The following is a 369,004-nucleotide window of genomic DNA, read 5'->3' on the forward strand; positions in this document are numbered from 1 at the left end:
ACCGCACGTCGCGGAGCCTGCCATGCCTTCCGCGACTTTGCGGCACCCTGCAAGGCTTCCGCGCCCCCGCGCCTTCCGCGCCTTCCGCGCCTGTCAACGCGTCCGCCTCTACGCCGCGCCTACCGCACGTCGCGGAGCCTGCCATGCCTTCCGCGACTTTGCGGCACCCTGCAAGGCTTCCGCGCCCCCGCGCCTTCCGCGCCTTCCGCGCCTGTCTACGCGTCCGGCTCTGCGCCGCGCCTTTCGAGCCTCCGGGCCTACCGCACTTCGCCGGGCCTTCCATGCTTCCGCGCCTCCGCCGCGCCCTGCGGCCCTCCGCGCCTTCCAACGTTTCCGGAACTGCGCCGCGCCTGCCATGCTTTCCGCGCCTTGGCTGCGCCTCGCAAGCGTTGCCGCCTTCCGTGCCGGCCCCGCGTCCCCGCGCCTTCCGACGCTTCCGCCGTTGCGCCGCGGCTTCCAGGCATTCCGCGTCTTCGCCGGGCGTTCGGCCCGACGTTCAGCTCGGTTTCAGGCCTCATCCTCAGCCCGTTCAGGCACGACCTGGGCCCGGTTCAGGACCCGCCTTCACCCCGGCACGCCCGCGCCGCCCGCGCCGCGTTCACGCCCTCGCGTCGCCGAGGGATTCCAGCAGCGCCCGCAGGCCGTCCGCGACGGCGGAGCGTTGTTTGGGGGTGAGCGCGGCGAGTAGGCGTTGTTCGGTTTCGATGTGTGCCGGCAGCACCTCGTCGATCAGTTCCCGGCCCGCGTCCGTGAGGGCGACCAATACGCCGCGGCCGTCCGACTCGTCGGCGCTGCGGGACACCAGGCCGCGCGCCTCGAGGCGGTCCAGCCGCTGGGTGATCGCACCCGAGGTGACCATGGAGGAGCGCATCAGCTCGGTGGGGCTCAGTCGATGCGGCGGCGGGTTGCGGCGCAGGGTCGCCAGCACGTCGAACGACGAGGCGTCGAGCCCGTGTTCGGCGAAGGTCCGGGTCAGCTCGGTGCCGACCAGGCGCGCGGCGCGGGACAGTCGGGCGAGCACCGCCATCGGTGACGCGTCCAGATCGGGGCGCTGCGTACCCCATTGCTCCAGCACAAGGTCGACGTGATCTGCCACGGCGTCAGGCTAGCCGACTCCGCCCGCCGAAGCGGGTCGCGGCACCTCTCGCATTTACCTTAGCACTGAGGTACATTTCCCTTAGCATTAAGGAATCGACCGCACCCCGGAAAGGGACACCCCACCATGCGCATCACCGTATTCGGAGCGGCCGGCAGCGTAGGCAGCCGCGTCGTCTCCGAAGCCCTGTTCCGGGGCCACGAGGTCACCGCCGTCGTCCGCGACCGGGCCCGCTTCCCCGACCTCGATCCCCGCGCCGAAGCCCGGATCGGGGACGCCGCCCGCACCGACGACGTCGCCGCCCTCGGCGCCGACCAGGACCTGGTGATCAGCGCCACCCGCCCGCCCCACGGCCGCGAACGGGAACTGGCCGCCACCGCCGAGGCGCTGCTGTCCGGCCTGTCCGGCACCGACGTACGGCTGTTGACCGTCGGCGGCGCGGGCAGCCTGCGCGTCCCGGGCGCGGGCGACACGATGGCGGTCGACGATCCGAGGTTCGTCCCCACCGCGTGGCGCGGCATCGCCCTGGCCTGCAACGCCCAGTTCGACGTCTTCCGCGCCGACTCCGCGGTGAACTGGACCTACCTCAGCCCGCCGGCCCACCTGCATCCGGGCACCCGTACCGGAACCTTCCGCGTCGGCGGCGACGAACTCCTGGTCGACGACGATGGCGTCTCCGCGATCTCGATGGAGGACCTGGCCGTGGCCCTGGTCGACGAGGCGGAGAACCCGCGCCACCACCGTGCGCGCTTCACGGTGGCGTACTGACATGGGCGGCGGAACGATACGCCGGCGCCGGCGCAGCGACACGAGGATCGCCCCCGCCCCGGCCGGGAGGATCGCCACGGCGCGACCCTCCCGACCGCGGATCGGGTCGACGGCGGGCTCAGCCGGCCCGCAGCAGGACGCGCAACTCGGCGCTGTCGATGACGTGGGCCCGGGTCGGGAACACGTGGTCGAGCAGAGCGCGATGGACCTCGGAATCCGGGTCGGCGACGCCGTCGGAGAGCACGTACAGCCGATAGTCGCGGTCGGCCGCGTCGACGACGGTGGACAACACGGCGCCGCCGGTACTGACACCGGCCACGACCAGGGTGTCGATACCGCGCTCGCGTAGGCGCCGGTCCAGGTCGGTGGTGGACATCGCACCGTAGCGCACCTTGCGGACCTCGATGTCGCCGTCGCGCGGAGCCAACCGGTGGTGGATGGCGACGGCGGGGTCCTCGTGATGCATGAGCCGGTGTCGGGCCACCGGCGCGAAGGACTTGTTCGCGGCGGGAATCGTGTCCCAGTCCGCTGCGGTGAAGCCGACCCGGACATGGGCGACGGTACCGCCGGCGGCCCGCACGTCGGAGACGATCGCTTCCACACGAGCCAGGAGCGCGGCGCGATGCCCGTACCCCTCCCCGTCGGGCAACGCGGCGAGGATGGCGGGCTGGTAATCCAGCACGAGCAGGGCGGTCTGTACGGGGTTGAGCATGGTCACGCGGGGGTCTTCCCTTCCGACGATGCGTGGTCGCTGTGTGCCCGATCGGGCGCCGAGTCTGTCGGCGCCCGATCGGTGGCTTCGTGGGATACCGGAGCAGATGCCGGATCAATCGCCTTGTGAGCTGCCTGATCCACGGCTGCGCAGGGCGCCTGGTCGACGGCTTCGTGCAATGCCCGATCGGCGGCTTCGTGGCGCGCCGGTTCGATCGCTGCGCCGCCCGGCGGCTCCCCGCGCCCCGGGAGCAGCAGCGGGGTCGCCAAGAGCAGCATCCCGGCAACCGCGATCGCGGTGCGGGTGCCCGCGGCGGCGGCCAGTACGCCCGCCAACGCAGTCAGTACGGCGATGGAAGCGGTACTGCTGACCGACCACGCGGTCAGCGTGCGGGCGACCCGGTCGGGGTCGGTGTGGTCCAGCCGATAGGTGGCCTGTACGGGATTGAACACACCGCAACAAGCCACCAGACCGAACTGCAGAACGATGACGAGCACCATCCCGGAAACCCCGGGCCGGACGAACGCCAGCCCCACCGGCCAGCACGCGCGCAGCACCCCCGACACGAGCAACACCTCACGCCGCCCGAACCGCGCCACGAGTCGCCGCGCCAGCCGCGCACCGACCAGCCCACCCACACACGGAGCGGCGAACATCAGCCCGTACTGCCACGGTTCGAACCCGAGCGGACCCAACAGGAGTACGGCGAGCAGCGGCTCACCGGCCATGATCAACCCGTTGACCACGACCGTGTTGAAGAACAGCGGCCGCAGGACGGGATGACCGAGAATGTAGCGCCACCCCTCGAGCAGATCACCGGCCCGCAACCGGGGCGCACCGGTCCGCTCGGGAGGCGTCTCCGTACCGCCGATGGCACGAATCCCCAGCGCCGACAACAGATAGCTGACCGCGTCGGCCAGCACGGTCGTCACCGGACCGAAGTACCCGATCGCGGCCCCACCGAGCGGCGGCCCGACCGTGATCGCGGTCCAACTCGTGGACTCGAACCGGCTGTTCGCAGCGAGCAGGTCGGCCGGCGGCAGCAGCGACTTCAGATACGCCCCGCTCGCCGCCTTGAACGCGATGTCGGCGGCGGCCACGACGACCGAAACCACGAGAAGTTGTACAAAACTCAGCCGGCCGAACGCGAACGCAACCGGAATGCTCGTCAGCGCAGCGAACCGAACCAGGTCCATCGCCACCATGACCGACCGCTTGCGACGAAACTCCACCCAGGGCCCGAGCGGCACCGCGATCACCGCCCCCACCACCCGCCCGGCAGCCGCCAACACCGCCACCTGAGCCGGTCCCGAGTGCAACACGAGCACCGCAATCAGCGGAAACGCCCCGAATCCGAACGCCGTCCCATACGCACTTACGGCATAGGCCCCCCAGAGCCATCCGAACCCGCGCCCCAAATCCCGCCCACCGGCCACCCGCGCACACCCCTCACCACCCGAACTCCCAGGCACCAACTCCAGACATCAAAGCGACCGGCAATCCCCGACTTCAAACAACAACCCAGCACCCACCGCACAACCAAAGGTTGTGCACCAAGCTCCACCCACCACGCCCACCACGCCCACCACGCCGACCACCGACCGGCCCACACGCGGAGCAAAGTCCGGCATCCGACCGGGGCCGCGTCGGAAGACCACGGTGACCTTGCCTTCCAGGCCGCCCCGGAGGAACCGCTCATGGGCGGCCCGGACTTCTTGGAGTCCGAAGCAGGAGGCGTGGACACGCACACGCAACGATCCGCTGTCGACGAGTTTGGCCGGCTCGTTCAGTCCTTCGCCGTCCTCGCGCACCTGGTTGACCGTGGTCCGGACACCGCGCGCGGACAGGTCCGGGACCGGGCCCGCTTGGGTGGCGATCGACGCATACCGGCCGCCGAGACTCGGGTTCCGGGTGCGACCGAGCCCGTCCGACGCGGCCTCACCACGACCCGCCGGACAGGCCATAGCATGCGCCGGGTGGATCTCGATGCTGTTCGGACCTTCGTCGTCGTTGTGGATGCGGGGAGGTTTCGGGACGCCGCCGCCGAGTTGTCGGTCAGTCAGCAGGCCGTGTCGAAGCGGGTCGCCGCGCTGGAGAAGTCCCTGGGCGTACGGCTGTTCACCCGCACCGCGCGAGGCGCGAAGCTCACCGTCGACGGGCAGGCGTTTTTGGCGCACGCCCGCGATGTCGTTCGGGCCGAGGCCCGGGCGGTGGCCTCCGTATCCCCCGGTCGCCGCCCGCTGCGCATCGACGTGATCGGTCGGCGGCTCGCCCCGGCCGGGCGGCTGGGCGAATTCCATCGGGCGCACCCCGGGCTCGAACTCGACGTGGTGACGCTCTTCGACGCCGACGCGGCCATCGCCGGCATTCGGGCCGGGACGATCGACGCGTCCTTCCGCGCCGTCACCATGCCGGGCCGGCGACTCCCCGACGACATCCGCGCCACCCGGGCCTTCGCCGAACCCATCGAACTGCTCACGGGACCGGACCACGAACTCGCCGGCGCCCGCGCGGTCACCCCCGCCGAACTCGCCGGACACCGGATCTGGATGCCGGGCATCGTGGCCGGAACCGAGTGGGCCGCCTACTACGACGCGCTCGCCGCGACCTTCGGCCTCACCATCGAGGTCACCGGGCCCGACTTCGGCACCGAGCCCCTGCTCGACACGATCGCCGACTCCCGAACGCTAGCGACCTTCGTCGGCGAGCAAACCCGCCTGGTCTGGCCCGCCGACCAGGGTCTACGCCGCATCCCCGTACGGGCGCCGACCCCGATCTACCCCCACTCTCTGCTCTCCCACCGCGACACCCCACACCCGACGCTCACGAAGCTCCGCACCCACCTCCACACCCGCCGCCCCACCGACCCCGACACCGAAACCTGGACCCCGAAGTGGGCAAGGTGGCCACGCCGACCCCGAACCTCGGCCCCGACGCGAGAGTGAACGCCGACCGCCCCGCCGCCACCACGACCGCCCCCACCCAAGGAGCGCGCCCCGTGCCCCACCCCCCGCCAACACCCCGCCCCATCGCCGTCTTCGACCTCGACGGCACCCTCGTCCGAGGCGACTCCTTCACCCACTTCACCCGCGCCCTGCTGCGCCGCTCCCCCTGGCGCGCCGTCGCCGCGACCCTGTGCGTACCGATACTCGCCCCCCTGTACGCCCTCCACCCCACCCGCCGCCGCGCCTTCGCCCTGCTCCTGCGAATCGCCACCATCGGCCTGCCCCCGTACCGATTCGCCGCCCTCGCAACGGAGTTCGCCACCGAACGCACATCCGACGGCAACCGAATCCCGCACACCCTCGACCGCGCCCGAGCCCACCTCGCCGCCGGCGACCGCGTCGTGATCGCGACGTCCTGCGCCGAGCCCCTCGCCGCCGCCATCTGCCACGAACTCGGCCTGGCCCCCGTGGACGTGATCGCGTCCCGACTCACCGCGAGCCGAACCGGCATGCGGCCGCTGCCGGCGTGCCGGGGCGTGCGCAAGGTCGAGCGGATCCGCGCGGCCGGTATCACCGGCCCGATCACCCACGCCTATACGGACAGTTCCGTCGACCTCCCCCTGCTGAACGCCGCCGCCCACCGCTATCTGATCGACCCCTCCCCCGCCCACCTCACCCGGATCCACACCCACCTCGGCCCCACCTACGTGGTACTGCGCTCCACCGAACCGACCACGCCGTCGGCGCCGTCCGAAGCGTCCTCGCCGTAGCGCAAAGCGCAACGACCCCAACCGCCCGGCGCCATCGCACACACCCTCGAACCCGGCGTGCACTTCCAGACCACCGGACGCGCGGCCGGCAACGGCTCGCTGATGCGCGCCACCACCCCCGCCGTCTGGTTCGCGGCCGACGGCCGTACCGCCACCATGGCCGCCGCCCGCCGCATCGCCGCGCTGACCCACGGCGACCGCGCGGCGTGGGAGGGCACCGCGATCTTCCACGAGTTGGTGCGGGTGGCCCTGAACGGCGACGACCCGCCGGCCGCGCTTCCCGCGACCCTGGACGAGGTACACCCCGACCATCGCGACCGCTACGCCGTCGTGTTGTCCCCGACGTGGCATCCCACCGACGCCACCGAGTTCAACGGCGCGGTCTGGCCCTGCCTCGGCTCGGCGGTCTGGGCGCTGCGGACGACGACGTCGTACGAGTCCGCCCTGCGCGCCGCCCTCGACCTCGGCGGCGACACCGACACGGTCGCCGCGGTCACCGGCGCGCTCGCCGGAGCCGTATACGGCCCCGCGGCCATCCCGACCCGCTGGACCGACCGGCTGCACGTACCGATCCCCGGCTCGGCCGGCGAAGTCCTGCGCCACGCGGACCTGTTGGGCCTGGCCCACGACCTGCTGAACCGTACGCCGCGCGCGGCTCGCTGACGCGGCCCACGCCCCGCCGGCCCACCCCGAGCCCCGCCGTCAGTCCGCCTTCCCCTGGGTCCGCCGCGCATAGGCCCGCGCCGCCCGGACCCGATCGCCGCATCGTGTCGAGCACCACTGCCGGGACGCGTGCGTACGGACCAGGAAGCGGCGGCACGGGGTGGCGCCGCACGGGGTGAGCCGTGCCGCGTCGGGCGCGGTCAGCAGGTCGGCGGCGTCGGCGGCCAGCACCGCGATCGCGTGGTTGACGATCTGGTCGATCGGGTGCGCCTGGGCGCGGTACGGGCCGCGTTCGCCGTCCCAGTGCAGCAGCGCGGCCGACGGCGCGCTGGTGAGCGCGGCGTTGACCGCGCGTACCGCTTCGGCCGGTGCCACCACCTCCTCGACCCGAGCCGACAGCAGCGCTCGCACCGCGTCGCGCAGCGCCCGCAGGCGTCCCGCGCACACGTCGTAGAGCACGGCCTGCGCCGGTGCCAGCTCGCGCGTGACCAGCCACTCCCTCGCCGACTCGGGCGTGCCCAGCAGATCCTCGTCCCGGCCGCCGGGGAAGGCGAGATCGCTGTTCGCCAGGTCCAGGGACAGGTACCGCTCGGCACCCGGCGCGAGTGGGGGACCCGAGGGCACGGGGCGGGCAGCGGGCTCGGCGGACGCGGCCGGCGAGGTCTCCTTCATGAGTCTCATGTTAAGCCTTGCCGTTCCCCGTGAGAATCGGCTAGCTTTTCTCACGGCAAACACAACCATTATCCGTGAGGTGTGCAGTGACCGGTTTCGACGCGACCAACGAGCAGATCGCCATTCGGGTCTTCGGCGGCCCCTCCGCCCTGATCGAGTACGGCGGCCTCACGTTCCTCACCGACCCCGCCTTCGACGCCCCCGGCGAGTACGCCGTCGGCGACGGCCGCGTCCTCACCAAGACCGCCCCGGCCTCGGTGGACCCGGCGGACCTGGGCCCGATCGACGTGGTCCTGCTCTCCCACGACCAACACCCGGACAACCTCGACCACTCCGGCCGCGCGCTTCTCGCCGACGTGCCGCTCGTACTGACCACCCCCGGCGGCGCGGACCGCCTCGGCGGCACCGCCCGCCCGCTGGCCCCCTGGGCGACGATCGAGGTCCCGCGCCCCGACGGCGGCACCGTGACCGTCACGGCCACGCCCGCCCAGCACGGCCCGGACGGCTGCGAGCCGATCACCGGCGAGGTCGTCGGCTTCGTCCTGACCTCCGCCGACCTCCCGACCATCTACGTCAGCGGCGACAACGCGTCCCTGCCCGTGGTCGAGAAGATCGCGGCCCGGGTCGGCCCGGTCGACACGGCCGTACTCTTCGCCGGCGCCGCCCGCACCCCGCTGTTCGACGGCGCCCTGCTCACCCTGGACAGCGCCCAGGCCGCCGAGGCCGCCGCGATCCTCGGCGCGCGCCGCGTCGTCCCGGTCCACTTCGACAGCTGGGGCCACTTCACGGAGGGCCGCACCGCCCTCGTCGAGGCGTTCACCGCGGCCGGCCTGATCGACCGCCTGCAACTCGCCTGAGCACCGGGCGAACCGGCCGGCGCGGCGGCGTCGCGTCCGGGTCCAGTGCGCCAAGTGGTCGGCCCCGAGGCCCGGTTCGCCTTCCGGGTCTCGGGGCGATCCGGCCCAGCCCAGGCGGCCCGAGCACCCCAAGCAACTTTCCGGCGCCCCGAACCCCCACCGGCGCTCCCTACCTCACCCCACCGCCCAAACGCCCGGCCCGCCCCGCGTTCCCCACCGCCGCCCGGGCAACGGCGTGCCCGATCCGCTCGGCCAACGTGCCCCACGGCCGGCATTCGACGACGGGCAGCCCGTACCGCGCCGCCTCCTCGGCCAGCCACCGCGAATATCGAACGCCGACCTCCGCCCGCTGCGCCTGAACCCCGCCCTCCGGCTCCCGTTCGGCGTAGTTGGCGACGATCCGGGCGCCGTCGTCCTCGTGCAGGAACACCCCCCGCACGCTGCGCCCGGCCTCGACGCCCTCCCGCATGGCCTGGGCCACGGCGGCCGGCGTGAGGTAGTCGCCCTCGACCACCGCCGGGACATCGACGGTGAGCCGATTGCGCACCACGCCGACGACGGCGGGCTCCAGCGCTCGGGCGGTGGCGACCTGGAGCTCCAGTACCCGATCGACCCCGAGCCCGTCGACATCGGCGATCCCGTCGAAGAGATGCAGCCCAGGATGCCCCTCGGCCGTCGTGATGTGCTGCACCGCACTCACCACGTCATCGAACTCGACCACGAACGCCCCGGCCGACAAGGCCAGTTCCGCAGCCGCCCGACTCTTGCCCACCCCGGAGGCCCCACCGACGAGCAACACATCCCACCACGTCCCGATCACCCCCCGACCGTACCCCCAACCACCCATGTGGTTACGCTCGCCCCACCCCCGATGCGCGGCACCGTGCGGTGTGGGTGCCGGTTGTTGTCGCCACGCCCGTCACCTCGCGTATTCGCGGGTCTTCCGATCGTGACATGGGAAGGTACTCACGGCATGATGCCCGTTACGCGGCGCGGTCGGCGCGCTCGGCCGTGATGCCGTCGCCCGCCGGCTCGTCCGGTCGGTGTCGAGGATCGTCGACGGGGGGTTCGAACTCGTGTTGTGCTCAGCGTGCGGTGGCCGGTCGACGTTGCCGGATCGTTGTACCAACTGTGGCCATCGCGAGTACGCCCCGCCCGACGCCCCCTCCGACGCCGCCCTGGACGCGCGTTTCGCCCACTTCGGGCCCGCCGGAACGCCGATGCGGGATCCGCGGTTTCGGCCCGGTCCGATCTTCCGGTCGCTGCGCGGGCCGGCCATCGCGCTCTACGTCCTGTTGGGCGTCACGGCCGTCGCCTGTCTGCTCGCCGCCGTCGCGTTCTTCCACCGCGCGAACCTGGTCGACCAGGTGTTGCGCAGCAGGTGGTCCGCGCCCGATTCGGACGGGGCGAACCACTCCATCGCCGTGTGGTGGGGACTCGCGACCCTGGCCATGATCGCGAGCGCGGTGCTCTTCGTGGTCTGGTTCCATCGCGCGCGGCGCAATGTCGACCTGTTCCCGCCGTCCGTGCAGCGCCTGTCCGGCGGTTGGGCGATCGGCGGCTGGTTCTGCCCGGTGGTCAACCTGTGGTTCCCGCCGCTGATCGCACACGACATCTGGAAGGCCAGCGATCCCCGCGCGCCGATGCGCGGCGGCGCCACTCCCGGGCGGCATCCGCTGCTCTGGGCCTGGTGGTTGACCTATCTCGCCGCGAACGTCCTCCTCGCCATCGGCCTGACCGGCCGCGAGAGTGACGGCGGCGACGCGATGACCGGCAGCGATGCCTGGGTCGCCTACCACGAGTCCTACCGCACCGCGGACACCGCGACGGGCTGGGCCTTCCTCCTGATGATCATCGCCGCCGGCACGGCCATCGCGGTCGTGGCCCGGATCACCGGGTTCCAGATCGAGCGCGAATACGCCTTCCTCGTGCCGCCGACGATGCACCCGGCGCACCCCATGCATCCGATGCACCCTCTGTACGCGGTCCAGCCGACCCACCCCGAAGTCGCCGCATCCGGCCCGGTGCCCGGTTCGACGCAGCCCGTGGCGCCGCCGATTCCGCGCCAGCCGCCGCCCCCGCCCCGTCCGAAGGACCCACCGGCTCCGTTCTGAACGGGCGGGCACATGCCGCCTTCCGAGCGGCGCTTCGCCTTGCGGGCAGCGCCCATCCGCCGTTTTTGTGAGCGGTGTTCGCTTGGTCAGGCCCCGCGCCGCCGCCCCGCGGTCCGAGGAGCCTCGGTGGCCGCGGCGATCTCGCGCAGCGCGAGCGTCGCCGCCTCGATCGCCGCCGCCGGGGCGCCCCGCCAGACCTCGGCGTGCGCGGCGGCGTTCGCCCGGACCGCCTCCTCGGCGACCCGTATCCCTCGCGGCGTCAGGCAGATCAGCGTGCCCCGACCGTCGCCCTGATCCGGGAGGCGCTCGGCCAACCCCTCCGCGACCAGGTGATTCGTCACGTTGCTGGTGCCGCCCGAGGACAGCAGGAGCGCACGACTCAGCTCGGTCGGCTTGAGCCGATACGGCGCACCCGCGCGCCGCAGCGCGACCAGTACGCCGAACTGGGCCGGAGTCAGGCCGAATTCGGGCAGCTCACGGCGGGTGGCCTCGTCCAGGTCGGCCGCGAGCAGCATGATCCGCTTGCTCAACTCCGTCGTCGCATCCAGCACGTCGGGCAGTTCGGCCTGCCATGCGCTGATCAGCGCGCTCGCGCGGTCCTCGGATGCGGTCATCTTGACAGCGTATTACACACAGCTGATAGCTTTCTAAAAAGCTTTCTAGTGAACATGACTCGATGCGAGGCTCCCATGTCCGGCGCTCCCACCTCCCCCTCCCCCGCCCGACTCCTCCTCCGCGGCGGCACCGTCGTCGACACCGACCCGCACGTCACCGCCCGCCCCGACACCGACGTCCTGATCGAGCACGGAGTGATCGCCGCCGTCGGCCACGGCCTGTCCGCCGAGGGGGCCGAAGTCCTCGACGCGCGTGAGCGGATCGTGCTGCCGGGCTTCGTCGACACCCATCGCCACGTCTGGCAGTCCGTGCTGCGCGCGGTGGCCGTCGACAGCGACCTCGGCGACTACCTCGGCCTGGTCCTCGGCCGGCTCTCCCCCGCGATGCGCCCCGAGGACGTGTACGCCGGCAATCTGGTCGGCGCGCTCGAATGCCTCGACGGCGGCATCACCACCGTCCAGGACTTCTCCCACGTCCAGCACCGGGCCGAACACGGCGACGCGGCGGTGCGCGGGCTGCGCGCGGCGGGCATCCGGGCGGTGTTCGGGTACGGCTACCCGCCGTTCGACCCGGCCGCCCGCGACCCGCGACACGTCCGCGACCTGCGCGAACGCCTGTTCGCCGGGGACGGCCCCGACGACCTGGTCACGCTCGCGCTCGCCCCCGGCGGGCCCTCGTACACCCCGATCGAACTCGTCGAGGAAGATTGGCAACTGGCCGCCGACCTCGACATCCCGCTGGCCGTACACGTCGGCAGCGGCCCCGTCGCCCGCCGGCCCATCGAGGCGCTGCGCGAGCGCGGCCTGCTCAACGCGCGCACGCTGTACGTCCACGGCAACTCGCTGCCCGACGACGAACTCGCGATGATCGCCGACTCCGGCGGCGCGCTCTCGATCGCGCCGGCCATCGAGGCGCAGATGGGACACGGCGCGCCGATGATCAACCGGGCCCGTGCCCTGGGCCTGGTCACCGGGCTCGGCGTGGACGTGGTCACCAGCACCCCGGGCGACATGTTCTCACTGCTGCGGGCGGCCCTGCTCACCAGCCAACTCGCCGACGGGGAACGGCTGTTCGCGGCCGACGTACTGCGTATGGCGACCATCGGCGGCGCCGCCGCGCTGGGTCTGGCCGACCGGATCGGATCGCTGGCCGTCGGCAAGCAGGCGGACCTGGTCCTGCTGCGCACGGACACGGTCAACATGGTCGGCGCCGCACACGACCCGGCGGGCGCGGTTGTGGCGTCGGCGCATCCGGGCAACGTCGACACGGTCCTGGTCGCGGGCCGCACGGTCAAGCAGGCGGGCCGCCTCACCCACCCCGCGCGCATCGAGGCCGTCACCGCCGCACGGTCGGCCGCCGAACACGTGGCGGCCGCGATCTGACGACGCGGCGCAGCCTCGGCCCGCGGGCCCGGCGCGCCAGGGAGCCACGCCGCCAGGCCCCATCCGAGTCCGCAAGGACCGGATGGGGCCTGGTCGTGCTGCCCCGGGCAGGGCGCGGCGGGCAATTCACCCAGCACCGAGCAATCGCCCAGGCGAGCAGTCACTCAGCCGAACAGTCACTCAGCCGAGCCATCACCCAGCCGGGCCCCACCTTCGCCGCCCTTACCTCAAACACCCACAAACCGCTGAGATTTGCCGAGATCCGGGCACGCTGTCCGAGCGCCCCGGTAGTGTCGCCCTTCCTGGAATCGAACAGATATTCGATCACCGCGCGACCATCCTCCTCGTCGAGCTCTCGGAAAGGGCCCGTTGTGAAGGTTCGAATAACACGCGACCGCCTCGTCGAGGGCATCGCCTGGGCCGTTCGCGCCCTGCCCGCCCGGCCGGTCGTCCCCGCCCTCGCCGCGTTCCGACTCGAGGCGGACGGCGGCACGCTCACGATCTCCGCGTACAACTACGAGGTCTCGACCGGGATCGAGGTCCCGGCCGAGGTCACCCGTCCCGGGAGGATCCTGGTCCCGGGGCGACTGCTCGCCGAGATCGCCCGATCCCTGCCCCGCGAGCACCCGGTGGACCTCACCGTCGACGCGAGAAGGGTGACCAGGTCGTCGTCGCCGTCCCCGGCGAGTCGGGCCCGACTGGCCTGCGCCGGCGCCTACTTCGCCCTGCCCCTGACGTCCCCGACCGACTATCCGGCCACCCCGCTGCTCCCGGAGACCGTCGGGATGGTGGACGCGTCCGCCTTCGCCGAGGCCGTCGCGCAGGTGACGATCGCCGCGTCCCGGGACGAGAGCGTGCCCGTACTCACCGCCGTCCGACTCCACCTGACCCACGACTCGCTCGTCCTGGCCGCCACCGATCGATATCGCCTCGCGGTCCGCCGCATGCCCTGGCAGCCCATCACCGAGGACCCCGCCCGCACCGCCCTGATCCCGGCCCGAGTCCTCGCCGAACTCGCCCGCAACCCGGATGCCGGCGCGGACCTACGCCTGGCCCTGGGCCCGGAGGCCGGCCGCCGCGGCCTGCTCGGGCTGATCACCCCCGGACGACAGGCCACCACGCGGCTGCTCGACTACGAGTTCCCGCGCTACGACTGGCTGTTCGACAACGAGACCACCGCCGTGGCGACCATCGACACGGCGGCGCTGATCGAGGCCGTACGGCGGGTATCCCTCGTGGTCACCCGCAACGCACCCATCCGCCTGACGTTCGAACACGACGCCCTGCGGGTGGAGGCCGGCACCACCGACGAAGCCGAGGCAGGCGCAACGGTCCCGGTACACCTGACGGGCGACCCCACCAGGTCCGCCTTCAACCCGTCCCACCTCCTGGACGGCCTGACCGCCCTCCGCACCCCAACCGCCCAACTGCTCTTCAGCACACCAACCAAGCCGACCGTACTCACAGAGGCCCAACCAGCAACAAACACCCAAGACCCCAAGGCAACATCGCCTCAAACAACTACAAACCAAGACATCAAGGACTACCGCTACCTACTCATGCCAATGCGCAGCACCTAACCACCAGCCCCACCACACCCACTCCCCTATATAGGGACGCCCTGCGCCCATCCCAAACCGGGCCACACCGGGCAATCAGCCCACCACCTCGGCCCCCACCGCAAGCCCGGCCCACCACCACCGGGACGGCGGTGCGCCTTCCGCGTCGGCGATGGCGGCCAACGAGGCCCGCGGCGCGCATCAGCCGCGCTACGCGGCAGCGCCCGACCCGCACACCGCCGCAAACGAGCACCGCGTGCACGCGCGGGGCTCCGCAACTCCCGCGCGAGGCCCGGTGGGCGTCGAGGATCCGCCCGGTCGATTGCGCGTCCCGAACGGCGCGCGGACAGGGAGCCGCACGGCGGTGACGAAAGGCGGCACGCGAGACCGTCAACCCTTCGGCCGGGCAGGCCCGCGTGCCCCCTCACCGCCCCACCCGCCGTCACCCACCCGAGCCGCGGCCCGGGCCCTCGCCCAGCAGTGCGCTCAGCACCTCCTCCGTGTCGGCGAGGTTGGTGAGGACGACATCGGCGCCCGCCGCCGTCAGCGCGGCCGCGCTCGTCCGGCCGGTTGCCACCGCCACAGACCGCGCGCCCACCGCGCGGGCCGTGGCCACGTCGCGCAGGGTGTCGCCGACGATCACGGTGTCGGCTCCCACGTGTCGCCGACCCAGGTGCTCCTCGGTCCGCGCGAACGCCTGGGCCGGCAGGTCGATTCGCTCATAGGCGTCCTCGCCGTACGCACCGACCCGGAAGTCCACGTGATCGGCCAGCCCGAAGACGTTCATCTTCAATACGGCGAGCGCGTACAGGTTCCCGGTCAACACCGACTGCCGCACATCAGGCATCGTGCCCAGCGCCGTCAGAGCCTCCAGCGCCCCCGCCAACACCCGCCCCTCCGCCGCCAACTCGGCTTCACGCTGCCGTAGTTCGACGACGATCAGGTCCAGGAAAGCAGCCAACAGGCCATCCTCGGGCGACAACCCGTGCAGCCGCAGGACCTCGCTCGCCGCAGCCATCTCGGTACGACCGTCGAATTGCCACGGTTGTTCCAGAGCCCGCCCGGCCACCTGCCGAAACGCGGCCGCGTACGCCCGCCGCGACACCTTCCCACCGTCGATCAGCGTGTGATCGATGTCCCACAACACCAGCCGGGGGCCGGATCCACCAGTCGCCATCAGCACTCCGATCCTCCCGACCACCCCACGCGGCCACTGCCCAGAGCATCGCATCCGCCCACCGGACACAGGACCCCTCGGCCCGATCGCAGTCGGAGAACGCCCCGCGACGGGGCTACCGAACACAACGCAGGAGGGCATCCGAACGCAACCAACCGGCTCTTCGGCAGCGGCACCACAACCTGCGGCACCGGAATCGCCACACAACCACCCACCGGCACGTCGCGAAAACCACACCCATCACTCATCTCCCAGCCACCCCCGTAGGCCGCACCTCCTCCCAACCGCACAACCGCCCACCCCACCCCCAAGTCCCACACACAGCGCCACACCACCTCACCGCACGTCACCCAACCATCCCGTGGATCCGACGCGCCCCACGCCTCCCTTCCACCACATCCTCCCCAAGATGACCCTCCCCCCTTCCCCCAATGACTACAAAAGCCGGCTTCCCCGCCATTTAGAGTGATTTTCACTTCCGTCATAATCCCGCTCCCGGGCGCTTGAAAGCCCCTTCGCCGAGCCCGCACACCACCTCATCGAGCCATTCCCACAACACCCTCAAATGGCTCTTGACCTGCAACTTGCATGGCAAGCTGTCCGGCAATCCGCAGCGGGATCTGTGCGGGCTGCTGTGCGGCGAGATGTCCTTTGATATGTCCGGCACATTGCAGCCCAACTTGTTTGTCAATCCGCATCGCTGTCCGGGCGGGTGTGCGGGCGGGTGTACGGCACGAACGACGGACGCGCGGTGTCGTGGGCGGCCGGCCGGAGCAGTGGGCGGAGCTGCGGCTCGCACGGTCGAGCTGCCGATGGCTCCGGCGGCGGCTCTCACGGCGGCGCTCACAACGGCTCGCACGACGGGCCCCGCAGTGGGCGTCGCGGCGGATCGCACGATCGGTCGCTCGCTCGCTCTCGCGATGGTCCAAACGGCGGAACCCACGCTCGATCGAGCACTGGATCACGCGACAGAACACACACTCGACGCCTGGGTATTCATGCGTGACAGGAGATGGATGGGCGGGCGGATCTTCCAACATGCAGATCGAACACAACGGCAATGCCTGATTTTCTGGGCTTTTGTGCCGTTGTCGTGCCGGCTTCACTGCAACGAGCGACACGCCGACTCTCCTGACAGGAAGTTATTTGCCGGAGATCGCGATAGGCTTCGGTCGTTGACACGAAAGGACGGTCATGGCCACTTCCCGGGAGCGTTGGACCGTGGCAAGGCTCGCGGCCATCGCGGGTCTGCCCAGCAAGGTGGGCTACGAGGCACGGGACCGAAACGTGCTGCACCCGACGGTGCTCTCGCCCAGCGATGTATTGCCCCTGCTCACCTTCGAGGCCCTGCGAAGGATCAGCTGGCCGGGTGAGAACTATGCGCGCAACACACCGCAACGCCTGCGCCTCTGGGAGCACCTGGCCATCGAACACTCACGCGTCGGCGACCTCGCCGACGTCGACCCGATGACCGGCCTCTACGTCCACCCCTCGGGTGCCGACCTGGCCGTTCGACCGAGTGAACACGCCGCCCTCGCACTGCGGTTCGTCGAGGAGAACACGCCGTACCAGTACCTCACCCTCGGCGCGTGGGCCCAGCAGGCCCTGCGCGCCCTGGCGGCCGAACAGGAACAGGTCGGACGACGGCATGGTGCGGCCTGAGCGCCGGGCAACGCCGTCGGAAGTCCACAAAAGCAGAGCGAGTGGCCTAGGAGTCCAGCCCTAGTCCACTCGCTCGCAGCTCAGCGCCCCTAGGGGCGCCGTCGGAGAAAGGAGGCCTGCCGGCCGCTTACACAACCGAACAGTGAGACCCAGCCGTTCCGGTACTTCCACGCGCCGAACGGTCGGGTCGCCCATACCTCTTTCTCTTCACCAGCTTCAGGAGCAGATCATACCTGCGATCCCCGAGGCAGGCCCAGTGCTGTCTTCAGCCAGGTCCTTGCCCTCTTCAAGTGTGCCCGAATCCTCTGGATTCACGATGCAGGCTCGGGTGCGTGCCGCCTTGCGTGCGGCCCGAGTTCGGGTCAGCGGCGCTCGCGGCATCGACCCGACCATGCCGGACTCGGTCCGCCGCGCCTCGGTCAAGGTCCCGCTGCGTGTGGTGACCGGCGAGGCGTACAGCGACCTGGCCTTCGTCTTCGCCGCCAAGGTCGGCCACCTGGCAGCCGGCCCGAACCAGCCCGGCTGCATCGCCGACCTGACCACGATCGCCCGCTACCTGGGCCTGACCGTCCGCTCCGTCACCCAGCCCGACGGCCGCGTCGCGCTCAAGGCCCCGTCGTCCCTGTACGCCGCGCAGAAGCAGCTCACCGCCGGCGAGGAACTGACCGTGGTCCGCCGCACCAAGCCCTCCGGCACCGGGACCTCGGCCGTACGCCGCCTGCGCGCCCCCGAGAAGGGCGAGCCGTGGGTGATGGTGCCCGTCGCGCTCCTGGGCGCCGTGCCGCACCGGCATGCCCGGGCGTACGCCGTCATCAGCTACGCCCGCGCCCGCGGCCACCACCTGACCTATGCCGAACTCGCCGACGTGCTGCGCCACCAGTCGGGCCGCCGGATCGGCGAGCCGGTGAGCGTACGCGCCGCCCGCGGCGTGGTGTCCGACCTGGAGCGCTGGGGCTGGGTCGAGGTGGGCCGCCGGGAGGGGTGGCAGGGGCGGAACATGATGGTCCCGCTCCGGCCGTTCGAACCCGGGAGCGACGACGAGTCGATTGCCGAGGACGCCGAGACCGCCGAGACCGCTGAAACCGCCGAGGCCGGTATCGCGACCGAGGCGGACGAGGGGACGGACCAAACCGACTCGGCGGGAGCGGCGGGGGAGACCTCGGCGGACTCGCGGTCCGACCGTCCGGTCGCCCTCGGAGCCGCCCTTCACGTGGGCGCCGGAACAACGCCCTTCCCGACCCTCGGATCGACCGTCGACAAGGTTGTCGAAACACCTGCCGGGACACCGTCCGAGGCCGCCTCGCGAACCGTCGTCCGGACCTCGTCCGAGCCGCCGCAGAACGGCATTTCGGCAGCTCGAAACCCAGGTGCGGAGGGTCAATGGACGTCGGGTCCGCAGGGGGTTCGGACCTCCGTCACGTATAAGGAAGACACTCCGATTGACCTACAGATGAACGCGGCGTCCCGAGGGGGTTCCGCCCGCAGGGCGCTCTCGTTGGTAGACGTGCCCGGTCCCGCGAACAGCGCCCGAACCGGCTCCGCAACGCTCCCGGCGAACGAGGCGCCTGCGGCGGAACCCCGTCGATCGCGACACGTGACGGTCTCGAACCACCGGACCACCATCTCCCCGACCGCGGCGAAGGCGTTCGCCCGCATCGGGCCGCTGGTGGACCGGATGAGCACCGGCCAGCGAGTCGTGGCGGCGGCTCTGGTGGACCGCGCCGTGGCCGAAGTAGGCGACGCGGACCGGGTCTTTGCCCGGCTGGCGAACCGCTGGCGGACGCAGGAAGGGCCCGTACGCAGCCCCATGGGCTGGCTGGGCGCCCGCGGGCTGGCCCGGCGTGGGTGCGCCGACCCGAACTGCGAGGACGGCCGCCTGTGGCTGCCCACGGCCGGTCCCGGGGCGGGCGTGGCGGGCGACCCGTTCGCCTGCCGCAACTGCGCCCGGCAGGACCAGGATCGGCGGGCCGCGGCGGACGAGCGGTTCGGCGCGGACCGGCGGGCGGCGAACCGGGCCCGGACGGGGCAGGAGCCGAGCGCGGCGATGGGGCCGGCGGCCGGTACGGCGGCCCACCGGGTGGCCGCGCCGGCGCCGATCGGGACCTGCGACGACTGCGACCGGGCGGTCCGGGGCTTGCGGGCCGACGGGGTGTGTGCCGACTGCCGCGAGGAGCGGGAGGCCGCCGCCGAGGCCGCCGAACGGGCCTCCGGAGCGCTCCAGGGGGCGTTCTGAGCGGCCGTGGAGCCGCCGGCGGGTCGATCGACGGCCGGCGGGCCACGAGGCCGCAGGAAGGCCGCTCAGCGACTCGGCGGCTGGTGGGCCTACCCGGAATCCCGACGAACAGAACGAATCGGACGGGGTGTTCGGGGCCGGCGCGGCGGCAAGGTGCCGGCGGCAACGCGTGGGCACCGCGCCGGCCACGGGGACTCGGGTACGGGTACGGCCGTAACCGGAAGCGAAGCTCGGCCGTAACCGCAAGCGGGCTCGGTCCACGGTGTCCCTCGACTCCGCCCCGACCCCGGCCCCGCATGCAAAAACGCCGTCGGCGGGCGCGGGGGACCGGAAGTCCTCCACGCCCGCCGACGGCGGATTACTGCTGGGGCGAGAAAATCTCGGGGCGGCCGAGGGCGCCCTCGGCGTCGAGGCGTTCGAGGAACAGTTCGACGGCGGCCGAGAACAGGTACACGACCAGACCGCGCTTCTCCGTCGCCGTGAGCTCGGTGTCGAGATCGCGGGCGAGTTCGTACACGGCGGGGCTGACGCGGTAGCTGGAGGACTGACTGGGGTCGGTGATACCGCCCCTGGCACGAAGGAACGAGCGGATCATCTCGATCTGCTCGTCGTTGTCCTCGGGAAGCTCCAGCAACGCGGCGTTGAGGTAGTGCCCCAGCGCCAGACGTCGATTCTGCGACGAACGTTTGTCGGCGGTGAGCCGCTTGCCCAGACGCGCCTTCACGTCGGGCAGGAGCCGGAATCCCCAGGTCTCCCAACCCTTGGAGTTTATCCGCGCGTCGAGAAAGCTCTCCAGGAGCGCGGCATGCGCCGACTGCTCATCGGCGGAGCCGGCGGCGACCGGAGCCGGCGCGGCAGGCGCGGCAGCGCTGCGCCGCGAGGCACGCGGAGCCGAGGCGGCCTTCGCGGGCGCGGACGCCTTCGCCGGCTGGGCGGATGAGGTGGCCCGAGCCGGAGCGGCCGCTCGGGGCGCGGGCTCGGCGGCCCGATCCGGTGTCCGCTCCGACGCCGCGGCCGGAGCCGGGGTCGAGGCCGGCTCCGGCCGCGGCGTCGGGGCCTGCGCCTGGGCCGACTCCTCGCGGGCCACTTCGAGCCGTGCCAACTGCACGAGCGGGGGTTCCTCGTCGGGTTCGGCTTCCCGCCGGGGCCGGGGAGTCGACGCTTCGGCAGGTACGGACGAGACCGAAACCGAGGCCGCAGCCGTGGGCGCCGCCGCGCGCGCGAATTCCGGTTCCGGAGTCGACGCCCGCACCGATTCCGAAGCCGCCACCGGCTTCGAGTCCGACACGTGCTCCACCGCGGAAGGCGGCTCCGCACTCGCCGGGGCGGCCCCGACGGCAGGCGCGGCCGCGGCGTGTACCGGCTCGGGCTCGGGCGCCGTCGCGGGCTCGGGCGCCGTCGCGGGCTCGGGCGCCACGTCGGCCGCTCCCGAAGCCGGGGCAGGGGCCGCCGTCTCCTCGGGGGTCGGCTCCGGTTCGGGCTCGGCCGCCGGTGCCGGTACAGCGGCGGCGGCGGTCTTGAACGGCGGCCCCGAGGACGTGGCCCCGGAACCACCGCCACTGCCGCCGCCCATTTGGGCCAGCAGCGCCGCCGTCGAGTCGGTGCCCGAGTTCAGGAAGCTGCCGTTCATGGCGTCCTGCAGCGCCGCCGCCAGGACGGACGACTGAACGGCGGGTGCCTTCCTCGCTTTTGCCTTGGACTTGGGCACGGGCTTCTCGTCGGTCATCAGGCGGCCTGCTTCACACGGTCGAACAGTTCGATGGCCAGCTCGGTGTAGGCAACGCTCGCGGCGATGTTCGGTTGCTCTATGCAGACGGGGCGCCCGATCTCGTACGCCTGCGAGATCCGGCTGTCCCGGCGGATCTGCGTCTGGAAGGGGTCGAGGCCGTAGTCGGCCAGCCGCTGCTCGACCTGGTCGTCCTCGCTGGTGCGCCGGGACGGGGCGTTGGCCTTGTTGATCACGGTCCCGAGGAAGCGCGGCTCACACTCGCCGAGGGTGCGCTCGGAGGTGGCGGCGGTCAGCCCCTTGATCACGGCGGCGCCCTGGACGGTCGCGTACAGCGGCTCGCACACCGCGACCACGAAGTCGGCGGCGGCGAGCGCGACGGCGGACAGGGCGCTCACGCTGGGCGGCGTGTCGATCAGGATGATCGTCGGAGTCCGGCGAATCGGCTCCAGGATGCGGCGGAGGATTCCGGTGGTGGAGAAGTCCATCCCGGCGATCTTGCGCTCGGCGTCGACCATCGTGCTCTGCACCGAGCCGAAGAGGCTGAGGCTGCCGGTGGTCTCGAACGACTTGAGCAGTTCGCTGCGGTCGAAGATCATCTCCGGCACGTCGGGCGTCATGCCGTTGAGCTGGGCGTAGAGCGCGAAACCGACCGAGCGCTGAGGCTGTGGCACCACACCGAGGGCGACCCCGGCCTGCGCCTGCGGCTCGAGGTCGACCACCAGGGCGTGAAAGCCGTTGATGGCCAGAGCACTCGCGAGGTTCACCGTCGTCGTCGTCTTCCCGGGACCCCCCTTCTGGCTGGCCACCGCCACAACTGCACCCATCGCGCGTCCTCTCGGAGTAGAGCGGCCGAACGCCTGCGTGAGCCGGGGTCCCGCCCGGTGGCCTGTCAGAGCCGTCCACTGAACCTGACAGGGAAGACGACGTACCTCCGGGATAGCTGCTCGATACTTCCGCGGGAAGCCCGAAAGCGCAACGAACCAGGATCTAGCGGGCAGAACCTCCAAGGTGTCCTTGAGGGGTCCGACCTAAGTTTTGTCTGTCAGGTTAGCAGCGGAATCCCAAAATTCACTGTGACACTCGGAAAACCCACCCGTATGTCCCGGTTAACCCGTTTGGTCGGCCCGATCTACGCCCCCAACAGACTCTTTTGGCGCACCAATTCCCTCTGGCCTCTCGTTCTCCGAACCACCTGTACGACATATCGAGACACCCCAACTCCACCCCGGCCCCCGAGGTCTCACCACCCCGAGCCCCGGCGCCCCGAGCCCCGGCGCCCCGAGCCCCGGCCCCCCGAGCCCCGGCCCCCCGAGCCCCAGCACCACAAGCCCCGACCCCGAACCCCCGACCCCACCGCCCGGGCCGGCCCACCCCACCAAGCCAACGAAGCCCCCAGGCAGTAGGGCCCTAGGCCACGAACACCCGCTACGAACACGCCGCCTCGCCTCACCGCCCTGCCTCGCCTCACCGCGCTGGGCGCCGCCCTGGCGAGCCTTGCCGCGCCCGCCTTGCCGCGCCCGCCTTGCCGCGCCCGCCTTGGTGAGCCCGCCTTGGTGAGCCCCGCCGCGTCCGTCCCGCCGCGTCGTGTCCTGGCGCGTCCGCCGAGCCGCTGTCCAACCCGCCGCTCCGCACCTGCGTGTCCCCGACCTGCGTGTCCCCGGCCTGCGTGTCCCCGGCCTGTGTGTCCCCGGCCTGTGTGTCCTTGGGCTGCGTTCCCGCCTCCCGCGGCTGGCCCGGCCCGCCCGGCGCCCTGCCCTGCCCGACCCGCGCCCCCGACCCATGGATCGCCTGCCTGCCCGCTTTTGAGCGAGCCGCCAGCCTTTGCCCGCTGGCTGCTCGCCATGACACAGGCCAACCTTGTCCCCCGCTTGCCCTGACGGGGTCACTCCCGCTTCGCGCTCGTGTCAGCACCAACTCCCTCCTGTCAGCTGCCTCTTGACCCCTCGCATCGGGCGTACGGATGGGGCATCGCTGTCCCAGGTGAGCGACGGATCACACCGCTGCCTACCGTTCGCCGAGTGCCACCCACTACGTCGAGGACCCGCTGACCCTCCCGTGCCGCGTCGCGCCGTGCCGTCCCGTGCCGCGTCGCGCCGTGCCGTGCCGTCCCGTGCCGTGCCGTCCCGTGCCGCGCCGTGCCGCGTCGCGCCGTGCCATCCCAGGCCACGCCCCGCCAGCAGCATTCGGCCGACCGCACCCGCTCGTCGGGTCCATCCCGGCCCGGCTGAGCAGACGGACTCGCATGCCGTGCCGCCGGGTCGTCCGCGTCGGCACCGGCCCAGTTGTCCCGACGTGGCCCGACCCGGTCGTCCGGCACACCCGTCTCAACACGGCCTGATCCGGTGCTTTGGCCAGTCCGTCCTGACGCAACCTCGCTCGGCCGCCCCGTCCCGGTCTGCCCGCTCTACGTCAGGCGACCGTTGGGGAGTCCCAGTGGTCAGGGGCCTCGGCCGTTCAGGTGATCGGTCTCCGGTCCGCCCGCTCTGTGGCGGAGCGGTGTGTGCGCCGGGCGGTACGGGTGGATGCGCATCCGGCGATTGGGGAGCGGGAACTCGGGCGGCAATTCGCGTGCCAGGTGGCGTGTTCTGCCCAGCCGGCGGTGTCCGTGTGGGGGTCGGCGGGGTGGGGGAGGCGAGGAGCGGCGTGTAAGGCGACGTTCGGACCGCACGTCGTATGTGCCGTCGTGCCGCCTGATGTTCGCCGGATCGCGCTGTCGGCGCTGAGAGCCGCCGTACGTGCGCTCGCGCGTTGGTGGGTGCCTACCGCCCGGACATCCCGGCACAGAGCCGCTGAGAGACTGTCCCGGCCGCGGATCCACCCGCCCTTGCGTCGCCTGTTGCGCCCGCATGCCGAGTCGTTGTCGGATCCGCACGCCCGCGTGTTCGTCCACGGAGCCTTCGTGCGTGCCGTGGTCTGAGCGTTCCGCAGCTTTGCCCGCCCGGTGAACCGTCGCCGGATCGTGTGTGGGAGTGTCGGAGCGCACCGCAGGCAGACCGGCTCGAAGGCAGGCCCGCCCGCAGATTCGGCCGCCCACCGCGCGGTTCGTGGACAGACCGATCGGCCCACCCGCCGACACAGCCGATCAGCCACCCACCCGCCGCTGCACCGAGACACCCATTGCTCCGGCCGCCGATCCGTCGCTGCGAACGCAGAACGGTCCGCCCGCAGGACCATCAGTCCGTCCGGCCGTCGAGCCATAGCTCCGTCCGACCGAACGCCCGCCCATCGTTCCGCACACAGGAACACCCAGGGTTGCGCACGCCAACCGGCCCGCCGTTCGTTCGCTCCGGCCGCCTACCCGCCCACCCCTCCATACGCCCACCCCTCCACACGTACGTACAACCGGCCGCCCGTACACCCGTAGTTCAACCCAGCCACAGACCCATCCATCCATCCATAGTTCCGCCCACAGTTCCGGCCGTAGATCCACCCGCAGATCCAGCCGGCCATCCATCGATCCGTCCAGAGCAACGCCCGTCTGCACGCCCGTCGACAGATCTGTCCACCCACTCACACACCGTTCCGTCCATCCGCAGATAGATCCGTACACCCAGCGCTAGATCCATCCGCACGCCCGGTGTTCGTTCTGCACAGTCGTCGTTTCGTTCGCCTATCCAGTGATCCGCCCGCCCATCTCAACACCCGCCCAGTCGACCGCCTACAGCAACACCCATACCAACGCCCATTGCCACAGCCATCCATTGATCCATCCGTACACCCATAGGTCCGTACGCACACCCGCACAATCACCGATCCATACGGCCAAACACAGATCCGTAGAGCCGTTCGCAGACAGAGCTACCCATCCGTCGATCTGACCGTTGACCCGCCCAAACAGAGATACGCCCACCCATGCGCCCGAACACCCGCAGTAACAGACAGCCACACACCCGCCCGCACAGCCGCCGTTTTAGTGTTGCAATCCCCCGAACTTTTCTCGTTGCAGTAGAACACACATGTTCTGTTGTATCTCCCGAAACCAACTGCCATGCAGCTGGAGCAACAGTTCACCGCACATGCCAAGGAATATTTGCCCGTGCAAGCCGAAGTGCAGCAGGTGCCACATAATGCTGAACATGTTCCGTTGTATGAGTTGTGAACTTGTGAAATATGCAGGTCACAGGTCAGTACTTGGTACATGAGGAAGGCTCGCTGCACCCGAGGCACTAGCCGGAAAGTTGACTTCCAGCTTGCGAAGTCCGTGGTCTTCGTTCGCCTTGGCGGCGACCGGAGAGCCAATACAGCGGAGGTTGGATCATGTTGTCGACGGTGATGATCTTCGGGTCAGGCTGGATGGTCAGCTCGGCTACCACGGTCCGCCGGCGGGAACGTTACCTGATGCTCGCAGCCGGGCGGATTGTACGGAGCATGCCTTCATGGAGTGCCATGATTTCTTGCCGGGTTCATGCGGTACGGGTGGGACATGACGACGGCACGGACGAAGAGACGGCGCTTGAGTGGAGCTGCGGGAGGGCGATTGTGGCTCCCCAGGCTCGGTTCTTGGGGCCTGGGTGAGGCGATCTTCGGCCTAACGTGTGCTGGCATCATGTGGAGTGGCGTTGAGTTTTGGATCCCGTGACGCGGCAGGGGCTCAATCAATCGTCGTCTGGTGTTGTCCGCGCGGGGATCGGGCGGCCGAAGAGGTGGCTTCGGCGGGCGTCGTGGGCGGGTGCGGTGAAGCACGTTTGCGTGCGCCGTGGGCGACGAATTGGGCTTTGGTGGCCACGCCTCTGGGCGGTGGTGTTCCGAGAGTGGTTCGTTCGGAGGGTTCGGGATCGCTCTGGCGGTAGGTGAGCTTGGTGCCGCCGGCCTTGGGTTGCTGTGCCATCCGGGCTGTTGTGACGATGCCGGGCGGTTCCATTCGCGTTCTAGCCCCGCTCCCCGACTGGAACCTGTTCGCTTGAGCGTTCTTTGATCGGTTCAAATGAGCGGCTACTGGGGTTGAACCAGCTGGTGTGGCTTTGGGAGAAGCCCATCGGGATCAGGCATCGGTCGGGAACGTGTCTGCGGTGCGGATGTCCGACTTGGCGAGTCGTTGGGCGTGTTGATGCGTTCTTCCCCGTGCGGCGGCCCGGTCGGTTACGTCCCTGTACTGGCCTGCCAGGGTGAGGACTCCGGCCGGCCAGGGATGACCGGAGCCTTCTCGTGGCGGCGTTGGTTGCTTCGTTGGGGACTTGGTGCGGGTGGTTGTCTCGCTGGTGCGTGTTGTTCGTGGCGTGGTGGGGCGTTTGCGCTTGTTGCGTGCGGCATGGACGTCGTGTGTGTCCGATGCAGGTTCCTCGATATCTCGATGCTCCCAGGTCGGGCGCCGTAGCGGGGTGAATCGTTGTTGGCTACGGGGCGCTGGGCGGGGATTTGGCGATCGTTGCCGCGGGTACCCTGTCTGACCTGCGCATTTACAGAAATTCTCTTGTCAGCCGCGAACTCTCACTGCCTGGCATGATCCGATGCGCATGATCTTGTTCGGCCCTTAGAACGCCGTCTGTGGCATCGTTGCAGGTCAGCGGCTTGTTCCGGCGGGGAAACAGTGTGCCTGGTCAGCATGGCTATGCGTCTTGGTGTGCCGGTTGGCGAGGGTATGGGCCGGGTGAGCGCTGAGTGCTTGTTGCGTGTTTTTGCTCGGCTGATTGGTGATATGAGCTGATGAGCGGGATTAAGTAGTTCGCCGATGGCGGCTGTCCCCTGCCGACTGGCTTTCACCGGGCGGCCGGATGATTTTGAACGGGCACCTCTGATGAGGAGAACCCATCGTGAGCAGCGCCCTGCCCCGACCTGATCTCGAGGGGGGTGGAACGCGGCTGCGTCTGGCGCATGCCGGTTTCTACGACCAGGGCGCGGCCGAGCGGCATGACGAGGCTTGGGCTCACCATGTTCTGCCCCACCTTGATGACGTTTTGGCAGGCCGGCAGGGGTAGTTGCGCCTGGCTGTCGGCTTCCGTCTTCTGCGGGCATTGGCTCTGCGGTTGGTGATGGTGGATGTGATGTGAGGGCCGGATTGCGATGCTGAGGCCGACCGATCCGGGCCGTGGGGTGGGGTGGCTTCCCAGTCTTGGGTCAGCAGTCCGAGTAGGGTCTGGTTGAGGAATTCGCCTAGGACCCGCGCCCAGGAGCGCAGTACGCCCTCGCGGCCAAGCCGTTGCTGGGCGGAGTGCAGGATCGCGGTGTTGTGCGCCGGCGTCTCGAGCTGCTGCCGGTGCCCCACGGCGTTGCCATGCCGACCAGCGTGTCGCCGTCGAGTTGCACCGCGGAGAACGGCGAACGGGACGAGTTCGGGCCCGTTGTCGTTGGCCCCGAGTCGCGAATCTTGCGCACCGGGCGTGATCGGCCGCCATGGGCACCCTCGGCCCGCGAGCCGCTGACTACGTCGTTGTAGAGCGCGGTTCGCAGGATTGGGATGTCGTCCTACGGGACTGGGGTTCGGGCGGGCGTGGTGGCGACCAGGATGCTGCCGGCGGGTATGCAGGTGGTGGCGGGGGCCACGGGGTGATATGGACGGTAATGTTCTGGTTCATTACGCCTGTTGGGACATCCGGATCAGGCCCGTCGGGCGGGCCGTCACCGGGGATTGGTTCAGCGTGACGCGGTCGGTCGGACCGGCGGGGTTGGCGGGGGGTGAGCCGGTCAGGTCAAGGCAGATGGGGCCGGCGGCTTTGGGTGTCCCGGGCGTCGGGTGACTCGATGGCGTCCTGTTGCGAGCGGGGCACGGTGTACCGCTGGTCAGGGGCCGGCGCTTGCCGACGATCGTGCTTGACCGGGTGTCGGAGCGGGTGGGGTCCGGTCTTGAGTGGGTGGGGGCGTGGTTTCGGAGGCTCGTTGGGATGGCGCTGCTCTTGCCGGCGTGCCGAACTGTTGGGCTGCGTTCGTCGCCTGACATCTGGGCGGCTTGTTTTGTCGTATTGGTTGGAACGTCGCATCATCCGCGAAGTCCGAAAGGGCCATGGAGGAGAACGATGAGGGACCTCGACCAAAAGCTTGAGAGCATCGCCGATCGGATCGAAATCGCCGCGCTGTGGGGCGAGTTCGCCGATGCCGTGATGATGCGCGACTACGACCGCCTGGCGTTGCTGTTCGCGGACGACGGTGTGTGGCGGATTCCCGAGGCCCACGTGGAGTTCAGCGGTCGGCGGGAGATCCGTGCCGGGAGCGAGCGGTTGCAGGGGGCTTGGGAGTTCTTCGTGCAGACCGTGCATCCCGGCGTGATCGAGCTGGACGGCGATACGGCGTCCGGCCGTGCGTATGTGCAGGAGCTTGGGCGTATGCGTGATGGCAGGTCCGGGTTGAACTACTCCCTCTATCGCGACCGCTACCGGCGCACCTCGGATGGGTGGAAATTCGCGAAGCGGGTCTATGAGGTGCGGTATCTCGACACCACGCCCTTGGCGGGCTCGGGCTGGTCGCCGGGTTCGGGCTCGGAGAGGGATGTGGTGGCTTCGCACGAGGTGGAGGTGGAGGTCGAGGGCACGGGGGCAGCGTCCTGATTGTGGTTCAGCGCCCCGGCGCTGATGGCGCAGGGCTGGTGGTCTCGGTACACGGGCATCCCGGGCCTGGGCGAGGGTCGTTGCCGTGTCCGGCGGGCGGTGGGGTGCGGTGCCGTAGGGCGGCAGCGGGCGCGTTGCTGGGGTGGGTGCTCGTCTGGGTTCTGGGCTCGGGCCTTTGCGTGCCGCCGTCTCCCGGGCGTCGGTGTGGGGAGTTCGGAAACGCTGCGAGATACCGGTGTCTGTAGCTCAGTGGGTCGGCCCGCCCTGGGTCCGACTCGGGGCGGGCCGAGCTGTGGGTTGCCTACGGCTGTCGGTCTGTGGGCTGCTCAGATGGTGGCCGGGCCGAACCACTTGGGCAGGTGGCGGAGTAGGTCGCGCTGGTTGTCGCCGACCCACGCCACGTGGCCGTCGGGGCGCAGCAGCGCTGCCGGTACGTCGGGGTCCTTGCCTGGGTCGAGGACGTGGTCGACCCGATTCGTCCAGCCCGTTACGGACAATCGGCCGGTATGGTCGAGGAGCAGGCCGCGGCCTCGGTGCATGCGTTCGTAGAGACGGCCTTGTTCGAGTTGAACGTCCCGCAGTCGGCGGCCGAGTAGTGCGTGGCCCTCGCCGACGTCGTAGCGGATGTCGATGGCAGTGGTGATTCCGGTCAGGTAGCGGTTTGCCTCCTCGTGGTCCAACAGCCTCGAGAGCAGGTTTCGCAGTGCGGCGGCGCCCGGTTCGGTGCCGAGGAGGGTCATCTGTGCGCGGGCGTTGTCCAGGACGCTCGCGCCGACCGGGTGGCGTTCGGCGTGGTAGGTGTCCAGCAGCCCCTGCGGTGCGTGGCCGCGGACCTCGGCGGCCAGCTTCCATCCGAGGTTGAACGCGTCCTGGATGCCGAGGTTGAGCCCCTGTCCGCCGGTCGGCGGGTGGACGTGCGCCGCGTCGCCGGCGAGCAGCACCCGGCCGACCCGGTAGTGCTCGGCCTGCCGTGTCGCGTCGCCGATCCTGGACAGGTGGCGGGGCGAGTGCACGCCGAAGTCGGTGCCCGCGACGTCGCGCAGCCGCTGCTTGAACTCCGCGAACGTCGGTGCGCTGCGGTTTTCGGTCACCCCCTCGGCGGGCACCACGAAGCGATATACGCCCTTTTGGCCTTCCGTGTCGGGGATGGCACCGAACCGCAACTGGGTCTTGCGGACTTCCGTGACGACGGCGGCGATCGTTGTCGGGTCGTCGGTTGCCTCCATGTCCCCCAGCAACGTTTCGATTTTGGAGGGTTCGCCGGGGAAGGCTATCCCGAGTCGCTTGCGTACTGTGCTGCGCCCGCCATCGCATCCGACGACATAGCGTGCGTGCAGAAACGTTCCGTCGGCTGTCTCAACGGTTACTCGGTCAGTGTCCTGGCGTACGTCGATCACTTCGTGGCCGCGCCGGATTTCCGCGCCGAGTGCGAGGGCGTGTTCGGTGAGCAGTCGTTCGGTGACGGGTTGCGGGATGGTGAGGCCGTACGGGTGTGCCGTGTCGAGCCGTTCCGGCCACTTCTTGTGGATGCCGCCGAAGAAGGCGCCGATCGAGAACGTGTCACCGGCCGCGAGAAATCGGTCCAGCAGGCCGCGCTGGTCCATGATTTCGACGCTCCGGGTGTGCAGTCCGCGTCCTCGGGAGTGGTCGGACGGCTGGGCCGACTGCTCCAGGACGACCGTGTACACATCATGCAGCCGCAGTTCGGCGGCCAGCATCAGACCGGTGGGTCCGCCGCCGACCACGATCACGTCAATCATCACAACGCCCATTTCACGAGATTGGATTCCGGTCGGGTGGGTCATTCTGCGGTGTGGCCGGGGCCTTGCCGCAAGGCCCCGGGAGCGCTATATGTTGAAGAGGGCAGGGAGAGGGATGGGATCTCTCCTCGCCCTTTTTTGTGCCTGGACCGAACGCGCCGTGGCCCGAGCCGGCAAGGTGTCGGGCCGCGGCGCGTGTGGTGATGAGTGAGTCCAATTGGACTCGGGTCGGTTTGTCGGGGTTACGGGCGGGCCGCTACCGCGTCCACCTCGAAGAGCATGTCGGGGAGGGCGAGCGCGGCCACTCCGAGGAGGGTTTGGGCCGGCGGCTTGTCGCCCCAGATGCGGGTGATCACCGCGAGCAGGGCTTCGAGCTTGGCGTGGTCGTGATCGACGATGTACGTGCCGAGTCGGACCACGTCGCGGAAGCCCAGGCCGGCCGCGGCCAGGGCGGCGCCCAGGTTGGCGAAGGACAGTTCGACCTGCGCCGCGAAGTCCGATGAGGCGACTGCGCCGGTGGGGTCGGAGCCGTACTGGCCGGCGATGAAGACCAGGCCGGGGGCCGGGACATCGACCACGTGGCTGTAGCCGTAGGACACCGGGTTGTGCAGGTCGGACGGGTTGGTGATGGTGAACGGGGTGTTGCTCATGCTCGAGGGCTCCTTGGTGCGGTGATGGCTTCGGCCGCGATCGTGGTTGTGGTCTTGGTGTGGGTGCGGGGCAGGCACGGTTGCGGTTGTTGGTCTGCGCGTTGGTCAGTTGCCGGTTGGGTGGCGGAGCGTGCCAGCGGTCAGGGCGGCCAGGAGGGTGAGTGCGGCGGCGAGCCACAGGGCCGCCGTGGTGGTGCTGCCGTCGACGGCGAGTGCGCCGAGCAGCGCGCCGAGGGCGATGGACAGGTTGAACACGGCGACGAACAGGGATGTCGCCGCCTCGGCCGCCTGGGGCGCGGCGGTGAGCATCCAGGTCTGGAGGCTTACCGGTACGGCGCCGTACGCGAGGCCCCACACGATCAGCAGCACGATGCCCGTTGCGGCGACGCCTTGGATGATGGCCGGCAGGGTGAGTGCGACGGTCAGGACGGTGGCGATGGTGAGCAGGGTGCGGCGGGCGTCGCGGGAGGCTCGGTTGCCGGCCGCGAAGTTGCCGACCACGCCCGCCAGTCCGTAGCCGAGGAGCAGGAGGCCGATCAGGCCGTCGTCGACGCCGGATACGTCGCGCAGGATGGGCCGGACGAAGGTGTACGCGACGAAGTGGCCGGTGATCAGCAGGAACGTGAGTGCCAGACCGGCGCGTACGCCCCCGTTGTCGCGGCCGAGCCGGGCCAGGTCGCGGAACGTTATCGCCCGGGCGGACGGTGCCCTCGGCAGCGGGGGCAGCGGAGGCAGCAGGACCACCAGAACCACAAGGGCCACCGTGCCGAGCGCGCCGATGGCGGCGAAGGCGGTTCGCCAGCCGGTGAGTTCGCCGATGAGGGTGCCGGCGGGGACGCCCAGGACGGAGGCGGTCGAGACGCCGCCGAAGACGATGGTGGTGGCTCGGGCGACCTGCTCGGGCGGGACCAGGCGCAGGGCCAGGCCGCCCGCGATGGCCCAGAAGCCGCCCACGCCGACGCCGACCAGGACCCGGGCGATCAGCACCACGGCGAAGTTCGGCGCCGCGGCGCTGACCAGGTTGGCGGCGCCGACCAGGGCGATCAGCGCGGCGAGCAGGACCCGACGGTCGAACCGACCGGCCGTCACGGCGATCACCGGTGCGGTGAACGCGGCCACGATGCCCGGTGCGGTGACCATCAGTCCGGCGGTGCCTTCGGAGACGTCCAGCGTGGTGCCGACGGGGGTCAGCAGTCCGACAGGCAACAGCTCGGACGTCATGAGCGAGAAGATCCCGAGCGCGACCGCGCCCACGGCGAGCCAGGCACGGAACATCGATCGAGAAGGTGCTGGCGGAGCGGGCGGCGTTTCGTGGGGTCGTTGGCGGGGCGCGAAGTGAGTGACGGGGCGAGTGTGCGGCCGGGAGTCGGGGCGGGGATGGGGCTGCATATTCACGATGTTCCATATCCAGAATCTGGCTCGCGGTTTGCCCCCGAAGGCGGGGTGGTGGATGGCGGCTCTCCTCCGAACCGGGTGGCACGGTTGAGGTGGCGGCGTGGGCCGTGATCTGATTCTGGATGTCATCTATCCAGAATGCAAGCTCCGGGCGCCCCTCCCCCGTCCCCACCGCAACCGCCTTGCCCGCAGCCCGGTTTCGCCGGGTCGGTCAGCCTTCCTCCACCGCCTGTCCCAACCGGGCCAGGCCCCGGCGCAGTTCGCGCCTTGCGCCCACCGGCACGATGGCGGCGCGGCCGGGGACGCGTACGCCGCCGGTGAGGGCCACCCGGGTTCTCCCGTGCTCGGGGACGGCCGCCATGCCGATGATCACGAACCTGCTCTGTAGCCAGCACCACCCCGGGCGCAGCACGCCGTCGAAGCGGGCCCGCATCCCGTATCGGCTGCGTGCGTGCGCCTCTATGCGATCGCCGTCGCGTCGCAGTACCCGAACGTGGCGCATGTCCGGCTGGAATCGGCCGAAGCCGTGTTCCAGGTCCCCCATCACCGCCCAGACGTCGGCGAAGGGCGCGTCGACGACCCCCTCGACGATGCGCGCGCCGGGGATCCCGGCGATCAGCACCCGGAGTCGGCCCACCGCGTCGATCGGCTCGGCGTCGACGTCGATGTCGGTGTGAGATCCGGTGGTGGCGTCGGTGTTGGTGTCAGGGGGTTCGATGTTGTCGGGTTCGGATGGCTTGCTCATGCCGTCCACATCCTTCGAAATCCTGCCCGGGCGCGGTGCAGCCGGGACTTGACGGTGCCTTCGGGGACGCCGAGCAGATCGGCGGCGGTCTGTTCGTCCAAGCCCTCGACGTCGCGCAGGACCAGTACGGCGCGGTGTTCGGGGGAGAGTCGGGCCAGTACGTCGTCGATGTCGGCGGCGAGTTGCGGGTCGCCGGGGGCGGGTGGGTCGGCCCACTCGGTGGGGACGTCGCGGATCGCCCGCCGCGCGATCCGCACCGCTTCGCGCACCGCGATTGCCCGGACCCAGCCGTACAGCGCCTCGGGTTCGTGGAGCGAGCGCAGGGCGCGGAAGACCACGACGAGGGTTTCCTGGACCGCGTCCTGCCGGGCGTCGAGGGCGATCGGGCCGCAGATGGTGGTGACGTAGGGGATCAGGTGGTCGAGCAGATCGCTCATTGCGACCGTGTCGCCGTGGCGGGCGGCGCGGGCAAGGGCGACGCCGCGCGCACGGCGCTCGGCGGCTCGATCCTCGGTTCCACGCTTGGGCACGGTGGTGATCATCTCCCGGCGGCCCGCGTTCGGAGCAGCCGACTCGGCCGCCGGACGATGCCGTCCAGTGCGACGCGCGCGGCGGCGTATCCGAAGCCCACGCACACCGGGGTGTAGACGGCGAGGTTGAGCCGGTAGAAGGTGCTGCCCTGATCGGCCCCGACGCCGAAGGCCCAGACCACGCCCGCTCCGGCCCGCACGGTGAGCCCGGTGGCCACGGCCGCGCTGACGAGTGCGGTGAGCCTGCCGCCGCGGCCTCGGCTGTGTGCATGTATGCCGACGGCGGCGGTGGTGAGCAGTGTGCACAGCGGGAGCAGGACGCGTGGGGTGAACGGGACGTCGGCGTTGAGCAGTCCCTGCGACAGGGCCTCGGTGCTGCCGGCCGGCCACGTCGCGCCGGTCGCCCAGAACGCGTGGACGAGCGCGTCACCGGCCAACAGCGCGGCGACGGCGGTGCCTTTGCGCCGGCGCGCGGAGGCGGCCGAGCCGGTGGTGGCCACATCCATGGCTGCGGCTGCGGCCACATTGGCGGCGGTTCTCGTGCTGCCTGCGGCTTCGATGGCGTTGTGCATGGCGCGATCCCCTTCCCGGGCCGACGAGTTGTCGGCCGATCGCCAGGAAGAGGACGCCCATCCGGGAAAGGTTCCATGTGACGGCGGACACACCCGCCTCCGTGACCCGGGCCCGAAACGCGACGACCGATTGCCGCCGGCACCGCCCCGCGCCAAACTTCACGATGGATCCGTGACCACCGAGAACACACACCCCGCACCCCGGCCCACCGACGACGCCGACACCCTCGCCGTCCTCCAGCGGTTCTTCGCCGCGGAGGCCGCGTACGTCGCCGCCGGCGGCCGGGGCAAGGCGAGCTTCGCCGACCTCGCCGCGTGCCTCGACCCGGACGTCGTCATGTACCAGTCGCCCGGCCTCCCCTACGGCGGCCCTCGCTACGGCCCGGAGGGCATCGAGGACTTCATGGCCGCGATGGGCGAGGCCTGGCGGGACATGGAATTCCTCGAACAACGTTTCGCCATCGACGGCGAGCGGGCCGCCATCCTCAACCACGGCCTGCTCACCGCCCGGGCCACCGGCCGCGTCCTCGACACGTGGGTGATGCAGATGATCACCATCCGGGACGGCCTGATCACCGAGATCCGGCCGTTCTACTGGGACACCAAGGCGGTCGACGCCGCCCTGATCCCGTAGATTTCCCGCGCACCGGCGCGAGGGGGTCCGGTAGCTTGCCGCATGTGGGGACGGCAGGTGGTGGATGGCGGCGCGGCCCGGGGCGGGATCGGGGCACCGGCGCGCATGGGTTCCGTTAGGTACGCCAGGTAGAGGACCTGGCGGTGCGTCGACGGAGTTCCCATGTCCCGTACCGCACATCACCCGATTCCGCGTCGCCTCGAAGAGGCGGGCGAATCGGCTTTTTCCGGAGGGCCGTGGCGATCCGTCCGGTGCTTCGACCTGCGCTACAGCGCCCGAGTCCTGGCGGAGGCGGCTCGCGAGGGACGTCGTCCGCGTCCGCAGCGGATCGTCCGGCGGGTCGATGTGTACGCCTGGGGGCGGTACCTCGCGTCCGATGGGGAAATCGGACGGCGGCCGCTCTGGCCGAGGGGCGGGAGCGGATGCGACTGCGGGCGGGGGTCGTTCTCGTGCGGGCGGTGGTCGATGGCTCGGCTGCCGGTGGCCTCGACGTGACGGCGGCGGAATCGGTGGACATTCCGCCTGCGCGGCATCGGCGGGACGGGCTCCATCACGTTTGATGCGGGATCGTGCGCCCCGGGTCGCCTTGGCGTTCGCGCGGGACGAACCGCCCTGGAGTCTGCGTGAGTCGTGTGCGGGGAGGCGGCCCGTGACCCTGGTGATGGCGCGCGCTTCGAGGGGCACGCTCGACACGGGGGGTTGCGGCGGCGCCGAGGGCCGCCGCAACCCCGTGGTGGCCGCGTGCGTGGTCAGGCGACCTCCGCCGCCTGCTCGTCGGTGTCCGTCTCCGGTGCGGGGAAGCGGTTGCGGAAGGTGAAGGCGTACGGGGTGGGGCCGTGTTCGCGCAGGTGGTCCAGGCGTGCTTTGCCCTCGGCGACGGTCGGGATGGTCCCCGCCGGGATCCACCACACGACCTGGGTGATCTCGGCGAGGTGGTGGAACCAGTCCTGGCGCCGGCGCAGGTATTCCAGGTGACCGCTGCGGTAGACGAACTCCCAGAGCAGCTCCGGGGTTTCCCACACCGACATGGTCACGATGGAGTCGGGGTCGTAGGGGCGGATGTCGGTGGAGGAGGGTACTCCCTCGTCCTCGCCCGTCAGGCGCCAGACGAAGCCGGGCGCGCCGTCGGCGAGTTCGTTGACCGGGTCGAGACCGGCGACGAAGTCGACCATGGTGGGCGTGTCCAGGGGAGCGAGCATTCGCGCGACGTTGAACTGGGCGATGTGGTGTGTCGTCGGCATGGCATCACCTCACCAGGTCGCGGAGAATATGTCAACGAGAATTGTTTTTAGAGATCGAGGGCGGCGAGGAGGTATGTCCCGCGCGGTGTCCGCCCCTACGGGGCGCGTTCGACCACCACGCAGCAGCGGCCCGGTACCGAGTCCAAACGGGCCCGATGGCCGGGTGCGTCGACGCCGTCGAGCAGGCCTTCGAGCAGGGCCAGGTTCATTCCGCACACCAGTGGCGGGAAGTCCTCGGCCAGTTGGTGGAACGGGCAGTTCCGCAGCAGGATCCGGGGCGCCTCCGGGACCGGCTCGTAGCCGCGTGCCGTCAGGGCCGCCAGCACCCGGACATGCTCGTCGGCCTCCCCCGTTGCGGGCGCCCCGCCCCCGAGGGCCCGGCCGGCCACGCGCCCGGCGTCGTACGCGGCCGCGTGTACCGCCCGGTCGGCGCCTGCCCGCTCGATCGCGTCCGCCAGGATCTGGCCGGCCGTGTCGTAGGCGCGCGGGGGCAGTGTCACGCTCGTCTCGACCGGGTTGCGGCGGTACAGCTTCGCCGGCCGCCCCGCGCCGGGGCCGCCCTTGCCGGCGGGTCGGGCGTACTCCGTGGTGAGCAGGTTCGCCTCGACCAGTTTGTCGAGGTGGAAGGCCGCGAGCGTGCGCTGGATGCCGACCGCGTCCGCCGCGGCCGCCCGGCCCACGGGGCCCTCGGCCGCGACGACGTGGCGATACAACGCCCGGCGGACCGGATCGACGAGCACCCCGACCGCGTCGAGCGCGTCGTCACCGGGCGGGGGAGAGGAGAGGTCGGACACAACCGGAGTGTAGGCGAGCGCATCCGAACCCGCCCCGTCCCGGGTGGTCCGGGCCCGATATTCGGGACGGTTCGAGGCCCGACCGCGCACGGCGGCCGTCCGGCACGGTCCCGGGCGGCGGCGAGTCCGGACGCGTCACGGGAACCGCCGAGCGACTCGGCCCGAAACGGCCGGCGGGGCCGGGACGGACACATCGGCACGGCGAACACGGACGCCACGCCGCGGCTCCCGCCCGGGCGCCTCGCAGCCCGGCACCCGTCGCGGCCCGCGGCCGAGGAGCACCACGCGCCCGGCGCCAGTCAGGCTTCCGCCGCCGCCAACGTGTCCTCGGCCGCCCGGAAGAAGGCCCGGGCGAGCGGGGAGAGGGCGGCGGTGCGGTGGATCAGGGCCCAGGACAACATGGGCGAGTCGTGGATGGGGATGTACGCGATGTCGCCGCGAGGGAAGTACTTGACCGCGTGCAGCGGCACCGGCGAGATGGCCAGGCCCGCCGCGATCGTGGTCAGCGTCTCGTGCGCGGTCGAGCTGACCGGGCCGCGCGGGATCGGCTTGCCGCTCGGTGTCTGCGCCGGGTTGATCGCCTCGGCCCAGTAGGCCGGTACCGAGTCGTCGAAGCCGAACACCGGCCCCACCGCCAGGTCTTCGAGCGACACCGACTCGCGCCCCGCGAACTCGTGCCGGGCGGACACCGCGAGCACCAGCGGCTCGGTCAGCACGATCGGACCCACCGTCAGATCGGGCTCCTCCACCGGCAGCCACACCAGTTGCAGGTCGACCTCGCCGGCCCGCAACAGCCCGAACGGATTCCCGATGTGCGCCTCGCGGATCCGCAGCTCGCAGTCGGGGTGCCGGGTCCGGAACGCCTCCAGGATCTCCGGGATCTCCGCCAGCGTGGCATCCATCGTGCCCAGGCGCAGCGTCCCGGTCAGGCCGCGTGCCGAGGCGGCGGCGCGTTCGATCCCGTCCTGGATGCGCTGATAGCCCGCCGCCAGGTCCTCGCGCAGCTGGTCCCCGATCGGGGTCAGTGCCACACGTCTGCTGGTCCGCTCGAACAGCGGTGCGCCGATCCGGCGTTCCTGCTGCTTGATCGCCTGGCTGACCCGCGCCGAGGAGATCAGCAGACGATCCGCTGTGCGGCCGAAGTGCAACTCCTCGGCCAGTACGAGGAAGATCTCGATGTCCCGCAGCTCCATACGCCCCCGCCGTTCGTTGCCATATCGTCGTGCCGTATCGCCGTGCCGCGCTCGCGGCCGTGCCGCCCTGCCGCTTTGCCGCCCTGCCCCGTCGTCGAGCCGAGTCGAGCCGACCGATCCGCCGCAATGCCCCGCATCGTTAACCCGAGGGTTAACGCTCATTGCCGGCATCGCCGTTGTTCCGACCCTCGCCTCGGCACGATCGTAGACACACGCCGGTCCGCCCGGTCGACTCCACCCGACTCGGCCGGCGGCGACCCGCGCCACGTACGACGGCTCGACGGAATCGGGGAGTGCCATGTCCAAAACCGCCATCGTCACAGGGGGGACCGGGCGACTGGGCCTGGCCGTGCTGCGCGGGTTGTACCGCCGCCTCGCCGCCGACGACGTCGTCTACCTCACCGCCCGCGACCCCGAACGCGGACAAGCCGCCGTCGACCGCCTGCGCCGCGAGGGGTTCGCGCCGCGCCTGGCCGCGCTCGACCTGCGCGATCCGGCCGGCGCCGAGGCGTTGGCCGACACCATCGCCGCGCGGCACGGCGGCGTGGACATCCTGATCGGCGGCGCCGGCGCCCGGATCGACCTCGCCGCCCGCAATCAGGACCAGGTCGGGGCGTACGTCGACACCAACAACCACGGCACCCGCCGGCTGATCGAGGCGTTCGCGCCGCGACTGCGCGACGGGGCCCGGTTCGTGTGCGTGGTGGGCGATCTCGGCGGTCTGCGGCACCTGCCCCATCGGCTGCGCGCGCGCTTCGACGTGGACCGGGTGAGCCTGGCCGAACTGTCGCGGGTGATGGACGACTACGTACGGGCGGTCCAGGACGGGCGGTCGGCGGCGGAGGGGTGGCCGGCGTGGATCGGTGTCCCGTCCGCGATCGGCACGGTGGCCGCGGTGAAGGTGCTGGCCCGGGAGCTGGCCGAGGACCCGGCGCGGCGCGACATCGTGGTCAACGTCGCGTGCGTGGGCCGCCCGGATCCGGCCGCGCCGGGTGACGCGGCCGCGCGGAAGGAGGCGCTCGACCGGGCCGCCGCCGACGTGGTGTGGCTGGCCACGCTCCCGGCCGGCACCCGTACGCCGCACGCCGAACTGGTCCGGGAACGCTCGGCGTTGCCCTTCCGGGCCTGAGCGCGCGGCGTACCGAGGGCCGGGTGTCGGGGTGGCGGGCGCCACCGGATCCGACGGAGCTATCACCCACTGGCATCATCCGCGCTCGTCGTCACCGGGGACACACTCGCCCTGACCGGAATTCCCCCGGCGAGTCCCCGGCGTCCCACCGGCGACCGCCGATTCCCGGCATGAATGGAGTCCCCCAGATGAATCGACCGAATCGATCGAGTCTCCCGAGCGACCCGAGTCACCCGAGCAACCCGAGCCGTCCGGAGCGCTCGCGCCACGCCGGCCGCCGCAGGACGGTGTTCTCGGCCGCGCTCGGTCTCGGCCTGGCCGCCGTACTGACCGCGGTGCCGACGTCCGCCTCCGCCTCCCCGTCCGCGTCCCACCACCCCGTGCCGAGCCATCACACCGCCTCGGCCTACGCCGGCTCGGCCGCCGAACAGGCCGGCAACAAGGCGTTCTTCGACGCGGTGATGAGGTCGGTCAGGGCCAAGCAGGCCGCCAACCCGGGTCTGCTGAGCGTCACCATCACCTACGACGCGAGCCAGGCGCCGTCGTTCGCGTCCGAGATAGCGCAGAGCGCGCAGATCTGGAACAACGCGGTCAGTAACGTGCAGTTGAGCGAGGGCGGGGGCGGCGGTGCCGACTTCGCCTACTACGAGGGCAGCGACCCGCAGGGCTCCTACGCCGACACCGACGGCCACGGGCACGGGTACATCTTCCTCGACTACCAGCAGAACCAGGAGTACTACTCGGTGCGCGTCGCCGCGCACGAGACCGGACACGTGCTCGGCCTGCCGGACAACTACTCCGGTCCGTGCAGCGAACTGATGTCCGGCGGCGGACCCGGCCCGTCCTGCACGAACACGCAGCCGGACGCGCAGGAGCGCAGCGACGTCGAATACCTGTGGGAGAACGGCCTGGCGGCGAACTCCTCCGTGTTCAAGAGGGTCCACTGACCGTTCGCGGGATCGTCCGACCGATAGCCGCGCTGATTCAGCCCGTCACCCCGTAACCCCGTAACCCCGGCTCCGACCCCCGAGCTTCGCTCCCGACCTCGGCCTCGACGACCCACCGATGGGTCGTGGCGACCGAGGTCGGCTCGCGTTCGGCCCCGCGCCCGCACCCCCTCGCACGTCCCGGCGCGGGGAAGTGCGCCGGGACGTACGGGGTCGTGCGGGCGCGCCGCGGACCCGGCATGGCCGGTGGGCCGCCCGGAGACGCCGCGCCGGCCTCCGGGCGACCCACGTCGCGAGTCGAGTCGGCCGCGGGTCAGCCGCTGACGCTCTCCCGACCGTTCTCGATGTGACCGGCCAGACGTCGGACGAAGCCGTCGGCGCCCTCGATGGTCACCGTGACGTCGTACCAGCCGTCGGCCGAGCCCGTCGACCAGTGCACCGTGCGGTCGCGGCCGGGCTTGAGGGTGATCGTACGCTCGCGGTCGGAGCAGCCCTGCCCGTAGGCGTTGGGGGTGAGCTTGAAGGTCACCGACTGCTTGCCGTGGTTGACCAGTTCGAGGTCGAGCATGCGCCCGGTGGACCGCACCCGCGAGGTGACCTCGGCGCCCGCCCCGGGCGCGGTCGGCGCGATCGCCCCGGCGAACTCGCGGCGGAAGCCGTTCGGGCCGATCAGCGTCAGGTCGTAGCGCTCGCCCTTGAGCGCGATCGTGTCCGAGCGCCGGCCGCGCACGTCGTAGTGCTTCGGCTTGGCCAGGTCCCCGGAGTACGGGAACAGTTGCAGGTGCACGCTGGACTGCCCGCCGTTGGCGAGGTCGAGCGTCAGCGTGCGCTTGGAGGCGTCCAGCCGCGCGGAGGCGTCGGGCTGGTACGGCAGCGGCCTGGCCGGGCGGCGACCGCGCTCCGGCTCGGGCAGCTTCTGGTTCGCCGGCGGCGTTGGCCGCCAGCGCGAGGTGAACGCGGGGGCCGGCGCCGGGCGCGGCGGCACCTGCGAGCGGCGGGCCCGGTCGAAGTCGAACGCGCCGGTCAGGTCGCCGGACACGGTCCGCCGCCAGGCGCTGATGTCGGGGGCGCGTACGCCGGTCCAGGTCTCCAGGAACCGGGTCACCGAGGTGTGGTCGAAGATCTCCGACGAGACGTAGCCGCCGACCGTCCACGGCGACACGATCATCATCGGCACGCGCGCGCCGAAGCCGATCGGCAGCCCGTTGTAGTACTCGTCGGTGACCTCCGCCGGCGGGCAGGGCGCCGGCACGTGGTCGAAGAAGCCGTCGTTCTCGTCGAACGTGAGCAGCACGACGGTCGAGTCCCAGATCTCCCGGTTGGACGCGATCGCGTCGAGCACCTGGTAGGTGATCGTCGCGCTGGCGGCGGGCGAGGAGGCGCTCGGGTGCTCGGAGTCGGCCGCGGAGGGCACCAGGTAGGACACCTCGGGCAGGGTGCCGGCCGCGATGTCGGCGCGCAGCGCGTCGGCGAGCGAGTGCGGCCGGCCGCGGCGCAGGCCGCGCTCGTACAGGACCCGCTCGGCGGGCGACAGCGTGGCGACGCCCTGTTCCAGCTTGGCCAGCATGGCGTCCTGCTCGGCGGCGGGTACGCCGGCGAGCTTGCCGTAGAACGAGTCCAGGCTCTTGAAGCCGCCGGCGGCGGCGAGCGCCTTGCGGGCGACCTGCTTGAACGAGACGTAGAACTCCAGGTTGTTGTCCTGGTAGTTGTCCCACTCCTGGTAGACCTTCCAGGACCGGCCCGCGCGCTGAAGCTCCTCGGCGTAGGTGGTCCAGGAGTAGCCCGCGTGGGTGTCCTCGGAGTACGCGGCGTTGTCGATCGCCCGCCGGGTGGTGCTGCCCGGCTCATAGCCGGTGTAGCCGCTGACCAGGTAGTTGCGGTTGGGCGAGGTCGACGACGGCAGCGCGCAGTGGTACGCGTCGCAGATCGTGAAGGTGTCCGCCAGCTCGTAGTGGAACGGCAGGTCGGTGCGGTCGTAGAAGGCCATCGTGGCGGGTGACTTGGCGCCGATCCAGCCGTCGTTCCAGCCGTCGTTCCAGGCCTTGTGGCCGCCGTCCCAGCTGTGGTCGAGCGCGCCGATGTACTGGAGGTCCTTCGACGCGTCCTGGGCGGCCTTGCGCACCGGGAAGGGCAGGACGTGGCCGGCGGTGCCCCCGGGCTGCTCGAACACGCTGCCGCCGTCGCGCAGGCGGATCGCGTTGCGGTCGCCGAAGCCCCGCACGCCGCGCAGCGTGCCGTAGTAGTGGTCGAAGGAGCGGTTCTCCTGGACCAGCACGACCACGTGCTTGATCGCCTTCAACCCGCCGCGCGGGGGCGGGGAGGCCAGGGCCTGCTGGACGGACGGCGGCAGGAGGGAGCCGGCGACGGCGAGACCCGCGCCGCCCGCGCCGAGCTGGAACAGGCGGCGGCGGGATACGCCGGAGGGAGGCTGGGGGGAGGCCGACACGAAATGCCCTTTCGAGGACGCGGAGAGCCGGACGCTCGCGCCTGTCGACGGGGGTCGGCGGTGCGGGCCCGGCGGGAGGGGCGGACGTACGCAGTTCATCGCTCCGCGCCCTACCGGGGAGCGGATCGCGGGTGACGGGCAGGCGAACATCGGCCGGCGTGAAGGCCGGTGACGTGCTTGACGGCGGCCGACCGCAGCGTTCGCAGGGCCGGTCCTGGCGCGATTCGGCAGCGCATGCGGCGTACACCGGCCGGCTCGGGCGCGACGGGGAGGGGCGCGGCGGTGCGCGAGCGGTCGGGGGTGCCTGGGGGCATCGGCCGGGGGCTCGGCAGTGCTTGTGGCGTGGCCGCCTGGGCGCCGGTCTGGGACGTGGTGGTGCGGACGGCGGCGCGGGCCCTGTCGGGCGCGGTGGTCGACGGGCTCACCGTCGTCCGGGCCCGGGTGGCGGTGTGCGAGTGGTCGGGGATGCCTGGGCCGGTGGCTTGGTAGTGCCCGTGGCGTGGCTGTCGGGGTGCCGGTCCGGGACGTGTCGACCCGGGACGTGGTGGTGCGGACGGCGGCGCGGGCCGTGTCGGGCGCCGTGGTCGACGGGCTCACCGACATCCGGGCCGGGTGATTCCGGTGGCAACGGGTTGTGCCTGTACCGGCTCACCCGGACGCGGACGTGGAACGGGCGGTGGTCGCGTGTGTGACGCGGGTCGGCGTGCTCAGGTCGTCGGGTCGGCCGGGGGAGTGGGCACTTCCTGCGGCGCGGACTCCGCCTCCGCCGCTGCGGCGGCTGCCGCCTTGGCCGCCGCCTGGAGGGTCTGTACCGGGGTGTTCGTGCGCAGGGCCTCGACGAAGATCAGCTGATCCGGGCCGAGTTGGGCATGCAGCGTGCCCTCCTCGACGTGGGCCTCGGTCAGCCAGCCCTCGGCCACCAGCACCTCGGCCGCCGCCACCGCCTCCTCCGGGGTACTCGCGGTGAGGCCGGCGAGGAAGCCGAGGTCGGCCCGGGCCGCACCGTGCGCGTCGCAGTGCGAGGTGACGCCGAGGGCGGCCAGCCGTACCCGCGCCGGTTGTTTGCGGAGTTTCTTGTGCGCGATCAGCCGGGCCACCCAGCCCGACGACCGGGTCCGGGGCAGCTTGCCCAGGGTGAAGCCCTCCGCGCCGGGGACGCCGCAGCCGACCGGGTCCTCCTCGGTGGCCAGTAGGTCCTCGACGTCGACGCTGAGCCAGCCGGACGCGGTCAACTCGCCGACCGCCGACTCCGCCTCCTTGCCGCACACGCCGCGCAGGTCGGGGCCGGTCAGGTTGGCGACGCCGGTGCCCACCCCGCGCAACAGGCAGACCAGTGCGAGCAGGCGGGCCACGGGCGAGGTGCCGGGGGCGGTGCGGCCGATGTACGTCAGCGCGCCGCGCACCGGCTCGCCCAGTCCGCTCACCGCCCAGTGCCCACCGGGCTCCGCGTCGGGGCGGGCGCTCTCCCACGGGATGCCCCGCTGCTGGGCCAACTGCTGCAACGTCGTCTCGTGCGCCCGGCGGGCCCGCTCCGCCTCGGCCCGGACCAGCCCCGTACCCAGCGGATACGGCACCTCGGCCCACACCGCGAGCGCGGCGGCCTTGCGCTTGGTCAACTCGGCGACCACCGTCAGGTCGGCCACCCCGGAGGCCTGATGCGCCCGGAAACCCTCGACGATCGAGGTCAGTTCGGCCAGCAGCGCGTCCGGCAGCCCCGGCGGCACGGTCAGCACGCCGAAGCGCCGCAGCCCGGTCTGTTCGCCGTCCCTGGCGCCCTTCGGCTCACGCGGCCGGCGGGCCTCCTTCGACAGCCGAGGCTCCGGCACGGGCCGCGCGCCGCGGGCCTGTTCCGGCACGGCCCCGGGCCCGACCGGCTCGCGCAGCTCCGGCATGGTCGGCGACATCGGGCGCGGCAGCACCGGTTTGGCGGCGCCCTCCGTCGTGCTCCGGCCGGCCACGGACACCTCGATCGGCCCGTCGAGCCCGACCGAGGCCAACGGCGGGGACAGGGCGAGCAGACCGCTGTCGACCAGGTCGCCGGCGATGCTCATCGCACTGCGCGAGCCGATCGTGCGCCCGTTGGGCCCGGCCAGCCCGGCCACCTCGCGGATGGTGACGGTCTGGCCGGCCGCGGCTGCCGCGGCGAACAGGGCGAACACCCGCAACTCCACCGGGGCCATACGATTCACATCCATCGAGCCGACCCTGGCGGCACGCGTCTTCAGAGGCATGCCCCCTTGTCTACCGCACCGAGCCCGGGCCCGAAGCCCCATTCGAGCCCAACACCCGAAAGGACTAACCGAACACCCCGCAAACAATCCGAGAACTCCACGACCGCCTCCACCCCGATTGCCGCCCCGGGCAGCCAGGACACCCAATTTCCGTCCCACAGCCACCCGTTGCCCCACCGACGCCACCACCACCACCGGCGCCGGCGCCGGCGCCTCGTCAGCGCCGCGCAGTCCTCGGCGAGCTTGCGGGCGGTTCGGGGGTTCGGTGGTGGTGCGAGGGCGGCGGCGGGTTGTCTTCGGTCGTGCGTTCGGTGATGTGTTCGACCAGTCGGCGGCGTTGTACCTGGCCGGTGGCCGCGGTGCGGGGCAGTTCGGGGACGTGTACCACCCGGCGGGGGTGTTTGTGGCCGGCCAGGTGACCGGCGCAGAAGGTGCGGAGCGTGGTCGGGTCGGGTGGGTTCGTCGGGTCGACGGGGACCACGACCGCGCAGATCAGCTCGCCCCAGACGGGATCCGGCAGGCCGACCACGGCGACCTCGCGGACCCCTTCGGCCCGCGCGAGGACCGCCTCGACCTCGCCGGGGTCGACCGCCTCGCCGCCGGTGCGGATCAGTTCGCCGACCCGGCCGGTGATGGTCAGGTAGCCGTCGGCGTCCACCGTGGCCAGGTCGCCGGTGTGGTACCGGCCCTCGCGCAGCACCGCGCGGGTGGCCGCCGGGTCGTCGAAGTAGCCGTCGAACAGCAGCGGTCCGCTCACGTACACCTCGCCGTCGGCGGTGAGTCCGACGTCCTGGTAGGGGCTCGGCACGCCGCAACTCCCGGGCTTGCGGGCGATGTCGGGGCCGTCGAGCGCGGCCACGTTGCCCGCCTCGGTCGAGCCGTAGAAGACCCGCAGTACCGCGTTGGGCGCGGCCTCGGCGATCGCCGCGAGCAGTTCCGGCGGGGTGCGGGAGGTGCCGGTGTCGGCGAACCGCACCGTGTCCAGCACGCCGGCGCCGGGCCCCGCCTCCGCCGCGAGCGTGTCCAGGACCCGCCGCCAGACGGCCGGTACGCAGTTCAGCCGCGTCGCCCGGTGTCGGCGCACCGCCGCGACGATCTCCGCGCCGTCGGCCCGGGCGACCAGCACGAGCGTGTCCCGGGCCTGCCACTGCTGCAACGCGATGGTCCAGGCGCCCATGTGGAACAGGGGATACGGGCACACCATCGCGCCGCGCGGTTCGAGCTGCGCGCCGGGATGGGTGCGGAGCACGTTGGTGCGGTGGGAGAGGATCACGCCCTTGGGGCGGCCGGTGCTGCCGGAGGTGAAGAACAGGACGTGCGGGTCGGTTTCGTCGGGGCCGGGCGTGGTGTCCTCCGGTGCCGGTGCCGGTGCCGGTGCCGGTGCGGATGCTGCTCCCGGTCCCGGTCCCGGTCCCGGTGCGGGTCCGGGTGCGGGTGCGTTTTCGGGCGCCCGTGCCGATGCCGGTGCCGTGCCGGCCGCGGCCCGCAGGGTGTCCAGGCCGAGCACCGGCACGCCGCTCGCCGCGCCGACGGCCGGCCCCGGCACCGTGTGGTCGGCGATCAGCAGCACCGGGCGGGCCGTGGCCACCGTCGCCCGCGCCTCGTCGGCGGTCAGGTCCGGGTTCAGCGGGACGTACACCGCGCCGATTCGGGCCAGCGCGGCGAAGACGGGCAGGACGTCCAGGGTGGTCCGGTTCCAGCACACGACCCGGTCGCCGCGCGCGACCCCGGCCGCGCGCAAAGCGCGGGCCGTACGCCCCGCCGCCGCGTGCAGCGCGCCGAACGTCAGCACCTCGTCGCCGAACACCGCCGCCGCCCGATCGGGCACCGCCCGCGCCGCGCCGGCGAACACCGCGCCGATCACCAGGCCGCCCGTCATCGCCCCGCCCTCCCGGACCGCCGCGCCGACCCCATCGCGGACGACCTACCGGTCCTTCAGCTCGACGATGATCTCGTGATAGCGCTGCTCGCCGACGTTGACCGCCGTCTCCACCCCGCCGCGCCGCATCGGTACGACCACGCCGGGCACCACGTCGGCGGCGAAGTACTCGCGATACTCGCCCGCGCTGTCCGGCTCGGGCTCGACCGCGATGCGATCGCCCGCGATCTGGACCAGGTAGTAGTCGAGTTCGTGGCGGTGTACATCGCTGCGGGCGCCGGGGGCCAGTTCCAGCTCCCAGATCCGGACCCGGTCGTCCTCGAACAGGACCCGGGTGCCGATGCCGCCGAGTGTGCGTTCGGTGGCCGGCTCGTCCGTGTCGGGCACGGTTTCCTCGCTCATCTGATCCGTCCTCGGGTCGATGGGGTTTCCCGCGTGGGCGCGGGTTTCCGGTGTCTGCGCGTGCCGCGTGCCGTGAGCCGCGTGTTCAGCAGCCCGCGTCCGGGTCGATCGTGTTGCGCAGTTCCTCGCCCGCCAGGTAGCGGCCGAGGTTGTCCCGGAACAGGCGGAACACCTCGGTGAAGTGTTCGAGGGCCGCGCTGGAGCAGTGCGCGGACAGGTACAGGTTCGGCGCCGTCCACAACGGATCGTCGGCCGGCAGCGGCTCGTGGGCGACCACGTCCAGCGCCGCGCCGCCGAGCCGGCCGCCGCGCAATGCCGCGATCAGGTCCGCTTCGACCACGAACGAACCCCGCCCGACGTTGCAGTAGAACGCGCCCTCGCGCATCGCGGCGAACGCGGCGGCGTTCATCGTGCCCACCGTGTCCGCCGTCTCCGGCGCCGCCGACACCACCGCGTCGCAACCCGCCAACATCTCGTGCAGATCGTCCGGGTGGTAGAGCCGATCCACATGGTCGGCCGGCAACTCCACCCGACGCCGCGTCGCGTGCACCCGCATCCCGAACGCCTGTGCCCGGCGGGCGATTTGGGTACCGATCCCGCCCACGCCGATCAGGCCGAGGGTGCGACCGTGGACGAGCCCGCCGAACGCCGGTCGCCATCGCCGGGCCCGCTGCGCCGCGTCCAGGTCGCGGTGGCGTTTGGCGAAGGCGAGCAGCCGGGACAGGACGAACTCCGCGATCGGCGCACCGTTGACCCCGGCCGCGCTGGTCAGCCGGATGCGTTCGGTGGGCAGGCCCGCCGAGAGCAGTTGGCCGTTGCCCGCCGCGCAGCTCTGTACCCAGCGCAGGTTCGGCGACACCGCCGCCACGTCGAACGGCAGATCGGCGACCAGGGCGATCTCGACCCGGGCCAGGAGGGCGCGTTGTTCGGGAGTCAACTCGGGGGCGAGCGAGCGCAGTTCGGGACGGCCTGCGGCGCCCGGTCGGCCGCGGGCGGTGCGCAGGTCCTCGGGTTCGAGATAGCGGCAGTCCACGATCTCGATGCGCGGATCGAGCGCGCGCACCGCGTCCAGGTCGGCGGCGAGCGCGTGTGCGGGGCGGATGTCCCAGGCCGGGGGATACATGATGCCGACCACGATGGGTGCCGGGGGGTTCAGGTCGGCCATGCGGTGGTCCCTTCCGGGGCGGCGTGCGAGCCCGACGTGTGTGTCGTGTCCTTCAGTACGCCGAGGGTGTGCGTCGCGGCGTGCGTGCTCGCGAGGTAGGCGGGTGCGTCGGCGGTGTCCACGAACCAACCGGTGGGGCACATGGTCAGGATCTCCACGAAGGAGAAGCCGCCGCCGCGCAGTTGGGTGCGGAAGGCGTTGCGGATCATCCGGGTGGTGCGGGTGATGTTCACGATGTCGTGGACCGCGCCGCGCGCCACGTACGTGGCGCCGTCCAACTCGGCGATCAGGTTGGCCAGTCGGATCGGATGACCGTGGCGGGCCGCGTCGCGTCCGTCCAGGGTGTTCTTGGTGCGCTGGCCGAGCACGGTGGCGGCGGTCATGTGTCCGCCGGTCTCGCCGAACACCCCGTTGTTGAGCATCAGGCAGGTGACGTTCTCGCCGCGCGCCGCGGTGTGCAGCACCTCCTGGAGGCCCTCGTTGACCATGTCGCCGTCGCCCTGCACGGTGAACACGAGCGTGTCCGGCCGGCAGCGCTTGACCCCGGTGGCCAGGGACGGGGCGCGCCCGTGCAGGGCTTGGAGCACCTCGATGTCCAGGTTGTTGGAGTAGGCGGTGTAGCAGCCGATGCCGAACACCGCGATCGCCTTGGTCACCTGGCCGAGTTCGGCGACCTGTTCGACCATCGAGCGCATCGCGATCGGCTCGCCGCAGCCGGGGCACAGGTGGTGCGCGCCGACGTCGATCAGGTCGGGGGTGAAGTCGTGGACGAGGCGGGCGGCGCAGGTGGGGGGTTGGTGGGTGGTGGTCAGTATGGGCAGTTCGCGGCGGCCGGCGGGGGTGGGGGCGTCGGGGGTGCGGCGGGCTTCCGGGTCCGGTTCCGTTTCCGCTACTGCTTTTGCTTCCGCGGCGCTCATCGGGGGCCGTTCGGGTGGGTGGGGTGTGAGGTCGCGGTCGATGAGGGTGGGGGTTCGGATGGGGACTCGGGTGGGGGTTCGAACAGTGCTTCGATGCGGCGTCGCATCGCGCCCACGTCGAGGTCGGGGGCGATGCCGAACCCCGAGGGGTCCAGGCTCAGTCGGCCGATGAACCGCACCGGCGCCGCGCCGAGCACGGCCAGGCGCACGTCGTCCACCATCTGACCTCCGCTGTTCTCGTACACCGCGACCACCCGCGCGTCGGCCGCCGCCGCGCGCACGATGTCGCTCGGGAAGGGCACGAGTGTGATCGGGCGTACATAGCCCACCCGCCGACCGAGGGCGCGCAGGTCGGACACGGCCTGGCGGACGTACAGGGCGGATGTCCCGTATGCGATCACCACCACCTCGGCGTCGGCCAGGAAGCCGGTCTCCGCGCGGGGTTCGGTCTCGGCGAGCATTCGTTCCAGGGCGGCGCCGCGCCGGACGTAGAACTCGGCCAGGTCGTAGCCGGCGTCCGCGCGATCGCCCGCGTGGCGTTGTTTGCGGTCGGACAGCGGTGAGATGAGCTTGGCCGCGCCCGTTCCGCCGCTCGACCCGTCCAGGGCCCAGTCGCGGGGCGGCAACGGGTCGAAGTCGGTGGGGCGTACGTGCACCGAGACGTGGGTGTGCGCGAGGTAGTAGTCGCCCATCACCAGCACCGGGCTGCGCCAGTACTCGGCGAGGTGGAAGGCGTACCCGGTCAGTTCGACGGCCTCGCGCACATCGCAGGGCGCGAGTACCAGGTGCCGGTAGTCGCCGTGTCCGCCGCCGCGCGTGGCCTGGTGGTAGTCGCCCTGCGCGCGGGCCATGTTGAGCACCACCAGCGGGAGTCGGGCGTGCACGATCTCGGCCAGCGACTCCTGCATCAGGGACAGCCCCTGGCCGGTGGATCCGGTGGCGGCGGGGGTGCCGGTGGCGGCGGCGCCCCACGCCATGCCGATGGCCTCCAACTCGCTCTCCGCGTTGACACATACCCCGCCCACATCGGGCAGCCGGGCCGCCATGTGTTCGAGCACTTCGGTGAACGGCGTCATCGGGTAGCCCGCGAAGAACCGGCAACCGGCGGCGATCATCGCCTCGCCGATGGCGGCGGAGCCGGCGAGGACCGTGGGGCGGGGGCCGGGTCGGGCGGCGGGTCGGGTGGTGGGCCCCGAAGTGGGTGCGCTCATCGGCCGGTTCCTCCGGTCTCGTCGCGGGGTTCGTCGTAGCGGTAGACCTGGAACACGAAGTCCGGACAGATCGCCGAGCACGCCTTGCAGGCGATACAGCCGGGGAGCAGGCGGGGGTAGCGGTAGCCGCGGTCGTTGACCTCGGAGACGGTCATCCGCAGGACGTCCGCGGGACATGCGTCGATGCAGAGATCGCAGCCCTTGCAGGCGTCGATGTCGATGACGAGGGTGCCTCTGCTGAGCGGGGGCGGGTCGGGCGTGGGCGTCGTGGGCGTGGGCGTGGGTTCGGGGCCGGTCACGTGTACACCGGCCAGGCTCGCAGTGCCGGTCCGGCGTGTGCGTGTCCCATCCGCAGCGCGGCGCGGATGCCCTCGGCGTGGTGTCGCCGGTACGGCGGCAGGACGTCGGGGGCCGTCGCCAGGAGGGTGTCGAGGCCGACGATGGCGGTGGCGGCGACGTATGCGCCGAGCGCGATCATCGTCACCGCCGCCGGGTTGCCGGTGCTCGCGGCCGACTCCGACGCGGGCACGGGCACCAGGCGGCCCACGGTGGGCGTCGCGCCCGGATCGCACAGGCTGGTGTTGAGCACGAGCAGGCCGTCGTCGCGCAGCCGCACGTACACGCCGGCCGCGTGCGCGGGGTGCAGCACCAGGGCCGACCAGGCCGAGCCGATCGTCGGCGGACTCTGTACGGGGGCGTCGCCCAGGACGAGCGTGGTGTCGGAGTTGCCGCCGCGCATCATGCCGCCGTACGCCCCGAAGTACATCGCGTGCCGACCCTCCGCCACCGCCGCCGCGGCCAGCAGCGCGGTGGCGAGTTGGATGCCCTGGCCGCCGATCCCGGTCAGTAGAACCTCGCGTTGCATGCGGTGCCCCTTCGGGTCGGGATGGCTGGTGGAACAGTGACCGCACGTGTGAGAACGTTGTTCCGGATAGTAGGATGCGTCGTTCCGACAGACAAGAGCGTCGGGAATGTCGAGGATCTCGGGGCTCTTCGGGGCCTCGGGGACTTCTGGGACTTCTGGGACCTCGGGAATCGAAGGTGGGTGCCGCCGATGGACGGGATCGAACCGGCGGTGGATTCCGGCGGGTTGGTGGGCAACGCGGTCCGCCGTCCGCTGGAGGCGCGGTGGGCGGTGTACGCACAGGAGGTGCGTCGGCTGGTCGACGCGACGTATCGGGTGGTCGAGCGCACCGGCAGCCTCGATCCCACGATGCGCGACATCCTGCGCGAGTCGGGATTGTCGAACCAGGCGTTCTATCGGCACTTCCGGTCCAAGGACGAGCTGCTCGTCGCGCTGCTCGACGACGGGCGGCGGCGGATGGCCGCGTACCTGGACCACCGGATGTCGGCGGCCGACGACGTCGCGGGCAAGGTGGTGGCCTGGATCGAGGGCGTGCTGGCACAGGCCGGCGATCCGGTGGCGGCGGCGCGTACCCGTCCGTTCATGGCCCACCAGGACCGGTTGGCCGAGTTGTTCCCGGCCGAGCAGCGGGACTCGGTGGAGGCGATGATCCGGCCCCTGCGCGAGGCGCTGGCGGGAGCCGAGGGGGCGAGGACCGCGGGCGACGTGGAGGCCGACGCACTCGCGGTGTACCGGCTGACGCTGGCCACCCTGCACGACCACCTGCGCGCGGGCACCCCGGTCGCACCGCAACACACCGCACACACGGTGCGGTTCGCGCTGGCGGGGCTGGGACTTCGGGCGCGATCGGGGCCGGGGTCGCAGTGACCGTTCGGCCGAAGAGGCCCGCTTCGTCGACCTTTCGGCGGCACGCCCCCGGATCGTGACCCGGCACAACACTGGAACGCACGTACGGCGGGACCCACCGGCAGGTGCCCCGGGCGGTGAACTCCACCCCGGGGTGTGGCCTCCGCGCTCGCATCAGGACCGCATACCGACGGCCTCGGACAGGGTTTCTCCAGGCGTCCGCGCGTCCGCGTTGCCGGTCCCATCGCGCAGGCACAACCGCGCGTCGTCATCAACGCAGCGAGCGGCGGACCCGAATGGCCCATCACGGCCGAGGGCCCGATTCGCTTGGCGATGGCCGCGGCAAAATACGGCAGCCGCCTGGCCCACGTATCCAGCGACGCGGTGTTCCCCGGCGCCCGCGTGCACTACGACGAGTCCCGTCTCCCCGACCTGCTCACCCCCACCCGCGTGGGGACTTCACAGACCTCGGCGGCCTCCCGGGCCGGCCTGCCCGGCGGTTCGACTCCACCCGTGCGGGGCCGGTGCCGGTCGACTCGAACCTCTACGCGTGAGTGGCAGGACCGTTCGGTTGTATCCCGCCGCCACCCACACCCCACGCTTACGTTCGGCAGGGCCGACATCGTCCGCACCGGAGTTGAGGCACGGGCCACAGGAACATCCCCACCTGCGTCGGGACTTCTTGTTGACCTGCGGGTTCTTGGCTGTGGCGGCGCGTGGATAGGTAGGGGCGGTGTCGAGTTCGGGGTGGGAGGGATCCGGGCCGGCGGGCCTGCGGGTTTGTTCAGCCGGTGTGAAGGATTCGGAAGTGGTTGGGTTCGGTTGGGTTTCGATCGACGATCTGGGTTGGTGGCCATGCCCATTGCCAGACACTGATGCCGGGAGGGCGGGAGAACCGGATTCGGCCACGGGTGCCCTCGACCGCTACGCGCGGCCAGGACCCGGCGATGTGCGGCCGGTCCGTGCCGTGGGAGCGCAGTATGTCGGCGAGTACGACGATTGTGTCGTAGCCCTCGAAGGCGACGAAGGACGGCGCCCTGTCCAGCTGTCGGCGGAGATCCGCCTCGACCCTCGCGCCGAGTGGGCTCAGGCGTTCGGGCAGGTAGCGCAGGAACGCGATCGATGTGCCGTCGCCGCCCAGTAGCGAGGCCCATTCGGTGAACTCCGGTTGCCCGGCCGGAGCGCCGATCACGACCTCGGCGAGGCGCTGGTCGCGGCGGACGGACTTGACGATCGACACTGCCGGTTCCGGGTGGCCGACCAGAAGAAGGAGGGCTGTCGCGCGATGGTCGGCGAGTGCGTCGCACACGTCCGTGGGGGTGAGCGCGCGCATGTCGAGTTCCATGACGGTGCCGCCGCGGGCGGTGAGGTGGTCCCGCAGGATGGCCGTCCCGGATGCCCAGTAGACACTCGGTTGGGTTGCCAGGGCGATGCGACTGTGGCCTGCCGCGAGGAGGAAGTCCGCGTAGACGCGCCAGCCGTGGGACTGCGCCGGGGCGAGCCGCGCGACCCATTCGGTCGGTTGTTCGGTGAGCGCGTCGAGGACCGCCGACGAGCAGAGGAACGGCAGTTCGAGGGCATCGGCCCTGGCGGCGGCGGCGCGGGCGACGACGCTGTGATACTCCCCGGCCACGGCGGCCACGCCCAAGGCGGCCAATTCGTCCATGGCCGCCACGGCCGCTTGCGGATCGGCGGCGGTGTCTCGGATCGCGAGTTCGAGGGGTCTTCCGTTGATCCCGCCGTCGTCGTTGATGTCGCGAACGGCCAGTTCGAGCCCGGTGAGCAAGTGCTGCCCGGCCTCGACCCAACCTGGCGGGCTCAGCGGGACGAGAGCGCCGATCCGGATGGGTGATCCGCCGGTCGGGCGACCGTTGTTGGCTGTGTCGGCCTGTTGCCGGGTGGGCTCAAGATCGTCGTCGGTCGCGTTCATGGATACGGGAGTGTAGGGGAGCTGTGGATTGGGGTTTTGTCGGCCGTACGTAGCGTGCGTGGGGGCTGCGTGGATCAGGTCGAGCTGTGCAGTGTGGTCCGAGGAGGGTTGTCTGCCGTAGGAGGACCAGCCGCTTTTTTGGGTGTCCGGAGGGCGCCCTTGCCGATGGATGTGGCCGATGGGTGGGCGGCCGACGGTGCTCGGGTGGACTCCCCAGTCACCCGAGCATCCGTCGGCGCCGGCGGGGTCGCGGGGCCGTTGCCCGCTGACCCGGCCGATTGTGGGGCCGGCGGTGTGGCTGTTACCGCCACCGCCAGGGTTGTGGTCACCGCCCCATGGCTTGCGTTGTCGCCTCCCGGCGGATCGGACGGGCTGGGCCGGGTCGGATCAGGCCGTACGGAACTGGCTTCATCACCCGAGCCGGCCGATCGAGCCAACCCCGCTTCAGCCCGGCCCGCTCCCCGGCGGCGGTCACCTCGGCGATCTGCCGGAGCGTGGCGTCGACGTCGGCGGTGGAGGTGGTGGTCATCGTCCGCACGCTGATCGGCGCGCCATCGCCCACCGGGACGCGGCCGACGTCGATGCGCCGGGAGGGGCGCCGGGAGGGGCGCCGAACCGGTACGTGCGCGGGAACCTCGGGCAGGTCGATGGCGGTCATGCGGGTGCCTCCTGTGTGAATGGGTGCGCCCCTCGCGGTCGCGTGCCACCGCTGCGCGCGATGGGTCGGCCGAGGCGGGATTCGAAGTATCGGTGGGCCGGTTGGGTCTGGTGCGGCTCGAATCCGATCCGGCCTGGTCCCATTCGGTCCGGCCCGGCTCATCCCGCCTCGCCCCGCCCCATCCCGCCCCGGCAATGGGGTACTTGTCGAAGTTTTCCCGACCATCACACGATCCATAAGGCGTGAACCCAGCCCCGGTGACGCACCGATGATCACGCCCGCACGCCGGGTGGTGCGGATATCGGCCACGGCGCGAACGCATGCGCCCCGGCGGATACCCCGGGTGCCGGTGGCGCCGATCCCGCGCTTCGCCGACGCAGCGCACCTTCGCGACCAAGCACGCGATCCCGACCGCACTGCTCGACGTGCCGGTGGCCGGCGCCACCGAGCCTGGGTGGCCCGAGCCGCCGTTACCGGATCTGCGTGGGCGGAGGTGAATTGCTGAAGGCGCGAAACGGGTGCCTCGGCGCGGCCGAAGTGTCCGTGCGAGTGGGGGTGAAGCGGATGGTGGCAAGGTTTGGAGAGGATTGCGGCCGAGCCTCCGCGTAGTTGGGGATCGTTGGCTGGGTGGTGGAAGTGGCCGGCAGGGTTGGGGTTATGGGTGATGGGGATTTTGGTGGGTTGGCTGATGGTGAGCTTGCCGCCTATGTGGATGCGGAGCGGCTTGGTTGTGGGCCCTCGGTTCGGGAATTGGGTGTTGTCGAGGTTCGGCGGCGGCAGGCGGTGCGGGTTGCCGGGCGGGTGGCTGGGCCAGGGCTTGCCGAGGTTCGGGATGTCGAGGTTGGCCGCCGGAGTGTGAGTGGGGTGGCGCTGGGTGGGTTGCCCGGCGTTGATGTGGTGGCGGGTGATGCGTCGTTGGGTGCTTCCGCGGGGGGCGGGGCTTCGGGCGATGTGGTTGCGGGTGGGGTGGTTTCCGTTCGGGGTCGGCTTTACCGGCCGACCCTCGATGCGGTTCCGCTGGTGGTTTATGTGCATGGGGGGATGTGGAGCATCGGTGGTTTGGAGTCGCATGATCGGCTGTGTCGGCGGCTGGCTGTTGCCGCGCGGGTTGCTGTGTTGGCTGTCGACTATCGGTTGGCGCCCGAACATCCCTGGCCTGCCGGGATCGATGACGCTGTTGCGGCGTTTCGGTGGGCCGCGGAGCATGCGGGTGAGTTGTGTGGTGCGGTCGGGGTGCCGGCGATTGCGGGGGACAGTTCCGGTGGGCACTTGGCTGCGCTTGTGTGTTTGCGGATGCGTGATGAGGGTGGGCCGATGCCGGCTGCGCAGTTTCTTGCGTTTCCCAATACCGACTTGACGTTGTCTCGGCCGAGTACGCGGGAGAAGGCGACCGGCTGGGGGCTGACGACGGATGCCGTGGCGTGGGGTGTCGAGAACCTTGTGCCCGATCCTGTTCGGCGTGCCGATCCGGGGGTCAGTCCGCTTTTCGCCGCTGATCTGGCCGGGTTGCCGCCGGCGGTGGTTGTGACCGCCGAGCATGATCCGCTGCGGGATGAAGGGGATGAGTACGCGGATCGCCTGCGTGGCGCTGGGGTGCGGGTTCGGCATCGGTGTGAACTCGGGATGGTTCATGGGTTTTTGACCATGGAGCTTGTTTCGCCGGCGGCGGATGCGGCCGGTGGTCGGTTCTTTGCGGACGTGGCTGATTTCTTGTTCGGCTGAGGAGGATGTGAGGGATTCAAGGGCGGGTGGGGGTATGGCTGGTTTGTTCGGGCTTGCGGAGTGTCGTTCGTCCCGAATGGGGGTTGCTCCGTGGGGGTCTGGCATGCTGGGTGGTGTCCGAGTACCCGTTATGGGGAAGCCAACGGAGGTCCCAGATGAGCCCTGCCCGCCGGTCGACGGCGCCGCCGTCGAAAGCCAGAGTCGTGGTCGTCATCAACCGCAAGGGTGGTGTCGGCAAGAGCACGATCGCGGTGAATCTGGCCGCTGTTCAGGGTCAGAACTTCACCCCCACCGGACCGATCGATCCGGATGCCGACGCGCCTGTGGTCGCCTGCGGGATCGACCCCCAGGGGTCGATGGAGGACTGGGCGGACCGCGTTCCCGAGGAACTGCTGCCGTTCGACTACATGTCCACCAAGGGCAAGCCCGGCATGCTGGCCGAGTTGAAGGCCGACCCGAGTGTTGCCCGGATCGTGGTCGACAGCCCCGGCTTCATGGACACCGACCCCGAGGCCGAACTCGCCACCGACCCGCTGGGCCACGGCGCGGCGGCGGACGCGCTGCGCGACATGCTCGAGGTGGCGGACCTGGCGGTGGTACCGATCACGCCGGAGTTCATGAGCTGGTCGCCCAGCGAGTACACGATCGAACGGGTGCTCAAGCCGCGCGGGATCCCGTACATCGCGGTGGTCAACCTGTGGGACCCGCGCGACGGTGAGACCGACCGGGCGCGGGTCGAGGCGTGGATAGACGAACGCGGATATCCGCGGGCGCGGGAACCGATTCGCAAGTACAAGATCCACGCTCATGCGGCGGAGGGCGGGCTCGTGGTCACCCAATACAAGGAGAGCGGTACCGCGTTGCGTGCCCGAGAGGACTTCTACAAGCTCGCCCTCGCGATCGAGCAGGCGCTCTGATGGGCCGGCAGCGTACCCCCCGGACGGCCGCCGAGCCGCGTCGACTGCGTACCGCCGCCGACATGGCCAAGGAACTGCCCACGCCGTTCCGGCCGTTGTCGGACAGCCCGGTTCTGATCGACGACGAGCAGCGGCAACTGGCCGCGTGCGAGGCGGCGATCGAGACGTTGCGGGTCGCGTTCTGGGCGGCGGGCAAGGCGCTTCAGATCGTTCGCGACGCGCGGTTGTACCGCACGCGTTACGAGAGCTTCGAGGAGTACTGCCTCGATCGCTGGGACATGCAGCGTAGGTATGCGGACCGGCTGATCCAGGCGTGGCCGATCGCCGAGGCCTTGAGTCCAATTGGACTCAAGGCGGTGAACGAGGCCCAGGTGCGCGAACTGGTCCCGCTGGCGGGGCGGTACGGGAACGAGGCCGCGGTGACGGTGTATCGCACGGTTGCGGAGGCCGAGTTCGTGCCGCTGACCGCGTCGGTGCTGCGGGGTGCGGTCGCCGCCATCGGGGATGCGTTCTCGCCTGCCGCCGCGGTGGAGCAGGTGCGGCGCTACCTCGATTCGCTCGGCATCGAACCGGCGGAGCCCGAGGGCGAGCGGGTGGTCGACTACACGGCCAAGGCCGCGGACACCATCCCGCGCCGCTGGCTGAGTACGCTCGCGCGGCAGGATCGCGCGGCGGCGGTGGCGTATCTCGACGAATTGGAGCGGCAGGTTGCCCAGGCTCGACGGGAGCTTGCGGAGGCGGATGGGGACGTCGGTGACGGGTCGCGGGGCGGGCGGGGCGCGGATGAGGATGCCTTGAGCGCGTAGGGGCGAGCGGTTGGCGGTTTGGCGGGTGGCGGGTGGTGGTTGGCCGTTGGCCGTTGGTTGCTGATGGCTGACGGGTGACGCTTGGCTGTCGCGTGGTTGCCGGGCAGTGGCAGTGGGCTGCCTGGTGATGGTTGTTGGGCGATGGTGGCCGGCCGGCGGCGGTGCCTTGGTGAGTCCAATTGGACTCGGTTGGATTCGCTTGGACTCGCCGGGACTTGGCCGGCCGTCGTTGGGCTTGCTTCGTTGCGGTTGGACTCGTTTGGGCTCGCCGGGATTCGGTCGGCTGCGGGTGGGCTGCTGTCAGGGCGGCTTTGGGTGGCCTGGGCGGTACGTACTCCTGCGTGGCCGGAGTTCCTGTGTCCGAAGCGTTGCGGCGGGCGGGATGTCTGCGGCGTCTGATCGGATCGCCCCGGGGGGCGGGCTCGGTTCGGTAGCCGAATCGCACGTTGCGCCGACCTTCGATCGGATCACACGCCGGTGATTCGGGCCCTTTCCTGCGGTCGTATCACCCACGGACACGAGCACTTCCCGAATCGGACCCGCGCCTCGCGCGGGACGAAGGAGTTGTCGTACAGATGCTGGACCTCGCGCGCTGGGACTGGTCCCGGGACTGGCCCTACCTGGCCGGAGCCCTCGTCGTGCTCGCGTCGGCCGTCCTGATCGAACGGGCACGCCGCCGGGCCGTCGCCGAGCGGGCCAGGGTCGCCGCGTTGCCCGAAGAGGCCCGGAAGGCGCTGGAGAGCGACCGGGCCGCGACCCGGGATCGGCGCGGCCGGCGGGTCGAGGACCTGCTGACGGCGGGCGTCGCGGCCGCTGCGGCGGGCCTGTCGGCGGCGCAGTTGGGCAAGTTCGGTCGGGACGTCATGGGCCTGACCGGGCCGTGGGCGTATCTGCCCTTCGTCGCGCTGGACTTCGCCGCGGTGGTTTGCGCGTTGCGGGCCCGGCGGCGGGCCTCGCGGGGCGCGGCGGCGGGGTTGTCCGGGGCGTTGGTGTGGGTTCTGGCGCTGTTGTCGGCGTCGATGTCGGCCAGCGAGGGGGCCGGCATCGGCGAGATGTTCGCGTTGGGCATCTGGGCGCCGATCGCGGCGGTGTTGTGGGAGTTGGGCCTGGCCGAGGAGCGCCACGCCCGGACCGCGCGGGCCGACCGTCGGGTGGGCTGGATCCGCTGGTTGCACCCGATCGAGCGGGTCCTGGTCCTGGCGGAACTGGCGAGCGACGAACACCTCGGCGCGGCCGATGCGACCGAGCGGGTCCGGGAGCGGCGTGCCGCGCGAGCGCTGTACCGGCTGCGCCAGGCCACGGAGGCCAGGGACGCGCGTGCCGGGACGGGTGGGGCGTCGGCGCGGTCGGTACGCGGGATCGACCGCCGGTATCGCCGCGCCGAGGCATTTGCCCAACGCACCGCGTCCCGGGTGCGGTTGGCCGACGCGGAGGTGGAGGCCGCGGTGCTTCCGCAGCTCCGAGTCCTGGTCGACGTCGGCCGGTTGGCCACGATGACGTGGCCTGCGCCGGGGGCCGCGGACCCGCGAGTGGCTGAAGCCGCGCCGACGCCGAGGATGCCACGGCCGCGTGTGGGCGACGCGGATGCGGGCGCGGACACGGTGCCGCCGAACGGTGATGGCCGACACGACGATCTCGGCCACGGATCGGCGGTGGTGTCCGCAGGCGGGCCCTTTCGTCACGAGGTAGGCGACGATCGAGGGCGATTCGGGGCGGTGGCGGGGCCGGGTCGACCGCGTCCGGACGATGGGATGTACGCCTCGTCGGACACCGGGCACCCGGACGCCGGCGCATCGACGGGCGTCCTTGTGTCCGGTGTCGCGGGTGGCTCGGACGCTCGTGGCGTGGCGTCGCGAGGCGTTGCGCATGCACCTCGCGAAGTGCCTGCGGGCCGGTCGGCCGCCTCGGACATCCACGGGCGGTTGGCGGGTCGGCCGAGAGAGATGGATGGCCGGATGCCGGTGTCCGGTGTCGCGGTGTCCGGTGGTGTGTCCGACGAGGTGTCCGCCGGTCGGGTCGCCGCTTCGGACATGCGCCGGTGGCCGACGGACGTCGCCGATGCCGTGGTGGTGGGTGCCGGGGGCGGGACCGTCGGCCGTGACGCGCCCGCCGGCCGAGCGACCGCGTCGGACATTTACCGGGAGCCGGTCGGCGACGACTCGGCGGTACGCGACGTCCTGGTGACCGGGTGGCCGGTGGCGGATGTCGCCGTGGCTGGTGGTGCGGTGTCGGGTGGCGTCGTGTCCGGTGGCCCCGTGTCCCGTGCAGCTGATACGCGTCGCGACGTGGTGACCGGATGGCCGACGGAGGCGGACGGCCGCCATGGGGCGTCCGGTACGCCGCATGGCGCGTCGGACACTCGCCGGCGGTCGGCTGGTGTCGTGTCGCCCGGAACGGCGCATGGCGCGTCGGACATTCACCGGCAGTCGGCCGATGGCGTGGCCGGGGCCGCGTGGCCGGAGGAGACGGGTGGGCAGGTGCCGGTGTCCGGTGCGGCCGATGCCGATGCCGATGCCGATGCCGATGCCGTGTCGTCCGGCGGTGTCGGGACACGGCGCCGGGTGGTGGCGGATTGGCCGGAGGGTACGGAGGTTCGCCGAGACGGCTCGGGCTCCGGCGGGCGGTGGGACGTGACGGTAGCGTGGCCGGACTCGGCGGACGGTGGCCGGGACGGGGGTGTCGTGTCGCCGGATCCGGGGTCGGTCGGCGTCACCAAGGGCGCCGGGTCGCGGGGGGCTTCGCGGGCGCCCTCCGAGGGCGATGTGCATCACCATACGTCGGCCGCCATCGCGGCCGACGTCACGGATTTGCGTCACCGGGCTGCGGCCGGGTCACCGGGTGAGGCGCATGCTCCCCACGACGACGATGCGGGCGCGGATCGGGGACGGCGCGCCGACGGCCCGGCGCCGCGTTCCGATGCGCGCAGTGGGTCGACTCGCGCCGGGGCCGCCCGGGCCGACACGGCGCGCCGCCGGGCCGCGACGCGGCCGACGGTGTCGGATGTACCCCCGGCCGACGCGCCGTCGCCGAACACGATCCCCGAACCACGAGCGACCGAGGGTACGGGGGCCAACCGCCGGAGCGCCCTCGCCGATGCCGATGCCGACACAGCGCCCTCGGACACCGCGTCCCCCGCCGTCGAGACGACGCCCAGCTACGACTTCCCGCGCCAGGGCCACGCCGTCGACGGCACCCCGCTCACCAGCGCCGCACGTCGCGACCCCCGGATCCTAGGACTGGTCGCCCTCCTCGCCGCCGAAGCCGACGTGACCGGCGCCGAGGTCGGCCGCCGCCTCGGCGTCAGCAGCCGAACCGGCCAACGCCTCCTCGGCCTGGCCCAGGACGAACTCGACGCCCGGCGCAACCACGCCGACGACCCCGAACTCAGCGACGCCGGCATCTGACACGAGTCCGACGCCGAGGCGATGGCGACCCGTTGTCGGCCGTTCGCCGAGGCCCTACCTCGACGCGCGGCGCGGTGCGGCGTGCGTTTGCGCGGTGGTCGGCGCGGGCTGATTCGCAGCGGAGCGGAGTGGCTTGCCAGGGTCGCGCGTTGCGGGGAGGGGTTTGGGTGGCGGTGAAGCGGATGGTTTGCCAGGTGCGCGGTGATGCCCGAGTCGTCAGGGACGGGCGGCTCGCCGGGGTCGTGCGTTGTGGGGCGGGTTTGAGTCGCGGTGAGGCGGGTGGCTTGCTGGGGCGGGGTTTCGGTGGGGGCCTGAGCTATGGCGGAGCGGAGTGGCCTGCCGGGGTCGTCGGGGGCGGGGCTCGCCAGGGTGGCGGGTTGTGGTGTGGGGGCTGAGTCGCGGCCGGAGCGGAGTGGCTTGCTGGGGTTGGGCGTTGCTGTGGGGCAGGGCCTGGGTCGCGGCGGTTGCGCGTTGTGGGGTGGGTCCGGGTCGGTTGCGGAGCAGGGCGGTTTGCCAGGGTCGCGGGTGGTTGCGGGATGGGCCCGAGGCGCGTGGGGAGTGGGCGGCTTGCCGGAGTCGGGTGCCGTGGTCGCAGGAGTCTGGGGGGTGAATAGGGCGGCTCGGGGTGCCCGGAGTCGTGTTCGCGGCGTTGCTTCTTGTTGGGCGCTTCGCGCCGGCTCGCGAGGCACTACTTTTTCTTTCCTCCGCTTCGCTCCTCCAAGAAAAAGCGGCCCCTCGCTCGGGGCTGGGTGCCCCTCCGCTTCGCTCCGGGTCACCCAGCCCAAGTTCTGCGGCTCCGCCGCTCTCCGCGCTGCGCGCGTCGATCCCGGGGGCCGCCCGAGCCGTGGGCGCTGACGCGCCTGGGGGTCGGTGGCTCGTAGACGTCCGAGTCGGGGACGACGGCCTGGAGGCTTTGCTCCGTCGCGCCGGCTGCGGTCGACCCACAGCCAGTTTTGCTCCGGTCCTGCGACCCACACTTGGCGGCTTCGCCACACTCCGTGCTCCGCACGGCGATCACCACGGTTGGCCATGGTCGTTGGCACTGACGCGCCGCGCATGGGCGGCTTGGCAACCGTCCGAGTTGCGGGGGCGGGCCTGGGCGCTTTGCCGCGTCGTGCACGCCCCGGGCGGCTTTCGGACGGAGTGCGCGGGCCGAGGTGGTGCGGTGCTGATCGTCGGCGGCCCGACGCGTGGGTGCCGACGTGGCCGGGGGCCGCCAGTTCGTGCGGGTCGGGTCCGCCGGTGATGAGCCGGGTGGCCCGCACGAACTACGCACCGGGTTGGATGTATCGGCCGTGGTCTCGATGTCAGACTCGGGTGTCGGTTCGGTGCCGAGATCGGGGGATGAGCGCATGGACGAGGTCGGATGACGCACACGGCGCGAAGGGTCGTTGTGGGGATCACGGCGGCGGCCGGAATGCTGATCGGCGCGTGCGGCCTCGGAGACGGTGACGACAAGGACGAAAAGGCGGCGCACCGCTGTGAACCGACGAGTTCCGTCGCAGCCGATCTGTTGGCGGTGTTCCCGCAGTTGGGCTCCGTGACCTCCGCCAAGTGGTGTGTCCGGGCCATGGGTACGCCCGACACGGGGCGTGTGACGGTGCCGGGGCCGCACGACTGGGGCTACTACGGCGTCGTTCATCTCGCCGATACCGTCGCCGCGGAAGGGTGGGGGCAGTGGCAGGCGATCGCCGGTCCGCCGACGGAGGAGATGCCGAGCGCCTTGCGTTCGCTCGTACCCGAACACGGCCGGTGGTCGTACAACGGGGCGGGTGCCTACTTGGATCGTTCCTCCGCGACGATCGTCCTGAGCGGGGCATCCGGATGACGGCTCGGCTTCAGTAGTCCCGAGTCCTGACGAAGACGAAGGCGTTTCGCTTGTCGGTGGGTGACGGGACAGGCGGCGAAGCCGAGGCAGGCGTCGTGGGTGTTCGCGCTGGGCGGTCACGGGCTTGCCGCCCCGTGCCCGCACGAGGTGCTGTCCCACCCGGTCGCGGACGTGGGGACCCGGCGAGCGAGCAGCGGTGGAGTTCGGTCCCGAGGGGCGGGCCTGGGCTCGATCGGGTGACCACCGCTTCGGTGGGGAGCGCACTCGGCCGATGGACGTTCGCATCCACCGTTGCTGCTCTTCGTGCGGCGGCACACCTGCTCCTCCACCGCCGGTCGGTTGGCGGTGACGGGTGGGGAAGTGGGTCTGGTTTCCCCAACTTGGCTGTGGCACGATCCGTCACCTCTGGTCGTGGGTGCGTTGTCGTGCCCTTTCGATCCGTCTTCCGAATCCTCGTCCGATGGAGTGAACGCATGTCGATAGCCCATGTGTCCGGCCGGTTCGACGGTAAGACCGCGGTGGTCACCGGAGCCGGGTCGGGGGTCGGGCGGGCCACCACGTTGCGGTTGGCGGCGGAGGGGGCCAACGTGTTCGCGCTGGACATCGCGGCGGCGTCGTTGGCCGAGACCGCCGAGGCGGCGGTCGGGCTTGCGGGCAAGGTGGCCACTCGGGTCACCGACGTGGCGGTACGGGACGAGTGTTTCGCCGCTGTGGCGGCGGCCGTGGCGGAGTTCGGTGGGATCGACGTGCTGGGCAACGTGGCGGGCATCGCGCGGGCCGAGCACGTGCTGGAGGTCACCGAGGCGGACTACCGGCGGATGATGGGCGTCAACATCGACGGCTACTTCTTCATGTGCCAGGCGGCCATCCCGCACCTGCTCGAACGGTCCGGCAACGTGGTCAACATCGCGTCCAACGCCGGTGTGATGGGCCTGGCGTACGGCGTCGTCTACACCATGAGCAAGGGCGCCGTGGTCCAGCTGACCCGGTCGCTGGCCTGGGAGTTCGCCAAGCAGCCACTGCGGGTGAACGCGATCGCGCCGGGCGGTATCGACACCAACCTGGTGGCCAACTACCAGATGCCCGCGGACGTGGACTGGGACCTGGTCGGCCGCGCCATGACGCCGCGCCCGATGGCGCAGCCGGAGGACATCGCGGCGATGTTCTCGTACGTCGCCTCCGAGGAGGCCCGGAACGTACACGGCGCGATCCTGCACAACGACAGCGGTCTGACCGCCGGCTGAGCCGACGAGACGACGCGGGACGACGCGGGAGGGCTCGACTCGGCATCGAGCGACTCGATACGACGCGACTTGATACGACGCGATACGACTCGATACCGGACGGCACCGTTCGCCGCCCCGAGACTCCGCGCCCCCGCTCCACCGGCGCGATCCGGCCTCAGGCGCGTGGCCGAACAGCTCCGGCGTGCGCAGTACGGCGGCCGTCGCCGCGTCCGAGGCAGGGCCGGTACCACCGCAACGCCCAGGCACGGGCGGCCGGTTCGGCAAGCGGCAGCGGAGTGGCGGCCTCGAAGGTGATCCGTGGCCGGGATCCCGCCTCCGTGCACGCGCGTTCCAACACCCCGCGCAACCCGCTTCCGCGCGGCCGGCTGATCAGCGGCCGAGCAGCCTTCACCGTATGACCGACCGCCGCGCCCGCGCCGACACGGCCGCGCTGTCCACCGACGAGCCGGTCGCGGCGTTGCGGGACAACGCCGAGTCCCACCGTGGCCCTGGGGCACGACGTGCTCCACGGCCTCGCCATCGCCATCGCGATCGCCATCGCCCTGAGCCCCGACCGGCCGGTCCCGCAGGAGCGGCTGCACCCGCTGCCGGATGCGATCGATCCCCGGGGTCTCCGGTTCTCGAGGCACCCTGGCCGCTGTCCGGCTGCGTGCCGACGAACGACCTCGGCCGGGCCTGCAAGAGCGCCGCCGACGCCCCGCCGACCGGCGCCACGCAGGACCTCCGCCGCGTCGCCCTCGGCCGCAGACTTCCGCCGGCCCGCCGGCGCACCGGCACGGCGAGCACCGGGACCGCTTCACCACCACCTGAGACCCACCGCCTACACACCGTTCGCGCCCACCACCCCCGCACACCCCCGGCATCCGCCCGGCGGCGTGGGTCAAAGTTGCGACGGGCGAGGGACGGGCGAAGAGTTGTTCTTGTCGATCCATGTGCACTTGTTCGACACATGTGCACCGTCACGCGTGCACCGTTCGATACACGTGCGCCGTCACATGCGCACCGTCGAGGCTTGAGGTCTCCGGTGCCTGCGGGCAGCCGCCTCGGTGATCGAGCCGACAGCGGCCGAGACGACAACGGCACAGCAGCAACGTCCCCACTCGACTGGATTCGTCATGTCCAAAACTGCCCGGCGACAGATATCCCGCATCGTAGGCACGTCCTGTCTGGCTGCCGCATTGGCGCTGCCGACCGCCGCCGCCGCGGCCGGCGCGCCCCAGGTCGCCTCGCCCGGCCAGGCCACGAGCGGCATACCCGCCGACACCCCCGAACCGCCGAACACTCCGCAGGCGCCGGCGTACACACCGCCCCCGCCCAACACCCCGAACGCGCCGAAGACCCCGAACTCCCCCAACGCGCCGAACACGCCGGGGACGGGGACGGGGACGCACAGCGCCCCGGGCAACCCCTCGTCGGGGACGCCGAGCACACCCGGTCCGGGCGGATCGTCGCATCCGCCCAATCAACTGCAACAGGTCGCGCCGCCGCCGGATCCCAAGACGGACCCGGACGGCGCGAAGCGGGAGGTGGAGGCCGAGATCGACAAACTGAACGTCCCGCCGGATGTGAAGCAGAAGCTGAAGGAGGGGCTGAACACGGCGGTGAACGCGATCAAGAATCCGTCCACGTCCACCGAGGACCGGGACAGGTATGCCGAGGCCGTCTCGGCGATCAATCAAACGCTGAAGGCCATCCAGGACCCGACGACGTCGGCGCCGGACCGGGCGCTGTACACGAAGGTCGTGCAGGGCGTGAACGAGGCGCTGCGGCGGAGCCAGGACCCGAAGTTGGCCGTGGGGGAGCGAGCCGATTATCTGAAGACCGCGCAGGGCGTGGCCCAGATCATGGTACGGCTCCAGAGTCCGACCTTCCCGGCGGCCGACCGAGGGTTCGCCATCCAGGTCGTGACGCTGATCAGTGACGCGTTGCTCGCCTCCAAGGACCCGAAGACGGCGCCGAAGAAGCCGGCAGACCAGCAGCAGATCCAGAAGGTCATCCAAACGACCGCGGCGGCGGCCACGCAGGCGACCGCGACGCTGCAGGACCCGAATGCGTCGCCGCAGGCCAAGGACGCGGCCCGGCAGACCCTGGTCACGCAGGCCAACGTGCTCCAGAACCCCAAGTATCTGGAGTTCATCAACGAGGTGAAACGCTACAACCCGAGCGCGGAATGCCTCACGACGATCGAAACGCGCACTCGTCAGGCCGGTTGGCCGGACGGATCCCTCTGGGGTCTTTCCGACGACACGTGCAGCGACGCGCTGACCACGGCCGTCGCCGACAGCAGCAGCAAGTGGAACGCACTGTTCACCTGCGTGCAGCAGAACGCGTTCTCGACCTGTCCGACGTACATTCCCAAGGACTGACCGACTCCCGAGAATCGACCGAAGCGGCCCTCCACGGCCCCGCCGGCTCCAGGCCGGCGGGGCCGTGGAGGCGTTGCGGCGGTGACCCGGCGCCGGGACCGGTACCCACGAGGCCCGCGCCCCGCCGCCCCACCACCCGCCGCCCCCACAGCCGCAGCCCTGGCCCGGCGCTAGGCTCGACGAAATGACCCGAGACTTCCTGCCGCCCGAGCAGTGGTACGAGCAACTGCCCTCCCTCTACGCCGCCGCCTCCGCGCTGATCACCGACGCCGAGGACCGGGTCCTGGTGGTCAAACCCAACTACCGGGACTACTGGAACCTGCCCGGTGGCTTCGTCGACCGCAACGAATCACCCCACGACGCCTGCGCGCGCGAACTCCGCGAGGAGCTCGGGCTCGACGTCGCCGTCGGAGAGTTGCTGGTGATCGACTGGGTACCCGAACTCGAGCCCCGGCCCCGCCCGTTGACCGGTTGGATGTTCGACGGCGGTACGTTCTCCCCCGACCGGATCGCGGCCATCCGGATCCAGGAGGACGAACTCGACGACCACGCGTTCGTCACGGTCGAGCGGGCCGCGGAACTGCTGCCGAGTACGGTCGCCCCGCGCGTCCCGGCCGCGCTGCGTGCCCGCGCTCAGGGCCGGACGGTATACCTGCCCAGGGACTGAGCGGACCGCCCCCGATCCCCGCCCCAACGACCTCCACTTCAGCGCCTCTACATCAACTCCCGCCCCCATGAGGCGATTTCGCCGTTAAGGCCGCATCACCGCCCGCCGACCCGGTACGTTTCGGGCGATGCACCGACGAATCGCGATCCGTGATTCGCGGCCGTCCGGCACCACGGCTCGGCACCGTTGCCGGGCGTGGCGCCGGATTCGGGTGGGGGCCCGAGTGCTGCACTGCGGGGTGGGGATCGGTGTGCCCCGATGGAGCCGGCCGGGTGCGCTCCATCGTCAGGGAGGGGATTCCGATGTCACACGATCTCGCAGAGCCCGCCGACCGGTTACGGCACCCGCGCCGCCCGGCCCGACCCCACCGTCCGATCCGACCCCACCGTCCGCGGACCCGCCCCACGTTGCCCGGCCGGCTGATCGCCCTCGTCGCCGCCGCGGCCCTCGTGCTCGCCGGCCTGATCGCCCAGGCCGTGCCCGCCGCCGCGGCCCACCCGGGCGTGGCCCTCTACGTGGCCAACTCCGGCTCGGACACGGTCTCGGTCATCGACGCCGCGAACAACACCACCACGGCCACCGTCCCGGTGGGCCGGGGCCCGTACGGGCTCGCCGCGAACCACGCCGGCACCCGGGTGTACGTCGCGAACTTCGACTCCGGCGGCATCTCGGTGATCGACACCGCCACCGATGCGGTCGTCGCCACGATCGCCACCGGCGGCGCACCGTTCGCGATGGCGATCGACCCGACGGACACCCGGCTGTACGTGGCCCAGGGCAACTCCGTCCTCGCCGTCGACACGGCGACCGACACCGTCGCCGCCACGATCGCGGTGGGCACCGGCCCGATCGCGGTACTGGTCGCGCCGGACGGGGCACACGTGTACGCGGTCAACAACGCCGGACGCAGCGTCTCGGTGATCACCGCCGCGACCGGCGTCGTCGGCACGACCATCACGCTGCCCGGTACGCCCGACGGGGCCGCGCTCAGCCCCGACGGGCGTCGGCTGTACGCGGTCGACAACCAGTCCGGACTGTGGACGCTCGACCTGACCGCCGGCGGCCTGCTGGTCGCGACCGTGCCGGTCACCGACGCCAGCAACGTCGCGGTGGATCCGACCGGAAGCCGGGCGTACGTCTCCGCGTTCCCGGCCGAGGTCAAGGTGGTCGACCTGGCCACGAACACGGTGGTCGACAGCGTGGCGGTGGGCGCGTACCCGGCCAACCTGACCCTGCACGTCGCGGGCCGATATGTGTACACCGCCAACACCCAGTCCGGCGACGTGTCCGTGATCGACGGCACGACCGACACCGTGGTGGCCACGGTCCCGGTCGGCTCCACCCCCTATGGCATCGTCGTCGTCGGCGTCCCGCAACCGCGCACCGTCACGTCGGTGCGCCCCAACTCCGGCCCCACGGCCGGTGGTACTTCCGTGACCGTCACCGGCACCCACCTGACCGGCACCACCGCCGTCGTGTTCGGTACGACCCCGGCCGCCGCGTTCACCGTCGTCGACGACACCACCCTCACCGCGACCGCGCCCCCCGGCGCACCCGGCACCGTCGACATCACCGTGTCCGGCCTCGGCGGCACCAGCGCGACCTCGGCCGCCGACCGCTACACCTACCTGCCCGCCCCCACGGTCACCGCGGTGAGCCCGAACTCCGGCCCCGACACCGGAGGCACGGCGGTCACCGTCACCGGCACCGACCTCGCGGGCGCGACCGGCATCACCTTCGGCCCGGGCCGCCCCGCCACCGCCGTGACCTGCACCGCCACCACCTGCACCGTGACCGCCCCGCCCGGTCCGGCCGGCCAGGTCGATGTCCGGGTGACCACGGCCGGCGGCACCAGCGCGACCGTACCGGCCGACCGCTACACCTACATCGCGAGCGCGGCCGACGTGTCGGTGGTCCTCCAGGCCAACGGCGTCGGCGGCCTGTTCGGCGCACACATCGACTACACCGTCACCGTCACCAACCGCGGCCCGAACACACTCGCCTCGGCGACCGTCACCGCGCCGCTGCCGTCCCCGATGACCGCGACCTCACCGGACTGCGCGGTGGCCAACCGCACGGTCACCTGCACGGTCGGCCCGCTGGCCAAGGGCGCGGCAACCACCCGCCACTTCACCGCCCCGGTCGCCCTGCTCAACCTGGGCCTCGGCTACGAGGTCACCGCGACCCGCACGGCGAGCACTCCCAACGACCCCAACCCGGGCAACAACTCCTCGTCGACATCGTGCACGGTGGTCACCTCGCTACTCATCCTGTGCTCGTAGGCCCAAGTACCAAGGCGCCCAAGCACCAAGGCACCAAGGCACCCAAGCGCGCGTACTCGCCTACTCGCGCACGTACATCGCACACATGCACATACGCACATACGCACGCACGCACACGCAGCTACACACGTACGCGTGAGCCCCCACCCCTGCGGCGGACCGGAAAGAAATCCGGTCCGCCGCAGCACATCCCGGCCCATCTCCGCGCGTCCGGGATACGCCCACCGCGAACGTGATGACTTCCGCTGTCCCCGAACGCGCGGCGCGGTGATGATGGGCCCTCGCACGTACGACCCGAACTCGACCACCCGCGCAGGTTCGGGCGGCCCGACCGGCTCGCGGCCGGTGGCCGCGACGCGTGTCGGGATCGAAGGAAGCATGCTCGCAAGACACCTGGAAGTGACCGCATGAACCCCTCCCCGTCCCTACCGGACCGCGACCCGCACGACCACCCGCCAACCACCACCGGCGACGCACCCACGACGACCGCCGCCGACCCGGCCACGGCCCCCGCCGAACCTCCCCTCTCCATCCCCATGGACCTCCCGCACGACCCGATCGAGCCCCCCGACGAACTGGAGCAGTTCACCGGCGTCACGCCGATCGAGCTGTTCTTCGACCTCGTCTTCGTCTTCGTACTCACCCAGGCCACCCACCAGGTGGAGTCCCACCCGGGCTGGTCCGGCCTGTTCCAGGGGATGTTGCCGCTGGCCGCGCTGTGGTGGATGTTCGGCGCGTTCAGCTGGCTGACCAACGCGGTGCGGCCCGACGCGGTGGTGCATCGGCTGCTGCTCGCGCTGACCATGACCGCGTTCTTCGTGATGGGCCTGGACCTGCCGTACGCGTTCGACCCCGACGGCTGGGCGTTCGGACTCGCGTTCCTCGTCGCGGTCGGGATGCACGTCGCGCTGTTCCTGACCGCCGCCGAGCCGTCGGCCCGCGCCGGGATCCTGCGACTGGCTCCGTTCAACGCGGTCGGCGGCGTACTGATCCTGATCGCGCCGCACCTGTCCGACGTCGGGACCTGGGTGTGCTGGGCCGGTGCGGTGACGGTGTTGTACCTGTCGATGGTGATCGGCCGGATCCGCGGATTCGTGGTCGAGCCGCACCACTTCGTGGAGCGCCACGGCCTGATCATCCTGATCGTGCTCGGCGAGTCGGTCGTGGCGGTCGGCATCGGCGCGGGCGGGCGACCGGTCGACTGGAAGCTCGCGGGGGGCATCCTGCTCGGCATCGCGGTCGCCACCGGCATCTGGTGGACCTACTTCGGCGGTGACGACGAACGCACCGTACGGGCCATGTCCGAGGCGTCGGTGGAGCGCCGGCAGATGCTCGGGTACGTGGCGTTCGGCCTGGCCCACGCGGTGATGATCGCCGGCATCGTGCTGGTCGCGGCCGGCATCTCCGACGGCATCCACCACCTGGGCACCGACACCAACCGCTGGTGGCTGGGTACGGGTGTGGCCGTCTTCCTGCTCGGCCACGCCTGGCATCGCTACGTACTCGGCACCGGCTCGATCGCGGCACGGATCGGCGCGGCCGTGGTGGTCGTACCGCTGACCGCCCCCCTGGCCGGCACCGGTTGGGCCACGCTCGCCACCGCCACGGTCGTACTCGCCGCCATGACCGTGGCGGACCATCTCCTCCAACTCCGCATGATGATGCCCAGGGAGCCCAGGGAGCCCAAGGAGTTCAGGGAGCCCAAGGAGCAGCAGCCGGTGGCGACCTGATCCCACCGACCGCGGATCCCACCGACCGCGCGCCACCCACCACGCCCACGCGACAGCGGGGTGTGCCCGAGCCGAAGCCCGGGCACACCCCGCTGTCGCGTTGTCCGGTCGGATCAGACCTCGATCGGCCGGATCACACCTTCGCCGTGTCCAGATCCAGATCCCGGTCCGACCGCCGCGACCCGTCCTCGGAGTCCGGCGCCGTGTTCGCCTCGTCGTCCCCGAGGTACTTCCGCAGCCCCTCGCCCTCGACGTCGACGTTGGGGATCAGCCGGTTGAGCCAACCCGGCAGCCACCACGCGGACTTGCCGAGCAGGGCCAGGACGGCGGGCACGATCGTCATCCGGACCACGAAGGCGTCGAAGAGCACCGCCGAGGCGAGGCCGAAGCCGATCATCTTGACCATCGACTCGGGTGCCCCGATGAAGCCGGCGAACACCCCGATCATGATCAGTGCCGCGGCGGTGACCACCCGGGCCCCGTGGCGGAATCCGCTGACCACGGCCTGCCGGGGGCTTTCGCCGTGGACGTACGCCTCGCGCATCCCGGTGACCAGGAACACCTCGTAGTCCATCGCCAGGCCGAACACGATGCCCACCAGGAAGATCGGCATCATGCTCATGATCGGCCCGGTCTGGTCGACGCCGATCAGGCCGCCGAGCCAGCCCCACTGGAAGACCGCGACGACCGCGCCGAGCGAGGCCACCACCGAGAGGAGGAAGCCGCCGGCCGCCTTGATCGGCACCAGGACCGACCGGAACACCGCCATCAGCAGCAGGATCGCGAGGCCGACCACCAGGGCCAGGTAGGGCAGGAGCGCGTCGTTCAGGCGCTGGGAGAAGTCGATGTTCAGCGCCGGTACGCCGCCGACCAGCGTCTCGGCACCGGTGCGGGCCTTGGTCTGGTCCGCGGTGTCGCGGATCGCGTGCACCAGGTCCTTGGTGGCGTTGCTGCTCGGCTTGGAGTTCGGCGTGACCTCGATGATGGCGGTGTTGCCCGCCTTGTTGAAGCTGGGCTCGCCGACCGAGGCGATGCCCTTGACCTGGCCGAGTGCCCGGGTGACCTCGGCGGCGGCCTCCTTGCCGTTGTTGCTCTTCGCGGCGTCCACCACGACCAGCAGCGGTCCGTTGAAGCCGGGGCCGAAGCTCTCGGTCAGCAGGTCGTAGCCGCGTCGTTGGGTGGTGTCGGTCGACTTGATGCCGTCGTCCGGGAGGCCGAGTTGCATGCTGCCGACGGGGATCGCGAGGGTGCCCAGGCCGAGTACGGCGATCACGAGCACCCGGATCGGGTGGCGCAGGACGAACCGGGCCCAGCGGGTACCCATGTTCGGCTTCTCCGCGGCCCGTCGGTGCACGCTGCCGCCCTCGGCGGCCTCGGCGGCGAGCAGTTCGGCCTTCCTGCGGGCCTTGCGGCCGAAGATGCGCTTGCCCGCGAAGCCCAGGATGGCGGGGACGAAGGTCAGCGCGACCAGTACGGCCACCGCCACCGTCCCGGCCGCGGCCAGGCCCATCTCGGTCAGCATCGGGATGTTGACCACCGCGAGGCCGGCGAGCGCGACGATCACGGTGAGGCCGGCGAAGACCACCGCGGAGCCGGCGGTGCCGACCGCCCGGCCGGCGGCGTCCTCCGGGTCGTGGCCCTTGGTGAGTTCGCTGCGGTAGCGCGAGACCACGAACAGCGCGTAGTCGATGCCCACCGCCAGGCCGAGCATCATGGCCAGGGTCGAGGTGGTGGGGGAGAGGTCGAACACGCCGGCCAGGGCGGTGATGGAGCCGACGCCGACCGCGACGCCCAGCAGCGCGGTGAGGATCGGCAGACCCGCGGCGACCAGGCCGCCGAAGGTGATCACGAGTACGACGGCCGCGATCGCGATGCCGACGATCTCGCCGTTGCCCGGACCGGAGTCGTCCTGCAGCGCGTCGCCGCCGATCTCGACGGTCAGGCCCGCGTCGCGGCCCTTCTGCACGGCGTGTTCGAGGTTGTCGCGGGTGGCGTCCTTGAGCGTGTCGCCGGAGACCTGGTAGGACACCGCGGCATAGGCGGTGGTGTGGTCCTTGCTGACCGTGCCCGCCGTGTACGGGTCGTCGGCGGCGGCCACCTGGTCGCTGCCCTTGAGCGCGCCGACGACCTGCTCGACGACCGCCTTGTTCTTGGCGGAGTCGATCTGCTGGCCGGCGGGGGCGCGGAAGACGATCCGCGCGCTCGCGCCGTCGGCCGCCGCCTCGGGCATGCGCTCGCCGAGCAGGTCGACGGCCTTTTGCGCCTCGATGCCGGGCACGGTGAAGGGCTTGGCGGCGGGTGCGGACGCGTTGGCGGCGCCGAACCCGACGAGGGCGATGATCGCCACCCAGAGCAGGACGACCAGACGCCTGCGCCGGAAGGCGCCGCGGCCGAGTCGATACAGGAAAGTGGCCATGAAAAGGGGTCTCCAGGCTCATGCGAGTCGGGACTGAACGGGGCGGGACGTGTGGCATCGACCCGGACGACACGTGTCGAAACCGCCGGGTTGGATGTGCGTGATGCAAAGGAGAAACAGAGACAGGGCAGGTGAGAGCATGTGCGAGCAGGTCGCGGCCCGTCCGGCCGAGCATTTTTACTAGCCGGACAGTAGAAAGTATTCACCGCGATCAACCCCGCGGACGTCCTTCGGAGGTTCTGGCCGCGCGTACTACGTGGGGCGTAGTTTCTACTGGCCGTACAGTAGAAATAGTCTTCGAAGCAGGTCTTGGAACCAGATCTCGGTAGTAGGTCTCGGAAGCGGGATCTGCAACCAGGACTCGGAAGCAGGTGCCGTGCGGGGGACGCGAAGGTGTTCACCGCCACCGGGGAAGGATGCGCGCGTGACCGGTCAACGAGGCGACACCCGGCGCCGCGTCCGAGATGCCGCACTGACGCTGTTCGCCGAGCGGACCTACGGCGCGACCCGGCTCCAGGACATCGCCGACGCGATGGGCGTGACCAAGGCCGCCCTCTACTACTACTTCCACACCAAGGAAGAGATCCTCGCCGACCTGGTCGAGCCGGCCGTCGAGGAGTTGGAGGCGATCCTCGACCGGGCCGAGGGGCACGGCTTCTCGCCCGCCGCGACCCGTGATCTGCTCGTCGCCATGGGCGAGTTGTACGCGCGGGATCGGCGCCTGCTCACCGTGCTGATGTTCGACCGTACGTTCCGGGCCCAGCCCGTGCTGGGGGCGCGGGTGTTGGCTTGCCGGCGGCGTACCCAGGCGGCGTTGAACCGGAGCGACGCCGAGGACACGATGGTCGGCGAGGTACGGGCGCTGGCCGCGCTGGCGGCCCTCACCGTTCCGCTGGCGGCGCTGGAGGGGTACGACGACCTGCGGCCGCTGGTCGGGCCGTCGGTCGCGGCCGCGTGCGCCGTGCTCGGGATCCGGCCGCCGCGCGCCCGGGCGGGGGCGGCGGCCGTCGGCTCGACGGTTTCGGAGTAGTCGGGCGCCGGATCGACGCGGGGGCGGCTGCGATCGGGCGGGCCGTGTCCGCTCCGGTCCGTGCGGTTCCGTCGCGTTCCGCCCGGTCCCGCTTTGTCCCACAGGCCCTTGGCCTCGGCGTAATACCGGTGGCCGATTCCGGTTGGCGCAATAAAGTTCGGCGTCATGGACGTGACGCCGCTTTCCGTGTCGGCCTTCGTGGTCGCCGCCGTCGCGGTCATGCGGCTCGCGGCGTTGGCCGACGCGAACCTGAAGGCACGGGAGACGCCGGAGGCGCGGCACTCGTGGGCCCTGCGCGGGTACGACCACCGGGCCGCCGGTTGGGACCCGTGCCTCGCGTACTGGGATCCGCTGCCGATGGCCCACCGGGCGCTCGACGCGGCCGACGCGCTCGACGCCGTCGCCGACCGCCTCGGCAACGGCCGCCCGCTGGTCGACGGCCGCTGGGCCGACCGGAGTTGGCTGAGTGTCCCGGGCCCGTTCTTCATCGGCGCGGACGGTGTGGGCCCGGACGCCCCGATGGCCGCCGCCCATCTCCTGGCCGACGACGGGCGGCGGGCCTTCGTCCACCGCCAACCCCGAACGCCGCGCGAGGTGTGCGACTTCCTCGCCGCGGCCGCAACCCTGCCCGCCGGCGGCTGCGGGTGGGACGGGGACGAGTACTGGACCCCGGCGGCGGTGCGCGCCTGGTGGGCCGACCGGGATCGGGTCCGCGCCTGGATCGACGCGCGGCTGGCCGATCCCGATCCGGCGTACCACGACCCTGCGACGCTGCGGGCATTCGCGGCCCATCTCGACCACGGCCTCGAGGACTATCTGCGCGGGTACCTGTTCTGGCTGATCACGGGGCGGCAGCCGACCCGGCACGATCCGCTGCCGCCCCTGTGAGGCGCGGGCTCACGCTGCCCGGGCGGGCGGCCCAACCCTGAGGCGGGTCGGCGGGCGCCCGTCACGGTCGCGGTACCTCTCGTTTGCCATGCCCACACCCATGCGTATCGACTTCGACGACTCCCCGCCGTACTGGGGCCTTTGGGCCGAACCGACGGTTCCGCCGCTGCCGGCCGAGGCCGTCGAGGCGGCGTTGGCGCCCGTGCGGGACTTCGTGGCGTACGGCAGCGAGACGGGGCGTCCGTGTGACAACGTCTTCTGCTGCGGATGAGGTCCGGACGTCCGCCGTTCCGCCGCTCCGGTGGCCCGGCAGGCGCGTCGGCACAGGAGTTCAGACCACCCGTACGTCCACGCCCAGGTCGCGTAGCCGCTCGACCGCCTCGCTCGGGGCGTCCGCGTCGGTGATCACCATGTCGAGGTCGGTCACCGGACAGACGTGACCGAGGCCGGTACGGCCGAACTTGGCCCCGGCGCAGACCGCGACGATCCGCTGCGCCGAGGCGATCATCGCCTGTTTGACCGGGATTTCGTCCAGATCGTGGGCGGTCAGCCCGTGCTCGACGGAGATGCCGCAGACGCCGAGGACGGCGGTGTCCACCCGTAGTGTGCGCAGCGAGCTCTCGGTGAGGGGGCCGCTCAGGCTGAGCGCGCCGGGTGTGCTCCGGCCGCCCGGGACGAGCAGTTGTACGTCGGGCGCGTCGCCGAGGACCCGGGCCGCGTGCAGGTCGAGCGGGACGACGGTGACCCGGCGGCGGGCCAGGACGCGAGCGATGGCCAGGCCCGTGGTGCCGCTGTCCAGGATCAGCGATTCGCCGTCGGTGACGAGCGAGTCCAGCTCGGCGGCGATGCGGCGCTTGCTCTCGGTCGCCTCGTGCTCCCGGACACCGAACGGCGGTACCTCGCCACGCAACATCAGGCTCACCGCGCCACCGCGCACCCGCCGCAGCACACCGCGCTCGGCGAGTTGGTCGAGGTCGCGGCGGATGGTCATCTCGGAGCAGCCGGTCTCCTCGGCCAACCCCGCGACCGTGACGCGCTCCGTTGTCCGCATCCGTTCAATGAGCGTTTGTTGACGTTCCGCACTTTCCATGCGTTCAATCAAACGTATCGGATGTTCGAAAGTCAACGGAGGGAGCGCCCATGGGTACCCGATGGATCGTTTTCGACTTCGGCGGGGTCATCTGTGTCCCGCCCTCCGACGCGGCGAGCGAGGCCCTGGCCGGTGTCGTCGGGGTCACGGCGGCGCAGTTGTGGCCGGCGTACTGGCCGGATCGCATCGACTACGACGCGGGCACGCTGGATGCCGCCGGGTTCTGGCACGGGGTGTGCGCCCGGTTGGGCCGTCCGACGCCGGACGCGGCCGGGCTCGGCCGGCTGGTGGCCGCCGACCTCGCGGTCTGGATGGACATGAACCAGGACACCCTCGACCTGTTGGCCGAGTTGGCCGAGTCGGCGGGCGAAGCCCATCCCGGTCTCGCGCTGCTCTCGAACGCCCCGAGCGAAATGGCCCGGCACATCGAGGCGCAGGACTGGTCAGGGCTGTTCCGGCACCGGGTGTTCAGCGCGGACCTGGGTCTGGCCAAGCCCGACGCGCGTATCTATCTCCACCTGTGCGAACGGCTCGACGCGCGCCCCGACCAACTGTTGTTCATCGACGACCGCCCGGAGAACCTGACGGCGGCCCGAGCCCTGGGCATCGAGTCCCTCCACTACACGGACACTCCGACGCTGCGCGCCGACCTCGCCCGGTTCGGGATCACCGCTGCCGCTTCGTCGCACCTGTAGGTAGTCCGCCGGGGCTGGGTCGCCGGGCCCGGTGCGCTTCGGAGAGTGGGCGCACCGGGGCCCGGCGTTGGCGGGGTCGACTACAGGCGGGGGTCACGCCTGCTTGGCTTCGATTTCCAGGACGATGGTGATCTTGTCGCCGACCGCCGCGCCCGCCGCACCGCCGGTGACGCCGAAGTCGCTGCGGCTGATCTCGGTGGTGGCGGTGAAGCCGGCGACCGGGCTACCGTCGAAACCGGTGCCGAAGCCGTTCAGTTCGAGCTCGAGGGTGACCGGCTTGGTCACGCCGCGCAGGGTCAGGTCGCCGTCGATCCGGTAGACGAGCGCGGACTCGGCACGCACACCGGTGGAGGTGAAGGTCAGCGTCGGGAACCCGTCCGTGTCGAGGAAGTCCTCGTTGCGGATGTGGTCGTCGCGCATCTTGTTGTTGCTGTTGACCGACGCGGTCTCGATGGAGGCGGTGACCGAGGACTCCAGCGGGTTCTCGGCGGTGACGATCGAGCCCTCGAAGGTGTCGAAGCGCCCGCGGACCTTGGCGACACCGAGGTGACGTACCGAGAACGAGACGTCCGAGTGGACCGGGTCGATGGTCCAGTTGCCCGCGATGTAGCCGGGGATGGTCTCGACGGAGGTGGCCATGGGAACTCCTTGGAAGCGTTGCGGTGGGGTGGACCGGCCCGCCGCGATGTTCCGCGCCGGGTTTGTTGAACGCTCAGCAACATAGCACCCACAAGTTGAGGATTCAACAAGTCTTATGCTGTTCCCATGAACGACGACGATCGGCTGACCACGTCCGAGCGCGAGATCTGGCGCTCGTACTTCACCGGCACCAGGGAACTCGCCGCCCACCTGGATCGGCGGATGCGCCGCGAGGCGGGCATGCCGATGACGTACTTCGAGATCCTGGGCCTGCTCGCCGAATCGCCGGATCATCGGATGCGGATGAGCGAACTGGCCGCCGCGTCGTTGTCGTCCAGTAGTCGGCTGTCACACGCCGTGACCGCCATGGAGAAGTCCGGATGGGTCTCCCGGGGCCCAGCCGAGGGGGATCGGCGGGGGTGGGTCGCACATCTGACCGACGCCGGCCTGGCCGCGCTGGCGGAGGCCGAGCCGACCCACGCGGCCACCGTGCGGGAACACGTGTTCGACACGTTGACGCCGCGCCAGGTGGCCTCGATGGCCGAGATCGGCCGGACCATCCGGGACGGCCTGAGCGGGATCTGCGCGAGCGCCCGGGCGGAGGCGGCGGGGGAGGACGGATCCGAAGCCGAAGCCGAGGCCGAGGCCGGAGCGGGTGCCGGGATCGGCGTCGGCGCCGGTGTCGGTGTCGGTGTCGAGGTGGAGGAGATCGACACCGGGATGGACTGTCCGCTGGACGGCTCGGAGTAGGCCGGGCCGGGCGCGGGAGGCTGGACGTCCCGGCCTGCCGACCCCTATCCGTGCGCCCGCGTGCCGATCACGACCGTGGCGTACAACTCCTCGGACTCGACCACCCGCGTACGCAGGCCGGCGGCGCGGAACACCTCGACCGTCAGCGCCGTCTGCCGCTCGCTGGTCTCGACCAGCAGCCCGCCGCCGGGGGCGAGCCAATCCGGCGCCGCCGCGGCGACCCGACGTTGCACGTCCAGGCCGTCCGAGCCGCCGTCCAGCGCCACCCTGGGCTCGTGGATCCGGGCCTCCGAGGGCAGCAGTTGGATGTCCTCGGTGGGCACGTAGGGGGTGTTGGCGATCAGGACGTCGATCCGGCCGCGCAGCGACGCGGGCAACGGTTCGTACAGGTCGCCCTCGTATACCCGATCCGCCGCGATGTTGCGCCGTGCGCACCGCACTGCGGCCGGGTCGATGTCGGCGGCGTACACCTCGACGCCGGCCACCTCGGCCGACACGGCCGCGCCCAACGCGCCCGAGCCGCAGCACAGGTCGACCACGACCGCGCCCGGACGGGCCAGCGCGACGGCCTGTTCGACCAGGAACCCGGTACGCCGGCGCGGGACGAAGACGCCCGGGTCGACGGCGATCCGCAGGTCGCGGAACTCGGCCCAGCCGAGCACGTGTTCCAGCGGGAGGCCGGCCACCCGGCGATCCACCATGGCGGCGAGTTCGGCGGGATCGCCGGCGGTGGAGACGAGCAACCGCGCCTCGTCCTCGGCGAATACACAACCGGCGGCACGAAGCGTGGCAACGATGGGCGCCACCGACGAAGTCGAGGACGGTGCGGCGGAGGAATCCGACATGAGAGCCTTGGAGCCTTTCGGGATGCCGAAGGGTGCTCTCGCGGGCTCACCTATGCCAGGAGGCCGCACGGTCGTGGAAGGAGAGCACCCGACCTGAAACAGCGGTAATGGGTCCCACCTCCTCGACGTCGAGTGCGATCCGCGCCCCGAACCGGGCGCGGCGGCAACACTACCCGACGGGGCTCGGCGCGTACGCCGGGGTTCCGTCGCGTACGCCGCCGCCCGTGCCACGTACGCCGCTGGCCGTTCCCGTACGCCCCGCCCGTGCCGCTACACCGGAGGCAGGGACGCCGATGGTCCGTCGACGGCTTCGCCGCGCCGATCGACACAGACCAGGACCAGGCCGCCCAGAACGAGCGCGCCGGTGCCCAGGAAGCCCGCCGGGTAGCCGCCGGCGCCGATCACCACGCCGACGCCGACCGCGCCGATGCCCATGCCCGCGTCGAAGGCGAGGTTCCACAACGCGCTCACCCGACCGAAGTCGTGCGGGCCGACCCGCTCGAACATCAACGACTGGGTGACGTTCTGGGCCACCCCGAAACCGGTGCCGAACACGGCGGCGCCGACGAGTACGGTGACCGGATCGGCCGGGCGGGCCAGCAGCGCGACGCCGATCGCGACGGCCGCGATCGAGGGCCCGAACAGCCGGGCGTGGCCGCGCCGATCGCCGAAACGCCCGGCCCACCAGCGGGCCGCCGGCGCGGTCGCGGACTGGACCAGCATGGCGATGGTCACCAGGGTCAACTCACTCGACGACACCGCGAGCGGCAGGAACGTCACGACCACCCCCGCCGCCAACGTGCAGCCCGCGAACGTCACGGCGGGCCGGGCCAGCGCACCCGTTCGCAGTCCGCCCAACACGCCGCCGCGCGCACTCGAGGGCGCGGGCCGGTTCGTGGGCAGCGCGATCGCGGCGCCGAGCGCGCCCAGGCAGCACCCGGTTGCGATCGCGAACACGGCGGTGTAGCCGAGGTGTTCGCTCATCCACAGGCCGAGGGGCAGGCCCAGGATGCCCGGTACGCCGACCGCCGCGCCGTACAACCCGAGCCCTTCGCCGCGCCGTTCGGCCGGAACCAACTCGGCGGCCACGGCGGTGCCGACCACCATCACGATGCCGAGCCCGGCCCCGCGCAGCAGACACACCCCGACCACCAGCGGCACCGCGGCCGACCACGCGAGCGCCATCGTGGGCGCGCCGAGCAGCACCAACCCGAGCACGAACACGGCCCGATAGCCGAACCGGGCCGTCAACGCCGGCACCGCCACCTCGGCCGCCACGGTCGACACCATCAACGCCCCGGTGACCACCCCGGCCGCCCCGGCACCGGAGCCCGAGCCCGAACCGTCGGCCACATACAGCGGAACGACCGACAGCAGCAGATAGAAGCCGACCATCGCACCGCAGGCCGCGATGATCGTGGCCACCATGGCCCGGGTCAGGATCGGCCCGGGCGACCCCCCGTCGAGCGAACACTGCACAGGCGCGGTCATGGAAACCCCTTCGAACTTCGACCCGATCCGACCCCACCCACACTGCCGCCCGCACCCCCGACCCCACATCGGGCAAACTCCCCGACCGGCCCCCGAGATTGCCCTGGATCGGCTCGCCGGCAGCATCAATCCCCCGAGCCCATCCGGCGTTTGAGGACGGCAAGCCGCCTCGGGGCTCACCACACGACGCGGCCGGCTCGCCCCGCCCGCACCGCAGCCGATTCCGCAACGTCAGCAAATCCAGCCTGTCCGGCGCTTGAGGACGCCAAGCCGTACCGGGCTCACGACGCGCGCGCAGTGGGCCCCACGCCGACCCCTACGGCCACCGATGCCCCGCCGCGCCGCCGTCCCAACCTCGCGGCCGGCCCCGGACATCCAACAGGTCCTCCACGAACTCCGGCACCCGCAGGCCACCGTCCGCGTCCCGCGCGCTCCGCGCATCACCCGCATCGCCCGCCCCCCGCCGACGGTCGATCGACCTGACGTTCTCCCACGCCCAGGCCTCCGTCCCCGCCATGCGATGGTGCATCGCCGAGATGCAGCGCCGCAGCACCAGATCGGCAGCCGGATCCGCCAACGCCGCCGCGCTCCCGCCCCCCTGCAACGCCCGGCGCGCGCTCAGGAAGTCGGCCACCCGATCCTGGATCCGCGCGGCCACCGCCGACTCCGCGTGCGCACGACCCACATGCTCCGTGTACGCCAGCACACCGACCAGGTCGGTGGCCACATCCGCCCCGCCACCCGCCCCGGAACCCGCACTGTCCCGCGACGCGTAGTAGTCGCTGGTCCAAGAGACCACGTCCGCCTGGGCGTTCCGCACATCGTCATACGCCGCCCCGTCCCGAATCACCACCGGCAGTTCCCCGCCTGCCATGTACTCGTCCAGCAGCAGACACGGGAACTGCCCACAGGCGAACCGCCGATGCCGTACATACGCCTCGACCCCACCCGCGTGATCGCGCCCCGCCGTGCGCGCCCCGCCCGGCGGACGCGGCAACACGTGTCGCAGCGTCTCCAGACCCTCGACCACGAACCGCTCGTGCCAATCAGCGCTCATGGCCGGATACACCTGCCCCAGGATGTCCGCGAGCGCCCGCGCCATCGGCCCGGCGGGGGGATCGGCGCGGCCCGTGCGGTATACCGGCTCGACCTGGGTCGTCAGGTGCTCCCGGCCGGCTACGGTGCGTTCGTCCGGTTCGGCGTAGCGGTCGTGCGTGAGGAACTGCCAGGCGATGAACTGCGCGTACAGCACCAGCCGGTCGGGCTCGGCGTCGGGGTGCGTATAGGCCGCGAGGTCCCCGAGCCGCGCGCCGACCAGCCGTTTCTCGGCGTCGGCGTGGTCGAGCAGGTCGTGGCGTCGGGCCCAGTCGAGCAGCCGGCATTCCGCCTCGGGCGCGTGCGGATTGCGGTCGAGGGCGAACGGCAGCGGTATTCGCGGGGGGTGTGCCTCGACCATGGGGGACTCCATTCGTCGTCGAAGGGTGGTGCGGCTCCGGCGGTTCCGCGCGCTGCGAACCTTCCCGGCCACCACCGGCTCCCGAACGCGACGATGCCGGCGTCCGAGGCTTCGCACACCGATATCGTCCTATTCACCTCACGGTCTTCGTCGATATGCTAGGGATCGCCCGAATCACCGCCGCCGGAGCGGGAGCCGGAGCGGGTATCGACGCGAATGCCGGCACCCCGTCAGTCAGGACGGAAGCAACGCCCCCACCAGTTCCGCGAATTCCTCCGGCGTCAGGATCCGCACGCCCAGTTGCTCCGCCTTGGCCCGCTTGGATCCGGCCTTGTCCCCGGCGACCACGAGCGCCGTCTTCTTGGACACCCCGGACGAGGCGGTACCCCCGGCACGTTCGATCAACTCGTTCATCTCGTTGCGCGACAGCGCCGCGAGCGCACCCGACATCGCCCCGGTCACCACGACGGCCATACCCGCAAGCGGCCCGGCTCCACCCGCGTCACCCGATTCCGAGCCCGCCTCGCCACCTACCCCCGAAGCCACACCCGCACCCGGCACCACCCCGGGCTCGCTCATGTTCACCCCGGCAGCCACCAACTTGTCGATCACATCCCCGAGTTCGGCCAGTTCCGCGACGATCACCGCCGCCTTCCCGGGCCCGATCCCCTCGACCTGCGCCATCGCCTCCACGTCGGCCGCACGGATCGCGTCCATCGTGCCGAAGTGGCGGGCGATCCGCCGAGACAACGAGCGCCCGGTCAACCGCACCCCCAGCGCGCACAACACCCGATTCAGCGGCTTAGTCCGGGCCTCCTCGATGCCCGCCATCAGCCGGTCGGCGATCTTGTCGATCCGGTCAAGGGCGAGGAACTGTTCGCGGGTGAGGGTGAACAGGTCGGCCACGTCCGCGACCGCGCCGGATTCGATCAGTTGCGTGACGATCCGGCCGCCGATGCCCTCGATGTCGAGTTGGTCGCGGCCCACCGCGTACAGGATCCCGGCGTGCAGCCCGCACGCGCGGCCCTGGGCGCACCGCCACCGCTGCTGCGAAGTGTCCACCTCACCACCGCACTTGGGACACGCGGTGGGGAACTCGATCGGCGTCTCGGCGCCGGTGCGCGCGTGCACCAGCGGGGCCTCCACGCGCGGGATGATGTCGCCCGCCTTGTACACGCTGACCGTGTCGCCGATCATCAGCCCGCGCCGCTCGATGTCGGCCGGGTTGTGCAGGGTCGCGAAGCCGACGATGCTGCCGTCGATCTCGATCGGGTCCAGGATCGCGCGCGGCGCGATCACCCCGGTGCGGCCGACCGCCCAGTCGACCCCGAGGAGCCGGGTGATCTTGTGTACGGCGGCCAGCTTGTACGCGATCGCCCAGCGCGGCGCACGGGTGCCGCTGCCGGCCTCGGCCTGGTCGGCTGCGGCGTCGGCCTTGATCACCACGCCGTCGATCCCGAACGGCAACTCGGCGCGCAGCGCCGCGATTTCGTCCACCACCGCCTGGACCTCGGCGATCGTGGCGCACACCCGAAGCCGCGCCGCGGTACGCCCGGTGGTGAGCACGCCCAGCGCCTCCACCCGGGCCATCACCGCCGAGTGGTCGGCGGTGCGCAACTCGGCCGCGAACGTGCTCTCGTCGTCGGGCAGCGGCAGCGCCACGTAGCCGAAGAAGGTCATCGGGATCACGTACGGCCGGTCCTTGGCCCGCAGCGTCCCGGCCGCACCGCCGCGCGGATTGGCGAACACACTCGCACCGTACTCCCGGCGGATCTCGTTGGCCGCCTCGAACTGCTCCGCGGTGAGCAGGACTTCGCCGCGCACCTCGATCGAGACCGGCTCGGCCAACCGCTCGGGCAGACCGACGATGGTACCGATCGCGTGCGAGACGTCCTCCCCGGCGATGCCGTCGCCGCGGGTGATCAGCCGGTCGAGCCGGCCCTCGCGGTAGCGCACCGCGACCGCCAGGCCGTCCATCTTCGGCTCGACCGTCAGCGCCGCCGGCGCCCGCCCCAGCCGGCGCTCCAACGACGCGGCCCACGCGGTCAGCCCCTCCGGGTCGAACACGTTGTCCAGGCTCAGCATCGGCACCGTGTGCGGCACCTCCCCGCCGGGCAGCGCGCCCGCGGCGACCTTGCCCACCGGCGACTCGGCGACCGCGTGCTCGGGGTGCGCCCGTTCGTACGCCTCGATTCCGCGCAGCAGCCGGTCGTAGGTGTCGTCGTCGACGGTGGACTCGGCGCCTCCGTAGTAGGCCCGCGCGGCGTCGGCGACGGCCGCGACGGCCCGGGTGTACGCGTCGAAGTCGGCGAGAACGGCGGCCGGCGCCGGGGAGTCGATCATGCGTACATGCTCTCGAACAGGACCGACATCACCCCGCACCGATATCACCCCACGGGCACCTCCGCCGCCCCCGGGCCCGCCCGCAGACCCGCCGTCAGGCTCAGCGTCACCGTGATCGACATCCCCGCCATCACCACCATCGCGGTGCTCGGCGACGTCACCTGCGCGATCCCGCCCGCGAGCGACGCACAGACGCCCTGCATCGCCACCATCCCGGACGCGTGCAGCCCCAGCGCCTGGCCGCTCAGCTCGTCCGGCGTCATGGCCATCAGCCGCTCCTGGAACAGCAGGCTCGCCGAGTAGCCGACCGACGCGATCGCGACCACGACCAGCGCGAGCGGCAGCGCCGGATCCATCACGAACAGCAGATACGGCGCGGCCAGCAGCAACAACATCGGCGGCCCGAGCCGGTGCCGCCACGGCCCCGGCACGAACCGGCCGCCGACCACGTCCCCGGCCAGCATGCCCAGCGCCGCCGCCGCGAACAGCAATCCCGCGTGGTCGGGTTCGAGCGGGATGAACAACGACTCGCAGCCGACGACCAGCCCGTTGGGCACCCACAGCGCGAGGTAGACGTAGCGGCGCGGCTTGACCGACCACAACAGCGCGTTGTTGCGCCACGTCTCGGCCACCGACGGCCGACCGGCCGCGCGCGGTGCCCGAGCCGCCAGCCCGCACCGCGACACCACCGCCCCGAGTAGGTACAACCCGGCCCCCACGAGGAGCGTGCCGCGCGCGGACAGCGCGGTGACCAGCACGGCACCGAGCGAGTAGCCCAGGATCTGTACCGTCCCGTTGCTCATGTTGAGCACCGACCGGCCGAGCAGGTAGCCGTCCCGGGGCAGGATCTCGTTCAGCAGCCCGAAACGCACCCCACCGCCCACCGCGGCCACCGCGCCCTGGCCCAACACGATGGCGAACAGCGCCCACAGCGGCATCCCGGGCAGGGCCAACGCGGCCGTGCCCAGGGCGAACATCAGCCCCGTCGAGGTCAACGCGGCCCGGGGCGGCAACCGATCCGCCGCCGACATCAGCGCGGTCGCCCCCACCACCTGCGCGAGCGAGCCGCCGAACATGCCGAGCGCGGCCAGCAGCGGCGAGCCCGTCCGATCGAAGACCAGGGTGCCCAGGGCCAGTCCGCTCACCGTCATCGCCGCCAGATGCGCGGATGTGGCGGCGAACAACGGGGTGTACTCCGGTGTGCGGAACAGCTCTCGGTAGGTGCGCATGGCGAGAGCTTCGGGGTATCCAAGCCCGGGGCGTTACTGTTTCGCCGGGAGGCGAAAGCATGGGGTGGTGGCAGGTCGACGCGGATACCCTCGCGGGCAGCCGCTTCACCGTTTCACCACTGGCCGAGGTCACCGCGACCCTGAAGACCCTGGAGCGCGGTACGGCCGGCCACCCCGGCGAAGGCGCCTGGCTGGCCGCGCACCTGCCCGCCTACCGGGCCCGGCTCGCCGCCGACCCGATCACCGCGCTGCTGCTGCGCATCGGCTACGGCGGCAGTTGGAACGCCGACTTCCTCACGCCCCCGCCGACCCGCGACCCGGAGCCGAGCTTCGACAGGGAACTGGAACGGGTCCGGGCGGTCTCCTCCGCCGACGCCCGGGCGGACCTGGAGGTGTCGATGGGCGGTCCACTGCCGCCCGCTCTGCGGCGCGACGACCTCGCCGCCCGCGCCGCCGACATCCTGGACTGGGTCTGGAGCGGGGTGGTCCGCCCCCACTGGCCGCGCCGCCGCCGGATCATCGAGGCCGACATCATCGCCCGCACCGATCGACTCGGCCGCGGCGGCTGGGCGGCGGCGCTGGACGACCTGCGCCCGGGCATGCGCTGGCTGGGCGCGAGCCGACTGCGGATCAACGCGTACGACTACCCGCCGCGCGATCTCGGCCGGGCGCGGCTGTCGTTCGTCCCGGTCACCCCCGGGCGCGGCTGGGTGGCCTGGGACGAGGCCCGGCACTACGCGGTGGTCTACCCCTGTTCCGGCGTGCTGGCCGACGGCCCCCGACCGGCCGCGGCCGATGCGCTGGCGCGCCTCCTCGGCGCCGGCCGGGCCGGCGTACTGATCCGCCTCGACACGCCCAAGAGCACCAGCCAACTGGTCGCGCTCACCGGACAGGGCCTGGGCTCGGTCGGCCGGCACCTGCGGATCCTGCTGGACGCCCACCTGGTGCTGCGCCGCCGCGCCGGCCGCTCCGTCCTGTACTACCGCTCCCCGACGGGCGAGGCCCTGATCGCCGCCCAGACACCGCGATGACCGGGCGCCGGCCCCGAAGCGGCGATGCGGCGACACCCGCCCCCGCCGATGCGCCACCATGGCCCGATGAGGATCGAACCCGTCACCCCGTTGGCGCCGCGCGGGATCCGGCACGTGGTGCTCACCCAGCGCTGGAGCGAACTCACCTTCCTGCACTGGCCCGTGCCGCCCGCCGAGGTCGCCCCGCTGCTGCCTGAGGGCACCCGGCCCGACGTGCTCGACGGGGTGACCTACGTCGGCCTGGTCCCGTTCCGGATGGTCGACGTCGGCCTGCTGCGGCTGCCGCGCGTCCCGTGGCTGGGCACCTTCCCGGAGACCAACGTGCGGTTGTACTCCGTGGACGGCGCCGGCCGTCGCGGCGTCGTCTTCCGCTCCCTGGAGGCCGCCCGCCTGCTGCCCGTGCTGACCGCCCGGGCCACGCTGCGCCTGCCCTACCGCTGGGCCCGGATGCGGATCGAGCGCGCCGGCGACCGGGTACGCTACACCACCCGCCGGCACCGCCTCGAGGGCGCGCCGCACGCGGCGACGGTCGAGGTCCGCGTGGGCGCGCCGGTGACCGAACCCGGCCCGCTGGAACACTTCCTGACGGCGCGTTGGGGCCTGCACACCTCGGTCGCCGGCCGCACCCTCTACCTGCCCAACGCGCATCCGCAGTGGTCGCTGCACCACGCCGAGGTGCTGCACCTCGACGAAAACCTGATCGCCGCCGCCGGCCTCCCGAACATCACCGGCGCCCCGACCAGCGCGCTCTACTCACCGGGCGTACCCGTACGCTTCGGCCCACCCGGCACGGTCACCCCCGACACCTGACCGACACCCGCAACCGGCTCGGGTCCGAAGGCGCTCGCGGCCACGAACGCCGCCTCGCGCAACGCCCGGCCCAGGTTCTCCAGGACGGCGTCCCCGAGCCCGAACACCGGCCCGACCACCGACTCGGAACCGGCCGGGAACAGCCGCCGGCGGAGCGACGGTCGAGTCAACCGAGCAACGCGGGCGCCACCACGACGTTCCCATGCCGCACCGCACCGCCCCCCACCAACCGACCCGAAGGGCCGACCACCGTCGATCCACCGATCGAACCGGCGGTGACCGCTCCGGAGAGCGCGGCCACCCCGAGCCCTCCGGAGCCACGGCCGACCATCGACCGGCCGTGCCACGCCCACACCCATACGAACACCGACGCGCACCGCGCAACCCCACGCGGATACCACCCGCGCATCCCGCGGCCCGGCGACTCGAACCGCTGTCGACGCGCGCACCACGACGCGGCGCCCCGAAAGCGCGCGAGTGCGCGAGTGCATGTGCGCACGCCGAATCGCCCGGCCGCGGTCGACCGGTGACCGCATACGGATCACGGATTGTCGATGTCGGTTTCAGTCCGCTCGACCGACGACGCGGTCGACGCCCCGATTCGAATCCCCCTTCGAGGCCCGATCCGGATCACGGCCGAATCGGTGTCGCTCCCCGGGCGAAGCCCGGCAGCGCATCCCCATCATCCCCACCCTCCCCACACTCCCGGGTCACGCGGTCCCCACCGCGAACCCCACCACCTACCGGGCCAATCCCTCCCGCAGGCGTTCGATGTCCTCGGCGTCCTTGGCCCGGCGCGGTCGGTGCGGTCGCCAGACCGGGGTCATCAACTTGATCTCGATCTGGGCCTCGGGCGAGATGATCGGACACGACACCCCGGCCAACTTCCCGGGGGGAGCGTCGAGCATCCCGTCCGGCCAGCGGGCGCCCGCCCACGGCCCGCCGGCCACGATCACGTGGCCCTCCGGGTCGCGGGCCAGGAAGGCAAAACCCAATTCCACGTCTCCCGTCGTGTAATCGAGCTGCTGTTCGGCCGGTGCCCGGGCCAACCGCACGAAGCCGCGCGCGGCGAACGCGACCGTGAGCGCCGGGGCGTCCTCGGCCCACGCGAACCAGTCGACGTCCACATGCTCCCGGGTGATCCGGCCGAGGTAGAAATCCATCGCCCAACCGCCGCGCAACCAGACCTCGATACCCAATTCCCGGGCCAGGTCCTGGACTTCGACGATCAGTGCGAGCTGTTTGTCGGCATCCGACGACACAGTCATGGGTTTACCGTAGAGCGCCCGAATCCCGCCTCGGCACCGTCTCGGCCGTCCGTCATCTACCCGTGACCGAAACGGACGTCGATCGTGGTTCCGGCCACGTGCCGGACTCACTCCCACCCACCGGAGACCACCGGAATCGGCCATCGCCCCGACCGCCCCGCCGAAGTACCGACACGGAACAACCACGAGGTCCCTGCCCCGGCATCACCCCACGCGCCGACGACACCCACCCTCGACCGAGTATCCGAATATCGCCGCCCAGCGCCCCTGTCTCTGGGTCGCCAAGAAGTCACACACAGTCATCACTTCATTCCGAGACGTCCGTCCCGCCGGTACGCCTGCACCTCCGCCGCCGTCGGCGGATCCGCGCCCGGCCGGGAGCAGGTGAGCGCCGCGATCGACGAGGCGTCGACGAGCAGTTCGGCCAGGGTCGACGGGTCGAGGTCGCGAACCCCGTTCGGGCTCAGCAGATCCCGCCGACGGAGCGCGTCCAGCAGCCCGGCCGTGTACGCGTCGCCCGCGCCGACCGTGTCCACCACCCGCACCGGCACGGCCGGGATCGTCGCCCGGCCCGCCCGGCAGACCCCGTACGCACCCTCGGCCCCCCGGGTCACCACGACCAGACCCGGCCCCCGGCGCAGCCACTCGTCCGCCACGTCGCGGAACGACCGCGCCGGATACAGCCAGTCCAGGTCCTGATCGCTGACCTTGACCAGATCGCACAGATCCACCAGCGCCTCGATCCGCGCCCGAGCCGCCTCCGGTTCGCCCATCAGGGACGGCCGGCAGTTCGGGTCGTACGACACGAGCGCGCGGCGCCCGGCGTGCGCGGCGGCCAGCAACTCCCGCACCGTCTCGGCCCCCGGCGCCAGCGTCGCCGCGATCGATCCGGTGTGCACGCACCGCGAGTCGGCCGGTACCCGCACCGTCGCGGGCAGATCCCACACGATGTCGAAGGAGTAGTCGGCCACCCCCGCCGCGTCCACTCGCGCGTGCGCCACGCTCGTCGACCCCGAGTGCACGCCCTCCGGCGCCGGCACCACCCCGCTCGCGGCCAGGTGCGCGGCCAGCAACTCGCCGTACTCGTCCTTCCCATAACGGGTGATCAGCCGCACCGGCACGCCGAGCCGACCCAGGCCGACCGCCACATTGGCCGGACTGCCGCCCGGATGGGCGACGGGCGCGCCGCCCTCGGTCCGGACCAGATCGATCAACGCCTCGCCGATCACCGTGATCACGGCCGAACCTCCCTCGTCGTACGCCGACCTCGCGTCTCGCCCGGTCACGGCCCCACCTCGCCCGATCCCCGGGGGATGAGCCGGGTGCGCATGTGTACGTGCTGGACCGGGGTCGGATCCCCCGCCAGCCGCCGGAACAACAACTGCGCGGCGGCCTGTCCGAGGCCGGACGGATCCTGGGCGACCACGGTCACCGCCGGCGTGAGCATGTCGGCGAGTTCGAAGTCGTCGAAGCCGACCAGGGCCGGCTGTACCGGGGAGCGGCGGATCTCGCGCACCGTCTCGACCGTGAACCGGCTGTTCCCGCAGAACACCGCCGTCGCCGGATCGGCGCCGCCGAGCATCGCCCGCAACCACGCGCGCAGTTCCTCGCCGTAGGGCGGCCCGTTGTACACCAGGCGCGGATCGATGTCGATGCCTGCCTCGGTCAACGCCTCGCGGTATCCGCGCACCCGCTCGCGCGCGGTGAAGATCTCCAGCCGGTCGCCGATGAAGGCGATCCGCCGATGCCCGTGGCGGACCAGATGCCCGACCCCGGTCCGGGCCCCGCCCACGTTGTCGACCAGGACCGTGTCCGCCTCTATGTCGCCCGGCGGCCGGTCGACGAACACGCACACCATGCCCGCCTCGATCTCCGGCAGCAGATAGGTATGGCTGCCGCTGGCCGGCACCACGATCAGCCCGTCCACCCGCCGGGCGCACAGCGCCAGCACGAGGTCGCGCTCCTTGTCCGGATCCTCCGCCGACGACGCGCTGAACAACACCGTGCCGTGCTGGTGCGCGATGTCCTGGATGGAGCGGGTGAGCGCGGACGAGAAGGGATCCGCGGCGTCCTCCAGCACCAGGCCGATGCTGGAGGTGTGCCCGGAACGCAGCTGTGCGGCGCTGTCGTTGCGGCGGAACCCGGTCTCGGCGACCGCCGCCCACACCGCCTGTCGCTTGACCGCGCTCACGTTCGGCTCGCCGTTGATCACCCGCGAGACGGTCTTGATCCCCACGCCGGCGAGGGCGGCCACGTCCTTCATCGTGGAGCGCCCGCGCCCGCGCGGTCGCTCCGGTGTCGTCGGGCCGGCCATCGCATTCCTTTCGGGCGACCGGGCTCACACCCGGCACTCACGGTGCGTGTTGCGTGTTGCGCGTGGGAAGGGGGATGGGACCGCGCTCACCCCACGGCCCGACGACGCAGCGCCTCCGCGATGGTCGGTGCGGACCGGAGCCGAGGCAGCAGGGTCGCCTGGACCGCGTGGTACGCGTCGGGCTTGCCCCGCCAGACGTCGGCCGAGGGCCGCGCGTCGGCGTCGAGTTCGTGATGCCAGCCGCCGTGCTCCCGGTCCAGGAATACGGCGTCGGCATGCTCCCACCACACTCGGTACCAGTCATCGTAGTCGGCGTCCCCCAAGGCCCGACGCAGCGCCGCCGCGGCCGCGATCGCCTCGGCCGCGACCCAGTGCATCCGGGTCCGGACCAGCGGTTTCCCCGACCAGTCGACGGTGTACACGAACCCCGGCCGACCGTCGGCGTGCCACCCCTCCCGCACCGCCGCGTCGAACAGCGCCACCGCGTCCGCGCGCAGCCACCCGGGTGGTTCCGGCAGCGCCTCGGCCAGCGTGAGCAGCAGCCGGGACCACTCGAACCAGTGGCCCACGGTGGCGCCGTAGGGACGGAACGGGTCGGCGGGGCGCTCGCGGTTGTACTCGGGCAGGGGGGTCCAGTCCGCGGCGAAGTGTTCGATCAGCCGCCAGTGGTTGGCGCGGGCGTGCTCGTGCACCACCCGCTCGGCGATTCGCAGGGCGCGTTCGCGCCAGCGGGCCTCGCCGGTGGCGTCGGCGGCGGCCAGGAACGCCTCGACGGCGTGCATGTTGCTGTTGGCACCCCGATACGGCTCGCCGACAGCCCAGGTCCGGTCCCAGGATTCGGCGCACGCGCCGCGGTCCTCCTCCCAGAAGCGGCGCTCCACCACGTCGAGGGCCTCGGCGAGCAGCGCGGGTGCCTCGGGATGACCGGCGGCGCACGCGCTCGCGGCGGCCAGCACGACGAACGCGTGGTCGTACATCCGCTTGCCGTCCGGCCGTTCGGGGTCGGCGTCGCCCGGCGCGGGTCGCCCGGCGCGATCCACGACCGGATGCCAACCGTCGTACTCGTGGTCGCGCAGCGGCCCGGTCAGCGCGGCGATCCCGTGCGCCACGAGCGCGCCCGCCTCGGCGGCGTCGAACGCCGACCCGCGCGCCTCCGCACGCAGTCGGGCCAGGGCGAACACGTGGGTCATCCGCGCGGTCACCCACGTGTGCACCACCCCGTCCGGCAGCGGCCGGCCGACGTCGTCGAGCCAACCGAAGCCGCCACCGGTCAACTTGGCGCCGGTCGCGAAGCGGATCAGCCGGTCGCATTCCGCGTCGAGCCGGGCCGTGTGCTCGGGGGAGTTTGGCCAGGGTTCCGACCGGGGTTCAGCTGCCATGTGCCGCACGCTCCCTCTGACATCGTTGTCATGCGGACCGTACCCGTCGCACCCCGCGCTGTCGACATCCCGACCCGATCGTCCTCGGCGGCCATGCGTTCGGCGGTACCTGTCGGGGCAATCGTCGTAATACACACCCGATTTCCGCCTCATTCGAGGCGGCGCAACCCCTGGACACCCGCCGGTATGGCCGGCACTGTACTGACACCGTTGTCAGCGGCAGGCGGCGCGGATCCCCTCGTCCCCGTCCCGACACATGTGCGAACGCGTGGCGCCCGCCTGGTCCGGCCGAGCCGGCTCGCGGGGAACGACCCGACAATCCGAAGGAGTTGGGCACGTGCAACCCCTGATCGAAGGTCGCGGCCTGGTCAAGCGATACGGCCAGGTGCAGGCCCTGCGCGGCGCCGACTTCTCGGTCTTCCCGGCCGAGGTGGTCGCGTTGATCGGCGACAACGGCGCGGGCAAGAGCACCCTGACCAAGACCCTGGCCGGCACCGAACGCCCCGACGCGGGCCGGATCCTCTTCGAGGGCCGCGAGGTGCACATGGAACGCCCCACCGACGCCCAGGGGTTGGGCATCGAGACGGTGTACCAGGACCTGGCCCTGGCCCCGGACCTGGACGGCCCGGCCAACCTCTTCCTCGGCCGCGAACTGCTGCGTCGCGGCCTGGCCGGCCGCCTCGGCGTGCTGGACAAGGCGACGATGCGGGCGCGGGCGATCGAGGCGTTCGCCCGACTCGGCGTCGAACTCCAGGACGTGGACGCGCCGATCGGGACGTTGTCCGGCGGCCAGCGGCAGAGCGTGGCCATCGCCCGCGCGGTCGCCTGGGCGGACAAGGTGATCTTCATGGACGAGCCCACCGCGGCGCTCGGCGTACTCCAGCGCGGCCGGGTGCTCGATGTGATCCGCCGGGTCCGGGACAACGGCATCGCGGTCGTGCTGATCAGCCACAACATGCCCGAGGTGTTGTCGGTCGCGGACCGCGTCGAGGTGTTGCGCCTCGGCCGCCGGGTGGCGAGTCTGTCTGCGGCGGACACGACGGTGGAGGAACTGGTCGGCGCGATGACCGGCGCGCTCGACACACTCGACACGGAAGGCGCGCCGGCATGAACCGCGACGACACGGCCACCACACCGAACTCCCAAGAGCACCCCGACCACCCGCCGCGAGACGAGACGCCCGACAACCCGCACGCCCGACCCGACGCCAAGCCCGACGGCCGACCCGACGGCAAACACGAGGGCAACCCGGATGCCAAGCCGGGCGCCAACCCCGATGCCCGGCCCGCGAATCCATCCGACGGCCGTCGCGCCGATCACCCCGAACCGCCGGACGTGGACCCCGCCTCGACGCCCCGTTCACACGCCGCGGTCGCCTTCGCCCGCACCGTCCTGTGGCCCCGCCTCGCCCGTACCAACACCTGGTGGACCTTCCTGGTCCTGATGGTCCTGGTGACAGCCTTCTCGATCATGCGCCCGTCGCAGTTCCCGACCACGTTCAACCTGCGCAACGTGGCCACGGACGCCGCCGTGTTGCTGATCATCGGCGTCGGCATGACCTTCGTGATCATCATGGCCGGCATCGACCTCTCGGTCGGCTCGGTCCTGGTGTTCGCGGGCGTCGCGGCGGCCAAGACGATGACCGCCGTCTCCGGCCCGGACGCGGGCTGGGGCGCGATCCTGCTCGGCGTACTCGCCGGCCTCGCCGCCGGTGCCGCGTGGGGCGCGTTCAACGGATTCCTCATCGCCAAGGCCCGGGTACCGGCGCTGATCGTCACCCTCGGCAGCCTCGGCATGGCGCTCGGCCTGGCCCAGGTGATGACGGAGGGTCAGGATGTCCGGGGCGTGCCCACCCGGTTCACCGACACCATCGGCAACGGCCGCATCCTGGGCGTTCCCTGGTTGGTGGTGATCGCCCTCCTCGTCACCGCGGTCGGCGCGCTCGTGCTCGGCACCACCCGATTCGGCCGCCGCACCTACGCGGTCGGCTCCAACGCCGAGGCGGCGCGCCGGGCCGGCATCCCCGTCGACCGGCACATGATCGCGGTGTACGCCCTGTCGGGCACTCTGGCCGGCCTCGCCGGCGTGTTGTCCCTCGCCCGCTTCACCACCACCACGATCGGCGGCCACGCCAACGACTCGCTGGGCGCGATCGCGGCCGTGGTGCTGGGCGGCACCAGCCTGTTCGGCGGTATCGGCACCGTCGTCGGCACGCTGATCGGCGTGTTCATCCCCGCGATCCTGCAGAACGGCTTCGTCATCCTCGGCGTACAGCCGTTCTGGCAGAGCGTCGCGGTCGGCGCCGTCCTGATCGCCGCCGTGTACGCCGACCAGTTGCGCCGCCGCGGTCGCCAACGCCGTTGAACCACGAGGAAGTTGTCGAGCGACCACCGCCCCCACCACCCCGCATCGCCCCACCACCGCCAGGAGGCACTGCCCGATGAAGACACCGACCTACGTCGCCGTGACCATCGCCCTGACCGCGGTCGCCGCCCTGAGCGGATGCAGCGACGACGGCGGCGGCTCCGGGGGCGGGCGCAAGATCACCTTCGTCCAGGGCGTCAAGGGCGACGAGTTCTACATCTCGATGGCCTGCGGCGCGCAGCAGAAGGCCAAGGAACTCGGCGTCAAGCTCGACGTGACCGGCGCGGACAAGTGGGACGCCTCGCTCCAGACCCCGGTGGTCAACGCGGTCGCGGCCAAGAGCCCGGACGCGGTGCTGATCGCGCCGACCGACACCCAGGCCATGCGCCAACCCGAGCAGCAGCTCAAGTCGCGCGGCGCGAAGGTGATCGAGGTGGACACCAAGCTCGACGACGCCTCGATCCGAGAGACCGCGATCTCCTCCGACAACGAACGCGGCGGCATGCTCGCCGCGCAGACCCTGGCCGCCCAGGTCCAGGAGCGCGGCGCCGTCGCCGCGATCAGCGTCAAGCCCGGCATCTCCACCACCGACGCCCGCCTGAAGGGCTTCGAGACCGAGATCAGGAAGCACCCGGGCATCACCTATCTCGGCGTGCAGTACAACGACGACGACCCGGCCAAGGCCGCCTCGATCGTCACCTCCACCATCGCCTCGCACCGCGACCTGGTCGGGATCTTCGCCGCCAACGTCTTCAGCGGCGAGGGCGCGGCCACCGGCATCGAGCAGGCGGGCAGGGCCGGCCAGGTCAAACTGATCGCCTTCGACGCCACCCCCAAGCAGGTCGAGGCGCTGCGCAAGGGCTCCATCCAGGGCCTGATCGCCCAGAAGCCCTTCGACATCGGCGCTCAGGGCGTGGAACAGGCCGTGGCCGCCCTGGACAAGAAGCCGGTCCCCAAGGCCATCTCCACCGACCTGATCGCCGTCACGAAGGAGAACGTCGACCAGCCCGACGTCGGCAAGTACCTGTACAAGGGCGCCTGCTGAAGCGGAGGCCCGCGCCCCCCGCGAGGCCCCCGCACCCCGGGCCCCGGGAGGGGCCCCCGACATGATCGAGCCCCCGTGGGGAGTCACGGGGGCTCGACCAATGATGTGCGCTCGGATGCAACGGCGCGCGTCGCGAGGGGGCGTGCGCGACGTGCCGGATCCGGCCGGGGCTCGGCGGGTCGAGGGGCCGGGGGCCGCTATGCCTCGACCGGTACCACCGGAATCGGTGCTACTTGATGATCGTGGTGAGCGGCAACTTGTCCTCGCGCTCGATGATGCACGCGGCCTGGTGGTTGCCGTGTCGCCACGACTCCATGTCCAGCGGGTACGTGAACGAGAACGTGATCTTCGGCGACGCGGGCTGCCGGTCGACGATCGGGCCGACGTACTGCTCGCACAGTTCGCTGACCTTGTCCTCGTAGCCGGGGGTTTCCGGCGTGACCGTGGACGGCAGGTCGAAGGCCCGGCCGACCTGGCCGTTGTGCGACTTGCTGCACGGGACGTCCTGGGTCTTGGTGCCGTTCTGGTTGATGCACTGGCCGGTCTTGTACGTGAACGCGTCGATCACGTCGGCCGAGCTGCTCGCGGAGCCGGTCGGCTTCGGCAGGCCCGTCGCCTTGCCGGTCGGGCTCGTGGTGGCCTTCTCGGTGGCGCTCGCGTTCGTGGACGCGGTCGCGGAGGACGAGGGAGCCTTGCTGCTCTTGTCGCTCTTGTCACTGCCGAGACAGCCGGACAGCAGGGCGGTGGCGGCGACGACTCCGGCCACGGCCGGCGCGATCGTGCGCAGGCGGTGGATGGTGGGCATGAAGGACACAACCTTTCGCTTTTCGGGACGCCCAAGATCCTGTCGCGATCCACGGTCGAAAGGTTGAGGGAAACGGTGCTTGAACATTCGCCGAACTCGGCGTATCCGCTCACGGTGGTACGGCCGCGGCGACCAGTCGCGGCAATCAGTCGCGGTACGCGTCGAACCAACGGGGTTCGATCCCGCGCCACGCGCCGTCCATCGTGTCCGATTCCCGCGCCCCTTCATCCTCGTACGCCGGCGCCGTCCACGCCAGCCCCTCACGCGAGGTGCGCGCCGCCCCGCCCGACGGCGCGATCCGGCGCACCGCCACGCCGACCACCTGATCGCGGTGCACGAAGCCGTACGCCCGCGAGTCCCAACTCGCGGCGGCGTTGTCGCCCAGCACGACCAGCGCGCCCTCGGGCACACGTTCCTCGGCCACGTCGCGCAGCACCGGGAACCGCTCCCGGGGCACCCGATCGCCGCCCACCGCCACCGCCCGCTTGATCATCAGCCGACCGGCGGGCCGCGGGGCCAACTCCGGCCGCATCGGCAGCGCGGCCAGCTCCTCCGGGGTCAACTCCCGCAGCTCGGGCGGCAGTCCGGGCAGCGTCGCCGGATTGGGCACCAGGACGACCACCACCTGACCGGCGCGGACCCGGACACCGCGCCGCACCAGGAGCCGATCGCCCGGGGCGAGCGTGGGCTCCATGCTGGGCCCCTCGACCGTGGCCACCAGATAGCGCCGCCGCACCCACCACAGCGCCGCCCCGCCCAGCGCCCCGACCGCCGTCCCGGCCGCCACGACCGTGCGCCTGTGCACCCGTGCGCTCACTTCGCCTCCTGATATCCCGCGGCCTGGAGCCGGAAGAGTTTCGCGTAGTGCCCCTCGCGGTCGAGCAACTCCTTGTGCGAGCCCTGTTCGGCGATCCGGCCGGCCGCCAGCACCACGATCACGTCGGCGTCGCGCACCGCGCCGAGCCGGTGTGAGACGAGCAGGCTGGTGCGGCCCTCGCGGTACTCGCGCATCCGGGTGTGCACCTCGTGCTCGGCCTGCGGATCCAGGCCCGAACTCGGCTCGTCCAGGATCATCAGATCCCGCCCGGCGCGGACGAACGCGCGGGCCAGGGCCAGCCGTTGCCACTGGCCGCCGGAGAGCACCACGCCGGTGTCCGGGTTCTCCTTGTCCGCCTCGCTGAAGAACATCCGGGTCAGCAGCGTGTCGTAGCCGCGCGGCAGGGCGGCCAACTTCTCGTGGATGCCCGCCCGTTGCGCGGCGGCCACGATCCGGTCCCGGTCGTTTGGGTGGGCCGGGTCGCCGAGCGCGATGTTCTCCGCCGCGCTCATGTCGTAGTTCATGTGGTCCTGGAACACCGCGCTGATCCGCTCGCGCAGTGCGGCGGGCGGGATCGCGCGCAGGTCCACGCCGTCCCAGGTGATCCGGCCCCGGGTCGGGTCGTACATCCGGCACATCAGCTTGACCAGCGTGCTCTTGCCCGCGCCGTTGAGCCCGACCACGGCCACCGCGCGGCCGTGCGGAAGGCTCAGGTCGACCCCGTTCAGCACCCAGGGGTGGTCCTCGCTGTAGCGGAACCAGACGTCGTGGAACTCGATGCCCGCTCCGGGCGCGGGTACCACCGTCGGTTCGGCGGTCGCCGAGACCAGGTCGGGTTCGGCCCGGGACACCGCGACGTAGTGGGTCAGGCCGAGCAGTTGCCCGTAGGTGGCGGCGATCGAGGCGACCAGGCTGTTCAGCGCGTTTTGGATACCGGTCAGCGCGGCGACGAACATCACCACGTCGCCGATGGTGAGCCTGCCGTCGTGGGCCGCCGTCACCGCCCACCACAGGCCGCCACCGGCCACCACGGCGCCGAGTGCGCCCAGTGCCGCCTGGGTGACGAACTCGCGCAGATCCATGCGCCGTTCGGCCTCGTTGGCGCGCCGCCGTTCGCCCATCATCCGGGCCCGCAGCACCGGCCCGATCCCGAACAGCCGGATCTCGGTGGCCGCCTGAACACCCGTCAGCAGCCCGCCGTAGAAGAACTCCCGGCGGTGCACCTGCTCGTTGTCCCACATCATCGCGGCCCGCATGCGGGACAGGCGCAGCTCGGCGATCAGCACCGGCACAGCCGCGACCAGCACCAGGGCGGTCATGGTGGGGCTGAGGATCAACAACGAGCCGATGAAGCCGACCAGGGTCAGCGCGCCCTGCACGGTGCTGCCGGCGCCGTCGACGAGGCCGCCGACGTTGGTGGTGCTCTGCTTGGCCAGCCGCAGCCGGTCCAGGAAGGCCGGGTCCTCGAACCGGCGCAGCCCCACCTGGCGTTCGGCCGCGCCGAAGAGCCGATCGGTGGCCAGCACGCCGGTGGCCCGGCCGACCTGGGCGTGCAGATAGCGGCCGAGGCCGGGCAGTACGGTCGCGGCGAGCCCGATGAACGCGAGCGCGAGCGCGGGCGTGGTGATCGCATCGTGCGGGTCGGCCAGCCGGTCGAGCACCAGCTTGGTCGACCACGCGGTGGCGATCGGCAGACCCGCCAGGCCGATGGTGGCCGCAAGCGACCCGATCGCCTGACCGGGCGCGGCGCGCAGGATCAGCGCCAGCCCCACCCGCGCGGCGCCGGCCGCCTCGCGGGTGGATATCCGTGGGCTCACGCGGGGGCTTCGCTGAACAGGTCCGCCATCCGCCCGCCACTGGCCACCACGCGCCGATCCCGCCCGAGCAGGTACACCGAGGGTGTCCAACTGTTGTGGAAGGCCGCCTGCACGGCGCCGTCGTAGTCCTCCCGGACCACCCGAGCCACCGGGGTGAGGATGGCCGCCAACTCCGGGTCTTCGCCCGCGATCACCGCGATCACCCGCTCCCGCCCCATGACCCGGGCCTGCTCGGCGAACCGCGGCGCGAGGGTGTGGCAGGGTTCGCACTGCGCGGAGAAGAACCCGACCATGCCGTAGACATCGGAGTCGCAGACCTGCTCACCCTCGGTGGTGGTCGCGGTGAACATCTCCGGTCGCGCGCCGAGCGGCAGCCCGTGCGCGGGTGGGTGGGAGGGCGCGTGGCCGCCGTGCGCCGGACTCGATGTTTCCCGCAGTCGACGGATCACGCCCAGGGTGAGCAGCAGATTGACCGCGGTGATCAGGGCGAGCAGGACCACGGCGGCGACCAGGTAGGGCATCAGGCAGTCCTTGCGAACAGGTCGACGATGTCGTCGAGGGTGATGATCAAAAGTGCGCCGACCAGGCCCGCCACGCCCGCGATCAGGCCGCCGGCGAGCGGCGGGGAGTCGGCGGCGCCCAGCATGGCGGCTGCGGCGCCGGCGCAGGCGGCGGCGAGCAGGACCGCGTTGCGGGCCAGGTGACGCGCGCCCAGCGGGGCGTCGGAGGCGCCGAAGCAGCGGCACGAGGAGCGCCGGCCGCGCCGCAGCGCGCCGGCGATCGCGACGGTGAAGGCGAGCAGCAGCACCGCCGCGACCGTGAACCCGAGTGCGCCCAGGGGCGGGAACGCGACCAGGATCGGCACCGCCGTCTCCGCACCCACCACGAGGACCGCGATCGGCCGGGCCCGCCCGATCGGCATCGGCACCAGTCGCGGCACCGACGCGACGAAGCCGGCGAAATCCCGGAGCTTCGAGACCGCCGAGGTGACGAATACCAGGCCGACCAGACATGCGCAGCCCACATATACATACCCCATGGGCACCCCCTTTTATGGCGCACGGAAACAGCGCGCGCGAAATCATCGCGGCCCGCCGTCGAGTCGGGTGGGCTCGTTCGTCCTTCCGTGCCGGAAGCGGTGGTCGAGTGATCCTCGGGACGTCGACCTCGTGGGTCGGGTCCCGAAATTGACGGCAGTAATCCCGATGTACGTTATTGCGGGAGGAAGTAATTGCGCCGGGGAAAGCTGTCGTCGCGAGAGCGATGGAGAGCGATTTCGTGGGGTCGCCGCGGGCGGGGAGGGTTGGGGGCCTGCCCCGCCCGCGACGGGGTCATCGGTGGATCGTCAGCATCCCTTGGCGATCAGCGTGGTCTGACAGCCCTCGTTGAGGCAGCAGACGCGCAGGTAGTAGTACCCGTTCTGGCAGTAGTAGCGGGTCGAACAACCGGCTTCCACGGTGACCTTTTGGGTCATGCGGTTGAGCAGGCGGTCGGCGAGACGCATCATGACGTCTCCTCTCCCGGCCGGGTAGGGCCGTTTGGATTGGGTGATCGGATTATTTCCAGTTCCCCTTTTTATTGGCAAGACCCAAAATCGCGCCGGCCCATGATCGACATCGCCCGGTGTAGTCGTCGGCCAATTCCCGCCAGGTAATGGCAGGTTCGTTTACCCGCACACGGACATATGGATACGACTGGATACGACGCTCTACGGGACGAGGTGGGCGAAAGCGACGACATTGCCGGAGTAGTGATTCTTCTTGCTGTACGGACCACCGCAGGTGATCAGCCGCAATTCCGGCCGGGCCGCGTCGCCGAACACCCGCGCGGTGGGAAACGCGTCCTTGGCGAACGCCTCGACCCCGTCCACCTCGAACGCCGCGACGCTGCCGTCCTCACGATCGATCTCGATCCGGGACCCGCGCGGGAGCGCGCCGAGCGGATAGAACACCGCCGGGCCGGCCGCGGTGTCCACGTGCCCGGCGATCGACGCGGTGCCCTTCTGCCCGGGCGTGACGCCGCCCTGGTACCAGCCGGCCAGGTTGCGCTCGCCCTGCGCGGGCACGTCGATGCCGCCGTCCTTGTCCAGACCGACCCGGGCCAGCGGCGCCGAGATGCCCAGCACCGGGATCCGGATCCGGGTCGGCAACGACGCGCGCATCGGCGCCGCCTCCGGCGCGGGCGCGGGCGCCTCTGCGCCGCCCGCCGGCCCCGCGCTCGCGCCCACCGGCCCCGGAGCCGGCCCGGGGACCGGCACGGCCGCCGCGGCGGGCGGGCGCGGCGGCGGCCGGTCGGCGTCGAACCCGGCGTACAACAGACCGGAGCCGCAGATCGCCAGCGCGCCGGTGGCCGCCGCCCAGACCAGGCGACGGCCACTGCGTCGGTGCTGCCGATCCGCGGCGCCCTCGGGTGCCTCGGGTACGGAACGAGCCATCGGTCAGGCGGGGTTCGCGGCCCGACGGCGCAGCGCGACGAAGCCGGTGCCGGCCGCGCCCGCGAGCACCAGACCACCCACCGCCAGCAGCGCCGGGTCCGCGCCCTGGGTGCCACCGAAGCCGGCCGTGGACGGCGCGGTCGGCGCGCCGCCCATCACGTGCAGGCTGCCGATCAGCTCCTGGCCCTCACCGCAGACCACCTTGACCTCGTAGTCGCCGGTGGCCACGTCCTTGATGGTCGCCTGACCCTTGACCTCGTCGCCGGAACGGGTGAGAGTGACCGACGACGTGAACGCCTCCGAGGTCGCGGTCGCGGTGTTCGCGGTGCAGTGCTTGTCATCCGACAACAACACGGTGTCGCCGGGGCGACCGGAATCGGCCTGCATCGGCGCGGCGGCGAACGCCGCGCCTGCCGAACCGCATACGGTGAGACCGACGATCGTGCCGACGACGGCGAGACGGGCACAGCGCATTTCGTCCTCCAATGGGCAGCCGGAACCCGAACCCGACAGACCGGGCTCAAGGGGGAGTTCCGCTACAAGGAACGTAAAAAGCCGCCGAATCGCCCGCCACTGCTCGCCGCCGAACGGTGGATCACGCCGGGCGTGGGGGTGGAACGCGCCCGGCGGGGGGTTTACCGCTCCCGCACCGAGCCCGTGTCCGACAACCGGGCCGCGACCACCGCGATGTCGTCCTCCACGGGCGGCACCACCAGCCGGTCCAGGATCGTGTCCACCAGCGACTCCAACGGCGCGTCCGACGCCAGCCGCACCGACGCCAGGCGGGCCAGCGACGCGTCGATGTCCTCGTCCCGACGCTCCACCAGGCCGTCGGTGTACAGGATCAGCACCCCGCCGGCCACGCCCGGCCGGATGTACGACGCGTAACCCCCGCACCCGGTGCCCAGCGGCGGACCGGTCGGCAGGCGCAACAACCGGCTCGCCCCGCCCGGTGCGATCAGCAGCGGCGGCAGATGCCCCGCGTTGGCGAACGTGGAGATGCCCGCGCGCGGGTCGATCAGGACCAGCAGACACGTGGCCACCCGCTCCAACTCCGCCTCCTGGCTCATCCGGTCGGCCCGGACCAGGATCTCCTCCGGCGCCAACCCGCCGGCCGCCAACACCCGCAGCAGCGCCCGATAGTGGCTCATGTCCACCGCCGCCTGCACGCCGTGCCCCATCACGTCGCCGACCGCGAGCAGCGTGCGCCCGCGCGGCAGCGCGATCGCGTCGAACCAGTCCCCGCCCACCTCCGCGCTGCGCCCGGCGGGCAGATACCGGGTGGCCAGTTCCACATCCGGGTGCGGCACCTTGGGCCGGGACAACAACGCGCGCTGCAGGGCCAGCGCGACACCGTGCTCGCGCGAGTAGCGCCGCGCGTTGTCCACACACGTCGCCGCCCGGTACGCGAGGTCACGGGCCATCTCCACGTCGTCCTCGGTGAACGGCGGCGAGGAGCCGGCGCGGATCAGGCTGAGGGAGCCGATGATCTCGCCACGCGCGATCAACGGCACGATCAGCGCCGAGTGCAGGCCCGCCTCGCGGTACACCTCCACCCGCGACGCGTCCGGCGCGGTGGTCCGCAACCGGTCGTCGGGCGGCCGGTTGTCCACCACGGTGGCGCCGGTGCGCACCACGCGCGCCACGTCCGCGCCCGGCTGATAGTCGATGTGCTCGCCGGGCCGGCCCAGCACGGCGCCGAGATGGCGCAGCTCCGGGATCGACGTCCACGCGGCCCGGCGCAGCCGCACGGTGTCCGGCGCCGGGCGCGAGCGACCGCTGTCCTGGTCCGGGTCGGCCGGCTCCAAAAGTTCCACACCCACCACGTCCGCGAGCACCGGCACCAGCAGCTCGACCAGTTCGCGGCACGTGGTGTCGGTGTCCAGGGTGGTGCCGATCTCCAGCGCGGCCCGATCGAGCAGCGCGAGCCGACGGTGTGCCTGGTCCAGGGCCAGTTGGGTGCGCCGCGACCGGGTCGTCTCCATCAGGATCCCGACCACGCCGAACACCCCGCTCTCGTCGTCGAGGCGGTGATACGCGGCATGCCACCAGCGCTTTTGCGGCAGACCGTGCACCGTGGTGACGCCGCTGATCGTGGTCTCGCGCGCGACCCCGTCGGCCAGTACCGCGCGCAGCAGGTCCTCGGGCACCTCCAGGCCGGGAAACCCCTCGGCGATCGACCGTCCCACCTGCTCGCTCGCGGGCCGACCGTCGATCGCGGACATCGCCGGATTGACGTATACGTGCCGCAACCGAGGGTCCAGGATGCCGATCGGCGCCTTGGTCTCGGCCAGGACCCGGTGGAACAGCCGCAGCCGGGCGCGCACCGACAACCGCGAGTCGGCGCCGAGCAGTCCGCCCACGTCGAACTCGTCGTCCGCCGGGTCGACATCCCTGTGCAAGCCGCTCCCTCCTCGCCGCCACCGCCGCCGTCTCCCGCGCTCAGCCCGCGGGCGCCCCCGACGGACCCGCGAGCGCGGCCGGGTCGAGGGACGACAACCCGTACGCGCGCAGCGTGCCCGCGACGGCGGCGAAATCGGCGCCGGCCGCCACCGGCACCGCGGTACGCACCCGCGGATCGGCGGCCCGCGCGAACGCCCCCAGCACGTCCCGAGCCCCGGTCTCCACGAACAACTCGATCCCCCGCTCCCGCAACGTGGTCACCGCGTTGCGGTAACGCACCGGGTGCCGCAACTGCCCGACCACGCCGTCGCGCAACTCCCGCTCGTCGGCGTAATCGCGCCCGAGCAGCGGCGACAACACCGGATAGCGCGGAGGGTGGAACTCGACATCGGTACCGAGGCGACGCCACTCGGTCGCCGCCGACTCGCGCAACCGGTTGTGGAACAGGGTGCGCACGGTCAGCGGCTTCGAGGCCACCGCCCGCCGCTCGGCCAACGCGGCGAACGTCGCCAACGACTCGTCCGGCCCGGAGACCACCGTATGCTCCGCCGAGTTGTCACAGGCCAGATCGAGCCCCGGCAACTGCGCCGAACACAGCAGCTCCAGGGTGTGCCCCGGGGCCAGCCGCAGAGTGAGCAGCCCACCCGGATCGCAGGTGTACAGCGTGCACGCCGCGGCCCGCGCCAGATACAACCGCGCCCCGTCGCCCGCGGTGAACACCCCGGCGGCGGCCAGCGCCGCCATCTCGCCCAGGCTGTGCCCCAGCAGCACGTCGGGATGGACCCCGAAGTCGCCCTCCAACAACCGGAACGCGGCCAGCGCCCCCGCGTAGATGGCCAGATGCAGGGCCAGCTCGTGCCGATCCATCAACTCGTGCGCGTCCGGCGCGTGGGGATCGACGAGCAGGCGCGACGCCGGCAGGGTGGCCCGGTCGCCCACCGCGTCGTCGACCTCGTCCAGGGTGTCGCGGATGGCGGGTCGATCCTGGAGCCGGCGCAACGCGCCCGGCACATAGGAGCCGACACCGGGCATGACGATCGCGGTACGTGGCACGCTCACGGAGACTCTCCCTTGGCTCGGTGGTCTCTGGCACCAGGAGGCGACTCGCGGGACTCGCGGCGACGACTGCGCCGCGCGGCTCGCGGATCGCCCCCGCTCATGGCGGAAGCCCGGGCGCGCGGGTCGGGCGCGGTCCGGGTCGGGCGGGTGGGGACGGGGCCGTGGGCGGCGAGTCGGGGATGGAAGACGGCCCAGGGTTCCAGGAGAGTCGAGCCGGCGCCTGCCCGCAACCGCGCCCCACGCCGCGACCACCCCCGGGCCGGGCCGCACACACGCCGGCCGACCGGGCCCGAGCCGGCCTCGGGCGGCCCGCGTCGGCCGTACGGCCATATGCCATCCGGGTGGCCCCGACCGTGAGCCGGTGGCCGATTCGAGTGGAGAGCGTCGCTCGCCCGTCGCCCACGCGCACCCGGATCGCTGGGCCGAACGTGATCACCAGCCGGGCACGCGCCGCCGGCCTCGCCCGCGCTGCCACCCTGATCGCGGCGCGGGCGCCCACCGCGGCCGCCGCCGAACCGTCGGGCCTGCGCGCGGAACGCGGGCCGGAGCCGGCGAGCGTGGATCCGGGAGCCCTGCGCCGCGAGGGCACCCCTATGCTGACCACGCCATGACCCGGGCATCCGGCCCGGCGGCGCACTTACGCGAGGGGTTCGGATGAGGGTCGGCGTCATCGGTTTGGGCGACATCGCGGAAAAGGCCTACCTGCCCGTGCTCTCCACACTGCCGGACCTCGACCTGCGGCTGCACACCCGTACGCCCGAGACGCTGCGCCGGATCGCCGCCGCGTACCGCGTGCCCGCCGAGCACTGCCACGCCGACCTCGACGGGCTGCTCGCCGAGGGGCTGGACGCGGCCTTCGTCCACGCCGCCACCTCCGCGCACCCGGCGCTGGTGACCCGGTTGCTGGAGGCGGGCGTGCCCACGTTCGTGGACAAGCCGCTGGCGTACACCCTGGCCGACAGCGCGCGCCTGCTGGAGTTGTCCCGCGAGCGCGGCGTCGGCCTGATGGTCGGCTTCAACCGTCGCCATGTGCCCGCCTACGCGGCGAGCCGGGAGTTGCCGCGTGATCTGATCGTGGTGCGGCGCAACCGGGTCGACACCGCGCGCGAGGTGCGCACCGTCGTCTTCGACGACCTGATCCACGTGGTCGACACACTGCGCTTCCTCGCGCCGGGCACGATCGAGCACGTCGACGTGCGGGCGCGGGTCGTGGACGGGCTGGCGCAACACTTCGTCCTGCACCTGTCCGGCGCGGGGTTCAGCGCGATCGGCACGCTCAACCTTCGCAGCGGGTCGAACGAGGAGATCCTGGAGGTCTCCGGCCGGGACACGATGCGCGAGGTGTACAACCTGGCCGACGTGGTCGACCACGACCGCGGCCTGCCGACGGCCCGGCGGCGCGGCGACTGGACGCCGATCGCCCGGCAACGCGGAATCGAGCAGCTCGTACTGTCGTTCCTGGACGCGATCCGCACCGGCGCCTTCCCCGACCTCGACGACGTGCTGCGCACCCACGAGATGTGCGAACTGGTGGTCACCGAGGTGGAGAAGCACAACACCTGAGCCGGCCATCCTCGCCCATCACCTCGTCGTGCTGTGGTCCGCCCGGGCGAGCGCCGCCCGCACCACGGCCGCCGTGTCCGTGTGGGAGCCGATCTCGGCCCACTGCAGCGGGGTGTGTCCGGTGCCGTTGTCCTCGCGCAGGTGGGGATCCGCGCCGTGGGCGAGGAGTTCGCGAACGGTCTCGGTGTGCCCCCAACAGGCCGCCGCGCACAGGGGGGTGCCCTCGGCGCCGTGCCCGCTCTCGGTGTCGGGCGCGGCGCCGGCCCCGAGCAGGAGCGCCACCACGTCCGCGGCGCCGTGCACCGAGGCGGCGTACAGGGGCGTGGTGCCGTGCCGGTCGGCCCGCTCCGGATCGGCGCCCGCCCGCAACGCGGCGGTCGCCGCCGCGAACCGGCCCAGCCCGGCGGCGGCCACCAGCAGCGCCGACAGTCGTTTGCGCTCGCGATTGTTCACGCCGGCGAGGGTAGCGGGGCGACCACGATCGGGGGCGACGATTTCCGGGTCGCCGGCGGGGGTCGGGGTCGGTACTAGGCGCGGTGGCGGGCGGCGGCCCTGGTGCTCTCCTCCACCCACGCGGCCTCGTAGTCGCGGTCGAGGCGGTTCTGCTCGTTCTCGGAGAGGTGGTCCAGGGCGGGGCGCAGGTCGCGTTGTTCGTGCAGGAGGAGGCCGTCCATCGCGGACGCCGCGTCCTGCGCCTCGTCGTGGAAACCCGGGCCCTCCGGGCCGATTCGCGCGGCCGAGTCGAGGAACGCCTCGATCCGGCGACCCTGCGCGATCGCGGCGTCGACGTACCCGGTGCGTTGCTCGTCGGCGTTGCGGACCGCCGGGTACAACACCCGCTCCTTCGTCGCGAGGGTCGCCCGGATCGCGGCGTCGGCCTCGGCGAAGAGCGCGACGGTGCTCTGCGGGGTGGCCCGCCACCGGCGGATCAGCTCACGGAGGTTGCGGTTGTCCAGCACGGTTGTCTCCTCGCACGTCGACTCGGCCGCACCCGTCCGCTCCGGGCGGACCGGGCGGACCGGGCGGACCGGCGGGCATCACATCCGGGACAGGTGCCCTTTTCGGCCGGGATCATCCCTGGATCGGCCGGCGCGGGCCTCCCGGGGGCGGGTTCGTGGGCGGCGGAGGCGTTTCCGACCGGCTCGGCGAGCCGGCATGGTGTGGCGGGTGACTCAGCCAACGCATGTGCGCCGCGCCGCCCGGTCCTTCGTCGCCACCGTCGCCGTCGCCGCCGTACTGGGGGTGGCCGGGTGCTCGTCGGACGACCCGGTGAAGTTCAAGGACGGCGACCACACCAAGCCGGTGGACGAGGCATCCGGCCGGGACTTCGCCGAGGCCCGGCTGGTTCCGGAACGTGCGCTGGACGAGCGGCAGTTGGCGGCCTCGGCGGAGACCATCCGCAAACGGGCGAGCGCGGGGCGGCTGCCGGTGAAGTCGGTGACGGTGCGGGACGGCGCGCTGGTGGTGCGGGTCGCGGTGAAGCCGTCCGGGGACGACACCCGGCAGCGACTCGCGGCGATCGCGCACACCGGACAGCTGAGCGTGCGCGCCGTGACGGCCGTGACGCCGTACCCGCCCGCGACCGGCGGCCCGGGCGGTACGGCGGCGCCCTCGGGCGGGCCGGAGTGCGGCGATCCGGCGGTGCCGCGCGTGGACGATCCCGCCGCGCCGATCGTGGCCTGCGACGACAAGCCGATGGAGAAGTACACGCTGGCACCCGCCGTGATCACCGGGACCGATGTGGCGAAGGCGGAGGCCAAGGCGTCGCTCCAGGGCTCGGGCGGTTGGGAGATACAGCTCGACTGGACGCAGAAGGGCCAGGCCGCCTTCACCACGCTCACCGCCGACGCGGCGCGGCGCGAGGAGCCGACCAACCGGGTCGCGATCGTGTGGGACGGCCGGGTGCTGGTCGCCCCGATGGTGCGATCCGCGATCCCGGGGGCCGCGGTGATCTCCGGTACCTATACGGAGGCGGATGCCCGGCAACTGGCCGGGACCATCGGATCGGGCATGTTGCCGGCGGGGTTCAGGGTCGAGTCGTTCGAGCCGGGGCGCTGACGGGTCCGGTTTTTTGGGCGAGTGAGTCCGGACGCGGCTGCTCCTCGCGCGCGGCCATGACGTCGGCGATCCGGTCCCGCATCGGGCGGCGGTCCAGGGCGGTCAGTGCCTCGTCGATCAATCGGCTGAGCGGGTAGGGGAGTTCGGCCTCCAGGGCGCGGGCCGCGGTGGTGGTGGCGGCCCATTCGGCGTCCAGGACGGGCCGTAGGCGTTCGGCCTCGGGCGTGGCGGTGACGATGCGTTGGCGGGCGTCGGCGCCGGGGGAGAGGGTGACCAGGCCGGCCTTGGCCATGTGCGCCACGGTCTGGCTCGCGGCCGAGTGGGTGACGCCGATCGCGGCGGCCAGGTCGCGGATCGAGGCGGGCCCGTGTGCGGTCAGGACCCGGACGACGGGCGTGTAGCGGGGGCGGAATCCGGCCAGACCGAGGTCGGCGTAGGCCGCGCCGACACCCGCGTCGAGGACGTCGAGCAGGTGCCGCAGCCTGGTCCCGAGCAGTTCCGGGCCGGGGGTCGGTCCGACGGGCGGTGTCGGGGATGGCGGGGTCATGGCGGTAAATATAACAGCGCTGTTGTAATAGAGTCGGCCCCTGCCCACCCGCCTCTTCGACCGAGGGAACACCGTGACCGTTCGATATCCGCCGATCGAGCCCTATGAGCACGGGATGCTCGACGTCGGGGACGACAACCGCGTCTACTGGGAGAGTTGCGGCAACCCCGCCGGGAAGCCCGCGCTCGTCGTGCACGGCGGTCCGGGATCGGGCTGTTCGACGGGGGTGCGGCAACTGTTCGACCCGAGTCGCTACCGCGTCGTGCTCTTCGACCAGCGCGGGTGCGGGCGCAGCACACCGCACGCGAGCGATCCGGACACCGACATGCGGCACAACACCACCGAGCATCTGCTCGCCGACATCGAGCGGCTGCGCGAACACCTGGGCGTGCAACGCTGGTTGTTGTACGGCGGCTCGTGGGGGTCGACGCTGATCCTGGCTTACGCGCAGCGCCATCCCGAGCGGGTGTCCGAGATCGTCATCCCGGCCGTCACCACCACCCGTCGGGTCGAGATCGACTGGCTGTATCGCGGGGTCGGGCGTTTCCTGCCCGCGGAGTGGGAGCGTTTCCGGGACGTGGTGCCCGAGGCCGAGCGCGACGACCCGGTCGCGGCCTATGCCCGCCTTGTGGAGAACCCGGATCCGGCGGTGCGCGAGCACGCGGTGCGGGAGTGGTGCGCGTGGGAGGACGCGGTGGTCGGGGGCGAACCGAACGGCCGGCCCGACGTGTACGGCGGCCGGCCGGCGGCGGCCCGCACGGCGCTGGTCCGGATCGCCGCGCGCTACTTCTCGCACGGCGCGTGGTTGCCCGAAGGTGTCCTGATCCGCGAGGCCGGCCGGCTCGCCGGCATCCCGGGCGTACTGATCCACGGCCGCCTCGACCTGAGCAGCCCGCTCGACACCGCCTGGCACCTGTCCCGAGCCTGGCCGGATGCCACGCTGGAGGTCATCGACGACGCCGGCCACCTCGGCAGCGACACGATGCGCGCCACGATCCTGTCCGCCCTCGACCGCTTCGCCACGACCTGACCCCCTCCCGAGCCGACCACCCGTCGACCCGGCCGGCATCCTGGTGCCGACATCGGTGGGTGGAGGGCTGACATGGGTGGTCGTGCGGTGTTGTTCGCGGTGGACGCCGAGGCGTCGCGACGACTCCTGGCGGCGGACGACGACGCGGCCGTCATGGCGGTCGTCGAGGAGGCCGAGGAGCGTTGGGACCGGTCTCGGCTCACCGAGTTGGACAAGGCGTGGGATGCCCTCCACCGTTGCCTGACCGACGGCACGTTGACCTACGAGGGTGGCGAATACCCGCTGTCGCACACACTTTTGGGCGGCTACCTGCTGCACGAGGGCGACGACTACGAGGTCGTCTACGTGTCCCCGGACGAGGTGCGGGACGTGGCCGCGGCACTGGCTCCGTTGGACGGGCCGTGGTTGCGCGGGCGGTTCGCCGAGCTGGAGTTCGTCGACTACGAGGGGACCGCCGACGAGGCCGACATCGCGTACACCGAGCCGTTCCTGCCGGACCTGAAGGAGTTCTATCGCCGGGCCGCCGAAGCCGGGAGCGCGGTGATCTTCACGGTGGACCTCTGAACCGTCGACATCCGCACCGCCGACCTCCGCGAAAGGTGGTGGCGGGTCCGCGGTGGGATCGGCATGCTGGGCGCATGTTGATCAGGGAAGCGGAAAGGGACGACTGGGCGGCGATCTGGCCGTTCTTCCATGAGATCGTCGCGGCCGGGGAGACGTTCACCTATCCGCTCGACCTGGGGATGGACGAAGGTCGCGAGTGGTGGCTGCCGGCCCCGCCGTCGCGGGCGGTGGTCGCGGTGGACGAGGCCGCAGGCGTGCTCGGCACCGCGAAGATGAATCGCAACCACATGGGCAACGGGTCGCACATCGCCAGTGCGAGCTACATGGTCGACCCCGCACACTCGGGGCGGGGGGTCGGCCGGGCGTTGTGCGAGTACACCATCGAGTGGGCCCGGGCGCAGGGCTACCGGGCGATGCAGTTCAACGCGGTCGTGGCGACGAACGAGCACGCGGTGCGGCTGTACCGCAGCCTCGGTTTCGAGGTGATCGGCACCCTCCCGGAGGGGTTCGACCACCCGAAACACGGCTACGTCGGGCTGCACATCATGCACTTGGCACTCTGACTTCGCGTCAGTCGATTCCGAAGGCGCCGCGCAGGTAGGTCAGGTTCAGGCCGTCCTGGTACGCGCCGCCGCCCTCGTGGCCGTTGAACGTATGCACCTCCATACGCTTGTCCGCCGCGTAGTGGTGGTAGGCGGTGAACACCGTGGAGGGCGGGCACGTGGTGTCCATCAGCGCCACACTGAACCGCGCCGGGGCACTCGCGCGGGCGCCGTGGTTGACCGCGTCGAAGTAGTCGAGGGTGCGGAACACCTGGTCGACGCGGTCCCGGTGTACGGCGAGGTAGCGGGCCAGTTCGCCGTAGGGACCCGTCGCGGCGATCTCCGCGCCGCGGCGGAAGTGGCACAGGAACGGGACGTCGGCCACCACCGCGGTCAGGTCGGGCACCAGGCCGGCGACCGTGAGGGCCAGGCCCCCGCCCTGGCTCGCGCCGAGCGCGGCGATCCGGGTCGGGTCGACGGCCGGGTGGCTGCGGGCGACGGCGATCGCCCGGACCGCGTCGACGGCGACCCGGCGGTAGTAGTACCGATCCGGGTCGGTGACGCCACGGGTCATGAAGCCCGGGTGGGTGGAGCCGTCGCCCGCGGGCGCGTCGTCCCCGGTGGCGCCGGCGCGCCAACTGCCGCCCTGGCCGCGTACGTCGATCACGAGATGGGCGAACCCGGCCACGGCGTACAGCAGTTGCTCGTGCGGCAGGCCCCGGCCGCCGCCGTAGCCGGGGAACTCCACCACACACGGCAGGGGTCCGTCCCGATGCACGGGCAGCACCAGCCAACCGCGCACCCGTTGGCCGCCGTGACCCGCGAACGAGACGTCGCACACCTCGACTCCGGTCAGCGGACCGACCTCGGGCGTGAACACCGGGTCGAGGGGGTGGGCGTCGGCCTCGTCGAGCGTACGGGCCCAGAAGGCGTCGAAGTCGGCCGGCTCGGACCGTTCCGGGTGAAACTGCTGCAACTCCGGCAGTGACAGGTCGCTCAGGGGCATGGCGGGTTCCTCTCCGAGGGGCGGCTTTGATCGGCATTGTCGAGGCCGGCGGATCGTGGTGATCATCCGGGGCGGGGCACCGGCCGAACGGGTGCCCGATCCAGGGGTGTTCCCTGAGGAGTAAGGGGCACGTGGACGTAGGTTCCCGGCAGTACTTTGGTCGCCCTCATGCGTCGTCGGGAGTAGTACCCCTAGGGGAGAGTCCTCCCCAAGCAGTAACAGCAGTACCTACACACGACTGATTCACCGGTGCTTCCGGACCTCTAGATTTGTCGAGTAGAAGACGACGACCAGTCGACAAAGAGGAACCAGGGGACTCATGAGCGCCGCAGGGAAGTCGGGGACCGTGGCCGCGTTCGTGCGCTTCGTCGTCTGCGGCGGTGGCACCGGACTCGCGTCGAGCGCCGCGCTCGTGGCCCTCACGGGGCACCTCTCCATAGCCGTCGCCAACGCCCTGGTGACCGTGGTCTTCACGCTCCTGGCGACCGAACTGCACAGCCGGTTCACCTTCGGCGCGGGTCGGGCGCGGGGTCGACTGCACGTCCAGGCCGCGCTGTCCGCGCTGGTGTGCTACCTGTTCACCACCGGCGCGATGCTCGCGCTGCACGCGATGCAGTCGTCGCCCGGCGTCGTCAAGGAGCAGGCGGTCTATCTGACGGCTTCCGGGATCGCCGGGATCGCTCGGTTCCTCTTCCTGCGCTTCGTTGTTCGGGTTCGGGCGCGGTCGAACGCGGCGGAGGTGGAGACGGGGTTCGGGTCCGGAGTGGAGTCGGCGACGGTGGTGGACGTGCGGGTCGGCGGCGCGGCGGCGGAGGCCGGTGCGTCCGTGGGTGCCGGTGCCGCCGTGGGCGAGTCCGGGACCGGGCTCGGCGCCGCGCCGGTGGCCGCGCCCGTGTTCGGGCCCCTGCAGCCGGTGTTCGTGCCTGCCCCCGCGCCCGCGTCCGCGTCCCGCTCCGCGTCGGATGTGGTGTCCGCTCTGCTGTCCGCCCCCGCCTTCGTGCCCACGGCGTCCGCGCCGGAGTCGGCCGGTCGGGGTTCGGGACGGGCGTTCGAGTCGCTTCTGATTCTTCCTGCGTGCGATGGCTGGGTCGCGCCCACGCGCGCGGCCATGGTCGCGACGGCGTAGGCGTCACACCTTCGACAGGAGTCCGTGGATGACCCGCGCCGCCGCCGAACACTACGAGCGAATCCTGGCCGCCAACTACACCTGGACGCTGGGCGGGGACCTGGCACCGATCGCCGCCGGGCAGGGCGAGTTGCTGACCGGACTGGGCGTCGCCCCGACGGCGACGTCCGCGTTGGCCGTGGATCTGGGCTGTGGGCCCGGCAACCAGAGCCTGGCCCTGGCCGATCTCGGCTTCAGCCGGATTCTGGCGGTCGACACCAGCCGGATCCTGCTGGCCGAACTGGCCGAACACGCGGCCGGGTTGCCCGCGATCGAGCCGGTGTACGGGGACATCCGCAAGGTGTTGCCCGAGTTGACCGCGCCGGGCGAGGTCGCGGCCGTGGTGTGCATGGGCGACACGCTCACCCACCTGTCGACGAAGGACGACGTGAGCGCGCTGCTCGCCGAGATCGCACAGGCCCTCGCCGCCGGGGGTCGCATGGTCGTCACCTACCGCGACCTGACCGAAACCCTGCATGGAATCGACCGGTTCATCCCGATACGGAGCACGGACGATCGGGTGTTCACCTGCTTTCTCGAATACCCGGACGACGACACGGTCCTGGTCCACGATCTGCTGCACGTCCACGACGGCACCGGCTGGACCCAGCACGTCGGCAGTTACCCGAAGTTGCGGATCGCCCCGACCTGGCTCGCCGAGCGCTGCCGGGACGTCGGGCTGACGGTCGAGCACAACCGAACGGGCGCGCGGGGCCTACAGGTCCTGGCGGCGCGCAAGGACTGACGCGCGGGCGGGGCCGGTGGGTGTGCGTCGGTCGGTGTTCCCGCAGGTCGGCGCGGGTGGAAATCGGATGCGGGGCGGCCTTCGGCCGTGATACCCCAGGCTCCCATGGGAGATCTCGAAACCGCACGACTCGTACTGCACCCGTTGACCGTCGCCGAGACGGAGCGGGTGGTGGCCGGTGAGCCGGCCGCCGACGACCGATGGGAGGTCGGCTATCCGACGGCCGGGGACGTGGCCGGGGGTGGTCGGTTTCTGCGTGCCTGCGCGACCGTCGGGCATCCGGGGGCCTTCGGCAACTACGAGATCCGCCGTCGGGAGGACGGCATGGCGGTCGGGGGCATGGGCTTCCACGGCGTGCCGGACGACAGCGGCACCGTCACGATCGGCTACGGCCTGATCGAGGCGGTCCGGGGGCGCGGCTATGCCACCGAGGCCCTGCGCGAACTGCTGCGCTTCGCCCGAGCCGCGGGCGTGACCCGGGTCATCGGGGACACCGCGCACGACAACGTCGCGTCGCAGCGCGTGATGGCGGCGGTGGGGATGCGGCTGGTCAAGGAGGAGGCCGGGCTCAAGCACTACGCGATCGAGTGGTCGTCGGGCACAGACGGGGCGGAGCCGGCCGCCGATGCCCCGGCGCAGGTCAGGCGCCCGTGACGGCGGTTCTCCGGTAGGCGTCGGGGGTCTGGCCGGTCCAGCGTTGGAAGGCACGGCGCAGGGCGCGGGCGTCGGTGTAGCCCAGCCGCCCGGCTATCGACTGGACCGGTAGCTCCGTATCGCGCAGCAGCGTTGCGGCGTGCTCGTGCCGCACCGATTCGATCTCGTCCCGCCAGGTGGTCTCCAGCTCGCTCAGTCGGCGCTGGAGGGTGCGCGGGCTCATCGCCATCCGGTGGGCGACCATCTCCAGGCTCAGTTCCTCGCCGCCGAGGGAGCCGGCCAACACCGACCGGAACCTGCCGTGCCACCCTGCCGCCGGGCGGGCGTTCTCCAGCAGGTTGTCCGCGTATCGGCGCAGGATCAGCCCGAGTTCGTCGTCGCCGGGGCCGGTCGGGCGCGGGCGTTCGGCGTCCATGTCGAGGAAGGTCATCGAGTTCGTTCGGGCGCCGAAGTCGATGGCGCGGGTGCCGAACGCCTCGATCAGATGCCGGTGGTTCTTCGGGGCCTCGTGCGCGAGGGCGACGTGCACGGGGACCACGCCCGGGCCCCGGGCGTCGCGCGCCCGCTTGAGCATGATCGCCATCGCGAATTCGTCGATCGCGGTGACCGCCGCCGGCGAGTAGTTGGCGATGCCGTAGGTGACGGTGAGGCGTCGATCGTCCTCGACCACGGTCATCTCGACCACCGGGTCGGACATCGTCGACACATAGCGTGCGGCGTCGCGGCAGCCGTCGGCGAACGAGCCGGCGGAGGTGAACAGGTAGTCCCACACGTGCAGCCGACCCTGCGTGGCGCTCGCCGCGGCCCGGATCGCGACGTCGGGCGGGCCGGTGGCGACGGCCAGCTCCCAGGTCCGGACCACGCTGGCGGTGGGCACCCGCAACAGCGGGTCGGCCAGCGTCTCCGGTTCGAAGCCCGGCAGATGGGCGAGTTCGCTCAGCGCCACCCCGGCTTCCAGGGCAGCGTCCCGCACCACGCGTGCCGCGTGCGAGGAAAGCGTGTACTCGATCACCGCCGGAGCATATCCGGACGGTCGGCCGCAATGGGGATTTGGGATCTGCCGTCCTAGGTCCCCATGTTGGCGTGAAGTGTCCCCCGGCGGCGGAGGGTGGGGTCCACAGGTGCGAAAAACGCGACCGCCGTCCCGAAAATCGGGACGGCGGTCGTGGCGGGGGAGGAGGTGGGACGAGGGCGGGGTGGGGGCGGGTCAGGCGCCGACGGTGCCGTCGACGCCCTCGCGGAGGAAGTCGGCGTGGCCGTTGTGGCGGGCGTACTCGTGCATCAGGTGCAGCATGACCAGGCGCAGCGACACGTCCTGGTCCCACCTGGCGTTGTGGCCGATGACGTCCAGGGATTCCGCCTCGGCCTCGATCCGCCGTGAGTGGGCCACCTCGGCCTCCCACGCGGCGAACGCCTCCGAGCGGGTCGACGCGCTCGCGTCGTAGGCCACCTGGAAGTCGCCTTCGTCGGACCACACGAGCGGGATGTCCTCCGCGTTGATCACCCGCCGGAACCAGGTGCGCTCCACCTCGGCCATGTGCCGGACCAGTCCGAGGAGGGAGAGCGTCGACGGCGGCATCGACTGCCGGCGTAGCTCCTCGTCGGAGAGCCCTTCGCACTTCATCGCGAGCGTGGCCCGGTGGAAGTCGAGGAAGGCCCGCATCATCTCGCGCTCGTTGCCGGTCACGGGTGGGGTGGGGCGCTGGTCGGTGGCCATGGGTGTGCTCGCTTTCGCTCCGCGTCGGTGTTCGGGTGGACCTGCTTTCTAGCAGGCCGCCAGCTCGTACCCCTGGCCGAAGTCGCGGAGGACGCGGGCGACGGTCCGGCGGGCGTAGGAGGTCGAGACGGTGAGGTCGCCGGCGGGGAGGGCGCGGAGGATCGCGGCGGCTTCGGGGCGCAAGCGTGGACTGAGCATGCCGAGGGCGGCCGCGGCTCGGCGGGTGGCGACGGGGGGCGTGGCGGGGGCGGCGAGGATGCGGCGCAGGTGTTCGGCGGCTTCGTCGAGGAAGCGGGGGCTGAGGGTGCCGAGCAGGCGGGCCGCGCGGGTGCGGGTGTAGGGGCCGGCGTCGGGCTCGGCGAGGACGGCGCGGAGGGTGGCGGCGACGTCGGGGAGGGATTGGCGGCTCAGGTTGAACAGCCTGCGGGCCACCGTGACTCGGTCATGGAGGGAGGTGTCGGTGGAGGTGAGCAGGAATTGCAGTGCGGCGATGCCCTCGGCCTTGAAGCCCTGCCCGAGATCGGCGAGTTTCGCCGCCGCCTTGGCCCGTGCGGACGGGGCGAGGTCGGGCTCGGCGAGGAGAGCGCGGAGATGGTCGGCGCCTTCGTGGACGTAGCCGCGGCCGAGCCGGCCGAGCGTGTGGGCGGCGAGGGTTCGGGCGAGGGGGGCGGCGGAGGGGTCCGTGAGGATGGTGCGGAGGGCCTGGGCCAGATCGTCTACGCGGGCGGTGCCGACCACGCGAAGAGCATGGGCTGCCCTGCACCGCTCGGTCGGGTCGACCTCGGGTGCCGTGACGGTGTTCCAGAGCGCGTCGGAGGCTTCGTGGAGGTAGCCGTCACCCAAGTCGGCGAGGGCAACGGCGGCCACCCGGTGTAGGGAGGGTCCGGACGCGGGGTCTCGGAGGATGGCCTGGATTGCCGAGACCGCGTCGGCTGTGCAGGTCGGGCCGATCCCCGCGCAGATCTCGGCCACGGCGACACGGGACTTCGCAGGTAGACCGGGCATCGTCAGGACGGCTCGACCGATGTCCGTGGCCTCCCTGACATAGCCCTGTCCGACAGAAGCGAGGTTTTGGGCGGCGTGCGCCCGATCGATCGGTTGTGTCGTGGGGCAAATGGCGATCCCGCGCAATGTGTTCACGGCCACGGCCTCGTGGTTCAGGATCCAACCGGCCATGACGTCGGCCGCTCGGGCACGTGATTGTGCATCGGCGTCGGGAGCCGAAAGCAGGTCCCGGAGTGCGGTCGCGGCCTCCCTTGTGTAGAGCGGCCCGCAAGTGCTCAGGATGTGCGCGGCGCAGCGGCGATCCTCGGCGACCGTGTCCGGTGCGTACAGGACGGTGCGGAGGGCGTCTGCCACCTCGGCGGTGCTGCCTCCGGCGTTGTGCAGAGTTCGCGCCGTTTCGGGCCGAATCCGGACCGGGGTATCGGGATCGTCCAGCATTCTTCGAAGCCCGATCCTCTTGGCCTCGAGATGCTCGGGCACGACGTTCAAGGTCTGGATGATGTAGTTGCGCAGGGTGCCGGGGCTATCGGGGTCGTCGAACAGTCGATCCAGTACATCGACCGCCTCGGGTAGGTGGACCGGGCCCAGGAGCGTCAGGGACCGAGCCGCGTGCACCCGTGCCCAACAGTTGGCATCGGGCGCGGTCAGGACTTTGCGTAAGCCTCGAATGGCCTGCGGCAGCCACGCGGGTCCGAGGTCGACCAGGGCATCCGCCGCGTCTCTGCTTTCCTGTGACGTCAGATCGGCGGCGTCGATCATCGCTTCCAACAGTGTCGCCGCCTCCGTCACATGGTCGGGACTCAGCTGCCCCAACGCACTGGCGGCAAGGATCCGACGGGTCGCGTCGGACGTCGGCGCGGTGAGCATGGCGCGGAGGACATCGGTGGCCTCGGTGCGTCGATCCGCATCCAGCCGGGCCAGCGAACGCGCGCAATCACAGCTCTGCCACGCCTTTGTTGTGGGGGCTGCCAGAAGTCGGCGGAGGGCGTCGACGCCCTCGCCCGCGTGAGCGGGGGCGAGTTTCGCCAGCGCCAGTGCCATCGCGTCGGTGTAGGGACCGCCCGCGTTCGGCGCCGCGAGATGTGCTCGCAGTAGTCGCGTCGCCTCAGCGGTGTGGCTCGGCCCGAGATCGGCCAGCGCCAGTATGGCTTCATTGCGTGTGAACATGGTGCCGTCGGGCGCGTCGAGGAGGACACGCAAGAGACGTGCGGCCTCCTCCGTGTACGCGGAACCGAGTTCGGCCAGTCGTCTCGCTGCGGAGAGGCGATTGTAGAGCGAGGTATCCGAATCGTTCTGCGCGGTACGCAACACGTTCACGGCTTCCGTCTCGTGTTCCGGCGCGATTTCGGCCAGTGTGCGTGCCGCCCGCGTACGGTCGTCGACCTGTGCGAGGGGGTCGGCAAGGACGGTTCGCAGCGCATCGACGGCCGCGTTGGTGCCTTCCGGCCCCAGCGCGGCCAAGCCGATGGCGGCCTCGACCAATGCGTGTGGGGTCGCATCTTCCGAGGCGAGGGCGGCCCGTAGAGCGCCGGTGGCCTCGGCGACATGTTCGGGACCGCAGCCGGCCAGCGCGCGCATGGCCGCGATGCGGGTGTTCAGGTGGACGTTCTCCCGGTCGAGCACACCGCGTAGGATTTCGACCGCGAGGCCGGCGTCATGGGTGGCCAGGGACTGGGCCAGTTGGATACGTACGTCGTCCCTCTGGTAGCAGCTTTCCAAGAAGTCGAGCAGCGTTCGGCGGACTACGGGCTCCGTGACCAACGCGGCGGCGTCGGAGGCCGCGCGTTCCACCTGTCCATCGGTGGAGTCCCGGGTCAACGTCAGCATCAGGTTCGCCGCGAACGACTCGGTGTGTCGGCTCGCTGCCGGGACGCCCCGGGCGAGGAGTTCGCCGGCCAGCGCCGCGAAGTCGCCGGTGCCGCGGCCGAGCCAGTCCAGGATCGCGTCGCCTGTGCCGTAGCGGTGGGCGTGGTGGGCCAGGATCGCGTGGGCGAACAGGTCGCCGTGGACGGCTCGGTGTACCGCGTGGGTCCAGTCCGGGGCCGCCGGGTCGAAGTGGGGCGGCAGTTGGTCGGCTCGGACGTCGGCGGCCAGGTGTTCGGCGAAGCTGTAGTGGGTGAAGCGCAGGAAGTCGTGGTGGTGGGTGAAGACGCCGACGGTGCCGAGCACCGATGCGACCAGCCTGGGCCATTCCGGGACGCCTCGGCGGGTGGCCCGACAGCCGTGTTCGTCGAGCCAGTCCAGGGCCAGGTCCAGGAGGGGGCGGGTGCCGGCCGTCGGGTCGGTGACCACCGTGACGGCCAGGTGTTCGACGAGTTCGGGGCGGTGGTCGAACAGGAACGCGACGCCGGCTCGGTGTACGGCGGGGCGCAGCGTCCAGCGTTGCAGCACGGTTTGTTGTTGCTCGTGCATTTCCTCCAGGTGCGCGTCGGTCAGGAGGGTGAAGTAGTCGCAGTAGAGGGTGAATCGGTTGCTCGGCAGCGGGGTGGTCGGGTGTTTGCGGTAGACGAGTGCCGCTACTGTCGCCAGCAGTGGCACGCGGACCAGGTCGCGGACGCCGGCGGCCTCGGTCTGGCGCAGGAAGCCGGCGGCCAGGGTCGCTCCGTCGGGGTGGTCGCGGAACCAGCGGTGGGCGAACTCGCGCAACTGCTCGCGGTCGAAGGGCTCCAGCGTGTACGTCCCGGTCGCCGCGTGTTGCAGCGGGGCCAGCTCGTCGTTGGGCAGCGGCCTGGTGGTGATCAGCAGCCGGAAACGGCCGTCGGGGTTGCGGACCCGGCCGGCCAACTCGGCGACCAGGCCGCGCCGTCGCTCCGGGTCGGTGATCTCGTCCAGGCCGTCGACGATCAGCAGGCACGCGGTGTTCTCGGGCAGGTGGTCGAGCAGGTCGTCCGGGAGGGCGTAGTCGAGGTGTGGCGCCAGTTCGGCGGAGAGGATCCGGACCAGGCGCGGGATCAGCGCGCTGCGCCCGGCGGCCAGGCGTCCGGCCGTGACGCGCAGGGGCAACAGTCGTTCGCCGTCGGGGCCTTGGGCCTCGCCCGACTCGTAGGCCAGGGCCAGGGACGCGGCCAGTTGCAGGCTCAGGGTGGACTTGCCCTGGCCCGCGCCGCCGGTGATCAGGACGTGGCGATGCAGTCCGAGTGTGTCCTCGGCGGCCCGGGCGGGGGCGATCGCGGGCCCGCTCGGCTCGGTCGATACGAAGTGCCGTTGGTGGTGCTCCTCTTCGCGCGGGTTGCGGCGGGGGTCCCGCATGCGGTCGGGGGGTTGCCGGGTGGGTGCGGTCGGGGCGCTGCGGGCCTGTTGCCGGACGTAGACGGTGGCGAGTCCGTCGAGGGGCGCGTCGTAGAGGCGGTAGGTGAAGTTGCGTGCGGCGATGGTCTGCGCGTGCAGCAAGTCCCGGAGGTGGGGCGGCAGCCGCGGTGTGGTGTCGGCGGCCGATGGGTGGCGGTTCCAGCCCAGTACGATCCGCGCACCCTGGTCCTCGTTGCGCTGTCGGGGCCGGGGGAAGCCCAGTTCGGGCAGGATCCGGTGCAGGTGGGCGTGCACCGTGGCCAGGTCGAGGGTCTTCGGGCCGCCCGGGACGCCGTGTTCGAGGACGTCGATCAACTGCCCGGTGAAGGCCGTGTATTGCCCTCCGACCGGGGCGATCGCCTGCCGGGTCGCTGCGGCGGCGGCCAGGACGTAACTGCCCTCCACCCGGGACAACTCCGTCAGCCGCGCGTCGTCCGGACCCATCGCCCCCGTCAGGGCGCGGCCGGCGAAGCAGCAGTCCAGGAGTACCGCCTTGGCGGGGACGCGGCGGGCCGAGCGCAGCACGTCGCGGATCTCCTGGAACGGCAGTGCCGTGTAGGGACGTTCGGGGCGGAACCGGGGGAGGGACAGCAGCAGGTCCTCGCTGTCCGGGGAGACCAGGCCATGACCCGCGTAGTACAGCAGGACCAGGTCGGTCGCGGCGGCCGTGGCGTCGGTGAGCGCGTCCAGGACCAGGTCGCGATGGTCCGGCTGCTCGATCACGACGCAGTTCTCGGCGGGCAGGCCCCAGACGTCCGGGTCGGTCAGCAACTCCCGTAGCCGGGAGAGGTTTCGGGCCACGGCCGGCAGCGGGGTCAGGTGTTCGAAGGTGTGTGCGCCGACCAGGACCACCCGGGATCCCCCGGGGTCGTGCGGTGCGGTGCTCATGTCCGAACGGGCCCGAGACGGCGGGTCGTGGCTCGGCACGTGCATCCATCCCCCTCGTACGGCCGGGTGGTTCAGCCTAATGGGTGGACTCGACGGGTGGGGCGAAACGGTGGGGTCGGGTGCGCGGACCTGCGGGCGGTCGGAGCGGGGTGCAATCGGCGGTAGCCTGCCGAGCGCATTGTCGAGGTTCGACGCGGAGGTTTGCGCAGTGAGCAAGGCGGCAGCGGAGCAGGGGGCAGCGGTGGAGGCGGAAACCGATGCGGCGGAGCGGGCCCGGGTGGCGCTGCTCGACGCGGTGGCGCGGATGGCCGGCCAGGTGGGCAAGGAGGCGGTGAGCGTCAAGGAGCTGGAACAGCTCGCGCGCACCTACGCGATCGTGGTGGGACCGGGTTCGGGATCGGGAGCGGTGTCGCCGGCCGAGGCCGCGGGCGGTACGGACGCGGAGATGGCGGAGACGTTGCAGATCGTGCCGGTGGCGCAGCGCGGTGGGGACGGGCGGGAGCGGTCGTAGCACGCGCGTTGTCGGCGGGGCGGTCGGCTGGACCGGCGGCTCCGCCGGACCACTCGGGTGGGTGAGTGGGCCGTCGCGGGTGGGTGATGGTTTTGTCGCCCGGTGGGTGAAACCCCGGGTGTGTGGGGTTGCGCCTGTCGCGAATCCGTCCCGAGGGTGCTGCGGGCCGGTCACAGCCGGGGCGGGGGCGTGACATCGTTTCGACGCTTTTCGTTGATTCAACCGAACGTTTGCAGCAGCAAGCGGGCTCTCGCCCCCGTTCGTGTTGGAGGCCGTCGTGTGTGGTTCCCAGGTGCCCGGACCCCGCCCGCTCGAAGCGTCCACCTGGCCCGAACGGTACGCGGAGCCGCACCCGGACGCGCCCTGCGCGATGTGCGAAAAGGACTTCACCGCGCCCGACATCGGCTGGGGCCTGCTGCTCAAGCGCGGCGTCTACGGCAATGCCTACCTGTGGCGTTCGGGGCGGGTACGCGGGTACATCGTCGTGGTGTGGACCGGCGGCCACGTCGCACGCCTGACCGACCTGACCGCACGTCAGCTCGCCGGGTTCATGACCGAGGTGACCGCGGCGGGGCGGGCGATCGAGGCGCACTATCGACCGGTGCCCGGGCTGAACGTGTCCCTCCTCGAGAACGACATCCCGCACCTGCACGCACATCTGATTCCGCGTCACCCCACCGCCCCGAGCCCCGGCCGCACACCCGCCTTCGCCCACCTCGACCGGGGTCGGCAGGACGAGGCCCACATCCAGGCGGACGCGGCGGCGTTGCGGGCCCTGCTGGCCTCTACGGGGGCGCCGGAGGCGGTGGCGGGGGACTCGCTCCTGCCGTCGGGCCGGGGCGGGGGCGCAGGCGGTTCGCGGGACGCGGGTCCGGTGGGGGAGGAGGGCTCGGAGGAGGTCGGTATGTGAGGCGATCGCCGGGTGGGCACGCGGGTTCGTCACCGGCCTCGCGGTTGTCCGCCCGGGGTGTGGCGAGGGTGGGATAACCCGTGGGTGGCCCCGGTCCCGGCTGGGATGATCGGGGGATGTCCGCAGCTGCCTCCGCGTCCGTGCCGCCGCCGTCCACGACGCCCGGGACGCCTGCCGGGCCGCCCGGGATGCCCGTGCCGACGGAGCGGGGGGTGCGGTGCCTCGTCGACGCGGTGTTGGGTCGGGACGCGGGGCGGGTCGTGCGGCCGATCGACGAGGGTGGGGAGCACTCCTCGTGGTGGGTCGGGGCGGATCATGTTCTGCGGTTGGCCCGGGACGCCGATACGTCCGCCCGGCAGCGTCGCGAGATCGCGCTGCGCGACCTGCTGCGTCCCGTGGTCGGCGTCGCGCTGCCCGCGAGCGTGGCCGCCGGCGAGTGGGCGGACGGGCTCGCCTATTCCCTCGACACCCGCATCCCCGGCACCTCCGCCGAACTGCGTCGGGTCTCGCGGCGGGGCGAGGTCGCCCTGGCGCGGATGTTGGCCGGTCTGGCCCGGGTCGCCGAGGCGGACGCGGTCGGCGTCGGCCTGCCCGTGGTCGCGCCTCGGTCGATGGCCCAACTGCGCGAACCGGCCGAGGCGGCGGCGCAACGGCTCACCGCCGACGGCGAGTTCGACGGGGCGCCGCTGCGTGGCCCGAGCGCGGAACCCGTGTCGAGCGTCGTCGTGCACGGCGATCTCAAGGGCGAGCACCTGATGGTCGGCGGCGGCGGTCGGGTGCGCGGGGTGCTGGACTGGACGGACGCGGTGGTCCGCGATCCCGCCGAGGACATCGCCGGGCCGGCCATCGCGGTGGGCGCCGCGGCCGCCGTGCGGGTGGCCGCGGCAGCCGGCTACGGCCCCTCGTCGTGGGCCCGGGGGCTCGCGCTCGCCCGCCACGACACGCTGATCCGCCTCGCGGACCGCCTGTACGGCACGGACGACAGCCCCATCCCCCTGCTGCGCGCGCAACGGGACCGCGCCTGGCAACCCTCCGCCCTCGACCGCATCCCCGATCCGCCGGCCCCGGACGCGGACCGGACGGCGGCCCGATGGCCATGGCCGACGGTCGCCCGTCGGCCCCGCTGACGCCCGCGGAGCACCGGGTCTGGGGTGAGGGTGTCGCGGGATGGGCGGGTGCCGTGGTGGGCCGGCCGGCGCCGGGGACGGCACTAATGTCGACCGGTGCATGTAGCGCGTACCGCGCCGTGTGTCCGATGCCCTCCTCGGGTGCGGACAGCGGATATTGGACCATGGGAGTTGCCGACGTGAACCCCTCCGCACCTGAGCCGGTCGAGCCGGTCGAGTCTGTCGAGCAGGTCGAGCCCGCCGCCGAGGCATCCTCCGCCGGGGGTTATCGGCGATCCGTCGGGTCGCCGCGGGGGGAGGCTCGGCGGCGGGAGTTGCTCGATCGGGTCACCGCGGATCTGGCGGCCAATGGGCTCGTGGACTTTTCGCTGCGCCGGGCCGCGCGGGCGGCCGATACCACGCACAAGGTGCTGCTCTATCACTTCGACGGGGCCGACGACCTGCTGCGGCAGGGCATCCTGCAACTGCGCGATCGGCGGATCGATCGTTCCGTCGCCGCCGGGCGGCCCGGTTCCGAGCGGCTGCCACTGGCCGAGTGGGTGCGGGTGGTGTGGCCGATTCTGGTCGGTGACGAGGCGCGGGTGCTCGACCAGGCGATCGGGCTGGCGATGTACGACCCCGATCGCTACGCCGACCTCGGCCGCGGGGCGTCCCGGCAGTATCTGCCCACGCTGCTGGCCATCTGCCCCGAACACTGGTCCGAGCAGCGCAAGTTCGAGGTCGCCGAGATGATTCTCGCGGTGCTCCGGGGGTTTTTGGTGGATGCGCGGACCAGTGGCGACACGGCGGGCGTCGCCGCCGGGTTCGAGGCGCTGATTCGGGCGCTGGAGCGGGAGGAGGCCGCCGGAGAGTGACGGCACGCCGGCGTCTCGGGGCTTCCCGTGGCTTCCCGTGGCTTCCCGTGGACAGTTTGCGAACCACGTGGTTCACTTTTTGAGGGTGAACGGCGAACGGTGCGCGCTGGGTGCTGCCGGAGGGGGAGACCATGGCCCACAAGGAAGTTCGGCTGTCGGTAGGCACGATCGGGTACGAGGACACCGGCGGCGACGGTCCCACGGTCGTGCTGCTGCACGGGTTCCTGATGGACTCGTCGTTGTGGGACGAGGTGATCGCCACGCTGTCCGTCGACCACCGCTGCGTGGCGCCCACTCTGCCGCTCGGCGCGCACCGGCATGCGATGTCCGCCGAGGCCGACCTGTCGTTGCCCAAAGTGGCCGCGCTGGTGGGAGAGTTCCTGGACACGCTCGACCTGAGCGAGGTCACCCTGGTCGGCGTCGACACCGGTGGCGCGCTCGTGCAACTGCTGATCGCCGGTGGAAACACGGCCCGGGTGGGGCGGGTCGTGCTCGCCTCGTGTGATGCCTTCGACAACTTTCCGCCCGGGCTCACCGGCCGGACCCTCGTGCGCGCCGGCAAACTCCCGCCGCGCCTGTTCGGGCTCTTCATGCAGCAGATGCGGCTGCGTCCGGTACGCCGACTCCCGCTCGCCTTCGGGTGGTTGACCAAGCGCGGCGACGCCGCCACCGCCCGCTGGGCGGCGCCGATCCTGTCCCGACCCGAGATCCGTCGCGACGCGGTGCGTATGCTGCGCGCGGCCGGCGCGGACACCGACCTCCTGCTCGCGGCGGCGGAGCGCCTGCCCGACTTCGATCGTCCGGCCCTGGTGGTCTGGGCGAGCGCCGACCGGGTCATGCCCCCGGACCACGGCCGCCGCCTCGCCGAACTCCTGCCCGGGGGACGGCTGGTCGAGATCGACGACAGCTACACCCTCATCCCCCTCGACCGTCCTGCGGAACTGGCCCGAGTCGTTCGAGAGTTCACCCTCGCGACCGATCCGGCCCGGTAGCCGCCGGTGCCGGAGCCGGTCCGCGCTACCGGCGGCCCGCCGCCGACTCCCCGTCGGCCCGCCGTCGATGGAAGGTCCGGCGATACGCGTCGGGCGGCACGCCCACCGTGCGGTTGAAGTGGCGGCGCAGGGTGGCCGCGGTGCCCATGCCGGTGGCCTCGGCGACGGCGTCCACACTGTCGTCGGTGGTCTCCAGCAACTCCTGGGCCCGGTGGATGCGTTGGGTCAGCAGCCACTGCAACGGGGTGGTGCCCGTCACCGACCGGAAGTGCCGCCCCAGGTGGCGTGAGCTCATGTTGGCTCGGCGGGCCAGGTCCTCCACCGTCAAGGGCTGGTCCAGCCGGCCGGCCGCCCAGCCGAGCAGTTCGCCGAGCGGGTGGTCGGGCTGTTCGGGTACCGGGGTGGCGACGAACTGGGCCTGGCCGCCGGGTCGGTGGGGTGCCACCACCAGTCGGCGGGCGATCGCGTTGGCGACCGCCGAGCCGTGGTCGAGGCGAATCATGTGCAGGCTCAGATCCATCGCGGCGGCCTTGCCGGCCGAGGTGAGCACGCTGCCGTTGTCGACGTACAGCACGTCCGGGTCCACCTCGACCTCGGGATAGCGCTCGGCCAGGGCCTCGGTGTGGGCCCAGTGGGTGGTGGCGCGCCGCCCGTCGAGCAGCCCCGCGGCGGCCAGGACGAAGGCGCCCGTGCAGAGCGAGGCCACCCGCGCGCCGGCCTCGTGGGCCGCGCGTACCGCGTCGACCAGGTCCGCCGGCGGGTCGGTGTCCACGTCGGCCCAGCCGGGGACGATCACCGTGTCGGCACCGGCGAGCCGGTCGAGGCCGCCGTCGGGTTCGAGCAGGAAACGCCCGTCGACCCGCACCGGGCCGGCCCCGCAGACGACGACGTCGTACCAGTGCTCGACGCAGGCCGAGGCCGAGGCCGCGGCCGGTGCCGGTGACCCGAAGACCTCGTGGGCCAGGGCCAGTTCGAAATGCAGGATGCCGTCGGCGACGGCTATCGCGACTGTGCTCACGTCCGGAAGTGTACGCATCATGTCGTTCCGGACGATCGCCCGGCCGGTCGGGTACTCGACACGATGTCCGGGTCGATCAGGCGGACCGGGGCGACCGGCGCGATCGGGCGGCCCCGCTACACCGAGAGAGAAGTGACATGCGCGCCATCAGTCAGGACGTTCTGGGCGACCCGGCGGTATTGCGGGAGGTGGAGTTGGAGCGGCCGGTGCCCGGCCCGAGCGAGGTGCTGGTCCGGGTGTGTGCGGCGGGGGTGAATCCGACCGACTGGATCCACCGGGCCACCGGCCTGATCCTGGGCCGGCCGCCGTTCGTGCTCGGCTGGGAGGTGTCGGGCGTGGTCGAGACGGTGGGTCTGGGCGTGGCCATCCACCGACCGGGCGACGAGGTGTTCGGCATGCTGAAATACCCGTACGGGAACGGGGCGCACGCCGAATACGCGGTCGCCGCGGCCCGCCACCTGGTGCGCAAGCCCGCGAACCTCGACCACGTCCGCGCCGCCGCACTGCCGCTGTGTGCGACCACCGCGTGGCAGGCCCTGGTTGATGTCGGTGAACTGCGGGCCGGGCAGCGAGTGTTGATCCATGCCGCCGCCGGCGGGGTCGGCCACCTGGCGGTACAGATCGCCAAGGCGCGCGGCGCGTACGTCATCGGCACGGCGAGCGGGCCCAAGCACGACTTCGTCCGGGCGCTCGGCGCGGACGAGGTGATCGACTACACCACGACCGACTTCGCCGAGGTGGTGCGGGACGTGGACGTGGTGCTGGACGGCGTCGGCGGCGAGTACGGGCCGCGCTCGTTGCCGACGCTGCGTCCGGGCGGCGTCCTGGTTGCGATCGTCAACCACGTGCGGGACCTGGACGTCGGGCGATATCGGGTCCGGGCCGCGGAGATGCTGGTCGAGGCCGATCACGCGGCCATGCGGGAGATCGCGGCGCTGGTCGAGGCGGGCCGCCTGTGCCCCGAACTGGACTCGGTGTTCCCCCTGTCGGCCGCCGCCGAGGCGCACGCGCGCGGCGAATCGGGCCGGGTGGCCGGGAAGATCGTGCTGACCCTCTGATCCTCCGCCCCTTCGACCCGGTGCGCGTGGCCTCCGGCCTCCGTGGCGGGGGGTTACGGTCGCGGCTCGCTGTACCAGCGCCACGAGGTGCGGCGGGGGTGGCCGGGCAGGTCGCCTCGGCCGGTGGCCCACAGGAGGGTGGGCCAGGGGTCGGTGTCCTGCGGGACGTCCGGGAAGATCCGGGCGATCACGCGTGCGCACAGGTCGGCGGGCGGGGTCCAGCGCAGGCCCAGGCCGTTGGCCAGGTCATACGTGTGCACCACGGTCTCCACGATCCCCATCGCCGCGAAGCCCTCGGGGTCCGCGTCGCCGAAGCCGTGGTGGGCGCGCACGCTCGACGGCGTGGTCCGCACCATGGACACCAACAGGGCGCCGCTCACCTCCAGGACCTGCAACAGCCCGCCGGGGCCGGCCGTACGGTCCGCGTGGATCGCGTTCGCCGGGCCGCCCGGGCGGCGGCTCTCCCAGACGAAGGGCACGTTGGCGGTCAACGGCGGGGTGCGCAGGCCCAGTTGGGCGGCATACGCGAAGAGGTCGTCGTTCAGGTGCTCCACCGTCTCCCAGCAGGTCCACTCCAGCGAACCGGCCCGGTCGTCCCAGGCGGTCGCCGGCACCTCGCGGAGCGCGGCCACCGCGAGCCGGACGGCCAGATCCAGGTCGTCCGCGGTCACGGGCCCGAGCGAGGCGGGCGAGGGCGGCGACGCCGCTTCGGGCGTGGGGTCGGAGGCGGCGGCTCGCGGCGAATCATGCATGGCAGGACCGTACCGCCCACCGCCCACCGCCCACCGCCCACCGCCCACCGCCCACCGCCCACGCGCTCCCACCGGCCACGCGCTCCCACTGCGGATATGTGCGGCGCTGTAGTCTCCATGCAGGTGTAGTACTACAGATGGAGTGGTCTTTATGGTGCGCAGGAATGACGAGCGGAGGGCGGCGCTGGTCGATGCCGCCATCGAGGTGCTGGCCAAGGAGGGGGCCCGGGGGCTTACCTTCCGGGCGGTCGACGTCGAGGCGCGGGTGCCCACCGGTACCGCCTCCAACTACTTCACGAGCCGCGACGACCTGCTCACCCAGGCCGGTGCCCGGGTCTACGAGCGACTACAGCCCGGCGAGGAGATCATCGCGCGACACCGCGCGAGCACACCGGACCGGGAGACGTACACCGTGTTGATGCGCGAGGTCGTCGACCGCGTCAGCGCCTTTCGCACCGGCTACCTCGCGCTGCTCGAACTGCGCCTTGAGGCCACCCGGCGGCCGGAGTTGCGCACGGTGCTGACCGAGCGGGTCCGGGCCGACGTGGCGGCCAACGTGAGCTACCACGAGCAATCCGGCCTCCCCGGCGACGCCACCGCGGTTCGCCTCCTGTACCTGGCGTTCAACTGGCTCATCGTCGAACAGCTCACCCTGCCGGACGTGTTCTCCCCGGCCGAACGCGACAGCCTCGTCGCGGCGGCGGTCGAACGCATCGTGGGAGCGTGAGGGCGACGCCCAACCCCGGTGGTTCGGGCGTGACGCCGTCCCGCACCGGTCGTTGGTCCGGGCACAGGTGCGTGTCGGAGCGCGGGTCGCCCCCGCCGGTCCGCCACGCGCCGGCGCCGTCGCGCGCCCGGGGCGATCGCCCGCAGGCGCCCGGAAGCACTCGGATCGACCATGGGGAGACCGACACGTGAGCGACCACCGCCACAACGCCATCGCCTACGCCGCCATCATCCTCGAACGCGCCGACGGGGCGGTGTTGTTCATGGAGCGCAAGGACACCGGCTTCGCCGACGGCCTGCTCGCGCTCCCGGGCGGCCTGGTCGACCCCGGCGAACTCCTCATCGAGGCGTGCGCCCGGGAGACCAGGGAGGAGATCGCCACCTACGTGGCCACGGCCGACCTGCGCACGGCCTACGTCTCGCAGGTGCTCGGCGACACCGGCGCACCGGTGATCGGCTGGTACTTCCACACCGCCGCCTGGACCGGCGACCCCACCAACGCCGAACCCGACCAGTGCGCCCGCCTGGCCTGGCTCGACCCCACCGACCTCCCGCCGGACGTGGAACCCACCGACGCCACGGCGGTGACCGCCTGGCACACCAAGGCCCACCCGACCGCCTGGGCCTGAGCGCCGCCGCCTCCCGGCGTCCGCCTACCGCTCGGCGGCGCGGGCGGACGCACCGGGACCGACCAGGCCGGACTCGTAGGCGGCGATCACCAGTTGGGCCCGGTCGCGGGCGCCCAGTTTCATCAGCAGGCGACCCACGTGGGTCTTCACCGTGGACGCGCTCACATGCAGGTACTCGGTGATCTCCGGGTTGGACAGCCCGCGACCGATCAGGGCCAGCACCTCGCGCTCGCGGTCGGTCAGGCCCGCGTCCCGGCCGGAGTTCGGCCGCTGTCGCGGCTCGGGACGGGCCGCGAACTCGGCGATCAGTCGGCGCGTGACGCTCGGCGCGATCAGCGCGTCGCCCGCCGCGACGATCCGGATGGCGGTGAGGAGTTCGGCCGGCGGCGTCTCCTTCAGCAGGAAGCCGCTCGCGCCCGCGCGCAGCGCCGCGTACACGTACTCGTCGAGGTCGAACGTGGTCAGGATGAGCACGCGGGTATCGCTCGTGTCGGGCGAGGCGGTGATCCGCCGGGTGGCCTCCAGACCGTCCATGCCCGGCATCCGGATGTCCATCAGGACCACGTCCGGCCGGGCGGCGCGGACCAGTTCGAGGGCATGGGCGCCGTCGGCGGCCTCGCCGACCGCGGCCAGATCCGGCGCGGCGTCGATCAACAGGTGCAACGCCCCCCGCAGCAGCGCCTGATCGTCGGCGACCAGCACCCGGATCGGCTCCCCCGTCACGGCGCACCCTCCTCGATCGGCAACCGGGCGCCCACCCGAAACCCGGCCCCGTCCGCCCTCGGCCCCGCGTCGAACTCGCCGCCGTAGGCCGCCACCCGCTCACGCATCCCGATCAGCCCGTGCCCCGGCACCGCCGCCGGACCGCCACGTCCCGAGTCCACGACGTCGAGCGCGATCTCCCGCTCGGTGTAGCGCAGTTCGACCGAGCAGCGATCGACCCCCGCATGCCTGATCACGTTGGTCAACGCCTCCTGGACGATGCGGTACGCGGCCAGCTCGATGCCCGCCGGCAGGTCCCGGCGCTCACCGAGCACCGTGAAATCGACGCTCAGCCCGGCCGCCGCCGCGTCCCGGACGAGCGTATCGAGCGCGGCCAACGTCGGCGCGGGCGCCAACTCCGGGTCCTGCGGCGTGCCGTCCGCATCACGCAACATGCCGAGCAGCCGGCGCATGTCGCGCAGCGCGGTCCGCCCGGTCGCCTCGATCGAGCCCAGCGCCCGGATCGCCTCCTCCGGCCGCTCGGCGCCCACGTAGTGCGCCACGCCCGCCTGCACGGTGATCAGGCTCATGCTGTGCGCGACCACGTCGTGCAGTTCGCGGGCGATCCGCAAACGCTCCTCGGCCGCCTGCTCCCCGGCCCGCCGTTCCGCCTCCTCCCGCCCCTGCCGCTCGGCCTGGCGGCGCAGCGCCCGCGCGTACTCTCGCCGCGAGCGGGCGCTCGTCCCCAGCGTCCAGGCCAGGATCGACGGATACAGCGGGATCGGCGCCGCCACGAACCCCACCGTGACCGCGACCGTACCCAGACCCCACACGGCCGGCCGGTTCCGGGCGGTGAGCGCCGCCGTGTACAGGGTGAGCGCGGTCGCGAAGCCGACCGCCGCCTTCAACCCGAGCCCGCGCAGACATGCCTCCGCCACCAGCGCCCCGGCGAGCGCGGTGATCGGGTACACGCGGCGCACCGCGACGGCGCCGGCGATGACCAGCATCAGCAGCGCGATCACGATCCAGGTCACCGAGCCGAGCCGGCCCTCGGCGTCCGGCCGCAGCGTGACAAGCGAACTCGCCACCACACACGCGACGAGCACGTCGATGACCAGCCAGTGCACGGGGCGCAGCCGCTGGGTCAGCGGCGGGCGCGGTTCGTCGACCACGTTCGGACCCTAGCCACGCGACGCGCGCACCCGCATCGGCCCACGGGGCCGGTCCGGCGATCCCCCCACGGGTGGATCACGGCCGGTCGACCCGGGCTCGGGCCGACCCCGGTACCGCGCCGGAAAACGCCTCTCGGCCCGACGACCGGCGGGGGCCGCGTACGCGAACTTGGGCGACGTCCACCGCTCCGCTTCGAAAGGCAGTCCCCGTGTTGAAGGCTTCGTTGCGCGGATTCCTCGCGCACAAGGGTCGAATGGTGTTGTCCGCGGTGGCGATCACCCTCTCGGTCGCGTTCGTCACCGGCACGCTGATGTTCGTCGACACGGTCTCCGCCGTGTTCGCCGACCTGGCCCGGTCGACCTCGGCCGATGTGACCGTCACGCCCCGGACCGAGGTCAAGGCGATCCGGCTGGTCCGCGCGGGGCGCACGCCGACCGTGCCGGCGGCGCTGGTGGAGCGGGCTCGCGGCGTCGAGGGCGTGGCCGCCGTGCACGGCGACGTGGTGGTCCGGGACGTGCCCGTCGTCGACGGGGAGGGGGATCGGGTCGGGGTGGTCTCGGATCCGGAGACGGCGGTCGCCGGGTGGTGTGCGTGTGCCCACGCGCCGGTACGACTGACCTCGGGCCACGAACCGCGCGGCCCGAACGAGGCGGTCCTGGACGCCGAGTCGGCGCGGGTGAGTCGGATCCGGCTGGGTGACCGGCTGCGGCTGAGCCCGTCGACGGGCACGTTCGAGGTCACCGTGGTCGGCATCGCCGGCTATCGGGTGCGGGCCACGGGCGACACTCTCGTCTTCGTCGACCCGGCGACCGCCGCCGCCCGACTCCTGGGCAGGCCGGACGTGGTCACGGCGGTCTCCGTCACGGCGGCGCCGGGCGTACCGGACACGGTGCTGCGCGATCGTGTCGCCGCCGCACTCGACGCCGAGGGCGCCGGCTCGCCCGCGCTCGACATCCGCACCCGCGCCCAAACCGGCGCCGCCGCCGTCGGGGAACTCGGCGGCGCGCTGGACGTGGTCCGCTACGGCCTGCTCGGCTTCGCGCTGATGACCATGGCGATCGGGATGTTCCTGATCTTCAACACCTTCTCCATGCTCGTCGCCCAACGCACCCGCGAAATCGGCCTGTTGCGCGCACTCGGCGCCTCCCGCGCGGACGTGCGCCGATCGGTGCTCACCGAGGCGGCGGTGCTCGGCCTGCTCGGCTCGACCCTCGGCCTTGGCACCGGCTACGCGTTGGCCACCGGACTGACCGCACTGCTCGGCGCGGTCGGTGTGCAGTCCTCGGGCATCGACCTGGTCTTCGCGCCGACCACCCCCGTGGTCGGCTACGCCGTCGGCACCCTCGCCACGGTCCTCGCCGCATACCGCCCCGCACGTCGCGCGAGTCGGGTGGCGCCGATGGCCGCCCTGCGCGCCGTGGACGCGCCGCAGGGACCGCCGCGTCGGCGCGCCGCCCTCCGCGGTGGCGTCGTCCTCGCGCTCGGGGCCGCCGCGGTGGCCGCCGGCAATCTCGCCCTGCTCGCGCTCGGCGGCGTGCTGACGCTGTTCGGGGTCGTGCTGCTCGGCCCGATCCTCGCCCGCCGATTGATCCCGACGCTCTGCGCCCCGTACATCCGCCCTTTCGGTGCCGTGGGCCGGCTCGGCCGGGACAACGCGCTGCGCAACCCGCGCCGGACCGGGGCCACCGCCGGCGCACTGATGATCGGAGTCGCGCTGGTCGCCGCGGTCGGCGTGGCCGTCTCCTCGATGACCGCGTCGTTCGACGCCACCTTCGACCGCACCTTTCGCGCCGACCTGGTGCTCTCCGGCAAGCCGGCACTGTCCGCGCGGACCGCGACCGACGCGCGGGCCGTACCAGGTGTGGCGAGCACGGTGCGCACCCGGCGGGTGGACGCGCGGATCACCGCCCACGAGCACACCGATCGGCTCGAACTCGACGGCGCCGATCCGGGGGTCGGCGCCCTGCTCGGCCACACCTACGGCCGCGGCACCGAGGCGGCCGGATTGGCGCCCGGCGCGATCGTGCTCGACGCGCGCTACGCCCGGCGCCGGGGTCTGGCGGTCGGCGACCCGGTCGTGGTGCGGGCCGTGGCCGGCGAGACCCGCACGTTGCGGGTCGGCGGGCTGCGCACGGATCGGCCGGCGGGCACGGGCGGCGACGTGAACCCGATGGTCGGCCTGGACACCCTGGCCGAGTTGGCGCCCGACGTGCGGGACGAGACGGTCTACCTGGCCGCGACACCCGGTACCGATACGACCGTGCTGCGCGCGGCGGTGCGGGCGGCGACCTCGGCCGAGCCGGGCGTGGCGGTGCGTACCCGGGCCGACTACCGGGAGAGCCGCAAGGCTGCCCTGGGCACGATGGTGGCCCTGGCGTACGGGCTGCTGTCGCTGACCATCGTGATCGCGGTCCTGGGCGTGGTGAACACCCTCGTGTTGTCCGTGGTCGAACGCACGCGGGAGATCGCGATGTTGCGCGCCCTGGGCCTGACCCGCAGGCAGGTGCGCCGGATGATCCGCCTCGAATCGGTGACCATCGCGCTGTACGGCGCGACCCTGGGCCTGGCGCTCGGTCTCGGCTGGGGCCTCGGCGTGACACGTTGGATGGCCCACGACGGCAGCGTGACGGTGGTCGCCGTGCCCTGGCCGACGATCGCCGCGGTGATCGCCGGCGCAACCCTCGCGGGCCTGGCCGCGGCAACCCTCCCGGCCCGACGCGCGGCCCGCCTGGACATCCCCGCGGCGATCGCGGATTAGCGCGTGTCTTCAGACCCCCGCCGAGCTCCACGACGCCCGGCACCGCACCTCGCCGCCCCGGAGAAACAGGCGAATAGAACCACCATGCACCTGCTTCTCCGGCACGCCGATGCACCGCACCGGACGCCGCGGAGCCCGACGGGGGCCTGAAGACACGCGCTAGCTCGGGCCAAGCCCCGCGCGGAAGGCGGTGATCACCAGTTGTACGCGGTCGCGGGCGGCGAGCTTGGTGAGCAGGTGGCCCACGTGGGTCTTGGTGGTGCCCTCGGTGATGTGCAGGCGGCGGGCGATCTCGGGGTTGGTGTGGCCCTCGGCGATCAGGACCAGGACCTCGTGTTCGCGCGCGGTGATCCCGGGCAGCGTCGTGGGCCGGGCCGGCTCGACGCTCCCGCTCGGGTCCGGGCGACCGGCGAACTCGGCGATCAGGCGCCGGGTCACACTCGGCGCGAGCAGCGCCTCGCCGGCGGCGACCACCCGGATCGCGGCCAACAGGTCCTCCGGCGCGGTGTCCTTGAGCAGGAACCCGCTCGCGCCGCCGCGCAGCGCCTCGTAGATGTGCTCGTCGAGGTCGAACATGGTCAGGATCAGCACCCGCACGCCCGGCACCCCCGCCGGACCGCCGGCGCCGGTGATCAGCCGGGTGGCCTCCAGGCCGTCCATGCCCGGCATCCGGATGTCCATCAGCACCACGTCCGGCCGCTCCCGCCGGGCGAGTTCGACCGCGGCCGTCCCGGTGCCCGCCTCGCCGACCACGGTGAAGCCCGGTGCCACATCGACGATCCCGCGAAACCCCGCGCGCACCAGCGCCTGATCGTCGGCGATCAGGACCCGGACGCTCATGCGACACGCTCGCGCAGCGGCAACACCGCGGTCACCCGGAAGCCGCGCCCCGGCAGCGGACCGGCGGTGAACTCCCCGTCGTACAGCCCGACCCGCTCGCGCATCCCGGCCAGCCCGTGTCCGTACGGGAGTTCGTCCGGCCATCCGGGCCCCGGCCCGACGCCGTCGTCGGTGACCTCGATCGCCAGCGCGTTTCCGCGATAGTCCACGGTGACCGTTGCGTTCGCGGTGCGCGCGTGTCGGGCGATGTTGGTCAGCGCCTCCTGGACGATCCGGTACGCGGACAACTCCACGCCGGGCGGCAACGCGCGCGGTTCGCCGAGCACGGCCGATTCCACCCGCAGACCCGCCTGGGCGCTGCGGTCGAGCAGCGCGGGCAGATCGGCCAACCCCGGCGCGGGCAGCCGGTCGGCCGGGCCGTCCGCGCGCAACACCCCGAGTAGGCCGCGCATTTCGCGGATCGTCTCGCCGCTGATCCGCCGGATCGCCGCCAACGCCTCCCGGGCCTGTTCCGGCCGTCGGTCGAGCACGAAACCGCCGTATCCTGCCTGCACGTTGACCACCCCCAGGCTGTGCGCGATCACGTCGTGCAACTCCCGCGCCAGCCGCAGCCGTTCCTCGGCGAACTCGGATCGGGCCAGTTCCGCGTGATGCTCGCGCAGCGCGGCGGCGTACGCGCGCTGCCGGCCGACCGCGTAGCCCACCGCGCCCGCGATGCCGACGAACAGCGGCGTCAACCAGGCGTTGCGCCGCAGGTCGTCGGAACCGAACAACCACGGCACCGCGCCCAGCAGACCGAGCGCGAGCACGCCGATCGCCGCGCGTGGCGGATAGGTCACCGTCGCGCTGTAGACCACCGCCATCGAGACCAGCACCACGAACGGCCCGCCCACGTACAGCGCGATCGTGGTCTTGCCGGCCGCGGCCACCACGACCGCCCAGGTCGCGACCACCACCGCCGTCGCGAGCGCGGGCCGGAACCGGCGCAGTACCAGCGCGCCGGCCAGTACGCCGACACCGACCAGGGCGACGCACAGCTGAATCCGGTTCGGCTCCGGGTAGCCGCGTCCGTGCGGGTCGTGGTGGTGGTAGGCGTCCAGCACGCGCAGTACCGCGATCGACGCCCCGACCAGGGCCACGAGCACGTCGAGCGCGACCCGGTGCTCGGCGCGCAGCCGCTTGGTCAATGGACGCGACGGCTCCGATCCCATGCCTGTCATGCCTTCGAGGGTGGCACGCCGGCCGCCGACGCCCATCGCCCGGCAGACCTATGACCACGGTCGTAGTCGAACCCCGATCCCGGCCGCGCACTCCCGCCACGGTCCGATGACCGCCCTCCGGCGACCCGACACGGTGGAGGACGTATCGCCGGCGGCACCGGGACGGGCCGGCCGGCCGACGCGGATCCGGGAGACGAGATGATCGAAGTGCGCGGCCTCACCAAGAGATACGGCGCACGCGTGGCCGTGGACGATGTCACCTTCACCGTCGAACCGGGACGGGTGACCGGCTTCCTCGGCCCGAACGGGGCGGGCAAGTCCACCATCATGCGGATGATCCTGGGCCTGGCCGCGCCCACCGCGGGTCATGCGCTGGTGGACGGGCGGCCCTACCGTGCGTTCGACCGGCCGCTGCGCCGGGTCGGGGCGCTGCTGGACGCGGACGCGGTGCCGGCCGGGCGCAGCGCGTACCACCACCTGGCGAGCATCGCCGCGAGCAACGACATCGCACGCGGCCGGGTGCACGAGGTGCTGGACGTGGTCGGGCTGCGCGCCGCCGCCCGGCGTCGGGCGGGCGGGTTCTCGCTGGGCATGCGACAGCGGCTGGGCATCGCGGTGGCGCTGCTCGGCGACCCGCCGGTGTTGTTGCTGGACGAGCCGGTGAACGGGCTCGACCCGGACGGGATCCGGTGGATCCGCACACTGATGCGGGAGCTGGCGGCCGAGGGGCGCACGGTGTTCGTGGCCGGCCACCTGATGAGCGAGATGGCGCTGACCGCCGACCATGTGATCGTGCTGGGCCGGGGGCGGGTGATCGTGGACACCGAGATGGCCGAGTTCGTGCGCGACGGGGCGCGGGGGGATGTGCTGGTGCGGTCCCCGGACGGGGCGCGGTTGGCGGCGTTGCTGACGGCGCGCGGCGCGACGGTGACGGTCGAGCCGGACGGGGCGCTCGCGGTCGAGGGGTTGGCGTACTCGCGGATCGGCGAACTGGCCGCGGGGGACGGCCTGGTGATTCACGAACTGGCGGCCCGGCAAGGGTCGTTGGAGGAGGCGTACCTGCGGATCACCGAGCCGGAAGCGGTGCACCGGGCGGGCGACGGGGTGCGGAACGGGGCGGGCGCGTGAGTCGGGTCATGGTTCCGCGCGGGGTGTTGGCGGCCGAGTGGATCAAGCTGCGCACGCTGCGGTCGACGTATTTCACCGTGCTGGTGTCCGCCGTCGCGGCGCTCGGCCTCGGCGCGTTCGACCTGGGCAACCTGGTCGCGGACTGGGACGGGATGTCGGCGGAGCGGCGGGCCGCGTTCGATCCGGTCCGGTTCGGATTCAGCGGCGGCTACTACGTGGTGGTGCTCGCGGTGGGCACGCTCGGGGTGTTGACGGCGAGTTCGGAGTATGGGTCGGGGCTGATCCGGACCACGTTCACCGCGGTGCCGAGGCGGCGGCGGGTGTTCGCGGCCAAGGTCGTGGTCGTCGGCGCGGCCACGCTCGTCCTGGGGGAGGTGATCGCCTTCGCCACCTACTTCGTGGGGCAGGCGATCCTGGCGGACAAGGACCTGGAGGTGGGGCTCGGCGCGCCGCACGTGTTGCGGGCGGTGCTCGCGACGGGTGCGTTCGTGACGGTGTTGGCGCTGATCGGGCTGGCACTCGGGGTGGTCGTCCGGCATACGGCGGGGGCGATCGCGGCGCTGTTCGGGCTGTTCTTCGTGGCGCCGATGGTCACCGGGGCAGCGGGGGACCGGGTGCGGAACGGCACTTTGCAACAGGCGTTCCAGGCGTTGAGCAGTACGACCGGGGCGGATGCCGCCGGGCGGCCGTCCACGGTGACGGCGGTCGTGGTGTGCCTGGTGTGGGTCGGCGTCGCGGTGGCGGTGGCGGCGTGGGTGATCGAGCGGCGGGACGTGTGAGGGTGGGTTCGTCGGCCCGGGCGGGTTCGGTGGCTGCGTTCGCTGCGTCGGCCGCGTCGACCTCGGGGTGACATGCGCGTGGCCGTCCGACCGGGGGTTCCGGGTTGGACGGCCAAGTGCGGCGCGTGGGGCTGTGGCTGCCGGGGAGCGGGCTTTGTGCGCCGGGGGTTACCGTGCAGCCGGCCGTGCGAGCTTCCATGCAACTCACCGTGCGGATCACCGTGCGGATTACCGTGCAGGTCACCATGCGCTTTGCCATGCAGCTCGCCATGCAAGTACCAGGTCAGAGGCCCTTTTGATGCGCCTCAGCAAGGCCCTTAGCGAGCCTTGTTGAACACCCTGTGCGCCCATACATAGCCGACCAGGGTGGCGCCGAGGCACCAGGCCAGGGCGATGATCGCGTTGTTGCCGATCTCGGTGCCGAGGAGCAGGCCCCGGAGGGTTTCGATGATCGGGGTGAACGGCTGGTACTCGGCGAACCAGCGCAACCCGGTGGGCATCGAATCCGTCGGGACGATCGCGCTGCCGAGGAACGGCAGGAACGTCATCGGCATCGGGATGTTGCTGGCGGTCTCCACGTTCTTGGCGACCAGACCGATACCGGCCGAGATCCAGGTCAGGGCCAGCGTCAACAGCGTGAGCAGGCCCGTCGCGGCGAGCCATTCGAGCGCCGTGGCGTTCGGCCGGAAGCCGACGGCGAGGGCGGTGCCGATCACCAGGGCCAGGCTGACCAGGGTCTGGATCACGCTGCCGACGACGTGTCCCGTCAGGAACGCCGCCCGGGAGACGGACATCGTGCGGAACCGGTTGACGATGCCCTCGGTCATGTCGACGCAGACCGAGATCGCCGTGGCCAGGGCCCCGGAGGTGGCCGCCATCAGGATGATGCCGGGGGCCACGTAGTCGATGTACTTCGTGTCGCCGGTGGGGGAGTCGGCGATCCCGGCGCCGATGGCGTTGCCGAAGGCGTAGTTGAACAGCAGCAGCATGACGATCGGCATCGCGACCACGGAGACGGTCACCGAGGGATAGCGCAGTGCGTGTCGCAGGTTGCGGCGCAACATGGTCGCCGAATCGGTGACCGCGTAGGACAGGGTGCTCATCGCGGGTTTTCCTTCCGGGAGTCCGGAACGCGGTCGCCCTGCGGCCGGCCGGTGAGGGTGAGGAAGACGTCGTCCAGGTCGGGGGTGTGCACGGTCAGTTCCTCGGCGGGGATCGACGCCGAGTCGAGCGCGTCGATGATGGTGCGCAGGGCGGGGATGCCGGGGTCGCACGGAATGTCCAGGGTGAGCGCGTCGTCGTTGCGGCTGGTGGCCCGGAAGAGGTCGGCGGCGGCGTCGAGCCGGTGGGCGTCGGCGAAACGGAGCCGGATGTGCGCGCCGGGGATGCGCCGCTTGAGCTCGTCGGCGGTGCCCTCGGCGATCAACGTGCCGTGGTCCAGGACCGCGATCCGGTCGGCGAGTTCGTCGGCCTCGTCCAGGTACTGCGTGGTGAGCAGGATGGTGACGCCGCGGTCGGTGACCAGGTCGCGGATGATTCCCCACATGATTCGTCGGCTGCGCGGATCGAGGCCGGTGGTCGGCTCGTCGAGGAAGATCACCCGGGGGTCGCCGACGAGGGTCATCGCGAGGTCGAGCTTGCGTCGCATGCCTCCGGAGAAGGTGGCCACCGGGGTGTGCGCGTCCTCGGTGAGGTCGAAGCGGGCGAGCAGGTCGTCGGCCCGACGGCGGCCCTCGCGCCGGCCGAGGTGCTGCAGATCCGCCATCAGGATCAGGTTCTCCCGGGCGGTGAGCAGGTTGTCCACGGCGGCGAACTGGCCGGTGACGCCGATGGATCGGCGTACTCCGTCGGCTGCGCCGGTCAGATCGTGTCCGGCGATCTCGGCCCGGCCGGAATCCGCCGTGATCAGGGTGGACAGGATCTGTACGGTCGTGGTCTTGCCCGCGCCGTTGGGTCCGAGCAGGGCGAAGACGGTGCCCTCGGGGATGTGCAGGTCGATGCCGTCCAGCACCTTCTTGTCGCCGTAGGACTTGGTCAGGCCGGTGGCGCTGATCGCGAGGGTCCGGGTCCGGGTGCGGTTGCGGGTGGTGGTGGTCGTGGTCATGGCGATCGTGTCCCTTGGGTCGTGGCTCGTCGATTCAGGCGCGGCGGATCACGATGTGGCCCATGGAGGTGCGGGCGTGCACCTCGACGGTCTGCTCGGTGGCGTCGGGCCCCTGGGCGGCGTCGAGGGAGTTGCGTACGCTGCCCATCTGGGTCCGTACGTCGAGCCAGGCCGCGGTGGACTCGCGAATGCCGACCTCCAGGTCGCCGGAGCCGGACTGGAGGTCCACTCGGCCGCGGGCGACCTCGTCGAGGCGGATCGTGCCGTGGGCGCACTTGGCGTCGACGTCGGAGTGCGCGATGCCCACGGTGATCCGGCCGTTGGCCGAGCCGACCTGCAGGCGGCCGGCGACCTCGCGGATCGTGGTGTCGCCGTTGGCGTTCCTGAGCGTCGCGGTGCCGCCGACGGTCCCGATCTCGATCCGGCCGGCGGCGCTCACCTCGGCGTCGCCGACGACGTGGTCCGCGTGGATGGCGCCGTGGTCGGTGTGGGCGTCCAGGGTCGCGGCCGAGTCGACCCGGAGGGTGCCGACCGAGGTCCTGAGCCGGCAGTCGCCGAGCGGCCCGGTGCAGGTGAAGTCGGCCAGCGGCGTGGTGCCGTGCAGGTCGGAGCCGGCCGGCAACTCGACGACGATGTCCACCGAGCCGGACTTGGCGAACGGTGAGCGCTTCCTGGGCCCCTTCACCAGCAGCCTGCCGTCGGTGCAGGTGACGGTGGTCTCTTTCGCCGTGCGTACGTCGAGCTCGTCCCGGTCGTTGACGGGCCGGACCTCGACGAGCGTGTCGGTGCGCTTGCTCGCGGTGATCCGGACCATGCCGATGTCGAACTCGAGGGTGGCGGTGATGGGTTCGGGCGTGGCGAAAGTAGGCATGGCGGTGCCGTCCTCATGGCTCGATGTGAGGTGGTGCGAGTCGGCGTGACTCGGTGGTGTGGTGTCGCCCGGCGGGTGGGGCGGGTGCGCGTGATTGGTCAGCGGGCCCAGCCCGTGTAGCCCTGGCGGCTGCGGTGGCGGTGCGGGCCGGGGCCGGGGGCGGGGGCGGGGGTGCACGGTATGTCGGGCTCCATGGCGCCGGCGACCGCGCGGACCAGCCAGGCGTTGACCGACAGGCCCGCGAGGCCGGCGGTCTCCTCGACCCTGGCCTTGAGGTGGGCGGGGAGGCGGAAGTTGATCCGGGCCATCCCGCCCTCGTCTCCGTCCGGCGCCGTCAGTGGCGCCATCGCTGCGGTCTTCGGCGCCGGCTTGTCTGCTTCCGGCGCCGCGTATGCCTCTTGCGGCGGTGGCGTCGTCACCACGAACTCGGGGTCGAGGCCGCGCAGGCGGATGTCCACGGAGCCCGGCGCCAGCTCGCTGGTGACCTCGGCCATGGCTGCGGACAGTGCGTTCATGAGGGTGAGCCGGGCGGCCGACTCCAGCGGAGCGGTCAGCCGTTCGGCCACGTCCCGAGCCTGGGGGCCGCCTGCGGCAGCGGCGATGGCGAGTTCCCGACGAAGGTTGTCGACGTATGGTGTGAGGTCCATGACGTCATCATGGCACATTCATGGCGTCATAGCGAGCTAATGGCGCCATGAATGTGCCAGGCGCGCGTCACGGCCGGCGCACCCCCGCCCTGACCAGCCCAAACACGTCCGCCCGGAGCCGATGGCTCCGGGCGGGGGTCGTGCGATGTGGCGGGGCGAGTGGGGGTGGTTCAGGATGTGGCGTCCGGCTCGCCCTCGTCGATGATCGAGATGGCGCGGGCCGGGCACATGCTCACGGCGGTGCGCACGTGCGCTCGGAGTGCGTCCGCCGGCCGGCCCTCGTAGACGAGGAAATCGTCGTCGTCGAAGGAGAACACGTCGGGCGCGGCGAACACGCACTGGCCGTGGCTCTCGCACAGGTTCATGTCGACGGTGATGCGCATGGTTCGACTCCCTGGATGGGCGGGTTGAAGCGGGAGGCCTGTGGGGCGCTCCAGCGCAGCGGGACGGCGTCGGGGATCTCCACCACGTCCGTGACGGTGAACTCGACCAGGCGCTGCGCGCCGGGGATTCGGGCGATCTCGTCGTGGTCCCAGACAGTGCGGGTGGTGCCGGACAGGTGCAGGGACGTACCGCTGTCCCAGCCCGGGAGCAACAGCCCGGCCACCGGCCGCAGTTCGAGATTGCCCAGGGTCAGGAACATGGCGTTGCCGACATAGTCCGGCCAGCGCAGCACGGTCGGGGACAGCACCTCCACGAAGCCCGGGTTGCCGCCTCGGTGCGAGGCGTCGGTATTGCCGAGTTCGTCGGCGGTGGCCACGAAGAACGTGTCGGCGGCGCGCAGGGTCCGTTGCTGGGCCGGGGTGAGCGCGGTGCCCCGGGTGACCGCGCGATTGCCTTGCGACTGGACGGAGTTCGGGTCTCCGAGGATGCGATAGTCGCGTTTTTGGATGTACTTCGGGCAGTTGGCGATGACCTGGTCGGGCACTACGCGCAGGCCGCCGGGCACCGGTGTGGAGCGGCCGTTGATCCGCATCCTGCGTCGGGACGCCGGCTCGATGGCGATCATCCCGACCCGGGCCGGCTCGCCGAGGAGGTCCGCGAGCGGGTCCTCGGCGAGCGGCAGTGCGTCGATGGTGAGCGTGTGCGGGTCGGGGGTGGACAGGAAGCCGGGCTCGCCGGTCAGTTGTGAGCACCAGATCCGGCCGGCCGCGTCCGCGCCTCCGACGATGATCATGGGTTGTGCGGCGAGGAATGCCGCGGCGACCGGCGGGATGGCGTCCCCGATTCCGCCGAGCGAGTGCGAGGCCTGGCGGGTGAGGTGGGCGCGGTCCTGGACCGCGCGTTCCCCGCGGTGGTAGCCGGTTGCCACGACATTGCCTCCGGATCTGCGGTGTGCGGTGTTGGGGCGTGGTGCGCTTGGTGGGGGTACTGCGCGAGGTCTAGAAGAAGCCGCAGGTCGGCGCGCCGGTGGTGGGGGCGTCGGCCGGGTCGGCGCCGGATGGGGCGTAGATCTCCAGGCGGATGCCGTCCGGGTCGGTGAAGAAGATCCCGCCGGAGGTGCCGTGCTCGCCGTGTGGGACGACGCCTTCGTAGTCGAAGTGCGCGTCGAGGCCGCGCAGGACCTGTTCGGCGGCCTTCACCTCGTCGATGGTCTCCACCTGGAAGGACAGGTGGTGCAACCCGGGACGCCGGGTCGCGAATATGCCCTCGCTCTGCTGCCACAGCGTGATCAGGAGGTTCCCGTCCCGCCCGAGGAAGGCGAAGCGGCGACCCTCCTCGTTGCCCTCGGCCACCACCTCGACCTCCAGGACCGCCCGGTAGAAGGCCACGGAACGGTCGAGGTCGGTGACGTTCAATCCGACGTGGCCGGTCTGAAGTGTCTTGAGGTTGCCCATCGTTGCTCCTTGTGTCGGCTCGACGCGGCGCGGCGCGGCGCCGGATTCCCGTGCTCGGGCGAGCACTGTCTATCTAATGATTACATACTTTCTTATCCATTAGAAAGTGAGAACAGAACAATCCCACGGTCTGTCGACCGTGGGATTGGTTGCGGGTCTGCGGATCAGTCCATCGGAGCTTGGGGCTCACGACCGCCGTCGGGGTGGTTGAGCGCGGCGAACTGCACCAGACGCCCCAATGCGGTGAAGCCGTAGGTCAGTTGCTCGTAGTGCTCGTGCTGTTCCTCGAGTTGCCTGGTCACCTGCACGGTGCCCGGTGTCGAGGCCGCGTCCGGGAAGACCATCGCGGTGTACGTGGTTCCGGGTACCCGGGGGTCCGAGGCGCGCGGGTAGACGATGAAGTCCCAGGACTCGGCGCCCCCGGTCGCCACCCCCGGATCACGCAACAGCAGGGCGTACGCCGGTGGTCGCCGCCAGACCTGGAGCGGGGCCAGCACCGCGAGGTTGCGGCTCACCGCGCGCCATCGCGCCGCCGGGCGCCCGACATGGTGCAGGTCGGAGAACAGTTCCCGGCGCAGCTTGGCGTAGGGCGGTGCGATCGCGGCCAGGCCCTCGGCCGCATCCGCCACATCCATCCGGCTGTCGCAGTGGTCGATGCTGTTTTCCCGAGCGCCGAGTTCGCTCCGTATCGATGCGTGTAGCACGGCGTCGAGTGCACCCAGGGGGTAGGCGTCCTCGGCGGACTCCGCGATGAACAGTCCGGCCTCGTACAACCCCCGATACCGCGCACCCAGATCCACGTCGATGTTCTCCCCACACTCGGTCGCGGTCGTCCGGTCAGGATAGGACGATCGTGCCGACCGGACGCGATGCCGACGGGTGTGGGTCAGCGACCGAGTTGGGCGTAAGTCTTGAACGTGTACAACCCGTCCAGGGTGACCGAGTTGGTGCCGCCGGGCGACGGCAGGCCGTTGCGCTGATTCAGCACCGTGCCGAGCGGGCCACAACCGCCGGCGGCGGGGATGGCGACCGTGTTGTCCCACAGGGTGCCCTTGAGGATGGGCGGGTCCTTGGAGATCCATTCGTTGGGGCCCTTGCGCATCATGGTCAACCGGATCGGCTGCTCTGCGGTGCCGATCGAGCAGTCCTTCGGCAGCAGCGGGCCGCTCAGGGACAGGGTCACGTCCAGGCCGCCGGCCGAGGTGCCGTGCGAGAGGAAGTCGAACCAACCGCCGTATTTCGTCTCGACGCTCATCCCGAGCAGCGGCGCGCGCCCGGGGAGGCCGGGAACGCCGAGCAGGCCGCCGGAGGTCGGGCTCGGGGCCGCGTGCAGCGCGCCGAAGACCTGGCCCGTGCTGCCGTCGGGCAGCGGGCCCTCGGCGTGCGTGATGGTCATCGGGCGAAGCGGGACGACGATCCCGCCCAACCGCATCTCCCCGGTGGCGACGTGTACCTCACAGCGCCACCTGTCGGGATCCGCGCCGGCGGGCAGCGTCGGGCAGTCGCCGAAGTCGAAGGTGGGGAGTGCGACGGCGGACGGGGTCGTGCGGTCCTTCGTCGGGGCCTCGGCGAGTGCCGGCGCGGTGGTCAACGCCACGGCGCCGAGTGCCAGTCCGGCACAGGCGGCAAGCCTGGTGAAGGTGCGGTTCCTCCTGCGGTCCATGGTGGTCGGTTCCCCCTGGGGTGTTGCGAACGTTTCCGTTCGGCAATGGCCGAACCCCCACGAAGGTAGGGAAGTTCGACCCCCACCCGGAATCCGGCGACCCCCAGCCCGGGCACTGGGGGCAGCCCCAACACCCGGGCGGGGGTTACCGGTTCCGGAGGAGCGGCGACGGGCCACCGGCGATCGGACCACCGGGCACGAACCGCTCGGACTCAGGCGATGCGCTTGTAGTAGAAGGTGCAGTCCCGCAACTTCCCGGCCGGGTCGGTCGCATAATCCGGGACCACGCCGTATCGGGTCCAGCCGGCCGTCCGGTACAGGTGGTCGGCGGTGCTCTCGGTCTCGGTGTCGAGCAGGAGCAGGCGGCTTCCGGCGTCGGCGGCGCCCTGTTCGGCGGTGCGCAGCAGGGCGCGGCCGAGTCCGTGGCCCCGGGCGTCGCCGTGGACCATGAGCTTGACCACCTCGGCGCGGTGCCGGCTGTTCGGTTTCTGCTCCAGGACGAGACTCACCGTGCCGGCCACGCCGTTCGCCCCCCGGGCGATCCACACCCGGCGGCTGCCGTCGGCCACGGCGGAGTCCAGGGACCGCCACCAGGCCGCCGCGGCGGCGTGGTCGAACGGGGCGACGAAGCCGACGGAGGAGCCGCCGGCGACCACGTCGACGAGGAGGTCGGCCAGGTGCGCGATGCCGGTGCGGAAGTCGTCGACGGTCAGTCGGGTGATGGTGTGCAAGGCGGCTCTCCGTCAGGGCAGGACGATCAACAGGGCGTAGCGGACCGGTTCGGGCCCCGGGTTGCGAAAGCGGGTGCGGTCCCACGACCGGTAGCGCAGGCAGTCGCCGGCACGCACCTCGTGCGGCCGACCGCCCGAGGTGACCTCCAGGACGCCGTCCAGCACCCAGATGTGGTGTTCGAGACCGGGCAGGGACGGGCCGTCGTAGGCGATGTCCGCGCCCGGGCGCAGGGTGCCCTCGACGACCTCGCCGCGCAGGCTCGGATGCGGCGGGGACACCGATCGACGGGTGAAGCCCGACGCCCGGTCCTGCCACACCTCCTGCCGGTCGGCGCGCACCAGTTGCGGCGGCTCCGACTCGACCTCGGCCAACAACTGCGACATGGTCCGTTCGTACGCCGTGCACAACCGGCCGAGCAGCGCCGCCGTCGGGCTGATCTCGCCGCGCTCCAGCCGGGACAGGGTGGACCGGCTCACGTCCGTCCGCCGCCCCAACTCGTCCAGCGACCAGCCGCGTTCCAAGCGGAGTTCGGCGAGCCGACCGGCCAGTCGTGCCTCGACCTGTGCGGCGGCGGTATGGTTCGGCGCCCCCGCGTCCCCCTCTGTGTCTCTCATATTCGAGACGATATCCCGAATATGAGAGAGGGTCCATGGTGGGGTCCGTCACGCCGACCGACGCGAGCCCCCACGCGCTCAGCGGCCCCGGTGGCGACCCCGGGATGCGGGCGCCGGTACGGTGACGGTCGGCGCGGCGGCACCCTTCGTCGGCGGTCCGGGCGGTCCGTGATCGGCTGCGGCAAGCAGCGCGGCCAGCGCGGTGGTGACCGGGACCGAGGCGACCAGGCCGATGCTGCCGACCAGCGTGCGGGCGATCTCCTCCGCGACGATCTCGCTGGTGGCCACGTCCAGTACGTCCCGGCGCGCGATCGAGAACAGCAGCATCAACGGCAACGCGGCCCCCGCGTAGGCCAGTACCAGCGTGTTGACCGTCGACGCGATGTGGTCGCGGCCGATCCGGATGCCCGCCCGGTACAGCCGACGGGCCGTCATGGTCGGGTCGGCCTGCTTGAGTTCCCACACCGCCGAGGTCTGAGTGACCGTCACATCGTCGAGTACGCCCAGCGAACCGATGATGAAGCCGGCCAACAGCAGGCCATGCAACTCGATGTGCGGATACAGCGCGTGTACGAGGCCGGTCTCGTCGGAGGTGTTGCCGGTCAGGTGCGCCCACCCGATGAACAGCTTCCCCAACACCCCGATCAGGGCCACCGATACCAGCGTGCCGACCACCGCGACCGACGTGCGCGCGGATATGCCGTGACACAGGTACAGGGCCGTGAACATGATCGCGCTGCCGCCGACGACCGCGACCAGGAGCGGATCCGACCCGTGCAGGATGGCCGGGAGGATGAAGAAGGACAACACCGCGAAGCTGATCGCGAGGGCGATCAGGGCGGTCAGCCCGCGCATCCGCCCGACCACGATCACCGCGATCGCGAACAGGCCCGCGAGCAGCAACATCGGCGGGCCGCGCCGGACGTCGATCACCGAATAGCGCAGGTCCTCGGGCGCGCCCGGGGCGTACGCGAGCACCACCCCCTGCCCGACCGAGAACCGGCGCAACTGGTCCGGCCGGACCACCTCGGTGACCCGGCGGCCCTTGTCGGCGCCGGAGGTGACCTCGATGGTGGCGCGGCGGCAGTCGGCGGGCGCGGGCGCCGAGCCGGGCGCGGTGGTGGGTGGGGGCCAGGGGACGCCGCCGGGGGTGGCGTCCGGCGGGGGAGCGGCGGCGCCGGCCGGGTCGCCCGAGTGGCCGTTGCCGGCGGCGAAGGCGTCGGCGTCCGCCTGGGCGCAGGGCAACTCCTCGATCTTGGTGACGCGCCCGTCCCGGGTCTCCTGGTCGAAGCCCACGCCCGTACGCGGGTGTGCGGGCGTACCGCTGGGCCACAACACCACGAGGCCGACCACCACGGCGGCGGCGAACGGGATGAGCACGGCGGCCACCAGACGGCGCAGCCGGGTCGAGACGGGGGAGGCGGGGCCGTGCGCGTGCGCGTGACCGTGGCCGTGGTTTGCCGGCGGGGGTGGCGGATCGGGCGCGTGATGGTCGCTCCCGTGGCTGCGTCGGCCGTGACCCGGTGGGTGGGTCGGGCCGCCGACGTCCTCGGGATCCTGGTGATCCGCTCGTGTCCTGCGCATGATGGCGAAGCCCTCCCGCCGATCCGGTCGACGCGTCGTCGTCCCCGGGGTCTCGGATCCCGGCGGGCAGCGTATCGGGCCGCGCGACGGGATCCGGGAGCATCCCGGGGGGATCGGCGGCGATGTGGGCCGTTCGGTTGCCGGCGCAAGCACCTTGCGGCGGATCGGGTACAGGCCGCAAGATTCTTGCCTGCCGATCGGACTCGGGTTCGATGCTTTGCGTGGGCAGCGCCGAGGACGGGAGCGTCGGGCATGGCCGAGATCGACAGCATCGACCACAACATCCTGCGGATGTTGCGGGAGGACGGGCGGCGCACCTTCTCCGAGATGGCCGGGCAGATCGGCCTGTCGGTCGCGGCGGTCAAGCGCCGGGTGGACCGGCTGCGCGAGGAGGGCGTGATCACCGGCTTCACCGTGCAGATCGACCACGCCAAGCTGGGCTGGGGCGTCGAGGCGTTCACCGAACTGCGCTACCCGGGCAGCATGCCGGTGAGCGAGATCGTGCGCACCGCCACGGACACCCCCGAAGTACAGGCGGTGTACACGATCGCCGGCGATCCGGACGCGCTGATCCATGTCCGGGTCCGCGACATCACCCACCTGCAACAGGTGATCGACCACCTCCGTCGCAACGGAAACGTCACCGGCACCAAGACGCTGATGGTCCTGGGGTCGTGGACGAAGGAACGCTGAGCCCGGGCGCGGGCCTCCCGCCGAAATTCGGTTGAGGCGCCGCCTAGGGTTTTGCCCATGAGCGTACGCACCTTCCGAATCACCGTCCGAGGCGCCTTCGACGCACTGGACGAGGAGCAGCGGGCGGAACTGCTCGCCCGAGCCGCCGAGCACGACGTGCTGCGGGCGGCCTTCACGCCCGAGGGGCATCTGACGTACGACCTGGCGGCGCGCCCGTTCTTCACCTTCCGCTTCGTCGACTCGGGCGAGGCGGAGGAGGACATCGTCCCGGCGACGGAGCGCGCGCTGGCGGCGGCGGACCGGTGGCTGACCGACCGCGGCTACGGCCACAAGAACCTCCGGGCCCAAGCCGAAGACCTGTCCCAGGCCCCGCTGTCCAAGCGCCAACGCAGGGCCCAGGCTGCCGGCTGAACCGTTGTCGGGACCCCGTCGGAAAATCGGTGGATCGGCGGCGCGCTGCGCCGTTACCGTGCTGCCGACCTGTCCTCCAGGCAAGGAAGTGCCGTTGTACACCGTGTGAGATTCCCCGAGCGCTGTTGGTCGCGCGTCGCGCATCTGCGCCGCGCTGCTTCTTGCTGCGGTCTTCTCACTGGAACCGGTGTACACCTGTGCTCGAAACCTGGGTGGTCATGCCCACCCGCCTGCCCCTCGTGCTCCGCCGCTGCCACGGCTGCGCGGCCGAGCACTTGCGGGCGAACGGCAAATTCCGCGTCAACGCAAACCACAAGCTCATCGACGCCTGGCTCCTCGCGCTCTGTACCGCCTGCGGGGAAACGGCCAGGCTGACGGTCCTGGAGCGAACGCACGTGCGCTCCGTGCGACCCGAGTTGCTCGATCGGCTGCATGCCAACGACCTCGGCCTGGCGGCCGAACTGCTCCAGGATCCGCTCGTCCGGCGCCGCAATCGCATCGCCCTCGACTGGACCGACGCCTGGCGCCTGGACACCGGCGGAACGGCTCACCCCGACCGCGAGGTGATCGAGGTCGAGGTCCGGTTCGCGGCACGGATCCCCGTGCGGCCGGTACGTCTGATCGCCGAAGGTCGCGGCCTTCCCCGAGCCGAGGTCGAGCGACTGATCGCCGACGGAAAGGTCGTCTCCGCGGTCCGACTGACCGGCAAACTCTCCGCCGACTTCACCTTCATGCTCAAACCCTGAACCCCTCGGGACGAGGGGCCGGTCCGGCAACTCCCGCCGGATGGGCCCCTAGTCCCGAGGCGGGGTGGTCCGGGGGGCGAAGGGGAAGGACTCGCGCAGGGACCAGTTGCCGTCCTCGTCGCCGACCACCAGGTCGAGTCCGGCGACCCGGGCGGTGAGGGGCAGGCGGGTGGTGACCTCCTCGGCCAGGGCCCGCAGTTGCTCGGTGTCCTGGCCGAGGGCGACGGTCAGGTGTGGTCCGACGTCGTCCGGATCGTCGAGGTAGGCGCCGCCGTAGGGGAGGTAGTCCGGCCAGCGGTCGGTCACCGCCTCGATCAGGCGCAACACCGGCTCGGCCGGATCGGGGGCCAGCCACAATCCGCGATGGAACTGCCCGATGCGCTCGAACACCAGCTCCATCGCCGGCTGCGCGGCGGCGATCGTGCCCAGCGCCTCCAGGTCCTCGGCGCCGATCTCCGTGGGCGGCAACCACGGGTACAACACGGTCACATGCGCCGGAATGCCCTCGGCGACGCGCGGGTCGTACCGCTCCCGCCAGGGCTCGACGACCTGCTCCACATCGGGAACCAGCAACACAAGCGCACTGACCACAAACCGCTCGCCCATCCCCGAAGTCTACGGTCCGACGCGGGCCCCCGCGCCCACAGGCACGCCCGGCTCGGCGGCGGCGCCGGGCAGGATGAGGCGGGCCCGACCCGGCATGTGCCGGGTCGGGCCCGTTGTCGCGATGAATCGACGTCCGGTCAGTTTCGGCGGCTACGCCGCTTGTGGGTCAGCCGGATCAGGACGGCGCCGGCCGGCAGGAGGACGACCGCGCCCAGTACGAGCGGTGCGGTGGGGCCGCTGCCGTGGTCGGGCCCTGGAGGGTGCCGGGCAGCGTCGAGTTCCACGGGCCGGTGGTCGTGGTGTTGTCCGTCGTGGCGCCGAGCCAACAGTAGCCCTGGGTGCCCCGGCCGGGGCCGCGGACGGTGACCATGTTCGCGCCGGGTGCCGGGACGTGAAACGCGGTGCCCGCGGGCGAGCGAGCCGCGCAGCCGTCGCCGCGGTGTTCCCAGTCGCCGAAGTAGTTGCCGAGGACGTCGAGGCCGACGCCGAGGTAGCCGCCGTCGACCCCGGGCAGGTACGGGTTGGCGGGGTTGGCGTCGGGCAACTTCTGCGCGTAGCCGAGGCTGCCGCCGAACGCGCCGGGCCGGGTCAGGGACGCCGCGCCGTCGACCAGGAACATGGCGATGCCGTCGGCGGGCGACGGCGAGGTGGTCCCGCCGTATTGCCACTGCTCGAAGGTGAGTTCGAGTCCACCGTTCGCGGGGAGCGGGGAGTCGTACAGCACGGCGGCGGAGCGGTCGTTGCCGGCGTCGGTGAGCCGCAGGTAGCCCAGCGGGGCGGCGCCGTTCGGCGGGACCGGACCGATGGCGCCGCCCGGGCAGCCGCCGAGCGGCCGGGGGCCGGGCCCGAGCGGGCCGCCGGCTTGCGGGGCGCCGGTCAGGCAGGCGTCGCCGGCGGCGATGAACCCGGCCTGGGCGGTGGCGCCGGTGACGGTCTCGTCGAGCAGCAGGGTGCCGTCGGACGCGACCGGCGCGACGCGGCGGCTCTCCCGGGACGGGTCGGCGACGCGTACACCGAGCGGCACCGCGAGCGCGAGAAGTGCGGTGCCGCAACGGACGAGTGGCGTGGACCAACGCCGGGGCCGGACCTTCGCGGGCATGGTTCGGCATCCTCTCGGACAGGGTGGGGACGAAGCGGAACCCTGCCCGAGGCAAAACACAACCAACCGGATGATCGTATGAATCGCCCGAGGGGCTCAAGGCCCTTCGAACGGGGAACCGTTCCTCGGGGTGCGCGCATGACACGGCTCCGGTGGACGCGGGGTCGCGTCCACCGGAGCCGTGTTGTGGTCGTGGCGTTCGGGCTCGGTCAGCCCAGGGCGCGGGCGTCGCCGGCTATCTGTCGGGCCTTGGGGGCCGCGATGGTGCGGCCGGACTGGTTCTCCGCCCAGTTGGCCAGCTGGGGGTACTGGTCGTGGGCGAGCATGGTGGTCAGGGTGGCCACCGCGACGCGGTCGGCGCCGGAGGTCAGGATCAGGTGGGCCAGGCCGGTACGCGTGGCGGTGATCGTGAAGGTGGATTCCGCGGTCGTGGTGCCGCCGGGGCCCTTGGCTTCGGCGCGCAGGGTGTGTGTGCCGAGGGGGAGGGCGGTGGTGTCGATCGGGGTGCCCGCCGCGAACTCCTTGCCGTCCAGGGTCAGTCGCACCGACTCGGCGCCGGTGGTGTCGAGCGCCGGCACCGGGGAGGCCGCGCGCTCGACGCGGGCTCCGGCGGCCGGGGCGAGGATGCGCACCGTCGGGGCGGCCGGCGTCGGCGGTGTGCCATTCTGGCGCCACGCCGCGTTCCAGCCCGCGAGTTCGGCCGGCCGGTTCGTGATCACCGCGTCCACGCCGCCCGCCTCCAGGGTCTTCCACCCGGCGGCGTCGTCGACCGTCCAGACCATCACCGCGACGCCGGCCCGATGCAGGTCGGCGACCACGCCGGGGCGGGCGGCCAGGCCGCCCGCCGAGGGGTTGTAGGCCTTGAGCTCGAGGCGCTTGGCCAAGGCGACCGGGTCCGCGTCCAAGGCGCTGCGGAGCAGGCCCAGCGGCAGGTCGGGCGCCAATTCGTGGGTGAATTCCAGCGCGTCGACCTCGAAGCTCTGGACGAACACCCGGCCGCTCATCCCGGTGTCCCTGATGTCCCGGATGATGCGGGCCACTTCGTCCCTGGTGTGCTTGCCCTTGATCTCCAGGAGCAGGTTGCCGCCGCGCGTGCGCAGGTCGTCCAACTGGGCGCGCAGCGTCGGCACCCGGGCCCCGGTGTGCAGCGGCGAGAACCACGAACCGGCGTCCAGGGCCGCGAGTTGAGCGGCCGTCAGGTCGCGGATGCGGCCCGTGCCGTTGGTGGTGCGGTTCACCGTGTCGTCGTGCAGGATGTGCGGAATGCCGTCCAGGCTCGGCTGTACGTCGTTCTCGATCCAGTCGGCGCCGGCCCGGCGGGCGGTCTCGTCCGAGATCAGCGTGTTCTCCGGCGCGGCGGAGGACGCGCCCCGGTGCGCGACGACCGACATCGGCGCACCCGGCGCCCGCAGATAGGCGTTGGCCTCCGGGGCGAGCGTGGTGACCTTGACGTCGTCGAAGGAGACCCGCGCGCCGTTGACCAGGAGCGCCTGGCCGCCGTCGGCGGAGCGCTGGACCCGGGTGGTGCGCAGCGCCTCGCGCTCGTCCACGACCAGTCGAGCCCGGGTGCCGTGCACCTCGACCGCGATCCGTACGTCGCGGCCGGTGCCGGCGGCGGTCGGCGTGGAGCCGGTGTCGGTGACGTTCCAGGCGTTGGCGGTGGTGCGCTGGGCGAATTCGAGGCCGTTGGCGGCGGTGGTGCCGGTACGCATGGTGGCGATCGACCACGGCGTGTTCCCGGTGGCCGGGATGTCGAGGCCGAACGCGGTCCAGCGCGCCGCGTCGACGGCGCTCTCGAAGCGGGCGACCGCCTCGAAGCGGAAGTCGTCCAGGTGTCGGCCGAAGGTGATCCGGCTCTGCTGACCGGAGTTGGCGGACGTACCGACCAGGCGGCCGTTCTCGACCTTCCAGTCGCCCTCGACCGCGTGCCAACCGGCGGGCAGCGTGGAGCCGGCGAAGTCCTCCGAGACCACCACGTCGCCGACGGCGGGCGCGGCCTGGGCCGAGTCGGTCGAGGCGGCGACCGAGACGCCGGCGAGCGCGGCGGTCGCGGCCAGACCCAGGGCGGTGCCCAGGGCGCCGGCCCGGAGCCGGGAGCGGTGCCGCCGAGGCAGCCGGAACGGTGACGCGGGTGTCTGTGCAGGCATGCCCGAAACGGTAGGGAGCGCCGACGAACCGCCGACCACACGCGCCTGAAGCCCGGACCAACGATCGGGTCCGCCGGGTGTCCGGCGGCCGACAGCCGGGCGAACCGCCTATCACGTCACATACACCCCAAGCCCGCAGAAGCCGCCCCCGCGCAACCCCGGGCCCCGGTCGCCTTCCCTGGCCCATCCCCTTCGCCACCAACCTCGGCTCGCCCCAACTCCGGTGTGTGCCAAGCGTTTCGCAAGCCTCGCGCGATACACCTGCTCCCGTCGAAGCCGGCCGGCACGGTCCGATTCGACCCGGTTCGCTGCCCTCCGGGCGTGACGGTGCGACGGCTGCTTTCGGCCAACCCGAAGTAGTGGGGGGAAGATGCTAGGCACAGTCAAATCCTTCCTCCACGATCTCCCCGGGAGCACATCGCCTGCGTCGCCGACCACGAATCGGCATGAGGACCCTTCAGGAGAGTCGATGAGTTCAACCGCATTCCCCGAGCTGGATCCGGCCGCACCCCTGGCCGCTCCGGTGGACGCCCGGATCGTGCACATGCCCACCTCGATCGCGGTGATCGCCGGCGAACACCGGCTCTCCTACCGCGAGTTGGGCGATCAGGCCGATCTGGTCGGGGCGCGCCTCGCGGCGGCCGGGGTGACCAGGGGCACCCTGGTCGGGGTCTGCCTGCCCCGCACACCCCACCTGGTCGCCACCCTGCTCGCGATCCTCCGCGCCGGAGCCGCGTACGTACCGCTCGACCCCGAGTACCCGCGCGACCGGCTGGAGTGGGTGATCGGCGACTCGCAGGCCCCCGTCGTGGTCACCGACCACGCCCACGAACACCTCCTGGCCTCGGCCGCGACCAGGCTCGTGCACGTCGACGGACCGCCGCCCGCCGATCCGACACCCGCTCGCGCGCTGACCGGCCCGGACGATCTCGCCTACGTGCTCTACACCTCCGGCTCCACCGGCCGGCCCAAGGGTGTCCGGGTGACCCACCGCGGGGTCGTGGCGATGCTGCGCTGGGCGGCCGACACCTATCGGCCCGACCAGGTCCGCGGGGTGTTGTGCTCCACCTCGGTGTGCTTCGACATCTCCGTCTACGAACTGTTCTTCCCGCTCGCCGTCGGCGGCACGCTGATCCTCGTCGAGAACGTGCTCGCGCTCGCCGACGCGCCCGCGCGGGACGAGGTCACCCTGATCAACACGGTGCCCAGCGCGATCGCCGCGCTGCTGCGCGGTCCCGGACTGCCGGCCGGGGTTCGTACGATCAACCTGGTCGGCGAGGCGCTGTCGCGGCGGGTCGCGGACCAGGTGTACGCGTGCCCGCAGGTCGAGGTGCTGTACAACCTGTACGGGCCGACCGAGGACACCGTGTACTCCACCTGGGCCGTGGTGGACCGCGCCGACCGGGCCGAGCCGCTGATCGGCGTACCGATCCCCGGCACCACCGCCCACGTACACGGCGAGGACGGCGAACCCGTCGCGGACGGCGAGCTGGGCGAGCTGTACCTCGCGGGCGACGGCCTCGCGCAGGGGTATCACGGCCGCCCCGACCTGACCGCCGAGCGCTTCGTCACGGTGGCGGGGGAACGCCGCTACCGCACCGGTGACCTGGTGCGACGCAGACCCGACGGCGCGCTGGAGTACCACGGCCGGGCCGACCAGCAGGTCAAGCTGCGCGGCTTCCGGATCGAACTCGGCGAGATCGAGGCGGTGTTGACCGGACACCCCGGAGTCCAGGCCGCCGCCGTGGTGCTGCGCGAGGACGCGGCCGGACCGTTCCTGGCGGCGTTCGTGCAGCCCGCCGCCGGGACGACCGACGGATGGCCGGCCGGTCCCGCCGACCTGCGCGCCCACTGCCTCACCCGGCTTCCCGCCTACATGCTCCCCGACGCCGTTTCCCTGCTCCCGGAGCTGCCGCTCACCCTCAACGGCAAGATCGACCGCAAGGCGCTGCCGGAGGCCACCCGATCCCGCTTCGTGGCCGCGGAGTTCGTCGGCCCCCGCACGCCCACCGAGACCCGCGTCGTGGCGATCTTCCACGACGTGCTCGGCGTGCCCCGCATCGGCGTGCACGACCCGTTCCTCGACGCCGGCGGCAACTCGCTCCTGGCCGTCGGGCTGCTGGCCCGCGTCGAGCGGGAGTTCGGGATCCGCATCCCGCTCGACACCTTCTTCGCCCTGCCCACCCCCGCCGCCGTGGCCGAACGCGTCGAGCGGGCCGAACCGGGCTCGACCGGCCCGTTGGTCGAACCGCCGTACCGCGACCCGCGCACCCCCGTTCTGGTGGGCACCGTCCAGCGCGAGTTCGCCACGCACGAACTGGTCGCCCCCGGAAGCGCGTTGTACAACGTGCCGCTGCGGATCCGGGCCACCGGCGCGCTGGATCCGGTCGAACTGAGTCGGGCCCTGGGCGAACTGGTGGCACGGCACGAGGTGTTGCGCACCGCGCTGCTGTTCCGGGCCGGCGCGCCGGTGGCCGAGATTCGACCGCCCTACCCGGTCGAGGTGCCGCTGCTCGACCTGCCGGACGCGGACCCCGCACAGGTGGAGGCGGCGCTGCGCCCGTACGCGCGCCGGCCGCTGGACCGGGCCGAGGGCCGGCTGGTGCGCGCGGTCGCCGTGCGCACCGGCCCGGATCGGTACGAACTGCTGCTGGTGATCCACCACATCGCGATGGACGGCTGGTCGATCGGGCTGCTCCTGAACGATCTGGCCCGGGCCTATCAGGGCCTGCCGCTCGGCGAACCCGCGCTCCAGTACCGCGACGTGGCCGCGTGGGAGCGCCGGTACGCCGACGCGCACGAGGACGAGGCCCGCCGCTGGGCCGCCCGGTTGGCCGACCTGGGCCCGGAGCAGTACATCCCCGGCGACCGCACCCACGCCGACCCGTTCGACCCGAGCGGGGCCCGGTTCGCCCGCCGCCTCGACGCCGGCCTCGTGCGCGCCGCCGAGGAGTGGGCGGCCGGCGAGGGGGCCAGCCTGTACATGGCCATGCTCGCCGCCCTCGGCATCCTGGTGAACCGCTACACCGGCCGCACCGACCAGGCCGTGCTCACCCCGTTCGCGGTCCGCCCGCTGCCGGAGCTGGAGGACGTGGTCGGCCCGTTGCTGAACACGGTGCCGCTGCGGTTTTGGGTCGAGGGCACCGACTCGTTCCGCGAGCTGGTGCACCGGCTGCGCCCGATCGTGCTCGACGCGCTCGACCACAGCGCGCTGCCCTACCTGGAACAGCTGCGCTTCGCGGGTGTGGCCGGCGCGGACACCTCCACACCCGTGTCCCAACTGCTGCTCGCGGTGCAGAACCACCCGGGCGCTGCGGTCGAACTGCCGGGTCTGACCCTGGAGTTCCTGGAAGAGATGTGCAACGGCGGAGCCAAGACCGACCTGTCGATGTTCGTCGAGTTCCCGGCGAGCGGGCCGCTGCTGTCCGTGGAATACCGCACCGGGCGCTACGACGCGGCCTCGATCGCGACGATCGTCGACCACCTGATGGCGATCCTCGCCGAGGGCCTGGCCGCACCGGACCGGCCGATCGCTGAAACGATCATGCTCGATCCGGCCGAATACACGCGGGTGGTCGACGCCGCCAACCCCGCGCCGACCGCGCGCCCCGACGTGTCCCTGCCCGAGCTGATCGCCGCGCAGATCGCCCGCACCCCGGACGCGATCGCCGTCTCCGCCGCGAGCGGCACCCTCACCTACAACGAACTGGACGCCCTCGCCGCCCGGTTGGCCCGCACCCTGCGCTACTACGGCGCCGAGCGCGGCACCCGCGTGGCGGTCGCCATGCCCCGCACCCACCTGCTGCCCGCCGCGCTCCTGGCCGTGCTGCGCACCGGAGCCGCCTACCTGCCGATCGACACCGACCAGCCGATCGCCCGCAACCGGGCCCTGCTCGACGACGCCAAGGTCACCCTGATCGTCGGGGAGAGCGCGCACGCGGCCGGGGTGCCGCTGTTGGCCGACCCCGGCTACGACGTGGTCCTCGTGGACGGCGACGAGGTCCGCCTCGCCCCCGCCGCCACCCCGGACCCGGGCATCGAGGCCGAGGACCCGGCCTACCTCATCCACACCTCCGGCTCCACCGGCCGCCCCAAGGCGGTCGTCGTCCCGCACCGCGCCATCGTCAACTTCCTGCTTTCGATGGCCCGCGAACCCGGACTGACCGCCGCCGACACGATGGCCGCCGTCACCACGCTCACCTTCGACATCGCCGCCCTGGAACTGTGGTTGCCGCTCGTGGTCGGCGCCCGGGTGGAGATCGCCGACCGGGAGACGAGCGCCGACGGCCGCCGACTGGCCGACTGGCTCGACCGCCGCGAGGTGACGGTGTGCCAGGCCACCCCGGCCACGTGGCGCATGCTCCTGGAGGCGCACTGGCCCGGCCGCCCCGGCCTGGTCGCGCTCTCCGGCGGCGAGGCGCTGACCGGCGACCTGGCCGGCGCGCTGCTCGACCGCTGCGCGCGGGTGTGGAACATGTACGGACCGACCGAGACCACGGTCTGGTCCACCCTGCTGCGCGTCGAACGCGCCCACGCGGCGCTGCGCGTGGTCCCGATCGGCACGCCGATCGACAACACCCGGGTGTACGTGCTGGACGCGGCCGGCCGCCCCGCACCCGTCAACGCGCCCGGCGAGTTGTGCATCGCCGGCGCCGGTGTCGCGCTGGGCTATCTCGGCAATGCCGAGACCACCGCGGCACGTTTCGTCCACGACCCGTTCGGCCCGCCCGCCGCGCTGATGTACCGCACCGGCGACATCGCCTGCCGGCGCCGCGACGGATCGCTCGAATTCCACGGCCGGGCCGACCACCAGGTCAAGCTGCGCGGCTTCCGGATCGAACTGGGCGAGGTGGAGGCGGGGTTGACCGCACTGCCCGAGGTGACCGCAGCCGTCGCGAGCGTGTGGGACGCGCCCGCAGGGCCGACCCTGGTCGGCTACGTCGTCTCGGAAACCCCTTTCGTCGCGGACGAGTTGACCGCCGCGCTCGCCGAACGGCTGCCCCGACACCTGATCCCCGGCGTGCTGATCCCGCTCGACGCGCTGCCGCTGACCCCCGCCGGAAAGATCGACCGGAAGGCCCTGCCGGAGCCGCGCCCCGGCGGCAGCGGCGCACCCCCCGAGGGCGACTGCGAGGAGATCCTGGCCGAGATCTGGCACGAACTGCTCGGCCCGGTCCGGATCGGCCGCGACGACCGGTTCCTGGGCCTGGGCGGCAACTCGCTCCAGGCACTGCGGATGGCGGCCATGGTCGAGGAGCGCTTCGAGATCACCTTCCCGCTGCGTGTCGTCTTCGAGGCGCCGAGCCTGGCCGCGATGGCCCGCCGGATCGAGGACATCCTGATGGCGGAACCGGAGGACCCCGGAGAGTTCGACGAATATCCGGACGTCGTCGAGCACACCGGACCGACCGAATACCCCGACTCGACCGTGCGGGACGTGCGATGACCGACTCCGAGGAGATCCTGACCACGCGCCCCGATCCCGACCGGGATCCGGAGCGCGCCCGCCGCGAACACCTGCGCCGCCGACTGGCCAGGGCCCGATCCGCCACACCCCGGGCCGAGTTGACCCCCAGGCCCGCCGACGTACCCACGCCGCTGTCCGCCGCGCAACGCCGGATGTGGTTCCTGGCCCAGTACGAACCCGACGGGGCCGCCTACAACATGCCGCTCGTGCTGCTCCTGACCGGCCGTCCAGACGAGGCCGCGCTCGGCGCCGCGCTCACCGACGTGGTGGCCCGGCACGAGGTGTTGCGCACGGTGTACCCCAGCGTGGACGGCCACGTGCTGCCCACCGTCCTGGACGTCGACCGGTTCGCGATGCCCGTCGTGGACCTGCCGGAGCCGGACGTACCGGACCGGCTCGCCGCCGAGGCCCGGCAACCCTTCGACCTGGCCGAGGATCTGCCCATCCGGGCCGTCCTGTTACGCTCCGACGACCGCTACGTACTGAGCGTGGTGCTGCACCACATCGCGGCCGACGCCTGGTCGGTGGGCGTGCTGTTCCGCGAGCTGACCGCCGCGTACACCGCCCGCCTCGCCGGCCGCGAACCCGAATTGCCGCCCCTGCCGGTCCAGTACGCCGACGTCGCCTACCGCCAGGAGACCACCCTCGCCGCCGAACTCGACCGGCAGCGCGCCTGGTGGCTGGACCGGCTGCGCGGCGCACCCGCCACGATCACCGTCCCCACCGACCGCCCGCGTCCGGCCGTGGCCGACACCGCGGGCGAGCGCATCCAGGTCGCCCTCGGCGCGGACCGCTCGCGCCGCGTCCGGGCCCTGGCCGAACGCACCGGCACCACCACGTACATGGTGCTGTTGACCGCCCTCCAGGTGGTGCTCGCCCGGTACAACGGCGGTACCGATGTGACCGTCGGCAGCCCGGTGGCCGGACGTACGCACCGCAGCACCGATACGTTGATCGGCTGCTTCGTCAACACCCTCGCGATGCGCACCGATCTGTCGGGCGAACCGAGCGTGCGCGAACTGCTCGACCGGGTCCGGGAGGGTACCCTCGCCGCGTTCGCCCGCCAGGAACTGCCCTTCGACCGACTCGTCGACGCGCTCGACCTCGAACGCGAACTCGCCTACACGCCGCTGTTCCAGGTACTGCTCAACGTGCACAACCAGACCTCCGTACATCCCACGCTGCCCGGCGTCGAGGTCGAGTGGCGCGACACGTACACCGGAGCCGCGAAGTTCGACCTGTCGATCGCCGTGCTGGACACCGGACCCGCCGACGAGTTGCGCGCCGACCTGGTCTGGCGCAGCGCGCTCTACGACGAGTCCACCATCCGGCGCACCTTCGGCCACCTCGCCACCGTCCTGGACGCGATGGCGGCCGACCCGGAACGGCCGGTGGCCGAACTCCCCTTGCTCACCGCCGCCGAGGAGAGCGCGCTCGCCGGATGGAACGACACCGCACGCGCGTGGGACACCGCCGGCACCCTGCACGGCCTGATCGAGGCCCAGGCCCGCGCCACGCCGAACCGACCGGCGGTCCGCGGCGCCGACGAAACGCTCACATACGCGGAACTGGACGCCCGCGGCGCAGTGTTGGCCCGGCGGCTGACCGCCCTGGGGGTCGGTCCGAACCGTGTCGTCGGGCTGTTCGCGGAGCGCTCGTCCGCGCTGATCGTCGGCATGCTCGGCATCCTCAAGGCCGGCGGTGCCTATCTGCCCCTCGACCCGCTCTACCCCGACGACCGCATCCGTACGCTCCTCACCGCCGCCGACGCCGTCGCCGTGGTCGCCACCGCCGACCTGCACGCTCGCGTCGGCGACACCCTGCCGGTGGTCGCCCCAGACCCGGTCGCCCCCGCCGACCCGGTCCCGGACCCGGCCGTCCCGCCGACACCGGTCGCCGCCACGGACCTGTGCTACGTGCTGTTCACCTCCGGCTCCACCGGCACCCCCAAGGCGGTGGCGGTCGAGCATCGCAACTACCTCAACTACCTGTACGGGCTGCGCGAGCGAATACGGCCGGCCGACGGCCGGCCGTGGAACTGGGCGCTGGTGTCCACCTTCGCCGCCGACCTCGGCACGACCAACGTGTTCGGCGCGCTCACCTCGGGCGGCTGCCTGCACCTGCTCACTCGGGACCAGGCCACCGATCCGGACGCGTTCGCCGCATATCTGACGGCGCATCGCATCGATGCGATGAAGCTGGTACCCAGTCATCTGGAGGGACTGGCCGCGGTCGGCGGCCGGTTCGCCGACGCGCTACCGCGCGAGCTGCTGATCTGCGCGGGCGAACCGCTCCGCGCCGAACTGCTCGACCGGATCCGGGCGGCCCGGCCGGAGTTGACCGTGCACAACCACTACGGGCCGACCGAGACCACCGTCTCGATGCTCGGCGCACCCGTCACGGAGGTGCCCGCCGGCGCGGCGAGCGCGCCGCTGGGGCTGCCGTTCGGCAACGTCGGCGCGCATGTGCTCGATTCGCTGCGCCGACCGCTTCCCGTGGGCGTGCCGGGCGAGTTGTACGTGACCGGCGAGGGGGTGGCCCGGGGCTATCTCGGACCGGCCGCGTCGAACACGGAGCGTTTCGTCGATCTCGACGGACGGCGTGCGTACCGGACCGGCGACCTGGTCCGGCGGCGCCCCGACGGCCTGATCGAGTTCCTGGGCCGGGCCGACCACCAGGTCAAGATCCGCGGCTTCCGGGTCGAGATCGGCGAGGTGGAAGCCGAACTCGGCGCGCTGCCCGGGGTACGCGAGGCGGTCGTGGTGGCCCGCGGCGAGGGCGCGGCCCGCAAGCTCGTGGGCTACGTGGTCGTCGAAGCCGCCACGCCGGCGGACCGAACCGCCCCCGACGGCCTCACGATTCGCACCGCCGTGCGCACCCGTCTGCCCGACTACATGGTCCCCTCGGCGGTCGTGGTGCTGCCCGCCCTGCCCCTCACCCCCAACGGCAAGGTGGACCGCGCGGCCCTGCCCGAACCCGACCTCGCACCCGCCCCGGACACCCGCGTCGAGCCCGCCACGGCCACCGAACAGGCCGTGGCCGCCACCTTCGCCGAGGTACTCGGCACCGCTGCCATCGGCGCCGGCGACGACTTCTTCGCGCTGGGCGGGGACAGCTTCTCCGCCGTCCGCGCGGTGCGTGCCATCGGGCGGGGCCTGTCCATCATCGACCTGTTCCAGCACCCGGTGGTGGGCGAACTCGCCGCGCTGATCGACCGCCGCGCCGACGGCCCCGAACCCGACGAGGGTGATCGTTCGCTGCTGCACCGGCTCACCCGGGACGCGGGGCCGACCACGTTGTCCCTGGTCTGCGTTCCGTACGGCGGCGGCAGTCCGATCACCTTCCAACCGCTCGCCGACGCGCTGCCGGCCGGACACCGGCTGTACGCGGTGGAACTGCCCGGACACGATCCGGGCCGGCCCGACGACGAGCCCGAGCAACTGGACGCGCTGGCCGACCGGTTGACCACGCAGATCGTCGCCCGGATCCAGGGGCCGATCCTGCTCTACGGGCACTGCCTGGGCGGCGCGTTGGCCACCGCACTGGCCGCACGCCTGGAGGCGGCCGGCGCCGAACTGCGCGGCCTGGCGCTCGGCGGCACCTTCCCCGCCGCGCGGCTCCCGGGCCGGCTCGCCGCGTGGGTGGCCGAGCGGCTGCCCGGCGACCGGCTGCTCTCCGACCGGGCCTACCTCGACTACCTGCGTGCGATGGGCGGCTTCACCGACGTCTACGACGAGGCCGAACAGCGCTTCCTGATCCGGGCGTTGCGGCACGACGTGCGCCAGGCCGAGGACTTCTACACCCGCGCCTACGGCGACGAGCGGCCCGTGCCGGTGGCCGCGCCGATCCTGTGCGTGGTCGGCGACAAGGACCGGGCGACCCTGCTGTACGAGGAACGCTACGCGGAATGGGAGCACTTCGGGCCGCGCGTCGAACTCGCGGTGATCCCGAGGGCCGGGCACTACTTCCTCAAGCACCAGGCGGGCGAGTTGGCCCGGTTGCTCGGCCGGTGGTCGGCCGGCCCGGCACCGACGGCCGAACTCCCGTCCGCACGACCGGCGGCGGCCCGGCCGAATCTGGCCACGTTCGCCAAGGTGGCCGGCGGGCAATTCGTGTCGATGATCGGCACCGCGCTGTCCACGTTCGCGCTCGGCGTCTGGGTCTACCTGCGGACCGGATCCGCCTTCGACTTCGCGATGATCTCGGTGGCGGCGGTGTTGCCCGCGGTGTTGCTGCTGCCGATCGCCGGGGCGGTGGCGGACCGGATGGACCGGCGGCGGATCATGATCGTCACCGATACCGTTGCCGCCGCCGCGATGCTCTCGCTAGGCGTGTTGTTGTGGACCGGATATCTCGACCTGTGGCACGTATACGTGGTCGCCTGCGTCGGGTCGGTCTGCAACGCCTTTCAACGGCCCGCCTACATCGCGGCGATCGCCCAACTGGTGCCCAAGCGCTACCTCGGCCAGGCCAACGGGCTGGCCCAACTGGGCACCGGATCGGGCGACATGCTCGCCGCGCTGGCCGGCGGCGTACTGGTCGCGGCGGTCGGGCTGCACGGCGTGGTGTTGTTCGACATGGCGACGTTCCTGGTCGGGGTGACCGTACTGCTGCGGGTGCGCTTCCCGAACGCGCTGTTCGAAAAGCGCGAGGAACCGCTGCTGCGCGAGGTGGTGACGGGCTGGCGCTACATCGTGCGGCGGCGCGGACTGGTCGCGATGGTGGTCTTCTTCGTGGTGTTCAACTACCTCTTCGCGGTGGCGACCGTGCTGGTGACGCCGATGGTGCTGGCCGACGGTTCGGCGGTGACGCTGGGCGTGGTCACCGCGGTCGGCGGGATCGGCGCGGTGCTCGGTGCGCTGGTGATGGCCCTGTGGGGCGGGACGGCGCGGCGGGCCACCGGGATGATCGGCTTCACCTCGGTGGTCGGCGTGGCCGCGGTGTTCGCGGGCAGTCGGCCCGAGCCGGTCTTCGTCGCGGTCGGACTGTTCGTGTTGTGGGCGGCGCTGATGATCCTCAACTCGCACTGGATGGCGCTGATCCAGACCAAGGTCGGGATGGAGTTGCAGGGCCGGGTGCTGGCCACCAATCAGATGCTGGCGATGTCCATGATGCCGCTGGGCTTCCTGACCGCCGGGCCGCTGGCGGACCGGGTGTTCGAGCCGCTGCTGCGGCCCGACGGTGCGCTCGCCGGGTCGCTGGGGCCGATCCTGGGCACGGGACCGGGGCGCGGTACGGGGCTGTTGCTGGTTCTGGTTGGCCTGACTCTGGGGGTGTGGGGCCTGTTGGGGCTGGCGTACCGGCCGCTGAGTCGGATGGAGGACGCGCTGCCCGACGCGGTGCCGGACGTGGAGATCGGCGACAAGGACGCCATCCAGGCGGCGGCGGACCGGCAGTTGGCGGGATCGGGGGCGTCACCGACGATCTGATCGATCGAAACGCGGGGCCGGGCGGGCGCGATCGGGGCCGCCCGGCCCCGCGGGTCCCCCCGACGTGGCGGGTCACCGATGGGGGCCTCAGCGGGACGCGGGCGTACAGCGCGGCCGGGTGCGGGCGGCGTACGACCGGGCGGACACCGCGAGGGCGAAGCCCAGGCCGCCGAACGCGGCGCCGCCGAAGGCGATCAGCCACAGGGTGCCGGATCGGGTGCCGCCGATGAGCGGATCCGGATCGGGGGTGGGGAGCACGTGGAGCGCGGCGAGGGGGGCGTACACCGACAGAAGAACGCCGTACAGGGCGAGCCCGAACGCGGTGAGCGCCGCCGGCACCAGTGGCAGGAGCCGGGGCACACGACGGCCGCCGAGCCACGGCAGCGGACGTGGGAAGCGCTGTCCCCATGGGTAGAGCAGCCCGGCGATCAGGAAGAGGGCCACGCAGGCGGCCAGTACGGTCGCGTCGATGCCCACGTCGGCGAGCGCGCGCACCGGCCGGGAGTCGTCGGCGTGTGAGGCCTTCCAGCGTTCGGCGGTGATGCCGAGGGCGTCCCCACCCAGCGTCCATATGGTTTTCACGGCCATCCACGGCAGGAGGCCGGTGGTCAGGAGGAACGCGGTGCGCCTGGTTCGCCGGGACGCGATCGACGGTGCGGGCCGCTGTAGCGGTGCATTGGCCCGGGCGGCGACATGGGCTTGGCCGCAGTCGGGGCATGCCCCGGTGGATCGCCGGTGGTGGGCGAGGGCGAGCGTGGTGGTGACGGTCGTGCTGAGCAGGACGTGCGCCAGGCCGGTCGCGCTTTCCACGCCCGCGCCGGCGCTGATCGTGACCAGGTAGGCGGGCAACGGTGCCATGCCGAAGCCCAGGACGGGAATGGCGCCGAGCAGGACGCCGGCGACGCCGCGGGACGCCCGCCGCGTGCGCGGTGCGAGGCAGGCCGCGGTGCCGGCGAGCAGGGCCACCAAGGCGAGGGCGTACTGGACCGCCGCCGGGTGCGCGGAGTGGGCCTTCCACGGCACGGCCGTCCCGGTCACGGCCCACGTCACCTGGACGACGGCGTACACCGCCGCCGCCACGGCCGCCGCCGGGGCCCATGCGGACCGGCGGCGCGCCGGCCACCGTGCGGGCGGGGCCGGATCGGCGATGGGCGTGGGAAGGGGAGGGGCCACGACGACCTCCGGGCTCGGTTTCGGGCGGGTCTCCACCTTTGCCGCGCAGCCGCACGGGGTCGTCGCCCGACGGACCGCCGCCTGCTCCCCCGGGCGGGGGACGACGGGCTACCCCAAAGGTCGCCGCGCTCAAGCCGGATCCGGCCTTCGGCCGAGTGTCCTCAAACGCCGGACGGGCTGGGTTTCGCGGACCGGGTGCGTTCGGCCCGGTCCGGCGCGGCTGGGCCTGGTCCGCGGTTGCGATCGTGCTTCGGGCCGGGGCTGACACGGTGCTAGGCGCCGGACGCCGGTTTGATCTCCACTCGGCCGTTCGGCCCGTCGAGCCACGTCGACTGACCTTCACGGGTCACGGTGACCCCGTGTCGTTCGCGCGGCGGTTCGCCATGGTCCCGCCACGCCTCGTACGCGGCTTCGATTTCCGCCCACAGATCACGGGGTCCGGACTCGTTCACCTCGAAGGAGTCCACACCGGGCTTGTAGTCGATTGCTGCCCATGACGTCCCGTCGGCGTACCAGACCGTGAACTCTTCGGCCCGGTCGCCCGACCCGAAGAACGTCCGGTGCTCTACCTCGGGCAATCGCAACCCGATTGCGAAGTCCGCGTGTTCCTCCAGGATGGGTCGCGGGTCCATCGCCGTATGTCGTACCCGAGCCGTGTCCGGGTCCGCGATGACGTCACCAACCAACCGCCGGTCCTCGAACCGGCGACGCTGCGACCGAGCGAACATGAATGCGGCATTGCCGACGAACCGGCCGCTCGCCGCGCCGTCGTCCGCGACGACCAACCGCAACAGCCCGCTGTTGTTGTACGGCGTGCCCCAGGGCGTGACGATCACCCCGCCGGGGCGTACCTGCTCTACCCACTCGTAAGGCACGCGCTGAACCGCCATGGTCGCAATGAGGCGGTCGTACGGTGCGCCTTCCTTGTGCCCCCGCAAGCCGTCGCCGACGATCAGCGTCGGTTCGAAGTCGCAGGCGAACAAGGCCGCGCGGGCTTGGTCGGCAACGAGCGGATCGATCTCGATCGACGTCACCCGGCCGCGCGTCAGCGCCGTGGCCAACAGCGCTGTCGACCAGCCGCTTCCCGTACCGATTTCGAGCACGTTGTCATCGGTGTGTGGGTCGAGCTGTTCGAGCATGAGTCGAACGAGGAACGGCATGGACACGGACGACGTGGGGATCATGTGACCGGCGTCGGTCCCGTCGTCGACCTGAGTAACGAGCGGGATGTCCGCCACTACGGCTTCCTCCCATGCGCTCGGGTCGGTGCTGCGGTCGATCCGTGCGCCGTCGTCGCCTGCCCACACCACTTCGGGGACGTACGGGCGACGGGGTGTGTCCGCGAACACGCGATCCCACGCGGGACGTGTGTCCGTCACTTGTCCTTGTCCTTCGGGTCGGTGGGGTCGTTCGACGGGATCGGCTTGTCCTTCGGCCATTGGCCGTCCTTGTCACGGTGGGGGGTCTTGCCGTCCCCGTCGTTGCCGGGCTCTTCGTGTTCAGCCATCGTCGTACCTCTCGAGTTGTCGAGTCGGTATCCATGCTGTGCCTGCCCGCCGGTCGCGGGATGTCGAATACCCATACGGGTTGGAGCTGTTCCGCTTCCGCCGGCGGGTGGCCCAGGTCCCCGCGGGGTGGTCCAGCCGATGATCGGCACGCCGGACGCTCGCGGGTACGAGCGGTTGCGCGTGGACCGATCCGCCGAAATCCGGCCTCAAGAGTCGGGCGGGACCGGAGGGCCCGTGAGGGGGCGGGTACGTCTTGACGTGGTCGAGGCACGCGAAGATGCTTGCGCCCGCGAGAGCGCGCGGTGAGTTGACCAGGGCAACGATGACGCAGTCGTGGCGGTAGGCGCTGCAGCGTACGCAGTAGCGGAATGCCGGGGGCGCGGGGGAGCGTCACGCCATCACCCCCGCCGCGCGCGCCGCGACGGTCCAGTCGTGGACGGGCCAGGTCGTGGCTTCGGCGAGTTCGGTGCGCCGGTCTTCCGCTCGTCGCTGTTCTTCGGCCGCTTTTGCTTCGGCGGATTGCCGGCGCCGTTCGGCGAGTTCTTCCGGCGTCATCAGGTAAGGCGGGACGACCGTCGCCGAATCCTGCATGGGCGGGTCGTCGTCGGCGGGGGTGGGCGGCACGAAGTCCCGCCATTGGGCTCGGGTTTGTGGTTTCGGGTTCGTGGGGCTGCCGGGGCGGGCGCGCTTCGGTTCGGCGGTCCGGGCATGCATTCCGGCCGACTTCGGCGGGGTGAGCAGTCGGCGCGGCCATCCGAAAAAGGCAGCGATAAGGTGGGTCACGTCGTCAGCTCCCTAAAGCTGTCGGCCAATCCCGGGACCGTTACAGCGGTCGCCGGGGCTTTTTCATGTGTGGGTCACGGCCAGACGACCGTCACTGATCGAGCAGCGATGCCCAGCGTGCGACGTGTTCGGGGCTGTCGGCGCATTCGGCGGTCGCCCCGGCCACGTAGGCGCGGATGGCCGCTCGACTCGCCATGCTCCACGCCGGGAACCGGGCCAGCCACGCTCGGGCTTGCGCCGGGTGGTGTCCGCTGAACAGCAGCCACATGTAAAGGCCGGCGTACTCCGCCCACGCGGGACCGAGTACGGCGCGGCCCCAGTCGACCAGCACGACCTGATCGCGGTAGCCGGCTCGCCGGAGCATCACGTTCGACGGAACGAGGTCGTTGTGCAGCAAGTGATTGCCGGACAGCAACGATCGTTGGTCGCCGTCCAGGTACTTGGTCCACTGGTCGGCGAGTGTCGGCAGCGCCAAGCCGTGTGGCGGGCGGATCTGTTGAACCTCCTGCAAAGTCGCCGACAGGTACCCGAGATCGGTGTGACCGGGTGACAAGTCGGCCTGCCCGCCCTTGACGAAGCCGAACAGGAGCACGGTCCACCCGTGCTCGGCGACGTGTCCGAGCAACGGCGCGGCGAACCGGTTCACGATCGGGGCGAGCAGGGTTTCCCGCCGGTACTGCTCCATCGTGGCGGTGTCGTGATCGGGTGCGGCCTTGGCGAACACCTTGCCGCTGTCGGTGGTCAGCGTGCCGGTGAACGGTGCGTCGCTGTGCCAGGTGCTGATGCGGTCGGATGCGAGAACCGGCCCCGTGACCGACTCGACGGCGAACCGAAGCCCTTCGGGCAACTCGGGCCATGTGTAACGCGTGCTCATTGTGTCCTTTTGGGTGGTCGGGTCACGGGGTCGGCGCGGCTGCTACTTCTTCGTACGCACTGCGGGGCAGCGTTTGCACCTGTCGGCGTGGCCGTAGTGCCACCACTCATGGGCACAGTTCGGGTTGCCGCCTGTGATCTCGTACTCGTCGTCTGCCATGCGCCCTATCTCTCGTGTCGGTAGTGCTCGGATGATGCGGAGCCCGCCCGGCGTTCTTCCCCGAGCGTCAAGGCGGGTCGAACGTGGGCGTCAGCGCGACGCCTTGACCCGGTACAACTCGGAGCCCTTGAGCATGTACGGCCTGCCGCCCGGCGGAAGCACCATGACGACCCGGTCGCTATCGAGCCCGGCACACTCCTCGGCCCGTTCCACCCGTCCTACGGCGTAGGTGTCATGGCCGTGTTCGGGTAGTGGGGCGACCAAGTCACCGACGGCATACCGCAGCGGCAACGGGCGCTCACGCGGGGGGAGTCCGCCGGCCGTGACGATCGGGCTCCGTCTCCGCCCACCACGAAGTCCGCTTCACGGCTCACAGCGTCCGCCCGTATGGGGCACGCCGAACAACCAGGCGCGGATACCGGGCACGGACACGGCGGATGATCCATTCCCGAACGGCGTACTGATCCGGGCTCAACGTCCGTATCTCGTCGGGCGGACGCGTCGACTTCGTCATGCCACTCCCTTTCCGGGCAGTGCAACTTGCATATCCAAGTCACCATCACTCTAGGCTTCGTGACTTGGATATGCAAGATGGTGCGCCGAGGCTGCGATCGAAGCCTCAAGATCAACTTTCAGGGAACGTCGATCACGTACCGGAAGACGTGACGGTCGCACGGGACTCGCGAGTCCAGGACCTCCACGACCTCTCCGGAGGCGACGTGCGCGCTCCGGAACACCCGTGCGAGCGGTACGCCCGGCGGAATCGCGAGTTCTTCCGTTTCCTTCGGAGTCGGCATCCGGATGACCAAGTCTTCGACGAACCGAACGATCCGTTGCTTGATCGGTCCTTCGGGATCCTCGATCAACCGACTGACGCCGCCGCGAATCCGAGGAGATTCCGCGACGGGGGTACCGGCGAATAGATCGGCAGGGTAGTAGCCGTCCACATTTTGCATGGGTTCGCCGTTCACGAAGAATCGGCGGCGACGGAGGATGACGGGAGTTTCCGCCCCGACTCCCAGACGCTCGGCGATCTCAGCCGGTGCCGGAATAATTTCCACGGCAAGGATCTCTTGTTTCGCCTGGAGTCCCTGTGCAGTGGCTTCGGCATTGTAATTTGCGACTCCGGTATCTCGACGGTGCCGGAAGTTGGTGCCGGTCGTGAGAAACCGAACGCTCGGGCGTGGGCGAACGAAAACGCCTTTGCCCTGGTTGCTGATCAGGAGTCCATCAGCTTTGAGCAGCGCGAGCGATTTGCGTACCGTGGCGCGGGTTGTACCGTACCGATCTTTGAGATCGTTCTCGGAAGGCAACCGTGCGCCGGGAGCAAGTTCACCGGACAGGATCGATGCGCGCAGGTCATCGGCAATCCTTCGGAACAAAGGGGCATCCCGATCGGGCATCACAACGTCACCTCCACTTGGCTATGCAAGCAAGGCTATGCCATCTCGCCGGTGACTTCACTCGGCGAAGGACCAGCCGCTCAGGCTGTGGATCGTGATTGCAACGACGGGACCTTCGGGCGCGTGTTCTCTGTACTGTGGATATTTGTCTTTCAGCAAGGCAACAGGTGCGGCGCGGCGCAGATCGTTATCCCAGATCTCTGCGCGCCCGTCGGCGCGGACCCACCAGAGTTCAGACCAATCGTCGGCGTAATGATCGACAAGGATCGATACCCGATTGTTCTCCCGAATGTTACGCAGTCGACGTAGATTGGATGAAGTCTTTGGTTTATGGTCGACAGCAAAATACAACATGCTCCCATCCGACGCGAATGTGATGGGAACCATGTGCGGTTCTCCGGCGCCCGACACGGTGGCCAAGCGGGCTACCCGGGATTTACGCAAGCGCATGCATGCTTCATCATGATTCAGCTTCATACGGTGACGGTACATTGGCGCCGGGGCCGACAACAATCACTCATCTCCGAGGAAAACGTGAAGTCCCGGAAGGTGCTCCCGCGATTGGGACAAGCCCCGGGCCTGGTTTGTGTGGCAGCGCACCAGCCGAGCGGTTCAACACCCGGTCGAGCGTCGAGTCATGTCGGCGTTCGCTGACCAGGGCCGGCGGGTTCGGAAGTCGAAGATCAGCCAACCGGTTCCCCGATCCCCTCGGCGAACACCAGCAAGATGGGTGCTCTTCGCCCACGCGGCGTCACGCATGTCCGCCATGGGGCGGATCGCACGGTCGAAGCGCCAGAACACGAGCGCGGTGAACTCGGCGGGCTTGTGCAGCCGCTCGCCAAGCTCGGGGCGGTCGCGCCGAATTTCGACGCGCTGACGTCAAGGTCGTAGGCGATCCGGTCGCCGAGGTCGATCGCGAGTGCTGCCGCCAACCCCTCCGGCAGGATTCGAGTTGTCGGGCGGGGCTGCTCGTTTCGTCTGTCAGTACGGGTAGGCGGATCGCGGCCACGCCGCGAAGAAGAGAAGCCTCCACGCCGAGCGTGGGACCAATGATGTGCTCGGTGCGCTGACCTGCGATGTTGCCGTGACCACGGGAGTCTCCCAGATGTACTGGTGACTCTCGTTCGGTGGACGGGCAGGGTTTTGCGGACCGAGTGCTTTCGGCCTGGCCGGGCTTGGTTGGTGGGTCCGGCCTTCGGCCGAGCGTTCTCAAACGCCGGCCGGGCTGGGGTTGTGGTTTGAGTGTTTTGGCCCGGCCGGCATTTGAGGTGGGGAACTGCTCAGTCGGTTGTGGGGGTGGGGATTGTCAGGGTTGTGGTTAGGGGGAGGTTGGTGCTGGAGCTGCCTATGTGCAGGGTGTATGTGCCTGGTTCGGTTTGGGGGCCCTTGCCCGGTGCCCAGTGCTGGAAGGCTCGGGACGGGATGTGTAGGTCGACTGTGGTTTCCGTGTTGGGGTCCGCGGTGGCGTGGGTGTAGGACGCCAGCCACGAGACCGGGCGTTCGACATTGCTGTCGGGGCGGCTCAGGTAGGCCTGGATGAGGTGGCGGCCTGGGCGGGTGCCGGTGTTGCGGACCGTTACCTTTGCCACGAAGTCCGGGCCTGACACCAGGGTTTCGACTGCTACGTGGGTCCATGTGGTCCAGCCGAGGCCGTGGCCGAACGGGTAGGCCGGGGTCGCGCCTGCCAGGGCCCAGCCGCGGTGGCCGATGTGGATGCCCTCGGTGTAGTCGAGGCGGCCCGCGATCGGCGTGGTGGTCAGGACCGCCGGGTCGTCCTCGTACGCGGGCCAGGTCACCGGGAGTCGGCCGCCCGGCTCGACCCGCCCGAGCAGGACGTCGGCCAGCGCCGCGCCGAACTCCTGCCCGGGGAACCAGGCGACCAGGATCGCCGCGACCTCCGACCGCCACGGCAGCAGTACGGGAGAGCCGCTGTTGAGCACCACGACCGTGTTCGGGTTGACCTCGGCCACCCGGCGGATCAACTCGTCCTGGCGGCCCGGCAGGGACAGGTGGATGCGGTCGCGGCCCTCGCTGTCGCTCTCCTCGGTGCTGCCCACCACCACGATCGCCACCTCGGCGTCGGCCGCGACCGCGACCGCGTGCGCCAGGTCCTCGTTCTCATGCGCCGCCGGCGGGTCCACGCCCAGGACGAACCCGGTGCCCGGGCGTTCCAACGCGAACTCGTGGCGCAACCGCAGTTCGACCTCTTGGCCGGCCTTGAGGTCCAGTTCGGCCCACCGCTCGGGCGGGGTCAGGATGCCGCCGAGCGGATCGTCGGTGACCAGGTCCGCGTCCACCACCACCACATCGTCCGCGGCCAGCCGGAAACGGCCCACGCCGGCCACCCCGATGCGGTGCGGTCCGTCCTCGCCGACCTCCAGGACACCGACCGCCTCGATCGCCACGGCCCGCGCCACGACCGGATCGTCCAGCCACAACAGCCTTCCGCCGCCCCGCAGTTCCTCGTGCAGCACGTCGCCGTCCGGGCCGAGAAAGCGCACCCGCAGGCCACGCGCGCCCGACTCCGGGTCGCGCACCTCGGCCTCGGTGACCGCCGGCAGGCGATGCCGGATCCGGGCGCCGACGGCGTGCTCCACCCGTACCTCGGGCCCGAGCGCCGCCCGCAAGCCCGCGAGCGGGCCGACCGTGTACGGCGGGATCACCGTCGCACTGCCGCCGCCCTGGATCCGCGGCGTGTCCGCGTTGGGCCCGAGCACCGCCACCCGGCGCAGCCGGCCCGGATCCAGCGGCAGCGCCGTACCGGTGTCGCGCAGCAGTACGATGCCCGCCGCGGCGGCCTCGCGCAGCAGCGCGGCCGGCTCCGGCGCGGGGGCGGGCGCGGACGGGGTCGGGCGTACGCCGTCGAGCGCGCCGACCCGGGAGGCGAGGAGCAGCAGGTGCCGCACCTTGTCGTCGATCGCCCGCTCCGGCACCCGTCCGTCCCGGACCGCCGCCACCAGGGCGGCGCCCCAGGGCTGGTCCGGACCCGGGCCCGGCATCGCCAGGTCCAGGCCCGCCCGCGCGGCGCCTTCGGTCGAGCGGGTCGCGAACCAGTCCGAGACGACCAGCCCGTCGAAGCCCCACTCGGTGCGCAACGGCGTTTCCAGCAGCGGACTTTCGGTCATCGTCACGCCGTCGACGGAGTTGTACGCGGCCATCAGCGCCCAGACGCCGCCCGCGCGCACGATCTCCTCGAACGCGGCCAGGTGCACCTCGTGCAGCGCCCGCTCGGACATTCGCACGTCGACCGAGTAGCGCTCGGTCTCCGAGTCGTTGGCGGTGTAGTGCTTGACCGTGGCCGCCACGCCGCCCGACTGCACGCCGCGCACCAGGGCCGCGCCGATCCGTCCGGACAGCAGCGGATCCTCCGAGTAGCACTCGAAGTGCCGCCCGGCGTACGGGCTGCGCTGGAGGTTGACGGTCGGGCCGAGCACGACGTCCACCCCCTTGCGGCGCGCCTCGCCGGCGAGCAGTACGCCGACCCGCTCGACCAGTTCCTCGTCCCAGGAGGCGGCGAGCGCGCTCGGGCAGGGCAGCGAGGCGGACGGCTCACGCTCGTCGAAACGTTCGCCGCGCACGCCCGCCGGGCCGTCGCACAGCACCATCTCGCGCAGTCCGATCGCCGGTTCGGCGGCGGTGCGCCAAAATCCCGAACCGGTGAGCAGTCGGACCTTGCGTTCCAGATCCAGTTCCGCGAGCGCGGCCTCGATCCGCGCGTGCGGGTCGACGACCGGCGCGTGCGGATCGGAGACCGACGCAGCCGGCTCCGAGACCGGCGCGTGCGGGTCCGACTCCCGGGCCCGGGCTTCCGGCGCGCGGGGATCCGGTCCACGCTGATCCGGCACCCGCAGCGGGGCCGGTGAGTCGATTTCGGGTGACGCGGCGGCGCCGTACGCCGTCGCGACCGGGGGCAAGGGGTGGGTGCGGTCATCATGACCGTTGGCCTGCGACACGAGGGGCACACTACATTCAATACATTCCAGCTGGAATGCTTTCGCGAGGGGAGCCGGACGGATGTCGGATCGCACGGGGGCGCGGGGCCCGTACGCGCGAGGAGTCGCACGACGGCAGGAGATCGTGCACGCGGCCCTGGAGGTCTTCGCCACGCGCGGGTACGACGCGGTGTCGCTGCGCGAGATCGCCGCCCAGGTGGGCCTGTCCCATACCGGGCTGCGCCACCACTTCGCGTCCAAGGAGGACCTGCTCACGGCGGTGCTGCGGTACAAGGACGAGTTGACGCTCACCCCGGACGAGCCGGTCGACGTCTCCGGGATCGCCTGGGTGCGGGCGAGCCGGGACGTGGTCGCGCTCAACGCCCGGCAACCGCTGCTGATCCGGCTGTTCGCCACGTTGTCGGTGCAGGCCACCGATCCGGCGCATCCGGCGCATACGTACTTCGTCGAGCGCTACCGGATCGCGCGGGAGATCGCCACGCGGCACCTGGCCCAGGCCCGGGACGACGGCGACATCGCCGCCGACGTGGACGCCGAGCACTGCGCCGAGTTGATGTTGGCCGCGATGGACGGCTTGCAGGTGCAGTGGCTGCTCGAACCCGATCGGGTGGACATGGTCGCCGCGTACGGGCAGTTCCTGGACCGTTTCCTGGCCGTGCTGGCCGTTCCGCTGCCCGAGGACGGCGGAACGGCGCAGCGGTAGCCGGGGATCAGCCGGTCGAGCGCGCGATCGTGTGCCGGCCCGCCGGGTAGGGCCGGCCCGCGTGTACGAAGGGCAGCGGGCTGTCCACGGTCAGCTCCGTCGGCGTCACGACCACGCCGATCGGGCCGGCCGGGCTCGGCACCGCGCCCTCGGCCCGGGTCAGCCGACCGAGCGCGGGTTCGATCCGGGCCACCGCGAACCCGGGCTCGGCCGGCTCGACGCCCAGCACCCGGGTCATCAGGTCGCGGGTCGGCGTCGAGGACCAGCCGTGGCTGACCGTGCCGCCGTACCAGGTCTCGCTCCACGAGGTGTCGCTGCGGTCGAGCAGGACGAGCCAGTCCAGGCACAGGTCCGCGATCAGGTCGGCCCGCCCGGCCAGGGCCAACGCGTCGTGCACGACGTAGCGGAAGAACGGCTGGGCCCGGACCACCTGCCGATCGGTGTCCCACCACGGCGCGGGCGGCCCGGCACGCAGGTGCGCGCCGCCGACCTCGGTGTCCGAACCGGGCTCCGCAGGACCCTTCGGGGCGCTGAACGCGGCGTGTACGAGGGCACTTTCGTCGGTGAGCACGTGCACCAGGCGATCGACCCGCGCCGCCGGGACCAGGCCGCCCACCAGTGCCGCCGCCTGCCCGTGCTGGGACGCCATCGGGCGCCGCTCGCCGTCGGCGATCGAGTCGGCGTAGCGCTCGCGCTCGGGATCCCACAACCGCTCGAACCCGGCCGCCAACCGGGCGTGCGCGGCGCGCGCCCACTCGGCCCGGGATTGATCGCCGAGCCAGGACGCCAGTTCGGCGAATTCGAGCAGCGCCCGACCCCACAACCCGCACAGCGCGGCCGAGACACCCTCGGTGTGCACGGCCGACCAGTCGATGATCACCCAGCCGAACACGTCGGTGGGCAGCCCGGATTCGTCCAGGAACGGGACGAACCAGCGCAGCACCCGCTCGACCACGGGCAGCAGTTCGGCGATCTCCTCGCGGTCGCCGACATAGCGGTACAGGTTCCACACCGAATGCACCCAGTGCAGTGCCCAGTCCGGGATGACGGTGAAGTCGGCCCACTCGGCGTCGCCCGCCACCGCCATCGGCAACATGCCGTCCGGGCGCGGCGACGCGGCCAGCCGGGGATGCCAACGGGCCAGCCGCCAGTCTGCGTTGGTGGTCAGGTCGACCATCTGGTGCACCACCGCGTCGCCGGTCCAGGCGCGCTGTTCGCGGGTGGGGCAGTCGAGGTAGGCGTCGGCCGAGCACAGCGTCACCGTGCGCCGGCCGATCCGCCAGATCTGCTCCAGGCGCGGGTCCGAGCAGGCGAACCACGCGTCACCGGTGACCGGATAGGTGCGTTCGCGGACCGCCACACCGTGTACGACGACGCCGTCGGCTGCCTCGACGAGCGCGCCGCGCAGCCCGTAGGAGTCGACGGATTCGAGGGCGCGGCGGGTGCCGTCGGCGGTCGTGGCCAGGCTCGCGTCGTGTTCGCCGGGCGCGGGCCGCCCGGTCGGGTCGGTGAACTCGGCCGTGTGGACCAGCACTTCGGCGCCCGCCGGGCCGCTCGCGTCGACCACGAGCGTGCCGGAGAGCACCCGGTCGGCGGTGTACGCGCCGTCCTCGCCCGGGGCCAGCGCGATCAGGCGCGGTCGCGGCCAGGCGATCGGCCGGCCGCCGAACGGGCCGCCGGGGTAGCTCGGCGGCTCGGGGCGACCGGGCTCGCCGGTGGTCATCGCCCGCCGCACCACCGCGGCGGGCCAGCCGGGGTCGCGGTCGGGTCGCTGCCAGTCGGCGGGCAGCGCGCGGGCGTCGAGCAGTTCGCGCCCGCGCCCGGAGACGCTGCCGCCGCCGGGGGTGGCGGTCCAGCCGGACAGGACCCGGCCCTGCCAGCGCTCGTCGGTGTGGAACCAGCTGTCCGGGCCGAGCCGGGCCTCCAGGACGAAGGCGCCGTGCACGAGGTCGTTGGCGAACGGCGACGGCGGCAACCACCACGCCGTGGGGCCGTCGTGTACCCACGCGAGCGCCGTGACGACGTTGGTGCCCGGGCGCAGCGCCGGGGCCAGATCGAGGTCGTCGTACGGCCGCATGCGCGGATTCGCGCGCACCGGCCCACGGGCCACCTCGACCCCGTTGACGGCCAGCGCGTAGCCGGACAGGGCGACCAGGCGCGTGGGCACCCGCTCGGGGACCCGGTCGAGTTCCAGGACGGCCCGCAGCGCGACGGTGTGCCGCCCGGTGGGCGGGCCGTCCGGCGACTCGGCCCAGATCCATCGGGCCCGCCAGCGTCCGGGCGGAAAGTCGATATCGGCGATCACGCGATCGTTCCTTCGTGTCGGGGAGGTGGGTGCGGCCGGGTCGGGGAGGCGAGCAGGGCGCACCCGTACGCCCTGGGCACTCGTACGCCCGGGGCGGGCACCGGGGGCCGGCCCGGCGGCGCGGAGCCGCCTGGGGCCGCCGGAGGGGGTCTAACGGGCCAGATGCTCGCGGACCGCGGCCAGCCACTCCTGCGGCTGTTCGGTCTGCGGGCTGTGTTTGGCGCCGGCGATCACCCGCAGCCGCGCGCCCGGGATGCCCGCCGCGAACTGTTCCGCCGCGCCGCGCAGGCGCCGGTCGTGTTCGCCGACCACGACGGTGACCGGGCAGGAGACCTCGGCCAGCCGGCCGACCAGCGACGGGTACGTGCCGAGCGCCTGCGCGCAGCCGACGAACGCGGCGCGGTCCATCCCGGCCAGCGCCCGGGACTGCCGCTCGCGGCGGGCCATGTCCTCGGGCGAGGCGTCGGCGGGCGCGCGGGTGAACGGTTTGAGCAGCGTGAGCAGCGGGCCGAGGCCCCACCGGCCGACCACCGCGTTCAGACCCCGGCTCAGCACCCGCTGGACGCCGGTCGAGGTGGGTTCGGCGGCGGTGTCCATCAGCACCAGCGAGCGCACCCGGTCGGGGTGGGCCAGCGTGTAGCGCAGCGCCAGCACACCGCCCATCGAGTGGCCGAGCAGATCGAACGGCTCGGGCAGGATGCGCTCGGTGAACGACTCCAGGTCGGCCGCGAGATGGTCGAAGGTATAGGCCGACCGCTCGCCGAATTTGGCGCTGTCGCCGTGCCCGCGGTGGTCGTACGCGAGCACCCGACGATCATGGGCGAGCAGCGGCGCCACGCCGTCCCAGTCGGCGGCGCTGCCCGCGAATCCGTGCAGCAACAGCAGCGGTGCCGCACCGGATCCGGGGTCGCCCGAGGGCAGGTCGCGATACCGCAGATCCGCCGCCGACCAGGGCGAACGGGGTGGGTCGGGGTGATGCGCTCGGGCCTCGCCGCGGGTACCGCCGGCGAGGAGTCGGGATGATGCCGTCCACGAAAGCCTTCCATCTGGCATGTATTCGATGTTAGCGTCCCGCCGTCGTGATGTGACACACAAATCCCCCGGATTCCCGACGGCCCGGACCTCGCGCCCACCGTCTCGACTCCCGATCCGCCGTCGCCCGTCGGTGCTCCCCGGCATCGCCCCCACCTCCGCCCGCACCACCCGAACCCGCGATCCGAACCCGCGGCCCGAACCCGCGGCCCGAACCCGCGATCCGGACCCGCGATCGAACCACCGTTGATCCATTGCTTCCTTTGAAGGACAGGTGAGCCGTTGTGTTGCTCCGAGGAGACGGACCCGCTCCCGCGCGACGTATCGCTGTAGGCGTCCTGCTCGCCGCCTTCGGCCTGACCGCCGCGGCCGGCTGCTCGGTCGAGAAGACGTCGGACGCCAAGAAGCCCTCGGGCCCGGCCGCCGCCCCGAGCGGCCCGGCCCGAGGCGTCACCGACACCACCGTCAAGCTCGGCGTCGCCGCCACCGACCCCGCCCAGCTCAAGGCCTTCGGCGTGCCCACCGAGGGCCCGGCGAGCAAGGACCTGTACGCCGCCTGGGTCGCCGCGCAGAACAAGCGCGGCGGCGTCCAGGGCCGCACCATCGAACTCGCCTTCCGCCCGTTCCTGCCCACCGGCCCCGCCGAGGCGCAGGCCGCGTGCGTGGAACTGAGCGAGGACAAGAAGGTCTTCCTGGCCATCGGCATCCTCACCGGGGACACCCCGCTGTGCTTCACCGAGACGCACGGCACCCCCTACCTGGGCCAGTGGGGCCAGTCCGCCGAGCGCGACCGCCGCTCGAAGGCCCCGTTCGTCGCCCTGGAGATGGCCGACGACCGGCAACGCGCCGCCGCCGTCAAGGCGTTGCTCGACCAGAAGTCGTTGCAGGGCAAGAAGGTCGCGCTCTACTGGGAGGCCCAGGACGCGGCCGTCACCAAGAACACCGTCAAGCCGCTGCTGGACGCGGCCGGCGTCGACGTGGTCGTGCAGACCCCGCTCGACGACTACGGCAAGGACCAGGCCGCCGGCGACCAGGCGTTGGACACGCTGGTGCAGAAGATGCGCTCGGCGGGCGCGGACACCATCCTCAACACGTCCAACTTCTCCAACCTGATGATCGCGCTGCAACGCGCGAACTGGCTGCCGGAGCAGGTGTACGCCACCTCGGCCCAGGCGCTGAGCCCGGCCGTGGTCAAGACCACCGGGATCAAGCCCGCCACCATGGAGCGGGTGACGGTGGCCGCGCCGTACATCCCGACCAAGGCCGAACTGCTGGCCGATCCCGGGCTGACCGCGTGTGTCGAGGAGTACAACGCGGGCGGCGCCGGCGAGAAGTTCGACGCCGGCGCGGCGAGTCGCGAGGCGCTGAGCGCGGTGGCCAACTCGTGCGCCGCGTTCCGGCTGTTCGTCCAGGCGTCCGACGCCGCCGGCCGCGACCTGAACGCCGCGTCCTGGCAGCGCGGCGCGGAATCCCTGACCAAGCTCACCCTGCCGGGTATGCCGCTCGCCTCGCTCGGCGCCGGCAAGCACAGCGCGGGCGACGCGGTCGGCGTATTCCGCTGGGACGCGGCGCAGAGCCAGATGCTCCCGGCCGGACCGCCGATCTCCGCCGTCAAGTGAGCCCGTGACGGCACGCGAAATCCCGAGAAAGGCCCAGCACATGGACGGCGGCACCGCCGCACCCCAGCGGGACGGCACCGGAGGCGAGCGCGGCGATCTGGCCGACCTCGCCGGTGCGGTCCTGGACGAATCACCCCCGACGGCCGCGCGACGGCCGTCGGGCCGGTCGCGGCGGTCCGCCGGCGGCGCCGACACCACCGTCCCCGGTGTCGACCCGGCCGGCAAACCCCCCGCCGAGAGCCCGACCCTGCGGCAGGGACTGCGTCGCGGCGGCACCTCGGTGTTCACCGTGCTGCTGATCCTGACCGCGCTCGACGAACTCGAAGGCGCCGCACTGGCGGTGCTCGCCCCCGACATCCGGGACAGCCTGGGCGTCGGCAACGGCACAATCGTCTTCCTCGGCGTCGCGGCGGGCGCGTTCACCGTGCTCGGCGCGGTGCCGATGGGCTGGATCGCGGACCGCTTCCGGCGCGGCCCGGTGATCGGCGCGTCGACCGCGTTCTTCGCGATGATGGTGTTCCTGTCGGGCTTCGCGATGAACGCGTTCATGTTCTTTTGGACCCGTTTCGGCGCGGGGGTGGCCAAGTCCAACAGCGGTCCCGTGCAGGGGTCGTTGCTCGCGGACACCTACCCGATCGGGATCCGCGGCCGGCTCGGCGCCTCGATCGGGGTGAGCGGCCGGCTCTGCGCGGTGCTCAGCCCGCTGGTGGTCGGCGGGATCGCGGCGGCCGTCGGCGGGCCCGACGGCTGGCGGTGGGCCTACTACCTGCTCGGCCTGCCGGTGGTGATCTTCGCCGCGTTCGCCTTCTTCCTGCCCGAACCCCCTCGCGGGCAGTGGGAGAAGACCGACGTGCTCGGCGAGGTGATCGAGGACGAGAACCCGCCGCCGATCTCGATCGAGGCGGCGTTCGCCCGGCTCGGCCGGATCCGCACCCTCAAGACGGTCATCCTCGCCTTCGCCGCCATGGGCTTCGGCCTGTTCACCACGCCCGTGCTCGGCAACCTGTTCCTGGAACAGGAGTACGGCCTCGGCGCGTTCGAGCGCGGCATGGTCGGCACCGCGGGCGGCGTCGCCGGGTTGCTCGTGCTGCCGTTCGTCGGCCGCTACTACGACCGGCGGTTCCAGGAGGACCCGGCTCGCGCGCTGCGCTTGATCGGGCTGCTGATCGTGCCCTCGGCGCTGTTCGCGCCGCTCCAGTTCTTCGCCCCCAATCCGGTGTTGTTCGCCGTCTTCGGGGTGCCGCAAGTGGTGCTGCTGTCCTGCGCGTTCGCGCTGATGGGTCCGCTGATGCAGACGATCGTGCCGTATCGGCTGCGCGGCCTGGGTACCGCGATGGCGTCGATCTACGTGTTCTTCATCGGCGCCACCGGCGGCGGTCTGGTCTCCGCGCCGCTGATCGACGGCTTCGGTCCGCGCACCGCGGTACTGATCACCCTGGTCCCGGCCACGATCATCGGCGGCCTGCTGATCATGCGCGGCGCCGAGCACGTGCACGGCGACCTCGCGCTGATCGTCGCCGAACTGCACGAGGAGCAGGCCGAACACGAGCGCCGGCAGGCCGAGCCGGACCGGCTGCCGGTGCTCCAGGTCAACCACGTGGACTTCTCCTACGGCCAGGTGCAGGTCCTGTACGACGTCGGCTTCGAGGTGCGCCGCGGCGAGGTGCTGGCCCTGCTCGGCACCAACGGCGCGGGCAAGTCGACCATCCTGCGGCTGATCGCGGGCCTGGCCACGCCCGAACGCGGGGTGATCCGGCTGAACGGACGCACCGTCACCTTCGTCGCCCCCGAACAGCGGGTGCGGATGGGCATCGTGTCGCTGGCGGGCGGAGCGGGGGTGTTCCCGGGGATGAGCGTGCGGGAGAACCTGGAGATGGGCGCGTACATCCACCGCGCCGACCCCGACCTGGTGCGCGAGCGCATCGAGCGCTCGCTCGCGCTGTTCCCGCGCCTGGTCGAGCGGGCCGACGAGCCCGCCTCGGCGCTGTCGGGCGGCCAACAGCAGATGCTCGCGTTGGCCATGGCCCTGCTGCACGACCCCGAGGTGTTGCTGATCGACGAACTCTCGCTCGGCCTCGCCCCGGCGATGGTCGGCGAACTCCTCGAAGTGATCGAACGGCTTCGGGCCGAGGGACTGGCGATGATCGTGGTCGAGCAGTCCCTGAACGTGGCGATGTCGATCGCCGACCGGGCGCTGTTCCTGGAGAAGGGCCGCATCCGGTTCGAGGGCGCGGCGGCCGACCTGGCCGAACGCGACTTCGTCCGGGCGGTGTTCCTGGGCGGCGACACGGGAGCGGACACCTCGCACGAGCGCAGCGCATCCGGAAAGAGCGTCGACCATGGCTGACCTGATGACCCGCCAGATCGCCTTCGACGGTCTGGTCAACGGCCTGGCGATCGGCCTGATCGCACTCGGCGTGGTGCTGGTGTACCGATCCAGTCGGGTGATCAACTTCGCGGTCGGCAACCTCGGCGTGATCGGCGCCGCACTGCTGCCGCTGGCCGTGATCAACTACGGTGTGCCGTTCTGGGCCGCGCTGCTCGGCGCGCTCCTGGTCGGCACGCTCGCCGGCACCATCGTCGAACTCGCGGTGATCCGCCGCCTGTTCCACTCCGCCCGGGTCACCGTGCTGATCGCCACCATCGGGGTGGCCCAGGCGTGCGTGGCCGCGGTGCGTTCGCTGCCCGACGTGGACGGCGCGGTCCGGGCGAGCTACCCGGTGGCCATCGACGCCCAGTGGCAGATCGCGGGCGTGCGGGTCACCGGCGCCCAGGTGTGCGTCCTGGTCGTGGTGCCCGTCGTGGCCGGCGCGCTGACCTGGTTCCTCGGCCGCACCACCCGGGGTCGGGCGGTCACCGCGTGCGCGGAGAACCCGGACCTGGCCCGCACCGTCGGGATCAGCCCCAAGATCGTGTCCACCGTGGTGTGGACCATCGCCGGCCTGCTGTCCACGCTCGCGATGATCCTGATCGCAGGCCAGTCGGGCCGGGTCTCGGCCACCGCCGACCTGGGCCCCAACACCATGGTGCGGGCGATGGCCGCCGCGGTGATCGCCGGACTCACCTCGTTCCGCTGGTCGATGCTCGCGGGCGTGCTGATCGGCGTGCTCCAGGCGGCCGTTCGGTTCAACTTCGTCGAACAGACCGGCCTGGTCGACTTCCTGCTGCTGTGCGCCGTGGTCACCGCGGTGTGGGTGCGCGCTCGGCGCGACGCGCGCACCGACCAGCGGGCCGGAACCCGGGCGTTCGCCACCGGACCACGACCGGCCCCGATCCCGGAGCGGTTGCGCGGGGTGTGGTGGATCCGGCACATGAACAAGCTCGCGCTGATCGTGCCGCTGCTGATCGCCGTACTGCTGCCGCTGGTGGTCACCCAGGCCTCCCGGCACCTGCTCTACGGCACGATCCTCGCGTTCGCGATCTGCGCCTGCTCGCTCACCGTGCTCACCGGCTGGGCCGGGCAACTCTCGCTCGGCCAGATGGCGTTCGCCGGACTGGGCGCGCTCACCGCCGCCGCGCTCACACGCGGTGTGTCGATCGACATCGGCGGCGACCGCACCATCGCCTTCCAGGCCCTGCCGTTCGCGCCCTCCGTGCTGCTGGCCGCGCTGGTCACCGCCGCGCTGGCCGCGATCGTCGGCGTCGGGGCGCTGCGGGTGGACGGCATGCTGCTCGCGGTCAGCACCTTCGCGCTCGGCGTCGCCGCGGCGGCCTACCTGTACCGGCGCCCGTTCCTGACCGACGGCAACGCCTCCTCCGTGCCGATGCCCAGGGGCGACCTGTTCGGCCTGGACCTGGCCGACGAACGCACCTACTACTACGTGCTGTTGGTCGTACTGATCGTGGTCCTGGCACTGCTCGCCCGACTGCGCGCCCACGGCATCGGGCGGCGCACCATCGCGGTACGGGACAACCCGGAGGCCGCCGCGGCCTGCACCGTGCCGCCGCTGCGCACCAAGGTCACCGCGTTCGCCCTGTCCGGCGCGATCGCCGGCCTCGGCGGGGCGCTGCTCGCGGGCAGCGTGCAGAGCGTGCCGCTGACCGAACGGTTCTTCCAGGTGTCGGACTCGTTGACCCTGGTGGCGATCGTGGTGATCGGCGGGCTCGGCTCCACGATCGGTCCGGTGATCGGCTCGGTGTGGGTGGTCGGCCTGCCGGCCTTCTTCCCCGGCAATGCGCTGGTACCGCTGTTCGCCTCCAGCATCGGGCTGCTCGTCCTGCTCCTGTACTTCCCCGGTGGGCTCGCGCAGATCGGCAACGCGGCCCGCGCCGCGCTCCTCGACTGGGCCGAGCGGCGGCTCCCCGACCCGAGCGGGGCGGCGGCATCCGCGTCGGCGTCGACGCATGCGCCGAAACCGGAACGTCCCATGCGGGTTCGGGAGCGGGCCGAGGCGTCCGCCGCGCCCGACGGAGCAGCCGCGCCCGACGCGCCCGTGCTGGTCACCCGCGACGTGTCCGTGCGCTACGGCGGCAACACCGCCGTCGACAAGGTGTCCGTCGAGCTGCGCCCCGGCGAGATCCTGGGCCTGATCGGCACCAACGGCGCGGGCAAGTCCACGCTGCTCAACGCGATCGGCGGCTTCGCGCCGGCCACCGGCTCGGTCGAACTGCTCGGCCGAGACGTCTCACGCCTGGCCCCGGCCCGGCGGGCCGCGCTCGGCCTGGGCCGCACCTTCCAGGCGGCCCGGCTGTTCCCCGAACTCACGGTGCGGGAGACGGTGCTGGTCGCGTTGGAGGCGCGCGGTCGATCCGGGCTCGCGGGCACCGCGCTGTTCCTGCCCACCGCCACGCGCGCCGAACGCCGGCGGCGGACCGAGGCCGCCAACCTGATCGACCTGGTCGGCCTGGGCCGCTACGCCGACACCCCGGTGGCCCGACTGTCCACCGGAACCCGGCGCATCGTCGAGTTGGCCAACCTGATCGCGCTCGACGCGAAGGTGTTGTGCCTGGACGAGCCGACCGCCGGCGTCGCCCAGCGCGAGACCGAGGCCCTGGGTCCCCTGCTGCTGCGGCTGCGCCGGGAGTTGCACGCCGCGATGATCGTGATCGAGCACGACATGCCGTTCATGATGTCGATCAGCGACCGGCTGTACTGCCTGGGCGCGGGCCGGGTGATCAGCGAGGGCACGCCGGAGGAGGTGCGCTCCGACCCGGCGGTGATCGCCGGCTACCTGGGCACCGACACCCGCGCCATCGACCGCTCCGGAGCACTCGGCGCCGGCGCCCCCGTCGCGCCGCGACCCGTTTCCGTTTCCGTCGCTGCCCCCATCCCCGACCCCGCTTCTGTTTCCGTTCCCGCCCCGCCGCACCTCGCGGCCGATCCCGCGCCGGAGAGCTGACCCATGCCCCTGGACCCGCCGATCCAACGCATCATCGACCTGCTCGCCGACCACCGTTCCGCCGACCCGCCGCCGGGTACGCCGGCCGAGCGGCGCGAACTCGCCAACGCCACGATGCGGCTCGCCTTCACCGGTCGCCCCGACGACGTCACCGCGACCGACCACCGGATCCCGGTCCCGGGCGGCGAGATCACCGTGCGCATCCTGCGTCCGGCCGGACTGCCCGCCGTCGCACCGGCGTTCTACTTCATCCACGGCGGCGGCTGGTTCCAGGGCGACCTGGACACCGCCGAGGTGGAACTGGGTCCGATCACCGCGCAGGTGGCCTGCGCCGTGGCGCTGGTCGACTACCGGCTCGCGCCCGAGCACCCCTACCCGACACCGCTGGAGGACTGCGTCGCGGGCTACACGTGGCTGCACGCCCACCACGCCGAACTGGGCCTGGATCCGAACCGGATCGCGGTCGGCGGCTGCAGTGCGGGCGGCAACCTCGCCGCGCTGCTGTGCCTGGTCGCGCGCGATCGGCAACTGCCCATGCCGGTCGCGCAGTTGCTCGACGTACCCGGTGTGGACCTGACCCGGATGGAACCCTCGGCCGGCCCGGAGGCGACCGCGGACCTCGGCGGCCTGACCCCCGAGGCCTGCAACGAGTTCTTCGACCTGTACCTGCCCGAGGGCGTCGACCCGCGCGACCCGCGCGTGTCCCCGCTGTTCGAGCCGGACCTGAGCGGACTGCCCCCGGCGGTGATCACCATCGCCGAGCACGACCCGTTGCGCGACCAGGGCGAGCGCTACCTGACCCGGTTGCACGAGGCGGGTGTACCCGCCGCCGCCTTCCGCGTCCTGGCCCACCTGCACGGCGGCTGGGTCATCCCCGGCACCGTCACCCACGCCCTCGTGGGCGACCTGCGCGCGGCGTCGGTACGCCGCGCCCTCGGCGGCACGCTCGCCCCCTGACCCCGGCGGCGTGGCTGCGGTCCCCCGACGGACGACCGCAGCCACGCCCCGGCCCGCTTCACCCTCATCACCCCCGATCCACCGTCCCCGACGAAACACGCGCCATCATCGTCCGTTTCATCCATTTTTGTTCATTTTCACCCTCGCACGACCTTTGGAGGTCAGGGTGTCCGTCCACATCCGCAGACAGCGGGCCACTCGGCAAGTCGCGGCCAGACGCCGCCTCGCCGTGTCCCTCGGCTCGGTCCTCGCCCTCGTCGCCGCGCTGTTCGGCGCGGTCCCGGCCGGCTCGACGCCCGCCGCCGCGACGCCGCTCGTGCAGGGCAGCGTCGCGCAGTACGGCGTCGCCACACAGCTCAACGTCCCCGTCACCATGGCCGACGGAACCGTGCTCCGGGCCGACGTCCGCACGCCCGCCGCCGCCGGCACCACCACCCCCGCCGCCGGGTCGTTCCCGGTGCTGCTGACCCAGACCCCCTACGGCCGGGGCGGCGTCGAGGCCGAACTGTCCTGGTTCACCCAGCGCGGCTACATCACCGTCAGCGCCGACGTGCGCGGCACCGGCACCTCGGCCGGCTCCTGGTCGCCGTGGGCGCCGATCGAGGGCCAGGACGGCGCCGCACTGGCGAACTGGGCCGCCGCGCTGCCGCACGCCGACGGCAAGGTCGGCCTGTACGGCGGCTCGTACGCCGGCATCAACCAGATCATGACCGCCGCCGCCGTCGGCCCGAACTCGCCGATCAAGGCGATCTTCCCGCTCGTGGCGGGCAACGACCTGTATCGCGAACTGGTCACCATGGGCGGCATCCCCGACTCCCAGTTCATGTCCTTCTGGCTCACCTACACCGGCATCTCGCACATGACCGCGCCGCTGGCCGAGGCACTGCGCGAGGGCTCGACCCAGAACATCCTGGACACCCTCACCCTGGAGATCCAGCACCTCGGCGGCGTCGCCCAGTCCAACCTGCCCATCCTCACCGGCCTCCTCGGCGGCGGCGCGCAGGCCTACGACGGCACCTTCTGGCAGCAGCGGCGCCCCGCCGACATGCTGGCGAGCGTGGTCGCCAACGGCGTGCCGGCGTTCCTGGTCGGCGGCTGGTACGACCTGTTCCAGCGCGGCGCGTTGATGAACTACGCCGGACTGCAGAACGCGTGGGCCGGCCGCCCGGTCGGCGCGCCGATGACCGCCGACCAGCCGGTCACCGACCGCTACCAGCTCCTGATGGGCCCCTGGTACCACGACCCGCGCCAGGACCCGACGCTCGACCTGCCCGCGCTGCACCTGCGCTGGTACGACAAGTGGCTCAAGGGCATCGACACCGGCATCACCGGCGCGGCGAACCCCAACCCGCTGCACGTCAAGGAACTGGGCACCAACCGCTGGCTGGACACCCGCGCCTACCCGTTCACCGGCGCCGACCCCACCCGGCTGTACCTGGACAAGGGCCGCACCGGCAGCGCCCCGGCCTCGGCCAACGACGGCGGGCTGAGCACGACCGCGCCCACCGCCAACGCCAGCGAGTGGATCAGCTGGACCGCCAACAACAGCCCGTGCACGCGCTCGACGGCCCAGTGGCTCGGCGGCTTCATCAAGGACCCGGCCTGCACCGACAGCAACACCGCGCGGGAGACCGGGACCGGCTCGCTCGTCTACACCACGGCCCCGATGACCGAGACCAAGGTACTCGCCGGCCCGATCGGCGCGACCCTGTACGCCCAGTCCAACACCCCCGAGACGCACTGGGTGGTGACCGTCACCGACGTCGCCCCCGACGGCTCCTCGGTGCCGCTCAGCTCCGGCGCCCTGGCCGGCTCGCACCGCGCGATCGACCCGGCCAAGAGCTGGTACGCCCCGGACGGCAGCATGCTGATGCCGTACCACCCGTCGACCCAGGCGACCACCTCGTCCGTGCCGACGAACCAGGTCGTGCGCTACGACGTGGAGGTCTTCCCGACCTTCGCCTCGATCGCCCCCGGCCACCGGATCCGGGTGAACGTGACCACCGCGGACACCCCGCACCTGTCCGCCACGCTGACCCAGACGCCGGGCCTGCTCGCCGGCATCTGGCAGCTCAAGTCCGGTCCGGCCAACCCGTCGTCGGTCACCATCCCGCTGGCGCCTGCCTCGGCGTTCGGCACGGCGTGCACGAGCGTGTGCCCGTAGCGGCGCCCGCTCGATGACGGCACGACCCGCACGCGCCCGGTCCGGGAGGCATCCCCGACCGGGCGCGTGCCCGTGTGCCCGCCGCGCCGTCCGTGACCCGCGTTGCGCCGATCCGCGCCCGCCCGTGACCCGCGTCGCACCGGCCCCGCGCCGCCCGCGACCACCGGTCGTCGGGCGGTTTCGCGGCTCTGGGATCCTGGGCGGATGCGCGTGGCACTGCTCGGGACGGTTCGGGCTCAGGGGGACGACGGGACACCGATCGAGATCGGGGGCGTGCGGCTGCGCATGCTGCTGGCCCGGCTCGCGCTGGACGCCGGGCACGTCGTGTCGGTCGACTCGATCGTCGACGGGCTGTGGGGTAGCGAACCCCTGGCGGACGCCGGCAACGCGGTCCAGACGCTGGTGTCGCGGCTGCGCAAGGTGCTGCGGGCGGCCGGGGTGTCCGTGGACCTGGTCGGCGGCGGCTACCGGCTCGCGCTGCGCCCGGAGGACGTGGACGTGCGCCGCTTCGAGGAACTGGCCGCGCGCGGTCGACGGGAGCTGGGCGCGGACCGCCCGGCCGAGGCGGCCTCGGTACTGGCCGAGGCGCTGGCCCTGTGGGAGGGGCCCGCGCTGGGCGACCTGGCCGAGGCGCCGTTCGCCCGCTCGGTCGCCGCCCGCCTGGACGGGCTGCGGGTGGACGCCGCCGAGGACCGGTTCGAGGCGCAACTGCGGCTCGGTCGGCACGCCGAGGTGCTGGCCGACCTGGAAGCGGCCTGCGCCGCGCACCCGTTGCGCGAGCGCAGCGCGGCGATGCGGATGCGCGCGTTGTACGCGGCGGGCCGCCAGGCCGAGGCGCTGGCCGTGTTCGAGGAGGTACGCGGCCGGCTGGCCGGGGAGTTGGGCGTGGATCCCTCGCCCGAACTGCGCGAGACCCATCTCGCGGTGCTGCGCGGCGAGGTGGCCGGCCCCGCCGTCGCCCGCCCCGAGCCGGTCGCGGATCACCTGCCGACCCGGCTGACCGGCTTCTTCGGCCGCGACGCGGAACTGGGGCTGCTGGCCGAGCTGATGGCAGGCTCCCGCCTGGTCACCCTGGTCGGCGCCGGCGGCGCGGGCAAGACCAGGTTGTCCGTGGAGGCGGTGAGCCGGCATCCGGCCCACGGGCGCGGCCGGGTCTGGTTCGTACCGCTCGCCGGCGTGCGCAGCGCGGACGGCGTGGTCGACGCGGTGTCGGCCGCGCTCGGCTCCTGGGACCTGCGCTCCACCGACGCCCGTCCGCGCCGGACCGCCTCGCCGCTGGAGCGGGTGGCCGAACTGCTCGACGTGGGCGAGGCCGTACTGGTCCTGGACAACTGCGAGCACCTGGTCGACGCGGCGGCGGAGCTGGCCTACGGCCTGCTCGACCGGTTGCCGCGGTTGACGGTGCTGGCCACCAGCCGCGAGCCGCTGGGGATCACCGGCGAGGCGCTGTGCCGGGTCGGCCCGCTGCCGATACCGGTGCCGATCCCCGAGCACGGCGCCGCGCCGGACCCGGACACGGTCGCGCGGGCCGCGTCGGTACGGCTGTTCCTGGACCGGGCCGCCTCCGTGCGGCCGGGCTTTCGGCTGGACGCGGCCACCATCGGCCCGGTGGTGGAGATCTGCCGGCGCCTCGACGGGATGCCGCTGGCCCTGGAGTTGGCCGCCGCCCGGCTGCGGGCGATGAGCGTGGAGCAGATCGCCCGGCGGCTCGACGACCGGTTCCGGCTGCTGAACGCGGGCAGTCGGGCCGAGGCGCCGCGGATGCGTACGCTGCACGCGGTGGTGGAGTGGAGCTGGGACCTGCTCGCCGAACCGGAGCGGATGCTCGCCCGCCGGTTGGCGGTCTTTCCCGGCGGCGCGACCGTGGACGCGCTCGAAGCGGTGTGCGCGGGCGGGGAGTTGGCCGCGGACGACGTCTTCTACGTGCTCGGCTCGCTGGTGGAGAAGTCGATCGTGGACGCGGTCGGCGACGGCGAACCGCGCTACCGGATGCTGGAGACGGTACGCGCCTACGCGGCGGAGCAGTTGGACCGCGCCGGCGAACGCGCCGAGTTCGCGGCCCGGTTCGAGCGCTGGTGCCTGGATCTGGCGGAGCGGCACGACCCGCTCCTGCGCACCGCCGCGCAGTTGCACGCGCTGGCGGTCCTGGACGCCGAGTACGCCAACCTGATGGCCGCGCTGCGCGCCATGCTGGACGCCGGCGCGGCCGAGCCCGCCGCCCGGTTCGCCGCCGCGCTCTTCTGGTACTGGGGCGTTCGCGGGATCGGCGCGCCGTTCGAGACGATCGTCCCGGAGGTGCTGGGCTTCGGCGACGCGCTGCCCGAGGCCGCGCGGGCCGCGTTCGGCGCGATGCACGTGCTGGCCGCGATCACCGTGCCCCGGCTCGCGGACAGCGAGGAGCTGCGCGCGGCGCTGGCCGAGTGCGCCCGGACGGACGTGGTCGCGCGTTATCCGGCACTCGCCGTCGGACTGCCGCTGGCCGCGTTCCTGTCCGGGAACGTCGAGATCGGCGAGCGCGAACTGGCCCGGATGTCGAACGGGTCCGACCCGTGGGCCCGGGCATGCGCGCACTGGGCGACGGACTTCGTATGCAGCGACCGCGGCGACTGGACCTCGGGCGCGTCCGCGCGGGCCGAGGCGCTGCGCGGATTCCGGGCGCTGGGCGAGCGGTGGGGCCTGGCGTCGGTGTCGATGGCCGTCGGCTCGCACCACTCGATCCGCGGCGAACACGCGCAGGCCGTCGCCGCCTTCGAGGAGGCGGTGGCGCTCATGGCCGAACTCGGCTCCGAGGACGACCTGGCCATGTACCGGGGCATGCTGGCGGCGGAGCGGATGCGCGCCGGCGACCTGGCGGGCGCGGAGCGCGAGTTGCACGTCGCCGAGGCGCGGGCACGGGAGCGCGGGCACCGGCACCTGGAGTTGACCGTGCTCTCCGGCCGCGCCGAACTGCACCGCCGGAGAGGCGATTTCGCAGCAGCCGAGGCGGCGCTCGATCGGCTGGACGTGCTCGCCGAGAGCCTGTCCCTGCCCGCCGAGATGGTCGGCGACCTGGTCGCCAAGGGCCGCGTGGCCACCCTCCTGGCCCGGGCCGCGAAGGGCGAGGGCGACGATGTGTCCGCGCGGATCCGGGAGTTGCTGGCGACCACCGCGGCCGGCGCGATTCGGCGAGGCGATTTCGCCGACGTCGCGCCGACGGCGGAACTGCTCGCCGCGCTGTTGGAGGCGACGGGGCAGCCCGTCGACGCGGCCGAGGTGCTGGGCCTTGGCACGGCCCTGCGCGGGATCTTCGACGCGGGCAGCCCGGATCTGCGCGCCCTGGTCGACCGACTCGTCGCGATCCTGGGCGAGGACGACCACCGGGCGGCCTACCAGCGGGGCGCCACGTTGTCCCGCGACGCGGCGGCGACCGCGCTGACCGCCCGGCTCACGCCCGATGCCCACGCCGACCCGGCGCCGAACCGCCCTCAGTAGACCTGGAGTTCGATCAGGTTGCCGTCCGGGTCGCGGACGTGGGCGCTGTGCAGGGTGGGGCCCCAGGCCGGGCGGTGGGTGGGCGGGGTGACGGGGCGCGCGCCGTGCGCCAGGCACAGGGCGTAGCCCGCCTCCAGGTCGGTGACCCGGCTGACCAGCATGGTGCGGTCCTGGGTCGGGCCCGGGGCGGCGGCCGGCAGGTCCTCGGTGCCGACCACCGAGGCGAGCATCGCCCGGTCGAACAGGACCAGCGCACCCTCGGTGCCCACGTCCCAGCTCGCGTACGGGCCGTTCTCGTCGCCCTTGGCCCGGGTGGCGCCGATCAGCGCGGGCAGCACCGCGTCGTAGAAGCGGAAACACTCGGTGAAGCGGTCGACGAGCAGGCGTGGGTAGAGGGCATCCATCGCAACTCCTATTCATAGGTTGTCACCAATGATTGGTGTAACCCTACAATAACGTCATGGACGAGACCACACCCCCGACGCTGACCGCGCTCAGCACCTACCTGCTCTCCCGCGTCGGCAAGGCGGCCCGGAGTCGGCTCGGTGAGCAACTGGCGCTGCGGGGGCTGCGGTTGTGGCACACGGCCGTGCTCGCCGCGCTGGCCGACTTCGGCGCGCACGCCCAGCGCGACCTGGCCGCACGCCTCGGGATCCATGCCAGCGACGTGGTCAAGGTCCTCGACGAACTGACCGCCGCCGGCTGGGTGGAGCGCACGCGCGATCCGGCCGACCGGCGCCGGGTGCGGGTCACGCTCACCCCGGCCGGGCGCGCCGCGCTGGCCGAGCAGGAGGCGGCGGCGCGCGCCGTACAGGAGGAGATCCTGGCCCCGTTGGACGCCGAGGAACGTGCACTCCTGCACGACTTCCTGCTCCGGATGCACCACGAACTGCCGCTTCGCTGATCCGAGACCGGGCGGCGCCCGCGCCTCCGAGGCGCCGATTTGGCCTGCGGATTCAAAGTGTGTTCGAGTATCCGGGCATGGGCATGATCCGGTGCAGTGGCCGGACGAAGATCACGCGCTCGGAGAGGAACACCAGTGAGCGATCGCGGGATCCGGGAGTACGGCCTCGACGGGGAGTTGGCACGTGTCGCGGGTGTCGAGGTCCGACTCGTCGTGGACGGATTCGCGGCCTGGGGCCTGGAGTGGGTCGACGGGCCCACGGTGGACCGGATGCGCGCCCACGTGGCCGCCGTGCGGGCCGGCCGGCGGGGCATCGCGCCGCCCGAACACCGGCTCGACTACCGACGCCGGCAGAGCCCGCGCGCCTGGGCCGCACGGGCCGTCGCCGCGATGCGGGACGTGAGTTCGGTCCGGGCGGTGGCCGCCGGCGCGGCGCTGCGGCGCAACCACCCGGCGGGCCGGAACCGACGCCCCGGCGCGCTGCGGCCGGAGGACCACGCGCTGCTCGACCTGGTCCAGCGGCTGTACGAGGGCAGCGCCGACCCGGAGCGGGCCGACCGGCCGGAGGACGAGCCGCTGATACGGCGGCTGTTGTCCGAGGGCAACCAGTCCAGGGAGGCGATGTGCCGCATCCTCAACGACGCCGACCCGGAACTCGGCTTCGGCGCCGACGACCTGCGCCGCACCGAGTCCGGCAGGCCGATCCTGCGCCTGGTGTCGGAGGAATCGAGCTGCTGAGGAGCGCCCCCGGCGTGCCCGCCCCGCCCGCCGTGTCCGCCGCACCCGCCCCGCCCGCTCAGCCGAACGCCGCCACGAACCGCGTGCGCAGGTCGTCCAGCCGCTCGGCCGGCTCGTTGGCGAACACCAGGCGCAGGTACGTGTCACCCGCCGGCCCCCACCCGTTCATCGGCGTGGCCGCGACCCGGCCGAGCCGGAACAGCCGTTCGGCGGCGGCCTCGGGCGACAGGCCCATCGCGACGGTGTCGATCAGCAGCGACCAGCCGCCGTGCGGGCGGACGCACGGATAGTCGGCGAGCCGGTCGAGGATCGTCGCGCAGCGGCTCTGCCAGATCGCGGTCGCGGCGGCGACGTCGGCATCGGCGTCCCGTGCGGACAGCGCGGCGGCGACCGCCTCCTGGGCGATGCCGACCGGGCAGACCACATTGCTCAGGCCGACGAGTTTGACGTCCGCCATCAGCGCGGCGGGGCCGACCACCCAGCCGACCCGCCAGCCGATCATCCGCAGCTCCTTGGAGGCCGCGCCGCAGGTGACCGTGCGGTGGGCCAGGCCCGGATGCGCGGCGGGGTGGTCGGGGCCCTTGCCGTCGAAGCGGATGCGCTCCATCGCCGCGTCGTAGATCACCCAGCAGTCGTGCTCGGCGATCGCCCGGGCCAGCGCGTCCCAGTGGCCGCCGTCGAGCAGCGCGCCGGTGGGCATCGCCGGCGCCATCACCAGCACGGCGGCGGTGTTCGGGCCGACGGCGGCGGCGAGTTCGTCCGGGTCGGTGTGCCAGCCGGCGGCGCTCGGCCGGCACGGCACATGGCGCGGGACGCCGCCGGCGAGGCGGATCCGGTTGACCAGGCCGGCGTAGATCGGGTCGGCGATCACCACCTCGCGCCCGGGTTCGACGGTGGCGAGCAGCACGTCGAGCACGCCGTTGAGGCCACCGGCCGCGTTGACCACCTCGGTGTCCGGGTCGTACGCGCGCCCCGCGATCCGGCCCACGTGCGCGGCGACGGCCGCACGCAGCCGCGCCGAGCCGTGGAACGGCAGGTAGCTGTTGGCGGCGTCGTCGTCGATCGCGGCCCGGGTGGCGGCCAGCGCCACGGCAGGCGGGCGGATGTCCGTGTCCAGGTTCTCCAGGCGCAACAACTCCGGGTCGTGCGCGGCGTCGGCCGCGTCGCCGACCTTGTCCACGCCGATGCCCGGGATGTGCCGGAGGCGGGTTACCCGAGTGACCATGATGCCGATCTCCCTCGAACGTCCGGTAAACTGGTACGTCGGTCCAGCATAATGAACGCCAAGAGCATCGCAAGGGAATCCGCATGACCATCGCGCGCGACATCGGCAACAACATCCGCGTCCTCCGCGAGGCGGCCGGCCACTCGCTCGCGGACCTCGCCGCGAGCGCCGGGCTGAGCAAGACCACGCTGCACGGCATCGAACAGGGTGAGGCCAACCCGACGCTCAGCACGCTGTGGGCGCTCGCCGCCGCGCTGGACGTACCGCTGGGCGGCCTGCTCGACGGCGGCGCGTCGGCCGTCACGGTGGTCCGGGCCGACCAGGGCGCGACGGTGCGCGGCGACGCGGTCCGGGCCCGCCTGCTGCACCGGGTGCACGTGCGCGGCTGGGTCGAGCTGTACGAACTCGACGTGGACGCCGCCGAACAGGTGTCCGATCCGCACCGGCTCGGCGTGGAGGAGTGCCTGCTGGTCACCGAGGGCCGGGTGGAGACCGGACCGACCGCCGATCCTCGGGAATTGGCGGCGGGCGACTCGATCCGCTTCGACGCGGCCCGGCCGCACGTGTACCGGGGGCTGGACGAGCACAATCGGGCGGTGCTGCTGATGGTGCATCACTGACCCCGGGGCAGGCGCCGCCGGGTGTGGGCGGGGTTACCGTACTGTGACCAAGGTTTCTCGTATGGCAGCGAGTTCGGGGCGATTGACTCCCGCTATGGCATCCTCATTCGTCCCCGGGGATCCGGTTCGGCCGGACCTGCCGGGACCCTTCCACATCGGCACCATCGAGTTCCCGTTCTGGACCGGTGGGCCGGGGTTCACCCTCGCCAAGATCAGCTACCCGGCCGAATACGACGGTTGGCTGGCTCCGGCCGACGCGTCCGAGGGTTCCTACCCGTCGGTGATCATGGCGCCCGCGACCTGGACCGGTTCGAACATGTACGACTGGTTCACCGACTACGTGGTGCGGCACGGCTACATCGTCTTCCGCTACTTTCCGGAGAACATCCTCGCGCTCGACCCGCACATGCACGCGGACACCATCGGCGACGCCATCGACAAGCTGCTGGACATCGACGACGACCGGTTCAACCCGCTGCGCGGCCTGATCAAAAGGGACGCGTTCGCGGCGGTCGGGGTGTCCCTGGGCGGGGCCGGCGCGCTGCTCGCGGCGGCGCGGGACAGGCGCATCCGCGCGGTGCTTGGCTTCGCGCCGGGCCGCAACGTGAAGCAGGCCGAGTTGTACGCGGGGATCGACGTCGAGGTCCGCACGGTGGCCACGCCCACGCTGATCGTGTCCGGGCAGAACGACCGGATCTCCCCCGGATCGGGGCTGCACTACCTCGACCTGGTTCCGCGCGGCTACAAGGCGTACGTCGAGATCTCCGGCGGGAACCACGTGCAGTTCCTCGACCCGTGCGACGTGGACATCCACCTGCCCGGACTGCCTCGGGACGGCAAGCCCTCGATCACCTTCGCCGAGCAGCACGCGATCACCAACGTGTACGCGACCGCCTTCCTGCACGCGGCGCTGAAGGGATACGGCCACTGCGAGGCCCACGTGTCCGGCGCGGACGCGCTGCTGGCACTGGCGAGCGGCGTACTCTCCGATCTGCGCTCGGAGGCGGGGCCGTTGCCGCTGCCGTTCCCGGCCACGCCGACGGGGGTGCGCGGCGCGGCGGCGGCAGCGGTGCCGGCGGCGGTGGCCGGCGACATCGTCGGCGCGGCCGGCACGGTGGCATCGGCGCTGGCGCTGCGGGTCAACGGGCTCGTACGGGACCTGGCCCGAGGGGTGGAACGGGTCACCACGGAGGTGGAGAAGCGGATCGCGCGGTAGCCCGGAGCGAAGGCCGGTCGGCACTCGCCCATTCGGTGTGGTTCGCTCTGCTGTGTGTTTCCCGGCTTCGAGCGGCGTCGACCCTGAACTCATGGGTGACCGTGAACCGATGACCAAAGCCGTGCTCGTGCCCGCCGGCGCCGACCTCGTCGGTGCGCAGGGCATCCGGATCAGCGAACGTGTATCCACCGCGACGGTGGGCTCCGGGCGCCTGTGCGGCTTCTTCGCCACGCTCGGACCGGGTGAGCGTACGGCCGTGCACCACCACGACGGGGAGGAGACCGTCGTGCTGCTCACCGCCGGCAGCTGCGACGTCTTCTCCGGCGACGGGCTGAGCGGCGGAGTGCACATGCGGGTGGGCGACGTCGTGTTCATCCCGTCCGGCTGCGTGCACCAGGTGCTGGCCGGGCCCCATGGGTTCACCGTGTTCGAAGTCAGGTCGGGCGGCACGGATCGGACCGAACTGGTCGACCCCGCCTGACCGCACATCCGTTCGCCGACCGAGCCGCCCGGTGCGGGGGTGTCGGGGCGGCAACCCGCCTGGCACTCTGGGGGTCGGGCCGCGAAGTCGCGGGTGCCGCAGGGGGTTACGGAGACGAGGAGACATCGATGACGAAGTCCTTGATCGACGAGATCGGCCGGGAGCGGGCCGCGGAATTGGCGACGAAGGCCGTCGAGAAGGCGGTCGCGGAGCTGCACGCGGCGGGTCTGCCGGCGATCGGCGGGGAGAACGGGCGGGTGTACAAGGTGTACCCGGACGGGACGAAGGTGTACATCGACGAGGAGGAGTGACGCGCGGATCCCGCCGGCGGGATCCCGGGGAGCGGCCCGCGGGCCCCGCTCGCCGGGTCGATACGGTGGGGGCTCGCGAGCGGCGATCGGTCTGGCCGAGGGGCGTGCGCGTGGGTCCGGATTCCCGGGCCGCCGACCCGAACGTTCGATCGTGAGCCAGGAGGCAGCAGCATGGAAACGCGCGTCGTCGACAACCCGGCGAAGTCCCGCTACGAGATATTCATCGCCGCCGACAACGCCGCGGAGGGCGCTTCGGGCCCGGTCGCGCCGCCGCTTCGGGCCGGCGAACTCGCGGGCTTCGCCGAATACTTCGTCAGCGGCGACGAGGTCGCCTTCACGCACACCGAGATCGAACCGCGCTTCGGCGGCCGGGGTCTCGGCGGGCGGTTGACCCACGCGGCGCTGGACGCGGTGCACGAGCGGGGCCTGGCGGTGCTGCCGTACTGCTCGTTCATCCGCGACTGGATCGCCAAGCACCCGGAGTACACCCACCTGGTCCCGGAGGACCGCCGCGACGCCTTCGGCGTGTAAGCCCCGGCCGTGGCGGACGGCGGTCGCTTCCGGACCCGTCCCGACTCTACGACTCCACGGCCATCCGGATACCCAGGGCGACCATCACCCCGCCGGACGTCTGCTCCAGCCGGCGCCGCACCTTGGCCCGGCCGAGCACGGTGCGCATGCGGCCGACGAACCACACGTACAGGCCGTAGAAGCCGATCTCGAAGGTGGCCCAGATCGCGGCCAGCACGACCATCGTGGGCAGTTGCGGCGAACCGCTCGGGACGAACTGGGGCAGGAACGACATCGCGAACACCGCCGCCTTCGGGTTGGCCAGGTTCAGCGTCAAGGCCGCCCGATAGGCCCGCCACCCGCCGCCCGACTCCTCCTCGCCCGCCGCCCCCTCGGCGGTGAACCCGGTCAGCCCGTCCCGCCGCGCCGCCCGGATGGCCTGCACCCCGAACCCGATCAGTACCACGGCCCCGACGATGCGCATGATGTCGTAGGCCAACTGCGACGCGGCCAACAACCCGGTCAGCCCGAAGGCCGCCGCGAGCCCCCAGACGAACACCCCGCTCTCGTTCCCGAGCACGGCCGCGAACCCGGCCCGCCGACTCCGCAACGAATGCCGAATGATCAGTACCGAACTCGGCCCCGGACTGGCCGCGATCAACGCACAGGCACCCAAAAACGCCAACAACGTATGAGTCATCCCGGCATCCTGACCCCGAACCAACCCACCCGGCCACCCATTTCCCCGGTCGCCGCGCCGGAAGCGTGACGGCGGTTCCGGGGAGGCGGGTTCAGGACCTGGCCCGGGGTGATGACGACGAGGTTCTCGGCGTCCGCGACGGGTCGACGCATGGATGGGTGGAGACCTCGAAGAGCGATCAGGCGGCGTCGAGGAGGATTTTCAGGAGTTCGTCCGGGGCGTCGCGCATCACGTTGTGGCCGGACGCGACGCTGTGCACATGCCAGGCGGGGTCCTGTGCCAGTCGCCGATGAACCTCCTCGAAGGGCGACTCTCCGTCCCAGCCGGTCGCGTAGACGAAGTCCCGCCGCGCAACCCGGTCGAGGCCGCCTTCGAGCCGCACGGCCTGCATCAGCGAGGCCAGCGGGTGCGGCGTGGCCCGTGGATCGAAGAACGGCAGGGGCGCGCTGGAGTATCCGTCGCGGCCGATGCCCCGGAGATACCATTCGCGCTCCTGGTCGTTGACCAGGGACCAGCACGATTCGCCGTCCCGGGGTACCAGGGCGTCGACATGGACGAGCCCACGCACCCGATCCGGCGCCCGGTCGGCGGCACCGGTGATCACCATTCCGCCGTAGCTGTGCCCGACGAGTACGGCGTCGGTGATCCGCTCGTCCGCCAGGAGGTTCAGCACGTCGTCGATGTGGGTGTCGAGGTTGACCGAGGCCGTGAGCAGATGTTTTCGGTCGCCGACGCCGGTCAGGGTCAGGGGGTAGGCGTCGTGGCCGTGCTCGCGCAGCCGCCGGGCCAGAGGCTGGAAGGTCCAGGCGCCGTGCCAGGCGCCGGGGACGAGGACGAAGGTGGTCATCGGTCGCCTCGTGGCGCGGGGAAGGGGTGATCGGGCATGGGAGGGCGATCCTTTCGGCGGTTCGTTGGCCCCGGGGCGGGGCGGGGCGGGGGTTCGGTCGGACGGATCGGTAGTGCAGGTGGACCACGCCGCCGGCCCTCGTCGCCTCGGGCCGAGGCGTCTTTCCGGTCGGTGAACACGCCGCACGCTTCTACCCGCGTCCCGACATCGCCTACGTACCCTTCCACGACGCGCCGCCCGTGTGCTGGGGGCCGGTGTGGCCGCACACCAACGACACCGCGCGCGTGCGGGCATTCGTCCAGGCCGCGGCGGACGCGTCCTGACGAGCACTGGATCGCGTCAGTCGGCGACGGTGAGCACGATCTTTCCGGTGGTGCGGCCCGTCTCGCCGATCTCGTGTGCCTTGGCCACCTGCTCGAGGGGCATGGTCGCGGCGATCTCGGCCCGCAGCAGGCCGGATGCCACGAGGGAGGCGATCTCCCGCATACCGGTCTGGTCGGCTTCGGTGATCATGAAGGTGGAGCGCAGTCCCAGGGAGCGGGCCTCGGTGACCAGGTTCGCTTCGGCGGGGGAGGCGAGCGAGACGACGATGCCGCCCGTGCGCAGCGTCCGGAGGGAGCGCGGTCCGTAGTCGCCGCCGATGGTGTCGAGCACGACGTCGATGTCCGCGACCGCGGACGCGAAGTCGACCTCGGTGTAGTCGATCGTCTCGTCGGCGCCCAGCCCTCGCACGAAGTCGTGCTTGGCCGCACGGGCGGTGCCGATCACGTACGCGCCGCGAGCCTTGGCGATCTGTACGGCGAGATGCCCGACACCGCCCGCCGCGGCGTGGATCAGTACCCGCCCACCGGGGCGAACATCGGCGGTGTCGACCAGCGCCTGCCATGCGGTGAGCGCGGCCAGCGGCAACGCGGCGGCCTCCACATGCGAGAGTCCGGCCGGTTTGGCGACCAGGTGCCGTGCGGGCGAGACCACGTATTCGGCGTACGTCCCCGCCGGACGCGGCTGGCACGGCATGCCGAACACCTCGTCGCCGGGCTCGAACAGGGTCACGCCGGGGCCGACGGCCTCGATCACCCCCGACACGTCCCAGCCGAGCCGGATCGGGACGTCGCCCGCCAGTCCACCGGTGGCGCGGTGCCACCAGTCGGTCGGGTTGACCCCCGCCGCGTGCACCCGCACGAGTACCTCGGCCGGCCCCGGCTCGGGGCGCGCCACCTCGACGATCCTCAGCACTTCGGGCCCGCCGAACGATTCCTGGCCGATGGCACGCACGGTCTGCTCCTGTTCCGGCCCTCCGGAACGAGAGCGCGCTGCTCGCACGGTCGATCCGCACGATTTTTCGATCGTGATCACTGTCGATCCTCGCCCGGTTCGGATCAAGGCCGAAGTGTGCAAGGGTCGGTGATCCGAACTCACCAATGGAGGCGATGGTGGAGCGGCACGAAATCGAGACCTTTCTGACGCTCGCCGAGGAGCTGCACTTCCGGCGGACCTCCGCGCGGCTGGGGCTGGCGCAGGGTCGGGTGAGTCAGACGATCAAGAAGCTGGAACGCCGCATCGGCGTACCGCTGTTCGAACGCACCAGCCGTCGGGTGGCCCTGACCCCGACCGGGCGGCAGCTCCGCGACGACCTGCTGCCCGCATACGAGCAGACCCAACGTGCGATCGCGCGGGCCATCGCGACCGGGCGGGGGATCACCGACACCGTGCACGTCGGCTACTCCACGCCGTGGGTGGGTGATCTCGTCGTCCATGCCGGCGACGTGTTCCGGGCCCGTCATCCCCACTGTGACGTCCGGGTCCGCGAGGTCGGGCTCGGCGATCCGCTCGGCGCCCTGCGGTCCGGTGAACTCCAGATCCAGATCACCGAGTTCCCGATCGACGAGCCCGACATCCGGGCAGGTCCCGTGGTCTTCTCCGAACGTCGGGCCCTGATGGTGCCCGCCGCCCACCCCTTCGCCCGGCGGGAGACCCTGTCGCTGGAAGACCTCGCACACGCACCGCTGGTGACGGTCGCCGGAAGGATTCCGCAGGGTTGGCTGGACCACCACTTTCCGACCCACACGCCCTCGGGCCGGCCGATACCCCGAGGACCGGTCACCACGTTCTGGCCGGAAGTGCTCACCCTCGTCGCGGCCGGCAAGGGTGTGTTTCCCGTCTCCGCCCGCGCCGCCCACTACCACGCCCGGCCCGGCGTCGCATTCGTCCCTTTCCGGGATGCCCCACCGGTCGCCTACGGGCTGCTGTGGCCGACCGCCGCGCAGATACCCCGCGTACGCGCGTTCGTCGAGACCGTGCGCGAGGTCGCCGGCATCCCGATGAGCACCTCGACGTGATTCCCGCGCCTAGTTCGCACCCGCGACACCGTGCCGGCCGGGCTCGCCTAGTCGCTCGACCCCTGCGGCGGTGTCGATCTTGTGCGTTGGGTGAGGACGATGCAGGCCAGGACGGCGAGGGCGGTGAGGGGCGTCGAGGGGGTCAGGGTTTCGTTCAGGATCAGTACCGCCCAGAGCAACGTCAGTAGCGGTTGGGCCAGTTGCAGTTGGCTGGCGGCCGGGACGCCTATGCTCGCCATGCCCCGGTACAGGACCACGAAGCCGAGGAACTGCGAGACGGCCGCGAGGTACAGCACGCCGGCGACGCCGTGGCTTGCGAGGTGGACCGGCTCGGTGGCCAGGCCCGCCGCGGCGGTCGCCGCGGTGAACGGCGACGCCGCCACCACACCCCACGCGATCACCTGCCATCCGGGGAGGTGTCCGGCCAGTCGGCCGCCCTCGGCGTAGCCGGCCGCGCACAACACCAGGGCCGCGAACAGGTATCCGTCCGCCAGGCCGATGCCGCCGCTGCTCCGGGTCAGCGCGAAGGCCAGGACCACCGCGGCCCCCGCGAGCGCCGCCGCCCAGAAGGTCCGGCTCGGCCGTTCGCCGGTGCGCAACACCGAGCACACCGTGGTGGCCAGCGGCAGCAGGCCGATCACCACCGCGGAGTGCGCGGTCGACGAGGTCTGCAGCGCGAGCGTGGTGAGCAGCGGGAAGCCGAGTACGCAGCCGACGGCGACCACGACCAGGCCGAGCCGGTCCGCCCGACCGGGCAGCGGCGCGCGTACGGCGAGCAGTGCCGCCCCGGCGAACAGTGCGGCGAGCAGGCCGCGCAGACCCGTGACGCTCCACGGGCCGAAGCTCTCCAGGGCCCAGACGGTGGCCGGGAAGCTGAGCGAGAAGGCCAGGATCGCCAGTGCGGCCAGGGCCGTTCCGCCGACCGCTATCGGCGTCGGGCGGATAGCGCTATTCTGTGCTGTCATGCACAACAGTAGCGGTGCCGTCGATCTGCTGGCACTTCTGCGCAGTGAGTTGGACCGCTACTCGGTCGGCGAGAAGCTGCCGTCCAGTCGCTCGCTCGTCGAGCGCCATCGGGTCAGCCCGGTGACCGTCTCGCGCGCGATGGCCACACTCGCCGCCGAGGGCCTGGTCGTCTCCCGCCCCGGCGCCGGCGTCTACCGCGCCGATCCGACCCGCCCGGTGCCGGCGACCGGCGACACCTCGTGGCAGGAGGTCGCGCTCAGCGCCGAACCCGGCCTCCCGCCCCGGCGCAGCCCGGACGCGACCGGCGTGTTGTCCGCGCTCGCGGTGGCACCGCCCGAGGTGATCGACCTCAACAGCGGCTACCTGCACCCGTCGCTGCAACCCGAGCGCGCCCTGGCCGCCGCGCTGTCCCGGGCCGGCCGGCGCCCCGGCGCGTGGGAACGGCCGCCCATCGAGGGCCTGACCGAGCTGCGCGCCTGGTTCGCCCGGGACATCGGCGGCGCGGTCGCCGGCTCGGATGTGCTGATCACCGCCGGCGGGCAGAACGCGCTGACCACGGCGCTGCGTTCGCTGGTCGCGCCCGGGTCGCCGGTGCTGGTCGAATCACCGACCTACCCCGGCATACTGGCCGTGGCCCAGGCCGCCGGGCTGCGTCCGGTGCCGGTGCCGGTGGACGCCGACGGGGTGCGTACCGATCTGCTCGCCGACGCGTTCGCGGCCACCCGGGCCCGTGCGTTCGTCTGCCAGCCGCTGTTCCAGAACCCGACCGGGACGGTGCTCGCCCCCGAGCGGCGCGCGGAGGTGGTGCGCATAGCGCACGCGGCGGGCGCGTTCGTCCTGGAGGACGACTTCGCCCGCCGGCTCGTGCACGGCGACGCGCCGCCGCCGCCCGCGCCGTTGGCCGCCGACGACCCGAACGGCGTGGTGGTGCACATCCGTTCGCTGACCAAGGCCGGCTCGCCCAGCCTTCGGGTCGCCGCCCTGGTCGCGCGCGGCCCGGCGTTCGAGCGGCTGCGCGCCGTCCTGGCGGTGGACAGCTTCTTCGTGCCGCGCGTGCTCCAGGAGACCGCCGTGCAACTGGTCGGCGCCCCGGGCTGGCCGCAACACCTGCGCACGCTGGGCATCGCGCTGCGCGATCGACGCCGGGTCGTGGTCGACGCGCTGACCCGGCTGCTGCCCGAACTGCTTCCGGCCCGACTGCCGTACGGCGGCTACCACCTCTGGCTGCGGCTGCCCGACGGTCGCGACGTCCGGGCGCTGACCTCGGCGGCGCTGCGCGCGGGCGTCGCGGTCACGCCCGGACCGGGCTACTTCACCGCCGAGCCTCCGGCCCCGTACCTGCGCGTGGGGTACGCGTGCGCCGAGGGCCCGGAGCGGCTCGTCGAGGGCGTGGAGCGGCTGTATCGGGCCTACACCGGGCAGGTTTGAGGGCCCGCGCCGGGCCGACCGGGAGCATGTTTCGGAACCACCCTTGCCCCGCCCCGAGTCGCGCCCGTCGACCGCCGCCGTCAGGTGTACGGCCGGGTGATGATCTCCATGTTGTGGCCGTCCGGGTCGGCGAAGAACGCGCCTCGGCCGCCGTTCCACGTGTTGATCCGTCCGGGGAGGCGCCGGTGCGGGTCGGCGTACACGGTCACCTCGGCGCGGCGCAGCCGGTCCATGATCGCGTCGAACTCGGCCTCCTCGACCAGGAACGCGAAGTGCTGCGGGAACACCCGCTCCCCGGGCGCGTCCCAGAAGTCGAGGGTGACCCCGTTCGCCGTGCCGACCGGGAGGAACGGGCCGTAGGGCGCGCCGACGGTCAGGCCCAGGACATGCGCCAGGAAGGCGGCGGAGCGGTGCTTGTCGGTGGCGACGACGATGGTGTGGTTGAGCTGTACCGGCATCTCGACTCCTCGGCTGGGCGGCGCGTCGGGGGCCGGCCCGCGCCGTGTTCCGCCGATCCTCGATCGCGGGGCGACCGGCCGGCAGAGACCCGGACATCCAGGGACCGGCGATCCCAGGGTGGGCGCTCCACTGCTGCGTGGGGCGTGGTCGTGGCAGCGTTCGGACAGTCACCGCCGGCGCCTTTCGGACGGACACCGGCGACCTCCCCGCCCTGCCCGGAAGGGTTCGCCATGCCCGCATCCGACACCGCTCCCGGTCTGCGCCGGCCCGGCGCCGCCCTTGCGTTGCTCGCCTTCGCGAGTCTGATCACCTCGCTCGACTACAACATCGTGTATGTCGCGCTGCCCGACATCGGCGCGGGCGTCGGCTTCTCGGCGCAGACCCTCCAGTGGGTGGTGAGCGCGTATGCGGTGGTCTTCGGCGCGTTTTTGCTGCTCGGCGGCCGGATGGCCGATCTGCTGGGCCGGCGGCGGATGTTCGTGCTCGGCATGGGCCTGTTCGCGGCCGCCTCCCTCGCGGGCGGGCTGGCCGGCGCCCCCGGAGCGCTGATCGCGGCCCGCGCCGGGCAGGGCCTGGGCGCCGCTCTCCTCTTCCCCGCCACGTTGTCCCTGGTCAACACCACGTTCGCGGAGGGCCGGGCGCGCAATCGGGCGCTCTCCGTGTGGGCGGCGACCGGGTCCGGCGGCCTGATCCTCGGTTCGCTGCTCGGCGGCGTACTCACCCAGGCGCTCGGCTGGCAGGCGGTGTTCTTCGTCAACGTGCCCCTGGCCGGCTGCGCCGCGCTGCTCGCGTTCGTCGCACTGCCGGCCGATCCGGGCCGCGCCGTCGGCCGCCGCTTCGACGTGCCCGGCGCGCTGACCGCGACGGTCGGCTCCACGGCGGTCGTGTTCGCCCTTGTGCAGGGACCCGAACAGGGCTGGACCGCACCGCGCGTACTCGCCGCCGGCGCGGTCGGGATCGTCGCCCTCGCCGGGTTGTCGCCGATCGAGCGGCGCACCGCCGACCCGCTGATGCCGCCGCACCTGCTGCGCAACCGCAACCTGGGCACCGGGATGGCCGTGACGTTCCTGTTCATGGCCACGCTCGGCACCCTGCCGTACTTCCTCACCGTCTATTTTCAAGGTGTACACGGGTACGGGGCGCTGCGCACCGGCTTCGCGTTCCTGATCCCGCTGGGTGGGGGCTTCCTCGGCTCGCTGCTCGGCGGCCGGGCGGCGACCCGGTTCGGCGTACGGTCCACGCTGCTCGTCAGTCTGGCCGCGAGCGCACTCGGCCTGGTCGTGATCGGCCTGGGTATCTCCGCACACAGCGCCTACCTCGACCTGGTTCCCGGTCTGCTGGTCTTCGGGCTCGGCCAAGGCGTCGTCTACACCACGATGTTCGCCGCCACCGCGACCGGCGTGCCGGCCCCGGAGCAGGGTGTCGCGTCGGGGATGGCGTCCACGGGGCAACAGATCGGCGGCGCGATGGGCCTGGCCGTATTGGTTGCACTGGCCAACTCCGGGACGGGCGGCGGCCGGAGCGGTGAGGCGCTGCGGGTGGCGACCGCACACGGCCTGCGCGTCGCGGTGTTCGGCGCGGCCGTCGGTGCGGGGGCGGCCGCGCTGGTCGCGCTCAACTTCCGGCGGGTGGGGAGCGGCGACCGGGCGGCGGAGCGGGATTCGGTCGCCGAGGGCTCCCGGGTCGGCGCGTCCTGACCACGGGTGGGTCGGCCGCACGGCCCGGGACGGGGCCGGTCAGGTGGTCGGGATGCGATCGGCCGGCACCTCGTAGATGATTTCGAGGCCGTCCTCCTCGTCCATCTGCTCGCCCGTCTCGACGAAGCCGAAGCCCTGGATGGTCGCGAGCGACGCGGAGTTGTCGGGGGAGATGGTCACCCGGACGACTCGCACGTCGGGCTCCTCGGCCGCGCGCACGAGCAGCGACCTGAGCATCGCCCGCGCGTAGCCTCGGCGGCGCGCCTCCGGTACCACGGTGTAGCCGATCTCCACCATCCCGTTCTCGTCCGGCGGCCCGTGATAGCCGGCGTAGCCGACCACCGCGCCGTCCGGTTCGGAGACCGCCGCCCGGACCAGCCACGGGGCGCTCGCCGGGTCGGCGGTCACCTGGTCGAAGCGGTATCGCCACAACCAACGCGCCTGTTCGGACACGAAGAACTCGGGCAGGTCGAGGCCGGTCTGCTCGCGGGCCTCGGCCAGGTCCCCGGCCAACAGGGCGGTCAGCGGTCGGCCGACCAGCGGGATCCAGCGGACCTGCCGCTCGGGGGTGGTGGACGGGGGCCGGGAGGCATCAGCGGGATTGTTCACCAGCGGATCATCGGCGACGGTCGAGCGGCCGTCCACCGCATTTCCCGCCGCCCCCGCCGCAATCGCCCGTTCGGACGCGGCCCGGCCTGGCTCCGACCTCGCTCCCCCCGGGACCGACCGCTCCCGCGCCGCTCCCGGGGCTTTCACCCCGCCGAGCTCGAAGGGCTCAATGCACCGAGAGTCCGCCGTCGACGAAGATCGACTGACCGGTGACATACGCAGAACCGGCACTCGCCAGGAACACCGCGGCGGCGGCGAAGTCCTCGGCCACGCCGTTGCGTCCGACCATGGTGCGGGCGGCCAGCGCGGCGACCCGCTCCGGGTCGGCGGACAGTCGGGCGTTGAGCGGGGTCATCACGAACCCCGGCACCAGCGTGTTGGCGGTGACGCCGTGCGGGGACCAGGCCTCGGCCTGGGAGCGGGCCAGCGACTCCAACCCGCCCTTGGACACGCCGTAGACGCCGCTCTGCACGAACGCGCGGTGTGCCTGCTGCGAGGAGACGTGGATGAGCCGGCCGTAGCCGCGCTCGGCCATGCCGGGGCCGAACCGCTGCCCGAGCAGGTAGGGCGCCGTCAGGTTCACCGCCATCGTGGCGTCCCACACGTCGTCGTCGATGTCGCCCATCGGCGGGCGCAGGTTGATCCCGGCGCTGTTGACCACGATGTCGGGCTCACCGAAGATCTCGGCCGCCGCGTCCGCCGCGGTCCGTACCCCGGCGCGGCTGCCCAGGTCGGCGCTCACCCAGGCCGCCTCGGCGCCCTGATCGGTCAACTCGTCGACAGTGGAGACCAGTTCGGCCTCCCGTCGAGCGAGGACCACGACACGAGCGCCCGCCCGGGCGAGCGCCCCGGCGACGGCCCGGCCGATACCGGAGCTGCCGCCGGTCACCACGGCGACCCGGCCGTCCAGCGAGAACAGTTCGGAGAGATATCCCTGCGCGCTCATGCCCGCACCCTAGTGACCCGGCCCCCGGAGCGAAGGCGGGGGGCCGGGCCGGATCGTCGGAGGTGTCGCGGCAGGTGTCGTCGAACGCCCCGGATCACTCGCCGGAGGCGCCGCGTCGGGCCGGGAAGCCGTGCGTACGGGCGCCGATCACCACCGCCAGGACCGGGACGAGCAGCACCAACACGCTCCACGGGAAGGACGTGGCGCCGAGCAGGTCGAGCAGGATCGCGCCGACCACACCGCCGCCGGCCATCGCCACGTTCCACAGCGTGACGAGCATGGCCTGCGCCGCGTCGGCGTCCTCGCCGCCCGCCTCGCCGACGGCGGTCTGGAGGAGCGTGGGCGCGCCGCCCCAGCCCAGGCCCCACAGGATCGCCGCGAGATAGACCATGGCGTGGCTGTCGGAAAGCACCGCGAGCACCCCGGCTCCGGCGCCGAACAACAGCGTGGCGGCGATGGTGAGGGTGCGCAGCCGGCCGTGGATCTGCGCGCCGACGATCCAGATGCTGACCAGCGACGCGCCGCCGAATACGAGCAGGACCAGGTCGGTGGAGCCGTCCATGTCCACGTGGTCGAGGTAGGAGGCGATGTAGGTGTAGAGGATGGTGTGCGCCAGTACGAACACCAGCGTGACGAACAGGACGGGGCCCACCCCGGGAATGGCCACCGTGCGCAGCAGGGGCTTACGTTCGTCCGGGCGTTGGCCGGGGTGGTCGGGGACGAGCGCGACGATCCAGCCGATCAGCAGTACGGCCAGCGCGGTCATGATCCAGAAGGTGGTGCGCCAGCCGAACGTGTCGCCGAGGAAGGTGCCGGCCGGTACGCCGAGGGACAGCGCGACGGGGATGCCGGCCATCACGATGGCGATCGCCCGGCCCTGGAGGTGCGGGGGCGCCAGGCGGCGGGCGTATCCGGCCAGCAGGGCCCAGGCCACGCCCGCGGCCACGCCGGCCACGAAGCGGGCGACCATGGTGAGCGGGTAGTTCGCCGAGACGGCGGTGACCGTGTTGGCCGCGGCGAAGCCGCCCATCGCGGTCAACAGCAGCCGCTTGCGCCGCCAGCCGGCGGTGGTGGCCGACAGCGGGATCGCGGTCAGCGCGGTACCGATCGCGTAGATCGTCACGGACTGGCCCATCGCGGATTCGCCGACCCCGAGGTCGGAACTCATCGCGGGCAGCACCCCGGCCGGCAGAGTCTCGGTCAGGCTGGTCGTGAACACCGCGGTGGCCAGTGCCAACAGCGCGCCCATCGGCAGCTTTCGGTGGGCGATCGTGGTGTGGGAAGGTGATTGTGCGGTGATGTCGTTGCTCATGCTGCGTATGCTCGAACCCTCACATTGATGTGAAGGTCAAGCGACGAGACGTGAGGTGGATCACATGCGTATCGGAGAGTTGTCGGAGCGCACCGGCACCCCCCGACGACTGCTGCGCTATTACGAGGAACAGGGCCTGATCGTCGCCGATCGTTCGGCGAACGGATACCGGGACTACGACGAGTTCTTCGTGGACCGGGTGATGCAGATCCGGGGCCTGCTCGATGCCGGGTTGCCGACCCGGATCATCCGACAGATCCTCCCCTGCCTCGACAAGCCGAGGGTCATCCACTTCCCCGACGCGACACCGGAGATGATCGCCACGCTCGAACACGAGCGCGACCGAATGACCGAACGCGTCAACTGCCTCATCCGCAACCGAGACGCGATCGCCGAATACCTGGACGCAGTCCGCACCGACAACCGCCCCCTGGAACCCACCACGGCCCCCTCCTGACGGCCACCGGCATGGTTACCGCCCCCTGACCGGACCCCCCGACCCACACCACGCGAACACGCACACCAATACCGCCCCCGGGCCGTCCCCCCCGGGCCCAAACCCCTTGCCCACCCTTCCCGTTCAAGCGCTACCGGATCCAGCGGGTGTCGCGCGGTGCACGGCCGCAGGCGGGGCGTTACCGGGAGTTCGTGCGGTGCGACACCGATGTGATCGACGTCGACCGGGTGCCCTGTGCGGTTCCCCGACCCGGACGGTTTCCGGTCGCTTCCATGGCTTCCCGATGAGGTCGGTGCCGGGAATCGGCCACTCGTGCGGTCGTAGCGTGAACGATGGTCGGGGGTACCAGTCGTCGATCGTGAATCGGTGTGAGGGTAGGACCGTCGGCCGGGTTGCGGGATCGAGCGCGGAGTCGAACGTCGGGTTGCCGCGGGCCGGGTACCCCGGGTGTGAGCGCCCCGGGATCGGCGGAGGGGACGACGGGGGTGCGTCGTGGATTCGTACCGACTTCCATGTCAGGACGGACAGGAGGCCGGCGCCCACCGGAACGACCGCGGCCTTCGCGTGCCGCTCGGAAGTCGTCGACCGGGCCGTCGTCGACTCGTTCGCCGGCTTGCGGGCGGGCGTTGCCCCGCCGCTCGGCGCCGTCACGGGGCGGGTCGCGTCCACACCGCATGCGTCGAGGCGGGCGCGCAGTTCGCGTGCGGCTTCGGGATCCGAAGCGGCGCGGCCCACCAGGGCGTGGGCGGCGCCGGCTTCCGCGTCGGCGGGGGCGGAACGTACCCGGACCGACCCGGTTGACCTGGTGCCCCGCTTCGCGGCGACCAGGTCGTGGCCGACCAAGTGGCCCAGGGCGAGCGGGAGTTAATCTTCCTCGTCGAGGTCCCATCGGCGGTGCCCCCATGCGGTGGCGCGCAGGGCGACGGACAGTTCCCGAGCGCGGCCGGCCTCCAGGAGGTCCAGCACGTCGGCCGACGGGACGCCCGACCGCGAGCGCGCTCGGGACGTGGCGATGGTGCCGACGGGTGTGGCGAGTTCGCGCAGGGCCCGAGCCGTCTCCAACTGCGTGGCCTCGCGGAGCCAGGTGGCCCACGGCCGGGAGATCTGCGTGCGCCCGGTCCGGAGCCGGGCGAGTGCCGGCCAGACGGTCGCCGGCAGGGTGGCGACCACGCCCGGGAAGGCGGGTGTCGGAGCCGGCCCGGCACCCGCGGGCTCGGCACGGATCTCCGCCAGAGCCGCGAGGCGGTCGCCGAGCGGCGGATGCGAATCGTGGCGCCTCGTCCCGATGCGGAACGAGGCGCTTTCGGATGTGGCGCGCCGGCGGGCCTATGCGCTGCGGATGCGTTCGACGCCTGCGCGGCGCAGGGCCGCCGCCAGGTTGTCGCGGGCCGTGGTCTGCGCGGCGATCCGGGCGTCGAGTACGGCCAGCCGGTCGAGGGCGATGCGCAGGGCGGTGTCCGACGGGGGGCGGGCGGCGACGTCGACCCCGGCGTCCAGGCAGGGCAGGAACGCCCGCACGTCGTCCAGCGTCAGGCCGACCGCGAGCAGGTCCCGGATCGAGCGGACCCGGGCCACCACGCGCGCGTCGTACTCCCGGTAGCCGTTCGCCGCCCGCGTCGACTCGATCAGCCCCGCCTGCTCGTAGTGCCGCAACGCGCGCGGGGTGGTCCCGGTCGCGTCCGCCAACTCCCCGATCCGCACCCGACCCTCCCGGCCCGCCTGGACGCGTCGGCGTCCCGGCCCGATCCACCCGATCCTCGCACGGCGGGTACGGGGAGGGTGGACCGGTCGAACCCCCGCCGTCGGCGGAACGGGCCCGGCTCAACCCACGACCGCGCCGCCGTCGACCGGGAGCACGATGCCCGTGACGAAGGACGCGCCCGCAGCGGTCAGGGCCGTGACGGCCCACGCGATCTCCTCCGGGACGCCGATGCGGCCCAGCGGGGTGTGGGCCAGTTGCCACGCGCGGATGGCGGCCTGCCGCTCGGGGCTCACCCCGTTGTGCTCGGCGATCGGCGTGCCGACCGCGCCGGGGGCGACCGCGACCACCCGTACGCCGCGTGGGGCCAGCTCGACCGCCCAGCTGCGGGTGAGCAGTTCGAGCGCGGTCTTGGTCGCGGCGTAGAGCGAGTTGCCCGGCCACGCGCGTTGGCCGACCGAGGTGGTGATGTTCACGATCACGCCGCCGGCGCGCTCCAGGAGGGGGAGTGCGGCCTGGGTGAGCAGGAGCGGGGCGATCAGGTTGGTGGCGAGCAGCGGGTCGATCGTGGTGCGGGTATAGGCGCCGAGCCCGCCGGTGCCGACGATGCCGGCGTTGTTGACCAGGACGTCGAGCCGGCCGTGCGCCTCGGCGATGGTGCGGACGATGCGCTCGGGCTCGCCCTCGGCGGTGATGTCGGCGGTGAGCGGGGTGATCCGGGGGTGGCCCTCGGCGGTCTCGGCGAGGGGTTCGCGGCGGCGGCCGACGGCGATCACGTGGGCGCCCTCGGCGGCGTACGCGCGGGCCGTGGCCCGGCCGATGCCGGTGCCGGCGCCGGTGATCAGCACGATACGGGAGCCGGCGGTGGGGGTCTCGGTGGTGTCCATGCGGCGATGTTCCGACCCTGCCGCCAACGGCAGGGTCAAGCGCACATCGGCCCGGGCGGCATGTGGGCGACTCGCCCCCGGACACCTCGAACACGGGTGCGGTGCGGGGACGTACCCTTGCGGATTGGTTCCCCGGCCGGCCCCGGCCCGTCCCACCCGTAGGCGGAGGTTGTAGATGTCCCAACCCGCTCCCCGTTCGCGGCCCCGTCCCCGGATCGCGATCTTCGGCGCCGGCAGCATCGGCGGCTACCTGGGCGGTCGGCTCGCCGCATTCGCCGACGTCACGCTCATCGGCCGACCGGCCCTCGCCGACGCGCTCCGGGACGGGTTGACGGTGACGGGCGCGGGCCGGCCCCCGACGGTGGTCGAACCGGAGCGGCTGACCGTGGCCGGCACGCCCGACGCGGTCGCCGGCGCCGACTTCGTCCTGGTGACCGTCAAGTCGGTGGCGACCGCCGAGGCCGGCCGGGAACTGGCGGGGCGGCTGGGCCCGGCCGCGCTCGTGGTCAGCCTGCAGAACGGGGTACGCAATCCCGCCGTGTTGCGCGCCGCGCTGCCCGCGCACACCGTGTTGGCCGGCATGGTCCCGTTCAACGTCGTACGCACCGAGCCCGCCGTGTTCCACCAGGGCACCTCGGGCACGCTGATGATCGACGCGAACCCCCGGGCGCTGCCCCTGGTCGACGTATTGGTCGAGGCGGGCGTACCGATCCAGGTCCGCGAGGACATGTCCGAGGTACAACACGCCAAGTTGCTGATGAACCTGAACAACGCGATCAACGCGCTGTCCGGCCTGCCGCTGCGCGACCAACTCGGCCGGCGCGACTACCGGGCCTGCCTCGCGCTGTGCCAGGGCGAGGCGCTGGCCGCGTTCCGGGCCGAGGGCATCCGCCCGGCCAAGCTCGGCCCCGCCTCCGCCGCGCGCACCCGACACCTGCTCTCGCTGCCCGACCCGCTGTTCCGCCGGTTGGCGAGTTCGACCCTTCGGGTGGACGCACAGGCGCGTTCCTCGATGTGGGAGGACCTGGAACGCGGCCGGCCCACCGAGATAGACAGCGTCCAGGGCGAGATCCTGGCCATCGCCGAGCGCAACGGCCTGACCGCCCCGGCCAACGCGCGCCTGATCGAACTGATCCGCGAGGCCGAGGCCGTCCCGCCGGGCGAATCCCGCCACTGGAGCGGCGCGGACCTGCTCGCCGAACTCACCCGGGCGGTCGCGGCGGCCTGATCGAGGCGGCTCGGCCCATCGCGGCCCGCCTCACCACCCCCGCGCCGCCCGGATCAACCGCTGCTCCACCAGGCCCAGATGCGGGTGCTGCGCCGCGCCGGCACGGCGTACCAGGAAGCCGGTGTTGATCGGCGGATCGTCGGGGGTGAGCAGCGGTACCAGCGCGCCGGTCGCCAGCTCGGCCGCGCACAGGTAGCGCGGCAGGACGGTCAGGCCCGCGCCGGCGACCACCGCGGCCAGTACGCCGCGCAGATCCGGGACGGTGATCGCGGCACGTTCGGTGAGCCGGGTGCCGAACACGTGTCGCCAGTAGCGGCGGGCGATCGGCAAGTCCTCGGCGTAGCTGACGAGCGGGATCCCGCGGAGCGCGGCGGAGCCCTCGGCGGCGATCCGTGCCGGATCGACGCGGCGTGCCCACACCGGTGCCGCGACCAGCACGAACTCCTCGTCCATCAGCGGTACGGCGGCCAGCGTCCGGCCGCGCGGCCGGATCGTGGCCAGCACGAGGTCGTGCCGACCCGCGCGCAGCCCCTCGAGGAGGTCGTCGGTCAGCCCGGTGGCGATCCGCAGCAGCACGCCGCGCTCGATCAGCGGGACCAGCGCGGGCAGGACGAGCGTGCACAGGATGTCGGCGGGACCGGCCAGATGCACCGGCTCGGCGGGCGGGTCGACGCCGAACCGGTCCGGCTCGGTCACCTCCGCGAGGGCGTCCAGCGGCGCCGCGACCCGCACCGCCAGGTCGTCGGCGACGGGTGTGGCCGCCACGCCCCGGGGCAGCCGCTCGAACAGCGTGCGACCCAGCCGCCGCTCCAGCGCCCGGATCTGGGTGGTGACCGTGGGCTGGGACAGACCCAGGACCCGGGCACCACCGGTGAACGAGCCGGCCCGGTGTACGGCCAGGAAGGTGCGCAGCAGGCCCAGGTCCAACGGGCCGCGCGGGTCCGGTATCGCGGACGCCGGCGTCGGGTCGGACGCCGGGGTGGGAGCGGACGTCGGCTCAGACGTCGGCTCCGCGCTCACCGATCCATCGGAACTCGCATGGCTCATGATGGAGAGCCTATTTGAACCCTGATGGGTGGGCGCTCTACGTTCGACGCGACGGCGCGAGGGCGTGCCGGCAGATCGCACGAGGACGCCCGGGCATACCCCGCTCGGCCGCCCCGAATGGAGGGATGACAGATGGCGAAGATCCTGTTCGTGCTCACCGGGTCCGACCACTGGACGCTGGCCGACGGTACCCGGCACCCGACCGGCTTCTGGGCGGACGAGGCGGTGGCCCCGTTCGAGGCGTTCACCGCGGCCGGTCACGAGGTCGTGGTGGCCACACCCGGCGGGGTGGTGCCGACCGTCGACGCGGCGAGCCTGGCCCCGGATGTGAACGGCGGTCCGGACGGGGCCGCGGAGGTCGCCGCGGGCCTGGACCGGTTCGCCGCGCTGCGCGCGCCGCTGGACCTGGCCGAGGTCGAACTCGCCGACTACGCGGCCGTGTTCTACCCGGGCGGACACGGGCCGATGGAGGACCTGGCGGTCGACGCGACCTCCGGTGCGCTGCTCGTCGCGGCGCTGGCCTCGGGCAAGCCGCTGGGTGTGGTCTGCCACGGGCCGGCGGCACTGCTGGCCACGGCGGACGCGGACGGCACGTCGCCGTTCGCCGGCCGTCGGATGACCGCGTTCACCAATGCCGAGGAGATCCAGGCGGGCTTCGGCAAGCGGGCGCACTGGCTGCTCCAGGACCGGCTGATCAACCTGGGCGTCGACTTCCGCGAGGGTGACCCGTGGGCGCCGCACGTGGTCGTCGACGACAACCTGTACACCGGCCAGAACCCGGCCTCGGCGGCCCCGCTCGCCCGGGAGATCGTCAAGGCCCTGGGCTGACCCGGCCCGCGTGGCACGGCCCGGGGCGGGGATGCGCCCCGGGCCGTGTGGCGCGGTCGGCTTTCGCGCCCCATCAGCGCTCCGGCGGCGGGAAGACCACGGTGGTGGCGGCGCCCGACGAGGAGGTGCCGATCCGGATCGATCCCCAGGCGGGCTCGGGCGCGGGCGGCGCGGCCTCGGGCGGGGCGGTCTCGGGCGGGGCGGGTCGGCTGCCGGCCGGGGGCGGCGCCGAGGGATTGAGCAGCCGCGCGGTCGGAATCAGGATCGCGGTGAGGACGGCGACCACGGCGAACGAGGTGTTGAGCGAGGCGTGGTCGGCGATGGCGCCGACGATCGCGGGGGCGATCAGGCCGGACGTGTAGGTCACCGTGGCCACGCCGGCGATGGACCGGCTCGGATTGTCGCCGACCCGGCCCGCCGCCGCGAAGGTCAGCGGCAGGACCGCGGCCACGCCGACCCCGAGCAGCGCGAAGCCGAGCGCGGCGGGCAGGGGGGAGTGCGAGGCGGCGACGACGACGGCGCCGACGGTGCTCAGGGCCGCGCCGGCGCGGATCGTACGGGTCACCCCGAAGCGGTCCACCACCATCCCGGAGAGCAGTCGGGCGACGGCCATCGTGCAGGCGAATCCGGTGAACGCGAGGGCCGCGACGCCGGGGGAGGCGCCGGCCACCTCCTTCAGGTGGACCGCGCTCCAGTTCGCGCCCGCGCCCTCGGCGAACACCCCGCAGAAGCCGACGGCGCCGATCGCGAGTACGGCCTTGGACGGCAGCGCGAAGCGCGGTGGGGCCTCGGTGTCGGCGCCACCGCCGGCGCCGGCTGCGGCCGGCCGCGCGTCGAGGAGGTTGCGGCCGGCGAACCAGCCCGTGACCGCGAGCAGTATGGCCAGGCCCGCCATGTGCAGGCGGGCGTCCAGCCCGGCGAACGCCGCCGCCGCGCCCACGCCCGCGCCGAACAGCGCGCCGGCGCTCCACATCCCGTGCAGCAGCGGCAACGTCGAGCGCTTGACCCGCTGCTCGACCACGAGCCCCTGCGTGTTCATCGCGACGTCGGACATCCCGGCGCCGACGCCGAACACCAGCAGCGCCGCGCACAACCAGACCAGCCCCGGCGCGGACAGGGGCAACAGCGGCACCGCGCACCACACCGCGATCAGACACCGCAGCGCGGTCCGCCCCCCGTGCCGATGCACCAGCGAAGCGGCCAACGGCATGGCGAGGGAGGCCCCCACGGCAGGCGCCGCGAGCGCGACCCCCAACTGCCCCGCACTCAAATCCAGATGCCCCTGCAACCAGGGCAACCGCGCCGCGAACCCACCCCCCACGGATCCATGCACCGCAAATATCAAACAAGCCGCAACCCGAGCCCGCCCGGCCTCCCCATCCACATCCGGCTTCGCCCGCCCACCGGCAGCACCCGGCGGGCCCGCCCCGGCGGCCCCGTCCAGCGGCCCCCCGCCTCCCGTTCCGCGTACACCGCCCGCCGCACCGGCGGCCACACGCTCGCCCGCACCGCGCACCGGGCCCGCGCCGACCGCCTCGCACGCACCGTCCGACGCGCCCGTGTTCGCGCGCTCGACCGCGTCGCTTGTCCGCCCCGTGCTCGCCGGCTCGTGTGTGGCGCCCCGCTCGGTCGGGCCCGCTTCCGCGGTCGCGCCGGCCCCCGTGAGCCCGCCCGTTTGCGGAGGTGGCGAGGGTGGGTGGCTCGGGGGCGTTTCGGCCTGGGGGTGCGGAGCGGGCGGGGTGTGGCAGATGTTCGTTTCGGTCATGGCGGGAAAATTATCAGGCAGGGTTCCTGAAAGAAAGACTTTGCGTAGGATCGGTTCCCATGACAGTCACCGCCCGTACCGCCACGCCGAGCACGTGTCGTGCGATCAACGACCGCCTGGCCCTCGATCTGCTGATCGAGCACGGCCCCCTTACCGCCGCCCAGCTCAAAACGCTGACCGGGCTCTCCCGCCCGACCGTGGCGGACCTGGTCGACCGCCTCGGCAGCGCGGGACTGATCCACCTGGCCGGCGAATCGGGCACCCGCCAACGCGGCCCGAACGCGCGGCTGTACGGGATCGTCGCGGAGCGCGCCTATATCGCCGGCCTGGACGTCCGCCTGGGCGGCGTCGAGGTGGTCGTCGCCGACCTGACCGGCCGGATCGCCGCGTCCGGCACGCTCGCGATACCGGCGAACCGGGAGCCGACCCGCGCCATCGCCGACGTCCTGGCCCTGGTCGACGACACCGCCGCCCGCGCCGGCGCCGAGACGCTGCACACGTTCGGCGTCGGCGCACCCGGCCTGATCGACCCCGTCACCGGCAACCTGGGGGTGGAGGACTTCCTCCCGGCCTGGCACGCCCTCCTGCCGGCCGCGCTCCGCGACCGCGGCCGGGTGGTCCTGGAGAACGAGGCCAACCTCGCCGGCATCGCCGAACAGCGCTTCGGCGCGGCCCGCGGCCTGGACACGTTCGTCCTGGTGTGGCTGGGCCAGGGGATCGGCGCCTGCGTGATGCTGGACGGCCGACTGCGTCGCGGCATGTCGGGCGGCAGCGGCGAGTTGGGCTTCCTGCCGGTCCCGGGGACGGGTCGACTGCCGTCGCGGGCGGACTGCGAGGGCGGCTTCCAGAGCCTGGCCTCGGGCGCCGCCGTGGAGGAGTTGGCCGCCCGGCACGGCCTCACCGGTACCGCCGAGGAGTGCGTACGGGCCGCGGCGGAGCGGGACACCGGGGCCGCTGCGGCGTTCCTCGACGAACTCGCCGACCGGGTGGCACTCGCCGCCGCCGCGCTCGCCGTCATCCTCGACCCGGGCTGCGTGGTGCTGGGCGGGGAGACCGGCCGGGCAGGCGGCGCGGCCCTCGCCGGGCGGGTCGAGTCCCGACTCGCCGAGCTGACGCCCCTGCCCACCCGGGTGCTCGCGGGGACCGTCCCGGGCAGCGCGATCCTGGACGGCGCGGTCCTGACCGCCCTCGACGACGCCCGCGACGCCCTGTTCGGCAGCCCACAACGCTGAGCCCACCGGGGGACCGGCCGCCGTGCCCCAAGCCGAGCCCGACCGACGCGACACCCGAACGGTGCGCGTCCCCGACGATCACGCCCGATACGTACCCGAGAGCATGCCCGCCGGCGCCACCGCGCTCCACGCGTCGAAAAGCTCGGTGACGTTCGCGTAGCGCTCCGCCGGGTCGCGCCGCGTCGCCCGTTCGACCACCGCGAGTTGCGCCAGGGTGCCGCGCCACGCGCGTTCCTCGTCGCCCGCGTCCAGGAGCAGGCGCAGCGTGCGGCCGAGCAGGAACACGGTGCCGGTCCGGGTGACCAGCGCGCCGCGCCGACTGTGCTCGGGCGGCATGTAGCGGGTGGACCCGGACAGTCGGGCGCAGTCGAGCACGAACGGCGCGCTGCGGTACTCGTCCAGGTCGATCAGGTGCACCCGACGCGCCGGGAAGTCGTAGAGCACGCAGCCGTCGTACCAGTCCACCCCGACGTAGCCGGCCGCGTCGATCAGCCGGTGCGCGTCGAGGATCGCTTCCAGAGCCGCGTGTACGTCGTCCAGCGGCAGCGCCCGAAAGCGGGCCAGCGGCGAGGCCGCGCCGGTGCGCAGCAGCTTGCCCGCACGTTTGACGGTCGAGTGGTACAGCACCTCGCCGGACTGCCACGGCCCCACCGTCACGGGCACGCCGCCGGCGGTGAACGTGTGCAGGATGGGCACGATCGCCGGGTGGCGGACGTGCGCGTGCAGGTCGATCGCGCGACGCAGGCTGAGCGCGGACGCGGGGTTGGGGCCGGTCTTGACGAACCAGTTCCCCTCGGCGTGCACTCCGTACGAGACCGCACCCGAGCCCTGGTCACCGAAGGTCGTGTGCACGGTTCCGATCGAGTGCAGGAAAGCGGTGGGATCCTGCGGGGTGTCGACGGCGTCGAGCAAGGGGTGCGGCACGGCAATCGGCCTTTCCTGACGGGTGTCCGGGACCCGCCGCCCGGGGGTCGGCAGCGTGGACGGATCGAACTTTGTGGGCTTCGGGTCCTTATGCCGAAGGTAGCGCCCCCGGCAAGAGCGATGGGGCGTTTTCCCCGGAAGCCCGGCAGATGAGCGGCCCGAAAGCCCCGCAACAACCCCGGAAGGGAACAGGGATTCGGACACCGAAGCCCCGAAAGCGACAATTGCGCAAGCACGTTACGACCGACGCACCCCCCACCAGCCACGCACAATCCGCCCGCACGACCGCGACGCCACCGCCACCACCCGCCCCGCCCGCACCGGCGCGACAGCGGTGCACGTCGCCCCCGACCCGCCGACCTCGCCCCGACGAGGCGGAGCGCGGGGCATCCGCCGCGTTCCGCCTCGCCCGCCGCACCACGGAGGGCCTCCCCAAAGGCGTTCCGCGGGGCTATTCAATTCGGCTCGGACCGAACCCCGTCGGACCGACCGGCACGATGCCGCGATCACGTTCGGGGACGGGGGAGTTGCCGGCACACCGGACCGGACCAGCCACGATCCCACTGCGAGCCCTGTCACGGTAGCTCCGCCCACACCCCCTCCGACAGACGATTCCCAGCCACACGCACACACTCCAGCCACGCCAACCCCACCCCCGACCCGGACCAACATCACGTCTCAGCACCGGAGTTCGCCAATCCAGAACACCTGCGCCCCAGGATCGCCGCCACGAAGGCCAGGGCGAACAGAATCGTGCACTGATCCGCCAACTGCCCTACCACCGACCCGAACCGCCCCACTCGCCGCGGAACCCCCCTCATCCGCGCACCACTTCGAGTCCGACGGCCAACACCACGACCTTGAGACCCCGCCACCACCGCAGCCCACCCACGACCCGGCCCACCCACCGCCGCTCCCCCCATGGCGCGTCAGCGCCCACGCCTCAGGCCGCCCGCGTGATCGACGCGCGCAGCGCGGAGAGCGGCGGAGCCGCAGAACCCGGGTCGGGTGGCCCGGAGCGAAGCGGAGGGACACCCGACCCCGAGCGAGGGGCCGCTTTTCTGCGGAGGAGCGAAGCGGGGGAGCAGAAAAGCGGCCCCTCGCGAGCCGGCGCGAAGCGCCCAACAAAAAGGCAACGCCACCCCAGCGACTCCGGCCCCCCGTTTCGCCGCCCACGGGGCGGTCGCGCCTTCGGCTCACCATCGGCTGCGCACACTCCGACTGCCACGGGTCACGTCTGCGCCGCGCAACGCCCACGCCCGGCTCCGGCGCTCGCCCCGACCGGAGCGCCGAAAGCCTCACCAGCGCATCGGTGCGCGCTATGCTCGGGGTATGCATCGCGTATCGGGTACGAGTTGGTGGCGCTCCGCCTAGGAGCGACCGCCCATTCGGGCCTGACCGGGGTCGTTCGTACGGACGGCCCTTTTTTCGTGTCCCGGAGTGGGAGGCGGGCGGGTGTCGTTCCGGCGGCGGCCCGCCGACCATCCACCGGGAGACGGACCATGAACGACCTGCTCGACACCACCACAACCGCCGGCACGTCCACCCCGACCGACGCCATCGGCACTTCCGCCGCGCAGCTTCGCAGCGCCGAGCTGGAGAAGCGGATCCGGCACGAGCCCGGCCGGTTTCGGGTGCTCACCGGCGACCGGCCGACCGGCCCCCTCCACCTCGGGCACTACTTCGGCACCCTGCACAACCGGGTGCGGCTCCAGGACCTCGGCGTCGAGGGATTCCTCATCATCGCCGACTACCAGGTACTGACCGACCGGGACGTCGCTGAGCGCCTGGTCGAATACGTCGAGGGCCTGGTGCTCGACTACCTGGCCATCGGGATCGACCCCGACCGCACCACCATCTTCACGCACAGCGCGATCCCGGCGCTGAACCAGCTGTTGCTGCCGTTCCTCAGCCTCGTCTCGGTGGCCGAGCTGAACCGCAATCCGACCGTCAAGGACGAGATCGCGCACTCGCGGCAGGCCGCCGTCAGCGGGCTGATGTTCACCTACCCCGCCCATCAGGCCGCCGACATCCTGTTCTGCAAGGGCAATCTCGTCCCGGTCGGCCAGGACCAGTTGCCGCACGTCGAACTCACCCGGTCCATCGCCCGCCGGTTCAACGACCGCTACCCGACGGACGGTCGGCCGGTCTTCCCCGTGCCCGACGCGCTGCTGTCGGCCGCGCCGCTGCTGCTCGGCACCGACGGCACCAAGATGAGCAAGAGCCGGGGCAACGCTATCCCGCTCGGGGCGAGCGCGGACGAGACGGCCCGGCTGATCCGCGCGGCCCGGACCGACGCCGACCGGCACATCACCTACGACCCCGTCGCCCGGCCCGGCGTGGCCGGCCTGGTGTTGTTGGCCGCGCTGTGCCAGGGGCGCGACCCGCACGAGGTGGCCGAGGAGATCGGCGCCGCCGGAGCCGCCGCGCTCAAGCGGACCGTCACCGAGGCGGTGAACGAGTTCCTGGCCCCGATCCGGGCCCGGCGCGCCGAATTCGCCCGCGATCCCGAGCAGGTCCGGCGCGTGTTGCGGGCCGGCAACGAGCGGGCGAACGCGGTGGCCGACGAGACGCTGCGCGAGGTCCGGACGGCGATGCGCAGCATGTACTGAAGGGAGGACGGCAGCCGAAGCGCCACCCGGACGGCGGTCGCGGCCCCCAGACATCACCCGCCGCGACCCCGTCCCGCCCCTCCGGCCGCCGCCCCCGGGCCCGCCCCAGAAGCCGGCCCCCGCCCCGTCCCTCAGGCCGCCGCCCCCGTCCGCTCCACCGCCGCTCCCCGCGTCCCCGTCTCCTCCGCCCGCTCCCGCATCAGGAACGCCACCACCACCGCCGACCCGAGCAGCACGGCCGACCCGGTCCACAGGGCCAGGTGCAGACCGTCGATGAACGCCGTCGAGGCGGCCTCGCGCACGACCGGGGGCGCCGTACCCAGGTGCCCGATGCCCCCGCCGCCACCGGATGTGCTCGCGTCGACCACCTTCCGGGCCTGGTCCGGCGGTACGTTCGCCCGGTCGAGCAGGTCGCCCAGCCGATTCGACATCCGCGCCGTGAGGATCGCGCCGAGGGCGGCGATGCCGACCACGCCGCCCAGTTCGCGCGCGGTGTTGGAGATCGCCGAGGCCATGCCGGCCCGGGCCGGTTCGACCCGGGACATCACCGCGATCGAGATCGGGGTGAAGCACAGGCCCATGCCGCCACCCAGGAACGGCAACACCCAGCAGAACTCCAGGTACGTCACGTCCTTGCCGTAGAAGGACAGCCCGCCCAGCGCGATCCCGCACATCGTCAGCCCGATCACCAGCGGCGGACGCGGTCCGATTCGGCCCGCCACCCGCCCGGAGATCGGCGCCGCGACCATGATCGCCAGGGTCGACGGGAACGACGCGAACCCGGCCTCGGTCGGCGTGTACCCGAGCACGTCCTGGAGGTAGAGGCCGAGGAAGAAGAACGCGCCGAACATCCCGAAGCTGACCGCGAATCCGCCCCACACGGCGGCCCCGATCACCCGGTCGCGCAGGAAGCCGACATCGAGCATCGGCTGGGCGGCCCGCAGCTCGACCACGACGAAGCCGACCAGCGTGACCACGGCCAGGGCGCCGGCGCCAAGCACGCGGGCCGAGGTCCAACCCTCGGCGGGACCCTCGATCAGCGCGAACACCAGCGCGCCGACGGCCGGTACGCCGAGCAGCACGCCCGGCACGTCGAGGCGACCGCGCCGTTCGGCGAACTCCGGGAGCACGAGGGCGCCGATCACGACCCCGGCCACGCCGATCGGCACGTTGATCCAGAACACGCTCGCCCACCCGAACGCGTCCACCAGTGGACCGCCGATCGCCGGTCCGAGCGCCAGCCCCGCGCCCGAGACCCCCGACCAGATTCCGATCGCCCGAGCGCGTTCCCGATCGTCGGTGAACACGTGCCGGATGATCGACATGCTGCCCGGCAACAACAGCGCGCCGCCGACCCCCTGGACCGCGCGCCCGGCGATCAGCGTCGCCAACGACCCGGCCAGCGCACACGCCACCGATCCCGCCGTGAAGACGCCGAGGCCGATCAGGAACACCCGGCGCCGGCCGTACCGGTCGCCCAGCGTGCCGCCGGTGAGCAGCAGCGCGGCGAAGACCAGGCTGTAGCCCTCCATCACCCACTGGAGCCCGCTGACCCCGGCGCCGAGGTCGCGGTCGATGCTCGGTAGCGCGTTGGAGACCACGACGTTGTCGAGCATCGCCACGAACAGCGCCACACACAGCGTGGCCAGGATCAGTCCCTTGCGTGGCGCGCCGGCCTGATCCGACCCGGATATCGACCCCGCCCCCGACTCGGAGGACTCGTGCGACATGATTCTCCCTAACAGTGTTAGTCGATCCCTAATGGTGTTAGATTGCATCGCTGCGCCCGCCGACGCAAGAGAATTGATCCGAGCCGCGTCCGAACCGCGTCCGAACCACGTCCCAAGCCGGTTCGCGACACGCCCGAATGCGGAAGGGAATCGACCTGATTCCGAGGAAGACTCGACCGCACGAGGTCGGCGGCGACGCCCCCGGCGGAGTCGACGACGAGGAGTGGGTATGACGGGCAAGGGCCGGGCACGGCCGGACGGCGCGCGCAAGCGGCCGGCGGTGACCCTCGACGCGCTGGTCGAGGCGGGCCTGACCGTGCTCGAACGCGACGGCCTCGACGCGCTGTCGATGCGCTCGGTGGCGGCCGAACTGGAAGTACGGGCACCGTCGTTGTACTGGCACGTGCGGGACAAGGAGGAGTTGCTGGACCTGCTCGCCGACGGCCTGCTCGGGCGCGGCGCCCACGAACTGCCGCCGATCCACGGCGACTGGCGCGTCGATCTGCGCGAACTCGCCTGGGCCTTCCGGAAGTTCCTCAAGGACAACCGGGATTCGGTGCGGGTCCTGATGGGTCGTTTCCCGTCCGGTCCCGGGATGGCGCCGGTGATGGAGCATCAGCTCGCCATCCTGGACGACGCGGGCTTCGACCGGCAGGACGCGGCCTACATCACCTACGGCCTGGGCCTGCTGGTGAGCGGATTCGTGTTCAGCGAACAGCGCCCGATCAGCGCGGCGGTGGCCGCCGGGCTGCCTATCGGCGAGGCGGTGGCCGCGATCGGCGACACCATCGCGGCGTTCCCGGCCGACACCTACCCGCACCTGGTCGCGGCGGCCCGCGAACTCACCGGCCCGCATATCGACGAACGCTTCACCTTCGTCCTGGAACGTTTCCTGGACGGCCTGGTCGCGCTGCCCCGCCGGCCGAAAGCCGAACCGCCGGCAGCCACCGACGCATGACCGATCGCGACCCCACCCGTCCGGTGCGTCACGATTCGCCCGCCGATCCGCCCCGCCCGCGTGGTGAGTTCACCAGCTATTAACCCGTCCTGTGCCCAACAGGGCGGTATTCGGTGGACGGTAGGGCAGTCCGTCCAGGACAATCCGCCGTCGGACCGCCGGCAAGCGATGAGTTTCGGGGCGCCGGACGGTCCGAATCTCGGTATGGCACACAGCAACAACAGCACCGCACGGTTGGCTACGCGCGGTGCTGCGGACAGCCTTGGTCGCGTGTTCTCGAACCCGGCACAGAGCTGAATCCGTGAAGTCGATCGACCGCTGCTTCCGTTCGGAATCAGCCCATCAGCTGGGGGATACATGGACCGGATCAAGGCGCTTGCGGCGTTGCCGTGCGGGCGCCGATCCAAGTGGGTCGTGCTGGCCTTGTGGGTGGTGCTGCTCGTTGCGGCGGCGCCTCTGGCGAGCAAGCTGACCGACGCACAGAACAACGAGGTCTCGTCGTGGCTGCCCGCCGACGCCGAGTCCACGAAGGTGATCAACGAGCAGAAGGACTTCCGCCCCGACACCACGGTGCCCGCCGTGGTGGTCTACGAACGTTCGTCGGGCCTGACCCAGGCGGACCAGGACGCGATCGTCGCCGACCGCACCAAGTTCGGCACCGCCAAGGGCGTGACCGGCAAGATCGAGGACACGAGCTTCGACAAGGACCACAAGGCCGCCCAGATCCTGGTTCCGATCAGCATCAAGGACGGTGGCTGGAACGATCTCGGTGACGCGGTCGACCAGCTCAAGGAAGCCCTGAAGGACAACCCGACGGGCCTGAAGTCGTACGTCACCGGCCCCGCCGGGCTCGGCGCCGACCAGGCCGAGTCGTTCGAGGGCATCGACGGCACACTGCTCTACGCCACCCTCGGCGTGGTGGTGCTGATCCTGCTGTTCACCTACCGCAGTCCCGTCCTGTGGCTGCTCCCGGTGATCTCGGCGGTGGTGGCACTGTTCAGCGCCCAGGCCGTGGTGTACCTGTTCACCAAGGCCGGCCTGGTCGTCAACGGGCAGAGCGCGGCCATCCTGACCGTGTTGATCTTCGGTGCCGGAACCGACTACGCGCTGCTGCTGATCGCGCGCTATCGCGAGGAGTTGCACCGGTACGAGGACCGGCACGAGGCCATGGCGGCGGCGATGTTCCGCGCCGGACCGGCGATCGTGGCCAGCGCCGCCACCGTCGGCGTCGGCATGTTGTGCCTGATGGCCGCCGAGATGCAGTCCACCAAGGGCCTCGGCCCGGTCTGCGCGCTCGGTGTCCTGGTCGGCCTGATCGCGATGACCACGCTGCTGCCCGCACTGCTCGTGATCGTCGGCCGCTGGGTGTTCTGGCCGGTGCGTCCGCAGTTCGAGCCGGACGCGATCACGCACGACGAGAAGGGCGTCTGGGCCCGGGTCGGCCGCAAGATCTCCGGCGGTCCCCGCGTGGTGTGGATCATCACCGCGGTCATCCTCGGTGTGATGACCATCGGCCTGACCAACCTCAACGGCGACGGCATCGCCAACAAGGACTCCTTCACCAACAAGCCGCAGTCGATCCACGGCCAGGAGGTGTCGGAGCGCTACTTCCCCGCGGGCTCCGGCGACCCGATCGTGGTGATCGGCAAGGAGTCCGCCTCGGCGGCGCTGATCCAGGCCATCCAGGGCACCCCCGGGATCGCTCCCGGCCAGGTGCACCAGACCGGTGCGGTGGGCGGCCGGGTCCAGATCGAGGCGACGATGATCGCGTCGCCCGACTCGAAGGCGGCCAACGGCACCGTCGATCGGGTACGCGACTCGGTGCACGGGGTGCCGGACGCCGCGGCCAAGGTCGGCGGCGGTACCGCGACCCGCATGGACATCACCTCGGCGTCCGAACACGACGACATGGTGATCATTCCGCTGATCCTGCTCGTGGTGCTGATCGTGCTCGGCCTGCTGCTGCGGGCGGTGGTGGCGCCGCTGGTGCTGATCGCCACCGTGGTGCTGTCGTTCGCCGCGGCCCTCGGGATCAGCGTGTTCACCTTCGAGCACCTGCTCGGCTTCAAGGGCACGGACGTCGGCTTCCCGCTCTTCGTGTTCGTGTTCCTGGTGGCGCTCGGCATCGACTACAACGTGTTCCTGATGAGCCGGGTCCACGAGGAGTCGAAGCGGCACGGCACCCGACGCGGCATGCAGATCGGCCTGGCCGCGACCGGTGGCGTGATCACCTCGGCCGGCCTGGTGCTGGCCAGCACCTTCGCGGTGCTCGGCACGCTGCCGATCGTCGCGTTCGCCGAGATGGGCTTCACCGTCGCGCTCGGCGTGCTCCTGGACACCTTCATCGTGCGCTCGGTCCTGGTCACCGCACTGACCCTGGACATCGGCCGCAAGATCTGGTGGCCGAGCAAACTGGCCGAACACCCGGAGGAGGACGACCCGGAGCCGGGCGGCGGCGACACCCGCGAGGGCGTACTGGTCGGCTGATCCGGTAGCGCAAGACCGGAGGGTGGTGAGCGGAGGAAATCCGCCCACCACCCTCTTCGCGTTTCTCGTCGGCCGTCGGCTCGGGCCTACGCCCGGGCGCGCAGCGCCTCCGTGAACCATGCGAAGACCGGGGCCGCGCTGGGCCGGGTGGGCCAGCCGTTGATGATGCCGAGCAGGGCCCAGTAGCGTTCCGCGCGCGGGTCGTTGCCCACCTCCATCCGCTCCACCAGCGATGCGACGAAGGCCGCGTCGGCCGGGCGGCCGAAGGCCGTCGCATAGGCGGCGATCAGCTCGGCGACCACCGGCTCGGCCGCGGTCGAGGTCGGCTCGATCCCGGCCGCGCGGGCCGCCTCGACGCGTTCCCGGGTGAGTTCGGACAGCCGCTCGTACGTGCCCTGGGGCAGCTCGTTCGGGCGGTCTCGCGCCTGGTACTCCGCCATCCGCCGGATCGACGCGCGGAAGTCGGGGTCGGTGACCAGTTCGCCGAGGTCGACCCACGCCTCCAACTGCTCCTGGGTCGGATCGTCCGGCAGGCTCGGCAGCCCGCAGCGCATCCGGGCCAGGAAGTCCGGGTCCACGTCCAGGTCGGCGAAGGTCGCGTCGAGGAAGTCGGTGATCAACTTCCGGCGTTCCTCGTCGGACAGTCGGGCGAGTTTGTGCATCAGATTCATCTCCTCGGGACTCGAACCCCGCCCGGCCACCGCGCGCAGCACGGCTCGACGCAACCGCAGCGTCTCGATCTGCGTGTCCAGCGCCCGCGCGTGCGCGTCGGCGACCTCGGCGACGGTGACCTCGCGCGCCAACACCCGTTGGATGGTCGCCAGGTCGACGTTGAGGTCGCGCAGCGTGCGCACGAGTTCGAGACGGGCCAGTGCGTCGACGTTGTACAGCCGGTAGCCGGCGGGACTTCGTCGGGTGGGCGGCACGACCCCCGCGTCCGCGTAGAACCGGATCGTGCGGACCGACAGACCGGTCCGTCGAGCCAGGTCGCCGATCGAATACAGGGGCGCGCCGTCCATGTCCCTCACCGTGCCGTCTCCACCCGGTGGAGACTCAAGTCCGAACCCCGAGGGTACGGCGGCCGAGGCCGGGCCGGATCGGCACCCGGCCGCCGGCCCCGGCCCCGGCCCGGATCAGCCCTTGAGCCCGATCCGGTCCATCAGCACCATGCCGTCGTTGCTCAACACCATGCCCACCACCGTCGACCGGTGGAACGCGGTGACCACCGACGACTGGTACGTCCACAGCGGCGCGTCCTGCTTCAGCTGCGCGGCGACCGCGGTGTAGGCGGCCTTGCGCTGTGCCGGGTCGTTGGTCGTCCGGGCCCGGTCCAGGTTCTGGTCGACGGTGGGGTTCGCGTACAGCAGGTAGTTGTTCGGGCTGGTGCTGTACAGGTTCACGTACAGCCCGGGTTCGGCGTCGGAGAGGTAGTAACTGAACATCGCCGCCTGGTAGTTCTTGTTGATCACGATGTCGGTCTGGAACGCGGCGATCGGCATCGGCGCGATCTTGACCGAGATGTTCCGCAGCGCGCGGAGCGAGGTCATGATGTATTCGGCGGTCCGCTGCGCGTTGGCGTTCTGCGGGATGGAGTAGGTGAAGTCGAGCGGCTTGCCCTCCGCGGCCAACTCGTCGAGCAGCCGCTGCGCCTCCGCACGGTCGGTGCGCTGGACGGTCTCGGTGCCCGCGTCCACGAGCGGGCTCTCCGGCGGGAAGATGCTGTGCGTGGGGGTGCCGTTGCCGCTGAACGAGATCTTGTTCACCTCGTCCGCGTCGAGCGCGAGTTGCACCGCACGCCGGGCGCGCACGTCGTCGAACGGCGCACGCTTGTTGTTGAAGTAGATCGACTCGCCGCCGATGATCGTGACGATCTTGGTCTCCAGGCCCTTCTGCCTGGCCTTGACCGGGTCCTCGGCGTTGACCGAGACCTTCATGTCGGCGCCGCCGGAGTAGACCGTCTCCAGGCCCTGGGTGCTGTCCTGGATGACCTTGAACACCACGGTGTCGGCGTACGGTTTGGCCGCGCCCTGCCAGTAGCCGCGGTTCTTGACGAAGGTCATGTGGTCGCCGGTGGTCCACTCCTTGAAGGTGTACGGGCCGGCGCCGACGGGGTTGCGGGCGAAACCGGCCGGGTCCTTGCGGTACGCGGTGGGGGAGACGATGAACGACAGGTTCGAGGCCACGATGTGGTCGAAGTTGGCGTTCGGGCCGGTCAGGGTGATCTTCAGGGTGGTGGGATCGACCGCCTCGGTCGTCTTGACCGCCGCGATCGTGCCCGCCTGATACGACTTGCGCGCCGGCGCGGCGTGCTCGTCCCAGGTGAACTTGACCGCCGCCGCGTCGTACGGGGTGCCGTCGGAGAACTTGACGTTCGGCTTGAGCTTGAGCGTCCAGGACGCGTTGCCCGGGTCCGGGGTCAGGCTCTCGCCGACCTGCGGCATCACCTTGCCGGTCTTGGCCTCGTGCCAAAACAGCGAGTCGTAGACCGCGTTGAGTCGGCTGTTGTCGGTGTACGAATTGCTCAGCGCGCCGAACGGGTCCATCGAGCGCATGTCGCTCGCCATCGCCACGGTCAGCGTGCCGCCGGACTTGGGCGCCACCGTGGAGGTGTCCGCGTCCTTGCCCGCCGCGTCGTCACCGCCGCCGCACGCGCCGAGCACCAGACAGGCGGCGACGGCGGGGACCACGGTGCGCACGATTCGCCCGACGGGTGCGCCCGCACGGGCGCCGGGGCGGGTGGGGTCGGGATGCTCACGTGCGATGTCCATGGGTGCGCCTCGTTTCGCTCGGTGCCTCGACCCCTTAGGGGCGGTCGGAGGCGGAGCGTAATCGAAGCGGCGAACGATCTTTGTCGCGCTTTTTCGGGTAGTGATGGACGTTTCGCCGTATGCATGGGGTGAGTTGCCCGCCGGACGGGAGCCCTCGTCGGCGGACGAGGGCTCCCGTGACGGTGTGTCAGCGAATGGAACTGACGGCGCGTCAGTACGGGACTGACGGTGCGTCAGCGGGTCGGGCGCAGTGTCTTGCTCCACAGGACGGTGGATGTGGCATCCCGCAGATTGACCGTCAGGTTGCCCGACGGGCCGTCGATCTCGACCTCGCCGAAGTGCTGGAAACCCTCCAGCGGCGAGAAGTTCGCGCGCGGCGGGGCGTGCACGAACTCGGCCTTCGGGCCGAAGGTGCCGTCCAGCGCGTTGGGGCCGAACGCGCCCGCGTTCAGCGGGCCCGAGACGAACTCCCAGAACGGGTCGAAGTCCTGGAAAGCGGCCCGCGACGGGTCGTAGTGGTGCGCCGCCGTGTAGTGCACGTCGGCGGTCAGGAACACGATGCCCCGAACACCCCGGCGCTGCGCGGTGCGCAGGACCGTGGCGAACTCCATCTCCCGGCCCAGCGGCTTGCCCGGGTCGCCCTGCGCGACACCCTCCTGCGCGTTGGCGCCGTCCGGCACCACCAGGCCCAGCGGCAGGTCGTTGGCGATCACCTTCCATGTGGCCCGACTGCGCGAAAGACCCTCGATCAGCCACTCGCGCTGCCGGTCGCCGAGCATGCCGCGCTTGGGGTCGGCGTAGCGGTTGTCGTCGTTGCGGTCCTTGTACGTGCGCATGTCCAGGACGAACACGTCCAGGTGCCGCCCGAAGGACAACTTGCGGTACACCCGGTCGTCGCCGATCGGCACCCACTCGCGAAACGCCTGCTTGGCCCGCGCGGCGAGCACGTCGATGCGCTTCTCGATGTAGCGCGCGTCGTCGAGGATCTGGCCCGGGTACCAGTTGTTGCGCACCTCGTGGTCGTCCCACTGGTTGATCTGGGCGACCTCGGCGGTGAACGCGCGGTAGTTGCGGTCGAGCAGGTTGTACGCGAACTGGCCGCGGTACTCGGTCAGCGACTCGGCCACCTTGGACTTCTCCGGGGTGACCACGTTGCGCCAGATCCGGCCGTCGGGCAGCTTGACGCTCTCCACCAGCGGGCCGTCGGAGTAGACGGTGTCGCCGCTGTGCAGGAAGAAGTCCGGGCGCAGCCGGCGCATCTGCTCGAAGATGGTCATCCCGCCCAGGTCCGGGTTGCTGCCCCAGCCCTGACCGACACAGTCGCCCGACCACAGGAAGCGCACATCGGAGCGGCTGTGCTCGTGCGGCGCGGTGACCAGCGAGCCGGTGATCGCCTCGCCGGCCGCTCCGCGCTCGCCCTCGACCCGGACCCGGTAGTGGATCCGCTTGCCCGCCGGCAGGTCGCGCAGCCGGACCCGGCCGGTCAGGTCGCCGTCGGGGGTCAGCCACGGTCCGCGGATCCGGCAGGCGTCGCGCAGGTCGGGCCGGGTGCCGTACTCGACGATCAGTCGACCGGGCGAGTCGGCGCGGCCCCACACGATCGCGGAGGACGCGGTGACGTCGCCGCTCTGCACGCCGTGGCTCAGCGCGGGCCGGCCGGACGCGACGAAGGCGGGCGCGTCCGACGTCGAGGCCGAGGCGGAACCGGCACCCAGGACGGGGGCGATCGCCAGGCCGGCGCCGACCACGGAGCCGGTACGCAGGAGGGTCCTTCTGTCCACTGATGTCATGGATACGTGTGTAGTGGCGTCGGGCGACGCGGGGGCGAACGCCGGCTTGACGGTTCGTCAAGACTGGTCGGCGGGCCGGGGGCGGATCCGCCCGCCGACCTGCGGTCGAGGAGGCGGCCGGTGCGGGGGCGGCGACCCGCCCGGGTCCTTCCGGGGGGTGATCGTGGTCAAGTCGGTCGGCCGCGCGGCCGATACCTCCGACGACGTGCCCACGTTCCGGAGGAGACCCACCCGTGCCCTCGCTCGCCCGTGTCGCCGCCCCCCTCGCCGCCGCCGGCCTCGTGCTCACCGGGCTCGCCGCACCCACCGCGCATTCGGCGCCTGCCGCGCCGACGTCGAGCTACGCGGCGCTGGGCGATTCGTACAGTTCCGGGGTGGGGGCGGGCGACTATCTGCCCGGCGGCGGCGACTGCAAGCGCAGCGCCAACGCGTACCCCTCGCTGTGGCACCGGACGCATCCGGCGGCCGAGTTCGCGTTCGCCGCCTGCTCCGGCGCGACCACCGCGCAGGTGCTGGGCGGGCAGACGTCGGTGTTGAACGCCGACACCACGCTCGTGACGATCAGCGTCGGTGGCAACGACGTCGGCTTCGCCGACACGATCCGTACGTGCGTGCTCGGCACCGATCGGGACTGCGCGGACGCGGTGGCGACGTCGACGGCGTATACGCGCGACCGGCTGCCGGCCGACCTGGACGCCACCTACGCGCGGATCCGGCTGCTCGCGCCGCGTGCGCGGCTGGTGGTGCTCGGGTATCCGCGCCTGTTCGAATTGGGCGGTTGCCTGTTCGGGCTGAGCGAGGCCAAGCGGCGGGTGCTGGACGAGGCGGCCGACATCCTGGACGCGACCACGGCCGGGCGCGCGGCGGCGGCCGGCGCGGACTTCGCGGACGTACGGGACCGGTTCGCCGGCCATGGGGTGTGCGGGGCCGACGAGTGGCTGCACGGGGTGACGGTGCCCCTGGACGAGTCGTACCACCCGACGGCGACGGGGCAGTCGAAGGGGTATCTGCCGGGATTGGTCGCGGTGGCGGGGTGAGCCGCGTGTGCTTCAGGGCGGGCCCTCGGTCAACACCTCGCCGAGTGCGGTGCGTTGGTAGCGGACCGAGCGGCCCACGCGCAGACCGGTGATCAGCCGGGCGCGGCGCAGTACGGCCAGGTGGTCGCCGACGGTGCCCAGGGGTAGGTTCAGCCGGGCGGCGAGTTGGGTGGTGGTGGCCGGGATGTGCAACGCGCGCAGGATCAGCGCGCGCGTGCCGCCGAGCAGGTCGGCCAGCGCCGCGTCGTCGGAGGGGGCCGGGGCGCCCAGGAGTTCGGCCACGCCGCGGGCCGGATAGACGATGGCGTACGGCCACGGCGGCTCCACGTAGACGATGCTCGCGCCGAATGCCGAGGGCACGAACAACAACCCCGCGCCGCCGAGCACGACCGTGCCGTTGTCCTGGTGGCCGGCCACCTCGATCGTGCCCTCGTCGTGCCAGCGCAGCCGGGGCGACAGGTCGCTCAGTGCGGCGCCCCAGCCGTAGGTGGTCAACCGCCCGGCGGTGCGCACCAGATCGTGCTGCAACACCGCGTGCAGCGCCGGCCACTCCGGCGCGAGCAGCGCGGTCCACGCCGCCTCGATCGCGTCCGCGAGCCGCGCGACCACGTCGGGTGCCTCGAACAGCGCGCGCGCCGCGGCCGACGGCGGGCGCATCCCGGTCAGGTTGCGCGCCAGCTCGCCCCGGGCCCGGTCGAGCGGGGTGGCCCGTACCGCGGCGAGTTCGTCCCCGATGCCGGTCGGTATCCCCGCCGGCGGCGGATGCAGGAAGTCGGCGTTGTAGGCGCCACGCCGATACAGCGAGGTCATCGCGGCGACCGCCGGCATCTCCCGACGCAGCCGCTCGTACGCGGGCCGCAGTCGCTCGATCCACGGCCGCAGCGGCCCGGCCTGATGACTGCCCGCCAGCGTCCGCAGCACCAACACGGTCTCGCCCAGCGGGGAGATCGCGAACCTGCTGCGCGCCACGTCGGCCGGCCCGACCTCGATCCTGAGCACCCGACACCTCCCGCCCGCAGGCTCCCAGGTTTCGGTCTGGGCCGAAAGTTTGGCCCACGCCCGGCGCGCCTCGGCAGGCTCGCCGCATGATCGGTGACGACGTCAGACCGGCGACCTACCGCGAGATCTTCGCGGTGGGCGCCTTCCGGGTGCTCTTCGGTTCCTACGTACTCCTGCTGATCGGCGACACCGTGCGGATGCTCGCGCTCGCGGTGCTCGTCTACGAACGCACCGGGTCCCCGGCGCTGTCCGCGCTCGCGTATGTGGCGGGATTCGTGCCGCAGGCGTTCGGCGGGGCACTGCTGCTCTCGCTGACCGACCGGCTGCCGGTGCGGGCGGCGATGGTGGGCTACGACCTGATCCGCTGCGCCATGGCGCTGGTGCTCGCGGTCGACGTGTTGCCCGTATGGGCGGTGTTGGCGCTGCTCGCGAGCGTCGGCCTGGTCAGCCCGGTCGCGGGAGCGGCCCGGCAGCGCACCCTGCCCGAACTGCTGCACGGTGACGCCTATGTGCTGGGCCGCTCGGTGTTCGGGGTGACGGCCGGGGCGATGCAGGTGCTCGGGTACGCGGTCGGCGGGGTGTTGCTGGCGCTGGTCGGGCCGAGCGGCGCGCTGGTGTTCGCCGGGGTCGTGGCGCTGGTGTCGGCGGTGGTGGTGCGCTTCGGGCTGCCGCGCGAGACGGCGGCGCAGGGGGAAGAGGCTGAGGCGGGCGGCGACGGCGGCCCGGCGCCTCGGCCCGAGGGCACGATACGGGCGACGTGGCGGGTCAATCGTGAACTGCTCGGCGATCCGGTCGTGCGCGGACTGCTGCTGGCGCAGTGGGTGCCGGCGAATCTGACCGTGGCCGCCGAGGGGGTCATCGTGCCGTACGCGCCCGATCACGCGGGGCTGTTGTACGGCTCGGCCGCCGCCGGGATGTTGCTCGGCAATCTGCTCGTGGGGCGCTTCGTGCGGCCGGCCCGACGGGAGCGGCTGGTGCCGTGGCTGGCGCTCCAACTCGGTATCCCGCTGCTGTTCGTCGCCGCGAGCCCGCCGGTGGCGGTGACGGCCGCGCTGTTCGTGCTCTCCAACGCGGGCTTCGCCTACCAACTCGGCCTGCAACGCCGGTTCCTGGCCGCGGTCCCGAAGGCGGGCACCGGGCAGGCGATGGGGCTGGCGATGACCGGGACGATGACCCTCCAGGGCGTGAGTATGGCCGGCGCCGGTGCCCTGGCCGGGGTATTCGACCCCGGGCATGTGATCGCGCTGTCCGGCGTGGCGACGATCGTCGGCACGGCCGTGGTGTGGCGGATGTTGCGGCCCGGGGACGTGCCGGCGGCGGAGGTCGCGGCGGGGTGAACGGCCGACGGGGGATTGGTCCGACTTCTGCGCGGCTTTGCGCGGCTTCGCGCGGCAAGATCGCCTTCGGGATGTCGATCCGACATTCTGTGCGCCGGGATGTCGAGAACGGTCGGGCGACTCCGACCCGGATACGAGCGGCCCGCAGGGGCCGGCGCAGTGCACGCACGAGGAGCGAAGTCATGAAGTTCATGCTGCTGATCTACAACCGCCCGGGTTTCGTGGAGGAGCTGTCCGAGGCCGACCGCAACGAGCTGTTCGGCGAGGTCGGCACGATCATGGCCGAGCTGACCGCGTCCGGTGAACTGCTCGGCGGCGAGGCGCTCGCCGACCCGACCCAGACCAAAACGGTCCGGACGCGGGACGGGGTGCCGGCGGTCACCGACGGCCCGTTCATGGAGGCCAAGGAGCACTTCGCGGGATATCTCCTCGTCGAGTGCGAGAGCACCGAGCGGGCCGTCGACATCGCCGCACGCTGGCCGGACGCCAAGCGGTGGGCGATGGAGGTACGGCCGGTGATGTCCGAGTCGGGGACGGAGATGTGAGCCTGGACGCGCCCGCCGAGGACCTGCTGCGGGAATTGGCCCCGCAGGTCCTCGGTGTGCTCGTCCGCCGACACGGCCAGTTCGACGCGTGTGAGGACGCCGTACAGGAGGCGCTGCTCGCGGCGACCGTGCAGTGGCCGGTGGACGGGCTGCCCGATCATCCGTTCGGGTGGTTGCTCACCGTGGCCGATCGGCGGCTGATCGACCACTGGCGCAGCGAACGTGCCCGGCGCAACCGCGAGGAGCGGCTGGCCGCCCAGGCGCCGGCCGACGAGTACGTGGCGCCCGCGCCCGACGGGGAGCCGACCGGCGCCCACGACGACGCGTTGACCCTGCTGTTCCTGTGCTGCCATCCCGCGCTGTCGGGGGCCTCGCAGGTGGCGCTGACGCTGCGCGCGGTCGGCGGCCTGACCACGGCGCAGATCGCCGACGCCTTCCTGGTTCCCGAGGCCACCATGGCGCAGCGGATCAGCCGGGCCAAGCAGCGGATCAAGGCGGCCGGCGGCCGATTCGGCACCCCCGCCGGGCCCGAGGCGATCGAGCGGCTCCGGGCGGTGCTGCACGTGCTGTACCTGATCTTCAACGAGGGCTACACCGCCAGTTCGGGCCCCGACCTGCACCGGACCGACCTGACCGCCGAGGCGATCCGGCTCACCCGGGCGATACACCGGCTGCGGCCGGACGACGGCGAGATCGCCGGGCTGCTGGCGCTGATGTTGCTCACCGACTCGCGGCGGGCCGCGCGGACCGGCGCCGACGGCGCGCTGATCCCGCTCGCCGAGCAGGATCGGACCCGCTGGCATGCCGAGTCCATCCGCGAGGGCACGGACCTGGTCACCGACGCGCTCACATGGGGGCCGCCGGGGCCGTACCAGGTCCAGGCCGCGATCGCCGCGGTGCACGCCGAGGCGGCGCGGGCCGAGGACACCGACTGGCCGCAGATCCTCGCGCTGTACCGGCTCCTCGCCCACCTGTCGCCGGGGCCGATGGTCACCCTGAACCAGAGCGTCGCGGCGGCGATGGTGCACGGCCCGCAGGCCGGCCTGGACCTGCTCGACACGCTGGCGGGGGACGAGCGCATGGCCGGCCGGCACCGGGTTTGGGCGGTACGGGGCCACCTGCTCGAACTGGCCGGGGACCGCGAGGCGGCCCGGGAGGCGTACCGCGAGGCGGCCCGCCGCACCACGAGCCTGCCGGAGCGCCGGTACCTGGAGATACGCGCGGCGCGGGTGGGCGAGGGTGGCTGAAGAACCTTCGCGGGGATTGTTCGTCGTCGATGTCGAGAACGGATCGCCGGGTCCGACCTCACCGTGAGAACAGCTGAAACGGACGGAATCCCCCGATCCCCCCAGGGAGCACCTCATGCGCAAGATCCTCTACATGGTCCACCAGTCGGTCGACGGTTACATCGAGGGCCCCAACGGTGAGTTCGACTGGCCGACGATGGGTCCGGAGCTGTCCGACTTCGGGCAGACGATCAACGAAGGTGTCGACACGTTCCTGTACGGCCGCGTGGTGTGGGAGATGATGGCCGGCTACTGGCCGATCGTGGAGACCATCTCCACCCATCCGCACGACCTGCGGTTCGCGCCGATCTGGCGGGCCACCCGCAAGGTCGTGGTCTCGGCCACGCTGAAGCAGGCGGAGCACGGCGCCGAGGTGATCGGCGCGAACGTGGCCGAGGACATCGCCGCGCTCAAGGCCGAGCCCGGCAAGGACATCCTGCTGAGCGGCGGCGCGGGACTGGCCAACACGCTCACCGAACTGGGCCTGATCGACGAGTACGCGCTCTTCGTGCACCCGGTGATCCTGGGCGGCGGCAAGCCGGTCTTCCGGAACGACGACGTGCGTCGCGGGCTGCGCCTGGTCGATACGCGGACCTTCGACGCCGGTGTGGTCATGGTGCGCTACGCGCGCGTCGAGAGCTGACCGGGTCGAGCCCGGGATCACGGGGGTGTCCCGGGCTCGCGCCTCAGACCCGGCCGGCCGCCCGGTCGGCAAGCCAGCCGTCGAACGCGGACCGGGCCTCGTCGGCGTCCTGCTTGGTCAACGGGCGGTTCTGGTGGGTGATTTCGAGGTGTACGCCGTTGGGGTCGAAGCAGTAGACGGAGTACCAGACGCCCTCGTGGTCGATCGGGCCGCGCACCTCGACGCCGTGTCGGCGGATCTGCTCGGCCAACGCGTCGACCTCGGCGGGTGAGTCGACGGCGAGCGCGACGTGCCGGGTCCACCACTCCAGGCCGTCGGGGACCGGCTCGTACTCCTTGGCCACGTCGAAGAACGCGATGCACTCGCCGCTCGCGAGCGCGTAGAAGACGTGCAGGAACGGCGGGGTGACCTCGCCACTGCTCGTGGTCCGGGACTCCTCGCGGACCGCGCCCGCGAGTTCGGCGCCGACCGCCTCGGTCCAGAAGCGGTGTGTCGCGGCCAGATCCCGGGTCTGGTAGGCGAGGTGGTTCATCGCCACGGGTACTGCCATGGTGTGCTCCCGTCCGGTCGAGCTGTGGGCAACTCCCGTACACCGCACACCATATCGCTGGTTGTATCGGCTCGGGTCGGTCATGGGCGCGTCAGGGGACGAGGTGGGTGGACGCGCGTCGATCCGGGCGGCGGGAGTGGTGGCCCGAGCGGTCGCCGACCAGGGCGGCCAGGCGGTCCAGGCCGGCGTCGATGCGGGCCGGGTCCAGGGCGCCGCCGGACAGGCGCAGTCGGTGGGCGGGTCCGATACCCGGGTCGTAGAAGTGCGCCATGGGCGTCCACAACACGCCGAACTCCCTTGCGGACACCTCCAGTAGCGCGTCGTCGACCACGAACGGGACGGTCAGCACGGTGAACAGGCCGCCGGCGGGGCTGTGCCAGTGCACTCGGCCGGCCAGTGGGCCGTGGCCGAAGCGGGCGGCGAGACCTTCGAGGAGGTGGCGGGGGTTGTGCAGGTATACGCGTGCGGCCCAGGTGGTTCGATCGGGGGTGTTGGTGGTGGTGGGTGGGGTGGGGGTGCTTCGGGTGAAGGTGTCCACGTGTACGACCCGACGGCGGGTGTCGAGGGTGTGCAGTGCCGGTGGGCGGTGGGGGTCGGCGGTGGTCGATACGGGTGCCGGGCCGTAGGGGTCGTCCTCCAGGAGCAGGAGGTCCAAGTCGGCCACGAGATCGAGCAGTTCGTGGCGAGCGGGCAGGTCCAGGCTGATTCCGGCCGGGGTGGCGAAGTCCGGGACCAGGTACAGCGCTCGGGGGCGCAGTCCGGCGGCGCGGGCGCCGTGTACCTGGGCGGCGAGGTCGTCGAGGTCGATGCCGCGCGGGCCGTCGGCGACGGGGAGTACCGGCAGTTCGGCGAGGCGGGCGGCGCGGGTGAGGCCGATGTAGGTGGGCGCGACGGCCAGGACCACGTCGCGGTCCGAACGGCGCAGCGCCCGCAACGCATGGGCCAGCGCCTCCTGATGACCGTCGGCCGGCTCGGCGCGGGCCGGGTCGACGGGACGTCCGGCGGCCAGGGACACCGCGCGCGGGTAGCGGTCGGCGACCTCGTCGAGCAGGGCGGTCGAGCGCAGCACCGGGTCGACGCGTGCCGGGGCGATCCACGTATCGGGTGTCCGACTCGGGCTCATCGCACCTCCGTTGCCGCACTCGCCGGGCGGCCGACCCGGTGCGCGGGCCGGGGGATCGCCCGTAGGCGACGAGGCTAGGAGGCAGGCGCGCGGGAGAGGCGGGATCTGAGCAAAACGTGAGGTTCGGTGGGCGGATGGGGCGCCGGGCGAGTCGGGGCGTGGGGTGGGGTGGCGTACCGGGGGCTCAGGGTGTGGGGTGGGGTGGCTCAGCGTGCCGGGCGGCTCAGGGTGTGGGGTGGGCCGGGCGCCACATGGTGGTGACCACGTGGCCGGTGTCCAGGGTGACCGTGTCGAGGGTGGTGAAGCCCACCCGTTCGTAGCGCGCGTTGTTGGCCGGGTTGCACGACTCGAGGTAGGCGGGCTCGCCGAGCGCGTCGATCCGGGCCAGGTTCTCGGTCAGCAGGCCCATGCCCAGGCCAAGGCCGCGGTGGTCGTCGTGGGTGGCCAACAGGCTCAGGTAGAAGTGCGGTTCGCTCGGTTGCGCGTCGCCGAGCAGTTCGAAGATGCGCAGGATTCCGTCGGCGGTGGGGCGGTCGGTGAGCTCGACCAGGAACGTCTCCAGGTCGCTCTCCTCCTCCGCCGCCAACTCGCTCGCGCCCGGCGGGATCCACAGCGCCGCGGCCTCGACGTGCTCGGTGACCAGCGCCCAGGGGTGACGCAGCGCGGAGCCGGCGAGCAACCGCCAAAGTTGGGACGCCTGTTCGGCGCGACGCTCGACGTCGGGGAACGCCGGTCCCCACATCGGGTCGTCGAAGAAAGCGGTGGTCAGGGCGGCGACGATCGCGTCGACATCCGCGCTCGTCGCCACCCGTGCGGGTACGGGTTGGTACGGGGAAGTGCTCACGCGCTCAGCCTAGGCCGACCCTGCCGGCGGCCCGCCGCAACCCCGCCGGTCAGCCCGAATGCGCGGGCGTACGGGCCCATTTCCGTCGACCGGTGGGCCGAGCCACTTCGCGGACGGCTTGGGGGGTACGGGCGAAGGGCGCCGGTCGACCGCGATCGGGCCGAACGTCGGCCCGTAGGAGCCCCTTTCGTAGTTGTCCAACAACGACGAGTGCAGGTAGCCGCGTACGTCGATGCCGTCGGCCGGCGCCGCCGCCAATTCGGCCAGGGCGCCCGAGGTGTAGGCGATCCGCCGGGTGTCGTCGTCCGTCGCGATGCCGTTCTCGGTGACGATCAGCGGGACCGTGCCGACCACCCTCGCCGTGTGGCGCGGCACCTCGCCGAGCGCCTCGGGGGTGGAACTGCCGGCCGGTGAGCGTACGTTCGGCGTCGTCGGGAATCGGCAGCGGGCCGTCGGGGCCGATCCGGGTGCGGGTGTACGACTGCACGCCCACCCAGTCGTCGCCGCGCGCGGCCTCCAGGAAGACGTCCTCGCGGGGGCGGCGGTACGCCTCGGTCACGGCCTCCGCGCCGGGCAGCGCCTGGTAGACCTGGTTGGCGCCGGACCAGCCGACCCGGATGTCGGGCGAGATGATCCTGCTCGCCGCCGTCGACGGCCTTCAACTCCGGTGGCTCCTGAAGCCGGACCTCGACATGGCCGCCGACATCGAGACCCTGTGCGAGGTACTCACCTCCGCACTCCCGACTGCCCACGGGCCGAACGGGACCGAGGGCCGGACCGACAACCCCCAACCGAACGAGAGCGCGGCGGCCGGCGCCCCCATCCCCGAGGACGACTGAACCCGACGCCCCCACCCCCCGCCCACACCATCTCCGCCCGAACGCAAAACCGCCGAGTTGTCGTTCCGGTCTGGCGTGGCGGGGGCATCGTCGGGTAGATGTCGACCATGACCGCACGAGCAGCCCAGCCACCTTCGAGCCGCAGCACCGGCGGTCACCCCCACCTGCCCGTCCATCTCAGCCCACTCGCCCGCCGCCTGACCCCGGCCGGCATCGCGCTACCGGTCCTGATTCTGGCCGCCACCCTGTTCGCGGTGGCCGCCGACACCAACGCGTCAGGCGCCCGCGCCCTGTGGATCCTGGCCGCGATCGGCTCCATCATCGGAGCCGGAATCGCCTGGACCGACATCCTGATCGTCGTACACCGCCGCCGCCCCTCGGGCCGGCCCCGACCGCCCACCATCAACGGGCCCCGCGCCACGGATGGTTGACCGCGGCCCGTGACCGACCGGTCGCAGCGCCCCGCCCAACGACAGAGCGAGCAACCCGACCGGCCCCTGGCCACGCGCCCCGACCGGCCGCCGCCCGCGACTTCACGGGGGCACTCGCCTCGACGGGTAACGACCCACGCCTACTCGGGAGTCGGCGGCTCACCGCCGGGCCCGCCCGGCAGCGTCGCCCCAGCCGCGATCAGCCGTCCGGCCAACTCGCGGCAGCGAGCGCCAAGTTCCGGCGGGGCGATCGCCTCGAAGTCGTGGCCGAGCAGCGCCACGTGCATGAGGACGTAGTCGAGGCTGCCCCCACCGCTGACGACCTCGCAGCGGTCGTCCCCGTGCGGGTGTACGACGGCCGCCGACGGGGGGATCTGCGCTCGTACCGTCTCGGCCGGCGCGTGGACGAGGAAGCGGGCCTGGTACGCGTACACCCGACTCGCCACACCCTCCTGCACATACGCCGCCGCGTCCGGCGCGGCGCGCGGCCGGAAGCGCCAGGTCCGCGCCGACACCCCGGTCATCCGGTCGACCCGGAAACTGCGCCAGCCGTCCCGGTCGAGGTCGTACGCGAGCAGGTACCACCGCCGATCGGAGGCGACCAGCCGATACGGCTCGACCCGCCGCCGCCATACCTCGCCCCCGGACGGGTAGTCGAAGCCCGCCTCGACCTCGTCCCGGCACGCCCCCGCCAGCGTCATCACCACCTCGGGATCGACGGGCGTACGCCCCCGGCCGAAGAACTCCACCGACCCCGACAGCGCCCGCACCTCGTGCCGCAACCGCGCGGGCAGCACCCGATCGAGCTTGGTCAACGCCCGGAGCGCGGCCTCCCCCGCACCGGCGACCGCGCCGCCCGCACCCGCGAGCAACGACACCGCGGTCGCGATCGCCTCCTCGTCGTCCAGCAGCAGCGGCGGCACCTCCTGCCCCGCCCCGAGCCGGTAGCCCCCACCGACCCCCTGCCCGCCGTGCACCGGATACCCCAGCACCCGCAGCCGCTCCACATCGCGCCGCACGGTCCGCGCCGTGACCCGAAGCCGCTCGGCCAACTCCGCCCCGGTCCACATCCGCCGCTGCTGCAACAGCCCGAGCAACGTGAGCACCCGCTCCGTGGTCCCCAACTCGCCACCGCTCGCCACATCCATGCAGTCCACGGTGCCAGAGAACAGCGGACCGATCCTGTCCGCAATGCATGCCAGGATCGCCGACGTGGGAGGAGCAGCAAGCGCCCACCGGAAGACACAGGCCCCAAACCCTCACGAAGCCACACCCCCGAACCCCCACGAACGGATCACCCATGAGCCGCCGGATCCAGATCACCTTCGACGCCCACGACCCCAAGGCCCTGTCCACCTTCTGGCGCGACGCCCTCGGCTACGTGCACCCCGCCCCGCCCGGAGTCGACCTGCCCGAGGGCGCCGACCCCCTCGCCGCCTGGGACGACTTCCTCGCCCGGATCGGCGTCCCCGAGGACCAGCGCAACTCGCGATCGGCCATCGAGGACCCGGACGGCCGGGGCCCACGCGTGTTCTTCCAGCAGGTACCGGAGGGCAAGACCGCCAAGAACCGCGTCCACCTCGACGTCCGCGCGGCCCCCGGCCTCCTGGGCGAAGAACGTATGGCAGCCCTCGAAGCCGAATGCACCCGCCTCGAAGCCCTAGGCGCCAAACGTGTCCACCGCCAGAACCCCACCCCACCCCTCGAAGCCGGCCACATCGTCATGACCGACCCGGAAGGCAACGAATTCTGCCTCGACTGACCCCTGACCCGGGACCGCCTCGACACCGGCCGGCCCGTGCCCCCCGGCCGGCCCTCAGACCAGGTTTGCCTCGTAGGCGGTGATGACCAGGTGGATGCGGTCTCGGGCGGTGAGTTTGGACAGGAGGCGGGCCACGTGGCTTTTTGTGGTGGCCATCGTGATGTACAGCTCGGCGGCTATTTCGGCGTTGGAGAGGCCGCGGGCGATCAGGATCAGGACCTCGCGCTCGCGGTCGGTGATGCCCTCGATCGGGCGTCGGGGGCGGGCGGGTGTGGGGGCTCGGTCGGCGAAGTCGCGGATCAGGCGCCGGGTGACCGCCGGGGCGATCAGCGCGTCGCCGGCGGAGACCACCCGGATCGCGGCGATGATGTCCTCCAGCACCATGTCCTTGACCAGGAACCCGGCGGCGCCCGCGCGCAGCGCCCCGTAGACGTTTTCGTCCTCATCGAACGTGGTGAGCACGATCACCCGCGAGGCCGGGGACTTGGCGGTGATGATCCGGGTGGCCTCGATCCCGTCCATCACCGGCATCCGGATGTCCATCACCACCACGTCCGGACCGAGTTCGTCGACCAGCCGGACCGCGTCGGCTCCGGTGCCCGCCTCGCCGACCACGTCGATGTCCGCGATGTCGGCGATCAACATCCGCAGCCCGGCGCGCACCACCGGCTGGTCGTCGACCAAGACGACCCGGATCGTCATATCGGCAGCCCCGCGGCCACCCGGAAGCCGCCCTCGGGCCTTGGCCCGGAGCTGAACCACCCGTGCAGCAGGGCGACCCGCTCACGCATCCCGGCGATCCCGTAGCCGCTGCCCGCAAGCCCCGCCGCCCGACCTCCGGCTCTGCCGCCGCCGTCGTCCACGATCTCCAGCGCCAACTCCGCCACCCCGTAGTCCACCGACACCCGGCAGCGGTCGGCCCCCGCGTGCCGCACCACATTGGTGACCGATTCCTGGATGATCCGGAACGCCGACAACTCGATCTCCGCCGCCAGCGGCCGAGGTTGCCCCAGCCGGCGGATCTCCACCCGGACCCCCGCATCCGCCATGCCCGCCACCAGTCGATCGAGGTCCGCGAGGCCCGCCGCCGGCGCGCCCGGCGCCGAGCCCACAGCGCCGACGTCCGCCGCGCCGTCGTCCGCCTCGCGCAGCGCGCCGAGCAGGTGCCGCAGCCCCGTCAGCGTCTCCCGGCTGGTCGCCTCGATCACCCCGAGCGCGTCGCGCGCCCCGGTCGGCTGGGTCTCGATCACCCGCCGCGCCGCGCCCGCCTGGATCGCGATGGCGCCGATGTTGTGCGCGACCAGGTCGTGCAACTCCCGGGCGATCCGCAGCCGTTCGGCCTGCACCGCCTGTACCGCGACCTGCGCCCGCAACTGCTCGGCGTGGTCCTGCCGGAGGCGGATCCAACTGCCCAGGATCCACGCCGCGACGGCGATCACCGCCAGCCCCGAGGACGGCCCGGTGAGCACGGCGAAGATGCGGCCCGCCGGTACGAAGGCCGAGGCGACCACGGCCCAGCCGGTGAGCACGCTCACCAGACCCACCACCGAGGCCCGGCGCGTACAGGTCACCGCGAGATGGAAGACCACTACATCCGCCGCCAGGAACAGCGGCCAGCACCGCGTCCCGAACACCCGGGCCGCGACCGCCTCGGCCAGCAGCAGCCCGAGCACCGGCAATGGCCGCCGCACCGCCCACCCGATCGGCAGCGCCGTCACCACGGCCACCGCCACCACCACACCCGGCGACGGCGACAGGAAACGATCCCGAGCCAGGAACACAGGATGCATCGGCTGCGGCAGCGTCCCGTACAGCAGCAGCGCGAACGCGGGGACCGCGCACCAGCCGAGCGTCGTCAACGCGCCCGGCGACAACCGGGTCGGCGGGGCGGAGGGCTTCGAGAGTCGTGGCACGTGCCGACCCTAGCCGGCATCCGTCCCACCCCGAATCAGCCCGTGGACTGCATCCCACGGACGGAGCCGAGCCCACCCGGGGAAGGAGCCGCCCGCCCCCGCAGACCGCGCCGCCCGCCCCCGAGGCCGGGCCACGGGCCGATGCGACCCACCCCCGCCCCCGGGCAACCTCGACGGCATGATCGAGATCGAACACCTCACCAAACGCTACGGCCGCGTCCTGGCCGTCGACGACCTGACCTTCACCGTGCGCCCGGGCCGGGTGACCGGATTCCTCGGCCCGAACGGCGCGGGCAAGACCAGCACCCTGCGCATGCTGCTCGGCCTGAACACGCCCACCAGCGGCCGGGCGAGCATCGACGGGCGCTCGTTCCGCGAGTTCGGCACCGGACTGCGCCACGTCGGCGCGCTCCTCGACGCCAACGACGTACACAACGGCCGCACCGCGAACGCCCACCTGGGCGCGCTGGCCCGCAGCAACGGACTCCCGCGCGGCCGGGTGCGCGAGGTCTTGGCCACCGTCGGCCTGGGCGACGCGGGCCGGCGCCGGATCGGCGGCTTCTCGCTCGGCATGCGCCAGCGCCTCGGCATCGCCGCCGCCCTGCTCGGCGACCCGCCCGTACTGCTCTTCGACGAGCCGGTCAACGGCCTCGATCCGGAGGGCATCCGGTGGGCGCGCGAGTTGTTCCGCGAACTGGCGGCGGAGGGCCGCACCGTGCTGGTCTCCAGCCACCTGATGGGCGAGATGGAACACACCGCCGACCACCTGATCGTGATCGGCGCCGGGCGGTTGATCGCGGACGAATCACTCGCCGCCTTCGCGGCCCGCGCGAGCACCGGCGGCGTCACCGTGCGAACGCCGGACCCGACCGCACTGGCCGCCGTGCTGGCCGAGGCCGGCGCCACGGTCCGGGCGCACGGCCCCGACACGCTCGCGGTGACCGGCCCGACCGCCGCCGAGGTGAACGAACTGGCCTTCACCCAACGGGTGATGGTCCACGAGGTCACCGCACACGGCGGCACCCTGGAGGACGCCTTCATGCAGCTGACGGCGGACAGCGTGCGGTATCGCGCGGCGGCGTCGGCGGCCCGCGCCGAGGGAAGGGCGGGCCGATGACCACCACGTGGAGCACCCCGGACACCCGCCCCCGATGGCGCGACCTGATCGCCGCCGAGTGGATCAAACTGACCTCGCTGCGCTCGACCCCGATCGTGCTGGGCCTGCTCGTCCCGCTCTACCTCTACTTCGCCCACGACGGCGCCGCGACCACCTACGCCCACTGGCCGACCCTGGCCGCCGAGCTCAAGCGGCACCCGGATCCGGCGCACGACGCCTTCCCCTTCCCGAAGTTCCTGCTGCTGATGGCCACCGCCGGCACCCTCGGCGCGATGACCGTGGCGGGGGAGCAGGCGAGCGGCCTGATCCGGGCCACGTTCATCGCGGTACCGGCGCGCACCCGGATCCTGGCGGCCAAGGCGGCGGTGCTCACCGGCACCCTCGCCGTCGTCGGCCTGGTCATCGGCGTCGGCGTCTGGGGCGTCACGCTCGCCACCTACGGCGACCGGATCCCGGGCTTCTCATACGGCACCCCCGGAGTGGGCCGCGCCATCGCCGGCACCGCCGTGCTGCTTCCGGTCTGCGGACTGATCGGGATGGCCCTGGCGGCGATCATCCGCAACACCGCCGGAACGGTGTTCGCCGTGCTGGTCTTCTTCCTCGCCGGACCGGTGGCCGGAAAGGGACGCATCCCGCCGCTGGACGCGGACCGGAGCGCGCATGTCACCAACGCGCTGCCGGGCTACGCGTGGGGACGGCTGACCGTGATGGACCCGGGCCGCACCGTCGAACGGCTCCCGTCAGTGCCGACGGCCTGGATCACGCTCGCCGCCTGGGCGTTCGCCGCACTCGCGGTGCTGCTGCCGCTGCTGCGCCGGCGCGACGTCTGACCCACGCCGTGACCCGCCGCCGGCCCCCACCGCGACAAGGACCCAGGATGCCCACGCCCACCCCCACCACTCCGATCCCCTCCCACCCAGCCCGCTTCCCCGACCTCCTCGCCGCCGAGTGGCTGAAACTCTCCTCCCAACGGCTGCTCCTGCTCCCCCTCCTCCTCGCCCCGCCCTGCGCCGCCGCCCTGTCCTGGTTCCTGTGCTCCGGTGTGGACCTCATCGGCACGCGCGGTCGCACCGACTTCGATCGACTCGCCGCCTCCTTCAACCACGGCGTCTGGGGCTTCCTGATGATCGGCGCGGCGGTGATCGGCGCACTGTCCTTCACCGGCGAGTACGCGAGCGGCCTGATCCGCACCACCTTCATCGCCGTTCCGGACCGGCCCCGCGTACTCCTCGCCAAGGCCGCCGTGTCGACCGCCGTCGCGGCCGCGGTCGGCGTGCCCACGGCGATCGCCTCGTTCGGGACGTCCCAGGCGGTGTTGTCCGGCAAGAACCTCGGCCTCGCGCTCGGCGACCCCGGCGTGGCGCGCGGATTCCTGGCGGCGTGCGTACTGCTTCCGGTGGCCGCGCTGATCGGCCTGGCCGTCGGCGTGCTGGTCCGGCACCAGGCGGGCGCGGTCTTCGCGGTCTTCGTCACGCTCGGTGTGGTGCCCGAACTGATGCCCGAGGGCGGCCGATTCCTTGCCGAAGCGGCCAACCTCATGCCGCGCAACGCCTGGTCCGCACTGGCGAGCCTGGGCACCGCCGACGAACTCGGCCCGTACCCTCCGTCGGCGACCCACTCCTGGCTCGTCCTGGCCGGTTGGCCGCTCGCCCTCTTGGCCGCCGCCGCGCTCGTCCTGCGCCGCCGCGATCTCTGAGCGGCGCGCAACGTGGGCCGCAACGAGGGCAATACGCCCACTGCGGAGAGTAATCGAACGGCGACGCCCAGGTAAACGGCGTCGGATCACCGGGAAAACCTTGACACGCTCTATTGGTCTGGACCACTTTGGCCTAGACCAATAAGCGCGCAGGGCGGGCTGTCGCGCACGCAAGTCCCATCGCTACCACCCACATCGCTTCTCCACGCACGGAGGCAGTAGTGGCACGCGTTTCGCACGTTCCGCGAGCGAAGTCCCCTCGCCGCGGGCATCCCACCCTCGCCGCCCTCGCGGCGATCACCCTGGCCGGCGCCGGTCTCACCCTCGTGGGCGCCGGCAGTGCCCGGGCCGCCGACAACCTGGTGAGCAACCCCGGCTTCGAGGACGGACTTTCCGGCTGGACCTGTTCGGCCGGCTCCGGCGCGGCGGCGAGCACCCCGGTGCATGCCGGCACCGGGGCCCTCAAGGCCACCCCGGCGGGCGCGGACAACGCCCGCTGCAGCCAGACCGTCACGGTCCTTCCCAACTCCGACTACACGCTGAGCGCCTGGGTCCAGGGCAGCTACGTCTACCTGGGCGCGACCGGCACCGGCACCACCGACCCGTCCACGTGGACCCCGGGCGCCGGCACCTACCAGCAGCTCACCACCACGTTCCGGACCGGTCCGTCCACCACGTCCGTCACGGTCTACACCCACGGTTGGTACGGCCAACCCGCCTACTACGCCGACGACATCACCCTGTCCGGACCCGGCGGCGGCACCCAGGTCCCGGCCGCCCCCACCGGTCTGGCCGCCGGTGCCCCCACCGACACGAGCGTCCCCCTCTCGTGGAACACGGTGCCCGGCGCGACCGGCTACAACGTGTACCGCGACGGCACCAAGGTCCAGTCCGTGACCGGCACTTCCGCCACCGTCACCGGCCTGACGCCGTCCACCGCGTACAGCTTCCAGGTCACCGCGACCAACTCCGCCGGCGAGTCCCCCAGGTCGGCGACGGTGAGCGCGAGCACCACCGGCGGCGGCACCCAGATCCCCGCCACCCCGACCGGTCTCGCCGCGGGCGCGCCGACGTCCACAAGCGTTCCCCTCTCGTGGAACGCGGTCCCGGGCGCGACCGGCTACAACCTGTACCAGAACGGCGCCAAGGTGCAGTCCGTGACCGGCACTTCCGCCACCGCCGGCGGCCTGACTCCGGCCACCGCGTACAGCTTCCAGGTCAGCGCCACCAACGCGGCCGGTGAATCGGCCAAGTCCGGCGCGGTGACCGCGACCACCACCAACGGCGGAGGCGGCGGCACGCTGCCCAAGCACGTGCTCACCGGCTACTGGCAGAACTTCAACAACGGCGCCACGATCCAGACCATCGCCCAGGTGCCCGCCGAATACGACATCATCGCGGTCTCGTTCGCCGACGCGACCGGCCAACCGGGCGGCGTCTCGTTCACCCTCGACCCGGCGCTGAACTACTCCGAGGCGCAGTTCAAGGCCGACATCGCGGCCAAGAAGGCGGCCGGCAAGAAGGTGATCATCTCGGTCGGCGGGGAGAAGGGCAGCGTCTCGATCAACAGCGCGTCCGCCGCGAGCAACTTCTCCAACACGCTGTACACCCTGTTCCAGACCTACGGGTTCGACGGCGTCGACATCGACCTCGAAAACGGCATCAACTCCACCTACATGTCACAGGCGTTGCGCTCGCTCTCCGGCAAGGTCGGCCCGAGCCTGGTGATCACCATGGCGCCGCAGACCCTCGACATGCAGTCGACCGGAACCGAGTACTTCAAGACCGCGCTGGCGATCAAGGACATCCTCACCGTCGTCAACACCCAGTACTACAACAGCGGTGCGATGCTCGGCTGCGACGGCAAGGTCTACAGCCAGGGCACGGTGGACTTCATGACCGGCCTGGCCTGCATCCAACTCGAAGGCGGCCTGGCTCCCTCGCAGGTCGGCCTCGGCCTGCCCGCCTCGCCGCGCGGCGCCGGTTCGGGCTACGTCTCGCCGACCGTCGTCAACAACGCCCTGGACTGCCTGGCCAAGGGCACGGGGTGCGGCACGTTCAAGCCGAGCAAGACCTACCCGGGTCTGCGTGGCGCGATGACGTGGTCGACCAACTGGGACGCCCTGAACGGCAACCAGTTCTCCAACACCGTCGGCCCGCACCTCGACACGCTGCCGTAGCGCCACCGGGGCCTGTCCGGACCCGCCGAGATCCCGCCGCGATCCTGCCGGGATCCGCCGGACAGGCCCCGCCCGGGCCGGACCACGCGACCGGCCCGGGCTCCCCGCACCGTCCCGTCCCGACCACGCGAGGAATCCCATGTCCGGATCCACCAGCGTCCGTCCCCCCACGCGACCACGCGCCAAGCGGCTGCGCCCCCTCGTCGCCGCGGCGAGCACCGCGTTCTTGACCGCCGCCATGCTCACCGTCGCCGGCGGCGGTGCGGCCGACGCCGCGGACACCACCGCCGCCGGTGCCGCCGAACTGGTCCAGAACGGCGGCTTCGAGTCCGCCCTGACCGGCTGGACCTGCAGCGCCGGCAGCGGCGTCGCGGTCACCACCCCGGTACACGCGGGCACCGGAGCCCTCAAGGCCACCCCCGCCGGCAGCGACAACGCGCGCTGTTCGCAGACCGTCACCGTGCAACCCTCCTCGGACTACGTCATCTCCGGCTGGCTGCGCGGCAGTTACGTCTACCTCGGGGCGACCGGCACCGGCACCACCGACCCGTCCACATGGACCGGCTCCGCGCCGGACTGGACCCGCCTGACCACGAACTTCCGCACGGGGCCGAGTACCACCTCGGTCACCCTGTACACGCACGGCTGGTACGGCACCGGCGCCTACTACGCCGACGACCTCTCCCTGGTCGGCCCCGGCGGCACCACCCAAATCCCGGCCACCCCCTCCGGATTGGCCGCCGGCGCGCCGACCGCGACCAGCGTGCCGCTGTCCTGGACCGCGGTTCCCGGCGCGACGAGCTACAAGGTCTACCGCGATGGTGTGTTGGCGCAGACCGTCACCGGCACGAGCACCACGGTGACCGGCCTGACCCAGGCCACGGCATACAGCTTCCAGGTCAGCGCGGCCAACTCGGCGGGGGAGTCGGCCAAGTCGGCCCCCGTCAGCGTGACCACCACCGGAGGAGGCACCCAGATTCCCGCCACCCCGACCGGCCTCGCGGCCGGCACGCCGACCACGACCTCCGTGCCGCTGTCGTGGACCGCGGTGTCCGGCGCGAGCGGCTACAACGTCTACCGCGACGGGGTGTTGGCGCAGTCCGTGACCGGTACCACCGCCACCGTGACCGGACTGACCGCCGCCACCGCGTACGGCTTCCAGGTGAGCGCGACCAACGCGGCCGGCGAATCGGCCAAGTCGGCGGTGCTCACCGTCACCACCGCGACCGACGGTGGTGGCGGCCAACTGCCCCCGCACGCCCTGATCGGCTACCTGCACGCGAGCTTCGCCAACGGCTCGGGCTACACCAAGATGGCGGATGTACCCGCGAGTTGGGACGTGATCAACCTGGCCTTCGGCGAGCCGACGTCGGTCACCTCCGGCGACATCCGGTTCAACCGCTGCCCGGTGACCGAATGCCCCGGCGTGGAGAGCGACGCCGACTTCAAGGCCGCCATCCGGGCCAAGCAGGCGGCCGGCAAGAAGGTGCTGATCTCGATCGGCGGCCAGAACGGCCAGGTGCAACTGTCCACGACGGCCGCGCGGGACAAGTTCGTCCAGTCCGTCGGTGCGATCATCGACGAATACGGACTCGACGGCCTGGACATCGACTTCGAGGGCCACTCGTTGTCCCTGAACACCGGCGACACCGACTTCAAGAATCCGACCACCCCGGTGATCGTCAACCTGATCTCGGCGGTCAAGACGCTCAAGGCCAAGTACGGCAGCCGGTTCGTGCTCACCATGGCGCCGGAGACGTTCTTCGTGCAACTGGGCTACCAGTACTACGGAGCCGGACAGTGGGGCGGGCAGGACCCGCGCTGTGGCGCCTACTTGCCGGTCATCTACGCCCTGCGTGACGATCTGACCCTGCTGCACGTGCAGGACTACAACTCCGGCTCGATCATGGGCCTGGACAACCAGTACCACAGCATGGGCGGCGCCGACTTCCACATCGCGATGACGGACATGCTGCTCACCGGCTTCCCGGTCGCGGGCAAGACCGAGAACATGTTCCCGGCGCTGCGCCCGGAGCAGGTCGCCATCGGCATGCCGGCCTCGACCCAGGCGGGCAACGGCTGGGTGTCCACCACCGAGGTCAACAAGGCCTTGGACTGCCTGACCAAGGGCACCAATTGCGGGAGTTACCAGACCCACGGTGTCCGTCCGAACCTGCGGGGTCTGATGACCTGGTCGATCAACTGGGATCGGTTCAACAACCTCGAGTTCTCGCGCAACTTCGACACGTACTTCCGCAGGTAGGCCCCGCGCAGGAAGCACCCCGAGAAGCACCTCGGGAAGCATCCCGGGCAGCCCTCCCCGATACGACCCCCGCCGCCGGCACCCACGCGAGACCGGCGGCGGGCAGGTCCATGTTCGGCGACCCGCCGCCGAAGCCCGCTACGCGTGCAGCCAGTTGCCGTCCCGCAGGAGGGTGCGGCCCTTCAGCTCATTGGCCTCGCGCCAGGCCTGGAGGAGCCGTGGACGCAGGTGGAAGTAGTGGTACGGAGCGCCGGCCACACGCGGGTCGAAGCCGCAGACGGCGGCGAACGCGTCCGCCGTCTCGGCCGCCATGTCGGCGACCGCCACGGGTTCGGCGTCGGCCTCGATCATGATCACGTCACGGGTCGGCCCGATGCCGAGCCGGGCCGTACCGCCCGCCAGCAGGTTGCGCGCGGTCGGGCTCGTGGAGACGGTCGCGATCAGGATCGTCTCCCCGTCCCAGCGAAACGACAGCGGTACCAGATACGGCTTTCCGGTCTTCGCGTCGGCGGTGGCCACCCACGCGTCCACGTCGTGTTCGAGGCGGTGCAGGGTGTCCAGGCGGCGCTGTTCGGCGCTGCGGGCGGGCGGTCGCGGCGTGCTCATGGTGCGGGTGCCTCCGAATTCCGTGCTTGCGTCGTCGACCTAGTCTCGCGGACGTGCCGGCCGCCAGAAACGGGGGCCGATCTCCAGCGCGAGCGCCGGCAGGAGCAGACTGCGCACCAGGAGGGTGTCCAGGAGCACACCCACCGCGACCAGCACGCCCTGTTGCAGCGAGTTGACCGTGGGGATCACGGTGAGCGCGGCGAAGGTGGCCGCGAGCACCAGGCCGGCCGAGGTGATCACCCCGCCGGTGACGGCCAGTCCGGTCAGGATGCCCTCGCGGTGCCCACGTTCGCGGACCTCCTCCTTGGCGCGGGTCATCAGGAAGATCGTGTAGTCCACGCCGAGCGCCACCAGGAACAGGAAACCGAACAGCAGCAACCCCCGGTCGATCGCCGGATATCCCAGCGCGTGATACAGCAGCGCCGCCGCCCCCACCGCGGACCCGAACGACAACACCACCGACAGCAGCAGCACGATCGGCGCGACCACCGAGCGCAGCAGCACGATCAGCATCCCCAGGACGACCACCAGGATCAGCGGGATCAGCAGCCTCTCCTCCTCACTCTGCGCGTCGGAGGTGTCGAGCGTGACCGCGGTCTGACCGGCGACCAGCGCGGACCGGGTCTCGGCCGATCCGTGGCGCAGCGTATGCCGGATGCGCTCGATGCTCTGCCGGGCGGCGTGCGTGTCGGGACTGTCCCGCAACACCGCGGCGATGTGCGTCCAGCCGCCCGAACTCGCCACCTGGGTCGCGGAGTCGACGCCCGGCACGTCGGGCAACTCGCGCAACGCCACGGCGGCGCCGGCGTCGCGCACGTACACGTCGGCGGGCGCCGAGGAGCCGGCCGCGAAGTGTTCGGCGAGTCGCTCCTGCCCGATCACCGAGTCGACCTTCTTGGTGAACTGCTCGCCCTGGGTCTGCCCGCTGCTCAGGGTGAACGAGCCGCACGCGAGCGCCACGAGGACCACGACGCTGCCGATCCAGATCGGCCGGGGCCGCCGGCCGACGCCGCGCGCGATCCGCTTCCACGCACCATGGCCGCGCTCCACAGTCGTGTCCGCGTAGTCGCCCGGGTGGCGCGGGATCAGCGGCCAGAACACCCACCGGCCGAGGATGACCAGGAACGCGGGCAGCAGCGAGGTCATCGCGCAGAACACGATCAGCACGCCGATCGCCACCACCGGCCCAAGGCCCCGGGTGGAGTTCATGCTGCCGAACACCAGGCACAGCGTGGCGATGCCGACGGTGGCGGCGGACGCGGCGATCGCCGGCATCGAGCGCGTCACCGCGAGCGCCATCGCCTCGTGCCGATCCTCGTGCCGATGCAACTCCTCGCGATAGCGCGCGATCAGCAGCAGGGCGTAGTCGGTGCCGACGCCCAGGACCAGGACCACCAGGACGTACGAACTCTGCCCGTTGACGGTCAGATCGGCGTACTCGGCCAGCAGATAGACCACGCCCGACGCGACCTGACCGGCCAGTGCCACCGAGATCAGCGGGATCAGCCACAGCACCGGGCTGCGGTACGTGATCAGCAGCAACAGCGCCACGATCGCCAGCGTGGTGGCCAGGAGCGCGGCGTCCATGCCGGAGTAGACGTCGATGAAGTCGGCGATGTTGCCCGCCTGACCGGCGATGCGCACGTCGAGTCCGGCGACGGCGTGGTCCTCGGTGAGCTTGCGGACACTCTTCACGGCGTCGCCGAGCACCGAGTTGTCGCTCTTGTCGGTCTTCAGCGGCACGGTCAGGTACGCGGCGCGGTGGTCGTCCGACACGACGGCCGGGGCGATGTCGACGGCGGCGATCCGCCGATCGAGCAACTGCCGCCGGTCCTCGCCGACCCGGGCCAGGTCGGTGTCGCTCAGGCCCTCGGCGCGGGTGTAGACGACGACCGCCGTCATGATGTTTTTGGCGGTGAAGTACTTGTTCGCGACGTCGATCGCGTGGGTGGACTGGGAGTCCGCCGGCAGCCAGGTCTGCTGCTCGTTGTTCTGGACCGAACCGAGCTTGGCGGCCGGCGAGCCGCCGAGGCCGATCAGCAGCAGCCAGAACACCAGCACCACCCACTTCGACCGCCGCCCGGCGACGAACGAGGCGTAGCGCCGGAAGAGGGACGGCGGCCGCGGCGGCGTGCCGGCGCCGGCCGGTTCGGTCACGGATGTCTGCGTGGTCATGGGTGCTCACCAAGGGTCGAGTGGGCCGCGCCTGCGTCGGTCGAACTGCTGACCCGACGGGAGCGGCGAATGTGACACACGACCGGGGGCACGCGGTGGGCGCGGGCGACCTGATGCGCGGGGGCGGAGCCGGCCCGGTCCGCGCGGACCCGTCAAGATCCGCCGGACAGGGCCTAGCTGACGCGGTGGCCGAACTCGGTGGCGAGCGTGTCGAGTTCGGGGGTGCCGAACTCGGCCGTCAGGGCCTCGAACGTGACCACCTTGTCGTCGCCGAAGCGGCGGATCTTGGCGGCGAACGTGTCCGGGCGCAGGAAGCGGGGCGGGTTCGACTTGCTGTGGAACTTGTCCGCGTACATCACCAGGCGCTCCTCGGCCGACTCCGCGACGTAGTCGTCGACCGGGATCGGCAACTGCTGGTTCACCACGTCGGCCCGGGTCACGCCGACGCCGGTGTGACAGGAGCAGAACCGGTGCAGCACCTCGGGCAGGCCCTCCTTGCGCAGGATCTCCGCGCCGAGCAGGCCGTGCCGTACGTAGTTGGCGCCGTCGAGCCGACCGGTCTCGTCGTAGAGGCGGTACACGCCGATGTCGTGCAACAGGCACCCGGCCCGCACCAGGTCGTGGTCCACGCCCGCGCCGGCGGGGCCGGCCAGGAGCTGCTCCGCGATGCGCCAGACGATGGTGCAGTGGGTGTGAACCTTTTCGAAGATCGCTGGGGTGGGTGCGTACGCCTGGTGCAACGCGGTGATCTCGGCGACCGTCGGAAGTTGTGCCATCAGGGGAGCCTAGCCGAGGCGGCGTCGGGTTTGTCCGCACGGGTGACGGCCCCGCGTGGCGGTGGCGCGGGGTCCGCTCGGGTTCGGCGGGTGACTCGGCCGGAAGGCCGGACCGGGGTCGGGAAGGTCCGGGATCGGGTGGTGTGCGGGGGTGAACGGGCCTGTGTCGTCCGTGAGTTCGATCTCCGGCCGCCCCGACGGGTATCCTCGTGGTCGCCTGATGTTCGCCCGGTCGATCCTGCGGGGGCATCCCGGGATCGGGCACCGTGGAGGGGCGACGGCCGGCGACGTGCGCGCGCGCACGCTCGGGCGAGTCCGTCCGCGACCGACGGCCATCCCAGCGAACCAGGACACGCGATGACCCCGACCACGCTCGCAGGGCCCGCTCCCGCCGGGCGCACCGAACACCACGCGTTCATCGCGATCGAGGGCCCACCCGGCGCGGGTGCCGCCGCGCTCGCGGACACGCTCGGCGCGGCACTGGGCTGCACCCCGATCGCCGGACGCGCCGAATCGATCCGTCTGGACACCCGTCCCGGCCACGGCCTGGGCCTGGCCGGCCTGCTGCGGGCCGACGCGCTGGTCAAGCGCCACCGGCCGAGCGGGCCGGTGATCGTACACACGTGGGCGGCGGGCGTCGCCGCCGACGGGGCGGCGATCTACCGGGCCGACGGAACGCGGCTCAGCGCCCAGGTCGCGGAGTACCGGGCGGTACTGGAGGAGCCCACCGTCACGGTGCACCTGACCGCGTCGGCCCGCACCCTGCGCGACCGCCTCTCCGGCCAGCGCGTCCTGTCCGCCGACGACCGCGGCTGGCTCACCCGCCGAGGCGCCCTCGAACGGGTAGCCGAGGCCCACCTGACCCTGGCCCACGAGGCCGACCCCCGACACGCGATCGTGATCGACATCGACGGCCATGACGCGGGCGCGGTAGCCGACGTGGTCATCACCACCCTCCAATCCCGCAAATTCACGACCCCCAGCGCGGCATAGCCTGGAGGCCCCGTGGCCGCCGCCCCCCGGGCCGCCTCGCCCCGGCGGCGGTGGAGCGCAGCGGAGCCGCAACCCGCTGCGCAACCGGTGGAGCGCAGCGGAGCCGGAACCCTCGGTGCCGCGCAGCGGCAACGCCTCCCCGCGCCTTCGCCCCCGACGGAGCGAAGCGGAGGAGAATCACTTCGCCTCCTCCCCGATGGGGCTTTGCCCGGACGCGAGTCCTGCCCGGACGCGAGTCCTGCCCCGAGGCGGGTTCTGCCCCGGCACGGGTCCTGCCCCCGACCCGGGTTCTGCCCCGGCACGGTCCTGCCCCCGACCCGGGTTCTGCCCCGACGCGGCTCACCTGCCGGCCCTCACGATCATGGCCGCGCCTCGGTGGGGGCCGGGTTCGTGGCTGCCGCGGAGTGGTTTCTCCTCCGCTGCGCTCCGTCGGGGGCGGACGGGGGGCGTTGCCGCTGCGCGGCGCCGGTTCCGGTTCCGCTGCGCTCCACCGGTGGCGCAGTGGGGTTGCGGCTCCGCTGCGCTCCACCGCCGCGCCGTCGCGCTCGGCCGCCGTCTGTTTCGCTTCGTTGCCGCCCTTGCCGCCCTTGCCGCCCTTGCCGCCCTTGCCGTGCTCGCCGTGCTCGTTGCCCTCGCCGCGCTTGGCCGCCGTCCGCTTTGCTCCGCCGCTGCCCTCGCTGCCTCCGCTGCGCTCGGCCGCCACCGCCACCGCCACCGCCGCCGCTCCCGCGCCCCCGTCCCACCGCCGCCGTTCCGCTCGGCCGTCGCGCTCCGCCCTCGCCGCGCTCCGCCGCCGCGCTGCGCTTCTGCTGTGCGGGCTGTGGCTCTCTGGTTGGGGGGTGTGGTCACGTATTGTGACGGGGATGGGTGGTGGTGTTGTGGGGCTTCGGGAGATGAAGCGGGCTCGGTTGGTGGGGGCTATTTCTGATGCTGCCATCGGGCTGTTTGTGGCTCGGGGGTTCGATGCGGTGTCGGTTGCCGAGGTTGCGGCCGTGGCAGAGGTGTCCAAGCCGACGCTCTTTCGGTATTTCCCGACCAAGGAAGATCTTGTGCTGCATCGGTTCGCCGATCATCAGGACGAGGCCGGGCGGGTCGTGGCCGGGCGGGCGGAGGGTGTTTCTCCGCTGGCCGCGCTGCGCCTGCACTTTGTGGCCGGGCTGGAGCGGTTCGATCCGGTGACCGGGCTTTGTGACGCGCCGGAGGTGTTGGCCTTTCATCGGCTGTTGTACGGGACGCCGAGTCTGGTGGCGCGGCTGCTCGCGTATACCGATCGCGCCGAACACGCGCTGGCCGATGCGTTGGGCGGGCCGGATCCGCTGGAGGCGCTGTTGGCGGCCGGGCAGGTCGTTACCGTCCAGCGCATCCTGGCTCGGGAGAACTGGCGTCGGATCGCCGAGGGGGAGCGGGCGGCGGCGCTGCTTCCGGAGGCTCGTGCGGCGGCCGAGGGGGCGTTCGATCGGCTGGCCGGTGGGTTGACCCGGCTGGTAAGTGTTACTGAGTAACATATGTAACCAGGTTGCATTATCCTGGGTGTATGACGTCCCTCGATGCCGAACTCGTCCGCGAGCGCTCCCACCACGAGACCTGCCGCGCCGTGCTGGCCGCGATGGTCGAGGGCGCGGCCGAACACGTCGTCACCGGCGAGGACGTCTCGGCGTCCGGCGCCGATGCCGAGGCGCTGGGCTACACATTGCGCAGCCGGGCCCGGGAGATGGCCGAACTCCCGGAGACGCCGCTGTTCTTCGGCCGGCTCGACTTCGCCGAGTCCGGGGCGGCCGGCGAACACCGGGGCGGGCGATACCACATCGGGCGGCGCCGGATCGGCATCGATCCGACCGTCCCGCCGCTGGTCGTCGACTGGCGCGCGCCGATTTCCCGGGCCTTCTACCGCGCGAGTGCTCGCGACCCGCAGGGGGTCGCGGTTCGGCGCCGCTTCGGCTGGGCGCCGCGTAGCGCCGGCGCCGCCGAGGACCTGACCAGCTTCGAGGACGAACACCTGGATGCCCGCCCCGACCCGGGTGACGGCGATCCCGCGAGCGATCCCGGCACGATTTTGGCCGGCGAACTCAACCGGCCACGCGTCGGGCCGATGCGCGACATCGTCGCCACCATCCAGCCCGAACAGGACGACCTGGTCCGCCGGGCCCTGACCGCGTCCATCTGCGTCCAGGGCGCACCCGGCACCGGCAAGACCGCCGTCGGGCTGCACCGTGCGGCCTTTCTTCTGTACACCCACCCCCGGCGCATCCAACGCGGCGGCCTGCTGATCGTCGGGCCCAACCGGGCATTCCTGCACTACATCTCCGAGGTGTTGCCCGCGCTCGGCGAGACCGGGATCCGCCAGGCCACGATCGACGACGAGGTCGGCCGGCATGCGATCCGGGCCCGGGACGAACCGGCCGCCGAGGTGGTCAAGCACGACGCGCGCATGGCGATCGTGCTGCGCCGTGCGCTGTACGCCCGGGTCAGTGCGCCGACCGCGCCGGTGGTGATCCCTGACGGCTCCTACCGCCGCCGCATCCCGCTGGACGAGCTGGCCCGCATCGTCGAGCGGGTGCGCGCCGAGGACACCCCCTACGAGGTCGGCCGGGAGCGGGTCCGGGCCCGCGCGGTGCGGGTGCTGCAACTGCAGGCCGAGCGCAACTCCGGGCCGCCGACGGGGGAATGGCTGCGCCGGATGGGCCGGGCCAGGGGCCTCGCCGCCTTCGTCGACGGCTCCTGGCCGAAGGTGACACCCGAGGAGGTGTTGGCCGAGCTGCTGACCGACCCGGACGCGCTGGCGCGGGCCGCCGACGGCGTGCTGAGCCCCGCCGAGCAGCACGCCATCCGCTGGACCAGGCCGCCGCGCTCGGCCAAGAGCGCCCGCTGGTCGGCCGCCGACCTGGTGCTGCTCGACGAGGTCGCCGGACTGATCGAGCGGCCCGATACCTACGGCCACGTCGTCGTCGACGAGGCCCAGGACCTGTCCCCGATGCAGTGCCGCGCCCTCGCCCGGCGGATCGGCTCCGGCTCGGTGACCGTGCTCGGCGACCTGGCCCAGGGCACCACCCCCTGGGCCGCGCGCGCCTGGCCCGACCTGCTCGCCCACCTGGGCCGCCCCGACGCCGAGGTGGCCCCGCTGACCGTCGGCTTCCGCGTCCCGGCGGTGATCGTGGACCTGGCCAACCGACTCCTGGCCGCCCTGGACGTGGACGTACCGGCGGCCCGATCGTTGCGCCGGGACGGCGAGTTGACCATCCGCGAGGTCGCCGACCCGGAACCCGCCACGGTCGCGGCCGTACGCGCCGCGCTCGCCCGCGAGGGCTCGATCGGGGTGATCGCCGCCGACACCGGGACCGAGGCGCTGCGCGCGGCCCTGACCGCCGCCGGCATCGCCACGACCACCGCCGACGCACCGGACCCGACCGGCGTCGTCCGGGTGACCGTATTGCCCGCCACGCTGGCCAAGGGCCTGGAGTACGACCACGTCGTGGTCGTCGAGCCGGCCGCGATCGTGGCTGCCGAGGCACGCGGCGCGGGCCGGCTGTACGTGGTGCTGACCCGGGCCGTGTCGCGACTGGACATCGTGCACGCCCGACCGCTGCCCCGGGTGCTGCGGGCCGCCCTGGAGTGACACACGGTAGTCGCGCGCCCGCCACCCGTTCGCGGTAGCCGGGCGGGCGGCGAGCGGGCGGCCAACCTAGCGTGTGGGAGGGAACCGTCCCCGGACACGGCCGGTGATCGACCCGGGAGGCCACGATGTCGGGCGCGACGCACGAGGTGCCGGTGATGATCGCCGGCGACGCGATCGGACACGTCGGCGGTGGCGCCCGGACCTGGCGATATCGGCTCTGGCGGCATCTGCGCGCGCACGATGTGCGGCTCGACCTGGTCGGCTCCGACGACCCCCTCGACGACATCCGGGCCGAGGTCGCCGAGCATCGGCCCGACTATCTGCTGGTCCTGCTCGGCGTCGACGAACTGCGTCGGCCGGCGATCGACCCGGGCCGCTTCGAGGCCGACCTGCGGGCCTCCATCGCCGACGCCCGCCGCGCCAATCCGAACCTGCGGATCGTGCTCGGCCACGTCCTGCCCACGCACCATGCGGGCCCCGACCCGGAGTTCGCCGCCCGCGCGGCCGGCTACAACACGCGCATCGACGCGATCGCCGCCGACCTGGACACCGCCGACTCGCCGATCGTGGTGGCCGGCACCGACGCCGAGTTCGACGCGGGCGACCACACCGCCGACGGCCTGCACCCCAACCCGGCGGGCGAGGTCCGCATCGCGGCGGCCTTCGCCGACGCTCTCGCCGACCGCTTCCACCTGGGCGCCCACTACCCGCGCCCCTTCCCCCGAGCGGCCGGCGGCGCCACCGGCCCGCGCCCCCACCGGGACCGGGCCGACCACGACCCGGAGTAGCGCCCGCGACGGGCCGCCCACGGCCGCCCGTGCCGCAGACCCATCCGCCCCGACCAGCCCAACGCCACTCCGCCGTTCGGGGGATCAATCGCGCGAAAACCGTGTCGCCGCGTCGCCGCGCCGCGTTCGCTGCCCAGCCTTCGCTGGGTGAGCGAGTACTCGACCGCCGTCGGCCCCCCGCTCCCTGGTCGGGCGCGACACGATCCGCGCCGGCTCGAACGGGGCGCTCCGGCGGCACCGGCCCGGCTCGCGTCCCGCGCGCTGTCGTGGCTGCTCGCGGGGTGCGCCTGCGCGCTCTACGCGGCGCACGGTGTGCGGCGCCAGCACCGGCTGGAGACCACCGGCTTCGACCTGGGCATCTTCGAGCAGGTGGTGCGGTCCTACGCACACGGCCGCGCTCCCGTGGCCGACCTCAAGGGGGCCGGATACAACGTGTTCGGCGACCACTTCCACCCGATCCTGGCCCTGCTCGCGCCGGTGTACCGGGTGTTTCCCGCCGCCGAGACGTTGCTGGTCGCGCAGGCCCTGCTGGTCGGGCTGTCCGTACTGCCGGTGACCCGGGCCGCGGTGCGGCGTTGCGGGGTTGCCGGCGGCACCGCGCTTGGCGTGGCGTACGCCCTGTCGTGGGGCCTGCAGAGCCTGCTCCGTTTCGACTTCCACGAGGTCGCCTTTGCGGTGCCGCTGCTCGCCTTCGCGCTCGCGGCGCTGGTCGAGGGGCGCCTGCGGGCGGCGGTGGCCTGGTCGGTGCCGCTGGTCCTGGTCAAGGAGGACCTCGGCGTGACGGTCGCGGTGGTCGGCCTGCTGGTCGCCCATCGCGCGGCGCGGGCGCTCGAGCCGGATCGGGCGGTCGTGCGGTACGGGTTCGCCCTGGCCGTGTTCGGACTTGTCGTCGCGGCGCTCGTGGTGGGCGTGGTGTTGCCGGCCGCGAATCCGGATGGCGGTTATCCGTACTGGGATTCGTTCACCGGGGGGTCGGCGGACACCCTGGGGCCGGGCGCCCGGGTCGAGCAGCAACTGCACACGGTATGGCTGCTGTTGCTCGTGACGGGCGGCGCGGCGCTGCGCTCGCCGGTGGTGTTGGTCGCGCTGCCGACGCTGGGTTGGCGGTTTCTGTCCGATGTTCCGCTGCACTGGGGTACACACTTCCACTACAGCGCGACGCTGATGCCGGTGCTGTTCCTCGCGCTGATCGACGCCTGGCCGCGGTTGCGCGCCGCGCGCCGGTGGGTCGTCCGGGGCTATGCCCGGGTGTTGCCGGTGGGTTGCCTGCTCGTGGCGGTATTGCTGGTCCGCGACTTCCCGTTTCGGGATCTGTCGCATGCCACCTTCTGGCGCGGCGATCCGCGTTATGCGGCGGCGCGGCACATGGTCGACCTGGTGCCGGAGGGTGTGCCGGTGTCGGCGACCAACCACCTGGTGCCGCAATTGACTTCGCGGAACGTGGTGTCGCTGCTACCGGATCCGCGGATCCGTCCGGGCTGGGTGGTCGCGGACACCTGGGCAGCCGGGTTTCCGGTGCCGGTGGCGGAACAGAACGCCTATCTGGGCCGGTTGCGTGCAGCCGGGTGCGTACAGGTGGGCGCGGAACTGGGCTTCGTGGTGCTGCGTTGCGATCCACCGGGGCCGGCTCCGGCGGTCGGCATCGGGGGCGTGCGTGCCTACAGGGCGGGCACGAGGGTGAAGTAGCGGTCGAGTACGGCTTGGTCGCCGGTCGCGGTCAGGTGGTCCGCCGGGATGCGCTGCCACAGGAACAACATCAGGTCCGAGGCGGTGCCGGCCAGTTCGACGTCGGCGGTGCCGGGGGCGTCGAGGTGGACCACGTCGCCGTCGAAGCGTACGGACCACGCCTCCGGGCCGTCCGTACGCCGGAAGCGCAGGTGTTCCCCGGCTCCCGGCGAGGCCTGCCTCCGCTCTCGTCGGGCCGGCGCCATCACCTCGAAGTTCTGCCGGATCGCGTCGACGGCCAACTCGGCCGCGATCGGCGCGGCGGGACCGAGGGCGTTCTCGGCGTCCCAGCGGTGCACCGCCGCCTCGATGGTCTGCATGCGCACCCAGAAGTCGACCGTCTGCTCCTCGGACCAGGTCCAGACCGCGGTCTCGCCGGGGGTGTCTCGGAACGCCGCGGCCAACGCGCTCGCGCCGTCGGCGAACCAGTCGACCAGGCCGACCGGCAGCGGCCCGGGGGTGGGCGCCTTGCCGGGGACCGGCCAGCCGTCGCGCTCGTCGGGCAGGTGGTACACCGACGCGTCGGAGTGCTCCGGGATCGCGGTGAGCCGGTCCACCACCACCGCCGTCACGAGGCGATGCACGGCGCCGAGATGGCCGACCAGATCGGTGACGGTCCACTCCGGACAGGACGGCACGAACGGCGCCTCCCCCGCGCCGAGAACCCGCCGCACGGCAACCTCGAAGGCCCCCACCTCGTGCCGAAAATACGCGAGACGATCCATCGCACCATTATCGGCCGACGGGCACGCGGCCCAGCGCCCACCGCGCCCATCTCCCCGAGCACGTTGCGCCAACCCGTGCTCCCGCCGCCAAGGCGCCCCCATTCACTGACCGGTCGCGCGGACTCGCGCCCCCCTCAGCCCGCCCTCTGTCCCCAAGGGATTGCGTCGACCCGCGGGCCGCCCCGCGGCCATGGCGCGCCCTGCCCCCCGAGCGGTCGCGCCAACCCGCGCGCCCCGCCGCCAAGGCGCATCCGCCCCCGAGCGGTTGCGCCGACTCGCGCGCCTCGCCGCCGCTGGGGTGCGCTTCGCCCCTGAGCGCCCTTCTCCCGAGAGTTGCGTCAACCGGTGCGCTCCGCCGCCAGGGCGCGCCCGCTTCCCGATCGGTTGCGTCAACCCGTGCGCCCCGGCGCCGGGGTGCGCCTCGTCCCCGAGCCGCCCCGCCGCTTGAGGGGTTGCATCGACCCGTGCGCCCTGCGGCCAAAGCGCGCCCGCCCCGATCGGTTGCGCGCCCCGCCGCCGGGGTGCGTCTCGCTCCGAGTTGCCTCGTCCCCGTCGACCCGTGCGCCCCGCCGCCAGGGTGTGCCTCGGTCCCGAGTTGCCTCGGTCTTCGTCCACCCGTGTGCGCCGTCGGCAGGGTGTGTGTTGGGCTGGATGGGTGTGTGGTCTCGCGGGGGGATGGGTTGTTGGTGACGCTGGGCGTGGGTGTTCGGGCGTTGCCGGAAGAAGTTTGGGGTGACGTGTGTTGGCGCGGTGGCGGATCGGGAAACGGCCCGGTTCGGAGCCTCGTCCACCGACCCCGACCCTTCACCTCCGATCACTTCGAGGAGTAGCCATGAAGCAGGACAAGCACCCCGCCTACGGTCCGGTGGTCTTTCGGGACCGCTCCGCCGGATACGCGTTCCTGACCAAGTCCACCGCGGTCAGCGAGCAGACCATCGAGTGGGACGACGGCAACACCTATCCGGTCATCGACGTGGAGATCTCCTCGAAGAGTCATCCCTTCTACACCGGCAATGCCCGCCCGGTGGACCCCGAGGGCGAGATCGCCAAGTTCGAGCGCCGCTACGGCGATCGGCATGCCGGCGGCGGCGGTGGCGCCGGCAGCGAGGGCGGCGACGGTGGGAGCGGTACAGGGTGACCCGTCGCGGATGAGGGATGAGATCCGGCCGGGACTCCGCGCCGGTCGAGGGGGGTTCGCGGGTCCCGCGTACCGACTGCCGCTCTCCGCAAGTGAGTTGGTCGGCCGCGTTGGGACCGCGCGACCCCCGGGTTGGTGCTTGTTCGTGGCAACGAAACGGCAAGATCACCAATAGGCTTACCGCCAACAGGAACCCCTCATTCCTCCCCCGATGGACGGAGCCCCTCATGACAGACGACACGCAGGCGACCGGCACGCCCTCGGCCGACGGTGCGGACGGCCCCGACGACGGCTGGCGGCCGGTCGGCATCGACGTCTCGACGCCCAGCATCGCCCGGGTCTACGACGCGGTGCTCGGCGGCAAGGACAACTATCCGGTCGACCGTGCGATCGCCGAAGCGTCGCTGGCGATCGTCGCGGAGATCGGCGACGTCGCCCGATACAACCGGGCGATACTCGGGCGCGCGGTGCGGTTCATGGCCGAACAGGGCATACGTCAGTTCCTCGACCTGGGGTCCGGCCTGCCGACCGTGCAGAACACCCACCAGGTGGCCCAGGCGCACTCGCCCGAGGCCCGCGTGGTCTACGTGGACAAGGACCCGATCGTGCTGGCGCACGGCCGGGCCCTGCTCGCCGAGAACGAGCACACCACGGTGGTCACCGCCGACCTGCGCGAGCCGGCCGACATCCTGAACCACCCGGACGTGCGCGCGCTGATCGACTTCGACCAGCCGGTCGGCCTGATGCTGGTCGGCGTGGTGCATCACCTCAACGACGACGAGGGCCCCGAGCGCATCGTCGAGGAGTACAAGGCGGCGCTCCCGGCCGGCAGCTTCCTGTTCCTCACCCACTTCTGTGCTTCCAGCCCGGACGCGCTGGCGCTGGAGAAGGCGCTGCTCACCGACCTGGGTTCGGGCCGGTTCCGCACCCTGGAGGAGATCACCGCCTACTTCGACGGCTTCGAGTCGATCGATCCGGGCGTGGTCTTCCTGCCGCAGTGGCGTCCCGAGGAGCCGGTCCAGGAGCCGCTGACGGTCGGTCAGCGCCTGATGGCCGGCGGCATCGCCCGCAAGCCGACGGCCTGATCCCGCCCGCCCACGCCGAGGCCGGCCCGAAGCGGGGCGGCCCCGACGGAGCACGTCGCGGCGCGCGTACGTCAGCGTGCCGCGGCGAGTTGTTCCTCGGCGCGGGCGATGATCCCCTGGAGGTACAACCCGCGACGCACATCGCACACGTGTTCGCCGCCGTCGCGGACCAGCGCCGCGAACTCGGCCCGCAACACCGCGAAGGCGGATGCCTCGATCGCCGCGCCGAGGTCGAGCGTTACGGCCTCGGCCGAGCCGAACACCTCCAAGTCGTACCGGTGTCCGCCGCGCGCGGTGCAACACAGCACCAGCTGGGACACCGCGCCGCCGGCGTGCCGCAGTTGCAGGGCGGTCCAACCGGCACCGGGCGACTCGGCGCGTACGTCCACGATCTCGCCGAGCGCCACGCTCGTCAGGTCGAAGGCGTGCGGACCCACGTCGAGAATCGCCCCTCGGGCCTGCCGCCACGGCGAGGCCGCGAACGGGCCGTCGAGGAACGCGTCCGTGACGCACGCGAGTCGAGCGCCCCGCCATGGGGTCTCGACGCTCTCCAGATGGGCCAGGAACTCCCGGACACGCGGCGCGTAGCGGGCGCTCAGCGTGACCATCGAGCCGACCCCCGCCTCGCCGATCACGTCGGCCAGCCGGCGCGCGGTGTCGAGGTCGGCCGCGATCGGCTTCTCCAGGAGGACGGCCTTGCCCGCCCGCGCGGCCCGCTCGGCCAACGCGGGCTGCGCCTCGGGGGCGACCGCGAAGACCACCGCCTCGCACCGGTCCAACAACTCGTCGAACTCCGCGCACGCCTCGGCCCCGTGCGCCCGGGCCAGCGTCTCGGCCGCCTCGGGCCGGCGCGCCCACACCGCGGCGAGCCGGGTCTCCGGACCGGCCGCGAACACCGGCGCGTGGACCGAACTCGCCCACGGCCCGGCCCCGACCAGTCCCACCGCGACCTGCTCGACCATCGTCATCGCCTCCGATAGACACCCTGCCCACCCCGCCGGGCGAGCGTACCGGCGCGCACCATCGCCGGCCGGGACCGGCGCGGCAGGGGAGGGGTCGGCTCCGGGCCGGACCGGCGGATCCCGGCGACGCCGCGCCGACCCGACATCGCGCCGAGATCCGCCGCAGGGGGCCTATCCGCGCGGCGAGCCGATCGGCCCGTCAGCCGTCCGTGCGGGTCACGACGAACATGTAGCAGCCGTAGTCGATGTTGCGGCTGTGGATCAGGACCACCTCGGGGTCGGCGAGCATCTCGGCCAGGACCGGTTCCGGTGCGTCGCCCTCGTACACACGCGTGGCGGGGTGGATCCGGCCGTGCTCGTCGTAGGCGCGGAAGACCTGGGGGCGCGAGCGCCACTGGGCCGGATAGCCGGTGTCGGCCGGGCCGGCACAGGGCGCGGCGTGTGCGAAGACCGCGCCGATCTCGCGGTACGGGCTTGCCGGCAGCGGGGGTTCGTAGCCGAACAGGATCAACTCCTCGCCCGGCTCGGCCTCGCGTAGGCAACAGCGCAGCGGATGGCCGCTCTTCGCGATGCGGGTCTCGATGGGATTGCCCGAGACGTCCAGCCCGGTGGCGCGCACGTCGGCGAGGAGGTCGGCGGGAATCGGCTGCACGACGAAGGTCGACGCGGGGTTCGTGGTGGTGGTCATGTCCCCAAGCCTGCGCCGCCGGCACGGGCGATGCCGGCGGCATTCGGACACCGCGTTCCGGCGGGCGGTGGGGTCGCGGGCCGCAGGTTCACGAACGGCGGCGGCGGTCGCGGAAGCGGGCCAGGCCGTTCGCGACACCCTCCGACGGCACCGTGACCGCGAACCAGGCCGCCTCGACCGCCAGACCCTCGTCGATCGGCAGGCCGATTCCCCGGGTGACCGCCGCCAGGCACGCGTGTACCGCGCTCGCCGAGTGGCGGATGATCCGCTCGGCCAGGGCGTTCGCCTCGTCGAGCAGGTCGGCGGCCGGCACCACCCGGTTGACCAGGCCGAGTTCGGCGGCGCGGGCCGCGTCGATCGCATCGCCGGTGAGGATCATCTCCAGGCCGCGCTTGCGGCCGACGTGTCGCGGCAGCCGCTGCGAACCGCCGAACGGCGGCGGGAAACCGAGGCCGATCTCCGGCTTGGCGAAGGTGGCGTGCGTCGCGGCCAGGGCCAAGGGAGCGGCCTCGGTGACCTCGCAACCTCCGCCGTAGGCAAGGCCGTTGACCGCCGCGATGATCGGCTTGGGAAACTCCTCGATGCGCCGGGTCAGCCCCTGGCCCCGGCGGACGATCTCGCGCAGCGCACGATCCACGCCGCCGGCGATGCTGCCCGCGAGGTCGGTGATGTCGGCGCCGGCGCTGAACGCCCGCTCGCCGGCGCCGGTCAGGACGACGGCCCGCTGCGTGTCGTCGGCCTCCACCTTGTCCAGCGCGGCGGTGAGCGCGTCGATGGTGGCGTAGTCGAGCGCGTTGAGCTTGTCAGGCCGCTCGATGGTCAACGTGGTGATCGCGCCGTCGCGGGCCACGCGCACGGTCGGCTCGATGACAGTGGCGCTCATGGGCGGGGTGCTCCGATCGGGTTGGGTACGGGGATCACGCCGCGGTCCACCAGGTGCCGGGCCAGCGGCGTGGCCAGTCGGATCGCCTCCTCGACGCCGGCCGCGCCGAGCCGGGTGACCGGGTCGGCGGCGAGGCGGTCGGTGGCGTGTTCGAGGTCGCGGCGCAGCGTGCCGCCGCTTCGGGTGAGTCGGGAGTCGCGGTCGAGCAGGCCCTTGGCGACCAGGCGCCGCCGGGCCGTCTCCCATTGCGCGTCGGTCCAGCCCCGGGTGCTCTGCAACAGCTCGCGCGGGACGTTGCCGGTGGCGGCGTGGGTCAGACCGGCTTCGAGGCCGGTGAGGCCGGCGTGCGCGACCGCGATCACGTGGCCGTCGCCGCGGTGTTCGCGCAGCACGGTGCTCGCCAGCCACAACCGGCCGAGCAGACCGTCGGGACGCGGTACGCCCGACCACGCGGCGGCCAGCGCCCGGCCTTCGTGGCCGCAGCCCTCGACGGCGGTCTCCAGGAGTTCGGTCAGCTGTTCCAGGTGCCGCGTGCCCACCGGCGGCAACACCCGGGACAGCGCCGTCTCCACCGCGCCGAGCCGGCTGTCCAACACCTTCTCGGGCGTGGTGTACGCCCACGCGTCGGGCAGCGCGCGGGCCACGCGGGCGGGCGCGAAGGCGAAGCACAGCGCGCTCGCCTCGGGTGCGCGGACCGGGCCGAGCGGGGCCAGGCGGCCCGCGAAGTAGCCCATCCACCAGCCGATCAGGCCGAGCGCACGGGCCGCCTCGGCCGGTTCGGGCGCGAAGTAGGCGACCGCGTGCACGGGTTCGATCGCCTCCCAGAACCGCCGGGCGAGGGTGGGGGTGGGGGACAACGGCGGAGCCTTTCGTCGGAGGCCGGGAGCGGGACACGGGTCAGCGGACACGGATCGGGCGACCCACGGGCCGCCCGCTGTGCCGACCAGCGTGCCCGTTGTCGAGTGCCCGAGACAGTGCCAATCTGAGCGAATGGATCAGGATCCCGAATGGTGGGTACGGATCGCCCTCGACGACTGGCGCTCCCGCACCGGACCGCGCCACCGGCGGATCACCGAGGCGCTGGCCGAGGCGATCGAGCGCGGCGTCGCCGGGACCGGCACCCGGCTGCCTGCCGAACGCCCGTTCGCGGACGCCCTCGGGGTCGGCCGCGGCACCGTGGTGCGCGCCTACGAGACGCTGGCCGAGGCCGGCCTGGTGTCCCGCCGCCAGGGCGCCGGCACCTTCGTCCAACGCCGGCCCGGATGGAGTCGGCCCGCCGTGGCCGCGCCGATCCGCCGCCTGGTCGCCGACGACGAGGTGGTGGACCTGTCCCGCTCCGTACCGGCCGGCACCGGCCACCTGCCGCCGGTCGACGACACGATCGCGCTGTCCGGTCGGGACGGCCACGGGCGGCATCCCGGCGGCCTGCCCGAGTTGCGCGAGGCCCTGGCCGCGCACCTGACCGCGCACCTGGACCTGCCGACCACCGCCGAGCAGGTGATCGTGACCGCCGGCGCGCGACACGCCTTGTCCCTGGTGATCGCGGCGCTGGTCTCGCCCGGCCGCCCGGTACTCACCGGCTGCCCGACCACACCCGGCCTCGCGGCCTCCGTCACCGCCGCCGGGGGCCGCCCGATCGGCATCGGCGTGGACCCCGGCGGCCTGGACGTATCCGCCGTCGACCGAGCCGCCGCCCGCCTGCACGCACCGCTGATCCTGGTCGCCTCCCCAGCCCACGATCCGACCGGCGCCCCGCTGTCCGGCCCCCGCCGCCGAGCGCTGCTCGCGCTGGCCCACACCACGAACGCGATCCTCCTCGAAAACCTCTCCGAAGCCGCCCTGGACCTCCCCGCACGCCCCACCGACCACCCCACGCCCCCCGCCGACCGTCTCGCCCCCCTCGCCGCCGCCGATGACGCGGTGATCGCCATAGGGTCGATGTCGAAGATGTTCTGGGCCGGGTTGGGGGTCGGGTGGCTTCGCGTGCCGGACGCGCTGCGCGGTTACCTCACGCAGACCGCCGCGACCGCCGCCGTGGCGCCGAGTGTGCCCGCGCAGGTGGTGGCCGCTCGGCTGCTGCGCGCCGCCGATGCCGGGTGGCAGGAGGGGCTGCGCCGGACCCTGGCCGAGCGTCGCGACCTGCTGCTCGCTCTGGTGGCCGAGCAGTTGCCCGCCTGGCGGGTGACCGCGCCGCGCGCCGGCCTGTCGATGTGGGCCGAGTTGCCGGTCGCGGACAGTACGACCTTCGTCCACCTGGCCGCGCGCTACGGCGTCCTGGTCGCCCCCGGCGCCGCCGCATGTGTGGACGGCCGCCACCAGCACGGCGTACGGCTGTCCTTCGCCGAGTCGGCCGACACCCTGGAAACCGCCGTCGACCGGCTGACCGCAGCCTGGGAGGAACACACCCGCCGACTGGCGGCCGGCCGCTGACCGAAGAGGTGGTTGCCCCCGTCCGCCCCTGGGCAGCGACAAGGCATGACCTCCACCACGACCTCCGCCGCCATGCCCGAAATGCCCTACACGCAGCTCGGGCGCACCGGGCTGACCGTCGGCCGGCTCGCCCTCGGCACGATGAACTTCGGTCCGGCCACCGACGAACACGAGAGCGGCCGAATCATGGACGCCGCACTCGACGCCGGCGTCAACCTCTTCGACACCGCCAACGTGTACGGCCGCGACCAGGTCGCCGGCACCGGCGCCCGCGGCGCGACCGAGGAGATAGTCGGCCGCTGGCTGGCCCGGGGCGACCACCGCGACCGCGTCGTGCTGGCCACGAAGGTCTACGGCTCGTGGGGCGAGTGGCCCAACTCCGGCGGCCTGAACGCCCGGCACATCCGCCGCGCCTGCGAGGACAGCCTGCGCCGGCTGGGCACCGACCACATCGACCTCTACCAGATGCACCACATCGACCGCCGGGTGCCGTGGGAGGAGTTGTGGCAGGCGATGGACCTGCTGGTCGCCCAGGGCAAGGTGCTCTATGTCGGCTCGTCCAACTTCGCCGGCTGGCACCTCGCGCAGGCCCAGGAGGCCGCTGCCCGGCGGCCCACGCTCGGCCTGGTCAGCGAGCAGTGCCTGTACAACCTGGCCCAGCGCGCCGCCGAGGCCGAGGTGCTGCCGGCCGCGCGGGCGTACGGGATCGGCGTCCTGCCGTGGTCGCCGCTCCAGGGCGGCCTGCTCGGCGGCGTCCTGGCCGCGGAGCACGACGGCGACCGACACCGCCGCGGCGCCGGCCGGGTCACCGCACAGCTGGCCGAGCGACGCGACCAGGTGCAGGCATATGAGAACCTGTGCGCCGAGATAGGCGTCCCGCCGGGCGACGTCGCCCTGGCCTGGCTGCTCACCCGCTCCGAGGTGACCGCGCCGATCGTCGGCCCCCGTACGCTCGGCCAACTGGAGTCGGCGCTACGCGCACTGCGGGTCGAACTGGACGCCGACACCCTGGCCGAACTCGACAGGATCTTCCCCGGCCCCGGGCCTTCCCCGGAGTCTTTTGCCTGGTAGGAGGCCGATGGGGGAGGCATCACGGGCCCGATCGAGAGGGTGTGACGCAGGTTACAGAGCCTCTCGAAATATCCGGGGACTTCCTGTCCGTTTAACCGAGCGGATCGACAATCGGGGAATCACTCCCCGGTTACCCGTCGGGTAACGGCAGACAAGGGAAGGAGCCGGATCATGGGCAGCACACTCACCGACCGCGTCACCATCATCGACGTCGTCGAGGATCGGGGTCCGAAGCTTCGCGCCGATGCCCGACGCAATCGCGAGCGGATCATCGCCGCGGCCCGCGAGATGTACGTCGAACACGGTGCCGAGGTGGCGTTCGACGAGGTCGCGCGGCGCGCGGGGGTCGGCAACGCGACCCTGTACCGCCACTTCGCCGACCGCGGCGAACTCGCCCACCGGGTGATCCTCTCCGTACTGGAGCGCATCACCGAGCACGGCGAGCGCGCCGCGGCCGAGGAGTCGCGGGCCTTCACGGCCCTGCGACGCTTCGCGCACGCCGCGACGGAGGAGCGGATCGGGGCGCTGTGCACCCTGATGTCCGACACGGTGGACAAGGCGCACCCCGAGCTGATCGCGGCCCGGAACCGCCTGGAGGACCTGGTCGAGTCGTTGATGGCACGAGCTCGCGCCGAGGGCCTGCTGCGCACCGACATCGGCTCGGGCGACCTGCTGGTCGCGATCACCCAGCTCACCCGACCGCTGCCCGGGATGGGCGGCTGCGTGGCGAACGACGCCTTCGCGCACCGGCACCTCGACGTGCTGCTCGACGGCCTGCGCGTACCGGACCCCACTCCGCTCTCCGGCGCCGTCGTGACGATCCGAGACCTGGACCACCTGAAGAAGGAGGGCGAGGCCCGGCCGACCCGGTCCTGACGTGCCCCAGCGACTTCCGCGTGTCCCCGACCGCCTCGTGTCCGCGTACCGACGACTTCTCCCTGAGCGCGTACCGACAGCGACCGGTCGCGTGAGCACGTACCGATAACGAACCTCGCACCTGCCGCTCGCCTCCTCCGCGCGAGCGAGGGCGCGCACCGTCCATTCCGCGATGCCCACCGTCGCGTCACACCCCCCAAGAGTGAGTACTTCCATGTCTCAAACCGCTCCGGCCGTGTCCGCCGCCCCCGACCCCAGGCGCTGGAAAGCGCTCATCTTCATCGCGATCGCCCAGCTGATGGTCGTCCTCGACGGCACGATCGTGAACATCGCGCTGCCGTCCGCCCAGACCGACCTGGGCATCTCCGACGGCAACAAACAATGGGTGATCACCGCGTACGCCCTCGCCTTCGGCGGCCTGCTGCTGTTCGGCGGCCGGATCGCCGACCTGTGGGGTCGGCGCCGTACCTTCATCGTCGGCCTGATCGGCTTCGCCGCGGCCTCCGCGCTGGGCGGCATAGCCCAGAACAGCGGCCTGCTCCTGGGCGCCCGCGCGCTCCAGGGCATCTTCGGCGCGCTGCTCGCCCCGTCCGCGCTGTCCCTGCTCGCGGTGATGTTCACCGACGCCAAGGAACGTGCCAAGGCGTTCGGCATCTTCGGCGCGATCGCCGGTGGCGGTGGCGCGGTCGGCCTGATCCTGGGCGGCGTGCTCACCGAATACATGAACTGGCGTTGGACGTTCTTCGTCAACATCCCGTTCGCCGTGGTCGCCGCGACCGGTGCGGTCATGGTCATCCGCGAGCCCGCCGGGGCCCGCAACCGTTCGCCGCTGGACATCCCCGGCGTGCTGCTGTCCTCGCTCGGCCTCGGCACCCTGGTGTACGCCTTCACCCGCGCCGAGAGCCACGGCTGGGGCGCGGGCAGCACGATCGGCCTGTTCATCGCCGCCGCGGTGCTGCTCCTGGCGTTCGTCGCGGTCGAGGCGCGGGTCAAGGCCCCGCTGCTGCCGCTGCGGGTGGTCGCCGAGCGCAACCGGGCCGGCATCTACCTCTCGCTCGGCCTCGCGATCATCGCGATGTTCGGCATGTTCCTGTTCCTCACCTACTACCTCCAGATCGTCAAGGGCTTCTCGCCGGTCAAGACCGGCCTGGCGTTCCTGCCGATGATCGCGGGCATGATCACGGGCTCCACCCAGATCGGCGCGCGGCTGATGACCCGGGTCCCGGCCCGACTGCTGATGGGTCCGGGCTTCCTGACCGCCGGTATCGGCATGCTGATGCTGACCCAGATCGAGGTCGGCAGCTCCTACGCCGGGCTGATCCTGCCCGCGCAGATCCTGCTCGGCCTGGGCATGGGTACCGCGTTCATGCCGGCGATGAGCCTGGCCACCTACGGTGTGCAGCCTCGGGACGCGGGCGTCGCCTCGGCGATGGTCAACACCTCGCAGCAGGTCGGCGGCGCGATCGGTACGGCGCTGCTGAACACCATCGCGGCGAGCGCGACCACGTCCTACGTGGCCTCGCACGCGGTCGGCTCCGGCGGCCTGGAGCAGCTGAAGATGCAGGCCATGGTGCACGGCTTCGCCACCGCGATCTGGTGGGCGGTCGGGATCCTGGCGCTGGCGTCGGCGATCGCGTTCACGTTCATCACCGTCGGGCACGGCGACAGCAAGCCGGTCGCGTCGGGCGGCAAGGACGGGGAGACGGACGCGGACGCGGACGAGATCGCGGTGCCGGTGCTGGTGCACTGAGCGCGCGGTACGTGAACCGCGGTACGTAGTGCAGGGCCCCAACGCCGAATCGGCGTTGGGGCCCTCGTCGTTCGTGCGGGCGAGCCCTATCGGGTCGGGCGTTCGTCGCGCGGCGGCGGCGATGGGCCCGCCGGGCCCACCGGGTGGACCGCGTCGTCGAGCGGGAGCGGCAGGCCCGCGCAGATCGTGGTGGTCGGACGCAGGCCGCGGACGAGATAGTCGGTGATCCGGGCGTCGACGCACGCGTTGCCGTCGTCGAAGGCGATGTGGTCGCCGGCGTCCCGGACGAAGACCATCGGCTGGCGCGCCGTCGCGGCGGCGGCGAGGGCGCCCTCGGCGGGGGTGGCCGGGTCGAGTTGGTTCTGGACGAGGAGCATCCTCGGAAGCCTGGCCGGGTCCGGGACGGCCGGGTGTGCGGTCGTGAACGGATAGGCGGCGCAGGGCTGTTCGGTGGCGAGCGAGCCGACGAGCGGATAGCGCGCGGCGAGGCGGTCGCCCGTGGCCACCCAGTGGGCGGGATCGTCGGCCCAACGGCCGTCGCCGCACCGGATCGCCCAGTGCGCCCCGCTCTCCGGCACGCCGAGCGGCACCCTCGGCGGGGCCAACAGTGCCGGCGCCCGCGCCGGATCGTCCCGCAACTCCCGCAACCGCTCGGCCCATTGCGGCCAACCGCTCGCGTCGTACAGGACGTTCGCCTGCATCGCGTCGAAGGCGGTGCCGCGCTCGTGCTCGGCGACGGCGGCCCGCACCTCGTCGTACGCGGCGCGCGCCGCCTCGACGTCGCCGCCGAATCCGTACCGGTCGTCGTGGCGCGCGAGCCAGGGCAGGAACTGTACGTCGAAGCGCCGTTGCAGGCCGCGCGCCCACGCGTCGACGAAGACCTCCTCGGGGTCGGCCGACCAGTCCATCGTCGAATCCAGCACGAACCGGTCCACGCGGGAGCGGAATCGGTCCGCGTACCACGCGCCCAGCAAAGTGCCGTAGGAGAAGCCGAGATAGTCGATCCGGCGCTCACCGAGCACGGCCCGGATCAGGTCCAGGTCCCGCGCGGTCTGGTCGGTGGTCACGTACGGTGCGAACACCGCGCCCGCGCAGGCCAGTCCGACCAGGCGCGCGTCGGCGAGCTGGCGGGCGGTGTTGGCCGGCGAGCGGTCGCGGGTGTCGGCGACGGGCTCGTACCGGGACCAGTCGATGCCGCAGTCCACACTCGTCGAGGGCGCGACGCCGCGGGGCGCGAAGCCGATGATGTCGTGGGTCCACAGCAGATCCGGCTGTGCCTCGGCGACGCGCGTGGCCAGGGCGGAGCCGTCGGTGCCGGGGCCGCCGGGGTTGACGAGGAGCACGCCGCGCCGGGCGGGGCCGCCGGTGGCGGGCACGCGCGTGACCCGGAGGGTGATGGTGCCCTTGGCGCGGTCGTACCAGTCGAGCGGGGCGCGCAGGTCGGCGCAGTAGGTCACGGGGTGTGCGGGCTCGGCGGGACGATACCGGTCGCAGACCTGCCACCGAGGGCGCTGCGCCCCGAGGGCCCCGTACGGATTCACCGGCTCGGCACCGCCGTCCGCCCGCGCGTTGGTCCCCACGAGCATGCCGGCGACCCCGGCGAGCAACACCGCCCCCGTCACGACGAGGCGCCCACCGGACACCGACACCCGGCGACGCCCGAAGCACACCACCGACGGCACGACCGACACGGGACGGATCGGGGACATGGGGCTCCAGGTGGGCGGGCGGATGCGGCCAACGGTAGGGCCCCGCCGGGGCGTGGTATATCACCCGACTGTGTGGCCTCGAACCCCCCGAAGCAAGCGGTCCCAGGGCCGGCCGGCCGGCCCGAAGCGTCTGCGGCTCGTGGCCCTGGTGGCCGGGGCCGGGCGGGTCGGTGCAGTCCACGACCCTTCGGGGGGTGGGGGCAGGCCCACCCCCGTTCGGCCCGCCTTCCCCATGTTCGGGGGCGCCTGGGCTCCGTAGCGTCGTGGATATCGAATCCGATGTTCATTTCTTTGCGGGAGGCACCATGTTCGGGCGAGGCAAGCGAGGCGACCGGCGGGCGCGGACGGGACCCGTCGTACCTCCCCGCCCGGATCACGACACGTTCGGCACGCCGCCGCACCCGTCGTACCCGTTGCACACCCCCCGCCCCCACACCTCCGCCGTCCGGCTCGAAGCCGTCGCCAAGGCGTACGGGCGCGGTGCCGAGGCGGTGCACGCACTGCGCGGGGTCGACCTCGACATCCCCCGGGGCACCTTCACCGCCGTCATGGGCCCCTCCGGATCCGGGAAGAGCACCTTCCTGCACTGCGCCGCCGGGCTCGACAAGCCCGACTCGGGGCGGGTGCTGCTGGGGGACGACGACCTCACCGCGATGAACGAGAACCAGCTCACCCGGCTGCGCCGGACCCGGCTCGGCTTCGTGTTCCAGGCGTTCAACCTGCTGCCGTCGCTGACCGTGGAGAAGAACGTACTGCTCCCGCTGCGGCTCGCGGGGCAGCGGCCGGAACGCGGCCGGGCCGCCGAGATGTTGGGCATGGTCGGACTGCACGAGCACGCCGGCCGCCGACCCGCGCAATTGTCCGGCGGCCAGCAGCAGCGCGTCGCCATCGCCCGCGCCCTGGTCACCCGCCCCGACGTGCTGTTCGCCGACGAGCCGACCGGCGCGCTCGACACCACCACGGCCGCCGAGGTGCTGGCGCTGCTGCGCCGGGCCGTGGACGACACCGGCGCCACCGTCGTGATGGTCACCCACGACCCGGTCGCCGCCTCCTACGCGGACCGGGTCGTCTTCCTGGCCGAGGGCAACCTCGCCGGGGAGCTGTACCGGCCCACCCCCGAGGCGATCGCGGCCCGGATGGTCGGCCTCTCCCAGCCCGCCCGCGCCCAGGGGCGGGCCGCCTGATGGGCCGTCCCAACGGGCTCGCCCGCACCTCCGTACGCTTTCGGCCCGCCTCGTTCGCCGGCTCCTTCGTCGCCCTGCTGTTCGCCGCCATGCTCGTCACGATGTGCGGGATCTTCCTGGAGAGCGGAATCCGCGCCCACGTGCCGGCCGGCCGCTACGCCGACACCCCCATCGTGGTCGCCGGGCCGACCACCACGAGCAAGACCTTCGGCAGCGGCGAGGACAAGGAGAACGTGAAGGTCGCGCTGCCCGAGCGGGCCCGCGTCGACGCCGCGCTCGCCGCCCGGATCGCGGCCGTACCCGGTGTGGCCGCGGTCCTGCCCGACCTCACCTTCCCCGCCCGGACGCCCACCGCCGTACTCGACGCGCACCCCTGGTCCGCCGCCCGCCTGGCCGCCACCCCGCACGACGGCGCCGCGCCGCGGCCCGGCGAAGCGGTACTGACCACCGAGGCCGCGCACCGGATCGGCGCCGGCGCGACCGCCGGCGGCACGGTCCGGGTGACCACGCCCGCCGGCGAGGTCCCGCTGCGCGTGTCGGCCGTACTCCCCGGCACCGGCGCCCGGCTCTACGTCGCCGACACCGAGGCCGCGCGCCTGGCGGGCAACCCCGACAAGGTGACCGCGTTCGGCGTACTGCTCGCCGACCACACCTCGACCGGCAAGGTCGCCGGCGAGTTGCGCAAGTCGCTCAAGGGCACCGGCGCCGAGGTCCGCACCGGCGACGGACGCGGCGAGGTGGAACACCCCGGCCTGGGCAACACCAAGGAACTGCTCATCGGCGTCGGCGCGTCCTTCGGCGGCATCGTCGCCGCGGTCGCGGTGTTCGTCGTGGCCGGCTCCACCTCGTTGTCCGTGGCCCAGCGGCGCCGCGACTTCGCCCTGCTGCGCGCGGTCGGCGCCACCCCCTGGCAGGTCCGCCGGATGATCGCCACCGAGACCGTGATGGTTTCCCTGCTCGCGGGCCTGGCCGGCGTGCTCCCCGGGACGCTGCTCGCCCGCTGGTGGTTCGACACCATGGTCGGCCGCGGCATGATCGAGGACGGCGTCACCCTCGCCGTAGGCCCGGTCCCGATGCTGATCGCGGTCGGCGCGGGTGTGCTCTCCGCGCTGCTCGCCGGCCTGATGGCGGCGCGCGCCAGTGCGCGGACCAAGCCGACCGAGGCGCTGGGCGAGGCGGGTGTCGAGCGGGCCCGGGTCGGCTGGGTCCGGCTGGTCCTGGGCCTCGTCGCGCTGGCCGGCGGTGGCGTACTCTCCGGCATCGCCATGAAGGCCACCGGTGACCAGGCCGTCGGCGCGGCGGGCGGCGTGATCATGCTGTTCATGCTAGGCGTCGGACTGCTCGGCCCCCTGATCGCCCACCTGTTCGTGTACGTGACCGGATTCCTCCTGCGCCTGTTCGGCGCCCCCGGTCGGCTCGCCTTCGACAACGCCCGCACCAACTCGCGCCGGCTCGCCTCGGCGATCACCCCGATCACCCTTACCGTGGCCTTCGCAACCACGCTGATGTTCATGTTCGCCGCGCAGGACCACTACAGCGAGAAGCAGTCCAAGGCCGCGTTGACCGCCGACCGGGTGATCGGCGGACCCGGATTCCCGGCCGGTACCACCACCGAGGTCGCCCGCGTGCCCGGGGTCGCCGCGGTGACCTCCGTACTGACCACCAATGTGGTCATGGCCGGCTCCGACGACCTGCAGAAGTATTCGACCCAGGGCATCGGCGGCACCGACACCGACCTGGCCCGCGTGCTCGACCTGGGGGTACGTGCCGGCAGCACCGACGCGCTGCGCCCCGGCGCCGCGCAGCCGCCCGGCGGCGCGGTGGCGATGGACCGGCTCACCGCCGACACGGTCAAGGCCCGGCTCGGCAAGCCGATCGAGATCCGGCTCGGCGACGGCACCCGGATCAAGCCGACGCTGGTCGCCACCTACGACCGCGGCCTGGGTACCGCCGCCGTCACCCTCCCGCGCGCCACCGTGGAACACCACGTCGACGCCGCCCTGGACACCCGCCTGCTGGTACGCCTCGCCGACCGGGCCGACCCGGCCGCCGTGGATGCCGCACTCGCCAAGGTCGCGCGGGCCCACCCCGACACCCGGATCTTTGACCGGGCCGGCTACGCCGCGGAACGCGACCAGGACCGCGAGACCAACAAGTGGACCAACCAGGTGATGCTGGTCATCCTCGCGGGCTTCGCGACCATCGCCGCGGTCAACACGATGATCGTGTCCACCGTCGCCCGGCGCCGCGAACTCGGCCTGATGCGGATGATCGGCAGCACCCGCACCCAGGTCCGCGCGGTCGTCCGCGGCGAGGCCGCGCTGGTCGGGGTGATCGGGCTCGCGCTCGGCCTGACCATCGCGATGATCACCCTCGTGCCGTTCGGCAAGGGCGCGTTCGGCGAGAGCACCCCCTACGTGCCGGTCCCGCTGCTGCTGGGAATCAGCGCCGCCGCCCTGCTCCTGGCACCGCTGTCGGTCGCCCCGATCACCCGACGGCTCCTGCGCGTCGAACCGATCGACGCGGTGGGCGCGAAGGAGTAGCGGGGGAAACACACACCGGGTGGTCGGGAAGGCCGGGGAAACACACCGGCTGATGGGGAGCGCCGAGTCCGGCGCTCCCCATCAGCCGTGTTCGGCACCCTCCGGCCCCGCCCCACCGCCCCCACCCGCTTGACCGTGCGGATGACCGGCGCCGTCTCCACCGCGTCGATGCCCGGCAGCGCGCCGATCCGGTCGGCGAGGTAGTCGTACAGCGCCTCGTCGCCGGCGCACAGCACGGTGGCGTACAGGTTGGTGCGGCCCGTGGTCGCCGCCGCGTAGGCCACCTCGGGGTGGTCGGCGAGCGCGGCGCCGGTGGCCGCCAGATACGCGGGCCGCACCGACATCCACATCGTGGTCGCCGTCGGATTGCCCAAGGGGCGCTCGTCCACCTCCAAGTCGAAGAACAACGCGCCGGCCCCGCGCAACTGCGCGATCCGGCGGCGCACCGTGGACTCGTGTCGGCGGACCTCGACGGCGAGCGCCGCGTGCGACGCGCGCCCGTCCCGGCCCAGCGCGGCGACCAGGGCGTGGTCGAACGCGCTCAGCTCCACCGGCGCCGTCCACGTGGTCGGCGGCGGGAACCCGGAGGCGAGCGCGTCCCGCTGAGCTCGGTCCAGGGCCGGTCGGCCGAGTACCCACGCGGGGCCGTCCCAGGAGGAGGGGCCGCCCTTGAACATGCGCAACAACCGATGCGCGTCGATCGAGAGCACCCGCCGCGCGGCCGGGATCCGGTCCAGGAGCAACGCGTCGCGGTCCGCGTCGTCGGCGCCGGCCGCCACCAGGTGGCAGAAGCGGTGGCCGGGGCTGGGCGACGTGCGCGGTCGGGACTGACCCGGGGGCGGCGAGGTACGGGCACTCCTCGCCGCCCCCCGGCGGTCAGCGGAAGACGCCGGTATGGCCGAGCGAGTAGCGGCCCGGCTGCGGGTAGACGCACAGGCCGTGCGGGCCCACGCCGACCGGGATCCGGGCGAGCAGTTTCCCGTCGGTGGTGTCGATCGCGTACACCTCCTTGTTGTAGCGCCCGCTGAGCCACAACACCTTGCCGTCGGCGGACACCCCGCCCATGTCCGGGCTGCCGCCGCCGGGGAGCTCCCACTTGGCGGTCAGCGCGCCGGTGGCGAAGTCGAGCACCGAGATCGAGCCCTCGCCTCGGTTGGAGATGTACAGGCTCTTCGAATCGCGGCTGGGGTACAGGCCGTGCGCGCCCTTGCCGGTGCGCAGCCGGGTCGGGGTGTTGAAGGTGTCGCCGTCGAGCACCCACACGCCGTCGGCCATCATGTCGGCGATGTACCAGGTCTTGCCGTCGGGGGAGATCTTGACGTCCTGCGGCATCGAGCCCGACAGCGGGATCTTCTGCTTGGCCACCACCTTCATCTCGGCGGTGTCGACCTTGAGCAGTTCGCCGGAGAACTCGCAGGAGACGATGAAGTACTTGCCGTCGGGGGAGAAGTCCGCGTGGTTGACGCCCGCGCACTGGCTCGGCTCCGCCTTGACCACGGCCATCGTGTGCGCGTCGCGGAAGACCAACTGGCGGTCCATCGACGCCATCACGACCGCGTACTTGCCGTCCGGGGTGAAGTAGAGGTTGTACGGGTCGTCCACCGGCACCGGCGTGCCGACCTTGCCGGTGGCGGGATCGAGCGGGGTGAGCGTGTCGCCGAGGTCGTTGTTGACCCACAACGTCTTCAAGTCCCAGGAGGGCACCACGTGTTGCGGCTGGTGCCCGACCTTGATCGTCTCGATCACCTTGTAGGTGGCCGGGTCGATCACGCTCACCGTGTTCGACTCGGTGTTGGGTACGTACACCCGCGACGGGAAACCCTTGACCGCGTCGGCGAGCATGCCGGGGCGGTCGGCGGCGTACAGGTCGTGCGGGTCCAGCGGTGGCGGCATGCCGGGCAGGAGGTTGGCCAGTTCGGGGGCCGGCGGCTGCGCGGGGACCGGGGCGGCCTCCACCGGCGCGGCGGAGGTCTTGATCGGGGCGGGCTTCGCCGGGGTGTCCGTCGACGACCCGCACGCGGCGGAGGCGACCAGACAGCAGCCGGCCAGGAACAGCGCGATGCGGCCGGGGCGGCGGCGGGTGGGGGAGAGGTGAGTGGTCATCAGGTGACGAGCTCCGACATCGTGACCGCCCGCAGTCCGCGGGTGCGTAGGCCGTCGAGGATGGCGGGCATCGCGGCTACGGTGCCCGGGTGTCCGAAGTGCAGGCTGACCACCGAGCCGGGTCGCACCCCGTCGAGCACGGTGCGGGTGACGGCGGTGGGGCCGGGGTCGGTGAAATCCAGTGAGTCCAGGTCGTAGCCCAGGCAGTGGGCGTATCCGGCGCGCCGGGCCTGGGCGGCGACGACGGGCGTACAGTCCTCGGCCCGGGAGGGCCGGAACCAGCGTCCGATCGAGCCGGTGAGCCGCCTGAGCCGGTCGGCGCAGTCGGTGATCTCGGCGTAGGTGCGTTCGGCGGACATCGCGGAGATGTCGCCGTGGTTCATCGTGTGGTTACCCAGTTCGTGCCCACCGGCCAATACCCGCCCGGCCATGTGCGGTTGTTCGTCCAGCCACGACCCCACGGCCAGGACCGTCCCGCGCGCCCCGGCCGCCTCCAGGAGGCCGAGCAGCGCGTCGGCGCTCTCCGCACTGCCCTGACCGTGGAAGGTCAGCGCCACGCCCCGCCGATCGGCGGGGCCGGAGGTGACGTGGAACGGCAGGTCGGCGGGCAGCGGCGGCGGTTCGGGAGCGGCGCCGGCGCCGACGATAGGGCCGGAAGGACCATTCGGGGCCGAGGTATTGCCGCCGGATGCGGCGGCGGGGGAGCGGGTCGCCGAGGGGTGGGAGTCGTCGCCGCAGCCGCTCACGGCCGCGCCGAGCGCGACCGCTCCGGCGAGACGTCGAAGCAAGCTTCGGCGATCCAGAGGCATCACCCTCGCGACCTTACGGGCCGAAACCGGGAACGAACGGTATGTACGCGTTCGATTACCGTACGTGTCGCGGGGTGGGGGTGCGGCAGGTGGATGGGGCCTGCGGTGGGGGCGTGGGGCGGCGCCCGGCCGGAGCGTTCCGTGCGTTGCCGCCGGCCGGGTCGCGTACCGGACCCTGGCCCGAGGTGGACGGCCTCGGGGTGGATGGGGTCCGGCGGACGATCAGTCGTGCAGCTTGTGCAGCCAGAGGCCGACGCCCACGCCATTGCCGGTCAACACGCACACGTGGTTGTCGAACTTGCCGCGGTCGGCGTTCACCGCCGCGGTGCCCGCCTTGTTGCAGTTGTCGTAGGTCCAGTACCAGGTCTGGTATTCCCAGCAGGGTGTGTGGTTGCTGTTGTTCGAACAGTTCGGTGCCGGCTCGGTGTCGGCCGGGCGGCTCGGTGCCGCGGGGGCGTTGCGCTCGGCGGCGTGGGCCGTGGTCACCACGGCCCCGAACCCGCCGAGCGCGGCCGTTGTGGCGAGCACGGCGACCGCCATGCGCGCAGGCATCTTCATCGCTGGGTCCTCTTCCCTCGGTGCGGGCCGCACACCCCACGCGGCGGCGCCGCTGTCGTTCGCGGAGGGCGGGCAGGCCCTCCGGGGCCGGGCCTACCCAGGTGAACGCCCGGGACGACCTCGGAGCGGGAATGCCACTCCGATGGCGTAAGGGGCTCGTCGGGCGGTCGGGAACGCGGATTCGAGCGGGTGGGTGGGACGGAGGTGGGAGCCCCGGTTGGGCACGCGCTAGGGTCCGGCGATGCGCATGTATCTCTCGTCGTTTCGGCTCGGTGAACACCCGGACCGGCTGGTCGCGTTGCTGGGTGGGGTGGGTGGTGCCGGTGTGGCGGGCATGCCGATCGCGGTGATCGCCAACGCGATCGACGACCGGCCGGCCGAGGTGCGGGCCGCCTGTGTCGGCTCGGAGTTCGTGGTGCTGCGGGAGCTGGGGCTGCATCCGACCGAGGTCGATCTGCGGACGTTCTTCGACCGGCCGCCGGGCGAAGTCGCCGCCGTGTTGGCCGGGTTCCCGGCGGTCTGGGTGCGCGGCGGCAATGTGTTCCTGCTGCGCGACGCGCTGGCCCGCAGCGGTGCGGACGGTGTCCTGGTCGATCTGCTGCGGCGGGATGCGGTGGTCTACGGCGGGTACAGCGCGGGCGCCTGTGTGCTCGCGCCCGACCTGCGCGGCCTGGAGCGCTGCGACGACGCGGACGCGGTGACCGAGGTGTACGGCCGGCCGGTGCGGTGGGACGGGCTGGGGGTGTTGGACCACGCGGTCGTCCCGCATGTGGATTCCCCGGACCACCCCGAGTCGGCCCTGCTCGCCGGGGTCGTGGCCGATTACCGTGCCCGCGGTGTACCGCATCGCACGTTGCGGGACGGGCAGGTGCTGCTGGTGGACGGGGAGCGGGTGGCCGTGGTGTGAGGCGGGAGGCGGCGCCCGACCGACACGGCCTCCCGACTCGGGTGCGTGCCGCGACCCGTGCCCCGTCTACGCCTCGCCCGAGAGTGCCCCGTCGTACGCGCGCAGCACGTTCAGTGCGTCGATGGTGATCGCCGGGCGGGCCTCGGTGCGGACCGTGGGCGACCACTCCGCCCAGCGCAGCGGCCAACCGCCGTCCTCCTCCTGTGCGGCGGCCAGTGCGCGCAGGCCCCGGCGCAGTTCGGCGTCGGTGAACCACTCGCGCGCAAGGCTCTCCGGGTGCGGCGCGAAGTCGTGCGGCAGGTGGTACTCGCCGACGGCGTAGCCCGGGGCGAGCCGGGCCTGCTCCGGATGGGCCGGGTCGAGCAGCACCAGCCGCTGCTCGCGCACCAGTTCGCCCAATCGGCGTGCCTGCGTCCGGGCCCACCGCCGGTCCGGGACGCCGTCGAGGAAGGTCACCGCGGCCTCGACCTCGTACGGGTGGGTGGTCCGCAACTCCTCGATGGTGGTGCGGCAGAACTCGGTCGCGGCGGCCGGCCACGGGTGTTCGACGCCGGCGCGCAGCAGCGGGCCGACGATCCAGCCGGTCGGGATCAGCCCCGGGACCGGCGGGTCCGGCACGATCAGCCACGGTGGGTGCGGGTAGTCGCGCAGCCCGGGCAGGGCCGGCGGCACGCCGCCCGCGTCGCCGGCCACGCCCGCCAGCCAGTCGCACAGGCGGGCCGTGTCCGGGCCGTGCAGCGCGTCCGCCTCGGCCAGGATCGGCATCGTGGCGCGCAGCGTGGCCGGTTGCGGCTCGGGCCCGCGCACGTCGGGTTCCAGGCCGTACGCGTAGGCACCGTCGGGGGTGCGATATCCGGCCAGGGCGGCGAGCAGTCCGGCCCGATCGGCCTCGGCCCGAGCCGTGCGTTCGCCCTCGGCCCCCGGCGCGGCCGGCTTGCCTGTGCCGAACAGGTAGGCGAATCGGCGCTGTTCCAGTACGCGGCCCGAGGCCCACAGGAAACGTTCGGCTCGGTCGATCATGTCGTTCGTGATCCACTCCATGGTTCGACGCTAGGCGTGCGGAAGCGTCGGGTATTGAACGAATCGGACATCGGCGTGCCGTCGGCCCGCTGCGTGGCCGGGGTGTGTCGGGACGTGGGCCCGGTGATGACGGTTGGTGGAATTTGCCCGTGCGGGGGTTGGCCCGCGGCCCGTCCGCCGGCCACGGTGGGCAGGTCGGACTCACCCATCTCGTTCGGGGGATTGCTCGTGTTCGCTCGATCTCGTACCCATCGTCTGCGTCGATTCGTGCTGACCGGGGCGGTGCTCGCCGCCGCGGCGGGACTGGCCGGCCCGGCCTCGGCGGCGCGGGCGGCCGAGGCCGCCGGGTCCGCCGACTCGGCCGCGGCGACCACGGGAGCGCACGGCACCTTCTCGGTGCACCGCGACGGGCGCCCCGTGGTGGTCCCGTTCCGGGCCGGGCGCGACGGCGAGGCGCTGGTGACGCTGACCGTGGCGGCGCCGGGCGTGGACTGGGGCAGGGCGGGCGCGGAGTCGGCGGTGGTGCAGCTGTTCGTGGACGGCCGGCCCGCCGGTGACGTGGTGGTCTTCGGCGCCACGCCCACCGAGCGCGGCTTCGCGCTGGGCGCGCTGCGCAAGGGGCGGCACGAGCTGAGCATCCGCTTCGCGGCCGACCGGTCGTCGCCGGCCGGGTCGGTGGTGCACGTTTCCCGGCTGCGGACGCGCACGATCGCGACCGGGGACCGGGAGCACGCGGTCGCCGCGAACGCGCCGGTCCTGTACGGCCGGAACATCCCGGGCGCGCCGGGCGGCGCGACCGGCCCGTTCCAGAACGCGGTCACCGACACCCCGGTGCTGGCCTGGTACCAGGAGGCCCCGGCGGCGACCGCCGGGCACCGGGTGTTGACCTACACGATCGTGTGGAGCAACGAGGACGGCGGCACCTCGACGCCGGCGCTGATGGCCCGCTGGGGTCGGACCACCGACATCGAGTGGGCGTACCGGGTCGAGGTGGACCGGGGCGGTCGGGCGGTGCCGGGCACGGCGTTCTTCCAGTCGCCGAACCACGGCACGACGCCGTTCGCCGGGCGCTACGAGGACGGCCATCCGCTGTTGCAGACCTGCACGTTGAACAACAACCTGTGCGACGTGGTGGACGACCCGATGCGGTTCGCGCCGGCGGCGGTGGAGCGGTTGGCGGACCCGACTCGGACCGCGCGCGAGGAGATGGTGGACCGGCATCCGTGGGTGTATCCGGTGATGGTCCAAGAGATGCGGCGCGAGGGCCGGGTGGTGGCCGACCCGCCGGCCGACACGACCACGCTGATCGCCGATCCGACGGACTACCTGTACGCGGTGATCCGCAAGACCACGTCGGAGCCGCCGGCGGGCGCGGCCGGGTGGAACGGGGTCGCGCTGGGTGTGCGGGTCAAGGGGGACCCGACGCTGTACCGCTCGGACCGCGGGCGGGTGGACTGGTCGTTGCAGCGCGACGATCCGGCGGCGACGACGGTACGGCTGCCGCACGGGACGCGGGCGTCGGACATCGTCGAGGTGGTGGCGATCCGTACCGTCGCGGGCGTCGACCCGGGCAGCACGATCACGGTGAACGGGATCAACCGGGCGTTCCTGCTCGGTCGGGACGACCGGCCCGGGCGGGCGGTGCCGGTCCACCCGAAGGCGGTGACGCTGACCGCGGCGGCGCCGGAGGCGGTGTTGTACCGCCGGTGACCCCGATCCCGATCCCGGGGCGGATCGGCCGGCGGCGCCGTATGCCGTATCGCCGGGTCCCGGGAACACCGGGTTCCGGCCGGGCTTGATGAGGTGTTCTCAAGCCGCGGCCGGACGCCGGTGCCGCGCTCCGCGACGGACGCGGCACCGGGAACCTCCGGGCGCCGGACGGGATTCGATCCCGTCCGGCGCTCGGCGCGTGCCTGTCGTGGGTGCGTTCTGCTCGGCGGGTCGGGTGCGAAGTGGTGTTTGAGGGTGCGCCGTTGCGGTTCCGGTGGCGCCATTCGCCGCTTCTTCGCTTCTTCTTCGTCTGGGCGCCACGAGTCGCCTCCCCGCGCATCATGTGGTGCGGGACAGGGTGTGGGCGTCGACGATCGAGTGTCGTCGAACGGAGCGAGAAGGAGACGTCCATGTCCGGATGGAAGACCGTCACGGCTGCGATCCTGGCCGGGGCGGCGGTCGTTGCCGCGCCGGGAGTGGCCGCCGCGGCGGACCGCCACGGAAATCACCACAGGACCTTCGACCTACAGGCGCACCGCGGCGGTCTGGGCCTGACCGTGGAGAGCACCATCGCGTCCTTCGCCAAGGGCCTGGACCTGGGGGTCTCCACCCTCGAACTGGACGTCCAGATCACCGAGGACGGCCGGGCCGTGGTCACCCACGACCGCAAGGTCGACGGCCGCAAGTGTGCCGACACCGGGCCCGTGCGGGCCGGCGATCCGGAGTTCCCCTACGTCGGGAAGTACGTCAACACGCTCACCCTCGACCAGGTCCGTACCCTCGACTGCGGGTCACGGCAGTTCCCGGGCTTCCCCGGCCAGACCACCTCGCCCGGTGCCCGAATGCCGCTGCTCACCGAGGTGTTCGACCTGGTCAACCGGCGGCACGCACGCGGCGTGAAGCTCAACGTGGAGACCAAGGTCGAGGCGGGCGCGCCGAACGAGACGGCGCCGCGCGAGCAGTTCGTGCAGACGGTGGCGCGCGAGGTGCGCCGGGCCGGGCTGTTGCGCCAGGTCACCATCCAAAGCTTCGACTGGGGCTCGCTGATGAGGATGCGTCAGGTCGAACCCCGGCTGCCGCTGGTCGCGTTGACCAACTACGACTTCCTCCAGGTCGGCAAGCCCGGCGCCTCGCCCTGGCTGGGCGGCCTGGACATCGACGACTTCGGCGGCGACCCGCTGCGGGCGATCGAGTCGTTCGGCGCGACCTCGTTCTCCCCGGTGCACGGCTTCCCGCAGGACGGCAAGGTGGGCGATCCGAACTACCGCCCCTACGTGACGCGGGCGATGGTCGACGAGGCACACCGACTGGGCATCAAGGTGGTGCCGTGGACGATCGACGACCCGGCCACCATGGCGAAGCTGATGGACGACGGCGTGGACGGGCTGATCACCGATTATCCGGACCGGTTGCGGGAGTTGATGGCGGCGCGGGGGCTGCCGCTGCCGAAGCGCTACCCCGCGCGGGGCTGACGCCGGGGAAGCGCCGCTCGCTCGGTGCCCGGCGGATACGGCCACTCCGGCGAACAGTGCCCACACGGCCGGCATCGTCCGCGCGGCGGGCATGGAACAGGGCCGGGCCCGTCGACGCGTGGTCGACGGGCCCGGCCCTGGAACTTCCCGGTTGTGCTCGGATCAGAGGTTGACGCCGTGCGCGCGCAGGTAGGTGACGGGGTTGATGCCGCTGCCGTAGTTCGGGGTGGTGCGGATCTCGAAGTGCAGGTGCGGGCCGGTCACGTTGCCGGTCGCGCCCGAGAGGCCGATCTGCTGACCGGTGCTCACCGTCTGGCCGGCGCGGACGCCGATGCTGGACAGGTGGGCGTACTGCGAGTACTTGCCGTCCGCGTGCTTGATGACGACCTCGTTGCCGTAGGCACCACCGTTGCCGGCGCTGACCACGGTGCCCGAGGTGATGGCCTTGACCGAGGTGCCGGTGCCGACCACGAAGTCCTGGCCGGTGTGGCTGCCGCTGGACCACATGGAGCCACCGGTGCCGAACGCGGTGCCCAGCGCGCCGTTCACCGGAGCGACGTAGCCGGAGGAGTTGACGGCGGTGCTGCCGGCCTTGGCCGAGGAGTCCTTGGCCACGACGGGGGCCTTCTCCTTGGTCACGGGCTTCGGCGCGACCTTGACCGACACGGAGGGCTTGGCCTCGGTCTTGGTCTCGACCTGGGCCTCGGTCTTGGTCTCGACCTTGGCCTCGGTCTTCGTGGCGGCCGCGGCCTTGCCGGCGAGCGAGAGCTTCTGGCCGACCAGGATCAGGTTCGGGTTGCCGCCGATGACGGACTTGTTGTCGGCGTACAGCTTGTGCCAGCCGCCCTCGACGTCCTTGGCCGCGGCGATCTTGGACAGGGTGTCGCCCTTGACCACGGAGTAGGTGGTGGTCGTGGCCGTGGTCTCGGCGGCCGGGACGACCTCGATCTTCGGGGCCTTCGGGGCCGGCGCGGACTCGACCGGCTTCTCGGCGACCTTCGGGGCGACCTTGACGGTGGCCTTGGTCGAGCCCGACTTGGCGTTGGGGGAGACGGCCGGAGCGGCGCCGCCACGGGTCAGGCCCGCGGGGCCCGAGGTGTTCGGCCACGCGCCGGGGCCCTGTACGGCGAGGACCTTCTCCGCGATGGCGATCTGCTGGTCCTTGGTGGCCAGGTCCGCACGCGGGGCGTACTGCTGACCGCCGAACTCGTTCCAGGTGCTCTGCGTGAACTGCAGGCCACCGTAGAAACCGTTGCCGGTGTTGATGTGCCAGTTGCCCGAGCTCTCGCCCATGGCGACCTTGTCCCAGACGGAGACCGGGGCGGCGGTGGCGGAGGTGGCGAAGCCGGTGATCAGCGGGGCGGCGACGATGGCGCCGGCCATGCCGAGGGTGAGCGCGAGGCGCGCGTTCTTGGGCTTGCGGGCAGGGGTGATGAACGACTGCACGAAGATTTTTCCTTCTCCCACGCCTACGAAGTGAGCTGTCGGATTCGGGCTGGAGAGTCTCGCCCGGCCGGCGTCGACTCCTCGGGTATCGAGGAGGCGGGCACGGCTTCACCCCAAGCCGTCGTTATCGAACGTCCGCGACATGCGCACGCCCGGGACGGCATTCCACTTGGTTCCCCCGCTCCTGCCTTTCGGGTTTCGTACCGTGGCCTCTCCGGCGGCAGGATTCGGCGAACCGGGAGACACATTCCGCCGAACACCGGACCGGTGCGGCGAAGCACCAAGCTACGCATACACCCGACTCGGATCCAAACATCATGTTTCGCCGAAACCGAAGATTCGGGTCGGAAGGGTGGAATTCCGGGACCGAAAGTCCCGAAGCGTCCACGCATTGTGCCCGGGACCTTCAGCGGCGAGTAAGGACGAAATCGCGGGGAGTGAGAATCGCGGAAACTCGGTTTACGGTGCGTGCGAGTTCCTGACAATCGGTGCGCGGGATGTGACGTGCGCCACGGGATTTGCCGGAAACGACGGTCTCGGGATGGTGGAAAACGGGTCGAAACGGGGGGCGACCTGCCCATTCGTGGGATGCGGCGAGGGTGAGGGCGCGCGCGTCGCGGAACCGGCGTTCGATGGGATGGCCCCTTCGGGCCGGGTGGCGCGATGGAGGCTTTCGGCCTGACTCGCACCGATTCGGGTGATTTGCCCTGTATGGACTGCCGGTGATCGAACCTCGGCTCGGGTACACCCCCTCATCGCGGGGTGGCATGTCGTCGCGGGCCGCGCCTCACGGGCTGACGAGCCCCTGAAGCACCTGGAACGCGACGGCGACCACCAGGGCGTTGTAGAAGTAGGCGCTGACGGTGTGGACGAGCACGATCCGCCGCATCCGCACACCGACGACTTCGACATCGCTGGTCGCGAACGACGTGGCGAGCGTGAAGGAGAAGTACGCGAAACTCAGGAACGACGGCGTCGTGCCCTCGGGGAACCGAAGGTCGCCGTGCCCGCCGGTGACGTCGATGACGAGGTAGATCTGCGCGAAGCCGACCTGCATCAGCGCCCACGACAGGATCACCCCGAGCGAAGCGGCGACCGTCAGTCCGAGATCACGATGACCGCCGACGAGTCGGCCGAAGCAGCCGGTGTCAGCGAAACACGGCGCGTCTCGGCGAGGTTGTGGGCCCGTGGTCCCGGCGCCTTCACTCCGAGCCGCTTGTCACTTCGCCGGAGCCTCGGGAGGGCACGGCCGAGCCGGATAGGTGTGGGTGTCTCGGGTCGGGTACGGCGTATGCGGCTCCCCCCGTGTGGAGTCGCATACGCCGAACTCGGCCCGAGACACCGGTGTCGGGCCCGTGATGGTCAGGGCGTCCGGGCGCCGCCGTTGGGTGCGGTGAGGAATTCGGCGAGGTGTACCGCGCGTACGCGCGACTTGCGGCGTCGCAGGCCGGTGCGGAGTTGGCGCAGGCAGCCGGGGTTGACCGCGACCACGACGTCGGCGCCACTGGCCTCGATCGCGTCCAGCTTGCGGTCGAGGATGCGGCGGGATTCGATCGGGCGCAGGAGGGAGTAGGTGCCGGCCGCGCCGCAGCAGTCGCCGGCCCCCGGGGTTTCCACGAAGTCGGCCACCGCGGACAGGACTTCGCGCGGTTCGCGCCATACGCCGAGGCCGTTGCGCAGGTGGCAGGAGTCCTGGAGGGTGACCCTGACCCGGCGGCCGGCCACTCGGCGCTCGGGCAGTGCCGAGGCGTCGACCACCTCGGACAGTTCGGCGACCCGGTCGCGGCCGATGACGTCGGCGAGGTGCGCGGCGCATCCGCCGGAGGTGGTGACGATCCGGCCGGGGAGGCGTTCGCCGAGGCGGCGGGCGAGGGCGCGGCCCTTGGTGGATTCGCCGTTGTGCGCGTGCAGTGCTCCGCAGCAGCCCTGGTTGTCCGGCACCTTCAGGCCGGGCAGGAGGGTGCGGGCCGCGCGGGAGACCCTGGGGAACATGGCGCGTTCGAAGCAGCCGAGCATGAGGGAGGCACCGGTGCCGGCGGGTGGTGCGGAGGGTGCGGGTTGTGTGGGTGGCTTCGGTGTCCGGGGTGTGGTCGGACGGGTTGTCTTGTCGGGGCTGCTGCGCCCGGCCGGCAGGACGAAGCGGCCCCAGCCCATCGCGCGGACCACCGGTGGCAGGCTCGCCACGATCGTCAACAGCCGGGCCGGCGGTGGTCGGTGTTTGCCCCGCCACTGGTGGTCGCGCCACTGTTCCAACAAGGAGCCGTACGGCACGCCCGCCCGGCAGACCGGTTCGCAGGCGCGGCAGCCCAGGCACGCGGAGGACTGTTCCAGCAGCGTCGGGTCGTCGGCGTCCAGGCGGCCGGTCTCCAGCGCGCGCATCAGGTTGATCCGGCCGCGCGGCGAGGATGCCTCGTCGCCGGTGGCGGCGTAGGTCGGACACGCGGGCAGGCAGAAGCCGCAGGAGATGCAGCGGGAGAGTTCCTCGGGGTCGAACACACCGGTCATGAGCCGAGCTTTCCGGGATTGAGGATGCGGGCGGGATCGAACGCGGTTTTGATCCGGCTCAGCAATTGCAGCTGGTCGTCGCCGAGTTGGGCGCGCAGGTGGGGCAACTTGGCGGCGCCTACCCCGTGTTCGCCCGTGATCGTGCCGCCGAGTTCGATGGCGGTGCGGAAGATGTCGTCGAAGGCGGCGTGCGCGCGCTCGATCGATTCGGTGTCGTTCGGGTCGGCCACCACGCAGGTGGGGTGGAGGTTGCCGTCGCCGGCGTGGCCGAAGGTGGCGATGGTGACGGTGTGCGTGGCCGCGATGGCGTCGATCCGGTCGACCATCTCGGCGATCCTGGGGCGCGGCACGGTGGCGTCCTCGAGGATGGTCAGCGCGCCGAGTCGGGACAGCGCGGGCAGCGAACACCGGCGAGCGGTCAGCAGTGCCTCGGCGCCGGCCACGTCCTCGGCGAGGGTCCATTGCGTGGCGCCGGCCGCGTCGCACAACTCGGCCATGCGGTTCAGGTCGCGGCGGACCGCGTCGGACGTACCGTCGTCGCCGAACAGGAGCAGCGCCCCGGCGTCCCGGCGCAGGCCGAGTTCGGCGAAGTCCTCGACCGCGTTGATGCAGCTCCGGTCCAGGAATTCCAGGGTGGCCGGGACGATGCCGGCGGAGAGGATGTCGGCGACCGCGCGGCCGGCCTGGGTCAGGTCGGGGAAGTAGGCGATCCCGGTGCCCGTGTCGGCGGGGGCGGGCAGCAGGGCCATGGTGATCTCGGTGATCACGGCGAGGGTGCCCTCGGAGCCGGTGAGCAGGCGGGTCAGGTCGTAGCCGGCCACGTCCTTCCAGAGCCGGCCGCCGGTGCGGATCACCTCGCCGGTGGGCAGTACCGCTTCCAGGCCGAGTACGTAGTTGCGGGTGACGCCGTACTTGAGGCCGCGCAGTCCGCCGGCGCACGTGGCCACGTTGCCGCCGACGGTGGAGACCGTGCGGCTGCCGGGGTCGGGTGGGAAGAGCAGGCCGTGTGCGGTCGCGGCGTCGGCCAGGGCGGCGGTGGTCACGCCGGGTTCGACCACGGCGAGCAGTTCGTCGGGGCTGATCTCGCGGATGCGGTTCATGCGTGTGGTGACCAGGACGATGCCGCCGTTCAGGGCCACGGTGGCCGCGCACAGGTTGGAGCCGGCGCCCCGGGGGACGACCGGGACGCGGTGCTCGGTCGCCAGGCGCAGTACGGCGGCGACCTCGGCGGTGTCGGCCGGGAAGACCACGGCGTCCGGGAGGCGGTCGAACAGGGGGGTGGCGTCGCGGGCGTACGGCACGAGGTCGCCGGTGGTGTGGCGGACGTGTTCGGCGCCGACGATCGCGCTCAGGCGGTCGATCAGGTCCGTGGACAGGGGCATGTTCCGTGGATCTCCCTCGGGCGGATGGCCGTCGCGATGGGGCGGGCTCGCCGGCGGCGGTTGCATCGGCGGCGTGAGTCCGGCACGTCGGCCTGCGGCCCGCTCGTCCTCGAACGCCGGACGGGCTGAGACGTGCTGCGGACCTGGCTGAGATGGCGGCGGACCGGATTGGGGCTGGGGGCCGGGCTTGGGTGAACTGCGTTTCGGGCTGGGGCGGTTGCGATTCCGACACGGCCGGGTTGCGGGCCGTGTGGAGGTGGGTGGGGGCCTGGTCGGCTACATGACTGCCAATTGGCCGCCGTCTATGACCAGTTCGGTGCCGTGGATGAAGGCGGCGTCCTCCGAGGCCAGGAACGCGTAGGCGGCAGCCACGTCTTCGGGGCGGCCGGCGCGCGAGAGGGGGATTCGGGTGGTGATGTACGTGGATTCGAAGTCGGGGTCTGTCATTGCGCCTGCGATCGAGGCGTTGAGTGGTGTACGGATGTATCCGGGGCACAGGGTGTTCACCCGGATTCCGTACCGGCCCAGCTCCACCGCCATCGTCTTGCCGAGCAGGAGGACACCTCCCTTGGAGGCGTTGTAGTGCGCGTAGTCCTCCTCGCCCGCGATCCCGTTCGTGGACGACATGTTGACGATCACCCCGCCGCCGCCGCGTTCGACCATGTGCCGGCCGACTGCCTGGCCGACCAGGAACATGCCGCGCAGGTTGACCGCGAGCATGCGGTCGAAGTGCTCGGGGGTGATTTCCAGGAAGGGTTCGCGCCAGGCGATGCCGGCGTTGTTCGCGAGTACGTCGATGCCGCCGAGTTCGCGGACGGCGGCCTCGACGAGCGCGATCGCGTCCGGCTCGTGGCTGACGTCGACGGCGAAGCCGGTGACCTCGCCGAGGGGGCGCAGTTCCGCGACGGCCTCGTCCACCTCGGCCGGATCCAGGCCGCCCACCAGGACGCGGCACCCTTCCTCGAGGAAGCGCCGGGCGGCCGCGAGGCCGATGCCGCTGCTGCCGCCGCTGACGAGTACCCGCTTGCCGATGAGCCCGCGCATCGCTTCTCCTCCGTGACCGGTCGACGAGCCGGGACGTTATCAGCGATGCGCGGTACGGTCTATCATTCCATCAGACGGAATGCCATCCCATTTATGCTTCGTTCCCTAGGGGGGCCCTTGACCGGCAACAGCGATTCGCCCGTGATCAGCGTGGATCGAGCACTGCGGATCCTGATGCGTATGGGCGAAATGCCCCGAGGCATCGCCCTGGAGGAGCTTGCGAGTGATCTGGACATCCCGAAGAGCACCCTCCATCGGCTGCTCGGGGCGCTCAAGCACCGCGGATTCGCCGCCCAGCCCGAGGTGAACGGCCCCTACTTCATCGGGAGCCAGCTGCTCGCCACCGCGTTCCGCTTCCACGACGACATCGACCTGCGCTCGATGGTGCATCCGCTGCTCGCCGACCTGCGCCGGGTAACCGACGAAACGGTGCACGTGGCCATCCTGGACGCGGGCGAGGTGGTCTATCTGGACAAGGTCGAGGCGTCCGGAGCGATCAAGCTCTCGTCCGTGATCGGCGGGCGAAATCCCGCGCACAGTACGGGAGTCGGCAAGGCGCTGCTGGCCTGGACGTATCCCACCGACGAGGCGTTGCGGGCCTGGGCGACGCCTCGGCTGCCACTGCGGCCGGCGACCCGCCACACGCTCACCTCGGTGCCGAAGCTGGCCGCCGAGCTGGACGAGGTGCGGCGTCGTGGCTGGGCCACGGACCTGGAGGAGAACGAGTTGGGGCTGCGGTGTGTGGCGGTGCCGCTGTTCCTGGGACGGTCGGCGCCGGCGGCCGCGATCAGCGTGACCGGCCTGAAGTCGCGGATGACATCGGCGCGAATGACGGAACTGGCCGAGGCACTTCGCTCACGCGTCGCCGAATGGGCAGGCGCCGCAACAACCTAGCCCGCGACCCGAGATGGCCCCGCCCCGCGCCCACCCCCCCAGCCGGCCTGCAATCGGCCCCGGCCCCGGGCGCGCCTGCGCCGACGCGCGGGCGCCGCGACGCGTCCTCAAACGCCGGACGGGCTGGGATTGGCCGGGTCCGGGGTCCCGGGCGCGCCTGCGTATGCGCGGATGCAGGGTGTCCTCAAACGCCGGACGGGCTGGAGTTGCCGGGGTTCCGGGTATAGCGGCGGATGTGCGGGTGCGGCGTGTCCTCAAGCACCGGAACGGGCTGGAGTTGCCCGGGTTGCGGATGTGCCTGGATGCGCGGGCGCGAGGCGTCCTCGAGCGCCGGACGGCTGGGGTTGCCGGGCGCCGGGTGTGGCGGCGGATGTGCGGGTGCGGTGTGTCCTCGAGCGCCGGGCGCGTGGGATGGGCCGGTCCCGGGTGTGCCTGGGTGGGGGGCAACTTTCCTGTTTGGTGCGGGGATTGGGTTTGGGGGTGGGGGGACTGGGGGCTCTTGACAGGTTTGGCGGGGCGTTGTTTTACTCGCTTCGCTACTTGGAATTGCGTTCCGCTAGGCGGAATGCCGAACTACGGGGAGCGGCATGAGGTTGGCGACAGTCGACTGTGAGGGCCGGGCGGTGGCCGTGGTCGAGCGGGACGGGGGGTTGTACTGGCTCGACGGGCCCGGGGGCGGGACGCTCGGGGCGCTGGTCGCGGCTGGGCCCGAGGTGGTGCGGGCGGTGGTCGATGCCGCCGTCGAGCCGGTTCGGGCGACTCGGTACCTGGCGCCGTTGCGGCCGGGGAAGATCGTTGCGATCGGACTGAACTACCTGGACCACATCCGCGAGGCCGGTGTGGAGCCGCCGAGCAGCCCGCTGGTGTTCGCCAAGTTCCCGTCCAGCGTGATCGGCAGCGGCGATGCCATCGTCGTCGACGCCGAGCTGACCAAGGACGTGGACTGGGAGGTCGAACTCGGCGTGGTGCTCGGCCGGCCGCTGCGCAACGCGGACAAGGACGAGGCGATGGCCGCGATCGCCGCATACACCGTCGCCAACGACGTCTCCGCCCGCGACCTCCAGTTCGGCGACGGGCAGTGGGTGCGCGGGAAGAGCCTGGATACGTTCTGCCCGCTGGGTCCGGTCCTGGTCACTCCCGACGAGGTGGCCGACCCGCAGGCGCTCGCGCTGCGCACCCGGGTCAACGGGCAACTCGTGCAGGACTCCTCGACCGCCGAAATGCTCTTCGGCATCGCCGAGTTGTTGTCGTACTGCTCGCGGGCCTTCACCCTCGAACCCGGCGACCTCGTGCTCACCGGCACCCCCTGGGGCTGCGGTGCGTTCATGGACCCGCCGCGCCGGCTGGCACCGGGCGACGTGCTGGAGACCGAGATCGAGGGCATCGGCGTACTGGTCAATCCGGTCGTCGGCGCCGAGGCCCGACCGGGACGTCCGTGACCCTCGGCGGTTCCGTCCCCGGCGCGGGGGCGGGGCCGGTCCCGCTGTCGCCGCCGGCGGCCACACTCGGCGAGAGCCCGTGCTGGGACGCGCGCAGCGGCCGGCTCCTGTGGGTGGACATCCCGGCGGGCCGGGTCCACTACCTGATCCCCGACACCGACCTATACGGCTGGTACGACATCGGCCGACCGGTGAGCGCGATCGTCCCGCGCGAGGTCGGCGGCTTCGGCCTCGCCGTGCGTGAGGGGTTCGCCGTCCTGGAGCCGGACGGCACGGTCCGGATCGTCGCCCCCGTGGAGGCCGACCGACCCGGCAACCGGATGAACGACGGGGCCTGCGACCGGGCCGGCCGCTTCTTCGCCGGCACCAAGGCGGAGGACGACACCCCCGGTGCCGGCGCGCTCTACCGACTCGACCCGCCCGACACCACCCACCCGAGCGAACCGCCGCGACTCGTGCGGGTGTTCGCCGACGTGACCAACTCCAACGGGATCGCCTGGAGCCCGGACGAGCGACTGGTCTACTACGTGGACACCGGCACCGGCCGGATCGACGTCTGCGCCTACGACCCCGCCGACGGCACCGTCTCCGACCGCCGACCCTTCGCCGAGGTCCCGGCGGAGGCCGGCCTGCCCGACGGCCTGACCGTCGACGCCGACGGCGGCGTGTGGGTCGCGCTGTGGGAGGGCGGGGCGCTGCGCCGCTACACCCCCGACGGCCGGCTCGACCGTACCCTGCCCGTGCCGGTACGGCGGGTGACGAACTGCGTGTTCGGCGGTCCCGACCTGGACGTGCTCTACGTGACCACGGCCGCGACCGACGACCGGGAACCGCTGGGCGGCCGGTTGTTCGCGTTCCGCCCCGGAATCCGCGGCCTGGCCGCGCACCCCTACCGAGGCTGACCTCCCCTTCGCGGCCGACCGCCGCCGCGACCGGCCCACCACCCCGCGACCCGCAGCCCACCACCGCCGCGACCGCGCCCACCACCCCGCGACCCGCGGCCGACACCGCCGCCGCGACCCCACGATCGACCCACACCCGCCCCAGGGCGAGATGGAGAGTGCACGTGAAGGCCAACCAGTACACCGGCGACGCGGCGACCCAGGGGGCACGACGATGAGGGCGCTCGTGTTCACCGGACCCGCCACCGTCGAGATGGACGACGTGGCCGAACCCGAACCGGCCGAGGACGAGGTACTGATCCACGTACGCAGCGCCGGCATCTGCGGCAGCGAACTGCACGGCGTACGCACCCCCGGCTTCCGCGTCCCGCCCCTGGTGATGGGGCACGAGTTCGCGGGCGTGACCGACGACGGAACCTCGGTCACCGTCAACCCGATCCTGTCCTGCGGCACGTGCGACCTGTGCCGGGGCGGCCTGCGCCAGGTCTGCCGCGACCGCCGGATCATCGGCGTACACGTGCCCGGCGGCTTCGCCGAGCGCGTCGCGGTCCCGCGCTCCGCGCTGCACAAGCTCCCCGACGACATGTCGTGGGAGGCCGCCGCCGTGATCGAGCCCGCCGCCAACGCGGTACACGCCTGGCGGCTCGCCGACGTCGCGCCCGGCGCCCGGGTCGGCGTGATCGGCGCCGGCGCGATCGGCCTGGTCTGCGTCCTGGCCGCCGTCGGCGAGGAGACCGCGAGCATCGCCGTCGCCGACCGCTCGCCCGAACGCCGCCGGATCGCCGCCAAGCTGGGCGCCACCACCGTGGCCGGCGAACTCACCGGCGAGTTCGACGTGGTCTTCGACGCGGTCGGCAGCAGCGAAACCCACGAGCAGTCGGTGCGCCTGCTGCGTCCGGGCGGGGTGGCCATCTGGCTCGGCCTGGCCGGCGCCGAGGCCGGCTTCGACGCGACCGTGCTGGTCCGTACCGAAAAGCGCGTGCTCGGCTCGTTCGCCTACACCAACGCGGAGTTCGAGCGCGCCGTCGACCTCGTCGGCGGCTGGGGCCTGGGCTGGACCGCGAGTTACCCCCTGGAGTCGGGCGCGGAGATCTTCACCGACCTCATGCGCGGCGGCAGCCACCCGGTCAAGGCGATCCTGCGCCCCTGACCGGCCGACCGGCGCGCGACCGGCCGACCGCCCACCCGCGCGCCCGCCCACCCCACCACCCGGGCCCCACCCCGAAGCCGCACAGCGAGGTGACCGCACCATGGCAAGGATCGTGCTCATCGGAGCCGGCAGCATCACGTTCGCCAAGAACCTGCTCTCCGACCTCCTGACCTACCCCGAACTCGCCGACGAGATGACCGTCGTCCTGCACGACATCGACGTCGAACGGCTCAACACCGCCGAGCAGATGACCCGTTGGATGATCGACACGCTCGGCGTCGGCGCCAAGGTGGAGGCCCACCTCGGCCGCCGCCGCGCCCTGGCCGGCGCCGACTACGTGATCAACGAGATCGCGGTCGGCGGCGTCAAGGCCGCGCACATCGATTTCGAGATCCCCGCCCGCTACGGGCTGCGCCAGACCATCGGCGACACCCTCGGCATCGGCGGCATCTTCCGCGCGCTGCGCACCATCCCGGTCATGGTCGGCATCGGCAGGGACATGGCCGAACTGTGCCCCGACGCGATCCTGATCAACTACACCAACCCGATGTCGATGATCCCGCGCGCGGTCTACGAGGGCACCGGCCTGAAGAAGGTCGTCGGCGTGTGCCACTCGGTCCGCGACACCGAGGCCACGCTGGCGCGCCTGGTCGGCATCCCGAAGGAGGAGATCTCCTTTCGCACGGCCGGCGTCAACCACCAGGCGTTCGTCCTGCGCTTCGAACACCGCGGCGAGAACCTCTACCGGCGCCTGGACGAGGTGATCGAAGCCGACCCGGAGATGCGGCGCCGGGTACGGGTCGAGGTCTACCGCCGCTTCGGCTACTTCCCCACCGAGTCCAGCGAGCACGGCTCGGAGTACCTGCCCTGGTTCCTGCCGCACCAGGACCAGGTGGACCGGTTCCGCCTGCCGATCGGCACCTACCTGGACTGGCTCCAGGACAACCTCGACACCTACGAGGCGCTGGTTGCCGGGCTGCGCGCGGGCAACGGCGTGGAGATCGCGCCCGGCAACGAACTCGCCTCGCTGATCATCCACTCCATCGAGACCGGCACCCCGCGCGTACTGCACGGCAACGTGGTCAACGACGGACTGATCGGCAACCTGCCGTCCGACGCGTTCGTCGAAGTCCCGTGCCTGGTCGACAAGGCGGGCGTACAGCCCACCAAAATCGGCGCACTGCCGCCGCAACTGGCCGCGCTCAATCGGAATTACCTCAACGTCGGCGACCTGACCCTGCACGCCGCCCTGGAGGGCCGCCGCGACCACGTCTACCACGCCGCGATGCTCGACCCGAACGCGTCCGCGACCCTGACGCTGCAACAGATCCAGGATCTGGTCGACGAGTTGATCGTCGCGCACGGTGCCTCGCTGCCCGCCGGCATCCGCAACTGATCCGTCCGACCCAGACAGGGAGCGAGTAGATGATCCCGCACTTCCCCCACGAAACCGTCGTGCCGGCGCACCTGAAGGATCTGCCGCTGGCGCGGTACACGCCGCGCTCGCGGCTCGTCGTCGGGGCGCACGAGGTCGAGCGGGCCTCGCTCCCGGTCGTCGACGCGCACGTCCACCTCGGCCGCTGGCTCAGCGAGGACGGCGGCTGGGTGGTGCCCGACGTCGGCGCACTGCTCGCGATGATGGACGAGTTGGGCATCCGCGGCATGGTCAACCTCGACGGTCGTTGGGGCTCCGAACTCGACGAGAACCTGGCCCGCTACGACCACGCCCACCCCGGCCGGTTCGCCACCTTCTGCCACGTCGACTGGCGCGAGTTGGCGACCCCCGGATTCGAGGAGCGGATCGCCGCCGGGATCCGCCGCGCCGCCGAGACCGGCGCGGTCGGACTCAAGGTCTGGAAAGACCTCGGTCTGCAACTGCGGGACCACGCCGACACGTTGGTCATGGTCGACGACCCGCGCCTGGACACCCTGTGGGCCACCGCCGGCGAGGTCGGCCTGCCGATCTGGATCCACACCGCGGACCCGGTCGCCTTCTTCGACCCCATCGACGAGCACAACGAACGCCTCGAACTGCTCCTGGCCCGCCCGGACTGGTCGTTCGCCGACGACCGTTTCCCCACCTTCGAACGACTGGTCCAGGCACTGGAGAACGCGGTCGCCCGGCACCCCGGCACCACCTTCGTCGGCGTGCACATGGGCTGCTACCCGGAAAACCTGCAATGGGTGGGCCGGATGCTGGACACCTACGCCAACTTCCACGTCGACATCGCGGCCCGGATCGCCGAACTCGGCCGCCAGCCCAGGGCCACCACCGAGTTGATCCTGCATCACCCCGACCGGGTGCTGTTCGGCACCGACGAGATCCCGCCCGACCGGGCCTCCTACCAGCGGCACTTCCGCTTCCTGGAGACCGCCGACGAGGGTTTCCCGCACTCCGACCAGGACCCGCCGCTGATGGGCCGCTGGGCGATCAGCGGGCTCGACCTGCCCCAGGACGTGCTGGCCAAGGTCTACGCCGACAACGCACTGCGACTCGTCCCCAGGCTGGCCTCATGAGCATGACCCTGGGTCGGCGCAAGGCTCGCCCCGCTCGCCCCGCCCGCCCCCAAACCATCGGCCGCGCGCGGTCGAAGGAGAATCGGGCCGCCGGCCTGTTCCTGCTCCCCGCGTTCATCGGCTTCGCCGTCTTCTACCTCTACCCCACCGGTCGCGGCATCTGGATCTCGCTCACCGACTGGAACCTGCTCTCCGACCCGACGTACGTCGGCGCCGACAACTACGTCGAGGTGGCCAAGGACCCGCTGTTCTGGAACGCCCTCAAGGTCACCGCCTACTTCGTCTTCATCACCCTCGGCGTACAGGTCGGCGTGGCCCTGCTGCTCGCCGCGATCATGGTCCGGCTCACCGGATCCGTCGTGGTCCGCGCCCTGCTCCTGGTGCCCTGGCTGGTGCCGAACGTGACCATCGGGCTGATCTGGCTGTGGATGCTCGACGCCAACCTCGGCTTCGTGAACCACCTGATGGGCAAGACCGGGAGCGACACGCACGGCTTCTTCGCCTCGCCGGACGAGGCCCTGCTGAGCGTGTCCGCGGTCAACATCTGGGCGGGCACCGGATACGTGGCGCTGCTCCTGTACGCCGGGATGTTGCAGATCCCGGGCGAGCTGTACGAATCCGCGTCCCTGGACGGCGCGGGCGAGATCCGGATGTTCTTCAAGATCACCCTGCCTCTGCTCCGGCCGATCCTGGCCCTGGTGATGGTGGTCTCGGTGATCGGCTCGTTCCAGATCTTCGACACGATCGCGGTGACCACCAAGGGCGGCCCGGTCGACGCCACCCGCGTCGCCTACTACTACATCTACCAGGAGGCGTTCACCCACTTCCGCATGGGTTACGCCGCCGCCATGGCGCTGTGCCTGGTGGTCGTGCTCGGCGGACTGACCTACCTCCAGATGCGCCTGCTGCGCGCCTCCACGTCCGACCTGGCCTGAGGGGTTGACCATGTCCACATCCACCCAGGCCCGACCGACCGCCAGGGCCGCATCCTCGAAGCCGGCCGCCGACGAGAGCGAACGCCGCCCGCCGCGCCGAAAGTTCGGACTCGGACGCGCCCTGGCCTGGCTGGTGCTCGGCGTCTCGCTGCTGATCACCCTCTTCCCCTTCTATTGGATGTTGCGCACCGCGCTGACCGACGGCAACCATCTCTACTCCGACAGCACCTCGCTGTGGCCCGAGCACTTCACCTTCGCCAACTTCAAGCGGGTGCTCGGTCTCGCGTCGGACGAGGAGAGCCGCGCGGCCGGCGGATCGGGCGCCGACCTGGACTTCCTGCTGTACACCCGCAACTCGATCATCTACACCACGGCGATCGTGGTCGGGCAGACCCTCTCCTGTGCGATGGCCGGCTACGCGCTCGCCCGACTGCGCTTCCGGGGACGCGAGTTCGCCTTCGCCGTGGTCGTGGGCGCGCTGATGGTGCCGCCGATCTTCACGCTGCTGCCCAACTTCGTGATGGTCAAGGACCTGGGCATGCTGAACAGCTTCGCCGGCATGGTCGCACCGACGCTGCTGATGACCCCGTTCACGGTGTTCTTCCTGCGCCAGTTCTTCATGTCGATCCCGCGTGAGATCGAGGAGGCGGCGATGCTCGACGGCGCCGGCCACTGGCGGATCTTCTGGCGGGTGGTGCTGCCGATGAGCAAGGGCCCGATCCTGACCATCGCGCTGACCACCGCGGTATGGGCGTGGAAGGACTATCTGTGGCCGCTGTTGGTCGGCAACGAACCCGACAATCGGGTACTGACCACCGGCATCGGCGTGTTCCTCCAGCAGTCGCCCAACGCCCGTCCCGACTGGACCGGCCTGATGGCCGCCTCCACGCTCTCGGTCATCCCGATGCTGATCCTGCTGGTGGTCTTCGGTCGACGGATCGTCAACGGCCTCAACTTCACCGGCCTCAAGTGAACCCCCCGAGTTTCCCTCCGAGGAGATGCCCATGTCCCGTTCCGTGATCCGCCGTTCGCTGAGATCGCCCGCCGTCCGCACGTCCGCCGTGGTCGCCAGTGTGGTGCTCGTCGCCGCCGGGTGCGGCTCCGGCGGATCCTCGGGCGGCGGCGGTGGGGACTCGGTGAAGCTGAAGTATTCGTTGTGGGACGACAACCAGCTTCCGCAGTACAGGAAGTGCGCGGAAGCCTTCCACGTCAAGAACCCGAAGATCACCGTCGAGGTCACCCAGACCGCGTGGGCGCAGTACTGGCAGAACCTGACCACGCAGGTCGTCTCCGGGACCGCGCCGGACGTGTTCACCAACTCCGTCCTGTACTTCCCGCAGTTCCAGAAGAACAACCAGATCCAGGACCTGACGTCCTACATCCAGCGCGACACCGTCGATCTACAGCAGTACCAGGCCAACCTGGCCGACGTGTGGACACGTGACGGAAAGCGCTACGGCCTGCCCAAGGACTGGGGCACCATGGGCGTCGCGTACAACAAGGAGATGGCGCAGCGCGCCCAACTCACCCCGCAGGCACTCGACGCCTGGAACTGGAACCCGGTCGACGGCGGCGACTTCGGTCGCGCGGTGGCCGCGATGACCGTCGACGAGAACGGCCGCACCGGCCTGGAGCCGGGCTTCGACAAGAACAAGGTCAAGACCTACGGTCTGGCCATCGCCTACGAGGGCGGCGCCGTCGGCCAGGACTCCTGGGGCCCGTTCGCGGTCTCCAACGGCTTCCAGTACGTGGACAAGAACCCGTTCGGCACCAAGTACAACTACACCGACCCCAAGCTCACGCAGACCCTCGACTGGTTCGCGGGGCTGATCAAGAAGGGGTACATGCCGGCGTACGACAAGCAGTCGACGGTCGGCGCCGACGGGCTGCTCCAGTCCGGCAAGGCCGCGATGACCATCGCCGGTTCGTGGATGGCCAAGACGTACATGGCCGGCGGCAAGGTCGCCTTCGCCGGCATGCCGACCGGTCCCACCGGGCGCAAGACGCCGATCAACGGCCTGTCCGACGCCGTGTACGCCAACGGCAAGCACAAGGAACAGGCATGGCAGTGGGTGAAGTTCCTGGCCTCCACCGAGTGCCAGGACATCGTCGCCGGCGAGGCCGTGGTCTTCCCGGCGATCACCACGTCCTCGGCCAAGGCCGAGGCCGCGCAACTGGCCGCGGGCCGCGACATGCGGATCTTCACCCAGCCAGTGGCAACCCCCGGGCAGACCTTCGTACTTCCGGTCACCGACCAGGGCGACCGGATCCTGGACATCGTGCAGAGTGCCGTCGACCGGGTCTGGCTCGGCCAGGCCGACGCCAAGTCCGCGCTCGGTCAGGCGAACAGCGATGTCAACGCCCTACTGAAGAAGTGAGCCACCGTCCCATCCGGAAGGTCATTCCAGAAGGAGTACGCATGCGCACGGATTCTCGTGCCCGCTCGTGGAGAGCGCGCACTGCCGCGGCGGGAACCGCCGCCGCCGCACTGCTCGGCGCCTCGCTGATCGCGACCGCGCCGGCCGCTCAGGCCGACCCCGGCCCGGGTATCAACCAACAGGTCGGTGTACCGGCCTATTTCCATCCGGGCGTCCCGTCCGGCGGGACGGCCTGGGCCACCCTCGCCAGTGGCACGGGCACCCCGGGGCTGACCGTCGTCAACATCGCCAACGGGCCGAACTTCGAAGAGAACGCGCCCAATGAGACGTTCAAGACCGCGATCCGGCAGGTGCGTCAGGCGGGCGGCAAGGTGATCGCCTACGTGGACACCGGCTACTTCGGCACCAACACCATCGGCGCCCCGAAGACCACCCGGCTCGGCGACACGAGCATCGCGGCGTGGCGGATCCAGATCCAGCACGACGTGGACAAGTGGTACCGGCTCTACGGCCCCGAGATCGACGGCATCTTCTTCGACCAGGGCCAGAACAGCTGCGGGCCGAACGGGACGAACGCGTACGCCGATGAGTATCGAGCGTTGACCGCGTACACCAAGCGCAACCACCCTGGCGCGCTGGTGGTGGACAATCCGGGCATCGACATCCCGCAGTGCTACGAGGACGCGGCCGATATCCAGGTCACCTTCGAGGGCAGCTACACGGACTACCAGGCGTTCAATCCGCCGCAGTGGGAACTCGACTCCGACCCGGCCAAGTTCTGGCACCTGATCTACGAGACCACCGAGGCGCAGATGCCGTCGGCGGTGGCGCAGAGCAAGCAGAAGAACGCCGGCACGGTCTACGTCACCCCGGACCAACTCGACCCCAACCCGTGGGACAGCCTCCCCGGCCCCTCCTACTGGTCGACGGAACTGGCCGCGGCCAAGGTCGCCCCGACCGCCGCTGCGGCAACGCCGGCACAACCCGCGGCCGTCACCACCTCGGCCACGTCGGTACAGCTGAGCTGGCCGAACTCGGGCCCGAGCACGGTGGCCGGCTACGACGTCTACCGCGACGGCGTCCGGATCGGTTCGGTGCCGCATCGCACCACCGGGACCTCGCAGTTCACCGCGACGGATCTGAACCCGTCGACCGCCTACGCGTTCACGGTTCGCGCCCGCAACGACGCGGGGGTGTTGTCGGCCGCGAGCCCGGCGCGCAGCGTCACCACCTCGGCACCTGGCGCCAACCCGCCGGGTGTGCCCGGGTCCTTCACCGGCGCCACCGCCGGTCCCACCTCGGTGCAGCTGTCCTGGACCGCGTCGACGCCGGGTTCGGCCGCCGTCGTGGCGTACGACATCTACCAGGACAACACCCGGATGGCGACGGTGCCGGCGAGCCAGATCTCGGCGCGGCTCGGTGACATGACGCCCGGTACGACCCACACGTTCGACGTGGTCGCCCGGGATGTCACCGGTCGGGTGTCGGCGCACACCGCGCAGGTCTCGCTGACCCCGCCGCCGCCGGCGGGCGGACCGATCGTGAACGTCACGGCGACCCTGACCGCCACCCAGGCCGAGTACAAGGCGACCTACCAACTGCCGTTCGGCACGCACCGGGTCTTCATCGACGCGGACAACAACGCGAACACCGGCTACGTCACGGGTCCGGTGTGGCCCGGCGTCGGGGCCGATTTCATGCTCGAGAACGGCTTCCTGTACAAGGCCACCAAGAACGGCGCGGACTGGACCGGGATGTGGCAGACGGTGTCGCTGACGCCGTCGCCGCTGGTCTCCAGCACCAACGACCAGTTCGTGTGGCGGATTCCTACCTCGGTGTTCGGCACGCTGAACGGGGGCACGCAAAAGCTGGCCATCCAGGGCGGCGAGCCGAGCACCTGGGCGGCCGCCTACCTGACCATCGTCCAGCAGTAACCCCATGAACGGGCATCCCGGCCGCCGTCCTCGGTCGGGATGCCCCCCACCGAACGGCGTGGCGACCGGGTCACCACGCCGCGAACCGCCCGCCCCGCCCCCGCCCCGATTCGGGGACGGGGCGGGCGTCGTGCGTCACAGGCCGATGGCGGACAGCGTCTCGAAGTCGTCGTCGGTGAGCCGGATCCGGGCCGCCTCGGTGTTCTCCTCCAGGTGCGCCACGCTGGATGTGCCCGGGATCGGGAGCATCACCGGCGAACGACGCAGCAGCCAAGCCAGCGCCAGTTGCGCCGGGGCCACCCCCCGTTCCTTGGCGAGGGTGTCCAACGGCCCGCCCGGGCGGGCGAGTTGCCCGGTGGCGATGGGGTACCACGGGATGAAGGCGATGCCCTCCTCTGTGGCGTAGTCGAGCACGGCCTCGGCCTTGCGGTTGACCAGGTTGTACAGGTTCTGCACAGAGACGATCTCGACGATCGCGCGTGCCTCGCGCAGTTGCTCGACGGTGACCTCGGACAGACCGATGTGCCGGATCTTGCCCTCCTCGCGCAGCCGGGCCAGTTCGCCGATCTGGTCCGCGAGCGGGACCTGCGGGTCGATCCGGTGCAGCTGGTAGAGGTCGATCCGCTCCAGGCCCAGGTGACGCAGGCTCAGTTCGGTCTGCTGGCGCAGGTATTCGGGGCGGCCCAGCTCGTGCCACTCGCCCGGGCCGGTGCGGGCGAAGCCGCCCTTGGTGGCGATCACCACGTCGTCGGCGTACGGGTGCAGGGCCTCGCGGATCAGTTGTTCGCTGACGAACGGGCCGTAGGAGTCGGCGGTGTCGATGAGGTTCACCCCCAGTTCGACGGCGCGTCGCAACACCCGGATCGCCTCCGGGCGGTCCTTCGGCTCGCCCCAGACACCGGCTCCGGTGAGCTGCATGGCTCCGAATCCGAGCCGATGCACCGGCAGGTCGCCGCCGATCGAAAAGACACCGGACGCCTGGGCGGGGCCTGACGCGGACGAGACGGTCATGGGTTCTCCGTTGGGGTCGGGCGGCCCGGCGGGCCGGACGGCACGGACGAGGTCGAAGCCCATTCTGCCCCCAGGGACCGCCCGAACGGCGATGACCTGCGCTTACCGCTGCCCGGTCGCGGCTCGGATGTCCATCCACGAGGTGACCAAGTCGGGGCACGCACTTGTACACAACGACACATTCGCCGCGGACCGGCGCTGCCTAGTGTGTGGCACTCGTCGAGGCACCGGATCCACGGACGGAGCGATTCATGGTCTGGCTGGTACAGGACTATCGCGAGGAGGACCTCGCGGCGGTGGTGCACCTGATCGACACCACGACCGGGCTCGGTCAGGAGTCGGTGTTCTCGCTGTCGGAGTGCATCCACGCACTGGCCTCCCGCCAACCGGCGGTGGTCGCCCGGCGAGATGGCGCGGTGGTCGGCGCGGCGCTGGCCACGGTGTCCGAGGGACGGGCCTGGGTGATGCGGATTGCCATCTCGCCCGGCGCGCGCGGCCTGGGTCTGACCAGCACGCTGCTGCTCGCCCTGGAGCGCCGACTGGTCGAGGAGCGGGTGCGGCGGATCGCGTACGTGCTGCCCGAGGAGGACTCGCGCGAACTGGGGCTGCGCAACGCCGGCTACGAACGGCGGCCTGCGGTGGCCTACTTCGAGAAGGTCGAGCCGGTCGACGACCACGTCGCGGAGACCCTGGACCGGCTCGGCGGGCGCATGTTGCCGGGCGACCTGTGGTCGAAGGTGGCCGGCATGGAGGTGGAGAAGAACCTGATCGAGCGGCGTGTGGTGCTCCCGCTCGCCGACCCGGGGCGGGCGCTGCGGCACGGGGTTGAACCGCCGCGCGCCATCGCCTTGTTCGGGCCCCCGGGGACCGGCAAGACCACCTTCGCCCGGGCCATCGCCTCCCGGCTCGGCTGGCCGTTCGTGGAACTGCTGCCCTCGCGCCTGGCCGACGGCGGAAACCTCGCCGCGGCGCTGCGCGAGGCGTTCGGGCGACTGGCCCGACTGGAGCGGATCGTGGTGTTCATCGACGAGGTCGAGGAGATCGCGCCGATCCGGCACGCCCGACCCGGCGCCGGGCACGCGGTGACCAACGAACTGCTCAAGCTGATCCCGGCGTTCCGCGAACACGGCGATCGGCTCCTGGTCTGCGCGACCAACTCGGTGCGCTCGCTCGACCCGGCGTTCCTGCGGCCCGGCCGGTTCGACTACATCATCCCGGTGGGCACACCGGACGCGGACGCCCGCCGGGCGATGTGGACCCACCACGCCTCGGCCCGCCCGGACGTGGACCTGGACGCACTGGTGGCGGCCAGTGACCTGCTCACCCCCGCCGACATCGGGCACGCGGCGCGGATCGCGGCCCAGGCGTCGTTCGAGCGCGACCTGTTCGAGGGCAACGACGGCGCCGACGGCCGCGACGACGCCGGCGAGGCGGGCGGCCCGGGCGCGCGGACCCGCGACTACCTGGACGCACTCGCCCAGTCCCGCCCCACGGTGACCGCGAGCATGGTCGAACTCTTCGAGGAGGACATCACCACCCATGCGCGGGTGTGACCCGACCGGCGCATCCGCCGACGCCGCGCCGCGGCGCCCGACCCCGGCCTCGGGGTACGGGCGCCGCTTGTGGTCTTGACGTGTTCCCGTTGCGGACGTACGTTCCCTTCCATCGGATTGAAACGTTTCATTTTCGCTCGACGGAACGTCGGACGTAGGCAGGAGCCCCCCATGCAGGACATCGAGGCGGTGCGGGCCGCCCTGCGCGCCCAGCGGATCGAGACGCCCTCGTGGGCCTACGGCAATTCCGGTACACGCTTCAAGGTGTTCGCCCAGGAGGGCGTCCCGCGCGATCCGTACGAGAAGATCGCGGACGCGGCCCGGGTGCACGCCCTCACCGGCGTGGCGCCGCTCGTGTCCTTGCACATCCCCTGGGACCGGGTCGACGACTACGCGCACCTGGCCGCGCACGCACACGAGCACGGGGTGCGGATCGGCGCGATCAACGCCAACGTGTTCCAGGACGACGCCTACCGCCTGGGCAGCGTGACCAACCCCGACGCCCGGGTACGCCGCAAGGCCGTGCACCACCTGCTCACCTGTGTGGACGTGCTGGACGCCACCGGCTCCCGCGACCTGAAGCTGTGGTTCGCCGACGGCACCAACTACCCGGGCCAGGGCGACATCGCCACCCGACAGGGGTACCTGGCCGAGGCGTTGGCCGAGGTGTACGCGCGTCTCGGCGCCGACCAGCGCATCCTGCTGGAATACAAGCTCTTCGAACCCGCCTTCTACATGACCGACGTCCCCGACTGGGGCACCGCCTACGCGCACTGCCTCGAACTCGGGCCCCGGGCCGTGGTCTGCGTGGACACCGGGCACCACGCGCCGGGCACCAACATCGAGTTCATCGTCGCGTTCCTGCTGAGTCGGGGCCGGCTCGGCGCGTTCGACTTCAACTCGCGCTTCTACGCCGACGACGACCTCATGGTGGGCGCCGCCGACCCGTTCCAACTCTTCCGGATCATGCACGAAGTGGTGCGCGGCGGCGGCCTCGACCCGGCGGCGGGGGTGAACTTCATGCTCGACCAGTGCCACAACATCGAGCCGAAGATCCCCGCCCAGATCCGCTCGGTCGCCAACGTCCAAGAGGCCACCGCCAAGGCGCTCCTCGTGGACGCCGAGGAGTTGGCCGCCGCCCAGCGGGCGGGCGACGTACTCGCCGCCAACGCCGTGCTGATGGACGCCTACGCGACCGATGTCCGGCCGCTGCTGCGGGAGTTGCGCGAGGAGCAGGGCCTCGCGCCCGACCCGGTGGCCGCCTACCACGCCTCCGGCTACGCGGAGCGCATCTGCGCCGAGCGCGTCGGCGGTACACAGGCCGGCTGGGGCGCCTGACCCCTTCGGGCCCCGCCGACCCATCCCGCTCCATCCCCGTCCCGACCCCGTCCATGTACGAGGAGACCCGCCGATGTCCGGCACCCCACCCGAGGTCGAGCACCTGCTCCGTCGCTCGCACGCGCTCGGCGCGGATCCGCGCAACACCAACTACGCCGGGGGCAACACCTCCGCCAAGGGCGTCGGCACCGACCCGGTCACCGGCACCCCGGTGGACCTGCTCTGGGTCAAGGGCTCCGGCGGCGACCTGGGCACCCTCACCGAGGACGGCCTCGCGGTGTTGCGCCTGGACCGGCTGCGCGCGTTGACGGCGGTGTACCCGGGGGACGACCGCGAGGACGAGATGGTCGCCGCGTTCGACTTCTGCGGGCACGGTCGGGGCGGCGCCGCGCCGTCCATCGACACCGCGATGCACGGTCTGCTCGACGCCGCGCACGTGGACCACCTGCACCCCGACTCGGGCATCGCGCTCGCCACCTCCGCCGACGGCGAGAAGCTGACCGCCGAGTGCTTCGGCGACACCGTGCTCTGGGTGCCGTGGCGTCGACCCGGCTTTCGGCTCGGCCTGGACATCGCGGCGATCCGGGCGGCGAACCCGCAGGCGATCGGTTGCATCCTCGGCGGGCACGGGATCACCGCGTGGGGGGAGACCAGCGCCGAGTGCGAGCGTAATTCGCTGCACATCATCCGCACCGCCGAGGAGTTCATCGCGGCCCGATTCGACCCGGCCCGCCATCCGTTCGGCGAGGTGCTCGCCGAGCCGCTTCCCGAATCCGAACGCCGGGCCAGGGCCGCCGCGTTGGCCCCGTTGCTGCGCGGCCTGGCCTCGACCGACGACGCCCGGGTCGGGCATTTCACCGAGACCGCACCGGTGTTGGAATTCCTGTCCCGCGCCGAGCACCCCCGCCTCGCCGCGCTCGGCACGTCCTGTCCCGACCACTTCCTGCGCACCAAGGTCCGCCCGCTGGTGCTCGACCTGCCGGCCGACGCGCCGCTCGACGAGGTCGCGGCCCGACTGCGCGAACTGCACACCGACTACCGGGCCGGCTACGCCGCCTACTACGCGCGCCACGCCGAACCCGACTCGCCGGCCATGCGCGGCGCCGACCCGGCGATCGTCCTGGTGCCCGGGGTGGGCATGTTCTCGTTCGGCGCGGACAAGCGCACCGCCCGCGTGGCGGGCGAGTTCTACCTCAACGCGATCAACGTGATGCGCGGCGCCGAGACCGTCTCCACCTACGCGCCGATCGACGAACGGGAGAAGTTCCGGATCGAGTACTGGGCCCTGGAGGAGGCCAAGCTGGCCCGCCTGCCCCGGCCGCGCCCGCTGGCCGCCCGGGTGGCCCTGGTCACCGGGGCCGGTTCGGGCATCGGCCGGGCCATTGCCGAACGCCTGGTCGCGGAGGGCGCGTGCGTGGTGGTCGCGGACCGGGACGCGGCGGGCGCGACGGCGGTGGCCGCCTCGCTCGGCGGCGCGGACCACGCCGTGCCGGTGACCGTGGACGTGACCTCCGAGGCGGGCGTCGCGACCGCGTTCGCCGCCGCCGCGCTGGCGTTCGGCGGCGTGGATCTGGTGGTCAACAACGCCGGACTGTCCATTTCCAAGCCGCTGTTGGAGACCACCGCACAGGACTGGGACGTGCAGCACGACGTCATGGCGCGCGGCTCGTTCCTGGTCGCGCGCGAGGCGGCCCGGACCATGATCGAGCAGGGCCTGGGCGGCGACATCGTCTACATCGTGTCCAAGAACGGCGTCTTCGCCGGCCCGAACAACATCGCCTACGGCGCCACCAAGGCCGATCAGGCGCACCAGGTACGGCTGTTGGCGGCCGAACTGGGCCCGCACGGGATCCGGGTCAACGGCGTCAACCCCGATGGTGTGGTGCGCGGATCCGGCATCTTCGCGGCCGGGTGGGGCGCGCAACGGGCCGCGGTGTACGGGGTCGAAGAGGAGAAGTTGGGCGAGTACTACGCGCAGCGCACCCTGCTCAAGCGGGAGGTCTTGCCGGAGCACGTGGCCAACGCGGTGTTCGCGCTGACCGCCGGCGACCTGTCGCACACCACGGGCCTGCACATCCCCGTCGACGCGGGTGTCGCCGCGGCGTTCCTGCGATGAACACACGCAACCGGAACGGGAGTTCCCGGGACGTCTTCGCCGCCGTCGATCTCGGCGCCTCCAGCGGCCGGGTGCTGGCCGGGCGCGTGGGCCCCGAGGTGTTGAGCGTCACCGAGGCCCACCGCTTCGTCAACCGTCCGGTGCGCGTCGGCGGCACGCTGTACTGGGACGTCCTGGCCCTGTACGGCGGCGTCCTGGACGGCCTGCGCGCCGCCGGCCGTACCGCGGGCACCCCGACGAGCATCGGAATCGACGCATGGGCCGTCGACTTCGGACTGCTCGACGCCGGCGGCACACTGCTCGGCAATCCGGTGCACTACCGCGACGAGCGCACCACGGGCATCCCCGAACGAGTGCACGCCCGCGTCTGCGCCGAGCGGCTGTACGCCGTCACCGGAATCCAACACGCGAGCTTCACCACCATCCACCAACTCGTCGCCGCCGCCGACACCCCGCAGTTCGGGCCGGCCCGGCGGGCGCTGCTGATCCCGGACCTGATCTCCTACTGGCTGACCGGCGAGGCCGGTACCGAGCTGACCAACGCCTCCACCACCGGACTCCTCGACCCGGACACCCGGCGCTGGTCCACCGAGATCATGGCCGAACTCGACCTCGATCCCGACCTGTTCGCCCCACTGCGCGCACCCGGCGCGGCGGCCGGCACGCTCACCGACGACGTGTCGGCGGAGACCGGACTGCCCGCCGGGGTCCGGGTCACCGCCGTCGCCTCGCACGACACCGCCTCGGCCGTGGTCGCCGTCCCCGCCCGCGACGAGCGCTTCGCCTACATCTCCAGCGGGACCTGGTCTCTGGTCGGCGTCGAACTCGACGCGCCGGTGCGCGGCGAGGAGAGCCGCCGGGCGAACTTCACCAACGAACTGGGCATCGACGGCACGGTGCGCTACCTGCGCAACGTGATGGGCCTGTGGCTGCTCCAGGAGTGTATGCGGCACTGGGACCGCCTCGGCCGGCCGCAATCCTTGGACCGGCTGCTCGACGACGCGGCGCGGGTGGCGCCGCTGCGCTTCCTCGTCGACGCGGGCGATCCCGTATTCCTGCCGCCGGGCGACATGCCCGAGCGCATCGCGGAGGCCTGCCGCAGGGCGGGAGAGCCGGTCCCGCGGACGCCGGGGGAGACGGTGCGCTGCATCCTGGACAGCCTCGCGCTCGCCTACCGCCGGGCGGTACGGGACGCGCAACGCCTGTCCGGGCGCGCCGTCGACGTGGTGCACGTGGTCGGCGGCGGCGCGCTGAACACGCTGCTGTGCCAGGCCACCGCCGACGCGTGCGCCCTGCCGGTGGTGGCCGGCCCCACCGAGGCCGCGGCGCTCGGCAACCTGCTCGTCCAGGCCCGGGCCGCCGGGACCGTGCCGGGCTCGCTCGCGGATCTGCGCGCACTGGTCCGGACCACTCAGCCGCTGCGCCGCCACGAACCCCGCCCCGACGCGGGCGACTGGGCCCGCGCCGCCGATCGCCTGCCCAAGCGCGCCGAGTCGCCGGTCTGACGCCATCGCCGATCGCGGTTCGGGGATCCGCCCCGGCACCGCATAGGCTGCCGGGGTCGGACCCGCCGGCCCGACCCCGGACCGGCCTGGAGAAGCGGATCGATCCCGGATGACGACGTCGAGCATCAAAGAGGTGGCCCACCGGGCCGGCGTGTCGGTGGGCACGGTGTCCAACGTGCTCAACCACCCCGAGCGGGTGGCCGAGTCCACCCGCAACCGGGTGCTCGAAGCGGTGGAACTGCTCGGTTTCGTACGCAACGACTCGGCCCGGTCGCTGCGTTCGGGCGTGGCCAACACGGTCGGCCTGATCGTCCTGGACGTGGCCAACCCGTTCTTCACGGACGTCGCGCGCGGCGTCGAGGACGTCTGCAACGAGTCCGGTGCGGTGGTCATCCTCTGCAACTCGGACGACTCCGGAACCAAGCAGGAGCGATACCTGCGCGTGCTCCAGGAACAGCGGGTGCGCGGCGTGCTGGTCACCCCCGCGCGTGATGCGGAACTGCCGGTGGCGGACCTGCGCGCCCGGGGCCTGGCGGTGGTGCTGCTCGATCGCGGCGGCGACCGCGCGGACCTGTGCTCGGTGGCGGTGGACGACGTGCTGGGCGGCCGGTTGGCCGCCGAACACCTGGTGGCGGCCGGCCGGCGCGAGTTCGCGTTCGTGTCCGGCCCGCTGTCCATCCGCCAGTGTGAGGACCGCCGTCGCGGCATGCGCGCCGCGCTCCGCGAGGCGGGACTGCGGCTCGGTGCCTCCACCCGCGACGTCACTGTCCCCGCGATGAACGCGAGATCCGGCGCCGAGGCGGCCCGGCGCCTGCTCGACGCGGGGCCCCCGCCGGCGGCGGTCTTCTGTGCCAACGACCTGCTGGCCCTGGGCCTGATGCGCGAGTTGCTGCGCGCCGGCGTGCGGATCCCGGAGGACGTCGCGGTGGTGGGCTACGACGACATCGAGTTCGCCGCGGCCTCGGCGGTCCCGCTGACCTCGATCCGCCAGCCCACCTACCGCCTCGGCCGTACCGCCGCCGAACTGCTCCTCGAAGAGAGCGAACACCCCGACACGCACACCCACCGCCAGGTGGTCTTTCGCCCGGAGTTGGTGGTCCGCGAATCCACGATCGGCGGCGGCGAGGCCCGGTAGGACCCCGCCGCCGCGTCCGCCCGGCGCGCGTCGTGGGCGCGCCGGGCGGGGTCGGTCAGTAGCTCGTCGTCACCGAGGTGCCGGCGAACGCCTGCTGTCCGTAGAGGGAGATGTAGTGGTAGCCCTCGGGCGGTGCGGTGATGGTCAGGGTCTCCGCGTTGCCCGACTGGGTGGACTTGGCGGTGTAGGCGGTGGGCGTGGCCCAGTTGTCACTGTTGTAGTAGAGGTCGGCGTTGCCGGTACCCCCGGCGGTGACGATGTTCAGGCGCGCGGTTCCTGCCGGGATGTAGATGTAGAACCAGGCCGTTCCGTTCGCGCCCGCCGACACCGAGGTGCGGCTGCAGTTCTTGCCCAGGACGCGGGTGTCGGGGTCGGTGCACTCGGTGGCGCCTCCGCCGCCGGTGACCGTGACGGTGTGGCTGACGGTCGCGGTGGCGCCGCCGTTGTCGGTGACGGTCAGCTTCACGGTGTAGGTGCCGGCCGCGTACGTCTTGGTCGGGTTGGCCGCGGTCGAGGTGGTGCCGTCGCCGAAGTCCCAGGCGCGGGAGGCGATGGTGCCGTCGGAGTCGGTGGAGGTGTCGGTGAAGGCGACCGACGTACCGCTGACCGCGCTGGTGAACTCGGCCGTCGGCGGGCGGTTGGTGGGCGTACCACCGCCGCCGCACGCGCCCGCCGCGCAGGCGGCCAGCCAGGTGTACCAGTCGCTGTCGTAGCGGGTGCCGATGGTGGAGGTCAGGAAGGTGCGCGCGCCGGCCCAGTCACCGGTGCGGTAGTAGCCGAGCAGGCGGGTGACGTCCGCCGGGTGCTTCTGCAGCATGTAGCGCACGCCGAGGTAGCCCCAGCGGTAGATGCGGGTGGTGTCGTTGGAGTAGGTGGTGTCGAAGACGGTACTCAGCGCATAGGTGTGCTTGCCCGCCTCGGTGATCGCGGCGTCGTAGGGCAGGTTGCGGTAGGAGTAGGAGACGTACTCCGCGAAGCCCTCGATCCACCAGATGGTCGGCGTGCTCACGCCCGCGTTGAAGTCGCCGAACATGTCGAACCGGCCGTCGAGGTAGTGCGTGTACTCGTGGTTGAGGTTCCAGATCTCGAACGCGGGCCGGGTCCACTCGGCCTCGTAGGCGATGAACCGCGGCTGGTTGCCGGCCGCGCTCGGGTCGCCCTCGAGGTACATGCCGCCGTTGTTGGTGTCGATGCCGAAGATGGCGCCGGCGTACGTCTGGTAGTCGGAGCTGGAGTGGAAGACCACCACCTCGATCGTGGTGTTGTGGTCGTTGGCCACCGCGCCGCTGTCCTTGACCACGCCGTGGAAGTACGAGTCCTGGTTGCGCAGGCTCGTGCAGGCGGCGGCGAGGTTGGCCTGGCTGATCTCCTGGGCCCGGATGCGGATGCTCGGGCTACAGGTGTAGTCGATGGTCAGCACCGCCGCGGTCAGCCGCGCCTGGAGGTTGCAGGTGTCGTAGTAGGCGCACTGTGCCTTGTCGTAGTAGTCGGTGCCCTCGGCCAGCGCGACCCACATCGCCGCGGTCGGCCCGGTGATCGAGGTGGCGCTCAGGTGGGCGCGCACCATCGGGCGCACCCGGGCCTGGAGGCTCGCGTACTGGAGGAAGCGGGCCAGTTCGCGGCCGGAGTTGACGGTCAGGTAGGCGCGGTCGGTGCCGAGCAGGTCCCGGTGTGCCCTCGCGAAGGCGTCGACCGCGTCGACGGTGCTCGGGTCGGACTGCACGGCGGTGACGAACTCGGGTACCTGGTGGCCGCGGAAGAGCACGGTGAAGACGTTGTTGACCGAGGCCTTCATCCACCACGACGCGTCGTACGAGCTGTTGTAGCCCGCCAACAGCCGCTTGACCACGTACAGATAGCGGGCGTTCTCCTGGGCGCTGTCGATCAGGGTGACCGCCTCGGCGAGCGTCTCGCCGTTGGCGTCGGTGACGTCCGAGGAGTGCGAGTTGGCGAAGAAGGCGTCCAGACCGGAGCGGATCGCGGTCTTGAGCGCGGGTCCGTACGTGCCCACCGTGGTCGGGTCGTACCACTGCACGTAGTAGCCCGCGCGCAGGAACAGCACCACCTGCGGCGCGCTCGTGCTGCCGTTGCCGGGGTAGGAGCCGGCGAGATCGCGCAGAGCGTAGGCGACCGTGGTCATCTGCTCTTCGCGGAAGATCGAGCGGGCGTCGGTCCCGGAGACGGTGAACAGGGTGTTCACGCATTCCGTCGTCGACGCCTTGATCTGCGTGACCAGCGCGGCGCCGGTACGGCTTGCGAAGTCGGCGACCGAGCAACCGGCCACGGCCGCCTGCCGGTTCGTCGCGGCCATCGACGGCCGGGCCGGCCGGGCGGCCGACGCCGGGTCGTCGTAGTCGCGCCGGGCGTTGTCGGACACGTTCGCGGACAGCGGCGGCCGGTCGGGGACGGGCAGCGGCTTCGCCTGGGTGTGCGGGGACTGGTCGGCCGAGGCGCTGGGGGGCGCGCCGAGCGGTGCGGCCACGGGGATCGGGGTCGCCGCCGCGCCGGGATCGGCGGGGGCGGCCGATCCGGGCTGGGTGAACAACCCGAAGCCCATGGCGAGTGATACGGCAACCACCGCGACGCGGCGGAGCCTTCCCTGTCGTGGTGCCGAATGGGTCGATCGATTGGTTCGCAAAGACCGTCTCCTTGCGGAACAGAGGGCACGCGCACGCGCGCCTCCGATGAGGGGTGGTGCAACGGCATGAGCGGTTTCGTCGCCGGCCCCGTTTCGGGGAGAGAGGCGGAGCCGGCACGTGCGTGGTACTGCTCGCTGTCTTGCCGGAAGAGCCAACGGTGGCAAGGCAGTTGGTGCCGCCGTGGACCGGAAGGGGAGCGTCCGGACCGCTGCGTGACATGTACCATGTCACAAATCACATTTTGCGTGAAGGGGTATCGAAGACCGAGTGCGGCCAACGAAACGGCAGTGGGCGCAGGGGGGTCGGGCGGACCGATTTTGCCGGGACTTGCCGGCACCTCGCGGCTACTGGTCTAGACCTTGATTATTGGTCCAGACCTTCATTACGCTCGCCCTACTGTGTGAGCCGGACAACCCGGCTCATTGTGGGGCACAGGTTCTCCGTCGGATCCCGAAATCCAGGAGCACCCATGGCCATCGAAACCGTGTGGCGCACCAAACGCACCAAGCCCGGCAAGAGATTCATCGCCATCTGTGCGAGCCTGCTCCTCCCGCTCGCCGCGATGGTCGGTCTGTCCGCCGCACCCGCGCAAGCCGCCGAAGGCGCCACCGCGACCTTCGCCAAAACCTCCGACTGGGGGGGCGGTTTCCAGGGGGAGTGGACGATCAAGAACACCGGTACCACCGCCGTCACGGCCTGGACCGTCGAGTGGGACTTCCCCGCCGGCACCTCCGTGGGTGCGTACTGGGACGCCTTGATCACCTCGTCCGGAACGCACTACACCGCCAAGAACCGTAACTACAACGGCTCGGTCGCGCCCGGGGCGAGCGTCAAGTTCGGCTTCGTCGGCTCCGGCCCCGGAAGTCCCAGTGGCTGCAAGATCAACGGCGGCCCCTGTGACGGCGTACCGCCGACCGACAACCCGCCGAGCGCGCCCGGCGTGCCGAGCGCGACCGCGACCACCTCGACCTCCATCTCGCTGAGCTGGGGCGCGGCCACCGACGACCACGCCGTCAAGAACTACGACGTCTACCGCGGCACTTCCGTGGTCGCCACGGTCACCGGCACCGCGTACACCGACACCGGTCTGAGCGCCGACACCGCGTACACGTACAAGATCGTGGCGCGGGACAGCATCGACCAGACCGGACCCGCATCGCCGACCGCCACGCTGCGCACGGCGCCCGGCGGCGGCACCGACACACCCCCGACGGCCCCCGGAACACCGACGGCGAGCAGCGTGAACGACACGTCGCTCACCCTCAACTGGACGGCGGCCACCGACGACCACGGCGTCAAGAACTACGACGTCCTGCGCGGCGGAGCCAAGATCGCCACCGTCAACGGGACTTCGTACAACGACACCGGCCTGACCGCGAACACCACCTACACGTACACCGTGGTGGCTCGCGACAGCATCGACCAGACCGGCCCGGCCAGTGCGCCGCTCACCGTCAAGACCACCGGCGGCGGCACCCCGGGCGGCGAGTACTTCCGCGTGGGCTACTTCGTGCAGTGGGGCATCTACGGCCGCGCCTACACGATGAAGTCGCTGGACACCACCGGTGCCGCGGCCAAGCTCACGCACCTCAACTACTCCTTCTCCAACATCGACCCGGTCAACCTGACCTGCCTCAACGGCGTCACCAAGGCCACCACCCCGGGTCCGCAGGACCCGAACCAGGGTGACGGCGCGGGCGACTCGTGGGCGGACTACGAAAAGGGCTTCAGCGCCGGGGAATCCGTCAACGGCAGCACCGACACGTGGGACCAGCCGTTGGCCGGAAACTTCAACCAGCTCAAGCAACTCAAGGCGAAGTACCCGAAGTTGAAGGCGCTGATCTCGGTCGGCGGCTGGACGTACAGCCGGTACTTCTCCGACGTCGCCAAGACCGACGCGTCGCGGCAGAAGTTCGCCAAGTCCTGTGTGGACATGTACCTCAAGGGCAACCTGCCGGTGACCAACGGGCGCGGCGGCAACGGAGTCGCGGCCGGGATCTTCGACGGCTTCGACCTCGACTGGGAGTGGCCGGGCGCCGAGGGTCACGCGGGCAACCACATCTCCGCGGACGACAAGAACAACCTGACCCTGCTGATGGCCGAGTTCCGCAAGCAGATGGACGCGTACGGCCAGACCACGGGCAAGCACTACCTGCTCACCGCGTTCACCCCCGCCGACCCCGGCAAGCTGGACGTGGGCTGGGACATCACCACGCGCGACGGCACGCCCAGCGTGTTCGACTACATGGACTACGCCAACGTGCAGGGCTACGACTTCCACGGCTCCGGCAGCGACAACAGCTGGGAACCGAACCGCACCGGGGACCAGGGCAACCTGTACCAGGACGCGGGGGACCCGTACCCGACCAAGTTCAGCGTGGAAACCACCGTCAACTACTACCTGAACCAGGGCGTGGACCCACGCAAGCTCGCCCTCGGCCTGGCCTTCTACGGCCGCGGCTGGCAGGGCGTCGCCGACGGTGGGGCGCACGGCGAATGGCAGGAGGCGCACGGCGCCGCACCGGGCCAGTTCCCGGAGGAGGCCGGCACCAGGGGCTACGCCAACCTGATGTCGTCGGTACCGAACCTGACCGTCTACCACGACGAGCAGTCGGTCTCGACCTACGGCTTCACCGGCAACAACGGCCAGTGGTGGACCTTCGACGACGCATGGTCCATCGGGAAGAAGACGGCCTGGCTCCGTTCGAAGAATCTCCTGGGCGCGATGATCTGGGAGATGAGCGGGGACACCGGGGTGTTGATGACCGCGGTCGACAACGGGCTGAAGTAACGGCCCCCTGATCGGAAGGCCGGGAGGCGGTGAGTGGCTGCCTCCCGGCCTTCCTTGTCGTCCGCTGTCGTGCGCCTCGTCCTGGGCGGCGCCTCCGGGCGCCGCCGCCGTCGACCCGTCAGCCGGCGTGCGGGGCGTCGGCGGCCGGGAGTTCGGGTGCGGTCCAGTCGGTCAGGATCCGCAGCGCCTCGGCGGTGGGGAGGCCGGTTCGACGTTGGCGCGCCGGCGATCGCCGCCGGCGTGACCGACGCCGCGGCGTTGGCGGACGCCGCCGCCCGGGTGGCTGCCGAGTTCGGGGGCGCCGACCTGCTCCTGAACAGCGCCGGCGTCATGCTGCCCGCCCCGATCGAGGAGTTGGCGGCCGACCAGTGGAAGCAGCAGATCGATCCGAGCATCACGGGGCTGATGGATACGCTCGGTGCGTTCACCCCGCAGCTGATCGCGGCCGCCGCCGAGCGTGGGGTGGCCGACCTGATCAACACCTCGTCGATCGCGGCGCAGAACATCTTCCCGAATTTCGCCGTCTACTCCGGGACCAAGGCATACGTCACCCACCTGTCCCGGCACCCGCGCGCCGAGTCGGGCGCGCGGAACGTGCGGGTCTCGGCGCTCGAACCGGGCATCGTCGGCACCGAATTGCAGAGCCACGTCACCGACCCGGGCGCGCGGGAGTGGCCGGCGGGCGCCAAGGAGAGCATGGAGTGGCTCACGCCGGAGCACGTCGCGGAGACCGTCGGTTTCATCGCCACGATGCCGCCGCGGGTGAACTTCCAGCAGGTCACCATCATGCCGACCGGACAGGCCGCCTGACCTGTCGTGCCGCGGCGGTGTGTCACCGCCGCGCCACGAACGGGAGTGCTAGCCGGCGACGATGTTCTCCGCCTGCGGGCCCTTCTGGCCCTGGGTGACGTCGAACGTCACCTTCTGGCCCTCCTGCAGCTCGCGGTAACCACTGCCGGAGATGTTGGAGTAGTGGGCGAAGACGTCGGGGCCGCCACCGTCCTGCTCGATGAAGCCGAAGCCCTTCTCACTGTTGAACCACTTCACGGTGCCACTGGCCACGCCGAACTCCTCGTTCAGAAAAAATGGAACCGTGCCGCGCATGATGCGGGCCCGGAGGTGCTCACCGGACCCGAAGCGGCTGTGCACAGCAAAATCGCCCGTGATCGCGATCACGGGCGAACGAACTTCGGGCCACGACTACTTGGGAACCGAAGGTACCCGAGCCCGCCCTCCCGCGCCACGCACCCACCCGAACTCGCCCCCGACGGCCGGACATCGCCCGCCGAAAGCGGCGCCGATCCGCGCCCCGGGGCCGCGCCCCGCTATCGGATGGCGGCCCCCGGCTCCGGCGGTGTGGCGTCGCGCAGTGCCCGCTTGAGGATCTTGCCGGTCGGGCCCAGCGGGAGCGCGGGCATCGGGTGGAAGACGCGGGGGTACTTGTGCCGGCCGAGGTGTTTGCGAGACCAGGCGATCAGCTCGTCGGGCGTGGGCGGCTCGGTGCCGGGCGCGGCGGGGCGCAATACGACGGCCGCGTGGATCTCCTCGCCGAGCGCCTCGTGCGCGCTGCCGTAGACCGCGACCTGGGCGATCGCGGGGTGTCGGGCCAGGACCTCCTCGACCTCGCGCGGGTAGACGTTGTACCCGCCGCGGATGACCAGGTCCTTCTTCCGGTCCACGATGCTCAGGAAGCCGTCGTCGTCGACCGTGCCGAGGTCGCCGGTGCGGAACCAGCCGTCCACGATCGCGGCGGCGGTGGCGTCCGGGTCGTCGAGGTAGCCGGCGAACACGTTGTGGCCCCGGACCACCACCTCGCCGACCGCCCCGGCGGGCAGCGGTTCGATGCGCTCGTCCACCTCGGCGGCGGCGATCGCGACCTCCACCCCGCGAATCGCGTGGCCGACGGTGCCGGGCCGGCGGCCGAGCAGGCGCTGGTTGAACGTGGCCGCCGGGGACGTCTCGGTCAGCCCGTACCCCTCGAACACCCGCGTCCCGAACGTGGCCTCGAAGCGCTCCAGACCGGCGACGGGCAGCGCGGCGCCGCCGGACACGGCCAACCGCAGCGTCGGGGCGCTCGCGCCGGACGCCCGCGCCGCCTCGGTGAGCGCGTGGAACATCGTCGGTACGCCCATGAACACGCTCACCCCCTCCTCGGCCATCAGTTCCAGCGCGGCGGCGGCGTCGAAGCGCGGCATCAGGACCAGCGTCGCGCCGGCGCGCAGCGCGGCGTTCATCGCGCAGGTCTGGCCGTAGCTGTGGAACAGCGGCAGGCAGCCCAACACCACGTCCTCGGGCGCCAGTTCGTGCAGGTCCTGGGCGCAGACCGTGGCGTTGAGCACGATGTTGAGGTGGGTCAGCCGGGCGCCCTTGGGTCGGCCGGTGGTGCCGCTGGTGTACAGGATGGCCGCGATGTCGTCGGCCGCGGTCGGGTGCGCGGCGGTCAGCGGCGCGCCGGGGTGTTCGTGGTCGGCGGCCAGCATCGGTATCCCGGCCGCGTCGGCGGCGGCCCGCGCGGTCGGCCACAACGCGCCGCCGCTGATCGTGAGCACCGATCCGCTGTGCCGCAGCACGAATTCGACCTCCTCGGCGACCAGCAGCCCGTGCACCGGCACGACGGTGGCACCGGCGGCGATCACCGCGTGGTAGACGCGGGGGAACGCCGCGATGTTGGGCAACATCACCGCGACCCGGTCACCGGGCCGCACACCCCGTTCGCGCAGGGCGGCGGCGTAGCGCAGCACGTCGGCCCACAGGTCGCGATAGGTGATCCGGGTGTCGCCCTCGACCACTGCGGTGCGGTCGGGGAAGCGCAGCGCGGTGTCGCTCAGCAGAGCGGCCACGCCGAGGTGTTGGTGCACTCGGGACTCCAAGGGTAGGTGGCGGGGCCGACGGGCGGGCCCGACGAGGCCGTCGCTCGGGTGGGAGCGCGGCCGGGCGCGGACGCCGGTGTCCAGTATTTCGTTACGCGTATTGTTAAGTTGGCGCCCCGGAATCGTCAATGCCACGCCCGCGGCGGCGGTGCGGCTGGGGTCACACCGGTAGCGCGGCCAAGTCGGCGTCGAAGGTGCCGGCCGGCCGGTCGGTGACGGTGCCGTCCGGGGCCACGAGCCGCACCGGGACCGGGGACTCGACATGCACGCGGGTGCCCTCCACCGCGACGTGGACGAGGCCGTACGGGGTGGGGACCGCGCCCTTGGCCCACTCCAGGTCGCCCAGGCGCGGGGCGATGCGGACCGTCGTGTAGCCGGGCTCGGCGGGGGTGATCCCGAGGGTGTACACGAGCAGGTCGCGGGTGGGGGTGGCGGACCAGCCGTGGCAGTAACTGCCGCCCTCCCAGGTCTCCCGCCACGCGGTGGGGCCGGAGGCGAGCAGGCGCCGCCAGTCGCGGCACAGGTCGGCGATCGTGTCGGCGGCGCCGAGCAGGGCCAGCGCGTCGTGCACGACGTAGCGGAAGAAGGGTTGTGCGCCGACCACTTGGTGCCGCGCGTCCCAGGTCACGGCGGGCGGGGTGAAACGGGCCACCTGGTGCCCGGTGGGTGCGCCGTCCGCGTCCCCGCCGTGCGCGGCGACCGGTGCCAGGGTGAACATCACATCGCGCGCGAGCAGGAACCTCCGCACCCGATCCGCGCGTTCGACCGGTACCAGGTCGGCGCACACCGCCGCCGCGGTGGTGTGCTCGCTCATCGCGGGCCGCACCACGTCCTCCACCGCGTGATCCCGGTAGCCGCCCCGCTCCTCGTCCCAGAACACCTCGAAGCCGACCCGCACCGACTCGCGCAACTCCCGCGCCCAGGCGGCCCGGTTGGCATCGCCCAACCAGTGCGCCATCTCCGCGAAGTCGCCCAGGGCCCGTGCCCACAGCGCGTTCAGCGCCGCACTGGTGCCCTCGACCTGCACCGGCGACCAGTCGATCAGCACCCAGCCGGTCACGTCGTGCACCAGGCCGTCGGCGCCGAGGAAGGCGGTGAACCAGTCGAGCACGGTTTCGGCGGCGGGCAACAGCCGGGCGATCAGCGCCCGATCGCCCGTGTAGCGGTGGAGGTTGTACACCGAACGCACCCAGTGCAGCGACCAGTCGGGAATGCTGACCAGCTCCGGATCACCGCCGTCGCCGGCGGCCACCATGGGCAACAGGCCGTCGCCGCGCGGGGTCGCGGTGAGCACGGGTTGGTGCCGGGCCAGGCTCCAGTCGGGGTTGGTGACCAGGTCGACCGACTGGTGCACGACCGCGTCGCCGGTCCAGGCCCGCTGCTCCCGGCTGGGGCAGTCGATGTAGGCGTCGTGAGCGGTCAGGTCCACGGTGCGCAGGCCCACCCGGTGGATACGGTCCAACAGCGGGTCGGAGCAGGCGAAGTACGGCCCGGCCGGGCGCGGCCGCAACCGTTCGAGCACGGCGGGCGCGAGCCGCACCGGCCCGGTGGCGTCCACCACGAGGACCAGGTAGCGGCCCCCGGCCGGGTCGCCGAGCCGGAACCGCTCGCCCGCCTCGTCCCCGCGCGCGGTGTAGGCGAAGCACGCGGCACCGGCCAGCGCGGCCGGGGTGGGCGATTCGGCGAGCGCGCCGAACACCACGGTCCCCGGGGCCGCTTCGAGGTCGAGGCGCACCGTACCGCTGACCATGCGGCCCAGATCGGCGATCACCAGTCGGCGGCCGGCGGGCAGCGCGAGCGTGGCCGAGGGGGCGACGTTACCCGGGTCGGGGACGGTGTCCGGGCAGGCCTCGGGCCGGATCGTGGTGAGCGCGCCGTGCAGCGCGGCCTGTACGTCGGCGGACGCCAACGCGCCCACGGGGCGCGGCGCGACGGGCAGCGGCGCGGAGTGGAACGCGGCCGGTGTGCGGGTGGCGCCGCCGAGTGCCGGCAGCGGGTTCGGCAGCAGGGCGCCGTACGGTTCGGCCGGTGGCCGGGTGGCGCCGGTGCTGCCGACGTGGGCCGCGGGCAACACCGTTGCGGCGTCCCAGAGTTCGTCGTCGAAGTCCGGGCGGGTCCAGGCCGGGTCCAGCCGGCGCGCGTCCAGGATCTCCGGGATCTGCGGGGACACCGTGGACTGCGGGGCACACGGCGTCCAGGCGTCGGCGACCCGGCAGCGCCAGGCGGCGTCGGTACCGATCCAATGCTCCGCGCCGAGGCCGAACTCGGCGACCAGCGCGCCGCCGCCGAGGCTGTACGTGGTCGGCGAGGGCACCCACCACGCGGTGCGGTGGCCGTAGAACCGTGCCCGCACCGCGATCACGTTCCGGCCGGGGCGCAGCGCCGCCGCCGCGTCGCCGAAGTCGTAGTAGAGCCGCCGGCCGCCGTGCCGGATCGGACCGCGGGCGAGTTCGACGCCGTTGACGTAGAGCACGTGCCGCGAATCCGAGCTGATCCGGAACGGCGCGTGCTCGGGCACCTCGGCCAGCTCGAACGCGCGCCGGAACAACACGCGGCGGTCGAACCGCTCGGGGTCGAGCGAGCCGTTCATCGGATTCTCCGGGGACGGCGCGCCCACCGCGGTGTCCTCGGCCCAGATCCACTGACCCCGCCATCGACGGTTCGCGAACGTCTCTCGCATGGTGCGTGTCCTTCCGCTCGGCGGCACACACCATAACCACGTTTTTTACTAACCACTAGATAAAACTGCTAGCCTGCGTTCCGTGACTCCCACATCACGCGAAGACGACGACCCGACGCGCTCCCTCCGCCCGACCCGGCAACCCCGCAGGGGCCCGGGCCGCAGCGAGCGTGGCGCCCGTCGACGCGAGGAACTGGTCACCATCGCGAGTGAGTTGTTCGCGCGCAGCGGCTTCCGGGGCACGGGCCTCGCGGAGGTGGCGGCCCGCGCCGGGATCACCCAACCGGCGCTGCTCTACTACTTCGGCAGCAAGGAGGGCCTGCTCCAGGCGGTGATCGAGCACCGCGGCGCGCAGAGCATCGAGTTCGCGCAGGAGTCGGTGGCCATCGGCGGGCTGCGGGCGATTCGGGAGATGCCCGCCTCCGCGCACCGCAACGCGCGCGAACCGGGCCTCGCGCGCCTGCTCGCCGTGCTGACCATGGAAAACCTGGACCCGCAGGACCCCGCCCACGACTACTTCGTACAGCGCTACCGTCGGCTGCGCGAGTTGATCGCGCGGATCATCACCGACGCCCAGGCGACCGGCGAGATCCGCGCCGAGGTCGACCCGGGCCTCAAGGCCGCCGAACTGCTCGCCACCATGGACGGTCTACAGATGCAGTGGCTCCTCGACCCGGGCGAGGTCGACCTGGTCACCGCCATCGAGTCCTACGCCCTGACCCTGATCCGCGACCTGGCCGCCGACCCGGCGGCCTACGCGACCACCGTCACGGGCGAGACCACCGGCCACGAGTGACACCGGGCCGGCGGGGCCGGGCGCACGAGCCGCCCGGCCCCGCCGCAAGCGGTGCCGTTACGGGCACTTCACCCCGATCGCCTTGGCGGCCAGGTCCAACGGACCGCCGCCCGCCGTGAGGCGGGTGTTCTCCTCGATCGTCGCGGACGCCGCCTCCACGTCGCCGTTGTCGAACTGCTCGGTCATCGTGGCGACATACGCGGCCTGCCGTTGGTACAGGTCCCACCACGCCTTGACGTCGGCGTCGACACGACCCGGCTTCGGCAGCCCGTCGAGCTTGTCCATCAGCGCCCTGAGCGACAGGTCCAGGGCCCGGAAGCGCTGTTGCAGCGCGGCGACGTCCGTGGTCTCGGTGGAGGCCGCGACGTCGACGTCGTTGAGTTTGTCGGCGATGTTGTCGTACGAATCCGCGCAGGTGCGGTTGATGTCCTTGAGGTACGACGCCCGGTTGACCGCCGTGCCCTTGTCGGAGAAGTCGAAGGGGCCGATGTTCATCGCGATCAGCACACTGACGACCGTCGCCACCGTGCCGACCAGGGTCAGGACCATCATCCACCGGCCGCCGCCCCCGCCCGCTCGGGGCGGTGGGGCGGACGGGTGGAGCGGCATCGGCGGATACGGCGCGCCGTGGTTCGGCGGTCCGTACGGGTTGAGCGGTGCCGGTGGTGTCCGGCGCACGTGGAAATCCATCTCGGTGGGTGTTCCGGTTCCGTTGTCCGTCTCCTCGATGCCGGCTCAGCGGGTGATGGTGCTCTTGCCGAAGGTCAGCCCCAGGCCCGCGACCACCAGCCAGAACGGCATCGTCAGCGCGGGCATCCCGGGTACCGACATCACCGCCATGGCGACGGTCGGCGCACCTGCGGCAAGCACCGAGACCCAGCCGATCCACCGCGAGACGGTACGCTCCCGCAGCGCCATCCAGGCGATCGCGAACGCGGCCACCAGCACGCCCAGCCAGCCGATCCACGCCCCGAAGTCGTTGAGCACGTAGTACACATAGCGGGCTGTTTGATCGAACTGCTCGTCCTCCGGGCCGCCTTCGCCGTAGATGCCCATCGCCCCGCGCCACCCGTAGCCGAGGGTCAGCGCCGCCGCCGAGGCACCCAGGCCCGCCGACACCACCCGTGCCGCCGTGCTCCCGGGCACGCGCGGCTCCACGTGCCGCCGCCAGGCCGCGGCGAGCACGATCAGCAGGGCGACCACGACATACCCGACGGCGAAGCCGATCCGGGCCTTGACCACGCTCACCTCGTCGACCCGGGCGAGCGTCATGCCGCCGTCGGCCTCCGCCACGTGCACGTCCATCACGATCGTCGCGAACGCTCCCAGCACACCGGCCGCCACCGCGAGCAGCGGCCAGTGGGTTCGATGGCGCGCCGGAGCCTCCCCGACCTCGACGCGCCCGCCGACCGGGCTCACATCCGAATACCTCATGTCTCCCCCTCCACATGTCGCCGCCCCGCGTCGCCGTCCCCCCGGCGGCTGCACGTCCCCCATCGGGTGGCGCGTATCGGACTCCCTGCCCGTGCGGCATCGCCAGACTGGCGGGCCCGGAGTCCCGGGTTCCAGGGACATCGACACCGTCTGTCCGGGATCCCCGCGGCGGGACGGGGTACGCCGCGACGCAGTAGGGGAGCATGGGCGCGGTGACCACCCAGCCCGTTCCGCCACCGCTCGGCGCGTGTCCGCCGGACCGGCGCCCGCCCGCGCGCGTGCCCGCCTGGATCCGCGCGCTGCTGCTGCGCATCCCCGAGTCCCGTCTGATCGTGTTCGCGGGCGTGTCGGCCACCGTCGGCATCGCGACGACCGCGGCGTACGTACCCGCCTACCACTGGGTCGCGGAGCGCACCGAGCTGCGCCCGATGTCGTGGGGCGACGTCGTGCTCGGATCGGCATGGCCGCTGATCGGCGCGCTGATCGTGCGCGGGCGACCGCGCAATCCGGTGGGCTGGCTGCTCCTGGTACCCGCGACACTGGGCCCGTATCTGCTGCTGTCGTTGTACGCGGTCTCCTCCGCGCGGATCAGCGCCGACCCGCTGCCGGGCGCGGATTTCGCGGCGTGGGTCGGCGCCTGGGGATTCGCCCAGTACTTCGTGGTGGTGCCGCTGCTGCTGATGGTCTTCCCCGACGGATACCTGACCGGTCCCCGGTGGCGGTTCCCGGCATACGGGATCTGCGTCGTGGCGGCGATCGCGCTGTTCGGGGCGATGTTCCGGGACGGCTCGATCGACATCAGCGAGGACGTGCACAATCCGTGGGCCGTTCCCGGCGCGTGGTGGCTGGGATACCTCACGCTCGTCGGCGCGTTCGCGACCCTCGGCCCCGGACTGGTGACCGCGGTGGTGTCCCTGGTCGTACGCACGCGCCGGGCGGTCGGAGTCCAGCGCATCCAACTCCAGTGGTTGCTGCTCGGCGGCCTGATGCTCGGCGCGAACATGCTGCTCGCGCTCGTGGTACCCGACCCCGGGCAGGACCTGTTCTTCGCCGTCGGGTTGCTCAGCCCGCCGGTCGGGATCGCCGTCGCGATGTTGCGACACCGGCTGTTCGACGTGGTCCTGGTGCTCAACCGCACCATCGTCTACGTCGTACTGACGGCGGTGCTGGTCGGCGTCTACACGGCGCTGGTGCTGGGCGTGGGTCGCGTCGCGCCGACCTCGACGAGCGGGATCCTGGCGGTGGCGGTGGTCGCGCTGCTCGCCGCGACGGGGCGCAGCGCCGTGCAGGTGGCGGTGGACCGCTGGTTGTTCGGACACCGGCACGATCCCTACGCCGTGCTTGCCCGGGTGGGCCGGCAGGTGGCGCCGGCGTCGGAGCCCGACGAGGCGCTGCAACGTCTGGTGGACGCGCTGCGCCGCGCGCTGCGGCTGCCGTACGCGGCGTTCCACAGCCATCTTCCGCAGCACGGCGCCGCGTTGCGGGTGGAGAGCGGCTGTCCGGTGGCCGGTTGGCGGGCCGTTCCGGCGAGTTCGCTGGGCCGGGACATGGGTGAACTGCGCGTCGGCCTGCGGCCGGGCGGCGAGCGCTGGACGCCCGAGGAATACGCCGCGATCGAGGAGGTCGCCGCCCGGGCGGCGACGTTGGCGTACGCGGCGGGACTGGTCACCGACGTGGCCCGCAGCCGCGCCCGGATCGTGGTCGCGCGCGAGGAGGAGCGCCGCCGCCTGCGGGCGGACCTGCACGACGGCGTGGGCCCGGCGCTCGCCGGCGCCGCGCACCAACTCGACGCGCTGGCCCGGCGAATCGCAGCGGCGGGAGAGCCGGACCTGGCCGATCGGGCCCGAGGGGTGCGCGATCGGCTGCGCCAGACGGTGACCGACCTGCGCTCGGTGGTGCACGGGCTGCGTCCGCCCATCCTCGACCAACTCGGCCTCGCGGGAGCCCTGCGTGACGTGGTCGCCGGTTACGAGACGCCGCGCTGCACGGTCGAACTCGGCCCGGGGCTGGACGAATTGCCCGCGGCGGTGGAGGTCGCGGCCTACGCGATAGCCGCCGAGGCCGTCTCGAACGCGGTGCGGCACAGCGCCGCGAGCGAACTGCGCCTGTCGGCCGCGGTGGTGGACGCGAAGCTCCGGTTGGAGATACGCGACAATGGCCGCGGCCTGCCCGCGCACCCGGCCGCCGGGGTGGGCCTGCGCAGCATGGGCGAACGCGCGGACGAGGTCGGCGGACGCATGGAGATCCTGCCCGCGCCGGGCGGCGGGGTGGTCGTACGGGCGAGCCTGCCCGACGGGTCGGAGAGGTCGTAGTGGACACATCGGTAAGCGTGCTCGTCGTCGACGACCACCCGGTCTTTCGGGCCGGCATGGTCGCGGTGTTGGAGGACCTGGCCGACCTCGACGTCGTCGGTCAGGCCGGTGACGGGGCCGAGGCGCTGGTCGAGGTGGCGGCGCTGCGGCCGGACGTGGTGCTGATGGACCTGCGGATGCCGGGCGTCGGCGGGTTGGAGGCGACGGCGCGGATCACCACGACCCATCCGGACACGGCGGTGATCGTGCTGACCATGGACGAGGACGAGGACACGGTCTTCGCGGCGCTGCGCGCCGGTGCGCGCGGCTACCTCCTCAAGGAGGCGGACGGGGACGACATCCGCCGCGCGATCCTGGGCGTGGCGCGCGGCGAGGCCGTCTTCGGTCCGCGTGTCGCCCGGCGGGTGTTGTCGTTCTTCGCGTCGGCACCCGCGCACGCACGCGGGGCGGTGCCGTTCCCGCAGCTGACCGACCGCGAGCGGGAGGTCCTCGACCTGCTCGCGCAGGGGTTGGACAACGCGTCGATCGCGCGGCGGTTGATCCTGTCGGAGAAGACCGTCCGCAATCGGGTGAGCGACGTGCTGACCAAGCTGCGCGCCCGCAGCCGCGCGGAGGCGGTGGCCATCGCCCGCGACGCGGGGTTGGGTGGTTGAGGGCGCGGATCGCGGCCCCGGCGGCGCGCATGCGCACGGGTCGGGTCGTCCCCCGTGTGGGGGTCGACCCGACCCGTGTGGTCACGCCGTGGCACATCAGGCCGCGCGCTCGACTACTCGCCGTCGTACGCCTTGCGGATCGCGGCGATGTCCAGGCGCTTCATGGTGTACATGGCGCTGGTGGCCCGGGTCGCCTTCGCGCCGTCCGGGTCGCCGATCATGTCGATCACCTCGGTCGGCACGACCTGCCAGGACAGGCCGAACCGGTCCTTGAGCCAGCCACAGGGGCCCTCCTCGCCGCCGTCGGCGGTGAGCAGGCCCCAGTAGTGGTCGACCTCGTCCTGGTCGGCGCAGTGGATCTGGAACGAGACGGCCTCGTTGAACTTGAACTGGGGCCCGCCGTTGAGCGCGACGAACTTCTGTCCGTTGATCTCGAACTCGACCACGAGCACCTGGCCGGCCTGGTCCGGGTTGGCCTCGTTGTAGTAGCCGACGCGGCCCTGCTTGCCGTCCTTGAACACGGACAGGTAGAAGTTCGCGGCCTCCTCGGCCTGGCCGTCGAACCACAGGCAGGTGGTGAATCCCTGGGCGGGCATGGAAACCTCCGGTACTCCGTAGTGGACGCTCTCACCAGTACCGACCCGCCCCGAGGCACAAACTCATCGGTGTCGGGGGAGGGATTCGACTTCGGGTCCGGAGGTGCCCGGTCAGCCCTTGCGGGCGGCGTCCAGCACGTCGCGGATGCCGTCGGCGGAGGTCACCCGGCGGGCGTATTCCGGTTGGCGCAGCGCGCCGCCCATGTACGGGTGCGGGTTGCGGTGCGTGGCGGGGCTCTCCAGGATCGCGCCCGCCGCGAAGTGCACCTCGTGCGCGCCGGTGGCGGCCAGTACCCGGTCGATGTTGCGCGCGGTGATGCCGCCGCCGGGCATCACCACGATCCGGCCGGCCGCCTGGGTGACCAGGCGGGCGATCAGCGGCGCGCCCTCCAGCACGCTGCTGTCCTGGCCCGAGGTCAGCACCCGGTCGATGCCCAGCTCGATCAGCTCCTCCAGGGCCGCGTGCGGGTCGCGGGTCATGTCGAAGGCGCGGTGGAAGGTGACGGACAGGTCGCCGGCCGCGGCCAGCAACGCCTCGATCACCGGACGGTCCAGGTCGCCCTCGGGGGTCAGCGCGCCGATCACCACACCCTGCGCACCGGCGGCCCGGATCGCCTCGACGTCCCGACGCATCGCGGCGGCCTCGTATTCGTCGTAGACGAAGTCGCCCCCGCGCGGACGCACGATCACATGGACCCGGATCGCCTCGACGGCGGCCAGGGTGGTCTCGATCAGGCCCAGGCTCGGCGTGATGCCGCCCTCGAACAGGTCCGCGCACAGCTCGACGCGCTGCGCACCCACACGTTCCGCGGCGAGCGCCCCCGGCACGTCGTCGATGCAGATCTCGAATGCGGGCGCGGGGGTGGGGCCGGCGTTGACGGTCATGACGCGAACTCCTGATGGTGCGAAGGGGGGTGGGTTGGGGCGGCGTACGGTGCGCTATGCCAGGTGGGATGTCACGCGGACCTCGCCGACCGGCAGGCCGCCGCCGAGGACCGGTACGGTCGTCCATTCGTGGGCCGCCGAGACGTCCACGCCGAGCGTGTGCAGTGCGGCCAGCGCCAGCGCGGTGGTGGCCCGGGGGCTGCCGTCGATCACCTTGACCGCGACCGCGTGTCCGGCGGTGGTCGCCGCCGCGAACACGCCCTCGGCGCCGCCCTTGACCAGGACGCCCGGGAGCAGCCGCATCACCTCGGTGTTGGCCTGCCCGTCCCCGCCGACGTACGCCGGGTGTTCGCGCATCGCCTTGGCCACCACGCGCCCGGGCCCGGTGGTCGCGGTGGCCAACGCGCGTACGCCCCGGGCGAGTCCGGTCAGAGTCATCGCGAACACCGGTGCGCCGCAGCCGTCCACGGCGGTGTGCGCGACCGACTCGCCGGCCAGTTCCTCGATGCCCTCGCGGACCAGCACCTGGAGCGGATGCCCAGGGTCGAGGTAGCCCTCGGTCGGCCACCCCGACGCGACGCAGGCCGCCAGCATCGCGGCGTGCTTGCCCGAGCAGTTCATCCGCTCGCGGGTGTTCTCCTCGCCGCGCGCGATCATCTCCCGATACGTGTTCTCGTCCTCCGGACGATCGGGCGGACACCCCAGCGCGTCGAAGGTCAGCCCCGAGCGGGTCAGGATGTCCTCGACCGCGTCCACGTGGAAGTCCTGCCCGGTGTGGCTGCCCGCCGCGATCGCCACGTGCGCCCCGGACAGCGGCGCGCCCGCCCGCAGGCAGGCCAGCGCCTGGAACGGCTTGGCCGAGGAGCGCGGTACCACCGGCTCGTTCGGCACGCCCAGTTCCAGCGCCGGCCGGCCGTCCGGCGCGAGTGCGACCAGGCTGCCGAAGTGCCGGCTCTCCACGAACCCGGACCGCACCACCTCGGCGAGTTCGGCGTAGCGCGTGGTCGATTCGTGGGGCACGGTGTCCTCCGGTCGCATGGGGTCCTCCGGGATGGGCCGAGCGGTGCGGCCGTCGAACAGGGAAGTCGTCACAGGGGTCGGCTCGTTGCCGTCACAGCGGTTGGTCCGCCGCCGCCTTGGCCCGGACCAGTGTGCGCAGCCGGCGTCGGCCGACGGAGCGGAAACCCTGCCGGGCCTCCAGGGTGCGGGCCAGCTTGGACAACGACGCGTTGAGCACGATGTAGACCAGCGCGATGATGATGTAGGTCTGGATCAGCAGCCGGTTGTAGGTGGCCAACACCCGCCCGCTGTACAGCAGTTCCGAGTAGCTGACGATGAAGCCGAGCGAGGTGTCCTTGAGCAGCCCGACGGACTGGCTGACCAGCGACGGCAACAACCGGCGGACCGCCTGCGGCAGCACGATCAGCCGCATCGTCTGACCGTCGGTCAGCCCGACGGCGAGCCCCGCCTCGCGCTGCCCACGATCCAGGGACAGGATGCCCGCCCGGAAGATCTCCGCGAACACCGCCGACGCGGACACCGAGAGCGGCAGGACCAACTTCCAGAACAGCGGCAGGTCCACGCCGTAGTGCGGCAGTCCGAACAGCACCAGGTAGACCAGGAGCAGCACCGGAACCGTGCGCATCACCTCGATGTACACGGTGGCCGACCAGCGCAGCGCCCGCTGCCGGGACAACCGGCCCAGGGCGAGCACGATGCCGCCGACCACGGACAGCGCGGTGGCCACGGCGGCGGCCCGGACGGTGGCCCACAACCCTTCCAGCAGATACCGCCACATCGGCCAGGTGGTGTACGGCCGCCACTTGTCCGCGTCCAACTGGCCGTGATCGGCGAACCGCTTCACGGCCACGGCGAGCAGCGCGGCCACCGCGACGCCGACCACGATCGTGGCGATCCGCATCCGGCGCCGCGCGATGGGGCCGGGTTCGTCGAACAACACTCGGGACGCGCTCATCGAACGATCGCCACCTTCCGCTCGATCATGCCGGTGACGATCCCCGCCGTGGCGCAGATGAGCATGTAGCCGATGCCCGCGCCGACGAACACGGGGATGGGTTGCGCCTCCATGAGGTTGACCCGGTTGGCGGCGGAGGTCAGTTCGACCACGCCGACGGCGGCGGCGAGCGAGGTGTTCATGGTCAGCGCGATGAAGATGTTGCCGATCGGCTGCACCACGCCGCGCAGCGCCTGCGGCAGGATCACAAGGCGCAACGACTGACCGAACGTCAGCCCCAGGGCCCGGGCCGCCTCGGCCTGGCCGATCGAGACGGTGTTGATCCCCGAGCGCACCGCCTCGGCGATGTAGGCCGCCTCGTAGAGCGCGATCACGATCACCGCCGTGGTGAACAGCGGGAAGATCACCCCGACTTCGGGCAGGCCGAAGACGAACAGCACGAGCAGGACCAGGAGCGGGGTGTTCTGGAAGGTCTCCACGTACACGGTGCCCACGCCGCGCAGGGCGGCGACGGGGGACACCCGCATGGCGGCCACCACGACGCCGATCAGCAGCGCGCCGAGGAAGGAGAGCGCGGTGAGTTCGAGCGTGGTGACGATGCCGTCGGTGAAGGCGGAGAGATGTCGCAGCACGACATCCATCGGCGAGGACCTTTCGCGAGGGGATGGGCGGGGACGAGTCCGGGGGAGGCGCGGCGAGCGGGGCTCGGCGGGGGCGCGCGGCGGGCCGGGCGGACCCAGGGCTGAGGGCTCCGGCGCGAAGGCGGCGGAGGGCGGCGACGGCCGGGAGAGCCGAGGGAGCCTGGACAGCCGGGAAGGCCGGGAGCGCCGGGAGTGCGGGCAAGGCGGTGAGGGTCGGGAGGGCGGCACGCCCTCCCGACCCCGGGGCTCAGGAGCCGGGGACGCCCCCGATCGCGGGCGGCGTCGGCGGGTTGCCCTCGACGACCGTGCCGAGCGTCTGCTTCCAGACCGTCTGCCACGAACCGTCCTGGCCGATCTTGCGCAGCCAGTCGTTGACGAACGTCTTGAACGCGGCGTCGTCCTTCTTCAGGCCGATGCCGTACGGGTCGGAGGTGAACGGCTCGCCCACGACGGTGGTGTCGGGGTTCTGCTTCACGTCGGCCACCAGCAACGCCTGGTCCTGCACGTACGCGTCGCCCCGGCCCTGGCGCAGTGCCGTCACGCACTCGGGGTCGCTGCCGAAGGTGACCACCTTCGCGTCCGGCGCGACCTGCTTGATCGCGGCGATCGCGGGCGTGTTGGCGCCGGCGATCACGGTCTTGCCGTTCAGGTCGGCGGGCGTCTTGATCCCGCTCGCGCCCTTCTTGGTCAGGATGGCCTGGCCGGAGGAGTAGTACGGGCCCGCGAAGGCGACCTGCTCGGCCCGCTTCGGGGTGATCGTGTACGTCTGGAAGACCACGTCGACGGTGCCGTTCTGCAGCAACGCCTCACGGGTCTCGGTGGCCGAACTGACGATCTTCACCTCGGGCTTGCCGATGATGTACTTGGCCAGCAGTCGGCCCATCTCGGCGTCGAACCCGTCGGTCTTGCCGGATATCGGGTTGAGCTGCGACCACAGCGGCGCGTCCTGGGAGCCGCCGACGATCAGGTAGCCGCGCTCCTTGATCTTGGCCATCGTGGAGCCGGGCAGGATCGCGGCGTCGGGCGCGCCCTCGGCCTTCTTGGCGACGTCCTCCCCGGCCGGCTTGCCGCCGGGGACGGCGTCGGACGAGGAGTCGCTGGAACAGGCGGCCAGCACGCTCAGGGACAACGCGGCCAAAACGGCCGGAACGGCGGTACGCAGCCGACGCGATGACGCGCCGGAGCGCGGGCGACGCAGGGGGAAGCCGGACATCGGGGCCTTCCTTTGCAGCTAGGCAGGGGTACAGAGGGGACGGGACGGACGGGCCGGGCGGAGCGCGGGCGTCAGTGGCTGAGCACCTTGGACAGGAAGTCGCGGGCGCGGTCGGTGGTGGGGGCGGTGAAGAAGGTGTCGGGCGTGCCGACCTCGACGATCTGACCGTCCGCCATGAACACGACGCGGTCGGCGGCCCGGCGGGCGAAGCCCATCTCGTGCGTGACCACGACCATGGTCATGCCCTCGCGGGCCAGGTCGACCATGACGTCCAGGACCTCGTTGACCATCTCCGGGTCGAGCGCGCTGGTCGGTTCGTCGAACAACATCACCTTGGGCTGCATGGCCAGCGCCCGGGCGATGGCGGCCCGCTGCTGCTGGCCGCCGGAGAGCTGGGCCGGGTAGTGGTCGGCCTTGTCGGCGATGCCGACGCGGTCCAGCAACTCCCGGGCCCGGCGCTCCGCGTCGGCGGCGGACAGACCCTTGACCCGGGTCGGGCCGAGGGTGACGTTCTGCAGCACGGTCTTGTGTGCGAACAGGTTGAACTGCTGGAAGACCATGCCCACTTCGGTGCGCAGCCGGGCCAAGGCCCGACCCTCGGCGGGCAGTTCCTCGCCGTCCAGCAGGACCACGCCCGAGTCGACGTTCTCCAGCCGGTTCAGGCAGCGGCACAGCGTCGATTTGCCCGCGCCGGACGGGCCGATCAGGACGACGACTTCACCGGCCGCGACGGTCAGGTCCACGTCGGTCAGCACGCGGACCGCGCCGAACGACTTGTTGATGGCCCGCGCCTCGACCATGGGCGTCACTACGGCGGAAGAAGGCGACGCGGGCTTCATCAACGCTCCATCTTTGTTCGGAATCGAAGTTTCAGGTGACAGTAGAAGCGAAATTCGAATAAAGTCAATGCCTTGCTGGTTATTACGGGGTGTGCTATTCCTGTCACTGCCGTACCGCAGCAGGTGTGCCTCGAACGGGAGTGGAACGTTGGGTGGAAGCGCGGGTGACCTGGTGCGACTGGTGGCCAAGGGGCACGGTCGATCCCGGGCGGAACTCGCCCGGCTGAGCGGCATGGCACCGTCGAGCGTGTCGCTGCGCGTCGAGGAGCTGATAGAGGCCGGCCTGCTCCGCGAGGACGGCGAGGGCGCCTCCCGAGGCGGCCGCCGGCCGCGGCAGTTGCGCCTGCACGAGAACGCGGGCGTCGTGGTCGCCGTCGACGTCGGCACCCACCACGTGCGCATGGCGGTGCTCGACCTGGCCGGCCGGGTGCTCCTGGAACACGAACTCCCGGGCGAGATCGCCGAAGGCCCCGAGCGGGTGATCGAACGACTCCTGGACAACCTGCGCATGACGCTGCGTCAGGCCGAGGTCGAGCACCTGCCGCTGCTGGGCGTCGGCATCGGCATGCCCGGACCCGTCGACCCCGGCGAGGCCAAGGTGGTCGCCCCGTCCCGGATGCCCGGCTGGAACGACTTCCCGATCGGCCGCCGGATGAGCGAACTGCTCGGCGTACGCGTGGTGGTGGAGAACGACGCCAATCTGATGGCGGTCGGCGAACACCGCTACGGCTGGCCGGACCGGGACAACCTGATGGCGGTCAAGGCCGGCACCGGCATCGGCTGCGGCATCATCGTCTCCGGCCGACTGCATCGCGGACGCGGCGCCGCCGGCGACATCAGCCACGTCCCCGTACACGTGCCCGAGCCGGTCACCTGCTCGTGCGGCCACTCCGACTGCCTGGAGGCGCACGCCAGCGGCGCGGCGCTGCGCCGCATACTGCGCGCGCAGGGCATCGAGGTCACCTCCTCGCGCCACCTGGTCGAACTGGTCAACGACGGCGTGCCGGAGGCGACCACGCTGGTCCGCAACGCGGGCCGGCTGGCCGGGCAGGTGCTGGTTCCGCTGGTGAACTTCTTCAACCCCGACGTGCTCGTCCTGGGCGGCGGCCTGTCCGCCGCCGAGCCGTTCGTGGCCGCCGTACGCGGGGCGATCTACGAGCGCTGCCTCCCGCTGGCCACCCGCGACCTGGAGATCGCCACGGCGGTCACCGGCCGGGACGCGTGCATGCTGGGCGCGGGCAGCCTGGTCCTGGACGAGGTGCTCGCGAGCGAGTGGGTGGACGACACACTGGCGGCGCGCTGACTCCGGCTCCGGCTCCGGCTGTGTCCCGGGAACGGATCTTCTCAACCTTGAGATATAGAGCTACTGTGGCGTCCGTCAATTCAACGCCATATGCAGACGGTGTCGAGGAGGTCCGCGTCATGGGCTACCAGGTGAGTACCGTCGATCCGGCGCGCACCGCGCTGATCGTCGTCGACGTGCAGCACGACTTCATCTCTCCCGGCGCGCCGCTGGAATCGCCCGCCGGGCGCGCCATGTTGCCCACCCTCGCCGGCCTGCTCGACCTGTGTCGCAAGGCCGGGATCATGGTCGTCTACACCGCGCACGTACACCGCGCCGACGGCTCCGACCGGGGGCGCTACGGCGACCTGTACCCGCCGATCGCGTCGGGCGAGGCGCTGGTCGACGGCACACCCGGGAGCGAGATCCACCCCGACGTGGCGCCCGCCGAGGGCGAGGTGGTGGTCAAGAAGCACCGCTACAGCGGATTCCACGGCACCGATCTGGACATGCTTCTGCGCGGTCGGGGCATCACCACGGTCGCGGTGACCGGCGTGACCACCGAGGACTGCGTGCACGCCACCGCCCGGGACGCGATGTTCCGCGACTACTGGACGCTGGTGATCGCCGACGCCTGCGCCACCTACGACCACCCCGACCTGGGCTGGGGCGCGATGTCGGCCGAGGAGGTGCACCGCGCGGCGCTGGTGGTGCTGGCCCAGTCCACGGCCGACGTGGTCACCTCGGAGCAGTTCGCCGAACGGGTGCGCGAGGCGGGCGTGTAGGCCCTCTCGGAGTGCTGTGATTAAAAAGTTGCGCAAGTACGCAACTATCGGAGCTTCGTGCGCGTTCCTATCTGCGACCGCACATCTCCGAAAGGAAAGCACCAGATGGTGTTCAACCGTGTTCTCGATGCCATCGGCGTGGGCGCCCCCGACGTACGGACGACGTTGTCGACGCCCGTGACCCGGCCCGGTGAAACCCTCCGGGGCCGGGTCACCGTCGTCGGCGGCAGCCGCCCGGCCGAGGTCGGCGGCGTGACGTTGTCCCTGGTCCTGTCGACGGCCGCCGGCATCGGGCGTCCCGCCGGCGCGGGCGAGGGCCCCATCCCGTTCGCCGACGCCGTGGTGAGCGGCCCGCTGCGGCTGGCCGCGCGGGAGGAGCGGGAGTTGCCTTTCTCGTTCCCCGTGCCCTGGGAAGCGCCGTTCACCACCATCGCGGGACAACGTCTGGCGAACCCGGCGGTGGGGCTGCGCACGCTGATGGCCCTGGACGGTCGTCGCCGGCGGCACGCCGCCGACGCGGTCGACATCGAGCCGCTGCCGGTGCAACAGCGGGTCCTGGAGGCGGCGTTGGCGCTCGGCTTCACCTTCAGGGACGCCGATCCGACGATGGGTCGGTTCGGCGCCGAGCAGGACCTGCCGTTCCGCCAGGAGGTCGCGTTCCACGCTGCCCCGCGCTACGCCGACAGGTGCGGGGAGGTGGCGTTGTCCTTCCGCTCCACCCCGAGCGCCACCCACGTCTCGGTGCGTGTGGGCCCGCGCGGCGAAACGTTCGGCCTGGGCCCGGGTCTGGGCGTCGACACCGGCACCCGCCTCGACCACACCGACCTGAGCAAGGACCTCGCGGGCACCGTGGACACCTGGATCCGGCGCGCCGTCGAGGAGTACGCGGCACGTACCCCCCACGGCGGTTCGTCGTACGACGCGATGCGGCCGAGCCCCTGGGTGCACACCGGCGGCGAGGCCGGATCACGGGCCGGCGCGCGCGGCGGCGGCTCCGGCCTGGGTGGGATGGTCGGCGGCATGGCGACCGGCGCGGCGGCGGGCTTCCTGGGCGGCATGCTCGCGGAGGAGGTCTTCGGCGACGACGACGATGACTGAGCCCTGAGTCTGAGCCCCGAGCTTGAGCCCCCGGCCTGAGCCCCGAGCCCGAGCCCCGAGCCGACGCCGGCCTCGGCCTCGGCGGCCGACTCCTCGGCGCGCAAGCCCCGTATACCCCGGCCGGCGATGGCGCGGGCGGCATGTCCGAAGTCCTTCGAACCCTCGGTTGATAGCGGCCCGGCTCGATCATGGTTCGACAGGAGACGAGAACCCGAGATCTGAATGTCGCATTAAAGAATCATCCGATTACAGGTAGTGCTGAGACTCTCGGGATGGGGTACCTATCGACGTGCTTGGCGGGCACCTCAGGCGCGTCGGCACAGACTGGGGGCGGACATGATCAGGGTTCTCTTGGTGCACGACACGGAGTTGATGAGATCGGCACTGACCGCGCTGCTCGATCGGGAGGAGGACATCGAGGTGGTCGCCGAGAGTTGGGAGAGCGCTCCCGACCGGGCCCGCGCCCAACGTCCGCACGTATGCGTGGTGGACGTGGACTGTCCCGGCGCATCCCGTTTACCGAGTCGTCCCGTCGACCGGGACTGCGCATTGCTGGTACTGGCCACCACCGCGCGCCCGGGCAGCCTGCGCCGGGCGGCGGAAGCCAAGGCGCTGGGCTTCGTGGACAAGGACGCCCAACCGCTGCAACTGCCGCGCGCGATAAGACTGATGGCCAATGGCCGCCGCTACGTGGACGGTACGCTCGCGCTCGACCTGCTGCGCGCCGCGACCGCACCGCTGACGCCCCGCGAACTGGGGGTGCTCTCGCTCGCCGCGAAGGGCGCCTCGGCCCCGGAGATCGCCCGCAGCCTGCGGCTGAGCATCGGGACGGTACGGAACTACATGTGCGCGATCACCCGCAAGACCGGTGCCCGCAACCGGATCGACGCGATCCGCATCTCGCGCGACGCCGGGTGGGTCTAGGGTCCGTTTTCCTTATGGCGGACCTGGCGGGGCCATGCCTCCCGGCCCCGCACGCCGCCGCCCCCGGAACCCGGACGGCCGATCAGATGCGTTCCGCGTGCCAGTGGCCGACCAGGTCGCGGTACAGCGGTGACCGGTCCAGGAGTTCCCGATGCGTCCCGCACACCGCGTGCGCCCCGTCCAGCACCAGGATCCGGTCGGCCCGATGCGCCGAACTGATTCGGTGTGCCACCACGATCAGCGTCCCGGGCCGTTCGGCGAAGGCCCGTTCGGCCCGATCCTCCGCCGCCGGATCCAGATGGCAGGTGGCCTCGTCCAGGAGCACCAGGGGCGCGGGTGACAGGTGCGCCCGGCCGAGCGCGAGCAACTGGCGCTCGCCCTGGGACAGGGAGGCGGGGTCCACCGGCGCGTCGAAGCCGCCCAGCCGGTGGACCAGGGGCAGCAGACCGACCTCGGCCGCGGTCGTGGTCAGCGCGGCGGGCGACGCGCCGTCCGGGCACAGGTACAGCAGGTTCTCCCGGACGCTGCCGGTGAACACGTACGCCTGCTGCGGGATGAGCACACGCCGGCGGGAGGGTTCGGCGGCGATCGGCGCGACCGGTCGCCCCGCCACCCGGATCTCGCCCCGGTCGGGTTCGAGCAGGCCGGCGATCAGCGCGGTCAGCGTCGACTTGCCGATCCCGCTGGGGCCGACCACCACGAGGTGCTCGCCGGGTTCGATGGTCAGATCCAGGTCGCGCAGGACCGGCTGGGCGGTCGGACCGTACGCGAAGGTGAGCCCGCGTATCTCGACTCGGGCGGGGGCGCCGCGTTCGGCCGAAGGGTGGTCCGCTTCGACAACCGGCGAGCCCTGCAAGGCACTTCGCGGCCCGGAGGTCAGTCGATCGAGAACCACCAGCAGCCGCGTGCCCGCCGCGCCGAGCGCGTTCATCAGGGTGTGCAGGGCCGGCAGCAGGGCCTGGGTCAGGTAGGTCAGCGCGCCCAGCAGGGCTCCGGCGGTCAACCCCTGCCGCAACAACCAGGGCGCGGTGACCAGGAGCAGCAGCACCGGCAACTGCCCGGCCACGCCCAGCGCGACGGTACGGGCCGCGGCCCATCGGGCCAGGACCCGAGCCGCCCGGGCCTCGGCCTCGATCAGGGCATGCGTCCGAGCCGCGACCGACTCCCCGGCGCCCGCGGCCACCACGTCGCGCAGCCCCTCGGCGACCGCGCCGAGCTGCGTCGACAACGCCTCGTCGGCGTCGAGGAACACCCGCTGCCGGGCCGCCATCGGCGCCAGCGTGGCCAGGAACAAGGCCAGGCCGATTACCAGCGGGGGCAGCACCACGATCAGCAACTCCGGAGCCAGCGCGCCGAGTCCGAGCAGCACGCCGAGCAGGGTGAAGACGAACGAGCGGGCCACCAGGACCAGTCCGGCGAAGCTGTCCCGGGCGAGTTCGGTCTGATTGGTCAACCGCGACACCACCGCGCCGTCCGCCGCACGCGACGGGGCCTCGATCGCCTCGGTCAGGGCCCGGTCGGCCACCCGGCGGATCAGCCCGTCGCGCAACGGCTCGACCAGGTCGGCCAGTCCGCGAAACACCCCGCCGGTGGCCGCGCCGCCGCAGATCACCGCCACCGCCGCGACCGCCAGCCAGGCGAGGCCGATGCCGGTGTGGCCGGTCAGGAAACCGTGGTCGAGCGCCATCGCCACGCCGTAGCCGCCGACGAAGGTCTGCGCCGATTCCAGGAGGGACCATGCGCCGAGCCGGACCAGCACTCGCTTGCGTCGGGCCAGGAAACGCCGGGCCAGGGCGGGCACCCCGGAACGCTCCTCGGTCACCTGCCCTCCCAGGTCGAATCCCCATCCCCGGTCGGGCCATACTTCGATGTCCCGGTCGAATCCCGGGTCGAACCGGGCCCCGGCGACGCGTCGTCCGGCTCGGCGGCGACGAACACCGCCCGGTAATCGGGCTCTTCCCACAACCGCTCGTGTGTTCCGACCGCGCGCACCCGGCCCGCCTCCAGCCACGCGACCAGATCGGCCCGGGCCGCCGAGGACACCCGGTGGGCGATCAGCAGCCGGGTACCCGCGCGGACGTCGTGGACCAGGGCCCGATCCACCCGCAGTTCGGTGACGCTGTCCAGGCTGGAGGTCGCGTCGTCCAGCACCAGCAACCGGCCCGCGTGCGCGAAGGCGCGGGCCAGGCCCAGGCGTTGCAGTTCGCCGCCGGACAACGGCGCGCCCGCGCGCGGCGCGGCGTACCCGCCGGGCAGCAGGCGGATGAAGGTGTCCGCGCCGGCCGCGGCGGCGGCGGCCTCGATCCCGGCGGGCTGCGGTCGGTAGGGCCCGAAGGCGATGCCGTCGGCGATCGTCTCGCCGAACAGGGCGGGCCGTTCGAAGGCGTAGCCGACCTCGCGGCGCAACCGCGCCGGATCGATCTCGGTCAGCGGCACGCCGTCGAGCAGCACCACGCCGGCGTCCACGTCGCACAACCGCCCGGCGACCGCGGCGAGTGTCGACTTGCCCGCGCCGGAACGCCCGACCACGGCCATGGTGGTGCCGCCGGGCACGACCAGATCCACGCCGCGCAACACCGGCTCGCCGCCCCGGAGCACGGTGACCCCGCACAGCTCGAGCCGCCCGGGACCGTACGCCGGCAACGCTCGGGTGCCCTGCCGCATCGGCGGGATCGCGAGCAGTTCGGCGGTGCGCCGCGCGGCCGAACGGCTGCGCACCAGCGCGTCGAGGCCGCCGACCGCCACGCCCAGCCCGGCGGCGAGCGCGGTGTAGCGCGAGGCGGCGAGCAGTTCGCCCACGGTCAGGTGCCCGTCGGCCAGCCGTACGCCGCCGACCGCGAGCACCGCCGTGCTCAGCAGCGGGACCAGGATGCCCGCACCCGCCATGGCCCGCCCGTACACCTGCCACATCCGCCGCCCCTGCGCGTTCAGCCGAGGCAACGGATCGAGGATGCGCCCGAGTTCGCGGGCCGATCCGCCGGCTGCGGCGATGCTGCGGGCGCCGCCCAGGCCCTCGACCAGTCGGGTGGCGATCTCGCCCTGGACCTTCTGGTAGCCGGAGACGCTCTCCGAGGAACCGCGGGCGAAGGCACGCAACAGCCAGATCAGCAGCGGTACACCGGCCAGGAACACCGCGAGCAGCCACGGGTCGATAACGCCCAGAGCGACCAGACCGCCGATCGGGACGAACAGCGCGGCCAGTCCCGCGGCGGCGGTGGTCGGCGCGGTGCTCGCCTCGGCCACGTTGCCGGTGAGTCGGGTGACCAGATCGCCCGAGGCGTGTTCGCCGGCCCGGTGCGGGGCGAGCGAGAGCAGGTGATCCACGCCGAGTCGGCGCAACCAGGCGGCACTTCGGGCGGTGACGACCCCGCCGAGCAGGGCCTCCAGGGCGGTGCAGACGATCTCGGCGACGATCAGCACCGCGCACAGGACGACCGCGCCGTGCAGGCCGTCGGCGTCGTCGAGCAGCAGGTCGAGGGTGTGGCCCAGCAGGGCCGGGAGCACGATCGCCACACCGGCGGCGACCGCGCTGCACAGGAAGACGGCCGCGGTGCGACCCGGGCTGTGGCGCACGGCGCCGGCCAGCAGATGGGCGGTCCCGGGGGGCGCCGCCGATGCGCCGTCGGGGGTGCGGTCCGTGGCGGCCATGCCGGCGCGGTTCCTCGCTTTCGTCGCTGGGGTGTTGGGGGTGTTGGGGGTGTTGGGGGCATCGGGGTGCGGGGATACTGCACGAACGGCGGTCCCGGGCGGAATGCCGCCGCCCGGGACCGCTGTCGACTCGTCCTGGCTACCTCGGGGTGCTCAGAGGCATGCTCGAAGCCTCCCGAAGAGAGTCAGAGGTCAGTGGCACTGAAGCAGGCTCAGGCTGCTGTTGCCACACAGCAGGAGGCTCACGTTGCTGTCGCCGCCGTGGCCGCCGCCGCCGAGCTCGGTCTCCTCCGCCGCCATCGTCTGCAGGTCGAGAAGTGCCATGGTGATCATTCCTCTCGGTAGTGGAACGGTATGGTGCCGCGACCCGCCCGAAGGGTGGGCCGATTCTGCCTCGGTCCGCGAAGAACGGGACCGGCTTCAGGGCCGCCGAGGCGGCGGGAGGAAGGGCAGGTGCACGGGATGGTCGTGCAGGGAGCTGCCCAGTGCGAGCAGGCAACCGGCGGTGCCGGTGCCCAGGTCCATGGAGAGCCGCATCATCTGGTCGCCGGCGAAGGCGAGTTCGCCCCGGTAGGGGATCGCGCCCCAGGAGAGCGTGTCGGTCAGCCGACGCAGGTCGGCGGCACGGGTGTCGGGTGTGTTGGGCGTGTCGGGTTCGTCGGCGGTGGTGCGGCTCAGGTGGAGGATCATCCCCGCGGTACCCCGGAACAGGCCGGGGTGGGCGTAGAACCGGGCTCGGGCGGCACGGGCGATCTCCAGCCGGGCGGCGGCGAATTGCTCGTCGGGCCGGTGCGCGAGGTAGTCGTCGAGGACCATGGCGATGCCGACGCTGCCGGCGCCGAGGTAGGGCATCGTACGGCGGCCCTCGCTCACGTGCAGGGCGCCGCCGATGGCGACCACACAGCGGGCCAGGTCACTGCGCAGCGCGTCCGCGGCGGCGTCCAACAGGCCCGGGTCGCGCAGCCGTTCGTACAGGCGCAGGAAGAGGAGAGCACCGCCGGTGGCACCGTACAGGAGGCCGGCTCGGGTCGGCGGGGGGCCGGTGCGGATCCGGTCGGCGACCTGTTCGGCCCAGGCCGACGCCCGGTCGTGCAGGGCGTGTTCGCCGGTGGTGCGGGCGAGGTCGTCCAGGGCGAGGCCCAGTCCGGCCAGTCCGCTGTGCAGGTCCACGCCGAGGCCGTGCCGGTTCTGACCGAGGATCAGGTCGACCAGGTCGAGGGCGCGATCGCGGTGACCCAGGCGCTCCATCATCCAGGCCACGCCGGACAGGCCGTCGTAGAAGCCGGGCGGGTTGCCGGCGGGCGGGTTCTTGGTCGCGCGCAACAGCCATTCCTCACCCGCCGGGTGGCGTTCGGCGCCGGTCTCGGCCAGCGCGTACAGCACGCCGGCGGCCCCGGAGCCGAGGCACGCGCCGCCGCCCGGGACGGCGAACTGGGCGATGTCGCCCGGGTAGCAGCGGTCCTCGCGGTCGGGGGTGGCGGACAGGATGATCGCCCGGGCCATCGAGTCGCGGCTGCGCGGCCAGTCGGCGGGGTCTACGGGGAGGTAGCTGTCGGAGGCGGTGGGCGAACTGTTGGGCGTGGTGGTCCCCACCCGGTTCGGCTCAGGGGTCGGGGCGTTGGCGCGGGCGTGTTCGGGCTTGGGGATGTCGGCGCGGGCGTGCTCGGGGGGCATACCGGATTCGCGTTCGGGCGCCGGGTCGTACCCGCGCAGGATCTCCTCGACCGCCGGGTCCAGCCAGCCGGCCGGGATCGGGAACTCCGCGAGCGCGACCTGGGCCAGGTGCCGGGCCTTGTTCCGGTCCACCGCGAACAGGCTGGTGAGCGGCAGGAACAGGGCGATCCGCAGACAGGCGAGCGCATAGCGGTCGATGTCGAAGCCGCGTCGGTCGGCGGGCGCCACGAAGCCGGGGCTGGCAACCACCTGACGACGCGTGTCGTCGTCGATGGCGGCGGTCTCGAAGTCGAGGAGTGTGACCGACTGTTCGTCCTCGGGGATCATGATGTTGAACAGGTGCAGGTCGTTGAAGACCACGCCCCGCGCGTGGATCGCCTCGACGGCGTCGGCCACGAGGCCGTAGATCCGCATGGCCCACGCGGTGTAGTCGGCCAGGGACTCCGGCGTGGGGTCGGTCACGATCAGCGGGTGGCGGAGCGCGAAGAGGGTGTTCAGCGGGCGGCCCTCGACGAACTCCAGCACCAGGAACCGGTGATCGCCCAGGGTGAACCAGTCGCGCACCTCGGGTGTGCAGGCCAGTCCGCTCAACCGGCGCAGGGCGTCGCGCTCGCGTTCGAGGCGGGTGACCGCGTCCGCGCCGTCGGCGCCCAGTCCGGCGTGCGGGCGGGCCTCCTTGAGGACGACCTGCTCGTCGGTGCGCGGATCCCGGCCCAGATAGACCCCGCCGCCGTTGGAGAAGTGCAGCGCGCGCTCGATCCGGTACGGGAGTTCGCCGACCGTGGTCGCGGTGCGGGCGGCCAGGTGGGGCTCCAGGAACGCGGGCAGGTCCAGCCACGGCGGTACCTGGAACGAGGGTTCGCGCCGGTCCGGGACGAGCGTGCCGGTGTCGTCCTCGATCGCCGGACACAACTCGCCGCGCGCGTCACGGCAGTTGCGCTCGGTGAAGCTGCCGTAGCGCAGGAACACCGGCCCCTCGCCCCAGCGCAGATCGCTCAGGATGTACGGCCCCGGCTCGCCGGCCAGACGGGCGGACAGCTCCTCCGCGACCACGCGACACCGCTCGTCGTCGGCGGGGTAGACGGTGACGAACTTGCCGCTGGCCGCGCGGTCGGCGTACTTGCCGTTGCGGTTGTGCAGCAGATACGGGCTCGGCATGCACTTGAACGCGATGCCGCGCGGGATGCAGTAGTCCCAGACGACGGTCAACACCCGCTCGGCGTTGGCGTGTACGGCGGAGATGTGGATCTTCCAACCCTGCTCCGGCAGTTCACACGGATCGGGCCGAAACGCGAGCCAGTCACCGGAGGGATTGCGCAGCCAGCCGTCGGGGAGTTCGCGGTTCAGCGTGGCGTAGTGCGTGGCCAGGCCGGCGTCGTCCGCGCGGAGCCGATACGGCGCGTCGTAGAACAGCCGATCGGCGTCGCAGAAAACCGCGTATCCCTGATTCATCGCACTCCTATTCCCTCCGGAAGCCCGGGTGCCAACCGGAACACTGCCGGCGCCCCGAGGCCGCCGAAAGTCGCATTCGTCATCAATGCGGAGTGAGGAATTCATGGGTGAGGGTGTGATGAACTCATGGACAAATCGGGCGATCTGCTGGGTGGGTGGGGGTGATGTGCAAGCGGCTGGGCCGGGCCGCGAAGGCGAGCTCGGGGCTGCTACCGGCGAGTAGGCGTCCGAGTGGGGAGTGGGGTGGAGGTGGGGAGGGGGTGGGGATGTGGCGACGGCGGGGGTGGGGCGCGCCGGTGGTGGCGGGGGCGCCGTGACGGTGCTGCGGTGCGCTGCGGTGCTGCGACGCGGCGGTTGGGCGGGCGGGGGCGTTATCCACGAACCGGGGGCACCGTCCGAGGCCGGGTCGAGTCCGCCGGCGGCCTCCCCGAGCGGGTCGGGTGCTTGCGGTGGGGGTTGCGTCTCGGTCGGGTCGTGCCGGTGCGGGTGGGTGGGGCCGGGTTTGGGTGGTCTTTGGGTGGCCCGTTTGTTGGGGGCTTTTTGGGGTGGGAACGGCCGCGTGGGGTTGGGGTTCAGTGGGTGGTGGGGGTGAACCTGACCGGGGTGCCCGGGGTTGCTTGGGCGGCGGCGGGTAGGTGTTCCTCTGGGACGACGCCGATCACCGGGTAGCCGCCGGTGACCGGGTGGTCGGCCAGGAACAGGACCGGGCGGCCGTCGGGTGGGACCTGTACCGCGCCCAGCACCATGCCCTCGCTGGGGAGTTCGTCGGTGCGCGCCCAGGTCAGGGCGGGGCCGTCGGTGCGTAGTCCGATTCGGTTGCTTGCCGAGGCCACGGTGTAGTGGGCGGCGCCGAGGGAGTTTCGGGCGGCTTCGGTGAACCAGTCCTGCCGGGGGCCGAGCACCAGGGGGAGTACCAGTTCGGTGGGCGGGCCCGATCGGCGGTGGACGTCCGCGCCCGGTGGGGCGGGGCCGGTGGGCTCGCCGAGCGGGAGCAGGTCGCCGTCCGCGAGTGGGGACGGGCCGAGTCCGGACAGGAGGTCGGTGGATCGGCTGCCCAGGACCGGTTCGACCGCCACGCCGCCGGCGAGTGCCACGTAGGTGCGCAGGCCGGCGGTGGCCGGGCCGACCTCGAGGACGGCGCCGGCCGGTACCCGGATCGCCGCGCCCCAGGCGACGGGGCGACCGGCGACGCGGACCGGGCAGGGTGCGCCGACCACCGCGGCCACGGTGGTTCGGCGCACCCGCACGGCGGTGCCCGTCAGAGTGGTCTCCAGGGTTGCCGCCTCGGGGGGATTGCCGACCAGGCGATTGGCGAGGCGGTGGGCCGGCTGATCGAGCGCGCCCGAGCGTGGTACGCCCAGGTGTGCGAAGCCGATTCGCCCCAGGTCCTGGACGGTGGTGAGCGCGCCGGCTCGCATCACCTCGATCGTGCGTGATGCGTCACTCACGTGGGTGACCCGAGGCCCCTCCGACCCCGGATCGCGCTGCACCGCCTCACCGCGACCGGCCTCCCGCCGGCGAGCCTCGCCCCGACCCGCCTCGCCCCGGCGCGGCTTGTCCCGCCCCGCCCGGCTCGCCTCGGCCCCGCCCACGCCGCCCCGTCCCGTGCTCACGGCCCCACCGCCACGAAGCGGACGCGGACACCGGGAGCGAACAGGGCCGCCGGCTCGCGGTCGGCGTCCCACAGGACCGCGTCGGTGCTGCCGACCAGTTGCCAGCCGCCGGGCGACGAGCGCGGATATACGCCCGCGTACTCCCCGGCGAAGCCCACCGAGCCGACCGGGACCGCGGTGCGCGGGGTGGCCCGGCGGGCCAGGTGATAGCGCTCGGGCAGGCCGGTCAGATACCCGAAACCGGGCGCGAAGCCGCAGAACGCCACCCGGAAGGTGATCGCCCCGACGATCTCGGGGATGCGCTCGACCGGCTCGCGCCACAGTTCGGCGATCTCGGCCAGGTCCGGCCCGTCGTAGCGGACCGCGATCTCGATGTGCTCGCCCGCCTCCGGCGACAGCGGCGGGATGCGCCAGCCCGTGACGTCCGCGGCCAGCGCGACGGGGTCGGCGAGCCCGTCGAGCAGGACCGTGCGGGCCGCCGGGACGATCTCCCGGACGGCCGGCAGCGTACCCGCCGTGCGCCGCCGCAGCAGTTCGGCGTGCAGTGCCTCGGCCCGGTCGGCCGTGTCCACCTCCAGGAGCAGTGCGTGTCGGCCCACCGGCAAGGTCCTCACGCGAACGGCTCCAGGGACACATCGGCGGCCAGCAGCGCGCGGCGGACCCGCAGCGCCGACTCGGCCGCGCCCGGGGTGTCGCCGTGCAGGCACAGCGACCGGGCCGAGACGGCGACCCGCTCTCCAGTGATGGCGACGACGGCGCCCTCACGCGCCATCGTCAACGAGCGGGCCACGACCCGGTCGCCGTCGTGAACGACGGCACCGGGTTCCGCGCGTGGCACCAGGGTGCCCCGCGCGGTGTATGCGCGGTCCGCGAACGCCTCGGGTACACAAGGCAGTTCGGCGGACTCGGCGGCTTCGAGCAGGCGCGAGCCCGGCAGCCCCAGGACCGGCAACGCGCCGCCGGCCAGGAGTACGCCGGCCACCACCGCGCCGGCCTGGTCGGCATCCCACACGGTGCGGTTGTACAGCGCCCCGTGCGGCTTGACATAGGACACGCGCGAACCGGCGGCGCGCGCGAACACCCCCAACGCGCCGATCTGGTAGGCGACTTCGGCGGCCAATTCGGCGGCGGGCACGTCCATCGCCCGGCGCCCGAAGCCGGCCAGGTCGCGGTAGGAGACCTGCGCGCCGATCCGCACACCGCGCTCGGCGGCCAGCTCGCACACCCGGCGCATGGTGACCGGATCCCCGGCATGGAAGCCGCACGCGACGTTGGCACTGGTGACCACGGAGAGCAACGCCTCGTCGTCGGTGAGCTGCCACCGCCCGAAGCCCTCGCCGAGATCGGCGTTGAGGTCGATCACGACGGAGCCCGAGTCCAGGTTCGAATCCGAGCCCTTGCCCGTCGGGGCCGCGTCGGCGTTCACGCTCATGCGCCGTCCATTCGCATCGCGGTGCAGATCATCTCGCACGCGTCGTCGAGATACCGGTCCAGAACCACCTTCGCGCCGTCGAAGTCGCCGCCCGCGAGCAGGTCCACGATCTCCCGGTTGCGCCGCAGAAACGGTTCGTGCAGCGCTCTCGCCGAGGGCATCGCCAGGAAGGCCAGGCGCAGTTCGGCGATCAGGCGGGTCATGTACTCGTCGAGCCGCGGACTGCCCGCGAGCGCCACCAGGGCCCGGTGGAAACGCAGGTCGGCGGTGCCCACCTCGGCCCAGTCACCCGCCTCGGCCGCCGCCTCGCCGCCCGCGACCGCGGCGTGCAGGGCCGCGATCCGCTCCGGCGCCGCCGTACAGACCGCCCGCAGGCCGGTGCCTTCGAGGGCGCGTCGGACGGCGTAGATGTCGGTCACGTCGTCGGGGTCGAGCATCCGGACGAAGACGCCCCGGTTCATCTCGTGCACCACCAGGCGATTGTCGACCAGCGTGCGGAACGCCTCGCGCAGCGTGTTGCGGGAGACGCCGAGGGCGGCGCCCAGGGCCTGTTCGGAGAGTCGGGTGCCGGGTGGCAGGGCGCCCTCGGCGATCCGATCCCGCAACACCTCCGCGACGCGCTGCGCGGTGCCGGCGCGACCGAGGAGGTCGCGGTCGGCGGCCAGACGGCCGAGTGTATCGTCGCCGGAAGTCCGGGCAAGGTCGACATCTTGGGTCATACGGTGGATTCCCCCAGAGTGCGACGAGCGGTGCGGGAGGAGTACACCAATTTCCCGCGCCGTTCACAAGGTCTTGTGGGATTGTTCAACAATAGCCTAGCCTCCTCGGCACCTCCTCGTCCCCACTGTTCGAGGACCCGAGCGTGGAAGGCTGCGCAATGATTGTGCTCCTCGGCGTCCTACTGGTGATCGTAGGGTTCGCCACCCGACGCAACCCCCTGTTGGTGGTCGGTGTCTCCGGTGTGGCCACCGGCCTGCTGGGCGACCTGTCGCCGCGTGAAGTGCTGGCCGCCTTCGGCAACGGCTTCGCGTCCAGTCGCGGCGTGACGATCTTCGCCATCACCCTGCCCGTCATCGGGCTCCTGGAACGCAACGGCCTCCAGGAACAGGCCCGTACGCTGATCGCGCGCTTCGGCAAGTTGACCACCGGCCGCTTCCTGGTGCTCTACCTGGGGCTGCGCCAAATCACCGCCGCCGTGGGCCTGGTCAGCCTGGGCGGCCCGGCCCAGACGGTACGCCCGCTCGTGGTGCCGATGGCCGAGGGCGCCGCCGAGCGCAGCCACGGCCCGCTGCCCGAGAAGACGCGCGAGAAGATCCGCTCGCACTCGGCGGGCGCGGACAACGTCGGCCTGTTCTTCGGTGAGGACTGCTTCCTGGCGGTCGGCTCCATCCTGCTGATCACGGGCTTCGTGAACACCACATACCACCAGCACATCGAGCCGCTGCACGTGGCGCTGTGGGCGATCCCCACCGCCGTCTTCGCGTTCCTCATCCACGGCGCCCGACTGCTGCGCCTGGACCGCACGTTGGCCCGCGACTTCGCCGCGGCGCCGGCCGGTGCGCGGGCCGTCCCCGCCATGGCGTCCGCCGTCGACTCCGCCGCCGAGGGGAAGCTCAAGTGATCAAGGTCGAATGGTTCTTCTGGCTGGTCGGCGCCGTCTTCCTGGTGATGGCCGCGCAGATGCTGGTGGATCGCAGCAATCCCAAGCGCTTCGGCAGCGCCGCGTTCTGGGGCCTGCTCGGCGCGGGTTTCATCTACAGCACCCGGGTCGTGGAGAAGACCTCTCCGGCCGAACCGCTGGGCGTGGCCGTGCTGGTGATGGTCTGTCTGGCCGGCTTCGGCTTCACCGGCAAGGGCACCGTGCCCACCACCAGCCGTGAGCAGCGGGTCGCCATCGCGTCCCGGCTCGGCAGCCGCATCTTCATCCCGGCGCTGACCATCCCGGTGGTGGCGATGGTGTGCGCGGTGTTCGTGAAGAAGTGGCACATCGGCACCGAACCGGTGCTGCAGAAGGGCAGCGAGACCATCCTCGGACTCGGCGTCGGCGCGATCGTCGCGCTTGTCGTGGGCATGCTGGTGGTCCGCGAGAAGCGGATCAGCGTCCCCGTGCACGAGGGCCGGTCGATGCTGGAGGCGATGGGCTGGGCGCTGCTGCTGCCCCAACTGCTGGCCACGCTCGGCTCGATCTTCCAGGTGTCGGGCGTCGGCAAGCAGGTCGGCGTGATCACCTCGAAAGTGTTGCCGGACGGCAAGATCTACGTCGCGGTGATCGTGTACTGCCTGGGCATGTTCCTGTTCACCATGATCATGGGCAACGCCTTCGCCGCCTTCCCGGTGATGACCGCGGCGATCGGCTGGCCGGTACTGGTGGTCGAGGGCGGCGGCGACCCGGCCGTGGTGCTCGCGCTCGGGATGCTCGCCGGCTTCTGCGGCACGCTGTGCACACCGATGGCGGCCAACTTCAACATCGTGCCCGCGGCGTTGCTCGGGCTCAAGGACCAATACGGGCCGATCAAGGCGCAGTTGCCGACGGCGGGTGCGCTGCTTGTGGTCAACATCGGCATCATGTCGGCTTTCGCGTTCTGACCTCGCGTTCCAAGGTTTCGCGTTCCGAACTCGCATTTCGACGCTTCGCGTTCCGGCTTTGCGATTCGTTCTCGCGTTTTGTTCTCGTGTTCCGATCGGGCGCTTTCGTCACCCGCTTTGCTCCGCCGTTCCAGGAGGCATCACCAATGACCCGCGTACTCCTCACCGGATTCGACACCTTCGCCGGCGAGGCGAGCAATCCGTCGTGGGAGGCGGTGCGACTGGTGGCGGCGAAGCCCGGGGCCGCGGCGGACCTGGAGGTGACGGCGGTGCGGTTGTCCTGTGTATATGGGACCGCCCTCGACGAACTGCGGTCCGCCGTGGAGCGGGTCGACCCGGACCTGGTGGTGTGCGTGGGCCAGGCCGGCGGCCGGCCGGACGTCACCGTGGAGCGGATCGCGATCAACGTCGACGATGCCCGCATCCCGGACAACGCCGGCCGGCAGCCGATCGACGTGCCCATCGTCGAGACCGGGCCCGCCGCCTACTTCGCCGGCCTGCCGATCAAGGCGTGCGTCGCGGCGGCGCGCGCGGCGGGTGTACCGGCGTCGGTGTCCTCGACTGCGGGCACCTTCGTCTGCAACCACGTGTTCTACGGCCTGATGCACCTGATCGCCACCGAACGCCCCACCACCCGGGGCGGCTTCGTACACGTCCCCTTCGCCTCCGAACAGGTGGCCGACCGCGCCGTCGCCTCGCTCCCGCTGCCCGCCATCGCCGACGCGCTGCGGGCGATCGTGACCACCGCCGCCACCCGTACCACCGACATCACCGCCCAGGGCGGAAGCACCCACTGACGCTTCCGGACCCGAGCCGTTGCGGCGTCATTCCACACACGGGGGTGGGATGCCGCCGCGAGGGCTCGGGCCGGGCACGCACGCGGGTCACCCGTTCGGGTAGGCGGGGGCGGAAATGTGTGACCGGTTCGTCGGGGCCGTGGGGGCGGGGGAACCGGGAATCCCATGCTTACGGAGCGTGGCTGTTCAACCCCATCTCGGGTGATTTCGGCGTGCGCGAGGGTATCCGCCCGGCTTACCTGGAAGTCGCGAGCACGGCTGTCCCAGCGGTAGGCCGCTACCGCGTCCGCGCTCGCCGGAGGTTCCATCATGCGTTCGATCCACAGGCTGCTCGGCCCGCCGCTGCTCGGCGCGAGTCTCGCCCTGGCCGCCCCGGCGCTCGCCTACGCCGCCGCCCCTGCCTCGTCCCAGAGCAATCCGGCGGAGTGCGCAAAGGCGGTCGCCGACGCCGCGAAGGCGCAACTGGCGTACGACGCGGCCGTCGCCGACTACGGCAAGGACACCGCCGCGACCGCCGGCCGACCCGACAAGTCCCACCAGGACCAACTCGAACGCGCCAAGAACGAAATGACCACCACCGCGTCGAACGCCGCCAAGCAATGCCCGGACGCCAAGGCCGCAGATGCCAAGGGTGCAGATGCCAAGGGCGCGGATGCCAAGGGTGCGGATGCCAAGGGTGCGGATGCCAAGGCCGCCGATGGCAAGGGCGCGGATGGCAAGGGCGCGGATGGCAAGGCCGAGTCGGCGCACGACAACGCCCCCGGCCACGAGGACGCACACGCCGCAGCGCCCTCGGGCAGCATGCACACCGGCGCGGGCGGTACGTCCGACGGCTCCGGCGACGCCGACACCGACACCGACATCGCCCTCGGCGCAGGCATGTTCGCCGCCGGCGCGGGCCTGATCGTGCTGCACCGCCGCCGCAACGCAGGCAACCCCTGACCCCCACGCACCAAGTGCCCGCGCCGCCCGACCCACATCGGCGACGCGGGCACTCGGACGGCCGCGGACGAGGGGGTGTGGCCCGCGCTCGGGTCGGAAGGGCGGGTGCGATCAATGATGCTTCGCGCGCTTGCCGCCAAGGGCCCGCGCGACCAGCGATGCCTTGCCCATGCGACTCGGCGGGCCGCGCCGGCGACGGTGCCCTACTCACCCGGCACCGGATCGCTGGACTCGGTGCCATCGAGAGTGCGCAGCCCACCTTGTAGTGCCTGTGCGGCGGCGCGGCTTGGGCGCCGACGGTGCGTCACCCCACCTGCGCCCCGTCGACCGCGGATCACCCACCCACGTCAGTGAGGACGTCCAAAAGGCCCGGGGTCGATGTCGACCCACCTCGATCGCGGTGACGGGAGGTTTTGTGGAGCCAGAGGTCGCGGCCGAGGAGCGTGCGGCGAAGCGGGGAATCGGGCCGGTCGGGGCGGGGGTGGTGGCGATGTGTCTGGGGGTCGCGCTGCTCGTCAACGGCACCGGGACCCCGGGGCCGCCGCCGCAGCCCGGTGTCGCGGACGTGTACCCGGACGAGGCCCGACCCGCGCCGCACGATCCGCCGCCGCTCGCCCCGCTGCCCGCCGCCGCGCCGACCCGTGTGCGGATCCCGGCCATCGGCGTGGACGCCCCGCTGACCGGCCTGGACCTGGAGAGCGGCGGCAGGCTCGCGGCCCCGCCCACCGACGAGCCCAACCTCGCGGGCTGGTATCGAAAGGGCACGCCGCCCGGCGCCGGCGGCACCGCGATCGTGGCCGGACACGTGGACACCGACCAGGGCCCGGCCGTCTTCTACCACCTCGGGGCGCTGCATCGCGGCAACACGGTCGAGGTCGATCGCGCCGACGGCGGCACCGCGGTCTTCACGATCGACGCGATCGAGGTCTACCGCGCCGAGCACTTCCCCAACCGACGCGTGTACGGCGCCACCAAGACAGCGGAACTCCGCCTGATCACCTGCGGCGGCGGCTTCGACCAAACCACCCGGCGCTACGTGGGCAACGTAGTCGCCTTCGCCCACCTCACCAGCCACCACACATAACCGCCGACAGGGAGGGACCACGCCCGCCGACGGGGCGCCGCCCGGTGATCCCTCGCGGCGGTGGTTCGACCCGGCCGAGCAGCGCTGGTCGGGCCGCGTGACGGCCTACGCCCCTCACCGACCGCCACGGGTGTAGCCGCCGGCGGGGAGGGGAGCACGGTCCGTCGATGGAGTGCCGTCCGGTGATTCCTCGCGGCGGTGGTTCGACCCGGCGGAGCAGCGTTGCTGGGCCGCGTAATGCGCTCGCCCCCTCGCCTGCGACCACGCGCAGTCGGCGGTGGTGGGGTTATGGAGTTTCCTGCCGGCGCGGTGATGCCCCAAGGGTCACGTGCTGCGGCGGCTTCGAGCGTTCGGCAGGGCTACCTGGCCATGTGGTGGCGCCCGCACGCGCCTTGTCGGGCGGCGGGTGAGCCACCAGCGAGGGGCGGGGATCGAATCCGTCGACGGGGCGGTGTCCCGATGGCCACCTTGGGCGGTTGCGTCGACCGGGCCACAGCGTTGCTTGGGAATGTGGTGGCCTTGGCCCATGTCGCCGGCCGCCATGTGTAGCGCCGGCTGGGTTGTGGTGGGGCATTCGTTGGCGCAGCGACGTCGCCCTGACATCACCTGCAGCGGTGGGTTGGAGTTGGGCCCGGTCGAACAGCGCTTCCGCTGCCTGGGACGTGGGATGGCGTTTTGCGCACCTGACCGGGCGGCGTGCGGGTTGATCCTCGACAGGGCAGCGCTCCGACGGCCGACCTTGGCGGCGGTCCCAATCCCGCCGTCAGCGCTGCCTGGGCAATATGTCGTGGCGTTGCCGGTCTCACCGGGCGCTGCGCGGAACTGCCGCAGGCAATGGCCTTGAACGTGCTTGGGCTGTGGCAACGCGGTTGGTCTCCAGCGGCGGGCCTGGGCTGTGACGGGCTCCGCTTGGGTGGGGCCACTTCGAGCCGGCTTCGAACATCTGCGGGCGTTGGGTGGGATCCGTTCAAGTGGGCCAGACCCGGCCGGGCCGCCCAGCCGCCGAACATCCGCTGGGACGTGCGCGAGGTGCTGGACGCCGCCTGGCGTTACGAGGGTTTCACCGGTCGCGGGGTCTCCATCGAGTACGTGCAGGACATCAAGCCCGGCCACCAACCACGGCACGGTTAGCGCGGCCCCGATCAGCATCGCGGCGTATCCGTCGCTCGGGTCGAGTCCGCCGGCGAGCCTTCCCAAGTGGGTCGGGCGCTGCCGGCGCGCGTGGCGCCTCTGGTTGCGGGTGGCCGGTGCGGGGCGGGTCAGAGTCGGTGGTGGGCCGCCACCGGCGTGCGGGGCTCCGAGACGTGGGGCTCCCGACGAGATGGGCGTGTTGCTCGGCGAAAACCGGCCGGCAGCGGGGGAGCGGGTGGGTGGTCGGGCCGGGTTCTCCGGGGGCCTTCCCGGGTGGGCCGGGGCGTTTCGGGGGTGTTCGGAGGGGGTTGGGGTTCGAAACAGGATCGCGGTGGGTGGTTGTGGGCTTCGAGCTTCGGTGACCTGCGGTTTTGTGGGGTCGGGGTGGAAAGTCGGGTGTGGAGTGCCGGTTTCGTGCGCTCCGGCCTCCTCAACGCCGGTGAGGGGACCGAAACTGCCCGCTCGGGGTCGACTTCGGGCGCTGCGACCTCGCAGAGGCCGTTCGAGGAGACCGAAAGTGCCCAGTGGGGACCAAAACCGGATCCCGATGCACTGCAGAAGCGCCCGCCGCGCGCCGACCTGCGGTTTTCTCTCGCGGTGTGTCCACGGCACCTCACGCCGTCCGGTTTCGTGAACTCCCGCCCCCCACAAGCCCAACAGCACCTCGAAATGCGCTGCCCGGCTCACTCGGGAAGGCTCGCCGGCGGACTCGACCCGAGCGCCCTCCCTGCCCGTCGCTGCCGCCGGTTTTCCGCCGAGCAACACACCCGCCTCGTCGGGACCCCCGGTCTCGGAGCCCCGCACGCCGGCGGCGGCCCACCACCGACTCAGACCCGCCCCGCACCAGCCACCCCCGGCCAAAGGCGCAACGCGCGCCGGGAACGCCCGGCCCACGCGACAAGGCGCCCCGGAGGACTCGACCCGAGCGCCCTCTCTGCCCGTCGCTGCCGGCCGGTTTTCCGCCGAGCAACACACCCGCCTCGCCGGAAGCCCGCAGTCTCGGAGCCCCGCACGCTGGCGGCGGCCCACCACCGACTCTGACCCGCCCCGCACCAGCCACCCGCAACCCAAGGTGCAACGCCCGCCGAAGGCACCCGGCCCACTCGGGAAGGCTCCCCGGCGGACTCGACCCGACCTGTCTCCCTCCCCGCTGCCGCGGCTCGTTCCGCATCCCAGGGCGACCGGGTTGCAGGTTGGTGGGCGGCCGGCTGCGGTTCGCGGGGGGAGTGCGATCGCTTTCGGCCCGGCCGCGCTTGAGGACCGGCGGGCCGCAGGCTGGTGGGCACGGCTGCGGTCCGCTTTGGGGAGCGATCGCCTCCAGTCCGGCCATGGTTGAGATCCGGAGAGCCGCAGGGGGTGGGCGATGGCTGTGGCTTCGTCCGCAGTGCGCGTGCCATCCGTGCGGCCGGCGTTCGATGCGGATCGGTTGTCGGGTTGCGGGTGGGCGTTCGAGTCCAATTGGACCGACTGATGCCACGGCGCCCCGACGGCGGGTGGGCCGTCGGGGCGCCGTGGTGCGAGATCGTCCGGGTGCGGGAGGTCAGTGGGCCGCCGCTGCGCAGGCGGGGGTGGGCTCGGCCGACGCCGGTTGGGCTTCGCCGCTCCCCAGGCTCGTAGCCCCGGCGGCCATGCCCCCCGTACCCTCGCTCTCGCTCTGGGCGTCCTCGGTCCTCGCGCCCACTGCGCCTTCGGCCCCTGGGCGCTTGCCCTCGCTGTTGGCCTTGGCGCTCCCGGCCACGGTGCCCACCGGCCCTGTGGCCACGCTCCGCTCGCTCTGGGCGCCCTCGGCCACGGTGCCCACGGCGCGTGCGGCCACAGCCCCATGCCTTCGGTCACCGCGCCCATGACCTTGACGCTTTCGGCCACGGCGCCCACGGCCTTCACGCTTCCGGCCACGGCGCCCACGGTCCTCGCGACCTCTGCTCCCGTGCCCTCGCTCTCGGCATCGGCCTCCGCACCCGCGCCTGCGGCCTCCGCCCCCGCGCCCTCGGGCCTCGCACCCGTACCTGCGGCCTCCGCACCCGTGCGCTCGACATCCGCCGCCCCCGCGCCCTGGCCTCCCGCGCCCGCGCCCTCGGCCTCCGCCTCGTCGCTCACGGTCTGGTCGCGGATCAGGAGTAGTGCGAGGGCGACGGCGGCCAGGATGCAGGTGGCGGCGGTCCAGAAGCCGGCGGACATTAACATCAGGCCGCCGTTGGCGAACGTCAGCAGCACGAGCGAGAAACTGGCGCCGCTGAATACCCGGTTCCGGAACCGTGCGAGCGGGACCATCGGGTGCGCGGTACGGGTCTCCCAGAAGCCGAAGGCCACCAGCGCGACGACCGCGACCACGAGCGAGATCCGCGTACCCGGGTGCGCTGACACACGAGGGAGTTCGCGGCGGCCGGTGCACCCGTCGCGTCGGACGTCGGGCCCGTCGGGGCGGGTGCGGGAGTCGCCGGCGGGCGGCGGACGGGGGTCGGGTTCCGGCGGCTATCCTGGCCGCTCCGGCCTCGGGTCGAGCGGGCCGGGAATCGTGCTCCTGGTCGCTCGGCCGGTCTGGGGAACCCCTTGTCGTCGTTACCGTCGTCGGCGGACATCAAGTCCGAGCAGATCGCCGCGGAGATCCGTGACGCGATCCGGCTCGGCACACTCCAACGCGGGACGCTCTACTCCGCACGGGAGTTGGGCGAGCGGTTCGGCGCCTCCCGGACGCCGGTGCGGGAGGCACTGCTCAAACTGGCGGACCTGGGACTGGTCCGGATCGAACGCAACCGCGGCGCACGTGTGCTCGGCCCGGACGGGCGCGGCGTGGTCGAACTGTGCAGCCTGCGCGTGTTGTTGGAACCGCCGGCGTGCCGCAGCGCCGCGGCGGTGATGACCACCCGCGACGACGAGGAACTGGCCGCCCAACTGGCGATCATGGCCGCGCACCCCGACGCCGGCCCCGAGTACTTCGCCGCCGACGAGAAGCTGCACGACGTGATCCTGCGGGCCGGCGGAAACCGGCGACTGGCCAAGTTCGTCGGCGAGTTGCGCCAGACCCTGGCCTTGGACGGGCGGCTCAGCGTACCCAGGTACCAGTCGGTGGAGACCGCGCTCCGGGAGCACACCGACATCGTGGAGGCACTGCGCCGGCGCGACGGGGTGGCCGCGGAGAGCGCGATGCGCAAACACGTCGTGCGTTCGGGGGAGTTGCTGGTGGCCAACACCAGCGAGGACAGCTGGGGCCTGGTCGCGGAGTGGCGCCGCTGGGTGGGCATCGCGGGGACGACGGGCGAGCGCCCGCTCTCCTGATCGGGCGTATGCCCCCTGCCCGGCCTCTTCGTCGACCGCATCTCCGGATCCGATCCGCGCCTGCCGGTCGGCGGGTCGAGTGTGCTCGGCCACATGCGGATCCAGGCCCGGACGGGGATCCGGCGCGGATCGCCGGCCGCAGCGGACCGGCCCCTGCCGGCGGCGGGGTCGACGTCCGGGCAAGGGACGTCGACCCCGCCGCCACCCCGGGTCAGTCCCCCCAGTGCGAGCTCTTGACGTCGACGAAGATCGGGTTGCTGTAGAACCAGATGTCGCGCCACGGGTCGCCGTCGTTGTTCGGGTGCTGGATCGGGCCGGCCGGGTCTACGCCCGCGCCGAACGGGCCGACGCCGTGCCGGTTGCCGTCGCTGCCCCGGAGCCGGACGTAGTACGGCTTGTTCCGGCGCGGCAGTTGAACCTTCAGGGTGTAGGTGCCGGTACGGCCGGCCACGTCGATGCGCTTGGTCACCCGCGCGTCGGGGGCCTGCCAGGCGTCGGCGTCGCGGGACTTGCCGGTGACCGTGCCGGTGATCACGTCCACGTGCGCCAGGGTCGGCACCACGCCGTGGTAGTTGGGCCGGCTCGCGGTGGTGACCCGGATGTAGAGCGTGGCGCCCCGGTTCGCCGCCAGCGGCAACCGACCGCCCAGGGTGACCGGTTCGCTGCGGCCGTTGTCCGCGACCATCCACACGTCGAGGCCGTCGAGCAGCTGGCCGTGGTCGACCCACACACGCCCGGCGCGCAGGCCGTTCATCACATCGCGGTAGCCGAACCGCTCCACGCCCACGTGGGTGCGGCTGAACTGCCCCGGCCAGAAGTCGCTGCCGGGCTGCGGGACACCGGTGTCCTTGGGCAGCGGCTTGGAGCCGAGGTCGTCGAAGCCCTTGCCGGGCGGATAGTCGCCGTCGGCGTAGGTGTCGAACATGGTGCGGTGGTTGTCCGAGTTCGAGGTGACCGACCACAGCCGGCCCTCGGACAGCAGCGCGTCCCACATGCCGCCGACCGTCGCGGTCATCCAGTCGAAGCCGCCGAACGTGCGGTAGCTCTCGATCGGGTAGCGCGGCCAGCTCTGCGGCGACGGCGCGTTCTGGTACTCGCCGCGCTGGAAGGTGCCCGGACCCGTCTGGCCCTCGCGATACTTCACCCACGCCGGGTCGGCGTTGGCCTGCGAGCCGGGCGCGCCCTCGAAGCCGAGGAAGATCGACGGGTCGGCGTCGTGCCAGGCGCGGAGCTCGTGCGGGGAGACGATGCCGAGCCGGCTGGGGTGGTTGGCCAGCACCAGGACGTCCTCGACGAAGCCCTCGCGGCGGCGCTGTCCGAGCCAGCGGATCGCCTCCACCGCCTTGGCCTCGTTGGCGGGCGTCTTGGGGTCGCCCACCGCGCCCACGTCGAACTTGTTCAGCTTGGCGTCGAAGGTCAGCTCGAACTGCCGCAGCAGCTCCACCTCGTTGCGGCCCGGCGCGACCATGATGGTGGCGTGCTCGGCGGCGGGGACGTACCACTCCAGGCCCTGGAAGATCAGCACCCGCGGGTTTTCCTGACGGGCCTTGAGGATCTCCGCGTGCTCGCGCTCCGCGCCGCCGGCGTTGGCGTGGCCGAAGTTGGCGTGTTCGGTGTAGACGATCCAGTCCAGGCCGAACTGCCGCCCCTGCGCCGCCGACTGGGCGAAGCCGTACTTGGCGTCGTGGCTGTAGACGGTGTGCACGTGGTGGTCGCCCACGAGGTAGACGTACTTGCTCGGCGGGCCGTCCTGGCCCGGGCGCGAACTCGCCTGGACCGCGTCGTCGGACTCGGCCGCCGCCGCCACGCCCGCGCCGGTCATCCCGAGTGCCGAGGCACCCAGGAATCCGGCCCCGAACAGCCCGGCTCGACCGATCAGCCCTCGGCGCGACACCCCCTGCGCGTCGAGTCGGTCCTCGGCCACCTCCGGGTCGGCCCACTCGGGCAGCTGCGGTAGGGGCCGATCGGCCGGAAGCGAGTGGTCCTCGGTCGCCATGTGGGTTCCTTGCGCTCGGGGGGAGGGGCGAATACCGGCCAGACGCTATGAGGCAAAGGTGGCGCGCGGGCGACGCGCAGACCTTGATCACGTGACGGGCGGGATGATCTTTCGGGGCGCGCGGGAGCGGAGGAGCCATTCGACCACGATCAGGTTGGGCACCCAGCACAGAAAGGGAACGAACGTGTACGCACGGTCGAAGTCGCCCATCAGCGACACGAGGAGGATCAGCCACAGGCGGAGCGTCACCGCCGCGTAGGTGAACGCGAAGGCCCGGTGCATCCAGCGGCGATGCAGGGTCGGATCGCCGCGCCGGATCGCCCGCAACCCGAAGCCGGCGCAGCCCACCCACAACACCGCGAGCATGCCGAAGCCGGCGGTGCCCACCGCGCCCGCGTGGTTCATCGGCGCGAGCACCAGGCCGGCGACGCCGCCCACCGCGATGCACAGCAGGACCACTCGGCCGCAGGCCCGGTGCAGGCGGGGCGCGCGCAGCCGTATTCGGCTCGCGAGCTGGACGGGGGACAGCAGCAGGGCGAGGCCGGCGGCCACGATGTGCGTGTAGAAGAAGGCCTGCTGCCACTTCGGCCGGTACGCGTAGTTGCCCGCTATGTCGGCGTCGTCGCGGGCGAGGGCGACCAGGGACTCGGTCAGGTAGGGCAGCGGGGCGAACACGGCGATCGCCAGAGCGCTCAGCGCGAGCCACCAGACGCCCACGGTGCGACGTCGGGTGGGGTCGGGTCGGCGCGCGGCGGTGGTCGTGGTGGTCGTGGTCATGTCGGGGCGTCCTTTCGCGGCATGTCACCACGCTAGGAAGCGGAGGGGTCCGCGCTCGCCCCCCGGAACGGGAAATCCCCTCCCTCGTGCGAGGGAGATCGTTCTCCGCCGTGCGGGGGTGGACCGGGGTGGGGCGTGCCGGTGCAGGATGGGGCATGCGCACTTCCGACGTTTGGCTCACGCCGGCGTTCGTGGCGGGCGCGGTCGCGGTGACCGTGCTCGCCCCCGCCGACCCGCCCTACCGGGGGCTGGACGCGGTCGGTCTGAGCCTCGCGGTCGGGTCCACGCTGTGTCTGTTCCCGCGCCGGGTCGCGCCGGTGGGGGTGGTGGTCGCCACGTCGTTGCTCGTGGTGGTCAACGCGGCGGCCGGCTATTCCACCACGGTCACCCAGTGGCCGGTGTGGATCTCGCTGTTCACCCTGTTCTCGCTGCGCGGGACCACCGCCCGGGTGACGGGCGTGGCCGTGATGCTCGCCGCGGTGGGCGGCTACTTCGTGGTCGACCGGGCGCCGATCGGGCCCACCGACGTGTTCAACGTGACGGTGTGTTTCCTGGTCGCGATGGTCGCGGGCGACGCCGCGCGCAGCCGGCGGGCCGCGGCGGTCGCCGAGCACGCCCGGGTCCGGGCCGAGGAGCGCACCGAGCTGGCCCGCGAACTGCACGACTCGATCGGGCACGCGGTCAACGTGATGGTGATGCAGGCCGGGGTGGGGCGCCGGGTGTTCGCCGATGACCCGGACTTCGCCCGAGAGGCGCTGGGCAATATCGAGAGCGTCGGGCGCGATGCGCTGGGGGAGCTGGACCGGCTGGTCCGGGTGATGCACGCCGACCGGCCGACCACCGACCTGTCCGCGCTGGTCGACCGGGTCCGGGCGGCGGGCCGCGAACTGCGGCTGACCACGGAGGAGATACAGGTGGGCGCCACGGTCGCGCAGGCGCTGCACCGGATCGTCCAAGAGGCGCTGACCAACGCCCTGCGGCACACCGACAGCGGTCGGATCGACGTCGAGCTGGCCCAGGTCGACGACACCGTGGTGCTCGAAGTGGTCAACGAGGGACGCCAGTTGCGGGTAGGACGGCCCGGGCGCGGGCTGGTCAACATGCGCGAGCGGGCCCGGTCGGTCGGCGGCGAGGTGGAGGCCGGCCCGGTGCCGGCGGGTTTTCGGGTACGGGCGACGCTGCCGGCGCAGGTGCGTTCGTGATCCGGGTGCTGCTGGCCGACGACGACGCGCTGGTCCGGAGCGGATTGAAGGCCCTGCTGCGGGCCGAGCCCGGGATCACCGTGGTGGGGGAGGCGGCCGACGGCGCCGAGGCGGTGCGGGCCGCGCTGGAACATCGGCCCGACGTGGTGGTGATGGACATCCGGATGCCGGTCCGCGACGGCGTCTCCGCCACCCGCGACCTGATGGCGGTACCGGACCGGCCGCGCGTCCTGGTGCTCACCACGTTCGACTTGGACGAGGTGGTCGACGACGCGATCTCGGCCGGCGCCGACGGCTTCCTGCTCAAGCGGGCCACGCCGGAGGAGCTGATCGCCGGCATCCACGCGGTCGCGGCGGGCGACGCGGTGGTCTCACCGGCGGTCGCCCGCCGCCTCTTCGCCTCGCACGCCGCGCGAATCGGCCCCGACCACATGCGCGCGGGCCGCCTCACCGACCGCGAGGCCGACGTACTGCGCGCGATGGCCCGCGGCCTGTCCAACACCGAAATCGCCCACACACTGCACCTGTCGGTGGAAACGGTGAAAACCCACGTGAAACACATCCTGGCCAAACTGGATGTCCGCGACCGCACCCAAGCCGTCGTCTGGTCCTACCGCACAGGCTTCGCCTACCGAAGCGACCGACCGGGCGGGGGTTGAACGGTGGGGCGGCAGGGCGGGGCGCGGCTGGGTGATTCGGGGTCGGCCGGGGTCGTGGGGTGGGCCGCCGCTGGCGGCGTGCTGGGCGCCGAGACGGGTGCGTTGCTTGGCGAAATCCGGCCGGCAGCGGGTGAGGGGTCGGGTCGAGTTCTCCCGGGGGCTTTCCGAGTGGGTCGGGTGTCCTCGGCGGGCGCTGCGCGTGTGGTTGCGGGTGGGTGATGCGGGGCTGGTCAGAGTCGGTGGTGGGTCGCCGCCGGCGTGCGTGGCTCCAAGACCCGAAGCTCCCGACGGGACGGGGGTGTTGCTCGGCGCAAACCGGCCGGCGGCGGGGGCAGGAAGGGCGCTCGGGTCGAGTCCTCCGGCCGGGCCTTCCCGAGTGGGCCGGGTGTTCTCGGCGCGCGTCGCGCCCTGGGCTGCGGGGCGGCTGGTGCGGGGCCGGTCAGAGTCGGTGGTGGGTCGCCGCCGGCGTGCGGGGCTCCAAGACCCGAAGCTCCCGACGAGGCAGGCGTGTTGCTCGGCGAAAAACCGGCCGGCAGCAGCGGAGCGGGTGAG

The 369,004-nt window shown here is 72.0% G+C and carries 307 protein-coding genes, 4 pseudogenes and 1 riboswitch; of the genes and pseudogenes, 146 read left to right on the top strand and 165 right to left on the bottom strand.

From position 1 onward, the window contains the following. Positions 1-598: 598 nt before the first annotated feature. Positions 599-1,096: a MarR family winged helix-turn-helix transcriptional regulator gene (locus ACH4XV_RS24475; protein WP_395793193.1), complete on the bottom strand. Its 498-nt coding sequence runs from the start codon at positions 1,094-1,096 to the stop codon at positions 599-601. Positions 1,097-1,222: 126 nt separating this feature from the next. Between ACH4XV_RS24475 and ACH4XV_RS24480 the strand changes: the two genes are divergently transcribed. After that, entirely contained in the window at positions 1,223-1,864 is a 642-nt protein-coding gene (locus ACH4XV_RS24480; RefSeq protein ID WP_395793195.1) for an NAD(P)-dependent oxidoreductase, read from the top strand. 118 nt (positions 1,865-1,982) lie between these two features. On the opposite strand, the gene ACH4XV_RS24485 is transcribed toward ACH4XV_RS24480, so the two are convergent. The 3 genes and pseudogenes from ACH4XV_RS24485 to ACH4XV_RS24495 form a co-directional block, all read right to left on the bottom strand. Further along, the gene (locus ACH4XV_RS24485; RefSeq protein ID WP_395793761.1) at positions 1,983-2,576 is read right to left on the bottom strand and encodes a cysteine hydrolase family protein; all 594 of its coding nucleotides are present in this window, start codon (positions 2,574-2,576) and stop codon (positions 1,983-1,985) included. A gap of 215 nt (positions 2,577-2,791) precedes the next feature. Next, positions 2,792-4,012: pseudogene (locus ACH4XV_RS24490) on the bottom strand (MFS transporter); the annotation flags it as partial. Between the two features lie 48 nt (positions 4,013-4,060). Further along, on the bottom strand, positions 4,061-4,540 hold the full coding sequence (locus ACH4XV_RS24495; protein ID WP_395793197.1) for a zinc-binding dehydrogenase: 480 nt from the start codon (positions 4,538-4,540) through the stop codon (positions 4,061-4,063). A 12-nt stretch (positions 4,541-4,552) separates the two neighbouring features. Between ACH4XV_RS24495 and ACH4XV_RS24500 the strand changes: the two genes are divergently transcribed. The 3 genes and pseudogenes from ACH4XV_RS24500 to ACH4XV_RS24510 form a co-directional block, all read left to right on the top strand. Next, entirely contained in the window at positions 4,553-5,521 is a 969-nt protein-coding gene (locus ACH4XV_RS24500; protein WP_395793199.1) for a LysR family transcriptional regulator, read from the top strand. Positions 5,522-5,574: 53 nt separating this feature from the next. Then, entirely contained in the window at positions 5,575-6,291 is a 717-nt protein-coding gene (locus ACH4XV_RS24505) for a haloacid dehalogenase-like hydrolase (protein ID WP_395793201.1), read from the top strand. 45 nt (positions 6,292-6,336) lie between these two features. After that, positions 6,337-6,954, top strand: a pseudogene (locus ACH4XV_RS24510) (ADP-ribosylglycohydrolase family protein); the annotation flags it as partial. 39 nt (positions 6,955-6,993) lie between these two features. On the opposite strand, the gene ACH4XV_RS24515 reads toward ACH4XV_RS24510, so the two are convergent. Then, the gene (locus ACH4XV_RS24515; RefSeq protein ID WP_395793203.1) at positions 6,994-7,626 is read right to left on the bottom strand and encodes a CGNR zinc finger domain-containing protein; all 633 of its coding nucleotides are present in this window, start codon (positions 7,624-7,626) and stop codon (positions 6,994-6,996) included. 86 nt (positions 7,627-7,712) lie between these two features. Here ACH4XV_RS24515 and ACH4XV_RS24520 point away from each other — a divergent pair, with 86 nt between their 5' ends. After that, positions 7,713-8,483 (top strand): MBL fold metallo-hydrolase, encoded by a 771-nt coding sequence (locus ACH4XV_RS24520; RefSeq protein WP_395793205.1) that lies wholly within the window; start codon positions 7,713-7,715, stop codon positions 8,481-8,483. Between the two features lie 169 nt (positions 8,484-8,652). On the opposite strand, the gene ACH4XV_RS24525 is transcribed toward ACH4XV_RS24520, so the two are convergent. Beyond that, entirely contained in the window at positions 8,653-9,303 is a 651-nt protein-coding gene (locus ACH4XV_RS24525; protein ID WP_395793207.1) for a hypothetical protein, read from the bottom strand. Between the two features lie 400 nt (positions 9,304-9,703). On the opposite strand from ACH4XV_RS24525, the gene ACH4XV_RS24530 reads away from it, so the two are divergent. Beyond that, a complete protein-coding gene (locus tag ACH4XV_RS24530) occupies positions 9,704-10,597 on the top strand; it encodes a DUF4328 domain-containing protein (protein WP_395793209.1) in 894 nt (297 codons plus the stop codon). A gap of 86 nt (positions 10,598-10,683) precedes the next feature. On the opposite strand, the gene ACH4XV_RS24535 is transcribed toward ACH4XV_RS24530, so the two are convergent. Then, positions 10,684-11,211 carry a MarR family winged helix-turn-helix transcriptional regulator gene (locus tag ACH4XV_RS24535; protein WP_395793211.1) on the bottom strand — a complete coding sequence of 176 codons (528 nt, stop codon included), beginning with the start codon at positions 11,209-11,211 and terminating at the stop codon, positions 10,684-10,686. Between the two features lie 75 nt (positions 11,212-11,286). Between ACH4XV_RS24535 and ACH4XV_RS24540 the strand changes: the two genes are divergently transcribed. Further along, complete coding sequence (locus ACH4XV_RS24540; protein WP_395793213.1) at positions 11,287-12,594, top strand: amidohydrolase family protein; 1,308 nt, start codon at positions 11,287-11,289, stop codon at positions 12,592-12,594. A gap of 160 nt (positions 12,595-12,754) precedes the next feature. Here the strand turns inward: ACH4XV_RS24540 and ACH4XV_RS24545 are convergent, their stop codons facing one another. Next, the gene (locus ACH4XV_RS24545; protein ID WP_395793215.1) at positions 12,755-12,922 is read right to left on the bottom strand and encodes a hypothetical protein; all 168 of its coding nucleotides are present in this window, start codon (positions 12,920-12,922) and stop codon (positions 12,755-12,757) included. A 43-nt stretch (positions 12,923-12,965) separates the two neighbouring features. Between ACH4XV_RS24545 and dnaN the strand changes: the two genes are divergently transcribed. Next, a complete protein-coding gene (dnaN, locus tag ACH4XV_RS24550) occupies positions 12,966-14,174 on the top strand; it encodes a DNA polymerase III subunit beta (RefSeq protein ID WP_395793217.1) in 1,209 nt (402 codons plus the stop codon). Here dnaN and ACH4XV_RS24555 read toward each other — a convergent pair. After that, positions 14,152-14,547: an IS3 family transposase gene (locus ACH4XV_RS24555; protein ID WP_395793219.1), complete on the bottom strand. Its 396-nt coding sequence runs from the start codon at positions 14,545-14,547 to the stop codon at positions 14,152-14,154. The two genes, dnaN and ACH4XV_RS24555, sit on opposite strands and share 23 nt — an antisense overlap. A gap of 48 nt (positions 14,548-14,595) precedes the next feature. Beyond that, on the bottom strand, positions 14,596-15,330 hold the full coding sequence (locus tag ACH4XV_RS24560) for an HAD family hydrolase (RefSeq protein WP_395793221.1): 735 nt from the start codon (positions 15,328-15,330) through the stop codon (positions 14,596-14,598). A 1,194-nt stretch (positions 15,331-16,524) separates the two neighbouring features. Between ACH4XV_RS24560 and ACH4XV_RS24565 the strand changes: the two genes are divergently transcribed. Together ACH4XV_RS24565 and ACH4XV_RS24570 are read left to right on the top strand one after the other, a co-directional pair. Beyond that, entirely contained in the window at positions 16,525-16,992 is a 468-nt protein-coding gene (locus ACH4XV_RS24565; protein ID WP_020554288.1) for a hypothetical protein, read from the top strand. A 391-nt stretch (positions 16,993-17,383) separates the two neighbouring features. Then, a complete protein-coding gene (locus tag ACH4XV_RS24570; RefSeq protein WP_395793223.1) occupies positions 17,384-19,225 on the top strand; it encodes a hypothetical protein in 1,842 nt (613 codons plus the stop codon). Between the two features lie 358 nt (positions 19,226-19,583). Here ACH4XV_RS24570 and ACH4XV_RS24575 read toward each other — a convergent pair whose 3' ends face one another. Together ACH4XV_RS24575 and ACH4XV_RS24580 are read right to left on the bottom strand one after the other, a co-directional pair. After that, positions 19,584-20,951: a hypothetical protein gene (locus tag ACH4XV_RS24575; protein ID WP_395793225.1), complete on the bottom strand. Its 1,368-nt coding sequence runs from the start codon at positions 20,949-20,951 to the stop codon at positions 19,584-19,586. Continuing rightward, the gene (locus ACH4XV_RS24580; RefSeq protein ID WP_078980120.1) at positions 20,951-21,778 is read right to left on the bottom strand and encodes a ParA family protein; all 828 of its coding nucleotides are present in this window, start codon (positions 21,776-21,778) and stop codon (positions 20,951-20,953) included. Before ACH4XV_RS24580 ends, ACH4XV_RS24575 begins: the two co-directional genes overlap by 1 nt. Before the next feature lie 6,126 nt (positions 21,779-27,904). On the opposite strand from ACH4XV_RS24580, the gene ACH4XV_RS24585 reads away from it, so the two are divergent. Continuing rightward, positions 27,905-28,432 carry a nuclear transport factor 2 family protein gene (locus tag ACH4XV_RS24585; RefSeq protein ID WP_395793228.1) on the top strand — a complete coding sequence of 176 codons (528 nt, stop codon included), beginning with the start codon at positions 27,905-27,907 and terminating at the stop codon, positions 28,430-28,432. Between the two features lie 326 nt (positions 28,433-28,758). Here ACH4XV_RS24585 and rox read toward each other — a convergent pair whose 3' ends face one another. The 6 genes from rox to ACH4XV_RS24615 form a co-directional block, all read right to left on the bottom strand. Further along, positions 28,759-30,192 (bottom strand): rifampin monooxygenase, encoded by a 1,434-nt coding sequence (gene rox, locus ACH4XV_RS24590; RefSeq protein WP_395793763.1) that lies wholly within the window; start codon positions 30,190-30,192, stop codon positions 28,759-28,761. Positions 30,193-30,434: 242 nt separating this feature from the next. Next, complete coding sequence (locus ACH4XV_RS24595; RefSeq protein ID WP_395793230.1) at positions 30,435-30,842, bottom strand: RidA family protein; 408 nt, start codon at positions 30,840-30,842, stop codon at positions 30,435-30,437. 105 nt (positions 30,843-30,947) lie between these two features. Next, positions 30,948-32,117 carry an MFS transporter gene (locus ACH4XV_RS24600; RefSeq protein WP_395793232.1) on the bottom strand — a complete coding sequence of 390 codons (1,170 nt, stop codon included), beginning with the start codon at positions 32,115-32,117 and terminating at the stop codon, positions 30,948-30,950. A gap of 331 nt (positions 32,118-32,448) precedes the next feature. Then, positions 32,449-32,982: a hypothetical protein gene (locus ACH4XV_RS24605; protein WP_395793234.1), complete on the bottom strand. Its 534-nt coding sequence runs from the start codon at positions 32,980-32,982 to the stop codon at positions 32,449-32,451. Continuing rightward, on the bottom strand, positions 32,979-33,512 hold the full coding sequence (locus tag ACH4XV_RS24610) for an RNA polymerase sigma factor (protein ID WP_395793236.1): 534 nt from the start codon (positions 33,510-33,512) through the stop codon (positions 32,979-32,981). Before ACH4XV_RS24610 ends, ACH4XV_RS24605 begins: the two co-directional genes overlap by 4 nt. A gap of 8 nt (positions 33,513-33,520) precedes the next feature. Next, positions 33,521-34,084, bottom strand: a complete 564-nt coding sequence (locus ACH4XV_RS24615; protein ID WP_395793238.1) for a DUF3995 domain-containing protein — start codon at positions 34,082-34,084, stop codon at positions 33,521-33,523. 172 nt (positions 34,085-34,256) lie between these two features. Here ACH4XV_RS24615 and ACH4XV_RS24620 point away from each other — a divergent pair, with 172 nt between their 5' ends. Beyond that, complete coding sequence (locus tag ACH4XV_RS24620; protein WP_395793240.1) at positions 34,257-34,718, top strand: nuclear transport factor 2 family protein; 462 nt, start codon at positions 34,257-34,259, stop codon at positions 34,716-34,718. A 749-nt stretch (positions 34,719-35,467) separates the two neighbouring features. Here ACH4XV_RS24620 and ACH4XV_RS24625 read toward each other — a convergent pair. From ACH4XV_RS24625 to ACH4XV_RS24635, 3 genes are all read right to left on the bottom strand, one after another. Continuing rightward, positions 35,468-35,959, bottom strand: a complete 492-nt coding sequence (locus ACH4XV_RS24625; protein ID WP_395793242.1) for a DUF3291 domain-containing protein — start codon at positions 35,957-35,959, stop codon at positions 35,468-35,470. 95 nt (positions 35,960-36,054) lie between these two features. Further along, complete coding sequence (locus ACH4XV_RS24630) at positions 36,055-36,753, bottom strand: helix-turn-helix transcriptional regulator (protein ID WP_395793244.1); 699 nt, start codon at positions 36,751-36,753, stop codon at positions 36,055-36,057. 299 nt (positions 36,754-37,052) lie between these two features. Then, complete coding sequence (locus tag ACH4XV_RS24635; protein ID WP_395793246.1) at positions 37,053-37,946, bottom strand: LysR family transcriptional regulator; 894 nt, start codon at positions 37,944-37,946, stop codon at positions 37,053-37,055. 298 nt (positions 37,947-38,244) lie between these two features. On the opposite strand from ACH4XV_RS24635, the gene ACH4XV_RS24640 reads away from it, so the two are divergent. Beyond that, positions 38,245-39,075, top strand: coding sequence for an SDR family NAD(P)-dependent oxidoreductase (locus ACH4XV_RS24640; RefSeq protein ID WP_395793248.1), 831 nt, complete (start codon positions 38,245-38,247; stop codon positions 39,073-39,075). Positions 39,076-39,263: 188 nt separating this feature from the next. Then, entirely contained in the window at positions 39,264-40,022 is a 759-nt protein-coding gene (gene snpA, locus ACH4XV_RS24645; RefSeq protein WP_395793250.1) for a snapalysin, read from the top strand. A 313-nt stretch (positions 40,023-40,335) separates the two neighbouring features. Here snpA and ACH4XV_RS24650 read toward each other — a convergent pair whose 3' ends face one another. After that, on the bottom strand, positions 40,336-42,468 hold the full coding sequence (locus ACH4XV_RS24650) for a phosphocholine-specific phospholipase C (protein WP_395793252.1): 2,133 nt from the start codon (positions 42,466-42,468) through the stop codon (positions 40,336-40,338). A gap of 282 nt (positions 42,469-42,750) precedes the next feature. Between ACH4XV_RS24650 and ACH4XV_RS24655 the strand changes: the two genes are divergently transcribed. After that, positions 42,751-42,957 carry a hypothetical protein gene (locus tag ACH4XV_RS24655; RefSeq protein WP_395793254.1) on the top strand — a complete coding sequence of 69 codons (207 nt, stop codon included), beginning with the start codon at positions 42,751-42,753 and terminating at the stop codon, positions 42,955-42,957. A gap of 218 nt (positions 42,958-43,175) precedes the next feature. Here the strand turns inward: ACH4XV_RS24655 and ACH4XV_RS24660 are convergent, their stop codons facing one another. The 8 genes from ACH4XV_RS24660 to ACH4XV_RS24695 all read right to left on the bottom strand — a co-directional run bounded on the left by ACH4XV_RS24660 (position 43,176) and on the right by ACH4XV_RS24695 (position 51,138). Further along, a complete protein-coding gene (locus ACH4XV_RS24660; protein WP_395793256.1) occupies positions 43,176-44,663 on the bottom strand; it encodes a hypothetical protein in 1,488 nt (495 codons plus the stop codon). Between the two features lie 253 nt (positions 44,664-44,916). Beyond that, positions 44,917-46,578 carry a class I adenylate-forming enzyme family protein gene (locus tag ACH4XV_RS24665; protein WP_395793258.1) on the bottom strand — a complete coding sequence of 554 codons (1,662 nt, stop codon included), beginning with the start codon at positions 46,576-46,578 and terminating at the stop codon, positions 44,917-44,919. A 45-nt stretch (positions 46,579-46,623) separates the two neighbouring features. Next, complete coding sequence (locus tag ACH4XV_RS24670) at positions 46,624-46,980, bottom strand: hypothetical protein (RefSeq protein WP_395793260.1); 357 nt, start codon at positions 46,978-46,980, stop codon at positions 46,624-46,626. A gap of 85 nt (positions 46,981-47,065) precedes the next feature. Continuing rightward, complete coding sequence (locus tag ACH4XV_RS24675; RefSeq protein WP_395793262.1) at positions 47,066-48,145, bottom strand: D-2-hydroxyacid dehydrogenase; 1,080 nt, start codon at positions 48,143-48,145, stop codon at positions 47,066-47,068. Continuing rightward, complete coding sequence (locus ACH4XV_RS24680) at positions 48,133-49,062, bottom strand: thiamine pyrophosphate-dependent enzyme (RefSeq protein ID WP_395793264.1); 930 nt, start codon at positions 49,060-49,062, stop codon at positions 48,133-48,135. The genes ACH4XV_RS24675 and ACH4XV_RS24680 overlap by 13 nt, the downstream gene beginning before the upstream one ends. Then, positions 49,059-50,273, bottom strand: a complete 1,215-nt coding sequence (locus ACH4XV_RS24685; protein WP_395793266.1) for a hypothetical protein — start codon at positions 50,271-50,273, stop codon at positions 49,059-49,061. Before ACH4XV_RS24685 ends, ACH4XV_RS24680 begins: the two co-directional genes overlap by 4 nt. Then, positions 50,270-50,572, bottom strand: coding sequence for a 4Fe-4S dicluster domain-containing protein (locus ACH4XV_RS24690; protein WP_395793268.1), 303 nt, complete (start codon positions 50,570-50,572; stop codon positions 50,270-50,272). Before ACH4XV_RS24690 ends, ACH4XV_RS24685 begins: the two co-directional genes overlap by 4 nt. Further along, positions 50,569-51,138: a 2-oxoacid:acceptor oxidoreductase family protein gene (locus tag ACH4XV_RS24695; protein WP_395793270.1), complete on the bottom strand. Its 570-nt coding sequence runs from the start codon at positions 51,136-51,138 to the stop codon at positions 50,569-50,571. The genes ACH4XV_RS24690 and ACH4XV_RS24695 overlap by 4 nt, the downstream gene beginning before the upstream one ends. Before the next feature lie 189 nt (positions 51,139-51,327). Here ACH4XV_RS24695 and ACH4XV_RS24700 point away from each other — a divergent pair, with 189 nt between their 5' ends. Further along, complete coding sequence (locus ACH4XV_RS24700; RefSeq protein ID WP_395793272.1) at positions 51,328-52,005, top strand: TetR/AcrR family transcriptional regulator; 678 nt, start codon at positions 51,328-51,330, stop codon at positions 52,003-52,005. Between the two features lie 763 nt (positions 52,006-52,768). Here ACH4XV_RS24700 and ACH4XV_RS24705 read toward each other — a convergent pair. Both ACH4XV_RS24705 and ACH4XV_RS24710 read right to left on the bottom strand, forming a co-directional pair. Beyond that, positions 52,769-53,914: an ABC transporter substrate-binding protein gene (locus tag ACH4XV_RS24705; RefSeq protein ID WP_395793273.1), complete on the bottom strand. Its 1,146-nt coding sequence runs from the start codon at positions 53,912-53,914 to the stop codon at positions 52,769-52,771. A gap of 325 nt (positions 53,915-54,239) precedes the next feature. Further along, positions 54,240-54,572 (bottom strand): flavodoxin-dependent (E)-4-hydroxy-3-methylbut-2-enyl-diphosphate synthase, encoded by a 333-nt coding sequence (locus ACH4XV_RS24710; RefSeq protein WP_395793275.1) that lies wholly within the window; start codon positions 54,570-54,572, stop codon positions 54,240-54,242. Between the two features lie 627 nt (positions 54,573-55,199). Between ACH4XV_RS24710 and ACH4XV_RS24715 the strand changes: the two genes are divergently transcribed. The 10 genes from ACH4XV_RS24715 (at position 55,200) to ACH4XV_RS24760 (ending at position 71,541) form a co-directional block, all read left to right on the top strand. Next, the gene (locus ACH4XV_RS24715) at positions 55,200-56,294 is read left to right on the top strand and encodes an alpha/beta hydrolase (RefSeq protein ID WP_395793277.1); all 1,095 of its coding nucleotides are present in this window, start codon (positions 55,200-55,202) and stop codon (positions 56,292-56,294) included. Positions 56,295-56,449: 155 nt separating this feature from the next. Further along, entirely contained in the window at positions 56,450-57,211 is a 762-nt protein-coding gene (locus tag ACH4XV_RS24720) for a ParA family protein (RefSeq protein WP_395793279.1), read from the top strand. Between the two features lie 62 nt (positions 57,212-57,273). Then, a complete protein-coding gene (locus ACH4XV_RS24725; protein WP_395793281.1) occupies positions 57,274-58,017 on the top strand; it encodes a hypothetical protein in 744 nt (247 codons plus the stop codon). Between the two features lie 575 nt (positions 58,018-58,592). Then, the gene (locus tag ACH4XV_RS24730; RefSeq protein WP_395793283.1) at positions 58,593-61,421 is read left to right on the top strand and encodes a hypothetical protein; all 2,829 of its coding nucleotides are present in this window, start codon (positions 58,593-58,595) and stop codon (positions 61,419-61,421) included. Between the two features lie 1,366 nt (positions 61,422-62,787). Beyond that, on the top strand, positions 62,788-63,249 hold the full coding sequence (locus tag ACH4XV_RS24735; RefSeq protein ID WP_395793285.1) for a hypothetical protein: 462 nt from the start codon (positions 62,788-62,790) through the stop codon (positions 63,247-63,249). Positions 63,250-63,722: 473 nt separating this feature from the next. Continuing rightward, on the top strand, positions 63,723-64,493 hold the full coding sequence (locus tag ACH4XV_RS24740; protein ID WP_380003988.1) for an SDR family NAD(P)-dependent oxidoreductase: 771 nt from the start codon (positions 63,723-63,725) through the stop codon (positions 64,491-64,493). Between the two features lie 1,049 nt (positions 64,494-65,542). Further along, positions 65,543-66,862: a hypothetical protein gene (locus ACH4XV_RS24745; RefSeq protein ID WP_395793287.1), complete on the top strand. Its 1,320-nt coding sequence runs from the start codon at positions 65,543-65,545 to the stop codon at positions 66,860-66,862. Between the two features lie 184 nt (positions 66,863-67,046). Then, positions 67,047-67,529, top strand: coding sequence for an NUDIX domain-containing protein (locus tag ACH4XV_RS24750; RefSeq protein ID WP_395793289.1), 483 nt, complete (start codon positions 67,047-67,049; stop codon positions 67,527-67,529). A 302-nt stretch (positions 67,530-67,831) separates the two neighbouring features. Next, positions 67,832-69,811: an IPT/TIG domain-containing protein gene (locus ACH4XV_RS24755; RefSeq protein WP_395793291.1), complete on the top strand. Its 1,980-nt coding sequence runs from the start codon at positions 67,832-67,834 to the stop codon at positions 69,809-69,811. A 407-nt stretch (positions 69,812-70,218) separates the two neighbouring features. Further along, on the top strand, positions 70,219-71,541 hold the full coding sequence (locus tag ACH4XV_RS24760; RefSeq protein WP_395793293.1) for a low temperature requirement protein A: 1,323 nt from the start codon (positions 70,219-70,221) through the stop codon (positions 71,539-71,541). Between the two features lie 133 nt (positions 71,542-71,674). Here ACH4XV_RS24760 and ACH4XV_RS24765 read toward each other — a convergent pair whose 3' ends face one another. Further along, a complete protein-coding gene (locus ACH4XV_RS24765) occupies positions 71,675-73,957 on the bottom strand; it encodes an MMPL family transporter (RefSeq protein WP_395793295.1) in 2,283 nt (760 codons plus the stop codon). Positions 73,958-74,381: 424 nt separating this feature from the next. On the opposite strand from ACH4XV_RS24765, the gene ACH4XV_RS24770 reads away from it, so the two are divergent. The 3 genes from ACH4XV_RS24770 (at position 74,382) to ACH4XV_RS24780 (ending at position 76,146) form a co-directional block, all read left to right on the top strand. After that, positions 74,382-74,987, top strand: coding sequence for a TetR/AcrR family transcriptional regulator (locus tag ACH4XV_RS24770; protein ID WP_395793297.1), 606 nt, complete (start codon positions 74,382-74,384; stop codon positions 74,985-74,987). 165 nt (positions 74,988-75,152) lie between these two features. After that, on the top strand, positions 75,153-75,875 hold the full coding sequence (locus ACH4XV_RS24775) for a hypothetical protein (protein WP_395793299.1): 723 nt from the start codon (positions 75,153-75,155) through the stop codon (positions 75,873-75,875). Positions 75,876-75,975: 100 nt separating this feature from the next. Continuing rightward, positions 75,976-76,146: a hypothetical protein gene (locus ACH4XV_RS24780; RefSeq protein WP_395793301.1), complete on the top strand. Its 171-nt coding sequence runs from the start codon at positions 75,976-75,978 to the stop codon at positions 76,144-76,146. A 60-nt stretch (positions 76,147-76,206) separates the two neighbouring features. On the opposite strand, the gene ACH4XV_RS24785 is transcribed toward ACH4XV_RS24780, so the two are convergent. Next, positions 76,207-76,965, bottom strand: a complete 759-nt coding sequence (locus tag ACH4XV_RS24785; protein ID WP_395793302.1) for a DeoR/GlpR family DNA-binding transcription regulator — start codon at positions 76,963-76,965, stop codon at positions 76,207-76,209. Positions 76,966-77,015: 50 nt separating this feature from the next. Here ACH4XV_RS24785 and ACH4XV_RS24790 point away from each other — a divergent pair, with 50 nt between their 5' ends. Beyond that, positions 77,016-77,660, top strand: a complete 645-nt coding sequence (locus ACH4XV_RS24790; RefSeq protein ID WP_395793304.1) for an HAD family hydrolase — start codon at positions 77,016-77,018, stop codon at positions 77,658-77,660. Positions 77,661-77,753: 93 nt separating this feature from the next. Here the strand turns inward: ACH4XV_RS24790 and ACH4XV_RS24795 are convergent, their stop codons facing one another. Further along, positions 77,754-78,299 carry a YceI family protein gene (locus ACH4XV_RS24795; protein WP_395793306.1) on the bottom strand — a complete coding sequence of 182 codons (546 nt, stop codon included), beginning with the start codon at positions 78,297-78,299 and terminating at the stop codon, positions 77,754-77,756. Positions 78,300-78,425: 126 nt separating this feature from the next. Here ACH4XV_RS24795 and ACH4XV_RS24800 point away from each other — a divergent pair, with 126 nt between their 5' ends. Further along, positions 78,426-79,049, top strand: coding sequence for a MarR family winged helix-turn-helix transcriptional regulator (locus ACH4XV_RS24800; protein WP_395793308.1), 624 nt, complete (start codon positions 78,426-78,428; stop codon positions 79,047-79,049). A gap of 44 nt (positions 79,050-79,093) precedes the next feature. Here ACH4XV_RS24800 and ACH4XV_RS24805 read toward each other — a convergent pair whose 3' ends face one another. From ACH4XV_RS24805 to ACH4XV_RS24825, 5 genes are all read right to left on the bottom strand, one after another. Continuing rightward, entirely contained in the window at positions 79,094-79,894 is an 801-nt protein-coding gene (locus tag ACH4XV_RS24805) for a putative protein N(5)-glutamine methyltransferase (protein WP_395793310.1), read from the bottom strand. Between the two features lie 270 nt (positions 79,895-80,164). Continuing rightward, positions 80,165-81,385 (bottom strand): MFS transporter, encoded by a 1,221-nt coding sequence (locus ACH4XV_RS24810; RefSeq protein WP_395793312.1) that lies wholly within the window; start codon positions 81,383-81,385, stop codon positions 80,165-80,167. A gap of 316 nt (positions 81,386-81,701) precedes the next feature. Next, positions 81,702-82,841, bottom strand: coding sequence for a hypothetical protein (locus ACH4XV_RS24815; RefSeq protein ID WP_395793314.1), 1,140 nt, complete (start codon positions 82,839-82,841; stop codon positions 81,702-81,704). A 234-nt stretch (positions 82,842-83,075) separates the two neighbouring features. After that, positions 83,076-85,184, bottom strand: coding sequence for an NAD-dependent DNA ligase LigA (gene ligA / locus ACH4XV_RS24820; RefSeq protein ID WP_395793316.1), 2,109 nt, complete (start codon positions 85,182-85,184; stop codon positions 83,076-83,078). 44 nt (positions 85,185-85,228) lie between these two features. Beyond that, the gene (locus tag ACH4XV_RS24825; RefSeq protein ID WP_380003966.1) at positions 85,229-86,413 is read right to left on the bottom strand and encodes an MFS transporter; all 1,185 of its coding nucleotides are present in this window, start codon (positions 86,411-86,413) and stop codon (positions 85,229-85,231) included. 59 nt (positions 86,414-86,472) lie between these two features. Here ACH4XV_RS24825 and ACH4XV_RS24830 point away from each other — a divergent pair, with 59 nt between their 5' ends. After that, positions 86,473-87,444, top strand: coding sequence for an ArsR/SmtB family transcription factor (locus tag ACH4XV_RS24830; RefSeq protein ID WP_395793318.1), 972 nt, complete (start codon positions 86,473-86,475; stop codon positions 87,442-87,444). A 66-nt stretch (positions 87,445-87,510) separates the two neighbouring features. Beyond that, complete coding sequence (locus ACH4XV_RS24835; protein WP_395793320.1) at positions 87,511-88,254, top strand: YqjF family protein; 744 nt, start codon at positions 87,511-87,513, stop codon at positions 88,252-88,254. A gap of 740 nt (positions 88,255-88,994) precedes the next feature. Here ACH4XV_RS24835 and ACH4XV_RS24840 read toward each other — a convergent pair. The 4 genes from ACH4XV_RS24840 to ACH4XV_RS24855 form a co-directional block, all read right to left on the bottom strand. Then, positions 88,995-89,522, bottom strand: coding sequence for a nucleotidyltransferase domain-containing protein (locus ACH4XV_RS24840; RefSeq protein WP_395793322.1), 528 nt, complete (start codon positions 89,520-89,522; stop codon positions 88,995-88,997). Between the two features lie 302 nt (positions 89,523-89,824). Beyond that, the gene (locus ACH4XV_RS24845; RefSeq protein WP_395793324.1) at positions 89,825-90,760 is read right to left on the bottom strand and encodes a carbohydrate kinase; all 936 of its coding nucleotides are present in this window, start codon (positions 90,758-90,760) and stop codon (positions 89,825-89,827) included. A 44-nt stretch (positions 90,761-90,804) separates the two neighbouring features. Next, complete coding sequence (locus ACH4XV_RS24850) at positions 90,805-91,836, bottom strand: LacI family DNA-binding transcriptional regulator (RefSeq protein ID WP_395793326.1); 1,032 nt, start codon at positions 91,834-91,836, stop codon at positions 90,805-90,807. Between the two features lie 86 nt (positions 91,837-91,922). Next, a complete protein-coding gene (locus ACH4XV_RS24855; protein WP_395793328.1) occupies positions 91,923-93,215 on the bottom strand; it encodes an AGE family epimerase/isomerase in 1,293 nt (430 codons plus the stop codon). A 337-nt stretch (positions 93,216-93,552) separates the two neighbouring features. Between ACH4XV_RS24855 and ACH4XV_RS24860 the strand changes: the two genes are divergently transcribed. From ACH4XV_RS24860 to ACH4XV_RS24870, 3 genes are all read left to right on the top strand, one after another. Then, positions 93,553-94,326 carry an ATP-binding cassette domain-containing protein gene (locus tag ACH4XV_RS24860; protein ID WP_395793330.1) on the top strand — a complete coding sequence of 258 codons (774 nt, stop codon included), beginning with the start codon at positions 93,553-93,555 and terminating at the stop codon, positions 94,324-94,326. After that, positions 94,323-95,579: an ABC transporter permease gene (locus ACH4XV_RS24865; protein ID WP_395793332.1), complete on the top strand. Its 1,257-nt coding sequence runs from the start codon at positions 94,323-94,325 to the stop codon at positions 95,577-95,579. Before ACH4XV_RS24860 ends, ACH4XV_RS24865 begins: the two co-directional genes overlap by 4 nt. A 76-nt stretch (positions 95,580-95,655) precedes the next feature. Next, positions 95,656-96,624 carry an ABC transporter substrate-binding protein gene (locus ACH4XV_RS24870; RefSeq protein ID WP_395793334.1) on the top strand — a complete coding sequence of 323 codons (969 nt, stop codon included), beginning with the start codon at positions 95,656-95,658 and terminating at the stop codon, positions 96,622-96,624. A gap of 229 nt (positions 96,625-96,853) precedes the next feature. Here the strand turns inward: ACH4XV_RS24870 and ACH4XV_RS24875 are convergent, their stop codons facing one another. From ACH4XV_RS24875 to ACH4XV_RS24920, 10 genes are all read right to left on the bottom strand, one after another. Next, positions 96,854-97,429, bottom strand: a complete 576-nt coding sequence (locus ACH4XV_RS24875; protein WP_395793336.1) for a septum formation family protein — start codon at positions 97,427-97,429, stop codon at positions 96,854-96,856. Positions 97,430-97,574: 145 nt separating this feature from the next. After that, complete coding sequence (locus tag ACH4XV_RS24880) at positions 97,575-98,246, bottom strand: S26 family signal peptidase (RefSeq protein WP_395793338.1); 672 nt, start codon at positions 98,244-98,246, stop codon at positions 97,575-97,577. After that, positions 98,243-100,063 carry an ABC transporter ATP-binding protein gene (locus ACH4XV_RS24885; RefSeq protein WP_395793340.1) on the bottom strand — a complete coding sequence of 607 codons (1,821 nt, stop codon included), beginning with the start codon at positions 100,061-100,063 and terminating at the stop codon, positions 98,243-98,245. Before ACH4XV_RS24885 ends, ACH4XV_RS24880 begins: the two co-directional genes overlap by 4 nt. Next, a complete protein-coding gene (locus tag ACH4XV_RS24890) occupies positions 100,060-100,584 on the bottom strand; it encodes a peroxiredoxin family protein (RefSeq protein ID WP_395793342.1) in 525 nt (174 codons plus the stop codon). Before ACH4XV_RS24890 ends, ACH4XV_RS24885 begins: the two co-directional genes overlap by 4 nt. Continuing rightward, entirely contained in the window at positions 100,584-101,102 is a 519-nt protein-coding gene (locus tag ACH4XV_RS24895) for a MauE/DoxX family redox-associated membrane protein (protein ID WP_395793344.1), read from the bottom strand. Before ACH4XV_RS24895 ends, ACH4XV_RS24890 begins: the two co-directional genes overlap by 1 nt. A gap of 306 nt (positions 101,103-101,408) precedes the next feature. Further along, positions 101,409-101,570: a hypothetical protein gene (locus ACH4XV_RS24900; RefSeq protein WP_380003951.1), complete on the bottom strand. Its 162-nt coding sequence runs from the start codon at positions 101,568-101,570 to the stop codon at positions 101,409-101,411. 201 nt (positions 101,571-101,771) lie between these two features. Then, complete coding sequence (locus ACH4XV_RS24905; protein ID WP_395793346.1) at positions 101,772-102,497, bottom strand: class F sortase; 726 nt, start codon at positions 102,495-102,497, stop codon at positions 101,772-101,774. A gap of 3 nt (positions 102,498-102,500) precedes the next feature. Further along, a complete protein-coding gene (locus ACH4XV_RS24910) occupies positions 102,501-102,971 on the bottom strand; it encodes a hypothetical protein (RefSeq protein ID WP_395793348.1) in 471 nt (156 codons plus the stop codon). Between the two features lie 161 nt (positions 102,972-103,132). After that, positions 103,133-104,899 carry a SpoIIE family protein phosphatase gene (locus tag ACH4XV_RS24915; protein ID WP_395793350.1) on the bottom strand — a complete coding sequence of 589 codons (1,767 nt, stop codon included), beginning with the start codon at positions 104,897-104,899 and terminating at the stop codon, positions 103,133-103,135. Between the two features lie 40 nt (positions 104,900-104,939). After that, positions 104,940-105,959: an ACP S-malonyltransferase gene (locus ACH4XV_RS24920; RefSeq protein WP_395793352.1), complete on the bottom strand. Its 1,020-nt coding sequence runs from the start codon at positions 105,957-105,959 to the stop codon at positions 104,940-104,942. Positions 105,960-106,387: 428 nt separating this feature from the next. Here ACH4XV_RS24920 and ACH4XV_RS24925 point away from each other — a divergent pair, with 428 nt between their 5' ends. Further along, the gene (locus tag ACH4XV_RS24925; protein WP_395793354.1) at positions 106,388-106,570 is read left to right on the top strand and encodes a hypothetical protein; all 183 of its coding nucleotides are present in this window, start codon (positions 106,388-106,390) and stop codon (positions 106,568-106,570) included. A gap of 43 nt (positions 106,571-106,613) precedes the next feature. Continuing rightward, positions 106,614-107,522 (top strand): Gfo/Idh/MocA family protein, encoded by a 909-nt coding sequence (locus tag ACH4XV_RS24930; protein ID WP_395793356.1) that lies wholly within the window; start codon positions 106,614-106,616, stop codon positions 107,520-107,522. A gap of 18 nt (positions 107,523-107,540) precedes the next feature. On the opposite strand, the gene ACH4XV_RS24935 is transcribed toward ACH4XV_RS24930, so the two are convergent. Both ACH4XV_RS24935 and ACH4XV_RS24940 read right to left on the bottom strand, forming a co-directional pair. Then, on the bottom strand, positions 107,541-107,975 hold the full coding sequence (locus ACH4XV_RS24935; protein WP_395793358.1) for an ankyrin repeat domain-containing protein: 435 nt from the start codon (positions 107,973-107,975) through the stop codon (positions 107,541-107,543). Between the two features lie 74 nt (positions 107,976-108,049). Further along, positions 108,050-108,481 carry a hypothetical protein gene (locus ACH4XV_RS24940; RefSeq protein WP_395793360.1) on the bottom strand — a complete coding sequence of 144 codons (432 nt, stop codon included), beginning with the start codon at positions 108,479-108,481 and terminating at the stop codon, positions 108,050-108,052. Positions 108,482-108,689: 208 nt separating this feature from the next. On the opposite strand from ACH4XV_RS24940, the gene ACH4XV_RS24945 reads away from it, so the two are divergent. Beyond that, entirely contained in the window at positions 108,690-109,580 is an 891-nt protein-coding gene (locus ACH4XV_RS24945; RefSeq protein WP_395793362.1) for a SecDF P1 head subdomain-containing protein, read from the top strand. Here the strand turns inward: ACH4XV_RS24945 and ACH4XV_RS24950 are convergent. Then, a complete protein-coding gene (locus ACH4XV_RS24950) occupies positions 109,549-110,127 on the bottom strand; it encodes a MarR family winged helix-turn-helix transcriptional regulator (protein WP_395793364.1) in 579 nt (192 codons plus the stop codon). The two genes, ACH4XV_RS24945 and ACH4XV_RS24950, sit on opposite strands and share 32 nt — an antisense overlap. 73 nt (positions 110,128-110,200) lie before the next feature. Here ACH4XV_RS24950 and pip point away from each other — a divergent pair, with 73 nt between their 5' ends. The 3 genes from pip to ACH4XV_RS24965 all read left to right on the top strand — a co-directional run bounded on the left by pip (position 110,201) and on the right by ACH4XV_RS24965 (position 112,284). Beyond that, a complete protein-coding gene (gene pip / locus ACH4XV_RS24955; RefSeq protein WP_395793366.1) occupies positions 110,201-111,157 on the top strand; it encodes a prolyl aminopeptidase in 957 nt (318 codons plus the stop codon). A 72-nt stretch (positions 111,158-111,229) separates the two neighbouring features. Then, positions 111,230-111,721, top strand: coding sequence for a DUF1877 family protein (locus ACH4XV_RS24960; RefSeq protein ID WP_395793368.1), 492 nt, complete (start codon positions 111,230-111,232; stop codon positions 111,719-111,721). A 74-nt stretch (positions 111,722-111,795) separates the two neighbouring features. Next, the gene (locus tag ACH4XV_RS24965; RefSeq protein WP_395793370.1) at positions 111,796-112,284 is read left to right on the top strand and encodes a GNAT family N-acetyltransferase; all 489 of its coding nucleotides are present in this window, start codon (positions 111,796-111,798) and stop codon (positions 112,282-112,284) included. Positions 112,285-112,291: 7 nt separating this feature from the next. On the opposite strand, the gene ACH4XV_RS24970 is transcribed toward ACH4XV_RS24965, so the two are convergent. Beyond that, positions 112,292-113,269: an acetylxylan esterase gene (locus ACH4XV_RS24970; protein ID WP_395793372.1), complete on the bottom strand. Its 978-nt coding sequence runs from the start codon at positions 113,267-113,269 to the stop codon at positions 112,292-112,294. 319 nt (positions 113,270-113,588) lie between these two features. Here ACH4XV_RS24970 and ACH4XV_RS24975 point away from each other — a divergent pair, with 319 nt between their 5' ends. From ACH4XV_RS24975 to ACH4XV_RS24985, 3 genes are all read left to right on the top strand, one after another. After that, positions 113,589-114,395 carry a hypothetical protein gene (locus tag ACH4XV_RS24975; protein WP_395793374.1) on the top strand — a complete coding sequence of 269 codons (807 nt, stop codon included), beginning with the start codon at positions 113,589-113,591 and terminating at the stop codon, positions 114,393-114,395. Positions 114,396-114,423: 28 nt separating this feature from the next. Then, positions 114,424-115,179, top strand: coding sequence for a class I SAM-dependent methyltransferase (locus ACH4XV_RS24980; RefSeq protein WP_395793376.1), 756 nt, complete (start codon positions 114,424-114,426; stop codon positions 115,177-115,179). A 105-nt stretch (positions 115,180-115,284) separates the two neighbouring features. Further along, the gene (locus ACH4XV_RS24985) at positions 115,285-115,833 is read left to right on the top strand and encodes a GNAT family N-acetyltransferase (protein WP_395793378.1); all 549 of its coding nucleotides are present in this window, start codon (positions 115,285-115,287) and stop codon (positions 115,831-115,833) included. On the opposite strand, the gene ACH4XV_RS24990 is transcribed toward ACH4XV_RS24985, so the two are convergent. The 3 genes from ACH4XV_RS24990 to ACH4XV_RS25000 form a co-directional block, all read right to left on the bottom strand. Beyond that, complete coding sequence (locus tag ACH4XV_RS24990) at positions 115,820-116,845, bottom strand: helix-turn-helix domain-containing protein (RefSeq protein WP_395793380.1); 1,026 nt, start codon at positions 116,843-116,845, stop codon at positions 115,820-115,822. The genes ACH4XV_RS24985 and ACH4XV_RS24990 overlap by 14 nt on opposite strands. Before the next feature lie 195 nt (positions 116,846-117,040). Then, entirely contained in the window at positions 117,041-117,550 is a 510-nt protein-coding gene (locus ACH4XV_RS24995) for a DinB family protein (RefSeq protein WP_395793382.1), read from the bottom strand. A 48-nt stretch (positions 117,551-117,598) separates the two neighbouring features. Continuing rightward, complete coding sequence (locus ACH4XV_RS25000) at positions 117,599-122,731, bottom strand: NACHT domain-containing protein (protein ID WP_395793384.1); 5,133 nt, start codon at positions 122,729-122,731, stop codon at positions 117,599-117,601. 208 nt (positions 122,732-122,939) lie between these two features. On the opposite strand from ACH4XV_RS25000, the gene ACH4XV_RS25005 reads away from it, so the two are divergent. The 5 genes from ACH4XV_RS25005 (at position 122,940) to ACH4XV_RS25025 (ending at position 127,125) form a co-directional block, all read left to right on the top strand. After that, entirely contained in the window at positions 122,940-123,242 is a 303-nt protein-coding gene (locus tag ACH4XV_RS25005) for a hypothetical protein (RefSeq protein WP_395793386.1), read from the top strand. Between the two features lie 292 nt (positions 123,243-123,534). Then, positions 123,535-124,152, top strand: a complete 618-nt coding sequence (locus ACH4XV_RS25010) for an HIT family protein (RefSeq protein WP_395793388.1) — start codon at positions 123,535-123,537, stop codon at positions 124,150-124,152. A gap of 116 nt (positions 124,153-124,268) precedes the next feature. Beyond that, complete coding sequence (locus ACH4XV_RS25015; protein WP_395793390.1) at positions 124,269-125,279, top strand: aminoglycoside phosphotransferase family protein; 1,011 nt, start codon at positions 124,269-124,271, stop codon at positions 125,277-125,279. Positions 125,280-125,458: 179 nt separating this feature from the next. After that, complete coding sequence (locus ACH4XV_RS25020; protein WP_395793392.1) at positions 125,459-126,133, top strand: TetR/AcrR family transcriptional regulator; 675 nt, start codon at positions 125,459-125,461, stop codon at positions 126,131-126,133. A gap of 131 nt (positions 126,134-126,264) precedes the next feature. Next, the gene (locus ACH4XV_RS25025) at positions 126,265-127,125 is read left to right on the top strand and encodes an alpha/beta fold hydrolase (RefSeq protein WP_395793394.1); all 861 of its coding nucleotides are present in this window, start codon (positions 126,265-126,267) and stop codon (positions 127,123-127,125) included. Positions 127,126-127,150: 25 nt separating this feature from the next. Here ACH4XV_RS25025 and ACH4XV_RS25030 read toward each other — a convergent pair whose 3' ends face one another. Then, on the bottom strand, positions 127,151-128,143 hold the full coding sequence (locus tag ACH4XV_RS25030; RefSeq protein WP_395793396.1) for a helix-turn-helix domain-containing protein: 993 nt from the start codon (positions 128,141-128,143) through the stop codon (positions 127,151-127,153). A 137-nt stretch (positions 128,144-128,280) separates the two neighbouring features. On the opposite strand from ACH4XV_RS25030, the gene ACH4XV_RS25035 reads away from it, so the two are divergent. Continuing rightward, on the top strand, positions 128,281-129,201 hold the full coding sequence (locus tag ACH4XV_RS25035) for an NADP-dependent oxidoreductase (RefSeq protein ID WP_395793398.1): 921 nt from the start codon (positions 128,281-128,283) through the stop codon (positions 129,199-129,201). Positions 129,202-129,254: 53 nt separating this feature from the next. Here ACH4XV_RS25035 and ACH4XV_RS25040 read toward each other — a convergent pair whose 3' ends face one another. Continuing rightward, a complete protein-coding gene (locus ACH4XV_RS25040; RefSeq protein ID WP_395793400.1) occupies positions 129,255-129,953 on the bottom strand; it encodes a hypothetical protein in 699 nt (232 codons plus the stop codon). Between the two features lie 151 nt (positions 129,954-130,104). Here ACH4XV_RS25040 and ACH4XV_RS25045 point away from each other — a divergent pair, with 151 nt between their 5' ends. Together ACH4XV_RS25045 and ACH4XV_RS25050 are read left to right on the top strand one after the other, a co-directional pair. After that, entirely contained in the window at positions 130,105-130,680 is a 576-nt protein-coding gene (locus ACH4XV_RS25045) for a TetR/AcrR family transcriptional regulator (RefSeq protein WP_395793402.1), read from the top strand. 187 nt (positions 130,681-130,867) lie between these two features. Next, a complete protein-coding gene (locus ACH4XV_RS25050) occupies positions 130,868-131,308 on the top strand; it encodes an NUDIX domain-containing protein (RefSeq protein ID WP_395793404.1) in 441 nt (146 codons plus the stop codon). A 24-nt stretch (positions 131,309-131,332) separates the two neighbouring features. Here the strand turns inward: ACH4XV_RS25050 and ACH4XV_RS25055 are convergent, their stop codons facing one another. Together ACH4XV_RS25055 and ACH4XV_RS25060 are read right to left on the bottom strand one after the other, a co-directional pair. Then, positions 131,333-132,031: a response regulator gene (locus tag ACH4XV_RS25055; protein ID WP_395793406.1), complete on the bottom strand. Its 699-nt coding sequence runs from the start codon at positions 132,029-132,031 to the stop codon at positions 131,333-131,335. Continuing rightward, positions 132,028-133,182: a sensor histidine kinase gene (locus tag ACH4XV_RS25060; protein ID WP_395793408.1), complete on the bottom strand. Its 1,155-nt coding sequence runs from the start codon at positions 133,180-133,182 to the stop codon at positions 132,028-132,030. The genes ACH4XV_RS25055 and ACH4XV_RS25060 overlap by 4 nt, the downstream gene beginning before the upstream one ends. A gap of 209 nt (positions 133,183-133,391) precedes the next feature. Between ACH4XV_RS25060 and ACH4XV_RS25065 the strand changes: the two genes are divergently transcribed. Next, positions 133,392-135,941: an ABC transporter permease gene (locus tag ACH4XV_RS25065; protein WP_395793410.1), complete on the top strand. Its 2,550-nt coding sequence runs from the start codon at positions 133,392-133,394 to the stop codon at positions 135,939-135,941. Between the two features lie 159 nt (positions 135,942-136,100). Here ACH4XV_RS25065 and ACH4XV_RS25070 read toward each other — a convergent pair whose 3' ends face one another. Beyond that, positions 136,101-136,781, bottom strand: coding sequence for a response regulator (locus ACH4XV_RS25070; RefSeq protein ID WP_395793412.1), 681 nt, complete (start codon positions 136,779-136,781; stop codon positions 136,101-136,103). Further along, positions 136,778-138,001, bottom strand: a complete 1,224-nt coding sequence (locus ACH4XV_RS25075) for a sensor histidine kinase (protein ID WP_395793414.1) — start codon at positions 137,999-138,001, stop codon at positions 136,778-136,780. The genes ACH4XV_RS25070 and ACH4XV_RS25075 overlap by 4 nt, the downstream gene beginning before the upstream one ends. 198 nt (positions 138,002-138,199) lie before the next feature. On the opposite strand from ACH4XV_RS25075, the gene ACH4XV_RS25080 reads away from it, so the two are divergent. Next, positions 138,200-139,129, top strand: coding sequence for an ABC transporter ATP-binding protein (locus tag ACH4XV_RS25080; RefSeq protein ID WP_395793416.1), 930 nt, complete (start codon positions 138,200-138,202; stop codon positions 139,127-139,129). Beyond that, positions 139,126-139,908, top strand: coding sequence for an ABC transporter permease subunit (locus tag ACH4XV_RS25085; RefSeq protein ID WP_395793418.1), 783 nt, complete (start codon positions 139,126-139,128; stop codon positions 139,906-139,908). Before ACH4XV_RS25080 ends, ACH4XV_RS25085 begins: the two co-directional genes overlap by 4 nt. A gap of 317 nt (positions 139,909-140,225) precedes the next feature. Here the strand turns inward: ACH4XV_RS25085 and ACH4XV_RS25090 are convergent, their stop codons facing one another. The 12 genes from ACH4XV_RS25090 to ACH4XV_RS25145 form a co-directional block, all read right to left on the bottom strand. Beyond that, a complete protein-coding gene (locus tag ACH4XV_RS25090; RefSeq protein WP_395793420.1) occupies positions 140,226-141,011 on the bottom strand; it encodes an ABC transporter permease in 786 nt (261 codons plus the stop codon). After that, positions 141,008-142,012: an ATP-binding cassette domain-containing protein gene (locus tag ACH4XV_RS25095; protein ID WP_395793422.1), complete on the bottom strand. Its 1,005-nt coding sequence runs from the start codon at positions 142,010-142,012 to the stop codon at positions 141,008-141,010. Before ACH4XV_RS25095 ends, ACH4XV_RS25090 begins: the two co-directional genes overlap by 4 nt. A 34-nt stretch (positions 142,013-142,046) precedes the next feature. Further along, the gene (locus ACH4XV_RS25100; RefSeq protein WP_395793424.1) at positions 142,047-142,883 is read right to left on the bottom strand and encodes a DUF4097 family beta strand repeat-containing protein; all 837 of its coding nucleotides are present in this window, start codon (positions 142,881-142,883) and stop codon (positions 142,047-142,049) included. 98 nt (positions 142,884-142,981) lie between these two features. Beyond that, positions 142,982-143,530, bottom strand: a complete 549-nt coding sequence (locus tag ACH4XV_RS25105; RefSeq protein WP_395793426.1) for a hypothetical protein — start codon at positions 143,528-143,530, stop codon at positions 142,982-142,984. Positions 143,531-143,700: 170 nt separating this feature from the next. Then, positions 143,701-143,913: a ferredoxin gene (locus ACH4XV_RS25110; RefSeq protein ID WP_395793428.1), complete on the bottom strand. Its 213-nt coding sequence runs from the start codon at positions 143,911-143,913 to the stop codon at positions 143,701-143,703. Then, complete coding sequence (locus ACH4XV_RS25115) at positions 143,892-144,842, bottom strand: pyridoxamine 5'-phosphate oxidase family protein (protein WP_395793430.1); 951 nt, start codon at positions 144,840-144,842, stop codon at positions 143,892-143,894. The genes ACH4XV_RS25110 and ACH4XV_RS25115 overlap by 22 nt, the downstream gene beginning before the upstream one ends. A gap of 70 nt (positions 144,843-144,912) precedes the next feature. Next, complete coding sequence (locus ACH4XV_RS25120; RefSeq protein WP_395793432.1) at positions 144,913-145,368, bottom strand: VOC family protein; 456 nt, start codon at positions 145,366-145,368, stop codon at positions 144,913-144,915. Between the two features lie 164 nt (positions 145,369-145,532). Beyond that, positions 145,533-146,168, bottom strand: a complete 636-nt coding sequence (locus ACH4XV_RS25125; RefSeq protein WP_395793434.1) for a hypothetical protein — start codon at positions 146,166-146,168, stop codon at positions 145,533-145,535. A gap of 86 nt (positions 146,169-146,254) precedes the next feature. Further along, positions 146,255-147,031 carry a hypothetical protein gene (locus ACH4XV_RS25130; RefSeq protein WP_395793436.1) on the bottom strand — a complete coding sequence of 259 codons (777 nt, stop codon included), beginning with the start codon at positions 147,029-147,031 and terminating at the stop codon, positions 146,255-146,257. A gap of 212 nt (positions 147,032-147,243) precedes the next feature. Further along, positions 147,244-147,762 carry a GNAT family N-acetyltransferase gene (locus ACH4XV_RS25135; RefSeq protein ID WP_395793438.1) on the bottom strand — a complete coding sequence of 173 codons (519 nt, stop codon included), beginning with the start codon at positions 147,760-147,762 and terminating at the stop codon, positions 147,244-147,246. Between the two features lie 12 nt (positions 147,763-147,774). Then, a complete protein-coding gene (locus tag ACH4XV_RS25140) occupies positions 147,775-148,377 on the bottom strand; it encodes a helix-turn-helix domain-containing protein (protein WP_395793440.1) in 603 nt (200 codons plus the stop codon). A 78-nt stretch (positions 148,378-148,455) separates the two neighbouring features. Next, complete coding sequence (locus ACH4XV_RS25145; protein ID WP_395793442.1) at positions 148,456-149,961, bottom strand: YibE/F family protein; 1,506 nt, start codon at positions 149,959-149,961, stop codon at positions 148,456-148,458. Positions 149,962-150,213: 252 nt separating this feature from the next. On the opposite strand from ACH4XV_RS25145, the gene ACH4XV_RS25150 reads away from it, so the two are divergent. The 3 genes from ACH4XV_RS25150 to ACH4XV_RS25160 all read left to right on the top strand — a co-directional run bounded on the left by ACH4XV_RS25150 (position 150,214) and on the right by ACH4XV_RS25160 (position 151,811). Beyond that, on the top strand, positions 150,214-150,654 hold the full coding sequence (locus tag ACH4XV_RS25150) for an Lrp/AsnC family transcriptional regulator (RefSeq protein WP_126636947.1): 441 nt from the start codon (positions 150,214-150,216) through the stop codon (positions 150,652-150,654). Between the two features lie 57 nt (positions 150,655-150,711). Next, positions 150,712-151,065, top strand: a complete 354-nt coding sequence (locus ACH4XV_RS25155; RefSeq protein ID WP_395793444.1) for a DUF6204 family protein — start codon at positions 150,712-150,714, stop codon at positions 151,063-151,065. Positions 151,066-151,262: 197 nt separating this feature from the next. Then, positions 151,263-151,811: a DUF1062 domain-containing protein gene (locus tag ACH4XV_RS25160; protein WP_395793446.1), complete on the top strand. Its 549-nt coding sequence runs from the start codon at positions 151,263-151,265 to the stop codon at positions 151,809-151,811. A 48-nt stretch (positions 151,812-151,859) separates the two neighbouring features. Here the strand turns inward: ACH4XV_RS25160 and ACH4XV_RS25165 are convergent, their stop codons facing one another. From ACH4XV_RS25165 to ACH4XV_RS25175, 3 genes are all read right to left on the bottom strand, one after another. Further along, on the bottom strand, positions 151,860-152,417 hold the full coding sequence (locus ACH4XV_RS25165; protein WP_395793448.1) for a 2'-5' RNA ligase family protein: 558 nt from the start codon (positions 152,415-152,417) through the stop codon (positions 151,860-151,862). Positions 152,418-152,592: 175 nt separating this feature from the next. Continuing rightward, positions 152,593-153,516: a hypothetical protein gene (locus tag ACH4XV_RS25170; RefSeq protein WP_395793450.1), complete on the bottom strand. Its 924-nt coding sequence runs from the start codon at positions 153,514-153,516 to the stop codon at positions 152,593-152,595. Positions 153,517-153,725: 209 nt separating this feature from the next. Continuing rightward, positions 153,726-155,663, bottom strand: coding sequence for a glycerophosphodiester phosphodiesterase (locus tag ACH4XV_RS25175; RefSeq protein WP_395793452.1), 1,938 nt, complete (start codon positions 155,661-155,663; stop codon positions 153,726-153,728). Positions 155,664-156,132: 469 nt separating this feature from the next. Between ACH4XV_RS25175 and ACH4XV_RS25180 the strand changes: the two genes are divergently transcribed. Together ACH4XV_RS25180 and ACH4XV_RS25185 are read left to right on the top strand one after the other, a co-directional pair. After that, complete coding sequence (locus tag ACH4XV_RS25180; protein WP_395793454.1) at positions 156,133-161,109, top strand: amino acid adenylation domain-containing protein; 4,977 nt, start codon at positions 156,133-156,135, stop codon at positions 161,107-161,109. Further along, the gene (locus ACH4XV_RS25185) at positions 161,106-166,559 is read left to right on the top strand and encodes an amino acid adenylation domain-containing protein (protein ID WP_395793456.1); all 5,454 of its coding nucleotides are present in this window, start codon (positions 161,106-161,108) and stop codon (positions 166,557-166,559) included. Before ACH4XV_RS25180 ends, ACH4XV_RS25185 begins: the two co-directional genes overlap by 4 nt. Before the next feature lie 87 nt (positions 166,560-166,646). Here ACH4XV_RS25185 and ACH4XV_RS25190 read toward each other — a convergent pair whose 3' ends face one another. The 9 genes from ACH4XV_RS25190 to ACH4XV_RS25230 all read right to left on the bottom strand — a co-directional run bounded on the left by ACH4XV_RS25190 (position 166,647) and on the right by ACH4XV_RS25230 (position 176,412). Then, positions 166,647-167,732, bottom strand: coding sequence for a hypothetical protein (locus ACH4XV_RS25190; protein WP_395793458.1), 1,086 nt, complete (start codon positions 167,730-167,732; stop codon positions 166,647-166,649). Between the two features lie 272 nt (positions 167,733-168,004). After that, positions 168,005-169,081, bottom strand: coding sequence for a hypothetical protein (locus ACH4XV_RS25195; RefSeq protein ID WP_395793460.1), 1,077 nt, complete (start codon positions 169,079-169,081; stop codon positions 168,005-168,007). Positions 169,082-169,107: 26 nt separating this feature from the next. After that, on the bottom strand, positions 169,108-169,239 hold the full coding sequence (locus ACH4XV_RS25200; RefSeq protein WP_395793461.1) for a hypothetical protein: 132 nt from the start codon (positions 169,237-169,239) through the stop codon (positions 169,108-169,110). Between the two features lie 391 nt (positions 169,240-169,630). Beyond that, positions 169,631-169,831, bottom strand: coding sequence for a hypothetical protein (locus ACH4XV_RS25205; protein WP_395793463.1), 201 nt, complete (start codon positions 169,829-169,831; stop codon positions 169,631-169,633). Positions 169,832-170,114: 283 nt separating this feature from the next. Continuing rightward, positions 170,115-170,897: a phosphotransferase family protein gene (locus ACH4XV_RS25210; RefSeq protein WP_395793465.1), complete on the bottom strand. Its 783-nt coding sequence runs from the start codon at positions 170,895-170,897 to the stop codon at positions 170,115-170,117. A gap of 249 nt (positions 170,898-171,146) precedes the next feature. Next, positions 171,147-171,320: a hypothetical protein gene (locus ACH4XV_RS25215; RefSeq protein ID WP_395793466.1), complete on the bottom strand. Its 174-nt coding sequence runs from the start codon at positions 171,318-171,320 to the stop codon at positions 171,147-171,149. A gap of 368 nt (positions 171,321-171,688) precedes the next feature. Further along, positions 171,689-172,459, bottom strand: a complete 771-nt coding sequence (locus ACH4XV_RS25220) for a GntR family transcriptional regulator (RefSeq protein WP_395793468.1) — start codon at positions 172,457-172,459, stop codon at positions 171,689-171,691. Positions 172,460-172,516: 57 nt separating this feature from the next. After that, on the bottom strand, positions 172,517-172,936 hold the full coding sequence (locus tag ACH4XV_RS25225; RefSeq protein ID WP_395793470.1) for a TIGR03668 family PPOX class F420-dependent oxidoreductase: 420 nt from the start codon (positions 172,934-172,936) through the stop codon (positions 172,517-172,519). An 803-nt stretch (positions 172,937-173,739) separates the two neighbouring features. Next, positions 173,740-176,412 carry a beta-glucosidase gene (locus tag ACH4XV_RS25230; protein WP_395793472.1) on the bottom strand — a complete coding sequence of 891 codons (2,673 nt, stop codon included), beginning with the start codon at positions 176,410-176,412 and terminating at the stop codon, positions 173,740-173,742. 61 nt (positions 176,413-176,473) lie between these two features. Between ACH4XV_RS25230 and ACH4XV_RS25235 the strand changes: the two genes are divergently transcribed. Beyond that, positions 176,474-177,115 carry a TetR family transcriptional regulator gene (locus ACH4XV_RS25235; RefSeq protein ID WP_395793474.1) on the top strand — a complete coding sequence of 214 codons (642 nt, stop codon included), beginning with the start codon at positions 176,474-176,476 and terminating at the stop codon, positions 177,113-177,115. Between the two features lie 7 nt (positions 177,116-177,122). Here the strand turns inward: ACH4XV_RS25235 and ACH4XV_RS25240 are convergent, their stop codons facing one another. Continuing rightward, positions 177,123-179,420 (bottom strand): hypothetical protein, encoded by a 2,298-nt coding sequence (locus tag ACH4XV_RS25240; RefSeq protein ID WP_395793476.1) that lies wholly within the window; start codon positions 179,418-179,420, stop codon positions 177,123-177,125. Positions 179,421-179,570: 150 nt separating this feature from the next. Then, positions 179,571-180,473: an alpha/beta fold hydrolase gene (locus ACH4XV_RS25245; protein ID WP_395793478.1), complete on the bottom strand. Its 903-nt coding sequence runs from the start codon at positions 180,471-180,473 to the stop codon at positions 179,571-179,573. A 263-nt stretch (positions 180,474-180,736) separates the two neighbouring features. On the opposite strand from ACH4XV_RS25245, the gene ACH4XV_RS25250 reads away from it, so the two are divergent. The 6 genes from ACH4XV_RS25250 (at position 180,737) to ACH4XV_RS25275 (ending at position 194,002) form a co-directional block, all read left to right on the top strand. After that, positions 180,737-182,071: a hypothetical protein gene (locus ACH4XV_RS25250; RefSeq protein WP_395793480.1), complete on the top strand. Its 1,335-nt coding sequence runs from the start codon at positions 180,737-180,739 to the stop codon at positions 182,069-182,071. A 4-nt stretch (positions 182,072-182,075) separates the two neighbouring features. Then, complete coding sequence (locus ACH4XV_RS25255) at positions 182,076-184,418, top strand: ATP-binding protein (RefSeq protein WP_395793482.1); 2,343 nt, start codon at positions 182,076-182,078, stop codon at positions 184,416-184,418. Next, entirely contained in the window at positions 184,411-187,410 is a 3,000-nt protein-coding gene (locus ACH4XV_RS25260) for an ATP-binding cassette domain-containing protein (protein WP_395793484.1), read from the top strand. The genes ACH4XV_RS25255 and ACH4XV_RS25260 overlap by 8 nt, the downstream gene beginning before the upstream one ends. A gap of 3 nt (positions 187,411-187,413) precedes the next feature. Continuing rightward, entirely contained in the window at positions 187,414-188,367 is a 954-nt protein-coding gene (locus tag ACH4XV_RS25265; protein ID WP_395793486.1) for an alpha/beta hydrolase, read from the top strand. A 166-nt stretch (positions 188,368-188,533) separates the two neighbouring features. Beyond that, positions 188,534-190,531, top strand: coding sequence for a CocE/NonD family hydrolase (locus ACH4XV_RS25270; protein ID WP_395793488.1), 1,998 nt, complete (start codon positions 188,534-188,536; stop codon positions 190,529-190,531). 204 nt (positions 190,532-190,735) lie between these two features. Next, entirely contained in the window at positions 190,736-194,002 is a 3,267-nt protein-coding gene (locus tag ACH4XV_RS25275) for a BTAD domain-containing putative transcriptional regulator (RefSeq protein ID WP_395793490.1), read from the top strand. Here ACH4XV_RS25275 and ACH4XV_RS25280 read toward each other — a convergent pair. Continuing rightward, a complete protein-coding gene (locus ACH4XV_RS25280) occupies positions 193,996-194,406 on the bottom strand; it encodes a VOC family protein (protein WP_395793492.1) in 411 nt (136 codons plus the stop codon). The genes ACH4XV_RS25275 and ACH4XV_RS25280 overlap by 7 nt on opposite strands. Positions 194,407-194,462: 56 nt before the next feature. Between ACH4XV_RS25280 and ACH4XV_RS25285 the strand changes: the two genes are divergently transcribed. Both ACH4XV_RS25285 and ACH4XV_RS25290 read left to right on the top strand, forming a co-directional pair. Then, positions 194,463-194,906, top strand: coding sequence for a MarR family winged helix-turn-helix transcriptional regulator (locus ACH4XV_RS25285; RefSeq protein ID WP_395793494.1), 444 nt, complete (start codon positions 194,463-194,465; stop codon positions 194,904-194,906). Positions 194,907-195,041: 135 nt separating this feature from the next. Continuing rightward, positions 195,042-195,644, top strand: a complete 603-nt coding sequence (locus ACH4XV_RS25290) for a hypothetical protein (protein WP_395793496.1) — start codon at positions 195,042-195,044, stop codon at positions 195,642-195,644. Positions 195,645-195,702: 58 nt separating this feature from the next. On the opposite strand, the gene ACH4XV_RS25295 is transcribed toward ACH4XV_RS25290, so the two are convergent. After that, a complete protein-coding gene (locus tag ACH4XV_RS25295; RefSeq protein WP_395793498.1) occupies positions 195,703-196,869 on the bottom strand; it encodes a pyridoxal phosphate-dependent aminotransferase in 1,167 nt (388 codons plus the stop codon). A gap of 83 nt (positions 196,870-196,952) precedes the next feature. On the opposite strand from ACH4XV_RS25295, the gene ACH4XV_RS25300 reads away from it, so the two are divergent. The 5 genes from ACH4XV_RS25300 to ACH4XV_RS25320 all read left to right on the top strand — a co-directional run bounded on the left by ACH4XV_RS25300 (position 196,953) and on the right by ACH4XV_RS25320 (position 200,028). Then, positions 196,953-197,489: a helix-turn-helix domain-containing protein gene (locus ACH4XV_RS25300; RefSeq protein ID WP_395793500.1), complete on the top strand. Its 537-nt coding sequence runs from the start codon at positions 196,953-196,955 to the stop codon at positions 197,487-197,489. Between the two features lie 94 nt (positions 197,490-197,583). Beyond that, a complete protein-coding gene (locus ACH4XV_RS25305; RefSeq protein WP_395793502.1) occupies positions 197,584-198,705 on the top strand; it encodes a hypothetical protein in 1,122 nt (373 codons plus the stop codon). Positions 198,706-198,814: 109 nt separating this feature from the next. After that, entirely contained in the window at positions 198,815-199,186 is a 372-nt protein-coding gene (locus tag ACH4XV_RS25310; RefSeq protein ID WP_395793504.1) for a cupin domain-containing protein, read from the top strand. Between the two features lie 128 nt (positions 199,187-199,314). Further along, positions 199,315-199,497, top strand: a complete 183-nt coding sequence (locus ACH4XV_RS25315) for a hypothetical protein (protein ID WP_395793506.1) — start codon at positions 199,315-199,317, stop codon at positions 199,495-199,497. Positions 199,498-199,668: 171 nt separating this feature from the next. Beyond that, positions 199,669-200,028, top strand: coding sequence for a GNAT family N-acetyltransferase (locus ACH4XV_RS25320; protein WP_380003577.1), 360 nt, complete (start codon positions 199,669-199,671; stop codon positions 200,026-200,028). Positions 200,029-200,074: 46 nt separating this feature from the next. On the opposite strand, the gene ACH4XV_RS25325 is transcribed toward ACH4XV_RS25320, so the two are convergent. The 3 genes from ACH4XV_RS25325 to ACH4XV_RS25335 form a co-directional block, all read right to left on the bottom strand. After that, a complete protein-coding gene (locus ACH4XV_RS25325) occupies positions 200,075-200,707 on the bottom strand; it encodes a LysE family translocator (protein WP_395793508.1) in 633 nt (210 codons plus the stop codon). A gap of 178 nt (positions 200,708-200,885) precedes the next feature. Continuing rightward, entirely contained in the window at positions 200,886-201,554 is a 669-nt protein-coding gene (locus tag ACH4XV_RS25330; protein WP_395793510.1) for an alpha/beta fold hydrolase, read from the bottom strand. A 339-nt stretch (positions 201,555-201,893) separates the two neighbouring features. Then, positions 201,894-202,829 carry an NADP-dependent oxidoreductase gene (locus tag ACH4XV_RS25335; RefSeq protein WP_395793512.1) on the bottom strand — a complete coding sequence of 312 codons (936 nt, stop codon included), beginning with the start codon at positions 202,827-202,829 and terminating at the stop codon, positions 201,894-201,896. A gap of 155 nt (positions 202,830-202,984) precedes the next feature. Between ACH4XV_RS25335 and ACH4XV_RS25340 the strand changes: the two genes are divergently transcribed. Further along, positions 202,985-203,893 (top strand): LysR family transcriptional regulator, encoded by a 909-nt coding sequence (locus tag ACH4XV_RS25340; protein WP_395793514.1) that lies wholly within the window; start codon positions 202,985-202,987, stop codon positions 203,891-203,893. Between the two features lie 47 nt (positions 203,894-203,940). On the opposite strand, the gene ACH4XV_RS25345 is transcribed toward ACH4XV_RS25340, so the two are convergent. Beyond that, positions 203,941-204,858, bottom strand: coding sequence for a DMT family transporter (locus ACH4XV_RS25345; RefSeq protein ID WP_395793516.1), 918 nt, complete (start codon positions 204,856-204,858; stop codon positions 203,941-203,943). Between ACH4XV_RS25345 and ACH4XV_RS25350 the strand changes: the two genes are divergently transcribed. After that, on the top strand, positions 204,857-206,287 hold the full coding sequence (locus ACH4XV_RS25350; RefSeq protein WP_395793518.1) for a PLP-dependent aminotransferase family protein: 1,431 nt from the start codon (positions 204,857-204,859) through the stop codon (positions 206,285-206,287). The two genes, ACH4XV_RS25345 and ACH4XV_RS25350, sit on opposite strands and share 2 nt — an antisense overlap. A gap of 80 nt (positions 206,288-206,367) precedes the next feature. On the opposite strand, the gene ACH4XV_RS25355 is transcribed toward ACH4XV_RS25350, so the two are convergent. After that, positions 206,368-206,745 carry a VOC family protein gene (locus ACH4XV_RS25355; protein WP_395793520.1) on the bottom strand — a complete coding sequence of 126 codons (378 nt, stop codon included), beginning with the start codon at positions 206,743-206,745 and terminating at the stop codon, positions 206,368-206,370. A gap of 231 nt (positions 206,746-206,976) precedes the next feature. Between ACH4XV_RS25355 and ACH4XV_RS25360 the strand changes: the two genes are divergently transcribed. After that, positions 206,977-208,443, top strand: a complete 1,467-nt coding sequence (locus tag ACH4XV_RS25360) for an MFS transporter (protein ID WP_395793522.1) — start codon at positions 206,977-206,979, stop codon at positions 208,441-208,443. Positions 208,444-208,482: 39 nt separating this feature from the next. Here the strand turns inward: ACH4XV_RS25360 and ACH4XV_RS25365 are convergent, their stop codons facing one another. From ACH4XV_RS25365 to ACH4XV_RS25375, 3 genes are all read right to left on the bottom strand, one after another. Further along, positions 208,483-209,052, bottom strand: coding sequence for a GNAT family N-acetyltransferase (locus ACH4XV_RS25365; protein ID WP_395793524.1), 570 nt, complete (start codon positions 209,050-209,052; stop codon positions 208,483-208,485). A 166-nt stretch (positions 209,053-209,218) separates the two neighbouring features. After that, positions 209,219-209,998 (bottom strand): SDR family NAD(P)-dependent oxidoreductase, encoded by a 780-nt coding sequence (locus ACH4XV_RS25370; protein WP_395793526.1) that lies wholly within the window; start codon positions 209,996-209,998, stop codon positions 209,219-209,221. A 94-nt stretch (positions 209,999-210,092) separates the two neighbouring features. Continuing rightward, complete coding sequence (locus tag ACH4XV_RS25375; protein WP_395793528.1) at positions 210,093-211,310, bottom strand: MFS transporter; 1,218 nt, start codon at positions 211,308-211,310, stop codon at positions 210,093-210,095. A gap of 64 nt (positions 211,311-211,374) precedes the next feature. Between ACH4XV_RS25375 and ACH4XV_RS25380 the strand changes: the two genes are divergently transcribed. Beyond that, positions 211,375-211,767: a MerR family transcriptional regulator gene (locus ACH4XV_RS25380; protein ID WP_395793530.1), complete on the top strand. Its 393-nt coding sequence runs from the start codon at positions 211,375-211,377 to the stop codon at positions 211,765-211,767. Between the two features lie 864 nt (positions 211,768-212,631). Here the strand turns inward: ACH4XV_RS25380 and ACH4XV_RS25385 are convergent. From ACH4XV_RS25385 to ACH4XV_RS25395, 3 genes are all read right to left on the bottom strand, one after another. Next, the gene (locus ACH4XV_RS25385) at positions 212,632-212,937 is read right to left on the bottom strand and encodes a hypothetical protein (RefSeq protein WP_395793532.1); all 306 of its coding nucleotides are present in this window, start codon (positions 212,935-212,937) and stop codon (positions 212,632-212,634) included. 156 nt (positions 212,938-213,093) lie between these two features. Then, positions 213,094-213,468 carry a MerR family transcriptional regulator gene (locus tag ACH4XV_RS25390; protein ID WP_395793534.1) on the bottom strand — a complete coding sequence of 125 codons (375 nt, stop codon included), beginning with the start codon at positions 213,466-213,468 and terminating at the stop codon, positions 213,094-213,096. 120 nt (positions 213,469-213,588) lie between these two features. Continuing rightward, complete coding sequence (locus ACH4XV_RS25395; protein WP_395793536.1) at positions 213,589-214,353, bottom strand: SDR family NAD(P)-dependent oxidoreductase; 765 nt, start codon at positions 214,351-214,353, stop codon at positions 213,589-213,591. Positions 214,354-214,528: 175 nt separating this feature from the next. Here ACH4XV_RS25395 and ACH4XV_RS25400 point away from each other — a divergent pair, with 175 nt between their 5' ends. Next, positions 214,529-215,581: a 2-dehydropantoate 2-reductase gene (locus ACH4XV_RS25400; protein WP_395793538.1), complete on the top strand. Its 1,053-nt coding sequence runs from the start codon at positions 214,529-214,531 to the stop codon at positions 215,579-215,581. Positions 215,582-215,611: 30 nt separating this feature from the next. Here ACH4XV_RS25400 and ACH4XV_RS25405 read toward each other — a convergent pair whose 3' ends face one another. Further along, positions 215,612-216,628 (bottom strand): LysR family transcriptional regulator, encoded by a 1,017-nt coding sequence (locus tag ACH4XV_RS25405; protein WP_395793540.1) that lies wholly within the window; start codon positions 216,626-216,628, stop codon positions 215,612-215,614. A gap of 132 nt (positions 216,629-216,760) precedes the next feature. Here ACH4XV_RS25405 and ACH4XV_RS25410 point away from each other — a divergent pair, with 132 nt between their 5' ends. Next, entirely contained in the window at positions 216,761-217,456 is a 696-nt protein-coding gene (locus ACH4XV_RS25410) for a type 1 glutamine amidotransferase domain-containing protein (protein ID WP_395793542.1), read from the top strand. Positions 217,457-217,529: 73 nt separating this feature from the next. On the opposite strand, the gene ACH4XV_RS25415 is transcribed toward ACH4XV_RS25410, so the two are convergent. Then, positions 217,530-218,789 carry an MFS transporter gene (locus ACH4XV_RS25415; RefSeq protein ID WP_395793544.1) on the bottom strand — a complete coding sequence of 420 codons (1,260 nt, stop codon included), beginning with the start codon at positions 218,787-218,789 and terminating at the stop codon, positions 217,530-217,532. A gap of 491 nt (positions 218,790-219,280) precedes the next feature. Between ACH4XV_RS25415 and ACH4XV_RS25420 the strand changes: the two genes are divergently transcribed. After that, positions 219,281-220,453 carry an ROK family protein gene (locus tag ACH4XV_RS25420; RefSeq protein ID WP_395793546.1) on the top strand — a complete coding sequence of 391 codons (1,173 nt, stop codon included), beginning with the start codon at positions 219,281-219,283 and terminating at the stop codon, positions 220,451-220,453. Between the two features lie 78 nt (positions 220,454-220,531). Here ACH4XV_RS25420 and ACH4XV_RS25425 read toward each other — a convergent pair whose 3' ends face one another. Beyond that, positions 220,532-221,377, bottom strand: coding sequence for a serine/threonine protein kinase (locus tag ACH4XV_RS25425; protein WP_395793548.1), 846 nt, complete (start codon positions 221,375-221,377; stop codon positions 220,532-220,534). 1,502 nt (positions 221,378-222,879) lie between these two features. Here ACH4XV_RS25425 and trpS point away from each other — a divergent pair. After that, complete coding sequence (gene trpS / locus ACH4XV_RS25430) at positions 222,880-223,989, top strand: tryptophan--tRNA ligase (RefSeq protein WP_395793550.1); 1,110 nt, start codon at positions 222,880-222,882, stop codon at positions 223,987-223,989. A 131-nt stretch (positions 223,990-224,120) separates the two neighbouring features. On the opposite strand, the gene ACH4XV_RS25435 is transcribed toward trpS, so the two are convergent. Then, positions 224,121-225,719 carry an MFS transporter gene (locus ACH4XV_RS25435; protein ID WP_395793552.1) on the bottom strand — a complete coding sequence of 533 codons (1,599 nt, stop codon included), beginning with the start codon at positions 225,717-225,719 and terminating at the stop codon, positions 224,121-224,123. A 229-nt stretch (positions 225,720-225,948) separates the two neighbouring features. Between ACH4XV_RS25435 and ACH4XV_RS25440 the strand changes: the two genes are divergently transcribed. Beyond that, the gene (locus ACH4XV_RS25440) at positions 225,949-226,677 is read left to right on the top strand and encodes a TetR/AcrR family transcriptional regulator C-terminal domain-containing protein (RefSeq protein ID WP_395793554.1); all 729 of its coding nucleotides are present in this window, start codon (positions 225,949-225,951) and stop codon (positions 226,675-226,677) included. A gap of 357 nt (positions 226,678-227,034) precedes the next feature. Continuing rightward, positions 227,035-229,164: an MMPL family transporter gene (locus ACH4XV_RS25445; protein WP_395793556.1), complete on the top strand. Its 2,130-nt coding sequence runs from the start codon at positions 227,035-227,037 to the stop codon at positions 229,162-229,164. 86 nt (positions 229,165-229,250) lie between these two features. Here ACH4XV_RS25445 and ACH4XV_RS25450 read toward each other — a convergent pair whose 3' ends face one another. From ACH4XV_RS25450 to ACH4XV_RS25460, 3 genes are all read right to left on the bottom strand, one after another. Continuing rightward, a complete protein-coding gene (locus ACH4XV_RS25450) occupies positions 229,251-230,183 on the bottom strand; it encodes a MerR family transcriptional regulator (protein WP_395793558.1) in 933 nt (310 codons plus the stop codon). Between the two features lie 114 nt (positions 230,184-230,297). Continuing rightward, positions 230,298-231,932 (bottom strand): ABC transporter substrate-binding protein, encoded by a 1,635-nt coding sequence (locus tag ACH4XV_RS25455; protein WP_395793560.1) that lies wholly within the window; start codon positions 231,930-231,932, stop codon positions 230,298-230,300. Between the two features lie 233 nt (positions 231,933-232,165). Then, positions 232,166-233,722, bottom strand: coding sequence for an alkaline phosphatase D family protein (locus ACH4XV_RS25460; RefSeq protein ID WP_395793562.1), 1,557 nt, complete (start codon positions 233,720-233,722; stop codon positions 232,166-232,168). Positions 233,723-233,955: 233 nt separating this feature from the next. Between ACH4XV_RS25460 and ACH4XV_RS25465 the strand changes: the two genes are divergently transcribed. Next, positions 233,956-234,759 carry an SGNH/GDSL hydrolase family protein gene (locus tag ACH4XV_RS25465; RefSeq protein ID WP_395793564.1) on the top strand — a complete coding sequence of 268 codons (804 nt, stop codon included), beginning with the start codon at positions 233,956-233,958 and terminating at the stop codon, positions 234,757-234,759. Positions 234,760-234,771: 12 nt separating this feature from the next. Here ACH4XV_RS25465 and ACH4XV_RS25470 read toward each other — a convergent pair whose 3' ends face one another. Then, positions 234,772-235,758: a DUF5937 family protein gene (locus tag ACH4XV_RS25470; protein WP_395793566.1), complete on the bottom strand. Its 987-nt coding sequence runs from the start codon at positions 235,756-235,758 to the stop codon at positions 234,772-234,774. Positions 235,759-235,844: 86 nt separating this feature from the next. Between ACH4XV_RS25470 and ACH4XV_RS25475 the strand changes: the two genes are divergently transcribed. The 4 genes from ACH4XV_RS25475 to ACH4XV_RS25490 all read left to right on the top strand — a co-directional run bounded on the left by ACH4XV_RS25475 (position 235,845) and on the right by ACH4XV_RS25490 (position 239,569). Beyond that, positions 235,845-237,095 (top strand): MFS transporter, encoded by a 1,251-nt coding sequence (locus ACH4XV_RS25475; RefSeq protein ID WP_395793568.1) that lies wholly within the window; start codon positions 235,845-235,847, stop codon positions 237,093-237,095. Positions 237,096-237,277: 182 nt separating this feature from the next. Continuing rightward, positions 237,278-237,640, top strand: a complete 363-nt coding sequence (locus ACH4XV_RS25480) for a YciI family protein (RefSeq protein WP_395793570.1) — start codon at positions 237,278-237,280, stop codon at positions 237,638-237,640. Further along, positions 237,637-238,887, top strand: coding sequence for an RNA polymerase sigma factor (locus ACH4XV_RS25485; protein ID WP_395793571.1), 1,251 nt, complete (start codon positions 237,637-237,639; stop codon positions 238,885-238,887). The genes ACH4XV_RS25480 and ACH4XV_RS25485 overlap by 4 nt, the downstream gene beginning before the upstream one ends. Positions 238,888-239,002: 115 nt before the next feature. Next, on the top strand, positions 239,003-239,569 hold the full coding sequence (locus ACH4XV_RS25490; RefSeq protein WP_395793573.1) for a dihydrofolate reductase family protein: 567 nt from the start codon (positions 239,003-239,005) through the stop codon (positions 239,567-239,569). Positions 239,570-239,612: 43 nt separating this feature from the next. Here the strand turns inward: ACH4XV_RS25490 and ACH4XV_RS25495 are convergent, their stop codons facing one another. From ACH4XV_RS25495 to ACH4XV_RS25510, 4 genes and pseudogenes are all read right to left on the bottom strand, one after another. Continuing rightward, positions 239,613-240,119, bottom strand: a complete 507-nt coding sequence (locus ACH4XV_RS25495; RefSeq protein WP_395793575.1) for a VOC family protein — start codon at positions 240,117-240,119, stop codon at positions 239,613-239,615. Between the two features lie 91 nt (positions 240,120-240,210). After that, positions 240,211-241,242 carry an aminotransferase class I/II-fold pyridoxal phosphate-dependent enzyme gene (locus ACH4XV_RS25500; protein WP_395793577.1) on the bottom strand — a complete coding sequence of 344 codons (1,032 nt, stop codon included), beginning with the start codon at positions 241,240-241,242 and terminating at the stop codon, positions 240,211-240,213. Positions 241,243-241,465: 223 nt separating this feature from the next. Continuing rightward, a complete protein-coding gene (locus ACH4XV_RS25505) occupies positions 241,466-242,086 on the bottom strand; it encodes a GNAT family N-acetyltransferase (RefSeq protein WP_395793579.1) in 621 nt (206 codons plus the stop codon). Positions 242,087-242,095: 9 nt separating this feature from the next. Continuing rightward, a pseudogene (locus ACH4XV_RS25510) lies at positions 242,096-242,711 on the bottom strand (family 1 glycosylhydrolase); the annotation flags it as partial. On the opposite strand from ACH4XV_RS25510, the gene ACH4XV_RS25515 reads away from it, so the two are divergent. Continuing rightward, positions 242,704-242,925 carry a hypothetical protein gene (locus ACH4XV_RS25515; protein WP_395793581.1) on the top strand — a complete coding sequence of 74 codons (222 nt, stop codon included), beginning with the start codon at positions 242,704-242,706 and terminating at the stop codon, positions 242,923-242,925. The pseudogene ACH4XV_RS25510 and the gene ACH4XV_RS25515 overlap by 8 nt on opposite strands. Positions 242,926-243,032: 107 nt before the next feature. After that, the gene (locus ACH4XV_RS25520; RefSeq protein ID WP_395793583.1) at positions 243,033-243,356 is read left to right on the top strand and encodes a hypothetical protein; all 324 of its coding nucleotides are present in this window, start codon (positions 243,033-243,035) and stop codon (positions 243,354-243,356) included. Between the two features lie 140 nt (positions 243,357-243,496). On the opposite strand, the gene ACH4XV_RS25525 is transcribed toward ACH4XV_RS25520, so the two are convergent. Next, complete coding sequence (locus ACH4XV_RS25525) at positions 243,497-244,504, bottom strand: helix-turn-helix transcriptional regulator (protein ID WP_395793585.1); 1,008 nt, start codon at positions 244,502-244,504, stop codon at positions 243,497-243,499. A 152-nt stretch (positions 244,505-244,656) separates the two neighbouring features. On the opposite strand from ACH4XV_RS25525, the gene ACH4XV_RS25530 reads away from it, so the two are divergent. Further along, entirely contained in the window at positions 244,657-245,118 is a 462-nt protein-coding gene (locus tag ACH4XV_RS25530) for a VOC family protein (protein WP_395793586.1), read from the top strand. 54 nt (positions 245,119-245,172) lie between these two features. Here the strand turns inward: ACH4XV_RS25530 and ACH4XV_RS25535 are convergent, their stop codons facing one another. Both ACH4XV_RS25535 and ACH4XV_RS25540 read right to left on the bottom strand, forming a co-directional pair. Further along, the gene (locus ACH4XV_RS25535; protein WP_395793588.1) at positions 245,173-245,820 is read right to left on the bottom strand and encodes a response regulator; all 648 of its coding nucleotides are present in this window, start codon (positions 245,818-245,820) and stop codon (positions 245,173-245,175) included. Next, positions 245,817-247,031: a sensor histidine kinase gene (locus tag ACH4XV_RS25540; protein ID WP_395793590.1), complete on the bottom strand. Its 1,215-nt coding sequence runs from the start codon at positions 247,029-247,031 to the stop codon at positions 245,817-245,819. Before ACH4XV_RS25540 ends, ACH4XV_RS25535 begins: the two co-directional genes overlap by 4 nt. A gap of 178 nt (positions 247,032-247,209) precedes the next feature. Here ACH4XV_RS25540 and ACH4XV_RS25545 point away from each other — a divergent pair, with 178 nt between their 5' ends. From ACH4XV_RS25545 to ACH4XV_RS25565, 5 genes are all read left to right on the top strand, one after another. Then, positions 247,210-248,148: an ABC transporter ATP-binding protein gene (locus tag ACH4XV_RS25545; protein ID WP_395793592.1), complete on the top strand. Its 939-nt coding sequence runs from the start codon at positions 247,210-247,212 to the stop codon at positions 248,146-248,148. Continuing rightward, positions 248,145-248,978 carry an ABC transporter permease gene (locus ACH4XV_RS25550; RefSeq protein ID WP_395793594.1) on the top strand — a complete coding sequence of 278 codons (834 nt, stop codon included), beginning with the start codon at positions 248,145-248,147 and terminating at the stop codon, positions 248,976-248,978. Before ACH4XV_RS25545 ends, ACH4XV_RS25550 begins: the two co-directional genes overlap by 4 nt. Before the next feature lie 47 nt (positions 248,979-249,025). Continuing rightward, positions 249,026-249,844 (top strand): ABC transporter permease, encoded by an 819-nt coding sequence (locus ACH4XV_RS25555; protein WP_395793596.1) that lies wholly within the window; start codon positions 249,026-249,028, stop codon positions 249,842-249,844. A gap of 221 nt (positions 249,845-250,065) precedes the next feature. Further along, positions 250,066-252,024, top strand: a complete 1,959-nt coding sequence (locus ACH4XV_RS25560) for a fibronectin type III domain-containing protein (protein WP_395793598.1) — start codon at positions 250,066-250,068, stop codon at positions 252,022-252,024. Between the two features lie 139 nt (positions 252,025-252,163). Beyond that, entirely contained in the window at positions 252,164-254,287 is a 2,124-nt protein-coding gene (locus ACH4XV_RS25565) for a fibronectin type III domain-containing protein (protein ID WP_395793600.1), read from the top strand. A 138-nt stretch (positions 254,288-254,425) separates the two neighbouring features. Here ACH4XV_RS25565 and ACH4XV_RS25570 read toward each other — a convergent pair whose 3' ends face one another. The 3 genes from ACH4XV_RS25570 to ACH4XV_RS25580 form a co-directional block, all read right to left on the bottom strand. Further along, a complete protein-coding gene (locus tag ACH4XV_RS25570) occupies positions 254,426-254,893 on the bottom strand; it encodes a pyridoxamine 5'-phosphate oxidase family protein (RefSeq protein ID WP_395793602.1) in 468 nt (155 codons plus the stop codon). 39 nt (positions 254,894-254,932) lie between these two features. Next, the gene (locus tag ACH4XV_RS25575) at positions 254,933-257,068 is read right to left on the bottom strand and encodes an MMPL family transporter (protein ID WP_395793604.1); all 2,136 of its coding nucleotides are present in this window, start codon (positions 257,066-257,068) and stop codon (positions 254,933-254,935) included. Positions 257,069-257,241: 173 nt separating this feature from the next. After that, entirely contained in the window at positions 257,242-257,844 is a 603-nt protein-coding gene (locus ACH4XV_RS25580; RefSeq protein ID WP_395793606.1) for an HDIG domain-containing metalloprotein, read from the bottom strand. Positions 257,845-258,201: 357 nt separating this feature from the next. On the opposite strand from ACH4XV_RS25580, the gene ACH4XV_RS25585 reads away from it, so the two are divergent. From ACH4XV_RS25585 to ACH4XV_RS25605, 5 genes are all read left to right on the top strand, one after another. Next, entirely contained in the window at positions 258,202-258,837 is a 636-nt protein-coding gene (locus ACH4XV_RS25585) for a hypothetical protein (protein WP_395793608.1), read from the top strand. An 863-nt stretch (positions 258,838-259,700) separates the two neighbouring features. Beyond that, a complete protein-coding gene (locus ACH4XV_RS25590) occupies positions 259,701-260,339 on the top strand; it encodes a TetR family transcriptional regulator (RefSeq protein WP_395793610.1) in 639 nt (212 codons plus the stop codon). Between the two features lie 32 nt (positions 260,340-260,371). After that, entirely contained in the window at positions 260,372-262,450 is a 2,079-nt protein-coding gene (locus ACH4XV_RS25595; RefSeq protein WP_395793612.1) for a HelD family protein, read from the top strand. A gap of 125 nt (positions 262,451-262,575) precedes the next feature. Next, on the top strand, positions 262,576-263,238 hold the full coding sequence (locus ACH4XV_RS25600; protein WP_395793614.1) for an SGNH/GDSL hydrolase family protein: 663 nt from the start codon (positions 262,576-262,578) through the stop codon (positions 263,236-263,238). 147 nt (positions 263,239-263,385) lie between these two features. Beyond that, on the top strand, positions 263,386-264,924 hold the full coding sequence (locus tag ACH4XV_RS25605) for a DUF2079 domain-containing protein (RefSeq protein ID WP_395793616.1): 1,539 nt from the start codon (positions 263,386-263,388) through the stop codon (positions 264,922-264,924). Here the strand turns inward: ACH4XV_RS25605 and ACH4XV_RS25610 are convergent. Continuing rightward, positions 264,897-265,688 carry a maleylpyruvate isomerase family mycothiol-dependent enzyme gene (locus tag ACH4XV_RS25610; RefSeq protein ID WP_395793618.1) on the bottom strand — a complete coding sequence of 264 codons (792 nt, stop codon included), beginning with the start codon at positions 265,686-265,688 and terminating at the stop codon, positions 264,897-264,899. The genes ACH4XV_RS25605 and ACH4XV_RS25610 overlap by 28 nt on opposite strands. 832 nt (positions 265,689-266,520) lie before the next feature. On the opposite strand from ACH4XV_RS25610, the gene ACH4XV_RS25615 reads away from it, so the two are divergent. Then, on the top strand, positions 266,521-266,826 hold the full coding sequence (locus ACH4XV_RS25615; RefSeq protein ID WP_395793620.1) for a type B 50S ribosomal protein L31: 306 nt from the start codon (positions 266,521-266,523) through the stop codon (positions 266,824-266,826). Between the two features lie 227 nt (positions 266,827-267,053). Further along, positions 267,054-267,911 carry an SAM-dependent methyltransferase gene (locus ACH4XV_RS25620; RefSeq protein WP_395793622.1) on the top strand — a complete coding sequence of 286 codons (858 nt, stop codon included), beginning with the start codon at positions 267,054-267,056 and terminating at the stop codon, positions 267,909-267,911. 71 nt (positions 267,912-267,982) lie between these two features. Here ACH4XV_RS25620 and ACH4XV_RS25625 read toward each other — a convergent pair whose 3' ends face one another. From ACH4XV_RS25625 to ACH4XV_RS25640, 4 genes are all read right to left on the bottom strand, one after another. Next, complete coding sequence (locus ACH4XV_RS25625) at positions 267,983-268,873, bottom strand: Gfo/Idh/MocA family protein (RefSeq protein WP_395793624.1); 891 nt, start codon at positions 268,871-268,873, stop codon at positions 267,983-267,985. Positions 268,874-269,072: 199 nt separating this feature from the next. Next, on the bottom strand, positions 269,073-269,561 hold the full coding sequence (locus ACH4XV_RS25630) for a DUF1203 domain-containing protein (protein ID WP_395793626.1): 489 nt from the start codon (positions 269,559-269,561) through the stop codon (positions 269,073-269,075). 88 nt (positions 269,562-269,649) lie between these two features. Beyond that, complete coding sequence (locus tag ACH4XV_RS25635; RefSeq protein ID WP_395793628.1) at positions 269,650-270,444, bottom strand: crotonase/enoyl-CoA hydratase family protein; 795 nt, start codon at positions 270,442-270,444, stop codon at positions 269,650-269,652. After that, positions 270,441-271,301 carry a hypothetical protein gene (locus tag ACH4XV_RS25640; protein ID WP_395793630.1) on the bottom strand — a complete coding sequence of 287 codons (861 nt, stop codon included), beginning with the start codon at positions 271,299-271,301 and terminating at the stop codon, positions 270,441-270,443. The genes ACH4XV_RS25635 and ACH4XV_RS25640 overlap by 4 nt, the downstream gene beginning before the upstream one ends. A gap of 133 nt (positions 271,302-271,434) precedes the next feature. Between ACH4XV_RS25640 and ACH4XV_RS25645 the strand changes: the two genes are divergently transcribed. From ACH4XV_RS25645 to ACH4XV_RS25660, 4 genes are all read left to right on the top strand, one after another. Continuing rightward, the gene (locus ACH4XV_RS25645; RefSeq protein ID WP_395793632.1) at positions 271,435-272,874 is read left to right on the top strand and encodes a PLP-dependent aminotransferase family protein; all 1,440 of its coding nucleotides are present in this window, start codon (positions 271,435-271,437) and stop codon (positions 272,872-272,874) included. A gap of 81 nt (positions 272,875-272,955) precedes the next feature. After that, positions 272,956-273,945 (top strand): aldo/keto reductase, encoded by a 990-nt coding sequence (locus tag ACH4XV_RS25650; RefSeq protein WP_395793765.1) that lies wholly within the window; start codon positions 272,956-272,958, stop codon positions 273,943-273,945. 171 nt (positions 273,946-274,116) lie between these two features. After that, positions 274,117-274,821, top strand: coding sequence for a TetR/AcrR family transcriptional regulator (locus tag ACH4XV_RS25655; RefSeq protein WP_395793633.1), 705 nt, complete (start codon positions 274,117-274,119; stop codon positions 274,819-274,821). Between the two features lie 214 nt (positions 274,822-275,035). Then, on the top strand, positions 275,036-276,571 hold the full coding sequence (locus tag ACH4XV_RS25660; protein ID WP_395793635.1) for an MFS transporter: 1,536 nt from the start codon (positions 275,036-275,038) through the stop codon (positions 276,569-276,571). An 86-nt stretch (positions 276,572-276,657) separates the two neighbouring features. On the opposite strand, the gene ACH4XV_RS25665 is transcribed toward ACH4XV_RS25660, so the two are convergent. Then, positions 276,658-278,280: an alpha/beta fold hydrolase gene (locus ACH4XV_RS25665; RefSeq protein ID WP_395793637.1), complete on the bottom strand. Its 1,623-nt coding sequence runs from the start codon at positions 278,278-278,280 to the stop codon at positions 276,658-276,660. A 305-nt stretch (positions 278,281-278,585) separates the two neighbouring features. On the opposite strand from ACH4XV_RS25665, the gene ACH4XV_RS25670 reads away from it, so the two are divergent. Both ACH4XV_RS25670 and ACH4XV_RS25675 read left to right on the top strand, forming a co-directional pair. Next, complete coding sequence (locus ACH4XV_RS25670; protein ID WP_395793639.1) at positions 278,586-279,464, top strand: ABC transporter ATP-binding protein; 879 nt, start codon at positions 278,586-278,588, stop codon at positions 279,462-279,464. Further along, on the top strand, positions 279,464-282,007 hold the full coding sequence (locus tag ACH4XV_RS25675) for an FtsX-like permease family protein (protein WP_395793641.1): 2,544 nt from the start codon (positions 279,464-279,466) through the stop codon (positions 282,005-282,007). The genes ACH4XV_RS25670 and ACH4XV_RS25675 overlap by 1 nt, the downstream gene beginning before the upstream one ends. A 140-nt stretch (positions 282,008-282,147) precedes the next feature. On the opposite strand, the pseudogene ACH4XV_RS25680 reads toward ACH4XV_RS25675, so the two are convergent. The 4 genes and pseudogenes from ACH4XV_RS25680 to ACH4XV_RS25695 all read right to left on the bottom strand — a co-directional run. Then, positions 282,148-282,684 (bottom strand): annotated as a pseudogene (locus tag ACH4XV_RS25680) (Lrp/AsnC family transcriptional regulator); the annotation flags it as partial. Between the two features lie 199 nt (positions 282,685-282,883). Continuing rightward, positions 282,884-284,110 (bottom strand): beta-propeller fold lactonase family protein, encoded by a 1,227-nt coding sequence (locus tag ACH4XV_RS25685; protein ID WP_395793643.1) that lies wholly within the window; start codon positions 284,108-284,110, stop codon positions 282,884-282,886. Continuing rightward, positions 284,110-284,919 carry a polysaccharide deacetylase family protein gene (locus ACH4XV_RS25690; protein ID WP_395793767.1) on the bottom strand — a complete coding sequence of 270 codons (810 nt, stop codon included), beginning with the start codon at positions 284,917-284,919 and terminating at the stop codon, positions 284,110-284,112. The genes ACH4XV_RS25685 and ACH4XV_RS25690 overlap by 1 nt, the downstream gene beginning before the upstream one ends. Before the next feature lie 222 nt (positions 284,920-285,141). Beyond that, positions 285,142-285,477: a hypothetical protein gene (locus ACH4XV_RS25695; RefSeq protein WP_395793645.1), complete on the bottom strand. Its 336-nt coding sequence runs from the start codon at positions 285,475-285,477 to the stop codon at positions 285,142-285,144. A gap of 241 nt (positions 285,478-285,718) precedes the next feature. On the opposite strand from ACH4XV_RS25695, the gene ACH4XV_RS25700 reads away from it, so the two are divergent. Then, a complete protein-coding gene (locus tag ACH4XV_RS25700) occupies positions 285,719-286,384 on the top strand; it encodes a Type 1 glutamine amidotransferase-like domain-containing protein (RefSeq protein ID WP_395793647.1) in 666 nt (221 codons plus the stop codon). A gap of 66 nt (positions 286,385-286,450) precedes the next feature. On the opposite strand, the gene ACH4XV_RS25705 is transcribed toward ACH4XV_RS25700, so the two are convergent. Continuing rightward, positions 286,451-287,425, bottom strand: a complete 975-nt coding sequence (locus ACH4XV_RS25705) for a hypothetical protein (protein WP_395793649.1) — start codon at positions 287,423-287,425, stop codon at positions 286,451-286,453. Between the two features lie 207 nt (positions 287,426-287,632). On the opposite strand from ACH4XV_RS25705, the gene ACH4XV_RS25710 reads away from it, so the two are divergent. Both ACH4XV_RS25710 and ACH4XV_RS25715 read left to right on the top strand, forming a co-directional pair. After that, positions 287,633-289,114 carry a hypothetical protein gene (locus tag ACH4XV_RS25710; RefSeq protein WP_395793651.1) on the top strand — a complete coding sequence of 494 codons (1,482 nt, stop codon included), beginning with the start codon at positions 287,633-287,635 and terminating at the stop codon, positions 289,112-289,114. A gap of 410 nt (positions 289,115-289,524) precedes the next feature. Next, positions 289,525-290,586: a glycerophosphodiester phosphodiesterase family protein gene (locus ACH4XV_RS25715; RefSeq protein WP_395793653.1), complete on the top strand. Its 1,062-nt coding sequence runs from the start codon at positions 289,525-289,527 to the stop codon at positions 290,584-290,586. Positions 290,587-290,748: 162 nt separating this feature from the next. Here ACH4XV_RS25715 and ACH4XV_RS25720 read toward each other — a convergent pair whose 3' ends face one another. The 5 genes from ACH4XV_RS25720 to ACH4XV_RS25740 form a co-directional block, all read right to left on the bottom strand. Next, complete coding sequence (locus tag ACH4XV_RS25720; protein WP_395793769.1) at positions 290,749-291,969, bottom strand: transglycosylase family protein; 1,221 nt, start codon at positions 291,967-291,969, stop codon at positions 290,749-290,751. Between the two features lie 68 nt (positions 291,970-292,037). Beyond that, positions 292,038-292,275, bottom strand: a riboswitch (cyclic di-AMP (ydaO/yuaA leader). 544 nt (positions 292,276-292,819) lie between these two features. After that, positions 292,820-293,134 (bottom strand): DUF1345 domain-containing protein, encoded by a 315-nt coding sequence (locus tag ACH4XV_RS25725; protein ID WP_395793771.1) that lies wholly within the window; start codon positions 293,132-293,134, stop codon positions 292,820-292,822. A 260-nt stretch (positions 293,135-293,394) separates the two neighbouring features. Then, positions 293,395-294,537: a (Fe-S)-binding protein gene (locus ACH4XV_RS25730; protein WP_395793655.1), complete on the bottom strand. Its 1,143-nt coding sequence runs from the start codon at positions 294,535-294,537 to the stop codon at positions 293,395-293,397. Next, positions 294,534-295,919: an FAD-binding oxidoreductase gene (locus ACH4XV_RS25735; RefSeq protein WP_395793657.1), complete on the bottom strand. Its 1,386-nt coding sequence runs from the start codon at positions 295,917-295,919 to the stop codon at positions 294,534-294,536. The genes ACH4XV_RS25730 and ACH4XV_RS25735 overlap by 4 nt, the downstream gene beginning before the upstream one ends. Positions 295,920-296,195: 276 nt before the next feature. After that, the gene (locus ACH4XV_RS25740; protein WP_395793659.1) at positions 296,196-296,963 is read right to left on the bottom strand and encodes an SDR family NAD(P)-dependent oxidoreductase; all 768 of its coding nucleotides are present in this window, start codon (positions 296,961-296,963) and stop codon (positions 296,196-296,198) included. Positions 296,964-297,080: 117 nt separating this feature from the next. Here ACH4XV_RS25740 and ACH4XV_RS25745 point away from each other — a divergent pair, with 117 nt between their 5' ends. The 10 genes from ACH4XV_RS25745 (at position 297,081) to ACH4XV_RS25790 (ending at position 309,112) form a co-directional block, all read left to right on the top strand. Continuing rightward, positions 297,081-297,857 (top strand): IclR family transcriptional regulator, encoded by a 777-nt coding sequence (locus ACH4XV_RS25745; protein ID WP_395793661.1) that lies wholly within the window; start codon positions 297,081-297,083, stop codon positions 297,855-297,857. A gap of 587 nt (positions 297,858-298,444) precedes the next feature. Beyond that, positions 298,445-299,296 (top strand): fumarylacetoacetate hydrolase family protein, encoded by an 852-nt coding sequence (locus ACH4XV_RS25750; RefSeq protein ID WP_395793663.1) that lies wholly within the window; start codon positions 298,445-298,447, stop codon positions 299,294-299,296. Continuing rightward, positions 299,293-300,198, top strand: a complete 906-nt coding sequence (locus ACH4XV_RS25755; protein WP_395793665.1) for an SMP-30/gluconolactonase/LRE family protein — start codon at positions 299,293-299,295, stop codon at positions 300,196-300,198. Before ACH4XV_RS25750 ends, ACH4XV_RS25755 begins: the two co-directional genes overlap by 4 nt. Before the next feature lie 214 nt (positions 300,199-300,412). Next, complete coding sequence (locus ACH4XV_RS25760; RefSeq protein WP_395793667.1) at positions 300,413-301,348, top strand: zinc-binding dehydrogenase; 936 nt, start codon at positions 300,413-300,415, stop codon at positions 301,346-301,348. 100 nt (positions 301,349-301,448) lie between these two features. Then, positions 301,449-302,744, top strand: a complete 1,296-nt coding sequence (gene melA, locus ACH4XV_RS25765; protein ID WP_395793669.1) for an alpha-galactosidase — start codon at positions 301,449-301,451, stop codon at positions 302,742-302,744. A gap of 29 nt (positions 302,745-302,773) precedes the next feature. Then, positions 302,774-303,865 (top strand): amidohydrolase family protein, encoded by a 1,092-nt coding sequence (locus ACH4XV_RS25770; RefSeq protein WP_395793671.1) that lies wholly within the window; start codon positions 302,774-302,776, stop codon positions 303,863-303,865. Further along, a complete protein-coding gene (locus ACH4XV_RS25775; protein WP_395793673.1) occupies positions 303,862-304,800 on the top strand; it encodes a carbohydrate ABC transporter permease in 939 nt (312 codons plus the stop codon). The genes ACH4XV_RS25770 and ACH4XV_RS25775 overlap by 4 nt, the downstream gene beginning before the upstream one ends. A 10-nt stretch (positions 304,801-304,810) precedes the next feature. Next, on the top strand, positions 304,811-305,773 hold the full coding sequence (locus ACH4XV_RS25780) for a carbohydrate ABC transporter permease (RefSeq protein ID WP_395793675.1): 963 nt from the start codon (positions 304,811-304,813) through the stop codon (positions 305,771-305,773). A 31-nt stretch (positions 305,774-305,804) separates the two neighbouring features. Beyond that, entirely contained in the window at positions 305,805-307,178 is a 1,374-nt protein-coding gene (locus tag ACH4XV_RS25785; RefSeq protein ID WP_395793677.1) for an ABC transporter substrate-binding protein, read from the top strand. Positions 307,179-307,219: 41 nt separating this feature from the next. After that, positions 307,220-309,112 (top strand): spherulation-specific family 4 protein, encoded by a 1,893-nt coding sequence (locus ACH4XV_RS25790; RefSeq protein WP_395793679.1) that lies wholly within the window; start codon positions 307,220-307,222, stop codon positions 309,110-309,112. A 135-nt stretch (positions 309,113-309,247) separates the two neighbouring features. On the opposite strand, the gene ACH4XV_RS25795 is transcribed toward ACH4XV_RS25790, so the two are convergent. Then, on the bottom strand, positions 309,248-310,123 hold the full coding sequence (locus tag ACH4XV_RS25795) for an aldo/keto reductase (protein WP_395793681.1): 876 nt from the start codon (positions 310,121-310,123) through the stop codon (positions 309,248-309,250). A gap of 251 nt (positions 310,124-310,374) precedes the next feature. On the opposite strand from ACH4XV_RS25795, the gene ACH4XV_RS25800 reads away from it, so the two are divergent. The 5 genes from ACH4XV_RS25800 to ACH4XV_RS25820 all read left to right on the top strand — a co-directional run bounded on the left by ACH4XV_RS25800 (position 310,375) and on the right by ACH4XV_RS25820 (position 317,770). Continuing rightward, complete coding sequence (locus tag ACH4XV_RS25800) at positions 310,375-311,676, top strand: ATP-binding protein (RefSeq protein WP_380003680.1); 1,302 nt, start codon at positions 310,375-310,377, stop codon at positions 311,674-311,676. A 171-nt stretch (positions 311,677-311,847) separates the two neighbouring features. Then, positions 311,848-313,014, top strand: coding sequence for an L-rhamnose isomerase (gene rhaI, locus ACH4XV_RS25805; protein WP_395793683.1), 1,167 nt, complete (start codon positions 311,848-311,850; stop codon positions 313,012-313,014). A 73-nt stretch (positions 313,015-313,087) separates the two neighbouring features. After that, the gene (locus tag ACH4XV_RS25810) at positions 313,088-315,130 is read left to right on the top strand and encodes a bifunctional aldolase/short-chain dehydrogenase (protein WP_395793685.1); all 2,043 of its coding nucleotides are present in this window, start codon (positions 313,088-313,090) and stop codon (positions 315,128-315,130) included. Then, the gene (locus tag ACH4XV_RS25815) at positions 315,127-316,635 is read left to right on the top strand and encodes a rhamnulokinase family protein (protein WP_395793687.1); all 1,509 of its coding nucleotides are present in this window, start codon (positions 315,127-315,129) and stop codon (positions 316,633-316,635) included. Before ACH4XV_RS25810 ends, ACH4XV_RS25815 begins: the two co-directional genes overlap by 4 nt. 109 nt (positions 316,636-316,744) lie before the next feature. Beyond that, positions 316,745-317,770 (top strand): LacI family DNA-binding transcriptional regulator, encoded by a 1,026-nt coding sequence (locus ACH4XV_RS25820; RefSeq protein WP_395793689.1) that lies wholly within the window; start codon positions 316,745-316,747, stop codon positions 317,768-317,770. Between the two features lie 55 nt (positions 317,771-317,825). Here the strand turns inward: ACH4XV_RS25820 and ACH4XV_RS25825 are convergent, their stop codons facing one another. Then, complete coding sequence (locus tag ACH4XV_RS25825) at positions 317,826-320,327, bottom strand: collagenase (protein WP_395793773.1); 2,502 nt, start codon at positions 320,325-320,327, stop codon at positions 317,826-317,828. Positions 320,328-320,878: 551 nt separating this feature from the next. Between ACH4XV_RS25825 and ACH4XV_RS25830 the strand changes: the two genes are divergently transcribed. Then, on the top strand, positions 320,879-323,200 hold the full coding sequence (locus ACH4XV_RS25830) for a glycosyl hydrolase family 18 protein (RefSeq protein ID WP_395793691.1): 2,322 nt from the start codon (positions 320,879-320,881) through the stop codon (positions 323,198-323,200). 156 nt (positions 323,201-323,356) lie between these two features. Beyond that, positions 323,357-324,010, top strand: a complete 654-nt coding sequence (locus ACH4XV_RS25835; RefSeq protein WP_395793693.1) for an SDR family oxidoreductase — start codon at positions 323,357-323,359, stop codon at positions 324,008-324,010. 48 nt (positions 324,011-324,058) lie between these two features. Here the strand turns inward: ACH4XV_RS25835 and ACH4XV_RS25840 are convergent, their stop codons facing one another. The 3 genes from ACH4XV_RS25840 to ACH4XV_RS25850 form a co-directional block, all read right to left on the bottom strand. Further along, complete coding sequence (locus ACH4XV_RS25840) at positions 324,059-324,262, bottom strand: cold-shock protein (RefSeq protein ID WP_078980715.1); 204 nt, start codon at positions 324,260-324,262, stop codon at positions 324,059-324,061. 263 nt (positions 324,263-324,525) lie between these two features. Then, on the bottom strand, positions 324,526-326,058 hold the full coding sequence (locus ACH4XV_RS25845; RefSeq protein ID WP_395793695.1) for a long-chain fatty acid--CoA ligase: 1,533 nt from the start codon (positions 326,056-326,058) through the stop codon (positions 324,526-324,528). Positions 326,059-326,230: 172 nt separating this feature from the next. After that, entirely contained in the window at positions 326,231-328,750 is a 2,520-nt protein-coding gene (locus ACH4XV_RS25850; RefSeq protein ID WP_395793697.1) for an alpha-L-rhamnosidase C-terminal domain-containing protein, read from the bottom strand. 82 nt (positions 328,751-328,832) lie between these two features. Between ACH4XV_RS25850 and ACH4XV_RS25855 the strand changes: the two genes are divergently transcribed. Then, a complete protein-coding gene (locus tag ACH4XV_RS25855; RefSeq protein WP_395793699.1) occupies positions 328,833-329,546 on the top strand; it encodes a TetR/AcrR family transcriptional regulator in 714 nt (237 codons plus the stop codon). Between the two features lie 57 nt (positions 329,547-329,603). Here the strand turns inward: ACH4XV_RS25855 and ACH4XV_RS25860 are convergent, their stop codons facing one another. Continuing rightward, positions 329,604-330,224 carry a hypothetical protein gene (locus ACH4XV_RS25860; RefSeq protein WP_395793701.1) on the bottom strand — a complete coding sequence of 207 codons (621 nt, stop codon included), beginning with the start codon at positions 330,222-330,224 and terminating at the stop codon, positions 329,604-329,606. 57 nt (positions 330,225-330,281) lie between these two features. Then, positions 330,282-330,980 carry a hypothetical protein gene (locus ACH4XV_RS25865; RefSeq protein WP_395793703.1) on the bottom strand — a complete coding sequence of 233 codons (699 nt, stop codon included), beginning with the start codon at positions 330,978-330,980 and terminating at the stop codon, positions 330,282-330,284. A 212-nt stretch (positions 330,981-331,192) separates the two neighbouring features. Between ACH4XV_RS25865 and ACH4XV_RS25870 the strand changes: the two genes are divergently transcribed. Both ACH4XV_RS25870 and ACH4XV_RS25875 read left to right on the top strand, forming a co-directional pair. Further along, positions 331,193-333,292 (top strand): histidine kinase, encoded by a 2,100-nt coding sequence (locus tag ACH4XV_RS25870; protein ID WP_395793705.1) that lies wholly within the window; start codon positions 331,193-331,195, stop codon positions 333,290-333,292. Then, complete coding sequence (locus ACH4XV_RS25875; protein WP_395793707.1) at positions 333,292-333,945, top strand: response regulator; 654 nt, start codon at positions 333,292-333,294, stop codon at positions 333,943-333,945. The genes ACH4XV_RS25870 and ACH4XV_RS25875 overlap by 1 nt, the downstream gene beginning before the upstream one ends. Before the next feature lie 113 nt (positions 333,946-334,058). Here ACH4XV_RS25875 and ACH4XV_RS25880 read toward each other — a convergent pair whose 3' ends face one another. The 7 genes from ACH4XV_RS25880 to ACH4XV_RS25910 form a co-directional block, all read right to left on the bottom strand. Next, positions 334,059-334,541, bottom strand: a complete 483-nt coding sequence (locus ACH4XV_RS25880) for a VOC family protein (protein ID WP_395793709.1) — start codon at positions 334,539-334,541, stop codon at positions 334,059-334,061. A gap of 111 nt (positions 334,542-334,652) precedes the next feature. Next, positions 334,653-335,426: a copper homeostasis protein CutC gene (locus ACH4XV_RS25885; RefSeq protein WP_395793711.1), complete on the bottom strand. Its 774-nt coding sequence runs from the start codon at positions 335,424-335,426 to the stop codon at positions 334,653-334,655. 54 nt (positions 335,427-335,480) lie between these two features. Next, on the bottom strand, positions 335,481-336,464 hold the full coding sequence (locus ACH4XV_RS25890; RefSeq protein WP_395793775.1) for an asparaginase: 984 nt from the start codon (positions 336,462-336,464) through the stop codon (positions 335,481-335,483). Between the two features lie 73 nt (positions 336,465-336,537). Beyond that, a complete protein-coding gene (locus tag ACH4XV_RS25895; protein ID WP_078980329.1) occupies positions 336,538-337,401 on the bottom strand; it encodes an amino acid ABC transporter permease in 864 nt (287 codons plus the stop codon). After that, entirely contained in the window at positions 337,398-338,042 is a 645-nt protein-coding gene (locus tag ACH4XV_RS25900; protein WP_078980330.1) for an amino acid ABC transporter permease, read from the bottom strand. Before ACH4XV_RS25900 ends, ACH4XV_RS25895 begins: the two co-directional genes overlap by 4 nt. A 247-nt stretch (positions 338,043-338,289) precedes the next feature. Continuing rightward, positions 338,290-339,255, bottom strand: coding sequence for a glutamate ABC transporter substrate-binding protein (locus ACH4XV_RS25905; RefSeq protein WP_078980331.1), 966 nt, complete (start codon positions 339,253-339,255; stop codon positions 338,290-338,292). Between the two features lie 71 nt (positions 339,256-339,326). Beyond that, a complete protein-coding gene (locus tag ACH4XV_RS25910; protein WP_380003703.1) occupies positions 339,327-340,094 on the bottom strand; it encodes an amino acid ABC transporter ATP-binding protein in 768 nt (255 codons plus the stop codon). Positions 340,095-340,242: 148 nt separating this feature from the next. On the opposite strand from ACH4XV_RS25910, the gene ACH4XV_RS25915 reads away from it, so the two are divergent. The 4 genes from ACH4XV_RS25915 to ACH4XV_RS25930 all read left to right on the top strand — a co-directional run bounded on the left by ACH4XV_RS25915 (position 340,243) and on the right by ACH4XV_RS25930 (position 344,183). Continuing rightward, entirely contained in the window at positions 340,243-341,397 is a 1,155-nt protein-coding gene (locus tag ACH4XV_RS25915) for an ROK family protein (protein ID WP_380003704.1), read from the top strand. A gap of 119 nt (positions 341,398-341,516) precedes the next feature. After that, the gene (locus ACH4XV_RS25920) at positions 341,517-342,161 is read left to right on the top strand and encodes an isochorismatase family protein (protein ID WP_395793714.1); all 645 of its coding nucleotides are present in this window, start codon (positions 341,517-341,519) and stop codon (positions 342,159-342,161) included. A 105-nt stretch (positions 342,162-342,266) separates the two neighbouring features. Continuing rightward, positions 342,267-343,259, top strand: coding sequence for a sporulation protein (locus ACH4XV_RS25925; protein WP_395793716.1), 993 nt, complete (start codon positions 342,267-342,269; stop codon positions 343,257-343,259). 336 nt (positions 343,260-343,595) lie between these two features. Beyond that, positions 343,596-344,183 carry a LuxR C-terminal-related transcriptional regulator gene (locus ACH4XV_RS25930; protein WP_380003707.1) on the top strand — a complete coding sequence of 196 codons (588 nt, stop codon included), beginning with the start codon at positions 343,596-343,598 and terminating at the stop codon, positions 344,181-344,183. 82 nt (positions 344,184-344,265) lie between these two features. On the opposite strand, the gene ACH4XV_RS25935 is transcribed toward ACH4XV_RS25930, so the two are convergent. The 8 genes from ACH4XV_RS25935 to ACH4XV_RS25970 all read right to left on the bottom strand — a co-directional run bounded on the left by ACH4XV_RS25935 (position 344,266) and on the right by ACH4XV_RS25970 (position 354,721). Then, positions 344,266-346,005 (bottom strand): ABC transporter ATP-binding protein, encoded by a 1,740-nt coding sequence (locus ACH4XV_RS25935; RefSeq protein WP_395793718.1) that lies wholly within the window; start codon positions 346,003-346,005, stop codon positions 344,266-344,268. After that, a complete protein-coding gene (locus ACH4XV_RS25940) occupies positions 346,002-347,831 on the bottom strand; it encodes an ABC transporter ATP-binding protein (protein ID WP_395793720.1) in 1,830 nt (609 codons plus the stop codon). Before ACH4XV_RS25940 ends, ACH4XV_RS25935 begins: the two co-directional genes overlap by 4 nt. Before the next feature lie 192 nt (positions 347,832-348,023). Next, positions 348,024-348,155 (bottom strand): SapB/AmfS family lanthipeptide, encoded by a 132-nt coding sequence (locus ACH4XV_RS25945; RefSeq protein ID WP_380027352.1) that lies wholly within the window; start codon positions 348,153-348,155, stop codon positions 348,024-348,026. Positions 348,156-348,251: 96 nt separating this feature from the next. Further along, on the bottom strand, positions 348,252-350,957 hold the full coding sequence (lanKC, locus tag ACH4XV_RS25950) for a class III lanthionine synthetase LanKC (protein ID WP_395793723.1): 2,706 nt from the start codon (positions 350,955-350,957) through the stop codon (positions 348,252-348,254). Positions 350,958-351,529: 572 nt separating this feature from the next. After that, positions 351,530-352,375 (bottom strand): biotin-dependent carboxyltransferase family protein, encoded by an 846-nt coding sequence (locus tag ACH4XV_RS25955; RefSeq protein ID WP_395793777.1) that lies wholly within the window; start codon positions 352,373-352,375, stop codon positions 351,530-351,532. A 191-nt stretch (positions 352,376-352,566) separates the two neighbouring features. Beyond that, on the bottom strand, positions 352,567-353,184 hold the full coding sequence (locus ACH4XV_RS25960; protein WP_395793725.1) for an allophanate hydrolase subunit 1: 618 nt from the start codon (positions 353,182-353,184) through the stop codon (positions 352,567-352,569). Further along, positions 353,181-354,002, bottom strand: a complete 822-nt coding sequence (locus ACH4XV_RS25965) for a LamB/YcsF family protein (RefSeq protein WP_395793727.1) — start codon at positions 354,000-354,002, stop codon at positions 353,181-353,183. The genes ACH4XV_RS25960 and ACH4XV_RS25965 overlap by 4 nt, the downstream gene beginning before the upstream one ends. Further along, complete coding sequence (locus tag ACH4XV_RS25970; protein ID WP_395793729.1) at positions 353,999-354,721, bottom strand: GntR family transcriptional regulator; 723 nt, start codon at positions 354,719-354,721, stop codon at positions 353,999-354,001. The genes ACH4XV_RS25965 and ACH4XV_RS25970 overlap by 4 nt, the downstream gene beginning before the upstream one ends. 158 nt (positions 354,722-354,879) lie before the next feature. Between ACH4XV_RS25970 and ACH4XV_RS25975 the strand changes: the two genes are divergently transcribed. The 5 genes from ACH4XV_RS25975 to ACH4XV_RS25995 all read left to right on the top strand — a co-directional run bounded on the left by ACH4XV_RS25975 (position 354,880) and on the right by ACH4XV_RS25995 (position 359,411). Next, complete coding sequence (locus ACH4XV_RS25975; protein ID WP_395793731.1) at positions 354,880-355,623, top strand: DUF969 domain-containing protein; 744 nt, start codon at positions 354,880-354,882, stop codon at positions 355,621-355,623. Further along, positions 355,620-356,588 (top strand): DUF979 domain-containing protein, encoded by a 969-nt coding sequence (locus ACH4XV_RS25980; protein WP_078980341.1) that lies wholly within the window; start codon positions 355,620-355,622, stop codon positions 356,586-356,588. Before ACH4XV_RS25975 ends, ACH4XV_RS25980 begins: the two co-directional genes overlap by 4 nt. 146 nt (positions 356,589-356,734) lie before the next feature. Continuing rightward, positions 356,735-357,385 (top strand): pyroglutamyl-peptidase I, encoded by a 651-nt coding sequence (gene pcp / locus ACH4XV_RS25985; protein ID WP_395793733.1) that lies wholly within the window; start codon positions 356,735-356,737, stop codon positions 357,383-357,385. Positions 357,386-357,694: 309 nt separating this feature from the next. Then, a complete protein-coding gene (locus ACH4XV_RS25990; protein ID WP_395793735.1) occupies positions 357,695-358,327 on the top strand; it encodes a hypothetical protein in 633 nt (210 codons plus the stop codon). A 415-nt stretch (positions 358,328-358,742) separates the two neighbouring features. Further along, positions 358,743-359,411: a class F sortase gene (locus ACH4XV_RS25995; RefSeq protein WP_395793737.1), complete on the top strand. Its 669-nt coding sequence runs from the start codon at positions 358,743-358,745 to the stop codon at positions 359,409-359,411. A gap of 2,671 nt (positions 359,412-362,082) precedes the next feature. On the opposite strand, the gene ACH4XV_RS26000 is transcribed toward ACH4XV_RS25995, so the two are convergent. After that, on the bottom strand, positions 362,083-362,358 hold the full coding sequence (locus ACH4XV_RS26000; protein WP_395793739.1) for a hypothetical protein: 276 nt from the start codon (positions 362,356-362,358) through the stop codon (positions 362,083-362,085). Between the two features lie 734 nt (positions 362,359-363,092). Between ACH4XV_RS26000 and ACH4XV_RS26005 the strand changes: the two genes are divergently transcribed. After that, positions 363,093-363,818, top strand: a complete 726-nt coding sequence (locus ACH4XV_RS26005) for a GntR family transcriptional regulator (RefSeq protein ID WP_395793741.1) — start codon at positions 363,093-363,095, stop codon at positions 363,816-363,818. Positions 363,819-364,029: 211 nt separating this feature from the next. On the opposite strand, the gene ACH4XV_RS26010 is transcribed toward ACH4XV_RS26005, so the two are convergent. Next, a complete protein-coding gene (locus ACH4XV_RS26010; RefSeq protein WP_395793743.1) occupies positions 364,030-365,814 on the bottom strand; it encodes a histidinol-phosphatase in 1,785 nt (594 codons plus the stop codon). A gap of 87 nt (positions 365,815-365,901) precedes the next feature. Continuing rightward, positions 365,902-366,591: a DUF2306 domain-containing protein gene (locus ACH4XV_RS26015; protein WP_395793745.1), complete on the bottom strand. Its 690-nt coding sequence runs from the start codon at positions 366,589-366,591 to the stop codon at positions 365,902-365,904. Positions 366,592-366,746: 155 nt separating this feature from the next. On the opposite strand from ACH4XV_RS26015, the gene ACH4XV_RS26020 reads away from it, so the two are divergent. Next, positions 366,747-367,793, top strand: coding sequence for a sensor histidine kinase (locus ACH4XV_RS26020; RefSeq protein ID WP_395793747.1), 1,047 nt, complete (start codon positions 366,747-366,749; stop codon positions 367,791-367,793). After that, positions 367,790-368,452: a response regulator gene (locus ACH4XV_RS26025; RefSeq protein WP_395793749.1), complete on the top strand. Its 663-nt coding sequence runs from the start codon at positions 367,790-367,792 to the stop codon at positions 368,450-368,452. Before ACH4XV_RS26020 ends, ACH4XV_RS26025 begins: the two co-directional genes overlap by 4 nt. Positions 368,453-369,004: the final 552 nt, after the last annotated feature.

The organism is Embleya sp. NPDC020630 (genome assembly GCF_044334985.1).
Taxonomy (GTDB): Bacteria; Actinomycetota; Actinomycetes; order Streptomycetales; family Streptomycetaceae; genus Embleya.

What these genes read in the sequence shown, in the direction of transcription:
- ACH4XV_RS24480 (WP_395793195.1), top strand. Translation starts at nt 1,223, where the DNA reads ATGCGCATCACCGTATTCGGAGCGGCCGGCAGCGTAGGCAGCCGCGTC.
- ACH4XV_RS24485 (WP_395793761.1), bottom strand. Translation starts at nt 2,576, where the DNA reads ATGCTCAACCCCGTACAGACCGCCCTGCTCGTGCTGGATTACCAGCCC.
- ACH4XV_RS24495 (WP_395793197.1), bottom strand. Translation starts at nt 4,540, where the DNA reads ATGGCCTGTCCGGCGGGTCGTGGTGAGGCCGCGTCGGACGGGCTCGGT.
- ACH4XV_RS24515 (WP_395793203.1), bottom strand. Translation starts at nt 7,626, where the DNA reads ATGAAGGAGACCTCGCCGGCCGCGTCCGCCGAGCCCGCTGCCCGCCCC.
- ACH4XV_RS24530 (WP_395793209.1), top strand. Translation starts at nt 9,704, where the DNA reads ATGCGGGATCCGCGGTTTCGGCCCGGTCCGATCTTCCGGTCGCTGCGC.
- ACH4XV_RS24535 (WP_395793211.1), bottom strand. Translation starts at nt 11,211, where the DNA reads ATGACCGCATCCGAGGACCGCGCGAGCGCGCTGATCAGCGCATGGCAG.
- ACH4XV_RS24540 (WP_395793213.1), top strand. Translation starts at nt 11,287, where the DNA reads ATGTCCGGCGCTCCCACCTCCCCCTCCCCCGCCCGACTCCTCCTCCGC.
- ACH4XV_RS24560 (WP_395793221.1), bottom strand. Translation starts at nt 15,330, where the DNA reads ATGGCGACTGGTGGATCCGGCCCCCGGCTGGTGTTGTGGGACATCGAT.
- ACH4XV_RS24565 (WP_020554288.1), top strand. Translation starts at nt 16,525, where the DNA reads ATGGCCACTTCCCGGGAGCGTTGGACCGTGGCAAGGCTCGCGGCCATC.
- ACH4XV_RS24570 (WP_395793223.1), top strand. Translation starts at nt 17,384, where the DNA reads ATGCCGGACTCGGTCCGCCGCGCCTCGGTCAAGGTCCCGCTGCGTGTG.
- ACH4XV_RS24575 (WP_395793225.1), bottom strand. Translation starts at nt 20,951, where the DNA reads ATGACCGACGAGAAGCCCGTGCCCAAGTCCAAGGCAAAAGCGAGGAAG.
- ACH4XV_RS24580 (WP_078980120.1), bottom strand. Translation starts at nt 21,778, where the DNA reads ATGGGTGCAGTTGTGGCGGTGGCCAGCCAGAAGGGGGGTCCCGGGAAG.
- ACH4XV_RS24585 (WP_395793228.1), top strand. Translation starts at nt 27,905, where the DNA reads ATGAGGGACCTCGACCAAAAGCTTGAGAGCATCGCCGATCGGATCGAA.
- rox (WP_395793763.1), bottom strand. Translation starts at nt 30,192, where the DNA reads ATGATTGACGTGATCGTGGTCGGCGGCGGACCCACCGGTCTGATGCTG.
- ACH4XV_RS24595 (WP_395793230.1), bottom strand. Translation starts at nt 30,842, where the DNA reads ATGAGCAACACCCCGTTCACCATCACCAACCCGTCCGACCTGCACAAC.
- ACH4XV_RS24600 (WP_395793232.1), bottom strand. Translation starts at nt 32,117, where the DNA reads ATGTTCCGTGCCTGGCTCGCCGTGGGCGCGGTCGCGCTCGGGATCTTC.
- ACH4XV_RS24605 (WP_395793234.1), bottom strand. Translation starts at nt 32,982, where the DNA reads ATGAGCAAGCCATCCGAACCCGACAACATCGAACCCCCTGACACCAAC.
- ACH4XV_RS24615 (WP_395793238.1), bottom strand. Translation starts at nt 34,084, where the DNA reads ATGCACAACGCCATCGAAGCCGCAGGCAGCACGAGAACCGCCGCCAAT.
- ACH4XV_RS24625 (WP_395793242.1), bottom strand. Translation starts at nt 35,959, where the DNA reads ATGCCGACGACACACCACATCGCCCAGTTCAACGTCGCGCGAATGCTC.
- ACH4XV_RS24635 (WP_395793246.1), bottom strand. Translation starts at nt 37,946, where the DNA reads ATGGAGCTGCGGGACATCGAGATCTTCCTCGTACTGGCCGAGGAGTTG.
- ACH4XV_RS24640 (WP_395793248.1), top strand. Translation starts at nt 38,245, where the DNA reads ATGTCCAAAACCGCCATCGTCACAGGGGGGACCGGGCGACTGGGCCTG.
- snpA (WP_395793250.1), top strand. Translation starts at nt 39,264, where the DNA reads ATGAATCGACCGAATCGATCGAGTCTCCCGAGCGACCCGAGTCACCCG.
- ACH4XV_RS24660 (WP_395793256.1), bottom strand. Translation starts at nt 44,663, where the DNA reads ATGGATGTGAATCGTATGGCCCCGGTGGAGTTGCGGGTGTTCGCCCTG.
- ACH4XV_RS24665 (WP_395793258.1), bottom strand. Translation starts at nt 46,578, where the DNA reads ATGACGGGCGGCCTGGTGATCGGCGCGGTGTTCGCCGGCGCGGCGCGG.
- ACH4XV_RS24670 (WP_395793260.1), bottom strand. Translation starts at nt 46,980, where the DNA reads ATGAGCGAGGAAACCGTGCCCGACACGGACGAGCCGGCCACCGAACGC.
- ACH4XV_RS24675 (WP_395793262.1), bottom strand. Translation starts at nt 48,145, where the DNA reads ATGGCCGACCTGAACCCCCCGGCACCCATCGTGGTCGGCATCATGTAT.
- ACH4XV_RS24680 (WP_395793264.1), bottom strand. Translation starts at nt 49,062, where the DNA reads ATGAGCGCCGCGGAAGCAAAAGCAGTAGCGGAAACGGAACCGGACCCG.
- ACH4XV_RS24685 (WP_395793266.1), bottom strand. Translation starts at nt 50,273, where the DNA reads ATGAGCGCACCCACTTCGGGGCCCACCACCCGACCCGCCGCCCGACCC.
- ACH4XV_RS24695 (WP_395793270.1), bottom strand. Translation starts at nt 51,138, where the DNA reads ATGCAACGCGAGGTTCTACTGACCGGGATCGGCGGCCAGGGCATCCAA.
- ACH4XV_RS24700 (WP_395793272.1), top strand. Translation starts at nt 51,328, where the DNA reads ATGGACGGGATCGAACCGGCGGTGGATTCCGGCGGGTTGGTGGGCAAC.
- ACH4XV_RS24705 (WP_395793273.1), bottom strand. Translation starts at nt 53,914, where the DNA reads ATGAACGCGACCGACGACGATCTTGAGCCCACCCGGCAACAGGCCGAC.
- ACH4XV_RS24710 (WP_395793275.1), bottom strand. Translation starts at nt 54,572, where the DNA reads ATGACCGCCATCGACCTGCCCGAGGTTCCCGCGCACGTACCGGTTCGG.
- ACH4XV_RS24720 (WP_395793279.1), top strand. Translation starts at nt 56,450, where the DNA reads ATGAGCCCTGCCCGCCGGTCGACGGCGCCGCCGTCGAAAGCCAGAGTC.
- ACH4XV_RS24725 (WP_395793281.1), top strand. Translation starts at nt 57,274, where the DNA reads ATGGCCAAGGAACTGCCCACGCCGTTCCGGCCGTTGTCGGACAGCCCG.
- ACH4XV_RS24730 (WP_395793283.1), top strand. Translation starts at nt 58,593, where the DNA reads ATGCTGGACCTCGCGCGCTGGGACTGGTCCCGGGACTGGCCCTACCTG.
- ACH4XV_RS24735 (WP_395793285.1), top strand. Translation starts at nt 62,788, where the DNA reads ATGACGCACACGGCGCGAAGGGTCGTTGTGGGGATCACGGCGGCGGCC.
- ACH4XV_RS24740 (WP_380003988.1), top strand. Translation starts at nt 63,723, where the DNA reads ATGTCGATAGCCCATGTGTCCGGCCGGTTCGACGGTAAGACCGCGGTG.
- ACH4XV_RS24750 (WP_395793289.1), top strand. Translation starts at nt 67,047, where the DNA reads ATGACCCGAGACTTCCTGCCGCCCGAGCAGTGGTACGAGCAACTGCCC.
- ACH4XV_RS24755 (WP_395793291.1), top strand. Translation starts at nt 67,832, where the DNA reads ATGTCACACGATCTCGCAGAGCCCGCCGACCGGTTACGGCACCCGCGC.
- ACH4XV_RS24760 (WP_395793293.1), top strand. Translation starts at nt 70,219, where the DNA reads ATGAACCCCTCCCCGTCCCTACCGGACCGCGACCCGCACGACCACCCG.
- ACH4XV_RS24765 (WP_395793295.1), bottom strand. Translation starts at nt 73,957, where the DNA reads ATGGCCACTTTCCTGTATCGACTCGGCCGCGGCGCCTTCCGGCGCAGG.
- ACH4XV_RS24775 (WP_395793299.1), top strand. Translation starts at nt 75,153, where the DNA reads ATGGACGTGACGCCGCTTTCCGTGTCGGCCTTCGTGGTCGCCGCCGTC.
- ACH4XV_RS24780 (WP_395793301.1), top strand. Translation starts at nt 75,976, where the DNA reads ATGCGTATCGACTTCGACGACTCCCCGCCGTACTGGGGCCTTTGGGCC.
- ACH4XV_RS24785 (WP_395793302.1), bottom strand. Translation starts at nt 76,965, where the DNA reads ATGGAAAGTGCGGAACGTCAACAAACGCTCATTGAACGGATGCGGACA.
- ACH4XV_RS24790 (WP_395793304.1), top strand. Translation starts at nt 77,016, where the DNA reads ATGGGTACCCGATGGATCGTTTTCGACTTCGGCGGGGTCATCTGTGTC.
- ACH4XV_RS24795 (WP_395793306.1), bottom strand. Translation starts at nt 78,299, where the DNA reads ATGGCCACCTCCGTCGAGACCATCCCCGGCTACATCGCGGGCAACTGG.
- ACH4XV_RS24800 (WP_395793308.1), top strand. Translation starts at nt 78,426, where the DNA reads ATGAACGACGACGATCGGCTGACCACGTCCGAGCGCGAGATCTGGCGC.
- ACH4XV_RS24805 (WP_395793310.1), bottom strand. Translation starts at nt 79,894, where the DNA reads ATGTCGGATTCCTCCGCCGCACCGTCCTCGACTTCGTCGGTGGCGCCC.
- ACH4XV_RS24810 (WP_395793312.1), bottom strand. Translation starts at nt 81,385, where the DNA reads ATGACCGCGCCTGTGCAGTGTTCGCTCGACGGGGGGTCGCCCGGGCCG.
- ACH4XV_RS24815 (WP_395793314.1), bottom strand. Translation starts at nt 82,841, where the DNA reads ATGGTCGAGGCACACCCCCCGCGAATACCGCTGCCGTTCGCCCTCGAC.
- ligA (WP_395793316.1), bottom strand. Translation starts at nt 85,184, where the DNA reads ATGATCGACTCCCCGGCGCCGGCCGCCGTTCTCGCCGACTTCGACGCG.
- ACH4XV_RS24825 (WP_380003966.1), bottom strand. Translation starts at nt 86,413, where the DNA reads ATGCGCACCTACCGAGAGCTGTTCCGCACACCGGAGTACACCCCGTTG.
- ACH4XV_RS24830 (WP_395793318.1), top strand. Translation starts at nt 86,473, where the DNA reads ATGGGGTGGTGGCAGGTCGACGCGGATACCCTCGCGGGCAGCCGCTTC.
- ACH4XV_RS24835 (WP_395793320.1), top strand. Translation starts at nt 87,511, where the DNA reads ATGAGGATCGAACCCGTCACCCCGTTGGCGCCGCGCGGGATCCGGCAC.
- ACH4XV_RS24840 (WP_395793322.1), bottom strand. Translation starts at nt 89,522, where the DNA reads ATGACTGTGTCGTCGGATGCCGACAAACAGCTCGCACTGATCGTCGAA.
- ACH4XV_RS24850 (WP_395793326.1), bottom strand. Translation starts at nt 91,836, where the DNA reads ATGGCCGGCCCGACGACACCGGAGCGACCGCGCGGGCGCGGGCGCTCC.
- ACH4XV_RS24855 (WP_395793328.1), bottom strand. Translation starts at nt 93,215, where the DNA reads ATGGCAGCTGAACCCCGGTCGGAACCCTGGCCAAACTCCCCCGAGCAC.
- ACH4XV_RS24865 (WP_395793332.1), top strand. Translation starts at nt 94,323, where the DNA reads ATGAACCGCGACGACACGGCCACCACACCGAACTCCCAAGAGCACCCC.
- ACH4XV_RS24870 (WP_395793334.1), top strand. Translation starts at nt 95,656, where the DNA reads ATGAAGACACCGACCTACGTCGCCGTGACCATCGCCCTGACCGCGGTC.
- ACH4XV_RS24875 (WP_395793336.1), bottom strand. Translation starts at nt 97,429, where the DNA reads ATGCCCACCATCCACCGCCTGCGCACGATCGCGCCGGCCGTGGCCGGA.
- ACH4XV_RS24890 (WP_395793342.1), bottom strand. Translation starts at nt 100,584, where the DNA reads ATGCCCTACCTGGTCGCCGCCGTGGTCCTGCTCGCCCTGATCACCGCG.
- ACH4XV_RS24895 (WP_395793344.1), bottom strand. Translation starts at nt 101,102, where the DNA reads ATGGGGTATGTATATGTGGGCTGCGCATGTCTGGTCGGCCTGGTATTC.
- ACH4XV_RS24900 (WP_380003951.1), bottom strand. Translation starts at nt 101,570, where the DNA reads ATGATGCGTCTCGCCGACCGCCTGCTCAACCGCATGACCCAAAAGGTC.
- ACH4XV_RS24905 (WP_395793346.1), bottom strand. Translation starts at nt 102,497, where the DNA reads ATGGCTCGTTCCGTACCCGAGGCACCCGAGGGCGCCGCGGATCGGCAG.
- ACH4XV_RS24910 (WP_395793348.1), bottom strand. Translation starts at nt 102,971, where the DNA reads ATGCGCTGTGCCCGTCTCGCCGTCGTCGGCACGATCGTCGGTCTCACC.
- ACH4XV_RS24930 (WP_395793356.1), top strand. Translation starts at nt 106,614, where the DNA reads ATGAGGGTCGGCGTCATCGGTTTGGGCGACATCGCGGAAAAGGCCTAC.
- ACH4XV_RS24950 (WP_395793364.1), bottom strand. Translation starts at nt 110,127, where the DNA reads ATGACCCCGCCATCCCCGACACCGCCCGTCGGACCGACCCCCGGCCCG.
- ACH4XV_RS24960 (WP_395793368.1), top strand. Translation starts at nt 111,230, where the DNA reads ATGGGTGGTCGTGCGGTGTTGTTCGCGGTGGACGCCGAGGCGTCGCGA.
- ACH4XV_RS24965 (WP_395793370.1), top strand. Translation starts at nt 111,796, where the DNA reads ATGTTGATCAGGGAAGCGGAAAGGGACGACTGGGCGGCGATCTGGCCG.
- ACH4XV_RS24970 (WP_395793372.1), bottom strand. Translation starts at nt 113,269, where the DNA reads ATGCCCCTGAGCGACCTGTCACTGCCGGAGTTGCAGCAGTTTCACCCG.
- ACH4XV_RS24975 (WP_395793374.1), top strand. Translation starts at nt 113,589, where the DNA reads ATGAGCGCCGCAGGGAAGTCGGGGACCGTGGCCGCGTTCGTGCGCTTC.
- ACH4XV_RS24980 (WP_395793376.1), top strand. Translation starts at nt 114,424, where the DNA reads ATGACCCGCGCCGCCGCCGAACACTACGAGCGAATCCTGGCCGCCAAC.
- ACH4XV_RS24985 (WP_395793378.1), top strand. Translation starts at nt 115,285, where the DNA reads ATGGGAGATCTCGAAACCGCACGACTCGTACTGCACCCGTTGACCGTC.
- ACH4XV_RS24995 (WP_395793382.1), bottom strand. Translation starts at nt 117,550, where the DNA reads ATGGCCACCGACCAGCGCCCCACCCCACCCGTGACCGGCAACGAGCGC.
- ACH4XV_RS25000 (WP_395793384.1), bottom strand. Translation starts at nt 122,731, where the DNA reads ATGAGCACCGCACCGCACGACCCCGGGGGATCCCGGGTGGTCCTGGTC.
- ACH4XV_RS25015 (WP_395793390.1), top strand. Translation starts at nt 124,269, where the DNA reads ATGTCCGCAGCTGCCTCCGCGTCCGTGCCGCCGCCGTCCACGACGCCC.
- ACH4XV_RS25025 (WP_395793394.1), top strand. Translation starts at nt 126,265, where the DNA reads ATGGCCCACAAGGAAGTTCGGCTGTCGGTAGGCACGATCGGGTACGAG.
- ACH4XV_RS25035 (WP_395793398.1), top strand. Translation starts at nt 128,281, where the DNA reads ATGCGCGCCATCAGTCAGGACGTTCTGGGCGACCCGGCGGTATTGCGG.
- ACH4XV_RS25040 (WP_395793400.1), bottom strand. Translation starts at nt 129,953, where the DNA reads ATGCATGATTCGCCGCGAGCCGCCGCCTCCGACCCCACGCCCGAAGCG.
- ACH4XV_RS25045 (WP_395793402.1), top strand. Translation starts at nt 130,105, where the DNA reads ATGGTGCGCAGGAATGACGAGCGGAGGGCGGCGCTGGTCGATGCCGCC.
- ACH4XV_RS25070 (WP_395793412.1), bottom strand. Translation starts at nt 136,781, where the DNA reads ATGAGCGTCCGGGTCCTGATCGCCGACGATCAGGCGCTGGTGCGCGCG.
- ACH4XV_RS25075 (WP_395793414.1), bottom strand. Translation starts at nt 138,001, where the DNA reads ATGACAGGCATGGGATCGGAGCCGTCGCGTCCATTGACCAAGCGGCTG.
- ACH4XV_RS25080 (WP_395793416.1), top strand. Translation starts at nt 138,200, where the DNA reads ATGATCGAAGTGCGCGGCCTCACCAAGAGATACGGCGCACGCGTGGCC.
- ACH4XV_RS25090 (WP_395793420.1), bottom strand. Translation starts at nt 141,011, where the DNA reads ATGAGCACCCTGTCCTACGCGGTCACCGATTCGGCGACCATGTTGCGC.
- ACH4XV_RS25095 (WP_395793422.1), bottom strand. Translation starts at nt 142,012, where the DNA reads ATGACCACGACCACCACCACCCGCAACCGCACCCGGACCCGGACCCTC.
- ACH4XV_RS25100 (WP_395793424.1), bottom strand. Translation starts at nt 142,883, where the DNA reads ATGCCTACTTTCGCCACGCCCGAACCCATCACCGCCACCCTCGAGTTC.
- ACH4XV_RS25105 (WP_395793426.1), bottom strand. Translation starts at nt 143,530, where the DNA reads ATGGACCTCACACCATACGTCGACAACCTTCGTCGGGAACTCGCCATC.
- ACH4XV_RS25110 (WP_395793428.1), bottom strand. Translation starts at nt 143,913, where the DNA reads ATGCGCATCACCGTCGACATGAACCTGTGCGAGAGCCACGGCCAGTGC.
- ACH4XV_RS25120 (WP_395793432.1), bottom strand. Translation starts at nt 145,368, where the DNA reads ATGGGCAACCTCAAGACACTTCAGACCGGCCACGTCGGATTGAACGTC.
- ACH4XV_RS25130 (WP_395793436.1), bottom strand. Translation starts at nt 147,031, where the DNA reads ATGGACCGCAGGAGGAACCGCACCTTCACCAGGCTTGCCGCCTGTGCC.
- ACH4XV_RS25140 (WP_395793440.1), bottom strand. Translation starts at nt 148,377, where the DNA reads ATGAGAGACACAGAGGGGGACGCGGGGGCGCCGAACCATACCGCCGCC.
- ACH4XV_RS25145 (WP_395793442.1), bottom strand. Translation starts at nt 149,961, where the DNA reads ATGCGCAGGACACGAGCGGATCACCAGGATCCCGAGGACGTCGGCGGC.
- ACH4XV_RS25150 (WP_126636947.1), top strand. Translation starts at nt 150,214, where the DNA reads ATGGCCGAGATCGACAGCATCGACCACAACATCCTGCGGATGTTGCGG.
- ACH4XV_RS25155 (WP_395793444.1), top strand. Translation starts at nt 150,712, where the DNA reads ATGAGCGTACGCACCTTCCGAATCACCGTCCGAGGCGCCTTCGACGCA.
- ACH4XV_RS25165 (WP_395793448.1), bottom strand. Translation starts at nt 152,417, where the DNA reads ATGGGCGAGCGGTTTGTGGTCAGTGCGCTTGTGTTGCTGGTTCCCGAT.
- ACH4XV_RS25170 (WP_395793450.1), bottom strand. Translation starts at nt 153,516, where the DNA reads ATGCCCGCGAAGGTCCGGCCCCGGCGTTGGTCCACGCCACTCGTCCGT.
- ACH4XV_RS25175 (WP_395793452.1), bottom strand. Translation starts at nt 155,663, where the DNA reads ATGCCTGCACAGACACCCGCGTCACCGTTCCGGCTGCCTCGGCGGCAC.
- ACH4XV_RS25180 (WP_395793454.1), top strand. Translation starts at nt 156,133, where the DNA reads ATGAGTTCAACCGCATTCCCCGAGCTGGATCCGGCCGCACCCCTGGCC.
- ACH4XV_RS25185 (WP_395793456.1), top strand. Translation starts at nt 161,106, where the DNA reads ATGACCGACTCCGAGGAGATCCTGACCACGCGCCCCGATCCCGACCGG.
- ACH4XV_RS25200 (WP_395793461.1), bottom strand. Translation starts at nt 169,239, where the DNA reads ATGGCTGAACACGAAGAGCCCGGCAACGACGGGGACGGCAAGACCCCC.
- ACH4XV_RS25205 (WP_395793463.1), bottom strand. Translation starts at nt 169,831, where the DNA reads ATGCAGGATTCGGCGACGGTCGTCCCGCCTTACCTGATGACGCCGGAA.
- ACH4XV_RS25210 (WP_395793465.1), bottom strand. Translation starts at nt 170,897, where the DNA reads ATGAGCACGCGTTACACATGGCCCGAGTTGCCCGAAGGGCTTCGGTTC.
- ACH4XV_RS25220 (WP_395793468.1), bottom strand. Translation starts at nt 172,459, where the DNA reads ATGCCCGATCGGGATGCCCCTTTGTTCCGAAGGATTGCCGATGACCTG.
- ACH4XV_RS25225 (WP_395793470.1), bottom strand. Translation starts at nt 172,936, where the DNA reads ATGAAGCTGAATCATGATGAAGCATGCATGCGCTTGCGTAAATCCCGG.
- ACH4XV_RS25235 (WP_395793474.1), top strand. Translation starts at nt 176,474, where the DNA reads ATGTCGGATCGCACGGGGGCGCGGGGCCCGTACGCGCGAGGAGTCGCA.
- ACH4XV_RS25245 (WP_395793478.1), bottom strand. Translation starts at nt 180,473, where the DNA reads ATGCCAGATGGAAGGCTTTCGTGGACGGCATCATCCCGACTCCTCGCC.
- ACH4XV_RS25260 (WP_395793484.1), top strand. Translation starts at nt 184,411, where the DNA reads ATGGCTGACCTGATGACCCGCCAGATCGCCTTCGACGGTCTGGTCAAC.
- ACH4XV_RS25265 (WP_395793486.1), top strand. Translation starts at nt 187,414, where the DNA reads ATGCCCCTGGACCCGCCGATCCAACGCATCATCGACCTGCTCGCCGAC.
- ACH4XV_RS25275 (WP_395793490.1), top strand. Translation starts at nt 190,736, where the DNA reads ATGCGCGTGGCACTGCTCGGGACGGTTCGGGCTCAGGGGGACGACGGG.
- ACH4XV_RS25280 (WP_395793492.1), bottom strand. Translation starts at nt 194,406, where the DNA reads ATGGATGCCCTCTACCCACGCCTGCTCGTCGACCGCTTCACCGAGTGT.
- ACH4XV_RS25285 (WP_395793494.1), top strand. Translation starts at nt 194,463, where the DNA reads ATGGACGAGACCACACCCCCGACGCTGACCGCGCTCAGCACCTACCTG.
- ACH4XV_RS25295 (WP_395793498.1), bottom strand. Translation starts at nt 196,869, where the DNA reads ATGGTCACTCGGGTAACCCGCCTCCGGCACATCCCGGGCATCGGCGTG.
- ACH4XV_RS25300 (WP_395793500.1), top strand. Translation starts at nt 196,953, where the DNA reads ATGACCATCGCGCGCGACATCGGCAACAACATCCGCGTCCTCCGCGAG.
- ACH4XV_RS25305 (WP_395793502.1), top strand. Translation starts at nt 197,584, where the DNA reads ATGGCATCCTCATTCGTCCCCGGGGATCCGGTTCGGCCGGACCTGCCG.
- ACH4XV_RS25310 (WP_395793504.1), top strand. Translation starts at nt 198,815, where the DNA reads ATGACCAAAGCCGTGCTCGTGCCCGCCGGCGCCGACCTCGTCGGTGCG.
- ACH4XV_RS25315 (WP_395793506.1), top strand. Translation starts at nt 199,315, where the DNA reads ATGACGAAGTCCTTGATCGACGAGATCGGCCGGGAGCGGGCCGCGGAA.
- ACH4XV_RS25320 (WP_380003577.1), top strand. Translation starts at nt 199,669, where the DNA reads ATGGAAACGCGCGTCGTCGACAACCCGGCGAAGTCCCGCTACGAGATA.
- ACH4XV_RS25325 (WP_395793508.1), bottom strand. Translation starts at nt 200,707, where the DNA reads ATGACTCATACGTTGTTGGCGTTTTTGGGTGCCTGTGCGTTGATCGCG.
- ACH4XV_RS25330 (WP_395793510.1), bottom strand. Translation starts at nt 201,554, where the DNA reads ATGACCACCTTCGTCCTCGTCCCCGGCGCCTGGCACGGCGCCTGGACC.
- ACH4XV_RS25340 (WP_395793514.1), top strand. Translation starts at nt 202,985, where the DNA reads ATGGTGGAGCGGCACGAAATCGAGACCTTTCTGACGCTCGCCGAGGAG.
- ACH4XV_RS25350 (WP_395793518.1), top strand. Translation starts at nt 204,857, where the DNA reads ATGCACAACAGTAGCGGTGCCGTCGATCTGCTGGCACTTCTGCGCAGT.
- ACH4XV_RS25345 (WP_395793516.1), bottom strand. Translation starts at nt 204,858, where the DNA reads ATGACAGCACAGAATAGCGCTATCCGCCCGACGCCGATAGCGGTCGGC.
- ACH4XV_RS25355 (WP_395793520.1), bottom strand. Translation starts at nt 206,745, where the DNA reads ATGCCGGTACAGCTCAACCACACCATCGTCGTCGCCACCGACAAGCAC.
- ACH4XV_RS25360 (WP_395793522.1), top strand. Translation starts at nt 206,977, where the DNA reads ATGCCCGCATCCGACACCGCTCCCGGTCTGCGCCGGCCCGGCGCCGCC.
- ACH4XV_RS25370 (WP_395793526.1), bottom strand. Translation starts at nt 209,998, where the DNA reads ATGAGCGCGCAGGGATATCTCTCCGAACTGTTCTCGCTGGACGGCCGG.
- ACH4XV_RS25375 (WP_395793528.1), bottom strand. Translation starts at nt 211,310, where the DNA reads ATGAGCAACGACATCACCGCACAATCACCTTCCCACACCACGATCGCC.
- ACH4XV_RS25380 (WP_395793530.1), top strand. Translation starts at nt 211,375, where the DNA reads ATGCGTATCGGAGAGTTGTCGGAGCGCACCGGCACCCCCCGACGACTG.
- ACH4XV_RS25395 (WP_395793536.1), bottom strand. Translation starts at nt 214,353, where the DNA reads ATGGACACCACCGAGACCCCCACCGCCGGCTCCCGTATCGTGCTGATC.
- ACH4XV_RS25400 (WP_395793538.1), top strand. Translation starts at nt 214,529, where the DNA reads ATGTCCCAACCCGCTCCCCGTTCGCGGCCCCGTCCCCGGATCGCGATC.
- ACH4XV_RS25405 (WP_395793540.1), bottom strand. Translation starts at nt 216,628, where the DNA reads ATGAGCCATGCGAGTTCCGATGGATCGGTGAGCGCGGAGCCGACGTCT.
- ACH4XV_RS25410 (WP_395793542.1), top strand. Translation starts at nt 216,761, where the DNA reads ATGGCGAAGATCCTGTTCGTGCTCACCGGGTCCGACCACTGGACGCTG.
- ACH4XV_RS25420 (WP_395793546.1), top strand. Translation starts at nt 219,281, where the DNA reads ATGACAGTCACCGCCCGTACCGCCACGCCGAGCACGTGTCGTGCGATC.
- trpS (WP_395793550.1), top strand. Translation starts at nt 222,880, where the DNA reads ATGAACGACCTGCTCGACACCACCACAACCGCCGGCACGTCCACCCCG.
- ACH4XV_RS25435 (WP_395793552.1), bottom strand. Translation starts at nt 225,719, where the DNA reads ATGTCGCACGAGTCCTCCGAGTCGGGGGCGGGGTCGATATCCGGGTCG.
- ACH4XV_RS25440 (WP_395793554.1), top strand. Translation starts at nt 225,949, where the DNA reads ATGACGGGCAAGGGCCGGGCACGGCCGGACGGCGCGCGCAAGCGGCCG.
- ACH4XV_RS25445 (WP_395793556.1), top strand. Translation starts at nt 227,035, where the DNA reads ATGGACCGGATCAAGGCGCTTGCGGCGTTGCCGTGCGGGCGCCGATCC.
- ACH4XV_RS25450 (WP_395793558.1), bottom strand. Translation starts at nt 230,183, where the DNA reads ATGGACGGCGCGCCCCTGTATTCGATCGGCGACCTGGCTCGACGGACC.
- ACH4XV_RS25455 (WP_395793560.1), bottom strand. Translation starts at nt 231,932, where the DNA reads ATGGACATCGCACGTGAGCATCCCGACCCCACCCGCCCCGGCGCCCGT.
- ACH4XV_RS25460 (WP_395793562.1), bottom strand. Translation starts at nt 233,722, where the DNA reads ATGACATCAGTGGACAGAAGGACCCTCCTGCGTACCGGCTCCGTGGTC.
- ACH4XV_RS25475 (WP_395793568.1), top strand. Translation starts at nt 235,845, where the DNA reads ATGATCGGTGACGACGTCAGACCGGCGACCTACCGCGAGATCTTCGCG.
- ACH4XV_RS25480 (WP_395793570.1), top strand. Translation starts at nt 237,278, where the DNA reads ATGAAGTTCATGCTGCTGATCTACAACCGCCCGGGTTTCGTGGAGGAG.
- ACH4XV_RS25490 (WP_395793573.1), top strand. Translation starts at nt 239,003, where the DNA reads ATGCGCAAGATCCTCTACATGGTCCACCAGTCGGTCGACGGTTACATC.
- ACH4XV_RS25495 (WP_395793575.1), bottom strand. Translation starts at nt 240,119, where the DNA reads ATGGCAGTACCCGTGGCGATGAACCACCTCGCCTACCAGACCCGGGAT.
- ACH4XV_RS25500 (WP_395793577.1), bottom strand. Translation starts at nt 241,242, where the DNA reads ATGAGCCCGAGTCGGACACCCGATACGTGGATCGCCCCGGCACGCGTC.
- ACH4XV_RS25515 (WP_395793581.1), top strand. Translation starts at nt 242,704, where the DNA reads ATGTCGGGCGAGATGATCCTGCTCGCCGCCGTCGACGGCCTTCAACTC.
- ACH4XV_RS25520 (WP_395793583.1), top strand. Translation starts at nt 243,033, where the DNA reads ATGACCGCACGAGCAGCCCAGCCACCTTCGAGCCGCAGCACCGGCGGT.
- ACH4XV_RS25525 (WP_395793585.1), bottom strand. Translation starts at nt 244,504, where the DNA reads ATGGATGTGGCGAGCGGTGGCGAGTTGGGGACCACGGAGCGGGTGCTC.
- ACH4XV_RS25530 (WP_395793586.1), top strand. Translation starts at nt 244,657, where the DNA reads ATGAGCCGCCGGATCCAGATCACCTTCGACGCCCACGACCCCAAGGCC.
- ACH4XV_RS25535 (WP_395793588.1), bottom strand. Translation starts at nt 245,820, where the DNA reads ATGACGATCCGGGTCGTCTTGGTCGACGACCAGCCGGTGGTGCGCGCC.
- ACH4XV_RS25545 (WP_395793592.1), top strand. Translation starts at nt 247,210, where the DNA reads ATGATCGAGATCGAACACCTCACCAAACGCTACGGCCGCGTCCTGGCC.
- ACH4XV_RS25550 (WP_395793594.1), top strand. Translation starts at nt 248,145, where the DNA reads ATGACCACCACGTGGAGCACCCCGGACACCCGCCCCCGATGGCGCGAC.
- ACH4XV_RS25555 (WP_395793596.1), top strand. Translation starts at nt 249,026, where the DNA reads ATGCCCACGCCCACCCCCACCACTCCGATCCCCTCCCACCCAGCCCGC.
- ACH4XV_RS25565 (WP_395793600.1), top strand. Translation starts at nt 252,164, where the DNA reads ATGTCCGGATCCACCAGCGTCCGTCCCCCCACGCGACCACGCGCCAAG.
- ACH4XV_RS25570 (WP_395793602.1), bottom strand. Translation starts at nt 254,893, where the DNA reads ATGAGCACGCCGCGACCGCCCGCCCGCAGCGCCGAACAGCGCCGCCTG.
- ACH4XV_RS25575 (WP_395793604.1), bottom strand. Translation starts at nt 257,068, where the DNA reads ATGACCACGCAGACATCCGTGACCGAACCGGCCGGCGCCGGCACGCCG.
- ACH4XV_RS25580 (WP_395793606.1), bottom strand. Translation starts at nt 257,844, where the DNA reads ATGGCACAACTTCCGACGGTCGCCGAGATCACCGCGTTGCACCAGGCG.
- ACH4XV_RS25585 (WP_395793608.1), top strand. Translation starts at nt 258,202, where the DNA reads ATGACCCCGACCACGCTCGCAGGGCCCGCTCCCGCCGGGCGCACCGAA.
- ACH4XV_RS25590 (WP_395793610.1), top strand. Translation starts at nt 259,701, where the DNA reads ATGGGTGGTGGTGTTGTGGGGCTTCGGGAGATGAAGCGGGCTCGGTTG.
- ACH4XV_RS25595 (WP_395793612.1), top strand. Translation starts at nt 260,372, where the DNA reads ATGACGTCCCTCGATGCCGAACTCGTCCGCGAGCGCTCCCACCACGAG.
- ACH4XV_RS25600 (WP_395793614.1), top strand. Translation starts at nt 262,576, where the DNA reads ATGTCGGGCGCGACGCACGAGGTGCCGGTGATGATCGCCGGCGACGCG.
- ACH4XV_RS25610 (WP_395793618.1), bottom strand. Translation starts at nt 265,688, where the DNA reads ATGGATCGTCTCGCGTATTTTCGGCACGAGGTGGGGGCCTTCGAGGTT.
- ACH4XV_RS25615 (WP_395793620.1), top strand. Translation starts at nt 266,521, where the DNA reads ATGAAGCAGGACAAGCACCCCGCCTACGGTCCGGTGGTCTTTCGGGAC.
- ACH4XV_RS25620 (WP_395793622.1), top strand. Translation starts at nt 267,054, where the DNA reads ATGACAGACGACACGCAGGCGACCGGCACGCCCTCGGCCGACGGTGCG.
- ACH4XV_RS25625 (WP_395793624.1), bottom strand. Translation starts at nt 268,873, where the DNA reads ATGGTCGAGCAGGTCGCGGTGGGACTGGTCGGGGCCGGGCCGTGGGCG.
- ACH4XV_RS25630 (WP_395793626.1), bottom strand. Translation starts at nt 269,561, where the DNA reads ATGACCACCACCACGAACCCCGCGTCGACCTTCGTCGTGCAGCCGATT.
- ACH4XV_RS25635 (WP_395793628.1), bottom strand. Translation starts at nt 270,444, where the DNA reads ATGAGCGCCACTGTCATCGAGCCGACCGTGCGCGTGGCCCGCGACGGC.
- ACH4XV_RS25645 (WP_395793632.1), top strand. Translation starts at nt 271,435, where the DNA reads ATGGATCAGGATCCCGAATGGTGGGTACGGATCGCCCTCGACGACTGG.
- ACH4XV_RS25650 (WP_395793765.1), top strand. Translation starts at nt 272,956, where the DNA reads ATGCCCTACACGCAGCTCGGGCGCACCGGGCTGACCGTCGGCCGGCTC.
- ACH4XV_RS25655 (WP_395793633.1), top strand. Translation starts at nt 274,117, where the DNA reads ATGGGCAGCACACTCACCGACCGCGTCACCATCATCGACGTCGTCGAG.
- ACH4XV_RS25660 (WP_395793635.1), top strand. Translation starts at nt 275,036, where the DNA reads ATGTCTCAAACCGCTCCGGCCGTGTCCGCCGCCCCCGACCCCAGGCGC.
- ACH4XV_RS25665 (WP_395793637.1), bottom strand. Translation starts at nt 278,280, where the DNA reads ATGTCCCCGATCCGTCCCGTGTCGGTCGTGCCGTCGGTGGTGTGCTTC.
- ACH4XV_RS25670 (WP_395793639.1), top strand. Translation starts at nt 278,586, where the DNA reads ATGTTCGGGCGAGGCAAGCGAGGCGACCGGCGGGCGCGGACGGGACCC.
- ACH4XV_RS25675 (WP_395793641.1), top strand. Translation starts at nt 279,464, where the DNA reads ATGGGCCGTCCCAACGGGCTCGCCCGCACCTCCGTACGCTTTCGGCCC.
- ACH4XV_RS25685 (WP_395793643.1), bottom strand. Translation starts at nt 284,110, where the DNA reads ATGACCACTCACCTCTCCCCCACCCGCCGCCGCCCCGGCCGCATCGCG.
- ACH4XV_RS25690 (WP_395793767.1), bottom strand. Translation starts at nt 284,919, where the DNA reads ATGCCTCTGGATCGCCGAAGCTTGCTTCGACGTCTCGCCGGAGCGGTC.
- ACH4XV_RS25695 (WP_395793645.1), bottom strand. Translation starts at nt 285,477, where the DNA reads ATGAAGATGCCTGCGCGCATGGCGGTCGCCGTGCTCGCCACAACGGCC.
- ACH4XV_RS25700 (WP_395793647.1), top strand. Translation starts at nt 285,719, where the DNA reads ATGCGCATGTATCTCTCGTCGTTTCGGCTCGGTGAACACCCGGACCGG.
- ACH4XV_RS25705 (WP_395793649.1), bottom strand. Translation starts at nt 287,425, where the DNA reads ATGGAGTGGATCACGAACGACATGATCGACCGAGCCGAACGTTTCCTG.
- ACH4XV_RS25715 (WP_395793653.1), top strand. Translation starts at nt 289,525, where the DNA reads ATGTCCGGATGGAAGACCGTCACGGCTGCGATCCTGGCCGGGGCGGCG.
- ACH4XV_RS25720 (WP_395793769.1), bottom strand. Translation starts at nt 291,969, where the DNA reads ATGGCCGGCGCCATCGTCGCCGCCCCGCTGATCACCGGCTTCGCCACC.
- ACH4XV_RS25730 (WP_395793655.1), bottom strand. Translation starts at nt 294,537, where the DNA reads ATGACCGGTGTGTTCGACCCCGAGGAACTCTCCCGCTGCATCTCCTGC.
- ACH4XV_RS25735 (WP_395793657.1), bottom strand. Translation starts at nt 295,919, where the DNA reads ATGCCCCTGTCCACGGACCTGATCGACCGCCTGAGCGCGATCGTCGGC.
- ACH4XV_RS25740 (WP_395793659.1), bottom strand. Translation starts at nt 296,963, where the DNA reads ATGCGCGGGCTCATCGGCAAGCGGGTACTCGTCAGCGGCGGCAGCAGC.
- ACH4XV_RS25750 (WP_395793663.1), top strand. Translation starts at nt 298,445, where the DNA reads ATGAGGTTGGCGACAGTCGACTGTGAGGGCCGGGCGGTGGCCGTGGTC.
- ACH4XV_RS25760 (WP_395793667.1), top strand. Translation starts at nt 300,413, where the DNA reads ATGAGGGCGCTCGTGTTCACCGGACCCGCCACCGTCGAGATGGACGAC.
- melA (WP_395793669.1), top strand. Translation starts at nt 301,449, where the DNA reads ATGGCAAGGATCGTGCTCATCGGAGCCGGCAGCATCACGTTCGCCAAG.
- ACH4XV_RS25770 (WP_395793671.1), top strand. Translation starts at nt 302,774, where the DNA reads ATGATCCCGCACTTCCCCCACGAAACCGTCGTGCCGGCGCACCTGAAG.
- ACH4XV_RS25775 (WP_395793673.1), top strand. Translation starts at nt 303,862, where the DNA reads ATGAGCATGACCCTGGGTCGGCGCAAGGCTCGCCCCGCTCGCCCCGCC.
- ACH4XV_RS25780 (WP_395793675.1), top strand. Translation starts at nt 304,811, where the DNA reads ATGTCCACATCCACCCAGGCCCGACCGACCGCCAGGGCCGCATCCTCG.
- ACH4XV_RS25785 (WP_395793677.1), top strand. Translation starts at nt 305,805, where the DNA reads ATGTCCCGTTCCGTGATCCGCCGTTCGCTGAGATCGCCCGCCGTCCGC.
- ACH4XV_RS25790 (WP_395793679.1), top strand. Translation starts at nt 307,220, where the DNA reads ATGCGCACGGATTCTCGTGCCCGCTCGTGGAGAGCGCGCACTGCCGCG.
- ACH4XV_RS25795 (WP_395793681.1), bottom strand. Translation starts at nt 310,123, where the DNA reads ATGACCGTCTCGTCCGCGTCAGGCCCCGCCCAGGCGTCCGGTGTCTTT.
- ACH4XV_RS25800 (WP_380003680.1), top strand. Translation starts at nt 310,375, where the DNA reads ATGGTCTGGCTGGTACAGGACTATCGCGAGGAGGACCTCGCGGCGGTG.
- rhaI (WP_395793683.1), top strand. Translation starts at nt 311,848, where the DNA reads ATGCAGGACATCGAGGCGGTGCGGGCCGCCCTGCGCGCCCAGCGGATC.
- ACH4XV_RS25810 (WP_395793685.1), top strand. Translation starts at nt 313,088, where the DNA reads ATGTCCGGCACCCCACCCGAGGTCGAGCACCTGCTCCGTCGCTCGCAC.
- ACH4XV_RS25815 (WP_395793687.1), top strand. Translation starts at nt 315,127, where the DNA reads ATGAACACACGCAACCGGAACGGGAGTTCCCGGGACGTCTTCGCCGCC.
- ACH4XV_RS25820 (WP_395793689.1), top strand. Translation starts at nt 316,745, where the DNA reads ATGACGACGTCGAGCATCAAAGAGGTGGCCCACCGGGCCGGCGTGTCG.
- ACH4XV_RS25825 (WP_395793773.1), bottom strand. Translation starts at nt 320,327, where the DNA reads ATGGGCTTCGGGTTGTTCACCCAGCCCGGATCGGCCGCCCCCGCCGAT.
- ACH4XV_RS25830 (WP_395793691.1), top strand. Translation starts at nt 320,879, where the DNA reads ATGGCCATCGAAACCGTGTGGCGCACCAAACGCACCAAGCCCGGCAAG.
- ACH4XV_RS25850 (WP_395793697.1), bottom strand. Translation starts at nt 328,750, where the DNA reads ATGCGAGAGACGTTCGCGAACCGTCGATGGCGGGGTCAGTGGATCTGG.
- ACH4XV_RS25865 (WP_395793703.1), bottom strand. Translation starts at nt 330,980, where the DNA reads ATGAGGTATTCGGATGTGAGCCCGGTCGGCGGGCGCGTCGAGGTCGGG.
- ACH4XV_RS25880 (WP_395793709.1), bottom strand. Translation starts at nt 334,541, where the DNA reads ATGCCCGCCCAGGGATTCACCACCTGCCTGTGGTTCGACGGCCAGGCC.
- ACH4XV_RS25885 (WP_395793711.1), bottom strand. Translation starts at nt 335,426, where the DNA reads ATGACCGTCAACGCCGGCCCCACCCCCGCGCCCGCATTCGAGATCTGC.
- ACH4XV_RS25890 (WP_395793775.1), bottom strand. Translation starts at nt 336,464, where the DNA reads ATGCGACCGGAGGACACCGTGCCCCACGAATCGACCACGCGCTACGCC.
- ACH4XV_RS25895 (WP_078980329.1), bottom strand. Translation starts at nt 337,401, where the DNA reads ATGAGCGCGTCCCGAGTGTTGTTCGACGAACCCGGCCCCATCGCGCGG.
- ACH4XV_RS25900 (WP_078980330.1), bottom strand. Translation starts at nt 338,042, where the DNA reads ATGGATGTCGTGCTGCGACATCTCTCCGCCTTCACCGACGGCATCGTC.
- ACH4XV_RS25905 (WP_078980331.1), bottom strand. Translation starts at nt 339,255, where the DNA reads ATGTCCGGCTTCCCCCTGCGTCGCCCGCGCTCCGGCGCGTCATCGCGT.
- ACH4XV_RS25910 (WP_380003703.1), bottom strand. Translation starts at nt 340,094, where the DNA reads ATGAAGCCCGCGTCGCCTTCTTCCGCCGTAGTGACGCCCATGGTCGAG.
- ACH4XV_RS25920 (WP_395793714.1), top strand. Translation starts at nt 341,517, where the DNA reads ATGGGCTACCAGGTGAGTACCGTCGATCCGGCGCGCACCGCGCTGATC.
- ACH4XV_RS25925 (WP_395793716.1), top strand. Translation starts at nt 342,267, where the DNA reads ATGGTGTTCAACCGTGTTCTCGATGCCATCGGCGTGGGCGCCCCCGAC.
- ACH4XV_RS25930 (WP_380003707.1), top strand. Translation starts at nt 343,596, where the DNA reads ATGATCAGGGTTCTCTTGGTGCACGACACGGAGTTGATGAGATCGGCA.
- ACH4XV_RS25940 (WP_395793720.1), bottom strand. Translation starts at nt 347,831, where the DNA reads ATGGCCGCCACGGACCGCACCCCCGACGGCGCATCGGCGGCGCCCCCC.
- ACH4XV_RS25945 (WP_380027352.1), bottom strand. Translation starts at nt 348,155, where the DNA reads ATGGCACTTCTCGACCTGCAGACGATGGCGGCGGAGGAGACCGAGCTC.
- lanKC (WP_395793723.1), bottom strand. Translation starts at nt 350,957, where the DNA reads ATGAATCAGGGATACGCGGTTTTCTGCGACGCCGATCGGCTGTTCTAC.
- ACH4XV_RS25955 (WP_395793777.1), bottom strand. Translation starts at nt 352,375, where the DNA reads ATGCGAGCCGGCGCGCTCACCACCGTCCAGGACCTGGGGCGAATCGGC.
- ACH4XV_RS25965 (WP_395793727.1), bottom strand. Translation starts at nt 354,002, where the DNA reads ATGAGCGTGAACGCCGACGCGGCCCCGACGGGCAAGGGCTCGGATTCG.
- ACH4XV_RS25970 (WP_395793729.1), bottom strand. Translation starts at nt 354,721, where the DNA reads ATGACCCAAGATGTCGACCTTGCCCGGACTTCCGGCGACGATACACTC.
- ACH4XV_RS25975 (WP_395793731.1), top strand. Translation starts at nt 354,880, where the DNA reads ATGATTGTGCTCCTCGGCGTCCTACTGGTGATCGTAGGGTTCGCCACC.
- pcp (WP_395793733.1), top strand. Translation starts at nt 356,735, where the DNA reads ATGACCCGCGTACTCCTCACCGGATTCGACACCTTCGCCGGCGAGGCG.
- ACH4XV_RS25990 (WP_395793735.1), top strand. Translation starts at nt 357,695, where the DNA reads ATGCGTTCGATCCACAGGCTGCTCGGCCCGCCGCTGCTCGGCGCGAGT.
- ACH4XV_RS26010 (WP_395793743.1), bottom strand. Translation starts at nt 365,814, where the DNA reads ATGGCGACCGAGGACCACTCGCTTCCGGCCGATCGGCCCCTACCGCAG.
- ACH4XV_RS26015 (WP_395793745.1), bottom strand. Translation starts at nt 366,591, where the DNA reads ATGACCACGACCACCACGACCACCGCCGCGCGCCGACCCGACCCCACC.
- ACH4XV_RS26020 (WP_395793747.1), top strand. Translation starts at nt 366,747, where the DNA reads ATGCGCACTTCCGACGTTTGGCTCACGCCGGCGTTCGTGGCGGGCGCG.